The 342,264-nt window shown below is 46.6% G+C and carries 270 protein-coding genes, 5 tRNA genes, 1 other RNA gene, 8 pseudogenes and 1 riboswitch (1 of these 285 only partly in view); of the genes and pseudogenes, 151 read left to right on the plus strand and 133 right to left on the minus strand.

Features of this window, described 5'->3' with window-relative positions; all coding sequences use genetic code 11:
• Positions 1 to 1,740, minus strand: partial view of a sulfatase-like hydrolase/transferase gene (locus tag H6629_16295; GenBank protein MCB9069355.1) — the 5' portion only. The gene continues 126 nt to the left of window position 1, outside the view; the window shows 1,740 of its 1,866 coding nt (coding positions 1-1,740); its start codon is at positions 1,738 to 1,740; its stop codon lies off the left edge, out of view.
• Positions 1,741 to 2,000: 260 nt separating this feature from the next.
• On the opposite strand from H6629_16295, the gene H6629_16300 reads away from it, so the two are divergent.
• The 14 genes and pseudogenes from H6629_16300 (at position 2,001) to H6629_16365 (ending at position 18,164) form a co-directional block, all read left to right on the plus strand.
• Positions 2,001 to 2,072, plus strand: a tRNA-Gln gene (locus H6629_16300).
• A gap of 77 nt (positions 2,073 to 2,149) precedes the next feature.
• Complete coding sequence (locus H6629_16305; GenBank protein ID MCB9069356.1) at positions 2,150 to 2,776, plus strand: 50S ribosomal protein L25; 627 nt, start codon at positions 2,150 to 2,152, stop codon at positions 2,774 to 2,776.
• Between the two features lie 40 nt (positions 2,777 to 2,816).
• Positions 2,817 to 3,407, plus strand: coding sequence for an aminoacyl-tRNA hydrolase (locus tag H6629_16310; protein MCB9069357.1), 591 nt, complete (start codon positions 2,817 to 2,819; stop codon positions 3,405 to 3,407).
• Positions 3,408 to 3,429: 22 nt separating this feature from the next.
• The gene (locus H6629_16315) at positions 3,430 to 5,592 is read left to right on the plus strand and encodes a sodium-translocating pyrophosphatase (GenBank protein MCB9069358.1); all 2,163 of its coding nucleotides are present in this window, start codon (positions 3,430 to 3,432) and stop codon (positions 5,590 to 5,592) included.
• 124 nt (positions 5,593 to 5,716) lie between these two features.
• Positions 5,717 to 6,253 (plus strand): 30S ribosomal protein S6, encoded by a 537-nt coding sequence (gene rpsF / locus H6629_16320; GenBank protein ID MCB9069359.1) that lies wholly within the window; start codon positions 5,717 to 5,719, stop codon positions 6,251 to 6,253.
• Positions 6,246 to 6,521: a 30S ribosomal protein S18 gene (locus tag H6629_16325; protein ID MCB9069360.1), complete on the plus strand. Its 276-nt coding sequence runs from the start codon at positions 6,246 to 6,248 to the stop codon at positions 6,519 to 6,521. The genes rpsF and H6629_16325 overlap by 8 nt, the downstream gene beginning before the upstream one ends.
• Before the next feature lie 36 nt (positions 6,522 to 6,557).
• A complete protein-coding gene (locus H6629_16330) occupies positions 6,558 to 7,001 on the plus strand; it encodes a 50S ribosomal protein L9 (protein MCB9069361.1) in 444 nt (147 codons plus the stop codon).
• A 173-nt stretch (positions 7,002 to 7,174) separates the two neighbouring features.
• Positions 7,175 to 10,570, plus strand: coding sequence for an FtsX-like permease family protein (locus H6629_16335; protein MCB9069362.1), 3,396 nt, complete (start codon positions 7,175 to 7,177; stop codon positions 10,568 to 10,570).
• A 131-nt stretch (positions 10,571 to 10,701) separates the two neighbouring features.
• The gene (locus H6629_16340; GenBank protein ID MCB9069363.1) at positions 10,702 to 11,763 is read left to right on the plus strand and encodes a DUF4388 domain-containing protein; all 1,062 of its coding nucleotides are present in this window, start codon (positions 10,702 to 10,704) and stop codon (positions 11,761 to 11,763) included.
• 68 nt (positions 11,764 to 11,831) lie between these two features.
• Positions 11,832 to 11,978, plus strand: a riboswitch (FMN riboswitch).
• A 125-nt stretch (positions 11,979 to 12,103) separates the two neighbouring features.
• Positions 12,104 to 13,255 carry a bifunctional diaminohydroxyphosphoribosylaminopyrimidine deaminase/5-amino-6-(5-phosphoribosylamino)uracil reductase RibD gene (gene ribD, locus H6629_16345; GenBank protein ID MCB9069364.1) on the plus strand — a complete coding sequence of 384 codons (1,152 nt, stop codon included), beginning with the start codon at positions 12,104 to 12,106 and terminating at the stop codon, positions 13,253 to 13,255.
• A gap of 62 nt (positions 13,256 to 13,317) precedes the next feature.
• Positions 13,318 to 13,908 carry a riboflavin synthase gene (locus H6629_16350; GenBank protein MCB9069365.1) on the plus strand — a complete coding sequence of 197 codons (591 nt, stop codon included), beginning with the start codon at positions 13,318 to 13,320 and terminating at the stop codon, positions 13,906 to 13,908.
• Positions 13,880 to 15,187: a GTP cyclohydrolase II gene (gene ribA / locus H6629_16355; GenBank protein MCB9069366.1), complete on the plus strand. Its 1,308-nt coding sequence runs from the start codon at positions 13,880 to 13,882 to the stop codon at positions 15,185 to 15,187. Before H6629_16350 ends, ribA begins: the two co-directional genes overlap by 29 nt.
• 95 nt (positions 15,188 to 15,282) lie before the next feature.
• Positions 15,283 to 15,734, plus strand: a pseudogene (locus H6629_16360) (6,7-dimethyl-8-ribityllumazine synthase).
• Positions 15,735 to 15,791: 57 nt separating this feature from the next.
• Positions 15,792 to 18,164, plus strand: coding sequence for a hypothetical protein (locus H6629_16365; GenBank protein ID MCB9069367.1), 2,373 nt, complete (start codon positions 15,792 to 15,794; stop codon positions 18,162 to 18,164).
• A 62-nt stretch (positions 18,165 to 18,226) separates the two neighbouring features.
• On the opposite strand, the gene H6629_16370 is transcribed toward H6629_16365, so the two are convergent.
• On the minus strand, positions 18,227 to 19,507 hold the full coding sequence (locus tag H6629_16370) for a glucose-1-phosphate adenylyltransferase (GenBank protein ID MCB9069368.1): 1,281 nt from the start codon (positions 19,505 to 19,507) through the stop codon (positions 18,227 to 18,229).
• Between the two features lie 327 nt (positions 19,508 to 19,834).
• On the opposite strand from H6629_16370, the gene H6629_16375 reads away from it, so the two are divergent.
• Both H6629_16375 and H6629_16380 read left to right on the plus strand, forming a co-directional pair.
• Positions 19,835 to 21,154, plus strand: coding sequence for an adenosylhomocysteinase (locus tag H6629_16375; protein ID MCB9069369.1), 1,320 nt, complete (start codon positions 19,835 to 19,837; stop codon positions 21,152 to 21,154).
• A 368-nt stretch (positions 21,155 to 21,522) separates the two neighbouring features.
• A complete protein-coding gene (locus tag H6629_16380) occupies positions 21,523 to 23,382 on the plus strand; it encodes a tetratricopeptide repeat protein (protein ID MCB9069370.1) in 1,860 nt (619 codons plus the stop codon).
• Here H6629_16380 and mvaD read toward each other — a convergent pair whose 3' ends face one another.
• Entirely contained in the window at positions 23,383 to 24,363 is a 981-nt protein-coding gene (gene mvaD, locus H6629_16385) for a diphosphomevalonate decarboxylase (GenBank protein MCB9069371.1), read from the minus strand.
• 233 nt (positions 24,364 to 24,596) lie between these two features.
• Here mvaD and recN point away from each other — a divergent pair, with 233 nt between their 5' ends.
• Complete coding sequence (recN, locus tag H6629_16390) at positions 24,597 to 26,303, plus strand: DNA repair protein RecN (GenBank protein MCB9069372.1); 1,707 nt, start codon at positions 24,597 to 24,599, stop codon at positions 26,301 to 26,303.
• A 79-nt stretch (positions 26,304 to 26,382) separates the two neighbouring features.
• Here recN and odhB read toward each other — a convergent pair whose 3' ends face one another.
• From odhB to H6629_16410, 4 genes are all read right to left on the minus strand, one after another.
• The gene (gene odhB / locus H6629_16395) at positions 26,383 to 27,969 is read right to left on the minus strand and encodes a 2-oxoglutarate dehydrogenase complex dihydrolipoyllysine-residue succinyltransferase (GenBank protein ID MCB9069373.1); all 1,587 of its coding nucleotides are present in this window, start codon (positions 27,967 to 27,969) and stop codon (positions 26,383 to 26,385) included.
• A gap of 16 nt (positions 27,970 to 27,985) precedes the next feature.
• Positions 27,986 to 30,742: a 2-oxoglutarate dehydrogenase E1 component gene (locus H6629_16400; GenBank protein ID MCB9069374.1), complete on the minus strand. Its 2,757-nt coding sequence runs from the start codon at positions 30,740 to 30,742 to the stop codon at positions 27,986 to 27,988.
• 318 nt (positions 30,743 to 31,060) lie between these two features.
• Entirely contained in the window at positions 31,061 to 31,858 is a 798-nt protein-coding gene (locus H6629_16405; GenBank protein MCB9069375.1) for a tyrosine protein phosphatase, read from the minus strand.
• 129 nt (positions 31,859 to 31,987) lie between these two features.
• Positions 31,988 to 32,707 carry an SDR family oxidoreductase gene (locus H6629_16410; GenBank protein ID MCB9069376.1) on the minus strand — a complete coding sequence of 240 codons (720 nt, stop codon included), beginning with the start codon at positions 32,705 to 32,707 and terminating at the stop codon, positions 31,988 to 31,990.
• Between the two features lie 353 nt (positions 32,708 to 33,060).
• Between H6629_16410 and H6629_16415 the strand changes: the two genes are divergently transcribed.
• The 15 genes from H6629_16415 (at position 33,061) to H6629_16485 (ending at position 46,746) form a co-directional block, all read left to right on the plus strand.
• On the plus strand, positions 33,061 to 33,357 hold the full coding sequence (locus H6629_16415; GenBank protein MCB9069377.1) for a hypothetical protein: 297 nt from the start codon (positions 33,061 to 33,063) through the stop codon (positions 33,355 to 33,357).
• 269 nt (positions 33,358 to 33,626) lie between these two features.
• Entirely contained in the window at positions 33,627 to 34,079 is a 453-nt protein-coding gene (locus tag H6629_16420) for a ribosome maturation factor RimP (protein ID MCB9069378.1), read from the plus strand.
• Between the two features lie 25 nt (positions 34,080 to 34,104).
• Positions 34,105 to 35,388, plus strand: a complete 1,284-nt coding sequence (gene nusA / locus H6629_16425; protein MCB9069379.1) for a transcription termination factor NusA — start codon at positions 34,105 to 34,107, stop codon at positions 35,386 to 35,388.
• Complete coding sequence (locus H6629_16430) at positions 35,389 to 35,721, plus strand: ribosomal L7Ae/L30e/S12e/Gadd45 family protein (protein ID MCB9069380.1); 333 nt, start codon at positions 35,389 to 35,391, stop codon at positions 35,719 to 35,721.
• Positions 35,721 to 38,687 (plus strand): translation initiation factor IF-2, encoded by a 2,967-nt coding sequence (gene infB / locus H6629_16435; protein MCB9069381.1) that lies wholly within the window; start codon positions 35,721 to 35,723, stop codon positions 38,685 to 38,687. The genes H6629_16430 and infB overlap by 1 nt, the downstream gene beginning before the upstream one ends.
• A gap of 40 nt (positions 38,688 to 38,727) precedes the next feature.
• Positions 38,728 to 39,009, plus strand: coding sequence for a DUF503 domain-containing protein (locus tag H6629_16440; GenBank protein ID MCB9069382.1), 282 nt, complete (start codon positions 38,728 to 38,730; stop codon positions 39,007 to 39,009).
• Positions 39,010 to 39,026: 17 nt separating this feature from the next.
• Complete coding sequence (gene rbfA, locus H6629_16445; GenBank protein MCB9069383.1) at positions 39,027 to 39,404, plus strand: 30S ribosome-binding factor RbfA; 378 nt, start codon at positions 39,027 to 39,029, stop codon at positions 39,402 to 39,404.
• On the plus strand, positions 39,397 to 40,092 hold the full coding sequence (truB, locus tag H6629_16450) for a tRNA pseudouridine(55) synthase TruB (protein ID MCB9069384.1): 696 nt from the start codon (positions 39,397 to 39,399) through the stop codon (positions 40,090 to 40,092). The genes rbfA and truB overlap by 8 nt, the downstream gene beginning before the upstream one ends.
• Before the next feature lie 45 nt (positions 40,093 to 40,137).
• Complete coding sequence (locus tag H6629_16455; protein MCB9069385.1) at positions 40,138 to 41,052, plus strand: bifunctional riboflavin kinase/FAD synthetase; 915 nt, start codon at positions 40,138 to 40,140, stop codon at positions 41,050 to 41,052.
• A 16-nt stretch (positions 41,053 to 41,068) separates the two neighbouring features.
• Positions 41,069 to 41,338: a 30S ribosomal protein S15 gene (gene rpsO / locus H6629_16460; protein MCB9069386.1), complete on the plus strand. Its 270-nt coding sequence runs from the start codon at positions 41,069 to 41,071 to the stop codon at positions 41,336 to 41,338.
• A gap of 15 nt (positions 41,339 to 41,353) precedes the next feature.
• The gene (locus H6629_16465; GenBank protein ID MCB9069387.1) at positions 41,354 to 43,525 is read left to right on the plus strand and encodes a polyribonucleotide nucleotidyltransferase; all 2,172 of its coding nucleotides are present in this window, start codon (positions 41,354 to 41,356) and stop codon (positions 43,523 to 43,525) included.
• Between the two features lie 92 nt (positions 43,526 to 43,617).
• Positions 43,618 to 44,193 carry a biotin transporter BioY gene (locus tag H6629_16470; protein ID MCB9069388.1) on the plus strand — a complete coding sequence of 192 codons (576 nt, stop codon included), beginning with the start codon at positions 43,618 to 43,620 and terminating at the stop codon, positions 44,191 to 44,193.
• On the plus strand, positions 44,190 to 44,975 hold the full coding sequence (menH, locus tag H6629_16475) for a 2-succinyl-6-hydroxy-2,4-cyclohexadiene-1-carboxylate synthase (GenBank protein MCB9069389.1): 786 nt from the start codon (positions 44,190 to 44,192) through the stop codon (positions 44,973 to 44,975). The genes H6629_16470 and menH overlap by 4 nt, the downstream gene beginning before the upstream one ends.
• A gap of 39 nt (positions 44,976 to 45,014) precedes the next feature.
• The gene (gene menB / locus H6629_16480; GenBank protein MCB9069390.1) at positions 45,015 to 45,857 is read left to right on the plus strand and encodes a 1,4-dihydroxy-2-naphthoyl-CoA synthase; all 843 of its coding nucleotides are present in this window, start codon (positions 45,015 to 45,017) and stop codon (positions 45,855 to 45,857) included.
• Positions 45,858 to 45,861: 4 nt separating this feature from the next.
• On the plus strand, positions 45,862 to 46,746 hold the full coding sequence (locus H6629_16485) for a 1,4-dihydroxy-2-naphthoate polyprenyltransferase (GenBank protein MCB9069391.1): 885 nt from the start codon (positions 45,862 to 45,864) through the stop codon (positions 46,744 to 46,746).
• Between the two features lie 4 nt (positions 46,747 to 46,750).
• Here the strand turns inward: H6629_16485 and H6629_16490 are convergent, their stop codons facing one another.
• A complete protein-coding gene (locus H6629_16490; protein ID MCB9069392.1) occupies positions 46,751 to 47,908 on the minus strand; it encodes a hypothetical protein in 1,158 nt (385 codons plus the stop codon).
• 225 nt (positions 47,909 to 48,133) lie between these two features.
• A complete protein-coding gene (locus H6629_16495) occupies positions 48,134 to 49,669 on the minus strand; it encodes a M20/M25/M40 family metallo-hydrolase (protein ID MCB9069393.1) in 1,536 nt (511 codons plus the stop codon).
• A 95-nt stretch (positions 49,670 to 49,764) separates the two neighbouring features.
• Here H6629_16495 and H6629_16500 point away from each other — a divergent pair, with 95 nt between their 5' ends.
• The 10 genes from H6629_16500 to aceK all read left to right on the plus strand — a co-directional run bounded on the left by H6629_16500 (position 49,765) and on the right by aceK (position 58,881).
• Positions 49,765 to 50,520, plus strand: coding sequence for a hypothetical protein (locus H6629_16500; protein MCB9069394.1), 756 nt, complete (start codon positions 49,765 to 49,767; stop codon positions 50,518 to 50,520).
• 213 nt (positions 50,521 to 50,733) lie between these two features.
• The gene (paaA, locus tag H6629_16505) at positions 50,734 to 51,669 is read left to right on the plus strand and encodes a 1,2-phenylacetyl-CoA epoxidase subunit A (GenBank protein MCB9069395.1); all 936 of its coding nucleotides are present in this window, start codon (positions 50,734 to 50,736) and stop codon (positions 51,667 to 51,669) included.
• Between the two features lie 95 nt (positions 51,670 to 51,764).
• Complete coding sequence (gene paaB, locus H6629_16510; protein MCB9069396.1) at positions 51,765 to 52,046, plus strand: 1,2-phenylacetyl-CoA epoxidase subunit B; 282 nt, start codon at positions 51,765 to 51,767, stop codon at positions 52,044 to 52,046.
• Entirely contained in the window at positions 52,043 to 52,831 is a 789-nt protein-coding gene (gene paaC, locus H6629_16515; protein ID MCB9069397.1) for a phenylacetate-CoA oxygenase subunit PaaC, read from the plus strand. Before paaB ends, paaC begins: the two co-directional genes overlap by 4 nt.
• A 58-nt stretch (positions 52,832 to 52,889) precedes the next feature.
• Positions 52,890 to 53,384, plus strand: a complete 495-nt coding sequence (paaJ, locus tag H6629_16520; protein MCB9069398.1) for a phenylacetate-CoA oxygenase subunit PaaJ — start codon at positions 52,890 to 52,892, stop codon at positions 53,382 to 53,384.
• 30 nt (positions 53,385 to 53,414) lie between these two features.
• Positions 53,415 to 54,215: a 2-(1,2-epoxy-1,2-dihydrophenyl)acetyl-CoA isomerase gene (locus tag H6629_16525; protein MCB9069399.1), complete on the plus strand. Its 801-nt coding sequence runs from the start codon at positions 53,415 to 53,417 to the stop codon at positions 54,213 to 54,215.
• 4 nt (positions 54,216 to 54,219) lie between these two features.
• Complete coding sequence (locus H6629_16530; GenBank protein MCB9069400.1) at positions 54,220 to 55,401, plus strand: NAD(P)-binding domain-containing protein; 1,182 nt, start codon at positions 54,220 to 54,222, stop codon at positions 55,399 to 55,401.
• A gap of 41 nt (positions 55,402 to 55,442) precedes the next feature.
• A complete protein-coding gene (locus H6629_16535) occupies positions 55,443 to 55,880 on the plus strand; it encodes a hotdog fold thioesterase (GenBank protein MCB9069401.1) in 438 nt (145 codons plus the stop codon).
• The gene (pcaF, locus tag H6629_16540) at positions 55,877 to 57,094 is read left to right on the plus strand and encodes a 3-oxoadipyl-CoA thiolase (GenBank protein MCB9069402.1); all 1,218 of its coding nucleotides are present in this window, start codon (positions 55,877 to 55,879) and stop codon (positions 57,092 to 57,094) included. Before H6629_16535 ends, pcaF begins: the two co-directional genes overlap by 4 nt.
• A gap of 50 nt (positions 57,095 to 57,144) precedes the next feature.
• Positions 57,145 to 58,881: a bifunctional isocitrate dehydrogenase kinase/phosphatase gene (aceK, locus tag H6629_16545; GenBank protein MCB9069403.1), complete on the plus strand. Its 1,737-nt coding sequence runs from the start codon at positions 57,145 to 57,147 to the stop codon at positions 58,879 to 58,881.
• Positions 58,882 to 58,956: 75 nt separating this feature from the next.
• On the opposite strand, the gene H6629_16550 is transcribed toward aceK, so the two are convergent.
• On the minus strand, positions 58,957 to 64,434 hold the full coding sequence (locus H6629_16550; protein MCB9069404.1) for a choice-of-anchor D domain-containing protein: 5,478 nt from the start codon (positions 64,432 to 64,434) through the stop codon (positions 58,957 to 58,959).
• A 950-nt stretch (positions 64,435 to 65,384) separates the two neighbouring features.
• Between H6629_16550 and H6629_16555 the strand changes: the two genes are divergently transcribed.
• The 6 genes from H6629_16555 (at position 65,385) to ytxJ (ending at position 68,921) form a co-directional block, all read left to right on the plus strand.
• Positions 65,385 to 65,460 (plus strand) — tRNA-Ala (locus tag H6629_16555).
• 43 nt (positions 65,461 to 65,503) lie between these two features.
• Positions 65,504 to 65,603, plus strand: an RNA gene (ffs, locus tag H6629_16560) — signal recognition particle sRNA small type.
• 148 nt (positions 65,604 to 65,751) lie between these two features.
• The gene (gene dnaX, locus H6629_16565) at positions 65,752 to 67,536 is read left to right on the plus strand and encodes a DNA polymerase III subunit gamma/tau (GenBank protein ID MCB9069405.1); all 1,785 of its coding nucleotides are present in this window, start codon (positions 65,752 to 65,754) and stop codon (positions 67,534 to 67,536) included.
• 8 nt (positions 67,537 to 67,544) lie between these two features.
• Complete coding sequence (locus tag H6629_16570) at positions 67,545 to 67,883, plus strand: YbaB/EbfC family nucleoid-associated protein (protein MCB9069406.1); 339 nt, start codon at positions 67,545 to 67,547, stop codon at positions 67,881 to 67,883.
• A 17-nt stretch (positions 67,884 to 67,900) separates the two neighbouring features.
• The gene (gene recR, locus H6629_16575) at positions 67,901 to 68,494 is read left to right on the plus strand and encodes a recombination protein RecR (GenBank protein MCB9069407.1); all 594 of its coding nucleotides are present in this window, start codon (positions 67,901 to 67,903) and stop codon (positions 68,492 to 68,494) included.
• A 4-nt stretch (positions 68,495 to 68,498) separates the two neighbouring features.
• Positions 68,499 to 68,921 (plus strand): bacillithiol system redox-active protein YtxJ, encoded by a 423-nt coding sequence (gene ytxJ / locus H6629_16580; protein ID MCB9069408.1) that lies wholly within the window; start codon positions 68,499 to 68,501, stop codon positions 68,919 to 68,921.
• Between the two features lie 9 nt (positions 68,922 to 68,930).
• On the opposite strand, the gene H6629_16585 is transcribed toward ytxJ, so the two are convergent.
• Together H6629_16585 and H6629_16590 are read right to left on the minus strand one after the other, a co-directional pair.
• Positions 68,931 to 69,701, minus strand: a complete 771-nt coding sequence (locus tag H6629_16585) for an alpha/beta fold hydrolase (protein ID MCB9069409.1) — start codon at positions 69,699 to 69,701, stop codon at positions 68,931 to 68,933.
• A gap of 28 nt (positions 69,702 to 69,729) precedes the next feature.
• Positions 69,730 to 70,152: a DUF2203 domain-containing protein gene (locus H6629_16590; GenBank protein MCB9069410.1), complete on the minus strand. Its 423-nt coding sequence runs from the start codon at positions 70,150 to 70,152 to the stop codon at positions 69,730 to 69,732.
• A 338-nt stretch (positions 70,153 to 70,490) separates the two neighbouring features.
• Here H6629_16590 and H6629_16595 point away from each other — a divergent pair.
• Positions 70,491 to 70,563, plus strand: a tRNA-Lys gene (locus H6629_16595).
• Positions 70,564 to 70,893: 330 nt separating this feature from the next.
• Here the strand turns inward: H6629_16595 and H6629_16600 are convergent.
• From H6629_16600 to H6629_16735, 28 genes are all read right to left on the minus strand, one after another.
• Positions 70,894 to 72,177, minus strand: a complete 1,284-nt coding sequence (locus H6629_16600; protein ID MCB9069411.1) for a PQQ-like beta-propeller repeat protein — start codon at positions 72,175 to 72,177, stop codon at positions 70,894 to 70,896.
• A 243-nt stretch (positions 72,178 to 72,420) separates the two neighbouring features.
• Positions 72,421 to 72,771 (minus strand): hypothetical protein, encoded by a 351-nt coding sequence (locus H6629_16605; GenBank protein MCB9069412.1) that lies wholly within the window; start codon positions 72,769 to 72,771, stop codon positions 72,421 to 72,423.
• Positions 72,772 to 73,280: 509 nt separating this feature from the next.
• Complete coding sequence (locus H6629_16610; protein MCB9069413.1) at positions 73,281 to 74,120, minus strand: CRTAC1 family protein; 840 nt, start codon at positions 74,118 to 74,120, stop codon at positions 73,281 to 73,283.
• A 58-nt stretch (positions 74,121 to 74,178) separates the two neighbouring features.
• On the minus strand, positions 74,179 to 74,589 hold the full coding sequence (locus tag H6629_16615; protein ID MCB9069414.1) for a VCBS repeat-containing protein: 411 nt from the start codon (positions 74,587 to 74,589) through the stop codon (positions 74,179 to 74,181).
• Complete coding sequence (locus H6629_16620; GenBank protein MCB9069415.1) at positions 74,544 to 74,987, minus strand: VCBS repeat-containing protein; 444 nt, start codon at positions 74,985 to 74,987, stop codon at positions 74,544 to 74,546. The genes H6629_16615 and H6629_16620 overlap by 46 nt, the downstream gene beginning before the upstream one ends.
• Before the next feature lie 95 nt (positions 74,988 to 75,082).
• Positions 75,083 to 76,195 (minus strand): DUF5009 domain-containing protein, encoded by a 1,113-nt coding sequence (locus H6629_16625; GenBank protein ID MCB9069416.1) that lies wholly within the window; start codon positions 76,193 to 76,195, stop codon positions 75,083 to 75,085.
• Between the two features lie 40 nt (positions 76,196 to 76,235).
• Positions 76,236 to 77,456, minus strand: coding sequence for a DUF4832 domain-containing protein (locus H6629_16630; GenBank protein MCB9069417.1), 1,221 nt, complete (start codon positions 77,454 to 77,456; stop codon positions 76,236 to 76,238).
• Between the two features lie 76 nt (positions 77,457 to 77,532).
• Positions 77,533 to 78,378, minus strand: a complete 846-nt coding sequence (locus tag H6629_16635; protein MCB9069418.1) for an MBL fold metallo-hydrolase — start codon at positions 78,376 to 78,378, stop codon at positions 77,533 to 77,535.
• An 86-nt stretch (positions 78,379 to 78,464) separates the two neighbouring features.
• Positions 78,465 to 80,639 (minus strand): beta-galactosidase trimerization domain-containing protein, encoded by a 2,175-nt coding sequence (locus H6629_16640; GenBank protein ID MCB9069419.1) that lies wholly within the window; start codon positions 80,637 to 80,639, stop codon positions 78,465 to 78,467.
• Between the two features lie 47 nt (positions 80,640 to 80,686).
• Entirely contained in the window at positions 80,687 to 80,968 is a 282-nt protein-coding gene (locus H6629_16645; protein MCB9069420.1) for a hypothetical protein, read from the minus strand.
• Positions 80,965 to 81,930 carry a Gfo/Idh/MocA family oxidoreductase gene (locus H6629_16650; GenBank protein MCB9069421.1) on the minus strand — a complete coding sequence of 322 codons (966 nt, stop codon included), beginning with the start codon at positions 81,928 to 81,930 and terminating at the stop codon, positions 80,965 to 80,967. The genes H6629_16645 and H6629_16650 overlap by 4 nt, the downstream gene beginning before the upstream one ends.
• A 39-nt stretch (positions 81,931 to 81,969) precedes the next feature.
• Positions 81,970 to 83,190 (minus strand): hypothetical protein, encoded by a 1,221-nt coding sequence (locus tag H6629_16655; GenBank protein ID MCB9069422.1) that lies wholly within the window; start codon positions 83,188 to 83,190, stop codon positions 81,970 to 81,972.
• A gap of 52 nt (positions 83,191 to 83,242) precedes the next feature.
• Entirely contained in the window at positions 83,243 to 85,264 is a 2,022-nt protein-coding gene (locus H6629_16660; protein MCB9069423.1) for a hypothetical protein, read from the minus strand.
• 31 nt (positions 85,265 to 85,295) lie between these two features.
• Positions 85,296 to 85,772, minus strand: coding sequence for a hypothetical protein (locus H6629_16665; GenBank protein MCB9069424.1), 477 nt, complete (start codon positions 85,770 to 85,772; stop codon positions 85,296 to 85,298).
• Positions 85,765 to 87,306, minus strand: coding sequence for a hypothetical protein (locus tag H6629_16670; GenBank protein ID MCB9069425.1), 1,542 nt, complete (start codon positions 87,304 to 87,306; stop codon positions 85,765 to 85,767). The genes H6629_16665 and H6629_16670 overlap by 8 nt, the downstream gene beginning before the upstream one ends.
• A gap of 23 nt (positions 87,307 to 87,329) precedes the next feature.
• Complete coding sequence (locus H6629_16675) at positions 87,330 to 88,511, minus strand: hypothetical protein (GenBank protein ID MCB9069426.1); 1,182 nt, start codon at positions 88,509 to 88,511, stop codon at positions 87,330 to 87,332.
• 5 nt (positions 88,512 to 88,516) lie between these two features.
• The gene (locus H6629_16680; protein MCB9069427.1) at positions 88,517 to 89,578 is read right to left on the minus strand and encodes an amidohydrolase; all 1,062 of its coding nucleotides are present in this window, start codon (positions 89,576 to 89,578) and stop codon (positions 88,517 to 88,519) included.
• A gap of 88 nt (positions 89,579 to 89,666) precedes the next feature.
• Positions 89,667 to 90,419 (minus strand): carbohydrate-binding family 9-like protein, encoded by a 753-nt coding sequence (locus tag H6629_16685; GenBank protein MCB9069428.1) that lies wholly within the window; start codon positions 90,417 to 90,419, stop codon positions 89,667 to 89,669.
• Between the two features lie 198 nt (positions 90,420 to 90,617).
• The gene (locus H6629_16690; protein ID MCB9069429.1) at positions 90,618 to 92,225 is read right to left on the minus strand and encodes an alpha-galactosidase; all 1,608 of its coding nucleotides are present in this window, start codon (positions 92,223 to 92,225) and stop codon (positions 90,618 to 90,620) included.
• Between the two features lie 17 nt (positions 92,226 to 92,242).
• Positions 92,243 to 92,851 (minus strand): carboxypeptidase regulatory-like domain-containing protein, encoded by a 609-nt coding sequence (locus H6629_16695; protein MCB9069430.1) that lies wholly within the window; start codon positions 92,849 to 92,851, stop codon positions 92,243 to 92,245.
• Positions 92,852 to 92,922: 71 nt separating this feature from the next.
• A complete protein-coding gene (locus H6629_16700; GenBank protein MCB9069431.1) occupies positions 92,923 to 94,035 on the minus strand; it encodes a T9SS type A sorting domain-containing protein in 1,113 nt (370 codons plus the stop codon).
• Positions 94,036 to 94,050: 15 nt separating this feature from the next.
• On the minus strand, positions 94,051 to 95,220 hold the full coding sequence (locus H6629_16705) for an IPT/TIG domain-containing protein (protein ID MCB9069432.1): 1,170 nt from the start codon (positions 95,218 to 95,220) through the stop codon (positions 94,051 to 94,053).
• Positions 95,221 to 95,298: 78 nt separating this feature from the next.
• Entirely contained in the window at positions 95,299 to 96,300 is a 1,002-nt protein-coding gene (locus H6629_16710) for a PorV/PorQ family protein (GenBank protein MCB9069433.1), read from the minus strand.
• A 47-nt stretch (positions 96,301 to 96,347) separates the two neighbouring features.
• Positions 96,348 to 98,411, minus strand: a complete 2,064-nt coding sequence (locus H6629_16715) for a hypothetical protein (protein ID MCB9069434.1) — start codon at positions 98,409 to 98,411, stop codon at positions 96,348 to 96,350.
• Between the two features lie 51 nt (positions 98,412 to 98,462).
• Entirely contained in the window at positions 98,463 to 101,438 is a 2,976-nt protein-coding gene (locus tag H6629_16720) for a TonB-dependent receptor (GenBank protein ID MCB9069435.1), read from the minus strand.
• A gap of 280 nt (positions 101,439 to 101,718) precedes the next feature.
• Positions 101,719 to 103,137, minus strand: a complete 1,419-nt coding sequence (locus tag H6629_16725; GenBank protein ID MCB9069436.1) for a GWxTD domain-containing protein — start codon at positions 103,135 to 103,137, stop codon at positions 101,719 to 101,721.
• 143 nt (positions 103,138 to 103,280) lie between these two features.
• Positions 103,281 to 104,354 carry an SIS domain-containing protein gene (locus tag H6629_16730; protein MCB9069437.1) on the minus strand — a complete coding sequence of 358 codons (1,074 nt, stop codon included), beginning with the start codon at positions 104,352 to 104,354 and terminating at the stop codon, positions 103,281 to 103,283.
• A 21-nt stretch (positions 104,355 to 104,375) separates the two neighbouring features.
• Positions 104,376 to 105,137: a DeoR/GlpR transcriptional regulator gene (locus tag H6629_16735; GenBank protein ID MCB9069438.1), complete on the minus strand. Its 762-nt coding sequence runs from the start codon at positions 105,135 to 105,137 to the stop codon at positions 104,376 to 104,378.
• Positions 105,138 to 105,667: 530 nt separating this feature from the next.
• Here H6629_16735 and H6629_16740 point away from each other — a divergent pair.
• Both H6629_16740 and H6629_16745 read left to right on the plus strand, forming a co-directional pair.
• Positions 105,668 to 106,417 carry a tetratricopeptide repeat protein gene (locus H6629_16740; GenBank protein ID MCB9069439.1) on the plus strand — a complete coding sequence of 250 codons (750 nt, stop codon included), beginning with the start codon at positions 105,668 to 105,670 and terminating at the stop codon, positions 106,415 to 106,417.
• A gap of 314 nt (positions 106,418 to 106,731) precedes the next feature.
• On the plus strand, positions 106,732 to 106,953 hold the full coding sequence (locus tag H6629_16745; GenBank protein ID MCB9069440.1) for a type II toxin-antitoxin system HicB family antitoxin: 222 nt from the start codon (positions 106,732 to 106,734) through the stop codon (positions 106,951 to 106,953).
• 106 nt (positions 106,954 to 107,059) lie between these two features.
• On the opposite strand, the gene H6629_16750 is transcribed toward H6629_16745, so the two are convergent.
• The 9 genes from H6629_16750 to H6629_16790 all read right to left on the minus strand — a co-directional run bounded on the left by H6629_16750 (position 107,060) and on the right by H6629_16790 (position 119,404).
• A complete protein-coding gene (locus tag H6629_16750; GenBank protein MCB9069441.1) occupies positions 107,060 to 107,479 on the minus strand; it encodes a hypothetical protein in 420 nt (139 codons plus the stop codon).
• Positions 107,480 to 107,592: 113 nt separating this feature from the next.
• Positions 107,593 to 110,697: an efflux RND transporter permease subunit gene (locus H6629_16755; protein ID MCB9069442.1), complete on the minus strand. Its 3,105-nt coding sequence runs from the start codon at positions 110,695 to 110,697 to the stop codon at positions 107,593 to 107,595.
• A 15-nt stretch (positions 110,698 to 110,712) separates the two neighbouring features.
• The gene (locus H6629_16760) at positions 110,713 to 111,681 is read right to left on the minus strand and encodes an efflux RND transporter periplasmic adaptor subunit (GenBank protein MCB9069443.1); all 969 of its coding nucleotides are present in this window, start codon (positions 111,679 to 111,681) and stop codon (positions 110,713 to 110,715) included.
• Between the two features lie 89 nt (positions 111,682 to 111,770).
• On the minus strand, positions 111,771 to 113,102 hold the full coding sequence (locus tag H6629_16765) for a TolC family protein (GenBank protein ID MCB9069444.1): 1,332 nt from the start codon (positions 113,100 to 113,102) through the stop codon (positions 111,771 to 111,773).
• Between the two features lie 100 nt (positions 113,103 to 113,202).
• On the minus strand, positions 113,203 to 113,661 hold the full coding sequence (locus H6629_16770) for a hypothetical protein (protein ID MCB9069445.1): 459 nt from the start codon (positions 113,659 to 113,661) through the stop codon (positions 113,203 to 113,205).
• 102 nt (positions 113,662 to 113,763) lie between these two features.
• Complete coding sequence (locus tag H6629_16775; protein ID MCB9069446.1) at positions 113,764 to 115,338, minus strand: sulfatase; 1,575 nt, start codon at positions 115,336 to 115,338, stop codon at positions 113,764 to 113,766.
• 56 nt (positions 115,339 to 115,394) lie between these two features.
• The gene (locus tag H6629_16780) at positions 115,395 to 118,178 is read right to left on the minus strand and encodes a CHAT domain-containing protein (protein MCB9069447.1); all 2,784 of its coding nucleotides are present in this window, start codon (positions 118,176 to 118,178) and stop codon (positions 115,395 to 115,397) included.
• A gap of 129 nt (positions 118,179 to 118,307) precedes the next feature.
• Positions 118,308 to 118,892 carry a sugar O-acetyltransferase gene (locus H6629_16785; GenBank protein MCB9069448.1) on the minus strand — a complete coding sequence of 195 codons (585 nt, stop codon included), beginning with the start codon at positions 118,890 to 118,892 and terminating at the stop codon, positions 118,308 to 118,310.
• Between the two features lie 2 nt (positions 118,893 to 118,894).
• A complete protein-coding gene (locus tag H6629_16790) occupies positions 118,895 to 119,404 on the minus strand; it encodes a GNAT family N-acetyltransferase (protein MCB9069449.1) in 510 nt (169 codons plus the stop codon).
• Positions 119,405 to 119,563: 159 nt separating this feature from the next.
• Between H6629_16790 and H6629_16795 the strand changes: the two genes are divergently transcribed.
• The 7 genes from H6629_16795 (at position 119,564) to H6629_16825 (ending at position 127,798) form a co-directional block, all read left to right on the plus strand.
• The gene (locus tag H6629_16795; GenBank protein MCB9069450.1) at positions 119,564 to 120,310 is read left to right on the plus strand and encodes an ATP-binding cassette domain-containing protein; all 747 of its coding nucleotides are present in this window, start codon (positions 119,564 to 119,566) and stop codon (positions 120,308 to 120,310) included.
• Between the two features lie 794 nt (positions 120,311 to 121,104).
• Positions 121,105 to 121,842, plus strand: coding sequence for an ABC transporter permease (locus tag H6629_16800; protein ID MCB9069451.1), 738 nt, complete (start codon positions 121,105 to 121,107; stop codon positions 121,840 to 121,842).
• 44 nt (positions 121,843 to 121,886) lie between these two features.
• Positions 121,887 to 122,924: an inositol phosphorylceramide synthase gene (locus H6629_16805; GenBank protein MCB9069452.1), complete on the plus strand. Its 1,038-nt coding sequence runs from the start codon at positions 121,887 to 121,889 to the stop codon at positions 122,922 to 122,924.
• Positions 122,925 to 123,389 (plus strand): D-tyrosyl-tRNA(Tyr) deacylase, encoded by a 465-nt coding sequence (locus tag H6629_16810; GenBank protein ID MCB9069453.1) that lies wholly within the window; start codon positions 122,925 to 122,927, stop codon positions 123,387 to 123,389. It abuts the gene before it with no gap.
• Between the two features lie 34 nt (positions 123,390 to 123,423).
• The gene (locus H6629_16815; protein MCB9069454.1) at positions 123,424 to 124,230 is read left to right on the plus strand and encodes a PASTA domain-containing protein; all 807 of its coding nucleotides are present in this window, start codon (positions 123,424 to 123,426) and stop codon (positions 124,228 to 124,230) included.
• An 11-nt stretch (positions 124,231 to 124,241) separates the two neighbouring features.
• A complete protein-coding gene (locus H6629_16820) occupies positions 124,242 to 124,922 on the plus strand; it encodes a ribulose-phosphate 3-epimerase (protein MCB9069455.1) in 681 nt (226 codons plus the stop codon).
• A gap of 101 nt (positions 124,923 to 125,023) precedes the next feature.
• On the plus strand, positions 125,024 to 127,798 hold the full coding sequence (locus tag H6629_16825; GenBank protein MCB9069456.1) for a hypothetical protein: 2,775 nt from the start codon (positions 125,024 to 125,026) through the stop codon (positions 127,796 to 127,798).
• Here H6629_16825 and H6629_16830 read toward each other — a convergent pair.
• Positions 127,795 to 129,168 carry a glycosyltransferase gene (locus H6629_16830; protein MCB9069457.1) on the minus strand — a complete coding sequence of 458 codons (1,374 nt, stop codon included), beginning with the start codon at positions 129,166 to 129,168 and terminating at the stop codon, positions 127,795 to 127,797. The two genes, H6629_16825 and H6629_16830, sit on opposite strands and share 4 nt — an antisense overlap.
• Positions 129,131 to 129,757 carry a deoxynucleoside kinase gene (locus tag H6629_16835; GenBank protein ID MCB9069458.1) on the minus strand — a complete coding sequence of 209 codons (627 nt, stop codon included), beginning with the start codon at positions 129,755 to 129,757 and terminating at the stop codon, positions 129,131 to 129,133. Before H6629_16835 ends, H6629_16830 begins: the two co-directional genes overlap by 38 nt.
• A 229-nt stretch (positions 129,758 to 129,986) precedes the next feature.
• Between H6629_16835 and H6629_16840 the strand changes: the two genes are divergently transcribed.
• On the plus strand, positions 129,987 to 131,330 hold the full coding sequence (locus tag H6629_16840; protein MCB9069459.1) for an NAD(P)/FAD-dependent oxidoreductase: 1,344 nt from the start codon (positions 129,987 to 129,989) through the stop codon (positions 131,328 to 131,330).
• A 32-nt stretch (positions 131,331 to 131,362) separates the two neighbouring features.
• Positions 131,363 to 132,700, plus strand: a complete 1,338-nt coding sequence (locus tag H6629_16845) for a 4Fe-4S binding protein (GenBank protein MCB9069460.1) — start codon at positions 131,363 to 131,365, stop codon at positions 132,698 to 132,700.
• Between the two features lie 55 nt (positions 132,701 to 132,755).
• On the opposite strand, the gene H6629_16850 is transcribed toward H6629_16845, so the two are convergent.
• The 6 genes from H6629_16850 to rlmD are packed head-to-tail and all read right to left on the minus strand — an operon-like array spanning position 132,756 to position 138,888.
• Complete coding sequence (locus tag H6629_16850; GenBank protein ID MCB9069461.1) at positions 132,756 to 133,607, minus strand: ROK family protein; 852 nt, start codon at positions 133,605 to 133,607, stop codon at positions 132,756 to 132,758.
• A 12-nt stretch (positions 133,608 to 133,619) separates the two neighbouring features.
• Positions 133,620 to 134,117, minus strand: a complete 498-nt coding sequence (locus tag H6629_16855; GenBank protein MCB9069462.1) for a hypothetical protein — start codon at positions 134,115 to 134,117, stop codon at positions 133,620 to 133,622.
• Positions 134,114 to 135,241 (minus strand): DUF4388 domain-containing protein, encoded by a 1,128-nt coding sequence (locus tag H6629_16860; protein MCB9069463.1) that lies wholly within the window; start codon positions 135,239 to 135,241, stop codon positions 134,114 to 134,116. Before H6629_16860 ends, H6629_16855 begins: the two co-directional genes overlap by 4 nt.
• Complete coding sequence (locus H6629_16865) at positions 135,234 to 136,952, minus strand: hypothetical protein (protein MCB9069464.1); 1,719 nt, start codon at positions 136,950 to 136,952, stop codon at positions 135,234 to 135,236. Before H6629_16865 ends, H6629_16860 begins: the two co-directional genes overlap by 8 nt.
• Positions 136,949 to 137,497 carry an RNA methyltransferase gene (locus H6629_16870; protein MCB9069465.1) on the minus strand — a complete coding sequence of 183 codons (549 nt, stop codon included), beginning with the start codon at positions 137,495 to 137,497 and terminating at the stop codon, positions 136,949 to 136,951. The genes H6629_16865 and H6629_16870 overlap by 4 nt, the downstream gene beginning before the upstream one ends.
• Complete coding sequence (rlmD, locus tag H6629_16875; protein MCB9069466.1) at positions 137,494 to 138,888, minus strand: 23S rRNA (uracil(1939)-C(5))-methyltransferase RlmD; 1,395 nt, start codon at positions 138,886 to 138,888, stop codon at positions 137,494 to 137,496. Before rlmD ends, H6629_16870 begins: the two co-directional genes overlap by 4 nt.
• A 425-nt stretch (positions 138,889 to 139,313) precedes the next feature.
• Here rlmD and H6629_16880 point away from each other — a divergent pair, with 425 nt between their 5' ends.
• Positions 139,314 to 139,919, plus strand: coding sequence for a superoxide dismutase (locus tag H6629_16880; GenBank protein MCB9069467.1), 606 nt, complete (start codon positions 139,314 to 139,316; stop codon positions 139,917 to 139,919).
• Between the two features lie 60 nt (positions 139,920 to 139,979).
• Here the strand turns inward: H6629_16880 and H6629_16885 are convergent, their stop codons facing one another.
• Positions 139,980 to 141,275 carry a PQQ-like beta-propeller repeat protein gene (locus H6629_16885; GenBank protein MCB9069468.1) on the minus strand — a complete coding sequence of 432 codons (1,296 nt, stop codon included), beginning with the start codon at positions 141,273 to 141,275 and terminating at the stop codon, positions 139,980 to 139,982.
• Positions 141,276 to 141,365: 90 nt separating this feature from the next.
• Here H6629_16885 and H6629_16890 point away from each other — a divergent pair, with 90 nt between their 5' ends.
• From H6629_16890 to H6629_16905, 4 genes are all read left to right on the plus strand, one after another.
• A complete protein-coding gene (locus H6629_16890) occupies positions 141,366 to 142,601 on the plus strand; it encodes a hypothetical protein (protein MCB9069469.1) in 1,236 nt (411 codons plus the stop codon).
• On the plus strand, positions 142,598 to 144,814 hold the full coding sequence (locus tag H6629_16895) for a hypothetical protein (protein ID MCB9069470.1): 2,217 nt from the start codon (positions 142,598 to 142,600) through the stop codon (positions 144,812 to 144,814). Before H6629_16890 ends, H6629_16895 begins: the two co-directional genes overlap by 4 nt.
• Positions 144,815 to 144,926: 112 nt before the next feature.
• The gene (locus H6629_16900; protein ID MCB9069471.1) at positions 144,927 to 147,398 is read left to right on the plus strand and encodes a T9SS type A sorting domain-containing protein; all 2,472 of its coding nucleotides are present in this window, start codon (positions 144,927 to 144,929) and stop codon (positions 147,396 to 147,398) included.
• A 197-nt stretch (positions 147,399 to 147,595) separates the two neighbouring features.
• Positions 147,596 to 148,786, plus strand: a complete 1,191-nt coding sequence (locus H6629_16905; GenBank protein ID MCB9069472.1) for a serine hydrolase — start codon at positions 147,596 to 147,598, stop codon at positions 148,784 to 148,786.
• 12 nt (positions 148,787 to 148,798) lie between these two features.
• Here the strand turns inward: H6629_16905 and H6629_16910 are convergent, their stop codons facing one another.
• Positions 148,799 to 149,191: a DUF2914 domain-containing protein gene (locus tag H6629_16910; GenBank protein ID MCB9069473.1), complete on the minus strand. Its 393-nt coding sequence runs from the start codon at positions 149,189 to 149,191 to the stop codon at positions 148,799 to 148,801.
• A 167-nt stretch (positions 149,192 to 149,358) separates the two neighbouring features.
• On the opposite strand from H6629_16910, the gene H6629_16915 reads away from it, so the two are divergent.
• Positions 149,359 to 150,012, plus strand: a complete 654-nt coding sequence (locus tag H6629_16915) for a methyltransferase domain-containing protein (GenBank protein MCB9069474.1) — start codon at positions 149,359 to 149,361, stop codon at positions 150,010 to 150,012.
• A gap of 17 nt (positions 150,013 to 150,029) precedes the next feature.
• On the opposite strand, the gene H6629_16920 is transcribed toward H6629_16915, so the two are convergent.
• Genes H6629_16920 through H6629_16930 form a run of 3 tightly spaced genes read right to left on the minus strand, consistent with a single transcriptional unit; the run spans position 150,030 to position 152,007 of the window.
• A complete protein-coding gene (locus H6629_16920) occupies positions 150,030 to 150,908 on the minus strand; it encodes a hypothetical protein (protein ID MCB9069475.1) in 879 nt (292 codons plus the stop codon).
• A gap of 45 nt (positions 150,909 to 150,953) precedes the next feature.
• Positions 150,954 to 151,532 carry a YceI family protein gene (locus H6629_16925; GenBank protein ID MCB9069476.1) on the minus strand — a complete coding sequence of 193 codons (579 nt, stop codon included), beginning with the start codon at positions 151,530 to 151,532 and terminating at the stop codon, positions 150,954 to 150,956.
• Between the two features lie 40 nt (positions 151,533 to 151,572).
• Positions 151,573 to 152,007, minus strand: coding sequence for a hypothetical protein (locus tag H6629_16930; protein MCB9069477.1), 435 nt, complete (start codon positions 152,005 to 152,007; stop codon positions 151,573 to 151,575).
• A 273-nt stretch (positions 152,008 to 152,280) separates the two neighbouring features.
• Here H6629_16930 and H6629_16935 point away from each other — a divergent pair, with 273 nt between their 5' ends.
• From H6629_16935 to H6629_16945, 3 genes are all read left to right on the plus strand, one after another.
• Complete coding sequence (locus H6629_16935; GenBank protein MCB9069478.1) at positions 152,281 to 153,462, plus strand: hypothetical protein; 1,182 nt, start codon at positions 152,281 to 152,283, stop codon at positions 153,460 to 153,462.
• 12 nt (positions 153,463 to 153,474) lie between these two features.
• On the plus strand, positions 153,475 to 153,939 hold the full coding sequence (locus tag H6629_16940) for a hypothetical protein (GenBank protein ID MCB9069479.1): 465 nt from the start codon (positions 153,475 to 153,477) through the stop codon (positions 153,937 to 153,939).
• 73 nt (positions 153,940 to 154,012) lie between these two features.
• Positions 154,013 to 154,507, plus strand: coding sequence for a hypothetical protein (locus H6629_16945; GenBank protein ID MCB9069480.1), 495 nt, complete (start codon positions 154,013 to 154,015; stop codon positions 154,505 to 154,507).
• Between the two features lie 107 nt (positions 154,508 to 154,614).
• Here the strand turns inward: H6629_16945 and H6629_16950 are convergent, their stop codons facing one another.
• The 15 genes from H6629_16950 to H6629_17020 form a co-directional block, all read right to left on the minus strand.
• Positions 154,615 to 155,094, minus strand: coding sequence for a helix-hairpin-helix domain-containing protein (locus H6629_16950; protein ID MCB9069481.1), 480 nt, complete (start codon positions 155,092 to 155,094; stop codon positions 154,615 to 154,617).
• Positions 155,095 to 155,175: 81 nt separating this feature from the next.
• A complete protein-coding gene (gene dnaJ / locus H6629_16955) occupies positions 155,176 to 156,357 on the minus strand; it encodes a molecular chaperone DnaJ (GenBank protein MCB9069482.1) in 1,182 nt (393 codons plus the stop codon).
• 11 nt (positions 156,358 to 156,368) lie between these two features.
• Complete coding sequence (hrcA, locus tag H6629_16960; GenBank protein MCB9069483.1) at positions 156,369 to 157,397, minus strand: heat-inducible transcription repressor HrcA; 1,029 nt, start codon at positions 157,395 to 157,397, stop codon at positions 156,369 to 156,371.
• 366 nt (positions 157,398 to 157,763) lie between these two features.
• Positions 157,764 to 160,013: an SLC26A/SulP transporter family protein gene (locus H6629_16965; protein ID MCB9069484.1), complete on the minus strand. Its 2,250-nt coding sequence runs from the start codon at positions 160,011 to 160,013 to the stop codon at positions 157,764 to 157,766.
• Positions 160,014 to 160,016: 3 nt separating this feature from the next.
• Positions 160,017 to 161,363 carry a transporter substrate-binding domain-containing protein gene (locus H6629_16970; protein ID MCB9069485.1) on the minus strand — a complete coding sequence of 449 codons (1,347 nt, stop codon included), beginning with the start codon at positions 161,361 to 161,363 and terminating at the stop codon, positions 160,017 to 160,019.
• A gap of 334 nt (positions 161,364 to 161,697) precedes the next feature.
• Positions 161,698 to 164,271, minus strand: a complete 2,574-nt coding sequence (locus H6629_16975) for a BamA/TamA family outer membrane protein (GenBank protein ID MCB9069486.1) — start codon at positions 164,269 to 164,271, stop codon at positions 161,698 to 161,700.
• A gap of 118 nt (positions 164,272 to 164,389) precedes the next feature.
• Positions 164,390 to 165,856, minus strand: a complete 1,467-nt coding sequence (locus H6629_16980) for an aldo/keto reductase (GenBank protein MCB9069487.1) — start codon at positions 165,854 to 165,856, stop codon at positions 164,390 to 164,392.
• A 29-nt stretch (positions 165,857 to 165,885) separates the two neighbouring features.
• Positions 165,886 to 167,379: an APC family permease gene (locus H6629_16985; GenBank protein ID MCB9069488.1), complete on the minus strand. Its 1,494-nt coding sequence runs from the start codon at positions 167,377 to 167,379 to the stop codon at positions 165,886 to 165,888.
• Positions 167,380 to 167,394: 15 nt separating this feature from the next.
• A complete protein-coding gene (locus H6629_16990) occupies positions 167,395 to 169,080 on the minus strand; it encodes a DUF885 domain-containing protein (protein MCB9069489.1) in 1,686 nt (561 codons plus the stop codon).
• Between the two features lie 182 nt (positions 169,081 to 169,262).
• The gene (locus H6629_16995; GenBank protein MCB9069490.1) at positions 169,263 to 171,617 is read right to left on the minus strand and encodes a glucosamine-6-phosphate deaminase; all 2,355 of its coding nucleotides are present in this window, start codon (positions 171,615 to 171,617) and stop codon (positions 169,263 to 169,265) included.
• A gap of 49 nt (positions 171,618 to 171,666) precedes the next feature.
• Positions 171,667 to 172,587: an N-acetylmuramic acid 6-phosphate etherase gene (murQ, locus tag H6629_17000; protein ID MCB9069491.1), complete on the minus strand. Its 921-nt coding sequence runs from the start codon at positions 172,585 to 172,587 to the stop codon at positions 171,667 to 171,669.
• 2 nt (positions 172,588 to 172,589) lie between these two features.
• Positions 172,590 to 173,432: a phytanoyl-CoA dioxygenase family protein gene (locus H6629_17005; GenBank protein ID MCB9069492.1), complete on the minus strand. Its 843-nt coding sequence runs from the start codon at positions 173,430 to 173,432 to the stop codon at positions 172,590 to 172,592.
• Between the two features lie 17 nt (positions 173,433 to 173,449).
• On the minus strand, positions 173,450 to 175,198 hold the full coding sequence (locus tag H6629_17010) for a Na+:solute symporter (protein MCB9069493.1): 1,749 nt from the start codon (positions 175,196 to 175,198) through the stop codon (positions 173,450 to 173,452).
• Positions 175,188 to 176,687, minus strand: coding sequence for a sodium/solute symporter (locus H6629_17015; protein ID MCB9069494.1), 1,500 nt, complete (start codon positions 176,685 to 176,687; stop codon positions 175,188 to 175,190). The genes H6629_17010 and H6629_17015 overlap by 11 nt, the downstream gene beginning before the upstream one ends.
• A complete protein-coding gene (locus tag H6629_17020; protein ID MCB9069495.1) occupies positions 176,687 to 179,536 on the minus strand; it encodes a serine hydrolase in 2,850 nt (949 codons plus the stop codon). Before H6629_17020 ends, H6629_17015 begins: the two co-directional genes overlap by 1 nt.
• Positions 179,537 to 179,848: 312 nt before the next feature.
• Between H6629_17020 and H6629_17025 the strand changes: the two genes are divergently transcribed.
• From H6629_17025 to H6629_17070, 10 genes are all read left to right on the plus strand, one after another.
• Positions 179,849 to 180,721, plus strand: a complete 873-nt coding sequence (locus H6629_17025; protein MCB9069496.1) for an AraC family transcriptional regulator — start codon at positions 179,849 to 179,851, stop codon at positions 180,719 to 180,721.
• A gap of 148 nt (positions 180,722 to 180,869) precedes the next feature.
• A complete protein-coding gene (locus tag H6629_17030) occupies positions 180,870 to 181,970 on the plus strand; it encodes a DUF5009 domain-containing protein (protein MCB9069497.1) in 1,101 nt (366 codons plus the stop codon).
• 47 nt (positions 181,971 to 182,017) lie between these two features.
• Positions 182,018 to 182,995, plus strand: a complete 978-nt coding sequence (locus tag H6629_17035) for a PD40 domain-containing protein (GenBank protein MCB9069498.1) — start codon at positions 182,018 to 182,020, stop codon at positions 182,993 to 182,995.
• A 44-nt stretch (positions 182,996 to 183,039) separates the two neighbouring features.
• Positions 183,040 to 185,556, plus strand: a complete 2,517-nt coding sequence (locus H6629_17040; protein MCB9069499.1) for an Ig-like domain-containing protein — start codon at positions 183,040 to 183,042, stop codon at positions 185,554 to 185,556.
• A 410-nt stretch (positions 185,557 to 185,966) separates the two neighbouring features.
• The gene (locus H6629_17045) at positions 185,967 to 187,100 is read left to right on the plus strand and encodes a glycosyltransferase family 2 protein (GenBank protein MCB9069500.1); all 1,134 of its coding nucleotides are present in this window, start codon (positions 185,967 to 185,969) and stop codon (positions 187,098 to 187,100) included.
• Entirely contained in the window at positions 187,090 to 189,132 is a 2,043-nt protein-coding gene (locus tag H6629_17050; GenBank protein MCB9069501.1) for a DUF2723 domain-containing protein, read from the plus strand. Before H6629_17045 ends, H6629_17050 begins: the two co-directional genes overlap by 11 nt.
• A gap of 29 nt (positions 189,133 to 189,161) precedes the next feature.
• Positions 189,162 to 189,908: a hypothetical protein gene (locus H6629_17055; GenBank protein MCB9069502.1), complete on the plus strand. Its 747-nt coding sequence runs from the start codon at positions 189,162 to 189,164 to the stop codon at positions 189,906 to 189,908.
• A gap of 11 nt (positions 189,909 to 189,919) precedes the next feature.
• The gene (locus H6629_17060; protein MCB9069503.1) at positions 189,920 to 190,897 is read left to right on the plus strand and encodes a flippase-like domain-containing protein; all 978 of its coding nucleotides are present in this window, start codon (positions 189,920 to 189,922) and stop codon (positions 190,895 to 190,897) included.
• 206 nt (positions 190,898 to 191,103) lie between these two features.
• Positions 191,104 to 192,117 carry a DUF4837 family protein gene (locus tag H6629_17065; protein MCB9069504.1) on the plus strand — a complete coding sequence of 338 codons (1,014 nt, stop codon included), beginning with the start codon at positions 191,104 to 191,106 and terminating at the stop codon, positions 192,115 to 192,117.
• A 48-nt stretch (positions 192,118 to 192,165) separates the two neighbouring features.
• Positions 192,166 to 193,086, plus strand: coding sequence for a carbohydrate kinase family protein (locus tag H6629_17070; GenBank protein ID MCB9069505.1), 921 nt, complete (start codon positions 192,166 to 192,168; stop codon positions 193,084 to 193,086).
• A 55-nt stretch (positions 193,087 to 193,141) separates the two neighbouring features.
• On the opposite strand, the gene H6629_17075 is transcribed toward H6629_17070, so the two are convergent.
• Positions 193,142 to 195,406 carry a TonB-dependent receptor gene (locus tag H6629_17075; protein ID MCB9069506.1) on the minus strand — a complete coding sequence of 755 codons (2,265 nt, stop codon included), beginning with the start codon at positions 195,404 to 195,406 and terminating at the stop codon, positions 193,142 to 193,144.
• 114 nt (positions 195,407 to 195,520) lie between these two features.
• Positions 195,521 to 196,024 (minus strand): hypothetical protein, encoded by a 504-nt coding sequence (locus H6629_17080; GenBank protein MCB9069507.1) that lies wholly within the window; start codon positions 196,022 to 196,024, stop codon positions 195,521 to 195,523.
• A 414-nt stretch (positions 196,025 to 196,438) separates the two neighbouring features.
• On the opposite strand from H6629_17080, the gene thrA reads away from it, so the two are divergent.
• Genes thrA through thrC form a run of 3 tightly spaced genes read left to right on the plus strand, consistent with a single transcriptional unit; the run spans position 196,439 to position 201,199 of the window.
• Positions 196,439 to 198,910: a bifunctional aspartate kinase/homoserine dehydrogenase I gene (gene thrA, locus H6629_17085; GenBank protein ID MCB9069508.1), complete on the plus strand. Its 2,472-nt coding sequence runs from the start codon at positions 196,439 to 196,441 to the stop codon at positions 198,908 to 198,910.
• A gap of 14 nt (positions 198,911 to 198,924) precedes the next feature.
• Positions 198,925 to 199,854: a homoserine kinase gene (locus H6629_17090; GenBank protein MCB9069509.1), complete on the plus strand. Its 930-nt coding sequence runs from the start codon at positions 198,925 to 198,927 to the stop codon at positions 199,852 to 199,854.
• 34 nt (positions 199,855 to 199,888) lie between these two features.
• Complete coding sequence (thrC, locus tag H6629_17095) at positions 199,889 to 201,199, plus strand: threonine synthase (GenBank protein ID MCB9069510.1); 1,311 nt, start codon at positions 199,889 to 199,891, stop codon at positions 201,197 to 201,199.
• Positions 201,200 to 201,264: 65 nt separating this feature from the next.
• Here the strand turns inward: thrC and H6629_17100 are convergent, their stop codons facing one another.
• Both H6629_17100 and H6629_17105 read right to left on the minus strand, forming a co-directional pair.
• Positions 201,265 to 202,239, minus strand: a complete 975-nt coding sequence (locus H6629_17100; protein MCB9069511.1) for an electron transfer flavoprotein subunit alpha/FixB family protein — start codon at positions 202,237 to 202,239, stop codon at positions 201,265 to 201,267.
• A 31-nt stretch (positions 202,240 to 202,270) separates the two neighbouring features.
• Complete coding sequence (locus H6629_17105; GenBank protein MCB9069512.1) at positions 202,271 to 203,020, minus strand: electron transfer flavoprotein subunit beta/FixA family protein; 750 nt, start codon at positions 203,018 to 203,020, stop codon at positions 202,271 to 202,273.
• 360 nt (positions 203,021 to 203,380) lie between these two features.
• On the opposite strand from H6629_17105, the gene rplM reads away from it, so the two are divergent.
• The 7 genes from rplM to lpxB all read left to right on the plus strand — a co-directional run bounded on the left by rplM (position 203,381) and on the right by lpxB (position 208,195).
• Entirely contained in the window at positions 203,381 to 203,815 is a 435-nt protein-coding gene (gene rplM / locus H6629_17110) for a 50S ribosomal protein L13 (protein ID MCB9069513.1), read from the plus strand.
• Between the two features lie 11 nt (positions 203,816 to 203,826).
• Positions 203,827 to 204,213, plus strand: a complete 387-nt coding sequence (gene rpsI / locus H6629_17115) for a 30S ribosomal protein S9 (GenBank protein ID MCB9069514.1) — start codon at positions 203,827 to 203,829, stop codon at positions 204,211 to 204,213.
• Between the two features lie 129 nt (positions 204,214 to 204,342).
• Positions 204,343 to 205,068 (plus strand): 30S ribosomal protein S2, encoded by a 726-nt coding sequence (gene rpsB, locus H6629_17120; GenBank protein MCB9069515.1) that lies wholly within the window; start codon positions 204,343 to 204,345, stop codon positions 205,066 to 205,068.
• Positions 205,069 to 205,104: 36 nt separating this feature from the next.
• On the plus strand, positions 205,105 to 205,704 hold the full coding sequence (gene tsf / locus H6629_17125; GenBank protein MCB9069516.1) for a translation elongation factor Ts: 600 nt from the start codon (positions 205,105 to 205,107) through the stop codon (positions 205,702 to 205,704).
• Positions 205,704 to 206,423, plus strand: a complete 720-nt coding sequence (locus H6629_17130; GenBank protein MCB9069517.1) for a UMP kinase — start codon at positions 205,704 to 205,706, stop codon at positions 206,421 to 206,423. The genes tsf and H6629_17130 overlap by 1 nt, the downstream gene beginning before the upstream one ends.
• Before the next feature lie 2 nt (positions 206,424 to 206,425).
• Complete coding sequence (gene frr, locus H6629_17135; protein MCB9069518.1) at positions 206,426 to 206,986, plus strand: ribosome recycling factor; 561 nt, start codon at positions 206,426 to 206,428, stop codon at positions 206,984 to 206,986.
• A gap of 75 nt (positions 206,987 to 207,061) precedes the next feature.
• Complete coding sequence (lpxB, locus tag H6629_17140; protein ID MCB9069519.1) at positions 207,062 to 208,195, plus strand: lipid-A-disaccharide synthase; 1,134 nt, start codon at positions 207,062 to 207,064, stop codon at positions 208,193 to 208,195.
• Here the strand turns inward: lpxB and H6629_17145 are convergent, their stop codons facing one another.
• Positions 208,196 to 208,447, minus strand: a complete 252-nt coding sequence (locus tag H6629_17145; GenBank protein ID MCB9069520.1) for a hypothetical protein — start codon at positions 208,445 to 208,447, stop codon at positions 208,196 to 208,198.
• Between the two features lie 341 nt (positions 208,448 to 208,788).
• Between H6629_17145 and H6629_17150 the strand changes: the two genes are divergently transcribed.
• From H6629_17150 to H6629_17310, 33 genes and pseudogenes are all read left to right on the plus strand, one after another.
• Positions 208,789 to 209,121 (plus strand): phage holin family protein, encoded by a 333-nt coding sequence (locus H6629_17150; GenBank protein MCB9069521.1) that lies wholly within the window; start codon positions 208,789 to 208,791, stop codon positions 209,119 to 209,121.
• A gap of 213 nt (positions 209,122 to 209,334) precedes the next feature.
• Entirely contained in the window at positions 209,335 to 211,578 is a 2,244-nt protein-coding gene (locus tag H6629_17155) for a TonB-dependent receptor (protein MCB9069522.1), read from the plus strand.
• A gap of 40 nt (positions 211,579 to 211,618) precedes the next feature.
• Positions 211,619 to 212,521 (plus strand): DUF4249 family protein, encoded by a 903-nt coding sequence (locus H6629_17160; GenBank protein MCB9069523.1) that lies wholly within the window; start codon positions 211,619 to 211,621, stop codon positions 212,519 to 212,521.
• Between the two features lie 616 nt (positions 212,522 to 213,137).
• Positions 213,138 to 213,917, plus strand: coding sequence for a heme exporter protein CcmB (locus H6629_17165; GenBank protein ID MCB9069524.1), 780 nt, complete (start codon positions 213,138 to 213,140; stop codon positions 213,915 to 213,917).
• Between the two features lie 12 nt (positions 213,918 to 213,929).
• Positions 213,930 to 214,613 (plus strand): cytochrome c biogenesis protein CcsA, encoded by a 684-nt coding sequence (gene ccsA, locus H6629_17170; protein MCB9069525.1) that lies wholly within the window; start codon positions 213,930 to 213,932, stop codon positions 214,611 to 214,613.
• 50 nt (positions 214,614 to 214,663) lie between these two features.
• Positions 214,664 to 214,822: a CcmD family protein gene (locus H6629_17175; GenBank protein MCB9069526.1), complete on the plus strand. Its 159-nt coding sequence runs from the start codon at positions 214,664 to 214,666 to the stop codon at positions 214,820 to 214,822.
• Between the two features lie 23 nt (positions 214,823 to 214,845).
• The gene (locus H6629_17180) at positions 214,846 to 215,232 is read left to right on the plus strand and encodes a cytochrome c maturation protein CcmE (GenBank protein MCB9069527.1); all 387 of its coding nucleotides are present in this window, start codon (positions 214,846 to 214,848) and stop codon (positions 215,230 to 215,232) included.
• Entirely contained in the window at positions 215,229 to 217,598 is a 2,370-nt protein-coding gene (ccsA, locus tag H6629_17185; GenBank protein ID MCB9069528.1) for a cytochrome c biogenesis protein CcsA, read from the plus strand. The genes H6629_17180 and ccsA (H6629_17185) overlap by 4 nt, the downstream gene beginning before the upstream one ends.
• Before the next feature lie 13 nt (positions 217,599 to 217,611).
• Positions 217,612 to 219,441: a 2-succinyl-5-enolpyruvyl-6-hydroxy-3-cyclohexene-1-carboxylic-acid synthase gene (menD, locus tag H6629_17190; protein ID MCB9069529.1), complete on the plus strand. Its 1,830-nt coding sequence runs from the start codon at positions 217,612 to 217,614 to the stop codon at positions 219,439 to 219,441.
• Positions 219,438 to 220,301: an NAD(P)-dependent oxidoreductase gene (locus H6629_17195; GenBank protein ID MCB9069530.1), complete on the plus strand. Its 864-nt coding sequence runs from the start codon at positions 219,438 to 219,440 to the stop codon at positions 220,299 to 220,301. Before menD ends, H6629_17195 begins: the two co-directional genes overlap by 4 nt.
• A 15-nt stretch (positions 220,302 to 220,316) precedes the next feature.
• Positions 220,317 to 221,070, plus strand: a pseudogene (locus H6629_17200) (sulfite exporter TauE/SafE family protein).
• Between the two features lie 231 nt (positions 221,071 to 221,301).
• Positions 221,302 to 221,581 (plus strand): annotated as a pseudogene (locus H6629_17205) (iron-sulfur cluster assembly accessory protein).
• Positions 221,582 to 221,593: 12 nt separating this feature from the next.
• Positions 221,594 to 221,815 (plus strand): DUF2480 family protein, encoded by a 222-nt coding sequence (locus tag H6629_17210; GenBank protein MCB9069531.1) that lies wholly within the window; start codon positions 221,594 to 221,596, stop codon positions 221,813 to 221,815.
• 166 nt (positions 221,816 to 221,981) lie between these two features.
• Complete coding sequence (locus H6629_17215) at positions 221,982 to 223,829, plus strand: excinuclease ABC subunit C (GenBank protein MCB9069532.1); 1,848 nt, start codon at positions 221,982 to 221,984, stop codon at positions 223,827 to 223,829.
• Positions 223,830 to 223,846: 17 nt separating this feature from the next.
• Positions 223,847 to 225,175 (plus strand): R2-like ligand-binding oxidase, encoded by a 1,329-nt coding sequence (locus tag H6629_17220; GenBank protein MCB9069533.1) that lies wholly within the window; start codon positions 223,847 to 223,849, stop codon positions 225,173 to 225,175.
• 248 nt (positions 225,176 to 225,423) lie between these two features.
• Positions 225,424 to 226,296, plus strand: coding sequence for an HDOD domain-containing protein (locus H6629_17225; protein MCB9069534.1), 873 nt, complete (start codon positions 225,424 to 225,426; stop codon positions 226,294 to 226,296).
• 223 nt (positions 226,297 to 226,519) lie between these two features.
• Complete coding sequence (locus H6629_17230) at positions 226,520 to 228,526, plus strand: hypothetical protein (GenBank protein MCB9069535.1); 2,007 nt, start codon at positions 226,520 to 226,522, stop codon at positions 228,524 to 228,526.
• Between the two features lie 17 nt (positions 228,527 to 228,543).
• Complete coding sequence (locus H6629_17235; protein ID MCB9069536.1) at positions 228,544 to 228,798, plus strand: hypothetical protein; 255 nt, start codon at positions 228,544 to 228,546, stop codon at positions 228,796 to 228,798.
• A gap of 11 nt (positions 228,799 to 228,809) precedes the next feature.
• A complete protein-coding gene (locus H6629_17240; GenBank protein ID MCB9069537.1) occupies positions 228,810 to 229,304 on the plus strand; it encodes a histidine phosphatase family protein in 495 nt (164 codons plus the stop codon).
• Positions 229,305 to 229,352: 48 nt separating this feature from the next.
• Positions 229,353 to 231,140 carry a long-chain fatty acid--CoA ligase gene (locus H6629_17245; protein MCB9069538.1) on the plus strand — a complete coding sequence of 596 codons (1,788 nt, stop codon included), beginning with the start codon at positions 229,353 to 229,355 and terminating at the stop codon, positions 231,138 to 231,140.
• Positions 231,141 to 231,181: 41 nt separating this feature from the next.
• Positions 231,182 to 232,921, plus strand: a complete 1,740-nt coding sequence (locus tag H6629_17250) for a thiamine pyrophosphate-binding protein (GenBank protein ID MCB9069539.1) — start codon at positions 231,182 to 231,184, stop codon at positions 232,919 to 232,921.
• A gap of 9 nt (positions 232,922 to 232,930) precedes the next feature.
• Positions 232,931 to 234,472: a serine hydrolase gene (locus tag H6629_17255; protein MCB9069540.1), complete on the plus strand. Its 1,542-nt coding sequence runs from the start codon at positions 232,931 to 232,933 to the stop codon at positions 234,470 to 234,472.
• A complete protein-coding gene (gene yjjX, locus H6629_17260; protein MCB9069541.1) occupies positions 234,472 to 235,008 on the plus strand; it encodes an inosine/xanthosine triphosphatase in 537 nt (178 codons plus the stop codon). The genes H6629_17255 and yjjX overlap by 1 nt, the downstream gene beginning before the upstream one ends.
• A gap of 183 nt (positions 235,009 to 235,191) precedes the next feature.
• The gene (locus H6629_17265) at positions 235,192 to 235,950 is read left to right on the plus strand and encodes an enoyl-CoA hydratase/isomerase family protein (GenBank protein ID MCB9069542.1); all 759 of its coding nucleotides are present in this window, start codon (positions 235,192 to 235,194) and stop codon (positions 235,948 to 235,950) included.
• 14 nt (positions 235,951 to 235,964) lie between these two features.
• On the plus strand, positions 235,965 to 237,893 hold the full coding sequence (locus H6629_17270) for a S9 family peptidase (protein MCB9069543.1): 1,929 nt from the start codon (positions 235,965 to 235,967) through the stop codon (positions 237,891 to 237,893).
• Positions 237,894 to 237,908: 15 nt separating this feature from the next.
• Positions 237,909 to 239,147, plus strand: coding sequence for an insulinase family protein (locus tag H6629_17275; protein MCB9069544.1), 1,239 nt, complete (start codon positions 237,909 to 237,911; stop codon positions 239,145 to 239,147).
• Between the two features lie 98 nt (positions 239,148 to 239,245).
• Positions 239,246 to 240,364, plus strand: a complete 1,119-nt coding sequence (locus H6629_17280) for a hypothetical protein (GenBank protein MCB9069545.1) — start codon at positions 239,246 to 239,248, stop codon at positions 240,362 to 240,364.
• Positions 240,357 to 241,181: a polysaccharide deacetylase family protein gene (locus H6629_17285; protein ID MCB9069546.1), complete on the plus strand. Its 825-nt coding sequence runs from the start codon at positions 240,357 to 240,359 to the stop codon at positions 241,179 to 241,181. The genes H6629_17280 and H6629_17285 overlap by 8 nt, the downstream gene beginning before the upstream one ends.
• A gap of 67 nt (positions 241,182 to 241,248) precedes the next feature.
• Entirely contained in the window at positions 241,249 to 241,623 is a 375-nt protein-coding gene (locus H6629_17290) for a MerR family transcriptional regulator (GenBank protein ID MCB9069547.1), read from the plus strand.
• A gap of 57 nt (positions 241,624 to 241,680) precedes the next feature.
• Positions 241,681 to 241,755 (plus strand) — tRNA-Pro (locus H6629_17295).
• Between the two features lie 75 nt (positions 241,756 to 241,830).
• Positions 241,831 to 242,529, plus strand: a complete 699-nt coding sequence (locus H6629_17300) for a glycosyltransferase family 2 protein (protein MCB9069548.1) — start codon at positions 241,831 to 241,833, stop codon at positions 242,527 to 242,529.
• Positions 242,522 to 243,160 (plus strand): protein-L-isoaspartate(D-aspartate) O-methyltransferase, encoded by a 639-nt coding sequence (locus tag H6629_17305; protein ID MCB9069549.1) that lies wholly within the window; start codon positions 242,522 to 242,524, stop codon positions 243,158 to 243,160. The genes H6629_17300 and H6629_17305 overlap by 8 nt, the downstream gene beginning before the upstream one ends.
• Positions 243,161 to 243,205: 45 nt before the next feature.
• Positions 243,206 to 243,820 carry a DedA family protein gene (locus H6629_17310; protein ID MCB9069550.1) on the plus strand — a complete coding sequence of 205 codons (615 nt, stop codon included), beginning with the start codon at positions 243,206 to 243,208 and terminating at the stop codon, positions 243,818 to 243,820.
• A 19-nt stretch (positions 243,821 to 243,839) separates the two neighbouring features.
• Here H6629_17310 and H6629_17315 read toward each other — a convergent pair whose 3' ends face one another.
• The 3 genes from H6629_17315 to rlmN are packed head-to-tail and all read right to left on the minus strand — an operon-like array spanning position 243,840 to position 247,535.
• A complete protein-coding gene (locus H6629_17315) occupies positions 243,840 to 244,835 on the minus strand; it encodes a Gfo/Idh/MocA family oxidoreductase (GenBank protein ID MCB9069551.1) in 996 nt (331 codons plus the stop codon).
• Between the two features lie 28 nt (positions 244,836 to 244,863).
• Positions 244,864 to 246,420, minus strand: coding sequence for a GMC family oxidoreductase (locus H6629_17320; GenBank protein MCB9069552.1), 1,557 nt, complete (start codon positions 246,418 to 246,420; stop codon positions 244,864 to 244,866).
• 23 nt (positions 246,421 to 246,443) lie between these two features.
• Positions 246,444 to 247,535: a 23S rRNA (adenine(2503)-C(2))-methyltransferase RlmN gene (gene rlmN / locus H6629_17325; protein MCB9069553.1), complete on the minus strand. Its 1,092-nt coding sequence runs from the start codon at positions 247,533 to 247,535 to the stop codon at positions 246,444 to 246,446.
• A gap of 355 nt (positions 247,536 to 247,890) precedes the next feature.
• Here rlmN and H6629_17330 point away from each other — a divergent pair, with 355 nt between their 5' ends.
• The 3 genes from H6629_17330 (at position 247,891) to H6629_17340 (ending at position 250,356) form a co-directional block, all read left to right on the plus strand.
• Positions 247,891 to 249,093: an AraC family transcriptional regulator gene (locus H6629_17330; GenBank protein MCB9069554.1), complete on the plus strand. Its 1,203-nt coding sequence runs from the start codon at positions 247,891 to 247,893 to the stop codon at positions 249,091 to 249,093.
• A 124-nt stretch (positions 249,094 to 249,217) separates the two neighbouring features.
• A complete protein-coding gene (locus H6629_17335) occupies positions 249,218 to 250,045 on the plus strand; it encodes an SMP-30/gluconolactonase/LRE family protein (GenBank protein MCB9069555.1) in 828 nt (275 codons plus the stop codon).
• Entirely contained in the window at positions 250,042 to 250,356 is a 315-nt protein-coding gene (locus tag H6629_17340) for a T9SS type A sorting domain-containing protein (protein MCB9069556.1), read from the plus strand. The genes H6629_17335 and H6629_17340 overlap by 4 nt, the downstream gene beginning before the upstream one ends.
• Before the next feature lie 16 nt (positions 250,357 to 250,372).
• On the opposite strand, the gene H6629_17345 is transcribed toward H6629_17340, so the two are convergent.
• Both H6629_17345 and H6629_17350 read right to left on the minus strand, forming a co-directional pair.
• The gene (locus H6629_17345) at positions 250,373 to 250,669 is read right to left on the minus strand and encodes an osmoprotectant transporter permease (protein ID MCB9069557.1); all 297 of its coding nucleotides are present in this window, start codon (positions 250,667 to 250,669) and stop codon (positions 250,373 to 250,375) included.
• A gap of 599 nt (positions 250,670 to 251,268) precedes the next feature.
• On the minus strand, positions 251,269 to 251,541 hold the full coding sequence (locus tag H6629_17350; GenBank protein ID MCB9069558.1) for a hypothetical protein: 273 nt from the start codon (positions 251,539 to 251,541) through the stop codon (positions 251,269 to 251,271).
• Between the two features lie 600 nt (positions 251,542 to 252,141).
• Between H6629_17350 and H6629_17355 the strand changes: the two genes are divergently transcribed.
• From H6629_17355 to H6629_17410, 12 genes and pseudogenes are all read left to right on the plus strand, one after another.
• Positions 252,142 to 252,516 (plus strand): hypothetical protein, encoded by a 375-nt coding sequence (locus H6629_17355; protein ID MCB9069559.1) that lies wholly within the window; start codon positions 252,142 to 252,144, stop codon positions 252,514 to 252,516.
• Between the two features lie 90 nt (positions 252,517 to 252,606).
• On the plus strand, positions 252,607 to 252,792 hold the full coding sequence (locus H6629_17360) for a hypothetical protein (GenBank protein MCB9069560.1): 186 nt from the start codon (positions 252,607 to 252,609) through the stop codon (positions 252,790 to 252,792).
• Positions 252,786 to 253,148, plus strand: coding sequence for a hypothetical protein (locus H6629_17365; GenBank protein MCB9069561.1), 363 nt, complete (start codon positions 252,786 to 252,788; stop codon positions 253,146 to 253,148). The genes H6629_17360 and H6629_17365 overlap by 7 nt, the downstream gene beginning before the upstream one ends.
• A gap of 6 nt (positions 253,149 to 253,154) precedes the next feature.
• Positions 253,155 to 253,739 carry a hypothetical protein gene (locus tag H6629_17370; protein ID MCB9069562.1) on the plus strand — a complete coding sequence of 195 codons (585 nt, stop codon included), beginning with the start codon at positions 253,155 to 253,157 and terminating at the stop codon, positions 253,737 to 253,739.
• 55 nt (positions 253,740 to 253,794) lie between these two features.
• Positions 253,795 to 253,944, plus strand: a complete 150-nt coding sequence (locus H6629_17375) for an SUMF1/EgtB/PvdO family nonheme iron enzyme (GenBank protein ID MCB9069563.1) — start codon at positions 253,795 to 253,797, stop codon at positions 253,942 to 253,944.
• Positions 253,923 to 254,490, plus strand: a pseudogene (locus H6629_17380) (formylglycine-generating enzyme family protein). Before H6629_17375 ends, H6629_17380 begins: the two are co-directional and overlap by 22 nt.
• 1,134 nt (positions 254,491 to 255,624) lie before the next feature.
• Positions 255,625 to 255,873: a hypothetical protein gene (locus H6629_17385; GenBank protein ID MCB9069564.1), complete on the plus strand. Its 249-nt coding sequence runs from the start codon at positions 255,625 to 255,627 to the stop codon at positions 255,871 to 255,873.
• 289 nt (positions 255,874 to 256,162) lie between these two features.
• Positions 256,163 to 256,351, plus strand: coding sequence for a hypothetical protein (locus tag H6629_17390; protein MCB9069565.1), 189 nt, complete (start codon positions 256,163 to 256,165; stop codon positions 256,349 to 256,351).
• Between the two features lie 249 nt (positions 256,352 to 256,600).
• Positions 256,601 to 256,738 carry a hypothetical protein gene (locus H6629_17395; protein ID MCB9069566.1) on the plus strand — a complete coding sequence of 46 codons (138 nt, stop codon included), beginning with the start codon at positions 256,601 to 256,603 and terminating at the stop codon, positions 256,736 to 256,738.
• Positions 256,739 to 257,149: 411 nt separating this feature from the next.
• On the plus strand, positions 257,150 to 257,377 hold the full coding sequence (locus H6629_17400; protein MCB9069567.1) for a hypothetical protein: 228 nt from the start codon (positions 257,150 to 257,152) through the stop codon (positions 257,375 to 257,377).
• Positions 257,378 to 257,663: 286 nt separating this feature from the next.
• Positions 257,664 to 257,832 (plus strand): annotated as a pseudogene (locus H6629_17405) (SUMF1/EgtB/PvdO family nonheme iron enzyme).
• A 1,216-nt stretch (positions 257,833 to 259,048) separates the two neighbouring features.
• Positions 259,049 to 259,360, plus strand: coding sequence for a GIY-YIG nuclease family protein (locus H6629_17410; protein ID MCB9069568.1), 312 nt, complete (start codon positions 259,049 to 259,051; stop codon positions 259,358 to 259,360).
• A 229-nt stretch (positions 259,361 to 259,589) separates the two neighbouring features.
• Here H6629_17410 and radC read toward each other — a convergent pair whose 3' ends face one another.
• From radC to H6629_17535, 25 genes and pseudogenes are all read right to left on the minus strand, one after another.
• Complete coding sequence (gene radC, locus H6629_17415; GenBank protein ID MCB9069569.1) at positions 259,590 to 260,300, minus strand: DNA repair protein RadC; 711 nt, start codon at positions 260,298 to 260,300, stop codon at positions 259,590 to 259,592.
• A gap of 250 nt (positions 260,301 to 260,550) precedes the next feature.
• Positions 260,551 to 261,645 carry a glycosyltransferase family 4 protein gene (locus H6629_17420; protein MCB9069570.1) on the minus strand — a complete coding sequence of 365 codons (1,095 nt, stop codon included), beginning with the start codon at positions 261,643 to 261,645 and terminating at the stop codon, positions 260,551 to 260,553.
• A gap of 222 nt (positions 261,646 to 261,867) precedes the next feature.
• On the minus strand, positions 261,868 to 263,805 hold the full coding sequence (locus H6629_17425) for an ABC transporter ATP-binding protein (protein MCB9069571.1): 1,938 nt from the start codon (positions 263,803 to 263,805) through the stop codon (positions 261,868 to 261,870).
• Between the two features lie 210 nt (positions 263,806 to 264,015).
• Positions 264,016 to 265,560, minus strand: coding sequence for an acyl-CoA carboxylase subunit beta (locus H6629_17430; protein MCB9069572.1), 1,545 nt, complete (start codon positions 265,558 to 265,560; stop codon positions 264,016 to 264,018).
• Between the two features lie 283 nt (positions 265,561 to 265,843).
• Positions 265,844 to 267,478 (minus strand): sodium/sugar symporter, encoded by a 1,635-nt coding sequence (locus H6629_17435; protein MCB9069573.1) that lies wholly within the window; start codon positions 267,476 to 267,478, stop codon positions 265,844 to 265,846.
• Between the two features lie 84 nt (positions 267,479 to 267,562).
• Positions 267,563 to 269,827: a glycoside hydrolase family 3 C-terminal domain-containing protein gene (locus tag H6629_17440; protein MCB9069574.1), complete on the minus strand. Its 2,265-nt coding sequence runs from the start codon at positions 269,825 to 269,827 to the stop codon at positions 267,563 to 267,565.
• Between the two features lie 69 nt (positions 269,828 to 269,896).
• Entirely contained in the window at positions 269,897 to 272,149 is a 2,253-nt protein-coding gene (gene bglX / locus H6629_17445; GenBank protein MCB9069575.1) for a beta-glucosidase BglX, read from the minus strand.
• A gap of 79 nt (positions 272,150 to 272,228) precedes the next feature.
• On the minus strand, positions 272,229 to 274,253 hold the full coding sequence (locus tag H6629_17450; GenBank protein ID MCB9069576.1) for a glycoside hydrolase family 9 protein: 2,025 nt from the start codon (positions 274,251 to 274,253) through the stop codon (positions 272,229 to 272,231).
• The gene (locus tag H6629_17455) at positions 274,253 to 275,278 is read right to left on the minus strand and encodes a PorV/PorQ family protein (protein MCB9069577.1); all 1,026 of its coding nucleotides are present in this window, start codon (positions 275,276 to 275,278) and stop codon (positions 274,253 to 274,255) included. Before H6629_17455 ends, H6629_17450 begins: the two co-directional genes overlap by 1 nt.
• A 44-nt stretch (positions 275,279 to 275,322) precedes the next feature.
• The gene (locus tag H6629_17460; protein ID MCB9069578.1) at positions 275,323 to 278,565 is read right to left on the minus strand and encodes a hypothetical protein; all 3,243 of its coding nucleotides are present in this window, start codon (positions 278,563 to 278,565) and stop codon (positions 275,323 to 275,325) included.
• 16 nt (positions 278,566 to 278,581) lie between these two features.
• Positions 278,582 to 281,230: a TonB-dependent receptor gene (locus H6629_17465; protein MCB9069579.1), complete on the minus strand. Its 2,649-nt coding sequence runs from the start codon at positions 281,228 to 281,230 to the stop codon at positions 278,582 to 278,584.
• A gap of 74 nt (positions 281,231 to 281,304) precedes the next feature.
• On the minus strand, positions 281,305 to 283,821 hold the full coding sequence (locus H6629_17470) for a T9SS type A sorting domain-containing protein (protein ID MCB9069580.1): 2,517 nt from the start codon (positions 283,819 to 283,821) through the stop codon (positions 281,305 to 281,307).
• A 30-nt stretch (positions 283,822 to 283,851) separates the two neighbouring features.
• Positions 283,852 to 285,348 (minus strand): hypothetical protein, encoded by a 1,497-nt coding sequence (locus tag H6629_17475; GenBank protein ID MCB9069581.1) that lies wholly within the window; start codon positions 285,346 to 285,348, stop codon positions 283,852 to 283,854.
• On the minus strand, positions 285,345 to 286,970 hold the full coding sequence (locus tag H6629_17480; protein ID MCB9069582.1) for a sodium/solute symporter: 1,626 nt from the start codon (positions 286,968 to 286,970) through the stop codon (positions 285,345 to 285,347). Before H6629_17480 ends, H6629_17475 begins: the two co-directional genes overlap by 4 nt.
• A gap of 248 nt (positions 286,971 to 287,218) precedes the next feature.
• Complete coding sequence (locus tag H6629_17485) at positions 287,219 to 287,377, minus strand: hypothetical protein (protein ID MCB9069583.1); 159 nt, start codon at positions 287,375 to 287,377, stop codon at positions 287,219 to 287,221.
• Positions 287,370 to 287,678: a tetratricopeptide repeat protein gene (locus H6629_17490; protein MCB9069584.1), complete on the minus strand. Its 309-nt coding sequence runs from the start codon at positions 287,676 to 287,678 to the stop codon at positions 287,370 to 287,372. The genes H6629_17485 and H6629_17490 overlap by 8 nt, the downstream gene beginning before the upstream one ends.
• 16 nt (positions 287,679 to 287,694) lie before the next feature.
• Positions 287,695 to 289,116, minus strand: coding sequence for an SGNH/GDSL hydrolase family protein (locus H6629_17495; protein ID MCB9069585.1), 1,422 nt, complete (start codon positions 289,114 to 289,116; stop codon positions 287,695 to 287,697).
• Between the two features lie 16 nt (positions 289,117 to 289,132).
• Positions 289,133 to 291,109, minus strand: a complete 1,977-nt coding sequence (locus H6629_17500) for a cellulase family glycosylhydrolase (protein ID MCB9069586.1) — start codon at positions 291,107 to 291,109, stop codon at positions 289,133 to 289,135.
• A 373-nt stretch (positions 291,110 to 291,482) separates the two neighbouring features.
• Positions 291,483 to 291,893: pseudogene (locus H6629_17505) on the minus strand (carbohydrate-binding protein).
• Positions 291,894 to 292,235: 342 nt separating this feature from the next.
• Positions 292,236 to 292,981, minus strand: a pseudogene (locus H6629_17510) (glycoside hydrolase family 16 protein).
• Positions 292,982 to 293,174: 193 nt separating this feature from the next.
• Complete coding sequence (locus H6629_17515) at positions 293,175 to 294,620, minus strand: sigma-54-dependent Fis family transcriptional regulator (protein MCB9069587.1); 1,446 nt, start codon at positions 294,618 to 294,620, stop codon at positions 293,175 to 293,177.
• 61 nt (positions 294,621 to 294,681) lie between these two features.
• On the minus strand, positions 294,682 to 295,983 hold the full coding sequence (locus H6629_17520; protein MCB9069588.1) for a histidine kinase: 1,302 nt from the start codon (positions 295,981 to 295,983) through the stop codon (positions 294,682 to 294,684).
• A 194-nt stretch (positions 295,984 to 296,177) separates the two neighbouring features.
• Positions 296,178 to 296,552 (minus strand): extracellular solute-binding protein, encoded by a 375-nt coding sequence (locus H6629_17525; protein ID MCB9069589.1) that lies wholly within the window; start codon positions 296,550 to 296,552, stop codon positions 296,178 to 296,180.
• A gap of 243 nt (positions 296,553 to 296,795) precedes the next feature.
• Positions 296,796 to 297,068 (minus strand): hypothetical protein, encoded by a 273-nt coding sequence (locus tag H6629_17530; GenBank protein ID MCB9069590.1) that lies wholly within the window; start codon positions 297,066 to 297,068, stop codon positions 296,796 to 296,798.
• Positions 297,069 to 297,115: 47 nt separating this feature from the next.
• Positions 297,116 to 297,445 (minus strand): hypothetical protein, encoded by a 330-nt coding sequence (locus H6629_17535; GenBank protein MCB9069591.1) that lies wholly within the window; start codon positions 297,443 to 297,445, stop codon positions 297,116 to 297,118.
• Between the two features lie 317 nt (positions 297,446 to 297,762).
• On the opposite strand from H6629_17535, the gene paaZ reads away from it, so the two are divergent.
• From paaZ to H6629_17550, 3 genes are read left to right on the plus strand one after another with little or no spacing between them, the layout of a single operon-like run.
• Positions 297,763 to 299,826, plus strand: a complete 2,064-nt coding sequence (gene paaZ, locus H6629_17540) for a phenylacetic acid degradation bifunctional protein PaaZ (GenBank protein MCB9069592.1) — start codon at positions 297,763 to 297,765, stop codon at positions 299,824 to 299,826.
• Positions 299,827 to 299,830: 4 nt separating this feature from the next.
• Complete coding sequence (locus tag H6629_17545) at positions 299,831 to 300,793, plus strand: calcium/sodium antiporter (GenBank protein ID MCB9069593.1); 963 nt, start codon at positions 299,831 to 299,833, stop codon at positions 300,791 to 300,793.
• Between the two features lie 14 nt (positions 300,794 to 300,807).
• Positions 300,808 to 301,470 carry a fumarylacetoacetate hydrolase family protein gene (locus H6629_17550; GenBank protein MCB9069594.1) on the plus strand — a complete coding sequence of 221 codons (663 nt, stop codon included), beginning with the start codon at positions 300,808 to 300,810 and terminating at the stop codon, positions 301,468 to 301,470.
• Between the two features lie 74 nt (positions 301,471 to 301,544).
• Here the strand turns inward: H6629_17550 and H6629_17555 are convergent, their stop codons facing one another.
• Entirely contained in the window at positions 301,545 to 302,441 is an 897-nt protein-coding gene (locus H6629_17555) for a hypothetical protein (GenBank protein ID MCB9069595.1), read from the minus strand.
• 266 nt (positions 302,442 to 302,707) lie between these two features.
• Between H6629_17555 and H6629_17560 the strand changes: the two genes are divergently transcribed.
• Positions 302,708 to 303,394 (plus strand): thioredoxin family protein, encoded by a 687-nt coding sequence (locus H6629_17560; protein ID MCB9069596.1) that lies wholly within the window; start codon positions 302,708 to 302,710, stop codon positions 303,392 to 303,394.
• Between the two features lie 48 nt (positions 303,395 to 303,442).
• Here H6629_17560 and H6629_17565 read toward each other — a convergent pair whose 3' ends face one another.
• Positions 303,443 to 304,381 (minus strand): ROK family protein, encoded by a 939-nt coding sequence (locus tag H6629_17565; protein ID MCB9069597.1) that lies wholly within the window; start codon positions 304,379 to 304,381, stop codon positions 303,443 to 303,445.
• A 173-nt stretch (positions 304,382 to 304,554) separates the two neighbouring features.
• Here H6629_17565 and H6629_17570 point away from each other — a divergent pair, with 173 nt between their 5' ends.
• Positions 304,555 to 306,666: a methylmalonyl-CoA mutase small subunit gene (locus tag H6629_17570; protein MCB9069598.1), complete on the plus strand. Its 2,112-nt coding sequence runs from the start codon at positions 304,555 to 304,557 to the stop codon at positions 306,664 to 306,666.
• Positions 306,667 to 306,681: 15 nt separating this feature from the next.
• Here the strand turns inward: H6629_17570 and H6629_17575 are convergent, their stop codons facing one another.
• From H6629_17575 to H6629_17610, 8 genes are all read right to left on the minus strand, one after another.
• Complete coding sequence (locus H6629_17575) at positions 306,682 to 308,739, minus strand: family 20 glycosylhydrolase (protein ID MCB9069599.1); 2,058 nt, start codon at positions 308,737 to 308,739, stop codon at positions 306,682 to 306,684.
• A 121-nt stretch (positions 308,740 to 308,860) separates the two neighbouring features.
• Positions 308,861 to 311,965 carry a family 10 glycosylhydrolase gene (locus H6629_17580; GenBank protein ID MCB9069600.1) on the minus strand — a complete coding sequence of 1,035 codons (3,105 nt, stop codon included), beginning with the start codon at positions 311,963 to 311,965 and terminating at the stop codon, positions 308,861 to 308,863.
• A gap of 154 nt (positions 311,966 to 312,119) precedes the next feature.
• Complete coding sequence (locus tag H6629_17585) at positions 312,120 to 313,433, minus strand: T9SS type A sorting domain-containing protein (protein MCB9069601.1); 1,314 nt, start codon at positions 313,431 to 313,433, stop codon at positions 312,120 to 312,122.
• A 109-nt stretch (positions 313,434 to 313,542) separates the two neighbouring features.
• Positions 313,543 to 314,778: an IPT/TIG domain-containing protein gene (locus H6629_17590; protein MCB9069602.1), complete on the minus strand. Its 1,236-nt coding sequence runs from the start codon at positions 314,776 to 314,778 to the stop codon at positions 313,543 to 313,545.
• Positions 314,779 to 314,827: 49 nt separating this feature from the next.
• The gene (locus H6629_17595) at positions 314,828 to 315,850 is read right to left on the minus strand and encodes a PorV/PorQ family protein (GenBank protein ID MCB9069603.1); all 1,023 of its coding nucleotides are present in this window, start codon (positions 315,848 to 315,850) and stop codon (positions 314,828 to 314,830) included.
• A gap of 53 nt (positions 315,851 to 315,903) precedes the next feature.
• Positions 315,904 to 318,039: a fibronectin gene (locus H6629_17600; GenBank protein ID MCB9069604.1), complete on the minus strand. Its 2,136-nt coding sequence runs from the start codon at positions 318,037 to 318,039 to the stop codon at positions 315,904 to 315,906.
• A gap of 55 nt (positions 318,040 to 318,094) precedes the next feature.
• Positions 318,095 to 321,172 carry a TonB-dependent receptor gene (locus H6629_17605; protein MCB9069605.1) on the minus strand — a complete coding sequence of 1,026 codons (3,078 nt, stop codon included), beginning with the start codon at positions 321,170 to 321,172 and terminating at the stop codon, positions 318,095 to 318,097.
• 536 nt (positions 321,173 to 321,708) lie between these two features.
• A complete protein-coding gene (locus H6629_17610) occupies positions 321,709 to 322,113 on the minus strand; it encodes a biopolymer transporter ExbD (GenBank protein ID MCB9069606.1) in 405 nt (134 codons plus the stop codon).
• Between the two features lie 311 nt (positions 322,114 to 322,424).
• On the opposite strand from H6629_17610, the gene H6629_17615 reads away from it, so the two are divergent.
• A complete protein-coding gene (locus H6629_17615) occupies positions 322,425 to 322,634 on the plus strand; it encodes a hypothetical protein (protein ID MCB9069607.1) in 210 nt (69 codons plus the stop codon).
• Between the two features lie 75 nt (positions 322,635 to 322,709).
• Here the strand turns inward: H6629_17615 and dnaB are convergent, their stop codons facing one another.
• The 7 genes from dnaB to H6629_17650 are packed head-to-tail and all read right to left on the minus strand — an operon-like array spanning position 322,710 to position 328,818.
• Positions 322,710 to 324,140, minus strand: a complete 1,431-nt coding sequence (gene dnaB / locus H6629_17620) for a replicative DNA helicase (GenBank protein ID MCB9069608.1) — start codon at positions 324,138 to 324,140, stop codon at positions 322,710 to 322,712.
• Between the two features lie 23 nt (positions 324,141 to 324,163).
• Positions 324,164 to 324,805, minus strand: a complete 642-nt coding sequence (locus H6629_17625) for a uracil-DNA glycosylase (protein MCB9069609.1) — start codon at positions 324,803 to 324,805, stop codon at positions 324,164 to 324,166.
• Positions 324,798 to 326,024: a bifunctional phosphopantothenoylcysteine decarboxylase/phosphopantothenate--cysteine ligase CoaBC gene (gene coaBC / locus H6629_17630; GenBank protein MCB9069610.1), complete on the minus strand. Its 1,227-nt coding sequence runs from the start codon at positions 326,022 to 326,024 to the stop codon at positions 324,798 to 324,800. Before coaBC ends, H6629_17625 begins: the two co-directional genes overlap by 8 nt.
• 15 nt (positions 326,025 to 326,039) lie before the next feature.
• Positions 326,040 to 326,600, minus strand: a complete 561-nt coding sequence (gene gmk, locus H6629_17635; protein MCB9069611.1) for a guanylate kinase — start codon at positions 326,598 to 326,600, stop codon at positions 326,040 to 326,042.
• Between the two features lie 11 nt (positions 326,601 to 326,611).
• Positions 326,612 to 327,106: a 5-(carboxyamino)imidazole ribonucleotide mutase gene (purE, locus tag H6629_17640; protein ID MCB9069612.1), complete on the minus strand. Its 495-nt coding sequence runs from the start codon at positions 327,104 to 327,106 to the stop codon at positions 326,612 to 326,614.
• Between the two features lie 3 nt (positions 327,107 to 327,109).
• Entirely contained in the window at positions 327,110 to 328,264 is a 1,155-nt protein-coding gene (locus H6629_17645; protein ID MCB9069613.1) for a 5-(carboxyamino)imidazole ribonucleotide synthase, read from the minus strand.
• A 2-nt stretch (positions 328,265 to 328,266) separates the two neighbouring features.
• Positions 328,267 to 328,818 carry a hypothetical protein gene (locus H6629_17650; protein MCB9069614.1) on the minus strand — a complete coding sequence of 184 codons (552 nt, stop codon included), beginning with the start codon at positions 328,816 to 328,818 and terminating at the stop codon, positions 328,267 to 328,269.
• 209 nt (positions 328,819 to 329,027) lie between these two features.
• On the opposite strand from H6629_17650, the gene H6629_17655 reads away from it, so the two are divergent.
• A complete protein-coding gene (locus H6629_17655) occupies positions 329,028 to 330,800 on the plus strand; it encodes a VCBS repeat-containing protein (GenBank protein MCB9069615.1) in 1,773 nt (590 codons plus the stop codon).
• Between the two features lie 72 nt (positions 330,801 to 330,872).
• Positions 330,873 to 330,961: transfer RNA gene (locus H6629_17660), tRNA-Leu, on the plus strand.
• Positions 330,962 to 331,360: 399 nt separating this feature from the next.
• Here H6629_17660 and H6629_17665 read toward each other — a convergent pair.
• Together H6629_17665 and H6629_17670 are read right to left on the minus strand one after the other, a co-directional pair.
• Positions 331,361 to 332,254, minus strand: coding sequence for a hypothetical protein (locus H6629_17665; protein ID MCB9069616.1), 894 nt, complete (start codon positions 332,252 to 332,254; stop codon positions 331,361 to 331,363).
• A gap of 1 nt (position 332,255) precedes the next feature.
• Complete coding sequence (locus H6629_17670) at positions 332,256 to 332,825, minus strand: hypothetical protein (GenBank protein MCB9069617.1); 570 nt, start codon at positions 332,823 to 332,825, stop codon at positions 332,256 to 332,258.
• A gap of 443 nt (positions 332,826 to 333,268) precedes the next feature.
• Here H6629_17670 and H6629_17675 point away from each other — a divergent pair, with 443 nt between their 5' ends.
• On the plus strand, positions 333,269 to 334,522 hold the full coding sequence (locus tag H6629_17675; GenBank protein MCB9069618.1) for a hypothetical protein: 1,254 nt from the start codon (positions 333,269 to 333,271) through the stop codon (positions 334,520 to 334,522).
• Positions 334,523 to 334,872: 350 nt separating this feature from the next.
• Here H6629_17675 and H6629_17680 read toward each other — a convergent pair whose 3' ends face one another.
• Entirely contained in the window at positions 334,873 to 336,381 is a 1,509-nt protein-coding gene (locus H6629_17680) for a DUF885 family protein (GenBank protein MCB9069619.1), read from the minus strand.
• 447 nt (positions 336,382 to 336,828) lie between these two features.
• Between H6629_17680 and H6629_17685 the strand changes: the two genes are divergently transcribed.
• From H6629_17685 to H6629_17705, 5 genes and pseudogenes are all read left to right on the plus strand, one after another.
• Positions 336,829 to 337,944: a hypothetical protein gene (locus H6629_17685; GenBank protein ID MCB9069620.1), complete on the plus strand. Its 1,116-nt coding sequence runs from the start codon at positions 336,829 to 336,831 to the stop codon at positions 337,942 to 337,944.
• A gap of 138 nt (positions 337,945 to 338,082) precedes the next feature.
• Positions 338,083 to 338,643 (plus strand): dihydrofolate reductase, encoded by a 561-nt coding sequence (locus H6629_17690; GenBank protein MCB9069621.1) that lies wholly within the window; start codon positions 338,083 to 338,085, stop codon positions 338,641 to 338,643.
• A 307-nt stretch (positions 338,644 to 338,950) separates the two neighbouring features.
• A complete protein-coding gene (locus H6629_17695) occupies positions 338,951 to 339,256 on the plus strand; it encodes an RNA-binding protein (GenBank protein ID MCB9069622.1) in 306 nt (101 codons plus the stop codon).
• 368 nt (positions 339,257 to 339,624) lie between these two features.
• Positions 339,625 to 340,472, plus strand: a pseudogene (locus H6629_17700) (RNA polymerase sigma factor RpoD/SigA).
• Between the two features lie 318 nt (positions 340,473 to 340,790).
• Positions 340,791 to 341,042 (plus strand): KH domain-containing protein, encoded by a 252-nt coding sequence (locus tag H6629_17705; protein MCB9069623.1) that lies wholly within the window; start codon positions 340,791 to 340,793, stop codon positions 341,040 to 341,042.
• A 681-nt stretch (positions 341,043 to 341,723) separates the two neighbouring features.
• Here the strand turns inward: H6629_17705 and H6629_17710 are convergent.
• Positions 341,724 to 342,260 (minus strand): transposase, encoded by a 537-nt coding sequence (locus H6629_17710; protein MCB9069624.1) that lies wholly within the window; start codon positions 342,258 to 342,260, stop codon positions 341,724 to 341,726.
• Between the last annotated feature and the right edge of the window lie 4 nt (positions 342,261 to 342,264).

Consider the following 342,264-nt stretch of genomic DNA (forward strand, 5'->3'; position numbering starts at 1 on the left):
TTGATCGAGCCGGATGTTAAAGGTAACCTCCCGAAAAGCACTGCCTTTTTTGATCAACATATATTTGTAATCACCGGATATTACCCCTAAGCTTAGAAATATCTTATAGTTAGATACCTCGTTGTTGTTCAGCATAAAAATATAACGATTAGGATCAAACGGGTTTAGCAAGCTGTTGCCGAGAAAATTATTTCTGATTACTTCCGGTATTTTTGGCACTTTCAGCAAATCAATAACGGTCGGAACCAGATCAACATTGGAAATATTAAGTTTAGTATTGGTACGCAGCGTTTCAATTTTTTCGCCATAATATTTTTGCAGCGCCTGTGGGATATATATCCAAAACGGGATACCGCTTTCTTCTTCGTAAAACGTTCGCAAATGTCCGAAATAGTTGTGCTCCCCAAATGCCTCGCCGTGATCAGATGTAAAAATGATAATCGTTTTATCCAGTAACTCCGATTCGAGCAATTGTTTGATAATTTCATCAAATTGATTGTCCAGAAATTGGATGGATTGATTATATCTATCCAGCAACGACCCTGAAGGTTGTTGCGAAAAATAAGGATAATGGTTACAATTGGTGTGAACGACGCCCAAAAAAGGTTTTTTGTCGATACGTTGCATGCTTTTCTTAAATTCTCTGATCATTAATCGGTCGTCTGTTCCAATGTCGTGAACTCGTGGTGCGAAGCCAATTTCTTTGTTCCAGAAAATGTCAAGCGATGGTGTTTCGAAAAAAACATCAAAATTACGCCATGCAAAACTTTGGGCAGATACAAAAAAGGTTTGGTAGTTTAGTGATTTTGCATAGTCGAAAACCAATGGCGATTGATGCAGGATATCTGAAGTTTGCACCGTAGAAACGCCTGTTAACATTGAAGTTAAGGACAACATTGTAGTTGTCGCATTTGCGTATGCGTTTTGAAAAATGAAAACTTCGTTTTCATGGGTTTTCAGAAAATTGCTCATGATTGGGGTAGTATCAACGGGATATCCAAAAGCATGCAGATTTTTGCGTCGCAAACTTTCATTGACGATGATCAGCACATTTGCGGGCACTTCGGCTTTCGATTGAGGGATTTCGATTCGGTTTGCTTTTTTTAATCCGCTGCCCGTTGTAGTGGTGTTGTGCCAATATTGATCCATCGCAATACTCGAAATTGCAGCAACAGAATTGACATCCGGGACTGAAGACTGATCAATTTGACGAACATTGATGAAAATGTAAGCCGAGCCAATGAGAAAAAAGAATAATGCCGCAAAAACACTGTATGACAGAAATTTTTTATCTCGATAACGCCCGATTTGCCAATACCAAATACCCGATAACAGCGCGGTAGATATTGTCAGTACCAAAAAATGGGTAATTTTTAGAGTGCTGGTAAGAATTGCGTAAACGTCCGTCGGTTCTTCGAGGATATATTCCCAGGAATAAAAATTTGGCATTGCATTAAAATAATCAAAATAACCGTAACACAATATGAGAATGACAGTTTCAATCAAAAAGACGATAAATACGCCCGGAAAAGCCATTAGCCAATGGATGCGTTGCAGGCTGACGGTTAGCCATGCGAACAGCAACCAGAAAGAAAATGCTGTAAACAGGCTAATGAAATATGTCAGAAAATCATCCAGTTGCCAATTTGAAATATCATCGCTTCGGATGATTGTATCTCCCAAAAATTGAATCGCAAGTAAAAACAGGACGATGTGGGGGATAAAAAGCTTGTATTTCAATTTATTCAATGAAGTTAAGTTTCGTATTCGTGTATCTTAGCAAATCATTTAGAATTCAAACAAATAATCTAAACATTTCTTTGTTGAAAGCAAATGCAAAAAAACGAATCTCCAATACGCTATCATCGAAATCAAACTTTGATAACTAAATCGGAATTTCGGGAAACTAATCACAATAAATGATATTTATGCTTGACAACCATATTCACGTATGTTATATTTTCGCCCGACTTTGAGATTGTTATTTCAGTTTTAGATACTGGGGTGTAGCCAAGCGGTAAGGCAGCGGGTTTTGGTCCCGCCATTCCTAGGTTCGAGTCCTAGCACCCCAGCTATCATTTTGTAAGTATCAATATGCAATCCGGATATAGGGTTGCATTTTTTTAATCAGGTAGAAGGAGAACGAGTAATGTCTGTTATTACCATCGAAGCTAAAAAACGTGAAGAGACAGGACGGCGCAACAATAAAAAGATGCGTAGTAATGGCGTAGTTCCGGGAGTTTTTTATCGCGCAGGTGAAGATGCTGTTTCGGTTGTATTTGATGAGAAAAACTTATCGCAATTTTTAAATCACGCACACGGTTTGGTTGACCTCAAAGTGGAGGGCGAAAAGAGCCCGCTCAAATGCGTATTAAAAGAAGTGCAATATCATCCGGTGACAGAGCGAGTGCTTCATGTCGATTTTCTGGGTGTAAACATGTCGAAAACAATGCGTATTATGGTGCCGATAAACCTGAAAGGCGAGGCACGTGGTGTAAAACTTGGCGGTATGTTGCAGCAACCACTCCGTGAATTGTCTATTGAATGCTTCCCTGAACACCTTCCAGATCAAATCGAAATCGATATTACCAATCTTGCAATTGGTAAATCCATACAGGTAAAAGATTTAAATTATGAAAATGTCCGGATTTTGAACGACCCCAGTGATGCAATCGCATTGGTAGAACTGACAAGAGGTGCACTTAGCCAGATGGATTCCGATTCTGAAACAGCCGAAGCGGTTGAGTCAGAAGAATCCGATGAATCTGCCGAATAATTAATGATTTTGAAATTTTCGTTAAACCGGGCTAATTTAAGTGCATGTTATTATTGGTTTAGGTAATCCGGGTGAAAAATATGAAAAAACCCGGCACAATGTCGGGTTTTTGGTTGTTGATCATATAAATAGCCGTTTCAATGGCAGTTTTTCAAAGGGCCGCGGCCCGTATCTTCAGTCAAAAATCTCCTTGGACTCAACCCCCGTTTTGCTCGTCAAGCCGACTACCTACATGAATTTAAGTGGGCAGGCGGTTCGTCATATCATTGAGTACTATAAAACTGACCTTGCCAACGAAATTTTAGTAGTCGTCGATGATTTTCATTTGCCGTTTGGAAGTATTCGTATCAAACCAAACGGGAGTGCAGGAGGTCAAAATGGGCTGAAGTCAATTATTCAAGTTACAAGTTCGAATCAGTTTCACCGCCTTAGATTCGGAATCGGAAGCAAACATTCTATATTAAGCGGAGATATGAGCGGTTTTGTATTGTCTGCTTTCAATCGGTCGGAACGCGATCATCTTGCCGAAATGGTGGAATGGGCAGCTGATGCGACTGTTTCTTTCGTTACATCGGGGCCGGAAGCAACAATGAATAAATATAATCGCAATTATCTGGAAGACTCAAACTAATCAATTTAAGGAGGTCTGGAAAGTGAATCAGGGCCTATTGGTGTATTTGTCACTTGGAGCCGGGATTTTGGGGTTGTTGTACACTTTTTGGCGGTCAAGTTGGGTATCAAAACAGGATGTGGGAACTGATAAGATGCGCAAGATTGCATCTCACATCTCCGAAGGGGCAATGGCTTTTCTTAAAGCTGAATATCGTGTGCTCATTATTTTTGTGGTTGTTGTTGCTGTTCTCCTGGGCGTCAGTGCAGATGAACAGTCACACCCGTTAGTTGCTTTTTCCTTTGTTTTGGGCGCTTTTTGCTCTGCGATGGCCGGTTTCATTGGTATGAAAGTCGCAACTAAAGCCAATGTGCGTACAACCAACGCTGCCCGTAAAGGCTTGGGACCTGCACTCGAAATTGCTTTTGCCGGCGGTTCGGTTATGGGCATGGGTGTTGTAGGTTTGGGTATTTTAGGACTTTCAGTATTGTTTTTGTTGTATAGCAACATGTTCGATTCCGTCCACAAAGTAATTACCGTTATTACCGGATTTTCGTTTGGTGCATCCTCTATTGCATTGTTTGCACGTGTCGGCGGCGGTATTTACACCAAAGCAGCAGATGTTGGCGCTGACCTTGTTGGTAAGGTAGAAGCTGGAATTCCTGAGGATCACCCGCTTAACCCTGCAACCATTGCAGATAACGTTGGCGACAACGTTGGTGACGTAGCCGGGATGGGCGCAGATTTGTTTGAATCTTATGTCGGTTCGATTATTGGAACGATGGTTTTAGGTGCAACCTTTATGGTAAGCTCCAGTTTTATGTCCGCGGATACGTACAATGGGCTTTCTGCTATCCTTTTACCGCTGGCGCTCGCCGCAACCGGCATCGTATTGTCGATAGTCGGTACATTTTTTGTTCGGGTAAAAGAAGGCGGAGATCCGCAAAAAGCATTGAATATGGGTGAGTTCGGATCATCCGCATTGATGGTTGTTGCCGCTTATTTTATCATAACCGGTATGTTGCCGGAAGCATGGGTGCATGAAGGCAAAGAATACACTTCTTTGGGTATTTTTATTGCAACAATTGTCGGTTTGATTGCAGGCATTCTCATTGGTGTCATCACGGAGTATTACACCGGAACCGGCAAAAAACCGGTTATTTCAATTGTTGAACAATCGTTGACCGGATACGCAACCAATATTATTGCCGGACTTGGTGTCGGGATGATTTCGACAGCGCTGCCAATTATTGTTCTTTCAACCTCAATTATTGCAGCTTTTCATTTTGGCGGATTATACGGCATCGCTATTGCGGCAGTCGGGATGCTTTCCAATACCGGTATACAGCTCGCTGTTGATGCATACGGTCCGATTTCGGATAATGCTGGCGGTATTGCCGAAATGTCCGAATTACCAAAAGAAGTTCGCGGTCGCACAGACAAATTGGATGCAGTAGGTAACACAACAGCAGCCATTGGAAAAGGATTTGCGATCGGTTCCGCTGCGCTAACCGCATTGGCGTTGTTCAGCGCATTTATGACCACCGCAAAAATCGATTCTATCGATATTTCCAAAGCAACGGTTATGGCTGGATTATTTCTCGGTGGTATGTTGCCGTTTCTGTTTTCCGCTATGGCAATGAATGCCGTTGGACGTGCTGCTATGGCAATGATTGAAGAAGTTCGACGTCAGTTCAACTCCATCCCGCAATTAAAAGCGGCGTTAAATGTTATGCGGCAAAATGATGGAAAAGATTTTAAAGATTGGTCAAAAGAAGACCAGAAAACATTTGAAGCAGCCGATGGTAAAGCCGAATACGGCAAATGCGTTGAGATTTCAACGGCATCTGCAATTAAGGAAATGGTGGCTCCCGGCTTGATGGCTGTCATCGTTCCTGTGGCCATCGGATTGGGCGGCGGCGCCGAAATGCTCGGTGGATTGCTGGCTGGTGTTACCGTTTCCGGTGTATTGATGGCAATTTTTCAATCCAACGCCGGAGGTGCATGGGATAACGCGAAAAAAATGTTTGAAGAGGGTGTGGAAATCAAAGGGCAGAAGTATTTCAAAGGATCTGATCCGCACAAAGCCGCAGTTGTCGGCGATACGGTAGGCGATCCGTTCAAAGATACATCCGGCCCGTCGTTGAACATCCTCATCAAATTGATGAGCGTGGTAGCGTTGGTTATCGCGCCGTTCCTCGTTTAGAAAAATAATATTTCTGTTTTGAACATGCGGCGAGTAATGCTATATTCTCGCCGCATGTTTATTAAATAATCAATCCTGCTTCGCCCAAAACATGTGGCGAGGCCATAAGACCAAAGGAGAAACAATGGAAAACCGGTATAGCACGATTTTTATCGTGGATGTGTCGCAGAATCCGGAAGAAGTTGAAACCGTAACCAGCCGTATCGTGCAATTGATCGAAGATCACGGTGGTGTTATTGTGCTCAACAATCCCTGGGGAAAGCGCCGTATGGCTTACCCGATCAACAATAAAAACAGCGGTTTTTATGTTGAAATTGAATTTACTGCCCAAAGCCGTTTGAATATCCCCCAAATTATCGAGAAAGAATATCGACTCAACGACCGGGTGATGCGTCACCTGACTTATGTTGTGACAAAAGAAGAATTGTTGCAGCGTGGCATCGATATTCGTCGTGCAAAAACCTCGTCAGGCGATTCTGATGATTTTCGTGGCGGAAGAGACGACGATAGACCCCGACGCTCCGGCCCGCGTTTTTCGAACAAAGATATCGAGCCCATTAAAAGAGCCGAGCCTGTGGTAGCCGAAAAGGCAGATACTGTCGTTGAAATGAACGATTCAAATGATGCAGACCAGAATGAAGTGGAGGTGAAAGATGAATAGTGGCAGACAAAGAGCACGCACCGGTGGTAGATCCCGCGCCAACTCACGCCCGCGCAAAAAACGCGTTAGCCGTCTGAGTGAAAATGGTATTGTATTTGTCGATTTTCGCGATACCAAATTGTTGGTTCGCTATTTATCCGAACAAGGGAAAATCGTACCCCGCAGAACATCTGGTAACAACGTCCAACAACAACGCCAATTGGCGATTGCCATCAAACGCGCACGGCATTTGGCTTTGCTGCCGTTTGTATCGGACATCCAACGCTAAATCGACAAAAGACAAGAGTTTAAGAGGTATTTTAACATGAAAATAGTACTCAGACAAGATTTTGAAAGCCTTGGCAAAACCGGCGATGTTGTTGAAGTAAAGCCGGGTTACGCCAGAAATTTTTTGGTGCCGCGCAAAATTGCACTTCCCGCAAAACCGAATTTTATCAAAATGGTTGAGGAAGAATCGCGCCAAAAACAATTGCGTCAGCGTAAAGATCGCAAAATTGCCGAAGAATTGGCAGCCAAATTGAACGAAGTTTCGCTCACAATTTCCGTAAATGTGGGTGAAGAAGATAAGATGTTCGGTTCAGTTACATCACAGGATATTGCCGCTGGTTTGGCTGAAAGCGGGCATGAAATTGATCGCCGTAAAATCCAATTGGATGAGCCGATCAAAGCATTGGGAATTTATTCAGTGCCGATAAAACTGTACCCGGAAGTGGTTGCAAATGTCAAAGTGTGGGTCGTAAAAGAGTAGGCTTGCAGTTCGACAATTGTTCAAAGATGTTTACATTTAGAGAGATATATCCATAAGCGTCCCGGTTTCGGGGCGCTTTTTTTTATGCCAAAACCTGCAATAATTGAATTATCCGAAAAGTTTTCATAATTTTCCCTGCAGATAAAATCAATGTTCATCGAAGAGAAATTCTATTGCGACAATCGATCACACATTTTTGGCGATTTCATTTAGCTCTAATGTTCGGCGTTGCCGTCGCGACAGCAATTTTGTCCGGTGCGATGATTGTTGGAGATTCGGTCAGCGGAAGCCTGCGCAGCTTGTCGTTGGAACGTATTGGAAATATTGATGTTGCGTTAATCAATAATCGTTTTTTTGATGAACAATTGGCGGATAGAATCGGCACATCTGTAAAAGCAATTGGAGAACAACCTCTCGCACCGGCAATTTTGGTCACCGGAAATGCCCGTAATAATCAAAACCAAGACATCGCTGCGAATGTCAATTTTGTTGGTGCCGATGCGCGATTTTTCTCACTTTTCCCCAAAAATGAGGCTCAATCCCCACTCGATTCTTTATTGCGAAAAGCTGGTTCGAGCCGAATAATTTCTGTTGTGATTAACCAAACCCTCCGTCAAAATTTAAATGTGGATATTGGCGATCGGATTCAAATAGGTTTGCAGCAGCAAAGTGGCATTCACCGGGAATCGCTTTTTGGCGATAAAAATACCGAACAAGTCATCCAATCACAGCGCGTTCGTGTTGTCGGTATTATCCCCGATGAGGGGATCGGGCGTTTCGGATTGAATGCAATGCAAACAACACAGGCAAACGCTTTTATTTCGCTGGCAGATTTGCAAACTATTTTGGTGCAACCCGGCAAAGTGAATGCTATGTTTGGCGGTGTTGAGAATGTGTCTGAAACAAAACAATTACTTGATTTAGCGTTAACTGAACACCTTTCCCTTGCGGATTATGGCTTATCGATTTCCAACATTTCCGGCACTTTTGTGTTGCAAAGTGATGCTTTCGTTGTCAACGCAAACCTCGATTCACTTGCCAGAAATACAGCCGCAAAAATGCGCGCAAAACATATGGCGGTTTACACATATCTCGCAAACGAGGTTAGAAATGACAGTCGAAAAATTCCATATTCGACAATTGCCGCAATTGATGTTGCAGAATCCCGATATTTTGGCGGGCTAATCACCCAAACTGATGATACACTTCAACACATCCCCGAAAATACAATTGTTCTGAATGAATGGGCAGCTGCCGATCTCGATCCGCAAATCGGCGATTCACTGGCGTTGAGCTATTTTATTACCGGAAATACAGCCAGCCTGGATACAGGGGAAACACGACTGAAATATTACGGTGAAGTAAAAATTGCCGGATTGGGAGTAAAACCATATTTGACACCCGATTTCCCCGGGATAAACGATGCGCCAAGAATTGCAGAGTGGCGCCCGCCATTTCCGGTTGATCTGTCAACAGTTCGGACAAAAGACGAAAATTATTGGGAAAAATATCGTGCTTTACCCAAAGGCTTCGTTTCTTTAGAAACGGGCGAGCGACTATGGGCGAACCGTTTTGGCAAGCTTACGGCATTGTGGCTGCGGCCGGATATTGATGCAACAGGGAATTTCGAACGGGAATTCAGCAAAACATTGCTAAAAAATATCAAGCCGGAAACAGAAAATTTTGTTTTTCAAGATATTCAAAAACAACTGGTTACGGGTTCATCTGCGGCTACGGATTTTAACGGATTGTTCATTGGATTCAGCCTTTTTTTGATCATCTCCTCTGCATTGTTGATTGGATTGCTGTTTCGGTTGTTCGTTGAAAACCGCAGCCGGGAAATCGGTGTTAGGCTGGCGATGGGATTTACACCTGCCAAAATTCAAAAAATTTTGGTAACCGAAACCATATGGAGCGCTGTTGGCGGCGGTGTTGTGGGTTGCGCACTTGGCGTTGGTTACGCCGCACTTATGATTTATGGATTAAAAACCATTTGGGCAAACGCCACTGGAACACAACTATTGTCCCTGCATGTTACTTCGCTCAGTTTTATTGTTGGCTTTTGCGGCGCAATTTTGGTCGCTGCAATTGCTATTTGGCGAACGTTGCGGAAAATCAGCCATCAGTCACCGGTAACCCTTGTGAGCAACGGCATTTTTGATCGCAGTGCAAAAACGCCCCGGAGACAGCCTCAAAAAGCTACGACGGTCACCATTATTATCGCTCTTTCAATTATTGCCGGTGTATTTTTGGGGATTTTAGCGGACCCACGGCAACAGCCAATTTATTTTTTCATTACCGGCGTATTGATGCTTGCCGGTGGCGTTTACTGGCTGAATATGGGTTTGCAAATTTGGCATCGAAAACGTCGTCAATCAGAACGGGCATTTTCGCTTATTGAGGTAGGTATTCGAAATAATTTGCGGCGGTCTGGCGGGAGCATGTTGAGCGTGGGATTGGTCGCCAGCGCCGTGTTTTTGATCGTGGCGGTCAGCGCTAACCGCAAGGATTATCAACAAGATACGGTTGAAAAAAAATCCGGGGTGGGTGGTTTTTCGCTAATCGCTGAATCGTCGCTGCCTGTATTCCTTTCGCTGCAAAACAATGCCGGACGGTTCGATTTGGGATTCTCAGACCGCGAATCGAAATTGTTGCAAAACAGCAATATTTTTTCGTTACGTTTGCTTCCCGGTGAGGATGCCAGTTGCCTCAATTTGTATAAACCGGAAAAACCGAGAGTTTTGGGTGTTCCGGCAAATTTCGTGTCACGAGGCGGATTTTCGTTTCAATCGTCCGAAATTGAATCGGAAAACCCGTGGGAATTACTCAATCAACCGCTGGAAAACGGCATTATCCCGGCAATCGGCGATGCCAATTCGGTGCAATGGATTTTGCACTCCGGACTCGGACAGGATTATCAAATTACAACTGTTTCGGGCAAAACTATCACGTTTCGATTTGTCGCTTTGCTGAACACCAGTATTTTTCAAAGCGAAATTTTGATCGCAGAACATTCTTTTCAAAAGTTATTTCCCGAAATTGCCGGCTACCAATATTTTTTATTAAATCCCCCCATTGCAAAACGCGATTCTGTCAAACTTGCAATCGAATCTGCATTATCTGATTATGGCATTGATGTTGTTTCAACTACAAAAAAATTGGCGGAATTCCAACGAGTTGAAAATACCTATCTTTCGGTATTTCAAATATTAGGCGGTTTTGGGTTGCTGCTCGGCACAATTGGACTGGGCATCGTTTTGGTGAGAAATGTGCTGGAAAGACGCGGTGAGTTTGCCGCAATGCGTGCGTTTGGCTTCCGGCAAAAGTTGCTCAGAAAAATGCTCGTTACAGAAATTTTAATGCAAGTTATTTGCGGAATGATCATCGGTGTTTTGGCCGCGTTGGTGGCAATAATTCCACAATTATTGGCGCGGTTTGATCAGGTGCCTTGGCTGAATTTGGGATTCACTTTAATTTCAATTATGATTATTGCGGCTATTGTTTCTATTGTTGCTGCGATACGCGCTTTAAAAATTCCGCTACTGCCGGCGCTTCGGTCGGAGTTGTAAATTTCAATAAACAGTAAACTTCACTGCACACGGCGTTTCTGCCAAAATCTCTCAAGACTTGCTAAAACATTCCGATTTTTGATATTATAAAAGGATTTTTTCATTGAAAAGGATTTCAAAGGAGTTTTATCATGCCGGCACCAACTGTGTACCTGGTAAATTCGGATACATATTTTCTCGAGCAAATGCAACGCCGATTGCTTCCCAACGGTATTCACGTTGAAGAGCAGGAATTGGAAGATTTACCAAAGCTGTTTGAACCACGGTTTCAGGAAGATTGCGTTATTCTGAATGTTGATATGAGTAACGTTCATCAACTCATCTATCACAAAATTTTTGACCTGCTGCACCAAAAACCCCATCCCGAAATGTATGCACTTGTTTACGACGAAAGCTTGATAAAAGTGATCAACAATCATGCAGGTGATGAAATAAAGACGTATGGCGCAAATATTTTGCTTGAACGATTGGTGCTTAACCTGCTCACAAACCTGACCAATTTGCGTTATCAGGAAGGAGATGTGGATTACCAATTGGTGATGCACGGTCATTTGTCTGAACTTGCGTTGCCGAAATTAATTGAATATTTGCAAAAAAGTAGTTTCACCGGTCGGGTTTCCATCGAAGTAACCGCGGATCAGGAAGGATTGCTCCAGTTTCACAATGGTAAACTCCGGAAAATTGTGCACCAGGATTTTGCCGAACAGCAAGCACTCCATTTTTTGGCGCTGAACGGCATGCAATATCGAGTAGAACAGGAGTTGGTGAACAACCGAGCATTAACGGCACATCTCGCTAATTCTCGAAATAGTGCAGCAATTTCGCTAAACGACTTGTTGACGGATGTCTTTTATTTTATGCATGAAGAATTTGAGCGCATTATCCGACCAGAAGCCATTCAACGTGTGGTTGAAGATACTTTCCTGATGTTCGGAAATTGGGAAAAAGACGGTTTGTATTTTCTGTACAATCCGGAGTGGCAGGAAAAATTACAAATTGTCGGTGAAATTCAGTCCTATCAGGTCAGCAATATTCTGGAAATGTATGAAACGATTTTCAGTGACTTATCCGGCAAAACCAACCTCAACAGCTTCGATGAATTTATTAATTCACTCAACGAAATAAAGCCGTATATGATGCAAATGCGTCAGTTGCAACCGCTTTTGGCTGATACGGAAATTAATATGCTATAACAATTACGGTTTACGCCGCCAGAATTTCTCTCAACACTTGATTTAGGCCGTGTGCGAATGTAACTTCTGACGATCTTCGGGGCAAGGTGATCCCGCCGAAAGGCGGGAAATTCCTGACCGGCGGTTAAAGCCCGCGACTCCTTCCGGTTTTCCGGCAGGATTGAACCGGTGAAATTCCGGTGCCGACGGTACAGTCCGGATGGTAGAAGATCGGAATTAAGTTACGCAGTCATCGCTTGTTGATGACTGACGTGCTTTTATTTGTTGCAAAATTTTGCAACAACGCCAATCCATTTCTCCCCGAAGAAAATCATAACAAATTGTTTTTATTGGAATTGTGGTGGAAGACGTTATCTACATGGAGCGCGCACATTTTCTCGCAAAAAAAGGTGCGGGTTACACTTCGCCAAACCCGATGGTTGGTGCTGTTTTGGTAAAAAACAACGAAATCATCGGTGAAGGATATCATGCGAAATCTGGTGAATTTCATGCGGAAATTGCAGCCATCGAAAACGCTACAGCACCTGTTCGCGGCGCTACTTTGTATTGCAATCTGGAACCCTGTTGCCATCAAACCTCCGAAAAACGGACGCCGCCCTGCACTAACCGGATCATCCGGGAAGGTATCGAAAAAGTTGTCATTTCCACTTTGGACCCAAATCCACATGTGAGTGGCAGGGGAGTAGCGACGTTGCAAGCGGCAGGAATTGCGGTAGAAACCGGTTTGCTCGCCGAAAAAGCAGCGCTGCTCAATCAGGCTTTTTTCAAATTTATCCAGACCCGCCAACCGTTTGTTCATCTCAAAATTGCTCAATCGCTGGACGGCAGAATTGCCACAGCCAACAACCACTCGCAATGGATCACCGACGAAACTGCACGCACGCGCGTTCACGAATGGCGAAGCCAAAACGACGCAATTTTGGTTGGCGCAAACACTGTTGAAATGGACAACCCGAACCTGACACTCCGGTTCGCGATGGGCAAACAACCATTGCGAATTATCGCGGACAGCCACTTGCGTATCTCCATAAATAACAACTTGTTACAGGATGATTTCCGACAGTTGACCCATGTTTTTACCACTGCCAGCCACGATGCGGAAAAGCGCCGGCAGATTGAAGCCGCTGGTGCGAATGTGCACGTTATTGCGGCAGATCCAACCGGGAAAACAGATCTTTCCGCGTTATTGTTTGAACTCGGGAAAATGCATGTAACTTCGCTGTTGGTTGAGGGCGGTGCGGGATTGTATTCGGCATTTATCCGGGAGGCATTATTTGATAAAATTTCTGTTTTTATCGCACCGCTGATTATCGGTGACGGAATTTCCGCGATCGGCAATCTGGGCACACAAAAAATTAGTGACGCGTTGCAACTTGAATTTCCGCGAATCGAGCAGATTAACGGGCAAGTGCTTTTTGAAGGTTACCGAAATCTGGCTGAAACACTTGGCGATATCGCCAGATTTGCAGCTGTTGAAAAAAGCGTGATTTGATAAACCATTGATAATTCATAACTAACGTCATAAATAGTTTCATCAAAAAGAAGAGACAAAACGTGTTTACAGGACTTGTTGAAGAAATCGGCGAAATCGGCAGTGTCGAAACAATTGATGGTGGAGTGCGTTTCAAAATCCTGGCTCAAACGGTGCTTTCGGATTTGCAAATCGGCGATTCGATCTGCGTTAGCGGCGCATGTTTGACGGCTGTTGCAGTGAGCAAAACGCATTTCGCGGTCGAAGCTGTTGGCGAAACACTGGAAAAAACCTCGCTCGGCACGCTCGGCAGCGGTTCCCGGGTTAATCTGGAACGGGCGCTGGCAGCCAGCGGTCGATTCGGCGGACACATCGTTCAGGGGCATGTGAACGCGACCGGTGTTATCTGCCAATGGTTTCAGCGTGGTGAAAACTGGTTTCTGGAAGTTGAGCTGCCGCAATCACTGATGAAATATGTTATTTTGGAAGGCTCAATTTCTATCGAAGGCATCAGCCTGACAGTGGCAAAATTAAACAGTAATCGTGTCGGGATAAATATTATTCCGCACACAGTTGTTGCGACCAATCTCGGTTCCAAAAAGGTTGGGGAAACGGTGAACATCGAAGTGGATGTGCTCGCAAAATATGTTGAAAACATACTGGCACATCGCTAACGGCATAGGAGTAAGTGAATTGAATTCTAATAAATCGACATCAGAAAACGGGCATATCGACAGCGTTTTTGTGAATGCTGAAGAAGCGATCCGGCGGTTTCAAAATGGCGAAATGCTGATTCTAACCGATCACGAAAAACGTGAAAACGAAGGAGATTTCGTGATCGCCGCTGAGTTCGCAACGCCGGAAATGATCAATTTGATGATCACTCGCGGACGCGGATTGGTTTGCCTTTCTATTACTGCGGAGCGCGCAAAAGCGCTGAATTTATCGCCGCAGGCGACGGATAACACAGCGCTGCACAAAACCGCATTTACCGTGAGCGTTGATGCGTTGGAAGGCACAACTACCGGTATTTCGACACATGACCGTTCTGTGACGATTCGAAAAATGATCGATCCCAATTGCCAACCGGAGGATCTCGGTCGTCCCGGGCATGTGTTCCCGTTGGTGGCGAATCCCGGTGGCGTGCTGGTTCGCCCCGGGCATACAGAAGCGGTTGTCGATCTCGCCAAAAGCGCGAGATTATTTCCCGCCGGCGTGCTCTGCGAAATTCTCGACGATGACGGCTCGATGGCTCGTTTGCCCCGATTGGAAAAACTGGCTGCGGAACTAAATTTAAAAATTTGCAGTGTTGAAGATTTGATCCAGTATCGCTATAAAAATGAAAAACTGATTAATCGTATCGTTGATGTTCAACTGCCAAGCTCGCTCGGCGATTTCGATTTTTATTATTACGAAAGCCTGGTCAATCCGAACGAATTTCACGTTGCGTTGGTAAAAGGCGAACTTTCGGAAATGAAAAATCCGTTGGTCCGGGTGCATTCCGAATGCCTCACCGGCGATGTATTTGGCTCGATGCGCTGTGATTGCGGCGATCAATTGCATCAGGCGCTGGATGAAATTGAAAAAGATGGCAGCGGGATTTTGATTTATCTGAAACAGGAAGGCCGCGGAATCGGGCTGAAAAATAAAATTCTGGCGTATCGGCTGCAGGAAAAAGGAATGGATACCGTCGAAGCCAACAATGCGCTGGGCTTTGAGGCAGATTTGAGAAATTACTGGTTTGCTGCACAAATTTTAAGCGATTTGGGTGTCCGCAACATCCGTTTGCTTACTAACAATCCTGATAAAATTACCGAGTTGGAAAAATACGGTGTGGCGGTTGTTAAACGTGCGCCCATCGAAATCACTCCAAATCGCGTAAATGAACGCTATTTACGCACCAAAGCGGAAAAATTGGGGCATATTTTGCACGCCAGTTTTCACGAAGTTTAAAGCGTAGCTACTCAAAAAATCGCTTTATTGTATTGTGCAAATTGATTAAACTTTTGAACGAAACAGGAGATCACAGATTGAATATTCACCGGGGCATGTTGGACGGAAGCGGGTTGAAAGTTGCCATTATCGTTGGAAAATTCAACCAATTTATCTGCCAAAGTTTGGTTGACGGCGCGGTTGACTGTTTGGTGCAGCACAAAACCAGTGAATCTGATATCGATATTTTTTGGGTTCCCGGTGGATTCGAAATTCCGCTGGCTGCAAAAACTGCTGCAAAAACCGGAAAATATGATGCAATCATTTGCCTCGGTGCTGTCATCCGCGGCGCGACACCGCATTTCGATTTTGTTGCAGGGAATGCCGCAAGTGGCATCGGCGCGGTTTCGCTGGATGCAGAAATTCCGGTGATGTTTGGGATTATCACCACTCAGAAAATATCGAGCAGGCGATCGAGCGGGCTGGAACCAAAGCTGGAAACAAAGGTTGGGACGCCGCAATCTCCGCGATAGAAATGGTATCTGTTCTGAAAAAAATAGCAAATTAAAATGAGTCAAACCAAAGTTATTTCTTAACTTAACTACAATTGATGATGAGGAATTAAATGCGTTTTTGGCGTTCCATTTATTTATTTGTGAGTGTTTGTTGGGTGAGTTTTGGGTTGTCGCAAACCGTAAATTTCCAATTGGAAGTTGTGACGCATCTGAATTCACCGAGTCGGTTGGAAATAATTGACGATCAGGTTGTGGCGGCAACCACCGGGGGATTGCTCGTTTACGATCCCGCAACCGCAGCAGCCTCGGCATACACCACAAATGATGGTTTTTATTCCCATTATTTTACCGCAATTACCCGTGATTCGCGGGGAAATACCATTTTGGGAACGCTCGACGGGCTGCTATCCACTTTTCATGACACCGATTTTTCAATCGAAAATGACCAGAATTTGCAGGGTGAAGTAATTGTTGATCTGCTCACCATCAATGATACACTTTGGGTGCTTTCAACCAATTTTGTTTCAGTTTATTTGTATGATGCCCAGCGGTCACGCTATCAATTTCGCGAATCGTATAAGGATTTTGATCAGCGAGTCAGCCAGTTTTACGCTATCGGTTACGGCAACGGACGCATCTGGCTGGGTAGTGATGTCGGATTGGTGAACGCGCCATCAGATTTTATCAGAAATAATTTATACGCCGTATCTAATTGGAACACCTTGACGGTGGTGGACGGTTTGCCCGGAAACAGCGTAAGAGATATTGTATCTATCTCATCAAATAATGGGCTTTACGTTGCGACAAACGGCGGCGTTGCAAATTTTGATTTTTCAACATTCCAACGCTGGCCGTCGTCAAATTCCGTCATCAATCTTTTTATTGCGAATGACCAATTGTATGGTGCAACCACCCGCGATGTGTTTGCGATTAGTGAAACCCAAAGCCAAACATTGTATTCGGTTGCGAATACACCAATCACAGATTTTGTGGTGGACTCGCAGGGCGATATTTGGGTTGGTGTTACCAAACGCGGTTTGCAAAACCTGAAATCCGGCGAACATGTGCTGATGGACGGACCGCTGGATAACTACATCGGTGAAACATACGTGGATAGCCAAAATCGTTTGTGGTGTTCCGCCGGGCGGTTGGGCGATACCCGAAACCAGGGTGTGTTCCTGAAAACCGAATCAGGGTGGAAAAATTTCTTTTTCTTTGGTGGCACTTCCAATTTGTTGCGATCTGTGAACTCCTCAAACCCAATTTTTGAAGATGCGGACGGGAATATCTGGATGGGCTCGTGGGGTGGCGGCGTTGTGGTTTTTGAACCGGATTTGGCGATTCAAACCATAAACCCCTTTACAGATCCCGGTTCGGTCTGGATTTATTCTGCCAGTCAAAGCGACACAGTCACTGTAGCAACTGATCCGAACGCAATTTCTCGACTCTCGCCAGTTCAGGGGTCATCGATACCGGTAACTGTAATTACTGATATTTTTATGGATCAAAACCGCCAATCCATCTGGATATTAAATTACCAGCCCGCCAGTAACGCGCCACTGGTCGAATATCAATCAACAACTTTCGGCGCAAGTGTGCTCAATGATGGGTTTTGGCAGCGATTCAGCACGCCTTCCGGCATCAATCAGGTTCACAAAATTTCTCAGGATCCGTTCGGTGATTTGTGGATGGCCACTTCGCAAGGTGTATTGCAAATCCGTTTTGGCGGTAATCAATACAATTATGAGCTTTACACCGAAAGTGATAATCTCAAAAACAACAACACCCGATCAATTGCTGCTGATTTTGACGGATATGTTTGGTGCGGAACAGAGTCCGGGTTAAGTGCGGTGCTAAACCGGCAAGTATTCGATTTTCGGGAGTTGTATCAGCCGATCGGTTTGCAAATCAATGATATTTATGTGGATTCGCAAAACAACAAATGGTTCGCAACCGACAAAGGGTTGAGCATTCTCAAAGCGCAGGATTCGCCATTTGACGAAAACAGCTGGATTCACATCATCCCGTTCAACAGCTCGCTGGACCCCGAGCAAGTTGCGGTTCGCCCCAATGTTTATCGCGAAAATTTGCCGACAGAAATTATCCACAGCGTTTTTTTGGATGAAAACACAGGTGATGTTTATTTGGGAACACAGCAAGGTTTGGCTATTATTCGCGGGAATCCCTTTGCCAATGCGTTTACCGACTTTGAGCAGGCTACGGTTGGTCCAAATCCCTTTTTGGTGGGAGAAGATGCCGGTGGAACACTCAATTTCCGGCGGATTGTACCCGGCAGCGAGATCAAGATTTTGACGGCAAACGGGCAATTGGTCAAACGGCTGGAACGCGGCGTTTTGGATGAAGTGCAGTGGGATGGACGGAATATGGAAGGTAATCTGGTCGGAAGCGGTGTTTATGTGTATTTGCTCACCACGGAAGACGGGCAGGAAAAAGCAGGTAAGGTTTTGGTTATCCGGCAATAAAAAAGGCGAACGGAAGTTCGCCTTATAAAACAATGTAAATCGTTGAAATTAAGCAAGATGCATCAAATGACTGTTCCATCCGGAACAACCGCGTTTTTCGGAATCACGACAATCCCATCCTGAATTACATAATTTTTTCCTTCTTCGTTCTGCACACCGCGTTTGTTGGAAATAGTTACATTTTTTCCGATACGGGCGTTTTTGTCGATAATCGCGCGGGTAATATTCGAATTTTCACCGACGCCGACATTTGGTGTGCCCAAATTTCTATTTTGATCTTTTTGCTCCTCGGTTTCATAATAATCAGCACCCATTGTAATTACCTGATCAAGATTGCAATTTTGCCCGATAATTGTTCGCAACCCGATAATAGAATTGTGAATATTTGACGGATTGATAATACTTCCCTCACACATCAATACATTTGATGTATTTGCATTTAGCACTTTTGCGCCGGGCAAAAAACGGGGGTGAGTGAAAATCGGTGCGTCTTCGTCATAAAAATTAAACGATGGCAGCGGACGTGTTAAATCCAGATGTGCATCGAAAAAAGCGCCGATCGTTCCGATATCTTCCCAATATCCGTCAAAAAAGTATGCGTAAACCTTTTTATTAGAAATGGCATACGGGATAACTTCTTTGCCAAAATCAGAATAGGATGTGCCTTCGAGCAATTCCTGCAGCACTTTGCGATTAAACACATAAATTCCCATCGAACCCAAATGCGTTCTCCCGCGCGATGCAACACCCTGTTCTGCAAATACTTCTTCCGGAACAGCCAGTTCATCCAACAAACTATCTTCTTTCGGTTTCTCGTAAAACGTTGTGATAGATGAGTTTTTGTCAACTTTCATGATGCCCAATTGATTGGCGCGCTCTCGGGTTACCGGAATCACACCAATGGAGATGTCAGCACCTTTTTGGATATGGTAATTGACGAATTTGCTGTAATCCATCCGGTAAAGGTGGTCACCCGATAAAATGAGCACATAATCGCCGTAACTGTCTAAAAATGTCAGGTTTTGGCGAACAGCGTCTGCGGTTCCCTGATACCAGTCACGGTTTTCGAGGGTTTGTTGTGCGGATAAAATGGTAATAAAATTTTTGGTGAACATGCTAAATCGATATGTCATAAAAATATGCCGGTGCAGAGATTCTGCGGCAAATTGAGTGCAGATATATATTTGCCGATAGCCTGAATGGATACAATTTGATATCGGAATATCAATTAATCGAAATTTACCGGCAATTGGTACGGCGGGTTTTGAGCGGTATTTTGTTAGCGGATAAAGCCGGGTTCCCTGACCACCAGCAAGAATCATCGATACTACATTGTTTGGCATAGGTCGTTCCTCTTATCTTTAGATTGGCTACAATCAATAGTATTGTGTGATCAATCTACGGAATAAGGTCATTTTTTTCAATAGCTAAATTCCGATAATTTATGGTGATAGCAAAATATTTTCACATTTCCGGAACACAACTGGCGCAAATTTCAAACCAGAAAATGTGAAAAATATTTTTATTTGATACGGCAAAAACAACGGTCTATATTTAAGATCATAAAATTAATTTTAGACTTTCTATCATTCTGTCGATAAGAAACAGATGTTTCCGACAATAAAACAAATATCCAATATTTTACATTAATCAACAAAGGACTATCGATTATGGAAAGCACAGCTGTAAAGGAATATGTAAAGTTCAGAGTAAAGGACTTATCCCTCGCAGAATGGGGACGTAAAGAAATTGAATTGGCAGAAGCCGAAATGCCCGGTTTAATGGCAATCCGGGAAGAATATCGCGCTCAACAGCCGTTGAAAGGCGCGCGAATTGCCGGATGTTTGCACATGACCATCCAAACTGCGGTTCTCATCGAAACCCTGGTTGCATTGGGTGCGGAAGTTACCTGGTCTTCATGCAATATTTTTTCAACGCAAGATCACGCTGCCGCAGCAATTGCAGCCGCCGGAATCCCTGTTTATGCATGGAAAGGCATGAATGCGGAAGAATTTGATTGGTGCATTGAGCAAACCCTGTTTTTCGGTCCCGATCGCAAACCGTTGAATATGATTTTAGACGATGGCGGCGATTTGACCAACATGGTACTCGATCAATATCCCGAACTGGTTAGCAGTGTAAAAGGTATCAGCGAAGAAACAACAACCGGTGTGCATCGCTTGAAAGAACGCGAACGCAAAGGCACGCTGCCGTTGCCTTCAATTAATGTGAATGATTCCGTTACCAAATCGAAATTCGACAACAAATACGGCTGCCGCGAATCGCTGGTAGATGCCATCCGGCGTGCCACAGACGTGATGATGGCCGGCAAAGTGGCTGTCGTCGCCGGTTTTGGTGATGTTGGCAAAGGCTCCGCTGAATCGCTGCGAGGCGCTGGTGCCCGGGTTATCGTAACGGAAATCGATCCGATTTGCGCATTGCAAGCTGCAATGGAAGGCTACGAAGTGAAGCGGATGGATGAAGCAGTAAAAGAAGCGGACATTATCGTTACTGCAACCGGAAACTGCGATGTGATTTTAGGGCGCCATTTCGAAGTAATGAAAGATAAAGCTATCGTATGCAATATTGGCCACTTTGATAATGAAATTGATGTCGCATGGCTGAACAAACACTACGGGCACACAAAAAACAGCATCAAACCGCAAGTTGATAAATACACGATTAACGATCATGATGTGATCCTGCTGGCAGAAGGTCGATTGGTAAACCTCGGTTGTGCAATGGGACACCCGTCTTTTGTGATGTCCAATTCGTTTACCAATCAGGTGTTGGCGCAAATCGAGCTGTGGAATCATTCAGATCGCTACGAAAACAAAGTTTACACCCTTCCCAAACATCTGGATGAAAAAGTGGCACGCCTGCATCTCGAAAAAATTGGTGTAACACTGGATGAATTAACACCCGAACAAGCTGAGTATATCGGCGTTACGGTCGAAGGACCGTTTAAATCGGATGAGTATCGCTATTAACACTTGTTCATTTCATTAAATATTTATAAAAATGGTTGTTGCAAATTGCGGCAACCATTTTTTTATCGGCTAAAATTGTATTGGCGTTGATCCAACAATTTCGTATAAATTCCCAACGAAAAAATGTGATTTGGTCAAACTTTTTTCAACCTAAATAGTTGTAATATACTTCGTACGTATCTATATTTTTTTCTTATTCCATTGCCGGATTGTAAAATTTGCGAATAAATGTTTTGGAATAATTCGCAGAACATTTCAGTTTTTTATACAGTATTAATCTTACTATTGAATCAGCCGAAAATAATTATGCATTATATTTAAACATAAAATGGCACTATAGAATGTTGAAGTATATACCAGGAAAAATAATGAAACTACGACTGCAAAGTATCGCTCTTTGTGTTCTGTTTACGCTTTTATGGGCAATGCCGGCATTTGGTCAGCAGGAACGTAACGTAGGGATTTTGCCCTTTCACAATACTAATGGTTCGGACAGTTGGATTGGAAAAGGGATTGAGGAATATTTATACGATAAATTAAACGGTATTTCCTCGCTATCCGTTTATGAGCGTGAAACGCTTGAGCGAATACTCGTCAGATCGAAAATCAGCTCTGCAAAGGATGTTGATACAAAAACAGCCTTTTCCGTTGGAAAAAGCACCGGAATCGAGGTGTTATTTGGTGGGGATTTTGCACAAAGCGGCGACAATCTAACCATAAATTTCCGGATTATCAGTACTTATACCGGTGCACCGATTCTCGAAACAATTTTGGATGGTTCGACATCAAACTTGTTTACAAATCTTTCTACTGGTATACGTAAAGGCATGGAAATAATGCAGTTACCATTGTTAGCCGGCGAAGAGCAATGGCTGAACAGCAAACCAACTAACTCAATAAAAGCATATGAATATTACTGCGATGCTTATTTGGAAATTGACCGAAAAACGCCGGTTGAGGCTGTTACCGGTATGTTTCAACGGGCGCTAATGGAAGATCCGAATTTTCTGGATGCGCAATATAATTTGGGTGTGATTTATTACAATTCACGCTGGTATGACAAAGCTCAACAGCAGTTTGATGAAATCATCCAGAAAAATCCCCGATATTACAAAGCGCATTTTGGGAAAGGCGTGATCGCCTATCTTCAGAAAAACAACACACTTGCCTCGCAATATTTTAACAAAACGTTGCAACTCAATCCGGATTTTGACAGATGTTACTATTACCTCGGAACAGTTTACACAAAATCGGATTCTCTAAAAAAAGGGATTCAGATTCTCGAACAGTCGATTGAGATGAACCCGAATTATGCGCCGGCACACTATCAATTAGGTGTTGCGGAAATGGAACGGGGTTGGTTCAAGCGTGCGATTTCTGCATTGACGAAAGCGACCCAACTCGACCCGGAATTTTATCTCGCGAACAACAAACTGGGTGAGGCTTATTACGCAATCAATTATTTTGAAGAAGCAATTATCGAATTTCGCAAAGCAATTAAAATGCGTTCATCCTTTGCAACTGCGTATTTTAACCTAGGAAATGCAATTTATCGACGTGGTGCACTTGCCGAAATTGTTGATGCATTCTGGTCATTGCTGGAGGTTCAGTACGGGCAAGTAAGTTCAGCTGAGCCGGATTTAGCCACACCTATCCAGGGTCTTGAGGGCTTACGTGCGCGTTCCCGCGAAGTGGGCGACGAAAAAACCATCCAGCGGCAAATGGTTGGTGCCTATCGCACAGCCTTAAGTTTTGATAAACGATTTTACGAAGCCAGTTATAACCTTGCCCTAACCTATGAAAATTTATCGATGCCGGACAGCTCGGAATATTATTACAAACTGGCAATTGATCAAAAACCGGATTTGGCCCAAGCACATATGCGATTGGGAAAATTATACGAATCTCAGAAAAAATATCGCCAGGCTTTGATTGAATTTAAAGAAGTTGTTCGACACGAACCGGACTATTTTGCGACCAATCCTAAATTGGGTGAAGAATATCGGTATATCAACATCGTTGAGTTGGTGCTGGAAGAAAACATGAATATTCTGGATAAAAACCCAACGAATCAGGACGCGCTGGAAGTTGTTGGAAAAATTTATCTTAGCCTCGGAAGATTAGGGCAAGCCGAACAATATTACGAAAAATTATTGACTGTAAATCCGGATGATCCGTTGGCACAAAAAACGCTGAACCAGATCCGCCGCCAGCTCCGAAAAATGTAATCAACTATCGCAAATTTGCGTATCACCGCCGATTTGCGAACGCAACACCCGCCGCACACCCTCCATTTTTGAAAGATGTTCAGCCAGTCGCTGGGCATCTTCCGGCAAACAAATGACTTTCACTTGTGGTCCCGCATCCATCGTTAAATAAGCCTGAATCCCTTCCTTTCGTAACTTGCGGATTTCGTGAATCAATCGAACCGTTTCCGGATTCCAGTATAAAATTGCCGGATTTGCAGACATTGCCAACGCATGCATTTTAAAACAGCTAAATTCGCTTAATATTCCCAATTTTTCGAAATCCTTTTTGTGCAACGCATTGCGCATTTCAGAAATATCGTTCATTGAGGAATGAACCCAGGCTTCAAAATAGGGCGATGTTTCCGCGGTGAGATTCATTCCCTCGGTGGAGCCGATGGGCTTTTGGGCTTCGGACGTGATCAAAATCAGCATTTCCAGCGGCCAATAATCCGCGGGATACAGCTGCTCGGCAAAAGCATCGCTGCCATCTTTGCGTTTGCCACGGTGCATCTCAACAAATCCACCAAAAATCGACCGCGCAGCGGAGCCACTGCCGATTCTCGCGTATTGCGTCAGTTCTTTTGGTGACAAGCTCAAATTAAGCGCGGCGGATACAGCTTTGGTCAACGCCGCAAACCCGGAAGCCGACGACGCCAATCCTGCTCCGGTTGGAAAATCATTGCTGCTGTCAATTCTGGCGAACGTTTTTACTGCAAATTGCGCACGAAAAATATCCAGAAATTTGCTGGTGCGGCGAGATGCTTTTTCATCTGCCGGTTTGTCGTTGAGCCACAATTCATCCCGCTCAAACTCCGGCGAAAAATGAACCGTGGTTTTGGTCGACAATGCGTCCAGCGTCATCGAGATCGAGCCAACGGCCGGTAAATTCAATCGTAAATCTCTTTTCCCCCAATATTTAACGAGCGCTATATTTGCGTGGGCTTTTGCTGTTGCTTTCATTTTGTCTCAACTTTTTATTTGTTTTTGAATATTTTTTACAGAAATCGTGGACTAAATTATTCCGCCGGAATGTAGTTGCGGAATAATTTGCACACAAAATATATTAATTTAAACCCTTCTCTCACAATATCTTCTTGAAAGTAACCCGTCGTTTGTATTATATTTTGCATGAAAATGAGTGAACATAAATACAGTTTTTAAACAACCTTTAGAAATGGTTAGAAGAATTTGACATGTTGAAGCAGTTACAGATTCGCAACTGGGCATTGGCTGAAAATCTTTCAATCGAATTTCAACCCAATTTGAATATACTTACCGGGGAAACCGGTGCCGGAAAATCAATTTTGGTGGGTGCGATTGCCGCGGTTTTGGGAGGGCGCGCTTATACAGAAGTGATCCGCACCGGATTTGAAAAAGCGCAGGTGGAAGCCATTTACGATATTTCAAAACTGCCAAAATTGCGCATGTTTTTGGATGAACGCGGACTGGAAGCGGGGGAGGAGCTGGTCATTCGCCGGGAAATTTCCCAAAAAAGCAGTTCCCGCGCGTTCGTGAATGACAGCGCCGTAACCGTTGCAACGTTGGCTGAAATCGGCAATTTTTTGATGGATATCCACGGGCAACATGAGCACCAGAGCTTGCTTCGAAAAGAAACGCATCGTCAGTTTCTCGATGCGTTGGGTCAGCTTGCGCCGGATTTGCAAAATGTTGAAACCAAATATTTTCAAGTTCGGGAAGCTGAAAAAAAGCTAAAATCGCTGCAATCCCGCCAAAAAGAGTTGAATGAAAAACGGGAATTGTATGAGTTTCAGTTTAATGAAATCCGGAAATCGAACCTCGTAGCGGGAGAAGAGGAAGCGCTGGAAGATGAGCGACGTTTGTTGAGCAATGTGGAAAAATTGAATGAATTATCCGCACAATTGAGCGATTTGTTTTCCGGTGAAAACGTCAATTTGCTGGATGGCGTTGGTCAGGCGGAAAACCATTTGGCAGAATTGAGTCGCTATGCCACAGAATTGCAACGTTTATTCGAAGAGTTTAAATCAGCGAGAATCGTGCTCGATGAAACCGCCCGCAGTATTGAGGAATTCCAGAACAAACTGGAGTTCGATCCGCAACGATTGGAGGAAGTGGAATCCCGGTTGGATTTGATCAGCAAATTGAAGAAAAAATATGGCAATTCAATTCAGGAAATTCTGGATTACCAAAAAGAATTGGAAGATGCGTTGAATTTGCAGGGTAATTTTGAGTTGGAAATACGAAAGCTGGAAAAAGAATATCAGCAGGCGGTGAGTGAATATTGTAACGCGGCGCAACATTTATCCGAAAAACGAACGACAATTGCCGCCGTAATGGAAAAACGTGTGGCAGAGCAATTGACCGTTTTGGGGATGACCGCCATGCGTTTTCAGGTGTCCATTTCCAAAACGCCGGACAAAAATGGCTTGTTTCGCGAAAAAGAGCAACACTTTTTTGCTGATGAATTTGGGGTTGATCAAATTGAGTTTTTTATCTCGCCGAACCCCGGAGAGGAATTTAAGCCGTTGATGAAAATCGCATCCGGTGGCGAAATGTCGCGAATTATGCTGGCGCTGAAAACCATTCTGGCAGAAACAGATGAAATTCCCAGCCTCATTTTTGACGAGATCGATACCGGTGTTTCCGGCAGAGTTGCCCAATCCGTCGGCAGGAGCATTGCTAATTTGGCAAAAAGTCATCAAATTTTGTGCATCACACATTTACCGCAAATTGCGGCGCAGGGAAATTCCCATTTCTCGGTTGAAAAATTTGTATCCGATGGGCGAACCTATACCCAAATTTTACCTCTGGACGAATCCGGCAAAGTGGAAGCCGTTGCCCGGTTGATCGCCGGAAACACAATCACTGATACCGTTATCGAAAGCGCCCGGCAGCTCATCGCCGAAGGACGCCAAAACTGATTTCACAACACCATATTTTGCCAATAAAAAAAGCCCGCAATATTTTTTCTGCGGGCTTTAAGTTTTATAAATCAATAGTTTAGATTTCGAGCAACATTCGCGCTGGATCTTCCAGCAACTCTTTCACGCGCACCAAAAAGCTCACCGATTCGCGACCGTCAATAATTCTGTGATCGTAAGAAAGCGCCAGATACATCATCGGGCGTGCGACAATTTGCCCGTCGATCACCATCGGGCGTTCCTGAATTTTATGCATTCCCAAAATAGCCGATTGCGGAATATTGATGATCGGTGTTGACATCAACGACCCGAAAACACCGCCGTTGGTGATGGTAAATGTTCCGCCGGTCATTTCTTCAATGGTCAGTTTGTTGTCACGGGCGCGGGTTGCCAATTTGACAACTTCTCGTTCGATATCCGCGAGGCTCATGCTTTCCGCGTTGCGGATTACCGGCACAACCAGCCCGCGCGGCGTGGAAACGGCGATCGAGATATCCACAAAATCGTGATAAATAATGTGGTCGCCATCGATCATCGCATTTACAGACGGCCAATCCCGCAACGCCAGGCACACAGCTTTGCTGAAAAAGGACATAAAACCGAGCCCGATTTCATGCTTTTCCTTAAATACTTCTTTGTATTTTTTGCGAATGTCCATAATTGCAGACATATCTGCTTCGTTGAAAGTGGTCAACATAGCGGTTTCATTTTTGGATGCAACCAACCGTTTGGAAATCGTTCGCCGCAACGTGGACATGCGTTCGCGCCGTTCGCCGCGATCACCGGAATCACCTGATTTTTCAACGGATTCTGTCGATTTCGCTGCCGAAGGTTGCGGTTTCGCTTCCGGTTGAGCCGCCGGTTGTTGCGGTTTGTCGAGTGCTTTTTTGGCATCTTCTTTGGTGATTTTTCCACCGGGACCGCTGCCGGTAACGGTTTGCGGAGAGATGCCCGCTTCGTTGAGCATATTTGCTGCAACCGGCGAAATTTTCACTTTCCGGTCGTCGCCGGTTGCACCGTTGCTGGATTCGGCTGTGGATTCCGGCGCTTTTTGAGCCGGTCTCGCATCGGATGATTTGCTGCCGGAACCGCCGATTTCTGCGATCGCCGCACCGATTTCCACTGTATCACCTTCGTTCACCAGATGTTTCAGTGTGCCCGAAGCTTCAGCCGGAATTTCGAATGAGGCTTTGTCGGATTCAATTTCGCAAATCAAATCGTCCACTTCAATTTGGGCACCGTCCGGTTTTAACCATTGAGCAATGGTGACTTCGCTGATCGATTCACCAACTGTCGGAACAACAACTGTAAAAGATTCGGTTGATGCCAATTCGGATTCGGGTTTTTGCGATGATTGTTCACTCGATTGCGCCGGTTTGGATTCAGCCGTTTCTTTCGATTCGGGTGCAGGTTTGTTGTTTCCCGCCGCGCCGTCCGTATCGATTTCAGCAATTTTCGCCCCGATTTCGATGGTGTCGCCTTCGCCGGCGAGAATTTTCAAAACGCCGCCGGATTCTGCAGGTATCTCAAAAGATGCTTTGTCGGATTCGATCTCGCAAATGAGATCATCCGCTTCCACGATATCGCCATCTTTTTTCAACCACTGGGCAATGGTAACTTCGCTGATCGATTCGCCCACTGCCGGCACTTTCACATCTTGTTTCATAGAGAACCCCTTGCGGCTAAACAGTTATTTTTCTTTGATTTTTCTCAAATTTTCCAAATGCTTTTTCGACGATGGCAGCCTGTTCTTTCTGATGCTGTTTGTTGAAGCCGGTTGCCGGCGATGCGCTGGCCTCGCGGGAAACCAGTTTGATATCGCTGCCGTCGTATTCGCGAACAATGTATGGCCATGCGCCCATATTTTCCGGCTCTTCCTGAACCCAAACCAACTCTTTCATCGCCGGGAAGTTTTTGACAATATCCTGCAATTGACCTAATGGCGTCGGATAGAGTTGTTCCAATCGCAAAATAGCAACGTCTTTACGTTTCTCAGATTGCTGCTTTTCCAACAGATCGTAATATACTTTTCCGCTGCACAGTAGTACGCGTTTCACGGATTTGGGAGTGACATAATCATCTTCGATGATTTCCCGGAATCGTTTTTCGCCGGTAAAATCGGATAATTCACTAACGCAGCCGCTAAACCGCAACAGGCTTTTGGGAGTGAACAAAACCAGCGGAATTCGGAACGGATATTTCATGTGGCGGCGCAAAATATGGAACAAACTTGCGGGAGTTGTGCAGTTGGCAATAATCATGTTATCCTGTGCGCACAGGCTCAAAAATCGTTCGATGCGGGCGGAAGAATGCTCCGGTCCCTGACCTTCGTAACCGTGCGGCAAATAGAGCACCAAACCGGTGTATCGCAGCCATTTGGTTTCGGATGCGCTGATAAACTGATCGAGAATAATCTGGGCACCGTTCACAAAATCGCCAAATTGTGCTTCCCAAATGGTTAATCCGCGCGGATTGGAGAGTGAATAACCGTATTCGAAACCCAACACAGCGTATTCGGAGAGCAGCGAATTGTAAATCTGGAGTTTGGCCTGGTTGCCGTTGAGATTGTTCAACGGAGTAAATTCTTCTTCGGTTTCTTCCGAATTCAGCACCGCGTGGCGGTGGGAAAATGTGCCGCGTTCGCAATCCTGTCCGCTGATGCGGATGGGCACGCCCTCATCGAGCAATGTGGCGTAAGCCAACGCTTCGCCAATCGCCCAGTCAAAATTTTTACCGCTGTTGAACGTATCCAGCCGGTCTTTGTATAATTTGCGGATTTTTGTGAATACCGGAAAATCTTCCGGAATGGTGAACAGGTTCTTCCCCAATTCAATCAGCGATTTTTCGTCGACACCGGTAACCGGCGATTCGTCAAAATCTTTGTGCGCCGGTCGCCGAAAACCGGTCCAATCTGCTTTGAATTTTGAAATCGTGGCTGCCATTGCGCTTTCTTTGGCCATGTTCAGCCGGTGCTGCAGCAACTCCTGAAAATCCTTTTCCAGCTCTTTTGCCAGCCCTTTGCTGATGCTGGCTTCCTCGATCAATTGCTTTTCGTAAATTTTGCGCGGATCGTCATGTTTAGCGATTGCTTTGTATAGTTTTGGTTGAGTAAATCTCGGTTCGTCGGACTCGTTGTGCCCGTATCGGCGGTAACCCAAAATATCGATGAATACATCGGTGTGAAATTTTTGGCGATATTCCATCGCCATCACAATGGCCAGCACAACGGCTTCCACATCATCGCCGTTTACGTGAAAAACGGGTGAAAGCGTGGTTTTTGCGACATCTGTGCAGTAAGTGCTGGAGCGCCCGTCGAGATAATTTGTGGTAAATCCGATTTGATTATTGATTACCAAATGGATTGTTCCGCCGGTTTTGTAACCTTCCAGCAGCGACATTTGAATGACTTCGTACACTACACCCTGCGCGGCAACGGCAGCATCGCCGTGAATTAAAATCGGGACAATTTGTTTGGCATCATTATTATAGCGAATGTCCAGTTTGGCTTTCACAACGCCTTCCACAACCGGGCTGACTGCCTCGAGGTGCGAGGGGTTGGCGACCAAACTGAGGTGCACATCCCGTCCGCCGGCAGTGGTGATGTTACTCGAAAACCCGAGGTGATATTTTACATCGCCTTCAAAAATGGCTTCTTCGTATGCAGCGCCTTCAAATTCCATAAAAATATCTTTATAGGATTTGCGCAAAATATTTGCCAATACGTTCAATCTGCCACGGTGCGCCATGCCGAGCACAAATTCTTTTACGCCCAGTTGCGATCCTTTTTCGATAATGGCATCGAGTGCCGGAATCAGCGTTTCGCCCCCTGAAAGCGCAAATCGCTTTTGCCCGACATATTTGGAATGCAGGAAATTTTCAAACACAACGGCTTCGCTGAGTCGCCGCAGAATATGCTGTTTTTCTTCGAGCGAAAATTTGGGACGGTTCCGGGTCGATTCCATGCGCTGTTTCAGCCATTCCACCCGTTCCGGCGTGCGGATAAACATGAATTCTGCGCCAATCGATCGGCAGTAGGTTTCTTTCAGATGGGCGATAATATCCCGGAGTTTTGCCGGACCGATGCCAACATCCACACCTGCTTCGAATGTTGAATCGAGATCTTCTTCGGTGAGCCCAAAATTTTCGATATCCAAAGTGGGTTGGTAATGCCTGCGTTCGCGAACGGGGTTGGTTTTGGTGAACAAATGCCCGCGTGTCCGGTACGCGTTGATGAGGTTGAGCACGTTAACTTCTTTGCGCCGTTCGACATCACTTTCCGCAATGACTTGTCCGTTGCCATTCCAGGCTTGTGCCAGTTCAAATCCTTCAAAAAACTTGCGCCAACCGGCGTCTACGTTTTCCGGATTATCTTTATAGCTGCGGAACAGCGATTCTATATATTCCGGGTGCGCATTGCTCAGATACGACCATTTTTCCATTGCGAAACCTTGCCGAATTTATTGTTGATTGCCGGAGGGTGAGAAAAAATTCTTTTCTCTGCGATCGAATAACTTTTTGCCGAATAAACAGCTTTTGCCCTCGTTTACTCTCTTCTATTGCTCAAAAAATTAGTTACCAAACTTAAAAATTTGTGTTACCAAAGTCAATTGCCAATGTGAACTTACGTCGGTTCAATTTACGGTTGATTTAATATTTTGGGATGAAATGGAAAAACCGGATACTACATGATCCGGTTTGGTAAAATCGATAGGTGAATAAAAAACTTTGATATTTTTCAATGTTTTTCGAAGTGCTTTTTAGAGAAATTTCAGTTTGTCGCGGAACCGCTGAACAAATCCGCGCGGCTTTTGGGGAGATTCCGGAACAGGCATCGGTTCCAGCGAAATGTGATCAATAATTTTCCGGGGATTGTTGGTCACCAGATCATCAATATATGATTGATCCAACGATTCTTTCAATTCCGTTGCAGCTTTTTGAAGTTTGAAGGTTCTGCCATTCGGTCCGTGTGCATCTGATCCGATAAAATGCACCAATTTGCTTTCCAGCAACCACAGCGCAATTTTTTGGGTGGTTTTCCCGAAATCGCCGAGAATACTGCCGGCATTAACCTGCAGCAAACCGCCATATTTTACAAAATTAATCAGCTTTTCAGGACGGCTATGTAACGCAGAATAGCGCTCCGGATGCGCAATTATAGGAATAAAACCATCCATTGTTAACCGGTAAAGGGCATCTTCCACACCGGTTGGCATCAAATACAGCGGGAATTCCATCAATATGTATTTGCCCTGTTCGCAAAGGGTGGCGACCCTGGTTTTTTTTACTGTCTCGTGGATAAAATGATGAAAAAACATTTCCGAGCCGGAATGCAACCGGATGTTGATTTTGTGTTCCCGGCATTCTTTGCGCAAAATTTCCAGCCGCTCGAAATATACCCGCTCCATTTCAGCATCAATAATTTCGTTAAAATGGGATGTTGCGAATACATCCGTAATTCCCTGATCTGCAGCAATGCGCAGCATTTCCAAAGACTCGCTCAACGATTTGGGGCCGTCGTCAAATTTGAAAATAATATGGTTGTGAATGTCGATCATCGTTTCAATTTTTCCTGATTGTTACAACTATCATCGTGAAATAGCCAACAAATATAAGCCGAAAGTTGAAAAAAGAATCATCTTAAATCAACTTTTGTTCCAAACTGATTTCGTTCTGTTGCCCGAAAATCAGCCTTTTTTGGGGTTGCTCGGGCGGATGTCCAATTCGCTGATTGTCGCACGCGAATCTGCGGATACAACAGCAAAAACAGCGTGGGCAACATCTTCCGGCGCCAATGCCGTTTTCGCGTTGGTGGCGATGGGATTATCGTCCAGCATATCCGTATTCACCGATCCAGGGAAAACCGAAAGCACGCGAATATCATGCGGACGCAGCTCGAGCATGAGCGATTGGGCAAAGCCGCGCAACGCAAATTTGGTTGCCGCATATCCGCTGCCACCCTGAAAACCGTATTTTCCTGCCAACGACGCAATATTTACAATAGTGCCGCTTTTTTGTTTGAGCATTTCCGGAACAATTCGCTGGGTCAATTGAAATACCGCCATAAAATTCGTGTCGATCATTTCGGTAAGTTCATCGGATGTGATTTCCAGAAACGGCTTGATATGTAGAACACCGGCATTGTTGATGAGCACGTCAATTTTTCCAAATTGCTGGAGTGTACCGCCAATCAAACGGCTGATATCGTGCGTATCGCGCAGCTCCGCGGCGATAACTTTCGCCGGTAATTTCCCAACCGACTCAATTTTTGACGCGGTCTCTTTCAACAAATCCACATTGCGACCGGTAATCACGGTTTGGTAACCATGTTCAGCAAATTTGATGGCGATCGCTTTGCCAATTCCACGACTAGCACCGGTTATTAATACAACTTTTGGTTGTGACATTTTATCTCCTGTTTTGATTTTCGTTGATCATTAAATTGATGCCGGATAAAAAAGTTCTGCCAAAGCATGCATTTCGAAAATGCAACGCATACTGCCGTTGAACAATTGCAGATCTATTGAATGTAAATTGGAAACTATATCAGATCGGAAGGTTTGCAAATGTGTGTCGTTCATTTCACCTGCTTTCATTTGCGGTTAAAAATAATACTCAGCTTCCATAATTCCAAGTATGTTAGAAATTGATATAGTGAACAAAAATAACCTAAAAATCAAAATAAATCTTGACATCTCTGTTTCCGGGTTGTATAATAGTGGTGAACATTAATTCACTTAAGAATTTTTGGAGGTTAAAAATGTTAGCAACACAGAGTAAAACAACCGTCCGTCGCCGCAGTCGTAAAACAGCAAAAACCGACGACCCGGATATGCTGGTTAAATTGTATGAGCTGCTGCAAGGCGATCGCGATGAAGTTCGGCTATACAGCAATATTTTAAATAGTGAACTGTGGTTTATCAATCCCGCGTTAAAAAAAGAGGATGCCTACCCTGCGGATCAACCGGTTTACACTACCCGGGAGATCGCATTTGTACTATCCATGAGCCCGGACGAATTGCGCCGTTATCACTACCTGAAAACCAAACTCGCCTGATTCTTCGGGCTTCCGTTTGTTTGTTTTGGAAGCCCGTATCAGGCAACGATATCATTGGAAATTGCGTATTGTTTAACGCTTTCCAAGCCTTCCTTTTATCGCCGTGAACAGCACCTAAATCATATATTTTTCTTGCATTCGAATTGACCGAAAGTTATATTCTCATGCTTTCACGTAAGTGGGTTGCGAAACCCACTTTTTTATTATATGGAACCGTCGGTTTTTGGATTATCGCCCTCAACGACTTCCAAATTAACACGGCAAAAAGCATGGACCATTTATTGGAAAAAATTCGCGATTTGATCGAGCCGGTGTTCGATCAGATGAATATTTATCTGGTGGATATCGATTTGCGAGGAAACAAGGGCTCGCAGGTATTGTCTGTTTTTGCAGATACGAAAAGCGGTATATCGCTGGACCAGATTACACGCTTGACACGCGAAATCAATGAAATTCTCGATGTAAACGATGTTATCGACGGCGGCTATCGACTGGAAGTGTCTTCACCCGGAATTGATCGGGATTTGAAAATGCAGTGGGAATACGAAAAGAATATCGGGCGAAATTTGTCTGTCAGCTATCAAAACGGCGATGAACCGGTAAGTTTCAATGGGAAATTAACAGAAGTGACAACAGATACCATCACGCTTGTTTATAAAAAAGAATCAATGCAGATACCATTAAATGCCATTTTAAAGGCAAGGGTTCAGATAAAATGGTAACAAGTTCGGAGGTTAAACTGGCTTTATGAAAAGTGAAATTGTTGCAGCAGCAGCGGAAATAGCCCGCGAAAAACGTATCGACCGGGAAGATTTACGCGACATTCTCGAAGATATTTTTATGACGTTGATGAAGCGCAAATACGGCGAAGAAGCCGATTTTGACGTTATTGTCAACATTGATCGCGGTGACATGGAAATTTATGTTGAAAAAGAAGTGGTGAATGAAGTCACCGATCCGGATTATCAAATTTCACTGGAAGATGCTCTGAAAGTTGATCCCGAAGTGGAAGAAGGTGAGCTTTTTGCAGAGGTGGTAAATCCGGAAAAATTCGGACGCCGGTTGATTAATATCGCCAAACAAACATTGCTGCAACGCCTTCGTGAATATGAAAAAGAAAAAGTGTACGACGAATACAAATCTCGAGTTGGTGAGATCGTTATCGGGGATGTGCATCAGGAAACCCGTGGCGGTTTATTTATTGTAGTTGATCGCACTGAAATGTTTATGCCGCGCTCCGAATCCATTCCCAACGAGCGTTTACGACGCGGAGACAGTGTGCGTGCACTCATCAAAGAAGTTAACAAACCGGATATTATGCTGGTTGAAAACGAAGAAGATTTGTCGCCAAAGCGGCGGAAACGCGGACATCGCCCGGAAATTATCGTTTCCCGTGCAGACACCCAGTTTTTAATCCGGTTGTTCGAAATCGAAGTACCCGAAATTTTTGACGGTATTGTTGAAATCAAAAAAGTTGCTCGCCGCCCAGGTGAGCGATCAAAAATTGCGGTTGAGTCCATTGATAAACGCATCGATCCGGTTGGCGCATGCGTCGGGATGCGCGGTGTGCGGATTCAATCCGTTGTTCGCGAACTCAACGGCGAAAAAATAGACGTGATTCCTTTTTCGTCGGAACCGGAAATTTTTATCAATCGTGCAATGACGCCGGCAAAGCCGATACGGGTGATCTACAATCGCGAGGAAAATCTTGGCGTTGCCATTATTCCGGATAAAGATATGGGTTTGGCGCTTGGACGCGGTGAAGCAAACCGCGAATTGGCGCAGCAATTGACCGGAGTGAATATCGAATTGATTAAAGAATCCGAATTCTACGAAAGCACAATGAGCGAAGAAACCGAAATGGATATCGAAGATTTACCGGGATTGAGCGCAGCCGTGGTGGATCGTCTCCGCGAAGCAGGCATCAACACCGCCGAGGAATTAAAAGGGCTCGGCTTGCAAGGATTGATGGAAATTCCGGGAATCGGTCAAAAAACAGCCCAGAGAATTTTGGGGCAGTTGAATATTTAAATGGCAAAAATTCAGCAGATAGAGCTAAAAGAGAAGTTAATAACGCTGTTGGGATTTGCAAAAAAATCCCGGCAGTTGATATGTGGTTACGAGGGTGTTCGCCGGGGAGTTAGTCGAAATACGATTGTATTTATAGTGATTGACAATGAACTCGCAGAGCACACAAAGGAAAAAATACATCACTTGGCCCGCAAGCAAGGAATACCTGTGTATTCTGCCAAGCCACAAAAAAATGGCGTAAAATTGGTAGATTCAACAGGTTACAAAGTGGTAGGAATGAGTCGGGGCGGGTTGGCTGACGGATTTATGAGTACGTTAAAACAGGAGAGCTGATGGCAGGCGGTACCAACAAGAAAAAACTTTTTCAAGTTGCCAAAGAACTTAATCTTGGAAAAGAGACCATCAAGGAATTTCTCGAAAAAAAAGGAATTGAAGTAACCGGATTGAACATGCGCCTCGAAGAGGATGTGTATGAATTGGTCCTGTCGCGTTTTTCCCGTGAGAAAAAAGAAGCTGATAAGATTCATCGGCGTCGAGAAGAACGTCATCGGGATGATCAGTCCGATTCGATCGATACAAAACTTGAAGAAGATGAAACAATTTCACAAACAGAGCCAGCCAAAACTGAAGAACCTGAGTTGGAGCAGGAAGCTGCCGTTAGTGTGGATGTTGCGGAAGTTGTAGAAACAGATGAAGTTATTGACGAACACTCCAGTATTTCGGATGAAATCGATCAGCCATCTGAGCCGGGTGAAGCTGTTGAGGAAGCAGATGAAACCGTTGAGCAGGATGACGATTTTGACGATGAAGATGTGGATCTCGAAACGGTTACGGATGAACCCGAGCTCGACGAAGAAAACGATGATTTTGAAGAAGAATATGATGATGTTGAAGACGATTTGGACGACGAAGAATATGATGATGACGAAGATGTGGAAGACGATGTTGATTCGGAAGAAGAAGTAGAAGATGAAAAGCCGCAAGTTGGTGATATTATTGATCATCCAATGGCAAAAATTTACATGGAACGCCAGCGGAAGCTTGAGGATGAAAAACGTCAACGCCAAATTAATGCGCTTCAGCGAATTAAAAGCGCTCCGGAAAAAGAAGAAAAACAGCGCAAAAAACAACGCACAGATGATGATCTTGTAGAAAAAGAAGCTGCGCTTGATAAAGATGGCAATGTGATTCCTGTTGAAGAAATTGATGAATCAACGGGCAAGCCAAAGAAGAAAAAAGAGAAGAAAAAAGACCGCGATACTGTAGAAGAAAAAGAGGCGCGTCGAAAAAAAGCGTTCGAGATGTTGCGAAAAGAACGCAAAACACTGCGTACCGAAATTCCTTCATCTGAAGAGGAGGTTGAAGAACCCCTAAAAGAAGGTCGTCGGAAACGCCGCAAAAAGAAAAAAGCCGAAGTTAATCAGCAGGAAGTTGATTCTACATTACGCAAAACACTCGCCGAAATGCGCGATTCCGGAACCGGAAGAAAAAAACGCAAAAAAGTACGCGCAGAACTCGATGAAGAAGGAATTGAAATTCCAAAAATTAAAGTGTCGGAATTTATTACAACACAGGATCTTGCAAACCTGCTCGATACACCTGTTGCAGATGTTATCCGGAAATGTCTGGAAATTGGACTGGTTGTAACGATCAACCAGCGTTTGGATATGGATACCATCCGGTTGCTCGCAGAAGAATTTGGATACGATATCGAGGAAGAAGAGGAATTTGGTTCTGACTATATCGAAGATGAATCTGACGAGGAAGATCAGCCAGAAGATCAGGAGCCGCGTGCACCTGTTGTAACCATTATGGGACACGTAGACCACGGTAAAACGTCACTTCTGGACTATATTCGCAAAACGAATGTTGTTGGTGGCGAGTCCGGTGGCATTACGCAGCACATCGGCGCGTACGAAGTGAAACTGGACGATGGCCGTAAAGTTACCTTCCTCGATACACCGGGTCACGAAGCGTTTACTGCAATGCGCGCCAGAGGTGCGCAGGTTACCGATATTGTTGTGCTGGTTATTGCATCGGATGATCGGGTGATGCCGCAAACAGAGGAAGCACTGGATCACGCGAAAGCGGCAGGTGTCGCAATTGTTATCGCCCTCAATAAAGTAGACAAACCAAATGCCAACCCCGAGGCAATCCGGAAACAATTGGCTGATCGCAATGTGCTGGTTGAAGATTGGGGTGGTCAATACGGATGTGTGGAAGTTTCTGCAAAATCCGGAAAAGGTGTTCCGGAATTGCTCGACCGAATTTTGCTGGAAGCGGAGTTGCTCGATCTCAAAGCTAACCCGAAAAAACGTGCCAAAGGTGTTGTACTGGAAGCACAATTGGATAGAGGAAAAGGCCCCGTTGCAACAGTGATGGTTGAAGAAGGCACGCTGCAAGTTGGACAAACCTTTATTATCGGGCAGCATTGGGGACGCGTTCGGGCAATGATTAACGAATGGGGAAAACGCACACCGGAAGCCGGACCATCAACGCCCGTGCAGATTTTGGGTATCGATGGCATGCCTGAAGCTGGCGACAGGTTTGTTGTTCTCGACGAAGAGCGCCAGGCTCGCGAGATTTCCAGTCGCCGCCAACAGTTGAAACGGGAACAGGATTTCCGTCAGGTTAAACTACTGACGTTAGACGAATTGTCGAAACAAATCAAAACCGGCGATGTCAAAGAATTGAAATTGTTGGTAAAAGCCGATGTGGATGGCTCAACACAGGCACTCACAGACTCACTGCAAAAACTGTCCACAAAAGATGTGGAAGTTCATGTGATTCGCCGCGCTGTCGGACCAATTACAGAATCGGATGTCATTTTAGCAGCTGCATCGCAAGCAATTATCATCGGTTTCCATGTGCGACCAACGGTTTCGGCGAAAGACCTTGCTGATCGCGAAAAAGTCGATATCCGTCAATATAAAGTGATTTACGACGCCATCGAAGATGTCGAAAAAGCACTGGAAGGATTGTTGGAGCCGGTCGAACGGGAAGTTGTTCAAGGGCAGGCAGAAGTTCGGGAAATCTTCAAAATATCCCGGATTGGAACCATTGCAGGGTGTTATGTGCTAAGCGGTAAAATCACCAGAAATTCACGGGTGCGAGTTGTGCGAAACGATGTTGAACTTTTCGATGGCAAACTGGAATCCCTCAAACGGTTTAAAGATGATGTTCGCGAAGTGCAAACCGGATATGAATGCGGGATGAGCGTTGTCGGATTCAACGATATCAAGACGGGCGATATTATTGAAGCGTATGAAATTGTAATGGAAGCACAAACACTGCGATAATTTGTCGTGAATTGAACGAATAAAATGTGAAGCTGCATTCATGATTGTAGCGGTTATGACAGTTGAAATGTATTTACATGGCTCAGCTTCTTTGAAAGATAAGCGAGCCATTTTAAGACGACTCAAAGACAAGTTGTCCAATAAATACAACATTTCCGTTGCAGAAGTTGATCACCAAGACAAATGGCAACGCGCCCAATTGGGCATTGCACAAGTTGGTAGTGATTACAAATATTTGGAAAAATGTATGAACACGATTTTCGATTTGATTGATAATTACGATGCAGCCGAAGTTGTTGATCACACGATCGAATATCTATAAAAAACAAGTTGTTAGCTATGAATCAAGAGTCTGTCCGGCAGCGCAAGGCAGCCGACAAGATAAAAGAAATCGTCAGTATTATTATCGACCGGGAAATAAAAGACCCGGATAAGGGATTTGTAACCGTAACCAACGTTAAAATTACTCCCGATTTACGACTGGCATCTGTTTATTTTACCGCACTCGGCGACGATGAAGCCCGGCAAAAATCACTATCCACATTGAATCGCGCGAAAAGTTTTATTCGAAACGAAATGGCACCATTGCTGAAAATGCGATTTGTTCCGGATTTGCGATTTTTTGCAGACGACACACTCGATTACGCCATGAAAATTGAAGAATTGATCAAACGGGCTAAAGCCGAAGATGAAAAATTGGGAAATAATGATGATTAAAGGTTATTCCCCAAAAACCGGTGCAATGCTAGCCATCGACAAACCCGTTGATTGGACATCGTTTGATGTCGTAAACAAAATTCGTCGCATCACCGGAATAAAAAAAGTGGGGCATGCGGGAACGCTCGACCCATTTGCAACGGGTGTTTTGGTGATTTGCCTGGGTCCCGCCACCAAACAATCCGGCGAACTGATGAATTTACCCAAAGAATACATCGCTGAAATTGAATTGGGACGGGAAACCGATACAATGGACGTCACTGGCAAAACAATTTTGGAAAAAGAAGTACCGGAGCTGACTCAATCTTCAATAGAAGCAACATTCGAAGCATTAACCGGAGAAGTTGAGCAGGAAGTGCCAGCATATTCTGCAGCCAAAATTAAAGGCAAGCGGATGTACAAATTGGCGCGAGAAGGCAAAGAGATGCCGCAAGTGTTTAAAAAAGTGACTATCGAAGCAATTGATTTACTCGATTTTTCCGAAAAAACAATCCGTATTCGGGTGCTTTGCGGGCGCGGCACTTATATTCGTACTTTGGGCAGAGATATCGCCAGAGCGCTGAATACAGCCGGATTTCTCAAAACGCTTGTTCGTACCCGCGTCGGCGATTTCCTGATCGAAAATGCACAAAGTATCGAAGAATTTCAAGAGCAATTAGCCAAAAGCACAGAAATTGTGTCTGACTGAACATCAAGTTTTACAATGATTTAAATGGAGTAGCGAATCCGCAATATGGAAATAATTGAAGAGATTGGGAAGATTGAACAGCCGAAACCCAGCGTATTGACGGTGGGCACTTTCGATGGCTTTCATCGCGGACACCAGTCGCTACTTAACCGGATGCAATCCATCCGAACCAGTGAAAAGATGCTGTCAACCATCGTTACATTTGATCCACACCCGCGCAAAGTTTTAACCGGACAAGCTGTCCCGATTTTAACAACCCGTCAGGAAAAACTGAATATTTTCGAAGAAAACCAGATAGATCGCGTCGTTGTTCTGGAATTTACGAAAGCCTTTGCTGAGCAAACTTCGCGGGAATTTGTGCGAAGCTATCTCGTTGAAAAACTAGGTGTTCGGCATATGGTTATCGGATATGACCATCATTTCGGGCACAATCGCGAAGGTGGTTTTGAAAATCTGCAGCGCTTAGGTAATGAATTTGGATTTAACGCTGAACAGGTTGAGCCCTTTCGGCAGGATGGTGTTGTCGTGAGTAGTTCGATGATCCGGCAATTGCTCGAGAAAGGGGCTGTTGACCAGGCTGAAAAATTGCTCGGGCGCCACTATCGATTATTCGCCAGGGTTATTCACGGCGACGGTCGCGGAAAATCGATCGGTTTTCCAACGGCAAATCTTGAGCCCGATGAATCGGATAAATTGATTCCGGCCCAGGGCGTTTATGCTGTCGACGTGCGTTTCAAAAATCAAACCTATAAGGGAATGATGAATATCGGTGTCCGACCCACTTTTGAATATGATCACTTGACTTTAGAAGTGCATCTGTTTAATTTTCGCGGTTTGATTTATGGTGAAACTCTCGAAATCCGGTTCAAAAAATTTATTCGGTCCGAGAAAAAATTTGACACAATGGATGATTTGAAAAAACAATTGGAAATAGACAAAAATATTTGTGTAAACATGTAATTTAAATGGAGGCGTAATGGCAATTACCCAAAATGAAAAGCTGGAAATTGTTAAAAAATTTGGAACGAGCGAAGGTGATACCGGTCGTACCGAAGTGCAGGTTGCGCTCATCACTCATCGTATTTTATACATGACTGAGCATCTGAAAACCCACCGGGAAGACCATCACTCCCGACGTGGATTACTAAAACTGGTTGGACAGCGTCGTCGTTTGTTGAACTACCTCGCGAAAAAAGACATCAACCGTTATCGCGAACTGATCAAGGAACTTGGATTAAGACGCTAACTTTAGAGGAAAGTAATGATTATTAAAAAAGAAAAAGAAATTGGCGGTCGCCTGTTGACCATTGAACATGGTCGTCTTGCCCGGCAAGCAAACGGAGCGGTTACGGTACGTTATGGCGATACGTTAATTTTAGCTGCAGCCACTAGCTCCGGCGAACCCCGGGTGGGGATCGATTTTTTTCCGTTATCTGTCGAATATCAGGAAAAAACCTATGCTGCAGGAAAAATCCCCGGCGGATTTTTCAAACGCGAAGGTCGTCCCGGCGCAAAAGAAATTTTGAGCGCTCGTTTGATTGACCGCCCCATCCGACCGCTGTTTCCGAAAAATTTCAAAAATGAAACTCAGGTTGCCATTTTTGTCATATCCAGCGATCAGGAAAATGACGCGGATGTCCTCGGCGCTGTTGGTGCATCGGCTGCGCTTTGCGTTTCCGATATTCCTTTCGCAGGACCGATTGCATCTGTACGAGTTGGACGAATTGAGGGCGAGTATGTTGTAAACCCGACTTTCGCACAGGTTGAAGAAAGCGACATAAATCTTGTAGTTTCAGGATCTTACGACTCAATTATGATGGTCGAAGGTCAATCTTCCGAAATTTCTGAAGTTGAAATGCTCGAGGCATTGCGTTTTGGACATGGCTTTATCAAGGAATTGATTGAGCTTCAAAACGAACTGATTGCCGAAATCAACCCGGTAAAAGTTGAAGTTCCCGAACCCGAAAAAACCGAAGGTCTCGAGGATCGTATCGAAAAACTGGCAACTGGAAAATTGATCGAAGCATTCCAGATTTTGGACAAAAAAGAGCGGAATCAACGAATCTCGGAAATCAAAACAGAAGTTGTGGAATCTTTTGATGAAGAAGAACGCGAAACACTGAAAGATGAGATCAAAGGTATTCTTTACGACATCCAAAAACGTGAAGTACGCGGAAAGGTTGTTAGAGAGAATGTCCGGATCGATGGACGTGGTTTGGACGATATTCGTCAAATTGACTGCGAAGTTTCCTTTTTGCCGAGAGCGCACGGCTCAGCGCTGTTTACGCGTGGTCAAACCCAGAGTTTGGGTACTTGCACGCTCGGTACGAAAATTGACGAACAAACGGTTGACGCACTGGAAGGCGGATCCAGCAAAAGCTATATGCTGCATTACAACTTCCCTGGATTTTGTACCGGTGAACCCAAGCCTTTCCGTGGCACCAGCCGTCGGGAAATTGGGCATGGCGATTTAGCCGAACGCGCGCTGATGCCTATATTGCCAGTCGATGAAAGCTTTCCTTATACCATTCGTCTGGTTTCAGAAGTGCTGGAATCTAACGGTTCATCTTCAATGGCTTCGGTTTGCTCCGGTTCGCTTAGTCTCATGGATGCTGGTGTTCCGGTTAAATGCCACGTTGCGGGTATTGCGATGGGGCTCATCAAAGAAGAAGATGAAGTGCGTGTGCTCACCGATATTCTCGGTGACGAAGATTTTCTTGGCGATATGGACTTTAAAGTTGCCGGAACTCGCGATGGTATTACCGCATTTCAAATGGACATCAAAATTGGTGGATTAACATTCGATATCCTTACCGAAGCGTTGGATCGCGCCCGGAATGCACGATTCAAAATTCTGGACATTATGGACCAAACGATTGCCCAGCCACGCGCAGATATCTCCCGCTATGCACCGCGGATCATTTCGTTGATGATTCCGAGTGACAAAATCGGTACGGTAATTGGCCCCGGTGGCAAGGTGATTCGTGGAATTATCGAAGAAACCGGTGCAAAAATTGATATCGACGATACCGGATTGGTGATCATCGCGTCCGCCGATATGGAAGCGGCATCCAAAGCCAAAGCACGTGTTGAAAGCCTGGTTGAAGAACCGGTGCTCGGTAAAGTTTACAAAGGCACTATCAAACGTATTCTCGATTTTGGTGCGTTTATGGAATTCCTGCCCGGAAAAGACGGTTTGATCCATATTTCCGATCTGGAGCCGGATCGTGTCGAGAAAGTTACGGATGTTGTTAACATCGGTGATACTGTCGAAGCTAAATTGGTGCACATCGATCGTGAAGGACGCTATAACCTTAGTCGCCGTCATGTGATTGATCCCAACAGCCCGGATCGTGATTATGAGCGCAAACGTGCGCCGCGTAACGACGATCGTCGTGGTGGCCGTGACAATCGGGACAGAAATCGCCGGTAACGGTTAAATTATTGAAATTAATTGATTTGCATAAACGGGATTCCGATCTGGAAATCCCGTTTTTTGTTTAACGCCAATGATTGATAAATATTTTGAAATCTATTGATCTGAAATTATCTTCAGAATTTATTGAAAAATTCCAAAAAATTGCTGTGAATGTGTTGGTTGTTTTGTTGATGATTGCCGGTGCGAAAATCCGGTTCAGCGTTGGCGATATACCCATTACTTTGCAAACAGTTGTCGTTTACGGCAGCGGTTTGTTGTTGAATTGGCGAAGTGCCAGCGGTGCGCAAATTGTGTATTTGCTCACCGGGTTAGTTTTTCCCGTTTTTGCCGGGGACGGTTTCGGTATTGGCTATTTGTTTGGACGAAACAGCAGCGGATATTTATTGGCATTCCCGGTTGTGGCTGGTTTGATTGGTTTTCTTTCACAAATAAATCGAACGCTATTTTGGCGATGGCTGTCTGTGCAAGCCGGATCAATCGTTTTGTTTGCATCAGGTGTGATTTGGCTGCACTTTTCAATTGATTCAACTGGCTGGCTTGCCACGCTCCAAAAAGGCTGGCTTTCTCTGATTCCTGCCGATCAATTCAAAATTTTGCTAACTGTTTTAGCATGTCATTTTGTGTTGATGGGACAGAAAACCAAAAGCAGGGTTGAAGAATGAGTACTATTTTACATGCAGAATCATTCGGAAACGCGCCGGATAAGGTCCTGTTTTTACATGGCTTTATGGGATGTGCCAGCGATTGGCAGCCGATAATCAGCTTTCTCAAAAATGACCATTGTTGCATCGCGATGGATTTACCGGGACACGGAAAATCTGTCGGAGTTGCACAAGATTTAACCTGGGATTTTACGTTTGTCGCCAATGCCGTTATCGAAACACTCGTCAAAATGGATGCTGTGCCGTGCGATTTGGTCGGTTATTCAATGGGGGGAAGGCTTGCGCTTTACCTGGCACTCACTTTTCCCAAATATTTCCGGAGAGTAGTGCTGGAATCTGCATCGCCGGGATTACGAACGCCAGATGAGCGAGATAAACGTCAACAAACGGATCAAACATTGGCATTGCGATTGGAAAACGAACCGTTTTCGGGCTTTTTGGACGATTGGTATCGCCAGCCGTTATTCGCGACGTTGAGAAATCATTCGAATTTCGAATTGCTGTTTCGCCGGCGAAATCAAAATCAACCTAAATTACTCGCGAAATCGTTGCGGGAATTGGGAACCGGTGTTCAACCATCGCTGTGGGACGCGCTTCCGGAGCTTAAAAATCCGATGGTGTTGTTGGTTGGGGAAAAAGATGTTAAATTCAGGGCTATTGCTGAGCAAATGCAATCTCACAATGCGCAAATCTCCATAGAAATTGTGCAAAATACCGGGCACAATATTCATGCGGAATCACCGGTTGTATTTGCAAATGTTGTGCAACGGTTTTTGCGCTGAAAAAATTAACCATAACATTTACCTTTCGATACAAACCAAATGCAGGAGGAAACCCGGATGAGTGTAGTTGAATGGAAATCCGCCAAATCATATGAGGATATTTTATATCACAAAACGGATGATGGTATCGCCAAAATCACCATAAATCGGCCGGAAGTGCATAACGCGTTTCGCCCGTTGACCGTAATGGAAATGCAGGATGCGCTCGCAGATGCGCGCTATGATGCCAACATCGGCGTGATTATTTTAACCGGCGAAGGTGAAAAAGCCTTTTGCTCCGGTGGCGATCAACGTATTCGCGGTGAAGCAGGATATAATGATGAATCGGGAACGCAGCATTTGAACGTGCTGGATTTTCAGCGTCAGATTCGCACTTGTCCGAAGCCGATTATAGCAATGGTTGCGGGTTGGGCAATTGGCGGTGGTCACGTCCTGCATGTGATGTGTGACCTGACAATTGCCGCGGACAATGCGCGATTCGGGCAAACCGGACCAAAAGTGGGTTCGTTCGATGGCGGTTACGGCGCCAGTTATCTCGCTCGAATTATCGGTCAGAAAAAAGCCCGGGAAATTTGGTTTTTGTGCCGCCAGTACGATGCGCAGGAAGCGCTCGATATGGGTTTGGTGAACAAAGTTGTTCCGTATGCGCAGCTCGAAGCTGAAACAGTGCAATGGTGCCGCGAAATTCTCCAAAATTCTCCGATTGCAATTCGCTGCCTGAAATCCGCAATGAACGCCGATTGCGACGGACAAGCCGGGTTGCAGGAACTCGCCGGAAACGCAACCATGCTTTTTTACATGACAGAAGAAGGTCAGGAAGGCAAAAACGCGTTTTTGGAAAAACGCAAACCCGATTTCAACAAATTCAAACGGCGCCCGTAAGTTTATGAATAACAATAAGATAAAAACCTGGTGGCTGGCAGCGAGACCCAAAACTCTGCCGGCCGCTGCGTCACCGGTAATTATGGGAACAGCAATGGCAGTGGCAGATGGTGTTTTTCATTTGCCATCTGCGATAGTTGCCTTCTTGGGTGCGCTGTTGATTCAGGTTGGGACAAATTACGCCAACGATTATTTCGATTTCAAAAAAGGTGCAGACACCGAACACCGGATCGGGCCAACTCGCGCGACTCAAGCCGGGTGGGTGACACCGGAATCGATGAAGCGGGCGTTCATTCTAACATTTGGGCTGGCTTTCGTGATCGGGATGTATCTGGTTTTTCGCGGCGGATGGCCAATTTTGATGATCGGCGTTGCATCCATTTTATTTGGAATATTGTATACCGGCGGTCCATCGCCGTTGGGATATAACGGCACTGCAGACTTTTTTGTGCTGATTTTTTTCGGACCGGTGGCGGTTGGCGGAACCTATTATGTGCAATCGTTGGACATCAATACAACAGTATTGCTGGCGGGATTGGCACCGGGATTTATTTCAACAGCCATTTTAACGGTGAACAATCTGCGGGATGTTTTTTCGGATCGCGATGCCGGAAAGCGAACGCTGGTTGTGCGTTTCGGGGTTGGTTTCGGGCGGATGGAATATCTGGTTTGCCTGATTGTAGCCAGTTGTGTGCCGGTAATTTTATATGTATTGCACGGCGGCAGCGTGTTTGCCGTCATGGCTTCGCTCGCTTTGCTGATCGCAATTCCGGATATCAAAACGATTTGGAAGATCAGTGGAAGCCCGGTGCTGAACAATGTGCTGGCAAATACGGGGCGATTTCTGTTCCTGTTCAGCCTGCTTTTTTCGATCGGCTGGTTGATCTGACATTTTAATTTTCCGGAGAGAGCGCATACAGCAACCAGCCAAGCTGAGATGGGCGGCACTCCAGCGGAATTACGAATTTCCGGGACAATTTTGGAGAGTTGATAATGCCGTAAATTGTTTTGAACGGGTTCAGCGAGTGATTTCGGCGCTCAGTTTTTACACCGCTCCAAATGACTGCATTTTTTGAATCGATCAAATTTGCAAAGCATTCATTGTTACCGGCAACCCATTGTAAACCTTTGTTAATATTTAGTTTAAAATCGACACCGGTTACCTTTCCGATTGCAGCTAAAGCCATTGGCGCCAGACCATATTGGTGCGCACTGAATATCGGATATTTGCGGATAGCTTTTCCTGTACTCACTTTATATTCCCACCACCATTGCCCGGATTCACCCTGCTGTGCAGCAAGATTAATGGCACAATTCAATGAAATTTCGCGGGCTTCCGGTGAATCGAACAACGTTGAAAATACCGTTAATCCGTAAATCGCGTTAATTTGATCCACAAAATTACTGACGCCCGATTTCAATATTCCGCCAATGGTATAGATTGAGCGGCTATAAAAGATCCCTTTTCCACCGTAATTTCTGATGAGTTGATCGGCAATGGATCGTGCAGCTCTGCTCCACCGATTAATTTGGCTGCCGGTCGTCATCGACGCAAAAGATAATCCGGTCAGTAACCAACCCAGCGACTTTGTCTCGCCCCGTTTCGCATCGGAAAAACGGTTAAACAAATTGTCAATATCCAATTGCAGATACAGCGATGTAACTTTTTCCGGTGAAACAAGTGACGTTAACCAAAGCAGCAAACCGGCGTCTGCGCCATTTTTGATCACGGATGTGTCATCCAAAATGCACTGTAATGTTCTGGAAATATTAATTGGAGATTGTCCGCCCCATATCTCAAATTGATATAGTCCGAGTAATGAAATCAATGAATAGCGCAGGTTATGGTCGGTAGCGATCAGGTATCCGTCCGGAGTTTGCACAACCCTGTCGTAAAACAATTGCGTTTTCGGATCGAACATTTCCCCAAGCCCATTCATTGCAACATCAATTAATTGCTTCCGAATGTTCGTAATTCCCGGTTCAACTGTCCCAAACGTAACGTTTTTTGTTGACGGGTATTCAATCTGATAATAATCCATATCCTGCATGTTAACTCCGTTTTTCAATTTTATCGTTCGCCATGTTTTTAGCGACATTAATTCTGCTAATAATATAACGGGTGTGGTGTTACAAAATATCGTATGCAGCATTACAATTTGAGTAAAATCAGTTTGCAGGATGAAAGCAGATTGGGTGGGTGATCGCAATTATTCAAAACGAGTCCCGCACAAATGAGGGTGAGGGACTCATTTTTTATCTCTCAAAAAATTGAATTATTTGATTGTTGGCAAGGGTTTGCGTGGGATTTTTTCGTCACGGTTTGCGGTGTGCAAAACGATCGATGCAACGATGACGGAAATTTGCATCATGTCGCTTTCGCTGACATGATCCCAGACATCCATATTTGTGTGCCAAGTGCGTGAGCGATACGACATCGGATCCTGAATAAATTGAAATCCCGGCAAACCGACTTCGTTAAACGCAAGGTGATCGGTACCGCTGGTGTTCTGGATTGTGACAGTAGTTGCACCTAAATCGTGAAACGGTGCCAGCATCGCCTCAAAAAACGGGCGTGCGGCATCGTTTTCCTGCAAATAAACCCCGCGAATTTTGCCGCCGCCGTTATCAATATTATAATATGCGGATAATTTTTCGTGATCCGGCAGTAATTCCATGGTTTCTTTGTTGCCGAAATGCTTTTTCACATAGCCGCGCGAGCCCAAAAGTCCCTGCTCCTCTCCGGTCCATAGCGCGATGCGAATGGTGCGGCGCGGTTTTGCATCGATAGCTTTGAGGATGCGGACAGCTTCCATCATTGCTGCAGATCCAGCGCCGTTATCGGTTGCGCCGGTGCCGCTATGCCACGAATCGATGTGTCCGCCGAGCATCACGATTTCGTCTTTCAATTTGCGATCAGTTCCGGGAATTTCCGCAACAACGTTATATTCCAGTGAATCTTCTTCCAAAAAACGGGTTTGGATGTTAATGGAAAGTTCGACCGGAATTTCTTTTTCCAGCAATCGGGCGATGCGATTGTATTGCTCTTTGGCAATAATTATCGATGGCATCGAGCGCGATGCCGCAGTTTTGTAAGAACCGCCGCTCATCACTCGCAAAGTGCCGTGATCGAGCTGGCTGGAACGAACCACCACTTTTGCACCTTCGTCCAGAAACATTTTGTTCAATTTTTCCGTTTTTGCACGAAGTTTGCGCCAGCGCTGGATGCGTTCCAGATTGGACGGCCGAGCACCGGGCGTTTCCGCCATTGCCAATTCTGCCAGTTTTTCATCGGAATAGCGTTCTTCGTCGGCCTCTGAATGGTCATCCATTTCCTGCGGAGTACCCAAAAGCACAATTGCGCCGGCAAGTTTGCCTTTGTAATCTTCCTCCACAGATTCATCGTCCGGATCGATCAACACCGGATTTCCGGTGATCACGCCATTTGTGCCGGGTGTCCACGCCTGCGGGTAAGCGATCAGATTCATATATTGCGGCGCGGTCATTTCCGCGGAAAACCGTTCAACTTCCCAGCCGTAACCGAAAACGCCCCACGATTCGGTTTTCGCGTTTGCGAGTCCCCATTCCGTCAGCTTTTCGACTGCCCAATTTTGGGCATTTCGCAAATTACTCGATCCGGTCAATCGCGGGCCGTACACATCGGTCAGGTAACTCAGGGTTTCCATCACTTCGGAATTTTTAAAACCTTCTTGCTTTATTCGTGTAATTGTTTGTAAATCAACAGATTCCTGGGCGGTTAAACCCATACAAAAACAAAGCATTAACAAATAGACCAGTGTTCTAAATTTCATTACGCTTCTCCATACATGTAAATGTTTAAATATGTCTCCAGAATTGAAAAAGCTAAGCTTTTTTGTTGAATAATCGAAGCGAAAATATATCAGAAATGACATTTTTTTTCGAAAAACTGATCCAATTTTTTGTTGCAAATCTCCCAACAATCGATGAATTGTTTCGATTTGGCATTCCTTTTTTGCTGATTGCAACGGCGGCGCTTCATTTTTCTGGATTTTTGAAAAAACGTTATGGCTGGAAAACCGGATATAGCCGAAAATCGTTTCATTTTATCATATTTTTTCTGGCGGCAACGCTGCATCATTTTTACGGATTGCGAATGGTTTGTTTGTTCGGGTTGATGACATCTGCTGTGCTGCTTTTTGCTATTCTTCGCGGTGATGGAAATATTTTTTTTGAAGCGCTTGCGCGAGAAAAAGATGAGCCACACCGCACATATTTTATCATCATTCCATATATGGCAACTCTGATCGGCGGTGTCTTAAGCAATGTTTTTTTTGAAGATATGGCAATAGCCGGATATTTGGTTGCCGGAATGGCTGACGCAATTGCCGAACCGGTGGGCACCCGTTTTGGGAAGCATCGATACCGTGTCCCCGGTTGGAATGCTGTTGGTGCATATCGCAGTTATGAAGGCTCGCTGAGTGTTTTTCTGGTTAGTTTTGCGGTGTTAATTGCTTTTGTGTCGCTAAAAATAATGATTCCGCTGAGTCCGCCGATTATTTTTTCGATGTTTATTATCAGCCTTATTTGCACCCTTGCCGAAGCCGTTTCGCCACACGGATGGGATAATCTCATCATGCAATTGCTACCGGCTGCGTTGATGAGCGTGTTTCTCAACGGGTGATATTTTTTCAATTCAATCAACGTTAAAGATTTAAAAATATTGCAGTTATCAGTATTTTTCATTTTGCTGTCAAAAATCTAAAATTATTGACATCTGCTAATTTCTGCATATATTGAAAGCAGGGAAGTGACGGCATTTATTAATTCCCAAATAAAGCAGCCGCACTCCATAAATCTGAAAACGCGACAAAAAATAAATAAACAGGAGTTGAGCATGGAAGATCAAGCCAAGTTGCAAATATTCCAGCAACGCATTGATGCAGGTGAAAAAATTGAGCCAAAGGACTGGATGCCGGAACGCTATCGCCAGCAATTGGTGCGGATGATTTCGCAACACGCCCATTCGGAAATTGTGGGCATGTTGCCGGAAGGCAACTGGATCACCCGCGCACCATCGCTCAAACGAAAGCTGACGTTGCTGGCAAAAGTGCAGGATGAAGCGGGGCACGGGCTGTATCTTTACTGCGCAGCCGAAACGCTCGGCGTTGACCGGCACGAATTATTTCTGCAATTTTTGGATGGCAAAGCCAAATATTCCAGCATTTTTAACTACCCGACACTCACCTGGGCGGATATCGGAGTGATCGGCTGGCTGGTAGATGGCGCTGCAATTGTGAATCAAACCATGTTGGCGAAATGCTCTTACGGGCCGTATTCCCGCGCGAATTTGCGCATTTGCAAAGAGGAAAATTTCCACAAACGGCAGGGATACGAAATTGTTGCGACAATGGCAAACGGAACGCCCGAACAGCGCAACATGCTGCAAGATGCCGTAAACCGGTTTTGGTGGCCAACCCTGATGATGTTCGGACCGCCGGATACCGATTCGCCAAATAGCGCAGAGCTGATGCGCTGGAAAGTGAAACTGTTCAGCAATGATGAATTGCGGCAGCGATTCGTAAATTTGACGGTTCCACAGGCGCGCGCGGTGAACCTTACTTTGCCCGATCCTGATCTCAAATTTAATGAAGAAACCGAAAATTGGGAATTCGGTGAAATCAATTGGGATGAATTTTGGAGCGTTGTCCGCGGAAACGGACCATACAATCGCCAACGCATGCGCGCCCGGCGAAACGCATATTCGGATGGCGAATGGGTGCGGAAAGCAGCTGCGGCACATGCGGCTAAACGCAAAAATAATGTGGCTTAAAACGATTACTGTTTTCAGATAAATACATTTTCAGATGAGCGACAATACGGAGGTCCACCGTGGCAGAAGCCAAGAAAGAGATTCACCAATCAGAAATCAGCGACAGCGAATGGCCGCTTTGGGAAGTTTTTGTGCAGGAAAAACAGGGTGCACCGCACGAACACGCCGGCAGTTTGCACGCACCGGATTCGGAAATGGCGCTGCAAAATGCCCGCGATGTTTACGCCCGCCGGGAACGATTGCTGAGCATTTGGGTGGTGGAATCGCGGCACATTACCGCAACCACACCCTCAGATGACGGCCCGTTTTTTGAGCCCGGCAATGACAAAGCCTACCGGCATCCGCAATTCTACAAAGTGCCCCGGGGGATCAAATGAGCCAACCGCAGATTCAACTGAACGAACAAACCCGAGCCGATATATTCGATTATTTGTTGCGATTGGGCGACGATCGCCTGATCTTGGGGCATCGCCTTTCCGAATGGTGTGGACACGGTCCCATTTTGGAGGAGGACATCGCGTTGTCCAATATTGCGCTGGACTGTGTCGGGCAGGCGATCAGTTTTTTTAAATTGGCCGGAGAAGTGGAAGGGCAGGGGAGAGATGAAGATCGTTTGGCGTATTTTCGCGAAGCTATCGAATACCGCAATTTGATGTTGGTTGAACAGCCGAATGAAGATTTCGGCTACACCATCGCCCGCCAGTTTTTGACGGATGCTTACACATTTTTGCTTTACGAATCGCTGCAAACCTCGAAATATGAGCCATTAGCGGCGATTGCTATCAAATCTTTAAAAGAAGTCCGTTATCATTTGCGACACAGCAGCCAATGGATTATCCGGCTTGGCGATGGCACAGAAGAAAGTCGCGAGCGCATCCAGCTTGCGTTTAACGATTTATGGATGTTCACCAATGAAATGTTTGAATCGGATACGATTGAGCAACGATTGGTGAAACAGCACATCGCTGGCGATAGTGCCATGTTGCGCACCAAATGGGAAAACTTGGTGAAAGAAGTATTCGATGAAGCGACGCTGGAAATTCCCGGCGAACAGGGCTATTTCAGCAGTGGCAGCCGGCAGGGCAAACACACCGAACATTTGGGATATATTTTGGCTGAAATGCAAATTCTGCCACGTTCATATCCGGATGCCAAGTGGTAAGTAAATTATAGTGTCTCGACGTTTAATTCAGTTTCTTATCAACATAAACGAAAAAATCATGCAACCAACCGCAACTGTTACTGAACAGCAAATCTGGCAATGGCTGGATCAAATTCCCGACCCTGAGGTGCCGGTAATCAGCATCGTGGAATTGGGAGTCGTGCGAAATGTCCATTTGCAGGATTCGCATGTTGACATCGAAATCACGCCAACCTATTCCGGATGTCCGGCACTAAAAATGATGGAGGAATCAATATTGCATGATTTGTCTGAAAATGGCGTATCAGACGTTCGCATTAAAACCGTGCTTTTTCCGCCGTGGACAACCGACTGGATGAGTGACGAAACCAAAGAAAAACTGCGGGAATACGGCATCGCACCGCCGGAAAAAAACAGTAAGTCACCTATTCACCAGCTACGCGAAAGCATCGATTGTCCTTTCTGCGGTTCAAACCAAACCCGTTTGCAAAGCGCGTTCGGCTCAACAGCGTGCAAAGCGCTTTATTTTTGTGATGGCTGCTGTCAGCCATTCGAACATTTCAAATGTATTTGAACATCCAAAAATCACCGTTTGGGGAATGTCATGGCTTACGAACACATCACGTTTTTGATTGAAAATAACGTCGGGACAATTACTTTCAATCGACCGGATAAATTAAACAGCTTTAACCGTGCGATGGCCCGGGAGGTTCAGCTGGTTTTCGAATCGTTCGCGGCGAATGGCGAAAATGCCGGGAAAATTCGCGCGTTGCTGATCACCGGCGCCGGTCGTGCATTTTGCGCCGGGCAGGATCTCGCAGAAGCTGCGCCCGCCGACAAAGCCTGGGCGGATATCCGAAGCATCGTTCATGGCAGTTACAATCCGATCATCAAATATATTCGAAATCTGGAAATACCTGTTATTGCTGCAGTTAACGGTGTTGCTGCGGGCGCGGGCGCGAACATCGCGCTGGCTTGCGATTTTGTGATCGCAGCAGAAAACGCTTCCTTTTTGCAGGCGTTTTGTCACATCGGATTAATTCCCGATAGCGGCGGCACTTTTTTTCTGCCACGACTGATCGGCACTGCCCGCGCTACCCAATTGATGATGCTGGGCGAAAAAATTTCCGCAAAACAGGCGCAGGAATGGGGAATGATTTACAGCGTTTGTTCACCGGATGAATTGTTGATTGCCGCGACCGGGCTTGCAAACAAGCTGGCCGGAATGCCCACAAAGGGGCTGGGACTGATCAAACGCGCCCTCAATCAATCACTTGCAAACAATTTGGAAACGCAACTGACGATCGAAGAAGAATTGCAGGGACTTGCCGGCAGCACCAGCGATTATCACGAAGGCGTTTCGGCATTTTTGGAAAAACGCAAACCGAACTTCACCGGAAAATAATGGGATGAATTCAAAAATAAACATCGGCGTTATCGGCGCGGGAACGATGGGGCGGGGGATTGCCCAAATTGCTGCCCAAGCCGGGCACAAGGTTGTGTTGTGCGACAGCAATGATGAAGCGTTGAGCGCTGCAAAAACAGATTTGGAAAATATCCTCCGGCGACTGGAAAGCAAAAATCGCCTCGACGGGAAAACGGCTGCGGTTGTTTTGGCGAATATTCATTTTTACAAATCGGTGGATGAATGCCGGAATTGCGGGATGATAATCGAAGCAATTGTCGAAAACCTGTCGCTGAAACAGCAATTATTTCAATCATTGGAAAAAATTGCACCGGCAGACACCATTTTGGCGAGCAATACTTCATCGCTGTCGATTGCCGCAATTGCCGGAAAATGTGTACAGCCGGAACGCATTTTGGGCATCCACTTTTTTAATCCGGCACCGCTAATGCCGTTGGTGGAAATTGTGCCCGGCATTCAGACAACAAAATCGTATGTTGAAAAAGCCAAATTAATTGTCGAAAGCTGGGGAAAAACAACCGTTATTGCGAGAGATACGCCCGGTTTTATCGTAAATCGTGTGGCGCGACCGTTTTACGGCGAAGCGCTGCGGATTCTCGAAGAAGGCATCGCAGATGTTGCAACCATCGATTGGGCGATGAAATCCATCGGCGGATTTCGCATGGGTCCGTTTGAGCTGATGGATCTGATTGGCAACGACATCAATTTTACTGTTACCAAAACTGTCTTCGAGACTTTCTTTTTCGATCCGCGATACAAACCATCGTTTACCCAACAGCGCATGATGGAAGCCGGTTTGCTGGGTCGCAAAACCGGGCGCGGATTTTATGATTACCGCGAAAATGCCACCCAAACGGCACCCAAGACAGACCGGGAAATTGGAGTAATGATTGTCAATCGCATATTGGCAATGTTGATTAATGAGGCTGCCGATGCGCTGTTTTGGCAAATCGCCACCCGTGAGGACATCGATTTGGCGATGACAAAAGGTGTCAATTATCCCAAAGGATTGCTCAAATGGGCTGACGAAATCGGGCTCGATATTGTGTTGCGCAGGCTGGAAAACCTGCATGTCGAATACAGCGAAGATCGCTATCGCCCCAGCCCGATTTTACGCAGGATGGTAAAATCGAAACAATCCTTTTACGACGATCGCAGTCAATAGAAAAAAATATCTCACCGTAATCAATTGTAAATAAAGCGCTTATGAAACATCAAAAGCCGGATGCAGCAACCGTAGTTCAGCAAATGCTCTCGAAAGACCGTTATAGCCAATGGCTGGGAATTGAGGTGCTGTCCATCGAAACCGGTTCGGTGAAACTGAAAATGAAAGTTCGCGAGGAAATGTGCAACGGTTTCGGCACCTGCCACGGTGGTGTGACGTATGCGTTCGCGGACAGCGCATTGGCTTTTGCCGCCAATTCGCACGGCAGCGTCAGTTTGCTCATCAACGCCAGCATGAGTTATCCGGCGCCGGTGATGCCCGGAAATGAAATTATCGCGACAGCTGAAGAGCAAAGTTTGACCGATAAAATCGCCATTTATCAGGTGAAAGTTGCCAAAACCAGCGGTGAACTGGTGGGCATTTTTAAAGGAACGGTTTATCGAACACACAAAGAAATTACGTTACAGGAAAATAAATGAATCCCACAAATGCATATATTATCGATGGTATTCGCACGCCCATCGGAAAATTTGGCGGCTCGCTGTCAACAGTCCGTGCGGATGACCTTGCCGCACTGACAATCGCAGAGCTCGTAAAACGAAATCCGCAAATCGATCCGGAATTGATCGACGATGTGATTTTCGGCTGTGCCAATCAGGCGGGCGAAGATAACCGCAATGTGGCTCGGATGGCGCTACTGCTAGCCGGATTGCCGCTCACCGTTCCCGGCGAAACCGTTAACCGGTTGTGTGCATCGGGCATGAGCGCGGCGGTGCATGCGGCACACGCAATCCGCTGCGGTGCCGGAGAAATATACATTTCCGGCGGTGTTGAGCACATGACCCGCGCGCCGTATGTTCTCGGCAAAACCGATCAGCCGTTCGGCAGAAATGCACAATTTTATGATACCAGCATCGGCTGGCGTTTTATCAATCGCAAATTTGACGAGCTGTTTGGAACGGAAGGCATGGGCAATACTGCCGAAAACGTTGCCACAGAATATAAAATCAGTCGCGATGATCAGGATTTGTTCGCGCTGAATTCCCAAAAAAAAGCAGCCGCAGCAAGCCGCAACGGGCGATTGGCGAAAGAAATTATGCCGGTAAAAATCCCCCGCAAAAAAGCAGATCCGCTCATTTTTGATACCGATGAATTTATCCGTTACGATAGCACCATCGATGCTTTGGCACGGTTGCGCCCGGCTTTTCGCACCGACGGCAACGGCTCCGTGACAGCCGGGAATTCATCTGGCATCAACGATGGCGCATGTGCGCTGCTCATCGCGTCGGAAAATGCGGTGCAGAGCCAGCGTTTAACGCCAATGGCGCGAATTGTCGAATCTGCTGTTGTCGGTCTGGCTCCGCGAATTATGGGAATGGGACCGGTTTACGCCACCCGTAAATTGCTCCGGAAAACCGGCATTTCGTTGGATGATATCGCAGTTATCGAGCTGAACGAGGCGTTCGCCTCGCAAAGCCTTGCCTGCCTGCGCGAACTCGGATTAAAAGATGATGATTCGCGTGTGAACCCCAACGGCGGTGCAATTGCGTTGGGACACCCGTTGGGCATGAGCGGTGCCCGTTTACTCCTGACTGCTGCCATCGAGTTGCAACAACGGCAGGAGCGATTTGCGCTGTGCACCATGTGCATTGGTGTCGGGCAAGGCATGGCAACGCTGATCGAACGTGTTTGAGTATTTTCCTAATTACAATAGAAACAGATGATTAACGCCGGAACTATCGCATGCAGCAACCTCGTTTAACGGACAGCCGGGTAGCCAATTTAAGTGCCCGTGCAATTTTTGACAGTTTTGAAAAAAGCTCGAACGAATTCCGGGCGATCACCAAACGCGCCAAATCCCGTTTCGAAAAACGGGAATGGCTGGCGTTTCAGCAGGATGCAACCGAGCGGCTTTCCATTTACAAAAAAAACGTGGATCAGGTTGTAAACGAAATTCGCGGTTTGCTGGAAGACCGGATTTACGACAAGCTGGTGTGGGTAAGCATGAAAGCGGTATATTCCGGGCTGATCGCCGATCAAATTGAATGGGAGCTTGCGGAAACATATTTCAATTCTGTCACCCGGAGAATTTTCACTACCGTTGGCGTCGATCCCAATGTGGAATTTGTGGACAGCGACTTCGATCCGCCGCAATATCCGGGTAAAAAACCGGTGTATCGCATCTATCACGGCCCGCAACGAACGGCGCATCTCATTCGCAATATCATTGAAGATTATCGTTTTGACGCAGCATACAAAAATATGGAAGAAGATATCCAGCTTGCTTCGGCGCGAATCGAATCGCATCTGCGCAGCATCAACGCGCTGAAAGTGATTGATCGCGCGGAGATGGTTCGCTCCATTTTTTTTCGGGGGCAGGGTGCCTACGTTGTCGGGCGGGCGTTCAGCGGTTCGCATGTTTTTCCGTTGGTTTTTGCATTTTTAAATACTCCGGCCGGCATTGTTCTGGATGCCGTTTTGCTCGATGAAAATGATGTGAGTGTGCTGTTCAGCTTTACGCGATCCTACTTTTTTGTGGAAGTTGAGCGGTCGTACGATCTCGTATATTTTTTGAAATCAGTGATGCCCCGGAAAAGAGCGGCAGAACTTTACATCTCGATCGGCAACAACAAACACGGCAAAACCGAAATGTATCGCGATTTGTTGCATTACATCGCCTCGTCGAACGATCAGTTTGAGATTGCCCGTGGCAAACGTGGAATGGTGATGATCGTTTTCAATTTACCGGGATACGATCTCGTTTTCAAATTGATCAAAGACCGGTTCGAGTATCCGAAAACCGGCACGCGACAGACCGTTTTGCAGAAATATCACCTCGTTTTCAAACACGATCGCGCCGGACGGCTAGTGGATGCGCAGGAGTTCGAATATCTCCAGTTCGAACGCAGCCGTTTCAAAGAATCGCTTTTGGATGAATTGTTGGCCGTTGCGGGAAACACCGTTGAAATCGAGGGCGACAATGTGATTGTAAAGCATTGCTATGTTGAGCGGCGGATGATTCCGCTGGATATTTATGTGGAAGAAGCCACCGACGAAGCTGCGCTGAATGCTGTCATCGATTATGGAAATTCGATTAAGGATATGGCGGCAACCAATATTTTTCCCGGTGATATGATGCTGAAAAATTTTGGTGTGACCCGTCACGGGCGGGTCATTTTTTACGATTACGATGAGCTGTGTCTGTTGACCACCTGCAACTTTCGGAATGTGCCTAAAGCACGCAATTACGAAGATTCAATGGCTTCTCAACCGTGGTTTTCAATTGGGGAAAATGATGTTTTTCCGGAGGAATTCCGGCACTTTATGGGATTGAGCGGTCAGTTGGAACAGGATTTCATGGCGAAGCACAGCGATTTGCTGAGTGCAGAATATTGGAAAGAAATGCAGGAAAGAATCCAAAAAGGGGAGGCGATTCTCATTTTACCTTATCACGAAAGCAGTCGGTTGCGACAAAAGTAACACTTTACACATATAAAACAAAAAACCCGGTGCAACTGTACCGGGTTTTTTGTTTATAGGCTTTTGCAAAAGCGTTTATTTTAACAACAACATTTTTCGGCTTTCGACAAATTGTCCGGCAATCATGCGATAAATATAAATTCCAGATGCTGCACGAACGCCGTTTTGTGTCAATCCATCCCACGTAATTGTGTAACGTCCGGGGATCATCCGTTCATCAACCAGCGTGTGTACCAAACGTCCCGTGATATCGTAAATTTTGATGCTGACATCGGTTGCTTTTTCGGCGATGCCAAATTCAATGGTTGTGTTTGGGTTAAACGGGTTTGGATAATTTTGCTCTAACGCAAAAACTTCCGGCACAATTGATTCAAGATGACTTGCCAGTTGACGCGCCAGTGCCACAGAATCTGCCGGCAGCGGTGTCGTCGAAAAATGATGCACTGCAAATACAAACTGCTTCACTTTGACGCGCTCCGCGCAAATTATACCTTTAAATATAACTTCCCGTTCGAGTTTAACCTGGCTGTTTGGTGCAACAATCGACCCAAGAAAGCGCGTGTTGCGGCTGATTTCCAGATCGGCGGTTTGCATCGAGTTCAGCATAAATCTGGAGGAACTGGCTTCGCCATCCGGCAAAATATCCATGTTGAATCCGCGCCGGAAAAGCGTAAAATCAACCACATTCATCTCAACTAAACCATCCGTTGCATCAACCAACAACCGTGAATCTTTTTGGAAATCAATTCTTTTGAAATAATACTTCCCGGGTTTGAGTACCAATAGACCAAAAATATCCGCATTTTCGTAAGAACCGGGTTCAAGGTTCAGCGTATCGAATTCAGAGACGGTAATATTAGCGCCACCAGCAGAGAAGCTAAGTATTGGTAATTCAATAGGTTGCAAATCGTTATCTTTGAAAATCGAACCATTCAATGTGCCTTCTACCAAAACCTCTTTTCCGTAAGTGATGTTACCGTTTAGCGTGTTGTTATGGCGTAATTCGACATCGTTTACTGCTGTCAAATTGCCGTTTTGAACACCGCTGATGCCATCGTGAATATTGATGACATTGTTGGAAAAAGAGTTCCCTTCGACACGAAGCGCACTTTCGTACGACATACGATCATTCGCCAGGAAAATAAAATCGTGTGCAAATGGGATGATTCCGTTGCCTTTTAGCGGTACCACAAACGGGTTTTCATCGGGGTCGTTGCTGGTAAAATGGAGCTGTGCATATGACGTATCTGTTGTGATTGCAGTGTATGCAACGGTGACCATTTGAGTGTCGCCCGGTTGTAGCGTAAACGGTGCGGCTCCGCTGGTAATTTTGAATTCCATGGTATCGCCAACAACGGTGCTGGCACTGACGTTTAATTCCGCAGTTGCTGTGGCGTCATTAACAATTTTCAGGATTGCCGAAACTGTTGTATTTATGGGCACGTCAACAATAGCGATCGACGGTGGAATTGCCGCTATATCCGGAACGATGACACGTCCGGTAAGTGCGACTGTCGTGCTGCCCATTTGCGGATCGTTGCTGAAAATATTCAGGCTTCCGGTTTTGATTCCGGCGGATATTCCGGTAAATCGAACGTCCAAAATGAGGGAATCACCCGGCAGAATGGTGCCTGATGGCGCACTCAGCAGCTTAAATTCTGCACCGGCGGAATCAGTTGTAACTTCAATATTAACAATGTCAAGTGTGGCAGTGCCGTCGTTATAAACCGTTACGGATTGGTCGGCGCTGTCACTCGGTGCCACATCTGCAAAGTTGAGCAAATTGCTGGAGATGCGAATGGTCGGCGTCGCGACACCGGTTCCAGTTAAAATAACCTGCACTTCCGGCATATCGGGATCATTGTTGAGAATGGAGAGCAGCGCTGCTTTTTGACCCTCAGATTGCGGAGTGAAAACAATTTCGACAGACTGGCTATCGCCGGGATTTATTGTAATTGGCGGAGTTGCGTTCGTTGCAAATGCCTCGGGCGTACTGCCACTCAAATCGAGCGCACTGACTTCTAACGGAGCGGTTCCGTCATTTGAAATGATCAACGATAAACTGGTTGAATTGCCCAACACTACGGTACCAAAACCTAATGAATCGCTGCTCACAACGATATTGGGGATGGGTGTTGGCAATGCGATACCGCGTAAGGGCACATTTACGATTTCTTCATCGGGATCGTTGCTGGTAATTTCGAGATTTGCGAGATGCTCTATCGCAACAGCCGGTTTGAAACGCACCATAATTGTATCGGTTTCACCCGGCTCTATGTCAAACGCTGCAGTAATATTCGGCGTATCGAAAGAGCCATAGTTCAATCCCGTAATTCGAATATTTACAATACTTAGTGTTGTATCACCAGTGTTGGTTACCAGCACATTTTTAATGGATGTTGTGTTGACAAATATCGATCCGAAATCGAGGGAATCCGGCGCTACAGAGATATCCGGCGCAACTCCTTTTCCGCTCAACGCGATGCTGACATTTTCCATTCCCGGCACATTGGTAGTTAAGTTCAGTGAAGCGGATTTTTCACCAGCAGTTACGGGCAAAAATGTAACAGAAATAATTTGTGAATCTCCCGGCGCAAGACTGAAAGGTGCACCGCCGTCGCTGATAGCAAAGCTGCCTGGATCAGTTCCGGAAATTTCACTGGTGCTTACATTCAGATTGCTGCTTCCGGAATTCAAAACTGTAACTGTTCGCGTAAGTTGTTGATTAACAAAGCGGTTACCGAACTCGAGCGATTGAGGATTGACCACAATTCCGGGAGTAACGGCGTTACCGGAAAGAGGGATATTCAACGGGTTTTCATCCGGGTCATTGCTGGCGATTACAATTGAAGCTGTTTTCGAGCCGGCAGATCCCGGTGTAAAGGCAATCTTGAGCGTATCCGATTCGCCCGGTGCGAGAACCTGCGACACCGATGAGATTATCGAAAATTCGGTAAAATTTGCTCCTGAAACAACTACCGAGCTAATATTCAGATCGACCAATCCAACATTACTAATGACAGAATTCAGAACTGAAGATTGTCCCAAATCCACATTTCCGAAGTCTAGTTGAGTTGGCACAGCTGCAATATCCGGTTCCCCAACGCCGTTTCCGGAAAGGGATACGGTTACGGAATCGGAATTGAATGCGGTCGATTTGATTGTTAGTGATGCTGATTTTGCGCCGGTTATCCGGGGCGCAAAACGAACGGTTAATTGTATTGTTTCATTTGGATTTACGACAAATGGCGCAACTAAATTCGGTAATGAAAATGATGCGAAATCGGCACCGCTCAAATCTGTGTTTGTAACCGTCAACGGCGTAGTTCCGGTATTACTGACGGATACATTTGAAAAGGCAGCTGTGTCAATTGCTACATCTCCAAATGAAACAGATAGCGGCGATACCAAAATATTGGCAACAACGCCCGTTCCAAAAATCGTTACATCGGTTGGGTTTTCGTCTGGATCGTTGCTGTTAACTCGCAGAATAGTGAATAGTTGCCCCAGTTGAACGGGTGAAAAGCGCACCACGATTGTATGCGTATCGCCCATTGCTACATTGAAATTTCCACCACCACCGACGACTGAAAAATCTACGGTATTACCGATCAGCTGCGAGTTGGCAACCAGCGTATCCGATCCTTCGTTCAGTACCAGAAATGCACCTTCGACAGCTTCGGTTAGCGGTACTTCGCCGAAATTGACCGTCAACGGAACCACCCGAATATCCGGGATGCCGCGGGCCGTTCCGGTCAATGCAACGTCGGTTGTTGGTTCGTCCAAATCATCGCTGGAAATCCGCAAGGTTGCGGTTTTGTTACCGGGAAGTTGCGGCATAAATCTTATCTGAAGCGCGACACTGCTTTGCGGCGGAAGCACTTGCGATCCGCCATTGAGAATGCTGAAATCGGCAGAGTCTGCACCGCTTATTTCCATTGCAGATAAAGTTAAAGGTGCATTTCCGATATTTGAAACAGTCACATTCTGGGTATTGAAGGTGCCAATGATCACTTCGTCATAATTTATTACCAATGGCGTAACATCAATTTCGGGCGTGATTGAAGTCGCTGTTAGTGAAACGTCAACCGGGTTTTCGTCGGGATCTGAGTTGGTTATTCGTAGCGTTGCCGTTTTATTGCCCGGCGTTTGCGGTGTGAATTGCACAGTAATTGTATCGCTGCCAAATCGCGGGATCACAAATGGCGCACCGCGAAGGATCGCAAATTCAGCAACTGCCGTCCCGATAATTTGGTTGTCTTCAACAATCAAATCGGCAGTGCCGGTATTGGAAATGATAAATTCTTTTGTGCTGTTGGTGCCAATCAAAATGTCGCCAAAATTATGCGACAGTGGTGTAACATTAATATCAGGCGCAACAGAAACACCGGTAAGGGAAATTGTTTTTTGAGGGTTGTTGGCATCATTACTACTAATAATTAAATCGGCAATTTTAGGTCCCGTTCCCAGCGGTTCGAAAATGATATCCAAAACGCGGGAATCGTTGCCGGGCAATACAAACGGTGAATTATCAACCAACCGATAATCAGAAAAACTTAATCCGCTGATCGCTAGATTGCTCACTTCCAAATCTTGGTTTCCGATATTGCTGACGGTTACACTTAGCGTATCGCTGTTGCCCAACAATAGCGTACCAAAATCCAGCAATTCTGGTGAAACGGAAATAATTGGCGGTCCGACGGTCAGCAGAACCGGAACGGAAATTTGCGGGGCATTTAGAGCATCACTGTTGACAATCAGTTCGCAACTGTAATTGCCGACAGCTAATCCGGTTGCATCAACATTGATGGCAACATCGATAGAATCACCGGCCGGAATCAAGCCGCTGATTGGGGTTGCTGTTAACCAACTGCATCCGGGTGAAATCAGAACGGCGAGGTTGTTTGTGACATATGGTTGATTGTTGATGATTTGCAACCCGTCAGTTCCGGTTGCGTTTTCGATGCCGATAGTTGCGCTGTTGGTAACGCCGGTCATCGTTAAATATTGAAATAAGATTTCCTGATTTTCACGGATTATCACCTGAAAACTTAATCGCGTATTCGGATCAGCTGCGCGGCGAACATTGGTGTATTGGATAATCAGTTGTCGGTTTGTAAAATCTTCGAGAACGTGAACGGTTCCGCCATCCAGTCCGGGGATCAGGTCGTCCCAAAATGGTGCGATTATATCGTTTGGTTGTGCAGAATTAGGAATTACGGGATTGATATTTTGTTGAACGGGTGAGCCAAATGTCAAAAATCCGTTGGCGCTAACCTGAATTTGATTGCGTATTTGACCATAAAATGTGAAATCGAAAAAAACATTGATTAATGCGAAGCCTTCATCGCCAACAGTCAACTGGGTTCCGGTTCCGGATATATCTGTCCACGAAAAAACAGGTCCGCCGGGTTCGTTGCTATCTATAAATGTATATCCGAAGTTATCCGGACCACCAATATTTTCAGATACTCCTTTGACAGGTTGAATTTCACCGATATTCAATGAATAAGGAAGAAGTGGAAGCCTGGTGCCATCTTTAAGAATTAACACCGGCTCATTTTCCTGGATATTCCATGCCAGGGGAGTTGTCCCGGAATTCTTAATTCGTAAACTGCTGTTATCAGAGCCATTTATGGGAACTGCAAAATTTAAAGATCCCGGCGAAACACTGATATCCGCAGTCGTCGAATTAAATGAAACAGATCCATTCTGTGTTCTCTGTGCCCACAATCCATGTGAAAGCAGCAGCATTAGCAAGAGTGATAGTGGTAAAAATCGGGAGCGACTCCGCATCAGGAAAACCTCCATATAATCAGTAAGAGAACTTATTGATACTCGCGTTTGCGGTATTTACAGAGTGATAGTAAATATTAACCATTTCTTACAATTTATTCAACACCTCTGGTGCTAATAATTGTAAATATTTTAAACATTTGTCCGACATAAACAGGTTGTCATTTTGTTGTCGTATTAAAGTCAAAGACTAAAAGCGGGAAACATCTAAGGATCGATGAATTGGATAAAAAATAATAAAGAACTGTAAAATAGAGTTCAATCATCGACAATTGTTGAAAAAAAAAGACTGAGTTTTTGAAGGAATTTGTAAGAATCAGTCAATCTTACAGCACTACATTTTTTATACTGAACCACTAATTCAATGATATTCATAAATGAATAGGACGGATTTCATCAAAACATATCAACAATTTTGACGGTGTTTTACAGTTTTGGGGTCAGTTCTACAAAACGAAAGCGGGATACCCAAAATTTATATGATTTTTTGATTGGAATTCAACGCAAAACAAACCAGAGAAATGCATATCTAAAAAGTAACCGTATTCAATAGTTGTGGAAGATCATAAATCCTAAAGAATATAAGGAATTTAATTTTAAAAAGCATGTGATTTTTGTCTGTTTTTGAAGATTTTTTGGACTTGAATTTAGAATTGACTTTGTATTTGGCACAGATTATATTTGCCATGCTGCAACAAAAAACAATTGGGGCTGTAGCTCAGTTGGGAGAGCGCAACGTTCGCAATGTTGAGGCCAGGGGTTCGATTCCCCTCAGCTCCACCAATCACGATTACGGTCATTGAGTCAACCGAAGATTGTCAAATTTAGCCAGGTCCCACGCAATAGGAGGCTGCTGAACCCCGCCAGGTCCGGAAGGAAGCAACGGTAAGCGGACCAAATATGTGCCGTGGGGTAGCCTGGCTTTTTAGTTTGAAAAACCTCTGTTTACCACTATTCATTTCCCAAAAATGCGGTTTTTGGATTGTCAAATTGACGAAAGCCACCTAGAATCGTATATTACAAAAAAAGGTCAATACAGCAGGAATTTTAGCATCTGAAAAACGTGGAAAAGAAATGTCGGAAAATTACATTGTATTAGCCCGAAAATGGCGACCGATGACCTTTGAGAATGTTGTCGGGCAGGAACATATTACCAGAACGATCAAAAAAGCTTTGGAAAACGGCCGGCTGGGGCACGGCTTTATTTTCGCCGGTCCGCGCGGTGTTGGCAAAACAACAACAGCCCGACTACTGGCCAAAGCCGTAAATTGCCAAAATGGCGAACCGGGCGATCCTTGCAATAATTGCGATAATTGCAATTCGATAAATGCAGGAAACCATCTCGATGTTATCGAAATTGATGGTGCCAGCAATCGCGGCATCGACGAAATACGGAATTTACGTGAAAACATCCGCTTTTCCCCGGCGAGCGCCAAATTCAAAGTATATATTATTGATGAAATTCATATGCTCAGCAAAGAGGCGTTCAACGCTTTGCTAAAAACGCTCGAAGAACCACCATCACATGCGATATTTATTTTTGCAACAACAGAAATTCATCGTGTACCGTTGACCATTTTATCCCGTTGCCAACGATTTGATTTCCGGCGAATACCGACATCCGCGATTGTAACGCAATTGCAAAAAATAGCGGATCAGGAAAAGATTGCCATCGATCCCGAGGCATTGCATCTGATCGCCCGGAAAGCCGATGGCGGCATGCGCGATGCAACCAGTATTCTCGATCAACTTTCTGCATTTACGGGTGATCAGGTGACCGCAGAACAAGTTCAGGAAACTCTGGGCGTTCTGGGCGACGACCTGTTTTTTGAATTCACAAATTTAATGCAGACAAAGGATGACGCTGCCATTTTGGGCTTTGCCGCACGGCTGTTCGAACGCGGTGTAGACACAATGAATTTGATGCAGGGATTAGAGCTTCACTTCAGAAATATTTATGTTGCCAGAGCAACCGGTAGCAGCAATTCGTTGGACGTTTCAGATTTTTACAAAGAAAAATATCTCGAAACAGCCCAAAGTTTCACGGAGAAAGATCTGCTCCATTATCTGGAAATTTTGGTTCAACACACGCAATTGCTTCGATTTAGCGAAAATCCACAGTTGATGTTGGAATTGTTGCTGCTCAAACTTGCGCACAAACCGCTAAGCCTGGATATTCAGGAATTACTGGATTTATTGAAAAATTCACCGGGAAGCAACCCCGGCTCCGGCGGAGATGAACCGCCACCACCGCGACGCCCGGTGCCATCTGCGCCGTCTCCGTCGCACAGCGCGCCACCGGTTTCCGGCAGAAAATTTGAACCGCCGGCACCACAATCATCCGGTGCACCTGACTCGACCAAAACTTCACCCGGCAAATTCGGCAAACTGCCGATAATGGGCAATTTCCCTCCAGCTTCAAAACCGGAAGCTCAACCAGAAAAGCAAACGGTTGCATCTGAACCGAGCGATTCAATTCAGGTTGAGATTACGATTGATGATATTCGCAAAAAATGGAATTCGCTTTTGGGTGCCGTTCGGAGAGAAAAAATTGCTTTGGCATCCTTTTTACAAGATGGCGTTGCGAAAGAGGTAGACGGTCAAATCGTTCATATCGCGTTCGATGCAAAAACTGGTTTCCACAAAGATCATGTTCAAAAAAATGCAGCGATCATCGAAAATGAATTGAAAAAAATTTTTGGTGTAACTTTGAAAATTCAAACTCTTGCTGTCGATTTTGAAGAAGCCGGTATTCAGAAAACAACCCAATCACCGGAGGAAGTTTTCGAAAATATGAAAAACAAGGAACCGGTCTTGAAAAAAATTATTGAATTATTTGACTGTGAAAATACAGATTGAGAGGAAAAATGAATCCTGATTTTGGCGATATTATGAAAAAAGCGCAGGAAATGCAATCCAATATGCAGCGCATTCAAGAGCAATTAGCTAACATCACTGTTGAAGGCAGCGCCGGCGGCGGCATGGTAAAAGTGACCGCCAATTGTAAAAACCAGATTGTTAAAGTGGAAATCGAGCCGGAAGTCATCGACTCCGATGACAAAGAGATGCTGGAAGATTTGGTTGCCGCCGCTGTAAACCAGGCGCTCGAAAATGCCCAAGCCCGTTCGCAGGAAGAGATGCAAAAAGCAATGGGACCCATGATGGGCGGATTAAATTTGGGCGGTTTTAAGCTACCGGGATTTTAATTTTAAAGAGAAATTGAATGAAAGCGCTACCAGAATCACTGCAACACCTAGTTAACGAATTTGGGAAATTGCCGGGAATCGGGCGAAAATCTGCGACGCGATTGGCTTTTCATGTGCTAAACCAGACCCAATCCGAAACCGAAGAGTTGGCATCTGCCATCATAAAAATGAAGCGGGAAATTCGCCAGTGTTCCAAATGCTTTAATTTTACGGAACACGACGTCTGTGAAATTTGCAGCGATCCGAATCGCCGCAGAAATATCATTTGCGTGATTGAAGACGCCCAAACCTTGCTGATGTTGGAAAAAACCAATGAATACAGAGGTTTGTATCATGTTTTGGGGGGCATAATTTCGCCGTTGGAAGGTATTGGTCCGGAAAATTTGCGCATAAAAGAATTGCTGCAACGGCTGGACGGTATCGATGAATTGATTATCGTGCTGAATCCCAGCACGGAAGGGGAGGCGACGACGATTTATCTTGCCAAGCTGCTGAAAATGCACGGCATCAAAATCACCCGGCTCGCCCGGGGCATCCCGTTGGGCGGATCGTTGGAATTTGTGGATGAATTAACGTTGGGCAAAGCTCTGCTCACCAGAAACGAAGTTTGATTCAATGGGAATTCGTAAATTTCTCAGGCTGGAATGGTTCTCAGAACATCAAAGCGGTAGTTTGAATCGGAGTGAAGACGTAATGATTAAAGAATGCGCAACGATCGAAAATTTTGAACAATTATTAAGTGACAGCAAATCCAGACCGGTATTTTTACTCAAACACTCCACGTCTTGCGGAATATCTTCCGGTGCCAAACGACGATATGAAACATTTTCAAATGGCGAGGAAAACGCCGATTTCTGGTTGATTTCTGTAATTCCACAACGTGCGTTATCTCAACATATTGCCCAATTTACCGGAATTACACATCAATCACCGCAGGCACTTTTATTTATTGACGGTAAAGTGGTTTGGCAGGAGTCGCATTGGTCAATTGATGAAAAAAACTTGGCTGGCGCGTTAGAAAAACACATCTCACTGTAAATAAAGAACTTAGCTGCTGGATAAAAAATCGGAAACGAGTTGTTGGACAATCTCCGGCTGTTCCGCATGTACCCAATGCCCGGCGTTCTCGACCGTGTGAATGTTGGCATTTGGGAAACGATCTTTGATCGCAGCTGTATCGTCTTTCAAAACATAGTTAGATTTTCCGCCGACGATAAACATTGTCTTTCCATCAAATTTGCCGGATGGAATTTCACCCGCGAGCGCTGCACGATTGTTGTGAAGCGATTGCAAATTAACCCGCCATGAGAAATTGTGTTGACGATCTCTGACCAGATTTTTTAACAAAAATTGTCGCAGCACAATATCGGAAATTTCCGGCTCAAGCTGTTTGTTGGCATCAGCCAGGGAGTGTATTGTTGAGAGCTGCATATTGAGCAATGTTGTAATGATATCCTCAAATTCAGGATTCGAGTATTTTTTTGGGGCGATATCTACAACTATTAGTTTTTCGATTTTGTGCGGGTAAAGCATTGCAAATGTCATCGCAACCTTTCCGCCCATTGAATGACCGAGAATATTTATTTTTCTGATTTCGTGGTCATGCAGAAATTCGTTGAGATCTTCAGCCATTGCTTCATATGTGTGGAAACTGTCGTGGGGAGATTTGCCGTGATTTCGCAAATCCATTAAAAACATATGGTTGTGCTCGGACCATTTTTTGCTGAGTGTCAGCCAATTATCAGATGCACCCAACAATCCGTGCAGCACGACAAAAGGTTTTCCGCTTTTTCCCAACTCTCTGAATGCTAATTTCATGTAAAGGACAGGTTTTTTAAGCAGCGTATTAATCGTTGTTGATTTTTTGCACATCGAGAGGCAGATCGAAGTATTTTTGGGGAATTGGTTTTCTACCTGCGAAACCGGCATCGATTTCGTGATAGAATTCCAAATCGCTTTCATCACTTCGCCAGCAGAGAAAGACAAGCTTGTCGTCTATAATTGCCGGAAAATCCACCAACCCGATTTTGAAACTCCAATCCTTGAAAAAACAACCAATGGATTCCAACTCAGTGAATAATTCTTGCATCGTTGCAATACGATCGAGGATTTGGGGGTGATCTTTTGCATCGGCACCCAGAACGGTTTTCATAAAATCGATATCCAGGCTGATGTTAAGCAAATCGGCAACTATCTGGCGAACCAATGGTAGCGTTTGCCGGGCTTCTGCAGGAGTAAAAAGTCTTTTCGGTTCAAATAAATCGCACATTATAGATTTCACCAGCGTTAAGTGTTAAACTGTAGTGGCACCGATGCCAATCAATGAAGATCCGTTTATTGGAGCGACAAGTTAGCGAATGAACAATGGGAATGCAAGGAATCTGCCAACTGAAGATGTAAATGATCAAAAAATTATTTGAATGTGAAAATAATCGACACTTAAAAAACGAATCTTAGTACCTGATCGAAGTTATTGAAATTTAACATTATATGCAAATTTTTCAGCTAGCGACCGTTAAAAATTGATCTGTGAAACTTATCTTTTTTTTCTTCTTGACAGTATAGTTTCAATTACCTATATTTTGCCCGCATTAAAAAACAACATACGGGCCCGTAGCTCAGTTGGTAGAGCAGCGGACTTTTAATCCGTAGGTCATAGGTTCGAATCCTATCGGGCTCACGCTTCTAAACCCTGCAATTTTGTAAGTTGCAGAGTTTGTTGTTTAGGTAAACATCAGACAAGTTCTCTTTTTTTGGCATATGTTAGGCATTCCTCGGGTGAGACGACGGTAATTCCTTTATAGCAATCACATAAAAATAATATTCATTCCTGAAACATGGTGACGGGGCAGATAAAATCCAGTTCTATCCATATACCGGCGGCGGAAAATTTTCTGAATTATCTGTAACTTCGCAAATTGCCAACCTGATTCGTTCAATTCAAATGAAATATCTTGTGCTCATTCAGTATTTTTGCCGGGGCATCCTAAAAACATCCGGGAGAACAGTGCTATTTCTCAGCAATGCAATAAAGGTATTGTTCACCTCGCAAATATAGCTCATTATCAACAATCACCGGCGAGGCTGAAAAACTATCGTCGAGAGTGTTGATAGCCAGGATTTCGTATGTTGTGCCATGCTTGATTACTTGGGTATTTCCATTCCTGCTGGTAATATAAATTTTCCCATTTGCGCCAGCGGGCGATGCATATACCCTCTCAATTCCTTTAAGCCTTTGACGGCTAAAATATTCCTCACCAGTTATGGCATTTAAGCAGGCAAGGATGCCGTCATTGCTTTTCAAAAAATACAACTTATCATCATAAAGAAGGGGAGAGGGCGTATAGGGCGTGTCTTTGTCCAGTGTCCAAATGATTGCTTCTGAGTCGGCGATGTTACCTTGTGCTTCAGACAAGTTTATTGCCTGCAAGGCATTGCCCCGAAACCCACTCATCACATAAACCCGGTCATTTGCTGCAACTGGTGACGGGATCACATTTACGGTCATACCGCTGCTCTCCCAAAGCACTTCACCGGTAGCTACATCATAACTGCGTATTTTGTTGGTTGCGCTTGTAATGACCTGGGCTTTTCCATTGCTTTCGGTAATCAAGGGAGTGGACCAGGAAGTCACTTCATCGCGGTTTACTTTCCAGAGTTCTTTACCGGTTTTTTTATCGAGCGCGATGATAAATGACTGCCCTTCGTGATCCCAATTGACAATGATTTTATCACGATGGAGCACTGGCGAACTGCCTTCGCCGAAACCTCGCCGGGTGCTCATGTCCCCCAAATCTTTTTCCCATTTAAGATTGCCCTGCATATCATAGCAATACAAACCGCGCGAGCCGAAATACGCGTACACGTGTTCACCATCCGTTACCGGTGAATTAGATGCCAGGGTTCCGGTGGTATGGGTGCCTTCATGGGGTAATGTTTCGCGGGCAGTGTGTTGCCATAAAATTTTGCCATCCGAACGGTTAATAGCAAAAATCTCAAACTTAACTTCTTCCTGCGAATTGGGTTGTGTATCGCTTTTGATCGCTGTCAAAACAAAAATCTGATTACCCCAGACGATAGGGGTGGCATGACCCTTTCCCGGGATCTCGATTTTCCATTTAATATTTTTGCTTTCACTCCATTCTACCGGCGGATTGCCGTAAGGCGACACACCATTTGCGTAAGGCCCGCGCCATTGCGGCCAATTTTTCTCAAAATCGCTTTGAGGCTGATCTCCCCATACCAACACCGGGATGAAGCAAAGACAGGCAAAAACGATACTATATTTTCCCATCAAAAATTCCTCTCGTTTGTAGTTGTTGATTGGGATTTACCAACCAATTTCAGCTGAAGTATGTCGGTGTGCGGTTATTCAAAATATGAACAAGAATAGTAGCAAAATGATTGGGCGTTGAGATTCTTAGCGTGCACTTACACACAGATTTTGTTGAAATCCCTTGTTCTCGCACCGACAAAAGCGGACAGAACCGAAGCTGAGAACCTTGTGAAAGTGGTTGAAACCAATGAGATGAAAATGTTATTTCACAATCGTCAGACTCTTACCAACAAGCACATCGCCATGCATGTGCCCGAATATTTCCACAATTTGCGCGTTCATTAATGCATCTGATGCCGGTTCTTCCAGAGATACCTTTGCTAAGGCATTGTGTTTATCCCTGGCATAAAAGGACTTTATGAGACCATTCTGATTTCTTTCAAATCCTTTTTCGCTATCTACCAGAATTTTTACGCGCTGATTAATCTCGCCGCTTGCCCGAACTGAGCTAAAAGAACCAATATCATTACCCGGTAACAAAAATAAAAGTGCATAAAGGACGAAAAGTGTAATAATAGGTATAATCACTTTTGACCGGCTGCTGAGTTTCATTTGGCTCTCTTTGTGTTTTTGTTCGACATAGATTTATTGTTTTCTGAATAAAATACAACCAGGCAACTTGTTGAATAAGTTTGAATGCTGGAACGCCCAGATTGTTTCCGTTCTTTTCCCGTATTTATTGTTTTAACGTGATATCGCCCGAAAAATTTAAGATACAATGCCCTACAAAAGACATTACCGGAAACAAAGCATAGCGAGGAAATAGCGATTCTTTGTTTTACTGTCCGAAGGGACAATAATAATAAAAATTTTACTCACATTGGGAAATATCGTATTTTTTTGATTTTGAAGATATCGAAAATGGGTTAGTTTGGCAATATTTTTTTGGGGATTTTGTAGGTTGTGGAAATTGTTTGGGGGTAGGGGTCATTTGAAAATAATATAAAATTTTCAAATGACCGATTCCATCCGAAGCAAATCAATCGTAATTGATCTGCCAAAAATCGATTCTGAGCGGCAATCCATAGCCCGGCGTGAATGGGTTAACTATCGAATTAATATCATTTTATATATCTGCGGACTGTTTGCTCCTGCGGCGGATTGAAATTGCAGTGTGTAAAAATAAACGCCGGAAGAAGCATTTTTCCCGTTGTTGTCCCGCCCATCCCATTCAATCGAATGATTGCCTGCCGGCAGGTGTGGCGTGGTTTTTGCCAAACCAATTTTCCGTTAACATCAAATATTTGCAGCGTCGGCTGTCCTTCGGTGATTAACCGGAAAGGAATTTCTGTTGTCGGATTAAAGGGATTGGGAAAGTTTTGAAGCAACTCAAATTGTGTGGCAATATTTCCGTTAACCGGTCGGGTGCCGGGTTCTGTGATTGTTAAAATCTGATTGATAGCCACATCGGTGAGGTTTTGGATTTCGCCCGATGGCCATTGCACGTTAATTTCATCGATAACGGCAGCTTTTTTTAAACCGAAAGCCGCCAGCAGCGAATGGTTGGAAGCATAGCTGCTGCCCGCACGAATTTCGTGCATTTGCTGGTCACCACCGGTTTTGACAAATACTTTTGCTCCGATGCCACAGTAATTGCTCCTGCTGCCTACCAACCGAATGGTAATCCAATTGTTCGTATGTGTTTGATTGTTAAACAGTTGAAATTCATCGCGATCCACATTTAATACCGCAATGTCGATGGCGCCGTCGTTGTCAAAATCTGCGCAAACGCTTGCACGGCTATCGCCTTCGGTATCAAGCCCCAACTGCGCAGAAACTTCGTTGAAAAAGCCATTTCCGTTATTTCTGAAAAATACATTTTTTTCCGAATATTGATTGGGCCACAGCATCGCGCCGTTTACGACATGCAAATCCCGGTCGCCATCATTGTCATAATCCAAAAACTAACGCCCCATCCCATGGTCAGGTTTTCAATGCCGGACGCCGATGTTACGTCCGTCAACGTATTTCCGTCGTCGTTGCGGAGCAAAAATCGCGGTATAAATTGGAAACGCATACATCGAGATCGCCATCGTTATCGTAATCGGCAAAATCAACACCCATTCCGCCGCCAAACGGAATGACCACTTCATCTCGTAGATTTGTGAATGTGCCATCGCCATTGTTCACAATAAGCTCATCCCGCTGGTATTCGTTGACCACATAAATATCGGGAAATAAATCGTTGTTAAAATCAAAAAAACCAACAGCTAACGATGTGCTGTTACTACCAGCGCCGCTGGCTTCTGTGATGTCGGAAAATGTGCCATTCCTGTTGTTCCGGTAAAGCGTGTTGCTGTGTTCCACATGATCTTGCGAGTGGTTCAATACATAAATATCCAGCCAGCCGTCATTATCAATATCTGCCAAAGCAACGCTGGTGCTCGGTCCGGGTATTGCCAGTCCGGCTGTTGCAGCAACGTCTGTAAAGCTGCATTTCCATCATTTAAATACAGTCTGTTTGCCGCATTGTGGTTGGAAACAAAAATATCCAGATCGCCATCGTTGTCAATATCAGCGCAAACGGTGCCCATTCCTTCCAGCGTATCTGCAACGCCCGCCGCAATTGCAACATCGCTGAAGGTTCCGTTACCGTTGTTCAGAAATAGCGCATTCGGTTTTCCTTTGCCGTTGGTGACGTATAAATCTTCAAATCCGTCGGCGTTAAAATCACCAACTGCAATGCCGCCGCCATAGTGGAAACCCAACGTAATCGAAATGAATACCGGCGATATTGCTGACTTCAGTGAACGTAGTCTGGCACTCACCCAACTGAAGATATCCCATTACAAATATTGCAAAAATGCCAAAATTTAATTTTAACAGCATATCCTTTCCTCCGCAATTACGTCAATCTGATACGTCAAATTTTGAAAAAAATCCTGCGTTTATAAAGCCAATAGCAAATATACCACAGTAATCCCCATACGACAGCGCTGGTTACCAGATTGGAAATTGCAATTCCCGACCAGCCAAACAGACCGTTTGTAAACGGCATCACGATCGAATAGAGCCAGTCGCCGCCGCCCGCTTCGGCAAATAAATAAATGAAAAGGGGATTCATTCCCACGATAATCAAAAATGTTGTCCACTGTGAAATTTTTTTGATATCGATAAACCAGTAGAAAAATGCCAACGCCAGTAATGCCCAACCACCGCTTGCCAGCACGAACGAACTGGTGCTGATCCGTTTGATGATCGGTGTTACGCTATCCAGCGAATATCCGGCAATCAGGGCAATCAGGCCGTAAATGCCAATCCATTTCAGTTTGTCGGTTGCTGTGCGATCGCTGAGCAGCCATTTCCCGGCGAGCACGCCCCAAATGGTGTGGGCTGCGGTAGGCACTGCGTTGAAGGAAACCCAGTGACCGCCGGACAATTCGCCGGAGATCAGCAGATCGACATACGCACCAAAATTGTGGTCCGGCGTAAACGGCTGATTAAATCCGGCAACCGGGAACGTGCGATAAATAAACTCCGTTAACGCCAGTAAAAACAGGCTGATAACTGCTTGCACGCGAAACGATTTGTTCATCAAAAAGAAAGCGAGCAGATAAGTAAATGACAGTTGCGACAGCACATTTTGAAAGCGGAAAGTGATTTTTCCCGGTGCGATGCAATACAACATCCATCCGAACAACAGCAGCAAAAAGGCGCGCTGCAGCGCGTGGCGGGTGATCTCACTTTCCGGATCGCCGCGTTCCCGGCGCTTTTTCACAGAAAATGGGATTGCAACACCCACGATAAACATGAAAAAGGGTTGCACCAGATCCCAAAACCGCAGCCCGTGCCAGGGGTGGTGATGAAATTGTTGCCCGATTGCGGCGATCCACGTTCCCGCAAATTCGGGACTGACCAGATGATCGTAAATCAAGGTGTATTCCGCGATGAGCAAAAACATGGTCAAACCGCGATATAAATCCAGCGAAAGCAATCGCTCATCTGAAAAATTGACAGATTTCGGAGGCGTTTCCATTTGATTCCCATATTGTTGGATTAGTGTTCGTTTTCACCGATTATTGGGTAACAATATTTGCCTCAAACCCGATTTCCTGCCCCGGCACCAACCGGTCGCATTCGATACTGAGCATCGGTTTTTTACCGCCGGAATTGATGGTGAATTCCCGGCTCTCGCCGGGCGAAAGGTATTTCAGCGATTCGGTGGAACGAACGCCGTTTACCGCAACAAAAGCATCGTAATAAATGGGCGCTGCACCAGTATTTTCAACCGTTACCAGCGATTGCGTGTCGTTCGTTTCAAACGATGTAACCCGAAAGCGGTAACCACAAGCCATGCTGTTTTCCTTCACGCGATCCATGCTGATCCAGCGCAGCCACTGTTCGGTAATCATAAACGTGATTCCGAATTGACGCGTATGTTCTGCCCAGCCGGCGTCCACAAAATCGGATCGCCCTTTATCCGGGAACAGGATTTCGCCGCCCATCGGCGAGCGTTTGAAGCGCTCCAACCCGAAAAATTCCCAGCCGCCCAAATTGTAGCCGGGCTCCCAGGCCAGATGAAAACTGTCGTCGAAAATACCGAATTGCAGATCGAGTAGCGGGGCGTCGGATGCAAATGGCGTGCGGTTGGCGACATGAGCATCCTGCGAAATCATCCACGGCGTGTTATGGAAAAGCGTATCGAGATGCCGGAAATATTGCGATTGAAATGCTTTGGACGGGAAATTTTCGCCCATTTTCTCGCCCGGATCGTAAATGTGATATTCCGACCACAGCCCGAAACCGACTTCCAGAAATGCCAGCCGGGGATCGTTATCGTATTTTTGGGCGAGTGTTTCAAAAAATTCCAGAATGAATCGCTGATATTCGGGATGCGACCAATCTGGAAATTCGGTATCGCGATTTTCGCTTTTTTCGACCACGTTTTTGTAATCCGGCAGTGCTTTGATATAATCCGGCACGCCGCTTTCGCGACCGGGATACGTATCCCAAAAACGCAGCACCGCCTGATGTTTACGGCTGGCGATGCCTGCCAGTTTTTCTTCGACAATTGACCAGTCGTATTGCCCTTTTACTTTTACAACGTCGCTGTATCGCAGATATGAAAATTCGAGCTGGATGGCATCGGTATCTTTGTGATCGAGCGATTCCCAAAATACCAATCCGGTCATCGGCTGAACAGCGGTGATTTCGCTTTGCAGCGACACGGTTTTGAATTCGCTATCAGCGGATGTGTTCTGTTTTCCGCAACCCGCAAACCAGCAGGCGGTAACCAGAAGAATTATTGGTGATAATTTTGTCATTTCGTTCCTTTTTCGGTTTTTACCAATGAGAACGAGTGATGTGCTGTGGTTATTGGATTTCAATTTGCTCACCCATTCCGAGAATGTGATACCGCGATTGGAGCGTTTTGGAAAGCATTAACCGCACTTCCCGGGAATAGCCGTGTGTCCAGTAGCGGTTCTGTTCGGTTTCCGTCATCGTGTCACGGTGCTGGGGCAAAATGTAGTACGGTTCCAGTTCGTTGATCAAAATTACCGATTGTTGGATATGCATATTGTGTTCCGTCGGCGAAAAGAACAAGACATCCACATGTTTTAAAAACAGGTGATCTTCCAACAGCACCGTATCGCCGGGCTGAAGCAGTGTTTTATCGCCAATGGTAATGTAATAACCGCAATCTTCCAGATTCGCTTCTTCAAATACAGCAAATTTGGGATTCCCGTGTATCGCACGCATTGGTGTGATTTGAACATCTCTGAGTGTGAAAGGTTGGCGAGGCGTTGCCGCCTGAATGCGCTCTGCTGGAATGTTCACTTCATCTTTGGCGATCTCCACGCAATTGGTGGGCATCACGAACATGCAGTCCGATTTCTCCGCCAAAATGCGCGATGTATTTCTGCCGAAATGGTCGCCGTGTTCGTGAGTGATAAAGCTGATATCCAGCAGCGGTGCAATTTCTGCGGCAGAAACGGGTGCGGGAGATTCGCGGTCCTCATTTTCCAGTACCAGGTCAGTTCCGATCAGGATGCTGTCATGTTTGATCAGCCAGCCGTTGTGCCCCGTCCACCACACAGCCGTGCCGGATGTATGTGCTTTAATTTCATCAATTAATTTGGGCTTTGCATCGTTTGAACGTTGTGCAAAAACGTTGAACATCAGCAAAGACATTATTGCTATCGAAAGTTGATAAATCATAAAATTTCCATATTCTACTATTGCTTGATATTGGCGAACTGCCGTGCACCAACCTGTATATTTTTTATTAATCCAGACGATTGTTTTTATTCCATTTCTACAATCGCCAATCCGTACACATTCACTTGTCCGGTGGTGAAACTAATGTTGCTGCGATTGCCGTTTTGCATCACCGTAAAATCCACCGGCTGCATATCGGACAGCGTTCCGCTGAAGCGCACGCTTTTGGCGGTTTTGCCCGCAGGCAGTTGCAGTTGGACCGTCACGTTTTTAGTGGGCGTGATCTCACCACTGATGGTCACATCGTAATTCACCAGATGCACCAGCAGCAGGTTTTTATCAGCTTGCATCATCGTGCTCATTTCAACATATGGCGAGCTTGCGGAAACGGTCGTCAGGTTGCCGGAGAGCATTGCCAACAGCTTGTCCGCGGCAGAATTGAGGTGGCTGCGGAGCAGCGGATCGATGCGGTTGCGGGTGTAGCCTTCGGGAATATCGGGAAATACATCGGTCATCGCGGGACCGAATGTGGTCACTTCACCACTGGCGGATGTCATGGGAATCAAAAATTTCGACAGCGGAATTTCCACCGGCAAATAAGTGGCTTGACCGTTGCCGACGGTTTTGGATATCGCATTTGCGGAGTAGTTTTTCTCGCCGAACATCTCCGCCAGAACCACCCGTTTTTGCGGAAGATTGTGCTCATCTTTAAACCCGGTTTCGCCGAGAACCAGCAATTTGCCGCCGTTTTCCACATATTTTTTCAACGCGAGCTGTTTTTGCTCGCTGAGCAGCGGGAGGTAGGGGAGATAAATGAGATCGAACCGGCTGAGATCGTTTGCCAGCAAATCGTCCTCGACGATCATCACGTGGCTGATGCCGCGATCCGTCAGCACCCGCGATGCGGAAAATGCAAAGCTGAGTTCATCCGCCAGATATTGCCGCAGCGATGCCAGAATAGCCACATTGCTGTGCGGTTTTGCGCCGACCAAATGTTCCCGGTTTTTAGCTAGAAAAGCATACATTTCGGTTGCGCCGGGCGGTGTTTCCCGCTTTTCGCGGAAAATCGCGTGGTTGGCAACTGCTTCGGCGATGTTCATCTGCGCCATAGCGCTGAGGCATTTCTCCGACGGATCGGGGAATATCGGCGGCGTGATTTCCGTTGCGTACACAATGGTCGGTTTGCCGTGCGATGCTGCCGCCAAAAATTTCAGCGCCGGACTGTTGGTGATTTTGGTGTCATCGTCGCGGCGGCGCGGTGCGGAATCGAGATATTCCTGCATTTCGGAATAGATGAAATCGTCCACTTTGCCGAGCATTTCCATATTTCCTGCACCATCGTACGCGATAGGACCAAAGCCAAACCCGCCGAACACATTTCCGGAAATCATAAAATGGGGATTGTATTGTTTGGCGACCGTTCGCAGCCGGTTGTGGAAGCGCGCCACTGCCGAACCGCGATAGGTGATCCATTCCATCCAGAAATCGTCACCGCGTTTTTCCGGCAATTTGATGGTGTCGTAATCATCTGTGCCGTATTTGGCTTTTCCTGCGGTTGCGGGTAAATTGTCTTTCAAATATTGAATAAATTTCTGCCGGGTGTAATCGCAGTAGCAGGTGCCGCCGGCGATGTGCGTCCAGTCCACATACGATCCGTCGATGCCGGTTTCTGCCTGTGCACGCACCTTGCCTTCCATATAGCGCACATAATCCGGGTTATCCGGGCAGCCCCATGCCTCAAAACCTTCGTCGGTTTTCTGTCCGTACGGCGCATATCGGTAATGCGGAAAGCTGTTATCGGGGCGAACCATCATCCAGGTAGTGGGATCGGCAGCCGGTTTCTCGCCGACATAATCCGCGAAATTTTGCCACTGTTCGTTGTAAAATTTCAGCAGGTGAATTTCGTTTTTTTGCGGATCGGATTCCGGCGTCTGCGAATCGCCGTTCAGCGAAGTGGACAAATAGCGCAGCACGATGTAGCCTTTGTCGTGATAGCTGTCGTTAAACTGTTTTGCTGCATCCATCAGGCTATCGAACTGCGCACGGGTGACGGTTTCAAAATTGGGCGCACCGCTGCCAAACGTGACGGTCATGTTGTTCTTTTCCAGAAATTCCGGGTTGTTGCGGTGACCCAGAATCCAGTGTCCCCAATCGGCAATCGGTGCCCATTCTTTTTCGGGCGGATCGTTTACCAGTAACAGGGTTGAGAAAATAGCGATCAGTAATAAGATCGCCGGTTTGCAGAAGTTAAATGTGCTCATCAAGACCTCCAAATGCTGCGGTTAAAACGAAATGTTCATTGCAAAAATTATCCGGAATATTCCGGTTTCCAGGTTTCGATGCTGCCGTTTGCCATTGCCTGCAACGCCATATCCACACAAATAGCAACATCGCGTCCGTTGTCCACATTCGAGCGCGGTGTTTTGTTGTTGCGCACGCAATCTGCAAAATCCAGAAACATGGCGCGGGTGGTTTCAAAATCATCTTTGGTGGGATTGGCAACAGTAATCGGTATCGCCTCGCTGCGGGCCCATGCTTTTCGGGATGCGCTGGTGATCGCATCCACGGATTCAACGCCTTCATCGGTCAATATTTGTTCAACAGCTTTCGGCTCTGCATAAAATGTGCCTGCTGCGCTTCTTCTTTTCGGATGGTGATAGTGCCTTCCGTGCCCATAAAAATGATGGACACATCCTCAAATGCGTTGGTCAGCACCGATTGATAAATGGCTCTTACGCCACCCGGATATTCAAAAATGGTGTGGACATTGTCATCGGTTTCCCGTCCGTCATTGTAAAAATTGATGCCGCCGAAACCGGTTACTTTTTGCGGCACCTTGTCCAGCACCCAGTTTACCACGTTAATGTGGTGTGAACACAATTCCGCCATTAATCCACCGGAATATTCGCGATACATCCGCCAGTTGAGCAATCGCTCAAATTTGGGATCGGGCACCGGATTGCGCCAGGTCATGTTGCGATTGTAATTGCAGCGAATGTGGGTGATCTGCCCGCAGTCGCCATCCTGAATCATCCGGCGAATTTCGTTGAACAGCGGATTGTTCTGCCATTGATACGCTACCTGAAAAACGCTGTCGGACTGTTTCACCGCTTTCGATAGGCTGACCGCATCGCCGGCGTTCAGCGTCATGGTTTTTTGGCAAATGATGTGTTTGCCTGCAGCGAGCGCATCCAGTGCCATTTGGTAGTGCAGGTGTTGCGGCGTGCAAATTAACACGGCATCCAAATCTTTATTTTCCAACAGCTTGCGATAATCGGTGTAGCTTTTTGCACCTTTTTCGGCACCCGCCAAGCCGTTTGCCAGATGCGGCGGATAAATATCGCAGCAGGCCGTCACCCGGATGCCGGGCGTCATCTGCAAAATTTCCGCTTCGTACGCGCCGCGATCCCCGGTTCCGATCACACCGATCAGAATCTTATCATTTTCAGACATCTTTTTATCCTGCGCAAACGCACTCAATCCGAATGAAAGTCCGGCGGTCGCAACTGCGCTTCGCTTCACAAATTCGCGCCGCGTAATGTTCTTTGGCATGTTTTTCCCCTTCAATGTTGATGTATAATTTTCTGATTTTTATTCCACCTTCACCGTTACCGGATGCCGCAGCCGTTCCGCCCAATAGCGGATCGTTTCGAACGGATCGTTCTCCCCAATTTCGAACAACAGATACGCATTCTCCTCCGCATAGCGGCTGCCTTTGGGAATGAACGTCCAGCGGTCGTGCACCAGCCGCCGGTTCCAGTAGCGTTTGCCTTCCCATTCGCCAATTTGGGTGTGCGGTTGCCAGGTCGGCGACGGCTCGCCGATGTCGTTGGTATTGTCATACATCAGACGGATGCTGCCCAGTGCAAAACCTTCCGTTTCGTGATAAAAACAGAGCCACGGCGCTTCGTTATCCACCGGACCTTTGAATTTTTTTCCGGTTTTGGGATACAGCGGCTCGACCGTAATTTTGCCATCTGTATCCTCAAATGCCAGATGGGTGAACATGCTGTCAGTGGTCATTTCGTCGTTGCGGAGCAGTTCCACACCCAAATCTTCGGTGAAGTCCATTTCTGAATAAAACCTGAAATACGGCACGTTGGCGTAATATTTATACACTGCCGTCAGAAAAATTTCCGGGTGTTTTGGTGCGGGATCCTGCCGGATCGTGCGGATCACATAATTTCCACGATCGATTTGCGTGCGGGGATTTTGCCAATGAGCAATGGTGGTGTACCACTCCACCTCCGGGCGTTTGAAATTGGGTGCCCAATGCACCCGGTTTTCAATGTTGGTCATCAGCAATTCCTGCCCGTTGCGCTTCATGGTGATTTCGCGAATTTGCCCGGAAAGCTCTTTTTGCTCGGAACTGTTGTCGCTGCGGGTCATGTCCGCACGATAAAATTGATTTTCAACAACCAGTTCTGTACCTTCTCCGGCAAATTGCAAATCCGTTGCAGCCGCATTTGCGGTAGAAAATTTCAGCTCATAATGCTTTGTTTCCATTCCGTTTACGGCAACCGGGAAAACCAGCCACAGCGCCAGAACGTTCTGCCCGGAGATGCGTTCCGTCCGCAGAATTTGCACCGAAGTTTCCACACCGCTGCCATCAACAGCCGAAAGCGAAAGCGCATCCTCCGGCGCCGCCGACAGGGGAATTTGCAGCGAAATTTCCACATATTCCCGATCGCGGGAAAAACCGGCGGTTTCCGTCACGCTGATTTTGGCTATCGATTGCGCCTGCCCGAAAGTTACGGAACCCAGAAAAACCGCAATCAAAACAAGTGCACGAAAAAATAATTTTTTGCTCATATTCACATCCGTTTAAAGGTTTGGGCGAACAGTCGCTCGCCCTTTCCGTTGTCTATTCAACCCAAACAACCATTCCGCGTTTGAAAGTTGGCACGGAGCAGTGCAGCTTTCCGTTTTTCCATTCACTACCAATTTTTTTCACTTTGCCGAGATAATCCAGCGAGTAAACTGTGGCGCCCTTTTTCGCGGGGAAAGCCACTGTCGCGTTTTGTTCCGGGATTTGATTGGCGTTCTCTTTGCCTTTCAACCCTTTGAAATTGGCCAAAAATACATGCGGTTTTCCGTCCACTTCGGCAATCTGGGTGGCGACAAACGGCGATGCCTGCACTTCCACCGCAGGCTGGAATTTCAGATCGCCGGTCAGGTGGTCGGTAAATGCCTGAAGCTGGTTGTAAAATTGGCTGGATTCGAATTTCCCCTCAAACGCCGCATCGTTAAACCCGGATTTTACAGCCTGATAATATACTTTTTCCGGGCAATCCGGTTGATAGCTGAACCGCTTGCCGGTCACAGAAAATTGCTCTTCTGACGGATTTTCAACGCCCAGCATGTCGTGCAACGGGTTGTTTTCCCGCCGCTGGCGCAGATAATCGTACGTGCCGGTTTCTCCCGTTGCAACCAGCGTTTTCCCGGCATCAACGTAGTTTTTTAACCATGCTAACTCATTTTCATCCAGACACTTAACATCCGGTAAAATGAGCATATCGCCGGTGAAATCAGACAGCGTCAGCGGTGTAACGATCTGGAATTCGAGGTGTGATTGCAGCAGCAGAAACATCATGCCGCGATACGCCGGAATATATTCATCCACAAAGTAATTGCGGGTTTTCTGAGAAAAATACACCCCGACGGGCTGGATGGGTTTGCGCGGGAGGTAGAAGGTCAGTTCGTGGTCGTCAATCCATTTGAAAACGCGTTTCCGGGTTTCGTAATCATTCGAGCGGGACATCACATGTGTGGCAGCATCCCAACAGTTGGCGCCGGCCATCAATTGGGACATCATCAAATTTTCGATGGCATCCGCCGGGGTGATTTTCTCATGATTTTCCCATGAATAAGTGAGCATCCAGGTGGCTTTGCCGTTGGCAAATGCGCGGAAAGAATACATGCCGGTCATGAATGCGAACCAGTCCGCCGGCTGGCGATCGGCGGATTTATAGCCGCCCGCGCTGTATTCGTGGGCGACGACATCCACCACCTGATACATTTCGTAAACGTCCGCACCAACGCGAACGGCCGCATCTTCGATACCGGGATAAATTTCCGCAATCGTGATAAAATCGGGATTCACCGAACGCCCGTTTTTCGCGACATCGGCCATAAATTCAGTGAGTGTGCGAATGCGGAAATCCACCCATTTGATGAAATTCGGGTCGTTGAAATCGCCCAATCGCATATCGGTGCGGGCGTTCAGTCCGCTAACCGCTTTGAACGCTGCCAATGTGTATTCATCAAAACTTGCCCAGGTATCTTCCCAACCGTCAAAGTGGGTCATCCAGTACGGGATATCGATGAACACACCGTCGATGCCCGTTGCGGCAATCTGTCGAATGCGCTCCATAAATATCTCGCGCCATTGCATGGCATACGGCGTGATCCACACATCTTCATCACCTGAGGAAATCCAGAACGCGGTTCCGCCGCCAAAAACTGCCGGATTACCGTTGATGTTTCGCTGCACCCAATCGGGATGATCTTTGAAAAACGTATGCGCTTTTTTGTCCGCATCCGCGGTGATGGTTTCCAGCCCCTCGGTGTAAACGAATACCTTGTTGCCCACCGCATGCGCCGCCTCTGCAACCGCTTTGATGGCAGCGAGTTTTTCGGTTGGCTCCATAAAACTTTCGTAATATCCAGTAAGGCTGTTGTCCGTTTCGATGCCGAAAACATGGGTTTCCGTGGCGCTTTTGATAATGTCTGCAACACTTTGCTGGCTCAAGCCGTGTCCGGCGATGCGCACATAATGGGTCCAGTTTTGCCCGTGTTTTTGCGCTTCCGGCGGCTGGGCGTTCAATGTGAAAATGCTCAGCAGCAGCGGAATCACCCAGTTCAGATAACGACTTAAATTGTGCATAAATTTTTTCTCCAATAGATATTTAACAATTTCAATTTTTGCTTACTGACCACTCACCCTGATGCAGCCGGGAATGGTTCCAATCGCCCGAAATAACAGTATTGAATACTTTACCGGAAAATTTGACCCGCGCGCCAGGGTAAATGGTTGACTGGATGACCTCGAAAAAAATGCTGTCGCCCTGCACTTTTCCATTGTTGAACGCAACGGTGGTAAACGCGCTGTCCGAAGTTGCCAGCGTTCCGGTCAGCAAAGTATCGCTGTGGTTTAGCACCAGTGTTACGGCCGGATTGCCAATAAAATGTGCCGGATCGCCTATCAGGCTGCCCTGCCATGTGCCGGAAAATCGGTGATCGCCTGGTGGTGGTGTGTTTGCGGCACCGTCATTACCGCTGCTGGATTTTCCGCAGGCGAGAATACTCAACGCGAAAATCAACAGTAGAACGCAATAAACGGCGCTCTTTTTGTTGCGTCGAATTGAAAATTTTTGTGTTCCATTTTTACGCATGACCATCTCTTAAAGTAAGTGATCCGTCTGCATTGAGCGCTTCGCGGCATGCCCAGCGCACCGGTAAACGGCGCCCTTTTACTTCGATTTCAGCTTTTACTTTCAGCCCTTCCCAGTTGGTGCCTTTTGGCAAAATGAACATTGCCTGACGGACTTTGCGGGGTAGGGGATAACCGGCATCGAGGCTGCCGCCGACATTCACGCTGCCGTCATCGTTGAACACAGTGATTCGCAATACGCCCGGAACGCCTGAAATACCATCATTTACAAAACCCATCACCAATCCGGGGTGCTCCTCTTTTTCGAATGACCAAATCCAGGATGGGCGCACCCGGTAACCGATGTTACGCGCCAGATCGTCCAGCGAATCCGGAAATTGGTTGTAATAATTCATGATCCGGTCTGCCGATATGCGATGCCAGTTCCACAACGAGAAATAGTTTGCGCCAAGATCTTTCACATGTGAAATGATGCTTTCCGTACGGGGAATGCCTTCTTTCATCCGCAGGGTTTCCGGTGTGCCGTCGGAAATGCCCTGTTCGATCGTCGCGCCAATCCACGGCGGTCGATTGCTCAGCGAATCAATTTGGGTGTTTTCGATAAAAATAGTGTCGGTGCGCAACCAATTGTGCGAACGAATGGTGCGATCCAGCATCTCCGAATTTCCCACCCGGCTGTAGTCCGGTTGGGTGTTGGTGGTCAGCGGGGTTTTGTCCCAATTCCGGATTTGATGCTCAAGCATTTCCATAAACGTTTTTTCGGCGGTCAAATCGTCCGGAAAACAATGCCCCCGAAAAGGCCAGGTGTGCCCTTCGCCCCAAAAACCATACATGCAGGTATCGACATATTCCACATCCGGGTGCCCGTTGTAAATATCGGCCAGCATGCTGTCCATTTCTTTGAACGCGTTCATAAACGTCGGATGATCGTATCGCGGGGCGTAATGCACCTTGCCGGGAATGCCGATTTGATCGGTGGTGCCCAATTTGACAAACGGTGTTTTTTCCGCCACAAAATCCGGGCAGGAATGCGGTTCGATCACCGGACTCATCAGCTGAATTCGCAATCCGACTTTTTTACCATATTTTTTGGCCATCTCGAAAGTGAGTTTCCAGTGTTCCGGAAAATCCAGACGACCGGGTTTTTGTTGGATATCGCGCCAATCGACCCGGATATACAATTTGTTGCCCAACGACATTTTCGCCAGTTTTTCAATGGATTCTGCGAGCGATTCGCCTTTGATTTTTGGCGGTCCAACTTCGTCGCAAACGTAGGTAATTAACCCCATTCCGTAGTTTGGCACAACTCCTTTGGATGGCGTTGTGCTGCTGACAACCGAATTTCCCGGCACATATTCCTCCGGCGCATATTGCGGAAAGGGACCCTGGTAGAGCCTGTCTTTTACTTCCGGTCCGCCACCAAAATTATAACCATCCCAATTGTGGGCAGGCACGCGGGCATATGCGGTTTTTGCACCGATGCCGGACAAAACAACCGCTGCGCCGCCGGTTTTCAGAAATGTTCGTCGATCCATTTTCCACCTCACAATTTGAATATTTACTGTTCGCTGAACTTTTTGTGGAGCGCATCGAGCAACGGTGTTTGCCCGTTTTCCGAATAATCACCCATCAGCGGCCAAATGACCAAACCGCGGGCGTTTTGCCGGATAATGTATTCGGCTTTTAACGTAACGGATTCCGGATCATCGAGTGAAATGAGCATTGCGGGCGATTTGCTAACCAGATACGGCGCCTGAGCTTTGGCATCCCACCGGCGATCAAAAAGATCCATTTTTTCCGAAATTTCGGCGTATCGTACGCCATCATCCGCCGCGAACAGCGGATTTTTTGAACCCTGGTGCGCGCCATAAATTTCACTGCCATTGTTGAACACATGCCCGAAAAAAACGACACAGAGATTGATTTTTTCTGCCGGAACACCGTGGGTTTCGTGGTAGAGTTTAAATGCGCCGTCCAGACAGCGTGCCGAATCACCCTGCGCCGGTCCAAACAATGCGGAGTTGTGATTGCTGATGGTTCCCCACGGACCAAACAAATCGTAAGTCATAATATTCAGGTAATCCAGAATAGCGGTGATTTTCTGAACCTCGATATCCGGCAAGTGACCGGCAGCAGCCGGCAGGGAAGCGGAAAGGATGTATTGCTGTCCGGCTTTTTGCCCATATGCCAGCAGGCTGTCCCGCACTGTTTGCAGCAAAAATGTGAAATTATAGCGATCCTGCGGTGTGCCATTGTGGCGCACGTATCCGGGAAATTCCCAATCGATATCAATGCCGTCAAAGCCATATTTTTTAATGTGTTGGACGCACCAATGGGCAAAATTGGCACGTTTTTCGGGATCGGCAGAAACCTGCGGAAAGTTGCCGGATGTTTCCCAGCCACCGACGGACAGCACAACTTTTGTGCCCTGCTGATGCGCTAAATCGATCATCGATTCGGACGGCTCGTCATTCTCAGGCATGTCCTCGGTTTCGCCCAACAGCAAGTAGCGATCGGCGATCGAATCCATCCCGACAATTTCCCCGCTTTCCAGCGGATAAAAAAAGGAATAGTTGATGACCGTCAGTTTGTCGTACGGAATTGCCTGCAGGCTGTGCGCAGCAGAATTTTTTTGCCATTTCCACGACTGGTAGCATCCGATGATTTCTTTTTGCTGGGCAAAAAGGTGCCCGAATAACGCAATCCCCAAAATTGCCAGTAACCAGAATTTTAGCCGCATGTTGTTTAACTTTCCGATTTAATTTTTATCATGTTTAAAATTTTCAGCGCATTTTTGTTATAGATTTTTTCCAGCACATCGTCCGGCAAAAAGACGCCGTAAATCATCCAGCGACCCTGTAAATGGTGCCCGGCTGCGGAATCAATGTATTCGTCATCTGTTTCCAGAAACCGGTAATAAATGCGGTAAGCTTCGGCATTCGGTGGTGTATCCGTTCCGAACAAAACGCGATCCTGATATTTGATGAAAAATTTACGTGCGGTATACGGTTGCCTTCCCAACTCGCTGATCCGGGCATCAATATCCACATAAAAATTGGGGTAGGTATCCAGCCAGATGCCCACTTTGCCCAATTCTTCCGGCAGGTTTCCCATGTGCGCACCGATAAAAATGGTGCCGGGGTGCCGTTCGATGATGCGGTTTCGCTGTGCCAGAATGTCATCTTTTGACGGAAATTCATCGCCATAAAATGACCAGTCCGGGTGTGCGCCCAGTTCATCGTATCGCTCGTTGTAGCGATCCACCGGTGTGAAAAAGGCTTTGGGATCGGAAACGTGAATCATCACCGGGATGCCCAATTCGCCGCATTTTGCCCAGATCGGATCGATTCGCGGATCATCCACCCGAACCAGTTTTCCGGTTTTATCCTTCCATTTCAACCCAAGGTCTTTGGAAATTTTTAGCCCGCGAACGCCCATTTTTACGGCTGCTTCCAGTCTTTTGGCTTCGTTTTTGCCAAAATCGGGCTCGTCAATGCGGCTGAAATCAGGTCTGAAAAAGAGTAAAAAGCGCTCTTTGGATACTTTCTGGGATTCGCGCAGATGTTCTTTGTAAAAATCATTTTCGGAATTGGCGTCCAGGCTAACGCATTTCCAGACACCTGCCGCTTCCATTTCTGCCAGATATTTTTCTGTATTTGCCAATTCGCCGAGGTGGTTGTGAATATCAATTACCGGGAATTTCGGCTTCATGATTTTGGTTTCCTTCACCACCATTTGGCTGACCGGCTGCCAGTCCAGCAGTTTGAGATCGCCGGATTGTCCATGCAACGAAGCAATGCCAGACATACATACCCCCAAAATTAGTGTAACGATTGCCAAATTGCGCATCTTCGCCTCCTGGCGAAATGGTTTCGCCCGTTTAGTTGAGTCATTCTCATTTTTCAAAAAACAGCGTGCCGAAAACAGATGGCTTGTGAAACCGTGCTCCGGTTGGTGACCAGGCGTAACCCGTGGACGGTTCACCGGCATCTGCGTTTACTCTGTAAAAATTGATTTTCCACTGTGTTTTACCGGGCACAACGGGATGTTCCGCATCCGTAATTTCCGCCAGCGGAATAGCGATTTCGACAGTCCAGACGGTATCGCGGTCATCCCTTTTATTGAGTGAACCGTTCACCGAAACAGCTGTTTTTATGTTACTTAGGTCATATGCTTTTGTGGCGGCAACATCAATGTTTTGCGGATCGACGATGTAGCTATCGAACAACACATTGGCCGGTGATACTTCGATTTCAACGTATGTATTTTCATCCTGATCGGTATCGAGAAAAACTTCCACAACTTCTTCTTCCCACAAATGTTCGTCCCTTTTTGTGAATGTGCTCCAGATATCGGGATCATTACAGATAAAACCGACAAACAGCATTTTTTCATCAAAACAGGCTTTCACCCATGTTTGGATGTCTTTCTCGGTAACGGGATCGCCGGAACGATTATCGCGGAGTGTTACCGTTTGTGCGGATTGCCATGCGGTTTCGTCCAGCAACCCATCAACTGATATTGCTCCGGTTGCCATTGCTGCGGTAATCCGGAATTCCGGTTGATGCTGCTGTTGTGGACCGTTGCAGGCGAGGCAGGTCAGCAGCAATCCGGCAATAAGTGCGGTTGCAAATTCAGGGCATTTCATTGCGGCACCTGATGGTTTAACGGTAGAAATTATCTATTGATGTTACGCAACGGGGAAACCGGTATTTTAACGAATTGTCTGAATCTGTCGGTTGCGCATTTTTTTTGATCGAGTGCATCGAAGGGTGAGGGTATTTGAAAACTTACCGTGTCTTCGAAGCGACTCGTGTTGCGAGTTTTCTTTGAATCAGTCGACAAATTATTTCAATCTGCGATACCAGGGTAGCCGTTCGATAGGTGCGTTTACAACGGCGATTTTCGGACCTTTAACCACGCTACCGTCATCGCCCTGCCAGTTTCCCGCCGGGAAATGGATGGTTTTTGTAACGGCACCCTGAGCCAGAACCGGTGCAACCAAAATGCTGTCACCCAGCATAAACTGGTCTTTTATGTTCGCGTAACCCTGATGTGGAAAAACATATTCCATGTGTCGCACAATTGGCTCGCCGGTGTGTGCAGATTCGTTCGCCAATTGCAAAATGGTTGCTGCGAACTGTTCGTGCAGATCTGCCATTTTCCGGCAGATGGCTAAATTTTCCGGAGAAAGGATTCGCCAGGGCGCCACCGAAAATTGCATCATTGGCATCAACGCGTGGCATTGGCTGGAGCGCACGACCAATTCCTGATCGATGGTAGTGGTGCTCAAAAATGAACCAAATTCGCCGCCGCCGATCATATCCGGACAGGAAAACGCATAGCCGACCAAACCCTGTGTCAGAATATCCGGTATTAATTTTTGCAAATCCTGCCAGTCATGGGCTTTATCCCTGAGCCGTTGTGCCAACGGCTGTCCGGCGAGTTTCCAGCAGGCGCGAAATTCATTCAACGGATAGCGAAGCCCGACGCGGGCATACATTTCCATGTGTCCGTTGGCGTGGGTTTGCTCAAACGAGCGATAATCACCGACGTAAAAATAGTCGTCGCCGCCGTCCAGCTTGAATCCGTCCACCGCATATTTTTCGATTAAAAATTGGAGCTGTTGATGGAACCACATTTCAGCTTCCGGATTGGTAAAATCGATGACGGCACTCACGCCGTTCCACCAGCGAATCATTGCCGGTTCACCAGCGTCGGTGTTTTCGCGAAGCAAATAGCCTTTTTCGGAAATCTCGCGATAAACCGGGGAATCCGGGCTGACAAACGGGCACACCCAGAGCATTACCTTAAATCCCATATCATGCAACCGGCGAATCATTTCGCGCGGATTGCTGAATTTCTCCGCCTTAAATTCCCAGGTGCCGTAATCTTCCTGCCAGTTGTCGTCGATCATCAGCACGCCGGGCGGGAAACCGTTGTCGATTATTGCCTGTGCATACGTGAGGATATCCGCTTCATTCTGGTCATACATCAACTCGATCCAGGTGTTGTATTGCGGCGCAGAAAATAACAATTCATCCGGTAATTTGCCTGCCGGTGGGAAATACTGTTTGCTCACGGAAAGAAATGCATCTTTAAGCGTATTCCCGGTTTTGCCGGAAAAAATCTGGCTGAATTGTGAACTCGCGGTTAATTGGTTCCCGCTGAATTCGAACCGGAACGGATCTTCGCACCAGACATAGCGACCCTGATTTGAAATCAGCAGCGGCTGGCTTTGGTTGCCTTTGTTGTTGCCTAACAAATCGTGCGCGTACGGATTTTTGCCAAAGGGCATTGCTGATCCATCGACGACAACGCCGCCCCACCAATACTCATCGGCCGACAGCTCTATTGAGATCCTATAGTCGCCAGCTTCAGTAGCGGATTGGGCAATCAAACTTCCGCCAAAGATCGTAACGAACAGTATAATCCCGGATAGGTAGTTTTTCATTTGAATACCGGTGTTTGTTAAAACCAATTTGAGTGCGGATACCTGATTTTAAAATAAGTTTCCGGGTTTTCCATTGTGTAAGATTTATCCATCAATAGCAGCGATGTATTGTTGAGATTTTCAAAACGACGGTGAATGGCACGAAACGCCTGGTCAATCGAAAAATAATTGATTTGCAGGTTGATGATTTTTTCATCGGTCGATTCCGGCCAAAGCCGCACTGTGTAATCGATAATCGTATCAATCGGATAATACAACTGGATGTTGCCTTCCCATCGGGAGGTCAGCAGCAAACGGGTTTCGTAACCGAGATCCACTTCGATGCCTTTGATGACATATGCGCCGGGCGGCACATTGGGAATCATAAAATATCCGTTCTCATCGGTTTTTACTCGATAGCCTTCTTCGCGCCCGTCGATGCTGGATTTGCCAACCACGACCACCCGGATATTGGCGGTTTTCGATTCAAAAACATCCTCTACGCCGTTGTTTTCCAACAAAATTGCACCAACCAGCAGACTTTTTTCCGGCTGTGGTTCTTCCATTATAATTTGTGATCCGGTTGCACAGCCATGCATCTGGAACAGTACAAATAGACTGGCGATAATCGAAAAAAATTTGCTCATCGTACTCCAAAAATTTTTTTGTGGCGAATTGCGCAAGCACGCCGGAAAATCGTTACAACACCCGATGCGTGTTATTTTACCAACAGCATTTTACGTGTTTGTGTTTTTGTCCCGGCAATCAGTTGATAATAGTACACTCCCGATGGTAAATTCTGACCACTCCATTGGGTTTCATAACGTCCCGAAGGTAATCTTCCATCCACAAGTTTGGCGACGTTTTGACCACGGCTGTTGTAAATGATTAGCTGCACCTGCATGTTTTGCGGGATGTCAAACGCAATCCGGGTTGCCGGGTTAAATGGATTCGGGTAATTTTGATGGAGCGCCATTTGAGCGGAAATATTTTCGCCGTTTCGTGTGATGCCGGTGGAAACGGGCAGGATATCTGCCAGCCGGCCGCTGATGCGCACATCATCCATTTTCCCTTTAAAATCCTTTATTGACGGATTGGCAGGATCATCCCGGAACCAACTGCCGATTGCCAACGGCTCGCTGTTTGAAAAAAAGCTCTGGTTAAAATCCAGCGTATCCGCAGGCTCCGCAACCGGATTGTTCCACATGTAAACTTTTCCGGCTGTAAAATCATAAAACGCCGCAACAAACTGCCATTGTCCCGTAACAATTGTAAAATTTGAGGCAACCACCTGCGCCTGATTATTGGCATCGCGAATGAGAAATTCCAGATGGTTCGTTCCGTTTGAAATTCGCAGTGCGTAATTGGTAGTTTTGGGATTTTTTTTCTGCTCACCTTTGTTGATCAAATAGTGCACATCGTTGAGCACCACCGGATAAATCCATCCCGAAATACCGATGTTTTCATCGTCAAAATCCAGATCATTACTGTCGTCGATAAGAAGAAAATTATGTGTTTGCAACGTATCCAGCCAAAGATAGGCGTTGCCTTCCTGCAGGGGCGGGCTGCTATCGAACATGGCCATGTTTTGCAACACGCCGGGATTGTTTGTTGCATCCCATTCGGCGATATCGTCGCCATTATTTTCAAATGTCCATCTGCCGCCTTTGCTCTGTGAAAAGGCAACGGCTGTCAACAGAATTGCGAAAAAGATCAACCGGCGAAGCGCAACGGTAGCGGAAAATTCCGGCAAATATCCGGACACCGGGAAAACTCCCGGCGTCCGAAACAGATCTTTTTTTGCAAAATAACTATCGTTGTTGTGAAGCATAAACGTCCTTAATGGTTAGTCCCGTCCATAATTCGGGGCTTCCTGCACGCCGATGTACGCTTTTAAAGCAGCGCCGCAATCGCCACCCCAACAGGGGAACGCCGCATAAATAGCCCGGTTGCGGAAAGTCATGTAGCGCATTGGGGAATCATTCGGATACAATTCGCCTTCGTATAATGTTTCGCCGGGCGTGCCGTCCGGATTGAGGGTGTAGAGGTTGCCTTCCCAGGCATGCGCCCAATACATGACGCCATTCTCATCGAAATCGAAGCTGCTGGGCGAAAGCCCGTCGGTTTCCAGATAGGGTTCTTCTGCGCCCAAACTGCCGCCGGTAATCGGGAAGCGGGTGATGGTTCCGTCCCAAATTCGGTTGATATACAGATATCCGTCGAACACCCGGCAATTTTTCACCGGTGCGCCGTCCAGATCGATGTAAGTCATGTTGCCACCCGTATCCATTACGTTGATGCCTGCATCGCGGGAAACGATGTATGTGTTGCCAGCAGCATCCCAATCGATCGACACAGCGGCATCGGCAAATGCGTAATCCTCGATAGATGAGCCATCTGCCGAAACACGGATAACTTTGTTTTCATCCACTGCGCAAACATACAGATAGCCGCCCGGACCAAAACGTAGTTGCCCGCCGACCGGCACATCTGCAAAAACGCTGCGGGTGCCGTCCGGCGCAATTTTTATAATCTGACCGTCGTTCCGTGCACCGATATAAACGTTATTGTTGTCATCAACCTCGATGCCGTTTGCCCAGTTGATATCTTCTGCGAGAAGTTCCAGCGTGGGCAAAAAGGTAAATGCGGAATTGTTGCTCCAGAATTCGGAACCCTTTACGGCCACCTGCACATCTACCGTTGCATCGTTAACGTTTGGCGTAATGACGGTCAGCGAGGTTGCGGTTGCGGCTGTAACCGTGCCAACCTTGTTGCCAAACCGAACCATGTTGAACGATGGTTCGGTGTCAAATCCGCTGCCGTTGATGACAATTTCATCTTTCAGAAAACCGACGGTGGGCGTTATTCCGGTTATCGTTGCCGCCGCTTTGCCGGTGGGATTTGGGTCGGGTTTGTTGGCGCCATAAACCGGCTGGTCGTTGTCTTCGCAGCCTGCAAATAGCAGGGCGAATGCCAACATCCCGGTAAAAAGGTGTATCTTCATCTTTGGTTTCATTAATTTTTCCTCCGGTTTTTTCTTTAGCGAATTGACTTTCCTGATCGCTAAATAAAAGTCCAATATGCTAAAGACCCATTAAAACTGGAAATCGAACGAGAACATGTGTACGCCATCAAAATTCTGGAACGCAACGTAACTATAATCCAGGCCTAAAGATAACGATCCGGCGCTATACGCAAAACCGCCACCGACTGTAAAATCTTCCTGATCATAATTGGTTTTGTATCCGCCGCGCAGGAATACCAGATCTTTGAATCCATATTCCAGACCCAGATGCATGCGTTCGCCGTAATCACGTGGGTGAATTGCATCTACGGACATGGTGACGTTGTGCGGCGAATCCTGTCCGCCGATAAAATCCTTCAGCCCCATTGCCATACCAATTCGGAAAGTCAGCGGCAGCGAAAAATATTCCTCCCGATAAACCACCTCTTTTGAGAAGTTTTGGAAGGACATCGCGATCCGCAGATCTTTATAACCGGTGTGGTAAATGGTGCCGAAATCGAATGCGAGCAAGTTCGATTCTGCAGTGAATTCGGTTGCTTCATCAAAATTGCCAATATTTGTTGTGCCCAGATTTTCATGCAAATAACGGACATTTCCGCCCAACGCGAATCGTTCCGAAATCCGCCGGGCATAGCTGACGCCGACCAGAAAATGGTCCGGCGAAAAAGTGCCGGTTTCTTCGTAACCCTGAGCGTCGTTTGTCCGGCGCGTGCCGTTCAGCGTTCCCCAATCAACCGTGGAGAGGTGAACGCCAAAAACACCGTAGCTGCTGGTGCTCCAACTGATTGCGGCACTGCTCACATTTATTTCCGCAATCCACTGGTTTTGGTTGAGAAACAGGTGCCCGCCTTCCGCAAAAGCCAAACCGGCAGGATTCCAGAAAACAGCGCTGGCATCGTTTGCCAAAGCTGTGTAGGCATTACCCAACGCGCTGGCTCGTGCGCCAACGGGAATGGATAACCACTTCATCCCGGACTGGGCAATTTTGCTGATACCATCCGCCGATGCGGGCGTTTGGAGCAAAACAGCCGCCATCAAAAGTGGGAAAAAGTATTTTAATGTTCTATTCATTTTATCCTCCATAAGGATTTTTCATTCAAACGATACGGAATGTCCGACTACCGGATGATTACAAATTTTTCGATACTGCCCTGAATTGGTTCGCGAGCCAGGTTTTCGGCGTCATCTATCTGAAGGATATACACGCCGGAAGCCACATACTGGTTGGACTCGGTGATCTGATCCCATTTTTCATCCGCGCTGCCGCTTTGGTGATCGATCGTTTTCACAAGATCCCCGGTAACGGTGAAAATGCGCAGGGTGCAATACGGCGGCAGATTGACAAACAGTAGCTGGTTATCGTCTTCCGTAAAGTTGAAATCCTCTGCTTTCCGGACGTACGGGTTGGGAACAATACGCACTTTATCCGCACTCGCGGCACCCGGCTCAAACGCGGAAGCGGCAATTTCGGAACGGTTGGCGTATTTGGAACTTTCCAGCCCTTGCGCATCTACAGCGGTAACGGCATAGTGATACGCTTCGCCGCGAACCACATCGTTATCCGTGTAAGTTGTTTCGCTGGCAGGAACTTCGGCAATCATTTCCCAGCGCAGATGTTCGCCGCTCGGACGGATTTCATTATAAGTATCAACCAGGAATGCGCCGCGTTTGCGGTAGATGCGGTAAAAATCCAGATCCGGTTGACCGGAATCCCAATCCGGTACGGTGCTCATGTCCTGCCATTCCAGCTCGATGCGGTTGGGACCGGAAATCACATCCAGATTGGGTGCCGGTAACGGATCGGGAATATCGAGCCCGTTATTCCATGCAAACAGGGCACGGTCCATCGTTTGAAATAGCGAATCTTTGCCGGTCGCCAACAGCGCGTTTTTAGCTGCGTCGTCAAAAGTTGATGCGCCGCCGCGATACCAGTCGCGCCATTCCAACCCTTTTTCGATACACAAATCGCGGGAAATGCCGTTTGCGCCTACCGCGTAAACAATGCGGATGGAATCACCTTTTTGCAAATCATATGGCCCGAAAGCTTGGAAATTATATTCCGCTTCCTGCCCGGATGGGTCGTCCGGCCAATCGGGTTGCATTTCGACAATAAATTTTTCGCCGGATGCCGCCCAATCCCAAATGGTTGAAAATCCCGGGAAATCGCTGTCCCAAACGTTGTAAATATTCATGTTTCCATGAACGGACAGTGGTTGAGTGAGCCAATCTGTATTATCCGTTGCCGAGCGATCGATATGCAGCGCGGAAAAGCCGGAGTACGCGTTCGACACAAATTCTGCAGATGGCATTGGCGTGGTTCCGCCGGAACCTGTGGCAAAGCGGGGATCGCCAGTGTCGTCGAATGTCGGCCCGCCGGCTTCAAATTCCGTGTAATCCGGATGATCGCCATCCCATGCGTATGACAGGTGAATCTGGCGTCCGCCGGAAACCAGCGTAGAGTTCCGGGCTTCGTATGTTGCCCAGTCATCTTTGCCTTCTTCGTACCATCGGGAATAGGTGATCCAGGTTCCCTCTGCCGTTTGGAAGGTGTAACCGATCAAAAAATAGACATCGTCCAGCGTTTGGGTGTCGTCCGTATCAGGTTCGGGATCTTCATCCCAATCGAAAGTTACGGTGTACACATATTCAACGATTACGTAATCGTCGTGATCCGGATTGGAATATGAGTATGTGCGTTTGACGACATCGAATCCCGGTAACGCTTTGTAGCGATTTTCGATCATGATATCGGCAGGTAAATTCGGGTCAACTGTTCCGTTAAACCGCCGCGATGAGAGCTGTTTTTTGCCTTCTGCGGTTACCCACACTTCCGGCGGTGCGGCGCGGCGAACTTCCCGAATGCCGTACGGTTCGGACTGATTGTAGCTCACCGGATCTAAAAATTCTTCTTTTGAGTGGGTCGTTCCGTTTTCATCGACCCAGTTTAATATGGCGAAACCGCTGTTACGAAACACAACCGTTCCGTAACGGAACTGATCCTGCGGCCATTCGCCGGTAGGTTCCACATCGTTGGTGTTGATGGTTTCGCCAGCCTCAACCCGGTATTTGTAATCGCCCAGGTTGTGTGTGCGGGTTTGACCAACTGCAACGGATGCGGAAAGAATTAGTATGATACAACTGATCAACAGTTTGATCATGTGCAGCTTTATTTGTTTGTTCATTTTTCCTCCAAATCTAAACTGGTTCGTGTGCATGAAAGCATGCTTTCCGCATCACAGTTGTACCCGGAGACCAAAGAAAATGTCTCTCGGATTAACAAAATGCGACCATGTGTTCCATCCCAGGTCGATATAATCCTGTTTGTAATCGCCCAGCTTGTCATTGCCTTTTTGTTCGCCCTGCTCATGCGGGAAATGCAGGGAATCTTCGTATCGGGTATAATTCAAGGGGTTGGGGAATCCCTTAAAGTTGGTCAGGTTGCGGATTTGCATGTAAAATCCCATTCGGGTGCTAAACATTTTGAACCGTTTTTCCAACAGCAAATCCATATTGTGGTAATCGATAACGCCAACGCGATGTTGTTCGCTCAACGGTGCATCCGGGTTCAGCAGGGTTGTGCCGCCGTCGGACCATTCCATCAGCAAATTCAATCGCCAGTCGCCAAAAAAGGTGCCGTAATCCAGCGGTGTGCGGAAAGTCAGGTTGCTGGTGACTACCGGTACCGGATCATCTCGGAACTGGGTGGCGTTTTCGCGCTGTAAATCGGCCAATTGCGGGTCTTCATAAATCGTTGCAAATCCCGTTAAACCGGTGCTTTTTACCAAATATTCAACCGATGCGAAGCCATACCAGAATCGCCCGGTGCGTTTTTCCAGCCGCAACTGTAACCCGCGAATATCTGCGTAACTGTTGTTGCTGTAAGTGGTTACGTTATTGGCGTTATCCAGCGGAATGATTTCCTGTTGGGTGATCTGGTTTTCCACATCTTTGTAATATCCCAAAACGTGAACAAGAAAATTACCGGTGATGCTTTGCTCGTAACCGATTTCGTACGCGATGGTTCGCGGCCACTCGATATCCACTCTGGGAATATTTGCCGAGGTTCCAGACGGACGGTTGAAATAGAGCTGATCGTTCACCGGCGGCTGGTAAAAATGACCGTAGTTGAAAAATATTTTGCTGCTGGCGGTCATCGGGTGAGAGATGCCCAATCGCGGACTCAAATACAATTTGTATGCTTTGTCATCGGTGCGAAGGGGATCGAACGTGTTTTCATTCTGGCGCCAAACCTGCTCGGTATACGGCAAGTTTGAAAAAATATAATTAGTGTTCAGGTTGAACGGACTTGCGCCGGGTTGCAAATAATCCGCCCGCAATCCTACGTTGGCGATCATGCCTTCATATTCCAGTTTGTCCTGAATGTATGCGCCAAGTTTGAACGGGCTTTCATCGTAACGCCACCAGTTTCCGGGATTTACTTCAAATGGCGTTGTTGTTGCGCCATTGTTGATTTCCCGGCGTTCTTTAAACGCGGTGTAATCGATCGAAAAACCGGTTTTAACCTGGTTGTATTTGTTGATTTGCGAAACCAGATCGCCGGAGAGCGCCATTCCCCAATAACGGGAGTGATCCTGTCCGCGTCCGCCGCCGGATATCATGAATTCATTCACGATATCGAATTGTTCGGTGATGCTGCCCAACTGGCTGCCAACATAGCCAAAGGGCTGCTCATCAAACATCACACCGCCAATTTCAACAATCCCGGTGGTATCGCGCAAACCGATGGGTTCCTGCCGGGTTTGATAATTGGTATATTCCAGACGCAAATCGTAAAATGTGCTCGGATTGATCACGTGGTTCATCGACAATCCGCCGCGATATTGAATGGTGCGGATTGGATTGTAATTGGCATCATGCCACATTTTGCGATACTCAAAACCGGAAATGACGTTTTGGGCATAAACAACGCCTTCGCGGCTACCGGTTATCATGCCGTTGGTATCGTCAAAAATGGAACCACTGACGCCGTTCAAAACGATCATGTTGTTGGTAAACGACAGTTTGGTTTTGGGCGTCAACTGGGTGGTCAGCTTCAACAGCGTGCTGCTCGTCGTCGAATTATCACGGCTGAACGGATACACCAGCTGCAGATTTTCGTATCGCTGCGAAAGCAGGAATGATACGTTTGTGCCCGGCACCGGTCCGCTAATTGTCGCATCGATAATATGATCAGGATTTTGGGCATATTTCCGGGTTCGATGCTGCCATTTCCAGATTTCCTGCAATGCCTGCGGGGTAAAATCATTGTTCGGATCGGGATCTTCTACCAAATCCTTTGACCATTTATTCCACCCCGGAAATGTGAACGGGTAATCGCCGGCATCTACCATTGCCTGAGTGATGCCTGTGAACGCATCTTTTCCGGCGTAAACCTTCCAAAACGGTCCTTCAAGATCGTACGGGCTGGGACCAAAATGCTTTCGGGCAGCGGGGCTCATGCGGTAATCCACATTAACATTAAAGCGATCCAAACTGCCTTCTTTGGTGCGCACGTTGATCAAACCGGAACGTATGTCACCATATTCCGCATTAAAGCCGCCGGTGAGAATTTCAACTTCCTGAATGGCGGTGAGGCTGAGATTGGTAACGGGTTGTTGGTTCCGTTCATTCCGGGTGGAAAGTCCGTCCACGACAATATCCGTTTCATTCAATCCACCGCCGCGAACCAGCAATCCGGAACCGTCCGCAGAAGCGGAAATGTCGATGCCGGCTTCGGTCGCCAGAATTTCCTCGAAGTTATCCAACGGGCGATCTTCCAGCACTTCGCTGGTGACAATCCGTTGGCTGGAGGACACGTCCAGTTGCACAACCGGGCGATCCGCCTCCACAACCACCGCCTGCCCTTCAACAGCCTGTGTTGTCATGTTGAATGTCAGGGTTGTTGTTTGGTTGATGCTCACTTTCACGTTTTCCATAACTACCGGAGCATAACCGATAATTTCCGCCCGAACGGTGTAAACATCCGGCGGAACGTTGATGATGAAGAAATAGCCATCTTCATCCGTTGCTGCGCCCATGTTGCTTCCTTCCAGAAAGACGTTTACGCCCGGGAGCGGTTCGTTCGTAGCTTTGTCTTTAACTTGTCCGGCTATTTTCCCGGTTGCGGCTGCAACGGGAAGTGTGGTCGCGAAAAAAGCCAGGATCAAGAAAAACACAAACAAACAGTTCGGCTTAAACGATTTCTGCATAATGCCTCCTATTTGTTGGTTAAAATTTTCAGAGAAAATTGAATTAAGTTGCTGCTGTTATGTGTTCATATTTGTTGCCAAAGCAGACAAAGATGACAGTGAACAAAAATGTGTAACTCGGATTAACAAAAATAAAAATCAAGAGTTGAAAGTAAGGTGCTTGAGACGTGCAACTTTACAGGATTTCTGAACGATCAACTCATGACCGGCAATCGTTGAAGCATTTGATTCGCTATACAGCTCCTTTCTGTTATTTTTAGCGTATGGTTTATCTAATGATTTACTGCAACGTTTCCGCCCAATCCGGATTGTGATACTCATCGGGGTGCGATGAATGCATCAACGTAAATTGATCGCCACCGATGCGGTCAACAAAAACAAATTCGCTGGTTCCTTCCACCGCATAAATCCAGATTTCGACAGGCTTGGTATATTGCGTCGAAGCTTTAAACCGTTGAATTTCCATCGGTTCGCCATATTTCAAATAAATGCGCCCCTGATCGGAGCTGATGCCGTTGGTGAAATGCGCATCGCAATAGGCGATTCTTTTGAAATATTCCATCATAAATTCGTTTTCGGGGGTCTCGGGCGTTGTATCGCGAGAGCGCCAAAACTGCAGTAAAAACGCCTGTTTGCCATGAGAATCGAGGGAGTGAAACAGCGCTTTTTCCTCTGAACTGGCCAAATATTGAATCTGTTTGGCATACTTTTGAATATCCGCTTTGCCCATCGGGAGTAACATACCTTCGCTTTCCTGCCCGGTAACAACCCTGAAATATTTTTGCAAGCTTGCACCGGTATTGCTCGCGATGTCGATAACCTGCACTTTCAGGCGATATACGCCGGTTTGCAGATCGGCTAACGAAAGTTTATCCAGCCGGGAAATGTTGCTGCGGGTAACCGGCAAGGTCTGGTATTTCAGGTTTTTCACTTCTTTTCCGGTCAAATCGCTGATCGTGTAATTCAGGCTGTAAACCGATGGGTTTTCGACATCAAACGTTAGCCCGTTAATTTCCTGATAAATGGTCAAATCCGTGTGTGTACCATCTGTCCGATAAATTCGGTTAGGGTTGGGAATCATCAAAAATCCCTGCCGGACAAACGCGTTAGGTTCGCTCGCCCGTTGCACATGCGATAAAAATACTGGATCGCTAATCGACAACCGACTTTCGGGCAATGATTTTACCACAAGTGCAGTATTGATCCGACCCTGTTTTTTGTTATCCGCATCGCTAATGTTCACAAAAAGTTGTAACGTATCCGCGCTTATCGAAAAGCGGTTGAGATCCACAAATGTCAGGTTTTCCCGGCTATCCTTTGTGGTATCAATCGCAACAGATTTCAGCGATTCGCTGGCATGAATCAACTGTGATTGCATATCCAAAAATTTTATCTTCACATGAAAACGCACCGAATCCATTTTGCTGGTTTTATTTACCAATTGTCGCAAATCTAAGGCATATTGCAACTCGAGCGCCGTGGTGCCGTTGTTGCCCTGCAATTGACAAACATCGAGATCAAAAGCCAGCATTCCTTTGCTTTGCAACGAAAGCTCAAATGTCGCTAACGGCACACTGCTCTCTGTTTGCGCTAATCCCCACAATGGCAGCAAAAATCCAATGCAGCAAAAAGCCAGCATCATTTTGCGGAGATGCGTCAACATCGTCAAGTGTTTGTTATTTTTGATTTTAGCGATCATTCATATTCCTGTGCATCATCGATTCTAATTACAGCTTCGTCCGTAGTAAAAAGCAAAACGGACATAGCTATTCTGGCGAAAACTGTTCCGGACAATGCGTTGCGGAACATCAGTTTGTGGGTAAACAGACATCCAAAAACGGGTTATAGGCTTAACTCAACCACCTGCGAAAGATTTTTCGGTGTATCGGGATTAATATTTTTTGCCTTTGCGCGATAATAAGCCAGCATCTGCAGCAAAGGCATAAATAACAATGGTTTAAGCAAGTCTGAAAATTCATCCTGAATGTTGATTTCGTAATCCGTGAAATCTGAAAAGCGGCCGTTTGAGTGGGAGTGAAATACCAAAATGTTTGCGCCTAACTTTTTGAGGTCCTTTACGAGTGGAATTTCATATCTGAGAGCAGGTTGGCAACACAAAATGCAAATTAAGGTGTTTTGTGTTGCAGTGGACATAGGTCCGTGGCGATACTCCAGTGCATGAAAAGCGTGGGAAACGGAGATCGTCATTTCCTGCATTTTTAACGAAGCTTCGTTGGCAATGCCCAACATGGGACCTTGCCCCAAAAATACAAATTCCTGCGATAGTCGGTTGGCAGCAATTTTCTGGATAAGTGATTGATTTTTAGTCATTAACGCAAAACTTGCATCGGGGATACTATTCAATTGTGACAGTAAATCCGTGTCGTTTGCCGCAACGGCGGCTAAATAAATGATGCTCAACAACATCGTTGTAAACGAGCCGGTCATCACAACGCTGCGTTCTGTTTCAAAAGGAAATTCCAACCGGTCCTGGCTTTGAGTGCTCATTGCAGATTGAGAATTGCAGGAAATCGCAAATGTTGGAATGTCGAATAAATCCCTGGCGATTTCTGCTGCCTTCACCGTCTCGGTGGTTGTGCCGGAGCGGGAGAGGGGAATAAAAAGGTAGTTGCTTTTCGGGTTAAAAACGATTTCGGGATAAGTTAAAACCTCGGATGCCGGCACAGCAAGGGATCGAATACCGGTTATTAGCTCAAATAAAGAACTCGCTGTTTGTGCAAGATAATAGGATGTCCCGCACCCGGAAAACACCCAGATACGATCTTTAAATTTGTCAACAATGGATTTCAAGGCATCGTTTTGTGAATGCCAATGTACAATAGCTTTCTTCCATCCGGCTTGTTGGCGGAGTATTTCCTGATAGGTAAAGTCACTTTCTTCAGATTTTTCGGACATGAAAGAGCCTCCTTAATTACGCTAAACCAGAATAATTTCAATACCCAAATCCCTGAGCCTGTTGAAATCGTCCTTTTGTATATTTTTATCGGTAATTACTTTGTCCACATCCTGGATTTTGCCGATCACAGACATGCTTCTTTTACCAAATTTTGATGAGTCCGCAACCAGAATTATTTCGCGGGCAATTCTCATCATCAATTGGTTTACGCGGCCTTCCATCATGTTTGGAGTCATCAACCCATAGTCAAAATGAATGCCGTCAACACCCAGAAAAAGCTTGTCTGCATGCAGGTTTTTCAGTGCATCTTCCGCAAACGGCCCGACCAGCGAGAAAGATTTCTCCCGCAAAAATCCGCCGGTTAAAACAACTTCGTTGTGTTGTCCGGCTAATTCAGTTGCAATATTTATGGCGTTGGTAATAACCTTTATATTGATTTTGAGAAATTTAATTCTTCGGGCGATTTGTGTTGTGGTAGATCCGGAATCGAGAATTATCGAATCGCCGGGACGAATCATCTCAATGGCTTTGTCTGCAATGCGAAGCTTGGTATCGGTGTGAAGGCGTTCTTTTTCCGTCAAAGCGAGATCAGGAACCGAACCTTCTTTTAAAATTGCCCCACCGTGAACCCGTGAGATAAGCCCTCTTTTTTCCAGAATTTCCAAATCTTTGCGAATCGTAACTTTTGAAATATTTAATGCTGAAGCGACATCCTTTACAACGAGGCGTTTTTTTTGCGAGATGATGTTTTGCAGTTTTTGTCTTCTTTCCTCGGTCAGCATCGTCTTTACCTTTGCGTTTGAGATAAAACTGTCACCGTAAGCTCAGAAGCTCGCCAGTCAATACGAAAGAACTCGCAAGTATTAAAACTTTCTTTATATTGCATTTTCTTTCGTTCTGTTTCGAGTTTATCGAAAAGCGTGCATATTGTCAAGGAATATTTCTCAAATTCACTAAAATTTGTTTCAATTGTAAGATACCGCAACGAACGGCTGATTATCCGAAAACATAAAACAAACCGACCGCGAAGGTCCGTCAATTCAACGGATACACGTTTTTTTGCCAAAAGCGATAGCCGTATTTGAACGCCATATGCCTAACCCGTAATTTTTCGCAGGAATTTTGTATTTCTAAAAATGTTTCGTCAGTAAACAGTTTTGTTTCCTGATTGGTAGAATCCCGGTTGCGATTGCGGTAAGTTTGTGTTGAACTCAATTTAAAATCTGTTGGACTATTCATCGATACTGCTGTTTCGGTGAGTTGCCGGACCAAAAAGCTGGCGCTTTGACAATGACAGCTTCGGAAGATTTTTATGGACCAGAAAAACTGGCTAATAAAAGCATGTAATTTACACGATGAGGCAATACGGCTGCGTCATCAGGGGCGATTAATTCAGGCTGAAAAATTGGCAAAAAAATCGCTGAAAATATTCGAATTCACGCATGAAACCGAGCATACGGATATCGCCAGCGTTTTGGTGAATTTGGGTAGAATTTTGGAGATACGCGGAAAATTAAAACATGCGCAAAACGCGTTTGAACGCGCGACAAATATTTTGTCGAAACTACCCGAAATGAACATCGATATGTTGCGCCTCCGTGTGCAGGCGATCCGCGATCTTGGTGCGATTTACCGGTCTTTGGGTAAATATGAAGCTTCGGAACGAGCATTTCATTTGGCAATACAGATAGGGGAGTCGATGTTTGGTGAAATGGATTTGGATTTGTCTGCGATCTGGAATAATCTGGGAATGCTTTATAAATCGCTGGGCAATTATGAAAAAGCAGAAGTGTATTATTTGAAAGCGCTATCCATCAACGATGCGTTGTTGGGCGAAAAACATCTCTATTCCGCGGTCATTTACCACAATCTGGCTGTCTTGGAGCAGGCACGGGGGCGACTTTCCGACGCTGAAAGATATGCATGGAATGCTGTGGAAATTCGAAAATCTGAATTGGGTAGTGATCACCCTGAGCAATTGGCGGGCATCGAGCTTTTGTCCGCACTAATTGACGCCCAAAGATCAAACGGTAGCAATATATCTGATTCCTCCACCATTTAAAAATCCTCCTTACATTAAAAGGATGAGTGCAAAAGATAGAGCGATTGTGGCTTCACAATTCGCTTTATCTTTTTCCTTAATTCATTTTATGTGCTTGAACGGCGTGTTTTTGAGATGTAATTTGATACAGTCTTATATCGAATCCCGGACATTAATTTGTGTCAAATAGATATGCAATAACGTGGTTTAGGGAGGTTTCTCGCGAAATATCGCCATTCAGTAATTATAGAATGCAAATTGTGAGTGAACAACCTGAACGTCAATTTGTTATTGCAGAAAATGTCTAAAATAAAGGTATAAGGAGATGTGAAATGGTGAATTACAAACTAACTATCAACATTGAGAAAGATCAGTACGGCTACTTTGCGATCTGCCCGGGACTTAAAAATTGCCACGCACAGGCAGAAACCTTCGATCATGTGATGACGAATATCAAAGAGGCAATTGAGTTGTGCCTCGAATCGATGACGGACGAAGAAAAAAAAGAATGCTGCGGCAAAGAAATTCCGTCAACGCATGTGGAAATCAGCGAATGATTGCAGCGTGTTTAGCCGGATCAATCCTGAGTTGTCGATGCTATAACTGCAATTAAACCAACAATTTGTCGCCAAATCGCATTTGGGGTTTGGCGACAATAATCAATTAAAATTGAGTTTTTGATTCAGCAAACTTGCCGCCCAGCCAACCCATTGGCAAATATGCGACTGCCAAATCCAGAACCATAAACCAGACAGGTGAGGGGAGCATGAATGCATTCACAATCCCGCCGAGCATAAAAAATGTGCCGATACCCAACGCAAACCGCATTTTGCGGCTTGCAGCGAACATTCCTGCAACGGCTGCCCCAACCAATGTGCCCAATGCATGTGCCAAAAATGGCGATAAAAAGTGAATCGGTTCGAACAAATGCATGGAATTTTTCAGGCTTTCCATATTGGTCACATCAACGCCGGCGGGTGGCGGGATAATTTCCGATAAAACCATAATCAATCCCATGTTCACAATACTACCGACGATAAAACCTGCAACTACCGCGAATATATTTTTTGCTGTTGGGCTCATTTGGCTCACCTTTATTTAATTTAATTCAACCGGAAATTTAGACGGATCGCCAAAGGTATAAATTTCTTGCGAAATTGGCAAAAAATTATCGGCGAAATCAGCGAAAACCCTGTTCATTCAATTTCCGATACCGGATGTGCACTGGCGGCGAACCATTTGTAAATCGCCGGGATGACCAGCAGCGTGAGCACTGTGGCGGTGATCAGCCCGCCGACGACAACTGTTGCCAGCGGTCGCTGCACTTCGCTGCCGGTGCCGCCGGAAAACAGCAGCGGAATCAGCCCGAGCGCGGTGGTTACTGCGGTCATCAGCACCGGACGGAGCCGAAGCAACGCGCCCTCAACCGATGCCTCATCGACGGATTTGCCTTCGGCAATCAACTGGTTGAAATAGGTGACCAGCACCATCCCGTTTTCCAGTGCGATACCGAACAGTGCAATAAATCCGATCGACGACGGAACAGACAAATTCTGTCCGGTGAGCCATAGCGCCACCACGCCGCCGACCAGCGCCAACGGAATATTCAGCAGAATTAACAGCGTGTTTTTCATCGAGTTAAAACTGGAAAACAGCAGCAAAAAAATGATCAAAAGTGTGATGGGAATGACCACCGCCAGTCGCCGGTTGGCTTCCTGCTGCAGCCGGAATTGTCCGCCCCAGGTCACCGGATATCCCGCCGGCAAATCGATATTTGCCCGGATCGCCGATTGCCCTTCCGCCACAAACGAGCCGATATCTCGATCGTTGACATTGCACTGCACGGTGATGAAGCGTTGATTTCGTTCACGGGTAATTTGCCGGGGACCGACCACCGTTTTCACAGTCGCCAGTTGCGATAGCGGCACGTTAATCCCGCCGGGACCGGGAACGAGAATGTTCTCGATCGCCCGTTCCGTTTCGCGATAATTTTCCGCGAATCGCACCCGCACATCAAATCGCCGGATGCCCTCGAAAATCTGCCCGGCGATTTCGCCGCCGACTGCCGCGCGGATCACGGCTTGCACATCTTCCACGTTGATGCCGTATCGCGCAATCGCCTGCCGGTCAATCCGGATGAGCAGTTGCGGCGTGCCGCTCACCTGATCCACCTGCACATCCGCTGCCCCGCGAATGTCTGAAATCACCGCGGCAATTTCATCCGCTTTCGTTTTGAGAATTTCCAGATCATCGCCGAACAATTTGATGGCCAGTTCCGCACGCACGCCTTCGAGCAGTTCGTCCACGGTCATCTGGATCGGTTGGGTGAAATTTGACAGCACGCCGGGAATTTCCCCAATTTCATCGCGAATCACACGTTCCAGTTCCAACTGGTTGCCTGCGGTTCGCCACTCGTTTTCGGGTTTGAGGAGGATGAACATCTCGGCGCTGTTGATCGGGTCGGTGTGCGCGCCGACTTCTCCGCGCCCGATGCGCGTTACCACGCCGTCAATTTCAGGAATGCCCATCAACCGACGCTCGACAATTTGGGTGATGCGCGTGCTTTCCGTCAGCGAAATTGACGGCGCCATGGTCAGTCTCAGAACGATTGTGCCTTCCTGCAGCGTCGGCGTAAATTCCGATCCGAGTCGCGGAAAAATGAGCAGTCCGATGAGCACCAAAATCCCTGCCAGCCCCACCGCAACGCTGCGCTTTTTCACAAAAAATGTCACCACCGGACGATATGCGCGGGTTAATATTCGCAGGAATGCGTTTTCGCTATGCGACGCTACCGCGCCATTTGCCGGTCGCCGCATTAGCAGATTGGCCAGCACCGGCGCGAGCATCACCGCGAAAAGCAGTGATCCGAGCATAGCCAACGCCACCGCAAACGCCAATGGCGAAAACGTTTTGCCCTCCACGCCATGCAGCGTAAACAGCGGCAAAAACACCACCACAATGATGGAAATCGCAAAAATAATTGGGCGCAACACCGCTTTGCAGGCGCGGGCGATCACCTGCAGCCGCGATTCGTCCGGCGGTGCTTCCCGCAACATCCGGTCGATATTTTCGACCATCACGATAGTGCCGTCAACCATCATTCCGATGGCAATTGCCAGCCCGCCAAATGACATCAGATTGGCGGAAATATTGAAATATCGCATGCCAATCATCGCAAATAAAATAGAAAACGGGATTGAAATCGCTACTACCAGACTCGGGCGGATCGATCCCATGAACGCGAACAATACCAACACAACCAGCACAATACCAATGTATAGCGCGTCGGTTACGGTTTGGATGCAGGCTTCAACCAGCGTTTTCTGTTCGTAATACGGCACGATGCGCACACCTTCGGGGAGGATGTTGTTGATCTCCGCCATCTTCGCTTCCACCGCGCCGATCACGGTGGACGAATTTGTGCCGTACAGCTTCACGACCATCCCGGAAACGACTTCTTCCGCGCCGTTGCGGGTTTGCACGCCGCGCCGGATCGCCCCGCCGATGGTCACATCCGCAAGCTGGCGCAGATACACCGGCGTGCCGTCCACCGCCTTGATGACGATGCTTTCCAGATCGTCGATATTCGAGGCTAGCCCGACCGATCGCACCACAAATTCTTCGGAATTTTTCTCGATGAACTGCGCGCCGACGTTCAGGTTGTTCGCGTGAATTTTATCCACAATTTCGGTGATGGTGACGCCGTATCGCAGCAGCGATTTCGGATCGACATCGACGTGATACTGCTTTTCCCACCCGCCGATGCCCAGCACCTCGGTAACGCCGGGAACGGTTTGCAACTGGAATTTAACCAGCCAATCCTGAATTGTGCGCATTTCTTCCAGCGAATATTTGCCGGATTCGTCTTCCAAATAGTAAAACAGCACCAGCCCCATTCCGGTGGAAATCGGTCCCATTTGCGGATCGCCGAAACCCTCCGGAATTTGCTCGCGCGCTTCCTGCAGCCGTTCGTTGACGAGCTGGCGTGCAAAATAAATATCAGTGCCGTCCTCGAAATAAATGTTCACCACCGACAGCCCGAAATTGGAAACCGAGCGGATATTTTGCAAATTCGGGATGCCGTTCATGGCGACTTCCACGGGATAAGTTACATATTTTTCAACCTCTTCCGGTGCCAATCCTTCGGTAACCGTGAACACCTGCACCAGCGCCGGCGAAACATCCGGGAACGCGTCAATCGGCAATTTCATGTAACTGTAATAACCGGCGACAATTACGACAACGCCCAAAACGAGCATCATCAGCCGGTTTTTCAGAACAAAATCTATACTATTTTGCATATCTTTTTCACCCCCTTAATGTGCGTGACCGTCGCCGAACGCGCCCTTTTCGAGTTCTGCTTTCAGCGTGAAACCGTTTTTTGCCACGTAAATTTCGCCGGGTTGCAATCCGGCGCGAATTTCCACGGCAACGTGATTTTCACGCCCGATGCTCACCGGTTGCGGTCTGAATCCGTCCGGCGTTTTCACAAAAACCACGGTGCGATTTTCAAATCGCTCCAGCGCGGATTTCGGCACGGCAACCGGCACTTCAATCGCAGCGGTGACGACTTCGGCGTTCACAAACAAGCCCGGTCGCCAGTGTCCGTTCGGGTTTGCGACAATCACCCGGGCGGTGGCGGTGCGTTTCGCTTCGCTCATCGTCGGACTGATATACGATACTTTTCCGGTGAACGGCGGCATCGATTCCCCGGCAGAAATCGTCGCCCGCTGCCCGACCTGCACGTGCTCCAAATCTTTTTGAAACACAGCGAGATCCGCCCACACATAGCTGAGATCAGCGATGATGATATCGTGGCTGTTGTCGTTGACAGCTTCGCCTTTGGTGAGGTGCATCTCGATGATGGTGCCGTCGATCAGCGAGGTGATTTCGTACGGCGCGAGGCTTTCGTTGCTTTCGATGATTGCCAGCACATCGCCGGCGCTCACGCGATCACCGATTTTTTTGTGCACTTTTTTGACAATCCCGGGAAATCGCGGGATGATGTGCGCCAGCCGGTCGGGATCGATGACAATTTCGCCGGTCAAGTCGCGGTGTTGCTGGACCGTTCCGGCGCTTGCAGTATCGATTTCGATGCCGAATTCCGCCAGTTCCGCATCCGATAATTGCAACATCTCGCTGTGAGAATCGTGTTCCGCATGCGCCGATGCAGACGCTTGTTCCGGTGCTTCCGGCTGGCTTTGCGAACACGCCAACAGCAGCCAAAACGCTGCTAGCGCAATCATTCCGGTCAAGGTATTTTTTGATGATTTATGGGATGTCATTTTGTTTATCCTGTTTTTTACTGTCATATTTTTAAACTCGTTAACTCTGCGCTTTCCGCGCCCGCTGCGGTTAATTCTACCTAAAAATATCAATGAATTTTCCGGGCGATTAATCGTTCAATGCGAACGGCTGTTTCGTGCAACTCGCGCAATGCATGCAAATAGCGATCGCGCGATTCAAACAGCGTGCGCTGGGCGTCCAGCACATCCAGAAAATCGAATCGACCCTGCAAATAACCGTCGCGAATACTGGCATATGCCTTTTCCGCCTGCGGAATTATTTGCTCCCGGAGCGCCGATATCTCGCTGCGTGTTGCACCAAAAGCGTTGTATGCCTCCGAAAGTTCGGTAGCAAGTGCCAGTTTTGCCGCTTCGAATTCCTTTTCAGATTTCGCCAAATTCAGCCGGGCAGCTTCGCGATTGCCCTGATTGCGATCGGCAATCGGCAGTGGCAGGGATAATCCCACCACAAATGCAATATCGCCGCTTTCATTCATGTGACGAACGCCGCCGCTCACGGTCGGATCGGGAATCACTTTTGCATCCGCAACCGCGATTTCGGCTTTGCGATGGGCCATTTCCGCAGCAAAACGCCGCAAATCCGGGTTGTTCGAAAGCTGATTCTGCAACGTATCTTCCGGCGGGAGCGTAAATTCAATGTCAATATTTCCGGTGACCCGGGAAAGATGCGCATCGCGGCTGCCCCAGGTTGCCGCAAGCCGTTTGCGGGCAGATTCACGCAGTTGCTCCGCTTTTTTCAGCGCGATGGCATTTTGTGCCAGCACAATTTCCGCGCGTGAAGCTTCCGCCGGCGATACCTTTCCGGCGGCAACCCGCTGACGGGTGGTTTCCAGCAGGCTTTCAGAAAGCTTCAGCAATTCGGTTTTCGCGTCAATATCCGCCTGCGTAATCAGCAATCGGTTGAATGCGTTATGCACTTCTGCATACAAATCCAGCCGTATGCGTTCCGCATCCCATGCTGCCAAATCGCTTTCGAAAGCGGTGACGTCCATCTGTTTGCGGCGTTTGTCGCTCAACAAAATCTGTTGACTTAACGCAATGGTTGTTTCGATGCCATCTGTGCCGCGCAAGCTGCCGGAACCGCCAAAATTTTCAAATTCAAGATCGATTTCAGGGTTCGGGCGATTCGCCATTTGAATAGTTCGCGCTTCCGCCGAATGTATTTCGATGATCGCCGCGGCTAATCCCGGATTGTTTTGGAGAGCCAACGCCAATGCATCTGCAAAAGTAATTTGGCCGTATGGCTGAACCGGTTGGCGACTCTCCGAAACAGCGCTGTTGTGTTCGGTTAACTGGAAATTTATCGATGATTCCGGTCGGAGGGCTGCTGCCCGGTTTACGCTGCAACCGCAGAGCAACAGCAACAGGCATCCAACCCAAATTATTGGATTTCGGAACATAAATACCCCACTGTAAAAGTGCGTATGTACGTATTTTTCCGGTTTACGGTATTCATCCGTAACTGGATTTTTTATGATTGATTGGAGAAAAAGGGTGGGTTCAAATCAAAAGAACAGTGCTTTTAAGCGACTCTATTACGTTGGTTGAAATGATTACTGCGCCAATTGTGACTTTCTGAATTGGTTCGTCTGCAGAAAATTTTAGCGGTAAATGAATGGCGGCAGAAAATTCAGGTGTCTGAAGATCGAGATCGTTTTTGGAGATGCGGCTTTGTTCGTCCCGGCAATCGGAATTCAGCGACACATCGCGGCATTCACCGCAATGGCTGGCTTCCGAATTGCAGTGCAGCACCAACGATTCGCTAAATACTGCCGAATCAATTTGCCCGGATTCTTCGCATGAATTGCTGTCGCTGCTGCGCTCCACTGCCACATGGCCATCGTTGCCAATGCACAGCACAAATCCGGTCAACGCGCCGTGCAGCACCAAAAAGTGCAAAACGAATACGGTTGAAAAGATAAAACTGAGTCGTTTTTTATGGTGATAGAATGTTTTCATTTTTCGGTTTTACCGTGCAACAATTTTTTGATTAACATGCAGCGATAATCTGAACAATATCCGCTGCGAAATCAAGTCACGATTCATAAAATAATTTGCCAATTAGTGTTGATCCACCGGATCAGCATATTTTTTTTGCAACGCAGTCAGCTCGTTGCCCAACTGTTCGCGAATCGAAACGGAATTGGGATCATCGAAAATATTGTGCATTTCATTTGGATCGGATTGCAGATCGAACAATTCCCAGGTATCCGGTGCATCGTAAAAATGGATCAATTTGTAGCGATCCGTACGAATGCCGTAGTGTTTCCGGACATCGTGCCAGCCGTGCGGATATTCGTAATAATGGTAATAAATAGCCGTTCGCCAATCCGCAACGGGCTTCCCGGAAAACAGCGGTTTCAGCGATTGACCTTGCATATCATCAGGGATGTCGGTGTTTGCCAGATCCAGAAATGTCGGCGCGAAATCGAGGTTTTGCACCAAATCCGTGTTCACGCTGCCCGGCGCAATTTCCCGGGGAAAACGGATCAGCAGCGGCATCGACAGCGACGGTTCATACATGAACCGTTTGTCGTACCAGCCGTGTTCACCGAGATAAAATCCCTGATCGGATGTGTAAACCACGATTGTATTTTTTGCCAAATCGTGCGCATCGAGATAATCCAGCAACTTGCCAACGCCGTCATCAACGGACAAAACGCAGCGCAGGTAATCCTTCATATATCGCTGATATTTCCATTTCAGCAACGCTTCGCCGCTCAAATTGGCGTCGCGGAACGCGGCATTTACGGAATCGTAATGAGCATCCCATGCGGCTTTTTGATCGGGCGTAAATAATTCGTAAGTGCTTTTCCAAATTTCCACAATGTTTTCTGCAAATTTTGTATTTCCGCCGGAGCCGGTTTCGGTTTCGTAATCGCCCGGATGCAATTTCATGTCGTAAGACAGATACATATCAGAAATGCGCATGTCCGCTTCGGCGGCTGCGGATCGCCCGGCGTAATCGTCGAACAGTGTTTCGGGATACGGTAAATCCTGATTAAATTTTTCGAGATATTTGGTGTCCGGCATCCAGTTGCGATGCGGCGCTTTGTGGTGTACCAACATGCAGAAGGGTTTGTCCGGATCGCGATTGTCCAGCGCGGCGATAGCCTTTTCGGTGATTATGTCCGTTGTGTATCCGGTTAGCTCTTTTCGTTCACCATTTTCGATGAAAATCGGGTTGTAATATCTGCCCTGACCAACCAGCACTTCCCAATTATCGAAACCGGTTGGCGCAGATTTCAGGTGCCATTTGCCGATCATCGCGGTGTAATATCCGGCGTTTTGGAGCAGTTTCGGGAAGGTGGTCTGGGTGCTGTCGAACCGGTCGCGGTTATCGCGTAACCCATTCAAATGACTGAATTTACCGGTGAGTAAAACTGCCCGGCTCGGTCCGCAGATCGAGTTGGTGACGAAGCTGTTTTCGAAGCGCATGCCCTCATCTGCCAGCCGGTCGATATTCGGCGTTTGGATGAGGTTGCTACCATACGCGCTGATCGCATTTTCCGCGTGATCGTCGCTCATGATGAATAAAATATTCGGGCGTTTTTCCGGTTGATTGGCGCCAATTTGCCCAATCGACAGTGACATAAAAATCGTAATCAGTGTTGCTAAAAGTTGATGATTTCTCATGATACCTGCGTTTTTTTGGTGAAAGTTTTCTGCAAGTGAGAGCCAAAAATAGCCCATTATTCGGCGGTGCCGATTAGCGTAAATGCCGCCCAATCTTTGGGATCCGGGAATTTTTTTCGCGTTTCGATCATCGCGTTTTGGAGCGCGAGCGCTTTGTTGCCATGTCGTAAATATTCCGTGTAAAAATGGATCATCAATTCTTTGGTCGATTCGTCATCCACCTGCCACAAACTGACCAGTAGCGACCGCGCTCCGGCAGCCAAAAATGCCCGGGTAAATCCGATCGTGCCCTGCCCCAAAACTTTGCCCAATCCGGTTTGGCAGGCGCTGAGCGTTACCAAATCCGCTTTCAGGAAAAAGTTATTAACGATTGTCCGGGCATCCAAAATTCCCGGAAATTCGGGTTTTGGCGGCGCCATTTTTGCGGACATCCGGGATAAATCGTCGTTCGGATCATTCAATTTTACAGCGAGTCGTGGATCACCGGGAAACGCCAGTTGCGCAGATTGCGGTTGTAAATCGATATCGCCGGGTTCCAGTTCGCTCAAAACCACAAACGAACTCAGCGGATCGTCAATGCAGGCAAAGCCGTGCGTTGCAAAATGCAGCACGCTGAAATCCTGATGCCAGGCTTCCAGCCGCAGCCGGTCTGCCTGTTTGCCGATAAACAGCTCCGATCGATCGCGACCGAACAACTGTGCAATCGCTTTTGCCTCGTCCTCTGCGCCGGATAGTTGCGAAAACTTTATTTCTAAACCGCATGATTGCACAAGCTGTGGCATTTGCGGATTTCCGATAATCCAGGCTTTGGGATCACGTTGGTCCGCTGGGCGTTGCTGCGCCGCGATCGACGCCCAATCCTGTTCGGACGGCGCGTACGTGAGCACAAACTGATCGCCAAAATACTGTTCGTTTTTATCCAGCAGCGATGCGAATGGCACAATCCACAGCGAGCGGTGCGGAATAATCACCAGCGTTTGGTTGTCGCCGGATGGCAGCGAATGCCGAATCGGTGCGATGAGCAGTTGAAACAACTGCTGCGCCAATTTGGTATGCGAGCGAATGGTGGAAACATCTGTCGGTAAAAATATCGGCACTGCATTTCGTGACGCCGTTATCCCGCGCGATTGCTGAACGTGCAGCGCGGATCGGTATTCGTTGATCAGCGCATCCAGCGAATCGGGCGATACCGGAACAACGGCACCATTGATATCGTTCTCCGGCGATTTGGTCAAAATAGCTATTTGGTTATCGAGTAAAAAATATTCCAGAAACGTAACTGCTGGCAAATTCTCCGGCGCATTTGCGACTGCTGTTTCGCCCATTTCGGAGGCAATGCCTTGGGATAATTTTTGCTCGAGATCAGGGTCCGGTTGGGAAATTGTGCCGGGAAACAGTTGGTTGGAGGTGATGCCGATTGACGTTTGCGCCATCATATTTGAATTGTTGTTAGCCGTGCCGATCGAGAATTCGTAAAAACTTTGCGGCGATTGCGATTCGAGATAGGTGAGCGGCAAAGTGCCGGAAATCGGCGGTTTGCTGCCCATTTTGGTTTGCCGAAGTGCGGCGAGAGAGCTGCCGCGAAGTTTTTCGATCACCGGTCGCGCGATGCTGAAATCGTTGTTTTTCAACGAAACATTGATAGCCGTTCGGGCATAATCGTTGAGAAATGCCGTTTGATTTTCCAAAAAACTGACCTTTCCTTGATCGGTCGAAAATCTGCCGCCCAAAGATTCTACAATGTCAAAATAGGTTTTGAAATACGCCAACGCTTTCTCATCATCACCGGTTGCGGAATAGCATTTTGCCAACCCGCCGTTGGCATGCCACGCGGTTTCTTCATCGTTTACGGTGGCGTTTTTGGTGAGGGTTTGGTGATAATAATCTGTTGCCGTTTTGATATCGCCGCTTTCGAAATAGGTTGAGGCAAGGTGCGCCAGTGCACGGCAATAGCCACGATTATCGCCGGCGGTTTGATATAAAACCAGCGATTGTTTGATATCCGCAATAGCAGCCGGAAAATCGCCCTCTTCCCGAAATGCGGCACCGCGAGCCAAATACGCTTGCCGAAGCTGATTGGAAATCTGGGCATCAGGTTGTTCGGACAGCAGCGCATCCAGCAGTGTTTTTGCACTGTCTAACTGATTGTTTTTTATGTAGCTCCAAGCAATATTTGCAGAAATGTGCCGTTCTTCGGACACCAGTCCGGAGCGCTTGGCAATTTGCAGCGCCTGCGAATACAATGTTTGCGATTGCGAAAACTGACTTTGTTGCAAATACATATTTCCGGCATTTATGAGCAGCATAACCGATAACCGGGCTTCTGTTTTGGTGGGGTTCTGCGCTAAAAAATCGCCGAAATCGTCAAATGTTGCAGAATACAAATCCGTGACCAACGCAAAACCGTCGCCGGAATTATACCCTTTAGATGACGATTGCAAATCGGACAACGCATCGTCAAACAGGTTTTCGGCTCCCGTTGCGTTTTTGGTTTCGAGAATTTTCAACCCTTTTTCAAAATAGCCGAGCCCCCGTTGATATTCTGAACGAGCTTCATAAAAATTACCAACCATGTTGCAAATAGCCGCGCTGGCGAGAAAATCGTCCACAGATTCAGCTTTGAGTAGCGCTTCCCGGAAAGCGGATAAAACAGCTTCCTTTTGCAAAATGTCATCGGAATTTTGGGCGAGTAACGCCGCGGCTGAATCCGCTTTGCTGACCGCTTCAAAAATTGCATCGCGAGCCGCAGGTTGGGCAAATAATCCGGTGGCAATGGCAATCTGGAAAAATAACCCCACCATAAAGCTGTGTTTATATAAATGTAAAACCTGATTTTTCATGTTGTGCCTTCTGCGAAAAAGGTGATTAACATTTGGCAATCTGCGATAATATGCCCAACATATTCCGGGAAAGCTATTAAAAATCGGGGATTTACAAAGAAAAAGAGCGATTGAGCAGTCTGCAGGAAATTACAATTGCCGGACAACTTTGCAGGGATTTCCGAACGCGAGCACATTAGCCGGTATATTTTTGGTGACGATCGAACCTGCGCCGATCGTCGTATTGTCACCGATGGAAACGCCGGGGAAAACGATGCAACTGCCGCCAATCCATACGTTATCGCCAATCGCCACCGGCGCGGCGGCGGTGTGATAGATGGCGGTGCCGTCGGTTTCATCCCAATTTTGTTTGATGCGATCACTCGCCTTCAACGGATGATACGCCGTATAAATCTGCACATTCGGCGCAATCAACCCGTTTTTTCCGATGGAAATGCGATTGCAATCCAGAAATGTCGCGTTAAAGTTGATAAACGTGTTATCGCCGATAAAAATATTTTCGCCGTAATCGCAAAAAAATGGCGCTTCGATCCACACATTTTTACCCAATTTCCCGAACAATTCTCTCAACGCAGCGGTTTTGGCGGCTGCATCGTGCGATTCAGTGGAATTGAAAATCCGCAATAATCGCCGCGCTTTGTGATACATTTTGATCAACTCGGGATCGCGGGAATTATACGGCTGGCTGGCCAGCATTTTTTCTTTTTCTGTCATTTTCATTCGAAATTGAAACCCAGCAAAACCGTATCTTCTGAATTAAACGCAATGATGCCTTCATTCACAAAACCCAGTTTTTGGAGCAACCCGATCGACGCGATATTGTCCGGTTTGGTGATTGCCACAACGCGTTTGAGTTTGAGCGTATTTTTGGCGAACTCCAGCGTGGCGATTGCGGCTTCCGAAGTGTATCCTTTTTTGAAAAATTCCGGCAGCATCGCAAAACCGATGTCGATATCAGCCATCGTATCGCGTTTGAGCAACCCGCACATACCAACCGGTGTTTGCGAATGTTTCAACGAAACCCGCCACAATCCGAAGCCGTTTTCCGTATAGCTTTTGATCGGACCGTTTCGCAAATAGGTTTTGGCGTCGTCGATATTTCGAACGCCTCTGTCGCCAATGAAACGCAGCCAGCCGTCAGAATTGACCAGTTTTTGGATAAACGGCGCGTCGTTTTCATCAAATTCGCTGATGATTAACCGCTCGGTTTCGATGCTTACGGGCATATTCTCGCTTTCATATTGATGAAACTGTTGATCTATTTTGAGCGAATTTAGGCAGTTTCACGCGATCATCAAAATTATTTTCGCGATTTGCCGGATGAATTTGCACAGTTCGACCGATTCAACTGTTGTAAAAATGCGCCATTTACCGTATTATTTCCGATGAATAAACCGCAGAGCAAAACCATTCGCGTCGAATCTATTTCCAAAACTTTTTCGGGTGACCAACCGGCTGTAAATGCAGTGTCATTCACGATTTCAGACGGCAAAACGCTGGCGTTGATCGGCACCAGCGGCAGCGGAAAAACCACCATTCTGAAGATTTTGAACCGATTGTTGCGACCGGATTCGGGGCGGGTGATCATTCGCGGAACAGATATTTCCGGCACAGATGCGACCGGGCTGCGGCGACAAATCGGATACATTATTCAGGGTGCCGCGCTGTTTCCGCACTGGACGATTTCCCAAAATGTCGGGTTGGTTCCGCGGTTGCTCGGCTGGCGAAAAAAGCGCATTGAATCGCGGGTAACGGAATTGCTGCAACTGGTCGGACTGCCGGACGATTTTCGATCGCGATATCCAGCGGAACTGAGCGGCGGGCAGCAACAACGCGTCGGGATTGCCCGGGCGTTGGCGGCCGATCCGCCCATCATTCTGCTCGACGAACCGTTCTCTGCACTCGACCCGATCACCCGGCGACAGTTGCAGGATGAATTTTTGAACCTTCGCCGCCAGCTCGATAAAACGATGGTACTGGTCACGCACGATCTCGAAGAGGCATTTTTGCTCGCCGACGAAATTTTGGTGCTGGATAGGGGAGAAGTGCAACAAATTGGCTCAGCGGCGGATTTAAGGGACAATCCCGCCAACGATTTTGTGAAACAATTTGTGGAAAGCCAACTGCGATAATGCGAAATTTTAGCAAACATATTGCGTTCCTCAACTTCCTGTTTTTGCTGATATTTACACCCGCAAACTCACAGGAAATTGTAACGATCGGCTCGAAAAATTTTCCCGAATCTCGGGTACTCGGCGAAGTGATGGCACAGCTCATCGAAGCCAAAACCGATTACGCCGTTCAGCGAAAATGGGGGCTCGGCGGCACGCTGATTTGTTTCGAAGCGCTGCGCAATGGAGATATCGATATTTACCCGGAATACACCGGCACCGGCGCAACGGCGATTCTCAACGCACCATCGCTCAGCGTTAATCCGGACAGCTTGTTTGCATTTGTGCAACGGCAATTTCGGCTACAATTTCAGATCGAATGGCTTGCTCCGTTCGGGTTCAATAACACTTACGCAATCGTCGTTTCGCCGGAGATTGCCGCAAATACGCTGACGGAATTGGCGGCTATTGCGGGCGAAATCCGGGCGGGATTTTCTCACGAATTTCTCAATCGTCCGGACGGGTATCCCGGCTTGGCGAAAACCTATCGATTGAAATTTGGCGAGTTACGAGGAATGGAGCACGGGCTCGCGTATCAGGCCATCGCCGCCGGCGAAATCGATTTGACCGACGCATATTCCACCGACGGCAAATTAGAAAAATATCATCTGAAAGCGTTGGCGGATGACATACACTTTTTCCCGCCGTATTTCGCGGCGCCGATGGTGCGCATCGCAACGCTGAAACGGCTGCCGAAATTGGCGGGTGTACTCAAATTGTTGGACAATCGCATCAGTGAAGCCGCAATCCGCCAGATGAATTTTCGGGTGGAAGTGCTCAACGAGCCGTTTGCAACCGTTGCCCGCGATTTTTTGGTGAGTAATAATTTGATCGAAAATACAGCGCCAAAATCGGGGCGCAGCATCGGGCAAATAATTGCGGAAAAAACCACAGAACATCTGTTCCTGACATTTTTGGCGACATTTTTGGCGGTGCTGGTCGGCGTTCCAGTGGGCATCGCGCTGCCGCAGTTCCCGAAATTTGCCGCACCCGTTTTGGGATTTGCGAGCATCGTTCAAACCATTCCCAGTCTGGCAATTTTGGGGCTAATGATTCCGTTGTTCGGCATCGGTACTTTACCGGCGATCATCGCACTGTTTTTGTATGCGCTGCTGCCGGTGCTGCGAAATACGTACAGCGGCATTCGCTCCGTCGATCCGAAATTGAAAGAAGCCGGCACGGCGATGGGCATGACCCGTTTTCAACGGTTGTGGATGCTGGAACTCCCTGTTTCTACGGGATTTATCATGGCTGGCATTCGCACCGCAACGGTGATCAACATTGGTACGGCAACACTGGCGGCGTTCATCGGTGCGGGCGGTTTGGGAGAGTTGATCATTACCGGCATCACTTTGAACGATAAAGCTCGGATCATGCAGGGTGCCATTCCCGCCGCGCTATTGGCATTGTTGATGGATTTTTTGCTGGCGAATTTAGAGAAAAAACTGACACCAAAAGGATTGCAAATCGGTAATCCCGATGAGAAAATATGATCTGGCAATTGCATTTTTGTTAAAATTCAGTTAACGTTGCAAGCATGAAAAAACAACAAGATATATCGGAAAAACTGAAAGCTTTTTGGCGCTATCTGAATGCGTCGGAGCAGCGATTCAATATTGCGGTTTTGGTGGGAATCGCCATTTATCTCACCCTGATCGGAAAATTGATCAAAACCCGGCCGGACCACATTTTTTTTGCGCTGATTATTTTTGCTTTTGCAGTGCTCGGTAAAAAATGGGGCAAAATGTTGCTCACAGATTGGGCACCGTGGATTTTTTTCTGGATGGCATATGATATGATGCGCGGCGTCGCCGATACCTTCCGAAGTACGATAAATATTGCTCAACCCTACGAAATCGAGAAATCCCTGTTTGGCTGGCTGACTCCGGCGGATATTCCGGCGTTTTATTTTCAAAGCTGGCAACAGCTGCACGAAAGCGATTTCTTGAAAACATTTTTCGACGTGTTTACTTCCAATATTTATGCGATTCATTTTCCAATGCCGCTGATTATCGGGTGGATAATCTGGCACACACTGAACGACAGACGCAATTATTATCAACTGATTTATACGCTTACTGTGCTCAATTTTATGGCGTTGGTTACGTTTATGCTGTATCCTGCCGCGCCGCCCTGGTATGTTTTTGAGCACGGATTTGTTCAGCCAACCGGCGAGTTTTTAGAAGCTGCCGGCGCACTCGTCAATTTCGATAAACTCATTGGTAGCAACGTGTTACGGTCGATTTGGAACACGTTTAATTCCAATAAATTTGCGGCAATTCCATCGCTGCATTCGGGATATCCGAGCGCCATTGCGCTGTTTATGTGGCTGCGATTTGGCGGCAAACACTGGCTCTGGATTCTCTATCCGGCAGCGGCGTGGTTTTCTGCCGTGTATCTCAATCATCATTATATAATTGATCTGATCATCGGTTCGCTGTATGCATTTACTGCGTATGCGTTCACAAAATATATTTTGATACCCAAACTTTTTGATCGTATCGTTAATTTTGATTTGGGATCGAAAGAAATGTTGGTCGTGCAGCGAAACGCCATCAACCCACAGGATTCGTAAATGAAAGCGGTTATCCAACGCGTTACTCATGGCAGCGTTACCGTTGATGATAAAATTATTGGGAAAATTGGGCACGGTTTTGTAATTTTGCTCGGCATTACTCATGATGATGCAACGGAAGACGCGGATTATTTGGCAGAGAAAATTGTTCATTTGCGTGTTTTTGAAGATGCTGATGGCAAAATGAATCGCAGTTTGGCAGATGTTGGCGGCAGCATGTTGGTCATTTCCCAATTCACGTTATTTGCCAACACCCGAAAAGGGCGGCGACCCAGTTTTATCGACGCAGCCCGCCCGGAAGTTGCGATTCCGTTGTATGAATATTTTATGGAAAAATCACGATCGTTGAGTATTCCGGTGGAATGCGGTGAATTTGGTGCAATGATGGCAGTTGAAATTCACAACGATGGACCGGTTACCATCATCATCGACAGCCGCGACCGCCTGTCGCCGCGTCGAGATTAATTTTAAAAAATACAAATGGTTACGGAGTGCATATTTGGACCGAATTCGAGATTTCATCTATCAATTGATTGACAGATTCCGCAATTTTAACTGGTGGCAAAAAATATTGACACTGTTGGCAGCAGTGCTGCTGTTCGCGCTTTTTGTGGATTGGGTCGTGATGCCGCTTTATACCCGGCACGGATCTGAATATGAATTGCCGGATGTCACCGAAAAAAATGTTGAAAATGCAATGGATATTCTCGACGACAACGGGTTTATCCCGATCGTTCAGGATTCTGTTTTCGATAGTTTCTACCCGGTTGGCACTGTTGTTCGCCAAAATCCGACAGCGTTTTCTACCGTCAAACGTGGTCGACGGGTTTATCTGGTTGTCAGCAGCGGTGAAAAGCCTATTTTCATGCCGAAACTTGTTTCGGAAACGCTGGTCAATGCCCGGTTGAAACTGCGGGAAGTGGGAATCGAGGTCGGGAAAGTCGATTACGATTATTCGGAGCGCTATCCGTATCGCGAGGTGGTAATCGCCCAATCTGTTTCCGCCGGTGAACAAATTTATAAAAATCAGGCTATCAATTTAACAGTCAGTCTCGGGCCACCTCCGTCATCGTTAGTGATGCCCAATCTCGCCGGAAAAAGTCTGGAATCCGCCAAACGCGAGCTGGAAGTTCTGGGGCTCAGCGCCGGAAAACTGGTCACGCGATTGCGTTACATGCCCAATCTGGTGCCGAACACAGTGATTTCGCAGTCTGTTGCCACCGGCACAACTGTTTCGGAAATCGAATCATTGGAACTGGTAATCAGCACCGACCAAATTCCCCAACGCGAAAACGGTCGATACTAACAGGATTTTATATGCCGATTCACATTTTGCCATCTATTTTGGCTGCGGATCACGGAAAATTTATTGCAGAATCCCAAACGGTGGATATCCCCGAAATCGAATATCTGCACGTTGATGTAATGGACGGGCATTTTGTTCCCAACATCACTTTTGGCCCGAATGTAGTCGCTTCCCTCAAAAAAAACACTCGTTTCAAACTGGATGTGCACCTGATGATCGAAAATCCAGATCAGTACATTCCGCAATTTGCGGCTGCCGGTGCGGAAATTATCACGGTTCATCAGGAAGCTTGCGTGCACCTGCATCGCACGTTGGCGTTGATTCGCGATCACGGGGCGAAAGCCGGTGTGGCAATCAACCCGGCAACATCGCCGGAAACGCTGCGATGGATTCTCGATTCGGTTGATCTGGTTTTGGTGATGAGCGTAAATCCCGGTTTTGGCGGACAATCATTTATTCCGTCATCGCTGGAAAAATTGCAGGTGCTGTATCGCTGGCGCGAAGAATTTCGCTATCGCTATTTGCTGGAAATTGATGGCGGAATTGACACGAAAACGATCGCCGGAGCCATCTCAGCTGGTGCAGAAATGCTGGTTGCAGGGAGCGCAATTTTCGGGAATACTGACCGAATTAATGCCATCCAAAATTTACGCAACGCCGCTAAAAATCAGGCAGTTAGCAAAAAAATCTGAAGTTTTTTCTTGCTTTTTGAGGTTCTCACCCGCATTATAATAATTATTAACGATCGTTCGGATGTAGGTTGATGGATTTGCGCTACAGGGAGGCACGGATCATGAGTTTGTTTTTGAGTGAATTCGAACAGTTGCAAAACGGTTTGTCAGGCTGGACAGGCGAATCTGCGCTAATTGTGCATATTTACGGGCGTTCCGGTTCCGGAAAACAATTTTTAGTTCAACAGGCGTTGCAGCATCCGCTCAAACAATTCAGACCACTTTGGCATTTTGATTTTAACTTTTTTTCGCTGAATTCCCGAGAACAATTTATCGAAACAGTCCGGCATATCACCCAAGAATTTGCGCCGGAATTTCAATCCTACCTTACCCAATTTCCATCCCGATTAGGGGCATCGTTGGCACATCTGGTCGATAGCGCCGTATCGCAAACGACACAAGAACTTTGGGAAAATCATTTTTTGCACGATTTTTTAAGCTACCTCTGCCGCGATAAACGTGGCGTTATCGTGCTCAACCAACTGTTCGAAAAAAAGAATCGGATCAGCGCAGATAACTATCGGTTTATTGAGCGTTTACAACAATTGCCATTGCTGATTATTTCCACCGGAGATGTGCCGCTGGAGCAAAATTCGAGCGATGCCCAGGTGGTGCAAATCCCGTTAAATCAACGTTCCGTCCGGGAGGCAGAACGGCTCATCGCTACACAATTGAACACTGATGCGATGAGTACACGGCTTATCACAAACCATCTTTTTGTGAAATCATCCGGAAATTTGCACAAAATTTGTCTGATGCTGGAAGCGTATTACCGCCCGTTATTGCAACGCGGAACAAAAAAATTTCGCATCGATAACCAGCAGCTGCAGCGAACCCGCGTGAGTTCAGATTTCATCGATATTTTTCAGCATTTACTCAGCCAATTTTCAACCGACGAGCAAGCCTGCCTCGGATTTTTAAGTCACTTGAAAGACCCACTGCCACAAGATGTCTGGTTCAGTTTGTTGCGGGTTGCCGGTGCCGGAAAACGGGCGCATAAAATGTGGCTGCAAAGCAGGATCGTTTTTGAAACGGAACATTGCGGCGAAAAATATGTTGTGGTCGGATGGGAACCGTGGCGTGAATTTTTGCAAAAAAATGTTCCGATTTATCTGCTGCAACCCATCATGAGTTTCCTGTCCCGCAGCCTCGCCCGGCGTGAACTGGCGCATCCGCTGGAATTATCCGGATTATTCTCGGAAACCGGAGATTTCGAAACGGCCATCAAAATGTCGCTGCGAGAAGCCAAAGCACTCGCGGATAATGGCGAAACTATGCGGGCGTTGGATCGCTACGCGTTTTTGCGGCGAAATGTGACGCAATTTCCCAAAACCCGGGTGCCGCTTACCGCAATTTTGCACGATATGGGCGAACTCCAAATGCAACTCGGATTGTTTGAAAATGCGTTCGAATCGTTTCGGGAGTTGCGCGACCGGCTGAAGAATGACCAAAAAGATGCCTGGATGCAGGCAAGTTTGCAAATGGCTAACGCGTTGTTTCAAATGGATTTACATTCGGAAGCACATTATTTAATAAAGGATTTGAAATACCGGAAAGATGTTCCGGTTTACGTTCACGCATTTTCGCATGTGCTTAATGGCGAACTGGAACAAAATTTTGGTCGTCCCGAATATGCGCTGAAAAGCTATGACAGCGCCCGCGCACTGCTGGCGGAAACCCGCGACGAAAAAATAATTTTGCAGCTCTATCAAATTTTGAAAGAGCGCTATCAATCGCTGGATGCGGGTGAGTCCTATTTGCAATTGTTGCAGGATGTTTGTGCGGCATTGCCAGAGCGTTCGCCTTCGGTAACATCGCTGCAGTTGGAGGTCATTCGCCAATTGATCCGGCAACAACATTACGACGAAGCGCTGCCGTTGGCAATCCGGTTGTTGCGCCGGAATTACCTCACTTTGACACCCAAAATGATCGCTCAACTTCGGCTGTATCTGTCAGAAATTTATGGGTTTTACGGAAAATGGTATCTCTCGCGCAGCCAGTTGCTGCGGTTGACATCCGTGCCGTTGCTGACGCCTTCCAAACGCATCGAAGCGCAGGTGTTCACCAATTTGGGAATCATCGAAAAAGAGTTGAACAAATTTGGTGCTGCGATAGATTATTTGCAGGACGCCCTCAGCTTTTGCAAAGCGCAGCAACTCACACGTCAGGGATATTTGATCAAAATTCATCTCGGACACATTTATTTGCTTACTCACAGCTACATTCGCGGTTACGATCACCTGATTGAAACGTTGCGCTGGGCGGAAGAACAGCGGGATGACGAGCTTATTTTTTCGGCGTTGCTATTTTTGTCGTCTTACAATATGCAACAACAGCATTTGGAAACTGCCGGACGATATCTCGAAAAAGCGGGTGAAATTATCCATCGCGATAGCAGCTTGCTGGACAAGCTAAACTATAATTATTACAAGACCTTATATCTGATAAAAACCGGCGAATTGGTATCCGCAGAAAAACAGGTTCACAAATGGTTGAAACAGGCTGACGGTATCATCAAATTCGAAAATTTGGCGAGGGTTTTATTGGGTAGAATTTATGCGATGAATGGTGATTTCTCAAAAGCAAAACAGCACTTAATTATGGCGCTGGAAATTCAGAAACGCTATCGGCAACCGGCTGTAGAATTGCAAATATTGCGGGAATTGGGCAATATTTTCAGGAGTGAGCGCGACGAAAGCAGCGCAGCGCATTATTTTGAGCAAGCTTACATCGTATTTCAGCAGTTATTGAACAATGTCGGCGATGAAATTATGCGAAAGCAAATGGAAGAATCCCGCGAATATGAGAGTCTGTTGAAATACCAGGCGAACCGTTAACCGGCAGCGTTTTTGTTAACGAACAGTCCGATTTTATCAGCCAGAAATGCCCACAACTGCTTTGTAAGGCTTGCTCTGCTGTAATTTCCCACATGTTGAAACAGATATTGTCCATTGTGTTGTGGGTGGTTTTCCAGCCAATCGGAGATGCAATTTTTGATCGTTGCAACGTCTGTAAATTCAATAATTTCACCGGCTTTGGCACTTTTGACGAGATGTGCAAGATCGCCCTCAACCGGACACATTGCCAAAATCGGGCGGCGCAACGCCAGGTATTCGTAAATTCTGCCGGGTGTTAATTGTCGGCTCCCGGGAATCCGCGAATCAACCGCCAGTGCTAACGCATCAAATTGGGCGGCTCGCAGCAACGCCTCTCGATGCGGGCGATACTTTTCCCAGCGAACGATATCATCCAACCCCATTTCCGAAACCTGCAGTTCAAATTCGGCTGTCCATTTCCCCAAAAACGTCAATTGCAGCTTTTCAGGCAATTTTTCATCCTGTTGTTTCAATTCCGAGATAGCTTTCAGCAATGTTTCCGGGCAATTGCCCTGTGAATAAATGGTGCCCATCACGCCGATTTCCATCGGCTGTTTCTGCTGAGATGACGTTTCACTCTGGGGCAAATGTTCAAAATCCTGCGGATCGTAACCGTTGCGAATAGTGAGGTGAGGAGTTTGCTCAAATTGCGAAAATCTGTCGACGTAATCCCTTTCCAGTTCTGGGTTTACAAAAATAACACCTGCTGCGTTGTTCAAACAAAATTGCTCTAATTTCCCATTTAACCATCGTTGAAGTGCTCCGGTTTTGGGCAAATATGGGTTCTTCGACCAGCCGTCCCGGTAGTCGAGAACCACCGGAATTTGCGAAAATTTTCCGGCGAAAATACCTACTAAACCAGCGGTGAACGGCGGCAGCGTTGCAATAATTGCATCAACCGGCTGTTGCCGGTGAAGTCGCCGGATTGCCGACAAAGCAAACGGTAGCCACAGCAACCGGGAATCCGGCACAAAAATTTTACTGACAATTTCGCGGATTTTTCCACCGCTTTCGCGATTCTTTTTTGTGGTGTCGGGTGTTTTTTTGGGGAGAAGAGTGCGAAACAAATATATCAACCGGAACGGGTCCAGCGAGCCGCTTCTAATAACCTGTACATTTGCCGGTAAATCAGCGGCAAGCGTCGGATCATCCGCATAAAAATAACTGGGTTTCACCGTCACAACGGATAATTTTACCCGCAACGGATCAGAAAATTTCAAAAATTTGAGGGTTCGCTGCACGCCGCCACCGCCCATCGGTGGAAAATAATAGCTGACAAAAACAACGTGCGGTTTACGGGCAGTAACGGCGGATCTGTTCGATGAGTGCATCGAGATCGTTGTCTCCGTTCACATAATCGGTTTCGTCTGCGTTGATTTCCAAAACGGAAAATTCCTTTTTCGCCTCATTCATCCAACGTTCGTAAGCATGATTGAGATAGGTGATGTAATCGCGCGGGATGCTTTGTTCGAAATCGCGACCGCGCAATGAAATGCGGTGCATCAGCGTATCCACCGAGGCACGCAGATAAATAATCACATCCGGTTTCGGCAAATAGGGCACCATGTTGTAAAATAAATCGCGATACGTTGAATAATCCCGGTCGTTGATATTGCCCTGCTCATAAAGCGATCGTGCAAAAATTTCCACATCCTCGTAAATGGTTCGATCCTGAATTGCGTGCTGACCGGCTTCCATTATTTCTTTTTGGCTTTTGAAACGGTGGGCCAGAAAATAGATTTGCAAATTGAATCCCCAACGTTTCATATCTTTATAAAAATCATCAAGATAAGGGTTGTCAATCACGCTTTCAAAATACGGTTGCCAGCCAAGTTTTTCTGCCATTTTGGTGGTGACAGTTGTTTTGCCAACGCCAATGTTTCCTGCAATTCCAATTAAATAAGGTTTTTTACTGCTCATCGGTGTTTGATTTCCTTTAAGATGCGTTCAGATAATTAGATGATAATTCGTTTCAATTTTGTAAATTGCCCAACCATCATACTAAAAAGCGGGCAATAAAGCAACGCGTTTTCTGAAAAGTAGCACTGCGGCAATCGCCGTTTCAATTGTTGAAATTTATACAACGATTCGTGATATTTTTGTGAACGTTGGTTGGTATTTTGTCCAACAAAATTTTAAAGAGGTGAGAATGGAGCATCTGGTAATTATCGGTAACGGCATTTCCGGCGTTACGACAGCGCGGCACGTTCGCAAACGCAGCGATATGCGAATCACGATTATTTCTGCGGAAACGGATCATTTTTTTTCACGCACCGCGTTAATGTATATCTACATGGGGCACATGAAATATGAACATACCAAACCCTATGAAGACTGGTTTTGGGAGAAAAATCGCATCGATTTAATCCGCGGATTTGTGACCGGCATTGATACGGATAGGCGGATCGTGACATTGGAAAATGGCGATGCCATTGAATACGACAAACTGGTGATTTCCACCGGTTCCAAAAGCAATAAATTCGGTTGGCCGGGACAGGATTTGCCGGGCGTTCAGGGATTGTATTCCATTCAAGATGTGGAATTATTGGAAAAAAACAGTGAAAACGCCAAACGCGCAGTCATTGTTGGCGGTGGTTTGATCGGCATCGAATTGGCGGAAATGCTGGTCAGCCGGGGGATTTCCGTCACCTTTTTGGTACGTGAAGAGCGTTATTGGAGCAATATTTTGCCCAAAGAAGAATCGGAGCTGGTCGGTAGGCACATCATCGAGCACGGACTGGATTTGCGATTAAATGTTAGCCTGAAAGAAATTTTGGCTGGACCGGACGGACGGGTTCGCAGCGTTGTTATTGCAGAAACCGGCGAAGAAATTCCCTGCCAAATAGTCGGATTGACACCCGGCGTCAGCCCGAATATCGACATGGTGAAACAAACAAAAATCGCCACCGGGCGCGGCGTTTTGGTAAATGATTATCTGGAAACCAATATTCCCAACGTTTACGCCTGTGGCGATTGTGCAGAAATTGTTGTTGAAGGGGAGGGGCGAAATCGCGTTGAACAATTGTGGTACACCGGCAAAATGCACGGACTGGCACTCTCCAAAACCATATGCGGTGAGCGAACAAAATATGAACGCGGTATCTGGTTTAACTCTGCTAAATTTATTGATATCGAATATCAAACTTACGGTTTTGTAAACAACAAACCCCGCGATGGCGAAATCAATTTTTATTGGGAATCGCCCGAAAACCGCACCTGTTTCAGAATGGTGTTTCGCGAAACGGATCGCAGTATTGTCGGTGTCAACTTTTTCGGGATTCGCTCGCGACACAGCATTTGGGAAAACTGGATACGCGAAAACCGGACCGCGGAATTTGCTATCGAAAATTTGAAATCGGCTAATTTTGATCCGGAATTCTACACAAAATATGAGCCGGAAATCCGATCGGCTTTCTACCGGCAATTCCCGCCGAGAACGCCGCAGTCGAACAAATCGGGTGTGCTCGCAGCATTGGTCGCGAAATTATTTTAATCTGAAATTTCTGAAAACAAGGATCACAGAAAATGGCATCTGTTTCAATGATATCTGAAAATCATTCGCATGAAAATGAAATGACCGGCTTGCAAAAACTGGGTTTGGCCCTGTTTTCCATCGGATTGCTCGTTTTACTGGTCAGTTTTGGCGGTGTCGGTGCTAACCAGCCACTGTTGTTTTTTGGGCTGAGCATCGGGTTGACAACTGTTGGCGGTGTAATGTATATCTACCCCAAAAAACGGTTGCTGCCGGGCATCAAAAACAATCACATCTGGTTCAAGAGTATGACATCTCGCGGGGCTGTAGCGTGGATGACTGGCGTGCTCTTTACGGGATTTTATGTGCTACTATACTGGTTTCCGGGAACGCTGGAACATTGGATAAGGCTGGCAGATCCATTGAGCATGTTGCTCACCGGAAGTGCGGCAAATCAATGGTTTTTATACGGATTATTTTACACGCTGGCAGTTTTGGTGATGGGCTTGCGGATGATCGTGTTCAAATACCGGCACAATCGTTACCAGATAATCCGCACCCTTTCAGTGATGTTTTTCCAACTGGGATTTGCCTTTTTGTTACCGAATTTTTTGCGGTTGTTGAACCAGCCTGAATTTTATTTTACCTATTTCTGGCCGTTAAAATACAGCTATCTGTTCCCGAATGATGTAAATTGGCTGATGTCTCAGCCCGGCGGATTGGGCGTTTTTATGGTGTTTTGGGGCGCAATCATGTCTTTTATCGCAACGCCGGTGCTCACTTATTTTTACGGCAAACGATGGTATTGTTCGTGGGTTTGCGGCTGCGGCGGATTGGCGGAAACCCTTGGCGATCCGTACCGGCAACTTTCGGACAAATCGCTCACCGCCTGGAAAGTTGAACGCTGGATGATTCACAGCGTGCTGGTTTTTATTACCATCACTACCGCAGCTCTGTGGATCAACTCCGCAACAAACGGGCAAATGCTCGGATCGCTATCCAACAGTTTTTCCAGCACTTATGGATTTTTGATTGGTGCGGTTTTCTCCGGTGTAATCGGTGTCGGGTTTTATCCGGTGATGGGCAGTCGGGTGTGGTGTCGTTTCGGTTGCCCGATGGCTGCTGTTTTGGGCATCATTCAGAAAAAATTCTCGCGTTTCAGGATCACAACCAACGGATCGCAATGTATTTCCTGCGGAAACTGCTCCACCTATTGCGAAATGGGTATCGACGTTCGGTGGTATGCGCAGCGGGAGCAAAATATTATCAGGGCATCTTGCGTGGGTTGTGGTGTTTGCGCAGCCGTTTGTCCACGCGGCGTGCTGAAACTGGAAAACAGCAAACCTGGTGATCGATATAATTTGGTGTTGGATGATCAGTTGATTCAGTAGTGAAAGGAAAAATTTGGCTATGGAATACTCACTTTATCAATTGTCCAGCATCGTTTTAAGCCAGCCCGAAACGTGCGATGTGAATTGCGCCGTTCAGCGCAGAAAACTGCCCGTTTTCGCTTAGCCGAACCTCCGGTTCCGGTACCAGTTTTAGCCGTTCGCGCATTTGCGAAATCGCCGGACGCAGCAGTTTTTCGCCGCCGCCAACGGCAACGCCGCCACCGAGGATGATTAATTCGGGCGCGTAAAGCGTAGTGATATTTCGCAATCCCTGCCCCAAATTAAATGCGACTTCTGCCCATTCCGCATCGTCTAATGTTGCGGCGGGTTTGCCATAAATTCGCTCAATTCCGCGCCCGGAAATCAGTGCTTCCAAACAATCCGGCGTGCCGCATGCACAGGAGATTTTTTCCGGAAAACGGCAGCGATATGCGACTGACATGTGCCCGATTTCCGGATGTGCGCCATTCCACCCACGATTCAATTTCCCATTGACAACCATCGAACCGCCGCAACCGGTGCTGATCGTCAAATAAACCAATCGCTCCGGCGGTTGTGGCAACTGCGCATATTCACCGAGTGCGGCGACGTTGGTATCCACATCGAGCCAAAATGGGCAATTGAACTCATTTTCCATTATTTGTTTGAGCGGCACATTGCGCCATTGCGGTTGATGCAGCGGCGAAACCACTCCGGTTCGCCAGTCCAGTTGACCGCCGGTGGCTGCACCAATTGCCGTAATCGGTTGATTTTCAGCGAGTTCAGTAACGAATGATTTGAGGAGATTTAATCCGGTTAGTAAATCCTGCGGCGTCTCGTGGCGAATGGTGCGAATGATGGTCCCATCTGCTTTTGCTGCGGCAGCCAATATTTTGGTGCCGCCAATGTCCAGACCGATATATCGCATAAAAACAATAGGTTAGCTTGTTGTATCTTCTGTTTGACCGGTTGCTTTTTCCAGCCATAAAGATTCCCAGAGATGTTGCTTTAGTGCCGGAAAATCGGGATGCCAGAGAAAAATCCGGCTGTTTTCAGCCAGAAACAATCCGTTCAACACTGGTATTGTCAATTTTTTAATGCGCTCCGGCTCTGTTAATACTGCTACGGTTGTCGGAATTCCAGCGAATTTGTGGCACAGCCGATCCATTTTTTCGCGGTGGGCAACGGATAAATTATTCTTGCCGGCGTCAGTTGCGATCAAAACACTGTGCAAATGGGGGAGGAGGTGGTGTAATAATTCTTCGGGCAAATTGGGTGCGTTCACCAAATCGTAAACCATCGCCACTGTGTCGGCATCAATTTCGAATCGATAAACCGGAACACCCAGCACCTCACCGTTTTTTTCAAACAAGTTATCCAAAAGCGATTTGCTGATTTCCGGTGATACAGAAATCATTGCTGTTTCGATAAAGTTCATTGGCTCAACCCTTTCAATTTATCCTGCAATTTCTGCTGTGTAGCGGCGCTCAAAACTGGCAGCGGAATATTCAACTCCGGGGTTTTTTCCTCCGGTTCTGTTTTTTGGTAACGGCTGTAATCGATAATTTCCGGCTGATCTTTTTTCTTGAAAATGGAAAAAAAACGGTCGAGTCCGCTTCGTTCTTCCTCATCGCGGATGGCTCTTTCAACAGTAAACTGGTAATCCAGTTTTGATAATTGAAACAATTCTTTGACAGCTTTCAACGTTTCGACAACGTTCTCTTCGAGCAGTAGCAGGACATCCAAAACAGATTTTGGCTCCTGACATAAATCAATGATTTTTTTATGGATAGGGGATGCGTTTTCGAAAGTGACAAATGGATTTGTCCTGATATTTTCTGTGTATCCGGGCAGTTCCGCGCTCAATTCTTCAACCGAGAACTGCTGTTCAAGCAACTGGAGCGTAATCGACTGATTGTTTAGTCCGATGTGATCGCTCAAATCCGTGCGTCTGGAAATAGTTGTCCGAAAATGACCGCTGGCTAACAATGCCAATTTTTCCAGCGCCGGCATTCCTTTCAAATGGTGAAATTCGGCATCAATGACATTGCCTTCAAAAAAACTGACCGTACCGTTGAACGTTTTGTAATGCAGTTGCAGTTCTGCGTCGCGACTGTTTTTTTCGATCATCGGGATGAGGTCTAACAGGTTATATTCTTCGATGCTGCCTTCCCAGTTTAAACCATCCGTTTCAGATGTAAAAATGCTCACATCTTCCAATACATTCCGCAATCGTTGAAAAAAAATGTCCGAAAGCAACGGCGTTTGCAACACATCTGCGACGGGTAATTTTTGAATTTTCCGGGTCTCTTCAGGCGAAGTTGTGACCGCAACAACCGGAATATAGGCGAAATTGCTGTTGTTCAGCAACGTTTGCACATCTGCAACTCGCTCATATTGCGACGGCCAAACCATCGCAATATCGATGAATTCCTGTTCGCATGCAGAAACAAGATTATCCAGATCATCAATTATTATCACTTTGCATTTTTCATTTTCAAAAATTTGCTGGATATCCGGTTCGTACGCCGGATCGGTCAGATAAATTAGCGCATCAAACATTGCGGGATTCCTCCGTGGTGAAATCGTCATCGATCAGATCGTCCGGATCCATGCCGGCGCGTTCAGCAAAATAGTTCAACACCGCCTGAACATCTTCCTGCGAATGGGTTTGCAGCGTACGGAACGTTGCACCGGCGGGCAGAACCAATGTTTTTTGGAGCGCCTCGATTGCTTTGATGGAATCGGGTTTCAGGTTGGTCAAAGCTACAATATATGGTCGTTTATACAAATTTGCGATCTGCGAAAAAATGTAATTTCCATATTCCCATTCCGACGGTTTTTGGGCATCCAGCAGCAAAATTCCGCCGATAAGCTGGTTGGCAACCTTTTCCAGCGTCGGAATAAACGCCTCCTGAATGGAAACGCCCAACCCTGCAAAACGGGTTGTGTCGCTCAGCTTTATTTGGGTAACGTCAATTTCCGAACTGGATTTCACGGGAGCGTTATACAGATTCGCAATGGTGTTGATGAATTTTGAACGTCCTTCATTGGCGAGAACCAGCAGCGTTCCCGGTGGAAGTTCCGTTTGACTTACATCGATAACTGATTTTTTGGGCGGCGCACCTGCTTTTTCGTGAACACCGTTTTCTTGCACTTTTTCTGCAGAGGTTTTTTGCTGTTGTAGAGTTTCCGGTTCGGGTGTCGCAACGGGTTCTTTTAAAGGTGTTTTAACCGCAGGTTTCTGTTTTGCCGGTGGTGCTTTCTCTACTTTTTTGGGAATTTCTGATTTAACCGGTGCTTTTTCTTTTGCCGAAGTCACAGGAGAATCGACTGTTCGCTGAATTGCCGGTTCGGCAATTTCACCAAAAGTGATGATTCGTTTTTGCGCGTATTCCTGCAATATTCGCAACGTTGCCAAAAACGGCTGTTGGCTATAGCGAAGCACATCTTTCAGATTTCCGTGAATTTCAACCAGATCGAGCAGTTTCAATTGCGCCCGGCTCAGCGACAGCACGCTGGAATTATGCTCAACCCGGACGACCGGATTCGATGACGATTGTCCGAGAGCGTTCAAAAAATCGTGAAAAACCTGCTGTTCATAATGTTTTTCGGCCAACAGAGCCAACGTCGAAGCGCCCATTTCCGGTTCGACATTCGCTTCTTTGAATCCGCGAATAATGAACGAGCCTTCGGCATATTGCAACGCTTTCAGCAGCGCATTTTCACCGGTGAGATTTGAGGTTTGGGCATCCGTAACGTGTCCGTTGGTGATGCGTATCCGGGCATCCCAATTGGCGTGATGGATTTTAACAACCAGATTTTTTTCTTCCAGCATGGCGTTTTGCAATAATTCGGTTAAGGAAAGCGCTTTCATGTCGCCATGTGTCAGATTGGTGCGGCGAATTTCCCGGAGGTGATGTCGGCTGTAAAGCAGCATTTTTGCCGTTACCGCAACCTGTTCCGGCAAATCCGAAAACGCGGAAATTACCCGACGGGCGCCTGCTTTGTAATATTTCGGATGTTCGTTGATATCCAGATCCGGCGCGTACACAATTGATGGTTGCTGTTTGAGCAAATGCAGGTGTTGCGGATTTGAATTGAGAAAATCCGCGCTCGCAATCAGCAAATCCACCGTATGATTTTCCAGCGCAGCGGTTAATTCGCCGATGCTCGAGCAGATACTCGTTCGGTAATCCGCTTCTTTCAGTTTATCTTCAATCTGCTCCGCAATCTGGAACAGTTCTTCGGCGATAATAATTTTGTGGTTCATAAAGGATATCCTTTAATTTGCTTAAACTTCGCCAATGCATCATATGCGGCAATTGCAAACGCCACGCTTGCGTTTAGTGAATGCTTTGCACCAAACATCGGAATTTCGATAGCGTAATCCGCTTTCTCCAAAATTTCCTGCTGAATTCCCCAAACTTCATGTCCGACAACCAGACAGCAGGGGAACGGAAAATTGAAAGACCAGTGCGGCGCGCTTTTGGTCGTATGTTCCAGCACAACAATGGGAATTTGCTGAGCTTTGAGCTGCTCAACCACAGAAATTGCGTCCGGGTGATATTCCCAGGGCACGGTATCGGTGGCGCCTAACGCTGTTTTATCCAACTCTTTTCGCGGCGGATAGCCGGTAATGCCACAAAGTAACATTTTTTCGATGCGCGCCGCATCCGCCGTCCGGAACATCGAGCCAACATTATACAAGCTGCGAATGTTATCGAGCAATGCATAAACGGGCACACGCTCCGCTGTTTGCAGTGAATCCGGTGTTAACCGCTGTTCGCTGATTTCCTCGAGCGTCAGTTTTTTCATCGTTTCACCAGTTTCGCGACGCTTTCGATGTGATACGTGTGCGGAAACATGTCCACTGGTTGAACATCCGTAATTTCATAAAGATCAATCAGTTGCGCAAGATCCCGCGCCATCGTTGCCGGATTGCAGGATACATAAACAATCCGTTTTGGGGCGATATTCCTGATGGTTGCCAGAACATCTTTGTGCATGCCGGCGCGCGGCGGATCGCAAATCAGCACATCCGGCGGCTCAACTGCAAATTTTTCCAACTGGAAGCGGAGATCCCCGGCGACAAATTCGCAATTTGTCACGTTGTTCAATCCGGCGTTCCGGTATGCATCTTTTATCGCATTTTCAACGATTTCAAATCCGATCACTTTTTTTGCATTTTTCGCGACAAAAATGGAAATGCTGCCGGTGCCGCAATACAAATCCCACACAATATCGTTATTTATTTCGGCATATTTCTTTGTGATTTCATACAGATTTTCAGCCTGCACCGTATTCGTCTGAAAAAACGAATCGGGGGAAATTTCAAACTCAAAATCACCGAGTTTCTCTTTCAAAATCGGTGATCCGAATAAAATATGCCGTTCGCTGCCCGACGCAACTTGCGCGGGTGTGTTGTTTACCGTATTTACAACGCCGCTGACCTGCGGAATTTCCGCAACCAGTTTTTCCGAATATAATCTCAGCGCATCCGTCAGCGGTGAAAAACTGACCACATTAACCAGCAGTTGGTTGTGGGTGAACGATTGGCGAATCACCAGATGGCGCAACTGCCCTTCCCGGGAAAATAAATTGTAAACCGGGATCGCGCTGTTCTTGAAAAAGGCTTTCGAAAACGACAGTATTTTGTTGGCGAGATCACTTTGCAGCCAGCATTTTTCGATATCCAGAATCCGGTCGAAAAAGCGGGGCACATGCAATCCCAGCGCAAAATCTTTTTTGATTTCCGGGTCTTGCAACTCTTCCGGCGTGAGCCAGCGGTTATCGGAAAACGAGAATTCCATTTTGTTGCGATATCCGAAAATGTTCGGCGCCGGCAATGTCGCGTGAATCCGTTCCGGCTCAACTTGTCCGATGTGTTTCAGCGATTCCGAAACGTGTTGCTGTTTAAATTGCAGTTGTTGCTGATATTCCAGATTTTGCCATTTACATCCGCCGCAATGCCCGAAGTGCGAGCACGGCGCATCCTGCCGAAGCGGGGAAGGCGTTTGCATGGTTACCGGATATGCTTCAGCATAATTTTTCCGGGCTTTCCGGACCCGGGCAGTTACCACATCACCGGGCAAAGTATTTTCTACAAATACAACAAAATCATCAAGATATGCAATACCCTGACCGCCAAATGCTACCTTTTCAATTGAAAGTTCAACTTCCTGGCGTTTTTTTAATTTTTGTGCCATTCCCTGTTATTTCGTATTTAATATCATTTTAGTTGCTGTAAATTACACCTACACAATAGTTATCGTTGTGATGGGCGAGTAAATTTCCAAAAAAATGAATTTTGTTGAAAATTTTGGGTTGCGCATAACATCCGTTATACACTGACAAATTCAAATATCAGCTCGATACACAAGTTATGAAAATAACCTGTAAAAAAAACTTAACCAAATTAAAACGTAAAAAAAGGCATAAACATTAGAAATATGTGGTATTTAATGCATATTTTGTAACTTTTCGATTCAAATAGAATCTTTTAAATACATCAGTCAGAATTGAGCGAATTGGGCGATATTTAATTTTGCTTGACAACTGAACGCTCAAAAGCCTAAGTTTGATAATTGATGATTTGAACAGAAACCCCCAAAAATTAAAAAGGAGACGTACCATGGCTCATCAATTGCCCTCATTACCATATGACCACAATGCTTTGGAACCCCATATCGACGAAAAAACCATGCAAATTCACCACGGTAAACACCATGCTGGTTATGTAAATAACCTGAATGCGGCATTGGAAGGACACACCAACTTGCAGCAAATGAGCATCGAAGAATTGCTCAAAAATTTGAAAAACGTGCCGGACAGCATCCGCAATGCCGTGCGAAACAACGGCGGCGGTCATTATAATCACTCTATTTTTTGGCCGTGCATGTCGCCAAACGGCGGTGGAAAACCGTCCGGTGCTTTGGCTGCGGCTATCGATAAAGCATTCGGCAGTTTCGACAATTTCAAAGATCAATTTGCGAAAGCCGGTGCAACGCGTTTCGGTTCCGGTTGGGCCTGGTTGGTGAAAAACAGCGACGGCTCGCTGGCAGTTACGTCTACTGCAAATCAGGACAACCCGATTTCCGACGGACAGTATCCGTTATTGGGACTGGATGTTTGGGAACATGCTTATTATCTGAATTATCAAAATCGTCGTCCGGACTACATCAGCGCATTCTGGAATGTGGTAAATTGGGATGAAGTAGCCAAACGTTTCAACGGCTAAATCACATAGAATTAATATGTTGTAGCATACAATGCTCGGCAGGATTTGCCGGGCATTTTTTTATTCTGACATTTCGGAAATCGCATAAAGCGCTTCGCTGGTTCGCAAAAAAAGTATATTGTTTCCAAAAACCGGCGATGCAGAGAGTCGCTCGTCCATTTTATTTTGGGCTAATAATTGATATTCCCGTCCAGCTTTTATCACACTAACCGTGCCATCGTACGCGCTCAAATAGATGCGCCCATCGGCGATTACCGGCGATCCGCGATGGCGATTCCGGTAAACACTTTCCTGATAAATTTCCTCACCGGTGGTTGCGTCGAGACAAATTAAAATACCGTTTTCCCGGCAAATATAAACCAGACCGTCAAACACCAGCGGGGAAGGGACATCCGAAGTGTTTTGCGGCAATTTCCAGTGATAGAATTTTTCTGCTCCGGTAATATTTCCTACGGCTCCGTGCGGATTCAATCCCAAAACCGGACCGTTTTTTCCGGACGGCACGACTCTTAATCCTGCCGCAGTTACCGGCGTCGCCACAAATCGCAAATTGGGATTATAACTGCCGGATTGCTGCAAACCACCGCATCGCCACAATTCTTCCCCGGAATCGGGGTTGTGGGCAACTACATAATCTGCGCCGTGTGTAATCAATTGCGTCAGCCCGTTGTGCCGGTACATCACCGGTGACGCATAAGAATGCAAACATTCCGATCGTGCGTCCGTAGCCCGGTTTTGTTTCCAGATTTCGTCACCGGTTGATTTGTCCAGTGCGAGCACCAGTTGGGCATTTTCGTGGAGGAGTTGCAAATACAACCGGTCGCCATCCAGCAATGGCGAAGTCGCAAATCCCCAATAGGTATTGAATTCGCCATAACGGTTTTCCAGATTTGTTTCCCAAACCAGTTCGCCATCGAGCGAGAAACAAACCAGTTCGCCGGTGCCCAAAAATGCCCACACATGTTTACCATCCGTTACCGGCGATGGCGCGGTGGCGTTGCTTTCGCCCTGCCGGATATCGCGATTATTTTGCCCGATCACCCGTTGCCACAACTTTTTGCCATCTGTGCGGATAGCCATCAGCAAGCTGTTACCGCCGGATTCGGATGTTAAAAAAATACGCTCCCCCCAAATTACCGGCGTTGACGGTGCCGGACCGGGTAACGCAAATCGCCAAATAACATTGGTTTCACGGTCCCATTTTATCGGTGCATTTTCGGCAGAACCGATGCCGTTCATTTGCGATCCGCGCCACTGCGGCCAATTTTCTGCCGCAGCCGGAACAGCGAAAAAACAGCACAGCAAAAGCGTTGCAGACCAACAAAAAATAGTATTGGAATATGATGATTTTGACATTGTCTTCACCAATCATTTGTTTGACATTGCTGAGACATTTTAATAGATTAACTGGCTATGAGCAAAATAAATGTTGTTTCGGAGATCTTTATGAAAAAAGCAGTCATTATCGTGTCACTTTTTCTGATTTCAGCAGTTCTTTTTCTGGCGTTTCAGACAGAGAAAGATAGCAGAGAATTTGTCAAAGTTATGGATAAATCGTTCCAAAAACCAGTAAATAGCTGGCAGATGTTTGACGGTCCATCTCCGCTGATTTTTCGGGCGGATGCAAATGGTTTTCATCGTGAAAATATTGATGGCGCAATGGCGGAAATGGCAGCCGGAAATTTGCCGAATCCGCTGTTTTCGCCGAATGGAAAATATGTGGCGTCGATTGCATCGGACGCAAATCCGACCCGCGAAGATCAGGAAAATGAGTGGCAGTTGCGTATTTTTGATGATCAATTTGAGCTGATTTCCCAAATCAAGCTGCCGCGATATCTCGACGAAAATGCGCCGGCGATGGCGATTTCCAATCGTGATGGTAGTGTGATCACCGGACGTCCGGCAACCGGCGAGTTGCGGTTTCTGTCGCCAAGTGGCGAAATACAGCGAGAAATAACGCTTTTTGCCGATGCAGATTTCGATTTGGAACGATCGCTGATTTTGCGCATCAGCGCAGACGGGCAAAAAATTGCAGTGCTGGCAACCAAACGCGGCGCGGCTCCGGCAGACAGCAACGCGCCAAATCCCGATGGCGAGCCGCATCTGATTATTTTTTCCGCCAGCGGCGATGAACTTTCGCGCACCCGCTTGCCCGGATTTGCAGCCAATCAATTGCGCATCAACCCCGTCGGCGATCAATTTTTGGTGAACGGATACACGGTTCACCAAACCAGCGGAGCAATCGAACGCTATGCATCATTATATAATGAAAATGGCGAAGCTGTGTGGCAGAGTGATATTCTTTTCAAACATGCGGCTTTTTCTGAAAATGGCGCAAATCTGATTTTGTCGGATAATCAGCGGGTTTTGACTGTCGACATTTCAGCGAATGCGCAACTTTGGCAGGCAGAATTTGCACCGGAAAACGGAATGATTTCTGCCGTTTCCATCGCCAATAGCGGCGATGCCGCGGTGCTGGTTGCCAAAAACGAATTTCGCGATGGCATTTTTCTGTTCGAGCAGCCACAGCTTCAAATCCGCAATCGCAACGGCGAGGTGTTGCAACAATTTGATTTTTCTCAACACAGTTTTGAGCATCCGGGTTTAGCACTTTCGCCAAACGGCGATGTGTTGAAAATCGGATTTCGGCATTCATTTCAGATGTATCGGAAAACATTATGAGAGCAATGACTAAATATTTGATTTTATTGATGATGGCTGCTGTGATTCCGGCAGTTGCCCAAACCCAGTTTCCGTGGCCGGTAACACCGTTTAATTCATCGCAATTGATTACCGGCAGCTTTTGCGAATACCGCAGCACCAGCGTAAACGGACATTTTCACAATGGCACGGATATTCCTAAAGCCGACGGATCGCCTGTTTATGCCTGCAAAAACGGCAACGTGAGCACCATCGACGGCAACGCCGGGTCGAACTCGTATGTCCGGGTGAACGATTTGGCGTATGTGCACATCATCCCGAATCCGGCGCTGTCGGTTGGCGATCCGGTAATTGCATCGCAAACGATTGTCGGGACTATTTATCCGGGGCAGGGGCATGTGCATTTGACTAACGGATTTTCCGGTGCAGAAAAAATCAGCATTTTGCCCAATTCCGGGCTCACGCCGTATGACGACCCGTGGTCGCCAATTATCCGATATGTGCTGTTTTATCAAAATAATACCAGCAATTTGCTGGGCGGAAATGTGCTCAGCGGTCCGGTGGATATCGTTGTGAAAGTGGACGAACGCAATGGACCGAACGGCAGTTCGTCATCTGTGTTGAACAATGGCACCTATAAAATCGGCTACAAGGTGTTCAGCGCAGATACGTCCACCGTTGTTTTTGAGCCGCCGAATAACGGGCTTCGTTTCCAGTTTGATACCAAACCGAGCAATTCGGTGGTTAACACTGTTTTTTATCGCCCGCTTTCCAGCACATCCAGCCATGTGTATCAGGTGACCAACAACGTGAACAGCGATAATTTCTGGAATACCGCCAACCACGCACCCGGCGAATATGTGGTGATGGTTTTTACAGAAGATACCCGTTTTAACACAGACACGATGTATGTGCCCGTAACTATTGAAGAACAAGATGTTACGGCACCGGCACAGCCGCAAATGCGACTGGTTTCCGAAGCTGTAAACGGCATGCGGATTTTTTGGCAAGCCAATACCGAAACGGATTTACTGGGTTACCGGCTCTATTTTAGCTTCGATAATCAAACCTGGAATTTGTTTCGCGGGGAGAACGTTCTCACCGATGTTGTTAACGATACTATCATTCCGCAAATTCTCAATCGCGATGTGTTTTTCCGGTTGAGTGCCGTGGATGACGCGCCCGTGCCCAACGAAAGCGTTGTCACGGATGTTTACGGAATGAGCAACGGCAATTTCGATCACAAAGTGCTGATTGTCGATGGTTTTGATCGGCGAAACGGGTGGGGACAGCCGTTTCATCATTTTGTGTTTACCACCGGCGTGATGCTCAAAGATTTTGGCATCAGCTTCGACAGCGCGCCGAATGAATCCGTTTTGGACGGCACTGTTGATCTGTCCGCGTACGAAGCAGTATTTTGGATCAGCGGCGATGAGGCAGAAGTTGACGAGTCATTCAGCGCAGACGAACAGAATTTGATTCGCAATTATGTGACCAACGGCGGATATCTTTTCGCGAGCGGTTCGGAAATCGCATGGGATTTGGCTGCTTCGGACAGCGCAACAGCTGCGGATAGCATGTTTCTCGCGGAAATTCTGAAAGCGGAATTTGTCACCGACGATGCCGATCAAACCGTTGCCGATGGCGTCAGCGGCAGTATTTTTGATGGCATTTCGCTCAATTTCGGATTATCGCCATATCAGGTGAGCGCGCCGGATGTTATTGCGCCGGTGAACGGCGTCAGCGCCAGCTTGATATACGGTAACGGTGATGTTGCAGCCATCCAATACAGCGGCACCGGGAAAGTGGTTTATCTCGCCTTCCCGTTCGAAACAATCGCAACCGCAGATGACCGAACCGAAATTATGGCACGGGTGGCGGAATTCTTTTTCGGCATCACCGGCATCGATGAACCGGATGCCTCAACCGAAACTGTTCGTGAATTTGCCCTGCTACCAAATTACCCGAATCCGTTCAATCCTTCAACCACATTGCAATTTGCGCTGCCGCAATCCGCAACTGTTGAATTGACCATTTTCAACGCGATCGGGCAACAGGTTCGCAAATTACTGAATGAAGCAAAAACACCGGGAAACCACACGGTTGTGTGGGATGGTCGCGATGACAGCGGGAATCAACTGAGCAGTGGTGTGTTTTTCGCGCGATTTGCGGCAAAAAATCAACAATCCGGCGCCGCATATCAGGAAACGCGAAAATTGTTATTGATGAAATAGCTTGGCCAAAATAGAAACCATTTTCATTTGCCGGGCGTTTTTACCCGTTGAGGATTGTTTTAATTGACATCAAATAAGTATGTGTTACCAGCAAAAAGGGAAGTTGCAATTCATGAAATTATTTCAAAAAATCATCGCTCTCGTGATTGTTTTTAGCATAAATGTGCTCATTGCGCAGGAAAAATTGCCGGAATTCCGAAGTATTCACCAATTCGAAAAAGAGAAATATAAGGATTACCAAATACCTGAAAAAGATCAGCTTAAGCCGTTTGTTGGAAAGCCGCGACCGTTGCAGGCGCGCACCAATCCACCGAGCAAAGAGGTCTTTGGTTATCTACCCTATTGGGTTTACAATACCTACCCGAACCTGAATTATGATTTGCTGACAACCATAGCATATTTTGGCGCGGATGTTAACGCCAGCGGGAACATCACTAACGATCACAATTGGCCGGCAGCCGGATTAATCGACATGGCGCACGCCAACGGTGTCCGGGTGGTTTTGACGGTAATTTTATTCAACTCGTCAGAACTGGCAACATTGCTCAACAGCCCGACAAACCGGACAAATCTGGTGAACAATCTGCTGGCATCTGTTCAATCTGCCGGTGCGGATGGCGTGAGCATTGATTTCGAAGGCATCCCGTCGGGCCAGCGAAGCAACCTGACGGCATTCATGACAGAACTCACCGATGCGTTCCATTCGGCGATTCCCGGTTCATTTGTGACCATTTTTACGCCCGCAGTCGATTGGAACAGTGTTTTCGATTACAACGCGCTTGCCCAAATCACCGATGGATTGGTCATTCAGGGATACGATTATCATTATGGCGGCAGCAATTTTACGGGTCCGAACGCTCCGTTGATCGGTACCAGTTTGGGCATTTACAACATCACCTGGACAGTGAATGACTATCTCTCGAAAACCGGCGGCAATGCCGAGAAATTGATTCAAACCGTGCCGTTTTTCGGTTTCGATTGGCCAGCAGTAAGTAACCAAAAATATGCGGCAACAACGGGAAGTGGCACCAGCGTTTTTTACAGCGCCGCGTATGCCAACGCCCAAACATACGGTCGCCTTTGGGATGCCGAAACGCTGACGCCGTGGTATGTCTATCAGGATGGCTCACAGTGGCATCAGGGCTGGTACGATGACAGCCTGAGCATCGCCCTGAAATTCCAGTTTTTCAAAGATAAAAATTTGAAAGGCACAGGCATTTGGGCGTTGAGTTACGACGGTCAGCGACTGGAGTTGCAGGGTGCGCTGGCAGATGCGTTTGGCTCAACCGCACCGCCGCTTCGTCCGGCTGCGCTTAATATCAGCAACACCGGGAGTGGAGATGTGAAAGTGGCGGTTCAGGCTGCCAGCGGTGCAACCAGCTACGAAATTTATCGCAGTTCAGATGGCGTCAATTTTAACGATGGCACCAATTATCCGAGTTCTGCAAACGTGCTCACCACGCTTTCGACAGACACTACATATTTTTTCCGCGTTAGCGCGGTCAACGGAAATGGCGAAAGCAACCAGACCGAGATGTTGGGCGTTCGCCCCGATAACAACAACGCAGATGTGCTGGTTGTCAACGGTTTCGACCGGACCAGCGGCACGACAAACACATTTGATTTTATTCGCCAGTTTGCCCCATCTATCGTCAATGCGGGATATAGTTTTGACGCCTGCGCCAACGAAGCCATTCAGGAAGGTATCGTTTCTCTGGAAAATTACCCGATGGTCATCTGGATTTCCGGCGAAGAAGGCACCTCGGATGAGAGCTTCAGCAATTTGGAACAAAGCTTCGTTTCGGCGTATCTGGAATCGGGCGGGCGGCTGTTTATCAGCGGTTCGGAAATCGGATACGATTTGATTGCACAGGGTTCATCCGCAGATCAGGCGTTTTACAACAATTTTCTGAAAACCCAATATGTCCGCGATCAGGTGAGCACCCACAGCGCGAGCGCGGTCTCCGGTGGTATTTTTGACGGAATGGGCAACTTCTTTTTCGATGACGGAAACCACGGCACCTACAATGTGGATTATCCCGATGGCATCAACCCGCGAACCGGTGCGCAATTGTGTTTGAGCTACACCGGTTTTACGCCATCAACATTTGGCGGTGCCGGCGTGCAATACAGCGGCACGTTTGGAAACGGAACGGAAACGGGGCGTCTGGTGTATCTCGGATTCCCGTTTGAAACAATTTATCCGGAATCCGTTCGGGATGAGTTGATGCATCGTGTGCTGACGTTTTTGAGCGATGGTGTTGTCGGTATCGAGCCGGTTGCCGGAACCAGCGTGCCGGAGCATTTTTCGCTGGCGCAAAATTATCCCAATCCCTTCAACCCGGAAACAACCATCGCGTTCGATATTTCCGGTAACGAATCCGCAGATGTGCAGCTCAATATTTTCAATTTACGGGGACAATTGGTGCGCAAACTCGTCAGCGAAAAATTATCACCCGGACAATATGAAGTGCGCTGGAATGCTCAAAACAGCAGCGGTCAGCCGGTTGCCAGCGGTGTGTATTTGTATCAATTGCGGGTTGGCGATGTCATTCAGGTTCGCAAAATGCAGTTGATTCGTTAATTTTTACCGGATATTTTTTCGATACTAAGCTTGAAAATTTGATTTCTCTTTGGCAAGGAAGCAAGCGACCGTCAAACGTCGCTTGTTTTATTTTGGAACATAAACCGGAGTAAACATTGAAGTTACGATTATTCATCCTGATGTTCGCATTCAGTATTTTCGTGAGTTGCCATTCAAAAAAAGGAATCACAGAGAAAATGGATACCAATCCGCTGCCCGAAATCTTGAGTCGGTTGCCAAAACAATTTGCTCCAATTTTGGCTGAACCGGATAAATACCGGTTACAAATTTTATACACCCAAATTGATCGCGACAGCGATAACCAACCGTCGTTTTCCCAATACGATTTTAATTTGAAAATGGACGAATATTTTTATCCCGCCAGCAGCGTAAAACTGGCGGCAACAGCGCTGGCGCTCGAAAAATTGAACGATCTGAACATTGCGGGATTGGACAAATCCAGTCCGCTGACCATTGACAGCGCATCCGCCGGACAAACGGCGGTAACCGGCGATTCGTCCGCAGCCAGCGGCAAAGCCAGCATCGCGCATTACATCAAAAAAATTCTGCTGGTCAGCGATAACGATGCCTTCAATCGCTTATTTGAGTTTGTCGGACAGCGCGATTTCAATCAACGGCTGTGGGAAAAAGGGATGACCGACACAAAAATTCTCCGGCGATTATCCGTCCCCGGAACGCCGGAAATGCAGCAATATGGCAATCCGTTCAATTTTTATGATGGCGAAAAGCTGATTTATCAGCAACCGCAATCCTATAATCCGGATAAAATGCAGGTGAGAATGGACGGGGTGAAGCAGGGGAGAGGCTACATGAGCGGTGACAAATTGATCGAAGAATCGATCGATTTCAGCCATTCGAATTACACGCCGCTGCCGGATTTGCATGGCGTTTTGCGGCGAATTATTTTTCCGGAGAGTTATCCGCCGGCGCAGCGTTTCCGGCTGACGGATGAAGATTATCTTTTTTTGCGACGGTATTTATCGATGCTGCCGCGCGAAAGCGATGATCCGAAATACCCGGATTCACTCACGCAAATTGACGGCAACGCCAAAACACTGATGTTCGGCGATCGAAAAGAGAAAATTCCACCGCGAATTCGTATTTTCAGCAAATCCGGCGGTGCGTACGGCTATCTGATCGAGAATGCCTATATTGTTGATTTTAAAGAAAATGTGGAGTTTTTTCTAACGGCTGTCATTCAGGTTAACGACAACCAGATTTACAACGACGACACCTACGAATACGACACGGTCGGAAAACCGTTTTTGGCGGCATTGGGTCGTGCGGTTTACAATTTCGAGCGAAACCGGAAAAAAGAATATCCGCCGGATTTATCAAAATTCCAGCGGATACATCAATCAAATTAATTTTAGTTGCAATCAGTTTACGGAAAAGGTTGCACTTTTGAGCACGTTTCCGGCAGCGTCGACCACATCAACCCGCCAGCTTCCCGTCCATTCCGGGGCGAGTGTTTTGGAGCTCCAGGTTCGCCACGGGCTGCCTTTTATGTTCAGATCAACTTTGCTGCGCTCGGTATCGCCATGATACCACACATGCGAAACCTGAACAGAATCGGTTGCACCGGAAATTTTGGTGAAACAATACAGTTGTTCGGTTGTGCTGCTGAACGCGGTGTCTGCACCAACAGGTTGGCGATCTTCCACAGATGTGCAAATAACCAGCTCATCCACCTGCAGCGCCGTTGAATCCTGCGCATACGAAGCTATTGTAAATATTGCACATAGCGCAAAAATTAATGATAATTTATTCATTGCTTATCCCTTCGATTGGTTTGAATGACAATCTGTTCACACTCAAAACTTAAAATCATATTTAACATCCTACAACATTTTTTTGGGAATAATTAACAAAATTGACTGAAGCTAATAATAATATTGAATTTAGCGAATCTATTCGGGTTGATGCGGATGGACGAACATTGCTCATATTTCGCGATGGCGAATGGCAAAAATGGCAGCGCTTTGACGAATCGACCGGGAAATTTTACAAAATGATTTTTGTAGCACCGGAAAAACCGCCAACAGTTGAAATCAGCGGCATAAAAATGCACGTGACGCAGGATGGCAACCCGGAAATAGACACCGATCGCAAGCTAAAAGCGTTAGGTAAAGTGCACGGTAAAATGCTGGATACCTGTTGCGGATTGGGTTACACGGCTTCTGCGTTGGCGGCGAAAAATGAAATTTCCGGCGTGTTGTGCATCGAACGGGATGAAAATATGCTCGCACTCTGCCGGGATAATCCGTTCAGCCGCGCGTTGTTCGAATCGCCGAAAATCGAGTTGCGTCGCGGCGACAGTGCCGAAATTATCAAAACGTTGGATGACCGCAGTTTTGCCGGCATATTGCACGATCCACCAAGATTTTCGCTCTCACCCGGTTTGTACGAACAGCAGTTTTATAATGAGTGCTTTCGCGTATTGCAACATCGCGGCAAAATGTATCACTACACCGGCGATCCCAATCGCGAAACGCGCAAACGCGGTTTGCCGGAGCGCGCCGCGGAACGGCTCAAAACAGCGGGATTCAGTAAGGTAAAATTGGCGTATCAGGGCGTTTGGGCAATGAAATAGGTGGTATTTCTTCGCCATTAAAAATGGCGGGTGATGCCAAATCCCAATCGCAGATGATCTATTTCGGCTGATTTATCCGAGCCCACAATAAATTGCGAGGGATTGATCCGGCTGTTGTTTGTGACAAACAAATGAAAAACGTGCCCGCCGGTTTCGATGTCCAGCCCGGTTGCAAAATGATTGTGCGATTTTGTGCCCAGTTCATCAGCACGGACAAATCCCTGATATCCAGAAATAATGGGATTTAGCTCCAGCCAAAAACTCCACATTTGGTTCAGATAAAATTGGTAATAATTTCCGAGCGTAAACGTGTACTGATTTTCAACCGTAAAAATATTGCTGTTGTATAAATATGATGGCACAATGCCGATCCCAAATTTTTTGTTGAACAGCATCGTGTTGTAAACCAGTTGGGTATAATATTGGAAGTTTTCTCCGGCGAGGCTGCCGCGATTCAGCGATTCCGGCACTTCCGTATTTACCGCAATGCCACCGCGAATCGCAATAACTCCGGGGAGCGTTTCGCTGCGAATCTGGAATAATTTTAGCTTTAGCTGCAAATCCATATTGTCCAGCAAGTTGCTGTGCCCGAGTGAAACCATTATTTTGTTGGTGATGCCGTAGCTGATGGCTGTACGAATTTGCGCCGGTCCGTCGATGCCCCAAAATGCACGAAATCCTTCTTTTATTGCAGGCAAAAACCTGTGCGAAATTTCATACATAAAATCGCCTTTGCCCAAGGTTTCGGTTGTCGGAAAATTGGCGGTCATCGGTGAATGGAATAGTGCCAGATCCACTGTTTTTGGCGGTTCGCTGCGCTGCCATTTCGGCTGTGCGATGCATTCTATGGATAGCCACAACACGCTGACGCAAAATAAAATCGCTATTTTTTGCAATTGTTTTTCCTCCGGTTTGACCGCTGAATTATCGCTGTAAAATTATTATTTACTTTCGTTTAGATAAAAATCGAGATGCAGCTTTATTTCATTGCTCACCTTCACAAAAGCAGCCAGTGATGGCGCTTCGATGTTAAAATCGGAGAGCAACACCACGAAATCGCAAACGACGCGCATACGCCCGTCAGTTTCAATGGTAACAATCCCCGGTATTTCCATTTCTTGGGATACACCATGGATGAACATCTTGCCGGTTGTCCAAATTTGAAATGCTGTTACCGTCGAATCAATTTTTTCGACCGAAGAAATCTGTCCTTCAAATGAGGTAAACTGCCATTTTGGGGTTTCCAGCACATCGCGCATATCACGATCGCGTTTGCTCATTCCGGTTTCGAGGGTGTTCAAATCCACTTCAAAATAGAGCTTGCTGTTCGTTTGAAACATCGAATCGCCTTCCCAATACAGATAGCCGTCGATGTTGTCCGTTACACCATCAAATGTTAACACCACAACTTCCGATGTAAACTGAACCAGATTTTTCGCAGATGTATCAACCTGCCATTCTGATGCAAAAACTGTATTTTGGAAAAATGATAGCAAAAGAACGAGCAAAAAACTTCGCATATTAAAATTTCCTTTGTATAATCGGAGTGTTCATTCTGGTTTAATCCGGCAGTGCTCCATTTTCAATCCAAACCTGAATAGAATCGATAACAGATTGGGAGAGCGGCGGTAAACCGAGTGGCATGCGGGTACCGAGAATATTTTCGCCGGATATTTTCAGAAGCAAATAGCTTTGTTCCGGAAAGCCGGGTTCGATCCTGTCCAATCCCGGGTTTTGCGAATTGGGAACATTTACAATTTGCGCATATGCCTTCCCCGCAGTAAGTTCCGGACGAACAGCACCACCGTGGCAGTTTCCGGATGCACACAACGGAGTAAATACAGAATCTTGTATCGAAGAAAATTTCGCCCGAATTGATTGAACACCACTGCCGTTATCAAAAACAGTTGGGGCACTTTCAGTAATATTTTCCGCACATCCGATCAGCGTTAAAAATGCAATTATGAGCCCACTAATCAATTGATTATGTTTCATTCAATCTCCATTATCATTACTGTTTTCTCACAGTTTTTCAAAATAAAGATGTTCGTTTAATTTCACAACTCAATCTAAAAATCCGGACAAAAACAGATGACTAATAGTGGAATGGTTTTTGCTATCTGATAGATGTCTAAACAGTAATTTTCACAACACAAATTAATCGCCGCTGCATTTTATAACACAACAACTGGAGGAGATCCTATGCTTTTGAGTCTTCGATTAAAAAGGTGTCGATGTTCATCATGGCATTTTGTTTTGAGCAGTTTGATGGCTTTTCTATTTATTGGCGAACTTGCCGCAGATACCGGATTTAATACACAACTGCAATCCGGCGATCTGGAAAGTCAGGTCATCAATATTTTTGCAGAAAACTGCGCGTTAGCAGGTTGTCATGCCGGCACACCGCCGATGATGAACTTGAAACTAACCGAAGATGAATTTTTGCAGCGCACCGTAAATCAGCCCAGTATTGAAAATCCGAAAATGCTTCGGATTAAACCGGGAGAGCCGGACAGTAGCTATCTCGTTCAAAAAATAATGGGTGCGGAAGGCATTATCGGTCAAAAAATGCCCTTTGGCCGTGATCCGTTGAGCAGTGCCCAAATCGCGACAATTATTGAATGGATCAAACAGATGAAAGCGGCAGATGTCGCCAATCTGGAAGCGCCTAGCCCCGATCCGGTGCTGCCATTCAACGCCTGGAAAGTGGTGAATATCCCAACCGCGCGGATGGTTGATCGCGGAAATTATCTGTTTTTGATCAGCCACCGTTTTTTCCCAAAACTGGACACCGGATACGATACCTTCTTCGGGCTGGATGGCTCGGGCATCATTTTCCTTAATTTGGGATACGCGTTTACGAATAACCTTTTTGTCAATTTGGGGCGCAGTAATGCCGCAGATAACGTTCAACTGGATGTCAAATATGGTATAAAACAGCAATATCCCGGTGATAAATTTCCGGTTGCTGCGGCTGTGCAAACGTCAATTAACTGGCAAAGTGAGAAAAGACCGGGATTGGATCGCATGCGATCGGAAGCTTTCAAATACAGTTTTCAGGCGATTTTATCCAGCCAACTGCATGAAAATGTTGGACTTACAGTATCACCCGGAATACTGCTCAATCAGGATAGCGAAACCGATGGCGAGGATGCCCTGATAACCATCGGCGTTGGCGGTCGGGCGCATGTCTGGAAATCCATTTCCCTGATTGGCGAATGGGTGCCGATCATCAGCGGATACACACCAACCGCAACTTTTGGCGAAATCAACCGGTTTGACACCTGGGGCGGCGGCATCGAATTATCTGTCGGTGCGCACGCTTTCCAGATTATTGTCACCAATTCTGCCGGTCTCACAACGGATCAATACATGCGCGGCGGCGGGCTGGACCTCGGTGAAGGCGATTTCCGGCTGGGTTTTAACATATTTAGACCGCTACAATTCTAAAGGAGAACATTTATGCGACGTTTGAAATTATATGCACGTTTTTTGAAGCTGTTTGGCTTTTGTTTCATGTTACATCTTGTGTTGAGCGGTTGTGAGCATCTCGCGCTCACAGAGCCGCAGCCGATTCCGCCGGGTTCCAACGAAGTGGATACTTTGGCAACATTCAGCGCTATTCAGCGGAATATTCTGAACACAAAATGCGCTTTGTCCGGCTGTCATGTTGGCGGTTCCAGCCAGTTGCCGGGTGTACTGGATTTGAGCGATGGTGTGGCGTATCAAAATTTGGTGAATGTGCCCAGCATCGAAAAACCGGAATTTGACCGGATAGAACCCGGCCAACCGGACAGCAGTTATCTATTCCTCAAAATTGTCGGCACCAATATTGTTGGTCAGCGGATGCCGTTTGGGCGTGATCCTTTGACCCAAAGAGAAATTGACGCTGTTCGGAAATGGATCAGCGGCGCGGCTAATAACTAATTGTAATTCAATGATTTACGGAATGATTAAAATCCGTAAATCTGTCCATTAATCTAAATCGAGGATATTATTTATGAATAGATTTTCATCCCAAAAAATGATTGCAATGGCAATATTTGCGATTGTTTTCAGTGTGAGTCAAGTCGGCTTTGGGCAAGATGCCGTGAAAGAAAAGGTTGATCTGGAAATCGTTATAAAACCTGTTGGCGATCAAATGTTATACGAAACCACGGAATTTACGGTAACTGCCGGCAGCAAAGTTCGGGTAATTATGGAAAACACAGCAACATCGGAAGCGATGCTGCACAACGTCGTTATCCTGAAACCGGAGACAGATAAAGCAAAAATCGGAATCGCTGCTATACAAGCAGGTGCAGATAAGGGCTATATTCCTGTCGATCCGGCAGTACTGTTTTACACCGAGATCACCAAACCCGGAGAGAAAAACGAGGTGGTTTTTACAGCGCCAGAACCGGGCGATTATCCATATATTTGCAGTTTTCCGGGGCATTATTTGATGATGCAGGGAGTGATGCATTCTGTCGCCAAAAAAGATGCGGCGAAATAAAACTGTTAAATTCACATTATAAACAACAAAAAAGCGAGCATCTATGTTCGCTTTTTTGTTTGGTTGCATTATTTCAGCGCATATTTCGGGGAATAATCGGTACGATTTTATTTTACATCGATCAAATGTCTCAGATTATTAAACGTTTTTGCACCGATTCCTTTAACCGATTTCAATTCCTCAATGTTCGAAAAATTACCGATTTCTGTGCGATAAGCAATGATACGTGCGGCAATTGCTGGCCCGATTCGCGGCAAGGTTTCCAGTTCCGCGAGGGTAGCAGTGTTGATATTAACTTTACCAATCGCTTTTTTGTTGCGGGACGTTTTGCTTGATTTTGGTTGCTGTTGCGGAAGTAATGGCTGCGCATATGGTGTATTTGTGGAATCGGCAAAAAGCGAGTCGCCAGTTTCAATTGTTGATTGCGATATTTGTTGCTTCTGCATCCGAAATTCGGTTTCAAACGCGCTAAAATCGTACGGCTCAGTGGGATAAATCAGACTCGCGAGATTCTCACCGCCCATTAACAAAATCGCGATAGCTGCAAAATACAACATCGCCGAAAGCTGGCTTTTTGAAAATTTCATCTATTTAGTGCATTTTTTGTGGGAAAAACAGGTGCACGTTGTGCACATTGGTGCAGATTTTTCACTGCGAAAAACCTGCGTTTATTCAAAATTCAATACTTCTTTCAATCGCTGGAAAAAACCTTTTTCCTTTTTGGGCGCTTGAATATTTTCAGATTTGAGCAAATCTCCCAATAATTCTTTGTCTCTGGCGCTCAATTTTGTGGGAATCCAGACCTTTATCTGAACCAGAAAATCGCCTTTGCTGTGGCTGCGCAATTCGGGGATTCCTTTTCCGCGCAACCGGAAAACCTTGCCAACCTGCGTTCCTGCCGGAATGGTTATTTCCACTTTTTTGTAGCGATCCGGGTTTTCGTGCGGCAGCTCTTTGTCGGCAACTTCTAATGTGGGAATTTCCACGGAACCGCCCATCGCCAATTCCGGAAAGCTGGCGTAATAATCAAATACCACATTGTTTTCGTGCCGGACAAACAGCGGATGATCTTTTTCCTGAATCACTACAATCAAATCGCCATTGGGTCCGCTGTTGGGTCCTGCGTTTCCTTTGCCCTGTACCGACAGATAATTTCCGCTCATCACACCGGCAGGGATATTGACTTCCACTGTTTCTTCGCCGCGAACGCGACCTTCGCCCCGGCAGGTTTCGCAGGGATTGGTGATGATTGTTCCTTTGCCACGGCATTGCGAACAGGCGCTTACGTTTACAAATCGTCCAAAAATTGATTGGGAAACTTGACGCACTTCTCCGGCACCCTGGCAGGTCGGGCAGGTTGAGGCTTTTGAGCCGGGACGGCTGCCTTCGCCGTTACAGGTGTTGCATTGAACCTGTTTGTTTATTTTTAATCGCTTTTTTACACCGGCGGCAATTTCTTCGAGGTCGAGTTCGAGGCTGATTTGCAAATCGCGTCCGCGTTCCCGGCGATCGCCGCGGCGCTGTCCGCCGCCAAAAATATCGCCAAATCCGAACCCGAACCCTTCTTCCATAAATGTCCGTAATGCGTCGGATAAATCAAAATTCGGATCGTATCCCTGAGCGCCTTTAACACCATCGTGTCCGAAACGGTCGTATCGTTGCCGCTTTTCCGAATGGCTCAGCACTTCGTATGCTTCGCCAACTTCTTTAAATTTTTCTTCTGCTTCCGGATTATCCTGATTGCGATCCGGGTGATATTTCATTGCTAATTTTCGATAGGCGCTTTTGACTTCCTCTGGAGAGGCATCCCTCGAAACACCCAAAATTTCGTAATAATCACGTTTTGACATCCCAAACCCCACTAATTTTTGCCATAAATTTCTGAAATTTTGCGTGCTGTAAATTCAACAATTGAGAGAAATTTACTATAATTCATTCGTTTTGGTCCAATAATTCCGACAACACCGCTCACGTCGCCAATTTGATAGCGAGCGGTAATAATGCTGCATGCAGCCATCTTTTGTTCATCAATTTCTTCACCGATTTTGATGCTGGTTGGCTGCTCGTTATCCGCTTCCGCCAAAATTTTCACTAGTTCGCGGCGTGTTTCCAGCATTTCCATTACCGATGTCAGCGTGCTGACATCCTGAAAATCCGGCGATTGCAAAATATTTTGCGTGCCTTTAAAATAGAGGTCGATATCTTCGCTGAAATTGAACAGCCTGTCCACACGTTGCGAAAACATTCGTACCAAACCTGTGTCTTCGTGCTGAATGTCTTTCACGACTGCCGAAAATGTGCGTTTGATATCGGAGATTTTCATGCCCTGCAAACGCTCGTTTAATATCTGGCTCACCAGATTCAATTTGTCCGGCGAAACCAGTTGCGAAATTTCCAGCGTAATTGTCCGCACAAATCCGGATTTTACGGTGATGATAACCAGTAATTTTTCGGATGATAATGGAATTAACTCCATCCGTTCAAAAATGCCCTGCTCAATACGGGGCGACATCATGATCCCGATTTGTTTGGACAAATGCGCTAAAATGCGGGTCACTTCATTTAACACATCTTCCAGATCGTAATTTTCAAGCGGATTGATCGTTACTGTTATCTGCTCTTTTTCGTCGAATGATAAACGACTTTTTTTCATCAACATATCCACATATGCCCGATATGCGGGTGTTTGCGGCACTCTTCCGGCGGATGTGTGCGGTTGATAAATATATCCGCGCGATTCCAGCATTGCCATTATATTACGTATCGTCGCCGGGCTGATGTTTAAACGGCTGGTTTGCGCAATTAATGATGAGCTAACCGGCGTGGCGGTATCGATAAAATTTTTGACCAATTCGCCCAAAACGAGTTTTTCTTTTGTAGAAAGAACCATTTCCGACAAACTACCTTTCGAAAAAACTGATTTGTTACGTTAAGCGGCAGTTACTGGCGCGTAAAAATTGCCGAATAATCAACCACCTCAGATGAAAATTAATGTTATCCAAATTATATAATCGACACAAACTTAGGGTATTAAAGATCACCTTTGCAAGCAATTAATTTTCAATTGCCGAGTGCAATTATATAAAAAAAATATCGGCTAAACAAGTAACACGCATACATTTTTGAATTTTGCAATTTATTCGATGGATCAAAAATTTTGAGTGATTTTTTGGTGTGTTTGATCGGCGATATTTGAAAAGAACAAATGGCGCAAATGCTTTAAATCGGGTAAGTATCCTGTAAAACGAACCCTTTTTTACTGCTGCATTGCCCGTAATGTCTGGTTGCTGTTATTCACCCGTTCTCCTAAAATCCCCACAATAAATCGATGAAATAGTGCAGCAAGTTCAGGGTGTTCCTCTTCCATTAACCGTAATTTTTGGGTGGCCAAAAATAGTACCGTGCAAGCTTCATTAGTGACAACGGAAGCTGTTGCCGGTCGCTGGAGATACACGCTCAATTCGCCGATGACGGTGCCGGGTTGCATTTTTCGCAATCGAATAATCGTGCCGTTTTTTAGCTCCAGTTGCGCCGTTACTTTTCCGGATTCCAGAATATATAAACCAACCGGTTCGGCACCTTGCACGATGAGATGTTCATTTTCCGGAATTGTTTTGTGAACAAAATACGGGTGCATTTGTTTTGCGAAATTGCGCAAGGTCGCTTGCGGTAAATCATGGTGCAGTGCACCGGAGACAATCGATTCCAAAATGGAGATATCGGCAAATTCCCCATCCGATTTTTCATCCGGAAAATGGTGCAGCATTTTTTCTTCAACCCATTCCATCCCGTAATCCAGATCGTCAAAATAGATGACGGTTTGATCGTCTTCCGCGATATTTGCTGCGGCCAACTGCCGTTTCATGATCTCGGAAAGATTGGTGAAAATCAGCGTAAACGATTGCGATTGCGCCAGCATTTTTAGTTTTTCGAAACTGTTTAATGCAGATGAATCGAGCCCGGTAACCAGCCGGAAATCGAGCAACACATATCTGAGGCTGGGCAAGGGTGCGTTCAGGGCGCGAACCCGAACGGTCGCCAGAATATTGTTCGCTGTGCCAAAAAAGAGAAAGCCCTGCAATTGCATGACATACAATGTATTGCCATGTTTTTTCAGTAGCTGCGCGTCTTGGCTGGGGCGATCCACATTGCTTTGGAAATTTTCACCGGTGAGCACATGCTTTACCACATCGATGCGGCTGTAGTTAATCACAAACAATACAATTGCCACCGCAGTACCGACAGCCATTCCGGGCAAAAATCCAAAAATAATAATGACCATTAAAATGAGGATCACCAGCACATATTCAATTCGCGGCAATTTGAACCAGGCATTGTAAAGCCATTCCACCAAAAATGTCAGCCCGAGATAAATCAGCAATCCGGCGAGCAGCGGGCGTGGAAAATAGGACGGCAGCGCCCAGCCGAACAACAGTGTCGCGCCGCAAATTCCGGCAGATACAAGCCCGGAAATCCGGCTTCGCGAACCGATTCGGTGGCTGAGCGCCGTCAAACTGAGAGACATATATCCGACAGAACTGCCGCCGATTGCGCTGGCAAGATTCGCCAAACCGGATGCACGCAACTCCCGGTTGAGATCGATTTCCCGGCGTGCGATCAGCTCCAATCCACTGGCATTCAATAATAATGAAATAATGCTGATGATGGTTATCGAGCCGAGATCGCCATATTGTTGCCAGATAGAATCCCAGTGAATTTGAGTCGTATCCTGCGTCATCAGCGGTGAAAATACAGCACCGCCACGGAATTGATCCATCAACCAGCCTTCTTCACCGGCATGGGAAACCGGCGTTCCAGTTAGCAATAAGATGAGGTAAAATGAAACAAATGCGACCAAAATAGCACCGGGCATCGTAAAAAAATGCCGGAATTTTCGCATTAAAACCAATAATAGCACGGCAAAAAAAAGACCGGGCAACCATTTTAATAACATTTCTGTTTGGAGGAAAACAGGAATGCTTTTAATCGTCAGTTTCTCGCCGGCGATGATGCCGAGCGCCCCTTTTACCAAAACCCAACCAGTGCCCGCCAAAAAGCCGCCAACAACAGGGTAGGGGATAAATCGAACCAGATTCCCCAGTTGAAACCAGCCCAATAACAAAAAACTGACGCCGGTAACTAACGCGGTTAAGGCAATGGCCGCGACAACCGTAATAAACAACGATTCACCGGCAAGTCCCACGCCACTGCCGGCAATACTGCCGGCAACAATCGCGAGAATGGCGGTTGGTGCATCCTGCGGAGCCGTTACGGTGCTTTGAAATGCGCTGGTTAATGCGATAATCGAACCCATCGCAAAAGCGCCGAACAACATCACACCCATTCCGCGAGCAGCAAATTCGGATAGCGGCCCCGAAAAAATCAACGCCGCATACGCACTCTGGAAAATAACGATTAATATCCCGTTCACCAAACCCGCGGTGATACTTGGCAGTAAAATGCCCAAATCCTTTGAAAACGATTCCCTGAAGGAAATTTTACCCATAATCTATTCGCTGATAAACTTTTGATAATCCTGATATCGTGCTAAAATTTCCGTTACGTAATTTACCGGTTCCTCGCCGCGACAATATCCGAATTGCACCACTTCGTCATTAAAATATTTTTCCTGCGATTTATTGAGCAAATATTCTGCGACATTATTTTCCCACAAATCGGGGTTTTTATTGTATTTGATGGCCAGCCTGCGGGCGTCTTCCACGTGCCCCTGACCGGTGTTGTAGGATGCCAGCACAAATTTGATGCGATCTGTCGAATCAGGAATATCTTTCCAATAATTTAGCAGCCATTCCAGATATTTGGCACCGGCAGACAAGTTTTGTTCGGGGTTTGCGCGATCTTTTGCACCGAATTGTTTGGCGGTTGCGGGCATCAATTGCATGAGCCCTTTGGCGCCGGCCCAAGAACTTGCCTCCGGATCGAACTGCGATTCCTGAAAAACCAACGCGGCTATCAACCGCCAATCCCAGCCAACCTCAACCGATTTAGCTTTCAAAATATCGTCGTATGGCGATATTTTGTCGCCGGTCATCGAGAAAAATTCGCTGCGAACCCGTTGGCTGTAAAAGCGTTTGTTTTGATGATATTTAGCATAAAGCACATTATATGTCGGTTCTGTGCGCATTTGATCCAGCCATTTGTTGATGTTCTCGCGCAGTTTTGGCGAGTTGCGACGGATTGCCCATGCGATGCGTTGCGGCAAGCTGATTGCCAGCCCGATATCAATATTTTGATGATATGCGGCGTTGATTTGGGCAATATTTTCATCCGCGACTGTGTAATCTATTTCGCCGTTGGCAACTTGTGCAATTAGCGATTCGGTAGAAATATCGCCGGGAACTTCGACAATTTCGATATCACCGCCAATTTCATCGGCTAAATTGACCAGCCGGAGGTAATACGATGAGCCTTTCCGGACATGAACCCGTTTGCCTATCAGATCGACCGGATTGGTAATCAGCATTTTATCGATTTCGTGTCGTTTCATCTGCCGCCAGTTACCCGGCATACGCTGGATTAGCACTTGCCGGATCAGCGTGTGGTGATCCGTAAAATCAACCCGTTTCAACCGGCTTTTGGTGACCGTCATGTTGTAAGCCACCAAATCGCCCTCACCGGCGTTCAGGTTGTCAAAAATATGATCCAAATCTTTGACAACAACGATATCCAATGCAACATTTAAATAATCCGCGAGCATATGGAGTAGTTCATATTCAAACCCCATCGGTTGCCCTTTGTAAACAAAATAGCTGCTGGCGCTGTATCCGGTCAGCGCAACCAACCTGCCCCGCTTTTTGATTTCCTGCATATCGATATCAACAATAGGCTCAGGCACTTCTTTCGCAGATATTTCGGGCGCAGTTGAGATCTTTCCGGTTGATAATTCCGCCGTATCCTTGGCTATTTGTGATGTGCTGGGTTGCGCATTTTGTTGCTCGCAACTATTTGTTAATAATAAACTTACTATCACAAGTAACGGGATTGCGAAATTTCTGATCGCTAAAAACATTTCAAATCCCCCTTAATTCATTAAACAATGACGCTCGACACATTTGCGCAGATAAGCCAAGATAGCGCATTCCTTAATAATATCAAAAAATTTTGATTGGGATGAGCATAATTTTTGGTGAACAAAAGTTGCTGTTTGTGGGTGGGTTGGACAAGGTGAGTCAAAATGAAAATCCACTGATGAGGTGAAACCGCAGTCCTTCATCTGAGTTTGCGGCAACCAACGAGAATGCCATTTCGCCGACTGCAGGAATCAACCAAATACCACCACCAACGCTATTGTGCCAGTTTTCGCTGGACTCGTTTTCGATCCAAACGTGACCAATATCCGTAAATCCCAATATTCCAAAATCTACTGGGATCAGAAATGAACCTCGAACAATCTTGAAGCGAAGTTCCGAGTTTCCGAGCAGAGCGGAATCGCCACCGTATCGCTGAAAAAGGAAGCCGCGCAACGAAGTTGGTCCACCGAGAAACGCAGCTTCATAATACGGATAACCGCCCCAAATTTTTTGCCCATAAGCCCGAAACGCCAGCGTAATTCGGGAAAATGGCGAAAAATATCCGCGCAAATCCAACATACCGCGCACAAATGCGCTGTCGTTGTCGAGCGTTTTCGGCGCTGCTTCCGCGCTGATATTTGCGTACCACCCGTTTGACGGCGAATAGCTGAGATCGCGAAAATCACCGGTAATACCGGTTGAAAATTTTGCAATGGTGCTTACATCTAATCCGTACGGTTTTGTTTGTGAAATCAACCGTTCGCCAGTGGGAATGCTGGTATCAAAATGTTGCAGCGTTGCACCAAAATAGACGACTGATCGCGAACTCAACCGGCGAAGCAGATTTGCTTTTGCCCAATATTGATTGGATTGCAATTTGTAAAAATCGTTTCGCTCCAACGATTTATCCGGCTTTGCACTGTTGCCCAACCCATAAAAATTACTGACGTCTTTGGGATAGTAGCCCAAATCCAAAACGGTGCTAAAACCGGAAAACGCCTGCGGAATTTCCAGATTTCCGCCAAATCGAACAGCCGATGTTTCCGTTGCAAAACTCCCGTTTAAGCGCAATTTGGCGGCGTACGGGGCGCGTCGGAAACTGTAAAATTCCCTTTTGTGGCCCATACCCAAAATAAATCCGTCGTCTGCATTATAGGCAATTTGCGGGAAAAACTCGCCCATTTGTCCGCGGGAAAGCGTTTTCGGTTGATATTCGTGCCAATTGATAACAGAATCTATTTTACCGGAAATAAAATTTGGTGAATGCGTTCCGCTGATTGTCGTGTTTCCGGCGAGATCGTAAATCTGCAGATTTCCCGGTGCATCGTTTTGGACAATATCCGCGCCGCTGCCACCGATCACCCGAACGCGAATGCGCTTTTCCGCATCACCGGAAGTGATAATTTGGTCATCGCCGCCGAACAGAAAAATGCGAATCTCTCTGGTTTCACCCGGAAAAAATGTGCGTTCGTAAACGCTTGTTTCCGTTGAATTTGCCGGGCTAATTTTTACCGAAACTTCCCCGGATTTGCTCCGATCAATTTCTAAAATTTCTGGCAAATCGTGCCCAGTAATTTCCGGCGTTTTCGCCAGATTTTTGTAGAAATATGCCGCGGCTTCCGGGATCATTTTGCGCCGCTTTTTCAATGTTTCAATCAATGCCGGACCGGAAATTTGAAAAATTTCCTGCGGTACCTGTTGAACGGCTGATTCGATTACCGAATCCGTCATCGCGGCGACAAAATCGACGGCAGTTTCGGTGAAATCAGCGGCGGTCAGCGCGTTCAAAAATAGCCTGTCCGTATGTCGCGCCTGAAAAGTGATGCTCCAGTAATCCGTTTTCTTTTTATTGATGCCTTCCAATTGCGGAACAACCGTGCGCCGTTCGGCAAAAGAGGGCAGCAAACCGTCAAATTTTACAAATGCCTGATCGCGATCGATGGGAATCGGTTGCCAAACGCCGGGTGAACCACCGGAGATCTTTGCCCAACGCCATTGGTCAAAATGGCGATCCCAATCGCTGATGAAAATATCCAGCAACCGGGCAGTGAGATAATTTTTCTGATCGACAGATTGCCCGAAATCATTTTCCAACAATTCCAGTAATTCGGGCGTTCCCAAAATGTGGCTGAATCCGCCAAAACCCGGGGAATTATTGTCACCATTTGCGGCAAATTCCTCAATAAACCCGACGATACCGCCAAAATCCGTTTGAAATTCGCCCAAGGCAGGGACATCCGGCAACACCACAACTTTGGGATTTGTGTGTAAAATGCCGGCAGCTTTTGCCAAAACCGGCACAATTGCCGGACCGTACGGATGCGCGGAGCTATTTTGGTCCCGCACAATTCCGGTGATAAATGTATCGCGAAGTTCTTCCGGTAAAATCCGGGAGGGATCTTTATCGATCGATCTAAATTGAAATTTGCTGCCGTCTGCCGCCACAAAACTGAGCGATTTTGACTGAAATCCACCGCTGCGTTTGTGCGGACGCAATCCGCCGCCGGATGTTTGCAAATTGAGCACCGGTGCGTTGATAGCTGTCAGCCATTCCTGCCGGTAATGTTTGCCCAACAGCCATTGCTTAATGAAACCTGCATGAAAATTCTCACCCGCAGTAATCGATTTTTGGCCGTCAAAGCGCAAAATTTCTGTGCCGGATTGCGCAACAAGAGTGGAGAAAACGAACAGAGAAGACAAAATCAGGATATTTTTCAGTGGTGCGGTACGCATCGGCACCTCATTTTATATTGTAATTTCAAAAATTACACTTTATTTGCGTTAGGTAAATTTGATAGCGTTTGAAAATAACACATCAGAAATTAATAATCAAATCGTTGAAAAATGGAGATCAGCGGGATTCAGGAATAATCGCGTCCGCTTCAATTTCGACGAGATACTGATCACCCACGAGTGCAGCCTGAACCAGCGTATTTGCCGGCTGAATGTCTCCAAAGCGTTCGCCGTGGGCACGGGCAACGGCTTCCCACTGATCAATATTTTTGACGAAAATCCGGGTGCGAACCACATCCGCCAAACTACCGCCGAGCGATTGAATCGCGCCCTCGATTTTGTCGATGGCGAAGTGCGCTTGCGCTGCGGGATCGCTCCCGCCGATCACACGGTCACCGTGGGTTGCCGTTGTTCCCGAAACGGTAATGTGATTGCCGTGACGAACCGCGCGGCTGTATCCGGCAAATTTTTCCCAAACGGTACCGCTCAGTACTCGCATGCGTCCGTCTGCCCCGATTTTTGTGGGATACGGCTGTGGCATACTTTCGATGTGATGGCTTAAATCGCCCGATGCTGTGAGATAGGGTGGTTTTCGGTATTCGTCGCCACTGTCGCCGGGAATGGGGGAGAGCTGCGTTTGGGCAGCCGCGATTGCCGATTTATCCGCTGCATCCAGCGAAAAATCGAATAATCGAAGGTTTTCGGAAACGTGTTCGCTGGCACCAAGCCGCGCGCCGATGATCACACCGCCAACAGCCGGTTGTTCCAAAATATATCTGCTGGCAACGTTGGCAATCGAAACGCCGTGTTTTTTCGCGATGCCGGAAAGCGTTTCCAACAATTGCTGAAACGGCTGCCAGCCACCGGCGGCGTCGATAAACCGTTTGTATTTCATTCGCGACCAGGTTCCGGCATTGGCTGCGGTTGGCTCGGTTTTTCCGATCCATTTTTCGGTCAGAAATCCGCCGGCAACCGTTCCGTATGCCAGCAATTTAATATTGTGCCGCAGACACAATTCCGTCATTTTTGCTGCGGGGCGTTGGTCAATCAGCGAGAAACAGACCTGATTCGACACAACTTCGATGCCGCTGTTCACCACAATTTGCAAATGGGCTGTATCAAAATTGGTCAATCCGAGATGGCGGATAAGTCCCTGTTTTTTCAACGATTGCAGATGGAACAATCCGTCAAGCCATGCGGGATCAGGATAATTCCAAGCGTGAAATTGCAACAAATCGATGCAGTCTGTTTTCATCCGGTCAAGCGCGCGTTCCACCGCTTCGCGAACATCAGATTCGCTGATAGCGCCGGGTTTCGGCACCCACTTGGTAAACAATTGGACCCGATTCGGGGTGCCGGTTTGTCGCAAAAATTCTCCGGAAATAATTTCCGCAGAGCCGTAGTGATCCGCCATATCAAATGTCGTGAACCCGGCATTTGCGTAAGCGTGCATATGTTTGGCAGTCGCGACGGGATCCAGAGGTTTGCCATCGCGTTCCATATCGGCAATTTGCCAAAGCCCGGTGAGCACCCGGGAAATGTTCAGATCCGGCGCAAGTTTGATGCGTTCAACAGTATTTTTCATCGATAAATCCTGATTGTTGTTGTGATATTTTATTCCGGCGGCAGGTTACCAAAAATTTTATCCACATCTGCACCGGATGATTTGAGTTTCCGCATTTCGCGAAAATAAATGATGCTGGCGATCGCCATCACTGCCAACCAAACCGGCGTTGAATGAAAATACCATGCGCTGACTTCCGCGTTGATATCTTTCCAAATGTGCACGCCGAGAAATCCGCCAAGTGTTAAAACGCCCAAAATACCCAACGGAATCTGGATTTTTCGTGATTTCAGAACAGTAATTCCCGATGCAATGGTGGGATTTTTTCTGTGTAGAAAAAGAATGGACACGGACATCAGCAAAAAGTTGACGAGCATCGAAGTGACCAAAATATCCACGCCGAGAAAAAAGTCCCCGGCAAAATGGCTGCCCAAAATCCCGACGGACGCCATGCAGGCACTGAGCACGATTGCTAGTTGCGGCGTGTGGAATTTCGGGTGCACTTTGGCGACGGATTTTGGGAAAATGCCGTCCTCCGCCCATGCAAACATTAATCGCGAAACAGACAGCAGCATCGCGGGCAAATCGTTGATCAACGCGATGGCCGCGCCGGAAACGATCAGCACCGTCCAGCCAACCGGCAGCAAAACGCCGAGCAATCCGGGTGCTGTTAAATCGCGCAATTGCGCTTCCTGTGAAATATATTGCCACGGTACCGCATGATAAACAGCGCCGGTGAACAGCAGATCAAACAACCCGACAGTGAGGATCGCGACGCCGATTGCCAGTGGCAACGTTCGCCCCGGATTTTTGGCTTCGCCGCCGGCTTGCGCTATCGAATCGAATCCGATAAAGCTGGAAAACAGAATCGCCGAAGCCGCCAAAAACGCACCAAAATTGAAAGAAAACGGTTCCGCCGGCGGGATGATTTGCCCGGTTTTTTGTGCAGTCGCTGCAATAAAATCTTGCTGGTTGAAATAAAATCCGGCGATAATCAGCACAAATCCGGTGATAAACATCAGCACCATCAACGGAATGAGCGTTCGTTCATACAGCCGCAAACCGCGCAAATTTACCCACACAAACACCCACAAAAACGCCAGCGCCAACAGCAACCGGATGTTGGGAATTTCCAGAAACGCGACAACACCCGTCCAGCCGAGCGCATCAAAAATATCGCGCACAAACGGCACAATGACATACGAAACCACACCAATTGCAATCGACAGCCCAAACCATTGGGAAAAGCTGGCCACAAAACCGAGATAAGGATTGAGCGCACGGCTGGCATACACATAACTGCCGCCCGCCCGTGGCATCGCGGATGCCAAAATTGCATATGGCAAAGCCGCCAGCACTGCCGGAATAATCGCAAACAGGTAGGCATAAACCACATTTGGCCCGATTTCCGGCACGTTGCGTTGCAGCATAAACGGCACAATATTGATGGATGCGCCCATCATCGAACAGATGCCGGTTGCTGCGAGTCCCAACAATCCCATTTGCCGCGTTAGTCCGGTTCGGCGTTGCGTCGATTCATTCATATTTTCGTTTCCGTGCTATTCTGATTTAAAAAATTGCTGTATTTCGTCATCCAAACCGAGGTATTCCCAACGCAACAGCGCGATTGGTACGTTGCCGTTGAGCATAAGGTAATCGTGGAATTTCCGCAAATCAAAATTCTCTTTTTGGAGGATTTTAGCATCGCTTAACAGTTTGATTATTTGCAACTTACCGATCTGATATGTAATTGCCTGTCCGGGATTATATGCAAAAAATCCGGCTTCCTGCACTGCGGTTGCAACATCCATCGGAACGGTTTTTGCGAGATATTCGCCTGCCTGCTCAATAGAAAAAGTGCCCAAAGCCAGACGGATATCGACTTCGACCCGCAGTGCCCGCAGGCGCATAAAATTGTAGATAATTTCGCGGGTTTTCGGGCGGTCATCGAATAATCCGAATTGGTGCATCATTTCTTCGACGTAAAATCCGATGCCTTCGTTTGCGCCGGAATCGATATATGCACGGCGTATCGGGCGGGGATTTTTCCACGAAATCGCCATCTGGAAATAGTGTCCCGGCACGCCTTCGTGAACAATCAGCGGACGCGGATCAATCGCGCGCGACAGATTAAAATAGGATAAATCGCGACTCGGTTCTGGAATATAGCTGATGCCGTTTTCATCCAACCGCGTTTCGGAGGTGAGATCGTCGACAACGCCCATATTGGTAAACGGTGCGAGATACTCCGGCACCGGACGGTTGAGATAATGCTGCAGCCAGTCCGGCACACTCATAATATTTTTGGCTTCCATAAAATCGCGGATTGCCTGCTCATCTTTTTTCGCCTGCTCAATTTGCGCTTCAGTTCCCGGGAAAATGGCCGGTTCCGGCACAGCGGAATTGCGCAATTTTTCGAACGTTTCGAAAGCGACGGCACGCTGCCATTCCTGTTGTCCCTGTGCCAACAGCGTTTCGGGCGAGTAGGGGATGAGGGCAACATTTTTCAGAAAATAAACATAATTTTCCCGCCCGACGCTGAATTTATCGCTCATTTTCAACCGGTTTTTTTTCAGCCAACTGGTGTAACTGAGCAATGCGGCGGCAGCGTTGTCGGTCGCCTTCAATATTTTTGAGCGATATTTGTTTGAGGTGATCTCACTGAGTTTTGTGAACAACACATCCATTTTTGTCATCACATCGCCGATGTTATCCAATGCTATTTCAGCAAATGGACGAATACCTTCGGTGAGATTTGCTTTTGCAGCATCTACTGTTTTGTGAAAACTGTTGAGCCGGATAATAATTTCGTTAACGCGTTCGTCCGTCATCGGTGAACTAATGAGCAACAATTCGTAAACGGAGCCCAGGGTTTGGTGAACGTAAAAATCGGGATTGCGGTGCGGTTGGCGCAGCACGTTCAGCTCCCAATTGACCCGTTCGAGCATCGCACTGAGGCAGAGAAAATCCACGCTGTCTTCGCGTGTCCAACCCGTTTTGGGCAGCGCATCCAGTTTTTTCCGGAATTCGTTATACTTTTCGCGATGGTTTTCCAATGCTTTTGGGGAGAAATCCGGCGTCCATCCCGCTGGACGTTCAACCCGGGGAATATCGTCGCCAGCAACCGGCTGGGTGACAATTCGCCAATCGCGAAAGTCCTCATAAAGTTTTAATAAATCCGGGTTTGTTTGTGCAAAAATATTCGCAGAAATAAATAACAAAGAAATCCAGATTAAAAATCGCATAATTTCCCTCGATAATTTTCGGTATTGCGCAAAAGCTGAAAAATTGTAGCAACAGATTACATCAAAAACCGGAGTTTGACATGAGCATTTTTTCAGTCAAACTCCGGTTTAATTATTTCCAATCCAACTTATGATATTCGATTGAATTATCCAACCCGGCATCGATAATGCGCGGAAAAAAATCAGCGGTTTTCAACAGCGCGCATAAGCTCGCGGCTGCTGGCGTAAAATTCCGGCAGATCCATTTCTTTGATGAACACCAAACCACGGGTTGCCCGAATGAGCGGGCTGGCGTTTTCGTAAAACCATTCGCGCCCGAGGCAAATCTTCATCTTTTGGTATTGCTCAACCTGGATGCGCTGTGCCAGTTCGGAAAACGGGCCGTCGTGCTCATAACTGGGGAAGGACGCCGCTTTTTGGGAGCTGAACGAGTTCAAAAATGAGGTTTGCATCACCGCAAACATGTTCAGCGAAACCGGCACAAAAATATTCGCTTCCGACGGATGAAAACGATACCAGACGTTTCGATATCCCCACACTTTGATATCCGATCGGCCGGAGCTTTTTTCATATTTTTTCAACGCTTCGGTAACGGCTTGCAGCACCTTGTAATGGGTGTCCGGACCGCTGGCTTCCGGGTCGAACGCCACGGTCACAATATCCGGGTTCACTTCTTCCAGCAACCGGACAATTGGCACCACATCGCGCTCGATGGTCGGTTCCTCCGTAAAAATATCGCCGGTGTAGAACCCGAGCCGCAGGTGTTTTACGTAATCGCAGTTCCAGCCGAAATAGCCCCACAAACATTCCGCTTCCCATTCGCGGCTCATGGCTTTCAGGCTTTGGATATGCGGTAAATCTTTTTTACCGGGATACTCGGTTTTGAAATAATGCATCAACTCTGAGATGCGATTTTTGATGCCTTTGAGGTCATCTTCATCATAAACTTCGATGAGATTGCGGAGCAGACGCCGGGCTTCGCCCTCATTTTTGATGGTGCGGCTTTTCATCGCTACGCCGTCGAGGTATTGCCAAACATCGCGATTACGTCCGTTAAGATTATCTTTTGCGAAATAGCCGGTGTCGTGCAGCCCCTCAAATTCGGGAGAATCGAGCACTTCCAGTAATTTTTCCAACTGCCCGATCATAAATTGATTGGACACGGAAGTAAACCCGCCGGTGAAACAACTGAAATAATGGGTGTTGCTGGCATCGCGAATGTGGCGCACCACATGCGGCAAATAGCCGAGCATTATATCGTCGTGATGCGGTTCGGTGTGTAAAAAACGTTTATTGCTGTGTTTCGAAATGCCGCTTTCCAGTTTGGTCATCAAATCATCGCGGACAGCTTGAAGGGTATCTTTCAAATTGCCGCTGTGTTTTTTGAGCATAACTTTGCCGAGCATATCTTCGCGAAAATCCGACGGACTGAGCGCGGTAATCGATTTTCGGGCGTTCACCGCTGTGTCCACCACAATTTTTTCGATGGTTTCCGGTGCCAGCGGATCTTCCATTTCGATGAGCGCTTTCTGACGCTCTTTCATCAGTTTTGCAGCGCCGCGCGTGATGTAAAATCGGGCATTCGCCAATTGTTGCAGCACCGTCGCGGGATACAGAATATTCGGCGGATTTTCGATCGCATCGCGGATAACCGACGCTTTTGCTTCACCTGCAGCGATAATAATGGCCACACATTGCGGATTGTACGCGATGGTTCCCAATCCGATGGTGATCACCAGCCGATTGCGGGAAATTTCGATCCCGCCGAGATCCGTCGCTGCCGAAGCCTGCGTTTCGTAGTTGGTCGGTGTCAACCGGGTTGTCGAATAATGATCCGATCCGCTGACATTGAAACCGATGTGCCCGTCCGGGCCGATCCCGCCGAGGAAGAAACCGATCCCGCCCATTCCGCGAATGATCTCCTCATATTCCTGGCACCATTGATCGATGCGTGCCAGCATATCGCGTTGGCGGCGTTCTTCGCGGGTTTTGCCGTAGCGGTAGCGCAGCGAGAGGTCAACTGTGTGATTCGGCCACACATCGGACAGCGATTCGCCGGGTTCCAGCCCGATTTTTTCGCAATTGATCAGCATCGCACGGTCGCGGGAAAGCCCGAAACTCTCGATATAAAATTGCCTGATATACGCGTAAAAACTGTTGTGTTGTTTGGGATTGATCGGATAAAATTCATCGATTTGAACAAATCGCAGGGCGTTCATTTCCGGTTTTTTGGCTGGATTCAATCCGCTATCTTCCAGAAATTTGCGCATTTCCGGGTTTTCCCAATTGCGTTGAATATGGGTGACCCATTTTATAAAATGCTCGGGTGTTTTTCCGGTCGGCAGCGAAATAACGCCTTCCGGGTTTTGCTGAACCCATTCCAGAAATCGCATCGCCGCCAGCTTTCCGAGCGCCGGAAAATTGTCAACGATGATGGTTGGAATTCGCTCCGTTACCGGATTAAAATCTTTGAAAAGTGATTGTTGCAGTGCGGCGTTTTCCACAGGGCTTAACGTCACACGATCTTTGCGTGGCATGATAAACTCACTCTTTTTTGTTTTAGTAAATTGTCATCTAAACGTCTAACTATACTGAAGTTATCTCTAATGCTTTTCTGACAAATCCATTGCTTTGAACCAATCGGTGCCGGGCGGTATCGGCGTCAACATCGGCAAGAATCATCACCAATGCCGTTTTAACATGTCCTTTTGCGTTCGCCAAAACGGTAACTGCCGTTTCGTAATCTACGCCGGTAACCATCATCACCGTGCGTTTGGAACGCTCTTCCAGTTTGCGAGAAGTCATCATCAAATCGACCATCATATTGCCGAACACTTTTCCCATGCGAATCATCGATGCGGTGGTGAGCATGTTCAGCACCAATTTGGTGGCGGTGCCGGCTTTCATCCGGGTGGAACCCATCACCACTTCCGGCCCGACAACCACACAAATAGCGATATCCACCGGGAAGGTAATCCGCTCACGCGGGTTGCAAGTGACAAAAATCGTTTTCGCGCCCATTTCGTGGGCTTTTTCCAATGCGCCGAGCACATACGGTGTTCGGTAGCTGGCGGCGATTCCGCATAACACATCGTTTTTAGTGAAACCACGGGCGAGTAAATCCTTCTGCCCCTGGTCATGTTTGTCCTCACTGCCTTCCTGTGCGCTGGTCAGCGCTTTTTCACCACCGGCGATAATGCCCTGAACCATTTCCGGCGAAGTGCCAAAAGTTGGCGGGCATTCTGCAGCGTCGAGCACACCAAGTCGTCCGCTGGTTCCCGCGCCGATATAAAATAAACGTCCGTTATTTTTGAACGTATCGACGAGCAAATCCACCGCTTTCGCGATATAGGGAATTTCTTGCTCAACAATTCCGGGAATTTTTTGGTCTTCTGTATTGATAATCCTAAGTATTTCCTCGGTTGTCTTGCTGTCAATTTCTTCAGACGCCGGATTTCTTGCCTCGGTCACCAGATTTTCAATTTGTTTAAAAACACCATCTTGCATACTTATCTCTCCTGATGTGAATCGCGCTGGTAGAGTATTGGGTTCAGCGCTGTTTGAATGGTTTCGCCAAGCTGAGCGCCCGGGCAAAACACATCGCGATCCAACGCCTGATTTTCATTTTCGGGTGCCTTAAGCTGCATATCGATGTCCATATAGATAATGGTCATTACTTTACGCGGATTCGGCGTTGTATTCGGTCCGGCTCGGTGAAACGTCCAGCCATAGTGAAAGCTGATTTCACCCGGATCGAAGGATTCCTGAACGTATTCAAATTGTTGTTTTTTCAATGCTTCGGCAATTTCTCTTTCGCTTTCATCGCTGATTTTGAAATTGCGTCCACCGGAAAAATGGTGGCTTTTGGCAGAAAATGCCAACGGCCCCATATCCAGTGATGTGCGCTGCAACGGAATCCAGACGGTGCAACATTTTTCAGTGGCTAACGGCCAATAATATTGATCGGCGTGCCACGGTGTAAATCCGCCGCCGGGTTCTTTATACAACGCCTGATCGTGATATAGCCGGACACCACAGGTTCCCAACAGTTCAGTAGCAATGCTGGCCAATCGTTTGCTGAACACGAACGATTTAACAATTTCGCTGTGTTGCCACAAATTGGTAACCTGCAAAAACGCCTTTTGGTATGTGTCCCGCTCTGCCATCGGCTTTTCGTGAATATCATTTAATTCGAACACTTTTTTGGTGATTTCTTTGCCGTAGGTATCCAAATCCAATGGTGATAGGACATCGCGGATTTTGATAAAACCGTTGTTCCGGAAAAAGTCAATCTGTTTTTCGGAAACCGGAAACGGTTCGTTTAATTCCCAATGCGTTGAAATTTCAGACATTGTAAAATCCACTGGTTTTATTTTAAAGCTTCCCAATTCCTGGCGTTCAAATCCCACATGATAAAGGCGAATCCCAACACTGCGACCAGTAATAAACCCAATCCGATCAGCGTTTCGCCGAGCAAAAATTTACCGAACCCGAACAGCGCGGCATAAATCATGATAATGCCGGCGAGCCAGTCGAGCAAATCGCGACTCAATCCGGTATCCGCTTTCACATCCGGCGCTTTCGCAGCGATGGGTTTCCACATGCTGCCGCCGGGGCGGGTTTTGCGGTAAAATTTGATCAGCGTTTCGTCGGTTTCCGGCGCGGTTAAAAACGTGACTGTCAACCAGGTGACCGTGCTGATGCCAACCGTGATCAACATTACCATCGCGAAACCATGGGCATCATTGGTATCCATCCCCAAAACGCTTTGTAACACGATGGACACAACCAGCGATGCGAGCATCGCCGAAATTTCAGACCAGGCGTTAATTCGCCACCAAAACCAGCGCAAAATATAGACCGATCCGGTGCCTGCACCGATCGCCAGCAAAAACTTCCACGCGCCGGCAATGGTTTCCATTTGGGAAGTGACGAGCGCGCCCGCGATCACCAAAAACACGGTAGAAACCCGCGCTGCCATAACATAGTGTTTTTCGGACGCATCCGTTTTTACAAACCGTTTGTAAAAATCGTTGATCAAATATGAGCTGCCCCAGTTAAGCTGTGTGCTGACGGTGGACATAAACGCCGCTGCAAAAGAGGCGAGCATCAGCCCTTTGAAACCGGTCGGCAGATAGTTGAGCATCACTAAAATGTAGCCGGTTTGTTTATCTTCGACAGTTGGGAAGAGCACCAAACTGGTTAACGCAACCAGCACCCACGGCCACGGACGCAGCGCATAATGCGCAATATTGAACCATAACGTAGCCAGTAGCGAGTGGCGTTCGTTTTTGGTGGCGAACATCCGTTGGGCAATGTAACCGCCGCCGCCCGGTTCCGCGCCGGGATACCACGCTGCCCACCAGTTAACCGCCAGATACACAAAAAATGCGGTCAACGGCATCCAGACAGATCCGATTTCCGGCGTAAAATTGAGAATTTGATGATCCGCACCGTACTGGGCAATCAATCCGGTTTTCAGCCCTTCGATGCCGCCAACGGCATCAACAGCAAAAAACGCCAGCGCAATTGAGCCAACCATCGCAATGATAAATTGCAGAAAATCGGTGACAACCACACCCCATAATCCGCTGAGTCCGCTATATAATAATGTTACCAAAACGCAAATCCCGACTGCGACCCATTTATCCACCCCGATAGATAATTCGATAATTTTAACCATCGCCAGCGTTACCCAACCGAGAATAATCAGGTTGATCGGAATCGCGAGATAGAGCGCCCGGAATCCGCGCAAAATGGCAGCCGGTTTTCCGGAATAGCGGATTTCGGTGAACTCGACATCGGTGAGAACTTCCGCCCGTCGCCACAACCGCGCAAACAGAAAAACCGTGAGCAAACCGCTCATCAACATGTTCCACCAGAGCCAGTTCCCGGCGATGCCGTGATTCGCCACCAGTTCGGTTACCGCCAGCGGCGTATCTGCCGCGAACGTTGTTGCAACCATACTGGTGCCGGCCAGCCACCACGGCAGGCTGCGTCCGGATGTAAAATATTCCACAATATCGCCACCGGCTTTGCGGGAAAAATAAAGCCCGATGCCCAGCGCCAGCACAAAGTAAATCGCTACAAATGTCCAGTCCAGAAAACTAACTTGCATCGGCGCCTCCGCGCAATGTGTTCGAAATAATGCCAACCACAATTGTTGTCAGGCTGCCGACTACCGTATACAACGGCCAGGCGATTTGAACCGTTTGAATCACAATTGTCATCACAATCAGCGCAACGATAAAACCGACGATCGCATCCGTTTCTTTTGCTTTCGCATACACCAGTCCGAGCAGAAAAGTGCCGAGCAGTCCACCGTATGTATACGATGCAATACCAAGCGCTACTTCAACAACTGTGCCTTCCAGTTCGATAAAAAGGATGGCAGCGCCAACCAAAATCACTCCCCAGATAATTGTCGCCAACCGGGAAGTTTTGAGTTGCTGCGCCTCTGTTTTATCCTTTCCGAAGAGCGGCAGATAAATATCGAGCACCGCCGCGCTGGACAAGCTGGAAAGGCTGCTGGAGAGCGTGCTCATTGCCGCAGCAAACAGCGCAGCGACAATCAGTCCGCTGATACCGGCGGGCATTTCTTCCACAATAAATTTGGGGAAAATACCGTCCGAGCGGCTGAGCCCGAGTTCCTGAATACTGGCACCGTTGTAAAACGCAAACAGCATCACGCCTATGACCAGAAAAACCAGAAATTGGAGCAATACGGTAAACCCGCTGCCAATCATCGCTTTTTTGCTATCCGCGAGATTGCGGCAGGTGAGCACTCGCTGAACAATCAGTTGATCGGTTCCGTGCGAAGCCAAACTGAAAATTGCGCCACCGGCAACAGCCGTCAGGAATGTGTAGGAATTTTTGATAAAATCGGAGAAACTGAGTTCGAAACCACTGTAAAACCACTGGAATTTGTTACCGGGTGCGGCGGCGGCGATGACATCGGAAAATCCGTTGGGCAATTTGTTGAGCATCATCCATCCGGCTAAAATAGCACCACCCATATAAATTAACCACTGAATCATGTCCATCCAAATGACAGATTTTATACCGCCGATGTAGGTGTAAACCATTGTCAGCACACCCACCGCGATAATCGCATAAATATAAAATGCCGTGTTGCTCATTCCGCTGAAAGTGCCACTGCTTTTCATGATAATTGCCAGCGGAATCGCCGTCGCAAACAGCCGGACGCCGTCGGCTAACAGTCGGGTAATCATGAATGTGACGCTGGCGGTGTTGCGCATCCGTTGCCCAAAACGGTCACCCAAAAAGTGATACGCCGTGCTCAAATCGCCGCGATAATACGCCGGTAACAAAATCACGGAAACCAGCCCGCGTCCGACCACATAACCGAACACCAATTGCAGAAATGTCATATTTCCGCCGTAACTGACCGCCGGAATGCCGATAAACGTGAGCACACTGGTTTCGGTCGCGACGATGCTGAACATCACCGCGTACCACGGGATCGATCTGCCGCCTAAAAAATAATCGTTGGCAGATTTCTGATTTCGTCCGATATATGCGCCGAACGCCGCAGATGCCGCCATGTAAACAACAACGATAATGATATCAATTGTGGTAAATCCCATTAGTTATCTGCGACCTCCCCGACGTTTTCACCCATTTTTTTCAGTATCGCTTTGAGCACCGCATTGTGAAACGCCCGGCGCACCGGATAAACGCCGCCGCGTTCCCGGGTGGGATAAACGCGGTTGGTCAGCAAAACCATCGCAATTTTGCGATTCGGATCGACGACAAATGTGGTTCCGGTAAATCCTGAATGTCCAAAGCTGCCTTCGGAGAGCAGATCGCCATACATCGATTTTCCTTTGGATGGCGTGTCCCAGCCAATCGCGCGGTTGCTGCCCTCGGGTATATTTTGCGGGGTTGTCCAGTATTTTACCGTCGATGGCGACATGTATCGTTTGTTCGCGTAAATGCCGCCGTTGATCAACATTTGACCGATGACCGCCAAATCTTCCGCCGTGGAAAACAATCCGGCATGCGACGAAACGCCATTCAGGAAAAAAGTGTTTTCGTCGTGAACATCGCCGTGAATCAAACCTCGATCCATGCTTCCGCCGATTTCTGTCGGTGCAATTCGCGGCAGCAAATCGCGGGATGGGTTATACATGGTATTTTTCAAACCGAGCGGTTTGTAAATCAGATCTGCGGAAAGTTCGTCCATCTCTTTTCCGGTGATCGTCCGGAGAATTTCGCCAGCCATAATCAAACCGAGATCAGAATAAATCATCGAATCGCCGGGTGTGTAATCGAGCGGCAGTTGATAAATGTAATCCAGCGCTTCGGCTTTATTTTTGGCTTCTTTCCACAGCGGCGACCACCAATGCGCGCCGGAAGAGTGGGTGAGGAGGTTGCGGACAGTTACCGAATCTTTCAATCCGCCGGTGAATTTCGGCAAATAGCTGTGAACCGGAATGTCCAGCTCCAGCCGGTTTTGTTCCCACAACCGCATCGCGGAAATGGTGGTAGAAACCACTTTGGTTACCGATGCGAGATCGTAAATCGTTTCGGCAGTAACCGCCGGAGATTTCGGATCGTAGGTTTGTCGCCCGAAACTTTTGCTGGCCAACAGTTTTCCGTCGTGAACGATAGCAACTTGTGCGCCGGGGAAAATCGAATCTGCGATGGCTTTTTTGAGCACATCGTAGGCTTCGGTGAACAGTTCATCGTCAATAGCGCGTTCAATTTGCATCGGTCGGGCATCGCGTTGCAGCCCGTCGCCAATCGCATAAAACTCCGGGATGGAAACCGGCAATTTCCCGCGAACCGGAATTTCCCCGAACACCGCTTTTACCGCAGCGTTCACAGCCGTTCCGCCCGTGCCGTACGCACACAGATAACTCGGCGTGTTCGGCATTTTGCGAATTTCGTATGGCGAACCGAATGAAACCACCGCCATCGGCGTTTCGGTTTCGAACAGTTGATCGAGCAGCATCACCACCGTATCCGGCAGCGAAACAGAGCCTTTGTAGCTGCCCCAGGTCACAAACACACCGGCGACGATGGCATCCACTGAATCGGCCATCGCGACAATTTCCTGCGCTTCGGCAACGGTGGTTCGCGGATCGATCATCGCGGTCATCGCACCGGGAATCCGGCGGGAAACTTCGCGATTGAGCGCGGCGTCGTAACTGCTGTTTTTGCGATCGGTGATGGTGAGAACCATCGCTTTTTTGATATTTTCCGCAGCCAGCGGCAGCACATTTTTCTCATCGCGGAGCAGTGTCATTGCGGCTTCGGCGATTTCGGCAGCTTTTTGGCTGTGGGCATTTGTGGCGACAACCTGTTCAATTTTCTCAAAATCGATCTGCGGTTTCTGATACAATCCCTGATCAAATTTTGCCTGCAAAATCCTGCGAACCGATGCGTCGATCCGTTCCGCAGAAATCCGCCCATCTTTGGCAGCCTGCACCACAAACCGATAGGTCGATTCAAATTGCGGTGGAATCAACACCATATCGATGCCGGCGTTGATGGCACGAACAGCCGCATCGCCGCCCCAATAATTGTTCGTGATGCCGCGCATGTCCATCGCATCGGTGACCGCCAATCCCTCGAAACCGAGTTGATTGCGGAGAACTTCGGTAGTAAAATACGGATCGATCGACGCCGGACGACCCTCCATTTGCGGAAACGCGCTGTATGTGATGTGCGATACCATGACCATTTTTACACCAGCGGCAATCGCAGCACGAAACGGCGCAAGTTCTGTATTTTCAATACGTTCGGCAGATGCGCCGATCACCGGCAAGCCCAAATGGGAATCCACATCTGTATCCCCGTGACCGGGAAAATGTTTGGCTGTGGCATAAACGCCGCCGTCTTGCAATCCGCGAATAAACGCGCTGCCCAGTTTCCCGACCATTTCCGGATTCTCGCCAAATGAACGGGTGTTAATAATAATGTTATCGGGATTATTGTTGACATCCAGCGCCGGCGCATAACCCGCCTGAACCCCAAAAACGCGGGCTTCTTCGGCAGTAATTTTGCCCATTTGATAGGCGTATTCTTCCGAACCGGTCGCGCCGACTGCCATATTTTGCAGAAAATCCGTGCCTTCGTTGATGCGCATGGTGATGCCCCATTCGATATCCGCCATCATCATCAGGGGAATTTTGGCTTCGTCCTGCAACCGCTGGATATCGCGGGCAACAGCGTAAGGATTGGCGCGATAAAACATTGCGCCACCGATGTGATAATCTTTCACCAATCGGATCATGTGCTGAAAATCAGGGTCGTCTTCATTGTAAAATCGAAAAACAAAGGCCGGCGCCATCATTTGCCCGATTTTCTCCTCCAGCGACATTTGCGATAATGTTGCGCTGACCCAATCTTTGGGTGGTGTTTCTGTCCGTGTGCCTGCACACTGCCACAAAAAGCAGGCAAGCAGTAGCGATAAGAGTATTTTTTTCATTATAAACCTATGGTTTGCTGAGCGGTAAAATTGTGAAGTTACAAAAAAAGTCCAATGCGGCTGTCGCGAATATTTGTGATTTGCTGACTAAGTTAACACAGTTGGCCAACATTATCAATCATTTACGGTGTAAATATTCCAACTCGAAGTAGAAATTAGCAGATTTTCTTTATCCACACTGTTCGTAAATCCTCTTAAAGTTTAATTTTAAAATTTTTTTTATCTACATTTTTTTAACTGGAAAACATACTATATTAACTGTATATTATGATCAAATAGCAGATGTTGAATAAAAATAGTATCGGTTGCGTTATGATGAAGCCTGTTAATGTAAAACTGACGAATTCCCCGCTCTCCTCATTCAAGTTCAAAAAAATCCATTTACCCGAGTTTGATTTCAACTGGCACTGCCATCCCGAATATGAACTGATTTTTATGGTGAACAGTAAAGGCAAGCGCTTTATCGGCGACAGTATTGCCTATTACGAAACCGGCGATCTGTTCTTTCTCGGACCGAATCTGCCCCATACATGGTACACCAATTCTGTGAAAAACCAGCTTGGTTATCACGATGCCATCCAGATTCAATTTATGGAAAATGTTGCCGGATTGAACATTCGGGAAGCGCCGGAATTTTTGACAGTTTCCCAAATTTGCGGATTCGCCAGCCGCGGTTTGCAAATTGAGGGCGAAACCCGCGCTCAAATCGCCGAAATTATGATACGGATGGATGGCGAAAAAGGGTTGGAACGACTGATCAGCCTGATGGAAATCCTCAACACGCTCGAAAAGGCGGACACGGAAAAAATGAAATTTTTGTCCAGCGTCGAGCTTTCACAGGAATTCCAGCCGGAGCTCCAAAGCCGGATAGACAAGGTTTGCACCTACATCAACCAAAATTACAAACAACGGCTCAATCTTGAGCAAGCTGCCAAAATTGCCAATATGAGCGTTACCGCTTTTAGCCGGTTTTTCAAAAAATCGACCGGAAAAACGTTCGTCCAATACGTCAACGAGTTGCGAATTGGCCGGGCCTGCAAGCTGCTCATCGAAAGCCAGCTATCGATTGCCGAAATTTGTTACGAGGTTGGGTTCAACAATTTGTCCAATTTCAACCGCCGGTTTTTCGAACGCCACAAAATGAGCCCACGCCAGTACCGGCAGGAATTCACCAAAAAATTTTAGTCCGGTCGCCGGTTTTTTGGAACCGGCGATCTGTTTTCGGAAAAAGAAATGCCCGGATAATACTGGCAGCAGAATTCCGGGTTCGCTATTTTTTTTCTTTTTGATCGGATTACACGGTTAGGAAATTTTTTCTGGAAAGCGGTTGAATATGAAAGAACGACTTGTTTCTTTGGACGCGTTTCGCGGTATTACCATTGCCGGAATGATTTTGGTGAACAACCCCGGAAGCTGGAGCCACATTTACCCGCCGTTGGGGCACGCAGCCTGGCACGGCTGGACACCGACAGATTTTATTTTCCCATTTTTCCTGTTTATTGTTGGTGTGGCAATGGCATTTTCTTTTCCCGGACAGATTGAAAAACTTACCACACAGCAAATTTATCTGAAAATTTTGCGCAGAACGTTAACTCTTTTCGGGCTCGGATTGCTGCTGACACTGTTCCCGTTTTTCAATTTTGCTGAAATGCGGATTCCCGGCGTGTTACAACGAATTGCTGTATGTTACGCCATTGCATCGGTAATTTATTTGAACACAAATCTGCGGCAGCAAATTGGTATCACCGGAATATTGCTGTTGGCGTATTGGGCGATCATGAAATTGATACCGGTTCCCGGTTACGGCGCCGGTGATTTAAGCGTAGAAGGCAACCTCGCCGCATACATCGATTTCAGTTTGCTGAAAGGGCATATGTGGAAAGAAACATGGGACCCGGAAGGTATCCTGAGCACAATTCCGGCAATCGCGACCACGCTTACCGGCATTTTGACCGGTCACTGGCTGCGTTCCGGCAAACCTCGAGAAGAAATTGCCGGCTGGATGTTTGTCGCCGGATGGCTGGCTATCGTTGCCGGATTATTTTGGGGCATCGCTTTCCAGATCAATAAATCGCTGTGGACAAGCTCATATGTTGTGTTCACCAGCGGTTGTGCACTGCAATTTCTGGGATTTTGCTATTGGCTGATCGATGTAAAAGGCATTCAGAAATGGGCAAAACCCGCCATCATTTACGGCATGAATGCGATTGCCGTTTTTGTGTTGTCCGGTTTGCTGGCGCGTGTGTTCATTTTTACAAAAATCAGCGGACCCGACGGGCAATCCATCTCGTTAAAACAATGGATTTACGAAACGCTGTTCACCAGTTGGCTAAGCCCGCTAAATGCATCGCTCGGCTACGCGATTTTAAATGTAGTTTTCTGGCTGGCAATGATGACAATTCTTTATCGGAAACGTATTTTTATCAAAATTTGAGTTCAAAACAACGAAATATTCGTACCAAAAATTCCCGGAGTCTTATAATGCGATATGTTTGGATGTGTTTGTTTTTATTTGGTTTAACAATAAATCTTTCTGCACAGTGGCAATCGGCCGGCGAGCCGGTAAAGGTTGCCGGAAGTGCAGCGGAAGAATTCACAAATCCGGTGTGGTCGCCAACGGACGGACAATTGATTGCGCTCACCAAACCGGATTACAGGGGCATCTGGCTGTTGGATTTGACTGATGGCAGCATCCGCCAAATCAGCGACGAAACCGGTGCCGGTTTCGGTTTTAGCTGGTCGCATAACGGTGCGGCAATTGTCACCCGCGTTGCCAAATATGAGGGGCGTATTCCCTTTAACGAAATTCTGGTGTACGACGTGGCTACCGGCGATTACCGTAATTTGACGACCACAAAAACCCGTTTTCGCGATGTGCCGCGCTGGAGCAACGATGACGCGCTGGTTTACGCATTTGCCAAAAAAGACGTGGTTCAATACGAAACCGGGTTTGTTGCTGCCAAAGATTCTGTCAAAAAAAGTAATGCGCTGGTTTACAATAAAAATGGCAAAATCGCTGTCAAAAATAATAGCGAAAACGGCGAGGCTCTCGCGAAAGTTTACGATCCCGCAAAAGGCGCGCGATACATTAATATTGCGGTTTCACCGGACGGGCAAAAAATAGCGTTTGAAGTGATGGGCGGCAATCTGCACACGATGAATGTGGACGGCAGCGAGCTGGTGGATTTGGGCGAAGGCTATCGTCCGGCGTGGTCGCCGGATGGCAAATACCTCGCGTACATGATCACCGAGGATGACGGTCATCGTTTTACGGCGTCGGATATTTACATTGTTCCGGCAACCGGCGGAAATTCGATGAATATCACCAAAACTGCCGATCGTATCGAATTGAATCCAACGTGGTCGCCGGAAGGTGATCAAATCGCATTCGACGATTACAACGCCGGCGAGGTTTATATTCTGGCGATTCAGCCGGCCGCCGTTCAGGAAGAAAATTAGTGCTGTAAATTATCGAGAAAAGATGTAAAACAGGAAATTTTATTATGCGTATATCTAAAATAATTATCACCTTAGCGGCGATATTTTCTTTGCAGGCAACTGCCCAGGTTACCGGTTTATCCGGTTGGGATATTTACCTCGATCCGGGGCATAGCCGTACGGAAAACATGGGTATTTACAATTATTCGGAAGCGGAAAAAAACCTGCGCGTTTCACTTCACACACTGGAATTGCTGTTAACAACCACCGATATCGACACAGTTTGGAGCAGTCGCTATAACGACAATGTTCAGGTTTCGCTCAGCCAGCGAACAGATGAAGCAAACAGTTTGGGCGCGGCGTGGTATCATTCCATCCACAGCAACGCCGGTTCAGCGACGGCAAATAACACCTTGCTGTTGTGGGGGCAATATCAAAACGGGCTGGAAAAAGTGCCCAACGGCGGTAAAGACATGAGCCGGGACATGATTCCGTTGCTCACCGCTGCGATGCGCATTCCCACTATCGGCGATTACGGCGATTGCAGTTTTTACGGCTGCACGTTCACCGGACCGTATTTGCATGTCAACCGCACCACTTTTATGCCATCGGAACTCAGCGAAGCCGGATTTCACACCAGTCCAACCCAAAACACCCGGAACATGAATGCCGAATGGAAACGAATGGAAGCATATGCTTTCTATTGGTCGATTTTGAAATATCACAATCTCAACCGCCCAACCACCGGTATTGCAGCCGGGTATATTTATGATATCGAACGTGGAATTCCGCTAAACGGTGCAACAATTGTTATTGACGGGCAATCGTACACAACAGACACTTACCAATCGCTGTTTTTTAAATACACCAGCGACCCGGATTTGCTGCATAACGGCTTTTACTTTTTCGAAAATGTAACACCGGGACCGCACCAGATGATCGTTTCTGCGGAAGGTTTTGAGCCGGATACGCTCACCGTCACGGTTTCGGATACGTTTATCACGTTTACGGATGTGAACCTGATCGACGCCCGTCCGCCATTGGTTTTAGAAACAATTCCCGCACAAAACGCCACGGAAATCAGCGTTTTTGATAATATATCTATCCAGTTCAGCCGCCGGATGAGCGCCGGTTCGGTGCAAAATGCTCTCACTTTTGAGCCGCCGTTAACCTACACAACCCAGTGGCAAAACAGCAATCGCAAGCTGGTTCTCAACCCGTCGGACATGCTGCAGGGCGTGCAGTACACAATGACCATCGACTCAACCGCCCGCGATATTTTCAATCACGAATTGGATGGCAACGGCGACGGCATCGGTGGCGATGCATTTACCCTCACATTCACCACAGAGGAAGAAGATTTACTACCACCGCAGGTGAACGGTGCGTTTCCGCCCCAAAACGCGGTTGATGTCATTTTGCAACCCATCATCAATCTCGAATTTGATGAAATTATCGATCCGGCATCCATTCAATCCACCAGTGTCGGGTTGAAAAATAGCGTAACCGGCGATCCGGTTCCGGGCACGATGCTCGATTTTCAGGTAAGCGATCGCACGGTTTTCAGCTTTTTCCCGAATGATGCGCTGGAGCCATTAACCCAATATTCCGCAACTGTTCAGCCCGGATTGAAAGATTTGTTCGGCAACGAAATCGATACGGAACAACAGTTTAGCTTCACCACCGGAAACGTTGGATATCAGGTAATTACCATCGATCCGTTCCAGGCGGACATTTTAACCAACTGGTGGGACCCGCAGCAAAGCGGTACCACAACCGGTATTCTGACCAACGAAACATCGCGCGGAAACAACAGCATTTATTTTAATTTGCTCAGCGGCAGCAACCGTTCCATGCGGTTGTCGTATGGCTGGGATGTCAGCGCCGGTAACTGGCTGATTCGCGAATATCTCGGTGGCGGAACGCCGCGCGGTATTCTTTTTGATGATACCTACATTTTGCAGGTCTACATTTTTGGCGACGGCAGCGGCACCAAATTCCGCTTTGCGATAGACGATAACGCCCCAAATGGCAGCGCAACTGATCACGAAGTGACCGAATGGATGCCCATCGACTGGATCGGCTGGCGGCTCGTTTCGTGGGATTTGGCAAACGACCCGATCGGTACATGGCTCGGCAACGGCGTGCTGAACGGCGATCTGCGCTTCGACAGCTTCCAGATTTCCTATGATAATGCAACCTGCAGCGCGGTAACCGGTGCCATTTATTTTGATGATCTTCTATTGGTAAAACCGGTTGTTGTGGGTATCGATGATGGGGGAGTGGCGCAAAATATCCCGACCGAACACGAATTACTGCAAAATTATCCGAACCCGTTCAACCCGACGACAGAAATCCGTTATGCGGTGGCCAACAGCAACCGCCCGGTAAAACTGACGATTTACGACATGCTCGGTCGCGAAGTGCGGACGCTGGTGAATACCAACCAAACGCCCGGAAACTACACCGCAATGTGGGACGGTCGCTCGCAAAATGGGAATCCGGTTGCCAGCGGCACTTATTTATACACGCTTAGCATCGGCGATTTTCAGCAAACGCGGAAAATGCTGTTGCTAAAATAATTTGGGTTTATTTGCTGATTTTATTCAATTTACAAATACTGCGGAAAGCGGGCGAGTCAAGCCCGCTCCGCTGATTTGTCATCACTGTAACCATTGCGCAGCACCTGCACAGGAAAAATTTTCCCATCTTCAAACATTTATTTCACTCGACCAACCGACCGACAACATCTGACGATTTTTTATCGACCTGATTAATACAGAACCATTTCTCAAAGTTCCTGTTTTTACATTCGCAAAAATTCCAGACTAATTTTTCATAATTTTTTGAACCAATTCTTCGCTGCAGTGTATGTATTTTCAGCAGTTTACAAAAGTTACGGCAATAGGCCCGATTGATTATTCCCTTGCGAAAACAGGTTGAATTGGTTAAAATTTGCGATGCTTTTTAATATCAGTATTGTGAGGAAACGATGAACCGGACGGCTGGATTGCCACTGGTGACAATTTTGACGCTGAATTACAACGGAAAGCGATTTTTAAAGAACCTTTTTGATTCGCTTCGCAGTTGTACCTACCCGAATCTCGAAATTATCATGGCTGATAACGCTTCGACAGATGACAGCGTCAATTTTGTGCAATCCGAATATCCGGAGGTAAAAATTCTTCGCAACGCCGAAAATTACATGTTCGCGCGGGGAAATAACGAAGGATTGAAAATTGCCAATGGAAAATACATTTGTGTAATTAACAACGATGTCGAGGTTGCGCCGGATTTTGTGGAACCGGTGGTTGCCGCGTTTGAGGCAAATCCGCATCTGGCGGCAGCGCAGCCCAAAATTCTGGCGATGCAGCAGCGCGATCATCTGGAATATTCCGGTGCCTGCGGTGGTTTTATCGATTGGTTCGGCTACCCGTTTGTCCGGGGACGCCTGTTTCAGGATATCGAAAAAGACGACGGACAGTACGACCAGCCCTGCGGTCTGTTTTGGGCGAGCGGCGCCTGTATTTTTTTGCGCAAAACCGCGATCGACACGGTTGGTGTATTCGACGAAGATTTTATGATGCACATGGAAGAAATCGATTTGTGCTGGCGATTACGGCTCAACGGATGGGATATCGGCGCGTTTCCCGCATCCAAAATTTGGCATCACGTCGGCGGAACGTTAAATAAGGATAATCCCCGAAAGATGTATTGGAATTATCGTAACAACTTGTTTTTATTGATGAAAAACCTGTCACGAAAAAACCTGCTGATTCGCATTCCGATGCGAATGCCGCTCGATTTTCTGGCGCTGGCTGTTGAAACAGCCAAAGGCAGGTTGGGCAATAGCGCCGCCATTTTGCGGGCATACAAATGGGTTTTTTCACATCTCGGATTAATTTTACGCAAACGCCGGGAAGTCCAGCGTTCCCGCACCGTTTCGGATGAAACGATTTTTGAACGGGTATATTCCGGCAGCATCGTTTTTGAATATTTTGTGCTGGGCAAACGCAAATTTTCCGATTTGCGGGCGGCGGACCCATTATTGGCTAAAAATCTGAAACCTTTTGAAATCAAATATTCACGCAACATAACCGGAGCAACCTTATCCAATGAACGATAAACTCATTCATCGCGGCAGTGCCGCAATTGCATTTCTGGTCAGTTTTTTTGTCTATCTTTCGACAATGGCGCCAACCGTTTCCTTTTGGGACTGTGGCGAATTTATTGCATCATCGTATAAACTTGCTGTTCCGCATCCGCCGGGAGCGCCGGTTTATTTGCTCATCGGCAGAATTTTTTCGATGCTGCCGATTTTCACCGATATTGCCGCTCGGGTAAACTTCATTTCGGTGATCAGCAGCGCGTTTACTGTGCTGTTTTTGCATCTGATTATCGTTCATTTCATCAAAGATTATTTGAACAATCCGCTGGAAGGACAGAAAAACATCGACCCAAATGAAGGGTTTATGCGTTTTGTGCCCCATTTTGGCGGCTTGATCGGCTCGCTCTGCTTTGCGTTTTCATACAGTTTTTGGTTCAACGCTGTGGAAGCTGAAGTTTACGCCATTTCCATGTTTTTCACTTCCATTTTTGTGTGGCTGGTTTTGGTATGGAGCGATCACGCGGAAGAACGCAGCCGCGATCGTTATTTGCTGGTCATCGCTTATTTGATGGGTTTGGCGATGGGTGTGCACATTTTAAATGCGCTGGTTTTGCCCACGCTCGTGATGATCGTTTACTATCGCAAATACGAAACAAACATTTTCTCATTTATCATAATGGGCATTGTCGGCATCGCGCTGACCGCGTTACTTTATCCCGGTGTTGTTAAAGAAATTCCCGCAATCATCCAGACAACCGGATTTGCCGGATTCGGCGTTTTTCTGGTTTTTCTCACACTCGCTCTGGCGTATTTCGTTCAGAAAAAAATGGATGTTCCGTCGTTGTTTTTTTCCTCGCTGTTGTTGATTATCATCGGATATTCTTCATTTATGATGGTGTTTATCCGCTCCAATCTCAACCCGAACATCGACGAAAACGACCCGGAAACCATCGAAGCGTTTATCAGCTACATCAATCGTGAACAATATGGCGATCACCATTTTGACCGGGAAAAACGCCGGCAAGAGTCGCCCAATGGCAACCGCTACAAAAGCAGCAGCGATTTTTTCTGGAATTACCAGATCAACGAAATGTATGTGCGCTACTTTTACTGGAATTTTGGCGGCATCGAAGATACAAACGATCTGAGCCGCGAACGCAAACGCGCAGATGCCAGCCGCTTTTGGTTCCTGCCGCTTATTTTGGGGGCGATCGGATTTGCCTATCATGTTTTCCGGGACTGGAAAAAGGCGCTGGCTGTGGGAGTGCTATTTTTCATGACGGGGCTGGCGATTGTGCTTTACCTTAATCAACCGGATCCACAGCCGCGAGAACGGGACTATAGTTATGTTGGCTCATTTTTCGCATTTTCGATCTGGATCGGGATTGGCGCAGCCGCCATTTTGGAAATGCTCACTACGGCTTTATCCAAAAAAGATTCTGTCAGCAACAGCCCGGTTGCATGGATTGCGGCATTGCTGATGTTTGTAATTCCTGCACGGATGTATTCGGTCAACATCCACACGCACGATCGCTCCGGAAATTATGTAGCATCGGATTATTCCTACAATATGCTCATCAACTCCGAAGAAAATGCAATCATTTTCACCAACGGCGATAACGATACATTCCCGCTTTGGTATTTGCAGGAAGTTGAGGGTGTGCGGACAGATGTTCGCGTTGCCAACCTCAGCTTGCTGAACACCTCATGGTATATAAAACAACTGCGTGATATGGAGCCGAAAGTGCCCATTAGCCTGAGCGATGACCAGATCAAACGCGTTGGTTTGGTGCCGTGGCCGAGCAGTAAAAATTTTGAAGTCCCGACAATTCCCGACCGAATCCGCGCAGCCGAAAAACGCGAATACCAGCTATCGACTGGAAAAGATTCGGTGAATATCCCCGAAAAAATCGTCTTCGAGGTTCGACCGAAACTGGAAGGACCAATGCGCGGCGGCGAACGCCAGGGGTATCTGCGGGTGCAGGATTTCATGATTTTGAATATTCTGGCCAGCAACCGTTTCGAGAAAAGCCGGTATATTTTGCCGTAACCAGCTCCGATCAAAACCGGTTGGACGGGTTGCGCGAATATCAGCGAATGGACGGTTTGCTGTTCAAAGTAACCACCATTCCCGATTGGCAGCTGGATGCAAAAACATTGCACGATAACCTCATCAACCGGTTCCGTTATCGCAACCTCAACAATCCGGATGTCTATTATAACGAAAATATCATCGGGCTGTTGCAAAATTACCGCTCTGCATTTTTCCGGTTGGCGACCCATTATTTATCTCAACAAGACAAAGAAAACTTCAAAGTTGTTATCAATAAAATGTATGAAGTGATGCCGCCGGAAGTTATTCCGTTTACGAACAGTCAGTTCGAAGAAGTGCTGACAAGTTTGGCAATCATGGCGGATGTCATTCCAATCGATTCGCTCAAATCCGGCGAACCGCAGTTGCGGGTATTTCGCGCACTCGGCGAGGTCGGGTTCAATTACAAGAGTATGGAAGACGCCCGTTTCGGATACGAAAACTTGCTGGACGCGTTGGAAAATAATGATTCGCAAAGCCCGGTCATTTATGAATACATGCGCTCGCTGTACCCGCGTCCACAAATTTATGAAAACGCCCAGCCCGAACAACGCAAACAGGCGGTAGAGGAAGAAACCCGTCAAATTCGACGGATGCTGGTTCGCGTTTACCGGGAGCTTAGCGCATACGATGAAGCTATTGCGCTGCTGGATAAAATTTTGATCGATCAACCCAGCGACAATTTTGCAAAAACCCAGCTCGACCAGATCAAAAAACTGCGTTCGGAACAATAGTCAGGCTGCCGATGAAAAAGGTTGTATCAAATATTCTGCGATTTTTGATCAGCTTTGGCGTGCTGGGTGGTTTGGTTTATCTGATCGGTTTGGACCGGATAATTGATAATTTTCGTTCGGTTGATCCGACGCTATTACTGATAGCCATCGGCATTTTTGTTGTGATTTTGGTGCTGATGGCTTTTCGCTGGCAGATTTTGCTCGTCAGCCAAAACCACTCGCCGGGCTATTGGAAATTGTTGATGTTTTATTTCATCGGCTATTTTTTCAATAATTTTCTGCCGACGGCAATTGGCGGCGATGTCAGCCGTGCGTATTATGTCGGGCGTGCCAATGGCAACCTCCCGCTCAGCGTCGGCACCGTTTTATTTGAACGGATTTTAGGTGTGCTCGCAACGCTGACCCTCGCCACCATTTCCATGATCTGGGTTGCAAAAGAACTGGATCCCGCAATTATTTTCACTACGGCGATGGTTTTTGGCATCGTGATGGTTAGCATGATTGTTCTGTTAAACCCGGCACTGTTTTCGCTTTGCCAACGTATCTTCAGTAAAATCAGTATCTTCTCAATCGGTGAAAAAATAAACAGCATTCTCGAATCTATCCATTTTTATCGCAATGCGAAATTTGCGGTCCTGGGCGGCTATCTGTTGTCAGTAACATTCCAGTTCCTTTTTGTGGCGATGAATTATGTTCTGGCACAATCGCTGGGATTGTCGCAGGTTACCTTTATCCAACTATTGCTGGTGATCCCGATTACGTTTGTAATGGGATTATTGCCTTCGGTAAACGGATTGGGGGTCCGCGAATCGGGTTATGTAGTGTTGCTCGCCAATGTTTTCCACAGCGCAACTGCCGGTGAAGCGATTGCGCTTTCGTTGCTCAACACATCCGTTCCGGTTTTGGTGAGCTTGGCCGGCGGCGTAATGCTGCTGTTTTACAAACACAACAACCCGGCTACCACAGTAGATTCTCCGCCGGTTCCCTAAACAAGCTGTTGCAATATTTCGGATATTGCGATATATTTGTCCAATAAATTTTGTTTTTTTGCTTCATAAATCTTACCTCCTCGCACCCGATTTTCGAAATCTTTTTGTCGAAAAACCTGACCCTTTTATCGATATTTTTTTGATATCAGTTGGGTTTTCCGCAATTTGGAATTATACTATTAATCGTAAACCAGAGGTAAAAAACGATGCGTAAACTATTGTTTTTGATGATTATTGTGATGATTGCCGGATGCAAACCGAAACCCAACAGCCTCGGTAAACTGGACGAAATTTATGTATTTGCAGATTCAACCGATTGGCAGGATTATCGCGACGCAATTCACAGCCATTTTATGAAGGAATACCTCACGCCGGTTCCGGAACCGGAATACATTATGAAATGGCGCCCCTTTGAAGATTTTTCAAAATACCATTATCAAAACAACGTATTCTTTTTAGCAAGATTGAACTCGGATGATCCGGTTTCCAAAGAAATCAACGGTTTACTCGGCGAGGATGTTGTTCAGGGAGTTCAATCCGGTGACTATTTTTACATCCCGAAAAAGGATGTGTGGGCGTTAAATCAATATGTTGTATTTCTGGTTGCGCCGGATAAAGAAGCCATGATCCAGCGACTCTACGATCTGGGTGAACTGGTTTATGATGATTTTGAGAAATCTTACTATCAGCGGTTAAAAAAACAAATGTTTGAGCGCGGGGAAGATGACAAATTAGGTGAATATATTTCCAATAATTTCCCGTTTACTTTGCGCATTCAACACGATTACAAATTGGTTGACGAATCGGAAAGTGAGCACTATCTTTGGCTGCGCCGGATTTATCCAGATCGAGATCGTTCGTTAACCGTTCGCTGGATTCCGGATGCAGATTCGATCACCATCAGCCCAAGCTGGCTGATCAAAAAACGCAACGAATTGGCAGCGCAAATCCATTCCGGTGATGTGGTCGTTGAGCAAGAGACCATCGCCGAGCAAGTGCGCTTTCAAAAATGGCCGGCAATGCGCTTGGAAGGCACCTGGAAAAATCCCCAGCGATATATCGGCGGACCGTTCAGAACCATCGCTTTCAAGGATTCGGAGAGCAAAACAATTTTCATCATCGATTTTTTTGTTCAGGCAATTGGTGAGCGTAAAAAACCATATCTCGACCAGTTGGATGTTATCGCACACACTTTCCAGTTGGAAACCGAAAAAAGTTGATCGTAAAATTCAACTCATTTAACAATTGGCAGTTTAGGGAATCTCAAAATGAAAATCACTGTTATCGGCACCATAAATAAAGATTTGATTCTACCCTTTAACGATGTGCCCATTGAAAGTTTTGGCGGTATTTTTTATGACATCGGGATTCTTTCGCAAATTGCCCAAGATGTTGAAATTACACCAGTTAGCTACGTTGGTGAAGATGTAATATCTACTGTTCAGGCAATATTGGATAAGCCGTCGAACGTAAACACGGATGGATTGGTGCGTGGTCCCGAAACCCATCACAAAGTAATTCTGGAATACACTTCACCGGCTCAGCGATCCGAAAAAGCGTTGTTTCCGTTTCCCCCGTTGGAGTGGGCGCATATCGAACCTTACACAGACGCCGATTTCATCGTCCTGAATATGATTACCGGATGGGATATTGAATTGCCTACCTTCCAAAGATTATGTGAGAAATGTGGCGACCGTATTTACATGGACTTCCATTTTCTCGCAAGCGATGTCGATGAAATTGGAAAACGGTTTCGCAGAATCCCGGAAAACCTGCAAACCTGGTTAAGTGGACCCAGATTTATTCAAATGAATGAAGATGAATTTGCGACGTTAAACCAACACAACGAGAGTGAAAAAGAATTTTTCCAACGCTATTTCCGCGATGATCAGGTGTTGATTTTAACAAAAGCCAGCAATGGGGTTTCGCTGGTGTATCGAAAAAACAATATTACCGGAAAGAAAGATTTTCCCGGCAATAAAATCCCGCGACTGATCGATTCAACGGGCTGTGGCGATGCCTTTGGTGCAGGTTTTATCATGAATTATCTTGAAAACAATGACATGTTTCAGGCTGCAACTTATGGAAATATTGTGGCTGCGGCAAAAGCAACATTGCGCGGCACCAACGAACTGTATCGATTAAAAGAAAAAATTTCCGATATAAAAGCATTAAATCGAATTAAATAAAAAAACGCCGGACAGCAATCGCTCTCCGGCGTTTTTTACTCACTTTTGAATCCAATCAAAATGTAAATTCTGCGCCGAAAATCCAGTTTCTGCCGGGCATCCGGTAGCGCGCAAGCTCTTCGTATTCCGTATCCAGAATATTGTTTAACGACACCGAAAACTGCACGGTCGGGTTTAGTTTATACAGCAGTTTGCTGTTCATCACCCAAAATGCATCGGGTTTTGATGAGGGGTAAAGGAACACTTCGTCGATGGCACTGCGGTAACGACCGTTCACGTTCAACGTGAGTGATTGATACCGGAAATCCGAGTTGAGGTGCATGCTGTGTTTGGCGCGATATGCCAAAATATCATCCACCCGATTGGGCGATTGATCTTTCGCATCCAAATATGTATAGTTGAACGAACCGCGCCAATGGCGATTCCAGTGTGCGTTCAGCGTGATTTCAACACCTTGCATCAACGCTTTGAATAAATTGCGTACCTGAAAAAAGGGATAAGTAACGCCCTTTTCTTCTTTGATATCCACCCAATAAATCATGTCATCGTATTGATAACGGAACAACGCAACATCGAGATCGGCGGCACGGCTGAATTGCCAGCGCGTTCCGATTTCCAGCGAATATTGCATTTTCTCCGCATCCAGATCCGGGTTGGGCTCAAACAATGTTCCACCACCGATTTCTCGTTGAAAAAAGCGCTCCGCAATGGTCGGCGCACGAAACGCCTGCGCCATCAGCAAACGAATACTCATATCTTCAGTCGGACGGTAAACAAATGATATTTTTGGACTTAGCTGACTCAATGTTTTGCCACGAACTAAATGATTGTGGTCGTATCGAATGCCTAAAGTGCTGATCAATTTTGGATGTGGCGTGTATTCATATTGCATAAATCCGGCAATGTTATTTATCTGGCGATTGCCATAAAGCACCGTATCCGGCGAAGATTCAACATGATCAACCTGGGTGTCGATCCCGGCAATCAGGTAATGTTTCTCATTTACAAACCAGTCCAATTGAGAAATATTGCCAAATTTTTGCCCGTCGATGACTGTTTTTGTGCCAAACGGCTCGTTGAACGGGATCTCGTAATTCGGGTCATCTTCGTTAAAATATGAGCGCGCAGCGTTCAAATAGTAATAAAATCGCGAAGAATATTTAACATTGCTGTTGGGAACCGCCCAATAATGAACATCCGCATTAAACTGCCGTTTTACCTGACGGTCGTCAGTATATTCATCCTTTACCCTTAGCGGTTCTGCGCCGTTCAGCCATGAGTGGGGATAATCGTTTTCTGCATAACCGCCGCCAACGGTAATTTCTACGTTGCGGTTGTATTTTAACCCGAGCATAATTTTGCTGAAAACATCATAAAATTCATATGCTGTATTTTGGGCGTGACCGTCCGAATGTTTGCGGCTGACGTTGAACAAATAACTAACCTCGCCGGCTGATCCGGAATAGCTTAATTCGGCTTCGCTTTGGTAACGGCGCGAATCGTAATACTTTAATGCCTTCGGCGCATCTTCCAGAAAACCGCCTTTCAACGAGATGGAGGTCAGCGATTTATACGATGGCCGTCGCGTAATCACGTTCACCACGCCACCCATTGCGGTCGAGCCGTAAAGGCTTGAAAATGCACCTTTTACGACCTCAACTCGTTCGATCAATTTGGTGGGAACGAGGCTCCAGTATGCACCGCCGGCATCCGATGTCAACGCCGGGCGACCGTCAATCATCAACAAAACGCGATTGCCAATGCCACCACCGGCGACATCCGAACTGCCGCGAATCCCTAAGCTTTGCACATTTACACCGGTTGTCCGATACACCGAAACCCCCGGAACGGATTCCAAAGCCTGATCAAATGTGGTCACCGGTCGCGATTCGAGCTCCTCTGCGCGGAGAATCACCACGCTGGCAGGTGCCATTTTTGCGGTTTGTTCCTTTCGCGCAGCCGTAACCAGCACAGCTTCACTTTCGATTTCTGTGGGCATGAGCGCGATATCCCGCGAAAGCAATTTTCCGTTGGTGATAGTGATTCTTTCCCGAAATGTCGCATATCCCAATCGCGATACTTCCAGCGTGTAATTTCCCGGTGGAATATAACGAATAACATAGTGACCGTCTGCACTGGTTTCGCTGCCGAGCAATACACTATCCAGAAACACATTAACAAAAGCCAGCGGACTTTTCGTTTGGCTGTCGAATACTTTTCCGGCAACAATTCCCGTTTGTTTCATCAGAGACTGATTGGTTTGTGCAACCGCGAAAGCGATGGAAAACAGTGCCAGCAATATAGATAAATATTTTGTCATTCATTCCTCATTCGAAACAGGGCAATCAATTTGCTGATCAATTAACACAGAATGCCCGAACGATAATTTGTCCGAGCATTCCTCAATATTACGATAGCCAGATGTGAAACCGGATCACGGAGAATAATTCAGATTTGCAACGATATTTAAACCAGTCAGGTCGATGTTGTCATTGTCAATTGTGACAGATTTCGGACCAAAAGCCTGATCCGGCAAATTACCCTGCGGGGTGGGGAAAACGCCAACGCTATCGGTGAATTGCCAGTACATGCCGATCAACTGAGTCGCAGCAGGATTTTGCGGGTCCCGGGCGCTCACATAAATTGCAGTATATGTCCCTTTTTCCAATCCTTCGATGGTGTAATTGTATGTTGTGGTTCCGCTTGCAATCGGATCGGTGAAGCCGTCCGGTGCTGCCATTGGAATGTATGGCGCAGACAAATTTTGATAAATCGATACCTGAACTTCGCGGGATGCGGGCCAAGTGCCAACAAACGTAACCGTTCCGGAAACACTGCCGGTATCCGGTGCAGTCGGATCATCATCGCTGCAACCACCAAAAAAAATAAAACCCACCACCATTCCAACGCCGATAATACCTCTCAACCAGTTACTCATAATTCCTTAACTCCTTTAATTTGTATTTCGTATCGTCGTTTTCGACGCAACTGCGTCCGATTTTTAAAACGTCAATTAAGATTGCAAGTCAGGTGCCAAAGTAGAACGATTCAAAACTAACCGATGGATCTTTTCGCTAAACCTATGTTTATTTGTAGTTTATGTATAGCGTTTGCCTAACCTGGTTTCTTTTCAAAAAGCTGTTTCGTTTCACATTGAAATAAAAGCTGTTTCAATTTGGAAATATTTGGTGAGAAAACGCATTTTTGTGGCACCGGTTTGAAATTCACGCCATTCGGATTAGGCGATAAATTGCTTGCAATAGTTTTTATGCATGGCTTAAATTCGCGGTTTCTAAAAGGAATAGGGTAGCGAAGTCATAACCATTGTTCAAAAAGGAAATTATTTGTGAAAATTCGTGTACTGAAATTTGGTGGAACCTCTGTCGGAACGCCGGAACGGGTAAAAAATGTTGTTGATATTTTGATAAAAGGGCAGGAAAAACAACCACTTGCAGTAATTGTTTCTGCATTTAGCGGTGTTACAGATCAGCTCATCGAAATGTGCACTATTGCCAGCCGTGGTGACGAAAAGTATCTGACTATTTTGGATAAATTCATCGAAAAACACAACCAGTTTGCAGATGCATTGCTCGGAAACGAGCGACAAACCATTGCAAAACTGTTCGATGCGAAAATTGCCAATTTACGGGATTTATTGCACGGTATTTTTTTACTGAAAGAATTATCGCTGAAATCGCTGGATTTTGTGATGTGCTTCGGTGAATGGTTTTCCTGCCAGATTATCACCGCAAAACTGCGCGAAGCTGCTGTTTCTGCTGAATTTGTAGATGCCAGAAAACTGGTGCGCACCGATGCACGTTTCGGTAGTGCGCGGGTCGATTTCGCAACAACCAGCGAGTTGACCAACTACTATTTTACGGCATCCGAAAAACGGGTGCAGGTTATCACGGGATTTTGCGGCGCCACCGAAAACGGCGAAACCACCACTCTCGGACGCAGCGGTTCGGATTACAGCGCAGCCATTTTTGGCGCAGCGCTCAACGCACCGGAAATCGAAATCTGGACGGATGTGGACGGCGTAATGACCGCCGATCCCCGAAAAGTACCGGAGGCATTTACCCAACCGGTGCTGTCGTATGAGGAAGCGTTGGAAATGTCCCATTTTGGCGCAAAGGTGATTCATCCGCCAACCATGCTCCCGGCAATGCGCAAAAATATCCCGATTCGAATTTTGAACACCTTCAATCCTGATTTTCCTGGCACGCTTATCCGGCGAAATTTAGCCGAAAATGGCGGCGAAAAACCCGAATCGCATATCACACATGCGATCAAAGGGGTCACATCTATTTCCCGGGTGGGATTATTGCGCATCGAGGGTACCGGAATGATCGGCGTTGCCGGCACATCGATGCGTATCTTCAGCGCGCTGGCGGCGGCGGGAATCAACGTCATTTTGATTACACAAGCATCGTCCGAACATTCGATTTGTCTCGCGGTTGCTCCAGGCGACGCCAAATCCGCCCGCGAACTGCTGAACGAAGAATTTGAACTGGAAATTCAGGCCAACCGGATCAACCCGCCGGTTTTGGAAGAGAATTTAAGTATTGTCGCGATCGTTGGCGAAAATATGCGCCACACGCCCGGTATTTCCGGCAGATTTTTCAACGCGTTGGGCAGCCGCAAAATAAACGTTGTGGCAATTGCGCAGGGTTCATCGGAGCTGAATATTTCTGTCGTGATTTCCGCGGCGGACGAAACCCGCGCGGTGCGTGCCATTCACGAGGCATTTTTTGGCAGGATTTCGCATCGATTGAACGTGCTGGTTGCCGGAATCGGTTTGGTGGGCGGAACGTTGCTCCAACAAATCGCCGAAAATCAGGAGCGATTGCGCACGGAAAATGATTCGGAAATCCGGGTTGTCGGCATCGCCAATTCACGAAAAGCATTGCTGAATCCTAAAGGAATTTCGCTGGAAAACTGGCCAACGGATTTCGCAAAATCAGCGGAAACTGCGTCCATTGAAAACACCGTTAACAATTTGATTTCACTAAACTTACCAAATTGTGTTTTTGTGGATTGCAGCGCCAGCGAAACGGTTGTGGCGCAATATGCGACACTGCTGAATCACGAAATTTCTGTGGTCACACCCAACAAAAAAGCCGCCGCCGGAACCTTTGATGATTTTGCAAATCTGAAAAAAATTTGTGCCCGCAGCGGCGCAAAATTTCTTTACGAAACCAATGTTGGTGCCGGATTACCGGTGATCAGCACCTTAAAAGATTTGCACAACAGCGGCGACCGGATCATCAAAATTGAAGGTGTTTTGTCCGGAACTTTGAGTTACATTTTTAATCGATTCGACGGATCGACGCCGTTTAGCGCAGTTGTTCGCGAGGCGCAGCAGTTGGGCTACACCGAGCCGGATCCCCGTGATGATTTGAACGGTTTGGACGTTGCCCGAAAGCTGCTCATTCTCGCCAGAGAAGCCGGATTGCGCATTGAGTTGAGCGATATCGCGCTGGAAAATCTGGTCAGCGACAGCGCCGGAAAAGCCAAAACGGTCGATGAATTTTTCGAAAAACTGGCCGCAGATGACGCACAATTCGCGGAAAAACAATCGGCGGCGCAACGGGTGAAAAAACGGCTGCGTTACATCGCTACGCTGGAGAACGGCAACGCGACTGTCCAATTAATCGCGGTTGATGATTCGCACCCGTTTTTCAACCTGACCGGCAGCGACAACATGATCAGCTTCACCACCGAGCGATACCGGGAAAACCCGCTGGTGGTCCGTGGACCGGGCGCCGGAGCTGCCGTTACGGCTGCGGGTGTTTTTGCAGATATTATTCGTATCATCCAATAAATTCTGGAACTTAGATGAACAGTGAAATTACTATTTTCGCACCCGCAACGGTTGCCAATGTCGCCTGCGGATTTGATGTGATGGGATTCGCCATTGAGCACCTCGGCGACCGGGTGACCGCCCGGCTCAGCGAACAGCCCGGCGTAAAAATCGCCGCCATTCACGGCGATAACGGACGATTGCCGCTGGATTTGCACAAAAATACCGCCGGCGTTGCAGTCATGAAATTGCTCGAAACCCTCGATCAGGTGACCAATCTCGAGATCGAAATTTACAAAGAAATGCCGTTGGCCAGCGGAATGGGCTCCAGCGCTGCCAGTGCGGTTGCAGCCGTAGTTGCAGTCAACGAATTGTTGGGCGCTCCGTTAAGCTACCGCGAATTGCTGCCGGTTGCGATGGAAGGTGAAACGGTTGCATCCGGGCTGGCGCATGCGGATAATATCGCTCCGGCGCTGCTCGGTGGCATCATTTTAATTCGCAGCTACGATCCGCTGGATGTGCTGCAATTGCCCGCACCGAGGGAATTGCGCTGTGTCATTTTGCATCCCGCAATCGAAATCCGCACATCCGATACGCGCGGCAAATTACCGGAAAGCATTCGCCTAAAAGATGCATTGTCGCAAGTTGGAAATTTCGGCGCACTCGTTGCCGGATTGTTACGAGAGGATTACGATTTGATCGGTCGCTCGCTGCACGATGTAATTGCCGAACCCTGCCGGTCCCCGCTGATTCCCGGATTTGCCCAAATCAAACAAGCCGCACTGGACGCAGGCGCTTTCGGATGCAGCATTTCCGGTTCCGGGCCATCTATTTTTGCATTTTGCACCAACGATGACACCGCAATTGCAATCGGAAAAGCCATGCAAAACGCATGCGCAGCTCACGGTGTCGAGAGCAAATATTATTGTTCGCGAATTAATCCGGTTGGCGCCGTTCGCGTTTAAAACAATATGCTAAACTATTGAATACACTAATTTTATGAAATTTTACAGCACCAATAATTCTGCCCATCGCGTTGATTTTCGTGATGCTGTTTTGACCGGATTGCCGCCGGATAACGGGCTATACATGCCCGAAAACATCCCGCAAATTCCGGTTGAAAAAATCCGCGCTTTCGGACAAATGACGTTTCAGGAAATTGCAAACGTGATGGCAGATAACCTGCTTTCGGAAAGCATCGAGCCGCATGTTTTACGGAAAGTGATCGAAACGGCCATTAATTTTGACGCACCGCTGGTTCCTGTCGAACCGGATATTTTTTCGCTGGAATTGTTTCACGGGCCGACGCTCGCATTCAAGGATTTTGCAGCGCGATTTATGGCGCAATTGATGGGTCATTTTGTGCAAAATGACGACCGCGAACTTACGATTTTAGTAGCAACTTCCGGTGATACGGGAAGTGCGGTTGCCAACGGTTTTTATCGCGTTCCGGGAATTCGGGTGATCGTGTTGTATCCTTCCGGCAAGGTGAGCCAAATTCAGGAAAAACAGCTAACTACGCTCGGCGAAAATATCATTGCGCTGGAAATTGACGGCACATTTGACGAGTGCCAAACGTTGGTGAAACAGGCGTTTTTGGATGGCGAATTGCAGAAAAATTTCCGGTTGACATCTGCAAATTCTATCAACATCGCACGGTTGATTCCGCAATCATTTTATTACGGTTACGCGTGGTCGCGATTGCCCAAACCATTTGGCGATTCGGTGTTTTCGGTGCCGAGCGGCAATTTTGGCAATCTCACCGCAGGGTTGATGGCAACAATTGCGGGCGTGCCGATCACCCGATTTGTCGCCGCAACCAACGTGAATGATGTTGTTCCGGCATATTTGCAAAACGGGGAATTTTTGCCGAAACCGTCGGTTCACACTATCTCGAATGCAATGGATGTGGGGAACCCCAGTAATTTTGTGCGAATGCTCGCGTTGTTCAATCACGATTTGAACCGAATCAGAAAATCGGTTTCCGGATTTGCATTTACGGACGAGGAAACCCGCAAAACAATGCGGGAAATTTACGATCGAACAGGCTATGTTTTGGATCCGCACGGCGCGGTCGGATATTTGGGGTTGCAACAATTTCTCGCCCGGCAAACCGGGAAATGGCAGGGTGTTTTTCTGGAAACTGCGCATCCGGTCAAATTTCTCGATGTGGTGGAATCAACCATCGGAATCTCACCGGAAATTCCGGCACAACTGACGGAAGCGCTGTCAAAAGAAAAAATTGCTCGCTCGCTGCCAAGCGAATTTTCGATATTTAAAAATTATTTGATGGATGCTCTGCGAAAGTAGCCGACAAAAAGAAATCCCCGCTTTTGGCGGGGATTAAACATCATATCTGAATAATAATCAACATCTTATTCGCCCGATTTAATATGCTTCACAGCTTCGGTCATTGCGGGCAGAACTTCGAACAAATCGCCAACGATGCCGTAATCTGCCACTTTGAAAATTGGTGCATCGGCATCTTTGTTGATCGCAACAATGAATTTCGAAGACGAAATTCCCGCGATGTGCTGAATGGCTCCGGAAATTCCGGCGGCGATATATAATTGAGGGGAAACCGTTTTTCCGGTTTGCCCGACGTGTTCGCCGTGCGGACGCCAGCCTTCGTCAGAAACGGGTCGGGAACAGCCTGTGGCAGCGCCTAACGCATCCGCCAGCTTTTCGATGAGCTGCCAGTTCTCCGGACCTTTCAGCCCGCGACCGCCGCTGACAACGATATCTGCCTGCGTTACGTCAATTTTGCCGCCTTCGCCGGTTGCAACTTCTTCGACAACTGCTTTCGGATCGGGCAGGGCAGGGGACATCGTTTCAACGGAAACAGCAGTTGCGGATTCCACCGCCTTTACACTTTTGGGGCGAAGGGTCGCCAGCGCTGGTGTTGACTGGATGCTAATATCTGCCAAAACTTTTCCGGCATACATCGGTCGGGTGAATATAAATTTACCACCATCGGCGCGAAAACTGACGCAATCCTGCGCCAATCCGGCATCCAGCAGCATCGATACGCGTGCCAGCAAATCTTTACCGGTAAACGTTGCCGCAGCGATAACCACATCTGCGCCTTTTTCTTTTGCAACAGTTGCTACTGCTTTTGCTGCAACATCCGGGCTGTATTTTGATAGTTTGCTATCTTCGATTGCAACGGCATTGGCAATGCCGTATTTGCCGGCTTCATTTGCCAGCGACGCTGCATCCGGACCGAGCACCACAGCAGTTGCGCTGCCGCCGGTTGCATCTGCCATTTGTTTTGCAGCGGTGAACATTTCGTAACTGACTGTTTTCAGTTTTCCCGCTGAACTTTCAGCGATTACAACAATGTTTGCCATTATTTAATCTCCTGTTTTTTCTCGACTTTGGTTAAATCACTTTGGCTTCTTCGCGGAGCAAACGCACGACTTCTGCGGCGTCTTCCGCACCGTTGGTGAATATTTTACCCGCGTCTTTCGCCGGTGGATAGGCAATTTTTTCAATCACCATTTTGGGTGCGGTCAATGAAACTTCTTTCACATCAATCGATTTCTTTTTCGCCTGCATAATGCCTTTTAGTGAACGATATCGCGGTTCGTTCAACTTTCGGTTTGCACCGATAACAGCGGGTAAACCAAAGGAAACACGCTCGGAACCACCTTCGATTTCGCGCGTTGCAGTTCCGCTGCTGCCGTCAATTTCCAGTCCGATGACGACGGTAACGCAGGGCAAATCGAGTGCGGTTGCAACCAATTGCGGCATCTGACCGTGGTCGTCATCGATCGCTTGGCGACCGAGAAAAATCAGATCGAAATTGCCGTCTTTCAACGTTTCGGCGAGTGCTTTTGCGGTAACCAGCGGATCATCCGGGACTCGCTCAACATTGATTCGCACCGCTTTGTGGGCACCCATCGCCAATGCTTCGCGAATGGTTTTTTCGGCGCTTGCCGAACCTAAAGTGACAATGGTAACTTCACCACCGTTTTTTTCGGTGAGTTTCAACGCTTCTTCAATTGCAAATTCATCGTAAGGATTGATGATCCATTGAATACCGTCATCTGCCACCGATTTTCCATCGCCGGCAATGGTTACTTTTGTTGTTGTATCCGGCGTTTGTTTTACGCATACAGCTATGTTCACGTGAAGGACCTCCTTAATTAATTATCAAAACTGTTGCTTGCTCAATAAAAACAGGTTATCGTCTGATGTTTTGTTAAATTCAGCTTATAATCAGATTGCATCGAAATTTTATTCACACCGGGCATTATTTTTCATTGCCAAACGGAATTAATTTCGAAACGAAGCAAAGTAATAAAATTAGGACGGATTGCAATAAAATTTGAAAATTATCCGGTCGATTTCGTGCGTAAATTTGTATTTTAGATGCGCTAAGTCAAGTCCGGTATGAATTTTGTATTTGAAAAAATACTTGACATAATTGAAGTGCTCACCTAAATTTGGCGACTTTGTAATTCTCAATGTAAAAGGAGGAAAAATACAGTGAGAACTGATTATTCGAAACCAGATCAGATAATTGCTGATCAAAAGTGGTTTGTGGTGGATGGCGAAGATGTTGTATTGGGTCGTCTCGCATCCAACATTGCCCGCATTTTGCAGGGTAAGCACAAACCGAACTACGCACCGCATCAGGATGTTGGCGATTTTGTCGTTGTTCTGAATGCCAACAAAGTGCGGTTAACCGGCAACAAAGCCGATCAAAAAACATATTTCTCCCACTCCGGTTATCCCGGCGGCGGAAAAGAGACGCCTTATAAACGAATGATAGCAAAGCGTCCTGAATATGTGATTGAACATGCAGTACGGTTGATGCTCCCAAAAAATGCACTGGGTCGCAAGATGCTCAAAAAGCTGAAAGTGTATCCCGGAACAAATCATCCGCATGATGCGCAACAACCCCAAACCCTAACTTTTTAACGAGGTATTAGATGGAAGTTTATGTCGCAACAGGACGGCGCAAGTCCTCCGTCGCGAGAGTCCGGCTGAAGCCCGGAAGTGGCAAAATTGTTGTCAATGGTCGCGAAGTTTTGGATTATTTTAAACGCGAAACGCTTAAAATGGTTATTGAACAACCTTTCGAATTTACCAATACGTTGGGAAAATTTGATATCGATGCCAATATCATTGGCGGTGGACTTGCCGGACAGGCTGGCGCACTGCGTTTGGGCATTTCCCGTGCGATGCTGGAATATGATGTTAATCTCCGTGGCGAACTGAAAGCCGCCGGATTTTTAACTCGCGATTCCCGTGAAGTTGAACGTAAAAAATACGGTCAGCCGAAAGCACGTAAGCGTTTCCAGTTCTCCAAACGTTAAGTCGTTGGTTTTACTTATTTTATCACACACACTGTCCCCAAAGCACCGGCAGGGTGATCTTCCAATCGGAAGAATGCCGGGGTTAAAAGGCAGTGGCGGAATAACCCGAATAAAGGAGATTTTTTGTCAATGAAAGCAACATTAGAAGATTTGCTAAAAAGCGGTGTGCATTTTGGACACCTCACCCGCCGCTGGAATCCCAAGATGCGCCCATACATTTTTATGGAACGCAACAATATTCACATCATCGATCTGAAAAAAACGCTCGAACATTTGCAAACAGCTTACAATGCGATTAAAGAGACTGTGATGAATGGCGAACCGGTTTTGTTTGTCGGTACCAAACAGCAGGCTCAAAATATCATTGTTTCAGAAGCTACCCGTGCGGGCATGCCTTATATGACCGAACGCTGGCTTGGTGGCACACTCACAAACTTTTCGACCATCAAGAAAAGCATTCGTAAACTTGAAAATCTGGAAAAGATGGTCAGCGACGGCACTGCGGACAAACTCACCAAAAAAGAACGCCTCATGATTGATCGCGAAATCGAGAAAATGAAAAAGGTGTTTGCCGGCATTCAGGAAATGAAGCGGCTTCCCGGTGCGATTTTTGTCGTTGATACCAAAAAAGAAGAAATTGCCGTGAAAGAAGGACGCAAACTCGGCATACCTATTTTCGCAATCGTAGATACAAATTGCGATCCCGATGAAATTGATTTCCCGATTCCCGGAAACGACGATTCAACCAAAGCTATCGGCATTATCACCAAAACGATTGCCGATGCCGCAGTTGATGCAACCGCAGAACTGGAAGCACGTCGCTCCGCCGAAAAGGAAGATGTAAAGAAAGATTAATCGCTTTAAATTTAAAATAAACAGGAGTTAAACATAATGGCTAACATTACAGCAGCACAGGTAAAGGAGCTGCGCGAACTCACCGGTGCCGGTATGATGGACTGCAAAAATGCACTCGCTGAAACTGGCGGCGATATGGAAAAAGCAGTTGATTTCCTTCGCAAAAAAGGTATTGCCAAAGCAGAAAAAAAAGCCGGACGTGATGCAAAAGACGGTCTTGTTGAAGCATATATCCACCCGGGTGGAAAGTTAGGCGTTTTGATCGAAGTCAGTTGCGAAACAGATTTCGTGGCTAAAACTGATGATTTCAAAGAATTGGTGAAAAACGTGGCGATGCAAGTTGCCGCAACCAATCCCATCGCCATTACGCGTGATCAGGTCGATCAAAAATTGATCGATCATGAAATGGATATTTTTAAAGCCCAGGCGAAAGAATCTGGTAAACCAGACCATATTCTCGAAAAAATCGCCACCGGACGTTTGGAAAAATTCTACACCGAAAATGTTCTGGAAGAACAGGCTTTCATCAAAGATGGCGACAAAACAGTAAAAGATTATGTAACGGAAGTTATCGCCAAATTGGGTGAAAATATTTCTATCCGCAAAATCGCACGCTTTCGTATTGGAGATGAATAATGACAGGTCGCCCTCATTACAAAAGGATCTTGTTAAAACTGAGCGGTGAGTCATTAGCCGGTGAAGATAAATTTGGTATTCAATTACCTGTTTTGCGGCGTTATGCAGAAGAAATTCGCAATGTAGCAGAAACAGGTGTACAGGTTGGCATCGTTGTTGGCGGCGGAAATATCTTTAGGGGTATTTCCGAAGCCGCTCGCGAAATGGACAGAGTTTCCGCAGATTATATGGGAATGCTCGCCACTGTTATCAACTCGATGGCAATGCAGAATGCATTGGAAAACATCGGGCTGGATACGCGGGTGCAAACAGCCATCCGGATGAGCCAAATTGCCGAACCATTTATTCGACGCAAAGCGATTAACGATCTTGCAAAAGGGCGCGTTGTTATTTTTGCTGCAGGTACCGGAAATCCATATTTTACAACCGATACTGCAGCTGTTTTACGTGCTGTGGAAATCAAGGCGGATGTCATATTAAAAGGAACACGGGTCGATGGCGTTTATACCGCCGACCCCGAAAAAGATCCGACCGCAATTAAATTTGACGAATTGCCGTATATGCAAGTTGTTAAAGAAGGATTGAAGGTTATGGATGGCACTGCAATTACACTCTCTATGGAGAACCAATTGCCCATAATTGTGTTTAATATGGATGAACCCGGCAATTTAATGCGGGTAGTTATGGGTGAACCTATTGGAACAAAGGTAAGAGGTTAAGTATGACACTTGACAGCATTTTAAAGGATGCCGAAGAGCGCATGTCTAAATCGCTTGAGCATTTACAGCATGAACTTGCGACCGTTCGCACTGGCAGGGCAACGCCGTCATTGTTGGATTCAGTGAAAGTTGAATATTATGGCTCATTAATGCCAATCAATCAGGTTGCAACGGTTTCAGCACCGGAACCTCGGTTAATTGTCGTTCAGCCGTGGGAAAAGCGGTTGATTCCCGATATCGAAAAAGCGATCCTCGGCTCAGATCTGGGATTAAACCCGGGAAACGATGGCAACGTCATCCGTTTGCCTATCCCTGAACTCAGCGAAGAACGTCGGCAAAGCCTGTTGAAACTGGTGAAAAAGTTTTGCGAAGACTGCCGTGTTGCGGTGCGAAATGTTCGGCGAGATGCCAATGAGCACATCAAGAAATTGGAAAAATCTCACGAAATTTCGGAAGACAACAGCCACGATGGTCAGGATCAGATCCAGAAACTGACAGACAAATACATACAGGATGTTGACGATTTGTTGGCACAAAAAGAAAAAGAAGTGCTCACAAACTAAGTAAAAACAGTATATTATTTAACATATGAAAAGCCGGATGCTATCGTCCGGCTTTTTGTTTATACATCAGAAAATATGACAAAAATTTTGATCATTGCAGGCGAAGCCTCTGGGGATAAACACGCGGCAGACCTGATTCTTGAATTACAAAAAATTCATCCGGAAATAGAATTTACCGGCATCGGCGGTGATGATATGCAACGTACCGGTGCACATTTGATTTATCACATTCGCCAGCTTGCGGTTCTCGGCATCACCGAAATTATCAAACATCTGCCGTTTATCCGGCAAGTTCAGCGTGATATTGTTTCGGAGATGAAAAAGGGAGTGGATGCCACTATTTTGGTGGATTATCCCGGTTTTAATTTGAGGATTGCCAAACTCGCCCATGAAGCTGGTATTCCGGTTATCTACTATATCAGTCCGCAACTGTGGGCGTGGGGCGAAAAACGGGTTGAGAAAGTACGGAAATACATTGATCTGCTGTTAGTGCTTTTTCGCTTCGAAGTTGATTTTTATGCCAATCACGGTATAAATGCGGAATTTGTCGGTCATCCGCTGGTCGATCAGGTGCAAATTTCCCAATCCGAAACCGATTTCCGAAATCAGAACGCTATCGAACCCGGACAACAAATTCTCGGTTTATTTCCCGGATCGCGGGAAATGGAAGTACGCAAACTGCTGCCGGTAATGGTTGCAGTTGCGTCCAAAATAAGGGATCAATTTGGCGCAATACCGGTAATCGGTAAAGCAAGCCAACTACCGGATGAGCTTTATCATGAAGTTATCAAATCAAATGATATCAAAATTGTAGAAGGTAAATCGCATCAATTGATGCGATATTCTTATGCTACAATGGTTGCCAGCGGCACAGCAACGCTGGAGATGGGTTTTCTCCAAACACCAATGGTTGTGCTTTATGAGGTATCGCCAATTACATATTGGTTGGGACGATTTTTGGTGAAAATTGATAAAATTGCATTGGCAAACATCGTTGCCGGTGAAAAGGTTGTTCCCGAATTCATCCAGAAAGAAATTACCACAGATGCCGTAAGCGCCGCTATTGCACGCTATTTTACTGACCAGAAATATTATGATGATGTAAAATCACGGTTAAGCATCATCAAAGATGCGCTCGGCGAGCCGGGCGCATCCCTCCGGGCTGCCAAACAAATTAGCATGTTTTTAAAAAAAGACCTGAACAAATAATTAATCATATAGCAGTTCTTCTAACTCAACTTCTTTTGAGTAAACAATTTTGCGAATGGTTTCGTGGGATAAATATGCAAATTCGCGTTGCAATTGATCAATAATTTCTTTCGGGCGAGTTGCTTCCTTTAGCTTCGAGAATTTTTGACGGATGTAATAATCCCGGATTGCCCGCTCATTTAAAAATCCATTTTCCCAAAGCAGTTGAAATTGTTCATCAGAAACGTATGCCTTTAATGGGTTACCACGCATGTATCACTCCTCCTAAATAGTTGATTATTCAGAACATAAAACCCCGAAATACAGCTCAAACGTGGTAGCAAATTAGTTTCGATGCACCGCTCCTGTTTGGATAAACGGATACCGGAATCGTACATAACCGGTCATTTTAGCAATGGTGATAAATCAATTTTGGCGGGTAACGTTTAGTTCAATCACAACGCTTTGTTTGTATAACATCAGTATTATGTTACATTTAAATATATTCGTTCATTAAAAACAAGGGATTTTTTTCCCCCTTAAATATAATTAATCATTCAAAATTTGCCCGGTTTTGGGTAACATACTGAAATCATGAATGGAGGATAATTTATATGAATTTTATTTTTAAAGTAGCGATTTTAAGCGGTATCATCTTTTTGGTAGCTCAGTTTCTTCCCGGTATTCGTTTGAAAAATTACACAACGGCGTTAATTGTTGCCGTCGTTTATGCGCTTTTAAATGCGTTATTTTTCTGGGTTTTGTTTATCATTTCATTACCTGCCGTGCTCATTACATTCGGTTTGTTTGTGTTTGTTATCAACGCGGGATTACTGTGGGTAACGGATAAGTTGATCGAAGATTTTGAAATAAAGAACATACCAACGCTCTTTTTAGCCGCTTTATATATCACCATCGGTTCACAAATTGCACAATGGCTGTTCTAAAAAATAGCAGTTTTAAGTATGGTTTTCTAAAGCACCGGGGAAGTTTTTCCGGTGCTTTTTTTATTTATTTCATTCGTGTTGCAATATTATTTCTCCCTTTTTTGCCATCCGATTCATACTAAATTATGAATTCAAAAATAGGAGAACTTGTTCGGGTTTTCTACGTTTTATGTGACATTAAGAACAAAGTAACTTATGATTAAAGGAAACCAGATGGCATTTTTTGTAAGATTGTTAAAACGATTTTGGGTATTTCTGTTGCTGATGAATATTGGGGTACTGGCGCAACCCGGGATTATTACCGGATATGTTAAAGATGCCACATCCGGCGAAACCCTGATTATGGCGAATGTATATATCGATGGAACTCAGCAAGGCACAACCACCAACAACAGCGGTTATTATACGATGCCCGATGTAAAACCGGGCGAGTACACTCTGGTTGCCAGCTATATTGGTTTTCTGGATTTCCGTAAAAAGATAACGGTAGCCCCGGGTGCCGCGTTACGGATAGATATTGAGCTGAAGCCTGCTGTTGTGGAAGGCCAAACCGTTACTGTTGAGGCTGAATATACTTTCGAGGAAGAAAAGCAGGTGGGTGTTCTGGACATGCAACCTGCTCAAGTGCGCGATTTACCGGCAATTCTGGAAGCAGATTTATTCCGGGCAATTCAACTGTTGCCGGGTATAAAAGCCAGCTCCGATTTTTCCAGCGGATTATATATTCGCGGCGGCAGCCAGGACCAAACACTGATATTATTGGATCGAACCACCGTTTACAATCCATCGCACTTTTTTGGATTTTTCTCAACATTTAATCCCGATGCGATAAAAGATGTGCGAATTTACAAAGGCGGGTATCCGGCAGAATATGGCGGAAGGCTTGGCTCAGTTATCGATATTTTCAATCGCGATGGCAACCGGAAAGAATTTCAGGGGCGACTGAGCGTTGGCTTGCTGGCATCGCGATTAAATCTGGAGGGACCGATTCCCAAAGGTTCGGTGATGTTTGCACTGCGCCGATCGACGCTGGAGCCGTTGCTCGCCGCGCTGCGCAACTCGATAGACGATGTGCCGGACGCCTTTTATTTTTACGATCTCAACGGGAAAATCAATTACGATCCCAACGAAAACAACCGGCTGAATTTCGCATTTTACGCCGGAACCGACAACGTTGAATTCCCCTTTGCGGAAGATGCGGAATTCAACCTGAATTACGGCAACCGCACATTCAGCACCAATTGGACACATGTGTTCTCAAAAAAACTGTTTTCGAACTTTACGCTAACTGCATCAAATTATTTTAGTTATCCGCGTTTTTTAATCAATTCAACGCGTTTTGAGCGAGACAATACGGTTAGCGATTATTCCGTAAAAGGTGATTTCGAATATATTCCTTCTGGTAAATTTCAATTTAAAACCGGATTTTGGGCCGGCGCATTGGAGCTTGCTGTTCGGAACAGGTTTGATAATGAGGAAACGCTCAATGAAACCATCGATGCCAAATATGGCTCCGCGTATGTGGAAAATCAGTGGAAACCGTCCGAACGAATGAGTGTGAAAACCGGGCTTCGCGGCAGCTACATCGACAGCGGCGATTTTTATCGATTGGAACCGCGCATTTCGGCAGAATATTTTTACCGCATGGACATGCTGTTTCAGGTCGCATACGGGCGATATTATCAATATTTAACGCTCATCACCAACGAAGCATTCACCGGATTTGACACATGGCTGACCACCGACGATGGCGTACCGCCGGCATGGGGCGATCAATTTGTGGTCGCGTTGAAAACGAAACCCAGCGAAACCTATAATTTTGATGTCGAGCTTTATTACCGCAACATGCGGGAACTATTCGAACTCGATCCGCGTGTGCAAGACCCCGCCGGATTGGATTACAACGAACTCTTTCGTTTTGGAAAAGGCTATGCGTACGGGGCGGAATTTTTCCTGCAAAAGCGTAAAGGCAAGCTCAACGGATTTTTAGGATACACATGGGGAACCAGCCGCCGCCGCTTCCCGGAATACAATAATGATATGTATTATCCCCCAAAATTTGACCGGATTCACGATGTAAATATGGTGATGAATTATCAATTGTCAAAAAAATGGCGGGCAACAGTCGTATTTAATTACGCAACAGGGCAGGCTTACACAGATGTGCTGGGCAGCTACGAACTCAATTTCCCGACATCATCGAATGAACTGGACCCGTTCATTGTCGGCGGATTGAACGCCACGCGATTGCCAGCGTATCACCGACTAGATGTCGGGTTTACCCGAAACGGGAAGCTCTTTAAATTACCGTATGAATTGCAATTACAGGTTATCAATTTGTATTCGAGACGCAATATCTGGTTCTATTCTTACGACCTTACAGAAAACCCGATCGTGCGCGAAGACGTACGGATGTTGCCAATTATCCCCAACATTTCGTTCACTATCGATTTCTAAAAAATGAAGACTAATTGAAAAGTTGACAAAAAGGTATCCCATGAAAACATATCGTAAGTTCATTTTATTCAGTATATTAGCAACTGTTCTCGGGCTCACGTTTTCCTGCGATGTAGAAAACACCGATCAGTTTGAACCGGAATACGTTGTTGAATCGTACATGTATGCACTGGAGCCGTTACCGGAAATCCGGCTGTCCCAAACCGTCGGTTTTGGTAAACCTTACAATTTTGAAGATCAGGCCATCAGCAATGCCAATGTTTCTGTTACATTAGCCGGAATCAACAGCCCGGATGTCGAATTTCGCTATCTGGAAAGCGCCGAACGCGGTGTTTATGTTCCGGAAAACAACGCACATCTCGTGCAACCGCTGCGCAGCTATTCTTTAAATATTACCTTTCCCGATGACGATGCAATCCTCCGGTCCACAACGTTGGTGCCGGACACATTTCAGATTTTGACATCAACTGCCGATTCTGTGGTGTTCGGTTCTTCGGCTCAATTGGAAATTGATCTGTCGTCCAGTTTTTATCCCGGCCGTCAAAATATTTATGTTTTTTCGACAGAATCGTTTGAACCGACGATTGAAAATTTCACACCGTTTTTCGGCGAATTTTTTGATGAGGAAGAGGATGATATCGAAGATTTTAGAATCAATGAGTCGCCACCGTTTAACGAAGAAAATTACGACCGGAATCCGGATGGTTCCCTAACCATCAAATTACCGTGGATTGCTGTCACTTTTTTTGGACAAAATCAGATTTCCGCAAATGCGGTGGATGATAATATTTATAATTTTATAACTTCGGTAACATTGCAAACCGGTGGTTCAACGCTTTCGCCCGGCGAAATACCAAATATCCTCGATCCGATTGAAGGGGGAGTGGGCATTTTTGGCAGCTATGCCAGGGTGACAAAAATGCTATATGTTAAACGGCAATAGCGGTTGTGAAATTTCGTACTTTTTTATTAAATTGCTTTAATCAATGAAGTTCAGTCATTAAAATATGGTATCTATTTAGAAATGATGTTATCTTGAAATGATTTTGAGAGGCGATTTGTCCCAATTGGCATGAGAATAACAGCAGACAATATATCGAAATATTTCCAACGCCGGCAGGTGTTAAAAAACATCCATTTTCAGATCGATTCTCCCGGCGCACTGGTTGTTACCGGACCGAACGGAAGTGGAAAATCAACGCTTGTGCGTATCATTTGCGGCTTGATGGGCGCCTCCAGTGGCACCGTCAATTTTATTGAAAACGGGAAAACGCTCGACCAGATTGATGCCGCACAGCAAATAGGGCTAGTCAGTCCATACCTTCAATTATACAAAGATCTCACTGCCTGGGAAAACCTCAGTTTCTTCGCCAAATCCAGAACAGGACATGTTGAAAAAAAGCGGATTTTGGAATTACTTACCGCTGTCGGGCTTAACAATCGCCTGCACGATCCGCTAAGGGCTTATTCATCTGGAATGCTGCAACGTGTAAAATATGCGGCAGCGCTATATCACCAACCCAAAATCCTCATTTTGGATGAGCCGACAGCAAACCTGGATGAAACCGGAAAACAGTGGGTTTACAGCATCATCGAAACTTACAGACAGTCAAACATTGTCATTATCGCGACCAATGAACCGGAGGAAGTTGTTCTTGCAACGCAGCGTGTGGATGTTACTTAAACAAGGTGGAATGGTTTTCGAAAAAGATTTGCGTTTGGAATTTCGCACGCGGTATGCATTAAATGCAATTGCCATGTTTGCGGTAATTACTTTAACGGCAGTAAGTTTTTCGATCGGTCCGACAAAATTGAGCCCGGAAGTACTGGCACCGCTTTTCTGGATAATCCTGTTTTTTGCCGCAATGGCCGGGCTATCGCATGTTTTTGTTCGCGAAGAAGAGCAGCAAACCGCTGATACACTGCGCCTCGTTTTACCGCCAAATGCGGTTTTGATCGGAAAATGGTTGTTTAATGTGGTATTATTATTCGGTTTGGAGCTCATTATAGTGCCACTTTATATGCTTATGATGAGCGCTGTGCCAAAAAGTGGCACCGTTTTCTTTACCATTTTAATACTCGGAAGTTTGGCTTTATCCTCTGTAGCTACCATTATTGCAGCGATTATCGCACTTGCCAGCAGTCGTGGCGCGCTTTTTGCAGTTGTAGCATTCCCGATTGCGCTCCCGGTTTTGATTCCGGCAATCAACGGAACAAAGCTGGCATACGAAGGCGGGTTATTTGCAGACAGTTATTCAGATGTGCAAGTTTTGTTTTCATTTACCATTGTCATAATTACCGCTTCTGTGTTATTGTTTGAATTTATCTGGAATAAATAACGGAAAATAGATATGAGCCTCATCAATAAACTGGGGAAAGTTGGCTTAGGAATTTGGATGAGCGGCGTTATTTGGGCAGCTTTTATGTATGCACCGCGCGCCAAAGCACTCGGTGAAACTACCCGGATTTTGTTTTTTCACGTTCCCTGCGCATGGATTGCGACACTGGCATTTCTGGTTTCTGCTGTTTATAGTGTGCAATATTTGCGACGAAACCGGGTTTCGGATGATATCTGGAGCACTTCATCCGCGCACCTTGGCCTAATTTTTACCATTTTGGCAACGGTTACCGGCGCCATTTGGGCAGACGAAATTTGGGGACACCCATGGAATTGGGACCCGCGCCAAACGTCAATTTTCATTTTATTATTGATTTATGCGGCATATTTCGCATTGCGTTCTGCTGTTGAGGACGATGAAAAACGTGCCCGTCTCGCCGCAGTCTATTCGATCATTGCATTTCTGACGGTGCCGTTTTTTATGTATATCGTGCCACGAATTTACGAATCGCTTCATCCGGATCCACTGATCAATTCCGAGGGTAAAATCAAAATGAGCGGACGCATGCGCGAAGTTTTCTTTGCGTCATTGTTTGGATTCACGTTTTTATACGTCTGGATGTTGCGGTTAAAGGCGAAACTGGCCATCCGTGAAAATTACATCGAAAAATTAACTATGAACCGAGCAGAAGGATAATAGAGATGATGATTGCGTTAGCAACACTGTTGCCCGATACCCTGAAAACGATGACTCAACCCCAGGAGAAAGTTGTTGGCGAAGATATTTATATCGTGATGATTGTTACAATGATTGTATGGGGCGGAATTTTTTTCTATTTGATGTATCTGGATAGAAAAGTAAAAAATTTGGAAAAAAGAATTGAAATGGATGAAGAAACCGTATAAATACAAAAAAACGGAGTTAAGATATGAAGGCTAAATATATTGTCGGTGTTGGAATCATACTATTGTTTTTGGGTTTTGCCGGAATGAACCTGCAAAAATCCATGACACCATATGTTTCCGTTGCTGAAGCGCGGGACAAAGGCACCGCGGTGCAAATTAAAGGCTCGCGGGTCAGCGGATCGGACATGTTTGACATTGAACATAAAACCTTCAATTTTAAGATACTGGACGAAGCCGGTTCGGAAGTTCAGGTTATTTACAACGGTGTCAAACCGTCAAATTTTGACGAAGCAATGGAAATTGTCGCTAAAGGTCGATTTAATGGCGATGTTTTTCATGCCAGCGAAATTCTTGTAAAATGCCCCTCCAAGTATGAAGCTGAAACCTTTGAGGGAGGAGCCAGATCATGATTACTGGCGTAATTTTAATTGCACTATCATTTGTTGCAGCTATTACAGCAACAACTGCCTATTATCTGTATTACAGAGATGGCAACGATAGCATGTTTGATTTTGCTAATCGGAGTTTTTGGGTTACCGGTTTCGGTGTTCTGATTTCATTGGCATATCTCATTTTTCTGATCCTCAATCACAATTTCGAAGTTAACTACGTTTATAGTTATTCTTCACGGATACTCAACAAATTCTACCTGTTTTCCACACTTTGGGCCGGTCAGCAGGGCACTTTTTTGTTGTGGTTAACTTATGGATTTATTTACGGCATTATTTTGATGCGAAAAAATGCCCGCAAAAATCCATTGCTCATGGTTTACCTCAGCCTTGTCCAGGTTTTCCTATTGTTGATTTTGCTCAAAAAGAGCCCGTTTACAATGGTTTGGCATCAATACGCAGAAGTTCCGGTGGGATTTATACCTCAAGATGGCGCAGGGCTAAACCCATTGTTGCAAAACCCGTGGATGGTTATTCACCCGCCAACCCTTTTTGTCGGATATAGCTCAACCGTTGTGCCATTCCTGTTTGCAATGTCTGCACTGATTCGCCGTGATCATCATTCGTGGATAAAAGATGCCCGCCCGTGGGTAATTTTCAACACCATGATTCTTGGCGTTGGTATCATCATGGGTGGATACTGGGCTTATGTAACGTTAGGCTGGGGCGGATACTGGGGATGGGATCCTGTTGAGAACGCATCTTTGGTTCCGTGGATTTTCAGCATCATTTTATTACACGGTATGTTGATTCAGCAAAAACGAAAATCATTGGTTCGAACAAATTATTTGTGGGCAGGACTGTCGTTTTTAACAATGCTGTGGGGATCGTATCTCACACGGTCGGGTGTCTTAACAGATTTTTCGGTGCATTCGTTTGCACCATCCGGGCTTAGTGCTTATCTGGTATTGTTCCAGGCTGTATTTACCGGATTATTTCTGTTCTTCTGGGTTCGGTTCATGATTGATTACAATCGTTCCGGATCTACGCCTGTCGAATTTGGCAAAGGAATGTTCAACCGCGAAACCTTCATTTTCTTTGGAATGATGGCGCTTATTTTTGTCGCATTTTTTGTATTGCTGGGCACTTCTGCGCCGCTTTTCACCCAATGGTTTGGCGACCCGATCAGTCTTTCACCGGATTTCTACAACACAATGATCATTCCTGTGTCTGTATTTATGTTTTTGATGATTGCGATTGCACCACTTCTCGCATGGAAAACATCTGAACTGCGCAATAAACCAACCATCATCGGCGCAGCGGTCGCGTCGCTGATTTTGACAGGCGCAGCAGCAACACTCGGCTTGGGAACCATGACCTCCATCGGTGAACATACGCCTTATTATGCGATTGAAGGCACCGTAACGCCGGCTTTTTTTGAACAACTCCGCGATGTATTATTCAGCGGTGCGTTAAAATATTCGCCATATTTGATGTTCTTTCTGGCATGCATGGTTATCATTATTAACGCAAAAGTTGCCGGGCTATTCATCAAACGCAACCTTAGCAAAGCCGGTGGATATATCACCCACATCGGTTGGGGTTTTATGCTGATCGGAACAATCACCTCATCCGTATATGACACCAGCGAAAAAGTAATGTTGCCCAAAGGTGAATTCACCGAAGCTGCCGGTGGATATCAAATCCAGTTTATCAGCTTTATCGATATGCCGGATGGGCGTGACCGGGTAAAACTCCGGGTTCGCACAACTCATGGCAAAGAATATGACGCATACCCGCAATTCTATTATAGCGAATATACCAAAGGCTATATGGTTGCGCCGGATGTTCGCGCCCAATTTGCCCGTGATGTTTATATTTCACCGATTTCATACACGCCGGCACGGTTGACCAGTCAGCAAGAGGTTACCCTCACCAAAGGTCAATCGACCACGTTGCTCGGCAAAAAAATCACTTTCAACAGCTTCAAAACGGAAATGGGTGCCGCCGCAAAAGTTACCGCAATGGTTACAGTTGAAGCGGAAGTTGATGGTAAAACAACCACTTATGATGTGATGCCGATTTTGATCGCCAACGGCGGCAAAATGTCGCATGAGCCCATACCAATTGCAGATACAGGATACCGTATCGAACTTACTGGCGTAAATGCCGGTTCCGGGCAGGCGAAATTAATGGTTTACGCACCCGCAAAACCGGGAGATGTACCTCGCGATATGCTGGCAATCGAACTCAGCGAAAAACCATTTATCAGCATTTTGTGGCTTGGCAGCATTATTTTTGCACTCGGAGCTTTTTTTGCACTGACAGGCGGTTATCAAAAACGCTTTATGGCAAAAAAGCGCGAGGAAATTGAAGAAGTAGCCTAAATTTCATACTGTTTTGAAACAGCCGGGCATTTCTGTCCGGCTGTTTTTTTATCCACGCTATCATCCCAGAACCAACGTGAACACCAATAAAACAACAGCTTTGCTAAACCGGCAATGGGGAAGTGCCATCATCGAAGCACTTTTCCGGAGCTCAATTGACTATTTTGTAATATCTCCCGGCTCGCGATCCACTCCGTTAACGATGGCTGTTGCCCGAAAAAAAGGTGTCAAAACGATCGTTTGTTTCGATGAACGTGCTGCGGCATTTCATGCATTGGGATATGCCCGGGCTACCGGCAAACCCGCAGTGTTGATCTGCACATCCGGGACTGCGGCAGCCAATTATTATCCGGCAATAATTGAGGCCGCTACCGATTGTCAACCGCTGATTGTCATCACCGCCGATCGTCCGCCCGAACTCCGGGAAACCGGCGCAAATCAAACCATTCGCCAAACGGGCATGTTTGCCGATTATCCGCGTTGGACATTCGATTTTCCTGCGCCGGATAGTGCGGTATCGATCGAAACCGTTTTTTCAACGATGTCACACGCCGTTTTCTGCGCGACAAATTCCCCGGCTGGTCCCGTTCATTTGAATTGCATGTTTCGCGAACCCTTTGTTGATGCTGCTTTGGCATCCGAAGCGGTTGATTTTTCTGAAATTAAATCGACAACATACGCACAGGCGCGGCAACTGCCGGATGAAAAAACAATAAAAAAATGCGCTGAGCAAATTGCGAGAGCGAAACAGAAACTGATTATTGCGGGAAGAGGTTTGGGCACAACAGATCTCGATGAAATTGCCAAACTTGCCAATCAGCACAACTTACCGGTTTTTGCTGATGTTCAATCACGCTTTTCCTCCCCGGATTTGGTGAAGATATCGGTTCCATATTTCGATCAACTATTGCTTTCAACAACATTCAAAAATCAATTTCGACCGGATGTTGTGATCCAGTTTGGCGCGATGCCGGTTTCCAAACGGTTGTCGCAGTGGATGAACGATGTGCGCCCTCAACATTATTTTACCATCGCAAAACCGCCGTTTCGGATTGACCCGAATCATCAGGTTAGCGACCGGATCGTTTGCGAACCTGCAGAATTTTGCCGTTCGTTGAATACCGGGATTGATTCGTCAATTCGCACCAACACACACACAATTGATTTCGATACAATTGCAAAAAAAATCGATCAATTAATTGGAAAACACGTCGATTTCCAGTCGGCTGCGGTAACCGAAATATCTGCTGCCCGGCAAATTATCAGTCAAATAAAACCGCATAGCGGGTTGTTTTTGGCATCGAGCATGCCCATTCGCGATGTCGATATGTTTTGCAATCCCGTTGCAACGCCTTTGCGAGTTGCAGCAAATCGGGGTGCCAGCGGTATCGACGGCACGATAGCCACAGCTACCGGTTTCGCAACCGGATTACATTCGCCGGTTACTTTGTTGATTGGCGATCTCGCTTTATTGCATGATATGAACTCACTGGCGCTGCTGAATCTCATCGAACAACCTTTGATTATTGTTTTGATAAACAATAAAGGTGGCGGTATTTTTTCATTCCTCCCGGTTTCCGGCCATAGCGATATTTTTGAAGAATATTTTGGAACGCCGCACCATTTTGAGTTTTCAAATTTGGCTCGACAATTTGGTTTGGCATATGCACAGCCAATAAATAATTCAGATTTTGCGGAAAAATATCTGGATTGGCAAAACAACGGCACACGCGGAATTATCGAAATTCACACCTCACGCGCGGAAAATCATGCGCTGCACATCGCGTTACAAAATGAAATAAAACAATTGGTTGACGATACTTTAGCCGGGAGAAAATCATGAAAATCGCATTATTGGGCACCGGTTTGATGGGCTATCCGATGGCTGAGCAGTTGATTGCAACGGGTCACGATGTGATTGTCTGGAATCGCACCCGAGAAAAAGCGTTGCCGTTAAGCGATATCGGCGCGCAAGTTGCTGTTTCCGCGAAAGATGCAATCGAGGCTGCGGAAATAATTATCCTGATGTTCAGCGACGGAAAAGCTATTTCAGACACACTGTTTCCGGTTCTCAATGCCCCAAAATTTGGCGGAAAAACAGTATTGCAAATGGGCACTATTTCGCCGGATGAGAGCAAATTGATCTATTTGCAAGTTGTAAAATCGGGCGGAGAGTATCTGGAAGCACCGGTTTTGGGCAGCGTGCCGCAAGTGCGGGAACGCCGGTTGATCGTCATGGTGGGATCGACGCTGGCACAATTCCAACAGCACGAGCCAATCTTCAGAATATTTGGATCGGATATTTACTGGATTGGGGAAGTCGGACACGCGGCAACCTTAAAACTGGTGCTAAACCACCTGATTGCAGCAGAAACCGCCGCATTTTCCCTTAGCTTGGGTATGGTTCGCAGTGCGGGTGTGGATGTCGATATGTTCATGAGCGTGCTGCGGCGCAGCGCACTGTATGCGCCAACATTCGATAAAAAGCTCGATAATTATTTAACTCGTGATTTTGACAGCGCCAATTTTCCGGTTCAATGGCTGCTAAAAGATGTCGGGTTGGTGCTGCAGGAAGCCGCAAATATGAAACTTGACACTCGAGCAGTATCTGCAATTTATGAAATATTGAACGATAGCAATAAAAAGTCTGCGATAAAAGATTACTCGGCAATATACAACATCATTCATCCGGACACCAAATAGAGCGGATCGCATTCAATGGAAATTTGGCAAGTGTTTATGTTATTCGGCATTGGCGCCATTGCGGGCATGATAAACGTGATGGCGGCGGCGGCTCAACACTAACATTACCGGCGCTGATTTTTCTGGGGTTGGATGGCGCAACCGCCAACGGAACCAACCGTATTGCGATATTTATCCAAAATATTGCCGCGATACTTTCGTTCCGGGGCGAAAACGTGCACCAATTTCGCACCAGCTTCAAATTGGCGGTTTGGACATTGCCCGGCGCAATCATTGGCGCGATGGCAGCGGTTCGCATCAGCGATGAATGGTTCCAGAAAATTTTGGGCATTGTGCTCATTTTTGTGGTCATTTCGATGATGTTTTCACCCAGTGGAAAAAAAGGGGATTTTCTCAGCGAAGCGCAATTAAAAAAACGCACCTGGTTTGTTTATCCATCCTTATTTATGGTAGGATTTTACGGCGGTTTTATTCAGGTTGGCATCGGCTTTATTTTAATGGCAATTCTTTTCCACCTGATGCGGCTCGATTTGTTGCTGGTCAACATGCACAAGGTGTTTATCGTTTTGGTTTACACGCTCCCGGCACTCCTGATTTTTATCTGGAATGGGAATGTTGACTGGGCGTTGGGATTGAGCCTGGCAGCCGGAAATTCGTTTGGCGCCTGGTGGGCTGCCAAATTATCCGTTAAAAAGGGGATCGCTTTATTCGATATTTTTTATTTGTCGCCGTTTTATTTATGGCCGGCAAACTTCTGGAATTGTATTAGCCAGTATTGTCCACCTTTTTTTACTTGACAAAAACTCGGATTTTGTCGAATTTATATGATGTGAAGAAAAAAGCAGGAACTTGTTTGGCGTAAAATTGTAACAAACCTGCATTTGATGAATCAAAAGAATTAACAATAGATTTAATGATTTGATACAGGAGATTTTCAGATGGTTGGAACCGAATTAAATTTGAACATAACCGAAAAAGCCAAAAACAGATTGCCAAAATTATGATCGACGATGGCAAAGAGGGCTGGTATTTGCGGGTTGGCGTGAAATCCGGTGGTTGCTCAGGGATTGAATTATTACATGGAATTTAAAGAAGAAGTGCTCGCAAACGACAATATTTTTGACTATGGCGATTTCAAGCTGTGCATCGACGTATTCAGCGGGATGTATTTGAATGGCAGCGAACTGGATTATCGCGATGGGTTGAATGGCACCGGGTTTACATGGCACAACCCGAACGCCAGCAGAACCTGCGGCTGCGGCGAATCGTTTTCGGCATAACGGAGATAAAAAATGGCAGTTGCAAAAACCAGAACCATCGATATCCGCGATTTTTTTGACAACGGCATCATCCGCGAAAAAAGCTTCCGTGAGAAAATAGATGCCATCGATTGGAAAGAATTTCAGGATAACAAAGTTGTGATTACCGGATGCGATCATGCCGATCCCAACATGGGCGTACATGATGCTGGCAGCGCACCTTTCGCCATATGCCAAACGCATTTTTTGGGGTGAACCGTGCAGCGCCGTTCCGATTTTTGTTCGCGGAGAATAAATTTTTCACCAACGTTGAAATCAAGAAGCAGGTCATTTTCGGCCTGCTTTTTTTGTTTGAATACGGAAACAACTTGCGATCGATTTTCCCGGTTGCTTAATTTGATCGTCAAAATGAGATAAGTTCATGAAAACAAACGCTGTAATTGAAGAAAAATTAGCTAATTTGCCGACGCTGCCGGGCGTTTATTTGTATCGAAATGAAAACGATAAAATTTTGTATGTCGGCAAAGCCAAAAACCTGCGGAGCAGGGTTCGCAGCTATTTTCAGGATGGCGCCAATCTCGATCCGCGCAAACAGCGGATGGTTCGCCAAATTCGCGATCTCGATACTATTTTGGTCGACTCCGAAGTTGAGGCGCTGATTCTCGAAGCCAACCTCATCAAAGAACACAAACCGCGATATAATGTTACCCTAAAAGACGATAAATCATACCCTTACATCCGCATTACCAATGAGCCGTTTCCGCGTGTTTTTGTTACCCGACGTATCATTCGCGATGGCTCACGCTATTTGGGTCCATACACGGAAGTGCGGCAACTGCGTTACATCGTTAAATCGATGAACAAGATTTTTCCGGTGCGATCCTGCAAATTTTTCCTCGATGACGATGTCATCGCCAAAAAAAAGGTGAAAATTTGCCTCGATTATCACATCAAACGATGCCAGGGACCATGCGAAGGATTTGTCAGCTCCGAAGATTATACGGCGATGATTCGCCAGGTCGAGCAATTTTTGCGCGGAAAAACCCGCGATTTGCTCCGCGAATTGAATGAACGCATGCAATCCGAAGCTGAAAAAATGAATTTTGAGGAAGCAGCCCGCATCCGCGATCAAATAAAGATGATCGACGAATATCATTTTATTTCCCAAAAAGTGGTGCTACGCGATGAGGAAGATCGTGATGTAATTGCCCTGGCTATCGATGACGACGACGGCTGCGCGGTGGTTTTTCGCATTCGCGATGGCAAAGTTGTCGGGCGCCAACATTTTTATCTCGATAACGTTGCCGAGCAACCTACAGAAACCGTGCTGACAACATTTATCCAACAATATTATTTGAAAGTGGATCAATTTCCGCGACAAATATTGCTGCCGGAAAGTGTGGGGGAGGAGCAGTCGGTCATCGAAAACTGGCTCTCAGAACAATCCGGACATAAAATTGAATTGAGCGTTCCCCAGATTGGCGAAAAACGAAAATTGATCAGCCTTTGCCAAAAAAACGCAAAATTTTTGCTCGACGAGCTGATGCTTCAAAAAATGCAACAGAAGGATCACATTCCGCATAGCGTCCAGCAATTGCAGAAAAATCTGAATATGGAACATCCGCCGCGGCGGATCGACGGATTCGATATTTCCAACATTCACGGGAAAGATGCGGTTGCCTCGATGGTTTGTTTTATCGATGGAAGACCGCGCAAAAGCGAATACCGGATTTTCAAAATCCGCAGCAAAGATACGCCGGACGATTTCGCGATGATGCACGAAGCCGTTTTCCGGCGCTACAAACGGGTGCTCGCGGAAAACCTGGACATGCCCGACCTCATTTTAATCGACGGTGGAAAAGGGCAGCTAAGCAGCGCAGTTGCGGCGCTTAAAGAAGCTGGTGTTGATGTTGCCAAACAACCAATTATCGGGCTTGCCAAACGGTTGGAGGAAGTTTTTGTGCCGGAGCAATCCGATCCGTTGAACATTCCCAAAAGCTCCACCGGTCTGAAATTATTACAACAAACCCGCGACGAAGCCCACCGTTTTGCGATTACCCACTTCCGCAAACAGCACAAAAAATCACAGCTAAAATCGCCGTTGGACGATGTGCCCGGCATTGGTCCGGCGCGCAAAAATCATTTGTTAAAAACATTCGGATCACTGAAACGGCTTCGGGAAGCGGCGCCGGATGAATTGCAAAAACAGGGTAAACTGCCCGAAAATCTCGCCCGCGAATTGTGGGAATTTCTCCAAAAATCTGACTGAATTTGCCGGAGGTGCTGATGGGTTATCTCGTTTTTTCGGACGAATGGAACCGTGCTTTTGCGGATCAAATCAACCAAAATGAGGCGTATCGAAAAGCGGCTGCCGATTGGGAATGGCCGTTGGTGCTGATGCTGGAACCGGAAAATACTGGCGTTTGGCTCGATTTGTATCGCGGTAAATGCCGCTCAGCTCGCGCAATTTCCGCAGCGGATTGGGAAGTTGCCGATTACGCAATTTCCACGAATCTGGCGCAATGGCAACAAATACTATCCGGCGAACGCGATCCGATAATGGCGTTGATGCGCGGCAAGCTAAATCTGCGGCGCGGCAAATTGCTCAAACTGGCGCGATACGGTTCAGCTGCCAAACAACTGGTTGCATCTGCGGCGAAGATCCCAACTGTTTTTCCAGGTGAAGCAACGGGCAATTCGATCGAGATTTTATCACCAAAATCTGTTGCAAATCAGAATGTCAAAATTTATGTAACAACCAGCCCGGCCGGACTCGATCAGGATTCATTTCCGATGAAGCTCTATCACAAAGCCAAACGGCTTGGCATCTGGAATCCGCAAGACATTGATTTTTCTGAAGATATCATACAATGGCAATCCTTTAATCCCACAGAAAAAGAAGTGCTGCTGCACCTTTCCGCGCTGTTTCAGGCTGGCGAAGAATCCGTCACTCGTGATTTATTGCCGCTGATGATGGTGATTGCCAAAGAGGGGAGGATTGAAGAAGAAATGTTCCTCACCACTTTTTTGTGGGAAGAAGCCAAACACACTGAGTTTTTCCGGCGATTTTTGGACGAAGTTGCCCGGGACAACAGCGATTTAAGCCGTTTTCACACTCAAAATTATCGCAACATATTTTATGACGCGCTGCCAAACGCGATGGATGCATTATTGACCGACGCATCTCCGGGGGCGCAAATTCGGGCATCGGTTACCTACAATATGATTGTCGAGGGCACGCTGGCGGAAACGGGATATCATGCATACTTCCAAATGCTGTCAGATAACAATTTGTTGCCGGGGCTTCGCGAAGGCATCGGTTATTTGAAACGGGATGAATCGCGGCACATCGCTTACGGCATTTATTTGCTATCGCGATTGGTGAATGCGCAACCGGCACTGTGGCAAACGCTGGAACGCCAAATGGAACAATTGCTGGCGCCTGCGCTGGAAATAATCAATGAATTGTTTGCGGCATATCAGCCAATGCCATTTGGATTGAAACAGGATACCTTCATCGATTTTGCGATGAACCAGTTCAACCATCGTATGAACCGGATCGAAAAAGCACGCGATACTCGTATTGTTGATTTTAACTTTGACCAAACCGACTAAATTCTCTGGTAAAAGTTTTTGCTTTCGGGCAGAAATACAAAATCTTTCCTAACGCATCAACAGTGTGGTGCAGATTGCTTTTTCACGAAAAAACCGCACGAAACCACTAAAATCTCATTATTTTGTTCATATTTCCAGATTCCTGCCGAAGATAATTCACTAAAGCAATTTTACAGCTCATTTTTCAAGATAGATTCTGGATTTATCTTATATTTCAAGAACTAGTTAATCGTACAAACGAGGCATTCATGTTACCAAAAATTGATGTTAATCCCAATACACTATTTGCAGGGAATAAAGGTTTGCCACCACTCCCGGAAGTGGTCACAAAAATCCAGGAAATGATTCGTACGGACAATGTGGATCTCAAAAAAATTTCCGAGATGGTTACCAGCGATGTTTCATTGGTAACGCAAATTCTCAAAATTGTAAATTCAGCCTATTACGGATTAACCCGCGAGGTTACCAACCTGCGTTTTGCAATCGCATACCTCGGCATTAATGAAATTTACCGGATTGTGATGTCGCTTTCGGTCGTGTCATCCTTCAATGTAAAAGATAAAGGAGAGCTGAAAGAATTTTGGCGGCATTCATTTTACACCGCTCTCTGCACAAAAAAATTGGCAAAAGTTTACGCCCGACTGGAAGAAGTAGAGGATTTATGGTCCTGCTCGCTGTTACACGATGTTGGAAAACTGGTATATTTGCAATTTTACCCCAATCACTATATGGCAATCAAAAATTTATGTCGCGAAAAAGGCATTTTGTTTAGCGATGCTGAAAAAATGCTGGAAGCGCCATCCAGTTCATATTTGGGAACTGCTTTGGCAGATCATTGGAAACTGCCTGTTCAAATTCGCGAAGCGTGCGAATATCATACGCTCGGTGATCTGGAAAATCTTGACCCGAACCACCCGCGAACGGAATTCCGGCGAATAATTTGTTTGGGTAATTTGTTCAGTCAATTTTCCGAGGGCTTTATCGCTGATGAGCAAAAAGAAAAAATTATGCAAACGATCATCGATAAAACAGGCTGCAGCAATGAAGAATTTTTGGCACATGTTGCAGACACCCAAGCCTTGCAATTTGAAGTTGAGGAATTTGTTCGCCAGGTTTTGTAGGTTAAATACTACATTTGTTTGATTTTTAGCCGGCTGCAGGTTAACTGAAGCCGGTTTTTTATTTGAAATACCCCTCACAATATTTTCATTTGCTAAATTCCCTATAAATGCTTAATTTTTAAAACCTTTATGGGTATTCACTTTGAAACAGTTGCTGCAATTATTTGCAGCTCATTTTTTTTAATATATTCCACTTACATTTAATAATCAGGAGTTTCTTAATATGAGAAATGCCATTTTTTATGGCCTGCTTTTGTGTGTTTTTGTATCAGTAAATGCACAAGAATTATCATCCGGGATTTCGAAATCCGGGTTTGATTTGAGCGTAAAGCCGCAAGATAATTTTTATCAATACGTAAACGGAACCTGGCTGGAAACCACTGTAATCCCTGAAGATAAGTCCAATTACGGCTCATTTACAGTGTTGGCAGATGCCGCCGAGAAGAACCTCAAAGCAATCATCGATGCTGCCGCAAGCGACAACGCAGCAGCCGGCTCTGATGCGCAAAAAGTCGGCGATATGTATCGCAGTTTTATGGATACCACTTTGATAGAAAAATTAGGAATTAATCCCATCCGGGATGATTTGCGGCGAATCAGTTCAATCAACAATTATGACGATATTGCGATTTATATGGCGGAATCCAACCGAATGAGCGTGCAATCGCCATTTGTATTTTTTATCGATCAGGACCCCAAAAATTCAACTGAATATATTGGGTTTTTCCATCAGTCAGGATTGGGAATGCCCGATAAAAGCTATTATTTTGATGATAAATTTGCCGAAACCCGCGAAAAATATGTTGCCTATATTCAGCAATTGTTGAACTTAGCCAATGATGCATCTGCCAGTGAAAACGCGGCTAAAATTATGGTAATCGAAACCGAAATCGCCAAATATCACTGGACACGGGTTGAAAATCGAGATCGCGACAAAACCTACAATAAATTCGCATCGGCAAATCTTTCGGATGCCATGCCGAAATTCAACTGGAATGCGTATCTGCAAACTGCGGGGTTAACCAATGCCGAGGCGTTCATTGTGCGACAGCCGTCCTTTTTTGCGGGACTGGATTCCGTTTTGCTCGCTTTTCCGGTTTCGGATTGGCAATCATATTTTACATTTAAATTGATCGATGCTGCTGCACCGTTCCTGAGCAATGATTTTGTGAATGCCCGATTCGAGTTTCGCGGAAAAGTGCTTAGCGGCGTCACCCAAAATCGCCCTCGCTGGAAACGCGGTGTCGATGCAGTTGAAAGCACTTTGGGCGAAGTTCTCGGTCGTTTGTATGTTGAAAAACATTTTAAACCCGAAGCCAAAGCAAGAATGACTGAATTGGTGCACAATTTGAGCAAAGCTTTCGAAATTCGCATCAACAATCTGGAATGGATGAGTGCTGAAACCAAAAAACAGGCGCTCGAAAAGCTGAGTAAATTCAATTTTAAAATCGGATATCCGGATAAATGGAAAGATTACAGCGCATTGGAAATCAAACCGAACGAACTATTGCAAAACATGAAGCGTTCTGCCGCTGTTGAATACCAGCGCGAGGTGAGTAAACTCGGCAATCCGATCGACCGTTCCGAATGGTTTATGACACCCCAAACGGTGAATGCTTATTATAATCCGCCGATGAACGAAGTTGTTTTCCCGGCAGCGATTTTGCAACCACCGTTTTTTGATATGGCAGCGGATGACGCAGTGAATTATGGTGCAATCGGCGCAGTCATCGGACACGAATTCAGCCACGGATTTGACGATCAAGGTCGCAAATCTGACGGCAACGGGAACCTGCGTGACTGGTGGACTGAATCGGATGCAGAAAACTTTAACGCCCGCGCAAAGGTGATGATAGAGCAATACAACGGCTACAGCCCGATTGATTCGATGAATGTAAACGGAGAGCTGACACTTGGCGAAAACATCGCGGATTTGGCAGGGCTAACCGTTGCATACGAAGCCTATAACATTTCTTTAAATGGCAAACCGGCAGCGGAGATTGACGGTTTCACCGGACAGCAACGCTTTTTCCTCGGATGGGGGCAGATCTGGCGGCGAAAATATCGTGAAGCAGAACTGCGCCAGCGATTGCTGACAGACCCGCATTCACCCAGCGAATATCGCGTAAACGGTATTGTTTCTAATATGCCAACATTTTATGAAGCATTTGGCGTGCAGCCAGCTGATGCCATGTATCGCTCACAAGATGTCCGGGTTCAATTATGGTAACAGTGGAGGGAAGTTCTTTGAAACTCACCAATTCTCAAAAACGCTACCTGATTTTATTAAAAGCGGGTAACTTGCTAAGGGTTGATGACGACGCAAAAAATGTAAAAATTCGTGGGTACGACTTACGAATCCAATACAACACGATTCAAAAATTCAAGGAATTGGGGCTGATAACCGTTGATGCGCGTTTTAATCGCGCGGATCAACCTGCCATACGTTATTACACCATTTCCGATTTGGGAATCCGGATGCTGGAAGATTCATTCAAGTGACAAGACTACCAATGAAAAAACTTTATATTACACGACATGCCAAATCTGACTGGAGTGATCCGGGTCAGGATGATTTTGACCGTGTATTGAATAAACGTGGCAAAAATGATCTGCCAAAGATGGGCAAATATCTGCGGGAAGCAGGTGTTTGCCCAGACCTGATGTTGTCCAGTCCGGCGGCAAGGGCGGCAAAAACCGCAAAAAAGCTGGCTGTAGAAATTGGCTATCCGGCTGTAAATATTGTATTTAACCAATCACTGTATTTGGCACCGAAAACAACGCTATTGTCGGTTATCCAACAAATACCGGCAGAAACAAAAACGTTGATGATTGTCGGACATAATCCCGGACTGACGGAGTTGGCAAATTTGCTATCCGATGCCGACATCGAAAATATCCCCACTTGCGGCATTGCGACAATTCATTTTAATATTGATGACTGGGCGAGCGTTCACCGCAATAACGCACAGTTCATCGATTTCACATACCCCAAAAAACTGTTGTGAAGCGCTGTCTTTATTTAATCATTTCGATCGAGACATATGGAGGACGCCATGAGTTTTATTAATTTCCCGAATGTTTACAATATGTTGAAAACCACCGTCGATAAACATCTCGACGAACCGGCTTTTGCATGGTTTACAGCACCCGGTATTCAAACATCGATAACCTGGAAAGAGCACCATGACAACGTTAGCAGGGCTGCCAAAAGCCTGATGGCGCTCGGTGTAAATCACAATGACAAAGTGAATGTGCTCAGCTACACCTGCTATCCGTGGATGCTTGCCGATCATGCCACGATGGCCATCGGTGCGGTAACAGTTGGTATTTACCAATCGCTGTTGCCAAAGGATTGCAAATACATTATTAATCACTCCGACGCTGTGGTTATTTTTGTTGAAAACGATGAACAATTGGCAAAAATCAAGGATATCCGCGACGAGTTGCCGGCAATCAAAAAAGTGATCATGTTTTACGATACACCACCGACCGGCGATGACTGGATCATCAGCCTTGGCGAATTTATGAAGCTCGGCGACAGCATCAGCGATGCAGAATTGAACAAACGCATTAACGCCGTAAAACCGGAGGATATCGCCGGAATTGTTTACACATCCGGCACAACCGGTGTGCCGAAAGGCGCGATGCTAACCCACGATAATTTTTTATTTACTTGCCAATCCATCGAGCAAAGCCTCGATGTCCGCGATGGCGATGTGTGCTTCCTCTTCCTGCCGATGGCGCACGTATTTGCGCGAATTTGCGCGATGGCTTGCACATTTATCGGCGTTCAGGTAACAATGGCACGCGGCATGGATACGATTGTGGAAGACATCAAAGCGAGTCGGCCAAACTGGTTCCCCAGCGTTCCGCGAATTTATGAAAAAGTGTATTCCAAAGTGCTCAGCGGCGCGGAGGCAAAAGGCGGGGTTGCGCTCAAAATTTTCCGGTGGGCTGTTGGCGTGGGCAACGAGGTCAGCGCATTGAAACAACAAAACAAACCTGTTTCCGGATTGTTGGGATTTAAATATAATCTGGCACACAAACTGGTGTTTCATAAAATTATCGAAGCGCTGGGTGGCAATTTGCGCTGGTGCATCAGCGGTGCTGCGCCGCTGAACGCGGATATCGCTAAATTTTTCCACGCTGCCGGCATTCTCATTCTCGAAGGTATCGGGATGACCGAAAACACCTCGTTTTCACACGTGAACCGCAGCGATAACTATCGTTTTGGCTGGGTCGGATTGCCGGGTCCCGGTGTTGAACAAAAAATTGCCTCGGATGGTGAATTTATGACCCGCGGCCGCAACACCATGAAAGGCTATTACAAAATGCCCGAAGAAACCGCAGCAACAATCACCGACGATGGCTGGCTGTGCACAGGCGACCTCGGCGAAATCGATGATGCCGGATTTTTACGCATCACCGGACGGAAAAAGGATTTGATCATCACCGCAGGCGGGAAAAATGTCGCGCCGTCGCATATCGAAGGCGTCATCGCGACGAGCAAATATATTAACCAGGTTTGCGTGATTGGTGATCGCCGAAAATACCTGAGTGCGTTGGTTACGCTCGACCTGGATAATGTTCGAGAATATGCAAATTCCCACGGAATCCAATACGGCTCCGACAGTGATTTGTTGAAAAACGCAAAAATCGCGGAGCTTATCGATAGCGAAGTGCAGGAAAAAAATCGCGATTTTGCATCGTACGAGAGCATCAAAAAAGTGACGATCGTTCCGGAATTTACCGTTGAAAACGGATTTCTGACCCCGACATTGAAAGTCAAGAAAAATGTTGTGATCAACAACTACGAATCTGATATTGAAAAAATGTATTAAGCATTATCAGATTTTACGACAAACAAAAGGAGGTCAAAACGGTGCATGGTGGCGATCGCATAGCTTCTGTTTTAAAATCGCATGGAATTGAATACCTTTTTACCCTTTGCGGCGGGCATATCTCGCCGCTTTTGGTTGGTTGCAAAAAGTTAGGCATCCGCGTTATCGATGTCCGGCATGAGGCAACCGCCGTTTACGCCGCAGATGGCGTCGCAAGGCTAAAAGGGGTGCCCGGTGTTGCTGCAGTAACAGCCGGTCCGGGCGTGACGAATACGCTGACTGCCATCAAAAATGCAGAATTGGCACAATCACCGCTGGTTTTGTTTGGCGGCGCAACCGCAACCGCACTCAAAAACCGGGGAGCGTTGCAGGATATCGACCAAATGGCGTTGATGAAACCGCATGTCAAATGGGCAGTTTCCGTTAAACGCGTTAAAGACCTCATTCCAATTGTTGAAAATGCATTCCGGATTGCCAAAGAAGGCGTTCCCGGCCCTGTTTTTGTTGAAGTTCCGGTTGATTTATTATATGAAGAATCGCTGGTTCGGGAATGGTACGGTCTGAAAACCGGTGATTCCGGTTCCGGCAAAAGCCTTACCGGTAAAGCGATTCAACTGTATCTGGATCGTCATGTGAATAAATTGTTTGAGGGCGCGGAAGAATTTAGCGCTGATTTTAAATCTGCCGAAGCAGAAATTCCCGAACCGCTGGATGCCCGGATTCGCCACACTGTTGATCGGTTAAAAAGTGCCGAAAAACCGGTAATGCTCATCGGTAGCCAGGCGATGCTGGATCCCAAAAACATCGACAAACTGGTTACTGCCGTCAATAAGTTGAATATCCCGGTGTATCTTTCGGGGATGGCGCGCGGCTTGCTGGGTGGCAATCACCGGTTGCTGATGCGGCACAAACGCCGCAATGCCTTGCGGGAAGCAGATCTGGTTATTTTAGCCGGCGTTCCGATGGATTTCCGGCTGGATTACGGCAATCACATTCGCAAAAGCGCAACGCTTATTTCCGTCAACCGCAGCCGAAAAGATATGACCAAAAATCGCAAACCGGATCTCGGGATTCTCGGCGATGCGAGTTTGTTTCTGCGAAAAATGGCAGATGATATGCCGGAAAACCTGCAATGGAACAACTGGATTTTGCAACTCCGGGAGCGGGACAACCAACGAGAAACGGAAATTCAAAAAACGGCGATCCAAAAAACGGACGACATCAATCCGTTACAACTCTGTGCCGAAATAGAAAACCAGGCGGAGCCAAACCGCGTATTTGTGGCAGATGGCGGCGATTTTGTGGCAACGGCTTCGTATATCGTAAATCCGGCATCACCATTGCGCTGGCTGGATCCCGGCGTTTTCGGAACGCTCGGTGTCGGCGGCGGTTTTGCGATTGCCGCAAAACTGGTTTATCCCGATTCTGAAATCTGGCTACTTTATGGCGACGGATCAGCAGGTTACAGTATTGCAGAGTTTGATACATACGTTCGACACAATTTACCGATTATTGCAGTGGTAGGGAACGACGCCGGCTGGACACAAATTGCCCGCGAACAAATCGACATCCTGAAAGATGACGTTGGCACCGTTCTCCGGCAAACCGACTATCACAAAGTTGCTGCAGGATTTGGCGGAAAAGGCTTTTTGCTCAATGATCCCGAAAAAATTTCGGAGACAATTAAAAAAGCAAAAGCGGCTGCCAAATCAGGACATCCAGTGCTTATTAACGCCCACCTCGGAAAAACAGACTTCCGCAAAGGCTCCATTTCAATGTAAGGCGTCATTATGAACAGACTATTTAATCCATTGTTTTATCTCGTTTTAGTGTTATTTTTTTCAATCGGTCTCTTTGCTCAAACGGTCGATTTGACAGCAATCGATCGAGCAATTGAAAAAACACGCACCGACTGGCAAATTCCCGGTATTGCCGTCGCCATTGTCAAAGATGGCAAGCTGATTCACGCCAAAGGGTATGGCACGCGCACTATCGACAAAGATGAACCGGTCGATGAAAACACCCTTTTTGCGGTGGCATCCAATTCTAAAGCGTTCACGGTTTCGCTGTTGGGAATTTTAGTGGACGCCGGAAAATTGCGTTGGGACGATAAAGTTGTCGATCATCTGCCAAATTTTCAAATGTTCGATCCATACGTAACCCGCGAAATGACCGTGCGGGATTTGGTGACCCATCGCAGCGGGCTTCCGACTTTTGGCGGTGACCATATCTGGATTGGCAATTCGCTGTCATCGGATGAAATTCTGGCGCGGCTGCGCCATCTCGAACCCAACGGATTATTTCGTTCGTCATACCATTACCAAAATCTGATGTTCATGGTTGCCGGTATGGTTTATGAAAAAATATCCGGCGAAAAATGGGGCGAAGCTGTTGAAAAACATCTATTTAAGCCATTGGGGATGAATCGCAGCAACACCAGTATCCGGGCGTTGGCGAACGACAAAAATGTTGCGTCTCCCCATGAGCCACGCAACGGGAAAACCGTTCCGGTCGCATACGATTTGCTGGATAACGTTGCGCCCGCCGCAGCGGTAAACGCCAGCGTTGCAGATATGAGCAAATGGATGCTGCTGCATTTGAACAATGGCAAAGTTGGTGATTCACAGATCATTTCAGCAAAGGTTGTCCGTGAAATGCAGGCGATTTATAACCCGATCCCGATTTCTGAAGCTGCTGAAAATTTGTATGGCAGAAAATTTTCTGGAGCGGGAATGGGTTGGTTTATTTCCAATTATGGCGGCTACAAAACCGTTAGTCACGGCGGCGGTATGTCCGGGATGATCTCGTTGCAAACACTGATTCCCGAAGCTGATTTTGGCGTGATGGTCGTAACCAATTATGCACCGGATTCGCCAACTCGTGCAATTACAAACCTTATCCTCGATGCGTTTTTTCAGCCGGAAACAGCCGAAAAACGCAATTGGAGCGCGGAGTTGTTGGAGCAGGTGAACAAACAACATCAAAAATCAGAACTTGCTGAAAATGAATTGGCAGCGCAGCGCATAAAGAATACGAAACCCAGCTTGCCTTTGGATGAATACACCGGCACTTATTTTGATGCGTTTTCCGGTAATGCCGAAGTGCGATTGGAAAAGGGCAATCTGGTTTTCGATTACAATCCGCGACATCTCGGCGATTTGACCCATTGGCACGCGGATATTTTCCGGGTGGTTTGGCGCGATCCGATTTTCGATATGCCAGCCAAATCGTTTATCAGCTTTCGCATCAACGAAAAAGGCGAGGTTGTTTCGCTGGAAACCAGCTTTTATGACCCGATTACTTTTGAACGAAAACATGATTCCCAAAAATAATGAAAACTATTATTGTAGCATCGCATAACCCAGTTAAAATAAACGCGGTTACGCTGGCTTTTAAGCACGTTTTTCCAGACCAGGAATTCACCGTAAAAGGTGTTAGTGTGCCTTCGGGCGTTAGCGATCAACCGGTTACCAATGAGGAAACCCGGCGAGGTGCAGACAACCGGACAATAGCCGCGATGCAACTTCATCCGAATGCGGATTTTTGGGTTGGCGTCGAAGGCGGCATCGAAGAAGATGCGCAGGGTTTGGGCGCTTTCGCATGGGTGGTTATCCGGTCCAACGATCGCCATAGCCATAGCCGCAGCGGCACATTTTATCTGCCGCCAACAGTGGCGGAACTCATTCACACCGGTTTGGAACTCGGCGAAGCGGATGACATCGTTTTCGGAAAGAATAACAGCAAACAATCTGAAGGCGCTATTGGTATTCTCACAAAAAATCTGGTGAATCGCACTTCGCTTTACGAACATGCGATCATTCTCGCACTGGTTCAGTTTATAAACCCTGATTTGTATCCCGTAAAATAATCGGCAGCGATCATTTGAGCCGTTTTTGTGGTGTTGCTGTGTAATTTACCACAATTTTCATAGGCTCGTAAGTTGGGATCGTGGCTGAAATACAGCCGTTGAGCAGGTTTAGGGATCAGAAAACGGCGCCTATTTTTCATAATTAATAGCGCAGCACCCTTAAATTCAGAAAGGAAATTCGATATGAGTGAGAAGGGCTATGTCAACGTTGCCATTGAAAATGGTATTGGAACGGTTACCTTTTTTCATCCCAAAAAAAATTCATTGCCGGGAAATTTGTTGGCGGAATTGGCGCAGGCGCTGCTGTCGCTTGGCGGAAACGCTGCGGCAAAAGTGGTGGTGTTGCAGAGTGCCGGAAACGGTGCTTTTTGTGCTGGCGCATCTTTCGATGAATTGCTTTCTGTCGATTCGATTGAAAAAAGCAAAACATTTTTTATGGGCTTTGCCCGCCTGATTTTGGCGATGAAAAGAATCCCAAAGTTTGTTATTACGCGAGTTCAGGGCAAGGCAGTCGGTGGGGGAGTGGGTGTGATTTCTGCTTCTGATATTGCGATTGCTACCGATTCCGCAGCGATCAAATTGAGTGAATTTGCGCTCGGTTTCGGTCCGTTTGTGATTGGACCGGCGGTGGAACGGCGGATCGGAAAAGCGGCGTTTACTGCCAGCGCCATCGACACCGATTGGCGCGATGCGCAGTGGTGCCTGCAAAATGGCATGTTCAACTCCGTTACCGATTCGGTTGAATCACTCGATCGTGCCGTTCACGAATTGGCAGCACGCCTCGCCAAAGCCAACCCGGATGCAGCGGCGGAGCTAAAAGCCATCGCATGGGAAGGCACCGAACATTGGGATAAATTGTTGGAAGAACGTGCGGAAATCAGCGGGCGGTTGGTGCTTTCGGCATTTGCACAAAACGCTATTTCTGCATTCAAACAAAAATAATTGCTCACGATAAAATGAAAAAAAATAAAGCCTGCGGTGAATGGCATTCACCGATATCCGCAGAAATGTTGTCTGGCGGCAGCGTCCGTCTCGGCGATATTGCCATCGAAAATGAAACGGTTTATTGGATCGAAAGCTGCCCGACCGAACAGGGGCGAAACAGCATATTCCGGAAAAAGCCCGGCAAAACCCCGAAGAACTTGCTCGATGCACCGTTTAACGTCCGCTCGCGGGTGCATGAATACGGCGGCGGCGCGATGCTGATTACACCCGGCGGCATTTTTTTCTCGAATGATGGTGACCGGCAAATTTATTCGTTTCAGCCCGGAGATTCGCCGAAACAGTTGACAAACTCGCCGGAGTCCCGTTTCACCGATTTCTGTTTCGATGAACGCCGTAACCGTTTGTTCACGGTTCGGGAAGTACACGAGCCAAACGCGGCTGAGCCGCAAAATGTCATCTGTGCAATCGATTTGAACACTCAAAATGATATTACAGACCTCGTTTCCGGGGCAGATTTTTATTCGAATCCCATCATCTCTCCCGATGGCAACCGGCTGGCATTTTTGTGCTGGCATCACCCCAATTTACCGTGGGATGCCACAGAATTATGGCTTGCTAAAATCGCAGATGACGGCTCGATTCAATCTTCAGAAATGATCGCCGGCGGTGACAACGAGTCCATTTTTCAACCGCAATGGGCATCGGACGGAAAATTGTATTTTGTGTCGGACAAAAGTGGTTGGTGGAATATTTACTGTTGGGGTGCCGGAGAAGTTGAGCCGGTCATCGAAATGGCTGCAGAATTTGGGCTGCCGCAGTGGGTTTTTGGGATGTCCACTTTTGGCATTATCGATCACCAAACGCTGGCAAGCGCATTTTCAAAAGATGGCATCTGGCAATTCGGCATCATAGATTTGCCATCCAAATCATTGAATATTCTGGATTTACCTTTCACATATATAACTCAGGTTCGCGCATCACGAAATCAGGTTGTTTTTCAGGCTGGCTCGCCGCAGCAATCCGGTGCTATTGTTTCGGTGAATCTGGAATCGGGAAAACACAATATTTTGCGACAATCAACCGCAGTGGAAATCGATCCTGCGGTGATTTCCCAACCGGAAATTTTCCGGTTTTCATCTGACGATTATCCGGTTCAGGGATTTTTCTATCCGCCCAAAAACCCGGATTTCGCGCCATTGCCGGAGGAATTGCCGCCACTGATGATGATTTGCCACAGCGGTCCGACCGCAGCAACGGACAACAGTCTTTCGCTAAAAATCCAATATTGGACGTCGCGCGGATTTGCGGTTGCAGACATCAATTATCGCGGCAGCACGGGGTTTGGTCGGGCTTTTCGCGAATTATTGAATGCAAATTGGGGCATCGCAGATGTTGCAGATTGCGTAAACGCTGCAAATGCGTTGGTGGCAGATGGCAAAGTTGATCCGCAGCGAATGGTCATTTCCGGTGGCAGCGCCGGTGGGTTTACGGTTTTGGCGGCGCTAACTTTTCACGATGTTTTTGCCGCCGGATGCAGCCGATACGGGATCAGCGATTTGGCAGCGCTCACGCAACACACCCACAAATTTGAGGCACGCTATAACGACCGTTTGATTGCCCGATATCCGCAGGAAAAACAGGAGTATCGGGCGCGTTCGCCGCTGTATCATTCTGAAAAACTGGATAAACCGGTCATTTTTTTTCAAGGCAGCGATGACAAAGTTGTGTTGCCCGAACAATCTGAAAATATGGCGAACGCACTGCGGCAAAAAGGCATTCCGGTCGCTTACGTACTGCTCGATGGCGAAGGGCACGGTTTCCGTCAACCGGAAAACATTCGCAACGTTCTCGAATGGGAGTTGTATTTTTATTCGCGAATTTTTAACTTCCGCCCGGCTGATGAAATTTCGCCGATAAAAATAGACAACCTAAACAATTGAAAAGATGAAGTTTACATGAATATTTCCCCATATCAAAAAACGCAGTTGGACAACGGGATAACCGTAATTTCCGAACATATTCCGCATGTCCGCTCCGTTTCGATCGGCGTTTGGCTGCGAACCGGCACGCGATTCGAGGATAAATCCGTTAACGGCGTTGCGCATTTTTTGGAGCACATGATGTTCAAAGCAACCCGGAAACGCACAGCACGGGAAATTGTTCGGCGCATCGAATCGCTCGGCGGCAACCTGAATGCGTTCACCGCAAAAGAGCAGACCTGCTATCATATCGAAATTCTGGACGAACATTTGTCCAAAGCGATCGATGTATTGGCGGATGTGCTCTGCCGGGAAGATTTTCCGGAAAAGGAATTCGAGAAAGAACGTCAGGTGATTCTCGACGAAATCCAATCCGCTGAGGATACACCCGACGAGGTTGTGCTGGAATATTTTGCCACTAAAATGTTCCCGGATCATGCGTTGGGCAACCCGATTTTAGGCGTGGAAGACACCATAAATGCGATGACAATGGACGAAATGATGACATTTTATCGCAACACATACACCGCCGACCGGACAGTAATCGCCGTTGCCGGACATTTGCAGCACAACAAATTAGTGGCGCAGGTTCAGCAAAAATTTAATTTTCCCCAAAACATTTCCAATCCGGTGAAATTATCCCGTCCGAAATCGTTCGGCGCCGGGTTTCACCAATTGGAGCGACCGGTTTTTCAATCGCATTTGTGCATCGGTGTGCCGGGGATAGCCTACGACGATCCGGCGAAATGGGATTTGCTGATCATGAACACCATTTTGGGCGATGGCATGGGCTCGCGGTTGTTCCAGAATATTCGCGAGCGATACGGCATCGCATACGCCATTTTTTCGTTTGCAGAATTGTATCACGACTGCGGGGTTTTTGGCGTTTATCTGGGAACGGATCAACGCAATATTCCCAAAGCACAAAAAATGCTCGTGAACGAGCTGGACAAAATTTCGTCTAAACCCGTTTCACAACGGGAGTTACGTGATGCAAAATCTTACACAAAAGGCAATATCATGCTCCGGTTGGAAAACACAAGCTCGCGAATGAACCGGCTCGCAATGCTGGAAATTTACAATGGAAAATTTCAACCGATCGATCATGTGATCACCCAAATTGAGCAGGTTTCCCGCGAATCAATTATGGCGACAGCTTCCCGCTTGCTCTCACCGGAACGGCGGCTCACCGTGATTCTATCACCCAACAAATAAATTTGAATTTGCATGGCGATGTCGTAAATTGTTCGCTTGAAAAAAATGAGGAGATAGCGGAGGGCTGATTGGGATTGCACTTCTGCTAAATCAAAGCTATGATTTTTGGAATTCCCGTCGAAATTCGCAACCACGAAAATCGTGTGGGTGCAACGCCCGCGCTGGTGGATGCGTTGGTGAAACGCGAACATACCGTTTTTGTTGAACGGGGTGCCGGTGCAAAAAGTATGTTTGATGACATTGATTTTGAAAATGCCGGTGCGACAATCGTTCCTTCACCGGAAAAATTGTATGGGCAATCGGAATATATTCTTAAAATCCGTGCGCCAAAACCGGTCGAATACGAGCTGATTGAACCGCATCATACCTTGTTTGCATTTTTCCAATTTTTTAACTATCCGGAGATGGTCCGGGCATTGCTCGGTCGTGGCGCAAACTGTTACGGTTTTGAGCTTTATCGCGTCGGGCATTTCAGCCGCCCGATTTTGGATGCAGATCGTGCCATTGCCGGACAGTTGGCTATTCAGCAGGGCGCCTATTATTTACAACGCCATCATGGCGGCAGAGGCGCTTTTATTGGGCGATCACAGGGTACTGCGTCGGCTTCTGTTATGGTATTTGGCGCCAGCGCTGCCGGTCTTGCAGCAGCGCAAATGGCAGCCGATAGCGGTGCAAAAGTTACCCTGGTTGAGGTTGATGAATCGCTGTTGCAAATTGCAAAGCATAATTTGCCGGATCGTGTGCGGCTATGTTTGTTCAGCAATGAGATGTTGAGAATGGAATTTCCCAAAACAGATCTGGTTGTGTTTGCCTATCAGCGGGTTGAAATGGCAAAACCGCCAAAGCTGGAAGAAAAAAGTGTGGGCTTTTTGCCACGCGGCGCAGTGATTATCGACCTGGATATCGAATACGATGGCGGTGCGCTGGTTACCAGCCGTCCGACCAAAATAGATAACCCGACGTTTGTGCAAAACGAAGTCATCCATTTTTGCGTGCCAAATCTCGCCGGAACCGTTCCGCAAGCCAGCTCGATCGCACATAGCGAAGCGCTAAAACCCCTTATTTTTAAGGTTGCGGAAAACGGGCTGCTATCGACACTTAAAAATGAACCGTCATTTCGCAGCGGTCTCGTCATTTACGAAGGACAGATCGCCAATGCCCAATTGGCGGAAAACCTATCCACACCATTTTTTGATGTAGCCGAAGCCAGTGAATAATGTGCGGAGCGAAGCCGAAATCCGGCATATTTTATCGACAATTCCCATTTTGATGTATCACAAAGTGGATCATCACCGGGAAGTTGGTATCAACGCGCTGCCGCCCGAACGATTTCTCGGGCACCTGAGCTGGCTGTCGGAAAACGGCTACCAATCCACTACCTTCCTCGATATTTTACACCGGAAACCGCTCCCGGAGAAACCGGTCATCATCAGTTTTGACGATGGTTATCTTTCCGTTTTTGAAAACGCTTTTCCGGCGATGCAAACCATTGGTTTTACGGGTGTTATCTTTGTTATCAGCGGATTTGCGGGCAAGCTGAACGAATGGGATGTTTCGCTGAATCGGCAGCGATTTCGCCATCTTTCCCCAAATCACATCCGCGAACTTGCCGCTGCAGGTTGGGAGATCGGCGCGCATTCGGTAACGCATCGCGCGTTGCCGCTGCTGAGCGAAACGCAGGTTCGCCGGGAAATGCAGGAATCCCGCGAAAAAATTGCAGAATGGGCAAAACAACCGGTAATCAGTTTTGCCTATCCTTTCGGGATAAAAACCGCACGCGAACGGCAACTGGCAAAAGAATGCGGGTTTCAATTTGGCTGCAAAGGTGTTCGCGGATCGCAATCGATCGATGTATTGAATTTGCCGCGAATTCCGGTTTATCAATTCGAAACTGCCAAACACCTGGTTCAAAAAATGAAACATCCACTGCCGGCGGCTGAACGCATCAAACTGTCGTTACTCGGATTACCGGCTTACCTCGTGCCGATCTACCAATTTTTGTTCAAACAGGAATTATCGCTTGACCGGCTCTAACCCTCAGCATATATTTACTTTAGATGTTCAATAATTACGCCAGACCACGCAAAGCCGGGAGTTAGCAATGGTAGAAACATCGAGCCAATCAGGTGGCATTCAAAAGCCGAAAAAAAAACTCTATTACTCCCTGAAACAGACAGCTGTAATGCTGGAAATGACGCCCGACGATATCAAACGTTGGGAAACCCATTTTCCCGAAATAAAACCGGTGCGAAACCGCGCTGATAATCGCTATTACACGGAAAAAGATGTGTTTTTGCTGCTGTTTATCAAGGATTTACTCAATGAGCAAAAGCTGTCATTTGAAGATGCCAGAATTGCAATTGACAAATACCGGGAAGAACTCGTCGAAAAAGAAAATTTGCGGTTAAAACAGACGCTAGCGGAAATCCGGATGGAAATAGACGAGATGTTAACCGTGCTCAACGAGCCGCTTTAGTTGTTATTTAAGGCTTGATTTACATGATCTCAGATGATATATTTTGGCGCTTTAGATCGGAGCGTGGCGCAGCCTGGATAGCGCACTACCTTGGGGTGGTAGGGGTCGCTGGTTCAAATCCAGTCGCTCCGACAGATGAGGGGAATCGTAAAAGATTCCCCTTTCTTTTTATCAACCGAACCAAAGACACAAAAATCACGAGCGAAAATGGCCGAATACGGCGTGGTTATCCCGGTTTACAACGCAGACGGATATTTACCGGAGCTTTTGGGGCGCATCTCATCGTTGAATGTTTCCAATTTGGAAGTTTTGATTGTTGATGACGGATCAGTAAAACCGGTCGAAATTGCCAAATATGGCAGCTTGGCAATCCACATTGTCCGGCACGCCGAAAATGCCGGAAAAGGTGCTGCGCTGAAATCCGGATTTGCATATTTTCTGAAAAACCAGACCATTCGTGCCGTAATTACCATTGATGCAGATTTACAACATACGCCGGAATTGATTCCGGAATTTATCCGGTTATTTGAACAGGGTGGGGGAGATCTGGTTATCGGCACCCGGAAACGAGATCCGAAAACGATGCCATTGCATCGGATAGCGTCGAATGCAATTACGACTGGCATGATCAGCCGGATGATCGGTCAGCCCGCGTTCGACAGCCAGTGCGGTTTCCGGCTGTATTCGCGGGAAGTGTTGAGCAGCATCCAGCCGAAAGAGCAACGGTTTCACCTCGAAAGCGAGTATTTGATTCGCAGTGGTTGGGCCGGATTTCGCATCGCCAGCGTCCCCATTCCCACTATTTACAACGGCGCACCGAGCGCCATTCGCAACTTGCCCGATACACTCAATTTTATATCGCTGATTTGCCGGTTATCAATCGAAAGGATGCGCAGCCATGTATGATCGCCACAGGGAAATGATGGTGCAAAAATACGTTATCGACGCGGGAATTACCGATGCGCGGGTGATTGCCGCCATGCGAAAAATTCCCCGCCATTTGTTTGTGGAGACGGCCATCCGGCATCAGGCATACATGGACAAATCGTTGCCGATCGGGTTCGGGCAAACCATTTCCCATCCCACAACTGTTGCCAGCATGACGCAATTGCTGGCGTTGAACGGCTCGGAAAAAATTCTAGAAATTGGGACAGGCAGTGGTTACCAGGCTGCTGTTTTGGCTGAAGTTGGCGTAAAAGTGTATACCATCGAACGAATTGCGGAACTGGCACGACGGGCGCAGCAAATGTTCGATCAACTGGGCTATTACACCATCGGTATTCGCATCGGCGATGGCTCGGTGGGCTGGAGCAATCATGCGCCATACGACCGGATTATTGTAACCGCGGCCTCTCCGGAGGTGCCGCAAACGCTCGCCAAACAGCTCGGCGAAAATGGCAAATTGATCGTCCCCGTTGGCGATAAAGTTCAGCAAAAGCTGATGATCGTCACACGGCAGGGCAATAATTTTGATATCATTGAGGCGGATTCGCGCAGTTTTGTCCCGCTGATCGGCAAACGCGGTTGGGCGGATTAATTTCGAGAACACAATGAGAAATATTAATACAAAGGAAGCCGGTAAATGAAATGGATTCGTGATTTATATGACTGGGTGTTACACTGGGCGCAAACGCCGTATGGACCGATTGCACTATTTGTGCTTTCCTTTGCTGAAGCTTCTTTTTTTCCCATCCCGCCGGATCCGTTGTTGATTGCGTTGGCGTTGGGTGCCAGACAAAAGGCATTCAAATTTGCATTCATTTGCACCATTGCTTCCGTAACCGGTGCATTACTGGGATATGGCATCGGGCATTATGCCTGGTGGGGATTAAATGGGGAGTTTTCGGCGCTGGCAAACTTCTTTTTGAACAACATTCCCGGATTTACCGTCGCCAACTTTGAGAGAGTGCAGCATCTTTATCAAAACTGGGATTTCTGGATTGTTTTTACTGCCGGATTTACCCCGTTACCGTATAAAGTTTTCACGATCAGCGGCGGCGCTTTTGCCATCAATTTGCCGATGTTTGTGGTTGCATCAATCATCAGCCGCGCGGGACGCTTTTTTCTGGTTACCTTTTTGATCTGGAAATTCGGTTCGCAAATTCAGGGTTTCATCGACAAATATTTTAATCTGCTCGCGATTGGATTCACCGTTTTGCTGGTGGGCAGTTTTGTGTTGATCAAATATCTGCTGTAACAACGATCGATACTCGAAATCAGTCCGTCTGTTTCAATTCGGCAGTTGCGTATGCCTGCCGAATCAACTGAACATCGCGCCGGGCGATGTCGAATGTCAGTTTCGGCGCGGTTCCGGTGCGCAGCGCTGCCGTAAAATCTGTGAACATGCCGGTGAAACCGGAAATATCCGCAAAACCGGGAAACACCAACCGTTTTTTTCGTCCCCGAACCACCATAAAAATACCGTTACTTTCGAAGGTGAGCGAGCCTTCCCGCCCGAAAATCCGGGAAATCCGCAAACCTTTGAACAATGTCGGCACTTCCCAGGAATAAAACAGATTACCGACTGCGCCATTTTCGTAATTGAAAATCACCTGCATGCTGCGCTCTAAACCGCCGTTCGGGTGCGGCTGAATGCCCCGGACAGTTGTCACGCCAATGCCGATATTCGCCAAAAAATTGACCCAGTGAATGCCGCCCTCAAACAGCGCACCGCCACCGGACATCGCCGCGTCTTCCCGCCAATCGGCATTGTGCTGCTGTTTCATCGCGTTGATGTTGATAAATAACATATCGCCGAGCAACTCCTGTTGAACCACATCCATCACCGCTGAGCGCAGCGGTTTATAAAAATAATTTTCCGCGACGATCACCTGACAATCGTGTTTTTGCCGCGCAGTTGCGACCGCATCGAAATCCGCCAGCGTAAAAAACGGCGGCTTTTCGACAATCACATGCTTTCCGGCATCCAGCGCTTTCAGCGCCAAGTCCAGATGCGACGACGGCGGCGTAGCGATAAACACGGCATCCACTTCCGGCGAGCTGATCGCCGATTCGTAAGTGCCAAAAAAGCCGTCACCGCGCAGCTCCGAATTGTAGGTATTTGCCTTTTCCAGCGAACGGCTGGCGAAGTATCGCAGAACCGGCAGCTTTGCTTTTTCGATAGTCCGGCTGTGTTTTCGGGTGATCTTGCCGCAGCCCAAAAATGCCAGCCGGAGCGGTTTATCTACACCTGTCGGGCGAAATGTGTTCATCGTCGTCTCAGTCAAATGGTGTTTTGATTTACAATTTTAGCACCGTTTCACCAACCCGCAGCGCGTTTGCGGAAATGGTCAAACTGGGATTTACCGCGGCGGCGGTCGGCATAAAACTGGCGTCCATTACAATCAGGTTATCAATACCGCGAAACCGGCAATCGCGATCGAGCGGCGCTGTTTTGGGATTTTCACCGAAGCGAACCGTTCCGCAGGCGTGCGAAAACGTGCGGATCTGGTGAATATAATGTGCCCAGGCACCGGTGCCGCGCATAATTTTTTTGGACAAATCGGTCATCACTTTCAGCGCAGCCAGATCGCGTTTGCTGTATTTGTGGAAAATTTGCGCCTCAGGGATACCGTACGCATTTTTCCGCACAGCATCGAGTTTTATGCGGTTGATAAACTGCGGCTGATCTTCCACCATCGCCAGCAATCCGGTGAGTAGCTTCACCGCCGGGGCGATTATCGAGCCGAACGGCTTCATCACCACTTCTTTCACCAATCCGGGTGGCGGCGTGGGCATTTGTTGCAGGCTGCCAAGTTTTCCTGCGGGATATTTGATTTCCGGATGCCCGAAATAATAATCGAGAATTGCCAATTGTTTGTGAAAACGCGTTTCTTTATCCGGTTTGCCCGGAAAAATGCCAAAAGTGATCGCGTTTGCATGGCGCATCAAAAATCGCCCGATCATTTCGCCGGCCGGATTGTGTTGCGCCAATCCCGATGCCAGCAAAAGTTGCGGCGAACTCATCGCTCCAGCGGACAAAACTACCGTGTCTGCAGTAATTTCGTGCAGCTTTTTGGTCATTTTATCGATAGCGTGAACGGCGGTTATCCGTCCGTTATTGTGCACCAACCGGGTGACGATGGTATTGGGCAGCAGCGTCATCCCTTTGCGAACCAGTTTGGGAATCAGCACCGTCGCCAAATCATTTTTAGCGGAAATCGCGCAGGCGAACGTATCGCAGGTGGTGCAGGCCGCGCATTTATGGCGTCCGTTTTGTCTGTAATTGATCGCCAGCGGCAGCGGAAACGGGGACAGCCCCAACGACTCGGCAGACGATTTAACTTTTTCGCTGATGTTGCTCAACCGGTCAGGATTTTGGGGAAATGGCGCGCTGCGGGGCGGGGCGCTCGGGTCGGCAGAATCGTCACCTGCGACATCGAGCATTTGTTCCGCACGGGAATAATATGGCTCGAGATCGGCGTAAGTGATCGGCCACTCAGCGCCGGAATCGCCGACAATTTCCGGCGGCGGCTCAAAATCTTTTTCCCGGAAACGGAACGAAACGCCGCCATAAAACACCGACGGTCCACCGACACAGGCGTAATTGCCCATGATATCTTTATTGCCGCCTTCACGCACGCGCATCGGCGTATCGAACGAATAATGGGGCGTGAGATCAACGGACGCATTCATCGCCCAATTGTGGGCGCCGCGTTTCACCCAATCGCCGCGCTCCAGCATGAGCACATTTTGCCCGGCATTAACCAGCACGCTGGCGAGCATCGAGCCGCCAAAGCCGCTGCCAATAATAATTGCGTCAAAATGACGGATATGTGAACCGGAATTATTCCGCATGGAGTTATTCTTTTGAATCACCCTTACGGAGTGATTTTTTCTGGTATTTTTAGAGAGCGGGTTTTGGTGCCATCGGTTTCGGCGATCAATTGTCCGCAGGCGGCGGCGATATCCGTGCCGCGATTTTTGCGAACGGTAACCGCAAATGGCGCCGTTTCGAGTATTTGCAGAAATTCGGTGATTCGAGATTGTCCCGGCAGATGAAAACCGATGCCGGTATCGTTATAGGGAATCAAATTAAGTTTGCAGCGCAGCGGGGAAAGCAATTCCACCAGTTCCCGGGCAACTTCCGGCGTATCGTTGACGCCTTCCAGCAACACATATTCAAAGGTGATGCGTTTGCGGGTTTGCTGACGTGTGTAATAATAAGCGCTGTCCATCAGCTTTTTGAGCGAAAACTTATCCGCGACGGGCATAATGCTGCTGCGCAATTCCTGTGTCGGTGCATGCAGCGAAATCGCCAGTTTGAAGGGCTGTTTTTCATCGGTAAACTGGATGATGCGCGGGACAATGCCCACTGTCGAAATGGTGATTTTTTGGGCGGAGATGGCCAATCCCTCAAAATCGGACATGATTTTGCTGGCGGCGATCACCCGGTTGTAATTCAGGAACGGCTCGCCCATCCCCATAAAAACGACGTTGGTGATTTTCACGCCGGTATCCCGCTGGACGCGGATAATTTGCTCCACAATTTGCCCGGATGTGAGATTCGCCAGAAAACCCATCTGCGCGGTCGCGCAAAATTCGCAGCCCAGCGCGCAGCCCACCTGTGAGGAAATACAAATGGTTTTGCGCTTTTCCTCCGGAATAAACACGCTCTCGATGGCTTTGCCGTCGGGCAATTCCCAGAGGTATTTGCGGGTGCCGTCCACCGAATCCTGGCGCAACTTCAGGCGCAATTCGCCGATGCTGAAATGCTTATCCAGCAATTCGCGAAACGCTTTGGGCAAATTGGTCATCTCATCAAAAGATTGCACCTGATGATGATGCACCCATTTATACACCTGCGCCGCCCGGTATGCCGGTTGTTTGTATGGCACAAATGCCGCCTGCATTTCTGCAATACTCAATCCGGTGAGCGATGATTTATGTTCTGTTGAAATATTAATTGCCATTTACACTGCTGTTTTTATGATACCGCGGTAATTTACAAAAAACCCCCGTGATTAAAACAGCAATTATTTTTTGACCCTTTCTGACTGAAAATGACCTTTTTGGGGAATGGTAACATTGCGAATCATACCTTAAATTTATACTGCAAACGGTCATAAACTTAAGATTCTGCAAAGTGAGAATGAGATTCCTGCATCCGCAGGAATGACACCGGAAAGGAGATCTGTCACTCCTGCGAAGGCAGGAGTCTCCTGCTGGAAAAGTTAAGATTTTACCCGTTCAAAGTATAAATTGGTGGAAAGCGAACCTTATTTTCGTCATCCCGTAATATCAGCCAACATTAAAACAGGGCGTTTGATGAATGAACCGTTAGCGATAGAACTTACTTTTGGGGTTGTCATTTTTGGATTCGGCGCGTTGCAGGGATTCTTTTTTTCCGGCATCCTCTTTTTCCAGCAAAAAGGCAACCGCCCTGCAAATCGTTGGCTGGCGGTTATTCTGGCGGTTGTGGGCGCATTTTTGTTTACAAAAGTGGCGATGATGTCCGGTTTTTATATGCGGATACCGCATATCATCGGTGCCGGGGCACCGTTCTGGTATCTGTTTGGTCCGATGATTTACGCGTACACAGCTTTTCTGGTCAACGAAAATCACCGGTTTTCGGCAACCGATTTGCTCCATTTGCTCCCGGCGGTTTATTGCCTTTATCAGATGTTCCCATTTTACCAACTTTCCGGCGCCGAGAAAATTGCCGCCGTTCAAACCCCGCCAACCGGTCCGCCGGAATATCACCTGATCTATCTGGTTGTGGGGCTGTTATTGTTAGGATATCATTTTGCCGCGATCCGCAAAATCAATCGTGCGGAAAAAAGCATCACGGATAACAGCACTTCTCACCAAAAAGAAAATCTCCGCTGGGTGAAACGCCAGTTGATCGCATTTACGATTTACATCGTTTTTGATACGCTTGCCGGATATTTGCTGACTGTTTTTGAAATCCCGCTGAATATACTCGAATTAACCACAACCTTTATTATGGCGATATTTGTGCAAATTGTTGCGGTTACCGCCAGCCGCAATCCCGAAAAACTGTTTCCGCCGATTGTTTCCGATCCGCAAACAAACGGCAGCCATCCGGCAGTACCGGAACCGGATGCGCAAAAAGAGAAATACCAAAATTCCGCGCTGTCGAAAGATATTGCCCAAAACTATCTGGATGCGCTCATCCATTTGATGGAAACCAAACGCCCCTATCTCAACAGCGAATTGAAATTGACCGATCTCGCGGCAATGTTGGGGATATCGCCGCACAATTTGTCGCAAATCCTGAATCAGGAGCTCAAACAACCGTTTTATGAATTTGTGAACCAGTACCGGATAAACGCTGCCAAAGCCATGATGCTCAACCCCGAATATCAACAGTTTACCATCCTCGCCATTGCTTACGATGCCGGATTTAACACCAAAAGCTCGTTCAACCGGGCATTTAAGGAATGCACCGGCATGACGCCATCCGCCTACCAAAAAGCACACGCTATTTCATCCAGCCACATCCGTTAGGGTTGTAGCTTTCCATTGGGAAGAACGACCGGGACGATTTTTATCCGCATATTTGCCCGCCAATCAACGGTGATTGGCAGTGAAAATTAATTTCAAAAAATCAACCCGAAAGGATACGATGCAGATGAAAACAATAGCAATGGTTTTGCTGGCAATTCTGATCACCATCACCGGATATGCCCAAACGGTAAGCACGTTTGTCGGTCCGGGAATTAATATTGACGACGACATGATTATGGATGCTGCGGGAAATATTTACGGCTCGCGCTATACCGGATCGCGGGTGTATAAAGTAACGCCCGATGGCGTTGTGAGCGTATATGCCCAGGGCATTGTTTCGCCAAACGGACTGGCGATAGACAGCAACGGGATATTGTATGTTGCGGATAACCAGGGAAACAAAATTTACAAAATCACTTCGGACAGCACCAAAACGCAGTATGGGCCGAACCTGTCATCACCGAGCGGGCTGCTGTTTGAACCCGACAGCGATACGCTGATCGTCACCCAATGGACCCAAAACCGGATCAGCAAATTAGCGCCCGACGGCACGCTGACCGTTTACAAAAGCGGCAACGGTTTGAACGGGCCGGTTGGCATGGCGATGGATGAAAACGGCAATTTTTATGTTGCCAATTATAACGACGGCAAGGTGTTTCATGTGACCGACGACAGCCTGATTCAATTGGCGGTCGTGCCGGGGACAAACTTCGGCGCGGTCGGGTTTCTGGAATATGCCGCCGGAAATTTATACGCCACCGGTATTGCCGTTCACCGGATTTACAAGATTTCGCTGAGCGGGGAAATGACCGTTTTTGCCGGAACCGGTGTGGCGGGTTTAGTGAACGGACCGGCGATTCCGCACGGTTCAGCAATCCCAACGGCATTTTGGCAAGCCCGGATCATGACAAATTATACATCTCCGATTTCGGCACCAAATCGATCCGGTTGATCGACAATATTGTATCGGGCGTATCCGGCGCAACCGGACAACTGCCGGAGAATTTCCGGCTGGAGCAAAATTATCCCAATCCCTTTAACCCGGGCACGACCATTGCCTACGAGATACCCGAACGCGCTGCGGTTTCCCTGAAAATTTACAATGTGATGGGGGAGGAGGTGGCAACGCTGGTCGATGGCGTGCAGCAACCGGGACGCCATACCGTTAACTGGAACGCCGGTGACCTGGCGAGCGGGATATTCTTTTACCGCATCCGCTCCGGTGAATTTGTTCAGACCAAAAAACTCACGCTGATGCGCTAGCTTGCTGTTTCCCGGGTTAGTTCCAGGAGGTTTGCGTTACAATGGCGACAACCATAATGAGTGCATAACCTAATCCGGGAAGCGCCAAAATCATCAGCACAATATTGGCTAACACCAGTTGATCTATCGACTTCAGCCAAAAACCGCCGCCAACAATCAGGGCGACACCCAGCAACGCAAACATCCAGGATTTGATATTGAATGCGGATACAGTGCCGTCCGCGATACCCCAAATGAAGAAAAAGAGCAGGATAGCAGCAATAACCACATCAACGCCAAAAACATCCAGAAGAGCTTTAACTTCATTGTTCATTTCCTTTTCTGTCACAGTTTTCAGGGAATTTCAGCATGAAATTACCGAAATTACCGCATCGCGCGTTAATGTGCAATGGTGCTTTTGGGGAATATGACCAGTGATTTCGACAGGCTCAATACCTCTGAGCCCTGAGCGGAGCCGAAGGGCGGACACGCTAGGACCGGTGATTTCGGCGGGGCTCAATCACCTGGGGATGCATGCATGCGAGCCCTGAGCCCGCAGGCTGCGGGAAAGGGCGGAGTTCGAATCCGGCTTCTGCTCCGCAAGTTTATCCAAACACAAAGCTTGTCGAAGGGCTCTGCCTACGTGTGGAAAGCACACACCGGTGGTTGAGTCGAAGCCGAAACCACCATTGATTTCGGCTGAGTTTATCCTGGCCAGTCGAAGGGCTCAATCACCTGACAGTGCATCCCCAAAAACAGAAAAACCCCGATGAACGGGGTTTTTCTGTGCTAAAATGATTCACTCATTTATTTGGGAATGCCCAGCTTCCAGCAGCAGTTGGGGTTTATCCGCCAGCGCGACGCGGGCCAGCTTGCGGTAATCACTGTAGCTGTTTTCCAATCCTTCCCAGCTCTCGTTCCGGGAAACCGTGCTCAGGTGCGAATCCCTCTGCGGCTCAGCAACACCTGAAAGGCGGCTTCGGATGCTTCTACCAATTGTTTACCGGCTTCAAGTTTTTCCACGGTCAGGGCGTTGTTGGCAAGAATTGCCTGCATGGTAACGTCGTTAAGGGCGGTGGTATAAAACTGTTTGGCTTGTTCCACCCATAGCGAAAATTGTCGCTCCCGGCGACCATCCACACCCAGTTTCTGAAAGGTTGCCCGGTCATCCTTTGCGGCAATGCGGGCGGTTTTAACATGACGCATATAGGTTTTTTTCGTTTCCTTCAGCTTGGCATCAAAGGCATCCTGCGCGGCAAACAATTCGCCATATTTAACTTTTTGCTGCTGGTTCAGCGCCCGGGTATTGCTGAGGATTAACTGAACATCGGTTAGTTTTTGCGGGTGATGCCCACTTCTTCAAAATGCGCCTTGATGGTATCGTCAACCGCGTTTTGCAATAACGTTTCGACCTTGACGAACAATCTCTCCAATTCCTTGTTTGTTCTTCCCATTGGTGATTCCTTTCGAATGGTTTAAGTATCCTGTTTGCTGAATATACATCGGCGTGCCTGTTCAGGACTTTAAGAAAAATATCGATAAAATGCCGGATAGCACCGGTCGGTGAAAAATTTCGCGGAACCCACTGTTTCAGCTACTAATTCGGGTTGCTGTTAAGAACCCCTTGCTTATTGCAGGACACAAAGCACATTATCCCGTTACTTCGCAAAAAAACGGTCTGAATAGTTGCATGTTAATCGGGAATAATTTATTTTCTATAGTTCCAACCAGAGATCTATTTGCGTGCAATTAAAAAAAAAACATGTTTGGTTTATTCTGTCGCTTTACATCAACGGAGTTATAGAAATGGCTGACGAACACAAAAATCGATATAAGCTACTAAGCGATGAACCCATACTGGAAAGCGATCGCACGGATCAACTGGCATTTAAACATACGGCAGAGGTATTGGGGCGTGCAGCGTTATATACCGAAAGCCCTATAACAATCGGCGTTTTTGGCGATTGGGGGTCCGGTAAAACCTCACTCATGCGGTTAATGCGACAGGTGGTGGATGATGAAGTGTACGGTGAGCAAGCTGCGGTTGCGGTCTGGTTTAATGCCTGGCAATATGAACGTGAAGAACACTTGATCGTCCCGCTGATTGCGACAATTGCCCGGGATATTAAGAAAAACAGGAGCAATGGGAGAGGAAGCGCAAAGCGTCAAAAACGATATTGAAAATGCAGTGCATAAAGCCAGAACCATCATGGATACCGGTGGCAAAAAAAAATTCATGATGCGCTTCGCTCCGTGCTTTACGGGGTTTCCATGAAAGGAAAACTGGGTATGCCATTGCTGGGTGAACTGGAAATTAGCGCAGCAATGAAAGATATGATAGAGCGCTACGAAGCGGTAACCCAGGACACGCTGATGGCCCGCAGTCTATATTTTGATGCCTTTGACCAACTGCGTGAACTATCCCATGACAAAACTATCAAAAACCGCAGATCGTAGTTTTTGTAGACGACCTGGACCGCTGCTTTCCGGAACAAGCAGTGCGTTTGCTGGAAAGCATTAAACTGGTGCTGCATCAACCGCGCTTTGCATTTGTGCTCGGAATCTACCCGCAAATTATCGAAGAATTCATCCGGAATAAATATGCCGCCCAATACCCGATGCAAACGCCTGGGCAACGACGCTGGATGATAAAGACCTGCACCGGCGGATTGACAAATATCTGGACTATTTCAACGATTATCTCGGGAAAATTATACAGGTCAGGCACCTCGTTCCGGAGCGACAACCGGCCCAAATGCACAACTATATTGAACACTTGCTGGATGACGCCGGCGTGCTCAATCAATTCTTAGTAGAAGGTGTCGAAAAACCGATTTGCTGGAATTAATTGCCGAAGTCGGAAAGCGAAGTCCCGGGAAATTGTCCGGAAAATTAACGGGCTAATTGTAAAATGGCGCATTGCCAACAGTGAAAAAGGGGAGAATGAAACATTTGACCTACTGGCAGGACTGATTAACGAAACCATCTCAGACAGGGTATCCAAAGGAAAACTTGAATACAGGGAGTTTTTGATAAGGCTGGAATGGACGCCCGGCGATGAAGACACTGTATCGTATGGTAAAAATCTTGCCGATGGACTCAGAAAAACCCAACGGGCAGACAACCATGTAGATAAAGTTCGGCTGTTAAAAGCAGCATTTAAGAAAATGGATTCTGCGATCATGAACAGCCTGATCGATATTCTGGACAAAGATGAACATCTTTGCAATGTATTAAATTCCCGGCAGGTTGCCGGTGGCTGTCCGAAAAAGCCTATCGCGAAGAAATGCACACAACTTATACGGAAAATGAAACCCTGGAAGAAGGTCTGGAAGTCCTTGCGGCGGTCAAAAAGAGCGCCCCGCGCCCCAAACTTACCGAAACATATGCATCCGGTAAGCTGACAGACATTGTTCCCGGTTTAAAAATTATTATTATGTACCAGCCGGGGAATTCCAGATGGGCAGCGATGATGGAGAAGATAGGGAACGACCGGTTCACACTGTTAAGCTGGATAGCTTTGGAATGAGCGAAACACCGGTTACCCAGGCACAGTATCAGGCAGTTATGGGTGTGAATCCCTCAGAATTCAAGAAAAGGATCATCTAGAAGACGGGGCTGCGGAACGCCCGGTGGAATACGTCAGTTGGAATGACGCAATGGTGTTTTGCGAACGGTTGACAAAACTCGCCAAAGGTGAATACCGGGTTACACTGCCAACTGAAGCGCAGTGGGAATATGCCTGCCGGGGCTGGCACCACAACACCATTTAACACTGGTGATAACCTGACCACCGACCAGGCAAATTATAACTGTAACTACCCTTACAAAAATTATCCCAAAGGTGAGTATATTGGTAAGACCACACCTGTAAAAAAATATTCGCCAAACGCATGGGGACTGTATGATATGCATGGTAATGTGTGGGAATGGTGTCTGGATTGGTTCGATGAAAAATACTACGATGAATGCAAAAAGTCGGTGTTGTTGAAAACCCGGCAGGTCCGGAAGATGGTTCGGACCGCGTGCTGCGCGGCGGTGGCTGGGCTTCGCTATGCGCGCAGGAATTGTCGTTCCGCGCGTCGGGACAGGCTTCGCCCTGAGTATCGCTACGGCCCCAAAAGTGTTGGCTTCCGCCTGGTTTTTCTCCCATAGTTCGCGGCAGTTCATCCTGCCTTACCTGCTCCGCAGGAACGCGTTGCGCTTGAGCAAGACCAGTTGCTGGAACAGAATGAGTAAGCGCGACGGGACGAGCAGCGTGCGACGAGTTCATTGTGCAGTAACGCATTTGTAAATTGGTTTGTGATGTCCGCCGACAATCACCCACCAACGGTTGAGGCAACATTCTGCCTTTTTTCTGAGGGTCGAACTTTTTGCTCCAAAAAGCTTTGGCAGTTCGGCTTCGACAGGCAATCAGTTTATCCTTGAGCCAGTCGAAGGGCTCAGCCTACGTGGTCTCAGCCTACGTGAGTAAAAACCGCCGGTAGCTGAGCGGAGCCGAAGTCTCTACCTTTAATCCGGCTTCGACTTCGCTCAGCCTCCGGAAAGGATCGCATGCCGGTAGCTGAGCGGAGCCGAAGCTACCCTATAATCCGGCATCGACGAAGTTTATCCTGAGCCAGTCGAAAGGCTCAACCTACAGCATAGCATGTTAGTAGCTGATCATCAGAAAAAGTACCAATAGTAAGGTGTTCAAAAAAAGTATGAAATGCACGTTTGAATTAAATAGCAAAGGCTTTCTGAAACGGGTTGAAAGCTATGATCTTGAGTTCAAGGAACTTTCATTATGGTGATTCGCTGGCAGAATATATTCGTTCAGTCGTTGGCATGGCGAACAATAAAAGGTGTCAGGGGAAATAATTTTCGGTGTTAAAGATAAACCCAGACAACCCATTGCGTTAATAAATGATAAATTTGAAAAATTGCGATCCAAATAAAATCAATCAATTCATCAGTCAGTATTTTTCACATGAAGTGCATTGGAATATGGAAACCCATGAAGTTTATGGAAAACAATTTGGTTGACTGTTGGGTGGAAGAAGCACCACAAAAACCAGTAGTGTGTTCAAAAGTTTACAAGTCAATACTTGGAAGCTGCGATATATTATAGATATCGCGGTGAAAACCAATTGAAATAGGCTACACCGAGCTTTGTATCGATCGAATTTTAGCGAAGATGAACGCGAAAAGGAAAAATTTTGTGGCTCAGGCATAATGAGAAAATCGGGCAGGTTGGACCACAAAATATACATTTAATTGATACTTTTAACGGGGTTATACAGACTGGACATGGAAAAAATTCTTCTTGATAAGGCAATTGCTGATAAACTTAAATTTATCAAAGAAGCTGAGAGTTCTTCGAAAAGAAGGTGCTCCAAACCTTTAAAATTAATTGGTGAAGTTACAGGCATAGTTGATACTCTACAAACATGCCCAAAACAGATGCATTGTATCCATACAGGTTTGGAGAAATCTAAAGAAAAATTTGACATTAACAACTATGAGTTTCAGGCTATTCTGTGGAAGCTTCTCAATTAAAGGAAACCCAAAATACCATACAGAAATATCAACATGTCCAGGATGAGTTCAACGCATAAATATTCCAAAGAATTCTCAAGTCGCTTAAAATCAATTATTGAAAGATATCCGAATTGGATTAAAGAGACGACAAAAGAGATCATCAAGAAATTCAAGAAAAACACTTAAATATTCACCGATCTATAAAACAACAATACAGTCAAATAATGTAACAGCAAAAGGTTCAGAATATGGACGATTGAAAATTTTCGAGCCACTTTTTAAACTTTGGATAATCCTGGCTTACTGAATGGTTGAAATCAGTGCATATTATTTAAATGAAGATTTCAGCAAAGCCATTTTGCCGGCTTATTATTGCTGCAATTGTTTGGTCAATTGTGGCAGGATTAAAATGGCTTCACCAGTGGGTGAAGGATATAGCAAAACAGCAAAAGAGTTGGTGCATTTTAGATATGGATTACAAGGATGTGCAGAATAAACGAAAATTATTCGTTCCCACCCAGGGACAGAATAACACTCCCACGTATATGAAGAAGAACCTGAAAAAAGGGATCAAATTTATCGTAAAAAACCGTTGATACCTTTTTTTATTAACACAGCATTTAATGAAATAAAAGACAGCGACAAGTTTTATTTGATAGCGATTCAGGCATGGGTAAAACAACTTTTTATGATCAACCTGTATTTGCGGTACCATTCCTTGTTTAATTTTCGACGGAAGTATAAAATGAAGCTGTTTCTTTTGGCGACAAGAATATTATTATGGATACAGGAAATAAAAACTGAAGAGGCAAGAGATACAATTTTGCTGTTGGATGCGTTTGACGAGCATAAGGCGCTGTTCCCCGAAAACCGGATGGTTTAAGCGATGATGAACGCTTCCAAAAACGTTTGATGAGGTTATCGAAAGTGTAAAGGATTTTCAGGAAGTCTTAATCACCAGCCGCATCACACAATATTTTCCGGGACAAGAAGATAAACCGTATGAACTAAAAATCCCCCGTTACGGCAGGAAGGATTTCATACCCTCGCCAAACTCTCTATATTTCGTTTGAAAAGAAAGAAACCAAACATTTTTTGAACAAAAAGTATGGTTAAATGCGATTCTGGAATCGACACAAAAAAAAAGGTTGCGGCGTCTGTTGTGGAGCGTTCTCCCAAATTGATGGTAAGACCAATGTTGTTAAGCTTATATCGATTTTCTGGTGGATGATAACTTACGATTTGAAAAACACTTCCCAAATTTATGAGGCGCTTATTAACAAGTGGATTGAGCGTGAAGCAGACAAGCGGGAAACATAAATCTGATGATCGTGAAAAATTTAAACGTGAGCTTTATGAATTTTCCCAGTTGGCTGCACTGGCGATATACGAAAAGCGAAAACAAAATAGCCTGCTTACCAAAGAAGAAGCTATTGCCATTTGCGAAAAGCATAAACTTGATCTACTCGATTACGAAATAACCGGGCAATCCCTGCTCACCCGTGACGCATCACATAATTGAAATTTGGCACATAAATCCATTCTGGAATATTTTCTGGCGAAAGAATGTGAAGCAGACTGGCAGTTTGCTATTCGTTTTAATTTGGTAGGTATCGCGGGATATGGTGGGGCATTTTTATTACGAAATGATACCGTATTTTAATGCATTTGATTTCGTAAAAATCGAAGGTGGTATGTTTAATATGGGTAGTGATGACAATAGTTCAGAAAACCTTGGCACGAAGTAACCGTTTCAGATTTTTACTTGCCTCGAATCCCGGTTACCCAAAAAACAATGGCGCGACATTATGGGCAATAATCCTTCCTGTTTTAAAAACTGTGATAACTGTCCGGTGGAAAGTGTAAGCTGGAATGATGTCCAGTGAATTCCTCATAAAATTGAAAGCAAAAACAGGAAATTCATTCTGTTTACCCAGCGAAGCGCAGTGGGAATATGCTGCACGTGGCGGCAAATAAAAGTAAAGGCAAGTTCATTAATGCTTCTCCGCTTTTCATAACACAATTTTGATTTTCAGCAATGGATGGATGTTTTGCATTCAATATAAAAACGCACCCGGAGGGTTCATTTAAAGCAACCCAAAAGTCTGCTTTATGCAGTCATATGAGGTTTTTTTCGACGTTATTGTAAAAAATAATAGCAAGGATCAAATGGCACGACAATTTTAAGCACTCTTTCGGACAGATCATATGAAAAACCGACATAGAAAAATTATTTCTTTTTCCATAAAATTATATTTATACAATAAGACCATAAATTTGGCTTTTAGTAGAATGGGGCGACTTTATCCAAAGGTTTTGATTCAATTTAGGGATCAACTTGAAATGCTACATCTATTGTAAGAATTTTACGATACACATGCAATACGATCTCCCATTTAAATTTTGGCGGACGCTGGATGCTTCAACAATGAGCAATACCAGTTGCTGAAAATTGAATGATTAAGCGCGACTTAAATTCTCCTTAACTACTCAGGACATACCGCAAAGGATGTTGAGAACGCAGACTTTCCGGAGAAATATAAAAGAATAAATTTAGGCAGGCATTGCCGGATAATTTGTTTTTTAATTCACCTCTGTATTACTCATATTCTCCGCTTTTTTGCGTTCTTCGCGATCTCTGCGGTTTAAAAGTAGCGTGCTGAGTAATTGCAATTTTCCTTTTCCTTAACTTTTTCCTTATCACTTTCCACTTTTAACTAGTCTTATCCTTTCCCAACAGGCTAAAGCTAAACCTGATGGGGCCGGAGCAAAATCCGGTGAGGCCGGGGCATAATCTTATGAGTGGAGCTAAATCCTGTGGGGCCTGAGCATAATCTCGTGGGGCGGGATAAAATCCGGTGGTGACAGAGCAAAATCCGGTGGGGATTAGGGGCATAATCTCGTGGGGTTGGAGCAAAACCCGGTGGGGGTGGGGTTAAATCTGGTCGTGGCTGAACAAATCGAGTGCTGTTTTGATTTTCGGGAAAGAATAATATATTATTGTGTAATATAATCGGGCATCGGCGCAGTTTATCCTGAGCCTGTCGAAGGGTTCATCTTTACACGCCGGTGGTTGAGCGTAGCCGAAACCACCATTTAGCCCGGCTTCGACTTGCTCAGCCTCCGTGGTTTACTCGTCGATGGTTAGCCTTGCACCATTTTCAAGTTACACAACCAACGAAAAGGTCTTCAAATGAAAGGCTGGACGTATATTCTCGAATGCGCGGATGGCAGCTTTTATACCGGTAGCACGAAGCGCCTTGCATTGCGTTTGGCACAGCATCAGAATGGGGAAGGGGCTAATTATACAAAAAACCGGCTGCCGGTTAAGCTGGTGTATGTTGAAGAATATAACAGAATTGATGCTGCCTTTTATCGTGAAAAGCAGATCCAGGGATGGAGCAGAAAAAAGAAAATGGCGCTGATAAAGGAAATGCCGGAAGATCTTCACCAACTGGCGGAATGCATGAATGAAACGCATTTCAAGAACTATTCCGGTGGTTAGATCGGTGGAATAAGTTGTCTCGGTAGCTGAGCGTAGCCGAAGCTACCATAGCACCGGCTTCAGCGTAGTTTATCCTGAGCCAGTCGAACGGCTCAGCCTACGGGGAGAGAGCACACACCGGTGGTTGAGCGTAGCCGAAACCACCTTCAAGTCCGGCTTCGACTTCGCTCAGCCTACGGGGAGAGCACACACCGGTGGTTGAGCGTAGCCGAAACCACCGGAGATGTTTTCACTCCCCAATCAAGCCGCCTTCGCGGAAACTGTAGTATTTACCCTGCCCGATGATGATGTGGTCGAGCACGGGAATGTTCATCAGCTTGCCGACTTCCACCAGCCGTTCCGTGATGCTGCGGTCTTCCCGCGAGGGCTGCACCTCACCGGAGGGATGGTTATGCATCAGAATAATGCTGGCCGCCGATTCCAGAATCGCGCTTTTGAATACCTCGCGCGGGTGCACCAGCGAGGAGTTCAGGATGCCCTCGCTGATCTGCACATCCTTGATGAGCGTGTTGGCGCTGTTGAGGATGAGCACCATAAACAGCTCTTTTTTCAGGTGCGCCAGCAGCGGCTCGTATCGCCGGAAGATCACCTCGGGATCAGTTACCTTCAGCTTTTTGCGAATAGGCTGGCTGGCGATGCGCCGGGCAATCTCGAACGCGGCGATTAACGTAACGGCCTTGACCGGCCCGATGCCTTTCAGTTGAAAAAATTGCTGATAGCTCATCTCGGAAAGCTCCGCAAGATTGCCATACCGGGATACAATGGTCTTGCAAATATCCACCGCCGTTTGCCGGCGCGTGCCGGTGCGGATTAAAATGGCGAGCAACTCCGATTCGCTGAGCCGTTCCGGTCCCAGTTGCATCAGTTTTTCGCGGGGACGGTCGCCTTCCGGCCAATCCGTAATTTTTACATGATAAAAATCCGGTTCGTTGATTTTCATCGCAACGATCTTCCGTAATTTTGTCAGTTGTTCGATTTTTTGTGAGAAAAAGACGGAGGAATATCCCAAAAGCGACGGAATAATTCAAGCGGTTTTTTGGGGAATATGATTGGTGTGACGGAACACTGTCAGCCTGAGCGACTGAACACCGAGCCCTGAGCCCCGTCGAATGGGTGGGGTGATGGAACACCGCCCTTCGACTCCGCTCAGGGCTCGGTACTGGGTACCGTGAGCGGAGCCAAAAGGCGGACTACTGTTTCACTTTGGACATCAGATATTCTTCCACGTGATCCAGCATGGTTTTCAGGGAGAAATGCGCGATCACAAACTGCCGGGCGGCATTACCCATTTGTTCTCTTGCGGTCGGGTTGTTCAGCAGCGAAAGCGCTGCTTCGCTCATTTGTGCCACATCATTTGGGGGTACGACAACGCCGGTTTCCGGCGAACGGATCAATTCCGGAACGCCGCCAACGTTAAATGCGATCACCGGACGGGCGTAATGCATCGCTTCCAGCACCACGTTGGGCATGCCTTCGAAAGCGGAAGTTAGCAACACGAGATCGCAGAACGCATACAGCTCAGCGGGGTTTTGCTGAAATCCGCTAAAGAATAACCGCCCGCGAATCTCCAGTTGCTCAGCCATTTGTTCGATTTCCGGCTGCAACGGACCGTCACCGGTGATCAGAAAAATGGCTTCCGGGATCTGATTGGCGATGGTTTTGGCGACAGTCAGGAATTTATCATGCTGTTTCTGGTGCACCAATCGCCCGAAGATGCCGACCACCGGACGCGCCGCCGGTAACCCGAATTGGCGGCGGATGGCTGCTTCGTCGATCTGCGGCAACGGCTGAATCTCGATGCCGTTATAGATCACCCGTATAAAATCGTCCGGCAGCCAGCCGTAGGAGAGATATGTGGATTTGATCGTTTCCGTGTTGGTAATGATGCCGTCGGAAAGCCAGCGATAGGTGTGGCGATACACCGGTTTGTCGGGCAGCAGCGCCAGTCCCGCGCGGGAAATCAGCACCGGTTTGCCAACGATGTTTTTGGCGATGCCCGCCAGCCGGACATCTTTGTTCAGATTAGCGATGATAACGTCAATCTGATGTTTTTTGAAGCGCCGGACAAGTGTGGCAATGGTTCGCGGATCAACATCACCGTGCATATCTACCGGGCTTTCGTGCAATCCGGATTCGCCGCAGCGCTGCAAAAAGCGGCTGCCGGGACGCGCACCGCACCACACCGCATGCCCGCGATCGCGCATGCCGCAACCGACCAGCCACATCCATTTTTCAACGCCGCCCCAGGTGTCTTTGCCAACGCTGTTCATCAAAAATATATTCAACTGGTATTCCGGGAGTATTGTTTTTTTACTGGCTGAATGACCGCACCCTTCGATACACTCCTTCGGAGTTACTCAGGATGCTGGATTCAGGTCATTTTCAACCATTGTATATCATCAGTTAGTTTTTAAGAGAATTATGCCTTCGCGCCGAAGGAGCTCCGTTGGAGCAGGAATGACCAACATGAATATCATACAATTGTTCAGTTGCAAAACTAACATTCGCTAATCCATCGATTGGGCATATTGCAAATCATACAGCCGTTTGTAGCGTTTCGATGTTTTCAGCAGTTCGTCATTGGTGCCGCTGTCCACCACTTTGCCGTTTTCCAGCACCACAATTTTATCGGAGCGGATGATCGACGACAACCGGTGCGCGATAATCAGCACCGTGCGATCTTTCATCAAATTGTCCACTGCATCCTGAATCAGGTGCTCCGATTCGGAATCCAGCGAGGATGTCGCCTCGTCAAAAATAAGGATCGGCGGGTTTTTGAGAATCGCCCGTGCGATGGAAATCCGTTGCCGCTGCCCGCCGGAAAGCCGTACGCCGCGTTCACCGATCACGGTCTCGAAACCGTCGGGCATTTCCATGATAAAATCGTAAGCGTTTGCCAATTTTGCAGCATGGTATATTTTTTCTCGATCATAATCCGAGCGTCCGTAGGTGATGTTGTTGGCAATCGTATCGTTAAACAAAATGACTTCCTGCGTCACGATGCCCATCAACTGGCGCAAACTGGACTGACTGGCGTCGCGCACATCAACGCCATCGATGGTAATGCTGCCATCAGTAACGTCATAAAACCGTGGTAAAAGATTCACCAGCGTGCTTTTTCCCGCGCCGCTGCTGCCGACCAACGCAACTTTTTCGTTTTTACCGATGACCAGATTGATGCCGTTGAGCACGTTTTCCTCTTTTTTGGCATATCGAAACACAACATTTTCATAACGGATTTCCCGATCGAATTGGCGAATATCGACCGCACCGGGCTTATCCGCGATTGCCGGTTGGGTGTCGAGCACTTCAAAAATCCGGGTGCCGGATGCCAGTGCAACCTGCAAATTGGTGTTCAACTCGCTGAGGCTGCGGATCGGCTCCATCATCGCGAACAGCAGCACGATAAACCGCACAAAATCTTCGGAGCTGAGCAATTGCCCGGACAACACCAGGCTCCCACCATACCAAAGCACCGCCACCATCACGCCGATTCCCAGCGATTCAGATAGGGGAGATGCCAATCGTTTCAACCGCACCTGACGCAATACGGCGCGATAGTGCCGTCCGGTGCGATCCTCGAATTTTTGGGATTCATACGGTTCCATCGCAAATGCCTTAACCACTTTGATGCCGGAAATCACTTCCTGCAAATTGCTGGTGATATCTGCGATGCGTTGCTGCACCCGTTTGCTTTTGCGTTTCAGGCTTCGCCCAATGCGTTCGATGATTACGGTTGTCAGTGGAAAAATCACCAACGTTACCAGCGACAGCCGCCAACTGATGTGAAACAAAATATAAATGTAAATCAAAATCATCACCGGATCGCGGATGAGTTTGGTGAAGCTGCGGTTAACGGCAACGTTCACGGCATCGATATCGTTGGTGATCCGCGAGATGATCGCACCGGTTTGGCGTGAATTGAAAAAGCTGAGCGGTTGTTGTAAAATATGCCCGAACACCTGATCACGCAGCTTTTTGATCACCTTTTGCTCGATAAGGCTGACCCAATAAAATTCGCTGAATGCGAAGAAATTTTTCAACCCGAAACTGATAACAATAAAAATACAGAGCACCTTGAGCATTTCATACGGATCATCGCGATGCAGCCAGCGTTTCACCTGCTCTTTTAAAAACTTGTTAACGTTAAACCCACCTGTAAGTCCCGGTTTTTCAATTTTATTGGTGGTTTCGGGCTGGCTTTCCTGTTGAATTGCTGTCGTTTCGCCGGGCGTTTGCGGTGCCGTTTGAACTGTATGTTGTTGATTTTTTGTATCGAACAATGTGGTGATTACCGGAGCAATCATCCACATGGAAAGCGCACTGAAAATCACATAACCGAGGTTGAAAAACATCACCAAAACGATGTGTTTTTTGAATGGTTTAAGGTAAGCCAGCAACCGTGAGTATAGCTTGAAATTGCTTTCCGACGTTTTTTTCTTCATATGTTTGGATTTACCAGACCCCTGAAAACTGTATTATTTTTCCGTAAATTAGCGAATAATCACTAAAACGGGCGCAAGATTGCATAGAAAATGACACCAAATATTGATAGCCGTCAAAATAACACATTATCACATTTTTTCCAAAATGAAAAGGGGACAGCCGTTTGGTGTCCCCTTTTTTGAATCAAACCTGATATCTCAAAAACAGCGTTACAACGGAATATTCCCATGCTTTTTCGGCGGATTTTTGTCCACTTTATTGCGCAACAATTCCAGCGCCCGGCAGATTTTCGGGCGGGTCTGGCGCGGGTCGATCACCTCATCCACATAACCGTGTTCCGCTGCCAGATACGGGTTGGCAAATTTATCGCGATATTCGGCTTCTTTTTCGGCGAGCGCTTTTTCCGCATCGTCCGCTTCGCTGATTTCCCGCCGGAATATGATCTCGGCAGCGCCTTTGGGTCCCATCACCGCGATTTCCGCGGACGGCCACGCCAGGTTTACATCACCGCGAATATGTTTGGAACTCATCACGTCATAAGCGCCGCCGTAGGCTTTTCGCAAAATAACGGTAATTTTCGGAACGGTGGCTTCGCAATAGGCATACAGCAATTTCGCACCATGTTTGATGATGCCGCCCCATTCCTGCGCGGTTCCCGGTAAAAATCCGGGCACGTCCACAAACGTGATGATCGGGATATTAAACGCATCGCAAAATCGCACAAAGCGCGCGCCTTTGATGGATGAATCGATATCCAGAACCCCGGCGAGGCTGTTGGGCTGGTTGGCAACGATGCCGACGGAATTGCCGTTCATCCGGGCAAATCCGACCACGATATTTTCCGCGTAATCGGCGTGAATTTCAAAAAAATCGCCCTCGTCGGTGACTTTTCGAATAACATCTTTCACGTCGTATGGCTTGCCGGGATTGTCCGGAACGATGGTGAGCAATTCCTCATCCATTCGCCCGGGTTTGTCTGTCGGTGGAAAATAGGGCGCTTCTTCGAGATTGTTCAACGGTATGTAGCTCATCAATTTACGGAGCTTGCGCAAACAATCGACATCGTTATTGGTGACAACGTGGCAAACGCCGCTTTTTGTGCCGTGGGTTACTGCGCCGCCCAAATCTTTAAATGATACATCTTCGTGGGTTACGGTTTTTACCACGTTCGGCCCGGTGACAAACATATAGCTGCGATCTTTTACCATAAAAATAAAATCGGTGATCGCCGGGGAATAAACCGCGCCGCCGGCGCAGGGTCCCATGATTGCCGAAATTTGCGGCACAACGCCGCTGGCCAATGTGTTTCGCAGAAAAATATCGGCGTATGCGCCCAAACTGACCACGCCTTCCTGAATGCGCGCGCCGCCGGAATCGTTCAGCCCGATAACCGGGCAACCGATTTTCATTGCCAAATCCATTATTTTACAGATTTTTTTGGCGTGGATGCCGGACAAACTGCCACCGAAAACGGTGAAATCCTGGCTGAAGACACACACTATGCGTCCGTCGATTTTGCCGGTGCCAACCACCACGCTATCGCCGAGAAAACGTTGTTCGTCCAGCCCGAAGTCGCGGGTTTGGTGCCGTGCCAACATATCCAGTTCCTCGAAACTGCCTTCATCCAGCAACACGTCGATCCGCTCGCGGGCAGTCAGTTTGCCCTGTTCGTGCATTTTGTTGATGCGTTTTTCGCCCCCGCCCTGACGTGCTTCTTCCTGCATATTATGCAATTGGGCGAGTTTTTCTTCCATGGTTGTCCATTTATTATTGCTGTCAGCCAACTTAAACCTCTCTTTTTTAGAGTTCTGATTCGCTCTGTTTTGAGGATCGTCTGTAAAATTTGCCCCGTTATCAGCTGCAAAACAAATGAAATGCTTGTTACAAGTTTAGCAAAATAAAGGATTTCTATCAAGAAAATTGTATCGTTTATGCGGTGGGCTGGGAATTGGGTTGCGGTGGGTGATGTTAATAAAAAATGTAGAGGCAATTCGTGAATTGCCTCTACAACGGTCTTATTTTTTAATGAATATTATCCTACCAGAAAATGGCGTATAAAACCACCAGAACCAGCAAAATGCTGTATGCGCTGATGTTAAAAGCCGGTCCGGTTTTGAAGATGCTGGCTTTCAGCTCGATGCCTTTCGGATCGTCATATTCCGAACTGGTTAGGCTTACACCGGCGATAATCACCATTGTAATCAACATTGTATACAGCATTTGATCCATAAATGGTAGTTCTAAAGCCGGATTTTTGAGCAAAAATGCCACCAAAATCGAAGAAATCACGCCGACAATCGCGCCTTGGTTGGTTGCTTTTTTCCAGAACAATCCCATCATAAATACGGCGAGAATGCCGGGGCTAACCAATCCGGTGTATTCCTGAATGTATTGGAACATTTGGGGAATATTTCCCATTACCGGCGCCATCGCCACGGCAATCAGCAATGCTGCGGCAGCGGTCAGGCGACCGACTGTTACCAGCGTTTTTTCGGATGCGCTTTTGTTGATATAAGGCTTGAAAATATCCATTGTGAAAATGGTCGATGTCGAATTGAGCATCGATGCCAGCGATGAAACAATCGCGGCGGTCAGCGCTGCCAATACCAAACCTTTCAATCCGGTCGGGATGAAATAACTGATCAGCCACGGATAAGCTTTATCATAATTAATCCCGCCGCTGCCATTTGAAAATGCTTCCTGTACGCCGGGGATAACTGCGGTTCCTTCCGGCTGGCTGAACATCACATACGCCACGATTCCGGGGATAACCACAATCAATGGAATAATCAGTTTGAGAAATGCGGCAAAAGCAATGCCGCGCTGGGCTTCTTTTATCGATTTGGCAGCCAGCGTTCGCTGAATAATATACTGGTTAAATCCCCAATAATAGAGGTTTGCGACCCACATCCCGCCAACCAGAACGGCTATTCCCGGCAGATTAGAAAACTCCGGGTTATCTTTTTGTAAAATCATGTGGAATTTGTCGCCGGCCTGATTGTAAATATGCGACAACCCGTTAAAAATGCCACCTTCCGGTGTTACATGGTTTAGCGCAATTACTGTGGTGATCAATCCGCCGATGACCAACAGAATTACCTGCAGAACATCTGTCCATGCAACTGCGGAAAGTCCGCCATACAGCGAATACGCTGCGGCGATAAATGCCAACCCTAATATCGCGTAAAAAATCATGCTGCCATCGCCGGTACCGATGATGGTGTCAATAGCCTTGCCCCCCAAAAAGAGCACCGAGGTCAGGTTGACAAAAATAAACAATGCCACCCAAAACACAGCCAAAATGGTTTTCAGGTTGGTGCTGAACCGTTTCTCGATAAATTCGGGAATGGTGTACAGCTCTTTTTCGATAAAGATCGGCAGGAAATATTTGCCGACGATAATCAGCGTTATTGCCGCCATCCATTCGTATGATGCAATCGCCAAACCGATCGCAAAACCGGAGCCGGACATGCCGATAAACTGCTCCGCAGAAATATTGGCAGCAATTAAAGATGCGCCAATTGCCCACCACGGCAATGCTTTGCTGGCCAAAAAGTAATCCTTGGAATCTTTCTGATGTCCTTTTTTATCTCTGGAAACCCACAGCCCGAGACCGACGATTCCCAAAATGTAGCTGATGAACACCGCATAATCAATTGTTGAAAATTCCATATAAAATCCTTAGTTACAGTGTGTTATGTTTAACTTCCGCAAACCAATCGTGATACATGCGCGCTTCAGTTTTCGCGAAATCAATTATTCGCTGGTTTGTTGTAATGTGAAAATTGCAGATTGATCACCAATCGTTATTCTGAAATCCCCGGGTTCCACAACCCTGCGGTTCTGGCGATCGTGAAATGCCAAATCCGCTTCGTTTAAGGTGAAGGAAACTGTTTTGCTTTCGCCCGGTTGCAGCTCAATTTTGGAGAACCTTTTCAGTTGTTTCACCGGCGGGGAAATGGAGCGAACCAGATCGCTGAGATACAGCTCCACGCTTTCTTTTCCGGCAATGGCACCGGTATTTTTAACGGTTACGGACACATTTATAGGTTGCCCGTCTTCCACTTTGGGATTGGCAATTGCCAAATCGCTGTATGCGAAAGTGGTGTAACTTAAGCCGTAACCGAATTCCCACAGCGGATTGCGTTTATTGAGATTGTCATGAATTTCGATCGGTTTGGAATCGTACGTAACCAGATCATTAACGTAACGGGGATAGGTGTAGGGCAATTTTCCCGACGGATTTACGTTACCGAACAGCACATCGGCAATGGCCTGACCACCTTCGTTGCCCGGCAAATACGCCAGCAAAATGCCATTTGCGCCATCGACAATCGGCGTGATTATTCGCGGGCGACCCTCAATCAGCACCAGCACCACCGGTTTTCCGGTTGCCTGAATCGCGGTTGCGAGATCGAGCTGTGCTTTTGGCAAATTCAAATCGTTGATATTTCCCGGAGTTTCGCAATAGGGCATTTCGCCGAGGCAAATAATGGCGACATCCGATTGTTGCGCGGCTGCAATTGCGGCGGGAATATCCACGGCAACATCGTATTCGCTGCCGGGCAAATAGGTCACGTTCGCTTTCCCGACGGTTTGCTCGATCGCTTCCAGAACTGTTTGTTTTTCCTGAGGATAGAAGGCTTCTTCATTGCCCTGCCAGGTGTATGACCATCCGCCGTTCAACACTTTCAGCAGATTGGCGGTCGGTCCGGTCAGCAGCACTTTTGCCGATTTTGACAGCGGTAAAACGCCATCGTTTTTCAACAGCGTCATCGCTTCGCGGGCTGCGTTCAGGCTGGCTTCGGCGGATGCGGCTGTCGCCACCAGTTTTTTGGCGTTTTTATCTGGATAGGCATTATCAAATAATCCCAACTGAAATTTAACCATTAAAATACGGGAAACCGCATCGTCAATCCGCGAAAGGGGCACGCTGCCTTCGTTCACCAATTCCAGCAGCTGATCGTAAAAGCTGAAATCATACGGCACCATGCTCATATCGATACCTGCCATCACCGCCATCCGCACAGCTTCTTTTGGCGTTGAAGCAACCATGTCGCGGTCGTATAACCGTTTGATATCTTCCCAATCGCTAACCACAAATCCTTTGAAACCGAGTTCATTTTTGAGCACTTCCGTTAACAGGTAATGATCACTATGTGTCGGAATACCGTTGATTTCACCGGAATTGACCATCACGGTATGCACACCGGCTTCAACCGCTGCTTTAAACGACGGCAGGAATAAATCGCGCATCATCCGTTCGGGAATCCATGCCGGCGTGCGATCTTTTCCGGACAGTGGGAAGCTGTATCCGAGGTAATGCTTGATACACGCCGCCACGCGATCCGCATCGCTGATGGTATTGTTTTCACCTTCCGTGCCGTTCACATACGCAACACCCATTTGGGAAGCGAGATAGGGATCTTCCCCAAATGTTTCCCACATGCGCGGCCACAGCGGATTGCGGCCAACACCCAACACCGGATTAAAATTCCACGGAATGCCGGCAGCCCGCGTTTCCATTGCGGTGATGTGCGCGGCATGGTGCACCAGTTCGGGATTACGGGCGGCAGCCATGGCAATTGCCTGCGGAAACAGCGTGGCTTCGCTGATATAATTTGAGCCGTGAATGGCATCGATGCCGTACATAACCGGGATTTTTAATCGTGATTGTTTTGTGGCAACATTCTGAATTTCGGTGATCAGCGATTGCCATTCGTCAAAACTCAATGCTTTATCGTAAACGTTCAACAACGATCCGACATGCTTTTCCAGGATTGCGAATGCCAGTTTATCCTTATCCAATTGATATTTAGTATCGTGCCAACCACGTTGTCTGGACACGGTTTGGATGGTAACCTGGGTCATTTGCCCGACTTTTTCTTCGATGGTCATTTTCGACAACAGCGATTGCACTTTTGCCGAAACATCGTTTTTGGGCTGTGCAAAACCTACAGAATTTATCAGAACAAATATTGAAAATAAAATACTAACCGGGCGTAAATATTGCCATTTCATCAAAATATCTCCGAACATTCAATTTATTTATTGATCAAATAATCCGTCAAAAATCAGCCGACAACCCGTTTATTTTAGCTCAAATGAGCCGGTCAAACCTTCCTGTGAGTTGCCACCGACCATAACATCAAATGTTCCCGGTTCGACCACAAATTCACCCTGACTCGTGTAAAAACCGAGTTCCTTTGCGGTTAATGTGAATGCTACCGAACGTGATTCACCGGGAATAAGATGGAATTTGGAGAATCCTTTCAATTCCTTCACCGGACGAACCTCGCTGGCAACCCTGTCCCGGATGTAAAGCTGGGCAACTTCTTCTCCGGAAAATTCGCCGGTATTTTTGACGGTTACCTGCACTGCGATGTTTTTACTGTCTGTTGCATCGATTTTCAAATTTGAATATTCAAATGTTGTGTAGCTCAACCCAAAACCGAACGGATACAGCGGCGCGTTCGATTCGTCGCTGTAATGCGACCAGAATACCATTTCTTCGGGATTCGGTCTGCCGGTATTCAAATGATTGTAATAAATCGGGATTTGGCCGACGCTACGCGGGAAAGTCATCGGCAATTTGCCGGACGGGTTGTAATCGCCGAACAGCACCTGTGCGATGGCGTTTCCGCTTTGCGTTCCCAATTGCCACGTTTCCAGAATTGCGGGTATATTTTCCGCAGCCCAGGGAATCGCTAACGGGCGACCGTTCATCAGCACCAGTACAATATTTTTGTTTACCGCGAAAACGGCTTCCAGCAATTCCTGCTGAACACCGGGTAACCCGATTTTGGTGCGGCTCCGGGCTTCGCCGGAATGGAATCCGTGTTCGCCAAGCACCATTATCACAACGTCGGATTTTTTCGCGAGGTTGACAGCATCGGGAAATCCGCTTTTGTCAGTTTCGTTGATATTGAGTTCGCGAATAAATGAAACCTCGCCGATGGTAACATCTGCACCTTTGGCGTATGTTACCGATTTGGTATATTGCTGCAGCCCTTCGAGAACAGAAACTGCGGTACCGTCATCTGACCCGATTCGCCAACTGCCGAGCGGGCTGGTTTTGTCGTCCGCCAATGCGCCGATAACCGCGATTTTTTTCTGCGATTTTTTGACCGGCAGTAACCCGTTCTCATTTTTCAACAAAACGATGGATTTTTTAGCCATATCCAGCACAGCAGCGTGGTGATCTTTGTGGTAAATCAGCGTTTTTTCCCGTTCTTCATCGCAATATCGGTAGGGATCATCAAATAATCCGAGTTCGAATTTGACCCGCAAAATCCGCCGCACGGCGTCATCGACAACTGCGACATCCACTTTCCCGGATTCAACCAGATGTTTCAAATGTTTGACGTAAATCAGCGACATCATATCCATATCAGAACCGGCGTTGACTGCTAATTCGGCAGCATGTAATGAATCGGTCGCAAAACCGTGCATCACCAATTCGGAGCCTGATGCCCAATCGGAAACGATGAACCCGTTGAATTGCCATTTATCCTTTAAAATATCGCGTTGCAAAAAAGAACTGGCGGTTGCCGGAGTGCCGTTCAGCGTATTGAAAGCGTTCATGAATGTGCGAACATTGCTTTCCGCAGCAGCTTTAAAGGGTGGTAAGACCACATTATATAATGTAGAAAGGCTGATATCGACGGTGTTGTATTCGCGTCCGGCTTCTCCGAAACCGTATCCGGCGAAGTGTTTGGCACATGCGGCGATGGTGTTTGTTGCCGCCAAGTCATCCCCCTGAAAACCTTTAACTCGCGCAACTGCGATTTTTGCACCCAAATACGGATCTTCTCCGGCGCCTTCCATCACTCTGCCCCAACGGGCATCGCGGGAGATATCGACCATTGGCGCAAAAGTCCAGTTGATGCCAACGGCGGATGCTTCGGTTGCCGCTACGCGGGCAGATTTTTCGATCGCTGCCAGATCCCAGCTTGCGGCTTCTGCTAACGGAATCGGTGCCAGCGTTTTGTGTCCGTGAATAACATCCAAACCGAAAATCAACGGTATACCCAGCCGGGATTCTTCGACTGCCACACGCTGAAATTCCCGGACATTTTTTGCCCCGCGCACGCTCAGCATCGAGCCGACCAAACCGCTTTTCAAATGATCGTATTTCTCTTTCGCGCCGCCATCTTGCGGGACGGGTCCAGTAACTTCCCAAAAACTGGAATATTGGTTCATCTGACCCACTTTTTCATCGAGGGTCATTTTTTTTAGCAGTGATTCGACCTTGGTATCGATATCATCTGTTTGTCCAATTGTGTTGGTAATCATAAATAACAACAGTATTCCCGATAAACGTATGACAATTTTGGATTTCATAGTAAATAGTTTCTAATATATGAGTGTTAGTTGAAATATGGAACCCGAATTATTAACTATCTGAGGCAATTACAAAAGATCATTTCAACAGCACCATCGAACGAATTTGGCGTTCCGAATGGCTTTTCAGTTCAAAATGGTAGGTGCCGGAGCTGAGCAGTTCGCCATTATCACCGGTGCCGCGCCAAATAAATTGATGCGTCCCGGGTTGCAGCCCGGCAAATTTTTCCTGCCGGACAATTTGACCGAGGGCGTTGTAAATGTTCAATTCAACATCCGAATCGCGAAGCAACTCGAACGGAATTGTTGTATCGTTATTAAAAGGGTTGGGGTAATTCTGCTGCAGGTTAAAACGGGTAGGGGAGCGCATCCCGGTATCTGGATCATCTAAAATACCATTCGCCGAAGTATTGTAAAAATAACCACTTAACACAACTAACGGCGAATTCCAGTAAATGGCGACTTCGTTGGATGCATAACTACCGAGATCATCGATGTAACACAGTGCCGGTGGCGTATTTTCATCGAAATGCCCCTGCAATACGTCATCGTTGAGATACTCGTTCGGTCCGCCGGCCAAAAGTCCCGGGATCGGTTCAGCAATATTATCTGCTTCGGATTGCCGGTGATGAATGTGCATTGGGTGCATTTCGCCAATGCCGGTCAAAAAACTGATGTTGTGTGCGTTCACCCCCAAATTGTAGTTGAGCTGGTCCAACGCTGCCGCACGAAACTCGCTATTTCCGGTTTTGTGCCAGCCAAACAGCAACATAAGTCCGCGATTGAGCACATTTCCGTTACTGCCCCAAACATATTCGCCGGGGTTAATGGATACATGGAACCCGTTAGTGTTGCGGTAGCCGAGCAGCGTGTTGCAATAAGAATTGAGCGAATTGCCGAGCAACGTAACGATTCCCGAATTGGCGGAGGGCTGATCGCTGTAAAGATATGTGATGAGTGCCAATGCGTTCACATTTTGCCAACCAGCTTCCGAGGAAAACAAACCGGATTGGGAATAATTGTTGACAAAATAGGAATTGTAGGCAGATTCACCGGTGGTTTCGAACAATTCTGCGGCTGCCCACAATCGCTCATCGCGATCGTTGCCGTCGCCATATTGCCCGGTTACCGTGCCTTGCGGATTTTGGAATCCGCCGGGCGGAACGATTGCTGGATTTGCCTGCAGGAAAGCCCATGCATTCTGAGCGGCGGAGAGGCATTGGTTTGCAAATGTAGAATCGTATTCCGAAAACAGCCGTGCACCGCGCGCCAATGCAGCGGCCGCCGCGCCGGTTGCGGTGCTGGAAATCTGATAAATAAACCGTTGGGAATTATCCGTTCCCGGCATAATGAAACCGGCGAAGTTTTCGGGAGTCAGCTTGTGGTAAATGCCGCCGGAGGCATCCTGCATATTCATCAACCAGCCGAGCGCGAACCGGGCTTCGTCGAGAATATCCGGTACACCGTTGCCGCTTTCCGGAATTTCCAGATCATCCTGCGCAAATTTTTCCGGAAAGTATTCGTTCGCCAGCAATAATTGACCGGCGGTGACCGCAGCGGGACCGCTGTATTTTCCGAAATCGCCGGCATCGTGCCAGCTGTTTCGCGCCAACCGAAAACCGCTTTGACCGGTGGAAGTGTGCAAAAATCCGTCTGCCTGATGGCATTTTGCCCGTGCGTATTCACCGGCGAAATCGCCAACCAGATCTATCCCGCATCGCTGATAATAAAACGATTTCAGCGATTTGTAATACACATCCCGGTAAACGGTATCTGCAATAACAAAAGGCGCACTTTGCAGCGCGCCGATGTTAATCCGGTATTCCCCGGAAAGTTGTAAATTGCTGAAGTCACCGCGATAGAGCGTCATACCCGTTGCCGGATCGTTACTGCGGAACAACGGCAATGTGCCGGAAAAAACGGTTTGTCCGCTGTTCTCATCGATCACTGCAAATTCGCTGGCTGTTGAAGTGGAGAATACAAATTTGGGTGCATCGGGCAGGTAACCCATTTGATTTACAAACACCTGCCCGAACATCCAGGAGGTCACACCCAACAGAAAGAATAGCGTTAAAAGCAACAGTCTTGTGTAGCTTTTTTTCATCAGAAATCAATCCCGAGTGAGTATTTCTGAACGTTTTCCAACAATCCGAAATCTGCGTATGCGAAATCGAACCGGAGCAACACGTTGCCCAAAACGGGATAATTTAAGCCCATGCCAAACGAGAACGATTCTTCTGTGCTATCCAGAAACAGGCTGCGATAACCAGCACGTAATGCAAATCGGCGGGCAAAAAGATATTCCGCACCAACGTTGACACTTTCGTAATCGTTGTTGGGATGCTGCGCATCGAACGAAATAACGGCCTGATGAACCGGTGTGTTCAACGCCTGATAGGTCATCCCGATTTTGAAATTGAGCGGCAGCGCCCAACGGCTGGTTTCCAGCATTGCTGTAATCCGGTCGTTGTTGCCGGAGCTGGTAACATCATAATCGTAAAGCACCCGGGCATTGTCGCCGTTCATTTGCATTTTCGAACCGAAATTAGTGAGTGCAAAACCGAGGTTCAGATTTTTGAACGGCGTTTTGTAATGCACACCAACGTCAATTGCGATGCCGGTTGCTGTCATTTCCCATATGTATTGGTGAATAATTTTGGGATTGAAGCCGATTGAGAATTCTTCCGACAAGCTAAGGGCATACCCGATGCTGATGGCGTAATCGCCGGCATTGAATGTTTGTCCCGTTCCTTCGGGTTGATCGACGGTGGTAACATTCATTTCGTCCATTCCCAACGCGGTTACGCTAACGCCCAAAGCGCCGTATTGCCCGAGTTGCAGAACTGCCGCAACGTAATCGAACCGGGTATCCGCAATCCAGTCGGAGTGGTTGAAAATAACGCCGCTTTGTTTCAGTTTGGCAATCCCCGCGACGTTCCAATACATCGCGCTGGGATCATCAGCCATTGCGGTAAATGCGCTGCCCATACCTAACGCGCGTCCGCCAACGCCAACTTCCAGAAATGATGCAGCGGTGGTTCCGCGTTTCGAGACATTTTCCCTGAAATTTTGTCCCATCAACGCGCCGCTGATCAATAGTGTTATGATAAATGTGATAATGTTTCGCATCTTTAATTCATCCTCTACTGTTTTGCGATGCCGTTTTTTTGCCGCTATTTGACAATGGCAAACTTGCCAATGTGTTTGCCGATACCCGGCGCATCGACGTGATAAATATAAACGCCGTAGGCAATGTCCATCCCGTCATCCGAAATCAGGTTCCAGGATGTCGCACCATTTGTGGTGGAGCTTTGGTGATCGATAAGTTTTACCAATTTGCCAGCCAGCGTAAAAATCCGGATCGTGCATGTTTGCGGCAGGTGGATGAAGTCTATTTTCCGCTCTCCACGACCCGCGCCAAAAACCAAACGCGGTTCCCAGGATGCACCGGAAATATAGGGATTCGGCACTACTTTGATGTTCACTAACTCGTTTTCTGCCAATGCGTTATCCACTGAGGCGGCTTTGGTGTGAAACTCGAAATAATCACCATTTCCAAAGGGTTTGGTGGTTCGAATGATAAACTCATCGCCACCTTGCGGGAAACGCGGAATCGAATTTGGCGGCGGCGGACCAACCACAAAATCGTAGGTAAATTTAAATGCGGGACCGATAAATTCGATAATCGTAACAACATCACCAACGTTCAACGTTCCGGAATTGTCATTATCAAACATCTCGAACTCCGCAGGGCGATTTTCCGTCAGGTTGAAAACGGTGAAGTTTACCGGAACCTTGAAATTATACGACGTATCGATAATTTCATCCGCAAATGTAATTTTGTAATCCGCCGGCCAAATAGTTGCCAGCGACGGGAATTGTTTGTGTAACCGCAAACTGTCGACAAACGGCAGATTGCTGTTTCCGATCAACCAACCACTTTCTTCCCGTAAAATATCGATTGTTGTATCAATATTTACGGTGGCAACCAATCCATCAATTACCGGACTGGGATATGCGGGGCCAAATAAGCTGGCATCGATGCCAGTAGCAATTGGCTCAGCAGAATCGCCGTTCATGCGGTAAAAACCGTAGGTTGAGGTTTGATAGCCGGGGAAATCGCCGGTCGATTCAAAAATAACCCGGTAGGTTGCATCACTTTGCACCGCACCCGGATCAATAATTTGCACGCCGATGTTTCCCGTGCCAATGCCTTCGGTTGCTTTGGAAAAATCACCGGAAATTTCCGGATCGATATAGCCGGCAACCGGCGCGTTTGGCGTTACCGCCGCACAGTTAAAATCGATAAACGTAATATTTCCAACAATATCTTCGGTGATTTGTTTGGTGGTTTCGCTGGGTTGCAGCCCGATTTCGATATCACCCTGATCGTAAGCCACCAATGCGTAATAATAGGTTTGACCGTTTATCACATCCGTATCAACATACGAACGGCGCAATCCGGTATCGTCACCGCGCCAAAAACGGGCACCATCGACGCCAATCGGGTCCGGACCGGTTATGCCGTTGATCAGGTCAAACTGGGCAATCGGTTTCCAATAAACGGCTGTGCCTTTGGAATCGGTGATGGTTTTGATATCGGTAAATTGCGGTTCGGTACTGCGATAGATCAAATATCCTTCAAAATCTTTACGGGGATTGCCAATGGAATCCGGTAAAAAGGGATCGCGCGATTCTTCCGCAATACCATCCCAAAAGAGCGATATTTTTCCATCGCCGGGAATTGCAGTCAAAAACGGCTTCAACGGCGGACGGGCAAAGTTGTAATTCGCGTTGTAAATATTTTGAACGGTAATTTTGTTGCGGAACAATTCATCCAGATCTTGTCCGTTGAGCAATGACATCGAGAATCGCTCGCGGTGATCCTGTTTTAATTCAAACGGACCAGAGGCGAACAACATTTGCAGGTTTGAGCGCTGCAACGATGTATCAAAATTGCCGTATGAGGACATCCGGCGATACAATCCTTCGTCGTGTTTTGGCCAACCGTCGCCACCGCCACCGTCCACCAGACGATAAATCCACATACTGTTCAAACCGATCTGGTCGGATTCATCGAGGTCGGTGCGGTCAAAATCCGGCTCGCCGGGTGTGGGAACACCGTCTGCTTCGCCTTCATCGGGACCGTTGTACTGGCGATCGAACGGACCAACGCCATCTTTACCAAGATCGTCGTTGAGCGGTTCGTTGCCATCCCAAAAGCCGTTGCCGTTCAAATCTGAGTATGCCTGCCAGTCGCCATCGTTGTCGATGCCGTCATCGCGGCGTTCATCGATCATACCGTCCAGATCATCGTCAAATCCGTTAAACGGATTGCCCGGACTTTCCAGATAGGCGTAGCCGATATAACCGGTGGGCGACCAGGTTCCGAAATCGGATGTACCTCGGCCATCCTGATCGTAGGCATAGGCCATATCCAGCTCCAGGTCAAACGATGCATTGTCATCGCCGGAGTCATCGGTTCCGCCAACGCCAACATCGCTCAAATAACCGAATACAGCACGGTCATAGGTTGTATCTGAAATATTTACAATATCATACAGCCAGAATATGTTGTCTTCTGCGAGCACCTGCGACCATTGGAAACCGCGAACTTCCACCCGCAATCCGAGTCCGCCGCGATTGGCATCTGCACGAATGGGGAAGTAGTTATACGGTGGGCGCTGCCATTCCCGGTCGGATGCGTCGTCCATTACAAAGAAGGTTTCGACGTCTGCATTTTTTACGCCGCGACCAAAATATCCCTGCCAATAGGTGAAGTTATCCACATCGCCATCGCGGTCATCATCGATGCCGGGCTGGCCGTCAACTTCTTCCTGATTGATCCAGTTGCTGGCAGGTTGATCCAGATAGGTAAAGATGGCTTCCGGCCACAATTCCGGCCAGCTACGTGCGTCGTTACTGATTGCCGGGCGGTCGCCACGGGGATTCAGATAGCCGGGTACCGGCTCCCATCCCCAGGGTTTTCCACTGACCGGGTCGCGGTCAAAATGCTCGCGATATGCCGTTGAAATCGGAGTGATAAATGTATCCACTCCCGCAAGATTAACCGAGGCACGGGCACCGACGATCATCGCAAGACCGTCCAGATAGGAATGTCCGGAGCCTTTGGGCCATTCGCCCGATGGTTGATCCGGCCATTTGCCAACTTCGCCCTGGTTAAAATATAATGTACGTATTTGGTTACCATCCATAACGCCCCGCCGCCGCAGGGTATTATCCCCGTAGGGTTCTGCGCGGTAAGCCTCAATCACAACCGGGCTTTCCTGAGCGATAGTTATGGCGCTGAAAACCAGCAGCAGCAGGCTAATCCAGCGTATGTGTTTGGAAAAACGCATTGTTTCCTCCAGTTTAATGCCGATAAATTCGGGTTCGATATCGACAAACGTTTTCATCTTTTCTGTTCTCGGTTTAGAAACCAACTGAAACCCCCAACCGCACACGGCGCGGCGGTGAGTAGAATGTCGGGTTCAGGATGTAGTCTTCCAGGGTGTGCAACCCGATAATTTCGCCGGAGCTGGTGATCGCATCCAGATCGATATCCGCCTGCCCGGATGAACCGTAAACGTTCCATTCGTTCAAACGATCGAACAGGTTTTCAACCCACAAATATGTCTGGAAACTGGTACCGCCAAATTTGATCGTTTTATCCATTCGCACATCAAACAAAATCGAGCTCGGTTTTATCCGGTTGTTGCGAATATTGATGTTTGCCAACACAAAACGACCGGATGCCGTGTATGGCGTTCCGGAACCGATTCTGCCGGTCATACCAATATTCCAGTCGCCCGGTGTACCTGTGTTGAGTGAGAAATTGAAGGTAGAGCGCTGATCCCAATCGAGCGGAATCAACTGCTTTTCCGATTCGCGCGGCGGCTGCGACTGGTTGTCGAAAAATACCGAACGTGGGTCGGATGCGTTACCTTCAGCGATCTGATATGTATAGTCCAAACGTGCGCCCCAGTGATCGGCAAAGCGTTTTTCGAATGCCAGAATTACGCCGCGAACGTTGCCGTAATCGCGATTGATAAAGCGACCATATTGCGCTTCTTCATACGTCCGGATAATTTCCGTACCGGTCAAATTTCGGATATCGCGATAGTACGCCGTAAATTCAACCGCCAACTGGGTGGTTAACCCCTGATTCAAACCGATTTCGTAAGTAGCTGTTCTTTGTGCTTTTAGCTCAGGATTTCCGCGAATGGTATTGAGCGAACCCGATTCTTGCGGAACCGGAAATTTGGTGATATCCGATGAGTCCGATATTCCACTGTATAATTGTTCAAAGTTGGGAATCTGGAAAAACAAACCATACGAAACGTGAATAACACCGGTTGAGGAAATGGGGAACGCGACGCCCAAACGCGGACTAACCTGCGATTGAGTTACGGCGTCCCGTTGATCTGTGTTGAACAACGGCAACAGGTTGGGATTTCGTTTATCTACCGGAACTTTTGTGTTCGGGTTAAAATAGTCGTACCGGATACCTGCGTTTACAATGAAGTTGTCATATTCCATTTTGTCCTGCAGATATGCAGAAAACTCGATCGGCTTTTTCACAAACTCTTCGCGGCCAAATGAATATCTTTGCGGATAAAAAATTTCGAAATCCGTACCGGTTTCCTGATCGCTGATGCTGTTTCCGTAGTTATCCAATTCATGCTGACTAAAGGACATCCCGGCACCGATTTTGTGTATTTTCGAAATCTGGCTATTGATGTCAAATTTTACGATCCGTGAAGTGGTACTACGCAAGTATCGATCGTTTTCGTAACCGCCGGAACGGAAGGTATAGTTCGATTGCGCTTGTCCGTTAAAGGTGTCCAAATATCGTGGGTCATACGGATCTTCAAATACATAACCGAAATATTTGCTGTAATTCTGGGCAAATTTTAAGGTGTAAAAAGTTCTGTTGGATAATCCGTGGTTGATCTGCAAACTGTGGTTCAGGCTTTCGCGATAATGCGTTTTGGTTGCGTCCGGCGTCAACCGGAAACCGTGATTGTAATAACGATTTTCGTTATCATTCCAGATCAAGCCATAATTCAATTTGATAGACGGCGTGAGATAATAGGTTAACCTGCCGTTCAACGATTGGTATTTTGAATTGTCCATCGGGACAAAACTGCTGTCGCCGCTCGGGAAAAACGGAAAATCATCCGAAGGCAAATACAACCGGGCACCGTTCAAATGTCCATCATCCGACACATTACGGTAGGTTGCGAAAAATTTTAATTTGTTGAATCCGGGTATCGGACCGCCAGCAGAAAATTGCAGGCTTTGCGAGCCGCTGCCGTCCAGTTTGTCCAGCCCCGGGAAAATATCATCGTGGTTGGTGAGATAGTTGCTGGCATACGCAGACACGTCAAATTCGTAATCATTGCGCCCTTCGCGGGAAACGATATTCACAACACCGGAAAGTGCCTGTCCGTATTCCGCATTGAATGTCCCGCTGATCACCTCCAACTGCTGAATAGCGGAATTTTCAACCACCAAACCTAATCCGTTGTTATAAGGATCGTTCACCGGAATGCCGTCGATCATGTAAGCGACTTCGCCCAAACGTCCGCCACGAAAGTGACCGGCAACGACACCAGCTTGTAATTCAACGACTTCGTTAAAATTGTCTACCGGAAGCGCTTCGATTTCTTCTGATCCGATATTTTTTGCGCTGGCAGTCAGGTCTTTTTGAATCAAATCCCTTTCTGCGGTTACCACAACTTCGGCGCCTTCAATAGCTTCGGTGCTGATCTCGATGTTCAACCGGGTTGTCAAATCCACGTTTACGCGAACTTCGTTGATCGTCATTTCCTGAAAACCGATCATTTGGGCAATAAGCGTGTATGTTCCCGGCGGAATGTTGAGGATGTAGTAATAGCCATCCACGTCTGTGGATGCGCCATACGGGTATCCATCGAGATAAACGTTCGCACCAATGATAGGTTCACCGGTTGCTTTATCGGATACCAATCCGGCTATTTTGCCGGTCGTTCCCGGATAAAGCGGTAAAATTAATAAGCATAAACACAGTAAAATCAGTGGTGTAACAATTCGTTTCATTGCACACTCTTTGTCTTTTTATGGTTAGAAAATATTACCGGGGAAGGCGTGCACCTTCCCCGGTAAAAAAGGCATTACTTCAAGAGCATCATTTTACGAACTTCCATAAAATTGCCCGACTGCAGGCGATAGAAATATACGCCGGTAGCCAAATTGCTGGCATCGAACGTTACGTTGTAGGTGCCGGCAGTTTGTTTCTGGTTGATCAGCGTTGCCACTTTTTGACCGAGTGTGTTGTAGATTTCCAACACAACATCGTTGTTTTGCGGCAAGCTGTAGCTAATGGTTGTGCTCGGGTTGAACGGGTTCGGATAGTTTTGGGAAAGCTCGAACGCTGCCGGAATGGCATCGTCGATTTTCTCAATACCAACTGGTATAATCCAGGTATCACCTACCCATGTATACATCCAGTTACCCGGGGAAGACCAGGAGTTGTCGTCATTGTAAGGTGACCAGGTCATGATACCTTCACGAACGCCACCAGCATCAGCATCATTCAACGAAAGGTCGAACGGAATGCGATAGCCTTCAACCGCTTCAAATTTGGTATCGCCGCCGGCGGTTGCCAATTCCTGCAATGACAAACGACCTTCAATAACATATCCAATCGGGAATTTGGTGCCCCAATAGTAATCGGCTGAGGAGGCTCTCATCAATACGGCATCTCCGCCACTGGCGTAAATTACTTTGCCGGGCAGGAAACGCAGTTGATAATCCGGTTCATCCCCACGTGCATATCCGGTATGTGCAGCGCCGGTTTGGTTATATAAACCGATAAACAGGTCCGGAGAGTCTTTTTCATAGCTGTTTGTTGCGGTTGTATCTACTACGTCATCTGTAGCGTCGAATGCGAAATACATAAAATCAGCATCAAATGCAAGATAGACTTTATAGGAAAGGTCACCATCGCCATCAATTGTGGTGTTGGTAACAATATGGCTTCCCAATGACGGCCGAACATCAAAAGCCTGGATACCGGCCCAATCGCCGAGGTTTCCATCTGCAACAAAGTTAGCCGGAGCACCCAAAGCTGCAGTAGCAATACCTTTGGCTGTATTGGTGATTGGGGAAGATGTTGAAGTTGGCACAGATTCATTACCGGCAGCGTCGACTGCTGTTACGGCATAGTAATAAGTGGTTGTTGAATCACCAAGAGGAGAATAGAGCAAATGTGACCACGAACCAGTGTTTTCTGCACGTCCAATGCCTTGCTCAACAACAGAGGCATTCGGTAAATCATCTTTTGATGTAATTGGATCAATGCTGTAATACAAGTTGTATGTTTCTCCGGTTTCGCCAGGTGTGTCCAACCATGTAATAAGGTTAGAATAAGTGTCGGTAACAATTGTTACCGCACCTGGACCCAACGGATCGGTAATATCATTAACAGGGTTGCCGGTCCACCAGTTATCGATATAAACTACTTTGCCGGCAACGCCGGTGCCTTCAGCCAAAATCTGGATAACAGTTACAGCTGTCGTATCAAAATCGGTTGTGCCTTCCTGATAAACAAATTCATTCAAAGGCAATTTGTAATCATGCCATTGATTGTCATCGATCGGTGTGAAATTGATACCCACTTTGCCGTTTGCACCGGATTCAAGCTGGATTCTCAATTGACCAACACCGGATTCGGCTTTCATGCTAATTTTCATGGAGTCGCCAGACAACCATCCGCCTAACATATTGCGGGGATTGTTAACATTAAAACCAGCACCGGTATAACCGTTGCCAAATTGATTACCTTGGATCCATTTCAGTGCATTGGTCGGATTATTTAGCGGATCTGGAACACCAGAGCCTTCTTCCATCGTGAACGAAGACTCTCCCCAGGTAAAGATGTCAAAATCTGCCGGCAGAATTGCACCGTTAAATACAAATACCGGAACAGAACGAACACCGGAGAAACCGAGTGCGTCAAAAATAATGGAGCCACTTTGAATAGAATTTAGATCTCCAGCAGCATCTACGGACATTTCAAAGTGAATACCTTTGATTTTGTCCAGATCCAGTTGATCGTTACCAACCGTGCCGGACCAACCGGTGCGATAGAAACCATTCATACCGTCAAATGCTGCTGGACCAACATCTTCCAACGGCAGAACAATTTCGTTCCAACCCGGTGCGTCATCCAGAATATATTCGAACGAATACCAGAATTCCGCATTGTTGCTGTCGTAAGTATTTAATGGAGCATCACTTACGTCTGTTAATGAAATACGCAGATGCACGTGTCCTGGATCGGATGACGGAATATCGTTATAATATTTCATCACCAGATTTTCATACAACGAAAAATCCCAAACACCGAAAGAATCCGGGTGGAAAATCTGGAATTTTGAGAAACCGCCCCAGGACTGCGCACGCTGGGTGATCCAGTCAACGCGCATTGCTGCGGCGCCTTCTGCAACCAGCGTTGTTTCCTGCGACAAATTGATCTGGCTCGTATCGGAGCCATCAACAACGACGATCTGAAGATCGTAACGGGTTGAATCTACGGGTGTGTCCAAATTATCGAACATAAAGGTTTGTGCCTGGCTGATGCCACTCCAAACCAGTAATCCGACGATCATTAGCAAGCATCGCTTCATGCTTGACCTCCTTTTAGGGTTAATGGAACTTTACTGAAATTTTTCCCGATAGCTAAAAGCTACGGGTCTGTGATCTATCAGCTTCTCAGGATGAGTGATATTTGAAATAAATTCCGTTGAATCCAACTCGACAGTGTAAACAGATCGCAAACTGTCCGCGAGCTGCATTTTTAGCAGTGAAAACTTTTTATCGAGCAAAAGATTGCGGATTTGTTCATCGGTCAAGTTGTTGTTAAACCGACGATTAAGCTCTTCAAAATTTTCGTGGTTTTTCATTGCTTCAACTTCTGCATCGCTGCATTGCAGATCATCGCGGTAAGATTTTAGCCAGGTTCGCGCCAAAATCGCATCAATCTGCCATTGCGATTCGTAAAGCACACGCTGGTTTTTGTCCAGATTTTGGGCATATGCACGATCAACCAGATATGCGTTGCGCACCACAACTGCTATGGCTTTTTTTAGCTGAGGCTTAAAATTAACCTGCGGACGCAACCCGGTGGGCATGTTGAATAGCGTTTCCAGAAATGTGTAAACCGTCATTGTCTGATCGCCAAAAGTCACCAAAGGTTTATCCCAATCTGCCTCAACATTGCTACGGGCAACTTTCAATTCGCTATCGTTAAGGTAAACCGGGAAGGGATCTTGTGTTTCTTTGTTTTCCACAATGGCTTCGAATTGCGCCGCCAGCGGAAAAAACGCATCCGGATTGATCTTGATATCTTCATCTTTCAGCAGTTCATAAATGTACTGATCCGAAATTTCCCGGGCTTTGCGATTAAAAATGATTTTGCGAAGCTTAGGTTTGATGGCGTTATAATCATTTTCCGCCATAAATTTATCCACTTTGCCACCGATTACCTTAACAACCATCCATCGCCCATCCACTGCAATTGGTCCACCGGTTTCATTGTAACCGAGGTTAAACACAACATTTTCAACAACTTCAGCCATGTCGCCAAAACCAAATTCCGGTGTGACGCCTTTTTCATCCTCAACCGGATTGAGCAGCGAAATTTTTTCAAAGGGCTGGTTTTCTAATTGTAGTAGATAGAACTCCGCCCGTTTTTTGTCCTCGCTAAAAATGTATTGAAATTCGACTTTCTTTTTGAAATACATATACGCCTGCCGGAATTGTTCTTCCGAAATCTCGACCTGATCTTCTACATTTTGGCGATACAACTCTTTGATCATTTCTTTTTCGCGGATGAATTTGATGTAATTGGCAATCGCAGGTATTTCATGTAATCCTGCGACTTCCGCAGCTTGCGCATATAATTTTTGGTCAATTAGAAAGGATACCTGATTCATATAAGCTTCGCGTTCGGTCAGTCCGCGATCCCATTTCGGTTCGAGATGATAGCTGCGAACAACCATATCCCAGTCAATTTCACGGTTCCCGGCAGTGGCAATTACCGGCTCGCTATTTTGCGAAGGGTTGCATCCGGTGAGTGTCCAAACACTCGAAATCAGGATTGCCATAATTAATATATTGTACAGCTTATGTTGCATATTTTCTTTCAGATTCATTGCAAAATCCCCCAAATGCCGATCAAAACAATGATCAATGTGCCCGTAACTGCCAAATCGAAAAACGATCCGGTATCCAGTGTTCCGGCCTGTTTTGGAGATCTTTTGATGATGCCCAGAATATTTGCCGGGCGAACCATATAGCGGCTCATCACGCCGGTATATGCCGAATGCTGCAAGAAACTGACGCACCAGCCTGTCGCTATCGTTATAAAAAACAGGAAGATAGCGTAATAAAGGAAATTCATTATCAACAGTTGTTCGATCAACGGGTGGAATGCAAAAGTTACAGCCCAGTTATTGATTTCGGAAATCAGCCGGGCAAAACCGAGCAACTCCCCGGTGAGCAACGCATAAAGCGCGCCGCGAACGGTGAGATTTTTTCCGAAAATTGCCATAATCACAATTGCGGCAATCGGCGGCGCCACGTAAGCCTGAAAACTTTGGAGATGAACATATACGCGGGAGTCGATCAGGCGCATCAGCGGCGCCCACAAAACCGCCAGAAAGACAATAAACATTGTCGCCAGCCGACCCACCAGCGCTAGTTTTTCGCTGTTGGCTTTTGGGTTGAAATGGCGATAAAAGTCCATCGTAAATAATGTAGAACTGCTGATAAAAGCGGCAGATAACGAGGACATTAGCGCAGCTAAAACCCCTGCTAACGCCAACCCTTTAATCCCCACCGGTAGTAAGGAACCGGCAAATAAATTGGGCAAGGCGTTGTCGCCATTAATTCCCGGGAACAGCGCAACGGCAACCATTCCGGGTAAAATCAAAATGAACATCGGGAGTAATTTGAGGAATCCGGTGAGCAGCGTACCACTGCGGGCAGCGCAAACATCTTTAGCGGCGAGAACGTGTTGCAAAATATATTGATCCGCACACCAATACCAAATCGCCAAAATCGGGGCGCCAAACACCATTCCTGCCCACGGAAAATCCGGATCGTCCAACGGCAAAAATATCGAGAAATACGATTCCGGCAGATGACTGGGCAAACGGCTGATGCCGCCGATGGCATCCAGGCTGTAAAATGTCACCAGCAATGCGCCGACAATCAACAAAATACCCTGAAAAATTGCGGTGTGCACAACCGCCCGCATCCCGCCGATGATCGTGTAAAGCCCTGTAATTGCAATCAAAACCATTCCGGAGCGATAAACATCCCACCCCAAAAATTCATGAAACAAAATTCCGGATGCATATAAACTGAGAAAAATTTTGGTGAACAAATAAATGACGATAGATAATCCACTGATGGTCATTTGAATTGCCGGGTTAAACCGATTCCCCAAAAACTCCGGCACGGTGAACACTTTTGATTTGATGAAAATCGGTGCCAACACCCAGCCGACCAGCAGCAAAAACGGAATGGCAAACAATTCAAAATTTGCAGCGGCCAATCCCCGGTTTGCGCCGGAACCGGCTAACCCGACAAAGTGCTCGCTGGAGATATTCGTTGCGAAAATAGAAACACCAATAGCGAACCACCCCAAACTGCGGCTCGCCAAAAAGAATTCCGTTGAATCGGTTTTGCGATTTTTGCGGGAAGCAAGCAAACCAACCAACAGTGTGATCACTAAATAAAGGATAATTACGATTGTATCAGTTTGGGTCATCCGGTACTCTTTAATTAATTCAACAAATTAACTAACATAAATGATGCCAGAGATAACACAATCACCTAAAGCACGTATTTACAATTACATACTGTGATTATTACATGCGATTAATGTTAGCGGATTATAATTTTAATAAAGGGAATTATTAATTTAATAACGGAAATCAGCGAGATAATATTAGCGGGATTGCGCAGCGGAAATCTGCTGCAACATACGGATTGCCGGAGAGAAATTGGGATTTTCTTTCAAAATATTACGGAGAACTTGTTGGGCTTCGCCAATTTTTCGACTATCCAGAAAAAACCGGCGAGATAATATTGGGCGTTGATTCGCTCTTTTGGCGAAAAATCGCGTGCGTAAGCGGCATTTTGCATGCTCATTACTGCACCCGGCAAATCATTCATCTGCCGTTTTACCATCGCCAACTGATAGTGCGCCATTCCATTGTTGGGCTGTATAACCGTCACTTTTTGGTAGAATTCGGCGGCTTTTTTCCCAGTTTTCAGCGGATTTGTATATCCGGGCGATGCCCGCCAACGGCTCGGGGTTTTCAGGGAAAATAACTGTCACTGTTTTCAGCTCATTTATCGCGGCAGAAATTTCACCTTTTTTTTCGTAAAATTCTGCCATTTCAAAATGGGTGCGCGCCCAATTTTTGTGATCGTTGATATAATTGTTGGCAATCTTCGCGGAAGTTTCGTTCAAATACGGTGTGTAATGTTCAAATCCGTCCGGTTGTTTTGGGAAAGGCGCAGCGGCGGGTCATTTTATGAATTTTCAGCAGCCCAATTTCCCAATCCAGACCGGTAACAAAATAGGGAAGGGGATGAGCCAAAATTGCCGAATCTGCCGCAAATTCGGGAAACTGCTCGCTGATTTTTTGAAAAAATGCTTTCGCCATCAAAAAATAGCCGTTTGGGTTAGGGTGCAAATGATCGCAAACCAGCTCCGCACCGATTATCCCGTCCGGTGAATGTTGATCAAAAATTTCGCCAACCTCAGCAATGGGGATGTTTGTGCGTTTACCGGTTTCCCGGATTATACGGTTGACATCCGAACTGGCCCGAAAACGAATCACATCCAAATCTTTCGCACTCCGAAACATTCCGGCTGCCAAAACGCTGTCGTCGAGTTGCAAATAAATTTTGCCGCCGAGATATTGGGATTTTGCGAATGTGCTATCCATTTTTATTGCATCGTTTATCTCGTTTTTTGCAGCAATTAAATCACCTTCGGTCATCCGTAATTCTGCTGTGGCTACAGCTGCATCAAATTTGGATGAGTGTGAATGATCGAAATCCACTTTATGAGCGCTGCCGAATGGTGGCAAATCTTTTTCATTTGAGATCAAATCGCCCAAAATGACCGGCACATTTTGGCTTTGGCATTGCGCTAAAATCAGGTTCAGGTTGTCGCTAAAATTGCTCAGCGTTTGGCGATATTTTTCTGAATTATACGGAATTGCCCGATCGCCGATCACCGCGCTCATCAAGCTTTCATCGTTTCCGGGATTTTTTGCTGCGGGCGCAAATTGCTGGATCAACGATTTGAGCATCCGGGTAATCCGAAATTTCTGTAATTTCAAATAAAAGCGAATCCAGCCGCCATTTTGCCCGATTGAAAACGCGGACGCGCTGCCGTAAACGCCATAAAATTCGTTGTGACCCATGTAAATCAAAATTAAATCCGGCTGTGCGGCGAGCACTTCGGGCAATAAATCCAGCACCGAAAAGCTGTTAATCGCTGATAATCCCAGATTGATAACTTCAATATTTTTATCAGGTTGCGATTCGGAAAGCATGAATGAAAGTTGTTTGGGAAAGGGCACCTGATAATCGAATGGAAATCCGGCAGTGCTGGAACCGCCCAAACAAAAAATCCGGAACGTGTCCGGTGATTTTTCTTTGGCAAATGATTCGGGATAAAGAGTAGGCAGCGCCGGACTTTCCGGTGGGAAATATCGCGTTGCCACATACGGATTGAGTTGAAGCACCGGACGCCCGTTTTTGATGGTTTCAACCATCAACGGCGGCTCCGGAAATGCGTTGAACAACCACAAAACAAACTCCAGCCCAATCAGCGCCAAAAACGGCAGCAGCATCAGTCCGATTTTAAAATAGGTTGTTTTGCGGTTGTTCGGCATTTTTATAAATTTTCGGCTATTTCAACAACATCATTTTTCGGGTTTGGGTAAATTCCGGCGTTTGCAGTTGATAAAAATAAACACCGCTTTGCAATTTGTCGGCATTCAACGAAACTGTGTATCTGCCAGCCGGTTGAACGGCGTTTTTCAATACTTCAACTTCCTGACCCAAAGCGTTGTAAACGGTCAACTTAACCGTCGTCGATTTCGGAATTTCGTAATGAATGTTTGTTGCCGGGTTGAACGGATTCGGGTAATTTTGTTCGAGATTGAATTTTTCAGGAACAGTGTTATTTTTTTCATCATCGATGCCGGCTGCAACCAGAAAAAAGGTCATGCTATTCAGGTTTAATCCGCTTCTGTTGACCAAAATCATCAGTTTGTTTGTGCCGGCGGTAAGTTCCAGATTATCAATGACCATCGTTTGCCAATTTTGCCAGCCATTTGTATTCGGAACTGCGATTGGCGTTGTCAACTGAACATTATTGGCAATGATGCTGATTAGCCCATTCGTACCGTTGTTGGCAACCCTGAAATGTGCCTGATAGATGCCGCTTGCAGCAACCTCAACCGTATAAATAAGCCGTTCGCCCGATTCCATCCAGCCGACGTTATAATCAAAACCGAGGTTATCTTGCGACAGTTCAATGTCTACGCCATCGTTCCGGTAGCCATATCCGTTATTCCAGATTGAGCCACTGATGTTGCGATATTCCGTATCAACGTAGCCAATGCCCTGGATGCCGAAATCGTAATCAACTGCATAAATTTGTCCGGGAATCGTGTGCGCTTTAAAGGGTTTCGAAACCGTTCCAAATTCGGGGTCCGTGAGTGCGGGAATAACGCCGGGGCGATACTCGCAATTTTCAATTTTCAAATTTTCAGCCAGTTGCATTAGCGTTGAAAGCGCAGCACTTTGTGAGGGTTTCGCACCGCTGCCGCTCCAATAATTCAACAACGCCTGATAACCGTCAGGGCGTTTGGCAGAAAAGGGGCTGGTAATCGTATCCAGTTTTTTGTGCGTCCACCAATTCCAGCCGATGTTGTTGCTTTCGAACAGCTTGATTGCCTCATAAAACCATGTATTGGAATTCTCTCCTGATTCGCCCATCCACAGCGGCACATTGTGTTGCGATCGAATGGAAGTATATGCAGATATCGAACCCTGATCGGTTTCGCTCCAATATTTGTGAAAGCTGTAGCCCATATTTGAATCCCACGGCGGGGTCAATTGGTCGAAATTTGTTGCGTACCAGTTACCCTCAACCAAAATAAGATGATTTTGGTCGTAAACACGGATCGAATCGGTAATTTCGATATATAAATTGCGCAAATCCAGATTGGTAAACCCGGTCGGTAAAACCGGTTCGTTGATCAGATCGTAGCCACCAATCCGCGGATCGTCAGCATAACGGCGGGCTATTTCCTGCCAAATTTTTACGGTAATTGGCTGGTAGGTAGATGCTTCGGTCCACAATCTTGCGGTGCCATCACTGTCGCTGATATTTGAATCGTTTTGGCCGCCAGGAGCGCAATGCATATCTAAAATAACAACCATATTGTTATCTGCACAGCGATCCAGCAGCGAATCCAACAGCACAAATCCGCTTTCCAAAAAAGTATCTGAATCAATGTCATAAAAGAGGTTGTAGTGGAATGGCATTCGGATGGAGTTAAATCCCCAATCGGCGATTTGCTCAATATCCTTCCGATTAACATAATTTTCGCGATAAGCCGCATAAAAAGTTGCGGCGTTTGCCTCGCCGATCACATCAACAATTTTGTTGTAAATATCCGTTGGTGAGCCGTATCCGGGCGTTTGCAGCATATAGCCTTCCGGCACCAGCCAACCGCCCAAACCATAGCCCCGTAACAAAATGGGTGTGCCATTGGCATCAACAATCTGTTGGCCACTTGCTTTCAAAAATGCAAATGCAGATGATCCGGAAACCGTAATCATCAAAAAGGTCAATAAAAGTAATGCTTTTTTCATGAGATAGCCTGATTTCAAAAACTGTTCGATTTTATATTTTGATTGAGTTATACCATCATTATTTGATCAACAACATTTTGCGAATCGCGCTGTGCTGTGTTGTGCTCAGCCGGAAAAAATAGGTACCGCTTTGCAGATGCTGGGCATCAAAATTGATTTCGTAATTACCGGGTTGCTGGCGATCGTTGATTAACGTTGCGACCTCTTTACCGACGATGTCGTAAACAACCAGCTTCACCGCATCATTTTCCGGCAGCGAATAGCGGATTGTTGTGGATGGGTTAAATGGATTCGGGTAGTTTTGCTCCAACGCAAATTCAGTCGGCAGCGGATTCACCGGGTCGGGCTCCGTACCAACCGAAACTGCAAATATCGTGAGTTTATTGATGTTGAAACTGCCGCTGATAAACCGAACCCGCATTACATGAATGCCCCGAGTGAGCTGCACATTTTCTGTAAAAACAGATTGCCAGGTTTGCCAACCACCAGTTGCATTTACCGTAATTGGACCGGCGACAACTTCGCCATCCATTTCGATAACAAACGAACCGCCGCCCGTTTCCGATGCTACCCGGGAAATAACGGAATGGCTGCCGGAATACTCCACATCGACAAGATATTCCACCCACTCACCGGATTCGATGAAACCGATATTGTAACCGGAACCGATATCCGATGCAACTTCGATATCTACACCTTCGCCAACGCGAAACGCATTTCCCTGATTGGCGACATCGTTATCATTATATGAAACGCCTGCGCCACCCATATCATAATTTTCCATTTCGATAATGCCGGGAATTGGCTCCGGCTGAATGCCATACGGCGATTTTCCGCAACCGCTGCCAACGGTAATCCCCACCGGATCGGTGGCGGTAACATAACCATCGTTATCCGTTGCGACAGCCTTCAACTCGTAACAACCGCTGTAAGCGTTATCGATGGAAAATTCGTATGGTGAGACATCATCTTGCCCGATTTTGGCTTCACCCTGAAACAGCTCCACTTTTTGAACCGTGCCATCCGTATCGTTCGATTCCACATCGATCTGGATGGTTTCACCGGGTTGAAAATTTGTGCCCGGCGCAGGATTGAGCATGTTAATGGTTGGCGCAGATGCCGAATTTTGATAAACCCGCACATAATCGATATACATTTTTACCGGAAAAATACTGTCATCCACACCTTGTGCGCCACCCCAGTCACCGCCAATTGCGATGTTTAAAATGAGGTGAAAACGCTGATCAAACGGCCAGGTTTGCCAACCCTGATTTTGATTGTTGAACGTAAAGTAATGATTATTATCAACATAAACGCGGATTTGCAACGGTGTCCATTCCAGCGCATACACATGAAAATTGGTATCGAAATCCGGCACGCCTGTAACAGCACCAACTTGTGTTCCGTTCGTGTGATTATATGCCTGGGTATGCACCGTTCCATGAATCGCTCCGGGTTCGTAACCAACGTGCTCCATTATATCAATTTCGCCGCTGTTTGGCCAGCCGCCGTAAACCCAATCTGTCGGCAACATCCAGATTGCCGGCCAGGTTCCGGTGCCTGCGGGCAATTTTGCCCGAACTTCAACCCGTCCGTATTTCCAGTCACCCTGATTGAGCGTCCGTAATCGCGCTGAAGTATATTGTCTTCCGGAGTAATTTTCTTTAAAGCCTGAATAACCAAATTTCCGTTTTCGACATACGAATTGGTATCGCGCGCGGTGTAAAATTGCAGCTCATTGTTGCCACCGCCGTTGCCGTTCACTTCGTGTTCCCATTTTGATAGGTTTATTTGGTTGCCGATAAATTCATCCTGCCAAACCAATTGCCAACTTTGGGCATTCGCAACAGTGGAAACGGCTAAAAGGATCATTGCGATGGAAATCAGCTGTAACATTTTACTCATTATTTCACCTGTGTTTTTGTTTTTGAAGAATTGAACAAGAATCATACCAAATACAGTTTACGGAAAAAATTCACTTTGGCGGGGGATGTGGGGGATTTTCGGATTAAAGAACCGGCAATCGGTTATAATATTAATAAGAAAATTATCATTTTGATAACAGCTATTTCAGTCCGAGCTCTTTGCACATGCGATGATAATTGGGCGGCGCCAATCCCAACAGCCGCGCGGCATCCGCATCCGATTGGGTCCGTTCGCGCACGAGTTGAAAATATTCTTTGCGAAATGCTTTTTCGACATCGCGGAGCGGCAATACTTTATCCGGCATCGCAAACGAATTGAGCGGGGTTTCCGGCGCAAGCGATAATCCCAATGCGTTTTTGGCATTCATTTCGGTAACGGGATTAGCATTAGAAAAAATGATGCGCTGCACCACATTTTGCAACTCGCGAACATTTCCCGGCCAGCCGTAATTGGTCAAAATTTTCATCGCGGCTTCGCTGATTGCCGGAACGGCGCGACCCATTTCCTGACAATTTTTCATCAAAAAATGTTTGATCAGCAACGGGATATCGACTTTTCGGTTTTGGAGCGGTTGCAGCATCAGCGAAATCACGTTCAACCGATAATACAAATCTTCCCGGAAACGCTTTTCGCGAACTTCCTGTTCCAGATTTTTATTCGTAGCGGCAATAATCCGCACATTCACTTTTACGCGCTCGGTCCGACCGATTTTATCCAGCTCACCTTCCTGTATAACGCGTAATAGTTTCACTTGTGCAGGCAATGGCAATTCGGCAATCTCATCCAGAAAAATAGTGCCGTTGTTTCCGATCTCAAATAAACCCGGTTTTTCCTGCTGTGCGCCGGTAAATGCGCCGCGTTCAAACCCGAACAATTCGCTTTCGATGAGATCGTGCGGCAAACTGCCGCAGTTGATCGCCACAAATTTTTCGTAACGCCGCTCGCTGTGATAGTGAATGTTTGCCGCGACCAGTTCTTTTCCAGTGCCGGATGCCCCGCGAATCATCACCGTTGCATCGGAATTGGCGCATTGCAAAATTTGACCGCGCAGCCAGTTTATAGCCTCGGATTCTCCGATAATGCGTTTGTCAAATAAAATGGATTCGATATTCTGGTTCAATTTGTGGCGGGAACGCTGTTCGGATTTCACCATTCGGCGACGCTCGTAAGCATTAAAGATACTTAAGATAAAATCGGTTGGCTGATAAATATAGCTTTCGATATCGCCGGGATATTTGGTGCAGTACCACATCGCACCGGCTTCGATAAGCCGGTTGGCAAATTCAAAATCGGTGATGTGCACGGTCATTTTCGTCACAACGATAATCTGAATCGACGGGTCAATTTCCTTTATTCGGCGAATCAGATTTTCGCCACTCAGGTTTCCGGCAATCTGAAAATCCATAATTACCACATCGTAGCGATGCTGACGTTTTTGGAGCAACTCCAATGCAGAATGCCCGTCTGATGTCACATCCCGGATAATAATTTGTTTCTGAAACGGCTCCAGCGTGTTCTGCACCCGGCGCACGTCAAATTCTTCATCTTCGATCAGCAATATATTTACAATGCCGTTGGTAAACATGAAAACTCCACTTTCAAATGCTTTATTTACAACAAGTTATGCAACCAAAACATCGATCCGGTCAACGGGGCATCGGAATGGTGAGGGTAAATTTGCAACCGCCTTCCGGTAAATTTTCCGCATCGAGATCCCAGCCGCAACGCTTTTTGGAAATTTCATAGGCAAGATAACACCCATATCCGGAATTCTCACTGCCTTTCGTCGAAATGTTCTCCAAAAACAATTTTTTGACCCCTTTTTCAGAAATTTCCAGCAATTGCGGACTGAATCCGCGTCCGTTATCTGCAATGATAATTTCGCAACAATTTTTTTCCGGCAGTTGCCGGGAAATGATGCTGACAACCAGATTCTCTTTTCCGCCGTGCTCGATGCAGTTTTGCAGCAACGGCTCCAGAATTTCCCAAATAACAAATTCGTTGATCTGCACCGGCGGGAAATCCGGATCGAGCTTCAGGTTAAAGCGATAATTGACATGCTGCGATGTCCGCAAAAAAATGTTGAGTACAATAAATTCGATCACTTCGTTCAAATATGTGCGAAAAATCGGTCCGCGCGTTGCCTGAATGGGCGGATCATACCATTTCATATCGTAAATCACCCGCGAAATAAAATTGGCGTATCGGGTCACCCGTTGTTTTACTGATTCAATATTTTCTGCGGAAAGTTTCCGCAAATCTTCTTTGATAAAGCCCATCACTTTTTCGGCTTTGTGGTGGGTGTGGTAAATTCGTTTGGTGAACAATTCTTCTTTTTGACGCTCCACTTTTTCCCTCAAATGGGTTTCGCGTTCTTCAAAAAGCTGTTGTTGCGCCTCGTCCCGTTCCCGAACGGTGTATGAGGAAATATAAAACATGGCCAGTAATCCGAGGATGATCAGCAATGCAAAAATGATTGCTGTTTCGTCGTAACTGGCTATAATTTCGCGAGTTATGAACGAAAAATCCGGCTGATTTTTCACATAAACCGCGCCGACATATTCCCCCTTCGGAACAAACGGCACGAACACGTGAAAAATTTTGCTGTTTTCGGTGATGCTGTGAATCATTTCGTCGCGCTGCATAATTTCCTGCAGCTGGTTTTGGTAAATATCAATTGCCGATTGATATTGCGAAATATCTGCGTTTTCGTTGATTTTATGGCTGTAAAAAAAATTGAACAGCTCAACACCTGAATCTATGGCAATAATTCGATCCTGATATTTAACCAGAATGCAAACTTCCTGAACATGCTGCTCCAGCTTTTGCTGACTGAGAATGACGTTAAATGCCTGAATAATATCATTTGTGTCGATCGTTTGGCGTCCGCTCGAAATCGATGTGGTTTCCAGCAATAATTCCAGTGATGTTGCGGTGAGGTTAGCCATCCGCTCTGCCGAGTCGCGCTGATACCAGTTTTGGGTGTTCAACAATAAACTTTGGAGCGATGATTTTGGATAAAAGACACCGCAACCAGAAACGCACCCAGCACCGTAAACAGATCAGCAAATGTTTCAGTTCAAAATGATACGATCTAAATTTATCAAAAACAGTACTTAATGGTCGTTCCATTGAACTCAGTTTATCCGCATGGTTTGAGAATTAATATCGCGCGTGGCCAACCGCAATGCTTCCTCAACGCTAATTTCATTTTTGATTGCGCGTTGAATATAATAGGACAGCACGTCAGAAATTTTTGTGTAGTTGACCAAAAACGGGCGATGAATGCCATTTTTAACAATTGATGATAGTATTTCAGATCCTGATGCTCACTGAAATACACAGAATCCTGATAGACAGATTTGCTGATGGGAATGTATCCGCCCTGTTCAAACAGCAACCGCTGGCTTTCTTCGCGAAGCACAAACTTAATAAATTCAACAGCTTCGCGTTTTTTGTTGAGAAGCGGGAAACCATCAGATTCCAGCCACCGAAAACCGAAGCCGGTTTTTGCCATCGAGGTGGGGAGGGCGCAGGGTTCCAGAAACTGCAGTTTTTCGGAATAGGGAATCCCGGTAATGGCGAATCAATCCCGCCACCCGCGAAAAATGGGATGTCGTTGTCCAACGCATAAAAATAGGTTTGAACCTCGTCGAAGCGGGTAATTTCTTTGGGTGCCAGGTGATATTTATGCACCAAATCAACCAGCATTTGCAACGATTTTCGGGCTTCGGGTGTATCCAATTGTATCGAATCACGGTTAAAATTTCAGGATTTTGAGACAGCAACGGCTCCATAAAACTGCAAACCAACCCTCAAAATTTTTCGCAGAAAACGCATAAAACGGGCGCATTTGTGGCATTTTATTACTGAGCTCAATAAATTCTGACCAGGTTAGCGACTGGCGCAACTTATGTGCCAGTGAATCGCCGCCGGGGAATTTTTTCAGCAAATCGGTTCGGAAATACATTAACCCGACATCGATATAGAATGGCGCTGCGATCAAATCTTCTTTGTAATAACAGGATTCCAATGCCACTTCCAAAGATTTGTTTCTTTCATAAATGGTGAAATAGGGGTTTAGCGGTTCTGCCCAGCGTGCAAAACGCGCCCCCAAATCAGGTCGATGGCAAACACATCAATCCGGTCGCTCTTGCTGCGCAACGATTTGGCTAACAACTGCTTTCGTTCGTTTGTGCTGAATTTTTCGAATGGGAGATCCACCGGAACAACTTCGATTCGCCCCGAATATTCTGCGTTAAACCGGTTGATCAGCTCGCTGTGTGCCTGCGAAATGTTATCCACAAAATAAATTTGAGTGGCTGTGTTGTTTCCGCCAAAACGCCTTGACCGCGTTGTTGCGCGAGAATAATCACTATCACCAGCAAAATAATAGAGCCGACAACCCACGAACTTCGCTCGTTTAATATACTTCGCTTCTTTTCTTCCATTTAAACCGTTGTTTTATTTACTTTTCATACTAATAAAATGCCGTAAAACCGGTCATCATTTCATTCCATTCACCGTGTTCCAAAAACATTATACTTCCTTTTGGCAATTGCTTTTGTTAAAACAGAATCCGACAATCAAGATACGCAACCGGATTACGGGAATCAACGGATTATCACAAAGCCTATTGTGATCGTAAAATATGCTTTCCCTTTTAATTTTAACATGGTTAACGTAAATTCTTGACTGTGTTTTCCCAATGTTCAACAGGAGGTTCCATGAAAATAAAAAGCTATGTGGCAGGTCAATGGGTTCTGGGCAGCGGCGATTTTCGCGATTTTCACCATGCGGTAACCGGTGAAAAAATTGCCGAAGTGAGCAGCAGCGGCATCGATTTCAAAACGGTTCACGAATTTGGGCGGAAAACCGGCGGCGCGATGCTTCGAAAAATGAGTTTTCACGAACGCGGCCGAATGTTGAAAGCGTTGGCGATGCACCTGCACGAAAAACGAAAACAATTTTACCCGATTTCGTACATGAGCGGCGCCACCAAAAAAGATACCTGGGTGGATATCGACGGCGGTATTGGCACGCTGTTCGTTTTCGCCAGCAAAGGTCGACGCGAATTGCCCGACGAGCCCTTTTTTGTCGACGGCAATATGGAGATGTTGTCCAAAAACGGCACTTTTGTGGGACGCCATATTTGCGTGCCGTTGGAGGGCACGGCGATTCACATCAACGCATTCAATTTTCCCTGTTGGGGAATGCTGGAAAAACTGGCGCCAACCCTGCTCGCCGGAATGCCGGCAATAATCAAACCGGCCTCCCAAACTTGTTACATCACCGAAGCTGTTGTAAAAGAAATTATCGATTCCAAAATATTGCCGGAAGGCGCGCTTCAGCTCGTTTGTGGCGGTGTCGGGGATTTGCTGGATCATGTGGATTGCCAGGATGTGGTAACGCTTACCGGCTCTGCAACAACCGGTTTGAAACTGCGCACGCTGCCATCGATAGTGCAAAACTCTGTGCGGTTTAATATGGAAGCAGATTCGTTGAATTGCTGTATTTTAGGCAGTGACGCCACACCCGGAACAGCGGAATTTGACCTGTTTATCAATGAAATTGTCAACGAAATGACCACCAAAACCGGGCAGCGCTGCACCGCCATACGCCGGACAATTGTCCCACGCAATTGCACCGCAGCAGTGCTCGACGCGCTTCGTCAACGGCTGGATGAAATGAAAATCGGTGATCCCGCAATTGAAGGCGTAAAGGTTGGCCCGCTGGTCAGCCGCTCGCAGGTGGATGAGGTTCGCAAAGTTTTGGCGCAGCTCAAAAATGATGCTGAAATCGCTTACGGCGGTGATGAGTCCTTCGAAATTGTTGGCGGTGACTCCCAAAAAGGTGCGTTTTTCCCCAACACGGTGCTGTATTGCGATCAGCCGTTGCGCAACACTGCGCCGCACAATCTGGAAGCTTTTGGCCCGGTAACCACCGTTATGCCATACGATTCCATTGATGAAGCTGTTGAACTGGCAAAAATGGGAAAAGGCAGCCTGGTGGGATCAGTTTTTACCGGAAGTGACGCCATTGCGCGAGAAGTGGTTTTGGGTACTGCTGCGTATCACGGACGGGTTCACATTGTCAATCAGTTTTGCGCGAAAGAGCAAACCGGTCACGGCTCGCCATTACCGCACATGGTTCACGGCGGACCGGGACGCGCCGGCGGCGGGGAAGAGCTCGGCGGCATTCGCAGCGTGATGCATTATATGCAACGAACCGCCATTCAGGGACATCCGACAACGTTAACGCACATCACCCGTGAATGGATGGCCGGCGCTGCCCAACCGGAAGATCGCATTCACCCATTCCGCAAATATTTCGAAGAAATTGAGGTTGGCGACACGCTGACCACCCATCGCCGGACAATTGCAGAAGCGGATATCGTTAATTTTGCCGGCATCAGCGGCGATTATTTTTATGCCCACACCGACGCCATCGCGGCAGAGAAACACCACATCTTCAAAAAACGGGTGGCACACGGATATTTTGTGGTTTCTGCGGCTGCGGGGCTGTTTGTTTATCCGGGCGAGGGTCCGGTGCTGGCCAATTACGGGTTGGAAAATTTGCGATTTATCGAACCGGTTTACATTGGTGATACGATTCATTTAACATTAACCTGCAAACGAAAAACCGCCAAAGAACAGCGCGAAGATGAGCCGCTAAATGGCGTGGTTGAATGGCATGTGGATGTGTATAATCAGGAATCGGTGGTGGTGGCAACTTATGATATTTTAACGCTGGTGGCGATGAAAAACCAACCCAAAACAGGTGACAAATAACACTATGAGTGATGCATTTTTCTGGATTTTAATCTTCATTTTGAGTTTGGCAGTTTTAATTAAAGCATCGGATTATTTTACGCAATCGGCAGAGCAAATTGGGCTAAATCTTGGTATTCCACAATATGTGATTGGTGTAACCATCGTTTCTATCGGCACATCGCTGCCGGAGCTTATATCCTCCGTGTTGGCTGTCACCAAAGGTGTTCCGGAAGTTGTTGCCGGAAATGTGGTTGGTTCAAATATCGCCAATATTTTTCTGATACTGGCTTGCGGCGCCATTTTTAGCAAACAACGGCTGCGGGTCGAAAAAAGTTTGCTGCCGGTTGATTTGCCGCTGTTAATCGGCTCTGCATTGTTTTTAGGTATCACCGTTTACGACGATCACGAATTTACTTTTGGTGAAGCGGTGCTCTTTTTAATCGCGAATGTTGTGTTTATCGCCTACAATGTTTTCGAAAACCGCCAACGCGGAAATCGAAAAGTGGATGAATTGAATCAGCGCAAAACCTTCAACGGTGAGATCGGTAAACAATTGTTAATACTGGTTATAAGCGGTGTGTTTATCTATTTTGGCGCAAAATATACGATCGATTCGATTATCAAAATTTCAGAAATTCTGCAAATTGCAACCGGCGTGATTGCCGTAACCGCCGTGGCTTTGGGCACCTCGCTGCCGGAGCTTGCCGTCACCTACAGCGCCGCACGAAAAGGCAATGGTGGGATCGTGATTGGTAATGTGCTCGGGTCGAATGTTTTCAATACTTTTATGGTAATGGGTATTCCCGGATTAATGGCGACACTGCCATTTCCCGATTCGTTGATCAACCCCGGGTTGATTATTATGATTGTTGCAACCGCACTATTTTTGGTAGTCACAGTTGACCGGGAAATCAGTCGTTGGGAAGGCATGTTTTTTGTGCTGATTTATATTTATTTTATCGGAAAATCATTTGGATTGATGTAACAAGAAGGAGCAAAATGGCAAACGTTTACATTCCAGAAACCGGCGAGACGATCGCCGTTCATTCCATTTTTTGTATTGGCCGAAATTACGCTGAACACGCCAAAGAGTTGAATAATCCGGTGCCGTCCGAACCGATTATTTTTACGAAGCCACCCAGTTCAGTCATTCACAGCGGTGAAAAAATTGTGTTACCGCCGCAAAGTAAAGCCGTTCATCACGAGGTTGAAACGGTGGTGTTGATCGGGAAAACCGGCAAAAATATCCCGGAATCTGATGCGATGAATTTCATCAAAGCCTACGGTATCGGCATCGATGTGACCGCGCGCGATGTTCAGAGCCGTGCCAAAGAAAAAGGGCATCCCTGGGCAGTCGCAAAAGGATTCGACACATTCGCACCGCTGAGCGATTTTGTTCCCGCCAGCAATATTGCGGATGCTGCAGATATCAGCCTGCACCTTTCCGTAAACGATGAGCGTCGCCAAACCGGCAACAGCAAGGATATGCTTTTCCCGATTCCCAGGTTAATTGCATATTTGTCCAACATTTTTACGCTCAATCCCGGCGATCTGATTTTTACCGGAACACCGGAAGGTGTTGGCTTGCTCAACGAAGGCGATGAATTGGTTGCAGTGTTGGGTGATAATCTGGCAACGTTGAGAGTATCTGTCGTTCGCTGAATCGAATAAAAAAGCCGCCGATACCTTCCCGGCAACGACGGCTTTTTGACGAACGAGCTACGTGGATTTTATTTTCAAGCTGCAACTGTAACCAATCGCATATTGGTTTGGCGATTGGATGATATTTTTTCCATTGCCGGTTTAGCGGCTGTTTTCCGCATTTTTTCTTCCAGCAATTTTGCGGTTTGACGTAACACGCTAAACAATTGTTCCTGCTCAACTTCGATATCGCATTGTTGCAAAATTTCACTCAAAATTTTTTGGGCGCTTTTCGTCGTGATTGGGCTATTTGCTGTTTTGCCACTGGCTTTGCAGAAGAGAAACGCGGAAGATTGGTTGCGGTTTTCCAGATAAAAATTGAGAAAATGCAGCGTTTCCGTTGCCAAATAGATTCGCCGGACGGCTTTTCCCTTGCCAACAATATTTACAAAAATACCGGATTCATCTTCACCAAAATCGCCGCAAGGCAAAGTTTTGCCAGCCTTTGCACTCACCCGTATCGCCAATGCTTCGGTTAAAGAAATATCTGTCGTGAGCAGCAAAAACATCAACGCGGTATCCCGACGTTCACGGTTCGAGCCAACATTGAATACCAGAAATTTCCGTAGACTACTCGTTTCTTTATCTGTCAGTCCACCCGGTGTAATATTAAAATTTGACGGAAGTTGAATATTTTCATTGATTTGTGGCGCCACGGCATATCCGCTGGCTTCAAGATATTTCAAAAAATATTTCAACGTCAGCAGATAGTCTGTGTTTTTTGATTCGCACCGTTCGATACCTGTTGGCGTAATTCGCCATAAGTTCATTTTTTCGGCTCGCTTAACGGCGTTCACGTCAATGTCATTTAAACGCTCAACCTGCAGGTTTTTGTAAACCACTGGCAATTGATCGATGCAGTTTCCAATAATTGAAGCGGCAAATCTGCTGCTTTCCAAATATTCCCGAAACGGTGCGATCAATTCATGCATTGGCAAACTCCTTTTATGTTAAAAATGGTAAATATCAAAACGGTATTTTTGCGAACCTTTTCTATAAATTGTGGTAAAAGCTGATGAATATTGTTATTATTGAACTTATGTTTTTTTCGGCGAAACGAGTCATTTTGACAAAAACAGTGAACTATCGTTCACTTATATATTAAGCTAAAAATCGATTTTAGTCAAGAAAAAAATGCAAAAAATATATACTTGTGTGCACTACTTTTAAATTCAATATTTGAACAGGGTTATCGGTTATGATTCGAAAAATTTGGACAATCGTGTTGGCTGTATTACTCGTGAACAGCGCAACAATGTGGGGTGGGGAAGTCGCTTTGGATGGCGCAGAAGTGGGGAAATGGACGATGGATTATCAGGCGGCAGTGAACCTCGCAAAAGAGAAAAAATTGCCGCTGCTGCTCAATTTCACCGGATCAGATTGGTGCAGTTGGTGCATTTTGATGGAGCGAAATGTTTTTTCGAAAACGCAATGGCAAAATTATGCCAAAGAAAATGTCGTGATGGTCACGCTCGATTTTCCCAAAAACACATCAAAGGTGCCCCAAAAATACGCACAACGCAATTACGACTTACAGGCAAAATTTGGTGTTCAGGGCTATCCGACGTTCATTATTTTGGATGAGGATGGCGAAACAGTGATCGGGCAGCTTGGTGCCGCCAGAAATCCGTCTCCGGAATGGTTTATCGATCAGCTCGAAGGCATAACAATGTTCCGGGAAAGTGCGTTGGAACGAAAAGCGAAATCGCTCTCCGGTGAAAAGGTTAAAGCATTTAACGAGGTTGTAAGTGCATATAATTCAACGATTTCCGATTTTGACAATTGGCTAAATACCGGACCGACCAAAACTGAAGAGAACATCCAGATTTACCAGGCTTTTCTCAATAAAATTGAAGCGCTAAAATCCAAAATTGCAACATTTTAAACAATGGGCGAACCGGAGTTCGCCCAAAGAGTTAAGCTTCAAACACAATTATAATCCCATTTGGGACATGCCAAAAGCCGCAGCACCCAACATGCCGGCTTTATTTCCCAACTGAGCGCGCACGATTTCCAAATTGCGCGTGCCCGGTTTGATGGCAATCAGCTGCACGTTTCGGGAAATTTTTTCGACAAACCAATCACCCGCTTCGCTGACACCGCCGCCAACAATAATCATCTCCGGATTGAAAATATTAACCAGATTGGAAATTCCCACCGCAACCAGTTTGATTTCATCGTTTATCACCTGCACTGCGTCCTGCTCGTTGTTACCGTATGCAGAAAAAATATCCAATGTGCTGTCCACCTGTTTAGCAGGATTCAACATATTGTAATTATTGATCATAGCTGTGGCAGATGCGTATTTTTCCCAACAGCCGTAACCACCGCATCGGCAAGGGATGCCATTGTAACAAATGCTCATATGCCCGATTTCTGAACCGGCATAATTGCTGCCGCGAAACAGCTCACCGTTTAAAATAATACCGCCGCCGATGCCTGTGCCTAACGTTAGACAAACGATATCTTTTTTACCAACACCGGCGCCAAATTTGGCTTCGCCAAAAGCCATCAGGTTGGCATCGTTATCCACCCAAACCGGAATATTCAGCCGCTTTTCGAGCTCCGCCTTGATTGGCACATCATCCCAAAACTTAAAATTTGGTGAGTTACCGGTTAAATGCCCGCGTTCGACATCAACGGTGCCGGGCGTTCCCATTCCCATGCATTTAATGTTGAAATTGTTTTTTTCGGCGAAATCCATCGCCTCTAACGCAGCGGATGCGAGATCATCCAATATCACGCTATCCGTCTGATCGGCACGGGTAAATCGTTTGAATTCGCGCAAAATTTTTCCGTCTCCGGAACAAATACCATATTTAATTGAGGTTCCGCCTAAATCTACGCCTAGCGCATATGTTTTATTGCTCATAAATTAACCTGTTGTTGTGTTGTTAAAAAATATTTCATCCGATACAAATATTCAGGGATACTATTAATATACTAAATTCATATCAAAAAGCTATTGCAGAAGAATGTCTTAATTGGTTAACTTTTCGGGACTTAATCATAGTGAAATAGCAGCGCATCAAAAAGGGGGCTAATGTGCGCAACAAAAATGACCAACCGTTGGAAAATTTATTCGACCGGCTTTCCCGCCAATTTGTGAATGCGACTGACGCTGAATGGCGTTCGGCTGCCGAGAAATTGCTGAAAGGTAAATCGTTCGAAAAAACGTTGATCTCCCGGACCATTGAGAACATTTCACTATCACCTATTTACGGTGCAAGTGATGTGCCGGAAACATTCCCAAACGCAAATCCGGGTGAATTTCCATTCCAGCGTGGTGCAACGGCCGGTGGATTTTTTAATCGCAATTGGCAAATTGCCCAGGAAATCCGGGCGAATTCCCCCCGAACATTTAATTCGATGCTGAAAAACGATCTCAGTCGCGGACAAAATGTCATCCATTTGCCGCTGGATTTCGCTACCCGTTCCGCGATGGATCCGGATAAAGTTGCATCCGCAGAAAACGCCGTTCCGGTCAGCCGATTGGACGATTTTTCAGCCGCAATTGATGGCGTTGATTGCAGCAAAATACCGTTTCACATTTACTGCGGCGTATCCAATATCTTTATTTCTGCAATTATTGCAGCAGAATTTGAAAAACACCATCGCAATATTGCAGAACTTACAGGAAATATTGCCGCAGACCCGATCGGCGAACTGGCAACCACCGGACAACTACCAACCAGCCTGAATAATTTATACAACGAAATTGCATCGGCTGGGAAATTTTTTGCCGAACACCGGGCAAATGTTCGCAGTTGGATGATTTGCGCGGACAAATACCACAATGCCGGCGCGGATACCGTTCAGGAAATCGCCGTTGCGCTGGCAACCGGAGCAGAATATCTGCGAGCGATGCTCGAACGCGGCTTTTCTGCCGACGCAGCGATCCGGCAAATTACTTTCCAGATTGCCATCGGCGGACAATTTTTTATGGAAGTAGCCAAATTGCGAACGCTGCGGATGCTGTGGGGCAACATCGCCCGCGCATTCGGCGTTTCTGAAACCGCGATGGAAATGAACATTCACGCGGTTACCAGCCAATGGAACAAAACCCGATACGACGCGCATGTGAACATGCTCCGCGCAACCACTGAAGCGATGGCAGCAATTTTTGGTGGCTGCAACAGCCTGCAAGTTGCGCCATATGATGAGTTGCTGCGCGAGCCGGATGATTTTTCCCGGCGAATAGCCCGGAATATCCAACTCATTTTGCGCGACGAAAGCCATCTCGATGCCGTAATCGATCCGGCCGGCGGCGCGTGGTATATCGAAAAATTGAGCGATGAACTTGCCACCGCAGCCTGGCAAAAATTTCGCCAAATTGAGAAATCAGGTGGGATAATCGAAGTTTTAGAAACCAGCAGTTTACAACAGGAAATCGAAAAAACCGCCACTGAACGCGCCAATCGATTGGCAACCGGAAAAGACCGTTTGGTCGGCACAACCCGTTATGCCAACGCCAAAGAGACCGTGGAATTTTTCGAAGCGGACACAAACAGATCAATTATTGAGCACAGAAAAGCTACACTCGATAAAAACCATAATGTGGGAATGCAGGTTCAAATTGACCAATCGCGACCGATTGAATCGCTGATGAGAGCTGCCCAAAACGGTGCAACGATCGGGCAAATGCGCGAAGCTATCCGGGAATCGGATGATGCGTTTCCGCGTGCCAAACCGTTGCAAATACATCGCGCAGCAGAAGCTTTTGAATTCCTGCGATTGGCAGTTGAGCGTTATTCTGGAAAACAGGAATATCCGCCGAAAGTATTGCTGCTAAATTTCGGTGAGCTTTCCGAATACAAACCGAGAGCCGATTTTGCGCGGGGATTTCTGGAAGTTGCAGGATTACAAGTTACTGATTCTGCTGCGGTTACATCCGTTGAAAATTCAATTGGCGAGATCGCAGAATCACAGCCGAAAATAGTGGTTTTCTGCGCAAGCGACGAACGATATCCCGATTTTGTGGCAGAACTGACGACATCGCTGAAGGCGCAACATCCCGCAACCGTGGTTGCGCTGGCAGGTTATCCGCAGGAGCACATCGAAAGTTTCAGTGCTGCGGGCGTTGACGAATTTATCCACATCCGCAGCAATATTGTGGCAACGCTTAGTTCGTTACTGGAAAAATCGGGCATTATTTGATACAGTTTTCCGCGATTATTTGGATTCTGTGTCCGATTTTTTGATTTGGTTGACCAATTTGATTATCGGGTCGATGATCACCAGTTCCACCTGACCGCGCGATTTTTTGGCAGCAGTCAACAGTTCCAGATTCCGCTCGACCCACATATCAGACGGCTGCGTTCCCGAAACATAGTATTTGCCAGCCAACAATCCCACTTCGCAAACGTCGCTCAAATCCCGCGACAACGATTCTATCTCCCGCAATACTGGCGATTGTGCAATTATTTTCTCCAGTTCGAGATGATTGCGTTTCCAATGTTTTAACTGCTCAGACACACGGAACTGATTCTGGTCGTTGGGATTGGCAATCAACGAATCGACCAGCATTGCAAATTCCCGGGCGACCATCGATTCCGGACGAGCAGCATCCACAACGCGGGTGAGGGGAGAGGTAGCGGTATATTTTACGCCGCGACTGTGGCGGGCATATTTTTCCAGCGGCTCAACCACATCAACCAACGTTTTCAGCGCAGAAATATCCTGATTATTGGTCAACCGTCGCAGCATCATTTCGTAATTTTTGTGGTGCAGCAAACCGTGTTCTTCCAGCAAAAAGCTGATTCGCGCCATCCGGCGATACATGTCGTCGATATTGCGGACGGTCGATGGCGACCACAGCCGCTCGGCGATGGCTGCCGTACGCGGCCAAATTCTGGAATCGATCGTTTCCGGCGATACCATTTCCGCCCACATCGTTGCTTCACCGCCTAAAATATTCTCCAGTTCCTTTTCCGAAAGTTTTGTTCCGGCCGGGACCGGATCGTTCAAATAATGAAACGATGCGGGTTGAACCAGATCGATATAATAGCCGTTTGACAAAATCCCGCGATAGCCTTCTTTTGCCGCGTTGATCAAACTTTCGATGCCGCGCCACGAATGAATAATTGCCGTTTTGGGCAGTGATGGTTGTAGAATTTCATCCCACCCGATCATTTTTTTGTTGTTCGCTTCGAGTATTTTGATGATACGTTGGTTAAAATACGTTTGCAGCGCATGATTGTCCGCAATATCATTTTTCTTCATAAACGACTGAATTGCTTCGTTTGCATCCCAATGTTTGCCATTGTTTTCATCGCCGCCGATGTGAAAATAGGCATCGGGAAACAGGGCACACATTTCACCAAAAAACGTCTCCAAAAATTCGTACACTTTTTCATTCGTCGGGTCGAGTGTCGGATTGAGAATGCCCCAGTTGCGCTCAATTTGATACGGTCCGGGCGCGCTGCCCAACTCCGGATATCCGACCAGCCAACTGGTTGCGTGCGCCGGCACATCAAATTCCGGCACAACCCGGATGCCGCGTTCGGCAGCGTAATCGATCACTTCGCGGATTTGCTGTTGGGTGTAATAAAATCCGTCGGAGCCTTTTTCATGCAGCAGCGGAAATGTTTTGCTCTCGACGCGGAATCCCTGATCATCCACCAAATGCCAGTGTAGCACGTTCATTTTTACGGCAGCCATGCCATCCAGATTGCGTTTGATAACATCCATCGGCATAAAATGGCGGCTGATATCGATGAGTAATCCCCGCCACGGAAAACGCGGCGAATCCTCGATGGTTAGCGCCGGAAAAAAATAGCCTTTTTCATCGGCGGATAGCAATTGCAGCAACGTTTCCATTCCCCGCAAAATGCCGATATCATTTTGCGCCGTAAGCACAATTTTCTCGCTGGAAATTTCCAGTTTATAAGACTCATCAACGCCCAACGCCAGATTGCCGGCTTCGCGGCTGTTGATTACCATTGCGCCAGCTTTGCCCGGCTCCGCTTTGGTCAAAAAATGTTGCGGGAAAAACAATCCGGTTTTGCCGGAAAGCCTGCGCAAAAAACGGGTCGCGCCGCTATACAACCGCTCATCAAAGCTGCCGGTCAATTCAACTGTGAAATCGGCTTTGAGCAAAAATTTACCTTCGTGCAACTCAATATTTTTGGGGATTGGCATCAGCGCCGGTAAATTTTGGGCAATTGCGGGAATTGAAATTGCGATCGAAAAAAACATTGCAACAACTACCAACATCAGGTGAGATTTCATTTTTTTCCTCTACTGCAATTCGGTTTCAGCGATTCAGGTTGGGCTAAAAAAAGATCAGGTGCATGCGAACACATGCACCCAATTTATGTATAATCAACAATTTACATCAACAGTAGAAAAATTATTTTGTCAAGATCATGCGTCGGGTTTGGACAACCCCGTTGGCGTTCAGGCGATACAGATAAATGCCGCTGGCCAAATCGCTGGCGTCAAAAGTGACGCTGTAGCGACCGGGGGATTGCCTTTCTTCCACCAGCGAGCGGACTTCACGTCCCAACACATCGAAAATTTTGAGCGATACTTTTCCGTTTTCTGCAATATCGTAAGCAATGGTTGTTGCCGGGTTAAACGGGTTGGGATAATTCTGGTGCAGTTGCGCCGATTGGGGAATCTGCGAGTGATCGCCTTCGATGCCAACCACAACCGTTTGTTTTTTGACGAGCCGCAAATCTTCGATAAAAATCCTGCCGGAAACAGCCGAATTTCCGGCGTCGTAACCAAGTTGGAAGCTGTCGAACCGGAGGGCACCCTGAAGATTGCCATCGCCGAGCCAAGTTCCTGTGGGATCGTTTGCCAAATCCCACGAAACCAGCCGCCAGCCTTCCCAATCGATGGCTTTCCAGGTGCTCACTTCGTGATCGGTTGCGCCGCCATTTGGGGCGTTTTCGTCGATCGCGAAACGGAACAGAGTGCCGCTGCCATCGCCGTAAACATAGCATTGCAGCACATACGACGTATCAAACAGCACGTTGCGCGGCGCGCCGCCGTTGAGATATTCACGGACCAGATGCGAACTGGCTGAAGTATCCCATTCGTAATTCAGGAAAGCAGACTTCCGGGGACGCGGCACTGGCAAAACAATACCGGAAGTGTAACCGAAATAAGTGGTTGGCACAACCACACCAACCGTCGATCCGCTGCCGGTCGGCTGCCACCAGTCGCCGGGAAAAGTGAAATTTTCAACCATTATTGTTTCGGTGTAAATTTCGCCGGCAGTTCCGAAAACAACTTCCGTTCCGCTGCTCATCGGATTACCGAGTGTGTCGGTAATTGCGTTTGTCAAAGAAACAGTGTAGCTCGCATTCGGCATCAAATTTTCATCCGCCTGAATTGAAAGAATCGAATAATCTTCCGCACTGGTCACCGAATAATCGAATGGCACGGCAACTCCATTTTTGCTGAGAAAAACGGATGTTTCATCAACGGTTGCGGGATCGACAAATTCATCAAATACAAAAGTGATCACTTCATCGATCGCAAAATTATCTTCGCTGGATTGCAAATTGGGATAGCTTTCGGTGATGCGCGGACCCACAAAATCCTGATCCAGCGTCCGGAAATCGAGCTGAAAATCATCGCCTTCGGTGCCATCGCCGTTGCCGTCGAGCTGGCGTCCGTTGACATCGCTGGCGCTGGCGGAAAGCGTCATTGTGTAATCGGTTGCGAACTGCAAATCGCCGTCAATAACGATAGTTACAGATTTGCTATCGCTCGCCCAATCGAGATTTCCGACGGTTACTGCGGGGTTGAAATTCACAGCACCAGCAAATGTTGCCGGATCCATCGTTTTTGAAAATGCCAGTTCGATGTTGTTATTCACCGGAATGGTATCGCCATCCGCGGGAAAACTGGTGACAATCACCGGCGCAAATGAGGGAATCGGATCGGATTCGAAAGCACCGGAGGGCAGCGATTCGTTCCAGAAACGGTCCAGCGCAGTGGCAAAATACCAGTACGAGCCGTTGTAATCCTGCGTTCCGTCAAATGAATCTGTGTAATCGAAATTTGTGTTGCCAAAGGCAATCTGGATGATTTCATCGGTAGTCACGTCCAGTTGGTTGTCCTCCGATCGATACACCGCAAACCACAGATTGTCGGTGTTGCCAGCCGGCGGCGTCACCAGAATTTGATAGTTGAGATCGTCGATTTTGTTGAGCGCAATGGTCGGATTCGCCGGCGGCGTATCGTCAATCAATCCGGTTGCCCGAATTTTGGCTTTATGCTGGAAAAACCGGGATTTCGCGACGTCCCAATATTCCTCATCCCGCCAGGAAGCGTAGCTGAAAAATTGCACGCCATCTGCCCAGGAAACGGTGCGGACTGTGTTGATGATTGATTCGTGGCGACCGAACAGGTTGCTGGTCGAGAAATTGTCGGAGAACAATCCCACCGAATACAATCGTCCGGCTTGAATTGCGGGCTGGATAAAATCGCTCCAGCAATTCGGGCAACCGCCTTCCAGCACGCTGTAAATATCGGAAGCGCTGCTCCAGTGGTAGTGCATCCCGACAATCTGATCGATGTAGCCTTCGTTTAACCACAACGCTGCATCCTGATAAACAGAGCCGTAGCCTTGCCAACCGCCCCAATTATAGCGACCGAGCGCGGCAGGGGAGAGGCGCACCCACGGTTTTACCACCTGAATGGAATCGTGAATGGCATGAACGAGTTCGGTAACCGAGGAACGCCAATATTCTTCCCACGAACCGTAGCCAGAAGGAATGCCGCCGCTATACGGCGTAAATTGGTCGTATAAATACCGGCCAGCACTATTGATACTCATATCGCGATATTGTTCTTCGGAAACCATTCCGTCCGGCCAACCGTCTTTTTCACGAGCCAGATTTTCCCGAGCCAACTGCAGGGATTTACCGCTGTTGCTGTGTTCGTTCCAGCGCACAAAATCCATGTGCACGCCGTCGACATCGTAATTATTGACGATTTCCAGCGCGACATCGCGGAGATGATCGCGGACTGCGGGGATACCCGGCGAAAGCCAGATCAGTTCATTGGGCATCGGGTTGCCGTCCTGATCTTGGCAAATCCATTCCGGATGTTGCTGTGCCGGTGTTCCGGCATATGCGAATCGGGATTCGAAGGTATTGAACCAGGCGTGCAGCTCCAATCCGCGAAGGTGGGCTTGCTCAACCGCATATCCTAACGGATCAAATCCGGGATCCTGAAAATTGACCTGTGAACCCCACGGCTCTATCGCAGAGGGATAATACACCGAGCCATACCGTCGGACTTGCCATAGCACCGAGGTCATGTTTGCCTGAACGTGATCGTCCAGTACTTTGCGGATCAGCGCTTTATTTTCTTCTGCAGAGTTGGATGGCTGTAGCCAGTTGAAATCCACAACCCATGTCGCTCGGAACTCCGTATTGGGTTGCGCGATAATTGCCATCGACCAGCAGATCATAATTAACCAAAACAGTCGCTTCATGAAAACATACTCCATTTTGTTAACAAACTTAGTAGCGATTAAATAATTCATTTTCCGTGCCGTTGAATCAGCAGCACGGAAAATGAATTATTCTTTTTTACATAAAAAAGCCGGTGGATGTTGGCCACCGGCTTATATTTAAGAATACGGCTGTTTACTTCGTAAACATCATCTTTCGTGTTTGAAGTTTTCCATCAAAAGAAATACGATAGAAATAAGTACCTGAAGCCAAGCCTCTTGCATCGAAATCGTACTCATAAGTTCCTGGCTGCATAGTCTCATTAACTAATGTTTTAACCAATTGGCCTGAAACATTGTAAACCAGAAGTTTAACGTGCGCTGCTTTTTTCAAAGCAAACGGTATTTTTGTCGTCGGGTTGAAAGGGTTCGGGTAGTTTTGTTCTAGTTCGAAATCTTTAATGATGGCTACACCATTATCTACCTCAATTATACCAACAGGATTTGCATTTGTCCATTTTTTGATAACATGGCCATCGAAGTCAGAAGTATATACTGTCCAACTTCCGTCGTTTTCTTCATGAAAAGCAACTCCACGAGGAGACCAAAAGCCTGAATCGGGTGCCACAGCACCAGCTGGATCTCCCAATACTGGCTTTAATTGGTAACCAAGGCTATCCAAAAGTTCGCCATTTACAGATTCACCAGTTAATATATTAGTCTTAATTTTATACCAACCAAAATATGGAGGAGCTGCTCCCCAATGGCTGCCTGCCCACACCCAGCCTGCCGGGTCAACATTTACACTATGAATGTTGAATCCTGATCCATTTGGTCCCAAGAGAGAATCTACAACTTCATATGTAGCGTCAGGTCCATCCTCACTGTGATAATGTATTATCCCAGACGCGTCGGATAATGTGCCTCGATAAATATCTTTACCATCTGGCGATACAACTAAAGCACGAGAAAGTGGATCGAGTGCATCCACGGCGAAATTATACAAGTCAAAATTTTCATCCAGGATTATAAGTGGGGAACCGCCAGGTACCACTTTGGAAATATAGACATAGCCATTCGCATCTGCAGCGGCTTGGGTTAATGATGTTGGTCCTTCATCATTAAAATTGTACCTATTCATAAACTCACCGGTTTGAGCATTTATCCGATACAAATAACCATTAGAACAAAGAATATTGCCATTATGGTCTAAGGCAAGTCCACGGCCAGTAGATGTTAATGTGTCCGGTAAACCATCGATCATCCCAGTTGCATAGACATGTAACTCAGTTCCATCCGGATCAAAAACATGAAGACCTGAAACGACAACACCATTTGAAAGAGTATCGACTTTAGCATAAGGCTGTACCCAGATTTTTCCATCATTGTCAACAACCACACCATGTGGAGATCTAATTTCCACAAAATCTTCAACATATTTATACTGAGCTTGAATAGAACTAAAACTCAAAAACCCGATCACAAAAAATGAGAGTAGAAACCTCTTCATATTGACCTACCTTTCAGTTAGATAAATAATGAATGAAATAAAGTAAACTAAAATTATTGTAGCGTATTGGTTTCCTGTCAATCACCTCCAATCTGCTAGTGTGCCGATTTTAGTTTCGCCCGTAGTATGGTGCACCCATTTTAAGCATATTTACTTTTAATAATTGATGGACTATTCCGGATTCTTGCACGTGGCGACGATTAACATACATAAAGATATCATTACCCCATTCTATATCGAATACTTCACTTACACCCGAACTGCCATTGGGTATCCAAAGTCCTGGGTAAAGTGGTTCGAAACTGCCATCCGGGTGAACAATCAGGATAGGATCATCGGTATTCATACCAAGATACATATTACCTGTCTCGTCAAACGTCATAGTAAAAATTTCTATATTTGCACCTAATGCGCTCGTTAAATTGAACACTTCTTCGCTGGGTCCTAGATTTCCAGGTACATTTATTGGGTTTCGCCATACCTTTTCCAGCGTATCAGGCGTCGTGCCGGCAACATATACATAACCATTATAAACTCTTAAAGCTTTAATGAATATTCCTGGATAATCTGCAACAGTCTGAAAATTACCGTCACTATCAACTGATGTAATATTGTCACCTTCACCGGCAATATACATAAATCCGGTAGCGTCAAAATCGAGATCATAGTTGTTGTCTGGCATATTGGATAAATAGGTTTCGCTAGTAGTACTACCAGATTGTAAGCGATAAAGTCTATTGGTTTTTCGAACAAAATACAGATTTCCATTCGGACCAATTCTCATATTATCCGCTTTGATAACACCCGTTGATGTTGCAAAATTCACTTCCGTTGTATCGACACTGACACGATCAATACGCCTCGGAGTAATGGAAACATATAGGTTTTCATCTTTATCAATTGTGATACCAAAAAGCTGCTCACTTCCCGGGCCATAAATTCCATAAGGCAAAATAGCGTTTTGCAATGAATATCTCATTATGTTACTGAAACCAAAGGCCCCGACCACAGCAACTTTTAATTCCAGAGAATCAGCGATAATATTTGGCGTCGAAACAACAATCTGATTGGCGTTTGCAGAGACTACAGTAGCTCGATCTTTACCAAAAAATACCAAGTTCTCATCCATAACTGTCGAAAAATTGTTACCATGAATTGTAACAGTGCCAATCCCAGCCAGCCCGGCATCCGCCGGTTCCACCCCGGTAACAACCGGGTTAGGGCGATCTGCAGGCTCGTCATCCACATACAAACTTGGTGTTGCACTTTTTTCGCAGCCGGAGATGACGATCGCCAGTCCGGTTAAGATGATCACCAACACACGTTTTAAAGTGGTGAGGTTCATTTTTTATCTCCATTTACAAATGGCTTTAACATCAACCTTTTTTAATTTATCAGAATGCAAAATTGAAAGAGAAACGTTGCACGTTGTCGAAAACGCCGAAAGGCGTGTACGCATAATCCAGCGCGATACGTCCGCCACGGTCGCCATAATCGAAAGAAACACCGGTTCCAAAAGATACATCACGTTCGTCAACATCGCTGTGATAACCGGCTCGCAATGCAAAAATATCCATGAACAAATATTCTGCACCAAACATCAGCTGTTCTGGTGCTGCGCGCGGATGGTTAACATCTGCAGCGATAATAAGCGAATGCGGGCTGTTTTCGGGAACAAATAAATCCGCAACATCCATCGAAATACCAATGTTGAAAATCAGCGGCAGTTGAAAACCTTCGCTCTCAAAACGGACTTCTTCCGAAAAGTTGCGGACAGACATTCCAAATGCCAACGAACGGAATCCAGTTTTGTAAATGGTTCCAAAATCGAACGCCAGAACACTTTCCGAATAGTTTTTGGAAATGTTTTCGCCTCCATCGGGGTTCGGAATTAAGCTGCTGGTTAGGTCTTGCCCTGTGTATTTGATGTGTGCGCCAAAAGCAAATTGTTCCGAAAGCTGCTGGGCATATGCAACACCAAACGAGTAGGCATTCGGCGAGAAGTTGTCCGTTGGCTTATACCCACTTTCGACGGATCCGTCTACTACCGTTCCTAAAAATTCACCATAGTCAACACTCAGCATGCTTATTGCGAAAGTACCGTATCTGCCATTGGCCGGACGGAAAGCAATACTGCCGGAGTAATGAACAATATCCGCAATCCATTGATTGTAGCTGAGGGAAAAATCCATATAAGCTGGTGAAAGCGCCATCGTTGCGGGGTTGTAAAAAACAGACATTGCACCACCGTTCATGGCTGTAAATGCTTCACCCAAAGCAGCAACCCGGGCGTCTGTCGGCACGCTCAAAAACTGGAATCCGGTTTGCGCTAATTTGGGATCAGCAGCTCTGGCATTCAGCATTAACACTAATACGCCCAGCCAGGCAAATTTGATGATCGATAGCTTTATTTTCATTCTATTTAGATCTCCCAAACTGTTGAGATTGCTTAAGTTACAATTCCTGTTTATTACCGGATGATGACGAACTTCCGGGTGATATTATCACCCTTCCGGTAGAGCAATTGGCTCGGATCTTCGGGATTGTAATAATCGTTGGTTACTTCGATGTATGCAATATAAATGCCCGAAACAACTATCTGGCGGGATGAGGTAACCAAATCCCAGAATTCATCACCGCTACCATCCGTGTGCTCAATTTCGCGGATCAGATCACCGCGTTCGGTAAATATTTTAATGATACATTCAGCCGGCACATCCAGAAAAGCAATCCTTTCGGAGCCGTAGCCCAATTCCAGCGAGAGTGCAGCCCGAACGTTATACGGGTTCGGCACAACACGAACAGCATCCAACGCTGTTCCGGCAGGACGCCGTAACCGGGCGGGATCGTTGGTTTGGGTGTAAAACCGGCTGCTTTGTAACGATCCGGCAGGATTGATACCACCGTTGTTATTTGTCCCATCGTCATAGGATACAATATAATAGTAATAATCGAAACCACGAGCGGCGGTAACATCATCAAATTGACCGGTTCCTGCAGGTAGCTCGGCGATCATCTCATATGTCGTATCCGGTTGCCCGAGTGCCCGGAAAATTTTGTAACCTGCAAAGCCAGGGTGTGATTCTGCATTATTCGACCAGGTTAACTGAATCCGGTCACCACCGGAAGCAACTTCAAAGATATCCGGAGGTGGGGGAGGGAGAGTAATATCGAAACCTGAATTCCAGTTGGCAATGGCGCGGTTAAATGTTTGGAAAATCGAGTCTTCCCCGGTATATACCCATGCATCTTTGTATTCGTCACGGTCGGTTGTTGTCCCGCCATTCGGCAGAACGAAAGGACCGCTATTGTTCACCCAGTTAAGCCCGACTTCGATCCGTTTTTCCCAGCTGATTCCAGCCGCAGCTTCTGCCATTACAATAGTTACACTATCGCCAGCCGCCAACGTATAACCGCCGAAACCTTGCGTTTGAGATAAGCCGCCGGCACCGGGATCTTTTAAATCCGCAAAATCATCACCGACCAAATCCGCATGGCGAATAGGCGGGTGCCCGGCGGTCATGATACCGTATTCAGTGGTCATGTTATTGGGATTGTACTGATTGTTAAAATTCGCCTGGTTAAACGTGCCGTCGGAATCCTGATACCAGGTTGTTTTGGGCTGCAAAATATCGTCCGATTTATCCGATGCGGAAACATCGGCATGAATGGTGACAACGCCGACATATTGCGGCGCAGCCAGCCGTCCGGTTGTGCGATAGTCCGGTGCACCTATATTATCGAACACCTGACCGTCGGAATCGGTTGCCCGGGAATGGCGACCATGCCAGGAAAACTGGGCACGAAACGGATCCCCAAAAGCGGGATCTTCACCACGGGCATCGTTCACGGTGTTTTCACCCCAGGTTGCGGATTGTGGCATAAAATTTTTGCCGTAAGCGCCCATTTCTTTGGATACCGCATAGCGATACTGCCACAAGACCCACATATCTTCGATGGTTTGAGGGTTGGTAGTGCCGTTTAAATCGACCACACCATTGTTCTTGAATTTGTATTCGTAGATAAAATAATTGTCGTGGTATTGTTGGGAGAACGCATAAATAGTTCGCGTAAATTCAACACCCATTGATGTTTGCACCCGGTTGATGATGACACGATCAGCTTTTTGGTTGGGGTCAACATCATCGAGGATATCATCGAATTGCAGGGTAGAGGAGATGTTGCCATCGACAATTACTGTCGGGTGCTCAAAACGCCCGATCATCCGGAATTCAACCGGCATGGTTTCGTTCGCTTCATCCCAATGCCGTGGTCCGGAGTGGACTACTTTGTGAGGATAAACCACGCCACCCACTAAATCGCTGTAGTTTCTTGCACCGATCCACATGCCTTTTGCAGCTTGCATGTCCTGATCACGATATTCCGCCGGCCAGCGCAACCCGTCCTGCTGGTCGCTGACTAACCCACGACGGGCGGTTTCGGGCTCGCAGCCAATCGCCATATACCAGTTGTGCAAAGATCCCACTTTGATCCATTTGGTTTCCTGAGCGCTGGCTTTTTCGGCTGTAAAAATGGTCGCGAAAAAACTCAGGATCAGCAATACCGGCAAGGTTTTTGTGAGAAAATGTTGACGATTTCGCATCATTCTTTTTATCCTAAAGTTAGGTTTTCCAATAGTTTGCACGTTAGCAAAGTCGATATTAAAAATTGAAATTGAGTTTCACGCCAACGTAAACATCCCGGGGATTCAGGAATTGCAAATATGTCATACCCGGGTTATCGATATAAGATTTTTTACTGATACGTTCTTCGTTGCGTCGCGCAATTGCCGGATCATTTTCCGGATTTAGTTCCAACGGATCAAACGGGACATCGGACGGGCGATAATCACCCGGCTTGTCGTCGCCATAACCGTTGGCGGGAATATAGCCGAACTCGTTGGTAACGCCTTCGGGCAAACGCAATGAACGCATATAGCTGGTAAAATCTGTTCCATCCACAAATCCGGTCGGTAACGATCCGCTAAAAGCCCAGTTTTTGAAGTTGAACAGGTTAAATGCATCGATAAAAAACTCAACTTGCATGGGCTTGAAATCGAATTTGCGCGATAATTTTAAATCAAATCCTTTATAATCCTGCCATTGCATATTGTTCTGCAAACCTGAAATGAAGGTGTTGTTTGTCCAGGTGAAATACACACCTGAGCGCCAGACGCCCAGCAAACCAAGCTGCCAATTTTCCAACACGTGAAATCCGGCAAATTCCGGTCCAAAATCGCGCGGTGTATAAAAATTAATGTTGGCTCGCCAAAAGGGTCTTGCAACCGGTTTGGATTGGGTGGGGGGATTGTCCCGTAGGTATTCGCGCTGGTCTGTCGGGTTTTCGAAAATCTGGCGAATGCCGAAGAAACCGGAAGAGGAAACATGATAGGTGTAGTTAAAGAATCCTGAAAACCAATCACCGCCTCGTTTTTCCAAAGTAAATTCCAATCCGCGAATATCCTGATAGAAATTGCTGGTTGCGAGGCTATATGTCACTTTACCGTTTGCGTTTTGATATCTGGTGGTGCTGGGCTTATCGCTGATATCGCGGTAGTAACCGGAAACTCGCATCAAATAGCGGTCGAACAACGAATGTTCGTAACCCAGTTCATATGCCACCGTTTTCTGTAACGGTAAATTTGGATCGGAAATAAAGCTGACCCGATTGCCGGTGACGCGGGTTACTTCGTAAAGATTTTCCGCTTCCGGCATTTGACGGAAATGTCCGTAATTGAAAAACAATTTGGCATATTCGGTAATCGGGTGAGATACTGCCAATCGCGGACTCAGAAAGACCTGTTTGTCCGTATCAACCTGTTCAAATTCGCCTTCTGTTCCCGTTGCAAAATCGCTGGAATAGAAACCTTGATCATACGGGTCGACATTAAACCATTTGCCACCGGGGCTTAAATAATCCAAACGAAGTCCCAAATTGGCGATCAATCCTTTAAATTCCAGTTTGTCCTGCATGTAAACCGCACCGCGCAACGGGCTGCGGTTGTATTCGGTAAACGGACGCCCTGTCGGTAAAACAGTATTTACTGCGCCATAACTGACATCGTGTTTGCTGTAAACAACTTCAAAACCCGTTTTAAACAGATTGATTCTGTCCAACTGTGAAGTCAGATCAAAACGGAAGGTTGTTGTTTTAAAAATTGAGGTGTCAAATGCGTTTGCGCGAACACCCATCAACATCCCATCGATGCCGTTGACAAGCTCTTCTTCGTTTCCGAATGGCGCCTCGTCAGTGAAATAACCGGGCACAATTTCATATATCCGGTCATTGTTACGCTCCCGGTTTGGACGCGTATTATAATCAACCTGGGTATGTTCAAGTTTTACTTCATAAAACGTTTTCGAGCTTACCGTATTGTTCAATTTGGCTGAGAGGCTGCGCCATTCAACGTCGGTGAGTGCCCAATATGAATCATAAAAGATGCGGCTGTTGGTTGTAAATCCGGCATTTGTGAGGGTGTTTGCAATGCCTTCTGCACTCCGGAAATATCCCGGTGCGCCAACATCGTTGCTGCTCACAGATTCAACCTGGTTGAGATAACCGGATATACTCAACTTCATAGATGAAGTAATATCAGAGGTTAGTTTCAACAAATAATTGTTCTGGCGATATGAATCGCGGCTGAGCGGAAGCATGTACATTTCACGCTCTCCGCGATACGATGCGAAAAAGCGCAAATTACCGAGCTGACCTTTCAGCACCGGTCCGCCAACACCTGCATCGATCACATAATCGGATTCCGTAATATCCAATTGTCGGCGATGTTGCCACAAAAACAGTCGTTGGGCAGCTTCCGGGGTCAAATCGTTGCTGGGATCGTCATCCTGCAGCGATAGCGCTGCAATGGTATTCCAGCCATCGAATGCCGGATATTGAGATTGTAGATTTTCATCCCAACCACCATTTTCCGTGCCGACAAAAGCAACTTCGGGATCAACATACGGGCGAACCCAATATGAGTTAGGATCATTAAATGAGGGGCCAAAATGTTTGGCTCCAGGTGCACTATTCCGGAATGTAATTGTACCGGAGTAGCGATTAGGACTGCCCTCCTTTGTGATAACGTTAATTAAACCCGCCTGAATATTTCCATATTCGGCGTTAAATCCACCGGTTTGGATTTGAACTTCCTCCACAGCGCTGAGGCTTACACCGGTAATCGGTTCGTTATTCCGTTCATCACGCAGCGTGATGCCATCCACCTGAAACGCCAGTTCGTTGGAAGCGCCACCGCGAATAGACAATCCCAAAGCACCGGCTTGCAGTCCAATCACTTCGTTAACGGATTGAACGGGAAGCGCCTCGATTTGGGCGGATTCGATGTTCGCTGTACTCGCGGAAACGTCAGGCTGAACAACCTTGCGTTCGGCAATAACAGTTACTTCGCTGCCGGAAACCAACACAGAAACTTCGAGATTAAAATTAATTTCTGTCGTCTGGTTGATGTTAACCCGGGTTTCAGTCACAACTACATCTGTGTAACCAATCATGTTGGCGCGAACATTATATGTCCCGGGCGGGACATTCAGAATAACAAAGTAACCGTCAACATCTGCAGATGCACCTAATACAGTACCTTCAATAATGATGTTTGCACCGGGCAATGCTTCGCCGGTATTACCGTCTTTTACAATACCGGTTATTTTACCCGTTGTATTTGCATGCAAACTAAATAAAGCACCAAAAAGAAGGCACAAAACCAACAGAAACGGTTTTTTCATGCAACCACCTATTGATTATGTGATAGATTATTGGAAATACGAATGTTTATTTTATAAAGCCAAATCAGTAAAGCAGTAAAGAATTGGGAGTAGGGGAGTACCATGATCATTACGATCCAGTAATTTGTTGATTAACGTGTCATTGACAATGTATTAAATTTTATTTCAATTGTAAATAAGTTTATATTTTCCAGCGTTTTATTCCACCTTTTTTTTGTCTGAAAAGCATACAATTACACCGCTATTTCAAAGCATTTCCTCATAAGCTGATCAAAATAGTGTCAGTTTGGAAATTTTAGTGCTGGTCAGCCCAAAAATGAGGATAGGTTATAAACAGGATATAAAACGTAATAATGAATATTAGAGGTGAAGAAACAAACTCATGCGACTGATTGGACAAAGGTAATGGAAAACATTTTATGTAAACTATAAAAATTATAAGGGAAACAATAAAAAGGGGAGAAATTGGGAAATTCAACTTTACATAATATAGATTATATTAATAATCTGCGTATACTGCTAAATATGGCAATTTGTCAATCAGACAGTGGATTTGCTATTGAGATGCGCGTTGCACCTGCCCGCTTTATTTGATCGATAATTTCAATATAATCTTCGTATTTTGCAAATCGTGTGGTTTGCAGTGAGATAACCAGGTTAGGATTCGATAACAATCTTTTCCGGAGTTGCCGCTCAACATTATAAATCTGGACAGGTTGATTATCCAGCAATATTGCCCCGGCATCGTTTAACAATACAACAGCAAGGTTGCCTGGATGGACCGGTGTAACTTCTGAATGCCATTCCGGTAATACGAGCCGTAATCCCCTTTCATTAAATATGGTTGTGCAAACCATAAAGAAGATAAGCAATAAAAATGCAATGTCTGCCATCGATGCCGATGGAATTTCAATTGACGGCTTTTGTTTAGTGATTTGCATGGCTTCTCCTGAAATTTTTCCAAGTTATTCATTGAAATATTTGACAAATGCCATGCCACAACAACAAAAAGCAATAAAATTGCTATAATTACATGTTTATATTGAATTAACGTAGTCTGGTTGACTAAAATTTTCAATAATCCTGCCGTGCATTTTGCAAGATCCCGCGATAATTGAAGAGCAATTTGGTTAATGAATTGTAGATTTTCACTATGGTAACGCAGTAACCCGTCGATAGTTATTAACAGGCAGCACGGAGATAGCTGCAAGAAATAAAGGGATTTTGTTCACAAACCAAAGGGAATTGGGAAATGAACTATTACGGTGAGCCAACCCACAATAATTTTTCTAAAGAGCAAATTGAAACGCTGAAAGATATTTTGACAACCCTTAACCAATTGTCAGATGACCAAAAGCGTGAGTTGCATATTGGTTCGTTGGTCGTTCGTTTGTTGACGAATGACGGTTTGCTGTGGTCGCAAATCGATCAGGTGCAAACCAATACGTTTAGCATGAATTAGGTTTACTCCCCTCCCCTGTTTTTATCAATCGGATAATTCAGGGGAACGGGTTTTTGGGATTGGCTGAATGATCTTTTAAAATGAAACTTCCTGATCCATTGGCGGCATCCCGTCAATGTCCGGTGCGTAATCGGTGAATTTACCATAATTTTTCAGGAAGGTAAGTTTTACGGTGCCGATGGGACCGTTTCGGTGTTTACCGACGATGATTTCCGATACGTTTTCAACTTCTTTGAATCGCGGATCATCGTGATCTTTGAGATAAAATTCTTCGCGATAAACAAACATCACCAAATCCGCATCCTGTTCGATAGCGCCGGATTCCCGCAAATCCGATAGCATCGGGCGTTTATCCGGGCGTGCTTCCACTGCGCGGGAAAGCTGTGAGAGCGCCAAAATAGGAATGTTCAATTGCTTCGCCAACGATTTCAGCGAACGCGAAATAAACGATATTTCCTGTTGACGGTTGTCCAATCCTTTGGGTCCGTCCATCAACTGCATGTAATCCACCACCAACATTCCGATGTTTTTTTCAATCGCCATTCGCCGGGCACGCGAGCTCAATTTGATGATGTCCAATCCTGCTGTATCATCAATATAAACAGGTGCTTCGTAAAGCTTTCCAGCATACCGCAACAGCTTGTTCCACTCTTTATCGCTCAGTTTTCCGGTGCGCAATCGCTGCGAATCGACCATTGCTTCAAAACAAAGCATCCGCTGAACCAATTGCATATCGCTCATTTCGAGACTGAAAATACCGACGCCAAAACCGCCTTCCAGCGCAGCGTTCCGGGCAAGATTTAACGCAAACGCTGTTTTTCCCATTGACGGACGACCGGCAAGAATAATCAAATCGCTTTTCTGGAATCCGGCGGTCATATTGTCCAATTGGGCAAAACCAGACGGAACGCCGATGATGCCGGTGTGATCCATATGGTGCAGCCGTTCGGCTTCTTCAACGGTTTCGTTGACGATGCTACCAATATCGCGAAACGATTTTTCTTTCTGGTTTTTGAGCAAATCGAAAATGTTTTGCTGAGCTTTGCTGAGCACGCCTTCAACTTCTGCCTGGCTGTCGTACGATTCCGTGAGAATATCCGTGCAGGCGCGGATCAATTTTCGCAGCAACGCCTTTTCTTTCACGATTTGCAGGTGATATTCGATATTCGCGGATGACGGCACCAGCGATGCCAATTCTGCCAGATAGGCGGCACCGCCAATATCTTCCAGCGTTTCCTGTTTGTTCAGCTCCTCGGTGAGTGTAATAATATCGATAGGCTCATCTTTTTGATACAGCGACATCATCGCCAGAAAAATTTTCCGGTGTGTTTCGCGATACAAATCGGTTTCATCGATGCGCTCCAGCGCGATGGCGGTTGCCTCGCGATCGAGCAGCAGCGCACCCAAAATATACCGTTCGACATCGACAGCCTGTGGCGGAACACGTCCACCCGTTGCCAGCGCTTCGTCGGACGGCGCTTTTTTTACTCTTCGCTTTTCTGCCATTTAATAATTTTCCTTCCCGGAAGTTATTCTTTTTCTGATGATATTTTTGCCAAAACCGTGCTAAAATCGGAAATCGCGTCGTCCATTGCCGACATATTTCGCAAAATATACGCCGGATGATAAGTGATAAACAGCGGTATTCCCCGGAAATCATGAAATTTACCGCGCAGCTCCCGCAACGGTGCATCGGTTCGGAGCAAATTTTGTCCGGCAACGCGACCGAGCGCGATCAGCACTTTTGGCGAAATCAATTCAATTTGCCGGTGCAAATACGGGATGCAGGCGGCAACTTCCTCCGGCAACGGATCGCGATTCCCCGGCGGTCGCGATTTTAAAATGTTGGCGATAAACACATCTTCCCGACGCATGTTGAAATGTGCCAAAATTTTGTTCAGCAACTGACCGGAACGTCCCACAAACGGCAATCCCTGTTTGTCTTCTTCCGCACCCGGTGCCTCGCCGATAAACATGATATCCGCGTTTTCGTTGCCATCGCCAAACACAAAATTGGTTCGCGATTGGTGCAGCGGGCATTTTGTGCAATGCTCAATTTCCTGCCGGAATTTTTCCAATTCACTCACTTTTTGTTCGATAAACCATTCCTTTCCATATAAATCCTGATTCCATTGCAAAAATGCGGCGAGTTTTTCCCGTAAATCACTCATCACTCCCCTCCCCTTTTTTCTGCGCGATCAGCGCGTCAAAAATGGCGCGGGAAACGTCCAGTTTATATTGTTGGGCAATTTTCGCGGAATCGTTTTTCCCGATGATCGTTACAACATTTGTATCGCCGGCAAAGGCAGCGCCGGACTCGTTGGGATTGTTCAAAACAACCAAATCCAAATTCTTATTTTTCAATTTGTTACGGGCATTTTTTTCCGGCTGGTCGGTTTCCACGGCAAACCCGACAAATTGCTGATGCGCCTGTTTTTTGCCGCCCATCGTTTTGAGCACATCGACTGTGCGATCCATTTCTACGGCAAAATCGCCGTCGTGTTTTTTGATTTTTTGATCGAAGATTTTTTTGGGGCGATAGTCCGCAATTGCCGCCGCGCTGATGTAAATATCCGCAGCATCGATATGTTTTTCAACGGCTTCCAGCATTTCCTGCGCACTGCGAACGGCGATTGACGTAACGCCAACCGGCGGCGTCAGTTGCGCCGGACCGTGCACCAAAATCACCGTTGCACCGCGCGCAAACGCTTCCCACGCCAGCGCAAAACCCATTTTTCCGGTGGATCGATTGGTAAACATTCGTACCGGATCGAGCATTTCTTCAGTTCTGCCGGCGGTGATCAGCACGGTTTTTCCGCGCAAACTTTCCGGCTGCGGATGCGCCGCCCGATACAAAAATTGGGTGATAAATTCCGGTCGCGCCAGTCGCCCCATCCCGGAATAGCCTTCGGCGAGAAACCCTTCTTCGGGATTGCAAATGAGGTATCCCCAATCGCGGAGCGTGGCAATATTGCGCTGCATCGCCGGATGAAACCACATGTGATTGTTCATCGCCGGTGCGATCACTGTCGGACAGTGCATCGCCAGCAAGGTTGTGGACACAAAATCATCGCCGATGCCGTTGGCCAGCTTGCCAACGATATTCGCCGTCGCCGGAACAATCACGCCCATTTCCGCCCAATCCGCCGCTTCGATATGATGCGTCGCCGCAAATTTTTGCGGAAACATATTCGTGTAAACGGGGTGATTCGTCAGCGTTTCGATGGTCAGTTCGGTGATAAATTTGGTTGCGCCATCGGTCATCATCGCCCGGACTTCGGCGCCGTATGTCACCAAATACCGGATGATTTCGCAAGCTTTGTATGCCGCGATCCCACCGGTGATGCCCACCAAAACCCGTTTTTTCTCAAAAATTCCGGTTGGAAACATAGTTGCGTCCGTGGTTTACGAGCGAATCAATCGCTCAATTTCGATGATGGTTTGCTGCAAATCGTCGTTGATCACCTGCACGTCAAACGATTCGCCTTTGGTGTATTCCAGCGGCAGCCGTTGCAGTCGCCGCTCGATCGATTCGCTGGTTTCGGTTTTGCGATTGCGCAGGCGCGTTTTCAACGCTTCGATGGATGGCGGTTTGATAAAAATCAGCAGCGCCGTCGGAAAATTTTGTTTGATATTCAACGCACCGTTCACATCGATATCCAGCAATACCGTTTTGCCCTCGTCCAAAAACTGCTCGATGGTCGAGCGAAGCGTGCCGTAATAATTCCCGTGAACTTCCTCAAATTCCAGAAATTCACCGCGTTTCGCTCGCGCCAAAAAATCGGCTGTATCGAGAAAAAAATAGTCGACACCATCTTTTTCCGAAAATCGCGGCGCGCGAGTCGTGGCGGAAATCGATAATCTAAAATCCGGATTTCGTTCCAGTAAATGTTTGCAAATTGTGGACTTACCTGCCCCGGACGGTGCAGAAAGCGCAATCAGTTTTCCCTTATTTGTGTCTGCCATTCCCATCCCGTTTATTGATTGTTTTCCATTTTTTCGGCTTTGGCGATGACCGTTTCCTTCATTTCTGCACGATATTTTTTTACGTTTTCGCGAATTTTTGGATCGCTGATTCCCAAAATTTGCGCCGCCAAAATGCCCGCATTTTTGGAATTGTTGATTGCCACCGTCGCAACCGGAATTCCGGCGGGCATTTGCACAATCGACAGCAGCGAATCCATCCCGCTGAGCGCACTCGATTTCACCGGAACGCCGATCACGGGCAACGCGGACAGCGACGCGACCATTCCAGGTAAGTGCGCCGCACCGCCGGCACCGGCAATGATTACCTGCAAGCCACGTTTTTCCGCAGTTTGGGCGTATTCAAACAATCGTTCCGGCGTACGATGCGCAGAAACAATCGTCATTTCAAACGGAACGCCAAATTGGGTGAGCATCTCCGCAGCGCCTTCCATCGCCGGCAAATCGGAATCGCTGCCCATAATGATGCCTATTTTTGGGTCTGCCATTTTTTATTTTCCCTTCGATTTGATGTGCAATATTTCTTTGACGCGAAAGGCGTTTTGCAGCGCTTTTTCCACGGTTTCGGCGATGATCGTCACATGCCCCATTTTGCGAAACGGGCGCGTTTCGGCTTTGCCGTAGAGATGAAAAAATACACCCGGAATTGCCAGCGATTCGCGCAATCCGGTGATCAGCGGCGCGCCGGAAAATCCTGGATCACCCAATAAATTGATCATCACCGCCGGTTTGTGCTGTTCGGTTGAGCCGAGCGGCAAATCGCAGATCGCACGAATGTGCTGTTGAAACTGGCTGGTCACACATGCTTCAATCGTGAAATGCCCGGAATTGTGCGGTCGCGGTGCGATTTCGTTGAGCAAAATATTGCCGGCTTTATTGAGAAACAGCTCCACCGCAAAAATCCCCACCCCATCCAGCGCTTCGATTGCAGCGATGGCGATATCGCAGGATTTTTGGGCGATTTCGTCGCTGATTCTCGCCGGTGAAACCAGATAATCGAGGATATTTGCCGCTTCGTCGAACACCATTTCCACTACCGGATAGGTGCGCACCTCGCCGCTGTGGCTGCGGGCAACCAGCACTGCCAGCTCTTTTTCGATGTCCACAACTTCCTCGAACATCGATGGCACCCGCATAATTTTTTCGAAATCCGCTTCGCTGTCGATGCGCTGAACGCCACGCCCGTCATATCCGCCGCGCCGCGCTTTTTGCACCAACGGCAACCCGAATTTTTGAGCATTTTCGGGCGTCGGTTTGTCAATTTTTTCAAATTTCGGCACCGGAATATGATGGCTTTGAAGCGTTTGTTTTTGCACCAATTTATCCTGAATAATTTCCAATAATTGGGGTGACGGATAAATATTGTGACCCGCTTTTTCCAAAGATTTCAATACAGCTGTATCCGTATGCTCGATATCATAAGTTGTTACATCACAACGGTTTACCAGATCTTTCAATGCTGCTTCGTCATATAATGAACCGACAATCTGGTGATCCGCCAGCGAGCTGGCCGGCGCATCGTCGGTTGCTTCCAGAATTGTGAAATCGAAGCCCATCAGCTTGGTTCCGGTGATCATCATTCTTGCAAGTTGACCGCCGCCGATAATCCCGATGTTCATTAACGGATACCGTATTTCATCATTCATTTTCATTGCGTTTTCATGTTCATTTTGGTGATAATTTTCGCGATAATTCCGCTCAAAATATAGAGAATCCCCAGCCCAACCAGCGTAAATTTCATCGCGGCAGCCCAATACGCAACCTGTGGCAAAACCGCATGTTGCGAGCCGAACAACAGGTTGATCAGCGCAGTATTTTCGATGGCATCCAACAGTCCTGCAAATATTTGCAAACACGCCAGCCACATGCCGGATTTTTGCATCAATTCATTGCTGTTTTTCCAGCAAAAGTTGGCGACATTCACACAAAGCAACGCCAGCAAAGTGGCATAAGCTGTCAAAAACAGATAATCAATACCCAAACTGAACGCCGCATATTGGCGCGCTTCCGGCGACCACGAATGGATGATTGCAGTTGATTGGGGCAGATCGCCGCCAAATTCAAACGATACAATTCCCGATGACGATACGTTATTTTTTAACGGTTTATCTACCGTTCGCATCACAGCAATCAGCGCGACAACCAGCAAAACCAACGGGACCAGAACTCTTTTTTCACTGCTCAAGCCAACAACATTCATCGGGAAATTTTGACCTTTTTGTTCACAGTTTTTTCGCAAAAAACAGGGTAAAAATATAGCTTAAAAGGCATGAAATAAAAAGGTAATCGATGAAAAATTCAGTGGAAAAATGATTTTTATCTGATGCAAAACTAAATCTTGCAAAGCAAAAAATCGCATTGTATCTTCAAATTCTGCCGCCTGATTATTCACCCGAAAGTGAGATTGCCATGTTTTTACGATTAACTACGCTATTATTTGTTGTGCTGTTATTTGTTTCAGCCAGTGCCCAAATTCAGGTTGTCGCGGTTTCGCCGCGATCACAACAATTGGATACACCGATGAATCCGGAAATTTCCATCACGTTTGACCGGAGCATCAATCCCGGCGATATCACTCCCCAAACGTTCAAAGTATTTGGTCGATGGACGGGAGTAATCAACGGAATTTGGTCGCTTGTTGAAAATGATCAAAAAGTGGTATTTCAACCGCAAATGTCGTTCAACGCTGGGGAACAGGTTACAGTGATGCTCGCCAAAGGCATCAGTTCACCATCTGGCGATACGCTCGAAAAGGGTTATGCCTGGCAATTTTGGATCAAACCCAATCGAACTACTCTCAAAATAAATGAAATTCAACGGATAACAGTGCGACGACCGGGTGAAGGTCACGTTCAGACATACGGCGCCCATGCTGCGGATGTGAATGGCGATGGCTACACTGATTATATGGTGCCAAATGAAGTGTCAAACGATGTACGAATGTTTCTAAACGACGGCACCGGGCAATATAGCAATTTTACAGTGCATCCATTAACCGGTGCTGCGCGTCCCAGCACCAACGAGTCCGGCGATTTTAACAATGACGGATTTGTGGATTTTATGGTCGGAAGCACCCAAAATAATCGCGTTCATGTGTTGCTCGGCGATGGCACTGGCGGATTTTCTGCCATTAATTCACTCACTGCCGGGATGGGTGTGCGTGGTCTTACGCTGCTCGATGTCAACGGCGATGCGGAATTTGACGCAGTGACCGCAAACCGAAATGCCAATAATTTGTCGCTGTTTATCGGAGACGGCAACGGTGGATTTGCCGAAGCAATCACTATTTCGACAAGCCTTTTTCAGGAAACCGGCATTTTTTCGGCGGATGCCAATAATGATGGCATATTGGATATTTTTGTCGGTGCGTTCGGCGGCAACGAAATCGCGCTATTTTTAGGCGATGGTGAAGGTAATTTGACGCTTTCGGACAGAACGTCGCTCACCGGCAGTTCGTGGATGATCGCCACGGGCGATATCAATGGCGATGGGTTTGCGGATGCTGTTTCGGCAAATTCAAACACCAACGAAGTAGCCATTGTTCGCGGAGACGGCAGCGGCGGACTGATGCCGGTGACCACTTTTTCGCTCGGTGCACCGTTTGTTATAGCGGTGGATTTGGGCGATCTCGACGGCGACGGCGATCTGGATTTGATAGCCAGCAGTTACGGCAGCGGCTTTGAAACCGGTGTTTGGACGCTTTATGAAAATGACGGCTTGGGCAATTTTGTCAATCCGCAATATTTCGACGCCAGCGAAGCGGCATCCTGCGCCGTTTTTCATGATCGCGACAACGATGGCGATCTGGATATCACGGGAATCGACGAAGTTGATGATTTGCTGTTTGTGTTCGAAAACCCGGGAATTTCCGTCAGTGTCGATCATCCACTCCCCTCCCCGACCCGCGGATTTGCTTTGCATCAGAACTACCCCAATCCGTTTAATCCTTCAACAACCATTGCATTTGAAGTTCCGGAATTAGCATTTGTTACAATTGAAATTGTTGATATTAACGGGCGGTTGGTCAAACACTTGGCGAATGAAACATACGGTGCCGGTTTGCATCAGTTAATCTGGAATGGTGATGATTCTCAACATAAACCTGTGGCTGCAGGAGTTTATTTTTACAAATTAACATCAAAAAGCCATTTTGAAACTCGCAAACTATTGTTAATAAAGTAATTAAAAAATATTTTTCAGAGTCTTGACAAGACTATAGAGTTTAACTATATTTGCCCTGCTTTTAGAAATAACGCCGGAGTGGCGGAATTGGCAGACGCGCCGGACTCAAAATCCGGTTAGGGTGAAACCTAGTGTGGGTTCGAGTCCCACCTCCGGTACCAAATAAAAGGCTGTTTAAGTTCAAAAACCTTAAGAACTTAAACAGCCTTTTTTGTTTAGTGGGGTAACATACAGGTAAAAAAATAGTTACTTTTTACAGTTTTATACTAGAGATCAGACATAAACATAGATGCTAAGTTCAATGTTTATAAACAAATATGCGATTATCAAAACATAAAGTCGATCTGTATTCCAACCCTAATCATGTTTTATTCAAAATAAATCCTTAAAAATTTCTGTCCTTTAGTGCAATTTGAAGAGCAATTACACAACTGCTCCCACCGCTGGCAAATGACCGTCGACGATAGCCCCATCATCAGGAAACGCTTCAAATGAACCCATTAAACGCTATCGAGCGCGTGGTCCTTAGCCCGGCCGTAAGGGCGATATTCCCAAATTGTTCAGTCATCATCATGTCCCCGAGATCGCCGGTCAGGACGGTTACTATTTCGCCAGATGCGTTTTGCATCATCCTCATCACCACTTCGATGACATTCCGCACAGTTCTCAAAATCGACAATACCTTCCTCGCGATGTTCACCGGCAATTCTCGCCCGGGAATGCTCATGGCAACTATAGCATGTATATTCCTTGAAATTCTCAGGATTCTCGTGACAGGACTGGCAGTCGGCTGGGTGATGCCGGTCGAATCGAAAATATTGGTCATGATCGAATGTGGACGGTTTCCAGGTGTTTGTGCTGTGGCAATCGTAACAGGCATTGCCGCTATTCCGGTGAAGCCCGTCTGCCGGGCGGTGCTCCGAATGGCAACCCACACAATCTTTTTGAAAAACCGCCGGTAATTGATCATGATCCAATCGCGCATTTTGCCAACGGTCTGTGGTATGGCAGCCTGAACAATTACTCGCCAGATCCATATGGAGTTTGTCATCCGGCTTTCCGGATTCATGACAACTCAAACAGGCATCGGCAATGCTGGCAGGCAACAGGCTATGAGTGAACCGGGTTGTTGCGCTTTCTGCTAAAATACCGGCATGATCCGTATGGCAACTGGCGCATTGAATACTCGATAATTCCTTATGAAAGGGTGTTTTTACTGAATCTGGCATTTCGTTACCGCTGACCGTCACAATGCCGATTTTCTCAGGCACGTGGCAAGAAATACATTTATCCGTAGATGTGCCACTGAACGGCGAATGGCAGGACAGGCAATCCTTTTGAATGTCCTGATGCCCGGAAATCAACGGACCCGGATTGATCAGTTTAAACGGGAAAATGAACATCAACAAGATAAAGAGCAGTACAGCTGAAATATGCAAAATAGAGGTTTTCATCTTACCAGTTCCAGAAGAATAAAATTGAAACGATGTGCAAGCCGGCCATAGTTACAAACAGGATCACAAATGGGATATGGATCAAGCGCCAGCGATTCATCAAATCCACAGTCAGCGATTCAACAAAGAGTTTTTGGGTCAACTCCTCACTACCCTTACCCTGGGCGATCAGCGTTGCACGTTTTTCCCGCAAATCCCGGTGCGCTCGTTTGAGCAGGAACTTGCCTACATGCCCGCTGGCAACAACTATCATCATCGAGATAGCTGCAATCCAGGGTAACAGGGCGTTAAAGTGTATTCCCGAGTGAACAAGAATCATCACTGCACCGATCCAGCCCAGGTATTCATGGGCAGTGAGCAAAACACGCGGCGAACCAAAGGAAATTTGTTTCCGTTTGCGCATGGAATAGGTGAAGGAAAATACGATCAACACAGAACCGACAATCCCCAAATATCGCCCGATCCAGGCTAGTTTATACAGGTGCAAAACATAATCCAACGCAATTGAGGATGCGATCAGCACGCAATAGGAAATTATCTGTGGCAGAAACCGGAAAATTAGACGTGTCATAAATATCAGAAGTAAGTGTTCAAGCGATAATAATAAGCTGCAAGTAAAAGCTACCAATCATTGAAAAAATAAACATGATAATGGTCATCAAGTCTGTTAGAGTTCAATTAGAATCAATTTTTTTGATATTACCGAACCACTCATTCTGCCTTTTCGCTCCCGGAATATTTCAGATCTGAACAACAAAAGTATTTTTTAAACTGGACAAGAAAATCAAATCGAAACAACTGCAGCCGGGTCCTTTCTTAGAAACCTCCCTCCTAGATTATTTTAAATAAGCCCGGCTGCAGTTATTGTTAAAAATCAAAATTTTCACATTTATCACTTGTCTGCCTCCCAAAAAAACATATCTTAAAATAATCCATTCACAAATGTGTAGAATCATTAGGGCTAAGGTGCTAAAAATATTGCGCATACTTTAGAAAAGATAAGGTGTTTTGCTTATGGCTACTCGAATCCTTCACTGCGGCAAGTCGATAGAAAATTTCAATATCTGTATGAAGCACGAAGTTGCTGGATTCCTTCGGCGTGGTCCCGAAATCGGTGACCTGATATATCTGGTAGTGAGTCATAATAAAAAAGTAATTTGCGGTATGAGAGGTAAACTAGCCGAAACAACCGACGACAAACCTTGGGAAGACAGCGAAAATTATGTCATCGCGTTTTCATTGGAGGATATTGAATATGCAAGTCACTTCGATATTAAGTTTCTGTCTAAAATTGGCGGTAAGTATTGGAACTTAAAATACTTGCAAGGTGCTAAACGCATTACCGATGATTCAGCCCTGACTGAGCTTGACAATGCCTTTCAAAAAAATAAAATCCAGGCCCCAAAGTATCTCGAAGCGGATAGAAAACATGATGCTGATACTCTTGCAGATATCGAAGATGATATTTTAGATGAAAATCTGTCTGAGGCACTCCAGGCAGTCCCGGAAGCCAAGGTATCCATAATGGGCACTTTTCAAACTGTAAAATTTAAAAACGAAACCGATGAGCTGCGTGGCTTGGAACCGCTGGTAAATGACAATTTCTACTCGCTTTTTCCTGCATACGAGATTGGACGCACGTTGTTAATTCCTGAAAACCGCTTATTCATGTCATCCGGGATCGAGGCCAGAGGCGAGCAGGTTATGAAGGGGATCAAATCCATTCCGGATGGTCTGCTGATTCTATTCAACAAAAAATCGAAAAACCCCATTCAGATAAATCTCATCGAATATGAATGTTTTGGAGAAGGGAAAACCCGATCACAGGACAAATCCAATTTTCTCAACGGACAAATCATACCCCAATTGATGAAATTCGCTTCATCATTCAGCATTGTCACCGACAAACAAATCCGAGAACAAACCATCAAGAATTGGGTGGATAAGATAATTGACTATGTTTATGCCAATCAGGAACTTCAGAATAAGGTGACCCGGTGGATAAAAGAAATAAAACCGGAGATATCTGATCAGCTAATCGGACGAGAAATAGACAAAGTGCTTTCGGAAGCCTTCCGGACCAATCTAAAAATTATCCTGATTATTGATGATCTAAGTGCAGAACAAAAAAACACCATTACAAATGTCGTCAAAGCCTTTAAGCTGGAAAATGGAGAAAGTATCAACTTTTTATCATACGTTGTCCGTTTGGAGCAAAAAATCATTCTCACTGAATCGGAAGCAGAATTTGCGCTATCCGTCCAATAGCTTTTAAATTTTGTCGCAAAGATGTTTCCCAACAATTTTACAGTTGCAGGGACGCACCCAGCTCTTTTGGTAAGTGCCGGGGGCGTCTGATCAGCTTCTTGAACGAACGCCCCCGGCAAAATCATTGTCTGAAACGGGATGGCGAGTTTAAACTTTTTGCGCACTTTTTGATCAGGCAATCAGCCGATTTTTTCAACTTTCCCCGCTCCACCGGACGCAAGTTTTGCATTCTTTTTTGTTCAGACGGACGCCGTTGTGTTCCATTTCTCAATCGTCCAGTGGCATTATAGCGATCAACCGGAATCGCCAGCTTCCATCCTCGCCAGCACCTTACGGCTCAACGATGTAACTTATTTTTCACCTACCATTTTCTTTACCTGATCCCCAAATCCGGTCAATTGCCAGCGAACCAGCGAAACCGGAATACTGCCGATTTCATTCAATTCATCCATAAATGCTTTCATTTTGAACGGCTCACCTTGCGCCTCTTTTTGGCGGGCATATTCTGCGATCGTTTCTTCCAGCAAATATTTTCCGGTGATGTAACTGGTGCCGTATCCCGGCTGGCGCAAATACAAATGTTGTTCAAATATGAGCAGGGTCGGTTCGGTTTTCATCCAACCGCGCGGCGTCCAGTTCGAGTGAATTTTCCCGGCTTCTTCCATCGTCATTTCGTTAGCGTGGGCATACAGCGACCCGAGTCCGCGGGCAGCGCGCTGGGCAATCATAATCCAGACAATCTCGCGAACGCGCGGATTATCATCATATAATCCGGCTTGCATAAACAGCTCCTCAACAGCGGTTGCCAATCCTTCATCGCGGCTATCGAAAATATTATACAGCAACGCGTTTCGGCGGATAACGTTGTCCAACGGATCATTATCCATCTGCGCCAGCACAAACCAATGATAAAAATGGGAATACAACGGACGGGGATCGTAATGAGCACCAACCAAAAAGAAATTGCGTTTTTCTAACGGAACATAGCTGAGCAGGTGTTCGCGCAATGCCGGTTCAAAATAATCGGCGACGGTGACGATGTCCTGATCTTTCAGAAAGTCCATAAAACTGCGGGCGGATCGTTCCGCAAGTGCCCGGAATTCTTCCGGCGACGCTGCTGCTTTTAGCTCCGGCAAATGGCGATTGCGATGTTCTTCCATTTTCAGCGATGACCAGGCGCGGGCCAATTCGCGTTTCAGGATCATCACTTCATCATCCCAGGTTAGCGGAACGAGATGCACGTTTTGTTGATACCAGGTGTAATTTTCCTTTCCGATGCCGGATGGCCCGGTTTTCGATGCCGACTGTTTTTCCAGCCAGACAACCAGCTCATCCGTTGCGGATTTTGCGTCGGCAATTGCTTTTTTTAGCTGCGCACCAGCGCCGGAACCGACAGTTTCAGCAAGTTTATCCAGCGCTTCGCTTTGTTCGCGAATATCGCGGATACCGGCAATCCAGAGATCCCGGGCGTTGCCGGTCAAATTGATTTGCGCCTGTTTATTCAGCGGCGCGATGATGTTCAAATCTGCGATAAGTCGCGCTTCTTCCGCAGCCGACAGCGGAAATTGATACGTCCACAGCTCCGTTACGGCGTGATGTGTTGGACCTTCATGCGCCGGAACATCGCTGCGATCTTCCCAAATGGATTTGTAAAACGCGGGATCGCGCACCCACGGTTTTAAAATGCGGTGGTTAAAATCGAAGCCGTTCATTTCCGCCAGCAAAATGTGCCAGTCAACTTGCTGTTCAACCGTCCAACCGCTGTAATCGAGTGCGTTCAATTTTTGTTGATAGGTTTTGAATGTCTCATAACGTTTTTCGAAGGTTGCGGCTGTGTAATCGGGTGCGCCGTCCAGCATTGGCGGACGCTCAAATTTGCGCCATTCGGTGAACAGCGAAACCAGGTCATCATAATTACCGGATGACTGGCTTAAGCCGCTGGAAATTGTGCCAATCAACAACAGCAAAACCGCCCAATGGATGTTGCGTTTAATAGAATTCCGAATCGTCACTATCTATTCCTCCAAAAATTTGCTACACAAAAAAATCTATACTTTATTTTGAGAAGATAAGCGTCGCCGGCGAGTTATTCAATAGCTGTCGGTGAAGTAATCCGGATTTATACGGCAGATAGGAAATTATTTTAACGATCGACGAGAAGAAACACCCTCCCGTTTTCAGAAAAGCAAAAATCTAACTTGTGCGGAAAAAATCGAAAAAATGAATATATTAAGCAGAATAAATACAGGTTAGGTAATTATCCAAAACCAAAGCCCAAACAAACTCCAACATTTCATTTGTAAGCTATGAAAAAAATTCCTGTTTCCCAGATTGACACACTTTTTACCAACGGCAGTTATCCGATTGAATTTCTGATTTATTACCGTAACCCGATCGACATCGACAACATTAAAACGGCATTAAAATATTTATCAACACCATTTTGGCCGCTGTTTGGCGAATATCGCGATGGCAGTATTTACGCCAAAACCTATTCCGAAACTGATGTTATTTCTGAGGCGACTATCGACACAGATTTTTCGGCTGACAGGCAATGTTTCGCCGAGATCGGTAACCCCGTAGAGTTGGTTAGCGGAAAACTATTTCATCTCCGGATTCTCCGATACAACAACGGCACAGTGCTCATTCCAAAAATGAACCATTTGGCGGGTGACGGCTACAGCTATTTTTACTTTTTGTATCAACTGGCGGTAATGAGCCGTACCCATGCGCTTCCGTTAAAGAAACAGTTTATCCGTGCCGTTTTGGCACCGCGCCACAACCGTACTGTTTTGCGGGATTTTCAATTCGATCCATTCGAGATCCCGGTGGAAAAACAACCGGACAATCTGGTTATCAAATTCAAACATATTGCGAAATCTGCGGTGCGGGATCAAATCAAAACTATTGCCGCCGATCAAAACGCCAGGGTTTCCAGTAATGATATTTTAGCGGCGACGGTGGTCAAAACATCTGTTGAGTTACAATCAAATTCATTTGGAACAACTATTAACCTGACGATTCCGATGGATGTACGAAATCGTATCAAACCATACGGCACAAAATATTTCGGAAACGGATTGATGTTCCACAAGGTCTCATTCGCAACCGGCGATTTGCAACAAGCTACTATTGACGATATTGCGGTGCGCATCCGGAAAAGCATGCCGGATATCAGCCAAAACCAATATCTGGAATACCTGATGCAATTGGAAACATGGATCGCCAATAAACAGTTTGCCGACCTGAAACCATACGCCCCTTCAACGGGATGTTTGGTTACGAATATTTCCAAACTGCCCACAAACAAGCTCGATTTCGGTAGCGGTAATCCGGATGCAGTGATACCCATAACCGTTGGCAAAAACTCAGTTGCGATTATGGCAGACCAAAATGATTACGTGTTGCGATTGGTGTATTGATTGGCGAGGTCTCATTTAGTGAAATCCGGCGAATCCCAAAACGCAATCCCCCCGCCAGATTGTCGCGTCTCCCCCTTGAGAGTGGTGTATTGAATGGTTATTTTGTAAACGGACAACATTAGAAAGGCACCGCTCGTTATGCAAAAATTGATCGTTTTTAACCATATCACACTGGACGGCTATTTTACGGACGTCAACGGTGATATGAGCTGGGCGCATAAACAAGATGAAGAATGGAATGCCTTTACGAGGGAAAACGCCGGCAGCGGCGGTACCTTGATTTTTGGCAGAAAAACTTACGATTTGATGAACAGCTTTTGGCCCACCCCCGCAGCAATGCAACGGATGCCCGATATTGCCAAACGGATGAACGATGCCCCAAAAGTGGTTTTCTCCACAACTTTGAATCAGGCTGACTGGCAAAATACCACACTCATAAAAAACAATATTACCGAAGAAATCCTCAAGCTGAAACAGCAGCCCGGAAAAGGGTTGGTTGTTTTGGGGAGTGGCAGCATTATTGCCCAACTGGCAGGTGAACACCTGATTGATGAATACCATCTGGTGCTGAATCCCATTGCGATCGGCAGCGGGCGCAGTTTGTTTGAAGGGCTCGCAAACCATTTATCGCTCCAATTGGACACCTCCAGGGTATTTGGGAACAGCAACATTCTGCTCCGCTATCTTCCCGTTAAATAAAGCCCCACTTCCCCACCCCACAGCTACACCTGTTTAAAAAAATTTTGACCCTCTACCAAACTGTTTCTCGGCAAGTAATAATAATCCACCTTGACTGGCCGTTACAATTAGCTTAACTTGGTATTCAATTAACGGAATTCCGGCCCACCTTGGTAAACCACACTCTGGACTAGAAAACCCAACAACCGATAACTTATGTTATCATATCTATAGGCATTTAGCTATTTTTTATAACCATTAAAAATAAAATGAACGACGCTAACGGGTGTCGTTTATTCTTGAATCAACCCATATCAAAGGATGAATGATGAATATTTATGTAGGCAATCTGTCCCACCAAACCAGTGAAGATGACTTGAAAGAAGCATTTGAGTCGTTTGGAAAAATAACCGCTGTCAATATTATTAAAGACAAGTTTACCAGCGAATCAAAAGGTTTTGGATTTGTCGAAATGGAAGCAAAAGCTGATGCACAATCGGCAATTGATCAGCTAAACGGAACAGATCTCAACGGTAAAAATATTATCGTTAACGAAGCACGCCCCAAATCGGACAAACGCGGTGGCGGTGGTTTTGGTGGTGGCGGTGGTTTTCGCGGACGCGGAAATCGTTAACTGCCAATCATTTGCAGTGGTCAATTATAATTTATGAAATGGGGGAAACAGATCAAACTTACCATTCCCTGGCGGTTAAAAAAAAACCTGACCAGATCCACGTCAATTGAGGTTCTGTTTCTCGAAGAGACCACAAAAACAATTCGGGTAAATTATAAAGACCATATTGTTTGGCTGCAAAAATCGTTACTTGTTGTTGAAACATACGAAGGGGATAATATTACCATCATTATACCCCTTTGGCTGTTTAAGCTTAAGTTCAACGGGCTAAAATTTCCTGATGAATAGTGCCGTGCCCCATTTTTTTGTGCTGGTTGAATAAAGACGATTCTGACAAAAAAAACAAAGGTAAGGGAGTTTAATATCGTATGATCAAATATTCTGATAGTCGTGAAAGTCAGTCATTGGATAAATATCTTCAGGAAATCAGCGAGGTACCATTATTATCCCCCGAAGATGAGATTGAATTGGCACGTCAGATAAAAAAAGGAGATACCCAGGCTTTAGAGAAGTTGACCAGAGCAAATCTTCGTTTTGTCGTTAGTGTTGCAAAAATGTTTCAAAACAGAGGGCTATCATTAAACGATTTGATCAACGAAGGCAATCTAGGGCTGATGAAAGCGGCACAACGCTTTGACGAAACCCGGGGATTTAAATTTATTTCATACGCAGTGTGGTGGATTCGTCAGGGAATTATCCAGGCATTGGGCGATAACTCCCGGATTGTTCGCCTGCCCTTAACAGGGTTGGGATACTCTCCAAAATAGGCAAAGTATATTCCAAACTGGAGCAAGAACACGGACGCGAACCAAGTTCCGATGAAATTGCCGAACAACTGGAAATGAAAGGATACGACGTGAGAGAAACCCTCAAGGTTTCCAAACGTCATTTATCCATTGATACACCGTTCAAGATTGGTGAAAACAACTCGCTGCTCGATGTTATCGAGAACAATCACCAACCATCGCCGGATGCGGAATTAATGGATCATTCTTTAAAGATGGAAATTGATCTGACGCTGGCGACGCTGACCAAACGGGAAGCCGAAGTTGTCCGGTTATATTTTGGGCTCGGTACAGATCAATCGCTGACACTGGAAGAAATTGGCGAACGCTTTAACCTGACCCGCGAAAGAATTCGCCAGATAAAGGAAGTCGCGTTGCGTCGATTGCGTCATAAATCCCGCAGCAAAATATTGCGGTCATTTTTAGAATAAATGTTCAGGTAAACAGTAAATGTAAGAATTGATACGCTATAAAACGAGATTCTTCGTTTGCGGCAAACCGTGATTCCTCAGAAAACCGCATCGTCACGCTGATAAAACATCCAAATCCAAAAAGGAGCAACACAATGGGCGACAAAGGTCAAAAAGATAAAGACAAAAAGCAGAAGCAAGAATCCATAAAGAAGAATGATTCTGCAAAAAAAGCAAAACAGAAACAGGATGAAAAGAAGAAAGCCTGATCCTGACGGATACAAAGCGATTGTGGTTTGACGAATATTCCAAATATTGAAAATCTAAGGGAGGTTGTTGATGAAAGATTTTCTAGAAAATCTGGTAAAGCACATCGTTGACAAGCCTGACGATGTCCAAATAAATACGGTTAAAGGTCACGGAACCATTGTTTTTGAACTACGGGTTAACGAGTGCGACACGGGAAAAGTCATTGGTCAATACGGTCAGACTGCAAATTCTTTGCGAATACTTTTGGGTGCTGTTGCAGCAAAAAACCATCAACACTCTTTTTTGGAAATTTTAGACCCGTTGCCAGAGAAAACACCGTAACCAAAACCGCACAAAATACTGATTTGTTTGGTATTTGGTATCCCTTTTCGGATAATTTAGCTGTAACTGTGAGTATTTTCTGTGCTCGCTTGAATCTATCTGCACCAAACAAGCACCTTTTGATAGGCATTTGCATATCTGAACCGCACGCTTGCTCCTCGCAAGTCCCCTCCGCACCCCAGAACTACAATTTTGCATTTCCGATACACATGAGAGCATTTCCAACATACAATTTTGCATCTCTGATACACATGAGAGCATTTCCAATATACAATTTTGCATCTCCGAACCGCTCAATTGCTTTGAAGTCCCCTTTCCTGCCTATCTGCCCTTCTTTCAAGATAGAAATGTTGGATTTCATGAATTATTTTTTGATTGTAGCTGTAAAAAATATCAAAACATGCTCAAAGGTCATAATAGAAATTCAAAATAAATGATTTTATTATCGCTATCATGCGTGCAAGCCTTACAAAGCAGAGCTTTTGAAAATAGTATGCATTCCAAGCCGAGCTTGGAACGAGGATTTACAACACACTCCCTCGTTCCAGGCTCCGCCTGGAATGCCCTTTTCCATAAAAGCGCCAGCTTTTGTCCAAAGCAACATGCATGCCAATGCATCAAAGCAGAGCTTTGGTGACAGTATGCGTTCCAAGCGGAGCTTGGAACGAGGATTTAAAGCACTCAATGCACCTTAATCAGCTCAACATTAAAAATACCCTGACCCAGAAAATAATTACTTGCACTGGAATAAACCCAATGTTCCGGCTGAGCTACCAAACCCGTTTTAACCGGGTTATTATGAATATATTCAATCTTCTGACGCAGCATTTTCTCGCTGACAATCATCTGCGGATGCACACCTTCCTGCCAAACCTGATGGATGCTATCGGTTTTATACCGCTTCTTCCAATACGACAATTGGTTTAACAACCACTGCCGATCATCAAATGTTATTTTTTTGATTAATTGGGTCGCTGTATAGCTTTTAAACTCCTTAAAAATTTTTGACAAATCAGCCCCTGACACAATCAAATGCGCATGATTATCCAACAAGACAAACGCATGAACCTTTAAGCCTTTGTTTTCCTGACTGAAGCGCAATGCATCAATAAAAATGTCACAGTATTTAGCGCGGGTGAAAACGGGAATCCATTCCACAATTGTCATCGTGATAAAATAGAAATCATTGCCAGAAAGAAATTGATAGCGGGAACGCATCGGC

The sequence above is a fragment of the Calditrichia bacterium genome (assembly GCA_020634975.1).
Classification (GTDB): Bacteria; Calditrichota; Calditrichia; order RBG-13-44-9; family J075; genus JACKAQ01.

Coding starts and splice junctions, on each gene's coding strand:
- H6629_16305 (MCB9069356.1), top strand. CDS start 2,150: ATGTCTGTTATTACCATCGAAGCTAAAAAACGTGAAGAGACAGGACGG.
- rpsF (MCB9069359.1), top strand. CDS start 5,717: ATGGAAAACCGGTATAGCACGATTTTTATCGTGGATGTGTCGCAGAAT.
- H6629_16325 (MCB9069360.1), top strand. CDS start 6,246: ATGAATAGTGGCAGACAAAGAGCACGCACCGGTGGTAGATCCCGCGCC.
- H6629_16330 (MCB9069361.1), top strand. CDS start 6,558: ATGAAAATAGTACTCAGACAAGATTTTGAAAGCCTTGGCAAAACCGGC.
- H6629_16340 (MCB9069363.1), top strand. CDS start 10,702: ATGCCGGCACCAACTGTGTACCTGGTAAATTCGGATACATATTTTCTC.
- ribA (MCB9069366.1), top strand. CDS start 13,880: ATGTTGAAAACATACTGGCACATCGCTAACGGCATAGGAGTAAGTGAA.
- H6629_16365 (MCB9069367.1), top strand. CDS start 15,792: ATGCGTTTTTGGCGTTCCATTTATTTATTTGTGAGTGTTTGTTGGGTG.
- H6629_16370 (MCB9069368.1), bottom strand. CDS start 19,507: ATGCCAAACAATGTAGTATCGATGATTCTTGCTGGTGGTCAGGGAACC.
- H6629_16375 (MCB9069369.1), top strand. CDS start 19,835: ATGGAAAGCACAGCTGTAAAGGAATATGTAAAGTTCAGAGTAAAGGAC.
- H6629_16380 (MCB9069370.1), top strand. CDS start 21,523: ATGAAACTACGACTGCAAAGTATCGCTCTTTGTGTTCTGTTTACGCTT.
- mvaD (MCB9069371.1), bottom strand. CDS start 24,363: ATGAAAGCAACAGCAAAAGCCCACGCAAATATAGCGCTCGTTAAATAT.
- recN (MCB9069372.1), top strand. CDS start 24,597: ATGTTGAAGCAGTTACAGATTCGCAACTGGGCATTGGCTGAAAATCTT.
- odhB (MCB9069373.1), bottom strand. CDS start 27,969: ATGAAACAAGATGTGAAAGTGCCGGCAGTGGGCGAATCGATCAGCGAA.
- H6629_16400 (MCB9069374.1), bottom strand. CDS start 30,742: ATGGAAAAATGGTCGTATCTGAGCAATGCGCACCCGGAATATATAGAA.
- H6629_16405 (MCB9069375.1), bottom strand. CDS start 31,858: ATGATCGACATTCACAACCATATTATTTTCAAATTTGACGACGGCCCC.
- H6629_16410 (MCB9069376.1), bottom strand. CDS start 32,707: ATGTCACAACCAAAAGTTGTATTAATAACCGGTGCTAGTCGTGGAATT.
- H6629_16415 (MCB9069377.1), top strand. CDS start 33,061: ATGTTAGCAACACAGAGTAAAACAACCGTCCGTCGCCGCAGTCGTAAA.
- H6629_16420 (MCB9069378.1), top strand. CDS start 33,627: ATGGACCATTTATTGGAAAAAATTCGCGATTTGATCGAGCCGGTGTTC.
- nusA (MCB9069379.1), top strand. CDS start 34,105: ATGAAAAGTGAAATTGTTGCAGCAGCAGCGGAAATAGCCCGCGAAAAA.
- H6629_16430 (MCB9069380.1), top strand. CDS start 35,389: ATGGCAAAAATTCAGCAGATAGAGCTAAAAGAGAAGTTAATAACGCTG.
- infB (MCB9069381.1), top strand. CDS start 35,721: ATGGCAGGCGGTACCAACAAGAAAAAACTTTTTCAAGTTGCCAAAGAA.
- H6629_16440 (MCB9069382.1), top strand. CDS start 38,728: ATGATTGTAGCGGTTATGACAGTTGAAATGTATTTACATGGCTCAGCT.
- rbfA (MCB9069383.1), top strand. CDS start 39,027: ATGAATCAAGAGTCTGTCCGGCAGCGCAAGGCAGCCGACAAGATAAAA.
- truB (MCB9069384.1), top strand. CDS start 39,397: ATGATTAAAGGTTATTCCCCAAAAACCGGTGCAATGCTAGCCATCGAC.
- H6629_16455 (MCB9069385.1), top strand. CDS start 40,138: ATGGAAATAATTGAAGAGATTGGGAAGATTGAACAGCCGAAACCCAGC.
- rpsO (MCB9069386.1), top strand. CDS start 41,069: ATGGCAATTACCCAAAATGAAAAGCTGGAAATTGTTAAAAAATTTGGA.
- H6629_16465 (MCB9069387.1), top strand. CDS start 41,354: ATGATTATTAAAAAAGAAAAAGAAATTGGCGGTCGCCTGTTGACCATT.
- menH (MCB9069389.1), top strand. CDS start 44,190: ATGAGTACTATTTTACATGCAGAATCATTCGGAAACGCGCCGGATAAG.
- menB (MCB9069390.1), top strand. CDS start 45,015: ATGCAGGAGGAAACCCGGATGAGTGTAGTTGAATGGAAATCCGCCAAA.
- H6629_16485 (MCB9069391.1), top strand. CDS start 45,862: ATGAATAACAATAAGATAAAAACCTGGTGGCTGGCAGCGAGACCCAAA.
- H6629_16490 (MCB9069392.1), bottom strand. CDS start 47,908: ATGCAGGATATGGATTATTATCAGATTGAATACCCGTCAACAAAAAAC.
- H6629_16495 (MCB9069393.1), bottom strand. CDS start 49,669: ATGAAATTTAGAACACTGGTCTATTTGTTAATGCTTTGTTTTTGTATG.
- H6629_16500 (MCB9069394.1), top strand. CDS start 49,765: ATGACATTTTTTTTCGAAAAACTGATCCAATTTTTTGTTGCAAATCTC.
- paaA (MCB9069395.1), top strand. CDS start 50,734: ATGGAAGATCAAGCCAAGTTGCAAATATTCCAGCAACGCATTGATGCA.
- paaC (MCB9069397.1), top strand. CDS start 52,043: ATGAGCCAACCGCAGATTCAACTGAACGAACAAACCCGAGCCGATATA.
- paaJ (MCB9069398.1), top strand. CDS start 52,890: ATGCAACCAACCGCAACTGTTACTGAACAGCAAATCTGGCAATGGCTG.
- H6629_16525 (MCB9069399.1), top strand. CDS start 53,415: ATGGCTTACGAACACATCACGTTTTTGATTGAAAATAACGTCGGGACA.
- H6629_16530 (MCB9069400.1), top strand. CDS start 54,220: ATGAATTCAAAAATAAACATCGGCGTTATCGGCGCGGGAACGATGGGG.
- H6629_16535 (MCB9069401.1), top strand. CDS start 55,443: ATGAAACATCAAAAGCCGGATGCAGCAACCGTAGTTCAGCAAATGCTC.
- pcaF (MCB9069402.1), top strand. CDS start 55,877: ATGAATCCCACAAATGCATATATTATCGATGGTATTCGCACGCCCATC.
- aceK (MCB9069403.1), top strand. CDS start 57,145: ATGCAGCAACCTCGTTTAACGGACAGCCGGGTAGCCAATTTAAGTGCC.
- dnaX (MCB9069405.1), top strand. CDS start 65,752: ATGTCGGAAAATTACATTGTATTAGCCCGAAAATGGCGACCGATGACC.
- H6629_16570 (MCB9069406.1), top strand. CDS start 67,545: ATGAATCCTGATTTTGGCGATATTATGAAAAAAGCGCAGGAAATGCAA.
- recR (MCB9069407.1), top strand. CDS start 67,901: ATGAAAGCGCTACCAGAATCACTGCAACACCTAGTTAACGAATTTGGG.
- ytxJ (MCB9069408.1), top strand. CDS start 68,499: ATGGGAATTCGTAAATTTCTCAGGCTGGAATGGTTCTCAGAACATCAA.
- H6629_16585 (MCB9069409.1), bottom strand. CDS start 69,701: ATGAAATTAGCATTCAGAGAGTTGGGAAAAAGCGGAAAACCTTTTGTC.
- H6629_16590 (MCB9069410.1), bottom strand. CDS start 70,152: ATGTGCGATTTATTTGAACCGAAAAGACTTTTTACTCCTGCAGAAGCC.
- H6629_16600 (MCB9069411.1), bottom strand. CDS start 72,177: ATGGGAAAATATAGTATCGTTTTTGCCTGTCTTTGCTTCATCCCGGTG.
- H6629_16605 (MCB9069412.1), bottom strand. CDS start 72,771: ATGAAACTCAGCAGCCGGTCAAAAGTGATTATACCTATTATTACACTT.
- H6629_16625 (MCB9069416.1), bottom strand. CDS start 76,195: ATGGAAACGCCTCCGAAATCTGTCAATTTTTCAGATGAGCGATTGCTT.
- H6629_16635 (MCB9069418.1), bottom strand. CDS start 78,378: ATGATTTATCAACTTTCGATAGCAATAATGTCTTTGCTGATGTTCAAC.
- H6629_16640 (MCB9069419.1), bottom strand. CDS start 80,639: ATGAGCACATTTAACTTCTGCAAACCGGCGATCTTATTACTGATCGCT.
- H6629_16650 (MCB9069421.1), bottom strand. CDS start 81,930: ATGCCAAAGAACATTACGCGGCGCGAATTTGTGAAGCGAAGCGCAGTT.
- H6629_16655 (MCB9069422.1), bottom strand. CDS start 83,190: ATGAGCAAAAAATTATTTTTTCGTGCACTTGTTTTGATTGCGGTTTTT.
- H6629_16660 (MCB9069423.1), bottom strand. CDS start 85,264: ATGCACAATTTAAGTCGTTATCTGAACTGGGTGATTCCGCTGCTGCTG.
- H6629_16665 (MCB9069424.1), bottom strand. CDS start 85,772: ATGCGTAAAAATGGAACACAAAAATTTTCAATTCGACGCAACAAAAAG.
- H6629_16670 (MCB9069425.1), bottom strand. CDS start 87,306: ATGGATCGACGAACATTTCTGAAAACCGGCGGCGCAGCGGTTGTTTTG.
- H6629_16675 (MCB9069426.1), bottom strand. CDS start 88,511: ATGCGGCTAAAATTCTGGTTACTGGCAATTTTGGGGATTGCGTTATTC.
- H6629_16680 (MCB9069427.1), bottom strand. CDS start 89,578: ATGTCTGGCATTGCTTCGTTGCATGGACAATCCGGCGATCTCAAACTG.
- H6629_16685 (MCB9069428.1), bottom strand. CDS start 90,419: ATGAAATGCCCTGAATTTGCAACCGCACTTATTGCCGGATTGCTGCTG.
- H6629_16690 (MCB9069429.1), bottom strand. CDS start 92,225: ATGAAAAACTACCTATCCGGGATTATACTGTTCGTTACGATCTTTGGC.
- H6629_16695 (MCB9069430.1), bottom strand. CDS start 92,851: ATGAGCAAATTTTTTTCGATTATCGCCAGTCTATTTGTACTGTTCCAG.
- H6629_16700 (MCB9069431.1), bottom strand. CDS start 94,035: ATGCTTCACAACAACGATAGTTATTTTGCAAAAAAAGATCTGTTTCGG.
- H6629_16705 (MCB9069432.1), bottom strand. CDS start 95,220: ATGAAACCAAAGATGAAGATACACCTTTTTACCGGGATGTTGGCATTC.
- H6629_16710 (MCB9069433.1), bottom strand. CDS start 96,300: ATGAATAGAACATTAAAATACTTTTTCCCACTTTTGATGGCGGCTGTT.
- H6629_16715 (MCB9069434.1), bottom strand. CDS start 98,411: ATGAACAAACAAATAAAGCTGCACATGATCAAACTGTTGATCAGTTGT.
- H6629_16720 (MCB9069435.1), bottom strand. CDS start 101,438: ATGCAGAAATCGTTTAAGCCGAACTGTTTGTTTGTGTTTTTCTTGATC.
- H6629_16725 (MCB9069436.1), bottom strand. CDS start 103,137: ATGATCGCTAAAATCAAAAATAACAAACACTTGACGATGTTGACGCAT.
- H6629_16730 (MCB9069437.1), bottom strand. CDS start 104,354: ATGTCCGAAAAATCTGAAGAAAGTGACTTTACCTATCAGGAAATACTC.
- H6629_16735 (MCB9069438.1), bottom strand. CDS start 105,137: ATGCTGACCGAGGAAAGAAGACAAAAACTGCAAAACATCATCTCGCAA.
- H6629_16740 (MCB9069439.1), top strand. CDS start 105,668: ATGGACCAGAAAAACTGGCTAATAAAAGCATGTAATTTACACGATGAG.
- H6629_16750 (MCB9069441.1), bottom strand. CDS start 107,479: ATGAGCCCAACAGCAAAAAATATATTCGCGGTAGTTGCAGGTTTTATC.
- H6629_16755 (MCB9069442.1), bottom strand. CDS start 110,697: ATGCAAAATAGTATAGATTTTGTTCTGAAAAACCGGCTGATGATGCTC.
- H6629_16760 (MCB9069443.1), bottom strand. CDS start 111,681: ATGACATCCCATAAATCATCAAAAAATACCTTGACCGGAATGATTGCG.
- H6629_16765 (MCB9069444.1), bottom strand. CDS start 113,102: ATGTTCCGAAATCCAATAATTTGGGTTGGATGCCTGTTGCTGTTGCTC.
- H6629_16770 (MCB9069445.1), bottom strand. CDS start 113,661: ATGAAAACATTCTATCACCATAAAAAACGACTCAGTTTTATCTTTTCA.
- H6629_16775 (MCB9069446.1), bottom strand. CDS start 115,338: ATGAGAAATCATCAACTTTTAGCAACACTGATTACGATTTTTATGTCA.
- H6629_16780 (MCB9069447.1), bottom strand. CDS start 118,178: ATGAAAAATCAGGTTTTACATTTATATAAACACAGCTTTATGGTGGGG.
- H6629_16785 (MCB9069448.1), bottom strand. CDS start 118,892: ATGACAGAAAAAGAAAAAATGCTGGCCAGCCAGCCGTATAATTCCCGC.
- H6629_16790 (MCB9069449.1), bottom strand. CDS start 119,404: ATGCCCGTAAGCATCGAAACCGAGCGGTTAATCATCAGCGAATTTGAT.
- H6629_16795 (MCB9069450.1), top strand. CDS start 119,564: ATGAATAAACCGCAGAGCAAAACCATTCGCGTCGAATCTATTTCCAAA.
- H6629_16800 (MCB9069451.1), top strand. CDS start 121,105: ATGAATTTTCGGGTGGAAGTGCTCAACGAGCCGTTTGCAACCGTTGCC.
- H6629_16805 (MCB9069452.1), top strand. CDS start 121,887: ATGAAAAAACAACAAGATATATCGGAAAAACTGAAAGCTTTTTGGCGC.
- H6629_16810 (MCB9069453.1), top strand. CDS start 122,925: ATGAAAGCGGTTATCCAACGCGTTACTCATGGCAGCGTTACCGTTGAT.
- H6629_16820 (MCB9069455.1), top strand. CDS start 124,242: ATGCCGATTCACATTTTGCCATCTATTTTGGCTGCGGATCACGGAAAA.
- H6629_16825 (MCB9069456.1), top strand. CDS start 125,024: ATGAGTTTGTTTTTGAGTGAATTCGAACAGTTGCAAAACGGTTTGTCA.
- H6629_16830 (MCB9069457.1), bottom strand. CDS start 129,168: ATGCACTCATCGAACAGATCCGCCGTTACTGCCCGTAAACCGCACGTT.
- H6629_16835 (MCB9069458.1), bottom strand. CDS start 129,757: ATGAGCAGTAAAAAACCTTATTTAATTGGAATTGCAGGAAACATTGGC.
- H6629_16840 (MCB9069459.1), top strand. CDS start 129,987: ATGGAGCATCTGGTAATTATCGGTAACGGCATTTCCGGCGTTACGACA.
- H6629_16845 (MCB9069460.1), top strand. CDS start 131,363: ATGGCATCTGTTTCAATGATATCTGAAAATCATTCGCATGAAAATGAA.
- H6629_16850 (MCB9069461.1), bottom strand. CDS start 133,607: ATGCGATATATCGGTCTGGACATTGGCGGCACCAAAATATTGGCTGCC.
- H6629_16855 (MCB9069462.1), bottom strand. CDS start 134,117: ATGAACTTTATCGAAACAGCAATGATTTCTGTATCACCGGAAATCAGC.
- H6629_16860 (MCB9069463.1), bottom strand. CDS start 135,241: ATGTTTGATGCGCTAATTTATCTGACCGATCCGGCGTACGAACCGGAT.
- H6629_16865 (MCB9069464.1), bottom strand. CDS start 136,952: ATGAACCACAAAATTATTATCGCCGAAGAACTGTTCCAGATTGCGGAG.
- H6629_16870 (MCB9069465.1), bottom strand. CDS start 137,497: ATGAAAAAACTGACGCTCGAGGAAATCAGCGAACAGCGGTTAACACCG.
- rlmD (MCB9069466.1), bottom strand. CDS start 138,888: ATGGCACAAAAATTAAAAAAACGCCAGGAAGTTGAACTTTCAATTGAA.
- H6629_16880 (MCB9069467.1), top strand. CDS start 139,314: ATGGCTCATCAATTGCCCTCATTACCATATGACCACAATGCTTTGGAA.
- H6629_16885 (MCB9069468.1), bottom strand. CDS start 141,275: ATGTCAAAATCATCATATTCCAATACTATTTTTTGTTGGTCTGCAACG.
- H6629_16890 (MCB9069469.1), top strand. CDS start 141,366: ATGAAAAAAGCAGTCATTATCGTGTCACTTTTTCTGATTTCAGCAGTT.
- H6629_16895 (MCB9069470.1), top strand. CDS start 142,598: ATGAGAGCAATGACTAAATATTTGATTTTATTGATGATGGCTGCTGTG.
- H6629_16900 (MCB9069471.1), top strand. CDS start 144,927: ATGAAATTATTTCAAAAAATCATCGCTCTCGTGATTGTTTTTAGCATA.
- H6629_16905 (MCB9069472.1), top strand. CDS start 147,596: ATGGATACCAATCCGCTGCCCGAAATCTTGAGTCGGTTGCCAAAACAA.
- H6629_16910 (MCB9069473.1), bottom strand. CDS start 149,191: ATGAATAAATTATCATTAATTTTTGCGCTATGTGCAATATTTACAATA.
- H6629_16925 (MCB9069476.1), bottom strand. CDS start 151,532: ATGCGAAGTTTTTTGCTCGTTCTTTTGCTATCATTTTTCCAAAATACA.
- H6629_16930 (MCB9069477.1), bottom strand. CDS start 152,007: ATGAAACATAATCAATTGATTAGTGGGCTCATAATTGCATTTTTAACG.
- H6629_16935 (MCB9069478.1), top strand. CDS start 152,281: ATGGCTTTTCTATTTATTGGCGAACTTGCCGCAGATACCGGATTTAAT.
- H6629_16940 (MCB9069479.1), top strand. CDS start 153,475: ATGCGACGTTTGAAATTATATGCACGTTTTTTGAAGCTGTTTGGCTTT.
- H6629_16945 (MCB9069480.1), top strand. CDS start 154,013: ATGAATAGATTTTCATCCCAAAAAATGATTGCAATGGCAATATTTGCG.
- H6629_16950 (MCB9069481.1), bottom strand. CDS start 155,094: ATGAAATTTTCAAAAAGCCAGCTTTCGGCGATGTTGTATTTTGCAGCT.
- dnaJ (MCB9069482.1), bottom strand. CDS start 156,357: ATGTCAAAACGTGATTATTACGAAATTTTGGGTGTTTCGAGGGATGCC.
- hrcA (MCB9069483.1), bottom strand. CDS start 157,397: ATGGTTCTTTCTACAAAAGAAAAACTCGTTTTGGGCGAATTGGTCAAA.
- H6629_16965 (MCB9069484.1), bottom strand. CDS start 160,013: ATGGGTAAAATTTCCTTCAGGGAATCGTTTTCAAAGGATTTGGGCATT.
- H6629_16975 (MCB9069486.1), bottom strand. CDS start 164,271: ATGCGTACCGCACCACTGAAAAATATCCTGATTTTGTCTTCTCTGTTC.
- H6629_16980 (MCB9069487.1), bottom strand. CDS start 165,856: ATGAAAAATACTGTTGAACGCATCAAACTTGCGCCGGATCTGAACATT.
- H6629_16985 (MCB9069488.1), bottom strand. CDS start 167,379: ATGAATGAATCGACGCAACGCCGAACCGGACTAACGCGGCAAATGGGA.
- H6629_16990 (MCB9069489.1), bottom strand. CDS start 169,080: ATGCGATTTTTAATCTGGATTTCTTTGTTATTTATTTCTGCGAATATT.
- H6629_16995 (MCB9069490.1), bottom strand. CDS start 171,617: ATGCCACGCAAAGATCGTGTGACGTTAAGCCCTGTGGAAAACGCCGCA.
- murQ (MCB9069491.1), bottom strand. CDS start 172,587: ATGCAAGATGGTGTTTTTAAACAAATTGAAAATCTGGTGACCGAGGCA.
- H6629_17005 (MCB9069492.1), bottom strand. CDS start 173,432: ATGTCTGAAATTTCAACGCATTGGGAATTAAACGAACCGTTTCCGGTT.
- H6629_17010 (MCB9069493.1), bottom strand. CDS start 175,198: ATGCAAGTTAGTTTTCTGGACTGGACATTTGTAGCGATTTACTTTGTG.
- H6629_17015 (MCB9069494.1), bottom strand. CDS start 176,687: ATGGGATTTACCACAATTGATATCATTATCGTTGTTGTTTACATGGCG.
- H6629_17020 (MCB9069495.1), bottom strand. CDS start 179,536: ATGAAAAAAATACTCTTATCGCTACTGCTTGCCTGCTTTTTGTGGCAG.
- H6629_17025 (MCB9069496.1), top strand. CDS start 179,849: ATGATGAAGCCTGTTAATGTAAAACTGACGAATTCCCCGCTCTCCTCA.
- H6629_17030 (MCB9069497.1), top strand. CDS start 180,870: ATGAAAGAACGACTTGTTTCTTTGGACGCGTTTCGCGGTATTACCATT.
- H6629_17035 (MCB9069498.1), top strand. CDS start 182,018: ATGCGATATGTTTGGATGTGTTTGTTTTTATTTGGTTTAACAATAAAT.
- H6629_17040 (MCB9069499.1), top strand. CDS start 183,040: ATGCGTATATCTAAAATAATTATCACCTTAGCGGCGATATTTTCTTTG.
- H6629_17045 (MCB9069500.1), top strand. CDS start 185,967: ATGAACCGGACGGCTGGATTGCCACTGGTGACAATTTTGACGCTGAAT.
- H6629_17050 (MCB9069501.1), top strand. CDS start 187,090: ATGAACGATAAACTCATTCATCGCGGCAGTGCCGCAATTGCATTTCTG.
- H6629_17060 (MCB9069503.1), top strand. CDS start 189,920: ATGAAAAAGGTTGTATCAAATATTCTGCGATTTTTGATCAGCTTTGGC.
- H6629_17065 (MCB9069504.1), top strand. CDS start 191,104: ATGCGTAAACTATTGTTTTTGATGATTATTGTGATGATTGCCGGATGC.
- H6629_17070 (MCB9069505.1), top strand. CDS start 192,166: ATGAAAATCACTGTTATCGGCACCATAAATAAAGATTTGATTCTACCC.
- H6629_17075 (MCB9069506.1), bottom strand. CDS start 195,406: ATGACAAAATATTTATCTATATTGCTGGCACTGTTTTCCATCGCTTTC.
- H6629_17080 (MCB9069507.1), bottom strand. CDS start 196,024: ATGAGTAACTGGTTGAGAGGTATTATCGGCGTTGGAATGGTGGTGGGT.
- H6629_17090 (MCB9069509.1), top strand. CDS start 198,925: ATGAACAGTGAAATTACTATTTTCGCACCCGCAACGGTTGCCAATGTC.
- thrC (MCB9069510.1), top strand. CDS start 199,889: ATGAAATTTTACAGCACCAATAATTCTGCCCATCGCGTTGATTTTCGT.
- H6629_17100 (MCB9069511.1), bottom strand. CDS start 202,239: ATGGCAAACATTGTTGTAATCGCTGAAAGTTCAGCGGGAAAACTGAAA.
- rpsI (MCB9069514.1), top strand. CDS start 203,827: ATGGAAGTTTATGTCGCAACAGGACGGCGCAAGTCCTCCGTCGCGAGA.
- rpsB (MCB9069515.1), top strand. CDS start 204,343: ATGAAAGCAACATTAGAAGATTTGCTAAAAAGCGGTGTGCATTTTGGA.
- tsf (MCB9069516.1), top strand. CDS start 205,105: ATGGCTAACATTACAGCAGCACAGGTAAAGGAGCTGCGCGAACTCACC.
- H6629_17130 (MCB9069517.1), top strand. CDS start 205,704: ATGACAGGTCGCCCTCATTACAAAAGGATCTTGTTAAAACTGAGCGGT.
- frr (MCB9069518.1), top strand. CDS start 206,426: ATGACACTTGACAGCATTTTAAAGGATGCCGAAGAGCGCATGTCTAAA.
- lpxB (MCB9069519.1), top strand. CDS start 207,062: ATGACAAAAATTTTGATCATTGCAGGCGAAGCCTCTGGGGATAAACAC.
- H6629_17145 (MCB9069520.1), bottom strand. CDS start 208,447: ATGCGTGGTAACCCATTAAAGGCATACGTTTCTGATGAACAATTTCAA.
- H6629_17150 (MCB9069521.1), top strand. CDS start 208,789: ATGAATTTTATTTTTAAAGTAGCGATTTTAAGCGGTATCATCTTTTTG.
- H6629_17155 (MCB9069522.1), top strand. CDS start 209,335: ATGGCATTTTTTGTAAGATTGTTAAAACGATTTTGGGTATTTCTGTTG.
- H6629_17160 (MCB9069523.1), top strand. CDS start 211,619: ATGAAAACATATCGTAAGTTCATTTTATTCAGTATATTAGCAACTGTT.
- H6629_17165 (MCB9069524.1), top strand. CDS start 213,138: ATGAAACCGGAAAACAGTGGGTTTACAGCATCATCGAAACTTACAGAC.
- ccsA (MCB9069525.1), top strand. CDS start 213,930: ATGAGCCTCATCAATAAACTGGGGAAAGTTGGCTTAGGAATTTGGATG.
- H6629_17175 (MCB9069526.1), top strand. CDS start 214,664: ATGACTCAACCCCAGGAGAAAGTTGTTGGCGAAGATATTTATATCGTG.
- H6629_17180 (MCB9069527.1), top strand. CDS start 214,846: ATGAAGGCTAAATATATTGTCGGTGTTGGAATCATACTATTGTTTTTG.
- ccsA (MCB9069528.1), top strand. CDS start 215,229: ATGATTACTGGCGTAATTTTAATTGCACTATCATTTGTTGCAGCTATT.
- H6629_17195 (MCB9069530.1), top strand. CDS start 219,438: ATGAAAATCGCATTATTGGGCACCGGTTTGATGGGCTATCCGATGGCT.
- H6629_17210 (MCB9069531.1), top strand. CDS start 221,594: ATGGCAGTTGCAAAAACCAGAACCATCGATATCCGCGATTTTTTTGAC.
- H6629_17215 (MCB9069532.1), top strand. CDS start 221,982: ATGAAAACAAACGCTGTAATTGAAGAAAAATTAGCTAATTTGCCGACG.
- H6629_17220 (MCB9069533.1), top strand. CDS start 223,847: ATGGGTTATCTCGTTTTTTCGGACGAATGGAACCGTGCTTTTGCGGAT.
- H6629_17225 (MCB9069534.1), top strand. CDS start 225,424: ATGTTACCAAAAATTGATGTTAATCCCAATACACTATTTGCAGGGAAT.
- H6629_17230 (MCB9069535.1), top strand. CDS start 226,520: ATGAGAAATGCCATTTTTTATGGCCTGCTTTTGTGTGTTTTTGTATCA.
- H6629_17240 (MCB9069537.1), top strand. CDS start 228,810: ATGAAAAAACTTTATATTACACGACATGCCAAATCTGACTGGAGTGAT.
- H6629_17245 (MCB9069538.1), top strand. CDS start 229,353: ATGAGTTTTATTAATTTCCCGAATGTTTACAATATGTTGAAAACCACC.
- H6629_17255 (MCB9069540.1), top strand. CDS start 232,931: ATGAACAGACTATTTAATCCATTGTTTTATCTCGTTTTAGTGTTATTT.
- yjjX (MCB9069541.1), top strand. CDS start 234,472: ATGAAAACTATTATTGTAGCATCGCATAACCCAGTTAAAATAAACGCG.
- H6629_17265 (MCB9069542.1), top strand. CDS start 235,192: ATGAGTGAGAAGGGCTATGTCAACGTTGCCATTGAAAATGGTATTGGA.
- H6629_17270 (MCB9069543.1), top strand. CDS start 235,965: ATGAAAAAAAATAAAGCCTGCGGTGAATGGCATTCACCGATATCCGCA.
- H6629_17275 (MCB9069544.1), top strand. CDS start 237,909: ATGAATATTTCCCCATATCAAAAAACGCAGTTGGACAACGGGATAACC.
- H6629_17280 (MCB9069545.1), top strand. CDS start 239,246: ATGATTTTTGGAATTCCCGTCGAAATTCGCAACCACGAAAATCGTGTG.
- H6629_17290 (MCB9069547.1), top strand. CDS start 241,249: ATGGTAGAAACATCGAGCCAATCAGGTGGCATTCAAAAGCCGAAAAAA.
- H6629_17300 (MCB9069548.1), top strand. CDS start 241,831: ATGGCCGAATACGGCGTGGTTATCCCGGTTTACAACGCAGACGGATAT.
- H6629_17305 (MCB9069549.1), top strand. CDS start 242,522: ATGTATGATCGCCACAGGGAAATGATGGTGCAAAAATACGTTATCGAC.
- H6629_17310 (MCB9069550.1), top strand. CDS start 243,206: ATGAAATGGATTCGTGATTTATATGACTGGGTGTTACACTGGGCGCAA.
- H6629_17315 (MCB9069551.1), bottom strand. CDS start 244,835: ATGAACACATTTCGCCCGACAGGTGTAGATAAACCGCTCCGGCTGGCA.
- H6629_17320 (MCB9069552.1), bottom strand. CDS start 246,420: ATGCGGAATAATTCCGGTTCACATATCCGTCATTTTGACGCAATTATT.
- rlmN (MCB9069553.1), bottom strand. CDS start 247,535: ATGGCAATTAATATTTCAACAGAACATAAATCATCGCTCACCGGATTG.
- H6629_17330 (MCB9069554.1), top strand. CDS start 247,891: ATGAATGAACCGTTAGCGATAGAACTTACTTTTGGGGTTGTCATTTTT.
- H6629_17335 (MCB9069555.1), top strand. CDS start 249,218: ATGAAAACAATAGCAATGGTTTTGCTGGCAATTCTGATCACCATCACC.
- H6629_17345 (MCB9069557.1), bottom strand. CDS start 250,669: ATGAACAATGAAGTTAAAGCTCTTCTGGATGTTTTTGGCGTTGATGTG.
- H6629_17350 (MCB9069558.1), bottom strand. CDS start 251,541: ATGCGTCATGTTAAAACCGCCCGCATTGCCGCAAAGGATGACCGGGCA.
- H6629_17355 (MCB9069559.1), top strand. CDS start 252,142: ATGGCTGACGAACACAAAAATCGATATAAGCTACTAAGCGATGAACCC.
- H6629_17360 (MCB9069560.1), top strand. CDS start 252,607: ATGAAAGGAAAACTGGGTATGCCATTGCTGGGTGAACTGGAAATTAGC.
- H6629_17375 (MCB9069563.1), top strand. CDS start 253,795: ATGGGCAGCGATGATGGAGAAGATAGGGAACGACCGGTTCACACTGTT.
- H6629_17385 (MCB9069564.1), top strand. CDS start 255,625: ATGGAAAAAATTCTTCTTGATAAGGCAATTGCTGATAAACTTAAATTT.
- H6629_17390 (MCB9069565.1), top strand. CDS start 256,163: ATGGTTGAAATCAGTGCATATTATTTAAATGAAGATTTCAGCAAAGCC.
- H6629_17395 (MCB9069566.1), top strand. CDS start 256,601: ATGAAGCTGTTTCTTTTGGCGACAAGAATATTATTATGGATACAGGAA.
- H6629_17410 (MCB9069568.1), top strand. CDS start 259,049: ATGAAAGGCTGGACGTATATTCTCGAATGCGCGGATGGCAGCTTTTAT.
- radC (MCB9069569.1), bottom strand. CDS start 260,300: ATGAAAATCAACGAACCGGATTTTTATCATGTAAAAATTACGGATTGG.
- H6629_17425 (MCB9069571.1), bottom strand. CDS start 263,805: ATGAAGAAAAAAACGTCGGAAAGCAATTTCAAGCTATACTCACGGTTG.
- H6629_17430 (MCB9069572.1), bottom strand. CDS start 265,560: ATGGAAGAAAAACTCGCCCAATTGCATAATATGCAGGAAGAAGCACGT.
- H6629_17435 (MCB9069573.1), bottom strand. CDS start 267,478: ATGGAATTTTCAACAATTGATTATGCGGTGTTCATCAGCTACATTTTG.
- H6629_17440 (MCB9069574.1), bottom strand. CDS start 269,827: ATGAAATGGCAATATTTACGCCCGGTTAGTATTTTATTTTCAATATTT.
- bglX (MCB9069575.1), bottom strand. CDS start 272,149: ATGAAATCCAAAATTGTCATACGTTTATCGGGAATACTGTTGTTATTT.
- H6629_17450 (MCB9069576.1), bottom strand. CDS start 274,253: ATGAAAAAAAGCTACACAAGACTGTTGCTTTTAACGCTATTCTTTCTG.
- H6629_17455 (MCB9069577.1), bottom strand. CDS start 275,278: ATGCGAAACATTATCACATTTATCATAACACTATTGATCAGCGGCGCG.
- H6629_17460 (MCB9069578.1), bottom strand. CDS start 278,565: ATGAAAACGTTTGTCGATATCGAACCCGAATTTATCGGCATTAAACTG.
- H6629_17465 (MCB9069579.1), bottom strand. CDS start 281,230: ATGAAACGAATTGTTACACCACTGATTTTACTGTGTTTATGCTTATTA.
- H6629_17470 (MCB9069580.1), bottom strand. CDS start 283,821: ATGAAGCGATGCTTGCTAATGATCGTCGGATTACTGGTTTGGAGTGGC.
- H6629_17475 (MCB9069581.1), bottom strand. CDS start 285,348: ATGAATCTGAAAGAAAATATGCAACATAAGCTGTACAATATATTAATT.
- H6629_17480 (MCB9069582.1), bottom strand. CDS start 286,970: ATGACCCAAACTGATACAATCGTAATTATCCTTTATTTAGTGATCACA.
- H6629_17485 (MCB9069583.1), bottom strand. CDS start 287,377: ATGAATGATTTGCCGGGTGCAGTAATGAGCATGCAAAATGCCGCTTAC.
- H6629_17495 (MCB9069585.1), bottom strand. CDS start 289,116: ATGCCGAACAACCGCAAAACAACCTATTTTAAAATCGGACTGATGCTG.
- H6629_17500 (MCB9069586.1), bottom strand. CDS start 291,109: ATGAAAAAAGCATTACTTTTATTGACCTTTTTGATGATTACGGTTTCC.
- H6629_17515 (MCB9069587.1), bottom strand. CDS start 294,620: ATGTTTACCAACGGCATTGTAAATATATTGCTGATCGAAGATGAAGAA.
- H6629_17520 (MCB9069588.1), bottom strand. CDS start 295,983: ATGGCTAACCTCACCGCAACATCACTGGAATTATTGCTGGAAACCACA.
- H6629_17525 (MCB9069589.1), bottom strand. CDS start 296,552: ATGGCAAAAACCGGCTTCGGTTTTCGGTGGCTGGAATCTGATGGTTTC.
- paaZ (MCB9069592.1), top strand. CDS start 297,763: ATGAAAATAAAAAGCTATGTGGCAGGTCAATGGGTTCTGGGCAGCGGC.
- H6629_17545 (MCB9069593.1), top strand. CDS start 299,831: ATGAGTGATGCATTTTTCTGGATTTTAATCTTCATTTTGAGTTTGGCA.
- H6629_17550 (MCB9069594.1), top strand. CDS start 300,808: ATGGCAAACGTTTACATTCCAGAAACCGGCGAGACGATCGCCGTTCAT.
- H6629_17555 (MCB9069595.1), bottom strand. CDS start 302,441: ATGCATGAATTGATCGCACCGTTTCGGGAATATTTGGAAAGCAGCAGA.
- H6629_17560 (MCB9069596.1), top strand. CDS start 302,708: ATGATTCGAAAAATTTGGACAATCGTGTTGGCTGTATTACTCGTGAAC.
- H6629_17565 (MCB9069597.1), bottom strand. CDS start 304,381: ATGAGCAATAAAACATATGCGCTAGGCGTAGATTTAGGCGGAACCTCA.
- H6629_17575 (MCB9069599.1), bottom strand. CDS start 308,739: ATGAAATCTCACCTGATGTTGGTAGTTGTTGCAATGTTTTTTTCGATC.
- H6629_17580 (MCB9069600.1), bottom strand. CDS start 311,965: ATGAAGCGACTGTTTTGGTTAATTATGATCTGCTGGTCGATGGCAATT.
- H6629_17585 (MCB9069601.1), bottom strand. CDS start 313,433: ATGAAGAGGTTTCTACTCTCATTTTTTGTGATCGGGTTTTTGAGTTTT.
- H6629_17590 (MCB9069602.1), bottom strand. CDS start 314,778: ATGAACCTCACCACTTTAAAACGTGTGTTGGTGATCATCTTAACCGGA.
- H6629_17595 (MCB9069603.1), bottom strand. CDS start 315,850: ATGAAAATAAAGCTATCGATCATCAAATTTGCCTGGCTGGGCGTATTA.
- H6629_17600 (MCB9069604.1), bottom strand. CDS start 318,039: ATGATGCGAAATCGTCAACATTTTCTCACAAAAACCTTGCCGGTATTG.
- H6629_17605 (MCB9069605.1), bottom strand. CDS start 321,172: ATGAAAAAACCGTTTCTGTTGGTTTTGTGCCTTCTTTTTGGTGCTTTA.
- H6629_17610 (MCB9069606.1), bottom strand. CDS start 322,113: ATGCAAATCACTAAACAAAAGCCGTCAATTGAAATTCCATCGGCATCG.
- H6629_17615 (MCB9069607.1), top strand. CDS start 322,425: ATGAACTATTACGGTGAGCCAACCCACAATAATTTTTCTAAAGAGCAA.
- dnaB (MCB9069608.1), bottom strand. CDS start 324,140: ATGGCAGAAAAGCGAAGAGTAAAAAAAGCGCCGTCCGACGAAGCGCTG.
- H6629_17625 (MCB9069609.1), bottom strand. CDS start 324,805: ATGAGTGATTTACGGGAAAAACTCGCCGCATTTTTGCAATGGAATCAG.
- coaBC (MCB9069610.1), bottom strand. CDS start 326,024: ATGTTTCCAACCGGAATTTTTGAGAAAAAACGGGTTTTGGTGGGCATC.
- gmk (MCB9069611.1), bottom strand. CDS start 326,600: ATGGCAGACACAAATAAGGGAAAACTGATTGCGCTTTCTGCACCGTCC.
- purE (MCB9069612.1), bottom strand. CDS start 327,106: ATGGCAGACCCAAAAATAGGCATCATTATGGGCAGCGATTCCGATTTG.
- H6629_17645 (MCB9069613.1), bottom strand. CDS start 328,264: ATGAATGATGAAATACGGTATCCGTTAATGAACATCGGGATTATCGGC.
- H6629_17650 (MCB9069614.1), bottom strand. CDS start 328,818: ATGAATGTTGTTGGCTTGAGCAGTGAAAAAAGAGTTCTGGTCCCGTTG.
- H6629_17655 (MCB9069615.1), top strand. CDS start 329,028: ATGTTTTTACGATTAACTACGCTATTATTTGTTGTGCTGTTATTTGTT.
- H6629_17665 (MCB9069616.1), bottom strand. CDS start 332,254: ATGAAAACCTCTATTTTGCATATTTCAGCTGTACTGCTCTTTATCTTG.
- H6629_17670 (MCB9069617.1), bottom strand. CDS start 332,825: ATGACACGTCTAATTTTCCGGTTTCTGCCACAGATAATTTCCTATTGC.
- H6629_17675 (MCB9069618.1), top strand. CDS start 333,269: ATGGCTACTCGAATCCTTCACTGCGGCAAGTCGATAGAAAATTTCAAT.
- H6629_17680 (MCB9069619.1), bottom strand. CDS start 336,381: ATGCTGGACGGCGCACCCGATTACACAGCCGCAACCTTCGAAAAACGT.
- H6629_17685 (MCB9069620.1), top strand. CDS start 336,829: ATGAAAAAAATTCCTGTTTCCCAGATTGACACACTTTTTACCAACGGC.
- H6629_17690 (MCB9069621.1), top strand. CDS start 338,083: ATGCAAAAATTGATCGTTTTTAACCATATCACACTGGACGGCTATTTT.
- H6629_17695 (MCB9069622.1), top strand. CDS start 338,951: ATGAATATTTATGTAGGCAATCTGTCCCACCAAACCAGTGAAGATGAC.
- H6629_17705 (MCB9069623.1), top strand. CDS start 340,791: ATGAAAGATTTTCTAGAAAATCTGGTAAAGCACATCGTTGACAAGCCT.
- H6629_17710 (MCB9069624.1), bottom strand. CDS start 342,260: ATGCGTTCCCGCTATCAATTTCTTTCTGGCAATGATTTCTATTTTATC.